This is a genomic window from Bacillus sp. FSL W8-0770, assembly GCF_038008705.1.
GTDB lineage: Bacteria > Bacillota > Bacilli > Bacillales > Bacillaceae_G > Bacillus_A > Bacillus_A cereus.
In genome coordinates this window covers 715,001-1,176,373 of the sequence record NZ_JBBOZR010000001.1, presented here as the reverse complement: position 1 = coordinate 1,176,373, position 461,373 = coordinate 715,001, and the positions used below count along the sequence as shown (strand labels likewise).

The window sequence follows — 461,373 nt, the reverse complement described above, 5'->3', positions numbered from 1 at the left end:
TTGCCAGCACCGAATCTAGAACAATATCCAAAAGATTACGGTGATTATTTGCACACATTCGATTACTTACGCGTCTCTTTAGAACAAGTACAAGAGAATTTCAAAAAATATGATTTACTAAATGATCAAGTGAAATTTTTAAAAGGCTGGTTTAAAGATACTTTACCAACAGCACCAATTGAAAAAATAGCAATTGCACGGCTTGATGGTGATATGTACGAATCCACAATGGATGGTCTCGTGAACTTATATGATAAAGTTTCTAAAGGTGGCTATATAATTATCGATGACTACGGGCTACCGCCATGCGCTGAGGCTGTGACAGACTTTAGAAACCAACGAAATTTAAAAGCCCCTATTACTAAAATTGATGTATTTGGCGTTTATTGGAGAAAAGAATAAAAAAGATTTAATCTATAGGAGATTTCATTTTCACTCATCCTTCTCTCACTTCTAATCCAATTAAGTATTCTTTTTCGGAATCTCCTTACATATAACAATTGTTTTCCTGTGTTCTCTCACTACAAATTAAAAATTTTATTAATAGATTTACTGCATCTTCTCATACAAGAAAGGGGTATACTCATGAGTGAACTTAACAAAGAAATGACTTTACTCCCCCCTCCTGAACTCGTCCAATATGTAGGTGGCGACTTCAAAAAAGTTGGAAAAGAGTTCCTAAAGCATTTTATTCAAATTGGCGCTTTAAAACCAAATGAAAAAGTATTAGATGTAGGCTGCGGCGTCGGCCGAATGGCTGTACCATTATTGAATTACTTACATGATGATGGAGCGTATTATGGATTTGATTTGTTTAAAGATGGAATTACTTGGTGTCAAAATAATATTTCAACTATGCGTAATAATTTTCACTTTGAACATGTTGACATATACAATCAATTCTATAATCCAGAAGGAAAAGAAGATGCCTCTCAATATCGTTTTCCCTATGAAGACGGGACATTCGATTTTATCTTTTTAACTTCTGTATTTACGCATCTTCTCCCAAAAGAATTAGAACATTACGTATCTGAAATTGTACGTGTATTAAAAAAAGACGGGAGATGTTTCATTACATTCTTTCTTATAAATCCTGAATCGGCCTATTATTTAAATGCAGGACAAAGTACATTAGGTTTTTATCATCGAATCGAAAATTGCTACGTTGTAAATAAAGATATTCCGAATTTCGCAGTTGCTTATCCTGAGACAGATATTTGCAATCTATTGAATAAGTACGGCCTAGAAATAATCAATAAGCCGCATTACGGTTTATGGTGCGGCAGACATGAATATACAAGTTACCAAGATATTGTTCTTACAAAAAAAAGCTTCTGAAAGGAAGTTATGTATGATGAATGAAAAAAATCCACCTCTCGTTTCCATCCTTATTCCCACTTATAATCGGCCTCATTATTTCAAAATTGCTCTAGAAAGTGCATTGGCACAAACTTATTCTAATATTGAAATCATCATCGGAGATGATAGTACAAATGATGAAACAGCAACTTTAATACGTGAACAATACTTACCAAATTATAAAAATATAACATACATTCGAAATATCCCTACTCTAGGACAATTTCACAATGACCTTATGCTCATAGAAAAATCAAATGGTGAGTATATAAATTTTTTAATGGACGATGACGTGTTTTATAAGCATAAAATACAAAAAATGATGGCCTATTTTGAGCAAGATCCCAATAAAAACCTTGCTCTTGTTACTTCTTATCGAGTACGTATTGATGATCATGGAAATCTAATAGGTGATTCCCATCCAACACAAAGGTTATATAGTGAAGATACCCCATTAAACGGGATATTTTTAGGTAATTGGATGTTAAAGGGCGGACACAACATTATCGGTGAGCCTACAACTACTTTGTTCCGAAAGGAATTGCTCACTGAACCTTTTGGCACCCTTAAAGAGCGACAATATTCTTGTAGTGTTGATATGGCCTCATGGATTTCTTTACTTTCTAAAGGAAATGCAATATACATTTCTGAGCCTTTAAGTCAATTTCGCTACCATGCTGGACAACAAATACACAATAAGCTCCTTCAAGGTTGTGAAGATTTCACACACCTTGTTATAACAGCAAAAGAATATGGCTTTTTACAAAATACTACGGACTATAGAGCAGCTCTACTTAGTGCTTACCAATGGTGTAAAAGTTCCTTAAAATACTATCTTCATCAACTAGATATTTTTCCTGACGCACATGTACGTCTTTCCCATTGTTTGGATATAATTATTAAAGAGTTAAACAATTAAACTACTCTGCAAAATCAAAAGTGTATGGACTATATGTGAATTATTTGTATAGTTCATACATTCTTTCTCATACTATAAAGTGAAACTTTAATCAGCTCTCACCAATCGGGCTTTTACGGGCAGTTGATCCCCCACCGAACTTCCTCGCTTTCGCTGAATTTTGAGGTGGGGGTCTTACTGCCCATTAATGCGGGATAAAATCCATTACTATAAAGAGCAGTAGAAAGGAATACCTACATTGAAAGATCCAAATTCTCAATATCAAATAGACTACGTATTACTATTTATTTTATTTGCCATTGGGATTGTTAGTTGTTGTGCTATTGCAAGTGCGCAAGCCTCTTTACCGCCATTTTTACAAAACGTCAATTTTGTACTAAAACAAATCCAATGGTATTTCATTGGATTTATAGCCATTGGTGTTATTATGATTATCGATTTCGACCGTTATCAAAAAATCGCTTGGTATTTGTACAGCTTTGCAATGGTACTACTTATTGGACTAGAACTTCAAGTACCAGGTGCCGTTACAATTAAAGGCGCTACAGCTTGGTACAGGCTCCCAGGCATCGGAAATTTTCAGCCTTCTGAAATTATGAAATTATTTTTAATTATCGTCATTGGACGAATTATAGCAAACCATAATGAGAAATATTTTCTCCAAACAATACATGACGATTTTTTACTACTTGGAAAAATATTTGCAACAAGTTTGCCACCACTACTACTGATCGCAAAGGAACCAGATTTAGGAAATACAATGGTCATTTCAGCGATGCTTGCAGCAATGATACTAGTTTCTGGCATACGATGGCGTTTTATTTTCGGATTAGTTTCAGCTACTTTCGTGGCTGGATCTACATTAATATATATTTTTTTTACTCACACAGATTTCTTTAAAGCACATATTTTAAAAGAATATCAATTAAATCGCTTCTACGGATGGTTAGCACCTTACAAATATGATGCACAAGGATATCAATTAAGACAAGCATTCTTAGCGACTGGATCCGGAGAAATGCAAGGAAAAGGGTGGGAAAATGGACAAGTATATTTTCCAGAACCACATACAGATTTTATTTTCACTAATGTCGCTGAACAATTTGGATTTCTAGGCGCAAGTGTCATTATTTCTCTTTTTTTCTTACTCATTTTTCGAATGATTCATATTGCTTTAGAAAGTAATGACCCTTTTGGTAGTTACATTTGCGCTGGTACAATCGGAATGTTTACTTTCCAAGTATTCCAAAATATCGGGATGACAATCGGATTACTTCCCATTACAGGGATAACATTACCTCTTATGAGCTACGGAGGAAGTTCACTGCTTACATACATGATTGCGATTGGGTTCATTTTAAATGTTCGCTCAAGAACGAAAATCTTTATGTTTAAATGAACAACACAAAAACGCTATATTTTTATCTCTATCCTTTTTTAGATATACTAATGAAAAATACGATGGAGGTTTAAATATGAAATATGACATTATAGGAGATATTCATGGATGTTTCCAAGAGTTTCAAAATTTAACAGAGAAGCTAGGATATAACTGGAGTAGCGGTCTACCGGTTCACCCTGACCAACGCAAACTTGCATTCGTTGGCGATATTACAGACCGTGGTCCTCATTCATTACGTATGATTGAAATTGTATGGGAACTTGTCATACATAAAAAAGAAGCTTATTACGCTCCTGGAAATCACTGTAATAAACTATATCGATTTTTCCTTGGGCGTAATGTAACAGTCGCTCACGGACTTGAAACAACTGTTGCTGAATATGAGGCACTTCCTTCTCATAAGCAAAACATTATAAAAGAAAAGTTTATCACTCTTTATGAACAATCACCACTCTACCACATACTAGACGAAAAAAGAGTAATCGTATGTCACGCTGGGATTCGGCAAGATTACATAGGAAGACGAGATAAAAAAGTACAAACCTTTGTATTATATGGCGATATTACAGGAGAAAAGCATGCCGATGGCTCACCGGTCCGTCGCGATTGGGCGCAAGAATACAAGGGACAAGCTTGGATTGTATATGGACATACACCAGTAAAAGAACCTCGATTCGTCAATCAGACAGTCAATATTGATACTGGTGCTGTATTTGGTGGCAAATTAACCGGATTACGTTATCCTGAAATGGAGACTATCTCTGTCCCTTCTTCTTTACCTTTTGTCGCTGAGAAATTCCGTCCAATTTCATAACTACCTTACTTAGCATTATTTAGGCAGATTTCATATGAAACTAGGTAAAGTAATTAAAAAAAGATGCAATAAAGTGCATCTTTTTTTAATTACACTACATATAATGTCGCAGGAGGTGACAGAATGAAGAAAAAATCTTCTAAACAAAAAAGAAAATTTCCCCCTTTATATCTGCCCATGTACGGAATTAACAACTGGTGTAGTATTCGGGCTGCAGCGATAGAAGAACTGGAAGAACAAGAGTCATCAAAAAAAAGCAAAGTAAAACCAACATATGTCTCTTTAGAAAATGCTGTGATGAGCCGCATAATCGATCGCAGAAAAATAAAGATGCAACAAAAAAATAAACAGCTTTCAAATCAAGATGAACAGATACTACATTCTAACCAAACAGAAGAAAAGACGGAAGAAAATATTTCTGTAGCAATGAATAAAAAAGTGGAACCAGAAATTCCAGCTGCTATTATAAACAAAGTAAAAAAAATAAAAGAAGCATTAGCTTCATCGAATGATATACAAATTGAAAAACCACTCATAATTGAGACACCTACACCTGAAAATACAAAAGTTAAAAGGGGCGGCCGATATGCATATGCAGAGGGGCTTCACTCTCATGCGGAGGGCATGGCAGCACATGCGGAAGGCTTATTAACACACGCAAAAGGTTCTTTCTCTCATGCAGAAGGATCAAACTCAAAAGCAACTGGACATAGTTCGCATAGTGAGGGAAGTGAAACGACAGCAGGCGGGGCTTATTCTCATGCGGAGGGTAAACAGACAATTGCTTTAGGCGAAGCAGCACACGCAGAAGGAAACGCAACTATTGCTAACGGATCCTCTTCTCATGCGGAAGGTCATCATACATCAACAGCTCATTTTGCAGGTAGCCATATTATGGGGCGCTTCGGCACTGCAGAAGAAGCTTATTCTTGGTTTATTGCAAATGGTGTAAGCGACACCGACCATAATATCGGGGCTAAATGGCTTGCTCATAATGGAGAAATGTACATTGAGGGCGCGTCTTACAATGCAAGCGGAACGGATTTTGCACAAATGTTTGAAACCGAAGGTTATAAACCTATTGATGTCGGTTATTTCGTTACATTTAGTAACGAAGAAAAAATTCGGATAGCTACTTCACGCGATTCGTTCATTTTAGGAATATCTAGTGCAACCCCTGCCCTTATAGGAAATAGCGGGGCTTTAAGTTGGCAAAAACGTTATAAAACAGATAACTTTGGAAAACGCCAATATGTATGGACGGAAGCCGAAGAAATACAACCTCTTTTAAATACAGAATGGGATCCAACTTGCAAATATGTAGCAAGAAAAGATCGCGCCGAGTGGCTTCCTGTCGGATTAATTGGACAAATGTTAGTACATGATGACGGCACTTGCGAAGCACATGGATATTGTCGTCCAAATGACAATGGCATTGCTACAAAAGCCGAAAGTGGATTTTTCGTTATAAAGCGTACGGGTGAAAACCAAATTTTAATATTATTCCGCTAAGAAAAAAGGGAACAAAATTCTTTATAATATAAGAATTTTGTTCCCTTTTTAAGTATGCCGCAACACTTCTTGCATATCGCTTGGAAGCTTTATAGTGAAAGACATCTCTTTCTCTAAAATAGGATGATAAAACGTCAAAGATTTACTATGAAGTGCTTGCCGTTTCATTTCATCCCTTCTCCCTCCATATAAGCTATCACCAAGTAACGGATGTCCTATATGAGCCATATGCACACGAATTTGATGCGTTCTTCCTGTCTCAAGCTCAAGCGCTACATGTGTCTTATGATATGTACTATCAATTACCTTAAAATGAGTAACTGCCCTTTGTCCATCCTCACAAACCGTTCGCTCAATAATGCTATCAGATTTTCGACCAATTGGTGCATCAATCATTCCTTCTCGTTCTACAATCCTTCCGTGAACAATTGCTTCATACGTTCGTTTCACAGCTTTTTGTTGATGCTGCTTCGATAAAAGATGATGCACGAAACGATTTTTTGCAATAAGCATAAGCCCCGAAGTATCACGATCTAAACGTGTTACGATGTGCACTGTACTTGCAAGGTGCTGCTTATCATAATGAGATAAAAGCGCATTTGCAACACTCCTTGTCGGATGTTCTCTAGACGGAATCGTTGACATGTTCGCCTCTTTATTAATGATAAGAACCGCGTCATCTTCATATACAATGCTTAAAGGGATATCTTCTGCCATCATCCCTTCACTTCTTTCCTCAACTGGAAAAAAGACACGTAATTCTTCACCAGCACGCAACTGATGACGAACACTCGCATGTTGACCATTTACTTCAATTGCCCCGCCGTGAAACTTTATATCCGTTAAAGCGGCTTTAGAAACGCCTTTCGTTTTCAAAAATTCCCTAACTAAAGTTCCCTCTTCAGCCGGCCCTATATCCCATTTCAATGTAAATCTGTTCAAATATATAACCCTTTCTATTTATCTGCAACAAACGAGTCACGAACTCGTTTCCAGAACGGGAATGGACGGAAACGAACAAATCGTACTTTCTCGTTTGCGACGCGATACTGGATTGATTTCACATCTTGATGAACCATCGTTAAATGATCCACTGTAATTTGTAAGTTCATTCCTGCAGCTGGCTTTAACACACATGTATGATGCTTCGGCAATACGAGCGGCGATCCTACAGTACGAAATACACGATTGTTAATGGACGCCATTTCTGCAATTTGTATCGCTTCAATAGATGGGTGAATAATCGCTCCGCCAAGCGCTTTATTATACGCGGTACTTCCTGAAGGAGTAGAGATACAAAGGCCGTCTCCGCGGAATGTTTCAAAATATTCTCCGCGTATTTCTACTTCTGTTACTAATGTACCTTCTGCACTTTTTACAGTCGCCTCATTCATCGCTAAATACTGTGACTCTTTACTTCCATTCACATAGCGAATAATAACTTCTAAAAGCGGATATTCCACCACTTGGAATGGTGTTTTTGCAATTGCAATTACTAATTTCTCTACTTCTGTCGGTAACCAATCTGCATAGAAACCTAGATGTCCTGTATGTACACCAACAAATGCCGTTTCAGCCAATCGATCATAATAACGATGAAATGCATATAAAAGCGTTCCATCTCCCCCAACAGAAATTACAATATCGGGTTCCTTTTCATCCATTATAAATCCGAAATCTAGCAAGTATTCTTTCATCGTGCTTGCCAGTGCATCTGATGATTGATCTCCCTTTGACATAATTGTAAATTTCATCGCACAACACCCTTTAGTTTATGATTCGGAATCTTTCGTTTCTTGCTTTCTTGAAAAAGCTTTCTGCGCTTCTTGAATTTCAAGACGGATAGAAGACATTTCTTCATCTAATAAAAATGCTGCTTCTGCTGCGCGTTGCAAGCGTATTTTAATATCTTCAGGAAAACGTCCACTATATTTATAATTTAAAGAATGCTCAATTGTTGCCCAAAAATTCATTGCTAGCGTGCGTATTTGGATTTCTACCAATACTTTTTGTTCACCCTGAATCGTTTGGACTGGGTAACTAATGACAACGTGATAAGAACGATAACCGCTATCTTTCTTCTGCGTGACATAATCACGTTCTTCCACGATTTCAAAGTCATTTCGTTTTCGAAGATATTCTACAACAGGCTTAATCTCATCAACAAATTGACACATCATTCGAAGGCCCGCGATATCTTGCATATCTTCTCTCAGCCGGTTCAGCGGTACATTTCTCTTCTCCGCTTTATCAATAATACTTGGAACCGACTTTACCCTTCCTGTTACAAACTCAATTGGAGAATGCTCTGTTAACATTGTAAATTGAGTACGCATTCCTTTTAGTTTCACTTTCAGCTCTGCCACCGCTTGGTGGTAAGGTGCTAAAAATTCTTCCCAATTTCGATTCATTTCAACCACCACCAAAATCAATCCATTTGCTTATAGAAATACTTTTTCTACAGCAGTTACTAGTTCTTCTCCGTAATTTGCATTACCTTCAATATTTTCAACTAAATATTCTACTTCTTCTTTTAATCCTTCTAATTCCATTTCAATTTCATTCACACGAACGAACATAACCACATCGTTATTCATCGCTTCATGCATTGCTTCCCAGCATGTGTGCGGAATACTTACATAAATGAAAGATGATTCGTTTTCTAAGATATATAAAAATGATAAATTGTCTGAGTCTACAAGTACATGATTACGTGCACTTAACTCCTTTACCTCTATTTCACTATTTTCCGCACAAAAAATAAGAGCATTCTCTCTCTTTTCTACGCTCTTAACTTGGATTTTATTTTGCATGCTCTAACTCCTCCATCTCAACTTCCTGTCTTACTTAACAGTATTATTGTATCATAACATGGACGCAAACAAATAAAACATTGAACCAAATTTATGAAAAAGCGATAATGTGTAAAGAATTATTTTTCAAAAGGAGATTATACAATGACACAAGAAATTGAAATTGAATTCAAAAATATCGTTACAAAAGAAGAATTCGATACATTATGTAAATCGTTTTCTATTGAAGCATTTACAAAACAAGTGAATCACTACTTTGAAACACCTGACTTCTCGTTAAAAGAAGCTGGCTCTGCACTTCGTATTCGTCATAAAGGAGAAACTTATACGTTAACGTTGAAACAACCTGCAGAAATCGGTTTATTAGAAACGCATCAAGTCGTAACAGAAGACGAAGCAAAAATGATGATGGAAACAAACACAATCATTCAAGGAGCAGTAGTAGATCAATTACACAAATTACAAATTCCTGTTTCTGCTTTAACATATATGGGTAGTTTAACAACAGAAAGAGCAGAAACATTATTTAAAGGCGGAACGCTTGTCTTTGATCATAGTTTCTATTACAATCACGATGATTATGAAATTGAATTTGAAGTGCAAGATGAAGAAACAGGAAAAGCTGCATTTATTGATTTATTAACGCAACATAACATACCTGTTCGCCATACAAATAACAAAGTAAAACGCTTTTTCCTTGCCAAACAAAACAAAGCACGCTAAAGTGAAAATTCCACTAGTGAATATGTTTCACTAGTGGATACATCTCACTAAAAAAGGTTACACCCGTAGAATAAGCAAAGAATCTTTGAGAAGTCTGTTTATTTGCCCTCTCGAACATTCCATTGCTACAATAGATATACATTTCATGGAAAAAGGAGTTTATAAAGGATGAGCAAGCAACCGATGACACCATTTGAAGCAATTGGCGGTGAACAATGCATTGCAATATTAGTAGATACATTTTATTCCTATGTCAGTAAACACCCTGACTTATCTCCCATCTTCCCGGAAGATTTAACAGAAACCGCTAGGAAGCAGAAGCAATTTTTAACACAATATTTAGGTGGTCCTAATTTGTACACTGAAGAACATGGGCATCCTATGTTAAGAGCACGCCATCTCCCGTTTGAGATTACCCCAAAACGAGCAGAGGCTTGGCTATCATGTATGGAGCAAGCAATGGATGATACTGGAGTGCATGGTCATATAAGAGAGTTTGTTTTTGAACGTTTAGCATTAACCGCTCAGCATATGGTTAATACTCCAAACGAAACAGGTGAAGTGTAATGGATAAGCAGGAAGCAAAGCATATAAATATGCCATCTCCTTCCGCATGCGAGCATAAGTCTGTAGAAGCATATTTATTTATTGATCCACTTTGTAAAGATTGCTGGGAAATTGAGCCTTTTATTATTAAACTATGGCTTGAATACGGGAAATACTTCTCTATTCGTCATATCGTAACAGGAAAAGTGGATGGAACGAACGCTTCCTCACACAAATGGAATAAACCTGCTAATATTCGATTTGTGTGGGAAAAGACAACCAGTTTACAAGGTTTTTCATGTGATGGAAAGGTACATATGCAAGAAGCATCGTCAACACCATATTTAGTTTCGATGGCAATTAAGGCAGCGGAGTTGCAAGGCCGAAAAGCAGGTTCGAAGTTTTTGCGAAAACTCCAAGAATACATTTTCCTTGAAAATGTATCAAACCCTGATTGCGAACTATTACTTGCATGTGCGAGAGATAGCAATATTGATGTAGAAGAATTTAAAAAAGATCTACATTCTGCTAGTGCAAAAAAAGCTTTCCAATGTGACTTGAAATTCACGAATGAAATGCATATTACAGAAATACCTTCCCTCGTCTTTTTTCATGCGAACTCAGATGAAGAAGGTATTAAAATCGCTGGAAATTATTCCTACGATGTATACGTACAATTATTGAAAGAACTTGTAAAATGTGAAATTGAGCCAGAACCATTACCACCTTTAGAAGTGCTACTAGAAGCAACACAATTTATATCTTCAAAAGAAGTAGCATTTATTTATGACTGTCCGCAACAAGAAATTGAACGCGAACTAAAAAAATTACAACTGAAACGAAAAGTACAAATGATAGAAGTAAAATGCGAACGTTATTGGAAATGGATAGCAAAAGAAAAAGACCTGGTGTAAACACCAGGTCTTCTTCTTTACGGCTTATAAAAATATTAAAGGGGATGGGAGAAATTTTCACGTTCAAACAAAGGGGTATATGTTTGTATGTGAATTCGTTCACGCTTATTATATTACAAGATTCGACGTCAGATGACAACCCCTTTTGTCGAATTTCACACTTTTGTCACATTCTAAACGTTTTCATTTTTGAATAAGCTATAAAAAAGGTCATTTAGGGGGTTTATTTATGAAAAAATCTTATATTGCTCTTCTCTTTCTAGCTGTCATCGTTTCTTTTTTCTTGTACATCCTCTCTCTACTACAAGCTTTTCCTAAAATTATTGCCTTACCTCTTTTATTCGGAATCATCGTTATCACACTCTCTTATTTCAATTATAAAAAACGATTCAAAGGGTTTTAATTTCAAAAATCAGCCGTAAAGCTATCCTTTCAGTTAGAAAAAACAAAGGAATCCACCTTTCTCTTCAACAAATATCGACATTAAATCTATTCAACAAAAAAGACGAGGATACAATCCCTCGTCTTTTTTCATTACTTTTCTTCAAATAATAATGCTTCTAATTCATTTAATTTCTCTTCAAATACTTGTAGCGCCTCTTTTACTGGTTCAGGAGATGCCATATCTACTCCTGCTTTTTTCAGCACTTCAATTGGATAATCAGAGCTTCCTGCTTTTAAGAACTCGTTAATATAACGTTCTACTGCTGGTTGTCCTTCTTCTAAAATCTGTTTAGATAGAGCTGTCGCTGCACTAAATCCTGTTGCGTATTGATATACGTAATAGTTGTAGTAGAAGTGTGGAATACGAGACCATTCTAAACCAATCTCTTCGTCGATTACTAAAGCGTCACCGAAATATTTCTTATTTAAATCGTAGTAAATTTCCGTTAGCATGTCTGGCGTAACAGCATGTCCTTCTTGTACTTTCTTATGAATAATATGTTCAAACTCTGCAAACATCGTTTGACGGAATACAGTACCACGGAACCCTTCTAAATAATGATTTAATAAATATAGACGCTCTTTCTTATCTTCTGTCGTTTTTAATAAATAATCATTTAGAAGCGCTTCATTACAAGTAGATGCCACTTCTGCTACGAAGATGGAATAATCACCATATACGTGCGGTTGTGTTTTTCTTGTATAGTAACTATGCACCGAATGACCAAACTCATGAGCAAGTGTAAATAAATTATTTACATTATCATGCCAGTTCATTAAAATATACGGATTTGTTCCATATGCACCAGATGAATATGCACCGCTTCGTTTTCCTTTATTCTCATACACATCTACCCAGCGATTTTCATATGCCTCTTTCAAAATATCAACATATTCATCACCAAGTACGTTTAAAGATTTTAATAAAAGGTCTTGCGCTTCTTCGTATTTCACATTCATTTTCACTTCTGGTACAAGTGGTGTATATAAATCATACATATGAAGCTCATCAAGTCCTAGTGCACGCTTACGAATATCGATATAACGGTGTAATAAATGTAAGTTGTCATTTACTGTTTCAACGAGTTGATCGTATACTGCTTCCGGAATATTATTATTGCTCAGTGCAGCTTGGCGAGCAGAATCATATTTACGAACACGCGCATTGAAATTATTACGTTTTACTGCTCCGCTTAACGTACTTGCGAATGTGTTTTTAAATTTTCCGTACGTTTCATATACAGCTTTAAATGCATCTTTGCGAACACGAGGATCATCACTTTCTAAAAACTGAATGTAACGGCCATGTGTAATTTCTATTTCTTCTCCGTCTTCCCCTTTAATAGATGGGAATTTTAAATCCGCGTTATTCAACATACCGAATGTATTGCTTGATGAACTCATTACTTCAGATGCTTCCGCTAATAAAGCTTCCTCAGCTTCTGATAAGACGTGCGGGCGTTGACGTGTAATTTCTTCTAATGCATGTTCATATACACTTAAATCTCTATTTTCCTTCAAGAATGTTTGCAGTGTATCTTCTGAAATCGATAAAATTTCAGGCACAATATACGCTGTGCTACTAGATACTTGTGAATATAAATTTGTTGCGCGATCATTTAATGCTTGATATACAGAGTTTGTTGTATCTTGATCGTAACGCATATGAGCATATGTATATAACTTACCTAATCGCATTGAAATTTCATCTTCATATTGCAATGCCTCAAGTAAATTGTCCGCAGAGTCACCAAGTTTCCCTTTAAATTCAGTTAACTTCGGCAATAGCTCTTTAATAGCTTGGAATTCTTTTTCCCATTCTGCGTCCGTTTGGAAGATATCTTCTAAGCGCCACGTACTTGCTTCTTCAATCTCGTTGCGATCTGGTAATGCTTTCGCTTTGTTTTGTTCAGACATTCTTTAAGCCCTCCTTTAAATATCTCTACTTAAGTACAATTCGTTTTTTTCTTATGTAATTCCTTCACAATCATTCTTTATTATATCCCCTTTTCCTGCTCTCATGTTAAAATTTGCCTCAAATAAAGATAGCGCATGTATTAAGCAAATCTCATCATGTTTCATAATTTCCTCCTCTGTTTTTAACACCACGACATCCCTTATTTTCCGGTACGTATAAGTTCCCGCTTTACGCAAAACACCTATATAGCATAAAAATGTCATATATTCAGTAACTGCCACTTTCCATATGTGCTTTGAAAAGTACGGAAGTATCCGCCTTTTCGTATACCTTTTTGCATAACTACACACGTATTGAAGAGAAATACACTCTCCCACTGCAAGCTCCCCTATACACTTCATATAGAGGAAAGCTTGCCATATAAATGGGTTTGTTTGTAAAGCAAATGCAGAAGGGAGTGGAACACCAATTTCAGAAGGAAAGCTTGCTGGAGTACATTTAAATTGATATAAGAGGCGTAATAATGACTTATAATTATAATTCCAAATCGGCAGGGCATTTTTGCGGAAGTAGTTCTTTCTCTTCTCCCACTCTTCACCCAATCTTTCTTTCCCGAAAGGAACGGGAGAAAAAAGCATTTCAAAAGTAGTCGTATCAGTTGGTAAATATATAGTATGTGAGAAAAAAACATTTGTAGAAAAGGGAGTGACAAATGCACATTTCATAAATGATTTTTGTTTCGGACAGAAGAAAATAAGAAGTGGCTGAGGATAAGATTGTAAGGAGAAAGCCATAAGTGAGGAAAATTTCATCCAATATGCAGATTGCTTTTTCAATTGATTTCCACCAACGATCCAAATGACCTGTATACCAGCTTGCCAATACGAATATGTTCTTTTGTACAGCTGTTCTATAGCGAGGTTTGCACATTGGTATTCAATTGCAATTTTTCTGCCCGCCCTCTCTACAAAAACATCTGGTCGTTGCTTAATTTCTGGAAGGTAGTACTCTATATCCACCTGAAAGTTTTGACGCTTGAACCATCTATATAACAATTCTTTACCGTGCATATGATACGTTGATTCCGCTTCATAAAAGGCAAGACATGAATCCACTTTTTTATGAGCAAAATGCCAACTTTTTTGTTTCCCTAATTTCATTTGCACTTCCTTTCCACAAGCTACACAAAAGAATCGTTCTTGTTGACGCATACGGCGCAAAAGCTTTTCATTACAATTATAGAGTAAATGAATTTTCTCTCCGTTTTCTCTTTTAGCGATAAATATCGTAATCACACCCTTTCAGCTCCTTATATTCTACAATTTGTTACAAATTCCTTTTAAAAAAGAGATGTCCCAATTTCGGACATCTCTTTTTATAATAAAGGTGATAATAAGCGGTATGTTGATTCAACAATTCGTCTATGAAGACGTCTTTTATGAAAATGATCAACATGAATTTCACTTGATTCTTCTAAATCATCTTTAAAGTCTTGAACAAGTTTTCGAATGCTATCTGTATCATATAAAAAGGCATTTACTTCAAAATTCAAATGAAAACTTCTCATATCCATATTAGCTGTCCCAATTGAAGCTAAATCAGAATCGACGATGACAACTTTACTATGAAGAAAACCTTTTTCATATTCATATATCTTTACACCTGCATCTAAAAGCTCTGGGAAGTACGATCTCGATGCGTAAAAGACAGTCCGCTTATCCGGTTTACTCGGCATTAATAAACGAACATCAATACCAGCAAGTGCAGCAACCTTTAATGCGGATAAAATATCATCATCCGGAATAAAATACGGCGTTGCAATCCAAATAGATTTTCGAGCAGAAGCGATCATTGCAAAATATAAATGCTTAATCGTTTCCCACTTATTATCGGGGCCACCTGCAACTAGCTGCACTCCTCCCCAATGATCACCCTCAACTGCTTTTGCTTGTAAATATTCAGGGGCTAGCACAGCCTCACCAGTCATATAAAACCAATCTTGAAGGAAAATAAGCTGCAAACTTTGTACAGCTTCACCACGCAAATATAAATGTGTGTCTCGCCAAAAGCCGAAGTACTTATCCTTCCCTAAATATTCATCACCAATATTTAATCCACCTACAAAGCCTTCATTTCCATCAATAATAACGATTTTTCGATGATTTCGATAATTAATTTTATCGTTTAAAATCGGAAAGCGTACAGGGAAGAACGGAATCATTTCGACTCCTGCATCGTTTAATTCTTCAATATACGATTTTGATAATTTAAAACTTCCAACCGCATCATACAAAAAACGAACGACTACGCCCTCTTTCGATTTTTGTATTAAAATATCTTTAATTTCTGTTCCTAACTTATCATCACGCACAATGTAATATTCCATATGAATGTGATGTTTCGCTCGTTTTAACCCATTTAAAATAGCCCGAAACGTTTCATCTCCATTTGTTAATGTCCTCGTTTCAGTTTGAAATGAAATATTTAAAGCACCTAATCGATCCGCTAAACGAAATAACAGCTCTTGATGCTTATGATTGCGTAAAATCCGTTCTTCGTAATCTTCATGCCCCTTATATTGTAAAAACGCTTGTTCATCAAGTAACGCCTTCTTTTGGAACATTCTTTTTCTCCGAAAATTTTGTCCGAATAATAAATAAGCGAAGAATCCAAATACCGGAAAAATTCCTAAAACAATTAACCATGTAAGTGTTTTAGATGGATGTCGATTTTCTAAGAAAATAACGCAACCAATTAAAAACGCAGATACTGTAAATAAAATACTGATAATACCTAAAATCGAAACATCTTTTATCCCAATCACATCTGAATAAAATGCTACATCAATAAACATACGTAACGAAACAAATAATGCGAACAATAGCAGTATAAAGAAAATCAGCTTTAACGTATTTTTCATCTCTTACCTCCTAACTAAGAAAGCTTTCCTATTCTTCATATAAAAAGCCGATTTCATACTACAGAAATCGGCCTACGTTTTAGCAGGAAAATTATTGCGAATCGTTTCAAGAGCATGCTCTTTCACAATTTGTTTTCCATACTCACTTACACGATGAATTGTTAAAGTTGATTCTTCCCCATATTCTAAAATAATACTTAAAATACGATCGATTTCTTCTTCATCATGTAGCACTTCATCGAATTCCACATATACATAATAGCGGTTCTCAAATGAATACAGCTCATCTTTTATATCTTCAAAGATAAGACGATGACTTAATGAAATGACATCTTCAAAATCATTAAACTTAATTAAAAAGCCAAACGTACCATCTTCATTAAAGTTTGTTCCTGTTTGTTCTTCTACCTCTTCGACTAATTCTTGTTGGAATAATGATTCGATGCCTTCATCTAGAGGAATATCTATAATTTTGTCTACCCCTATCGGTAGTTCCAGCTTTTGCCCGTCTTTTGAAAGCTCTGCTTTCGTGACAAGTACTTCAATCCCTTTATCGACTGCTTGCACTTGAATCCATAACGGTCCATCAATAAAGAAATCGTCATGATCACGAGCTTCGTCCATCATCTCCCAAAAGAGCTCTTCACTTCGTTCGCGATCATACCAAATCTCTTCACGATTAAATCCTCTATCCTCTATATCAATGTACGTAATAAAAAATTTCATCGTATGATCATTAATTCTTTCAATATCCAAAATACAACTCTCCCTTCCTGCTTAGAATTGTTATGAAGGGATTCCCCACTCATATGACAAATCAATAGATTCTTGTACTCTCATTTTATGATAAGATTCTCCAGAATGGAAATAAAATCGATTTATTTTACAAAAATAGTTATATGCCTATCTTTACTCGATCAACTACGTAAATATATTATTATAGCGATTTCTTACTTACAAAAAATTTGGACATACATTTCCACATTCCCCCGTACACTGTAATAAAGTGAAACTTCTATTAGAAGAGATTATTTAACAACAACTTTCTTCATCACATACATATAGTTCGCTTATTAAAACATCATAAATGGAGGCAGACGAATGGACTTAGAGTTTTTAACATCCGTACTAATGATTGTCGGTATCGATGTTGTATTAGGTGGTGACAATGCAATCGTCATCGCACTAGCTAGCCGAAATTTACCTGAATCGAAACGAAATAAGGCTATTTTGATCGGTACTCTTTTAGCGATTGTACTAAGAATTGTCCTTACTATACTAGCTGTCTATTTACTCGACATTCCATTTCTACAATTGATTGGCGGGGTTTTACTTACATTAATTGCAGTCAATTTATTAACCGATAATAGCAACGATCTTTCTTCTATTCAAGGAAAAACAACTTTATTTCAAGCTGTGCGGACAATTGTTTTCGCGGATCTCGTTATGGGGTTTGATAATGTTATTGCCATTGCAGGTGCAGCTCACGGGAGATTTTTACTCGTCATAATCGGCTTACTCATTTCTATCCCGATTATTATTTGGGGCAGCAAACTTATTTTAATACTTATGGAGCGATTTCCATTCCTCATTTATTGCGGTGCAGCAATTCTTGCCTATACTGCAGGAAAAATGGTTACACATGAAGACAGACTTGCAACCTTTTTTCATAACAATCCAAGTTTCACTGCAAGCATTCCTTATTTGTTCATTTTCACTATTTTATGCATCGGCTTTATTGTACAACAAGTTCGATTACGCAATGTGAAACATTAAAAAAAACCTTCTACTATATAATAGGTAGAAGGTTTTCATATTATTATAATTAATTTACAAGACGTTGTGCTTCACGTAATTGGAACGTTCTTACTGTACGTGGTAAGAAACGACGAATTTCGTCTTCGTTGTAACCAACTTGAAGGCGTTTCTCGTCAATCATAATTGGACGACGTAAAATCCCTGGATAGTCACGAATCATCTTATATAAATCTTGAAGTGGTAAAGACTCTAAGTTTACATTCAATTCTTGGAAAACTTTCGAACGAGTAGAAATAATCTCATCCGTTCCGCTTTCTGTCATACGTAAAATCTCTTTAATTTCCTCAATCGTTAATGGATCTGAGAAAATATTACGTTCTGTATAGGGAATATGATTTTCCTCTAGCCATAATTTCGCCTTTCTACAAGACGTACAGCTTGGAGAACTATATAATGTTACCATACAAAGCTCACTCTCCTTAAAGAGTACAAATTCTGTACTAAATACAGTTTTAATTTCTAACTTCAGCAATTTTTCGTGATAACTTGTCTTATTGAAAAGTACAAAAATCACATTTCATGTAAGCAACAACTTATAATAAACAACAATTACTTTTAATAAGTAACTTCTATAATCATTATACAATAGATTTTGCAAGAAATATACAGTAAATTTCCTGCTAGTTGAGAAAACTCTCCCGTGTATTTCACTGCTATGTAACATGATTACGCTCATTTCAGCTGTACTTTAACAATAACTTTCAACCCTTTTACTACTCACTTCCCATAGATTTTTCATATAATATATAGTTATTTATCTATAATCTTCCCTATGAAAAAGAGAACGTTTTCTTACTTTTTCTTGATAAATCAATTAAGAAATGTAAGACTATACAAATGAGAATAAAAAGGAACATTTGTTCTTATTTTAACAAATATCCTCCCTCCTGTCTACATGATTTCTAAAGTAAATTAAATATTTTTCTGACATTTCTTTCTTTTTCATTTTTTATCTCATACAATAAACATACAGACAGGCAAAGGGGGAGTTTTCAAATGATTGCTTTTTTTATTGATTTTATTACGGTTGCTGCCCTCATCATCGGAATAACAGCATTGATTGGTGTCATTACAAATAGCATCGGCGAAAAGCTCTTTGGTGGAAAAGAAAAAATGAAGTTTGTTAACAAAAGTTTGGATGTACAATCTGGCTGGAACCAAGTTGGCGGAAAAGGCATTTATAAGAAACGAACGTATTAAAAAAAGCAGGTGACCACCTGCTTTTTTTCTTATTTCTCTACTGACGCCCATTTAAAGCTTAAATCGCCGCCATATTTATGGTTATACATATTTTTAATTGAATCTCTTTGTAAATATGCTCTACCACGTTGATATACTGGAACGATCGCAGCATCATCAAGTAACATTTTTTCTGCTTCTAATAAGTTCTTCCAACGAGCATTTACATCGCTTCCATCTTTTTTCGCCTTCATAATGATTTCATCGTATTTTGGATTAGAGTACTTCATCTTATTTTGTGACCCATCTGTTACAAACATATCAAGATATGTAATTGGATCTGGGAAGTCCGCACTCCATCCAGAGAATGACATGACATAATCGCCCGCATCTTCTAATTTTAGTTTTTGTGCGAATGGTTGTTGTTTAATTTTTACTGTTAAACCTGGTAAATTCTTTTCTAATTCACCTTTTAAATATTCACCAGTTTTCTTTGATAACTCTACATCTTCATTTAATAATTCTAATTCGATTTCATTTTTACCAAGTTCTTTTTTACCAGCTTCCCAATATTTCTTCGCTTCTTTCACGTTTGGTTTTACAATATCCCCGTTTACAGCACGGAAATCTTTTTTATCTGGTCCTTTAATGAAGTTATCAGGAATTAATCCTGTCGCTGGCTTAGAACCGTTATTTAATAATGTATCCACGAATGGCTTACGGTCAAAAGCAAGTGAAATTGCTTTACGAATATTTTTATTTGCTAAAGCTGGATCTTTTTGATTTAAACGAAGGAAGAATACAGATGTATCTTCTACTGTTTGGAAATCTGGTTTTCCTTTATATTTATCAATAAACTCCGCTAATAACGACGCTCGATCAATTGCATTTGTTTCATATAAGTTAATTGGCGTAGATGTATCTTTTACAATATTAAAGTTTACTTCTTCAATCTTCACTTCTTTATTGTCCCAATATGACGCGCTCTTTGTCATTTTAAAGCTACGTTCATGTTGCCAATCACTTAATGTAAATGGCCCGTTATAAAGCGTTGTATTCGCTTCCAAACCAAACTTCGTACCTTGCTCTTTCACAAACTTTTCATTCACAGGATAGAAGATTGGATATACCATTAAATCTACAAGGTATGGAATTGAATTATCTAATTCCACTTCTAATGTATAATCATCAATCGCCTTTACCCCTAATTGATCCGGACTCATCTCTTTTTTATTAATTTTCTCTGCATTTTTTATATCATACATAATGTACGCTGATTTCGCAGCTGTATCTGGGTTAATCGCTCTTTGCCATGCATATACGAAATCTTTTGCCGTCACAGGCTCACCATTTGACCATTTTGCGTCTTCACGTAATTTAAATGTATATTTTTTACCATCTTCTGATTTTTTGAATTCCTTCGCTACACCAGGAACTAGCTTATCATCTTTTCCTAAACTGTATAAGCCTTCCATCGTATTAGTCATTACTCTTGAAGAAACTGCATCAGCTGATAACGCTGGATCCATCGTTGGAATTTCTTGTGTTTCAATTAAGTTAATAACTTGCTTCGCGCCGCTTTTTCCGCTATCCCCTTTAGCGTTTGCTTGCGATTCATCTTTTTGATAGCTACATGCCCCTAACATCATGCTCATCGCTACTGTTGATGCTACAAAAACTGGTATCTTTTTTTTCATACTTCCACCCTCCAAAAAAATGTTAACCCTTTCATTTTCAAACAAAAAGAAATATATATATGTTCTAATAATTCATATTATACACACAAATATATTTTTTGTATATTTATATTTCTATTTCATTAAAATTTTTCGTTAAAAAATATACCTTTGTAAACGTTTCATATTGCTGATTATTCATACTAAAGTGTTAAAAATAATATTTTTTATACTTTTCTAAATTATCAGAGAAAAATGAATTTTATATCTCATAATACTTTATGTATAATTATCCTTTTGTTTTTATCATAAAATAGCACTCTCTTCATAATAAAAATATGTAGGCTAAAATGAGTGCAAAGGTTAAGAAAGTATGTTACGATACATTTTGCTAAAAATAGATATCGGTAAAGAGGGGACGGACATGGCAGCAATTCAGGCAAAAAACGGGCCTACTGAGAAATTAAGTTTATTCTTATTAACATGGCCTATTTTTCTAGAAGTTTTTCTTTTTATGTTAATGGGGATCGCTGATACTTTCATGTTAAGTGCATTATCAGACGATGCTGTATCTGGGGTTGGTGCAGCGAATCAATATCTTCATATTGCGATTTTGGTATTAGAAGTCATCGGGAACGGCGCTGCTATCGTTGTATCTCAATACCTCGGTTCCAAACGCTTTATGGAAGCATCTAAAATATCAGCATTAGCCGTCACATTAAATTTAATAGTTGGGCTCGTTATAAGCGCTGGTTTTCTTTTATTTTCGAAACATATGATGCTCGCAATGAACTTACAAGGCGATGTACTAACGTATGCGCAAAACTACTTATCTATCGTCGGAGGAGCCATCTTCCTACAAGCTATTATTAACTCATTAGCCGCAATTATCCGTGTACACGGTTTTACAAAGCAAGCGATGTTTATTTCACTCGGAATGAATATGATTCATATCGCTGGAAACTACGTACTCATTTTCGGGAAATTTGGTTTCCCTGAGCTCGGTGTACAAGGGGCTGCAATTTCTTCCGCTATCAGTCGATTGATCGCACTTATTGTTTTCTTCTGGTTACTATACCGCGTTATGGAATATCGTGTGAAATTACAATATTACTTCACTTTATCCAAAGAATACATTGGGAAAATTTTAAAAATTGGCATTCCATCTGCATTTGAACAAGTGATGTATCAAGCTTGTCAAATCGTCTTCCTTTATTACGCAACGTACTTAGGAACGGAATCATTAGCTGCTAGACAATACGCTACTAACATTTCCATGTTCACTTATTTATTTGCAATTGCAATTGGTATGGGAACAGCCATTATTATTGGCCGCCTCGTTGGTGGTGGCGAAAAAGATGAAGCATACGAACGCTTATGGAAAAGTGTAAAATGGGCAATTGGTGTAACTTTATGTATGGTCGCTCTCGTTATTACATTCCGTACACAATTAATGGGACTGTTTACAGATAATCCGCACATTATCGGGTTAGGCGCAAGTGTTCTTTTACTAAGTGTACTACTTGAAACGGGACGTACGATGAACATCGTCATCATTAATTCGCTTCGTGCAGCTGGTGATGCAAAATATCCTGTTTTAATCGGTGCATTCTCTATGGTGTTAATGAGTTTACCACTAGGTTACTTTTTCGCCTTTCATTTAGATATGGGGCTCGTTGGTATTTGGCTAGCAATCGCCATCGACGAATGGACACGTGCCATTATTATGTTCTTCCGCTGGAAAAGTAGAGCATGGGAGCGTTATGCGCTTGTTAAACCTGAAGAACAAGAGGAGAATGTTTCTGTTCAAGTTCAGTAATTTTGCATATGGATATCACTAATGATACATGAGATTTATATCGGCGATTCTTTAAATATATCGACTGACCGACAAATGTATACAATTCTTTTATATAGTAGAAAAAGAGCCATCCTTCCATAACAGAAGAATGGCTCTTTTTCTTATTGATAAATCTCTTTATATTTCTTGTACTCCGCTTCCGAACATAGTACGAAATGTCCTGGGCGAATTTCACGCATTGTTGGTGCTTCACTACCATAATTATGCTGTGATGGATCATATACGATACGTTTACGATTGCGCTCATAATCTGGATCTGGAAGTGGAATCGCTGATAATAGTGATTTCGTATATGGATGAATTGGATTCGCATATAATTCATCACTTGTTGTTAACTCAACGATTTGGCCACGGTACATTACACCAATACGGTCACTAATGTATTTTACCATTGATAAATCATGGGCGATGAATAAGTATGTTAAACCTTTTTCTTTTTGTAACTTTTTCAGTAAGTTTACAACTTGCGCCTGAATCGATACGTCAAGTGCTGAGATCGGCTCATCGGCAATGATAAATTCTGGGTCTACAGCAAGCGCTCGAGCGATACCGATACGCTGACGTTGTCCACCTGAGAATTCGTGTGGGAAACGGTTTGCGTGCTCTTTATTTAAACCAACTGTGTTTAATAGTTCATGAACACGGTCCATGCGCTCTTTTTTACTTTTCGCTAGTCCGTGAATATCGATACCTTCTGCAATAATATCCCCTACTGTCATACGAGGGTTTAATGATGCATATGGATCTTGGAAAATCATTTGCATTTTACGGTTGAATTTCTTCAGCTCTGCGCGTGATTTTTTACCATGTACATTTTCACCATCGAATAACACTTCACCAGCAGTTGCATCATATAAACGAATAATCGTTCTTCCAGTTGTCGATTTACCACAACCTGATTCTCCTACAAGACCAAATGTTTCTCCGCGGTAAATATCAAATGAAATATCATTAACCGCTTTGACAACACCACCACTCACGTCGAAGTGCTGCTTTACATTTTTTACTTCAATTAATTTCTCACGTTGTTTAGTCATGTTGTTCACCTGCTTTCATTTGAAGAATGCGTTTTTCAACGACTGCCGGCGGTTTTACTTCTGGAGCTTGCTCGTGAAGTAACCAAGTTGCCGCATAGTGCGTATCACTTACTTTAAATAAAGGTGGGTCCATTTCAAAATCAATTTTCAGTGCCTGTGGGTTACGTGGTGCAAAAGCATCTCCCTTTGGCGGCTTCAATAAATCTGGAGGTGTTCCAGGGATTGCATATAACTCTTCTTCTGAACCATCTAAACTTGGCATAGATGCGATTAAACCCCAAGTATATGGATGTTTCGGATTGTAGAAAATTTCATCTACAGTTCCAATTTCAACAACTTTACCAGCGTACATAACTGCCACTCGGTCCGCAACGTTTGCTACTACACCTAAGTCATGCGTAATGAAAATGATTGCTGCTTCTGTTTTTTGCTGAATGTCTTTCATAAGTTCTAAAATTTGCGCCTGAATCGTAACGTCTAGCGCTGTTGTCGGCTCATCGGCAATTAATAATTTCGGGTTACAAGCTAACGCCATCGCAATAACTACACGCTGTCTCATACCACCTGAGAATTGGTGAGGATATTGTTTTAAACGAGCTTCTGGATTTGGAATACCTACAAGGTCAATTAACTCTAAAGCAACTTTACGTGCATCTGCTTTACTCATCCCTTGGTGTTTAATTAGACCTTCCATAATTTGATTTCCAATTGTCATCGTTGGGTTTAATGATGTCATTGGATCTTGGAAAATCATCGCAATATCTTTACCGCGTACTTGCTGCATTTCTTTTTCTGTTAATTTTGTTAAGTCACGACCTTCAAATACGATTTCACCATTTTTAATGCGTCCAGGAGGATTCGGAATTAATCCCATTAACGCTTTAGAAGTAACTGATTTCCCTGAACCAGATTCTCCTACAATCGCCAATGTTTCTCCTTTTTTCAAATCAAAAGTAACGCCGCGTACAGCTTGTACTTCACCTGCATGTGTATCAAAGGAGACTTGTAAATCTTTTACCTCTAACAATGTTTTCATCTTTGCCTCTCCCCTCTTTTACTTACGCATTTTTGGATCTAACGCGTCGCGTAATCCGTCTGCCATTAAGTTAAACGCTAAAATTAATATACTGATGACAACCGCAGGGATGAACATCATATGCGGATACGTTTGAATAGATTTATAACCATCATTTACAAGAGAACCTAGTGACGCAAATGGTGGCTGAATTCCTAAACCGATGAAACTTAAGAACGCTTCACCAAACACCGCTGATGGAATTGTAAACATCGTCATTACGATAATAGGTCCCATTACGTTTGGAATTAAATGTTTCACAATTAATTGTGTATTTGTTGCACCTAATGTACGAGATGCTAATACATATTCTTGGTTTTTTAACTTTAAGATTTGTCCACGAACAATACGCGACATCCCTATCCAACCTGTAATCGCCATCGCAAGTGTAATTGACCAAATACCAGATCCCATAATGATTACCATTAAAATAACGATGATTAAGTATGGAATACCGTTAATAATCTCCATAATACGTTGCATAATGTTATCTACTCTACCGCCGTAGAATGCTGAAATACCTCCGTATGCAACCCCAATTACTAAGTCAATTGCTGCCGCTAAAAGAGCGATATATAATGATACGCGTGTACCTTCCCATGTTCTTGTCCATAAGTCACGGCCAAGGTCATCTGTACCAAACCAGAAGTACTCTTTAATATCACGTTTTTCATATTGGTCAACACCATATTGATCTGTACCGTCAAATGGTAACCAATGAACATTTTCAATAACTGGAATTTTTGGTGGTAATTTCGCACGACCTAAATCTTGCTCTTTATACGAGTGTTTACTTACCATCGGTCCAAAAATCGCTAATAGCGCAATGATAACTAACAATACAAGGCCAAGCATCGCACCTTTATGTTGGAATAAACGTCTTCTTACATCTTGCCAAAACGTTAAGCTTGGACGGGCAATGACTTCATTATCAACATTATTTTGATTGGCTTGTTGAAATAAATCTGGAGATAATTTTTGTACATCTTTCATCATTTTTTCCCTCCCGCTAAACGAATACGAGGATCAATAATTCCGTATAAAATATCGACGATGAAAATAACTAAAATGAAGATCGCACTATAGAAAATCGTAGTTCCCATAATAACTGTATAGTCATTTAAAGTAATCGATTTAACGAATTGTTCCCCAAGTCCTGGTACAGCATAAATTTGCTCGATAACAAGTGTTCCTGTAATTAATGCCGCAACCATTGGTCCTAAAATTGTTACAACTGGAATTAACGCGTTACGAAGTGCATGTTTGACAATGATAACGCCTTGGCTAATTCCTTTCGCTTTCGCTGTTAAAATGTAATCGGCTTGCATAACTTCAATTAATTCTGCACGAGAGAAACGTGCGATTGTTGCGATAACTCCCATCGATAATGCAATTGTAGGCATTACAGTAAACTCTGGTCCTTTCCAGAATGCTACTGGGAACCAGCCTAGTTTTACCCCTACGAAATATTGTAGTAATGCGGCGAATACGAATGATGGTACCGACATTCCGAGTACCGAAATAACTGTTGCACTATAATCTACCCACGTATTATTACGAAGTGCGGCAACAATACCTAAAATTAAACCGATAAATGTTCCTAATATAATCGCTTGTAAACCTAATTGGGCTGATGGTCCAATACGATCCACAATCATGTCTGTTACTGGGCGGTTATCATATTGGAATGATACCCCTAAATCACCTTTTGCTAAGTTACCTAAGTAACGTGCATATTGAACTGGTACCGGATCATTCAATCCGTATTTTTCAAGAATGATTTCTTTTTGTGCCGGTGATAGCTTCTCCTGGTTTTTAAGCGGAGAACCCGGAAGTAATTTCATCAAAAAGAAAGTCATTGTAGTAATTAAAAATAATGTCAAAGCCATGTACACGAAACGTTTTAATACATAACGTCCCATAGTCAAGCACCTCCCCGTTTTTCTCAAAAGCAATAAGATAGTTTAAAATATTCTTACTTTTATTTTTTTAAAATAAGAGCATATGCCCATCATAGGCATATACCCTTGTAAACGATGGAAAAAAAAGATTATTTTTGTTCAACAGATGCCCATTTGTAAGTTAATTTACCACCATAGTTAATTGGGATAATATCTTTTACGGCACCTTTTACTACATACGCTGAACCTTTTTGGAAGATTGGAGTGATAACTGCATCCTCTTTAATTAACATCTTCTCTACTTCTAGAAGGTTGTCCCAGCGAGCTTGTAAATCTTTTGTATCTGTTTTAGCTTTTAGGATTAACTCATCATATTTCTGATTAGAATACCCTGTTTTATTTTGAGAACCATTCGTAACAAACATATCTAAATATGAGATTGGATCTGGGAAATCTGGTCCCCAAATACCAAACGCAATATCATATTGCTGAGAATCTTCTAATTTATTTTTTTGTGCGAATGGTTGCTGTTTAATTTTAATTGATAAACCTGGTAAGTTCTTTTCCATCTCACCTTTTAAGAACTCCCCAACTTTTTTAGCATCTTCATTATCAAAGTTTAAGAATTCTAGTTCGATTTTATCAGTTCCAAGCTCTTTCTTCGCTGTTTCCCAAAGCTTTTTTGCTTCTTTTGGATTTGTTTCAACTAGCTTTCCATTTTCAGCTCGAAAATCTTTTTTATTTGGACCTTCAGCGAAATCTTTTCCAACAAATCCGTAAGCTCCAATTGCGCCGTTATTTAAAATAACTTTTGCAATGTTATCACGGTCAAAGGACATTGAAATTGCTTTTCTTAAGTTTTTATTACTTAAGTACTGATTACTTTGATTAAATCTTAAGTAAGCAACCCCTGCCTCTTTTCTTGTTTGGAACTCTGGGCTTTTTCTAAACTTATCAACAAATTCAGACGTTAAAGCCGCTCGATCAATCGCGTTTGTCTCATATAAATTTACATCAGTTGCTGTATTTTTTACAATATTAAAGTTGATTTCTTCGATTTTAACCGTTTTATTATCCCAATATGAAGGATTCTTCTTGAATTGGAAACTTTGTTCATGTTTCCAATCACTCATAACGAATGGACCGTTATATAATGTTGTATTTGCCTCTAAACCAAATTTATCACCTTGTGCTTTTACAAAGTTTTCATTTAGTGGGTAAAATACTGGATAAACTGTTAAATCGATAAAGTAAGGAACGGGATTGTCTAATTCTACTTCTAATGTATAATCATCAATCGCTTTTACACCTAATTGGTCAGCAGGTAATTCTTTTTTATGAATTTTCTCTGCATTTTTAATATCGAACATAATGTATGAATACGTTGCTTTTGTATCTGGATTTACTGCTCTTTTCCATGAATACACAAAGTCTTTAGCTGTTACAGGTTCCCCATTCGACCATTTCGCATCTTTTCTTAATTTAAATATGTATTTCTTCCCATCATCTAGCTTTTCGACATCTTCTGCAACTCCAGGCATTCTCTTTTGATCTTTGCCAATACGATATAAACCTTCCATCGTATTATTTAATGCTGTAGAAGATGAAGAATCAGATGCTAATGATGCATCCATTGACGGAATTTCAGATAACTCTGTTAAATTAAGAATCTGTTTTCCGTTACTACTACTCGTAGCGTTCTCTTTCCCTTTTGCTTTTGCGTCATCTTTTTGGTAGCTACACGCACTAAGCAACATACTTGCAGTTAAAGTTGATGCAAGTAATAACGGTATCTTTTTCTTCATGTTGTGTTGCCTCCCCTAATTGCACTTCCTGTACCCTCAATTGTTAAAAAGTAGAATTGAAAGAATAATCTCCAAGTTTCTACAATTTTCATTATACATATAATATAACAATTGTGAATATAGTTTTTTGTTTTTTTGTTAAAATTTTTAATAAAATATTTATATTTTTAATTTTTCGTAAAGGGATACATTAACATTGCTACCATCATCTTAAAATCAGACCTTTAATTGCGTATAATTTTCAAAAAATTAATCCTAGTACTTATTATAGCTTTTATAGTATAATAATTCTAGTAATATTTTGACGGAGGGGAATATTTTGAATAAAGTTTTTTTTCATACTTGTATACTAATTTTTATAGCGATGATTGCTTCTAGTATTGGTGCATTCCTCATTTCATCTCAATTTTTGTTGAACTTTGTCAACATTTTGTTTTATATTGCACTGTTTTTTATTCTTATCGGCGGTTTTTTATACATATTTCAAAATGGTTTTTTCAATGTAACCATTTACGCATTCCAAAGAGTATTTGGTACGAACAAAAAGATTGACTCTTTAATTGAAGAAGTCGAGGAACCTACAGATAAGAAAGAACGTATTTATAAAACATATTCATTCAAATGGACATATCCAATTTGTATTACAGGTATCTTCCTTGGGTTGTTCTCGACCCTCATTAGCTTTACTATTTTGATGTAGTTTGCAAACACTATCCCATATGATATAATAATCAGCAAAACATTTTGTTATAAAACTTTAGTTCTTTCATATTAAAAGAGCTCAAGTAACAATAAATAAATTTATATGTATGCGATGATAAAGAAGAGTACATATTGAGGCAATTTCAGAGAGCTTGTGGTTGGTGTGAACAAGTAATTGTACAGTATGGAATGGGCTTTTGAGCACCAAACCGAACCGAAAGTAGTAGGCTTTGGCGTTATATCCTAACGTTATCATGGATTAGAGAGATTTCACAGTAGTGAAATAATTAGGGTGGTACCGCGGTCCATTCGTCCCTATAGTTTTTGGGATGAATGGGCTTTTTTGTTTGCCTTCTCTTCCCCCCATCACGCATTCAATTTTAGGAGGAATTACTTATGTCAGTTATCTTTTCTGGTATTCAGCCAAGTGGAACGATTACACTTGGAAACTATTTAGGCGCAATGAAGCAGTTTACAGAGCTTCAAAATGAACACGATTGTTATTTCTGTATTGTAAACCAACATGCGATTACAGTACCTCAAGATCCCGTCGGACTTCGTAAAAACATCCGCAGTCTTGCTGCACTTTATGTAGCATGCGGCATCGATCCTGAAAAAGCTACTTTATTTGTACAATCAGAAGTACCAGCACACGCTCAATTAGGATGGATCATGCAATCTGTTGCTTACGTTGGAGAATTAGAACGTATGACGCAATATAAAGATAAAGCTTCGGGTAGAGATTCAGTTCCAGCTGGATTACTTACGTATCCACCATTAATGGCTGCTGATATTTTACTTTACAACACTGAAATCGTACCAGTTGGTGATGACCAAAAGCAACATATGGAATTAACACGCGACCTAGCAGAGCGTTTCAACAAACGCTTCCGTGAAGTGTTCACAATTCCTGAAATTCGTATTCCAAAAGTAGGCGCTCGCGTTATGTCATTAACAGAACCTACGAAGAAAATGAGTAAATCTGATCCGAATCCAAAATCAATGATCAGTATGCTTGATGAACCAAAAACAATTGAAAAGAAAATTAAAAGTGCTGTTACTGACTCTAAAGGTATTGTGAAATTTGATAAAGAAAACAAACCTGGTATCTCTAACTTATTAACAATCTACTCTTCATTCTCTGGAAAAACAGTTGAAGAAATTGAAGCAATGTACGAAGGAAAAGGATACGGCGACTTCAAAGGCGACCTAGCGCAAGTAGTCGTAGAAGCAATTCGTCCAATCCAAGACAAATATAACGAACTAATCAACTCACCAGAACTAGACGAAATTCTAGACAAAGGTGCAGAAAAAGCAAACCGCGTTGCATTCAAACAACTACGCAAAGTAGAAAACGCAATGGGACTAAGCAGAAAACGTAGGTAACATATAAAGCGGAGGCGACTGCTTAGCCCTGACGGCTAAGGTTCTTTCCCACAGAAGGTGCTTTTTACCTTCTCGTGGGGAAGGTTCTTAGACGCGAAGGGCTAGGAGCCGGAGCTGGATTTCTACATAAAGCGGAAGCAGCTCGTTCAGAATGTGAGGGGGATGGAGCTCCTTCCTGCGAGGCGCTTTTTGCCTCGCAGGAAGGCGCGAAGCCACCGAACATTCTTGCCGCTGGAGCTGGATTACTACAAAATTAAAAAACCGCCAATTGGCGGTTTTTTAATTTACCTTTTGCTCATTTTCCATTTCCCATAACTTTTCAAAAAATGGCTGTCCTTTTACGAGACGCTCGCATAATTGTTCATGCTTATCAGACCAGCCTGTTTTCGCTTCATCATACAGCTTAACCCAAATATCTTCAAATTCCATATGTTGAACCATTCCATATGCTGATGGATCCCACTCTGTGAACCAATAGCGAATTTCTGCTGTATTTTTCGTTGTATGTAATTGATCTAACGCCATAAATAATAATTGTTTTAGCTGTCTTTCTTTACGAGTCAAGCCATTCATAATGAAAGGCGATGGTGATAAAATGTGATGTTCTTTTTCTGTTTCTTCTACTTGGAACTCATACTTTTCTGCTTGTACGTTTTCTACCATCTCATATACCATCTGTTCTTGGCGTGGTATAAGTCTGCTTTTGCGAATTGGTACATTGTAGCCAATTGTGTCAATCGCAATAATTCCTTTTCCATCTGTAACAACAAAGCAATACTCTTGCTGCAAACGTTCATGATTTTTACGAATATAAGCCTTATGATGTACGTCTTCCAGCATTTTTTGCGGAAGCTCTAACAATTCGTTCTCGATGTAATGATATAATGTGGCATCTACTTTTAATAATGGCACTTGATCTAATAGCTCAATCGTATCATCTTTCCGCCATTCGTAAAAATGACAAACGTTATACCCATTTTCTTCACCTTCAAACCAATTTACCCATACATCATGTAGATATAACATTCACTACCCCTCACTTCACTACTGTTTGTACCAATCATTATGTTCATTTTTGCTTAACTTTATTCCACTTGAGGAAATATATTCTAATTATTATTTTTTCTTCTATTAATATTAAAAAAACAGGAAATAGAAATCCTGTTTTTTTATATATGAAATGTACTTGCTTTATTCAATATTTCTTTTGCATCTATAGATAATAAAGAAAGTGTATCTTCTTCTTCCAAAGTTACACAATCTTTGACAATATGAAATCCAAGCGCATAGCCAAGCATCTTCGGATAAGAGTGAAAGCCATTTAATAAGATGTCATGTTCCCTTGTTCCTCGTTTTATACTTATTCTTTCATGTACAATATTTTTCCAATAATAAATAGCCTCTTCCTTTGAAAGATACGCCGTCCACGGTGCATTGTTTTTTTCTGTATACCTTTCTGTTACTGCTTGTTCAGCTAGCCCTTCCATAATCATCGTATCAAGTAATGTATATTCTGTTTCTTTCGTCTCAATTTGATGTAACCTGCATATGTGATGATATTCATGCGCTAATAACACTTTTAATTCTTCTACCGAATTCCGTCCACATACGAATAAGAAAATAACATGACGCATAGATAATCCAGCCCTACCGTTATACTCTTCTTGTACAGTTCGATTATAGGAATCTGATAATAAAATAAAGACAGGGACATCTGGACCTTTTAACCAGTTTTTCAGTTTATCATACTCCAGGCTCAATTCTTTCCAAATTTCCTTTTCCTCTAATTCTTTAATTTCCTTTTCTCCGCGCATGATCGGGCGATACATCCCTTTTGAAATTAAAAAGCGATACAACCTTTCTTTTGGCAACGGAATATACTTCGTAAATTTCTCACAAAGTTTTTCTGGCCGCCCATAATATAAATGTAGCCATTCAGCTGTTTCAACAATCCCCATCTTTATCCCTCCTTTTTCTTATGTATATGCTACAGGAGAAAAAGGCGTAAAAATAAATAAGGAGTTTTTTCGCAATATATTGCGAAAAAACTCCTTATTTTATCTATTATTTATACGATTTAAATACTAATACTGCGTTATGACCACCGAATCCTAATGAATTACTTAACACTGCGTTTACTTCTTGATGTCTCGCATTATTCGGTACATAATCTAAATCACACTCTGGATCTGGTGTTTCATAGTTAATTGTTGGAGGAATTACTCCGTCTGTAATTGATTTAATAGAGAAGATCGCTTCAACAGCACCAGCTGCTCCTAATAAGTGACCTGTCATTGATTTCGTTGAACTGATCGCTACTTTATACGCGTGCTCACCGAACGTTTCCTTAATTGCCATCGTTTCATACTTTTCATTCGCATCCGTACTTGTACCATGCGCATTAATGTAATCAATATCTTCTGGCTGTAGGCCTGCATCAGCTAAAGCTTGACGCATTGCACGCACGCCGCCTTCACCGCCAGGAGCCGGCATTGTAATATGGAATGCATCACCAGTTGCACCGTAACCAGCAATTTCCGCGTAAATGTGAGCACCACGAGCTAATGCGTGCTCTAATTCTTCAAGAATTAAAATACCTGAACCTTCACCCATTACGAAACCACTACGGTTTTTATCGAATGGACGACAAGCTGTTGCTGGATCTTCATTAAATGTTAATGCTTTCGCTGAGCTAAATCCTGCGAATGCCATACTTGTTAACGGCGCCTCTGCCCCGCCCGTAATCATTGCATCAGCATCACCGCGCTGAATCGCTTTAAATGCATCACCAATTGAGTTTGCACCAGATGCACAAGCCGTTACAGAACAAGTGTTAATTCCTTTTGCTCCTGTTGCGATCGATACTTGACCTGCTGCCATATCTGGAATCATCATCGGTACGAAGAATGGGCTCACGCGGCGCGGGCCTTTCTCAGTAAAAATCTTAAATTGTTCTTCGTATGTTTCCATACCACCAATACCAGAACCAATCCACACACCAATTCGGGGTCCGTTTTCTTCTGTAATTTCAAGCTTTGCATCTGCAACTGCCATTTTCGCTGCTGCTACTGCATATTGTGTAAAGCGATCCATACGGCGCGCTTCTTTTTTATCAATATATTTCTCGACTTCAAAGTCGTTAATTTCTGCTGCTACTTTTGCTGGAAATAGTTCCGGATCAATTCTTGTAAGTCGTCCGATTCCAGATACACCCTTTTTAATGTTTTCCCACGCTGTTTCAACATCTGTACCGACCGGTGTAACAGCTCCTAGTCCTGTAATTACGACCCTCTTTTTTTCCATACAAAATACACTCCTTTTTTTCTCTCAGTCCTTATTTACCCCAACGAAGAGCGACTGCTCCCCATGTTAATCCGCCGCCAAAACCAACAAGTATAATTAAATCACCATCTTGAATACGTCCGTTTTGCAATTCCTCTACCATTGCAATCGGAATTGAAGAAGCCGATGTATTACCAAACTTTTCAATTGTCATACTCATTTTTTCTTGTGGCAAATTTAATCTCTCTCTTGCAGATTCCATAATACGAATATTCGCTTGATGCGGTACTAAGAAATCCACATCCTCTTTTGTAAGACCAGCCTTATCCAGCACGCGAAGACAAGATTCACCAAGTTGACGAACGGCAAATTTAAAGACTTCTCTGCCATTCATCATAACATACTCGTCTTGATATAGATGCTTACCGCCGCTTCCGTCTGCTCCTAATTCGAAAGATAGAACGCCTCTTCCTTCTGAAACTGCTCCCATTACGATAGCACCGGCTCCGTCTCCAAATAATACCGCTGTATTTCGATCATTCCAGTCTACAATTTTAGATAGCTTATCACTACCAACTACTAATACGTTTTTATAAGTCCCCGTTTGAATAAATTGCTGCGCTGTAATCATTCCGTACATAAAACCAGCGCATGCTGCACCTACATCCATTGCAGCTGCATGTTTCGCTCCAATCGCTTCTTGAATGACACAAGCTACTGCTGGAAACGCACGATCTGGTGTTACTGTCGCCACTAAAATAAGATCGATATCTTCTCCGCTAACCCCTGCATCTTCAAGTGCTTTTTTTGCAGCCTCTACGGCCATATATGAAGTATCTATTGTATCATCGGCAATGCGTCTTTCTGCAATTCCCGTTCTCGTACGAATCCATTCATCGGATGTATCCATTATTTTTTCTAAATCGTGATTTGTGACTACTTTTTCTGGCACATATCTTCCGATCCCTAAAATGCCCACGTTCACATCGCAGCCCTCCGTTTTATATCAATTATTATGACTTGGTACTAATTTTAAAACATAAATGTATTTTTGTCTAGAATATATTTCGCATAAAACAGAAAGCTAACGCATTATCCACTTTATTTTTCATTAAAAGAAACAGAAACATACCTCTCAAATATAAAAAGACTCAAACCGCTTCTGTTCACGGTTCGAGCCTCTCTTCCATCTAAAAAGATGCTTTTTATTCTTTATCTGCTTTCCCGAGCTCATAAGCCTCGTTCATAACTTTCATTAACAACTCTAACACCGGCTGTGCCTTCTCCATATCAAGTGCAATTCCATTATCATCTAAAATTGCCTTTGCTTCCGGTAAATGCTTCATTGCGATTTGTAAAAACTGCATGCTTTTTTCGTTCATATTATACTCTTCCTCTCCATTAAAACTTTCACATACAATAGTGTAACACGCGTACTACCCTTCGTATAACTCTTTATATTTTTTCATGTGTGCCAGTTGCTTATTTAAACCGTATTCTAACGGAGTATTTCTTTTTATCGAAATTACTTCGATAGCCTCATCTCTTACTTCGCTATTATTTTTATTTACTTTATCATCCGCGCGTAAAAGATTCATACCTTTTTCCCATAATGACTGTTTACCACTAAGTAAATTGTATATACCAAGATGCGCCCCGTTCGTTCCATGTTCCCATAAGTATTCACATACATCTTCAACGTAAAGTAAATCATTCCCCTTTTCCTCAATCGTACAACGGCACTCTTTTTCAACTAATTCTGATAAAATAAGCTGATGAAACATCATAAAGGACGGTTGCCACGGTCCATATAATGTTGGAACTCGAAATACACTATATTGTAAATTCCCTTTTTTCAATCCTTCTTCTACTTTCAAAAATAGGCGCTTATTTTCGGATTCATCTGTACTTCCTACTTCAATAGAAGAAATTAAATTTAACTTCACTTTTTGTTCTTCACACATTCTTATAATTCGCTTTAAATATTGTAATATGACTCTTTCATTCCGAAATCCACTTTGCTGATTTGGCTCATATAAGCAAAAGTAAACAGTATCGAATCTCTCTTCCTCAACCGATCTCCATCCATCTTCATCTCTTATCGAATAATACGTAAATAACGCATTTCGCCCAATTAATAATAACTTCTCTTCATTAATTTTGGTCATACTATCGAATTCATCAAAATCAAGACCATAGACTTCCACTTCTTCTGCAATCATTTTATTTACAAGGTGATAACCTACAAACGTAAGTGCACCTATTATCAGCACGCGTTCCATACCACCAACCCTTTCCCTCTGAAACAAATAGCTCCTCATTTATGTATATGGGAGCTTCATAATTCTTCTTCATATTTTTTAAAGAAATCGGTCGTTTGCCTAACCATTTTATATTTCACATCTTGCAGATGGAACAAGACAGAAGTATCACATTGATTTAGTTGCCTCATTTTCTCATATCTACGCAACTGCTGTTTTCTTCCTCTTTTTTCTTGTGTTGATACGAAAATTTTGACAGGTACACAAGATGGAAGAAGCGTAAATGATTTCTTATTTATTTTTAATTCTAATTCTTCTTCTTTGGAATCATACGCCAAACTTAATTCCTTCACCAGTCTCTTGTAAAAAAACTTATGCTCTTTCTCAAACTCCACATATTCTGGTAAATCTAAACACGGATTTAACATAATGACAGAGCGTATACACTCAGGATATTTGTTCATCATTTCAAGTGCTACAAGTGCTCCCATACCATCTGCCATAATGTGCATTTTCGCATTCAATGTCTCTTTTCTCAACACAACGTCATATAAACGTTTTGCTAGACGAACAGATTGGTCGTTTCCCCAATGTCTTCCGTATAAATTAGAAGAAAAGACAGTGTAGCCTTGCTCAATAAGGCCATGTAAAAAATAAGATCTACCCGCATGCTGTGTCCATAAACTTGTACCATTCTCAATAAAGTAGTTGTAATCACCAAGAAGCATTACAGAAAATCCATTTGGCTTCTCCGGTAAATAAATGACACATGGTTCTTTTTCTAAGTAAAAAAAACGTTCCGTAATACTCATTTTTCCCCCGCCTTATTTTCTAAACATATAAAACCACTCTTTTATAATGTATGAACGGAATGCAAATTTGCGTTGAAAAATCTACAAATATTTTTCTATATTCTTTTTTCAATTGTGTTACAATAAGGACAGATTGAACGAATAGAGGTGTAAAATATGCGTTTCATTTGGGCATTAATTTGGTCGTTCTTACTTGTACATATGATGAGCTATGTAATCGGCTCTATGACTGGCGGTACATACGACTTTAACCAAGCGTCTATTTTCTCAGTTGTTCTTGCTGTGTTAGTACTCGCAATTTCAGCTGCAATTCCAAACGAGCCAGTAGAACAACACTAAAAAAAGAGTCCGGATTTTATCCGAACTCTTTTTTTATTTTTATTTCACATGAACGACTAATTCGTTATTTTCTACATCAACAACTACGTGACTATTGTCAGTAATTGTTCCTGCAATTAATTCTCGTGCTAATTTCGTTTCCACTTGACGTTGTACGTATCGTTTTAATGGACGAGCTCCGTACATTGGGTCGAAACCAGCTTCCACAACAAATTCTTTTGCTGCATCTGTTAATTCTACTGTAATGTGACGGTCAGCTAGACGACCTTGTAGTTCTTTTACAATTTTATCAACAATGCTTTTAATTTCATTCGTTGTAAGAGGTTTGAATAAAATAATTTCATCAACACGGTTTAAAAATTCAGGGCGGAAATGTCCTCTTAATTGTCCCATTACAAGGTCTCTTGATTCCTCTTTAATCGAACCATCTTCTTCTAATCCATCTAGTAAATGAGCAGATCCGATATTTGAAGTCATAATAATAACTGTATTTTTAAAGTCCACTGTACGACCTTGCGAATCTGTAATGCGCCCATCATCTAACATTTGTAATAAAATGTTGAATACTTCTGGATGTGCTTTTTCAATTTCATCTAATAAAACAACGGAATATGGTTTACGTCTTACCGCTTCAGTTAATTGACCACCTTCCTCATATCCTACATATCCAGGAGGTGCACCAATTAAGCGTGACACTGCGTGTTTCTCCATATACTCAGACATGTCAATGCGAATCATTTGCTCTTCACTATCGAATAAAGACTGGGCTAGCGTTTTTGCAAGTTCTGTTTTACCAACACCTGTTGGTCCTAAGAAGATGAAAGAACCAATCGGGCGGTTCGGATCTTTAATACCAGCGCGAGCACGAAGAACTGCGTCTGACACTAAGCTTACTGCTTCCTCTTGTCCGATGACACGCTCTGATAAGATTTGCTCTAAGCGTAATAATTTCTCGCGTTCACCTTCCACGAGTTTCGCAACAGGAATACCAGTCCAGCGTGAAACAATATCTGCAATTTCTTCTTCACTTACTTCCTCACGTAATAAACGATTTTCTTGTTTATTATGCGCGCCCATTTCTTCCGCTTCTTTTAACTCTTTTTCAATTGCTGGAATTTTTCCGTGACGAAGTTCGGCTGCTTTATTTAAATCGTAATTACCTTCTGCTTCTTCTAATTCACGACGCAGACGTTCTAAATGTTCACGTAAGTCACGAACTTTGTGAATTTCTTCTTTTTCTTTCTCCCATTTCGCTCTCATACCACTTGCAACTTCTTTTAAATCCGATAATTCACGTTGCAATGTTTTTAGACGCTCTTGGCTACCACGATCCGTTTCTTTTCCAAGAGCCGCTTCTTCAATTTCCAGCTGCATAATGCGGCGCGTTACTTCATCTAATTCTGTTGGCATAGAATCGATTTCTGTACGAATTGTTGCACACGCTTCATCAACAAGGTCAATTGCTTTATCAGGTAAGAATCGATCTGAAATATATCGATCTGATAAAACTGACGCTGCTACAATCGCACGGTCATGAATATTTACACCGTGATAAATTTCAAAGCGTTCTTTTAATCCACGTAAAATTGAAATTGTATCTTCAACAGTTGGTTCTTCTGCTAATACTTGTTGGAAACGTCTTTCTAGCGCTGGATCTTTCTCAATATATTTGCGATATTCATCGAGCGTCGTCGCCCCGATACAATGCAGTTCACCACGCGCAAGCATCGGTTTTAACATATTTCCTGCATCCATGGCTCCTTCTGTTTTACCAGCTCCAACTATTGTATGAAGTTCATCAATGAATAATAAAATGCGTCCTTCACTCTTTTTAATTTCATTTAATACAGCTTGCAGACGCTCTTCGAACTCACCACGGAATTTCGCACCTGCTACGAGTGCACTCATATCTAACGCAAAAATCGTTCTATCTTTCAATCCTTCAGGTACATCCTTTTTCACAATACGCTGTGCTAATCCTTCAACGATTGCTGTTTTACCAACACCTGGCTCCCCAATTAAAACCGGATTGTTTTTCGTTTTACGTGAAAGAATACGGATTACACGTCGTATTTCACTATCACGGCCGATTACAGGATCGATTTTCCCTGCTCTCACTTCCGCCACTAAATCACGGCCATATTTTTCTAACGCTTCATAAGTTGCTTCTGGATTTTGACTAGTCACTCTTTGATTCCCCCGAACTGTCATTAAAGACTGTAATAAGTTATCTTTCGTAATATGCAATCTTGTAAATAATTGATTTATATCGCCTTTTTCTTCAGAAAAAGCAAGCAATACATGTTCTACTGAAATGTAATCATCCTGCAGTTTTTCTGCTTCTTTCCCTGCTCTTACAAGCAGTTGTTGCAGAGCGCTCGTTACATACAATTTTCCAACTTCTGCACCGCTCCCCGTTACAGAAGGTTTCTTTTTAATTAAACTTTCTGCACCTTGCTTTAATGCTTCTATATCAACATTCATTTTTTGAAATATACGTACTGCTAATCCATCTTGCTCTTCTAATAATGCAAGTAATAGATGAACAGTATCCACCTCTTGGTGATGATGAGATACCGCTAAAGATTGGGCACTCATAATCGCCTCTTGTGTTTTTGTTGTCATTTGATTTAAGTCCATCTTTACAGCCCTCCAAAAGTTTGACTTTCTTTGACCTTTGATTTGATTATACGCCAACTGACTTTTTTATACAATAATTTTGCCTATGTATTTTCAAACTTATTATTTGAAAAAGAAAAAGAGAGCATTCATTATACTGCTAAAAAATACGGTAAATGAAATTACAATGTATAACGACAAAAAAGCCGCAATAATGATTGCGGCTTCTGTTACGGTTTTCTTTTATATGTCCACTGGCGGTTATGATTCGTGTTATCCGGAAACTTTTCACCGGCAGTTAATTTCACCATTTGCGGATCTTTCACCATACTTCCCGTTTCACCAATTTCTACGTAAATGCCATCATTCGGCGCTTTTTGTCCAGAACGAAACCTGCGATTTTGTCCCATCTTCATTCTCCTTCCATGACGTCTTGCCTCATTAGTATATCCATTTTAAAAGAAAGCTTTTCTGTCATGTTTAGGAAACAGTACTACATCTCATTCTTGTACATATATATGAATGACACAAGCGTAAGCAGGGATTTCTTTCCTACTTGTAGAAAAAAAAGAAACCAACCTACTCTAGGCTAGTTTCAAAGGAGAGTCAAACATATACGAGAAGATTACATGTTCATTATATGCCTCATCACACGAGCAATGTAACCCTTTTCACAATTTGTACATAATGAAAGAAACATTGTTTGAACTTTCTAAAAAGATGTTGACTTTTCTTAATTTCCAACGATAAATAGTAGACACCACAGCACTTTGAGACGTAAGATGGATATATAGTGAAATTTCCATCTATGGTGATTCCACCGAGTCTAACCTCTTATTTCTGCATATTAAAAACGGAAATACAGATAGATACAAAAAAATTATTATAAGAGGTGAAATTATGAACAAACAACATTTAATCGCATTAGACTTAGACGGCACTTTATTAACAGACAACAAAATAATTTCCACTCGAACGAAACATACAATTGCAAAAGCAAAGGAACAGGGACATATTGTTGTTATTTCAACAGGACGTCCATTCCGTGCTAGTTACGATTACTATAAAGAACTTGATCTTAACACACCTATCGTAAACTTTAACGGCGCTTACGTACATCATCCTCTTGATTCAAACTGGGGAACACATCACTCTCCTCTTGAGCTAGCAACAGCGCAAGAAATTGTCCGAGCTTGCTTTGATTTTGGCGTAAAAAATATATACGCGGAAGTAATGGACGATGTGTATGTTCGTGAAATTGATGAAGATAAAAAACATATTTTCGAATTCGGCTCTCCTAAGATTTTTACCGGAGACTTATTAAATATTTTAAACGATCATCCAACTTGCTTATTAATTGACGCACATGACGAGCATTCTACTGCAATTCGTCAACATTTAACGGATATGCATGCGGAAGTAATCGACCATAGAAAATGGGGCGCACCTTGGCCGATTATTGAAATTGTGAAAAGCGGATTAAATAAAGCAGTTGGATTACAAAAAATTTCTAGTCATTACAACATTCCACAAGAGCGAATTATCGCTTTCGGTGATGAAGATAATGATTTTGAAATGATTGAATTTGCTGGTCACGGCATCGCAATGGGAAATGCCATCCCTGAATTAAAATCACTCGCAAACCATACGACGTTAACGAACGAAGAAGATGGTATTGCTTTATATTTAGAAGAGGTTCTTGGGTTGTAATCTAAAAATTCCCTACTTATAGTTTCCTGCCAAATGTCCATACTATAAGTAGACGCATGAGACATTGCGTCGATTGTTTTCAGCTAAATAAAGGGGGTTTTTCGAATGGGTAAAAAGAACAAATCAAAACGTTTTATCCAACAAGGAGCCGATGCTGTTATGAAGCATGATGCAAGATTCCCGTACAGAGGTACATTAGCTGAGGCAGAAAAAGCAAGAAGTAACTCTTCTTTTGGAGGGGTTTAAATGGGGAACTTACTATTCCAACAAGCTAGAGATGCTGTTGAAAATGCCGTATCTTGTTCAAGCGGTACTGAGCAACAAGATCTCGTGTATAGAGCAAAAAATGCTTTGCAATCCGCTTACGCAAACTCTTCAACTGCTGAAAAAGTTCAGCTCCGTGAAATGCAAGAGCAATTGCAAAACATCACGAATTTACATTAAAAAAGAGGACCAACTTTGGTCCTCTTTAATCTTTCCGAAACAATCCGAACACCCCAACTGTTTGCAGTATATTTGTAAATGCACCTGGGTCCACTTGTTTAATAATCCTCTCTAATTCGTATAACTCGTAACGGGTAATAACCATCATTAACATTTCTTTATTTTCATTCGTATAAGCACCTGTTGCTGGTATCGTTGTAATCCCTCTTACTAATCGCGAGTGAATCGCCTTTCTTACGTCTGCCCCATTCTTCGTAACAATTAATGCTGTAATCTTTACATGACGAGTATGAATTGCATCAATAATTCTCGTTGATACATATAAAGTCACTAGCGTATACAACGCTTTTTCCCATCCATATACATAGCCAGCAGCGATAATGATAATTGCATTAAAAAAGAAAAAGTATGTACCGACAGGCTTATCTTTTATTTTTGATAAAATCATGGCGATAATATCTAATCCACCTGTAGAAGCACCCCACTTTAAAGCAATCCCTACTCCAATTGCGGAAATAATCCCGCCAAAAATCGCATTTAATATGATATCATTCGAAACCGCTCTAACAGGGATGATCTCTAGAAACAAAGTCATAAATATAACACAAAGAAAACTGAAAAAGGTGAAGGCCTTTCCAACCTTTTTCCACGCTAAAATAACGACAGGAATATTAAATAAGCTAAACAATACTCCCGTAGATATGTGAATCGATAAAAAATCACCTAATATTTGTGATAATAATTGAGACAATCCAGCAAAGCCGCTCGCATACACTTTTGCTGGCGTTAAAAATAAATTCATCCCAATCGCGTTTAATAAACCTGCGATGATTACAACGATTAACTTCTTTATAAGTTCAGTATAATTCAACTTCAAATCCATTTCGAATCCACCTTTACCCTTCATAAATGCACCGCTATACATAGTCTTTACGAAAAAGGAAATGATAAACGTACAACGTTTAGAAATGGAGTTGATACATATGCCACATACGAGTGATAACGACAAAAAAGCACGCGATAATAACGCAAAACGCACACAAAAAAATGAGCAAGAGCAAAAAAATATTCAGCAAGGTAAACGTGCATACTCTAAAAAGACCGATCACCTTTGATTCCATCGTACATCAACAATTATGTTGATGTACTTTTTTACATTTTAAAGGAAAAAAACATTAAAAATTCACTTCATGTTCACTTCTATATTCTACAATAGCGATAACATATTCGGATGAGGTGTTGGCATGAGAGGGAAACATATTTTCATTATTACTGCACTAATAAGTATATTGATGCTATCTGCTTGCGAACAAAAAAATGGCTCAGCTACAGTCGCTACAGCAACAGACTCGACCATTACAAAGGATAACTTCGAAAAACAATTGAAAGATCGTTACGGAAAAGACATGCTATACGAAATGATGGCACAAGACGTCATCACAAAAAAATATAAAGTACCTGATGAAGAGGTAAATAAAGAAGTAGAAAAAGTAAAAAAACAATATGGAGATCAATTCAAAAAAGTATTAGAAAATAATGGTTTAAAAGATGAAGAGGATTTTAAAAATCAAATTAAGTTCAAACTTGCTATGAATGAAGCGATTAAGAAAAGCATTACAGAGAAAGACGTAAAAGACCACTATAAGCCAGAAATTAAAGCGAGTCACATTTTAGTAAGTGACGAAAATGAAGCGAAAGAAATAAAGAGTAAACTAGATGCTGGTGCTTCATTTGAAGAATTAGCAAAACAAGAATCACAAGATCTACTATCAAAAGATAAAGGCGGAGACCTTGGATACTTCAATTCAGGTACAATGGCTCCTGAATTCGAAACGGCTGCCTACAAACTAAATGTTGGACAAATTAGCAACCCCGTAAAATCATCAAACGGTTATCACGTTATTAAATTAACTGATAAAAAAGATTTAAAACCTTACGATGAAGTAAAAAACTCTATTCGCAAAAACTTAGAGGAAGAACGTACTGCTGATCCTGTATTCAGCAAAAAATTGTTACAAGAGGAATTAAAAAAGGCAAATATTAAAATAAATGATAGTGATTTGAAAGATACATTTACTCTTGTTTCTCCGCAAGGAAATTAAAAAAAGCACCCCCTTATCTTTTTAGATAAGGGGGTGCTTTTTAATCTTTCATCTTATTTCTTAAAGTAAGTCCAACCTTCTTCTTGGTAAACCTTTTCTTCTTTCATCAACTTACCAAGTGCGCGCTTAAATGCAGCTTTACTCATGTTAAAGCGTTCTTTAATATCTTCTGGATGGCTCTTATCCCAAAACGGCATTGCTCCGCCTCGTTCTTCCATATATGCATAAATTACTGCAGCATCGTCTTCCATTCCTTCTTCTTTACGAGGAAGAAGTGAAATGTTAATTGTACCGTCATCTTTGACGTCAATAATACGTCCTGTTACACGCTGACCGATGCGGACTTGTTCTTTTCTTTCTGTATGGTGTAAGAAAGCACGGAAATGTTCATCTGTTAAAACGAATGAACCTACTTGAAGCGAACGATATACACGTCCATTTACATTTTTATTACGCATAGATGGCGTTGCATCTACGATAATTTCTTGCATATCACTGTCTCTCGCTGGAAGAGCGATTAAACGATCACGATTCGTTAATTTTAACGTACAATATAATTCGTCGCCTACTTCTGGCCATACCGGCATATAAATCGGGAACTCATCAGCTGGAATTAGTATATCTTTTGACACACCAATATCAACAAACACACCTAAACTAGGAATAACTTCTACAACCTTTACCCAGTTCCAATCATAAGTTGTAATAATTGGTTCCTTCATTGTTGCTGAAATACGATTTTGGTGATCAAGGTATAAGAATACATCAATCGTATCGCCTTCTTCAATTTCTCCAGCTACTTCGTTTTTATGTAGGAAAATTTCTTCTTCTTCATTCCCAACCATATATCCGATTTCCGTTTCGCGTAAAACAGTTACCTGTTCAATCGATCCTATTTGCAAATACATATTTTTTAATTCCCTTCTATATATATAAAATTATCTTTTTTATCATTCCAAACAAAAGTTAATTATAACATGATTTTTCCTGTATTTGTCCAACTGCCCAAAATTCACTATAATAAAATGAGGTTACATGAATATAAGTACGAAAACACTTAAGTCTAGACTCGTTTTCAGCTATACTTTAGTATGTACAGTACATAACAAGATTAGAAATTTATTTGGAGGTGCTAACTATGGCAAAAGATAGTTCTTTTGACATCGTTTCGAAAGTAGAATTACCTGAAGTAACAAACGCAATTAATATCGCATTAAAAGAAATCCAAAACCGATATGACTTTAAAGGAAGTAAAAGTGATATTAAATTAGAAAAAGAAGTACTTGTTTTAACTTCTGATGACGAGTTTAAATTAGAGCAAGTAAAAGACGTTCTTATCTCTAAACTTGTAAAACGTAACGTTCCAATTAAGAACTTAGATTACGGAAAAGTTGAAGCTGCAACTGGCAACACTGTTCGCCAACGCGCAACACTTCAACAAGGTATCGATAAAGATAACGCGAAAAAAATTAACAACATCATTAAAGAAATGAAATTAAAAGTAAAAACACAAGTACAAGATGATCAAGTACGTGTTACAGCAAAAAGCCGTGATGACTTACAAGCAGTAATCGCAGCTGTTCGTAGCGCTGATTTACCAATCGACGTACAGTTCATTAACTACCGCTAAAAAGAAAACTCCTCTTAATTAGAGGAGTTTTCTTTTTTGTCTTGTAGAGACAATATTACGAGAACAAACTATAGAAAAAGGTATATGCGGTGAAAATCGCTAAGTGAACAGGGTCTAACCATACGCATACTTTACAAGTGACCGTATGATTAAACTAGGCCTTATTGTAGAATTTGTTTTATACATGTATTTAGCAGACCTTATTGAAAATAAGAAAAAGACACCTCAAGACGTTTCCCCCTTCGATTTGAATTACTTTTCTTAGTAATTACATCCTAGGCCAAAGTCATCTTAAAAATTGCTATAACTCATAATTCCTCTCCTCGCCAAAACGTAACAATTTATGAGTATAAGAATATTTTCCAACCTTTAATGTAATGTAAAATTAATAAGTATTTTAAAAAATGTTAATTAAAAAAGAGTTAGAAGTGGTTATTTGAAGAAATTAATATTATGGTTTTTATTGGCCACATTCTCCCTAAATACTGTAGGATGTTCTAATAATACGAATACACTAACGGATAAGTCTAACTGTATCAACAAAGCTTGGTACAAAAAAATATGTCATGTAATCATTTAAAAAACATTAAATAGTTAATGATAAAGGTCATAAAAAAAAGACACCTCAAAGTGCCTTCCTCCGACTTGAACCATCTTAATTTCAATCATATTTGGATGGAGTTAAAAAGAAGCATAAATTTTTAATAAAGATGCAACTATTGTTTATTTCAAAGGCCTTTCTCTATCCGTATGGACACAAAAACAGGTTAGGAAGAAGGCTTTTTCTCCCTAACCTGAAATCCCCCTCTCATTAGAGAAGTTTTCATTCTCACATCGTTCCTCTTAAGAAATTTCATATCAACAGAATAAATACTATCGCGCCACCGAACAAACTTACATATACAATAAGAAGACATGAACATAGAGCCAGCAACTTCTCATCTACGCTTCCTTTTAACTGCAATTAAAAACGCAATAAATAATACATTCACCCCAACGATTAAGGAGATAAATAACCAATTCACACCTGTTTCTCCTTTAACTTTATACACGTTTGATTCTTCACGCTTTAAAACGAGATAAAATTTTCCGTTTTCCTCTCTTATAATTTCATCCTGCAACAATCCTCTTAACTCTTGTTTTTCACCAATTACACTTGCAGGTAAGGAGACTTTTTGTGTTTCTTTCGTATTATTAATTGCTACTAAAGTTACTTCATCTTTATATTTTCGTTTTAGTATGCTCATCCCGCTCTTATCATACAGAAGCTCAAACGTACCGCGTCGTAAAGACGGTCTCGCTTGCCTAAGTTCACCTAGTTTTGCTATGTGTTGCATAAACTTTTCGTCTGACTTAAAATCCATTAATCGTCTATTATCGGGTACACTTCCTCCATCTAATGCAATTTCAGTTCCGTAATAAAAATTCGGAATTCCAGGTGATGTTAACAAATAAGTAAGCGCCAGTTTTAAACGTGATGGCGGATAATACATATTTTCTTTTGCAATACGCGCATATCTTTTTGTTTCTTGATTATCTAAGAACGTAACAAATTCTCCTTCTTTTTTACTCACATCGTATAACGATTTCACCGATACATCTGCTTTAGAAAACGATTCTACTATTTTTTCATTGTATTCGCTATCCTCCTTTGTCATAATACGAAAATCTTTCTTTATCACTTGCATATCTTTTTGCGCGTTATCCCAAAAGGAACGCGGCTTTTTTTCACTATGTATAACATAACTTCCGTCTAAATCAACTTCTTTTATCCACCATTTCATTGCGTCAATTACCTGTCGTTCGTTTTCTCCAAGCGGAAATTGAAATACAACTTTCATTCCTTTTGCATGAACTTCTTTTACAAGTTCTTTCACATCATTGTCTGTCCCGAAATGTTCATTTACCTTTTTAAAATTTCGCACGTCTAATCCATCGTACTTTCCACTTTCAAAAAGCGGCGAAAGCATAACGGTAGTAAAACCCATTTCTTTTATGTAATCCAACCTTTTTATAATTCCTCTTATATCCCCTCCTTGATACCCTTCTAAATTACCAACTTCTAACTGTTTGTCATTTTTCGGTTCTCCATTATTGAAGCGATCAATCATAATGGAGTATATAACTTCATCTTTCCACTCTCTTTTTTCGTCTGCAAAAGTATGTATTGGTACAAACAAAACAACAGCTAAGCAAAAACAAATGAATAGTTTCCTAGTCCGTATTTTTCCCACACGCATCCCCCAAGCTTTTTAATTGTAAGAATATTATACCAATTATCCGAATGAAACGCATATGTCGATTTTAATCCTCACAAAATAATTCATGTTAGGTTTCCTGACATCATGTATATAATTTTCTGAATTTTTAGTTGATTTTTAGTTTAATTTCGAATATGATATGAAACATAACAAAACGATGTTGTTTTTTCTAACATCATAGGAGGAGAGCTCATGAATATGGGAGATACAGTTTTTATGTTTGTGACGACAGTAATGGTCATGTTGATGACACCAGGATTGGCACTTTTTTATGGAGGTATGGTTCGCAGCAAAAATGTACTCAGTACAACGATGCATAGTTATAGTGCAATGGCTATCGTTTCGATTCAATGGATTGTTATCGGCTATTCTTTATCATTCGGACCAGATCGGCACGGGCTTATCGGTACACTTGATTGGTTCGGTCTAAACGGAGTTACCTACGCACCAAATCCAGACTACTCATCTACTATTCCTCACAATTTATTCATGATGTTTCAACTCATGTTCGCCATTTTAACTCCAGCTTTAATTTCAGGTGCATTTGCTGAAAGAATGCGATTTTCTGCCTTTCTTATTTTTATCCTTCTATGGACAACGATCGTTTACAATCCTGTCGCTCATTGGGTATGGGGCGTCGGCGGTTGGCTAAGGGAACTTGGTGCACTAGACTTCGCTGGCGGAAACGTCGTTCACATCACTTCCGGAGTTGCTGGTCTTGTATTAGCTATTTTCCTTGGAAAACGAAAAAACATAAATGGTTCTTCTCCTCATCATTTGCCATTTACAATGTTAGGCGCAGGCTTATTATGGTTTGGCTGGTTCGGTTTTAACGTCGGAAGCGCATTATCTTTAAATGATGTAGCTTTAACTGCATTTATTAATACAAATATAGCCGCTGCTGCCTCAGCATTAACTTGGATGCTTTCAGAGTGGTTCTTCCAATCAAAACCGACTGCGATGGGAGCTGCTTGCGGAGTTGTTTCTGGTCTAGTCGCTATTACACCAGCTTGCGGGTTCGTTACACCTTTCTCAGCTCTTCTTATCGGAGCAATTGGTGGTATATTATGCTTTGGCGCCGTTTTCTTCTTAAAAACAAAATTCGGTTATGACGATACACTTGATGCCTTTGGATGCCACGGCATCGGAGGAACTTGGGGCGGTATTGCAACAGGACTATTTGCAACTACTGCCGTAAACGGCGATGGCGCTAACGGATTATTTTACGGAAACGCCTCGCTGCTGTTGAAACAACTTGTAGCGATCGGCGCAACATATGCGTTCACAATTATAATGACGTATGCCATTATTAAAGCAATCAACTTCTTCCTCCCTGTCCGGGTAGATGAGCACGAGGAACATATGGGACTTGATATTTCGATGCATGGTGAGAAAGCTTATGAACATGCAGAGCGAGCAAACTAAAAAAGAGATGCAATCTATTAGTAATAGATTGCATCTCTTTTTTGCGCACCGGGCAACATACCCCACCTAGTATAACCGGAAATATATTAACGGTTTTTTGGATATATCAACGATTTTTCAAATATATCGATTGTTTCTTTCAATATATCAACGGTTCGACACAACATATCGATTTACCAACAAATTCCGACATGTTTTACATGCGAAATACCCCACATAACTTTATACAAAAAAGACGACCGAAGCCCGGTCGTCTTTTCCTATTTATTTCGGAGCATTTCCTACATATTGCGTAATATCAACATTTAATGCCTGCGCTAAACGCATACCGTATTCTTGATCTGCACGGAAGAAGTTACAAACAGCTAATAATTTTGTGCGTTCATTTACGTCTTTTAGATCATTTGTTAAGTTTGCAATTAAGTTATCTTGCTCTTCTTTAGAGAATGAACGATAACGCTCACCTGCTTGTTTGAAGTCATTTGGTTTCTCAATTTTTTCACGAGATACATAGCCTTCTACTTTCATAGTTGAATCGCGGTAAGCTTTGTCTTCAACTGGATTCTCTGCATGACGACTCGGTTCGTAGTTGATTGTAGATGGGTTTTGATTCACTTGCATCGCACCATCACGTTGTTGATTCTGAACAGCTGCGTATGGGCAGTTTACAGGAATTTGTAAGTAATTTGCACCAAGACGATAACGCTGTGTATCTGGGTAAGAGAATAAACGACCTTGTAATAATTTATCTTCCGATGGCTCAATACCATTTACAGTTGCACTTGGAGAGAACGCTACTTGCTCTACTTCTGCAAAGAAGTTTTTCGGATTACGATTTAACGTCATTGTCCCTACTTCCATTAATGGGAAGCGATCTTCTGGCCATACTTTCGTTGGATCTAGTGGATCAAAGTCTAAAGAGTCCATTTCATCTAATTGCATAACTTGTACGTGTAAATCCCATTTTGGGTAATTTCCTTTTTCGATTGCATCGAACAAGTCACGAGTTGCATGATTGAAGTCTTTCCCTTGTACTTCTTGCACTTCTTTCGCATTTAAGTTACGTACACCTTGCTGTGGTTTCCAGTGGTATTTAATATAAACAATTTTGCCTTCTTCATTAATCCATTTAAATGAATGGACGCCGAAACCTTCCATTTCACGATAGCTTGCTGGTGTACCGTAATCAGAAAATACCCATGTCATCATATGTGTAGATTCTGGACTTAACGTCATGAAATCCCAATAACGATCTGGCGTTTGAATATTCGTATCAGGTGCTGGTTTTAAGGAATGTACCATATCAGGGAATTTAATTGCATCACGAATGAAGAAAACTGGTAAATGATTACCTACGATATCGTAGTTTCCTTCTTCTGTATAAAATTTAACAGCAAACCCACGTGGGTCACGTGCTGTTTCAGGAGAACCTTGACCATGAATAACCGTTGAAAAACGAACAAATACAGGCGTTTCAGTTCCTTCATTTTGTAAAAATGCTGCTTTCGTATATTGCTTCATACTATTTTTCGTTACGAATACACCGTGAGCACCTGCACCACGTGCATGCACAACACGCTCCGGAATACGTTCACGATCAAAGTGCGCAAGTTTTTCTACTAAATGATAGTCTTCTAATAATACTGGTCCACGACGACCAGCCGTACGAGAATTTTGGTTGTCTCCAACTGGAGCACCTTGGTTTGTTGTTAAGCGATTATTTGGATTCATCTAGGGGGATCCTCCTCTTTCTTTCGTAGTAATCATTATTTATTTAAAATCATTATAAATTAATTATTATTCAAAACTAAATCTTTGTCAACTATTTCCTTCACTTTTTTGGAAACAATTTCAGCCAAACAGTCGATAAATGCAGATTGTGCATTCGGCATATTTGGTCTGAAATATTTGGCATTTAATTCATCCGTTACAACTTTACATTCATAATCGTTGTCATATAAAACTTCTAAATGCTCCGCTACAAAACCAACTGGGCAATATACGAAAGATCCGTACCCATGCTCTTCATATAAATCTTTCGTTAAATCTTGCACATCTGGACCAATCCACGGATCTGGAGTATTCCCAGCACTTTGCCAACCGATTGTATAGTTTTGAATATTTGCAGCTTCTGCAATTAAATCTGCCGTATGCTTTAGTTGTTCTACATATGGGTCTCCTGTTGCAATAATTTTTTCTGGCAAACTATGCGCTGAAAAAATTACGACTGCTTTCTCTTTATTATCAATTTCTGTAAACGTCTCTTTTATTTGGTCTGCCCAATACGAAATAAATTTCGGTTCATCATACCATTGTTCAATTGGTTCAATAACAGGACCACCAATTTCTTGCGAAAGACGAATAGCACGGTCATTATACGCTTTAATGCTAAATGTAGAGTAATGTGGCGCTAATACGATACTAATCGCTTGCTCAATCCTATCACGCTTCATTTCTTCTACCGCATCTTCTATAAATGGTGCAATATGTTTTAAACCTAAGTAACAAGTAAATTCATACTCTGTAAATATGTTATTCATTGAATCTGTTAATTTATGCGCCTGTTCTTTCGTAATTTTTGCAAGCGGCGAAATTCCACCAATCGCTTTATAGCGCTCGATTAAATCTTGGAGTGCCTCTTTGGAAGGTTTACGACCGTGGCGAATATGTGTGTAGTACGCTTCTACATCATCTAATGATTCTGGCGTTCCATACGCCATTACGAGTAAACCTATTTTTTTCTTTATCATCTATATAACACCTCAATTTTATAAATGAGAATCTTTTTCAAGAACATTTGTTTCCAATTATAGCAAACAATAATAAGTACGTAAAGATAATTATTCTAAATAAGTATTTTTTCTAATATGATTTTTAATTTCATTTGACAATTTCTTTAATAAAAAGCGACTTACATAAAAGTAAGTCGCTTTTCCCTTATTCCTTAATATTTACCCCATACTCTTTAAACCAAACGTGAATTTGTGCTAAATGAGCTAAAAGTTGAGGACCTGTCATTAATTGCCCGAACCAAGGTGATTGAAATGCACTGCCGCCAGACTGAATCAATCCGCTCAACTGCTCTTTATCAAATAGTTCGTGTAAAATTGAACCTTTATCTGTTAATAAATCTTGCAGCCATACTGTGACTGCTTTCGTATAGTGCGGATTATGCGTTTTCGGATACGGGCTCTTCTTTCTATATAAGATGTCATGCGGAAGCACATCTTCTAACGCTTTACGTAATAGACCTTTTTCGCGGTTTTTATACATTTTCATTTCCCAAGGAATATTCCACGCATATTCGACAAGACGATGATCTGCAAATGGAACACGTACTTCTAAGCTTGCCCCCATACTCATGCGGTCTTTTCTGTCTAATAATGTTGTCATAAACCATACCATATTTAAATAAAATAATTGGCGTCTTTTTGCTTCTAGCGGACTTTCCCCCTCTAAAATAGGAATTTCTTGAATCGACTCTTCATAACGCCTTTGTACATATTGTTGTAAATTTAATTTATTTCTCCATTCTTTTTTTAGAAGTTGTTCACGCGCTTCTGTAGAACGCATCCATGGAAATGCACTCGATTGTAAATCATCTTCTCTATAAAACCACGGATATCCACCAAATATTTCATCTGCACATTCTCCAGATAAGCCGACGACAAAATCTTGTTTAATTTCGCAGCAAAACCATAATAATGACGAATCGATATCTGCCATACCAGGCAAATCACGAACGAGTACCGCCTCCGTTAAATACTCTGCTAGTTTTTCATTCGAAATGACGCAACGATGATGAGTTGTTTGAAACGTCTCTGTCATCAAATTAATAAACGGAGCATCTGAATTTGGCTGAAACGCATTCGCTTTAAAGTATTTGTCATTATCTTCGTAATCAATTGAATACGTGTGTAATTGTCCTTTTCCTGATCTCTCGTATTCTTTCGCCGCAATAGCTGTAATAGCGCTCGAATCTACACCACCTGATAAAAAGGTACATAGTGGTACATCAGAAACAAGCTGTCTTGTAATGGCATCTTGTAGTAAAAAGCGCGTTTTCTCTACTGTTTCTTCAAAAGAGTCTTCATGTTTTTTACTTTCTACATTCCAATATCTCCATATACATAAACCGTTCTTTGAAAATGTCATCGCATGACCTGGACGTAATTCTTTTATACCAGCATAAATACCGTGGCCAGGCGTTCTTGACGGTCCGAGTCCGAATATTTCTGATAACCCTTCTAATGTTACTTCCGCCTTCACATCTGGATGCGACAATATCGCTTTTAACTCCGAACCAAATAGTAAGCGTCCGCTATCATATTTATAAAAAAGTGGCTTTACACCTAATCGATCTCTCGCAATAAATACTTGTTCTTTCTGTTCGTCCCATACTGCAAACGCATATATACCGTTTAAATGATCGACACATTCTTCTTTCCATTCAATATAAGAAGCTAATAATACTTCTGTATCAGAATGACCTTTGAACGTATACCCTCTTCTTAATAATTCCTTTCGAATGTCTTCTGTGTTATAAAGTTCACCGTTATAGCAAATGGCGTAATTCGTTTCATCTTTTAAACAAGTCATCGGCTGTTTACCGCCCTCAGGGTCTACAACGATTAACCGTTTATGCCCAAATGCGACATTTCCTTTAATCCAAACTTTATTATCATCCGGCCCCCGCTTCGCTAACGTCTCAGCCATCTTCGTAACGACATCTCTTTCTCCTTCTAATGAGCGTTTATAATCCACCCATCCTGTAATCCCGCACATATAAATCATCCTTCCATCTTATTTCTTTTCTTGAACGTGCAGTAATCCCCACCCTAAGAGTGCGGATCAAAAAATGAAAAACTTGACGATAACCTACTATCCACATATGGAATAGCATTCTCACTCAGTAAAACGTGTTTTATTGTATGCCCACCTATGTCTAGATGTGTCTAGTTATAAAGAACGCACGAACTGTCTATAACAGGAATAACTACTTTTCATAAAGGAGAAATCGTATATGATACAACGTAAACATATTTTATATAACCAGCCCCGTGCTCATACAGTCGGTAATGTAGAATATATAAACAATGAATGGGTATTCTTTGATGATGAAAATGATGAAGCGTTTCTATTAGAAGATATTGCCGAAGATGGGTTTGAAATTTTGTATAATAACAATTGGTTACCAGCCCGTTTCTATGAACAAGATGTATTACAAATCGCCAACGAGCAACACCATTTGCAAAATGGTGAAATGGTACGTATTCGAAAAAAGTTACTTCTTAGCTATAATGAATGGCTCGAGGAATTACCTGACTCTGTCTTCACATTATTAACTGAATCATTGCAATCACTTCACTACTCTTTATATGATTGCATGTATTGTCATAATTATTTATCCTTCTTACCGAAAGAGGAGTCACGCGAAGGAGTAAATATTCTTTTGTTTGATAACGACGAAATGATCTGTACACTGCAGCACCATTTCGTACGTCACACTACGTCAAATAAAAATATGTTCCGTTTTACGAAAGTAAATGGAGAAGAGTTGCATATCGATGCGACATAAAAAATAAAAACCACCTTATCTCCCAAGTCTTTGAGATTATAAGGTGGTTTTATTTTTATTTGAATACGTACCAGCCAAGTGGCAATTTCAGTCCTAAGTATAATACTGCTACTAGCGCAACAATAAATAAGCCCCAAACCGCCCCTGTTGGTTTGTTTTTGCTCATTTTTACAAGAACCATTTCCATTCCGCCGATAACTAAAATACCAGCTAACATTTTCAGGCCGTACCACATGTGCATGCTACCTGTTGCTGTCTTCACAATACTCATGTACAACATGAAGCCTGTCACAATAATGATGATATACATTAGGCGAAGCCCCATATGTACACCCTTACCTTTTCTTCCTGCTGAATAAAGTGAATACGCAACGAAGAATAAAATTAAACCTAACGCCCATGCTGTAATATGCATATGTACCATCGTATCCCTTACCTCCTCTTTTCACACTTTTTCACTCTATATGATAACATGTTCATTTATTTTCAGGAAATGTTTCGCTTTTTTACATTTAAATGATATAATATTTAGAGTATTTACAAACTTCTTGTAATAACAAAAGGGGGAACAATCATGATTCAAACTAAGGATATTATCGAACTTACAGACACATATGGAGCAAATAACTATCACCCACTTCCAATCGTTATTTCTAAAGCAGAAGGTGTTTGGGTAGAAGATCCTGAAGGAAACCGCTATATGGACTTATTAAGTGCATATTCTGCAGTAAACCAAGGTCATCGTCACCCGAAAATTATTAACGCTTTAATTGACCAAGCTAATCGTGTTACGTTAACTTCTCGTGCTTTCCATAGCGATCAATTAGGTCCTTGGTACGAAAAAGTTGCGAAACTAACTAATAAAGAAATGGTACTTCCAATGAATACAGGTGCTGAAGCTGTTGAAACTGCAATTAAAACAGTTCGTCGCTGGGCTTATGATGTGAAGAAAGTAGAAGCAAACCGCGCTGAAATCATCGTTTGTGAAGATAACTTCCACGGACGTACAATGGGTTCTGTTTCTATGTCTTCAAACGAAGAGTACAAGCGTGGATTCGGTCCAATGCTTCCTGGCATCGTTGTAATTCCTTACGGTGATTTAGAAGCGTTAAAAGCTGCAATTACACCAAACACAGCTGCATTCATTTTAGAGCCAATCCAAGGTGAAGCAGGAATTAACATCCCGCCAGCTGGTTACTTAAAAGAAGCTCTTGAAGTATGTAAAAAAGAAAACGTTTTATTTGTAGCAGATGAAATCCAAACAGGCTTAGGCCGTACTGGTAAAGTATTCGCTTGTGACTGGGACGATGTAACTCCTGACATGTACATACTTGGTAAAGCACTTGGTGGCGGCGTGTTCCCGATTTCTTGTGTTGCAGCAAACCGCGACATTTTAGGTGTATTTGAGCCAGGTTCTCACGGTTCTACATTCGGTGGTAACCCACTTGCATGTGCTGTGTCTATCGCAGCTCTTGAAGTGTTAGAAGAAGAAAAATTAACAGAGCGTTCGCTTCAATTAGGAGAAAAATTAGTTGGGCAATTAAAAGAAATTGACAATCCAATGATCACTGAAGTTCGTGGTAAAGGTTTATTCATCGGTATCGAATTAAACGAGCCAGCTCGTCCTTACTGTGAACAACTAAAAGCAGCTGGTCTACTATGTAAAGAAACACATGAAAACGTAATTCGTATCGCACCACCTCTAGTAATCTCTGAAGAAGATTTAGAGTGGGCATTCCAAAAAATTAAAGCTGTATTATCGTAATGATAGAGAGGTTGTCCGACATGTTGGGACAACCTCTTTCTTTTTATATTCATTTATATTAAGATTTTTTGTAATTTTCTGTATTTTAAAATCGTAAAGGAGGTGCGATATGCTATTAAGATATGGTAAACATATTAACTATTTAGCTACATCTTTTATTTTAGTTACATTCTTTGGCTTCCTACTTTCCACAACATGGCATACACACTACTCAACTCCTACTACATTCACACTACTGAAAGCATCATTTTGGACTGCTGTTATTCTTACTATCATTGGTTTTGGACGAGAAAAAAACGCACTTACGGTTATACTATTTGGCATTTGTACACTTGCATTCATTGGTCTTTACACTTTTTCCGTTATTGATTACCTCTATAACCCAAGGCCATAAAAAAGAGCTATCTTTTAACAAGATAGCTCTTTTCTTCACTTCACTACATTTCGCAAAGTACCAATTCCTTCTACTGTAATAACCACTTCATCACCAGCATGTAAAAACTTCGGTGGTGTGAAACCTTTTCCGACACCAGCCGGGGTTCCTGTTGCGATAATATCGCCTGGTTCTAAAGTCATTCCTTTACTTATCGTTGAAATAATTTCTTCTATTGAAAAAATCATTTTATTTGTGTTGGAAGTTTGCCTTACTTCTCCATTTACTACCGTTTCAATGTGTAATGCATTCGGCGCATTAACCACCGATTTATGAATTAAATACGGTCCCATCGGACAAAATGTATCGAAGCTTTTCCCAAGGAAAAACTGTTTATGTTTTCTTTGAATGTCTCGAGCCGTTACATCATTTATAATCGTATAACCAAAAACATGCTCAAGCGCTTTTTCTTTTTTTATTTGCTTCCCTCGCTTACCAATAATGATAGCTAATTCTCCTTCGTAATCTAGTTCGTCCGTTGCATGAGGGTGACCATTAATTTGCTCATTTATGCCAATAACTGTTGTTGGTGCTTTCGTAAAAATCATTATATTTTCTGGAATAGACTCTATTCCGCCCATTTCTATGGCATGCTCACGATAGTTTTTTCCAACGCACAAAATATTCTTTCTTGGCCTTGGAATCGGTGCTAATATTTTCACCTCTGTTAACGGATAATACGCCGCTTCCCCGTTTTCTTTTGCCCAATTTACAATTTCACATACTTTCTCAAAGCATTCAGTTCCTCTTTCAATACACTCTAACATTGTAATAGGGATTGTAACCTTTTCCCCTTTTTGTCTTTGCGCTTCTCTTAAGTGTAATACCTTTTTTTCTTCTTCATCCACAATACCTACAAATACCTTTTCTTCTTTCTTCGCCGTTACAAAACGCAATATTTCCACTCTCCATCCTAAAACTCATGCCCTTTAATTGTATTCGCATCCGTAAGGAAAAAACCTTCTCATACACGCTAATTTTTACAATATTCTTCTCATACCCTATTCGTTACGCCTTTATATTTGGCATAAAATGTAGAAATTTTACTTTTTTTAGCGAAGGTATTTCTTTTTTATGGAGTTTTTGTATAATATGTACTACATATATACTAAAAATTTCATTTAGAGATGGAGCCGATTTCAATGTTTGAGCAAGCGATTGAAAAAAAACGTGAAAAAATGATTTATTTTGCTGAACGCTATGGAATGACTTCTCAAAAAACAGTGGATTGTAGCCAAGAACTGGACAGGCTCTTAAATGTAATTTGGCATGTACATACGGATTTTCACCCAAATCAAACACTCGACACACACACGCAATAGCGTGTGTGTGTCTTTTATTTCAAAAAAACACACATTTTATTGGAAACGCCCATACAATAGTAGAAAAGAAAATTTTAAAAACGAAGGGTGTTTTGTATGCCAGCTATGGTCGGACATATTCGTATCGTCAATATTGGATCAAGTGGTATTTTTCATATTGGAGATGTATTTGCGATTAGGCCTATTAGTTACTCACGTGCTTTCGCCGGGGCCGGCTCTTTTAATGTTGGAGATAACGTTTCTGTCTACAATTATCAAAGTGCAACGACTGTCAACGATTCAGATGTCGTCGATCAAGCGATAATTGGTTCAACTTAAAGGGGGCGATTGTATTGAATTTTTACGTAAACCAAAGCATCATCATTAACAGCATTAAAATTGATAGCATTACAACCTCTTCTGTGTTCCAAATTGGTACTGCCGGAAGTATTAAAGCCCTATCTAAATTTTCAAATACGGGCGGATTTACGGAGCCGCTTCGCCCATTACAAGCGAAAGGACAAATTATTTCTATCAAACCATCAACTAGTTCTTCTTAAGACATCCTTGTCATAAATATATAGCAGGAATATTTTTACCCTCCCTATTGAAAAGGAGGTTTCACAAATGAATCAAGATATATATACTTACTTACACCAACTTCAACAAGCTCTTCAAACACAACAAGCAGCCATCCTGAATTTAGAAGATCAAGTGCGCCAACTCCAAGAAGAGCTTAACGAATTAAAAAATCGCCCCTCCTCTTCTGTAGGAAAAGTGGAATACAAATTCGATCAATTAAAAGTCGAAAATTTAAATGGTACTTTAAATATTGGTTTAAACCCATTTTCAGCAAAAGGACAACAAATTGAAGATTTTCAAGTGGATACAGAAACATTGAAGGTAAACCCTGAAACCGAAACAAACCCAGACTTTTATCAAGGTATCCTCCAAGAAATGCATCGATACTTAGATGAAGAAGCATATAATCGTATTCTCCATTTTGAACAAGAAGAGCGAACACCGCTTGATGAAATGTATCGACAAATGATGGTGGATGACATAAAAAAACAGATGGAGCATCGACTCCCTTATTATTTATCACAAGCGCAATCATATGAAGGTATTTCAACAGATCCAGATTATTTACGAGATATCATTATTCAGGCAATGAAACAAGATATTGACAAAGCCTTTCTCTCCTTTATTCAGCACATACCGGGAAATTTCCGAAAGGAGTAAGTATGTATGAACCTTAACGTTGTAAACCGTGAGTTAAAAGTCGGACAGATTAAAATGAACGGTGTATCGTCGTCCGCACTCTTTTTAATTGGAGATGCAAATCTCCTCATTCTATCTTCTATTCTCGATACACCATTTGAAACAGTTACAGAGGGTCCATTTGTACCATTAGTAACAGATGTCCCTCCTACTCCAGGTTAAGGAGACTGAGAAATTATGTTGCATCATGTGTCTATTGTCCAAAGTGTTTCTATTATTTCTTTAGGGATTGCTGCTGTATTTCAAGTTGGAGATGCAAACCAAATGGAATTAAAAAGTAGAGCTATTGCCGTCCACCGTGAAATTCCTTTTTATATACGGGGAGAAGGTCGCTTTGATGCTTTTGAAATCTTTACAGATGAACACATTACAATTCCAAAACGAACGACAGATGTAAAATTAAACATTGTAAATGAATGCCCTTTTATTGAAGTTAATAACGTTGAATTACGCACACTTTTAAATTCTGGTTGCTTTCAAATTGGAAATGTTGATTATGGTTTTAATAACTCTCGTATTATACAAATCCGCCAATATATTACGGATGAACCTTCCGCACAATAATTCATATAGTAATTAAAAAGCTTAGTAAAGTAGGTGGATGGTATGCCTTCGGTTGTAGGAAATCTCGTCGTGCAAAACAGTAACGGCTCTTTCAACTTAGGAGATTTTTATAACGTATCTCCGAAAGAAAACACGAAAGCCTATAACGGATCTGGAGCTTCCAATGTTGGGTTTGTCGTGAATACGTTTAACGGTGTTAGTGCAACGAATACATTTGATTCTGATGTGGCAGATCAAGATCAGATTGGAACAGCGTAAAAAAAGTAGGAGATATTCTCCTACTTTTTTCTTTTATCTAATTCAAAATTATTAAAATAAAATTTTAATAAGCAAGAGCTTTACTGTCCACAAATAGTGGTATAAACAAGTAAGTAGTGAAGAGGCACTATTTCATTTTATTTAAATGATAACCCGCTCTCCTCCAAAGCCCTCCTAAGCTTCGGCAAAGACGCAGGTCCCATACCATGCAGTTTTAATATTTCTTTTTCACTATATTTTGAGAGTTCTTCTACAGTTTGAATTCCATGGTGTTCTAATGCCCTTCTTGCTGGCGCTGAAAGAAGAGAGAGAAAACCTTCTTTTGGTTTTCTCTCTTTCTCACAGACTGGGCAAGTTGGACAATCGCTACTTTTATAGTACTCGTGTCCCTGTTCACAAGTTCTTAACGTTTTTTCCGTTACCATTTTCAAGCCCCTCTATTCTTCAATATTTACAACGTGATTCCCATCAAAGAAGTATAAATATTTCTCTTTTACAGGATGTTGCAAGCTTTTCTCCAGTGCTTTTGCATATAACGAAAGCTGCACTTTATATCGATCTTCTAAAATTGGTTTCGCTTGTTCGAATCCGCCTGGAAATTTCCCTTCAATCGTATCTGTTTTGAAGTCGATTAACGTAATGCCATCTTCCTCTTCAATCATGCAGTCGATAACCCCTTGGACAAGAATCGATTCCCCGCTATTCCCTTGCCAATCTTGATATGCTTCTTCTGCTGCAAGCATCATCGTAAATGGAACTTCACGCTCAACACTTTTCGCCGCTAATACCCTTTTACCTAAGTCACTGTCAAAGAATGAAATTACTTTTTCAATCGCTATTTCTTCCGCCTGCTCGAATGTTAATAATTCCTTATTTACCATTCCAGCAATTTGCTCTTGAAGAACTTCAACCGTAATCGGCTTCTTCAAATCAACATGCTGCATAACGGCATGGACTGCTGTTCCGCGCTCTGCGTACGTTAACCCTTTTTTCTCCATAAAGCGCGGACGTGTTTTAATTGGTGCACGTAGTTTTTTAATAAAGGCGTTATCACTACCATCTTCTGATTGATAATTTCTCTTTATTTCTGTAACAGATTGCTTCGCACGGTGAGATGTTGCTTCCTCATATCCGTACTTCCACATTAATCTGTCGTACACTTCATCTTTTCGTTCACTTTCTAACGGCACAGCCTTTTTCTCACGAAGCGCTTCTAACAATTCTTGTTTCTCTTCTTGAACTGGCTCTGGTGCAAGTAGCGTATTACCGTCCACAACTTCTACTTTCCAGCTCGTGTCATACCCGTAAATTTCATCTGGAATACTTCCTTGTCCTAATTCAAGAAGCATTTCACTATCACGGTGTCTATATAATGAAGGTGCAATCCAGTCTAAATAACAAGACGCCCCGGCACGTATGTGATCTGGTAATAACCATTCACTATGTTCCCTCGCATCAAGCCATTTTTCCATTTCCTTATTTGCATCCTTAACTGTTCCGATTAAAATTAACTTCTCTTTCGCGCGCGTCAACGCTACGTATAGTACGCGCATTTCTTCCGCAATTAATTCCATTTTCATTTTACGCTTAATCGCAAGCTGTGATAATGTTGTATATTTAATTCGTTTACGCGGATCGATAAATTGCGAACCGAAACCGAAATCTTTATGCAATAAGAAACGTTTCATCAAGTCTTGTGTATTAAAACGACGACCGAGTCCAGCTACAAATACAACCGGGAACTCTAACCCTTTACTTTTATGAATCGTCATAATGCGAACAACGTCTTCTTGTTCACCGAGGGCCCTCGCCGTACCCATGTCATCACCGCGTTCTAAAATACGTTCAATAAAACGTAAGAAGCGGAATAATCCTCTAAATGATGTTGCTTCGTATTGTCTTGCGCGGTCATATAGTACGCGTAAGTTTGCCTGCCTTTGCTTTCCAGCTGGTAAACCGCCAACGAAGTCGTAATAACCTGTCTCACCGTACACTTTCCAAATTAAATCAGAAAGTGATTGTTGGCGCGCGAATTCACGCCATCCTTGCAGTAAGTTATAAAACCACTCTAATTTATCATGAAGTTCTTGCTCCTCTTCAAGTGGTGCCCCTTTTAAGAATGAGCTCATTACTTCATAAAACGAGCCTTTCTTTCCATGAGCACGAAGCGTTGCAAGTTCTTCATCGCTCAATCCAACGATTGGAGAACGAAGTACAGCTGCAAGCGGAATATCTTGCATCGGATTATCAATAACGCGGAATACGTTCATCATAATATTTACTTCCGTCGCTTCAAAGTAACCAGTCGCAAGGTCAGCGTACACTGGAATTCCTTGTAATTTTAACTCTTCCATAATTTGCGGGGCCCACGGCATGGAGCGAAGTAAAATAACGAAGTCGCGGTATTGTACTGGGCGCATACTATCATTTTTACGGTCATACACTTCATAACCTGAATCAACCATCGCTTTAATGCGCTGCGCCATAAGACGAGCTTCAAGCTGTGCTTTTTCGACTTCTGCACCTTCTTCTCCGTCTATTACTTCTTCTTCCGTTTGCTGAATGCACAGTAGTTCTGCCGCTACATCTTCACCTTCTGGATAGGTAGCACCTAACTTTAATTCAGCGTCTGCATCGTAGTCGATTTCTCCGACTTCTTCACCCATAATTTGTTTGAAGATAAAGTTCGTACCTGCTAACACTTCATGACGACTACGGAAGTTTTTCGCTAAGTCGATCTTCATTCCACCGCCCAATCCTTCTTGTGTGAAGCGTTTATATTTTCCTAGGAATAGTCCTGGTTCGGCTAGTCGGAAACGATAAATCGACTGCTTTACGTCACCAACCATGAACAAGTTTCCTTCACTCTCAGAATCTTTCGTTACGAATTTAATAATAGATTCCTGTACAAAGTTCGTATCTTGATATTCATCGACTAATACTTCAGCAAATTTATTACGATATTGGAGCGCCACTGCTGACGGATTCATTTCACCATTTTCACTTTGTTCACTTAAAATTTGTAAACAGAAATGCTCTAAATCTGTGAAATCGACCATTCCTTTATCTCGCTTCATCGCTTGGAAACGCTCTGTAAATACTTTTACAAGTTGAACAAGCTTTTCTAATACTGGGTGCATATCTTGAAAATCTCGTAAGAAACTTTCAGGTTTTCGGCTAAATAACTCTTCTTGTAATTTCTTCACTTCATCTTTCGCTTTATTACGAAGAGAGTCTACTTGTTTTACAACATCTTCATTGTAATCACTTTTCTTAATACGCTTTAACGTTTGCCACGATACATTTTGCATCGCTTCATACAAACTTGTCCACGACTCATGAGCAGCTGATGATAGCGTTCCAAGTAAAGCTAGATCTGCTTGCAGGGTTTCAATGCGAGGCGCTGGACCGTCAGGAAGCATTGCGAGTTCAGTTGCCTTACGAATATGCTGTTCCGCTGTTTCAAGCTGGAATTTCACATCTTCTAATAAATAAGAAGCATATACTAAATCTTCAATTGTCTTTCCTTCTACGTCATATGCTTCTACTAATTTATCAAGCCATTTTTCCGGATTTGGATGCGCTCTTGACTCTGTATGAAGCGCTAAAATCATACGTTGTAAGTCATCATCACTACGGTCACTCGTATAACGATCAACAAGTTCAAAGAAGATTGTATTATCTTCGATTCCGTACTCTTCTTCTAATATGTCATCTAGCACTTCTTCTTTTAACAATTCATTTTCTGTTTGATTCGCAATACGGAAACGAGGATCAACATCAAGCATGTAGTAATATCCTCTAATTACTTGTAAACAGAATGAGTGAATTGTTGAAATGGAAGCTTTATTTAATAGGCTCAGCTGCTTTCTTACGTGTTGAGAGCCTGGTTCATCAATTAATACCTTTTCTAACGCTTCCCCGATTCGGTTTTTCATCTCTTGCGCCGCTGCATTCGTAAATGTTACAACGAGCAGGCGGTCGACATCGACTGGATTCTCTTCATTAATAATCTTTTTAATAATACGTTCAACTAATACTGCTGTTTTACCTGATCCAGCTGCAGCCGCAACTAAAATATCACGTCCATTCGCTACAACAGCTTTCCACTGGTCATCTGTCCATTGACTACCTTCTGGTTTTTCAGGCCAATTTTCTATCATTCTCCGCCAACCTCCTCTCTTATTTTCTCCATCGCTTCGCTATCTTTCATATCTTTTAACGATCGGAACTGATTATCTTCAAGTGACTCATCAAATTGACAAACAGATTTGAAGTTACAGAACGTACATGCTGCTTTATTTCCCATTTTATAAGGAGCAATATCGATAACACCTTCTGTAATATCTTTTCCGATATTTTCAAACGTATGGTGTACATATTTTTGCAGTACGTTAAACTCTTGCTCACTTGCAATACTTGAACGCGCACTAAAGCTACCGTCTTTTTTCAGGCCAGCAGAAATAATATCTGAACTTCCTGTTGAAAGTTTGTTATCCATTAAACGAACAACGTCAGCATCTCCTAATACGAGTCCTTTCATTTTAAATTTCTTTAAAATTTCTTTTTCAATTTCAGCTTCAGATGCGTCACCTTTCATCTCAACGATTGGGTTATGAATATGGAAATACAATACACCAGCTGGTGATGCTGCGTGACCTTTTTTCATCCACGTCTGTGCATTCGAAGTAACAACATCTAAATACGTTAACATTTGAAGTGCTAATCCGTAATACACTTCCGTTAAATCTAACGCTTTTGAACTTGATTTATAATCAATAATACGTAAGAACGTCCCGTTTTCATCTTCTGCCTTATCAACACGGTCAATACGGCCGACAACTTCCATCTTCACACCATTTGGTAATGAGAATTCCATCGGCGGAAGTGATCCTGTACCACCCATACCGAACGGCACTTCTAAATCAACTGGTACGAATCCGCTTGACTTCGCATGTTCACGAAGAATGATTGACGTACGGAAAATGATTTGTTGTAGTTTTTGTTTTAAATAGAAATGACGGTTTGAACTTAATAAAATTTGTCGTTGTAATAACGGTGCGATTTCTTCTATTACTAAAACAGAAAGATGCTTACACTCTTTTATGGATAAATCCGCCCAAGTACGGTTTTCACGCAATAGCTTGTCCGCAATTTTCTTTAATGCCGCATGGAATAATTCGCCGATGTCCGGCGCATCAAGCTTGAAAATATCACGCTCTCTAAGCGATAAACCGTGCTGCGCAAAATGAGCGTATGCACAACGGTTAAATAGTTCCATACGAGAGACGCTTCCTTTAATTATATCTCCGTATAAATCTCTACTTACTGCTGTACTTAGTTTCTTCGCACGATTTCGATAGAATAAACTTGATAAGACGCGGCTACTTTTTTGTTTCCATTCATCTGAAGTTACGTAGAAATTATATACGTCCCACCAAAAGTCTAAATTCCCTTCAAATCCGTATCGCTTCCACGTTTGTAGTTGCTGCATAACGTAAGATAACGTTACTTCTGGCGTTGCTACGTATGAAATTTGTTCTGAACGTGATAAATCGTTTACGTCATTCGTAATAAATGAATCTTTCACATTAGGGAACATTCTTTTTATTTTCTTAATAAAGCTAGACGCAAGTAACGTCTTTCCTTCTTCATCTGCAAGCGGGCATGAAATATATAACTTCTCAGATGCTCTCGTTACCATTTGATACATAACGAACTGTTCTTCTAACAAAGTTTGTCTCGTCGTTGGCGCTAATTCAATCCCTGCTGCACCAAGAACTTCTCTTTCTTCATCAGAAAGCATACCTTCGTCCATAGGTGCTGCTGGAATAACCCCCTCATTTACACCTATAATAAACGTTGCTTTCACGTCAGATAACCTGGAGTGATCAATATTAGCAATTAACACTTGGTCTAATGACGGTGGAATGTTAGCAAATTGAAGCGCCTCAAGACCTGTCGACATAACGTCCGTAAACATAGAAAGAGACATTTTCTCTTCACCAAGCATCTCTACAAACGTATCAAGAAGGCTCATTACTTCTTCCCATACTTGTTCATGATCTGTCGCAAATAAGAAATCTCCACTTTCTTCTGCACGTATACGTAATTCTTCTAGTTTTTTCGGAACATCCAGCTCTTCTAGAAATAAGTAAACTGCTTCACACATTTGCATAACTGTTCCTGCACGCTTTAACCTTTTTTGCATGCGAATAACAGGTGTTCTTACAACGTCACGTAACCTATTTATTTTCTCTTCCATTTCACGTTCACTATCTGTAATCATCCCGTTCGTATCATCAAGAGAACGATAACGGCGATACATCCATGGATCCTCTGAAGTCCATCTCTTTCCTTGTACACCGTACGCTAAACAGTAATTTTCAAATTCATCCATTTCTTCACGCATCGTTTCTTTTCTTACGTCTAATGGATATAAAAGCTCTGTTTTCACGCAGCGGAACACCGCATCATAACGCCAATTCCCACTAATAATCTCGAGTGCAGAACGAATACATTCTACTAATGGGTGGTGTGACATCGGACGCTTTTCATCGATGAAGTGTGGGATATTGTAATCTGTAAATAACGTTCGCATCACATCGTAATAACTTTCCCCATTACGAAGAAGAACCGCAATATCTCGGTAACGATAGTTTTCCTCCGCCACAAGTTTACGAATTTCACGCGCAACACCTTCTACCTCTGCTCGTAAATTCGCAGCTGTACTAATCGTTACACTCGCTTCACCGTTAAATTTTTCATTCGGACGCGCTTCATAATGAGCTTCTAAATGTGCTAATGCCGGAGAATGAAAACGCGGCTGTTCCATAAGTGGAATTGTTTTTTCAATTTCTATTTTCTCTTCACGCGCTACTTGTTTGATTTTTTCATACGTTAACGTCGTTTCATAAAATAAATCAAGTTCATTTACTGGCTGCGCTAACGTTTTTTCATCTATCGTTAACGTGATCGTAACTCTCGCTCCGCAAATCATAAGCTGTCTTACAATCTCTAACTCTTGCGGGGAGAATGAATGAAATCCATCTATATAAATTTCCGCACCATTTACATATTCAGACTGCGGAAGCTTTTCCACTAGCAATTGCAAGTAGTCTTCTGAATCTAAATATTTTCCGATTAAAGCACGTTCAAAATCATCGTATAATAGCTGTAAATCATACACTTTATTCGCTAGTAACTTTTGTTCGGCACTGCTACTATGCGCATCTAATTGTTGCCACATTTCATATACGTTAGATGGCGTTACATTGTAACGTTTAAACTCTGCAATCATACTGCCAAGATGTTCAAAGAAACCGTTTTGCTCCGCTGCTTTTTGGAACACCGATAATCCATCTTTACGAGACTCTACAATTTTACGGAGTAACATATGTACACCCGCTTCATCAATATGAAGACGACTCGCTCCGCCAACTTCTTGTAGTACCTTCCACGCTAATCGTGAAAAACTAAAAACTTGTGCCCGAATAGAACCTCTTACATCCTCACTTCCAATTAACGCCTGCTGCGTCTGGAATGTCATCTGTTCTGGCACAAGATATAATATTGTTTTCCCTCTCGGGCGTTGTTTTAACTCTTCTTGCACTTCGCGTAAACAAAGTGTACTTTTTCCACTTCCCGCTCTACCAATCACAAATCGAAGTGACATGTAACCCCACCTTTCACTTACATAACGAACGTTAGTTTGCTACTATAATTGTATTATAGTACACGAAAAAAGACAAACTGAGTTGTTTGTCTTTTCTATACTTCTACTTCATTATATCAACCTTTTGAAAAATTCGTTTGCACCTCTTGAATTGGCCAATATCGCAAATCAACTTTACCGACAACTGTATCAGCTTTTACAAAGCCAAAGTGTCTACTATCCCAGCTCCCGAGCCGGTTATCACCTACTACAAAAATAAACCCGGGTGGCACCAGCTTTTCTTTCGTTAACTCTTCTAATGTAAAGTCGCCTGTTAGTTGCCTTCCATTTATCTCTTTCTTATACTTCTCTAAATACGGCTCATCAATAAATTGACCGTTTATATATAATTTATCCTGCTTATATTCAATATGATCTCCAGGTAAACCGATAACCCGCTTTACATAGTCCTCTTTTTTATTCGCATGAAATACCACAACGTCAAATCTGTTCAAGTCCCCAACTTGATAACTCACCTTATTTACAACTAGCATATTGCCATCCTGCAATGTCGGCATCATTGACTTCCCCTCTACAACATACGTTGAAAAGAAAAACGTTCGAAAAAATACAGCTAATAATACACCAATTAAAATTGTTCGTATCCACTCTATGCCTTCTTTTTTCAAAGTTTTCTTCATCTGCTTCTCCCCTTATCCTTTAATACTGAAGCTTTCCTTTACAAAGAAGACTATTCTTAATGTAGTTCTAACTTTACTTCGATTTTCTTACCGACATACCATAAAATAAAAATACCAATCGCTACAATAACTGATTTCACTGGATTATGAATAAATGACATTAAATCATGACCGATATACGTTAAAATAAAAATCATCACAAGTTTTCCGAATGCTAACGCTAGACCAAACTGTTTTACACTAATTCGGGATAAACCAGCGACAACATTTATTAGCGCTGACGGTGTAAACGGAAAACAAAATATAACAAAAATCGGTGCGAATCCTTTCCTTTCAATCCACCCCATTGCTTTTCGTACTCTCTCATGCTTATTTACAAACGAAAAGAAACGACTGCGACCAAAATGGCGGATGATGAAAAAGACAAGTAATGCACCCATTACTGATCCAAGCCATGAATAAAGAAAACCGAGCCAAAAGCCAAATGCAACAGCATTCGCCAGTACAAATACAATAAGCGGTAATGCTGGAATCAACGCCTCTATCATCGGTAAACCAATACCAAGAAGTGGTCCGAACGCTTTATAACTCTCAACAATATGATCCATATTTTCTGGTGAAAAATACTCTTTGATTGTCTGAAAATCCATTCTACACTTTACCCCTTTACTCTAAATACTATCCCTACTGTATCATTGCTTATATGAAAGAGGAAATGGTAGATACGACATACGGAGATGTATTTATTAAAGTTTCCATATCTTTCATAAGAATTCCTTCATTATTTAGCTATGATAATCTATCAATATTCGACAGGACGTGTCGTTCATTTTGTTATTTAGATTGTTTTTCGGTTTTTATCGGTAAATGAAATTATACTGGTGATTTTCTAAATATATCAATTACAACTCGTTTTTTCTAATATATCGCCTTATCTACAAAGATTGACTGACAAACAAAAAAAGAATGGGGATTCCCCCATCCTTTCACACTTCGCCTTCCTTCACAAAATACACCTTCTCATAAGCGGGTCTTAATGTTGATTCCTCTTTTTTATCGACCTCTTTAAAACAAGGATTCCCTTGTTTTTTCCTACGATCTTCATATTCAGTACGTAATTTCGCTGTACGATTTTGTTGATTTTCAAAACTAGTTTTTGATATTTCTAATTTCACAGCAAAGCCATTTATAAATCTAATAATAAGATTTCCATCTTTTAATTCTTTATTACTTTCAATATAAAAATGAGACAACCACGCGCACTCTTTTCTAGAGTAAGAATAGGTAGGGAAAAAATAAAGTTGATCTGCTGGACTAATCGCAATCGGTGCTTTATGTGTAATATGAGTTAACTCTTTCGTTCCTTCTTTTCTGCCTAAGAAACTAGAGCCATGCTTGCGGCAACTTCTTTCTATAATATCTAGAGGTTTTTGAAATACGAAAAAAGAATCATTCATTTCAACGACTCGCGTAACAATTTTCTTTTCACTTAGAATAACAGGAAGTAAGGCCATCGTATTTTTCGTTACAACATAATTTTCGACATAGCGTTCCACTTTACTTTCCATACTCCATTATCTCCTTTTTTCCATTTATATTAGCAGCTGCATATATAATTTTAGCATCTATGAAAAGGAAATAGCTTACAAGTTCCGCTTTTTTACAATTTTTTATCATTTATCAAACATTTGTTAAACAATAAAATCACAATATAGAAATTAATTAATTTTAAAGTTATAAAAACAGCATTTATACTACCTATAAATATTTATTATCCATTCCTCATTTCACATCATTACAACAACTAACTTTGCTATAATTAAAATGTAAATCCAATATCTGGAGGGCCACTATGGAAGAAAAAGAGATCCAACCATCGATTCAAATGAAAAATAGTAGCGTCATTATCGTGAAAAACTCAGCTAGTATTATATTCGGTTTATTTTTCATTCTGCTATTCTTTGCCAAACCGTTTCGTAAATCAAAATGTCCAGAATGTAAAAAACGTGAGAAGAAAAAATCAGGGCAAGAACATTAAAAGGCCTTCCTTTATGGAATGCCTTTTTACATTTGTAGTATCATTTTATTTATTCTTCTTCCCCCTAAAAAACGACTATATTTTCTTCCAAGGTTCTCTACATCTTTTTTGATTTGTAATATGATCCTTATATAAAACATGAGAAAGAGTATTTGTACTTGTTACCCGCTTTTAATTTTTATTAAAAAATTCAAATTTGTACATCTTTATCCATCACTAACAATTCGTTAATTAGTTAACTTTGCAATATAAGTTTTGTATATAATGTCATTCAAAAACACAATATATATAAGTAGCTATTTATAATTACATTGCTTTTTATCGAATTCTACAAAGGAGTTGTATACTATGGATAAAGAAAATCCATTAAATCAGCAGGTTAATAGCATTCCCTCAGATGCTCTGAATACCCCTAGTAAGGAACAAGAACAACTGTTAGAAACATCATCTCAAAACGTACAAAATTCCAACAACAACGCTAACAAAAAAGATGTTACTCAAGGTCTATCTGGAAAAGATTTCCCCATTTCAACAGAGAATACAAATTTATAGTTATTTACTATCATACGCAGCAAATGCTCTTGCTGAACTAATTCTTCTACAGAAACTAATACGCATTCCAGATAATTTTTTACCAGTTGTAACATCGAAAAAGAGATTTAGATATAAAAACAGGCTCTAAAAAAACTTTCTCCACAACAAAAAAAGGATGGCATTAGCCATCCTTTTTTCCATCATCAACTATAAAATTATAGTTTGATTACGTTTTTAGCTTGAGGTCCACGGTTACCGTCTTCGATTTCGAAGCTAACTTTTTGACCTTCTTCTAAAGATTTGAAACCGTCAGTTTCGATTGCTGAGAAGTGTACGAATACGTCGTTTTCGCCTGGAACTTCGATGAAACCGAAACCTTTTTCGTTGTTAAACCATTTTACTTGTCCTGTTACTGCCATAATTATTTCCTCCTAAGAAAATACAAATTTTAAATTTTTTAGTCTTCCTGTCTAAAAAAAGAATCCACACATTATCAAATACGAAACATAAACTAGTTCTCACATACTTTTTCTCGTTCGTTTTCAGCACTTGATAACATATGGATTGCTTAATTTAACTATTCAACTGACATCATCATAGCACATTAAAATAAAATGTACAATCTTTTTCGAAAATAGAATTTCTAATTTTTAGTATTTCTTATAAAATATAATTATCTCTATTCTAAATAAGGAGGAGTTTATGACCAATAAAATTCCTAAAAAAACATTAAAAAGAATTGAAGAGGATATTGAAAATAATAATCTTGGAAAAGCAAGAGATAGATTGCATGGCCTCATCTTTACATACCCAAATGAATTACATCTTCGAAAACAACTCGGAGATATTTATTATAAATTACAATATCCAGAAATGGCTGGACGTTACTGGTATCTAGAAGAGCATAAAACAGGTATTATGCATGAATCATGTTTATTATTTGAAAAATCAATGGGAAATAGTCCTCATCATATTGCACGTGCTTTAAAGTTTAAAGGCGATTCTAACCATATAAAAGGTTTGTATAAAGATCAACCTTTATCTTCAGTGCAGAAGAAAGTAGCAGAGGAGTTAATTTATGAGTATAAAGAAACATGGAAAGATAAGCTAGTTCCTTTTGGCTGTCTAGCATTGCTTGCTTCCCTTCTCTTTTCTGCCGTTGTTGGTCTATTCACTATTTGGAATTGGATTTTTTAATCACAGGGGGAATTTTCACATGTCAAACTACGCTAAAGAAGAAAGGCTAACAGGGGGAAACGTCTCAAGCGTATATCGTTCTGAAAATACTGTTCGGCGAGAGTTAAAGCCAGACAGTGAAAAGATTCATAAGCTATTGCAACATTTAGAAAACAAAGGATTTCATTATGCTCCAAAGTTTTTAGGTGCAGATGAAAAGGATAGAGAGATTTTATCCTTTATTGAAGGAGAAGCTGGCAATTATCCTTTAAAAGAATATATGCGATCTAATGATGTATTAAAAGAAATAGCAAAGATGCTCCGCCTTTACCATGATGCTGTAAGTGATTTTCCGTTATTAGCTGATTGGAAACCGATGGATCATACTCCAAATAACATTGAGGTTTTATGTCACAATGATTTTGCCATATATAACATTATTTTTAATAATGAGAAGCCAGTAGGGATTATTGATTTCGATGTTGCTGCTCCTGGTCCAAGACTATGGGATATCGCTTATACACTCTATACTTGTGTGCCTTTAAGTAGAGTGTATTATACTGAATCCGGTGAAGCCGTTCATTATGACTCATCGCAACATGCAGATCGTATTAAAGAGAGAGTGAATTTGTTCGTTCAGTCCTATGATAAAAATATGGATGAAGATTACTTAGGAATGGTGTTGCTTCGATTAGAAGGGTTATGTACATATATGAAACGAAAAGCTCAAGAAGGCGACTTGAATTTCCAAAGAATGATCGATGAAGGACATCTAGAGCATTATGAGAAAGATATGAAGTTTATTCGTGATCATAGGGCTGAGTGGAGTTGATTTAGTAATAAAGAAAAGTTAGTATCGTTTTTTGCCGACAACTCAATCTCTCTTTTCGAATCGTTTAGAAAATAACAAGGGGCACCTTTCAAAAAGGTGCCCCTTCCTTTTATTTCGTAAACTGTGCTTCTTCCGTAGATCCTTTTAACGCTGTCGTTGATGAAGTTCCGCCTGTAATCACTTGTGCCACTTCATCAAAGTAGCCTGTTCCTACTTCACGTTGATGACGTGTTGCAGAGTAGCCATGTTTTTCAGCTGCGAATTCTGCTTGTTGTAGTTCAGAGTATGCTGCCATGCCGCGCTCTTTATAGCCACGTGCTAGTTCAAACATACCGTAATTTAATGAATGGAATCCAGCAAGTGTTACGAATTGGAACTTGTAACCGTAAGATGCGATTTCCTTTTGGAAGCTTGCAATTGTTTTTTCATCTAGTTTTTGTTTCCAGTTGAATGAAGGTGAGCAGTTATATGCAAGTAGCTTCCCTGGATGCTCCTTATGAATTGCGTCCGCAAATCGTTTTGCATCTTCTAAATTTGGTTCTGACGTTTCACACCAAACGAGGTCTGCGTACGGTGCATACGCTAAACCGCGCGCAATTGCTTGATCAAGACCTGCATTCGTACGGTAAAACCCTTCTGGTGTTCTTTCTCCTGTAATAAATGCTTTATCAACAGGATCAATATCGCTCGTAATTAAATCAGCTGCATCCGCATCTGTTCTTGCAACGATAATTGTCGGCACTCCCATTACATCTGCTGCAAGGCGTGCAGAAATTAAATTGCGTACTGCTGTTTGCGTTGGTAGTAGTACTTTTCCGCCTAAATGGCCACATTTTTTCTCTGAAGATAATTGATCTTCAAAATGCACACCTGATGCACCTGCTTCAATCATACCTTTCATCAGTTCGAATACATTTAATTGCCCACCAAATCCAGCTTCTGCATCTGCTACAATCGGTACGAAATAGTCTGTATCATCGCTTCCTTCCATATGCTGAATTTGATCCGCACGTTGAAGCGTTTGATTAATTCGTTTTACTACAGCAGGTACGCTGTTCGCTGGATATAAACTTTGGTCTGGATACATATGCCCAGAAAGGTTTGCATCAGCTGCTACTTGCCAACCACTTAAGTAAATCGCTTTTAACCCAGCTTTTACTTGTTGCATCGCTTGGTTTCCTGTTAATGCGCCAAGTGCGTTAATATAGTCTTCTGTATGAAGCGATGTCCAAAGCTTCTCAGCACCACGACGCGCTAACGTATGTTCAATATCAATTGACCCGCGCAGGCGAATTACATCTTCTGCGGAATATGGACGTGTGATCCCTTTCCAACGCTCATCTAATTCCCAGCTTTCTTGTAACTTCTCGATTCTTTCGTTTTTCATTTGTTCCATCCCCTTTTCATTTTTTATAAAATTTCATAACCCGGTAATGTTAAAAATGGTACGAATTCATCATTTCGAACGAGATTTGTAAACAACGTTGTCGCCTCTTGGAATCTCCCTTTCTTAAAGGCTTCCTTACCAATCTCTCTTTCTATTTTTGCTAATTCTTCTTCTTTTAATTCTTCCATTAATTCAAGCGTAATATTACGACCATCATTTAGTTTTCCACCTTCATGACGAATCCATTGCCATACTTGTGCTCTTGAAATTTCAGCTGTTGCCGCATCTTCCATTAAGTTATAAATGGGTGCTGCTCCCCGTCCGCTTAACCAAGATGCAATATATTGAATACCTACGCTAATATTCATGCGAAGGCCCTCTTCTGTAATCGTTCCCACCGGTACCTCTAGTAAATCGCTTTCTGTTACACATATTTCTTCACGTTTTCTAAAAATTTGATTTGGTGTTTTCATAATGTGATTAAACACTTCCATTGCAACCGGTACAAGTCCAGGGTGGGCAACCCAAGTCCCGTCATGACCGTCTAAAGCTTCGCGTTCCTTATCAGCACGCACTTTTTCAAAAGCTGCTTCATTTGCTTCTGGATTATTTTTAATCGGAATTTGTGCCGCCATTCCTCCAATTGCTGGTGCATTACGGCGGTGACATGTTTGAATTACTTTCAAAGAATACGAACGCATAAATGGCGCCGTCATCGTGACTTGTGCTCTATCTGGTAGTAAGAATTTATTATGATTACGGAAACTCTTTAAAAAGCTAAAAATATAATCCCATCTTCCGCAGTTTAAACCAGCAGAATGATCTTTTAGCTCATACAAAATTTCATCCATTTCAAACGAAGCGTGAATCGTTTCCAGTAACACAGTTGCTTTAATCGTTCCATTTGGAATGCCGATATATTTTTGAGCAAATACGAATACATCATTCCATAATCTCGCTTCTAAATAACTTTCCATTTTCGGTAAGTAAAAGTATGGGCCGCTCCCTTTTGCTAAAAGAGCTTTCGCATTATGGAAAAAGTACAAGCCGAAGTCTACTAAGCTACCCGACATATTTTTCCCATCAACTTGCATATGCTTTTCCTCTAAATGCCATCCTCTTGGACGTACAATGAGTACAGCTGTTTTCTCATTTAATCTATATTCTTTCCCTTTATCATTTTCATGTGAAATCGTTCCCTTTACTGCATCTCGTAAATTGATTTGGCCTTCCACTGCATTTTCCCAAGTTGGTGAATTCGAATCTTCAAAATCCGCCATAAAAAGATGCGCTCCTGAATTTAAAGCGTTAATGACCATCTTTCTATCTACCGGTCCAGTAATCTCTACACGGCGATCCTCTAAGTCTTTTGGCAGCTTGGCAATTGTCCAATCCGCTTCACGTATGTGTTTTGTTTCTTCTAGAAACTTCGGAAACTCCCCTGCATCAATTCTCTTTTGTTTTTCTACACGTTTTTGTAAAAGTTCTATGCGGCGCTCATTAAAATTCTCATGTAGTTCCTTCAAAAAACTAAGCACCTCAGGTGTCAATATTTCGCTGTACGCTGGTAACATTTCTCCAACGAGTGTAACCCGTGAAGTTTGCGTCGACATATTAGCATCCCCTTCTTAAACTGTTTTATAACAGATTTGATTTCATGTTTTATATTATATAACAAATCTTCAGAAAAGGAAGTTTTTTTTGAAAATTCATTTCGTTTTTTTTCAAAACGCTATTCTTTCGCGCTTTATTTCATACAAAAAAGGCCGCTGTTATACAACAACGACCTTTTTGTATTATTTTTGAATTTCACTTTGACTAGTTAAACTTTATTACTGCCCTTGTTCCATATCATGCAATATTGCTCTATGTAAAAACTGTGCGTATTGTTCTCTCGTTACCTTCATAGACGGACCGAATTTACCTTCTCCGATTCCCATTGTAATACCATTTGTTTGTACTGCACTAATTGCATTCGTTGCCCATGAATTTGCTGAAACATCATTAAAGTTATGAGATCCCTTTGCCTGTAGGTCAAAAGCATTCGTAAGAACTTGTGCCATTTCCGCACGCGTTAACGTCGCCTTCGGTCTAAAGTTTCCATTCTCGTCTCCCTGGAAAATTCCGATTTCCGTTAGAGCCAATATCTCCTCGATAAAGCTTGTTGAATTTTCATCGATATCTCCATATGGGTTTTCATATTCATCTTGTTCTTCCATATCAAACACACGGTAAATTAAAGCTGCAACTTGCTCACGTGTTACATTATCCCCAAAACCGAATATTCCATCGCCATATCCCAAAATAATTTCTTGTTCCGCTAATTCATGAATTGCCTCATATGCCCAATGTCCTTTTGGTACATCTTTAAATACAATTGTATTTGCTTTTTGCAACGGTGCACTTTCCGCTTTTACACTATTACTCTCTGCTGAGAATAACACCCCACCCATAATTGTTAATGCTGTAGCTGTTTTTAATAATTTTTTGCTCATCAAATTATCTCCCCAATATGTATATGTTTTTTTTAAAATATACAGAATAAATGGTATAGTGACAATATATTTTCCGACACATTTCGTGACGGTTTTGTGAATCATATTACACATCATGTCTTTTTCATCGGGTTGATTATAAAGCTTGTTTATAACCATAAAAATACATAAATACGAATAATAATTCTTTTTTAAACAAACAAAAAAGCACAAATTTTTCTATTTGTGCTTTCATATTTCACTCTACTTCCAATCCTCTTTCAAATGATAATTAATAATCGCATTATTAATAAACTGAGCATATTGTTCTCTAGGTACAGGGCGATTTAATTCATACATGCCATTCCCAGTTCCTCTCACAACATTATTAGATTGTAACGCACTAATTGCATCTTCTGCCCAGTGACCTTTTGGAATATCTTTAAATGTATGTTTTTGTTTCGTTTCAAAATTAAATGCTCGTTTTAAAATGACAGCCATTTCCGCTCTAGAGATTGGTGCTTTCGGCCTAAAATTCCCTTGGCCATCCCCTGTAAAAACACCACGTTTTGTTAACGCTAAAATTTCCTTTTTAAAAGTGGTTGTACTATCAGAAACATCTTTATATGGATTCGCTACTGGCCCTTCTTCTTTTATCTCAAGTGTTCTGTAAATAGTCCCAGCTACTTGTTCACGTGTTATAAGATCGCCAACACCATACTTCCCGTTTCCATACCCTAATATAATTTTATGATACGCTAAATCCATAATAGCATCATATGCCCAAAATCCGTATGGAACATCTTCAAACACAATCATTTGTGGATACTCTTCCGCTTTTACAGGTGTCACATTCGCCCCTGCAAATATACCTCCTGCCATTGTCGCAATCATCATTACACCCAATATTTTTTTCTTCATTATCCTCTCTCCCTATTTCATTCAAATAAAATGAACTTCATTGTTTCAGGAGTACTATTTTTTTTGTGAATGTAAGATAAAATGCAAATCTTCTAGAAGAAATATTCCCACTACCTTTCTGCTTTATACCCCCTTCTTTCTTTTTCAAAAAGGAAGTTGTCACATCTAAGGTGTTATATACTAAAACATTCTACAATCTCTTTAAAAACTCCTTTTCACTTTATAACTTCCCTTTATTGGCACCTAAAGGAGATGCCTAATGGAGATTACTATATTCATGGTTTATATTTCAGAGGTAGCATCCCCCTTCACTGATAACTCGCTTTCGCTGAATTTTGAGGTGGGGGTCTTACTGCCCAGCAAATAACGGGATAAAAAAATCATCCTTTTTTCTTAAAAGAGGATGATTTTTTTATATTTATTAACACTCAAATATGCTACTACTTTTGAAGAGTAAATTGGGCAACTATTTGTTTTAATTTTCCTGCTGCGTTATGCATATGTTCAATTGAAACCGAAATCTCTTGAACAGATTTTTCTTGCTGTTGAATAGACTCTTTTACCCTATCAGTTCGGTCAGATGATCTTTGGGAAATTTGAGCCATGTCTTCTGCAGAAGCCGAGATTTCCTCACTACTCGCTGCAATTTCATCTGTAGACATAGATACCGTTTGAATTTGCTCAGATACTTGCTGTACTTTTTCTGTAATTGTTCCAAATACTTTTTCTGTATGCATTACTACTTGTGTACCTGCCTGTACCTCATTATCTACTTTCCCCATCATATGTACCGTATGGTTCGTTGTTCCCATAACTTGAGTAATAAGATTCTCAATTTGTTTTGCAGAATCACTAGATTGTTCTGCTAATTTCCGCACTTCATCTGCCACAATTGCAAATCCTCTACCACTTTCACCAGCACGTGCAGCCTCAATTGCGGCGTTTAATGCTAATAAGTTAATCTGGGAGGTAATACCTTGCATAACATCAATGATTTTAACAATTTCTTCTGATTGTTCTTTCATAGTCTCTACTTGTTTCACACCGCTATGTACCGAATTTTGGATTGTATCCATCTGTTGAATCATTTGTTTCATTAATTTGTTACCACTCTCTGCATCTAATGCTGATTGAGCAGATAATTCATTTACAGAGGATGATGTATTGACTATACTCTGCATTCCTTGCGTCAACTCTTCCATCGCACCCGCAGTTTGTTCCATTGCTTGCATTTGACTCTCTGCACCATTTGCAACTTCTTCAATATCCATAGTGATTTTCTTCGCTGCACTACTAGATACTTCTGATGCAGATACTACTCCGTCTGCATGTTGGAATAAAAGCTGAATATTATTCTCTACTTCTTGCATATTTGTTCTTAGCCCTGCAATCATCTCGTTAAAATTACTTACTAATACACCTAATTCATCCTTAGCAGTATAATCACCATGTACGGTTAAATCTCCTTCTTTCGCTCTTTCCATCATACGACTAACCGTTTGTAAAGGAGCAACTATGAGCTTGCTAATAATATAACTTACTATACATATAACGATTGTAGTAACTACTACAAGAATGATAAAGGTAATAACGGAACGATCAATCATTTTTTGAGAATCTTTAAATACTTGGTCAGCTAAATTTGAAACATACGATTCTAGATCCACTGCATAACCAGCTAACTCTATTCCCTTCGGTTTTAATTCCTTCTGAAATTCATTTACCATTTGTGGCTCATTTGTTGCCTTCGCCTTTTCAAATAATTTTTTATATGTATCTTTATAACTTGGCAAAGATTTCTTCATCTTCTGAAATAGTTCATCCTCTTGCTTACTTAAATTAAAACCATCATCATATTCTTTTAATAAAGAATCATATTTTTTAAGATCCTTGTCAATATTATCAATTATCCCCTCTTTATTTGCCACTTCATTTTGTGATGCCGTAATTAATTCTAGTAAGTTATATTCTAATGAATTTTGTGTACGAAGCATTCCTTCTAATAAAATTGCAGAATATTGATAATCATCTACTACAACCTCTGTATCGTGCTTAATCTTATTAATAGAATTAATTGCTACACTGCTCATAATTACCATACCTAAAACTGCTAATGAAATAAGCGCTAATAATTTATATTTCACTTTTAAATTTTGTAAAAAATACATTTTTCCACCTTTATTCCTTTATATATAGATTTTTAGAATTTTATAGCTTATTATTTACAAAATCGTAATAAAAAGCAATGATAAATATTCCCAATATGAAACTTATATCTCTATAAAAAAAGAAGTAGCTATCATGCTACTCCTTTTTGCTTTGTTTCTCATATTGTTCAAACGTATGAATTCTTTCAAAAATTGGTGGGTGCGTGTATAAGAAAAATTTTACTAACGCAGGCGGATTTACTTGGCTTAAACTTGTTTTTGATAAATATTGAAAAGTTTTCACACCAGATTTCCCATCCTTCGTCATATTTAAAGCATATTGATCTGCCGCTCTTTCTTCTATACGTGAAACGTAGTTTGTTGCTGGTTGTGCTGCAAAAGAGAGGACAGAAGAAATTAAGAAAAATAAAGGTAACATGGAGAAACATGCTACTTTTGAAATTTGCAATGTATCTCCCCATTTGCGAATACACATATTTATAATACGACTAATTAAAAACATACCTATAAACGATAGCAATACATAACTTGCAACGCCAAAATATATATGTTTCATAACATAATGCCCCATTTCATGGGCCATTATAAATAAAATCTCTTTATCTTTTAACTGCTTAAGTGTTGTATCCCACATTACAATACGGGCGTTAGGGCCAATTCCTGTTACGTAAGCATTTAATGCATTCGTTTTTTCTGACATATTTACTTCATATACGTGTTTAGCAGGAATGTCCGCTTTGTCTGCTATCGCTAAAATTTTCGTTTCTAATTCTTTATTTTTCAGCGTCGAGAAGTCGTTATACAGTGGATCAATAACGACAGGCTGTATGAATGTTAAAAAGATTGTAAATGGAACAGAGAGCGCCCATCCTGCGAGCCACCATCTCTTCGGAAATTTACGGATAAGCCATAATAGAACGGTAACTACGATTAACATAGTCGCATAACTTTCCCAAAAACCGATAACATGATCTTTTATCCAGCTTTGTGTACTTTGTGTTGAAATGCCGTAATCAACGGACACTTTCCGGCCAATCCATTGCATCGGTAAGGCAAGCACTGTTGTCAGTAATGATAAATAAAAGAAATAAATCGCAACTTGCAAAACACTTATTTTAGTCGTTTCCTTCGACCATTTCTCAAACTTTCTTGAAATACCTAGCACAAGTACAAATAATAAAATAATCCATTCAAGAGGCGTCGCTAAAAAGTATAGTAAATTTTTCACGCGCGAATAATCTTGGCTTAGCGTAAGCTCTCTCGTACTCATAAACGTTTCTGGATCTGCACTCGTTCCCTTATACATGTCCGGAATAAGTTCATGATTCCATCCAAATAAATACCAATATATAAGTAACGCAAATCCAACGTACAAAAAAAGCGACCAACCGATAACCTTCTTCACGCTATTCCCTCCTCTATGCTGCCTGTCTATTATTATTGTAAGTTCGTACACGCTAAATTAGAACAAGCTTATTATGTGAATTGCTCTGGATCTTTTTATTTACATAAAAAAACTCTTCTACATAAGAAGAGTTTTACCTATCTTTAAACACTTTCTTCGGTTCACAATCCGTACACTTACAAACCAACACGTACCCTACTTCCTTTTTAGATAAAATAAAAAGCCTCTTTAAGGAAGTACATCTATTAATAAACTAAAATCTTGTAAAGAGAAAGAACTATATTTCATAATACCCTGTACGGCTAAAAGTAAAACAAGACCGATCACACACATATAGTTAACGCTTTCTTCATTCTTTTTTTCAGTAACGACTCCACCACTTATACATAAAATCCCTAGCAAATGGAGCGCTAAATACATGAAAAAATAAGCTTCCTCCCAGCGCAAAATAACATTCACTGTCGTTATTAACACTAGACTAAGTAAAATCAAATAAAAAAACTTATTTGATGATATCGTTTCATTCATATAATTTTATACACCCCTTTCAAATTTCGAATTAATGATGTTTCAAAGCTATAAAGTAAATGATTGTTTTTATACCATAAAACAAAAGGAAAGCCACCATTACTTTCTCGAATACTTTATGAATCCACATATACTTCTCTTCATTCTTTTTGAAGATGCGCTTCATCATTTCTTCTACAATTAGACCAAATATTAGTAAAACCCCGAACACAATAAGAAGAGAAATAATATTTTCTTTTAAATGAGTACTAGAAAATAAGTAATACTCTGGAAACACAATCGTATCTACTACAGGTTGAAGCCAATGACAAACGCTTTTATCACACATATCTGTAATAGACGTAGAATCTATAATGTCTTTTAATATTTTTTCAACCGTCTTCTTCATCTTATTTACTCCCGACTACATCTGAAAAGCTCTTTTCCTGCTCTGCATATATAACCGGCACTTCTTTACTCCAATATTTGCGATTAACAAATAAAAAGATAAGTACTAAGTTTAATCCTGTTATAAAAATAATAAGTCCAGGAAAGAATGTCGTATAATTTGAGAAATCGGCAAAACTCATAATTTTTTCTCTACTTATTAGAAAAGACGCACCTATTACAAATGCATTGTTTAACATATGTATTGCAATTGGCATGAGTAAACTTTTCGTACGAATATATACGATTGACAATACGATGCTGAATATGGCTGCACCGAGGAAATCAACATGTAACAACGCAAACAATATTGCTACAACGATGGTCGCTATGCTCGTTCCCCATTTTGTTGCAAAACGTTGAAGTAAAAATCCGCGAAAAACAAATTCCCCGATAATTGGTGCGATGAATACGACCCTAATGACTTGAGATACATATCCCCCAGTACTATCTACAATTGGTTCATGCAGGGCGTTCATAATAAAGTCCGGTGTAATCCATGCAAAACTATACATATACAAAATAAGATACCCGTAACTAAACATGCATAACATAACCGTAATGTATAAAACTTGTACCAAGTTAAATGTTTCATTTTTATTAACAAATAATGAAAATGAAATGTGGTGCTTTCTATACTCATAAGAAATCCATACCATCGGAAGGATATAGAATATAAGGATATTTATAAAAGAAGAATTTTGTATATGAAATATACTTGTTAGCAAATCGCCACTACTTCTCGCTATTAAAATTAATAGTGCAAATACAATTAAAAAATATCTAGCTCGCATCACTTGAAACGGGTTCACACTCATCTCCTCCCCTATGTTACTTTTATCATATCATTTGATTCTTAATTTTTTGCGAAAGAAAACCTTAAAATTTCCTTAAAAATTCCATAAGTTACAAAATGATGATATGATATTCGAGAAAATTAGGAGGGATGTTTATGTACCAAGCAAATATTTTACTCGTTGATGATGAAACAGCAATTTTACAATTACTAACTACCATTCTTGAAAAAGAAGGCTTTTCTCATATTACAACTGCAACATCAGCTGAAATGGCTTTATCTCTAACTAAGCAAAACAATTACGATTTAATTATTTTAGATGTAATGCTTCCTGGACAATCTGGTTTTGATATTTGTCCAATCATTCGCCAACAAACAGATTGTCCAATTTTCTTCCTATCAGCAAAAGCATCTGATTTAGATAAAATATCCGGATTTTCATACGGTGCAGATGATTATATTACGAAACCATTTAATCCATTAGAAGTAGTAGCACGTATGAAAGCACAGCTTCGGAGACATATGAAACAAACCGTACCACACGAACAAAAACCACACTCAATTTCATTTGGAAGATTTGAAATTGATCAGCACTCTGCAGAACTAACAGTAGATGGGCACATTGTCGAATGTTCTGCTCAACTCTTTCAACTACTACTCTTCTTTTGCGAGAATCCGAACTACGTATTTTCGAAAGAGGAAATATATGAAAAAGTTTGGGGAGCACCTGCCTATAATGGCGATGACAACACTGTTATGGTCCACATTCGAAAACTACGTGAAAAAATTGAACACGATCCAAGTAAACCAGAATATATAAAAACCGTTCGCGGGCTTGGTTATAAGTTCGTTACAAAGTAGGGTGACGATATGAATTTTAATAAACGACTTATTATTCAATTTATCATGCAACACGTTTTTGTTTTAGTTACATTACTTATCGCTGTAGTTGCTGCTTTTACTTATTTAATTTTTCTTCTTACTAGTACTTTATACGAACCTAACATTCCGGATTCTGATAGTTTTACAATTTCAAGATACATCTCTTCAGAAGATGGGCATATTTCGTTACAATCTGAAGTGCAAGATTTAATAAAGGAGAAAAATGATTGGCTCCAAGTTGTAGATGAAAACGGAAAAATCCTCTACCACTTTAATACACCAAATGATGTTCCGGATGCTTATACGAAGACATCTTTAGTCGCATATATACAGCATCATATCGAAAGCAATTATAAATTTACATATTGGGAAATTGAATTAGAAGAAAAGAAAGCACTTGTTATTTATGGTGGTATGTTAAAAAGCAATGTATTACTGAAAACGATCCAGAAAGAGCACCCTTCTGTATCTACAGATACGTTCACATTAACAGAAGAAGAAAAACAGTTACTTTCTAAAGAAAAGGCTACTCTTCAAATCTTTAATAGTGGCGGCGAAGAAGTATTCTCCTATCCAAATGGAAAGAAAAAAACGTTTTCTGCCATACAAGCTGCTCTTAACGCAAAAGAACCATGGAATCATAAAGAAAACACGTCTAGCTTTTACGATGCAAATAGTGGCAACCTTCTCGTTGTAACTGCAAAAAATGAGCACTACTATCCAGATGACGAAATTGAAGATGTATTTACTAAGAAGTTTCTCATCGGATGCGGATTAATCCTTCTTATCGTATTTGTTTATTTAGTCATTCTTTCTATTTGGTACGGTAATAAATTCGGAAAACCGTTATTACATGCGATGCGCTGGCTAAAAAATATCGCTGGTGGAAAGTATGAAGAACCTATTAGTAAAAAAGGAAAACCTGTCAGGTTCCGGCGATCTGGTAAAGAAAAATGGTCATTCCGTTTGTTTAGAGATGTAACAAGTTCACTAGAACACCTTTCTATTACACTCAAAAAAAATGATGCAATGAGGCAAGTACTCCAGCAAACACGAGAAGAATGGATTACCGGTCTAACGCATGATTTAAAAACACCACTTAGCTCTATATATGGCTACGCATTATTACTCGAATCGAATCAATATAACTGGACTGATCGTGATATTCAGCAATTTGGTAGTGTTATGAAAGAGAAATCTCAATATATGACGACATTAATTGATGATTTAAGCTTAACGTATCAATTAAAAAATAACAGCCTTCCTGCCCAACACGTAAACGTTGAAATCAATCAGTTCGTTCAAAAAGTATTATTGCAATTTATTAACAATCCAACACTCCAAAATCAAAATATTGAATTCGTACCGAGCTCAAATAAAATTCAATATTTCATTGAAGAAAAATGGTTTCAGCGTATTATCGAAAACTTACTCGTAAACGCGGTAAAACATAATAACGAAACAACTACTGTCATCGTAAAACTATCACAAAACGCTAATTCCTTTACACTCTCCATTTCAGATGACGGAAAAGGAATGGATGAAAAAACGAAAGAACTTCTATTTGAACGATATTACCGCGGAACAAACACAGAAGAAAGCAACATAGGAACTGGACTTGGCCTAGCCATTACAAAACAGCTCGTTCATGCTCATAACGGAACAATTTCCGTTGATAGTGCACTCGGAAAAGGAACGACGATTATTCTTGTGTTTCCGTTTCGTTCGTAGGAAAGACGCTATGTGGCGTCTTTTTTTCTTTTCTGGGAGAGTTTTGCGGTAATTGAAATTATGCAGATCGTTTTTTTTGGGGGTGTTTTAGCGGTATATGAAATTATATCAGCGATTTTTTGAATATATCGGCGCAACTCGAATTATATCAGCGATTTTTTGAATATATCAGCGCAACTCGAATTATATCAGCGATTTTCTAGATATATCGACTTACCGACAAAAACCGACAATACTAACCTACTTCCCTACTATACAAAGTAAAAATAAAACTATTAACAAATACATTTCTAAACTGTTATACTATAAATAGAAGTATAAACTAACTAAGTTTTGCATAAAATGAAGTAGACGAGGTGCTTCCAACACCCCGTCACTGCAACTAATTACCGTAAGATGGAAGGTTGCAACTAAAGCTTATTTGCGCTTAGAAGACTTCCCACGCTTCGCAGGCAGACGGGTGGTCTTCTTTTTGCGCTTTTTTTGCCGTTAATTTCTTAAATCCCAAAACTATACCTTCTCTAGCTATAGTTTTTGTGATTTCCAACAAAATTTGCAAAAGAAATTCCATACGATTACACCTCCTTTCTTCACCAAATGAAGAAAGGGCATAACCTTCCACCCGCAATATTTAATTGCTGTTTTATTTTACCATTTTCATATGTATTACAGATAAAACAATACAAATTTAACAATCCACTTATAAAAAAAGCGAACCATCTCCCAATGATTCGCTCTTACCTTATTATTTTTTCTTCACCGGTATCCAAAGCTCTACTTGTGCAAACTCACTCTTATCTTCGTGGCAACGCTCATCGTACAGTTCAAACTCTGTAACTCCGCAATGTTCATACCCTGAATGCGGGAACCATTCTGAGAATACTGCATTCCAAGTTTGGTGAATAGACGATACCATTTCTTTATGAGGAACTTTCGGCGTTGTAAATACTGCATATGTCGCTGCAGGGAAAGTACGCTTTGCAATTTCATTTGGTACATTTTCAAAGTCTGTAACTTCCATTCCAATAATATAAGTGAAGTCCCCTGTTTCTAAATTAAAATCAGTACATAATCCAAGCTCTACCCATTGGCTCGTATCTTTACGATTCGGAATCGTTGTTCCAAGATCTTTTTGTAAATATTCTTGCCAAAATGCTGGGATGTCTTGATGGTTCTTCCCTTCTTTACTTGTCGTCTTCAGTTCATAACCTGCCATTAAAAATTCTGGTTTATTTACAATACGATATTCCATTTGTATGCCTCCTAAATACGGATTTAATTTTCTTTGCTTTACATTCACGCTGTAATACATCGGTGTTTCAATTTCTTGTTTTCGATATTCACTCGGTGTCATTTGAAATAATTTCTTAAAGGCTCTCGTGAACGTTTCGTGAGATTGAAAGCCATGCTCAAATGCAATATCAATAACTTTTTCATCCGTATGAGAAAGTTGATAAGCTGCCCGGGCTAACCTCCTCTTTCGAACATATTCCATTACTGTATCACCTACTAACGCCTGAAATACACGATGAAAATGCGACTCAGAAAAACCTGCAATACGTGCTAAATTACGCATCGTTTGTTTTTCCATTACATCTTCCTCAATATAATCAATTGACCTTTGAATTTGTGTTTCATAGCTTTCCATCTCTGTTCACCCGCCTTATATGTATTATGATAAAAGAGAATCCTATCCAATTCTTGACGTTTTTTACTATAATTCCATAAAAAATTGTAACTTTTTTATATGTATTTCGTTGTTATGTATGAAGGGAGGGAAATGTAGTGAAACGCAAACAATCATTAGAAGACATTTACTCCGAGCATATGCAAGATTTATTTCGCTATCTTCTCTCCCTAACCGGAGATTCCCACTATGCGGAAGATCTCATGCAAGAAACCTTTTACCGAATGCTCGTCCATATTGATTATTATAAAGGAGAAGAAATTAGGCCATGGTTATTTACAATTGCCTACAATGCCTTTATCGATTGGTATCGTAAAGAAAAGAAATATAAAACAACAGAAGTTGCAGAATTCCATTTACCAAACGTTCCAAGTACAGAACATGCATATTTCGTAAAATCTGAGATTACTAGTTGGTTAGAAAGTTTATCCATTCTTCCGCTCGAACGACGAAATGCCCTGCTACTACGAGATTACTATGGATTCTCCTATAAGGAAATAGCAGAAATGACTGGTCTCTCATTAGCGAAAGTGAAAATTGAATTACACAGGGGACGAAAAGAAATAAAAAGCATAAAGGAGTGATACAGATGGGCTGTACAGAATTTAAAAAACTATGGAAGAAGTATGAAACCGGAACGCTCACGCATGATGAACAAGAACTGTTAGAAAGTCATATTGAGTCTTGTAAAGAGTGTGAAGCTTACTTAGATGAGCTGTTAACAAAGACAGAACCAATTAAGAAAAAGTTACCTCCAAAAGATCTTAAAATTCCTTTTTGGAGAATTAAGTGGAAACATCGTTTACAAACGTTTGGTTTTATATTATCAATTTGCATCGTTATCTATATAATCGGCGGGGTATTATCAGCCTTTTATTTTCAATCTAATAATGATAAAAGGCTAAAAGAAATTAGAGAGGTTCCTTCGCTTGCACTTGAAGCAACTATCCCAAATAGCCGCGTTATGGGAGGCGGAACAAGTGTAGAAGCTTTTTTCCGTACGAATAGCCAATTTGATTTAGTAAGAACCGTCGGTAAAAAAGAAATGCCCCTCGGTACAATAGAAACAAAAAGCTTCTTATCATCTGTAGATATCACGAAGCAAACTTGGATGAATCCGTTCTATCAACCAAAACTCTTCTTTGTTCATCCAAAAACAGAGCAGGGTGATTATTTAAAGGATTCATCAAAAAAAGTATGGGATACACTTGCAAAAGTACATGATGGAACCGTTGCAGAAGTAGCAATTTCTTTTGATAAAGCTTACACTTTAAAAGAATTAGAACCGCTTTTATATAGCATATTCGAGGCACAAGAACTCCCTCCAACTCCTTTATGGTACGCTTTAGATACAGGACAAGAAAGAAAAAATGTAGATGACTATATCCTACATGGCGGAGAAGCTATAGGGTTTCCAGAACATGTAAGATTCCTCGATAATGAAACTGACGGGCAGAAAACGCAAGAAGACAAAGTAACCGAAATGATGCGCGTCCTTTCTATCCATAAAAAAACGGTAAGCAAAATAGCAGCGCTTTCTGAGAAAGAACTAAACTTAGATAAACGTTATCAATATGTAAAGGATAACGGTGTAAAAGTATACGGAATTGTTATTACTGGTCCATCGAAAGAGTTATTAAAATTACAAAACTCCCCGCACGTACGTTATGCGACTCTTGGAGATATTGAGATTTGGAATTGGTTTGATAATTAATAAAAAAGAAGTAGCGCTCTAAAAAAGATGCGCTACTTCTTTTTTATTCCGAAATCAATTTCACATACATCCCTCTCACCGCTTTTTCATAACCAATATCACTCATCTGTCTTATGTTTTCTGACACAACAGACGACTGAACGATTTTTCCTTCACGAAGTAACGGCGGATCAATAAGACGCACTTTATTTTTCTGATGTAAATCATAATCGTTTCTATCTTCTTTTACTTTTACATTTCGATGAACTTTGCTTAATAAAGCTTCTACTTCGGGGTCATTACATTGTTGCAATTTTGAAATAAGCTCCTCATCTTCAAGAAGAAAATCATCTGCATGAATAATCCTTTTATGAAGAGCTACCTTTAACGTTTTCGCTAACATATCATTTCCGTAAATATTCATTGGTTCCATAAAGAAATCGATTACTTCCTTGTAATACGTTTCTGTAAACCATTCTGCCATTTCGACACTTTGAACAACCATTTTCCCATCTACAGCGATGACATCTTCTAAAAAACTGTGAACTTCTTCTAAAGAAACATACCCATATGTATACATATCTCGTAATGTATAATCCACTCTGTCTGCGCATAATTCTGGTGCTGACCTTTCGAGTAACGTCCATTTCGAATCATCTAACAAAATATCTTCATAGTTATAACCATACTTCGCAAGAATCGCTGGAATTTCTGAGTTTTTCACAACAGAACTAAATATCTCTTCATGATAACTTTCATCTTCATTATCAAAAACGTAATCAATCACATGGGAAAAAGCAGTATGCGATACGTCATGCAGTAAACTAGCAATCTGTTCTTTTACTGAACCACCTAATTTTTTAACTAATAACATAACACCAACTGAATGATCAAAGCGCGTTACATTCCATTTCTCGTTCATTAAGTAACTTGCGCCATTTTGATGAATACCTTTTAGCCTTTGCATAGACTTACTTGAAATTAATTCTTCTACTACTTGATCCACTTCAAATTCTCCGTATAGTACATCTGATATGATCACTTACAATCCCCCTTTATTTTAATCGAGTCTTATAATCTTATCTCTTTTATGAAATTAGCACCAACATAAATATTTATTGTTATTTGTTTTTATTAAAAAAAATAGAGAGCCATCAGCTCTCTATTTCATAACCCCTATTCAAATGTAACTTCTACCTGCACAATCTCCGACCTACTACCAAGTCTAAGCGGTGGTCCCCAAAACCCAAATCCAGAAGAAACAATTGCGTGGAACGCGCCTTTTTGTGCGTATCCCCAGTCTAGCTCGTACATTCTTCTCGTTACAATATGATTGGGCGCCATTTGTCCGCGGTGCGTATGACCGGATAATAATAAATCTACACCTGCCGCTGCTGCTTGTTTCAACTCAAATGGCTGGTGATCCATTGCGATAACAGGCATCGATTTATCTACCGTACTCATTAATTGTTCAAAGCTTTGACGATCTCGCTCTGTTTTATCTCTTCTTCCAACGAGATAAAAGTCATCTTCAATTGTAATTACTTCATCTAAAAGAATACGAATATCAATCTTATCCATCTCTTGTAAAAACTCTGGAACCGCTCTACCATAGTATTCATGGTTCCCTAAAACACCATATACGCCTAATGGTGCTTTCATTTGTTTCATGATTGGTCCCATATTCTTTTGAATGAACACACCTGGATGATCATCGATAATATCACCTGGCAGTAAAATAATATCAGGTTCCATCTCATTTACATGACGAACAAGCCTTTTTAAATGCGAAACGCCAGACAGTTTACCGAAATGCATATCAGAAGCCATCGCAATGCGTAAACTTTTACGTCCCTCTACTTTTTTCGGTATGTGCACCTCGTACTTTCTAACTACTGGGCTATATGCGTTGAATACTCCGTATGCAAAAATAAAGATAAACGCAAGTAACACGGCCGTTCCTGTCCAAATAATTGCCGCTTCTTTCTCTACTGAAAACTGTAAAAGAAAGACCATAATATTAGCTAATGGCAACAGCATAAGCGCATATTGTATAACAGCAAACCAAATCGAACCTATCGTTCGCAGAAATGGCAAAAACTTAAACACTTGCACGAGAATGTACGCATATGAAATAAATGCGACTATAAAAGCATAATATCCCCAAGATTCCCAGCCAAATACCGCATGAAGCCAAACCCATCCGTTCCAGCCGATGTAAAACATAAGTAGTGTGTATATAATTAATATGGTAAATATATTGAGATAACGAAGATTCTTCACAGCCAGCCTCCTTATTGATTTCTTTTATTATAACTTGTTATGCACTTATAACGTAAATATTAAGCGCTTCAATCTTCATAATAAGAACATTGATAAACATATTATCTTAAAATTTTTAAGAACGGCTGTAATGGACATTTTTGAGTCTTAAGTGTTGGATGAAATTCTATTATCTTTATCGTTCAAAACTCACCTATGCAATTATGCATAACCATCCATTCCGTTTTATTTTCATGTTACGATATAAATGTAATACGACATATATCGACAAAGATAAAAGGAAGTGATTGTATGAAACGTTCTAAAACATACTTAAAATGTTTAGCATTATCTGCTGTTTTTGCTAGTAGCGCTGTAACTCTTTCAACACCTGCTGCTTATGCTCAAACAACATCGCAAGTTGTAACAGATATCGGACAAAATGCAAAAACACATACGAGCTATAATACATTTAATAATGATCAAGCTGATAATATGACAATGTCTTTAAAGGTAACTTTTATCGATGACCCAAGCGCTGATAAACAGATTGCCGTTATTAATACAACTGGTAGTTTTCTAAAAGCAAATCCTACTATAAGTGATGCACCTATTGATAACTACCCAATCCCTGGTGCTAGTGCAACATTACGTTATCCTTCACAATATGATGTTGCATTTAACCTTCAAGATAACAGCGCTCGTTTCTTTAACGTAGCACCTACAAATGCTGTAGAAGAAACGACTGTAACATCTAGCGTATCTTATCAACTTGGTGGCTCTGTTAAAGCTTCTGTAACGCCTAATGGCCCTAGCGGTGAAGCTGGTGCAACTGGTCAAGTCACTTGGTCTGACTCTGTAAGCTATAAACAAACTAGTTATAAAACAAATTTAATTGACCAAACGAACAAAAACGTAAAGTGGAACGTATTCTTTAACGGATATAACAATCAAAACTGGGGTATTTACACACGTGACTCCTATCATTCTTTATATGGAAACCAACTGTTCATGTACTCTCGCACATACCTATATGAATCTGATGCAAAAGGTAATTTAATACCGATGGATCAACTTCCAGCATTAACAAATAGCGGTTTCTCTCCTGGTATGATTGCTGTTGTTATCTCTGAAAAAAATACAGATCAATCTAACTTACAAGTCGCTTATACAAAACACGCCGATGACTACCAACTTCGTCCAGGCTTCACATTCGGAACTGCAAACTGGGTTGGAAACAACGTAAAAGACGTTGATCAAAAAACATTTAATAAATTGTTCACACTAGATTGGAAGAATAAGAAATTAGTAGAGAAAAAATAAAGAAAACCGAACCTCCATTTAGATGGTGGTTCGGTTTTTATTTAAATTACAAAATCCTCCGGAATAAACATTTTCACTTCTTTCGGCTGTACGTATACGAAATCACCCGCTTGAATGTTCAGCTGCTTGAACTGTTCTTTCGTAATTTCTGCTTCTAAATATTCATCTGTTCCGTCTCGTTTTAATTCTACATATACGACAGGTCCGACTGCGTGAGAATAAGATACTTTTGCCGGGATTGCATCTATGCTTTGTTTCGTACGAGAGATTGATAAGTCATGCGGCCTTACGTAGGCTATTCCGTCTACGTTGGAAACGTGCTTATGCTCTGGTGCTTCTAGTTCGACCGATCCTACATTTAGCTTTCCTTTATGAACGCGGCCGTGAAATAAATTTACATTTCCTAAAAAGTCATATACAAACGGACTTGCTGGGTTTTCATATACTTCTTCCGGTGTTCCCATTTGTTCAATGCAGCCTTCATTCATTACAACAATGCGGTCTGCAACGTCTAACGCTTCTTCTTGATCATGCGTTACGAATACGCTCGTAATTTGAAATTCGTCATGTAATTTTCGGAGCCATCTGCGTAATTCTTTTCTCACCTTTGCATCAAGTGCACCGAACGGTTCATCGAGTAATAAAATTTTCGGTTCGACTGCAAGTGCCCGGGCTAGTGCAATACGTTGACGTTGTCCACCAGATAATTGCGCTGGATAACGTTTAGCAAAGCCATCCATTTTTACAAGCTTTAATAATTCTGTTACCTTTTCTTCTATCGCTTCTGCTGACGGTCTTAAGCTTTTCTTTCTTACTTTTAAACCGAAAGCGACATTCTCAAATACATTCATATGCTTAAAGAGCGCATAGTGCTGAAAGACGAAACCGACTTGCCTGTTTTTCACGTGAATGTCTGTTAAATCTTCCCCATCAAATGAAATAGAACCTTCATCCGCTTCTTCTAATCCTGCAATAATGCGTAATAACGTCGTTTTCCCAGAACCTGACGGGCCTAATAAGGCAACAAGTTCACCTTTTGGAATATCCAAATGAATGTCTGTTAGTGCTTGAAATGTACCATATTGCTTTGATACACCTTGAATTTGAATACTCACCGTAATCCCCCTTATTGTCGTTTTTCCATTCGCCATTCAATCCAGTTTTTTATAACGAGTGTAAACACTGCAATTAATGACATTAACGTCGCTACTGCAAATGCTGCTGAAAATTGATATTCATTGTACAAAATTTCAATATGGAGCGGCATCGTGTTCGTAATGCCACGCACGTGACCTGATACGACAGAAACGGCTCCAAACTCACCGATAGCACGGGCATTACATAGAATCATGCCGTATAAAAGACCCCATTTGATATTTGGAATCGTAACGCGCCAAAACATTTTCCAGCCACTTGCACCAAGTGATAAAGCTGCCTCTTCTTCACTTTTCCCTTGCGCCTGCATAATTGGAATTAATTCACGTGCAACGAACGGGAAGGTTACAAAGATTGTTGCAATAATAATGCCTGGTACAGAGAAAATGAGTTTCACTCCATGTTCAAGTAACCATTCGCCAAGAGCACCCCTCGGTGTGAAAAGTAAAACGAATACTAATCCTGCGATAACTGGTGACACAGCAAACGGCAGTTCAATAAGAGAGAGTAATACTTGTTTTCCTTTAAACTGAAACTTTGTAATAAGCCACGCGGCCGCTACCCCAAATATCGTATTAAGCGGCACAACGATTAACGCAACGAGAAGCGTTAATCTAATTGCTGAAAATGCTTCTTGATCGGTAATAGCGGCAATGTATACATCCATCCCTCTTTCAAAGGCTTTTAGAAAAATAGTTATGAGTGGCAGTAATAGAAAGAGAGATAAAAATAAAACTGTAATCGTAATTAATACGCCTGGTACAAGCTTAGATTCTTTTTTAGCTGATACGCTTTTTACTATTTTCTTTTCTAATAATGTTGGTTCCATTTTCTCTCCCCCTATTCACTTTTTAGTTCATGCCTTCTACTCCAGCTTTGAATCATATTAATAAGAAGAAGGAAAAGGAGAGAAATAATAAGCATCACGGTCGCTACAGCTGTTGCCCCCGCATAATCATATTGTTCTAGTTTCGTCATAATCATCAGTGGTGCAATTTCTGTTTTCATCGGCATATTACCTGCGATGAAAACGACAGATCCGTATTCTCCTAATGCTCTTGCAAATGCGAGTGAAAAACCTGCAAGAAGAGCGGGAAAGATCTCTGGTAAAATGATTTTCACAAATATTTGCAAGCGGGATGCACCTAAACTCGAAGCTGCCTCTTCTACTTCTTTATCAATATTTTGCAGCACTGGTTGCACCATTCGAACGACAAATGGTAAACCGATAAAAGTAAGCGCAACGATAATTCCGAGTGGTGTAAAAGCTACTTTTATATGAAACAGACTAAATATTTTCCCAATCCATCCATTTTCCGCATAAAGCGTTGTAAGTGTAATACCAGCTACAGCTGTCGGAAGTGCAAACGGTAAATCAATGAGTCCGTCTAATAGTCGTTTCCCTGGAAATTTGTAGCGTACGAGCACCCAAGCTATTAATAAACCGAAAATGGCATTTACAATAGCAGCTGCAAATGAAGTTGTAAAACTAACTTGATAGGAATGCAACACACGCTCGTTCGTTATAACCCCAGCGAACTTCTTCCAACCTAACTGTGAAGTTTGAATAAATACGATAGAAAGTGGTATAAGTACGAATAAACTCATGTACAACATTGTAAATCCAAGCGATAATCCAAACCCTGGTAAAACACGCTTCTTCCTCATCCTCTTTCACCTCATCCCCCTTTAGCAGTGCATTATTTTTGATAAATTTTATCGAATACGCCGCCATCATTAAAGTGTTTTTCTTGTGCTTTTTTCCAGCCACCAAATAGTTCATCTACTGTAAATAATTGAACTTTCGGAAATTGGGATGCATATTTTTCTGCTACTTTTTCATTACGCGGACGATAAAAGTTTTTCGCCGCAATTTCCTGCCCTTTTTCTGAGTACAAATATTCAAGATACCCTTCTGCTACTTTTTTCGTTCCTTTTTTATCAACGACTTTATCTACAACCGCTACTGGTGGTTCTGCAAGTACACTAATAGAAGGGGTTACAATTTCAAATTTATCTTTTCCAAGCTCTTTTTAGGATAATAACGCTTCATTTTCCCATGCGATTAATACGTCACCAATTCCTTTTTCAACAAATGTTGTCGTTGCTCCGCGCGCTCCTGAATCTAATACTTCTACGTTTTTATAAATTTGGCTAACAAACTCTTTCGCCTTATCTTCACTATTATTATATTTTTTCAATGCGTATCCCCACGCCGCTAAATAGTTCCAACGTGCTCCGCCTGATGTTTTTGGGTTTGGTGTAATGACAGACACACCTTTTTTCGTTAAGTCATCCCAGTCTTTAATGCCTTTCGGGTTTCCTTTTCGAACAAGAAATACAATTGTTGACGTGTATGGAGTGGAATTATTCGCAAGTCGCTTCTGCCAATCTTCTGCTAATTGTTTTTTCTTGCTAATGGCATCAATATCATAAGCAAGTGCTAGTGTAACAACGTCTGCTTCTAAGCCATCAATAACAGAGCGTGCTTGACTTCCAGATCCCCCATGTGATTGTTTTACATTTACTGTTTGCCCATGCTTCTCTTTCCAATACTTCGCAAAATCTTTATTAAAATCTTGATATAACTCCCTAGTTGGATCATAAGAAACATTTAAAAGCTCAACTGTTTTTTTATCTCCACTTCCTTCAGAATTACTAGTGGATGTTGCCGAACCACACCCTGATAAAAGTACAACTGCTGATAATAAAACACCTGTACTTTTCATAAACGCTGTCTTACCCCACTTTTTCATCGTTAAGCCCCCTTAGTTTATACAATAGAAAAAGGCACACAATATATTCACAAATGTGAACATTGTGCGCCTTCAGTTTATCTGATTAGCTTCTAATGTATTGTATTCGATTTCTTTTCATTTTAATTCTGTAATTCATATGTGTCAACTTGGAATTTGAATTTTCTTACTAAACTAAAATATTGGCATACTTCGAGCCCAATGATTTTTCAAATCAGCAAATTCTTTTGGTAACTTACTATTTTCATTCCATTCTAATTTATATGCATTTACTAACACCGTAGCCATTGATTCACGGTTCATTACTCCATTTTGATTAAAATTACCGTTCTTATCATTTTCAGAGTTCATCCATAATTTCACAAATAAGATATTGCACTCGCCGTAAGCGTTAATCCCTTCTGTTCTATGTATATCTCCTCCTTGTTGGTCATATGAATTTTTAAATATATGACACCACAGCTTAATCAATGCACAAAAAAATGAGGCAACCACCTTCAAAGATGGTTGCCTCATTTTTACACTTGCATCGCTTTCTCTCTCAATGCTCTTCTTAACAACTTACCCGTCGTATTCTTCGGTAATTCTATTAAAAACTCAATGCTTTTCGGCACTTTATATTTCGCTAAATGTAACGCACAGTAATGCATTAGTTCTTCTTCTGTTACGTTTGCTTGCTTCAAAACGACGTACGCTCGCACAGCTTCTCCTAAGTTTTCATCAGGAACACCGATTACAACAACTTCCGCTACTGATTCGTGCGTATATAATACTTCTTCTACTTCACGAGGGTATACGTTATAACCGCCAACTAAGACGATATCTTTTTTACGATCAACGATATAGAAGTAACCTTCTTCATCCATTTTCGCCAAGTCACCTGTATATAGCCAGCCGTCTTTCAATGTCGCAGCTGTATCTTCTGGTGCATTATAGTATCCTTTCATAACGTTAGGTCCGCGAACGATTAATTCGCCGACTGCGCCGACAGGTACTTCTTCCCCAAGTTCATTTACAATTTTATTTTCTACATGCCAAATATTTGTGCCAATCGATCCTGGTTTACGAGGACGATCTAGCGGATTGAAACAAGTAACTGGTGATGCTTCTGATAAACCGTATCCTTCTGAAACAATAACGTTAAAACGTTTTTCAAAGTTTTGTAGAAGAGCAACAGGCATCGATGCACCACCGGAAATACAAAGACGAAGCGTCTTCACATCTTCTGCGCTTGCTTCTTCAAATAAATATAAATAATTGTACATCGTCGGTACGCCAGCAAAAATCGTTGGTTCGTACGTGCGACAAATACGGAATACTTCTTTCGGACTAAATTTCGGTAACATTAAAATTGTTGCCCCGTTCACAATCGGTGCATTTACCGCAACTGTTAAACAGAACACATGGAACATTGGCAGTGCCGCAACGACGCGATCGTCAGCAGTAAATTGTAAATAAGACGCAACATCATTCGCATTACTATATAAATTTTTATGTGTTAACATAGCGCCTTTTGGTTTTCCAGTTGTACCTGAAGTGTATAGGATAACCGCTACATCTTCTTCATCTAGTTCAGGACCTTCGTAAGTTGTATCTCCAGTCCCCACAAAACTAGTAAACGTTTTCATTTTTTCGGTTTCTGTATGGTTAAAATCTGATGAGGTTTCGCATATGATGATGTTTTCTAATGAAGGAAGTCTTGTTGTAAGAGATTGTATAACAGGTAGAAGGACGTCGAGTACGATGATTGTTTTTACATCTCCATTTTGTAAAATATAATGCATTTCGTCTGCTGTATAAATTGGATTAACTGGAATAACAGTTGCTCCAGCTTTCATTGTTCCGTATAAACCGACCAAAAAATGTGGTGAGTTCCCAACAACTAATGCGACATTGTCCCCTTTTCCAATGCCCATTTCTGCTAAATTGCTAGAAAACCTTGTGACCATTTTGTTTAATTGGTCATATGAGACCGACTGATCCATAAATATATAAGCCGGTTTATCCCCCTTCTTTTTTGCCGTTTCAGCCAAAGATTGAACGAGATTCACAAAAACCCCACCTTTATAAAATTTAGAATATTTAAAAATTCTAAATTAATTATATTAAAAGAAAATTAAAGTAGCAAGTGATATTCTATTAACTGCATATAGACAGATCACCTTCTCTTAGTTTACTTTGGAAAAATAAGGGGATTTTATTTGCAAGTAATTTATAACACTAGACCAAAAATCATTTTAGGATAATATGCACTCATCTTTTCTTTAAGCTTATCAAGTTCCTCTTTATTTAAGTTCGTATACTCTCCATACAAATTCAAAACGTCCGCTCCATTTTCATGAAAATACACGGTAACATATAATGCCGGTAACCCTGTATTGTCTTCATCTATTGATAAGACGACATCTGGTGTTTTATTAACAGTGCTGAATGTTTCATTTCTTTTCCACTTCTTATTTTGAAACATGTCTTGTATATCATGTATCTTTCGTTTGTTATCTGTATGCGTAAAATATATAACATTATCCTCCGCTGGTTTTCCGATAGACAAAATTATACGACTTGAGGGCGATCCACTGCTACACGCTGTCATTCCGACGACGAAGCTGAGTAATAATACAACGTACATTACCCTTTTCATTTCGATTCGCCTCCTTTTGTATATATATATTCCTTTACGAGGGGCGAATGTCCTGTGATTTTATGTTTTGTGGTAAATGAAATTATATGAGCGATTTTTCAGTTATATCAGCGCAGCTCGATTTATATCGGCGATTTTTCAAATATATCAGCGCAACTCCATTTATATCAGCGATTTTCCAGTTATATCGACTTACCGACAAAACCTGACAATCTACGCAAAAAGAAAGAGGCTGCCCATTATCGCAACCTCCCTTATTTTTAGAAGAATAAATGTAAGAAATCTTCTGTTGTAATGTTACCGAAGTAGCGTGCGATATCTACGCCTTCTAAAGCTACAGTGAATGCATCTTTATCGAATTGAACGCCTGTTAGACGCTCTTCGATATCATGAACATCTAGTGAACCGAAGAAGTCGCCGTAAACTTTACATTCTGTTACTGTTCCTTTTTTCACTTCAAGACGAACGTCAACTTGTCCAACTGGGAAGCGGTGTGAATGTTGTAAGTTGAACTTCGGTGATTTTCCGTAGTTCCAATCCCAATTTTGGTAACGTTCTTCAGAAAGTTTATGGATCTCTTTCCAATCCTCTTCTGTTAATTCATACGTTGGGATTTCTGTTTCTCCTTCGAAAATTGTTTCTAGAAGAAGTTGTCTAAACTCTTCTGTCGTCATTTCTTCGTTTAGGAACTCTGTAATGTTCGCAACGCGGCTACGGATTGATTTAATACCTTTTGATTGGATTTTATCCATTTTTACTTTTAACGCTGATACGACGTGATCGATTTCAGAGTCAAATAGTAACGTACCGTGACTGAACATACGACCTTTCGTTGAGAACTGCGCATTACCCGAAATTTTTCTACCTTCAGCTAAAATGTCGTTACGACCACTTAGTTCTGCATTTACGCCTAATTTACTAAGCGCTTTCGTTACAGGCTCTGTGAATTTTTTGAAGTTGCTGAAACTGTCTCCATCATCTTTCGTAATAAAACTGAAGTTTAAGTTTCCTAAATCATGATATACTGCGCCTCCGCCTGATAGACGACGAACGACATGAATACCTTTTTCTTTTACGTAATCTGCATTAATTTCTTCTACTGTGTTTTGATTTTTACCAATGATAATCGAAGGCTCATTAATGTAGAACAGTAAATATGTTTCGTTAATATCTAAATTCTTCACACAATATTCTTCAATCGCTAAGTTTATTCTAGGATCTGTAATCCCTTTATTATCAATAAATAACATCGTATCACCTCATGAGTTCCATACGTAACCACTATGCGCTAACGTAATATGGCCACTGAAAATTTGTTTTGCTTCTGTTACTAAATCAGATGGGTTGCCTGTATGCGGTAAGTGCGTTAATAAAAGTTCTTTTACATTCGCATCTTTTGCAATACTTGCTACTTCTGTACTATTCATATGCCCTGCTTTTGCAGCCTCTTGATGTGCATACATATTACACTCACAAATGAAAAGATCAGCATCTTTCGTGAATGGAATGAATTCAGGAATATAACTTGAATCAGCGCTGTATACTACAGCATCATCTCCAGCTGTAATACGCATCGCAAAGCATGTAACAGGATGAACAGTTTTTAAGAACGAAATCGAGAATGGTCCAACTTGAAGTGTTTCTTCTGGATTGTACGCGATTCCTTTCGTATGTGGTTCATGCGTTAAAGAATGGAATCCATTCTCGTCAAAGGTATGGCCGTATATTGGTAATTCCGGTAGTTGCCCCTTCGCCCCGCTCATAATTAATCTCGCATATTGCAATACCCCGATATCCGCAACATGATCATGATGATAGTGTGACAGTACAACTGCATCTATATGAGATGGTGTTATATATTTTTGAAGCTGTGCTAGTACACCACTACCACAGTCTACAAGTAAACGAAAACCATCGTGTTCAAACAAATACCCCGACGTTGCTTCTCCCGCTTCTGGAAAGCCGCCCCAAAAGCCGACAACAGTCATTTTCATATGTATCCATCCTTTCTAAAACCGAGTAGAAATGCATGTTTTACTTACATCCTACATTGTTAACTATAATCCATTTCCTAAACTTTTTCATTAATTTTCAATTTTGTTATAAAACAGTTGTTGACTTTTATTTTTTGTACTAATACAATGATAGTAAGAAATGGAAATGGAGGGATTGACATGATCGATCAACCAATGGAGTTTTTCAGAAATTTACCGACGAAAACTTGTGCGCACTGCGGGAAAGAAATTGATGAGCAACACGAAGCATACCATAACAAATGTGACGATTGCGTTCACGAAGAATAGTAGTTTGTGAACATAAAAAAACCTAGCAGACATAGTCTACTAGGCTAATAACATCTTATCCTTCATCGTTGAACCTTTCACCAAGAGCTCCAGTTCAAACTCATACAATTCTTTTTTTCGATAATTTTTCGTATGGATTTTATCCATCATCAGGTCGACAACTTTTCGGGCCATTTCATCAATTGGCTGTTCAATTGTCGTAATACCTGGTTCTGTAATCTGCGATAATATTTGATTATCAAAACCGATAACAGCGAGATCATCTGGAATGCTCCAGTTATGGCGTTTCGCCTCTGAGATAATTCCAGCTGCTACCTCATCGCCTCCTGCCAAAATCGCGGTAGGATTTTTTTTGTCCTTTAATACTTCATGGAATATTCGTTTTCCATCTTCCCAAGAGAAAGCGTTTTCAAGAAAGTCAATCGCTTCTACTTGGCGGCTCTTCTCAGTTATTGCACGTAAAAAGCCCATTTTTCGCTGCTGGCTAACGACTTTGGTTTCGTTACCACGGCAAAAAATAAGATTACGATATCCTTGATCTAACACATGCTTCGCAGCTATGTATGCTCCTTGCGCATGATCAAACTTCACTGTTGGAATATTTGCTTCCTCAATATATTCATTACACAACACGATTGGACCGTGCTGTAAGTATGGCTCTACATCTTCCCACGGATTTTCTAGTGAACATAGAATAATCCCATCTACTTGTTTCGTAGATAATAATTGTAAATACTCCATCTCTTTTTCCGGTAAATATCTTGTTTGACAAATAATCAGTTTATATTTATGTTCAGAAGCAGCAATCTCGATTGCTTCAATAAATCTACTGAAGAAAGGATTTGTAATCCTTGGAACTAGCACCGCAATTGTTTCCGTTTTTTGTTTACGAAGCCTTCTCGCCGCAGAATTAGGAACGAAGCCTAAATGCTTCATTGCTAATTGAACCCTTTTTTTCTTCTCATCTGAAACATATGGATGATTATTAATCACCCTAGAAACCGTTGTCCTTGATAACCCTGCTAATTTCGCCACGTCCTCTATAGTCGACACGAAATTCTCCCCCTTTGCATGAAAACGTTTTCTTAAATTGATTATATAGTATATTATTGGAAACTGCAATATCGGTTGTTATGATTTTACTATATTAATATTATACATAGGTAAAAGTCTGTTAATGCATGGGCAATATACTGCTTTTAGAAATTTACGTTATGTACATTCCTTTTCTTAATACCATATATTCTTTATTTAATATAAAAGCCCATCAATACATCATCTCCATATGATCCATCTTCATATTTAATTTGCTTTCGTTGTCTTCCTTCTTCTACAAAACCCATACGTTTGTACACTTTAATTGCCCGATCATTAACAGAAACTACACCTAAGCAAATTTTCTCTAAACCTTTCTGCCCTTTAGCCCAACTAATAAGAAATTCAATTAATTTCGTGCCGATGCCTTGATTACAATACGCCTCTTTAATCCCCATTCCCATTGTGCCTGCGTGTTGTAACCGTTCTAGTTCATATCGGTTGAAAAGTAAAAAGCCTACCACCTTATAATCTACTTCATACACAATATAAAGATTACCTTTCTCATTACTTTTCCGTATCTTTTCTCTTTCTGCATCAATATCATTCGGTAATTTCTTTGGAGATACTATGAAAAACTTTGTAGTATTTTCCGATAATATAATTTCTTTTCTAATGTTCATTATTGCTTCTGCATCAGCCTCTTTTGCTAATCGTATCATTGAATCACCTCGTACTTTTTCTTTTAAAAAATAATATTAAAACTATAAAACGTCCAATATGCAATATTGCATATTGAGAATCTTTTTACTCTTGATACAATATTCATACATCAAAATAAAAGGAATGTATGCAATGAATCCAATCTTAACAGCTGCAAAACAACTATTACATAAAGAAGAAAAGATTTTATCTACTTTAAAATGTTCACTTACTGGCTATATGATTACGCATAAAGTCCCATATCCTGGCATGTTACTTGCTACTAATAAAAGACTTCTCTTTTTTAGCCAATATAAAAACACATTCATTGCCGAATTTGATTATGAAAAAATTCTATCCATAGAAACGAAGAGAAGAATCTTTGACAAAAAAATAATATTTTACTATGAAGATGAATATATAACGCTTGGATACATTACAAGTTCGAATGTTGAAGCGTTCATAGACTTACTACAAAGAAACAGCAAGACTAGCACAGGCTTATAATCAGCGGGGATCCCCTCGCTGATTCATTATTTTAACTCCTCCCACTTCGTCCAAACTTCTCTCCCGTTTATACGGTACATATTATCCTCTCTATCCATAAATCTATGTACAATAAATTCACGTCTAATTGTACAAAAATCATCATGATATTGTTTTATAAATGTATTAATTTCTTTTTCTGTATATTGATTTCCAGCATCTAACTTGCTAATTAAAAGCTCTAACAATACTAGTTTCTTCTTCTTTTGACCTGGAATCGATTTTAAGCGCTCCTCTTTATCGAAAAAGTTACGAATGGTCGTATCACGGAATTTCATTTCACTTTCAGTCATTTTTTATCCTCCATCACTTTTTTTCTTTATCTTTTCACTTAAAATATCAATAAAGTAATATCCACCCATTAACACATAATAGAACGTAAGTATTCCAAATGCATCTTTCATACTTGTATATACTTCTTTATCAAACAATATAGGTGAAAGGGCATAAACAAGAAAGATTATTAGCGGATTTACGATAAAATAATAAGTAAGATTGCCTTTCATCATATCAACTCTTCTACCCTATGTTTCTCTGTAAATTGTTGTAATTCCTTTTCTTTCGTTTCTATAGCTTTTAGAAAGATTTATAGATGAACTAAGGAAAAGATGCCCTCTATTAAAATAAAAAAGCACCAAAAAGGTGCTTTTATCTACGCTTCAACCGATTGATTTTCAGCAACATTTTTAAATTGTCGTTTGTGCATCAAAGTTAAGGAAGCGATTGTTCCAAGTGATAATACAACGATAAAGATCATGAGCATTCCTATGTTTTGCCACATGAAGTCAAAGTCTCCACTCGATACGACTGCTTTCAATCCTGATACAGAGTATGTCATCGGTAACCAAGCATTGAATGGTTGTAAAAACTTCGGAATCAATTCTAGTGGGAATGTTCCGGCACTTGTTGTAAGCTGCATAATTAATGTGATGATGGCGATAAAACGGCCTGCATCACCGAATGCTGTTACTAAACATTGAATTAATGCGATAAATGCTAAGCTTGTAACGATGCTAAAGAGTATGAAGTACGGAATACTTTGTACTTCTACACCTAATCCGAACAGTAATATAACATCTGCTACTATCGCTTGAATAATACCGACCGATAGTAAAACACCGAACTTACTAATAAACCAGCTAAACCCTGATTTTGGAACACCGACTGTATCACGTAATGGATATACAATTGATAATAGTAATGCCCCAACGAATAAACCAAGTGATAAGAAGTACGGCGTAAATCCAGTTCCGTAGTTTGGAACTTCCGCCATTTTCTCTGTCTTCACTTTTACAGGACTTGCAAACATATCATACGTTTTATCCGTCCCTTTTACTTCACCAGTTTTTTCTGCTCCTTCGCCAAGTTTCTCTGCAAGTTCACCTGAACCATCGTTTACTTTCACTAGTCCATCAGTTACTTTTCCTGATCCGTCTGCTAGTTTATTTACGCCGTCGATTAGCTGGGTTGAGCCATTTGACATTTGATTTAGGCCACCATTTAGAGTACCTAAGCCCGTTGTTACTTGACCAGATCCGTCTGCTAATTGATTTACTCCACCTGCCATTTGATTTGCTCCTACAGATAATGTTCCTAAACCGCCTGTTACTTGACCAGACCCATCTGCTAATTGATTTACTCCACCTGCCATTTGGTTTGCTCCTGCAGATAATTGACCTAGGCCGCCTGTTACTTGACTTGAGCCATCTGCTAATTGATGTACACCACCTGCCATTTGATTTGCTCCTGCAGATAATGCACCTAAACCGCCTGTTACTTGACCAGACCCATCTGCTAATTGATTTACTCCTGCAGATAATGTTCCTAAACCACCTGTTACTTGGCTTGAGCCATCTGCTAATTTCGTTACACCTACAGATAATGTCCCTAAACCGCCTGTTACTTGACCAGACCCATCTGCTAATTTTGATACTCCTACAGATAATGTTCCTAAACCGCCTGTTACTTGACCAGACCCATCTGCTAATTGATTTACTCCTGCAGATAATTGACCTAATCCTGCTGTCACTTTTCCAGAGCCACTTTGCAATTGCGTTACTCCATCAATTAATTGAACTGATCCATCTTTTAATTTATCGGCACCTATTTTTGCATTATCTAATCCCTCACCAAATACATGAAACTTACTAACAAATTCATTTTGTGCGCTCGTTAGTTTCTCAATAGCACCTGCTAGAGTTTTTATCCCTGCTGGATTTGGTAAGTTTTTTTGCAACCCATTTGTTGTTTGATGTATTTCACCTTTTAATTGTTTCACTTCTTCATTTAATTTATTTGTTCCACCTGCTACTCCGGCAGCTTTTTGCTGAACTGTCGCTGTACTTTTTACAGCACTTGTTACGAATGGCTGTAACTGCTCTTGATATTCTTTTGGTAAACTTTCAATTTGCTTTTGTAAATTCGCTACCTCTTGTGCTGCATTTTTTGCATCTCCTGCTGTTGATTGTGTAAGTTCATTTAACTGATTTACATTCGCCCCAGCTCCATCTATTTTTTCATTTACTGTATTCAATATAGAAGGAACTTTCGACTGCATTTCCTCTAAGCCTGCAGCAGACTTTTGTACGTTACTATTTAACTCTTGCAATCCCTTTTGGATCGCTTGAGAACCTTCCTCTAATTGGCTTTGCCCTTCAACAAGTTTTCCCATACCATTTGATAGATCCGTTGTTCCTGTTTTTAATTCACCGGATTTACTTACTAATTTGTTCAAGCCACCGGTCACTTTCTCAGATCCATCACGCAACTCACCCGTTTTACTATTTAACGTATTTAAACCGTCTGTTACTTTGCCCGATCCGTCTACTAATTTCCCAATACCTGCATTGCTATTTAATGCATGTAAACCATCTGTTACTTTGCCTGATCCATCTACTAGTTTCCCAATACCTGCATTGCTATTTAATGCATGTAAACCATCTGTTACTTTGCCTGATCCATCTACTAATTTCCCGATACCTGCATTGCTATTTAATACGTGTAAACCATCTGTTACTTTGCCTGACCCATCTACTAATTTCCCTATACCTATCTGTATTTCACCTGTTTTGCTATTTAGTGTATTTAAACCATTTGTTACTTTGCCTGACCCATCTACTAATTTCCCTATACCTATCTGCATTTCACCTGTTTTGCTATTTAGCGTATTTAAACCATTTGTTACTTTGCCTGACCCATCTACTAATTTTCCGATACCTACCTGCATTTCACCTGTTTTACTATTTAGCACATTTAAACCGTTTGTTACTTTGCCTGATCCATCTACTAATTTATTAGATCCATCTGCTAATTTCTGAACTCCATCCTTCATCTCCCCAGATTTCCCTTGAAGTGTATGAAGGCCATCCGTCACTTTACTTGAACCATCATGCAGCTCACTTGATCCGTCGTGTAGTTTATTTGCTCCTTCCGCCCCATCTGCTAATCCTTTTGAGACGTCTTGAATGGAATCAAACATTTTCTCTGCATATGTTTTCGTTAACGTGCTTGCTACTTCACCTTTAATTTTTTCAATGGCTGTTCCGCCAATTTGTGAAGATAAGAAGTTCAAACTTTCGTTTGGAATATATTCTAAGTTTAATGGCTTCGGATCGTCTTTTAGTAACGTTGTAGCATTACTGGAGAAGTCATTTGGAATGCGCACTAACATGTAATACTTTCTACCTTCCATTCCTTTCTTCGCTTCTTTTTCACTTACGAACTCCCATTTAAAACTTTTATTATCTTTTAAATTATCAACGAGCCCTTTTCCGACCTCAATTGGTTTCCCATCAAATACTGCGCCTTTATCTAAATTGACTACTGCAACTGGTAAGTCATCTAACTGTTTATACGGATCCCAAAAAGCCCACAAAAACATCCCTGCATATAAAATCGGTACGAATAAGACCGCAATAATTGGAATTAATATTTTTTTACTTTTTATAATTTCCGTGAACTCTTTCCGAAGTAACTGATTCCCTTTCATAATTTCTCCCCCTTTTATAAAATGACCAAAATGTTCATATAGTCATTTTTACCCAAACAAAAAGGCTATACTTGTTCATACATATGCCTTATCCCTGAATTTATTACTATGCAACTTTTTCTTATTATGATTATAATTTTTCTATATCCCCCCTTAACTTAAATATATGACCGCATTTTTCATTTGGTCATTTTTTATAAAATTAAAAGGATTATCTTAGTTTGACAATCCTTTTAGTAAATAAAGTTCAAATAACTCTGCAATTTTTTCTTTTTCTAGCGGTTCGTGATTTTTTTCCCAATCAAAAATAAGCGATACATATAGACGAAGCATAATAAATGCTGTAATTTCTGGATCACATTTGCTAATTTCACCTTTTTCAATCGCAATCTTTAAATACGATTGAATAACAGAAACGATTTCCACATCAACTTGTTGCATCACTTCTTGTACTTCTTTCGTTCCCATATCGCGCTCTTCTTGAATTAATTTAATCATGAGCTGATGTTCTTTTCTAAATTCCAAGATGCTATATAATGCTCTATGTACATTTTCAAAAAATGAAACATCTGAACGAATTGCATTTTCTGCAACTTGCTTCATTTCTGTAATTAAATTAGAAATAATTTCACCAAATAGCTCTTCTTTATTTTTGAAAAAAGTATAAATCGTTCCTTTTCCTACATTCGCTAACTTCGCTACTTGATCCATCGTTGTTGCTTTATAACCGAACGCTGAAAAAGACTTTGTTGCAGCTTCAATAATAGAACGTTTTCGATCTATCGCCACATTGTCACCTCCAAAAATGACCGATTGGATAATATAGTCAATCAGTACATCTTTGATATTACCACACGCTTACATTCTATACAAGTTCTCTTTTTATTATTTCCAGTATAAAAAAATTCCAGTCAGTGTATATCATACTTTCCATAGTTTATCAGAAGAAAAGAGAAAAGGAAAAGATGTTCTAGAGATATACATCTTAAGAACACCTTTTTGCTATTTCAACATAGAAAGCATAATTTTCTCTAATTCTTCTTTATTTACATTCTTATCGAATACTGCTTCTCCTGGGTTCTCTAAACTATGATTAATAATAACGATTTGGTATGCACGATTTTTCCCTTTTGCTGGAACAATCATCTTCATACCTTGTAAATTCCTATCCGAGTTATGAGTCGCATAGAATATTTGATTACCTTCTAATTCGTACTGTTCAATATTTTCTTCTACAACAAATAAAGCATGGAACGGATCTTTACTTTCTCCAAATACTTGTGATTGATAAGTTGTATAGTTTCCTTTTCCGTTTGTATACTCTAATTCTATAATTAACTCGGGTCTTCTCTTAATAAAACAACTTACCTTTTCATCCTTTAGATCGTAGCCTTCAATTGTGTAAGTTGGCTTCTTAATTTGAAAATCTACATGTTCCTGCGCTTCCTTTACCGTGTAATTTAAAGATTCTTCCACTTTTTCATTAAACGGTTTTGATTGATCATAAAGTGCATATAATTTTTCACGATCAGCTTCTGTTAAACGTTCTTCCCTAAAAAATATTGACTCGTAGTCAGAATCTCTCGGAGCACCTTTTTTCTGTATATTAATAATTTCTTTATACAATTTTATGTACTGTTGGAACTCATCTGTTGTTAAAGCCTTTTCAGCTAAATATAAATAATCTGTCTTATTTTCATACACTCTTGCTGAATACCTATATTCTTTTTTTGCATTTTCTTCTGTACCAAACAGCATATCTACAGCATTTTGGAAAGCATCCTTTGACTGCTCTACTTTATCCTTTTGTTTTTCTTTCCCTTCCGTTGCACGTGCGTTGAATAAAGAAAGAGATGCTATAGCAACTATGACAATAACTCCAAGTAAAGAAAGACGATACGATTTCTTTTGGAATTTTTTAATCATAATGATTCTCCTTTTTAGTGTTCGTTTATTTCTACTTAAATTTGCTAGGCTTGGTAATTGATAGGAATAGTGTTCTAAAAGGGTAATAATTGTATGACCGTATGCAATTTGCTCCTCTTTATCTATAAAAGTAAGTGCATATGCATCACAGGCTAATTCTTGATCTTCTCGCATACAAAAATAGGCGTACCAAAGAATTGGATTGAACCAATTTAATAGGATTAAACTGTACATCATCCAATTTACAGCTACATCGTTTCTCTTAATATGAGCTAACTCATGGTAAAAGACATATTGTAATTGTTGTTCATTTAATACTTTCATATGTTTTTTTGATAGTAATACTTTCGGGCGAAAGAAACTAAAAACCGTTGGACTTGCAATCTTTCCTGCAAGACGTAATGAAACTGCCTTCTTCATTTTCATAGACTGCTTACAGCGATTAAACACTGTAGTGACCTGTTCGTCCGTAATATCCGGTTGTTTCTTTATGTAAGAATATAAACGTCTATTTGTAAGAAACGTGATGGCTGCTAATATGATTACCCCAGCTAGCCACACATACAAAGCAAGTTTGTATAAAGAAAATGTAGTCTGTTTTTCCGAACTGACTTTTACTTCCGGTTCGCTAGTTTTTGTCACCATTTTAGAATTTGATTCCAATTCCACTTTTCGGTCGCTTTCTATGTTCACTATATTCTCAGTAGCCGGCATATTTTTTGGAATAACTTCCGATACGCTAGAACTATAAGAAAGTAATGAGTAAATGCTATAAGAGCTATCTGGCGACCACGGTAAAAGGAGTCTTATCATTAATACGATCCACAGCATATATTGCCACCGGGGGGTTAATTTATTTCGAAATAGAACTTTTATACATAAAATAAATCCGACTAATATGCTAGCCATAAGTGACGTTTCTATAAGCCAATCAAAAAAATGAGGAAGGTATACATTTATAAGCGTGTTTATCATTTTTATCGATCCTTCCTCTTATTCTCCTCTGTCTTCTCATCTAAAATGCGTTTTAATTCATTAATATCTTCTGAAGATAATTTCTCCTCTTTTAAGAAATTAACAAGTAATGGCTTAAACGCTGCACCGCAAAAACGTTTTAGTAAAGATTTCGTTTCCACTTGCAAATAATTATCTTGTGATACTAACGGGTAATAAGCGTACATACGCCCTTTATCTTGATGGTAAGAAACGGCTTCCTTTTGCACTAATCGATTAATTAATGTGCGGATTGTTTTCGGTTTCCAATCCATTGCATCTTCCAGTTCTTCTATAATTTCATTCGCTGTTTGCGGAGAACTCGACCAAAGTACTTTCATAATTTCTAATTCCGCTTCAGATATTTTAGGTAATTGATTTGTCATCGTATGTTTCACTCCTAAGTATTACATTTGTAATCCATAATTAAGATTACAAATGTAATACTTAATTGTCAACCATATTTTAGAAAAATTAATTTCAGCTAAACCTTACTTACCAACAACAAAATTCCTCTTTTTCAAATAATAAAATAAAAAAACAAGAAAATCTTTACAATTAATAGTAATATAGAAAATAGACAAGTTTATCAAAACAGTGGAGGCTTTTTCAGTCATGATGCGTGCACTTCGTTTAAATATAAAGCAAGCTTTTTGTAGTCGTATTTCTTTAATTATGATGCTTAGTGGATTCGTTCTTATTTGCATTTATCACTATTATTATGTAATTCGTTATTTAGGAAACGCAGCAAATGGTCCTATATCAACAGATTTAAAATGGATTGGATTTCGCGACAATGAAATGGATGTTTATTTATTATTAATGCCAGTTATTGCGAGTTTCCCCTTTAGTACAAGTTACAATTCGGATAAGTCCGATGGTTTTAAACCGTTTGTGAGTAAGGGGATTTCTATATTTCCTTATTCAGTAGCGAAATATATTGTTACTTTTTTTTGCGGAGGATTTCTTTATACACTTCCATTCATCTTATCGTTATTATTTTGCAAATTAACCATTCCAGACGGAACACCTACGGTTGGTTCAGGCATCATAAATGCTGATGGAATGTTCGCAAACCTATATTTTGATGCGCCTCTCACTTACATTGCTGTATATATCGGAATTAATTTTTTATTTGCAGGTTTAATGGCCCTTTTAGGACTTGCTGCATCTGTATGGTCACAGAAAGACTATATGGCAATTCTCTTTCCATTTGCAGCCGCCTCCATTCCTTACGTCCTGCTAAATACAATACTTCCTTCAATAGGCGGAGCACCTTTTCATTTATATGATCCGAAACAACCATTGCAAGGCATGTCACCATATATTTTAATGACGCAATGTGCTTTCTTCCTTTTCGTTAGCTTACTTATGTATATACAAGGAGTAAAGCGGGATAGAAAAAAATATAAAAGAAGACTGCAAAAAAGAGAGCGGTGTAGAAAAGCGTTTCAAGTATAATAAAACCCTAATTTCCTTACTATATTAGAAATTAGGGTTTATTTACTATTCACTTATGGCGTACCTGCCACTCCCCATAAAATAACGACCGCTACAAAATAAATCGCTTTAATACCTACAACTAAACATAATGAAACAATTGCATATTTACTTAATTCTCTTCTTGCACCTATTAAAGTGAAAATAACCGCCAAACTAAATGTTATATAAGAAGCTGCTGTATGTATTAAGTTATACGTAATATCTAGATTGCTTGTAAGTCCTGTTATATCAGCTACAAACTGAAGCATGATGATCGTACTAAAAAAAATTGCAAACTGATTCATTACCTTTCCATTTATTTGTAACTGCATTGTTGTCCCCCTTATTAAAAACTAAATATTCAATCAATTTTATCATTAGATTACAAAAAAAGGAATCATCTCTTTATACTATTCTATAACGATGCAAAAAAAGAACGCTTAGTCACCTAAGCGTTCCCCACTTTAAGAAGCCTTCTTCAAATCAATTTGAGCAAGTACTGGGTCGTGGTCACTTACACGTCCGTGTTCTTTCATAATGTTTGAGTTTAAGTGTACTGGGTCTACAATTGTGTGTGGTGCGATATTGTTTGTTACTAAAATATGATCTAACACTTGTGCATTTCCTTCGTGAATGTACGTGTAACGATTCTCTTTCGGCACTGTGTTTAACATATCTTTTAAGATTGTTCCCTCTAGTGTTTTGAGTGGTTTAGAGAATTCGAAATCGTTCATATCACCTAACACAACAACTGGTGCATTTGTATTCTTTTTCTGAATTCCTTGCACGAAATAATTTACTTCTTGTGCTAACTGAATTCGTTTGTCTTCACTCTTTAATACGAGCGGCTGCACTTTTCCAAATGGCGTTGCATCTCCTAGTTTTGAGTTTAAGTGATTTGCAACGACAACAATGTTTTGTCCTTGGAACGTAAATTCTGCCGCTAGCGGTTTACGTGTACTTTCAAACAATGGATTTTCGTCTCCAATACGAACAACATTTTTATCAAGTAACTTCGGTACCGTCGCTAATTTCACGCGTGATGGATTATAGAAGAAGCCGACGCGAATATTCGCTCCTGGTGCTCCTCCATCTTGATTATTGTTTGGAGCGATTTCTACATACTCATACTTCGGTCCACGAATTTCTAGAACTGCATCAATGATACGTTTTGCGCTTAATGACGCATCTGTTGTACCGTCATTAATTGATCCGTTATTATCTTGCATTTCCTCTACACCGATAATATCTGGCATTTTTAAGTTGTATTTAATAGAATACGCTAACGCTTTTACTTTTTCATCTGTTGTTTCTTTTTTATTCGCTGAGAAGTTTTCAATGTTATATGTAGCAACCGTTAACTTATCAAGACGTGGCTGAATATTTGCCCCTACTTGCTTAAATCCACCATCCACTACAGCTGGCAGTTCTGTTATTGGAGAAATACGGAAAGAACCGTAATCATATCCTACTACCCCTGTTATATCTCCAGTAAAAGTATCTCCTACTTTTGCTACATAATCGCGAGGTACTTTTACAGAAAGGCGCTCTGGGTTTAATTGATTTTCATCTAATAGAGGTGTGCCATATTGTGTTACTATTTTATCTCCACCATTTTTTACTGTTACATATAAATTTCCGTTTTTCTGAGGTGTAATAATTTTTGGTGTTGGCATCGTAACACGCATACCTTCTATACTTTCATAGAAGTCGATTGCATCTTCATTTGGATCAAATAAACCAAATGCATCATTATCAATAATCTGGTCCGGGATTTTCACACCGTTTTCCCCAAGTACAATCGGTGCTGGCAAAGATTGATCTTTTGCGATTACAGCAACGCGGCTCGCTTTAATTTCAGTCGTCGTTAAGTCTGTTTCAAATCGCTCTGCATATCCTGGTCCAACATATTCTTCTACTACTCCATCAACTTGAATAAGATCTCCTACTGCTACATTCGCATCTTTTTTATATACGTACATACCTTCTGAAGTAGCTGGATCCTTATCTGGCTGATTATCTTCTATATAAAAGCCGTTTTTATCAAGCGCTGTGACAACGCCTTCCACATTGTTTACTTTCTTCCCGTTGTAAGGAGACATATGTGATTTCCCTTGAATGTCATGAATACGAACTTGTTCATTATTTACGATAATAAATGAAAATGTCGAAATTGCTGAAGGAGTAAGTCCTTCTTTTTCTGCGATTGCTTTCACTACACTATTTTCATTCACTATAATTTGTCCATTATAACGAACACTTTTATTAGTAGGATTAGAGCCATCTAACGTATAGTAGATTGTTGCGCCTTCTGTATTCGTCGTTAATGTTACCGCTGTTCCTTTAGCAACTTCTCCACCGTTCGGTGAAGCTACTACATCGCTAACACGGTTTTGTCCTTCACCTTGAAACTTATAAGCTGTTACTGATTTTAGACCTGGGTTACTAAAATATAATTCAAGGGTCCCAGTCAAACTAACTTTCTTCCCGATATTTTCAGGGTGATCTTTTACATTCACTGCCGTTCTCACATCACCTTTCGGTAACTGAACGGGCATGATTTTGTCTGGATTCGTTTCGTTTGGCGAATCTGCAATTGCTACGTTTGTATCATCAAACTTAGCTGGATCCTTCGTATATTTAGAAGAACTTTGCGTATATCCAACAATATATCCTTCTACTATCCCCTTCGTTTTCCCTTGCTGCTTAAATACTTGAATTGCTTTTTCTACTGACATAGAAGCAGTTTCTTCTGCTTGCGCTAAAGTTCCAGTAAATGAAAGCAATAGCAAGAATGATAAAAAGACACTTAACAATTTCTTCACAGCCATTTTCCTCTCTCTATTTCATATTTTCTCAGCATTTCTATCATAACAAATGATTCGTTATATAGAACTATATTTCGACAAATTTTACAAAAGATTTATTTAATTTACAAGCTTTCAAACTATAATACAAAATAATAATTTTACACCTTCTACAAATACACTCTATAATGTTAGAGAGAGAAAACAGAAAATATCGACATTTAATTGGCATGTAAAATGGATTCATTTGAATAGGAGTGATTGGATGGAAGTGCAAACAGAAACATACCGCGCAGCTATGAATGGAACATTAGAACGTCATTTTTCAGATATGATTGCCGTTATACCAACTAGAATTACAATTGAGCAGTTAAAACAGCGACTAGAAACGATCGCTACTAAAGTTGATGATTTAAAAATTGTTTATAGTGATGAGACAAGCCTTATTGTTGAATTACATATGGGTGAAACAGTCATACCGTATGAACTGCATATTGATGAACCGAACGATCCAGAAGGATATAAAATGTACAATAGACAAGATGCTACAATCGTAGATCGTAATTTTGAAGATGCAGCTTTCGGCACTGAAATTTTCACTCGTACGCTATTTGTAGGCGATGTACTGGACTGCTTTTTCCAGCAGTTACAGTTCTTATGGAATCTCGCCCCAGATTTGTTATTTGTAATCGATTCAAGTGCAGCAATGAAAGTGATATCTAGAAGCTATATTGAATATCACGTTGAAAATGAATTATTACCTGACATTCCTGACTTATACGTTATTCATTCCGTTTATGAAGACGATAAAGAAGGCGAGCCTACGCAATATTGGTTTCATACACATGGTCTTTTAAGAGCAGGCGTAACTGAAATAGAGTTAATTATTCCAAATCGCATTTCTTCCTACTACGGCATTGGCGATCTCTTTCAAACATTTGCTAATAATGCCGTTGAGAATGGACAAGTCCCTATGAATGAGCCTATCGTTATCGCACATAGTCAGCAAGGTTCTATACATACAGTCGCTGTTCCGTGGGAAAAAGGATTATCTTATATAGGGCATAAAACGTGTATGGACCAATTATCTTCAATCGAGGATGAAGAAGTGAAACTACAACCAATAGATGCACAAAATACATTCTTAGGCGGAATGGATGCCCGAGATGAATACCATCAATCTCCATCTGTTCTCTTATTCAAATTTAATACTTCAGGAGAATATATTGAAAGTTTTTTTAAAGAACACGAGGAAGCTACAGGGCTCATGTTCTATAAAACAAATAGTGAAACCGATCGTATGGCTTACAATGCGAAAAATACTTTTGGGTATTTCAGCAACATTTTTCAAATTGAAAAATCCAATGAAGAGTTTCGTTTTCTCGCTAAGTTTGGTGTTTCCTATGAAGAGGGTAAAAGCGAACATATGTGGTTTGAAATGCAACATATTACAGAAGACCTGATTCAAGGAATACTCATCAATGAACCATATTTTATAGAAGATATGAGTGAAGGAAATAGTTATCATTTAGATTTTGATAACTTAACAGAGTGGGTTATTTATGCAGGAGATGCTGTTATAAAGCCAAATAACTTATATATGTTTATTGGCGAATAAGTATTTCATATAATAAACGAAACGCCTTCAATATGATTGAAGGCGTTTCTTATAATTTATTGTGCGATTAATTCAGCATCTATTACTTTCTCCAAATGAGATAATACACGCTTTGCAGCTTCCTCACCTTGATTCATACAGTCTGGAAGTCCAGCGCCAGCATAGGAGCTACCTGCCAAGTATATACCTGGCAACTCTTTCTCCATAAATGTTGTGAGCTGTTTCATTCGCTCGTTATGGCCTACTGTATATTGAGGCATCGCTTCTTTCCAGCGACTTACGATTGTAAACTCTGGATCCTCTGTAATATCCATCGTCTTCTTTAAATCTTCTAGTACGAGCTGAACGAGTTCTTCTTCAGTTTGTTCTACAACCGCTTCATCACCAGCACGTCCAACGTAACAGCGAAGGAGTGTTTTTCCTTCTGGCGTTGTATGCGGCCATTTTTTATGGGTCCACGTACATGCTGTAATGGTGTAATCGCTATTTCGTGATACGACAAATCCTGTACCATTAATATCACGCTGGATTGCAGACTTTTGGAAAGCAAGTGCCACATTCGCAACGGATGTGGATGGAATATTACGGAAGAAACGAAACTGCTTGTACTGAGCAAACATGGACGGCAATACTTTATGCGAAGTTGCCACTACGATGGCGTCCGCTTCTATTTCTTTTCCGTTACTAAGAGTAATTGTATAACCATCACCTTGTTTTGTAACTTTTTCAATGCGAGTTCCCTTTATTATCGTACCTTCATGCATCTTTGCTTCGAGAGATTTTACGATAGATTCTAAACCTGTTTTCACTGTTTGGAACATTCCCTTTTTCGGTTCAGCTTTCTCTTCTTTCGGAGCGAGCGTACGCATACCGAGTGAAATACTGCGATGTTTCTGCTCAATCTGATACATTTGCGGGAATGTTGACATTAAGCTCATTTCATCAATATCCCCTGCATAAATACCCGATAGTAACGGTTCTATTAAGTTTTCAACCACTTCGTTTCCAAGACGATGTCTGAAAAATTGTCCGAGTGATTGGTCAGATACTGGCTTTGACCTCGGCATTAATAGATCAAAACCAGCTCTTAGTTTACCAATTGGGGAGAACAGCCCGGAAAATAGAAACGGCGTAATTTGCGTTGGAATTCCCATCATTGATCCATTCGGCATTTTATGTAACCGATTGTTTACGAGGATAAATGATTGACCGGCTTGATTATTTACAAGTTCATCGCCAAGACCTAATTCTTTCACTAATCTAGCTGCACTTTCTTTTCGTGCTAAGAAAGAATCCGGTCCGCGCTCAATTGTAAATCCATCTTTTCGAACGGTTTGAATTTTTCCGCCAAGTTTACCCGATGCTTCTATAAGTAATGTATCAATCGGCAAGTTTTTTTCATGAATATTTTTTTGTAAGTTATACATTGCTGTTAATCCAGTGATGCCTCCGCCGACGATCACAACTTTTTTCCTCAAGCAGGCTCCCCCTTTCTTCTTACAGTACAGATTCTTTTTTCTTTAATACAACATCTGTTAAACAATCAATAAATGCGTCCGATGCATTTGGCATTTCTGGACGATAATATTTCGCACCAATTTCATCCGTTACAACTTTACACTCAAAGTCGTTGTCATATAAAACTTCTAAATGTTCCGCAACAAATCCAACTGGTGCATATACGAATGAAGTATAACCGTGCTTTTCATTTAGTTCTCTCGTTAAATCTTGTACATCTGGACCAATCCAAGGATCTGGTGTGTTTCCTGCACTTTGCCAGCCTACTGCATAGTTTGCTACTTCAGCTCCGCGCGCGATATAATCCGCTGTTTCATTTAATTGATCTGGATATGGATCGCCCATTGCAATAATTTTCTCTGGTAAGCTATGTGCAGATACGATTAATACTGCTTTTTCACGCTCTGCATCTGACATACCGTTATATATACCTTTCACTGCATCAACCCAGTACTGGATAAATTTCGGTTCTTTATACCAGCTATCGATGCCATGAATTGTTAAGTTTCCAAGTTTCTCAGCTTCTTCTTGTGCTCGTCCAACGTATGATTTCACGCTAAACGTAGAATAGTGAGGTGCAAGAACAAGTGCGATTGCATCTTGTATTCCGTCGTTATGCATATCTTTCACCGCATCTTCAATAAATGGTTCAATATGTTTTAAGCCAAGATACATATGGTACTCTACTTCATCTTGTACTTCATTTAAACGCTTCTCTAACTTCTTAGCTTGCTCTAATGTAATAGTAGCTAAAGGAGAAATACCACCAATTGCACGGTAACGCTCTGTTAAATCTTCCAGCATTTCAGGACTTGGCTTTCTTCCTCTGCGAATATGTGTATAGTAACGTTCAATATCTTCTTCTTTATATGGCGTTCCGTATGCCATTACAAGCAAACCAATTTTCTTTTTCATACAGCAATGCTCCTTTACTTCGCTAACTGCCCTTTAGAGTATTCATGAATAAATGTAGTTAAACGTTTTAATGTATCTGGATTTACTTCTGGGAATACACCGTGACCTAGGTTAAAGATATAACCCGGCTGTTTCATCCCTTGATCTAAAATACCTTTTACATGTTCTTCAATAACAGACCATGGTGCAAGTAAGAATGAAGGGTCCATATTACCTTGTACCGCCTTATGAACGCCACGTGCACGTGCTTCTTCAATCGGTAAGCGCCAGTCTAAGCCGACTACATCAAGCGGTAAGTCGTGCCACTCATTCACTAAGTGTGCAGCTCCTACGCCGTGCATAATCATTGGAACACCCATCTTACGAACTTCTGCAAAAATACGCTCCATTGCTGGTTTAATAAATACGCGATAATCTGCTACATTTACTGTTCCAACCCAAGAATCGAAAATTTGAACTGCTTTTGCCCCTGCGTTAATTTGCGCTTTTAAATATGTAATAACCATATCTGCTAGTTTATCCATTAAAGCAAACCAAGCTTTCGGCTCTGCATACATGAACGCTTTCGTATTATGGTAGTTACGAGATGGACCACCTTCAATCATATAGCTCGCTAATGTAAATGGAGCTCCTGAAAAACCGATTAACGGTACGTCTAACATTTCTGTCGTTAATAAACGAATTGTATCTAGTATGTACGGTACGTCATCTTCTGGATTGATTTCCCCTAGTTTTTCTACGTCTTGTAAAGAACGGATTGGGTTATCGATAACTGGGCCAATACCTGATTTAATTTCTACATCCACACCAATTGCAGGTAGTGGTGACATAATATCTTTATAAAGAATTGCTGCGTCTACGTTATACTGATCAACCGGCAATTTTGTAACGTAAGCACATAACTCTGGATTGTGTGTAATTTCAAATAAAGAATACTTTTCTTTAATCTTTCTATATTCCGGCTGTGAACGACCTGCTTGACGCATATACCATGCTGGTACATAATCGGTACGTTCCCCCCTACATGCTTTTAAAAATGTCTCATTTATAGTTCTTACCAAGACCCTTGCTCCCTTCCTTACCAATGCTTCGAATACGTTCGATATTTATCTTTTTTTACTATACAGCTTGTAAAAACAAAATGCATAATATTATGTACGTTGTTCATTAAATTGACACAAACATTCTTAAAAACGCTTACTATTTTCACAACATTCTTATTATAACACAGAGAAAAACTATGGTTTAGCTACTTTTGACTTTTCTCCTTCACGATTCGTTTGTGTATTATATGGTACAACGTAAAAGCTCGGTTTTGAAAATATGTTAACGAACTTTTCCTCATATTCCCCAGCACCATTTACAGTGCTAACATGCGTATGAATTCCGTTCTCCACTCTATAGATTCGGTACATAATTCTGTTATCTGGAAGTGGCGTCCAGCTTAATTTTGCTTTAAATAAACCGAAAGGGCTAAATGATAGTTTCATTTTTACATCTTCAATTTTGCGCAGCCGAATCGGAGCGCCGATTGTTTCCACACCTTCAGGCTTCATAAACTTCTCTTTATGTTCTACATTAGCCTTCGTTAAAATTTTCTTAAACAATTTTGTCGCAGATGCACTTTCTCCTTGCAATTGATGCTCCTTATCCGTACGGTCATAACCAATCCAAACAGCGCCTACTAAGTTCGGTGTATAACCAACGAACCACATATCTCTTGCTCCCTTATCGTCATTTGGCAATGAAGTTGTACCCGTTTTTCCAGCTAGCGCACCGTTATATACACCAACTCTCGCTGTCCCTTCCTTCACAACTCCTTCTAGCATTTTCGTCATATACCATGCTGTCTGCTTCGAGAAGATTTTCGTCTCTACTTTTGGAGATTCCCCAATGACTGCACCGTGTCTGTTTAATACTTTATCAATAACGTGCGGCTCGATAATATTTCCATTTGCTAAAAATGAACGATACATTTTTACAAGATCAAATGTTGAAACGCCATTTTTCAATCCGCCAAGCGCTGTACTTAAACCAGCATCTGCAATATGAACATTTCCTTTTTCTAAATATTGCTTTCCTTCTTCTACCCCTAACTCATTTAATAAAGAAACTGCCGGTACATTTGCCGACTCTAAAATCGCATCATACATCGTCATTTCTTTTGAATACTCATGATTATAATTTCGAGGTTCATACCCTTCAAAAGAATTTCTTTCATTCGTTAATAAAGAATACGGATTATACTTTTTCGTTTCTAGTGCTGGTGCATAAACGATAAGTGGTTTTAAAACAGATCCAGGCTGCCTTTTGGCAAAAACACGATTAAATCCTCTCGGGACGTACTTTCTTCCCCCAATCGCCGCTTTAATCCCTCCCGTACGATTATCCATTAATAAGAAAGCACCTTGCGCCCCCTCTTCTTTCCCAGGGAAATTCCTTGCATCTTGAAACTGGTTATATGCTACCTTTTGAATCTTTTCATCCATAGGTACGACAAACGTATATCCTCCGCGAAGTACTTCTTGATGAGACAATCCGTATAAACGAGCGGCTTCATCTATGACCATATCAATATACGGCATATATGCAAGCTCATTCTCATCTAAATTTTTATATAGAGCAATTGTCTTCCCTTGATAACGAACGCTTTCTTCTGCAGTCAAATAGCCTTGTTTATGCATAAGTGACAACACTAGATCACGGCGTTCCTTACTCTTCTCTGCAGAATAGTACGGTGAATATCCGTTTGGTGACTTCGGAAGGCCTGCAAGCATTGCCCCTTCCTCTACTGTTAAATCCTCAACATTTTTATTAAAATACAACTTTGCTGCCGCTTGAATGCCGTAAGCCCCATGACCAAAATAAATATGATTCATATACATTTCAAGAATTTGTTGCTTCGTATATTTTTGCTCTAATTGAAGAGAAATTGCGACTTCCTTCAATTTGCGCGTAAATGTTTTTTCACGAGTTAAAAAGACGTTTTTAGCGAGTTGCTGCGTAATGGTACTACCACCCTCTACCTTCTCTCTAGCTAACGTATCTTTATAAAGAGCACGGAATATAGACGGATAATCAATCCCTTGATGCTCATAAAACCGAGAATCTTCCACCGCAACAAACGCCTGCTGCACATACTTCGGAATTTGCTCGATCGGTACGAGGTCTCTATTTTCTACGTATAATTTCGTAATTTCTTTCCCTTTCTGGTCAACGATACGTGATGAAGAGTGGAAAACGAGCTGCTTTTCATCCATCATATAGCCACCAGCTAACACGATAAGTTTATAGAGTACAATCGCTACTACGAACGTTGCGACGCCGCCTAATAAAGTCCACTTTACTTTCTTCATACATCGTCCTTCTTTCCAAATGATGGTACATTTATTATTTGAAAAAGAAGTATCTTTATGTATATAATCTTCGAAGTTTTTTAAGAGAGTTGATATAATAGAAACAAACTAGTAAGGGGGCATTAAAATGAAGGCTATTATTTCATACGAAACACCTCTAGAACAAGCACATTTCACTGCAAAAAATGATGAGAAAAATATGTTTTATAAAGAAAATACAGAAGAATCTGTAGAAGGCTCACTTCAGTATGACGTACTAGATGCTGTCGGTGAATTTAAAGGACAACCTGGCTATATCGTTTGTAACAATATTTCTGTAACAGACGAAGGTCGCCCTGTATTTGAAAACCGCTTTAAAAACCGCGCAGGCCTTATCGAAAACGAACCAGGATTCCAAGCGATCCGTGTTCTACGCCCATTAAGTAACGATACATATGTCATCTTAACGATGTGGGAAACAGAGCAAAACTTTAAAGACTGGACAGAATCACGTTCATTCGAAAACGCTCATAAAAAACGTCCCACGCAAGCAGAAGGAACACCTCAGGCTCAAGCGCATCCACATGCCGAACAGCAACAGAGTATTTTCTCTCGCCCTTCTTTTGTGACTACTTTTGATGTGTTAGTTTAATTTTTTTGAGTTTGGAGTTCGGAAACCGCGGTATGTGAAATTATATCGGCGTTTTTTCGAATTTATCGGCGCAACTCAAATTATATCAGCGTTTTTCTGAATTTATCGGCGCAACTCGAATTATATCAGCGTTTCTTCGAATTTATCGGCGCAACTCGAATTATATCAGCGTTTCTTCGAATTTATCGACTTATCGACAAATCATGACACAAAAAGGAAACACCATTACACACCGGTGTTTCCTTTTTCTTTGTACCAATTATATATACGAAGTGAATCTTTTTTTCTCATATGCTTTACTTCATAACCCCGCCCAGCTACCGCTACAAGAGTTGTACATAATTCATCCTTTCTTTGAAAATACGATTGATTATAACCTACTGCTTGAACATGTCTTCTTCGCATTATTCCTGTATATTTCGAAAAATTACGATATACAACCGTTAGTTGATTTTCTCTTAATTCATAACCGCCACTTTTATATCTAGCATACGCAAGTAACGAAAACACGATAAATAACGGTAAAATAACAAACAATGCAATATATTGTTTTAAATATATACTTACGCTAGCAATTAGAACTGTGAGTATGATACTTATTAACCAGCCCATAATGAAATAACGACGCAACGCTGTTTTTGGTAAGTGAGCGATCTCCGCTTCAATTTCATAAGGTAACTCTAAATATGTGAGCAGGTGCTGTACATCTTTTTTCTTCATAAAAGGATGCAGCATCACTTCATTACTTGCTGCTCCAATACTGTGAATTGCTTCCACTTCAACAGCGCAATAACCAAATGGCTGGCGAAGCATACATTCTTTTACAGTAATCGCTTGAATTCGGTGCAATTTTAAGACAAACTCTTTCTTTTCAAATAACCCTTGAACGATACGAATTTCTTCCCCTTTTCGCTCAATTTTAAAGTTTGCATATTTCAACACATATCCAGCCGTGGAAATAATCCATGAAATTGCCATTAAAATTAATGCTATTACAATTAGTTTATAAACACCGTTTCCCATCACATACGCTTCTACTTTACTTGTGAATCCTTCAGGAAGAACAAAATCAAACTTTGTGTAAAGAAGTACCAGTCCAGAAAACACTAGTCCGAACCGACCAGATGTAATCGCTGCTGCTAAAACCTCTTTCGCTGTTAACTGATAAACCGTCTTGCTTTCTTCCTCTTCTATTTCTTCTTTTACAGTAGTTTCTTTCTTATGTAATAAAGAGATTAAATGTTTTGCCTCGTCTTCTTTAATACCAGCCAACATCACTTCTGGTTCACTACCACCACCCGCTACTTCTATATTTAACTTCATAAGCCCAAGCATCTGATAAATGACATTAGAAGACGTACTAACATTTTGCACACGTTCTTTATTTAAATAACTTTCCTTCTTTACAAAAACACCGTGCTTTATATGTAAAATATTATTCTCAATCCAGTACACTTTAAAATACCATTTAATTGCTGAAAAAATAGCCATGATGAATAAAACAACCAGAAGGAAAAGATAAAATAAATACCAAGGTTCCACTTGTTCATCAGGTTTAAATAAAACAAGAATAATAAGTGGCAACAAACTCGCAACTCTAATACCTAACAATATCGTAATCGGATGTTGCCTCTTATACATCCTTATCACTCACTTTCGCAAGTTCTCCAATTTGTCTTTTTAGCTGTTCTGCTTCTTCTTTCGTTAAACCTGGAATACTATGAGAAGTTGCGGCTGTTGAAATGTGTAATTCTGCTAAATTATACTTTCTCATGATCGGCCCTTGCTCAATCGTTACGTGCTGCACACGGATCATCGGAATAAGTACGCGTTTTACAACGAACATTCCCTTTTGAATCTCAATCTCTTCTTCATTTAATCTGTAACTATAATAGCGCTGACGCAAATTTGGAAACACAAAATAATCAAGTGGAATAAATGTAATAGCTCCTGTTACTAATAGTCCAAACAACCAGCCCCACCAGTTAAAGTTAATCATAAAAAAGAAATACGCAATTACGACTGTTAGTATAACTGCCGCCCCAATTAAAGCGTGAATTCGCCACACTTTCAGCATATTAGAATGAATCTCTCTTTCTAACGGCTGCACCTCATCACTCCAATTCTATGAATTTATTACTTATATATTATCAAAAAATAAGATTTCATATACATTTTTGTAAATTTATAGTCAAATAATAACATTTGAATCAAAAGCATATTAAAGAAAAACATACCTCAGTTTTGAAAATTATATATTATAAATATGAATTATATTGAACTAAAATAAACCTTACATGATTCATGCAAGGTTTATCGTTTTATACACAATATATTTCATTATTGTTGAGATATACTAGTATCGCTTTCAATTCGCTTTTCTTTTTGGCTCAGTTTTTTATCTTTAGATTTTTTTAATGTTAAAGTCATGCCAATAAAAATAAAAAGAATTCCTGTTATTTGCATTAAAGTTGGACGGAATCCAGTAAGTACAGTATCTAATAATATTGCCACTGCCGGATCCAAAAAAACTAATATTGAGATTGTTTTTGTAGATAAATAGCGTAAACTATCAAAAAACAGATAATATACTATCCCTGTGTGAATAAAACCAGTAGCTATAATATATGTCCAATTACTTTGAGTGAGGCCACTAAAAGCATCTAAATCTATAAATGGTATTAAAAGAAATATCCCCAAGAATGTTTGTAAAAATGTCATTGCATACGCACTCATTTTGTTAATCCCTTTACCAAATAAAGTTGTAAATGCATAAAAGAGAGCTGCAAGAAATCCCCATATCATACCTGAAGACATTAATGAACCGACAGAGAAACTTCCATCGATACCAGCAATTAATAAAGCTCCTGCAAAACACACAATTATTGAAATGATAGATATGAATGTTAATTTTTCTTTAAAGACGATACTTCCAATTAACAGTACAATTACGGGTGCAAGATGATAAACCGAGATAGCAATTGTAACTGACATATTTTCAAAGGCTTTAAATAAGAAAACCCAATTAAATACTAAGAAAAAGCCACATATTAAAACTTGAATAACTTCTTTTCGTTCCCATTTATCTTGTTTATATTGCCCTGTAAGCAACCAGCATACACTTAAAAATATTGTCGCAAAAATACACCTTACAAACACTAATTCAAACGAAGGTAAGTTTGTTTGAACTGAAAAAAATCCAACTGATCCAAAGATAACCATTGATGCTATCATCTTTAAAGCCGGTACCGTTTTCTCTTGCTTAAAACTTTTTTGAAGCAAATTAATCCCCCTCCAATAAAAACTCGGTTTATAGTGAGAAAAACACCAGCCTAAAAAAGGACAGGTGCTTTTCCTCAAAAACACTCAATTATAAATTTTTCCCAGCAGTCCAACCACCATCAATTACAAAATTAGAACCAGTAATAAAGCGGGCCTGATCAGAAATCAAGTACTCAATACATGAAACAATATCCTGCGGCACCCCCCAAGTATCTAAAGATTGATTACTTTTTATCATAGACATCAAGGCTGTATTACTAAAGTATTCTTCTGTAAGTTCAGTTCTAATAACACCGGGAGAAATGCTATTTACCCTTATATTTTGCTTCCCAAATTCCATAGCCATCTGTTTAGTCAATCCGATTAAAGCATGCTTTGATGCAACATAAGCAGCTCGCTCTGGTTCAGCCATTAATCCAGAAACCGATGCTATATTCACAATACAACCTTTTATTTTCGATTCACACCATCGCTTAGCTACTTCCCTAGAAAGGATAAATGGGGCTACTAAATTTACATCAATTACTTTTTTAAACATATCATCGGATAAATGTAAAACAGGTGTTATCTCTCGAATACCAGCTGCATTTATTAATATATCAGGAGAAAGCTTTTCTAAATCTAATTGAGTAAAAAGATTATGAATCGCTTCGCTATTACTTAAATCAATTTGCACTACTTTCAAAGGCATATCTGTTTTCATATAATCTATTAAGTTATTATTATTAATATCAAGCGCTATTACATGAAATGATTTTTCTAAAAAGTATTTTATACAAGCATGACCTATACCGCTATTGGCTCCAGAAATCATAATTATTTTATTCTCTCTCATTTTGTCTCCTTATAAGAAAATGTTACTAATAAAATATCACGAAAAGCCTCCGTACTACATTCTGTTCCAAGTGGCGTTACGGCATGGAAGACCTTTTGTCCAAATACTAAAGTTTCTAAAGGCTCCTTCAAACTTATAAACTGATTAATTTCCCGAGGAGAATTAGCTATTAAATTATCTCCACCAATAGCTGTATTACTTAAATTCATAAGGTGTAAAAACACTACTGGTTCATCATCTTTATGTAACCAAATAGGTGAACTAAAAGATGGTCTTTCTTTAGTAGCTTTATATCTTACTTGATGTAAACCTATAATTAAGTCTTTACTTGTATCTATTATATTTGTTTTAAATGCAAATTCAGTATCGAAGCGCACGATATTTTGAATTAAAGGATTGCATAAAAAGCTATCATTTATGCTATTGAACTGTCTAACTTTCCCGCCATCGTCATAGTTATATTCTTTAGATTGGAAGTAATCATTACTATTATCTAAAATATAATCTGGTGAATCAACATACTTTATATACCTTGAATAAGATCTAGCACGGCATTCACCGTATGCATCATCTTCCAAATTATAATAATCTAACTGTGCTTGTGTTAATAAACGATGATTCTCTTCCTCTTGTAAAAAGATTTCATTTGAGATTTCAAGGAATCCTTTAGATTCAAATTCATGTACCTTTTCTTCTATGCTAAAGCCACTCATTTTACTAAGAACAAACGTCATTATAAAAACCTCCACACTATTGTATTTTTCTATCTCACCCTATGTTAGAAATGCAATAAGTAACCGAGATTCTTGCTTAATAAAATTAAAAATTATGATATTCAATTAATACACCAAATGAAATATACGTAATTCATTAAAATTATTTATTAAGCAATATTATATATCCTTTCGGGTATTTTTTCTAATTATCTGAAGATTTATCAACATTAGTCTTAATATTCAAAAATAAAGAAATAGATTTTTCAGAAAGATAAAACTGCGCATATTGCAATTATTTATGTATATAACTTTTTTAAAAATTATATTTTAAATATAGGTAGTTTTTTATAAATTTTTTGATATAATTACATACGGGAAAAGGGAAGGATTTTGTCTTCCCTTGTGTTTTTATTTGCATCTAGTACTTTTGCTAGATGCTTTTTTTTATGCTAAAAAAGGTATCCTCAAATACTTTGAGGATACCTTTTCACCTTTATTATCTCTGCTGTTTTCTACCTAATATGAGTAATCCAAAACTCATCATTACAAGAAGTGCTCCCATATATGGTTCCACAGGCATTTTCTGCCCTGTCTTCGGTAATTCTTTTTCAGGTTTCTCTGGATTCGGTGTCCCAGGCTTTTCTGGATCTGGTGTCCCAGGCTTTTCTGGATCTGGTGTCCCAGGTTTTTCTGGATTCGGTGTTCCAGGCTTTTCTGGATCTGGTGTTCCAGGCTTTTCTGGATCTGGTGTTTCTGGGCCTGGTGGCGCTAAATGATTCAATTTGTTTAATACTTCTAATTGAACTGCATTTATCATTCCATTTGTAATTTCAAATGGAATTGGATTAGTTAATTTTTCATATCCTTTTGGTGCTTCTACTTCTACTAGTGTGTAGTTACCTACAGATAGATCTGTGATTTTTGCCTTTCCATCTTTATCTGTTGTTACTTTCACTACTACTTTTCCCTTTTCATCATGAACCTCAAACACAGCTCCTGATAAGACTTCCTTGCTTTCAGCGGCCATTTTTGTAATCTCCACTGAACCTTTGTCTAACTGTTCATTCTCTACTTGCAATGATAAGACTTTCGTCATACCTTTTGTAATTTCGAATGAAACTGGCTTTTCTAGTGGTTTGTAGCCTGCTGGTGTTTCTACTTCTACTAACTCATACTTTCCAATAGATAAATCTGAAACGTCTGCTTTTCCTTCTTTATCCGTTGTTACTTTCGCAACCACTTTGCCTTTTGAGTCACGTACTTCAAATACAACATTTTCTAATGGTGCTTTACTGTCTTTATCTATTTTTGTGATTGCTACATTCCCCGTATCTACCATTTCATTTTCTACAGTGAACGCTAAAGATTTTGTCATACCTTTTGTAATTTCAAATGGTACAGGCTTTTCTAATTTTTTGTAGCCTGGTAAACTCTCTACTTCTACTAACTTGTACTTTCCTACTGATAAATCTGCAACTGTTGCTTTTCCACCTTTATCTGTCGTTACTTTCGTTACTACCTTGCCTTTGTCGTCTTGAACTTCAAAGACTACACCTGCTAACGGTGCCTTATTATCTTTATCTATTTTTGTAATTTCTACATTTCCCGTATCTACCATTTCATTTTCTATTTTTAATGATAGAACTTCTGTCATACCCTTTTTAATTTCAAACGGTACTGGTTCTGTTAATTGTTTGTAGCCTGGTAAGCTTTCTTTCTCTACTAATTTGTACTTTCCTACAGATAAGTCTGAGATTTTTGCTTTACCATTTTTATCTGTCTTTACTTCCGTTACTACTTTTCCTTGTTCGTCTTGTACTTCGAAGACTACGTCTTCTAATACTTTTTGACTATCTTTATCTACTTTTGTAATTTCTACTGAACCTTTGTCTAACTGCTCATTCTCTACTTTTAATGATAAGACTTCTGTCATACCTTTTGTAATTTCAAACGATACTGGTTTCGCTAGTTTTTTATATCCTGGTAAGCTTTCTACCTCTACTAGCTTATATTTTCCTACTGATAAATCAGCAATTTTTGCTTTACCATTTTTATCTGTCGTTACTTTTGTTACTACTTTATCTTTTTCATCTTGCACTTCGAATGTTACGCCCGCTAATACTGCGCCACTTTCTTTGTCTACTTTTGTAATTTCTACTGAACCTTTGTCTAACTGTTCATTCTCCACTTTTATTGATAAAACTTCTGTCATACCTTTTGTAATTTCAAACGATACTGGTTTCGCTAGTTTTTTATATCCCGGTAAGCTCTCTACTTCTACTAGCTTATATTTTCCTACTGATAAATCAGCAATCTTTGCTTTTCCTTCTTTATCTGTCGTTACTTTTGTTACTACTTTATCTTTTTCATCTTGCACTTCGAATGTTACGCCCGCTAATACTGCGCCACTTTCTTTGTCTACTTTTGTAATCTCTACTGAACCTTTATCTAACAGTTCGTTCTCTACTTTCAATGATAAAACTTTTGTCATACCCTTTTTGATTTCAAACGATACTGGTTCTGTTAATTGTTTGTAGCCTGGTAAGCTTTCTTTCTCTACTAATTTGTACTTTCCTACAGATAAGTCTGAGATTTTTGCTTTACCATTTTTATCTGTTTTTACTTCCGTTACTACTTTTCCTTGTTCGTCTTGTACTTCGAAGACTACGCCTTCTAATACTTTTTGACTCTCTTTATCTACTTTTGTGATTTCTACATTTCCCTTGTCTAACATTTCGTTTTCTACTGTTAAAGCAAGAGATTTTGTCATGCCTTTTTCAATTTGGAAAGTAATCGGATCTACTAATTGTTTATATCCTTTTGGTGCTTTTACTTCTACTAACTTGTATGTGCCGACTGATAAATTAGTAACTTGTGCTTGTCCTTTTTTATCTGTCGTTATTTTAGCGACTACTTGTCCTGCTTCATCTTGAATTTCAAAGACTGCATCAGCTAAAGCATCTTTATTTTCTTTATCTACTTTTGTAATTTCTACATTTCCTGTATCCACTAATTCATTTTCTACTTTTAGCTTTAGCGCTGTTACTCTACCCTTTTCAATTTCGAATGAAATTGGCTTTTCTAGTGGTTTGTATCCTGCCGGTGTTTCTACTTCCACCAACTCATACTTCCCGATAGATAAATCTGAAACGTTTGCTTTTCCTTCTTTATCCGTCGTTACTTTTGCAACTACTTTTCCTTTTAAATCACGTACTTCAAATACAACATTTTCTAATGGAGCTTTACTATCTTTATCTATTTTTGTTATCTCTACATTCCCTGTATCCACCATTTCATTTTCTACTTTTAATGATAGAACCTCGGTCATGCCTTTTTTGATTTCAAATGATACTGGTTTTTCTAGCTTTTTATAACCAGGTAAACTTTCTACCTCTACTAATTCATACTTTCCTACAAGTAAATCTGAAACATTTGCTTTTCCATCTTTATCTGTCGTTACTTTTGTAACTTCATTACCCTTTTCATCTTGGACGATGAATGTTACTCCCGCTAACGGTGCTTTATTATCTTTATCTATCTTTGTTATCTCTACATTTCCCGTATCTACCATTTCATTTTCTATTTTTAATGATAGAACTTCAGTCATGCCTTTTTTGATTTCAAATAATACTGGATCTGTTAGTTTCTTATAGCCTGGTAAACTTTCTTTCTCTACTAATTTGTACTTTCCTACTGATAGATCTGAGATTTTTGCTTTACCATCTTTATCTGTTTTTACTTCCTTTACTACTGTTCCAGCTTCATCTTGCACTTCAAAGACTACGCCTTTTAATGCTTTTTTGTTGTCTTTATCTACTTTTGTAATTTCTACTGAACCTTTATCTAACTGTTCATTTTCTACTTTCAATGATAGGACTGTTGTCATACCTTTTGTAATTTCGAATGATACTGGTTCTGTTAGCTTTTTGTAGCCAGGTAAACTTTTCGTCTCTACTAATTTGTACTTCCCTACTGATAAATCAGAGATTTTTGCTTTACCATCTTTATCTGTTTTTACTTCTGTTACTACTTTGCCTTGCTCATCTTGCACTTCGAAGACTACGCCTTCTAATACTTTTTGGCTATCTTTATCTATTTTTGTAATTTCTACTGAGCCTTTGTCTAACTGCTCATTTTCTACTTTTATTGCTAAAGCTTTTGTCATACCTTTTGTAATTTCAAATGGCACTGGTTCTGTTAGCTTTTTATAACCTGGTAAGCTTTTCGTCTCTACTAATTTGTACTTTCCTACTGATAGATCTGAAACGTTTGCTTTTCCATCTTTATCTGTTACTACTTTTCTTACTACTCCATCTTTCTCATCTTGGACTTCAAATTCGACACCTGCTAATACTGCCCCGTTTTCTTTGTCCACTTTTGTGATTTCTATATTACCTTTGTCAACCATTGCATTTTCCACTTGTATTGGGAATATGCCGTCCCCTGTTACATTTACTTCGAACTCTGTTTCTTTTAATTGGTATCCTTCAGGTGCTTTCGTTTCTTTTAAAATATATTTTCCTAGTGCTAACGGTTTAGAGGTTGCCTTACCATCTTTATCTGTAACAATATGTTCGACTACTACACCGTCTTTTACTATATCAAACTCTGCATTTGCTAATGGTTTTTCACCATTTTCCGAATCAATTTTCTTTATTTCAATTTGACCCTTTTGCACAGTATTTTTAATTTCAATTGTTTTTGTTTCTCCAGCTTGAAGTGTAACCTCTACTGGGCTTGTTAATTTTTGATATCCTTCTGGTGCTACTGTTTCATAAACTTTATACGTCCCCGGAGCTAAAGTTTGAGGTACTGAAAAACCTTTTTCGTCCGTTGTCAGTTTTGCAACAACTTCATTTGCACTATTTCGAACTTCAAATTCGGCACCTTTTAACCCTTTGTTCGGATTCTCAGAATCTATTTTATGAAGCGATACTGTACCATCTTTTGGAGCTTCAGGCGGTGTAATAGTTACTTCTTTTGATGTTAATGTTTTATCATCAAAATGTAATTCCGCTTTATTAGGAATCTTCTTATCTACGTAAGAAGATAAGTCTGCATTATTTTTAATTTTCGCCTTGATACTAAGATTAATTATCTGGTCTTCATATGACTTATAGTCAAAATTCTCATCAAACGTAAATGTTACTTCACTTCTTTGTTTATCTATCTTTAGCGTTCCTTTAGAAGTAATATCTTGGCCATTTTGATCATACACTTTTGCCTCTAATACTTCTAAAACATCTTCTAAATCATCACTAATTACCATTGATGTGTATTTAGGAGGATCGTTTGGTATATGTGTACCAACTTGATATTGAATAACTTGATTCATTTGTGTTAGCTGCTCATTCTCTACAAGCTTGCCATTCTCATCAACTATATTTTTTTCAATGCTAGGTGGATTATCGTCACCTGAACCGGATCCTCCCCCACCACTCACAAATACTTGTCCTACTTTTTCTTCAGTTTTAATATTTTTACCTTCTAATTTCACAGTATTTTTATGAGGTTTTGCAGCAGGATTTGTAACCTTTGTTTTATATCTTAAAATATAGCCTTTTGAACTGTCTGGAAATTCAATTGTAAATCCAGTCTTTGTTGCATTTATTTTAATGTTAGATAAATTTGCTGGCTTAATATTTGTTGGTGCATAACCATCTTCAAATACAGCCTCTTCTAATAATACGCTGTCTGTAATTAACTCATGCCCAGGTCCTAATGTATCTGTTAATTTAAGATCTTGCATTTCTGTTCCAGTTGCATTTACATATACAAGCCAATCAGCAATAGACGGATCTTCTTGATTATAAGAACCCCATTTCAATAGATTTTCCGTATTGGGTTGTGGCTTCGGTCTCTCTGTCGTATTACTTACATTTACTTCTTTATTTACGATTTGACCATCAACGTTAAATTCTAATGGAATTTCTTTAACACCATCATATGCTTCTAGACCAAAGTAGAATTCTACGAATAAAGAACCTTTAATGTTGTTCTTTCCTTCTACGTAATCACCCATAGTACACGTTAATAGACCCTTTTTCATCTCACATGTACCAACTGTTTTTCCTTCAGCATCTTTTAAAGGAAAACTCATATTCATAAGGTCTTTTCGAAACTCTTTTGGCATATCAATTGTGAATTGATCTCCACTTTTTATTTTTTCTTTAGCTGACCACTTCACTTCTACTTTCATACCATCTGAGGCTTGATATGGTTCAGATGTCGTGCCATCAGTACGGGAAATATTAATTTCGTCCACTGGACTTTTCATCACAGCAGCTTGAATAACTGGAGCCCACACATTCAGCACTGAAAATAATACTAGAAAAACTAATGAAACCATTGAAATATGTCTTTTAGTACTTTTCATTTGCATAGTTCCTTCCTATTTTTTATATTTATATAACAAAAAAAGACCGTCCGGTTGCATCAAAAATGTGCAACCAGACGATCTTAGTAACCAATATGTATTACCGTAGACTCTAAGCTTTGCGGCCTATCCTTTCGAATAGTGTGCTAAAAATATCTTTTATTCTTTTTTTGTTTCATTTTCCTCTTAAACCAAATATTACTATACCGTCTGGACGGTTATAATTCAATACTCTATAAAATTGTTCTATTTTTCTAATAAAAAAAACAATTCACCACTACATTAAAGAAGCAATGGTGAATCATTTTAAAATTATATATTTCGTATATTATATTTATATGAATTAACAATAAGAGCTTGAATCACTTTTTCTCTTAACTCGGGGCTTAGTCTTCCAACCCCTAAATATTCCGAATACCATAATCCATCTGCTGCTAATCTAATAATTGTTGCACAAACTGAATCTATCTCATCATTTTCTATATTTTTTTGCAGTTGCTGAAATGATTGTTGTAATGGCTCAAGTAATTCAGGTTTTAACATGAGTGCTGCCATCATACTGCTAGACAACTCTTCTGTTCTTCTCTCATTACTTAATCTTTCCTCTACAAAAGAGCGAACCCATCTCCCTTTCCTCTCTGAGTCTTCCGCTACTTTATTGTAAATGGCCCCTTCATAATCCTCTACCCCTCGGACTATCATACCTTCTATTAAAGCTTCTTTATTTGAAAAGTGATACAATAATCCACCTTTGCTTAAACCCGCCTCTTTTGCCACTGCTTCTAAAGTTAATTTAGCAACCCCTTTACATTGTACAATTTGAGAAGCGGCCGCCAAAATCTTTTGCCGCGTTATGCTTATACTCATTCCTTTTTAAAACCCCATTTCTACTAAATTTATATAAATACGAATCTTATTTTTAATATTGTTGATTACTACTAAATATTTTCTTTATACAACAAAAGCTTCATTACCTTTGAATTTTTAGTTACTTATTCTATTAAAAATTTCCATATCATTCAATATGATAACATCAAATACACAACATTGACTATACATCTATACTTTCATATTCATTCCTAATATATCCATTAATAAAATTTACCGATTTAGTCCTTCTTATTACTTTATAAGACGGCAGTAATTCTTTCAGCACTAAATAAAAAATGTTATTACTCCCATTGAATTGAGTAATAACATTTTACTTAACAAATTCGCTGCCAACTAGCATCCTTCACATCTTCACTAGTCGGTTTTCTAACTGATCCAATAAAGTGAAACTTTATATCCGCAACATGGACAGGTGTATTTCATTTTGTCACTCCATTATTAACTTGTTTTCCCATATATTCCGACTCACAAAGAATGTAACAGCACAAATCATAGTTATCCCCATGAAAAATGTATTAGAATCTTCATATGTAGTTGGAATGCCTACCGTTACGAAAACAATACTAAAAGCTAAAAATAGATATAATAATAAAGATATAATATAGCTTAGTTTAAATCGTAAAATGATACCTCTAAACAATAGCTCACCAAGTAGACAGCCACCTAAAATAATAGGTACTCCGAAATACAATGTAAGGACTCCCATTTGCGCAGTAGATTGAATTATCTTTCCAATTATGTTCGGCGAAACCAGCTCACTATCGTTTCCCATCCTATCATATAAATCAAGTGCTGTTGCTGAAATAAAGAAACTTAATATAGAAAATGAATACAGTATTAAAAATTTGCTCACTCTCATTCACCTCGCTTTTTTCTTTACATATATTGTTCATTATTTCCTATCATTTTTACATAAAAAAATAACCCTCTATGATAAAACATAGAGGGTAGCATTTCTATATAAAAATCTATACCTTATCCTGAGGTGAATCCCGAAAATAGGACAAATATCAAAACACCTAAACCATCTGCTATCTGCTCCCTACATTCTTTAGGGGAGATAGTTTATATGTTTTATTAGAAAGTAGTGCCTTCTTTTTTATAATATTCTTTTGAAATCTCTTCATAAAATGCGGCTGATGTCGCGTAGAAATAAGGTGCTAACCATAAGAAACCGATTCCTACAGTAAGAATACTTAAAATGAACCAACCTAAGAAACTTAAGCATAGTAAAAAGTAATCCATTTTATGTCCATTCATCATATGACGACTCTCAGTAATCGCTTGATTCGCTGTATATTCTGGATGATCATTCAAAATAAAATATGTCATAGAATAAGAAAATGATTTAATAATACCTGGAATAATAAGAAGTAATGTCCATAGAGTCAAGTATACATACATTAGTAAATATGTTAAAAACGACTTCATCAACTTACTTCCATCGCTAAACCATCTAAATATATGACCAATGCGAGCATCAGTCCCACGAATTGCATTTAAAACAAGATAATAGGCACCTATTGTTAATGGACCAATAACAAGCATTACTATAATACTTACTGTAAGTGAATCACTTGCTTCTTCCCAACCCCAAAATATCGAGAAAATACCTGTGGTTAGCATTTCAACAGCTCCAATAAGGATTCCAATTAATAAGGTTGCCCCTACCGCTAGTCCCCATCTTCCTTTTAATGCATCAAGTGCTTCTCTTTTCAACTGACTTATCATATATAACCTCCTAATACTATTTCCATTTTATTATACCATTTATATCAAAAATCCCACATATTTTCCTAAAACAGAAGCATATTACCTTTTTTCATACGTATTGATACATGTGTGCTGTAGTTGTACTAATATATGGATTAAACGACTCTTTTCCCTATAACAAAAAAGCCTGCCTTTCATAATAGGCAAGCTTTCTCAAGTTACATCTCATTTATTTTCTTCTTATACCAATCCTGCATTCTCTCCGCATCTTCTACTCTCGTATGCTCTATTTTATAACTAGATGATGCACTCGAAAACTTATACGTACATAAATCCGCACGGCGCTGGAAATATGATTGTGTCTTCTCCATTGATTGGACATGTCTTCTTCTAATAAGTCCTGTATATTTTCCGACGCTACGATAGACAAGTGTAATTTGTTCTCCGTTAACACTGTAGCCATTTGTTTTAAATGTTGCGTATCCAAGTGTAAAGATAAGGATTGCGAGCGGTAGTAATGCCCACATGATGTAATACTTTTCAAAGTATATGCTTATTCCAGTAAGCGGGATTGCGAGCATAGCGAAAAAGATAAAACTATCAATGAGATAGCGGCGCAATGCTGCTTTTGGTAACGAAGTAATACTTGCATTCAGTTCGTATGGTAATTGTAAATGCGCGAGTAATTGTTGCACTCGATCTTTTCGAATGATAGGATGCAGTGTAACTTTTTCTTCTTTCCCTTCACTTTGAATGACTTCTACTTGCACAGCACAATAACCGAACGGTTGGCGTAAAATGCCTTCTTTTATCGTAATCCCTTGAATGCGGTGCAATTTTAGTACGAGTTCTTTTCTCTCCAGTAACCCTTGCGAAATACGGACTTCATCATTTTTTCGATTCACTGTGAAGTTACCGTGTTTTAACGCGTAGCCAATTGTAGATATCATCCAAGAAACGACAAGTAGAATAGCTACCATGTAAATCCAGCCATATATATCGTGGTCCATTACATATGACGTCACACTATTTTTTATCCATTTCGGAATATACTCATCTACTTGGTGATAAACGAAAAAGATTAAAGAGAACAATACTCCAAATTGACCAGATGTAACAGACGCTATTAAAATCTCTTTCCACGTTAACTTGTACTCTGTCGTTTGTTTTTCCTCTGTAACAATTGCTTTTTCTACTGTATTTTCTGCTGCTTCGTCTAACGTTTTTTCTGCTTTCACTTCTGGAGTTGGCTCATTTAGCAAAGTAATAAGCTCCGTCGCCTCTTCTACCGTAATTCCAGCTAAGCTAACTTCTGCTTCATCGCCCCCGCCAGCTGTTTCAATCTGAATTTTTTTCAAACCGAGCATTTGGTATAGTACGTTAGAACTTGTATTAATTGTTTGAACACGTTCTTTATTTAAGTAGCTCTCCTTTTTCACAAAGAGACCTTGTTTCACATGTAATACGTTATTTTCGACCCAGTATACTTTGTAATACCAGCCTACGATAGCTGAAATAATTGTGATCAACGCAAAACCAATAGGAACTAAATACCAAAATGGAAACTTTCCCCTTAAGCTAAAAAGAAAAATAATGAGTGGTATAAAGTCTGTTATTTTTAACTCTAATAACATCGTGATTGGATGCTGCCTTTTATACATCCTCATCACTCACTTTCGCTAATTCTGCGATTTTCGTTTTCAACATTTCAGCTTCATACATCGTTAAACCTGGGATGCTATGAGAAGTTGCTGCTGTTGAAATGTGTAATTCTGCTAATCCGTATTTTCTCATAATTGGCCCTTGTTCAATCGTAACGTGCTGCACACGAATCATCGGTACTAATACGCGCTTTACGACGAAAAGACCATGCTGAATTTCAAGTTCTTCTTCATTTAGTTGGTAGCTGTAATAACGTTGACGTAGTTTCGGAAACGTAAAGTAATCAAACGGTGTATATACAATTGTTAATCCGATGAGCACATAGAAAATCCAAGCCCACCAATTAAACTTAATCATAAAGAAAAGATATGCCAAAATGACTATAATACTGATTCCTAGCTCAATTAAAGAACGCGCTTTCCACACCTTGACCATGTCAGGGTGAATTTCATTTTTCAATGGATCCATGTAACCACTCCAAATCTAGTAATCTAATATATGAATTCTCTCAATCTATATTTTACGTAACTTTACAGAAAATTGAAATTTAATCTTCTTTCTTCTCAGGAATAAAATATCCGAACCAAAGTAGCCAAATGAAACCGATTAACTTCATCCAATTTCCATCCGCTTGAAAAGCTTCAATCATACCTGGTATTTTATAAACCCCAATAAATCCAAGAAAACCGAGCCACCAGTTTTTTTGCATTTTCATTTTTACTCCTCCTTCATGACGTTTTTCACATTTCGAATCCAAATTTCTTTATACTTTAACTGGAATCCCATGAGCATATAGTTGCTCATATTATCGATCACGAGTGCTAGCGTATGAGCATTTTCTTCCGTTTCATGTTGTGACACTACGTCAAGTCTTGCGCCTTTCTTCAATAAATCGTGGAAACCATTTAAGAAATCTTCTTGTATTTCAAATAAGCGTTTCTGATACTTTTCATTTCGCGATGCAGTTACGATAAATTCGTTGATAACGCGTAATATCCCTTCTTGCCCTTCATATTCAGAGAGCATATGTAAACCATCAGCAATTAACTTTTCTGCAAAGTTTTCTTTCGTATATTGCTCTTTATCGAAATAACTCACGAAATGATATCCAGAGAAAATTTCTTCAAATAAAAAATCGATTAACGCTTCTTTAGAAGAAAAATGATAATAAATAGCCGGTTTTGAAATACCTACCTCTTTCGCAATCATGGAAAGACTCATCTTCTCAATGCCGTGTTCTGCCATAAGTTTAAATGATGCCTCTACAATGTTTTGCGATGTTTGTAAATTCTTCGTCATACTGTACCTCACTTGTTTTTACTTACCGGTCGGTAAGTAAATTATAAAATAAAACGAAATGATTTTCAATTTAGTTAGCGTTCTAGAAGGTGTTTATTGGAAATTACAGAAAATTATAAAGTAAAAGCAACATATAACAATAAGGAGGATATCATATGGGACTTGGTGGTAATGGCGGTAGTGGTGGTAATGGCGGCGGTGAAGCAGGACAAGCTGGTAAGAGCGGATTTTCATTAATCATTGTACTTTTTATCGTATTGATTATAGTTGGAGTTAGCTATATCGGACTTGGCTTCTAAGAAAAGGCGTCCTACGTTACACATGTAGGACGCCTTCTTTTTAATCCCTATTCAGCAATCGCATACGATAACAATTCATCGTCACTTCTCCAAGTCTTTGCAGCAATTGATAGTTCGCATATGCGCCGACTGGGGCACCGATTACCGGGACGAGCTGAAGCATTTTTGCTAAATCGATATAGTCTCGGTATTCTGTTTGGAACTTTTCCCAGTCCATATGATTTTCTTTTTCTGTATCCCACGTTTCAATTGCTTTCCATATTTCTTTTCTGTGATTGTCACTTGAAAAGGCGAGCTGGAAAACGTGAAGGATAAAAAGACGCTCTTCTTGTTTACTCGTATCAAATCCGTACAACGTTGCTGCATCGAATAAAAATTTAATTTTAATTGTAAGTAGAAGCGGAAAGTCAGCAAGACCGAGGAGAATACCGCCAGCCCCCGTCCCTGCTCCTTCTGCCGCTGCTATTTTTTTGTACTCATCCATTTTTTTACGTACTTCATCGTCTCGTCTTTGCAATGACCATGTCGTCTCTTTTAGCTTCGGCTTTATAAAGTTTGACCCGGCGCTGATCGTTTGCACCATCATACGAATCGTCTCTGTTAGTACCTTTTGTACTTTCGCCGGAATGAGCTGTTGCACTTTCGTCTGCACTTTTTTGGAGAACCGTGTCATCATAGAAGAATCTTTCATGAATGTAGCTTTCCACTGCTCCAATTCTTTTATAACCTTCTCTTCGTATGTAATCATGGGTTCATTCCTTTCAATTTAAACGCTCAATGCGCTTCGCCCCGTATTGGTAAACAAAACCGATACTAAATAATATGCTTACGATAAGTAAAATTCCTGTCATCATGAAATCTTTCGTTGCTAGTGCAAATATAACTGTAAAGATTACGCTCCCTATGATTAGAATCGCGTTTAATAAAGTAAGAAAGTCTTTCTTCTTCTCTTCTCCCCCTACCGGATACAAATCAAGCCAAATCTTCATGCGGTGATGTTTCCATAAAGTTAAGAGCTGATAACCGATTAAGTATAGGAAAATAAGGCTTACGATAAATCGTCCATATAAAAACGGAATGAAGTACAAAATAACTCCTCCAAGAGCGAGCAAACGCACATATAATCCAAAATAGTTACCTGATCTTAAAAACGTTCTCGTATATAAGTATAAATATGTACGCTTTTCACCAATCATCGAAAGAATGAAATCGAGCCATTTTCTGCGTGCTACTCTTTCTTTTAATGCTGGTACATCAACGAACATGTTCGCGATGCGGTACAGCAGCATCATCTTCTTACCTTCTTCAGAAATTAAATACTCCCAGTTTAGTGGCTTTCCCTTTACCATTTGATGCATGATAGCAAGGTATAACACCATGAGAAGGACGATTCCACCAATGAAAAGAACTGAAGTACGTTCTACAAGGAAATATACAAATAAACCGTTTAGGATAAAACGAATGAACCAATCCGCTCTTTGTATATTTTGATCTGTTAAAAATGACTTTTCCCACGCTACAAATAAATTCCACGCTTTTACAATGACAAATGCAAGTACGATCCATATGTAAGCCGCTCCTGTTTGCTTCATTTGCTGGAAGTATAACGGGGCAAGCGCTGCCGCTACGATTGCGATTATGTATAACTGGATCATAAATGTAAAAAGAAATGCCTTTGTGAAGTAAGGTTTTAACTTTTCTTCAACTGGCAGTAAGTAAACGAGATCCGCTTCTTTTAATAATGTTTGAATGGATCCAGCCGTTAACACGAGTCCAATTAATACTGCCATTACGAGCGCCGCCGGAAACGAAGGTGTTATCGTTTGTAACCATTGCTGGTAATAATACGCTCCCGCACCAATGATGAACACGAAAATAAATTTCAAATGATCATTAAATACGTATTTACTATATGTACGAACTTCTTTTAGAAAGTGACGAAATCGTTCTTTCCATAACGCTGTGCTATTCATAATCTTCTTCCTTTGTTAGCGCGATGTAAATATCATCTAACGTTGCACCTGGCATATTAAACTGTGATTGCAGTTCAGATAATGTTCCCTTCGCTCTTACTTCACCTTGATGCAAAATAATGAACGAATCACAATAACGCTCTGCCGTCGCTAAAATATGTGTGCTCATTAAAATACCGGCACCACTCTTTTTCATTTGGTCCATCATTTGAAGAAGGGATTGAATCGCTAACGGATCTAATCCAACGAAAGGTTCATCTACTATGTAAAGAGATGGCTCCACTAAAAATGCGCTCATAATCATTACTTTTTGTTTCATTCCTTTTGAGAAATGAGATGGAAACCATTTTAAACGATTTTTCATACGAAACTCTTGTAGTAGTTGTCCTACACGTTCTTCATATTGTTTTTCATCAACGCCATACGCCATAGCTGTTAATTTCAAATGCTCTTCTAACGTTAATTCATCATATAATACCGGCGTTTCCGGAATGAATGAAAAGCTAGAACGGTACGCTGTCATATCATCACGAATTGTTTTCCCATTAATTGTGACAGTTCCTTTTTTCTGTTCCATTAAACCGATAATATGTTTAATCGTCGTACTTTTACCAGCTCCATTTAAACCGATTAAGCCGACAAGTTCGCCTTTATTAACAGAGAACGAAACGTCTTTTAATACAGGTCGTTTCGTATATCCTCCTGTAACATTTTCTACACGCAATAACTCGCTCATACGACACCACTTTCTTCATTAGTATTCATTCTATATTCATCTTACCAAAAATTATGCTGTACTACATAGTATCCATGTACTCAAAAAAAATTTTTAAATTTATTAGCATATATTTTTCCGAAAGCGGACATCATAATTATTGAAGAAGGAACACATTGAAAAAGCAACCACCAATTGATGAGTACAACAACATAGTGAAGTCATCATGAAATGGGGTGTCCAAGTTGGACAATGAAATTTACACATAACCAGATCATTTGTTTCATTTTCGAAACGGGGTGTCTCTGAAAGAGCATATACTGTTTTAAAAAATAAACAATTTCATTTTAAAAAAGATTGCAATTCATTTCACTTGAAAATGGGGTGTCTACGGCAGAAACTTTAGCCGATTTACCGTGCATTTCTTAAATAAATGAGGTGTCTGCGAAACGTAAATTACGATAATGCTTTTTCAATCCCTCTTCAGAAAACAGGAAGCTGAGTCAGCTTCCTGTTTTTCGTGTTTGTTCTCTTATGTAATTATGGTAAAATACGGCTAAGGATATTTGAAAGGATGAGATCAATGAATCATACAGCAGACAATTGTATTTTTTGTAAAATCATTGACGGGCAAATCCCTTGCTCAAAAGTATACGAAGATGAACATGTGCTTGCATTTTTAGATATTAGTCAAGTAACAAAAGGACATACTCTTGTTATTCCAAAAGTTCACAAACAAGACATTTTTGCGTTAACGCCAGAAATCGCATCACACATTTTTTCTGTCGTTCCAAAAATCGCAAATGCGATTAAAGCAGAGTTTAATCCAGTTGGCTTTAACCTACTTAACAATAACGGTGAAAAAGCTGGACAAACTGTGTTCCACTTCCACCTTCATTTAATTCCACGCTACGGTGAAAAAGATGGTTTCGGTGCTGTTTGGAAATCACATCAAAATGAATACACTATGGAAAATTTACAAAACATCGCAAGTACAATTGCAAATAGTGTGAAATAATGACACTATAAGAAGGCGTAATACATAACAAGCCACTTCCCTGAAGTCATCAAATTCCGCATGGCTTGTTTCTTTACTTAAAATGCTCAGGGATGATTGTTTGTGCATAGCACATATAAGAAAGATATGCATATTTTTCCCATCATGAATACGAACAAAAAATAAGGAGGTCTCCTTTTATGTCAAAAGCTAAATCCTTTATTACAGGTGTTATTTGCGGCGGAGCAGTTGCTGGACTAGCTGTTCTTTTCTCAACTCCTTCTTCTGGTAAAGACATGCGCGGCAAGTTAAAAGAAAAAGGAAATGATATTAAAAAGACTTTAGCTGATATTACAGCTGATACGAAATTATTAAAGCGTCAAATTGTTGAAACTGCTTCAGAAGGTAAAGAAGTGTTTCAAGAATTAAAAGATGACATGCAAGACACGCTTTCTAACTGGAAGCAAGATATTTCTCAAAACAAGCGCCATATTGAGAAAGAAATTTTGGACATCCAAAAGTCAATTGAGAAACTACAAGAAGCTGTTCCAGAAAAAGCGTAAACAAATTCCTGCTTAGTTTTTTGCATATAACAAATATTTTTTATATAAATTGACCTTGACACGGCATATCGTATAGATATGCCGTGTTTTTATGCATTTACAATATATGTTATCACTTAACATGTAAGGACAACGTATGTATTCACGACTCATAAAACGCTTCCATAGTTATGCATGATTTGTATAGAATGTCATTTTTCCGAAAAATTTTCACAATTCTCACAAAAAGACTTTATTAATTTTTATTTTACTGGCATAATAGATAGTAATGAAAAAAGAATGTTAAAGTGGGTGAGTAAATGAAAAGTGGAGAAAAAGATTACTCGGTAAAAGAAGCGATGATTTTCAGCCAACGCATTGCTCAATTATCGAAAGCGTTATGGAAATGTGTAGAGAAAGATTGGCAGCAGTGGATTAAACCTTACGATTTAAATATTAATGAACATCATATTTTAACAATCGCTTATCATTTAAAAGGGGCTTCTATTTCTGAGATTGCTAAGTTTGGAGTTATGCACGTATCAACAGCGTTTAACTTCTCGAAAAAGCTGGAAGAACGCGGCTATCTTGTATTCTCGAAAAAAGAAGATGATAAACGAAATACGTACATTGAAATTACAGACAAAGGGGAAGAATTACTACTTCGCTTAATGGAAGAGTATGACCCTGAAAATAATTCAGTGTTTAATGGGGCTCTTGCACTTCGTAATTTTTATGGGAAGTTCCCAGAAAATATCGAACTGATTGCAATCCTGCGTAACATTTACGGACAAGACTTTATCGATATTTTTGAGAAATCATTAGAAGATATTGAAGAGAACTTTACAGAATCCGATCAAAAGTTAGTTAAGAAATAATCTCTTTATTTTTTCGCAATCATGCTTAAGAATTCATTCATAAGCGGCTTAAATAAACCTTGTTTTGCTAGCGCTTCCGCAGTTTCGTGTACTTCGAGCTGATGTGGAAGCGCTTTTTCAAATTGATCTAACAGCGCATCGAACAAAAGAAGCCCTTCTGCTTTCTCCACTACATATTGCTCGTTCAGTTTTTCACAAAGATTTAGTATACGTTCAATATCTTTTTTACGAGCTTTTTTCTTTATGATCAAAGAATAAAATGGACACTTCTCTTCATCAATCATTTTAAATAATAAGTCTACATAGTATTCAGCTTGTTCTAATCTTCTAACAACGTCCATTTTCTCCCTCACTTTCTAACACAAAGTCTTCTATTTCTGAATTTTGTAACACGAACAAAATATCGTGTGATACAATATATGTATATGTATTTTAGCCAAAAGGAGGTCTCGCCTCATGACACTTATAACAGTTGTTTTTGTCGCATTCGCACTTCTTGTTATATTTTACACGAATTTCATGACACATACACTGTGTGAACGAAAACAAATAGCTGCGAGCCGCCAGCCCGGTGTCTTTCGGGTTATTAATGTATGTATAACAATTTTATTAATTTCTAGTTATATAGAAATTATATTTCATGGAAAGTGAGGAAGGAAAGCCCCTTCCTCACTTTTTTCCTCTATAAGCAAATTATACCTACAATAACCAATAAAATAAACAGTACAAGTAATAAAATAAGTTGAGAATTCATCCCCATCCCCTCCTCTATTCTGTATATGCGGCATGCGCCCAATATGGCACACTTTCAAAATCTGACACGTGCTGGTTAATTTTTCTTTATCAATATGAAAACGGTTCGAAATATGATATATTAAATTTTGTACATATTGCTTATACTATAGAACAAAACATTCATCAAAACTTTATCCTCAGCCACGGTAAGCCCTGTTAAGCGCGCTTTACCAATATAAAAAAGCAAAAGTATCAGTGAGACTTAATCGGGCTCTTATGAATCAAAATTCATTGGTGTAGGATAAATTAAAAATACATAATAGTAGGAGTGTTTATTGAATGAAGAAAGCTATGCTTGCCTTAGCCGCAACAAGTGTAATCGCATTATCAGCATGTGGAACATCATCATCAGACAAAATTGTTACATCTAAAGCTGGTGACATTACAAAAGAAGAATTCTACGATCAAATGAAGACACAAGCTGGTAAACAAGTACTAAACAACATGGTTATGGAAAAAGTACTTATTAAAAACTACAAAGTTGAAGACAAAGATGTAGACAAAAAGTTCGATGAAATGAAAAAACAATACGGTGATCAATTCGATACACTATTAAAACAACAAGGTATTAAAGAAGAAACGATAAAAACTGGTGTGCGTGCTCAATTAGCTCAAGAAAAAGCGGTTGAACAATCGATTACTGATAAAGATGTAAAAGCAAAATTCGAGGATTATAAAAAAGAAATTAAAGCAAGTCATATCCTTGTAAAAGATGAAGAAACTGCTAAAAAGGTGAAAGATGAACTTGCTCAAGGTAAATCTTTCGAAGAATTAGCAAAACAATACTCTGAAGATACAGGCTCAAAAGAAAAAGGTGGCGACTTAGGATTCTTCGGACCAGGGAAAATGGTAAAAGAATTTGAAGAAGCAGCTCAAAAGTTGAAAAAAGGTGAAGTAAGCGAACCTGTAAAAACACAATTCGGTTACCATATCATCAAAGTAACTGATAATCACGCAGATGCAAATTTCGATAAAGCAAAAACTGATATTAAAAAATCACTAGTTCAAGAAAAAACACAAGATGCTCAATTTATGAACGATCTTATGATGAAAGAAATCAAAAAAGCTGACGTAAAAGTTGACGATAAAGATTTAAAAGATCTTTTCGAAGAGAAAAAAGCTGACGCTAAGAAAGACGAAAAGAAATAATGAAGTAAAAAAAGCTTGGGCTTCGGCCCGAGCTTTTTTTTATCTCCTCTTCTCCCGGTAGTTATATCTAGATTCGGTAAATGAAATTATATCGGCGATTTTCAAACTATATCAGCGCAACTCCAATTATATCAGCGATTTTCGAAATATATCGACTTACCGACAAAAAACGACAACAAGCGTGACTCCCTCTTCAAACACAAAAAAACCTTGATCCACGCCACGTAGAACCAAGGTTTATCTTATTATCATTGATTAAATGAAAAAACTATGTTAAATTAGAACAGAAACACGTTTCCCGAAACAAAAGGAACGTATTTATCCGTATCTTAATTTTACACCAAAATACATCTTCAGTCAACCTCTATTTTTCACTTTTAAAGGAGTGCTTACCGTATGAACAAAAAACTTGATCTAGAGCAAAAAAGATTGGATACCGTAATTGAAACAATTACGGAGCAAATTGATAAACTGGAAAACGAAACTGGCAGACGCCGAGCAGAAGTAATCAATATTCGTAAACACTTTTGGGATGATGTGAAAGTGAATACTGATACTTTCGATGATTATCTTGAAACAGTTATCAACTTAAGACAACAAGCTCAGTCACTAGCTGTCACACAAATTACCCATAAGCACACCTTTAATCGACTTGCCGCATTAAGACGTATGCATAAAGCACCTTATTTCGGACGAATTGATTTCAAAGAAGAAGGAGAATCTGCCGCGGATCAAATTTATATCGGCGTCGCTACACTTACTGATGCAAGCGGAGAAAACTTCCTTATATATGACTGGCGCGCACCTATTTCGAGTGTGTACTATGATTATCCACCAGGACCTGCTGAATACAGTACACCAGGCGGCGTAATCCACGGTAATGTGGAGAAAAAATTACAATACATTATTCAAAATGGCGAGATTGATTCTATGTTCGATACGAGCCTTACAATTGGTGATGAAATCTTGCAACAAGCGCTTGGAAAAGGCACGAACAAACATATGCAAAGCATCGTTGCTACGATTCAGCGCGAGCAAAATGAAATTATCCGTCACGATGAAGGCCGACTCCTTATCGTGCAAGGAGCCGCTGGTAGTGGTAAAACATCAGCTGCATTGCAACGAATCGCCTACTTACTATATAAATATCGCGAATGGCTAAAAGCAGATCAAATTATTCTCTTCTCTCCTAACTCTATGTTCAATAGCTACGTTTCTAACGTACTACCTGAACTCGGTGAAGAAAATATGCAGCAAGTTACATTCCAAGAATATTTAAACCATAGACTAAGTAAGTCATTTGAAGTTGAAGATCCTTATGAACAATTAGAATATATGTTAACTGAAACGAATAATCCTACCTATAAAACGAGAAATGCGAGCATCCGATTTAAAGCATCCACTCAATTTTTCGAGATGATTAGAGCGTACAGACAATCTCTTGAATCTTCAGGCATGCTATTTAGAGGAATGAAATTTAGAGGAAAACTGATTGTTTCTGCGAAAGAAATTACAGAACAATTTTACAATACCGACTCCTCCCTCCGCTTCCATAGTCGAATTGAGAAGTTAACGGATTGGCTAAATAAGCAAATAGATGCACTTGAAAAAGCAGAACTGAAAAAGCCTTGGGTAGAAGAAGAAATTGAATTACTTAGTAAAGATGAATACCAAAAAGCTTATAAATATTTGCAGAAAAAAGGAGAGTTTGACGACAACTCCTTTAATGATTTTGAAAAAGAAACGAGAGTACTTGGACGTATGATTGTCCGTAAAAAATTGAAGCCCCTTCGTAAAGGTGTTCAAACATTACGCTTTATCAATTTCACAGGCATATATAAACAACTTTTCACAGATGCATCATGGGTTACTGAGAAAAAACCGAAAGAGTGGGATGACATTTGCTCCTTAACAGTAAACATGCTTGATGAAGGAAAACTATATTACGAGGATGCGACTCCATTCTTACTTTTAAAAGAATTAATTGAAGGCTTCCAAACGAACAGATCGATTAAACACGTACTCGTAGACGAAGCGCAAGATTATTCGCCGTTTCAGTTCGAGTTTTTAAAACGTCTCTTCCCTGCCGCGAGAATGACAGTACTCGGCGACTTTAACCAAGCGATATTTGCTCATGCGAGTGAAACGGTTAATTTCGATACACTTACAAATTTATACGGTCCAGACGAAACAAACGGCATTAACTTAACTCGTAGCTACCGCTCAACAAAACCGATTATTGAATTTACACGTGCTCTCGTACCGGAAGGCAAGAACATTCACGCCTTTGAACGTGACGGCGAGAAACCTACAGTGACGAAAGTATCGAATGAGAGCGAACTGCACGAACGTATTACTGCCAAAGTTGCTGAACTACAAAAAGAGCAGCACAATACGATCGCAATTATATGTAAATCTGCAGCTGAAAGCGCAGCTGCATACGAAGCACTTAATCATATCGATAATATTAAACTCGTGAAGAGTAACTCAGCCGAGTATGAGCAAGGCATTGTCGTAATCCCTGCTTACTTAGCGAAAGGTATTGAATTTGATGCTGTTATTATTTACAATGCTTCTAAAGATGTGTACAGCGATGAGAGCATTCGTAGATTGTTCTACACTGCTTGCACACGCGCAATGCATGAATTGCAACTTTATAGCGTTGGCGAGGTTAGTCCTTTTATACTTGGGGCTAATTCGGAGAGTTTTGAGCTTATAATGAAAACACCTTAATGATGGAAGTGACCCCCGAAAACGGGACACATATTAAAACACCTCCCGAATTCGCATACTAAGTATGCAAATTCAATGGAGGTGTTCTTTTTATCATTTAGACTTGTAAAATGCTTCGTATTTCTTCTAAACGTAAATTTGTAAACTTTGCAATATCTTCGATTGGCATTCCATTTTTATGCATTCCACGAATTAATTGAATCTTACCTTCTTCAATTCCCTCTTTCTTTCCTTCATTACGAGCATGAGCGAACTTTGCGGCTTCATCCATCAAAGCTTTCTCTCTTGCCTCATATGCTTGTCGGAAAGAAGAATCTTGACTCATACGCTCCCATTTATTCATCGCTTTTTGTAAAATCGGATCTTGGTTCATCGCAATGTCCTCCAATGTTTGGGTTAGTTGTTCATCCTCGTTTGCCGGAAGTAATAATAACCAACGAACAAACAAATCTTCCCAAGGATTTACTTGTTCATTCCGCCACTGTTGCATAAGTTTCGAAATCTCTACGATGTGAACTTCGATATCACTACTCAATATTTTATGTTGTTGTCGATTCCATAAAACTCCTGTTGTATGGAATGCCTCGTATTCAGGAAACATAACGAAATTTAACAAATTGATTGTAATTGTTTTATGAAGAGAGCTGTATGGCATTCCCTTTTGAAGTTGAGCTGTGTATAGCCTTCCCCAATAATATAAACTACGTTTAATCATATCATGATTATTATTGAGTTGTATTTCTACATTGACTTTTGTTCCTGTGTCTAATGTAGCTGAAATATCTAAGATAGATAACTTATCTTCTTCATGTTCCCTGTATAAATGTGGATCTGCAAATTGTAACGAAACAATGGGTGATTCTAAAGAATCCTGTAACATCGCATTTAAAAAAGCAATTAAAATATCTTCATTTCCACTTGTGCCAAATAATTGTTTAAAAGCAAAATCAATGCGTAAATTCACTAATTGTTGGCTGGACATGAAATTTTCTCTCCCCATCTCATAAGAGGCTTTTCTTTTATTGTACATAAAATAGTGATACGCATGCAAACACGCACTTACTTAAATTTCATAAAACGCCCTGTATTTGCAGGTTATCACATCACTTCTCACGATGCAGACATTCTTACGATTGACGTACTTCTATCCTCACCTTCATTAGATCCTGACACTTCCAAAAAAGATGCGGAAGAATACTCCTATTTACAACAACTAACTGAATCGATATCTCGTTCTGAATTATGTATTTCTATTAAAGAGAGTGCACTTATTTAAACACAAAAAGAGGGTTATTTATGATAACCCTCTTCTACTATCTATTTACGTTTGTACTTGATCATAATAATGCATTCTTTTATATACAACTTATATAAGTATCAAGGTGTTTTTCTAATTCTGAATGAAATGCCCTTACGTCTATATACACTCAGCACAATCCCCATTATAAGCGCATGAAATACAGTCGGCGTTAATCCGTAACTAATAAAAGGTAAGGATATAGCAGCAAGCGGCAAGAATCCTAGTATCATTCCAACATTATAAATGAACTGGAATACAAAAAGAGTCAATCCACCAACGAGTAGCAATTTACCGTACCGATCATTTATTTTATAAGAGATGACTATTAATCTTGCTACAAAAAGAGAAAGAACGAAGACAAGAATTAATGCAAGCCAATACCCATAATAGTAAGTCAAACTTGCAAATACAAAATCAGTATCCGGAGCAGGGATGAATTTCATATCTCCATATGTACCAAACCAACCTGCTGATGACATTACCTCTTTTAATCGTATATACATAAATCCTGCGCCACCTGCATCACTCTCAGGATTTAAATACCCTAAAAGTCTATCTAAGTGGTATCCTGAAGACCATGATACGGATACCTTAATAATAAATAAACAAATAGGTACAACCGTAATAATCAACGACGTTTTCTTTCCTAGCTTACTCCACCAAAGCATAACGAATACCATCGTAATATAGATAAAAATTGACGAAAGGGTGGATACAATCAAAAATAAGTACAAAGAAAATAAATATAAAACCACAAGATGTATAATCTTTAACCTACTATTATTAAAAAAAGAAGCCCAAGCTAGAAAAAAGAAAGGCACTGCCATTAGACAGTCAATTGCAATTGGACCGATTTGTATTAACGGTTCTCCAATCATTGAAGCGTTTGAAAAACAGTATAGTATTAACAGGACAACTACTCCGATTATATAAAACAACCATCCCATTCTCTCTAATTTCCGATAATCAAGTAACATCATCCCAATCGCTGTTACAACACCGAGAATAATAAATATCACCTTATTTATCATTACTTCATTCGTATATTCAAAAACAAAAACCGGTAAAAAACCTAACCCCATAGCAGCCACTAATAAAATAAGTAAAAACCAATCCACCTTTGGCTTATGAAGTTTATTAAGTTCTTGCCCTAGTTTAATCGGACTTCCCATTTGTTCCACCGCTTTATTTTCAGCGACTTCCTCACTCAAACCTTTTTCTATCCATGTGTTCTTCGCCTGTTTTAGGTGAAAATCTAGTTCCGTTGCTACAAAGCTCTTCGCTTCTTTTGATTTAATATGATTCGTAACTTCGCTTACAAAACGCTCCCCTTTTTTGTTCAATTCCGCCTCACTCCTGTACTAATCCTTTTAATATAAATCGTGCCTTCGTAGCATTCTTCTCTGCCTTTCGCAGCATCTTGTTTCCTTTATCATTTAATTGATAATATTTAGCTCCCGCATGATCCCAGCTAGATTGGATAAAGCGATTCTGTTCTAGACGATGCAATAAAGTGTATAGAGATCCTTCATCACCTTCGAATTTTTGAATTCCTCTCCCCCGCAGTAACTGCATCAATTCATAACCTGTTTTTTCATTCATAAGAAGTTGCAACACTGCTAAAAGGATGTCTTCTTCCTTTTCGGACGATTGATTGATTTTTTCGTGCACCCGCTTTTGGTGCCGATCAGAAAAACTCAAATGTTTAAACGTTGTGTTCTCCATTGATTTTCGCAAGCCTTTTAATCGACCTTCCATTCGATTATTCCTCCAATCCTTCCTTCAAAAGCTCCTTCGCTTTTTTCAGTCTCGTTTTTATCGTATTTTCCTTTACTTCTATTACTGTAGCAATCTCTTTAATTGATAATTCCTCATAATAAAATAGATAAATGACTTCTCGATATTTTATCGGTAAATTCATTACCGCAGAAGCCAACCTACTATCCTCAGCATTTTGAATAACTGTTTGTTCGACACTTTCTTTTTGACTCTCCATATACGTAAAGTCATCCTCTGTAACGATAACTTTTTTGTTATACCAACTTTTTATATAGTCCTTACATTGATTGATTGCAATTCTCCATAACCATGTTTTCACATTCGAATTCCCTTTATATGTATGAAGAGATTTATAGCATTTCACGAATATATCTTGCGTTACATCCTCCGCAACCTCTTTATTATTCACATACGAATACACAAGCTGCAGGACTTCTTGTCCATACTTGTTCATTATTTCGTCGATAAGGTCCTCCTTATCTTCTATTTCAAACGCTTCTATCGTTAATTCATCCACATCATTTCCTCCTTCCCATATATTAGACGACGCACTGTATGGAAAAGTTTTATAAATACATAAAAAAATACGGATGGTAATGTCCATACCGTTTTTTTATAAATATTTATTTACTTCTTGTCCCCTGACACTAATGTTCTGCTTAAAAACAGGAATTTTCATCCATATATCTTGTTCCCTATTTTAAAACATAATACAATGAATACGTAACTTAATAAGCTATAACTAGTAGGTGTGGCAATCATCTCTTCCATTTTGAAAAAAGGGGGGAGGTGATAATATAATCGCGATGTTTATAATTAAATTAGTGTATGGTATCCTAACCGGAGCTGGCGTTGTCATCGGTAGAAGATACGTTGGTCCGTGGCTAATTTCTGTATACAAAAAAGCGAGAACCACCCTGCTTCGTGGAAAAGGTAAGGGCGGTTCTCGGCTAAAACGTTAATGTAATTGTCTTATAACCGCACCTACTACCACCACAATAGCAAGTTAGGTTACACAAGGCAGAAGTTTCTCAGGCTTCTGTCTTTTTTATTTTATGCAAAATTCACACTACATACTCTATCATTATTGTAACACATTTTATTTATTTTTAGTCAAGAGAAAAACTACCTAAAGGGCTCCCCTTCAGGTAGTTCTCTATTTTACGCTAACGCAGCTAGACTTTTTCAAGTTCAGCTGTGCCGCTCTCATCATTTATAGCACCTATGTTTTCAGCAATACTCTATTACCATCAAACTAAATTTGTATAATTTAAACTACAGAATAGCAAGCTAATTTTCAAATATCTTCTTGCGCATTATCCTAAATTTATTATCTATTTGTATCATGCTTATAAATAAAAGATATCCTACCGACGCACCGAGCATATTTATAGCAATCCGCCACACATCAAAAACATCAGACAAAGTTAGTAAATGTAATATCTCCCAAACAAGAAAGGTCATAACATACCACTTACGAGCTTTCTTATAGTTAGTCACTTTATTAATCAGCACTGGAACGAAAAATCCAAATGGAACTACTAATATTATATGTTGTAAAACACTTAACCAATAAGTTGAGTTTCCCCAAGGACCTGGATGTGCAATAAAATCTTTAACTTGCCAAAGTGTTATTCCAAAAAGTTGTAATAACGTTTCTAAATCAGATATATGTAAAAATTGCTGCCAAAATTCAATGGGATGATAGACAGTCCCACCTGTCAAACTGCGAACAGAGTCAAATGTAGAAGTTGAAATAAACGTTCCTAAAAAGACAATAAAACAAATGATTATATAAGGAATACATAAAATTTTTGATAATACCTTTAATGGTCTAGGAACTTCGTATACCGATTTATTAATCTCTACGCCAATAACTTTTGATTCTCCAAAACTTTGAATCGCTTTATAAATCGCTTCTTTTTCATTCATACCTTGTTCCATATATTCTTCTTTCAAGCTGTTCAAGTGATCATACATTTCTAGAAATAACTCATCCTGTTCAATATCACTAAGTTCTGAATAGGCTAAAATAGACTTAATATACTCATCAAATTCACTCATAAATAACTCCTTTCTGACAAGCTTGAATTAATGCTGTTACACTCTCCCAAGAATTCACTTTCTTCTGCAATTCTTTTTTCCCTTTATCTGTAATAGTATAGAATTTCCTTTTCATCCCATTCTCAGATTCATTCCAATAAGATTCAAGAAACTCCTTTTTCTCTAATCTCTTTAAAGCAGGATACAAAGTTCCCTGCCCCATACTATACAAATCTTCACTTGCATCCTTTAAACTTTGAGCTATTTCATATCCATATGTATCACGTTTTGCAATGATAGAAAGTAATAAAATATCTATACTTCCCTTCAAGATTTCTTTGTCCAACAATACCACCACCTTATATACATCGTATAACAACATATGTCGTTATGCAATATAGTTAGAAGAATATTCCATAAAAAAAGAACCACCTAAAGGCTCCCCTTCAGGTGGTTCTCTATTTTATGCTAACGCAGCTGCCTGTTCTTGTTGATCTACAGGAATAACAGCGTCTGTTAGTGCTTTTTCTAGTTCTGCTGTATATTTCATTTGTTCTTCTTTGCTCCAGCCTAGTTTCGCAGCCATGTAGTTGATTACTGCTTCTTTCCACTCGTATACCCAGTGGATGTTGAAGAATACAGCGCCTCTGCGGCGTACGAAGAAGTCAACTGGTTTTGCTGTCATTTCATAATCCATTGCGTATACAAGTGGGATTAGAACGTCAAGCGGCATGTTGTATTCTTTCGCTTCGTCTTTATGTTTTTTCGCTAAGTCAAATAGTACGTCAACGTTAGAACCGTAGAATTTCGCGAATTCTTCTGCTTGTGCTGTTGTTAAACCATATTTCGTACCTTCGCCAGCTTTTTTCGCAACGAATGCTGGGAATCCGTGTGAACCATCTACATGTCCACCAGAGATTGGCATATGTTTCGTGTCGCTCTTCGGATATGCGCTATGACCTTCTTTTTGTAGTAAGTTCGTTACGTAGTCTACTACCATTTCAGCCATTTTGCGGTATCCTGTTAATTTACCACCTGCGATTGTAATTAAACCAGATTCAGAAGTCCAAATTTCATCTTTACGAGAAATTTCAGATGCACTCTTACCTTCTTCATAAATTAACGGACGTACACCAGCCCAGCTTGATTCAATGTCTTTCTCTGTAATTTTCACGCTTGGGAACATGTAGTTAATCGCATTAATGATGTAGGTGCGATCTTCAGTTGTCATTTGTGGTACAGCTGCGTCTTTATCGTAGAACGTATCTGTTGTACCTACATAAGTTTTTCCGCCGCGAGGAATCGCGAACACCATACGTTTATCTGGTGTATCGAAGTAAATCGCTTGACCTAATGGGAAACGTTTTTGGTCAATTACTAAGTGAACACCTTTTGATAACTGAAGTACTTTTCCTTTTTTCGAGTTATCTTTTTCACGAAGTGTATCTACCCAAGGGCCAGCTGCGTTTACAATTTTCTTACCGTAAACTTCGTATACTTCTCCGTCTAGTAAATCGATTACACGTACACCGCATACTTTTCCATCTTTATATAAGAAACTGTCTACTTTTGCATAGTTAACAGCTTTTGCGCCGTGCTCAATTGCTTCTTTCATTACTTCAATTGTAAGACGCGCATCATCTGTACGATATTCTACGTAGTAACCGCCGCCTTTTAATCCTTCTTTTTTTACAAGAGGCTCTTTGTTTAATGTTTCTTCACGGTTAAACATCTTTCTGCGCTCGCTTCGTTTTACACCTGCTAAGAAGTCGTATACACGAAGACCAATTGATGTACTAAATGATCCGAACGTACCGCCTGTATGGAACGGAAGTAACATCCACTCTGGTGTTGTTACATGGGGACCGTTCTCATATACGATCGCACGCTCTTTACCCACCTCTGCTACCATTTTCACTTCAAGTTGTTTTAAATAACGTAGACCACCGTGTACAAGCTTCGTTGAACGACTTGATGTACCTGCTGCAAAGTCCTGCATTTCAAACACAATTGTTGATAACCCACGTGTTGCTCCATCTAATGCAATACCAGAACCAGTAATACCTCCACCAATTACGATCACATCTAACTCTTGTTTATTTACTCCGTTTAATACGTCTTTACGTTGTTTACTTGAAAATTTCATGGTAATTCCTCCCTTTGATAACGAAAAAAGAGACCACAAACTCCGCTATAGATTTCGCCTCTATAGCGCGTTGTGGTCTCTCCAAATCTCCTACCGAATTATTAACTTGTCACCATTATAACACTGTTTATGATTATTTGAAAGCTTTTGTTGCTTCAATTGCTTTTTTCCATCCAGCATATAGCTCTTCGCTTGTTTTCGCTTCCATCGTTGGTTCAAAGCGTTTGTCCATATGCCACTGTTCTTTAATTTCATCTTGGTTTTTCCAATATCCAACCGCAAGACCAGCTAAGTATGCTGCACCTAGAGCCGTTGTTTCGTTGATCACTGGACGCTCTACAGGAACATCTAAAATATCACTTTGGAACTTCATTAAGAAGTTATTTTTAACTGCTCCGCCATCAACGCGTAATGTTTTCAGTTCAATACCTGAATCTGCTTCCATTGCGCATAATACATCTTTCGTTTGGTAAGCTAAAGATTCTAGCGTTGCACGAATGAAGTGCTCTTTCGTCGTACCGCGTGTTACACCAAACATAGCGCCGCGTACTTCACTATCCCAATAAGGTGTTCCTAGTCCAACGAATGCTGGTACAACGTATACACCATCAGTTGATTCAACGCGACTCGCATACACTTCACTCTCACTTGCATCTTTAAACATACGCATTCCGTCACGTAACCACTGAATTGCAGAACCTGCTACGAAAATACTTCCTTCTAATGCGTAGTTTACTTTACCATCTATTCCCCATGCAATTGTTGTTAATAGACCGTGCTCAGAAGCTACTGCTTTTTCACCTGTGTTCATTAACATGAAGCAACCAGTTCCGTAAGTATTTTTCGCCATACCTTCACCGAAACAAGCTTGTCCAAATAATGCTGCTTGTTGGTCACCAGCTACACCTGCAATCGGTACATTTTGACCGAAGAAGTGGTAATCAATTGTTTCTCCATATATTTCAGATGATGGACGTACTTCTGGAAGCATACTCTTTGGTACTGTTAACATGTCTAGAAGCTCATCATCCCACTGTAAGTCGTGAATGTTAAACATTAACGTACGTGATGCGTTTGAGTAATCTGTTACGTGTGCTTTACCACCAGATAGTTTCCATACAAGCCATGAATCAATTGTTCCGAATAATAGATCCCCGTTTTCTGCTTTCTCTCTTGCACCTTCAACGTTATCTAAAATCCACTTTACTTTCGTTCCAGAGAAGTATGCATCAATTAAAAGACCTGTTTTTTCGCGAACCATTTCGCTATAACCTTTTTCTTTTAACTCATCACAAATTTCAGCTGTTTGGCGAGATTGCCATACGATTGCGTTGTAAATTGGTTTACTAGTTGTTTTATCCCATACAACCGTTGTTTCACGTTGGTTCGTAATACCGATACCAGCGATTTGTTCTGGTTTTACATCTGCTTCGCTTAAGCAAGTTGCGATAACTGCTAAAATAGATCCCCAAATTTCTTGCGCATTATGCTCTACCCAGCCCGGCTTTGGAAAATGTTGTGTAAACTCTTTTTGAGCTGAATGAACAATTTCACCTTTTTTATTGAAAAGAATTGCGCGTGAGCTTGTTGTTCCTTGGTCTAATGAAAGAATATATTTTTTCATATCGGTTTCCCCCTTATGCTACTTTTCTACTATTTGTATTGCTTCCGCTTTTTTTACTTGTCATATAAGAGATTGCTAGTACAATCACAGTTGCGATAATCACATAAATAAGTGCTGAATTTTGTTTTCCTTCAAATACAACTTGATGGAATAAACCTGCAAGTGATCCACCTAAAATTGGACCAACTACTGGAATCCATGCATACTTCCAGTTTGAACCGCCTTTTCCTGCAATCGGAAGGAAGAAGTGTGCGATACGCGGACCTAAATCACGTGCTGGGTTAATTGCGTATCCTGTTGTCCCACCTAATGATAAACCAATACTTACAATTAAGAAACCTACGATAAATGGATTTAATCCATCTGCAAATTTATTTGCACCAATTGCTAATATACCAAATACTAAAACGAATGTTCCAATCATTTCACTTAAAAGGTTTGCAAATGTGTTCGGAATTGCTGGACCTGTTGCAAATACACCTAACTTTGTTCCTGGATTTTCTGTTTCTTTCCAGTGTGGTAAGTAATGTAAATATACGATAACTGCCCCGATAATTGCCCCAATCATTTGTGCTGCGATATAACCTGGTACGTCACTCCATGGGAACGCTCCCTTAAATGCTAATCCTATTGTTAAAGCTGGATTCAAATGTGCCCCACTAATTGATCCAACCGCATACGCTGCAACCGCTACTGCTAAGCCCCAGCCCATTGTAATAACAATCCAACCTGAATCTTTCGCAAACGATTTCTTTAAACTTACACCAGCACAAACGCCGCCACCAAGTACGATTAACAACGCAGTCCCTATTAACTCTCCTAAAAATGCTGACATAGTATCCCTCCACAATCAATTTAAACGCTTCCAAATGTGATAGAGGTAAAATGAATGGCCATTCGTTTTTGTAAAAAGAAAAAGACCCACAGCTTGCACGCTTCTATATAAATTTATATAGAAACAATGAAATGTGGATCTCTACTTTTCTCCGTCACGTTTATTAACTTGTCTATAATGTTAACCGTAAATGAAAGCGGTGTCAACGAAAAAATTCACATTTTCGTCACTTTTTTTGGTAATGTTTCCATAGTTCGCGTTTTGATGTCGTAATTGCTGTCGCACCAGCGTTTAAAGCTCTTTCCACATCTTCTACAGTACGAATAAAACCACCTGCTAAAATCGGTACACCAGTACGCTCTTTCACTTCAGCAATAACGTCCGTCAATGCTCCAGGAAGTACCTCAATATAATCCGGTTTCGTCTTATCTAAAAGATTGCAGCTCTTCTCCATTGCACTCGAATCGATTAAAAAGATGCGTTGTATTGCCACAACACCTTTTTGCTTCGCCTTCATAATAACGCTCGCCTTTGTTGAAAGTAACCCGTACGGTCTAAACTCCTGACATAAATATTCCGTCGCATGCCCATCACTCTGCAAACCATGAATTAAATCCACATGTAAAAACACCTTTTTACAATATTGCTTCGCAAGTGATATAACACTTTTCAATTGACCGACATGAATATCTAAAATAACGATATATTCATACGAACTATGTAATAGCTTTTCCAAATCTTTAATTTGCCTCACTGCCGGCAAAATCTTCTGTTCATGAAATTCCATTCTATATGTCCCCTTCTTTATGTCATCCTATCCTTTATAGTACACAATTTAAGTGAAAAGAACAGCTAGTGTTGGGGATTTCTTTCAAATCTTTCTCTTATCTATATATTTTCTTCAACTTATCAGAACCTATACCACCTATAATCATGAATACAAGAGGCAAAAGATTCATTACATATGGCGCATCTGCTACAATTGTAATACTTGCTCCAGCAAATTTGTTTAGCATCCATACAACGATTTTTGCAATAAACAAAAATACTCCTATCATAAATAGACTATCAAAAAACACCTTCCATTTTGGATATGCCAATTGCTTACTATCTTCAATTACTTTCTGCGTCAATTCTTCATCACTCCTTAGCAGTTCATCAATTGTAATACCGAATAGATCACTTAAATGAATAATAATTTCAATGCTCGGATAGTTCTTTCCCGTCTCCCATTTCGAAACAGATTGCCTGCTCACATGAAGTTTTTCAGCCAAATCATTTTGCGACCAATTTCTTTTTTCCCTTTCTTCTTTTAAACGCTCACTAAAAATCATACTGTGTTTATCACCTCTCTATGTCTAGTATGGACAAATACATAATGAAGAGTAAAGCGAGTTGTCGTTGCGTTAGCTGTGCAACTTGTGCGTTACACCTGAAAATAAAGCTATGTAGTATGTCGATTTCATATATTTTTCTTCTATAATAATTTCCCGAACAATAATACAACGAACAGATACTAGTTAAGACTAGATTAGGCATAAAAAATACGCCATCCCTTCTTATCAGTCTCCAGAAAGAATAGCGCAAATTTTCATTTTTACTAATCATTTTTCGGACTATATGAAAACCCCGGATATTTCACAACAGGCCACTTCTCCTTACGCAGGGAATCCATTACTTGCGGGCCAACATGTATATTACTCTCCACTATTTCTTTAGGAGTCAGTGCCATCCATTGATTTAACGATACATCTTCAAAACGATTGCTTCTGAACATCTCTAAAAACCATAATGTTTCGGTACCTGTATTTTGAATATAATGCCCTGTCGCAAACGGTACATACCCGACATCGCCAGCTCTATAATCAAATGTACGAGCGGTACCATTTCCAAGAAACACAGTCATTCTCGCTTCCCCTGTCAAATAATATTGCCATTCATCATTATTCGGGTGCCAATGAAGTTCTCTCATTCCACCAGGCTCAACCTCAACGAGCGCTGCTGCGATTGTTTTGGAAATAGGGAAATTTGTAGAATCTACAATTCGGACGCTACCACCAGAAGTCTTAATCGGCTTTTGTTTTAACAATTCATGTTTAAATGTTAAAGGAACTTCTCCTTTCGGCGATTGAATTTCCTGACTTTCAAGCGAACCTGGCACCTCTCCTTGATAAATATAAACTTGATCTGAAGGAATAGAACGAAAAGCACTCTCAGGTACTCCGAAATTAGCCGACAACACTTCTTTTGGCGTATGCGCAAACCAATCAGAAATAGCTAAAGTAGATAAATCAGAAAAATGCCCATCATCGAAAACGAGTAGAAATTCACAATGTTCCAATCCTTGAATGGAATGCGGAATACCAGGAGGAAAATACCAAAGATCACCTGGCCCAACATCAGCAATAAAATTACTCCCATTTTGATCAACAGCCGTTATGCGCGCCCGTCCTAAAAGCATATACGCCCATTCCGCTTCTTTATGCCAATGTAGTTCTCGTACTCCACCGGCCGTTAAACTCATATTTACTCCCGCAATCGTCGTCGAAACCGGTAGTTCCCGAGCAGTAATCTCCCGAGACCACCCGCCTTGTTTCAAAATCATAGAAGTGTCCGAGAATGAAAACTTCAAGTTAGGAACTAACCCTGCATCCGTTATAGGCGGAACAAGCATATTCGGATTTTGAATATCCCGCATAACATTACGAGGTCCAGAATCAATCGCACCAGCTCCGTCGCTGCGGATTGGTTGTGGCACATTCCCTCCCGCTTCATTAACAGTACGTTTCTTCATGATTACACTCCTTTTTCATCCGATTAGTAAGTAAAAAGCCTCCATCATAGTGTATGAATTGGGCTTTAGATGGTTACAGTTATTATGGAGTTACATCATCTGCCTATCATTATCGTTTTGTTCATTTCTCAACTTATACTAGTATGCTTAGCGCTTAGGAAGACAAAAAATAAACTAGAACTAACAAAAAACCCTGTAAAATTTATTACAGAGTTTTTCACCAATTATTTATTGTTTTATATATCGAATACGAACATTATCGTCCATTTGATAAATTTGTAATGTGTTCCCATAACTAATTCCTAACTCTTCACTTGCACCAACTGCACCCACAAGTACCTCTTAAAATAATTTATTCTTAGTTGGTTTTACTACCGATACTCTTCGCTGCCTCTTCAAACAGTTTCGAACCTTCTTGTGCTTTACTTACTGATTGATGCATTTTACTTTCGTCTTCTTGATCTAATGCATCAAAGAGAAGTTGAAAACAATCCGCATACAGTTCCATCGACTGCTTTATCTTCGCCTGTTCTCCCTGTAACTCAGGAGGCGCTTGTAGATTCTTCAGTTTCGTTGCAGTTGCCTTTGCTCCACCTAAACTCAGTTGTACTTCACTTTTCTTTTGTTTGTATGATTTTACGTCTGAATCTGCTATTCCTTCAATTAATTTCATTGTATCTTCAATTTGAGTAGCACTATTTATGATATCTGCCTTGTACCTTTCAACATCTGAACCAGTTACCTTACCAGTTGAAAAACTAGAAGAAGTTGAATTATTTGAAGAAGAACTTGGTTGACTACTTGATGAACTACTGTTTGTACCTTCACCTTTCGCTACAGATAAGCTATCCTCTTTCTTGCTATCAGTTGACTTACTCTCTTTTTCAGAAGTCTTATTCTCTTTCTCTACCTTTTGCGTTTCTTCTTTCTTTGGCTCAGCTTTCTTACCATCAGTTTCAATTGTAATACAACCACTCAATAACATAACTGGTAACGCTAAACTTACTAATTTCTTTGCTTTCATGATTACTAATACCCCTTTATTTGTAAAATGTAGTGCAAACAAGTTAATATACTTAACTAATAAATTTCCCCCGAATAATTTATTAAAATCTACTATCCATAGATTTCCTGTATATTCATAATCTTTCCATATATATCATTTTACAAAGAATTACATATTTGGTCAAAGGGATTTATGTAGTCCTTAAAAGAAAATTTTAATCACAAAGAAAAGAAGCTAACAATAAATTGTTAACTTCTCAATCGAAAGTAAAATACTATCTTTCCTTATCTTCTAATATCTAGGTTGTGATTGAATATTTGTAAGATGAACATCATACATATCAATGATTTCAAGAAATCTATCAGCTTCACGGAAAACATGGTCTGCTAATAACGGATGAATGATACTCTTTATTTTACATTGCTCAATTAAATCACGTGCTGTTTTCTTAAAATCCCGAAGAGATGCAACCGACACACGATTTTGATCTAAAAATTGATCTAAAAGAGGGGCTGTTTGGGATTGTGGTTTCATAGATTCTAAGTCAATTGCTTGATACATCAATTCATCAAAATCATTGCTAAAATTCCGTGCTGTATCTACAAGCTTTCTTTCCGATGGATCAAGAAGATGGCCAATAAATTTAGCATGGTCTGCCATAATCCGTAAAAAGAAAACATTTTCTTTAATAATAGCATCAGGAAGCGCATCTAATTTACCTTCATTTAATTGTATTAAACGTTTTCTAAAATAATCAGCTTCCCTACTTGTATGGTCAACTAAAAGTGGAAAGTTATTTTGTCCTGGCAATTTACATGTGAGAATTAATCCTAAAATTTTTCGTTTAAATCCCCAAATATTAGTTGCGGCTTGTTGTACTTCTGCATTAAATCTTTTTATTTGCTCAGGATCTGTTTCATTTGTATAGGAATGCGCTATTTGTTCAATATGTTCAAACAATCGATAAAATTGATTAGCCTCTTCAATTAGTTGAGTATCCTCGCATCTAAATCCTAAGCGAAGAAAAAAAGAATGCTCTTTCATGATTCTAGACCAAAAACGAATTTCATTTAATGAACGCTCAACAAACATTACAGATGTAACACCTGTATCCGGATGTAATGAAGTTTCATCCCTATGCATTGTTAATCCCCCCCCAGTAAAATCCCCACTAGTTCCATTCTTATGAGTAAAAAAATATATAAATACCATCAATAAAAGTTTATGATGACTCTCTTATACATGTAAAATTAAACTAATATAACCTTAGCTTGATGAACATATACTGCTCCCGCAGAAGAAAAAAAGCTACCACCGAGATGTAAAATCCTACTAGGTGGTAACCTTTCAAAATTTCTATTAAAGCAATACCGAATCTTTATCACTTTCCTGATTACGTTTCTCACGCTCTTCTTCTAAACGCTTCATATATACTTCGCCTTCTTTTTCAATAAACTCATTATCCATATCTTGCTCTTTTTTCGAAGTATATAAAACCATGTAGCCACTTAGTACAATCCCGACAATCACAAGATACACCCACCATGGTAAAGTTTCCAAATCACTTCATTCCTTTCCTTAGACAAGCCTTATTAGTTTCACTTTATGAGGAAAGAAGTGGATTTATGCTTAAAATTTTTATTGTGGATGCTTCGCGAAAAATGCTTGTACATATTCCATAAACTCAATTGGTTCTTGACGAAACGGTGCGTGGTATCCTTTTTCAATAATATGAAACGTACTATTTGCAAATAGCCCATGATACAGTTCACCATTTTTCCAAGAAACGCTCTTATCGTGTCGTCCCCATATAATTAAAGTCGGCACCTTAATCTTATCGGCTTTCATCGCGATGCGGCGCTCTCTCATTTTCGTAAGCTGATCATAATGCTCTTTATCATCACGACTATTTTTCACTTCATTTTTATTATACTTCGTAATCTCGGTTACAGTTTGTAAGTCCGTCGATAGCGGTGGTACTTCATAACTTTCTTTTTGCTGGAAAGACTCTATCCCTGTAGCATCCGCCAAGATGAGATGCGTCACTGCATCCGGATATAAATACGCTAAATTGAGGGACATCTCTCCGCCCATTGAATGGCCGAGCACCGCAAACTGATCGTATCCGAGCTTCTTCATTAACTTATAATATAAATTCACTTGCGCAGGAAACGAATACTGAAAATCAACCGGCTTAGAAGAACGCCCAAACCCTAAAATATCAACCGCAATAATCGTATGATCTCGCACTAGTTCCGGATAAATATCACTAAACCCATCAGAAGAACCACCAAACCCATGCAACATAAGTAAAGGAGGTTTTCCCTCACCAATTTGCTTAAAATAAATCGTCTGCCCGTCAATTTGCGCCATACTCTCTTTCGTATTCAGCTTCATCATAACAGTATCTTTCACTTCTTCAACCTTCGCAATCGGCTTATCAACGAAGTTACATACGATAAGCAAAACAAGCACAATACCGCTAATCAAATAAAACTTAAACCGTTTCAAAGTTCCCGTCTCCTTTCTTGAGTTGCTATTTAAAGTTTTTACATTTTTTGGTTGTTTTATGTTCTCTTTTTAATTGTAACTAAAACAGTTACAATTATACTAAAAAAATATAACTCATTTCTATTACTAATGGTTATTCTGTAACTATTATAGTTACACATTTAAAGTAAGTCAATTCTTTTCTCTACATGGCCTAAAAATAGAAAAAGGGACTTCATGTTGAAGTCCCTTTCTTTGTTATTATAGTTGGCTTACTCCGCCGTCGCCTTTATTATCTGCTGGTGCTCCGCCTGTGTCACTAATGTTAACGTAGTCTGGTCTTGCTGGTGCTCCACCCGTATCTCCTCGACTAGCGTATTGATTAGATTCAGTAGAGCTGTTTAATCCTATGGCTAAAGCCCCCAAAATTGCTAATCCCGCTATTAATTTGCTAAGTTTTTTCATTATTTCAAAGCTCCCTTTTCTAAATATTTTTTATTCGCCTTATTATTTATATAAAAATATTTACTTGCTTTGATATGATTACCTTCTTCATAAAATTGCATTGCTAATTTTTCACTGTATTCTTTTATACATTCTAACAGATTTTTACTTTCAAAATACGAAATGCTTTCTAATACAATTTTCTCCATTTCATTTGCATTAGAGCCCTTATTCAATTCTTCCAATATCATAAAACGATATTGAAATTCTTTATTTTTTAATTCGTTACATGTTTCAATTCCCATCGCAATATATTTTTGCGCTAACTCAATTTCACCCAATTTCCAATACTCTTCAGCCACTGTAAAAATCGCTTTATAATGTTTAGGTAATTTCTCAGCAACTTCAGAAGCATGACGAATGGCTAAATCAGATAGATTTTGAGTACCATATAACCAACCTAAATTGTTTCTAATCATCAGAACGTACTTTTTATGATTTAATCTTTGGAATACATCTAAAGCAATATTAAAACTTTCTTCAGCTAATTCAAATTGCTTTAATTCCACGCAACATAAACCATATATATTTTCACATAATGCAACATTAATTTGGTACTCAGGATGATTTATAAATTCTTCTTTCGCTTTTTGAATATGGTGAATAGCTTTCACTTCCTGGTATGTATGATAGTAAAATTCACCTAAACGATAATTAAATTCTGCTTTTTCACAAGGATTTTGAATATATTCTAATAATTTTTCTGCCTGTTCAAATTCTTTACTAGCTTCCTCATAATTTTCAACCATTCTAAAATAAAGCGCTTTAAACAAATGATAATAATAAGCTAGCAAACCTTCTTGCGGAACTTCAAAAGGTTCTACTTGATTAAAGTGACCTTCTTTAATCGAAACCCAATCATTCAAAACTTGATACCTAAAATTCAACAACGCATGATAAATCAATACATCCTGATCCACGTCCAACCCACTAATCTTACTTTCAATCTCCTCTTTCATTTCCGTGGCCTTCTCTATATTTTGCTGCAACATTACACGATACCAATCATCCAATAAGTGTTTCATTTGCTCCCGCGTTACTACATCTGCTCCCATACACTCGCATCCCCTTTTCTCCAAAATTACAAAATTAGGATTTTTATACAATTATCAAAATTGTATATTACCACTCCTTTTCTATGTATTGAAAAATAATTATCAGAAAATTAAATATTTTAATTAATTATACCAAACTTTTCCTTTTTAATAACTTGAGAAACAATTGTCAGAAAACTTAACAGGACAAATAAAAAGCAAGCAGTTCCAGCACTCCGCTAAAACTACTTGCTCTCCTACTTACTATCTCTATTTTTACTCTTTAATAAATTCCTTCGTACTTCTCACTGTATCAATTGGACGAACTAATTTTTCAATTTCTTCACGTTTTGGCTCTAGGAATGGAGGTAAAGATAATTTTTCGCCAAGTGTTTCGTATGGCTCATCTCCCATAAACCCTGGGCCGTCTGTTGCAAATTCAAATAAGATTTGTGGTGCAACTCTTGCGTATAATGATTCGAAGAAGTGACGGTCTACATAGCCAGATGAAGGAAGTCCAACGCTACTGATTCTCTCAATCCATTCTTCTAATACAGCGCGATTGTCTACACGGAATGCAGCATGGTGAACCGTACCAAAACCTTGTCGTGCTTCTGGAAGAACCGTATTATGTTCTACAATGACAGAAGCACCGTTTCCACCTTTATTCACTTCAAATAAATAGAATTCTCCTTCTTGCGCAACCTCTTTAAATAATAAAACTTTTTCTAACACTTCTTTGAAGAAACTAAAGTTTGCAATACGGATGAATACAGGCCCTAAACCAGTAATTGCATATTCTAATGGAACTGGTCCGTTTTGCCATGGTGTACCTGATTCAATCCCTTTATCAAGTTCATCTGAGATTAATTGATAGTGTTGGTCATCAAAGTCAACGAAAGAAAGAGTTTTCTTACCAAATTGCTCTTTAATTCCTGTATGTTCTACTTCAAGACGGTCAAAGCGTTTCACCCAATACTCTAATGCTGCATCAGTTGGAACACGGAATGAAGTTTTTGAAATTTCATTCGTACCGTGTACTCCTTTTGGAATACCTGGGAAGTCAAAGAATGTCATATCTGTTCCTGCACTACCTTTATCATCTGCAAAGAATAAATGATACGTTTGAATGTCATCTTGGTTTACTGTTTTCTTAACTAAACGCATTCCTAAAACGTGAGTGAAAAACTCATAGTTTTTTTCTGCACTACTTGTAATCGCTGTAACGTGGTGAATTCCTTTTAATTGGTTCATTTTATATTCCTCCAATGGGTTTCATTTATATGTTAAAGTTGTATATTTTCTTCTATTACTTCTCTTCAATAGGTGCTAAATTCGCTTCAATCTCTGCACGCTGATTTTCTAAGAACGGTGGTAAATCAAGTTTTTCTCCTAAATGTTCTACATCTCCATCAACTGTAAACCCTGGTCCATCTGTCGCAATTTCAAATAGGATTCCGTTTGATTCACGGAAATATAAGCTTTTAAAGTAGAAACGGTCAATGATTCCTGAAGAATGGAAGCCTCTTTGTTTCACTTGTTCTTCCCAATAGGCAAGCTCTGCATCGTTTTTCACACGAATTGCTAAATGGTGAATGCTACCGCGGCCCGGCTTTTCAGTAGGACCATCTAAATATTTCACAACGATTTCTCCAAAAGCCTCTCCTTTAATGGACTGAAAAATTGCTTCCTCTTCGCTGCGGCTAACCTCTGTATAACCAAACATCTCTGTAAGTGTACTCGCCATTTTATCAAGTCTACGAACTGTCATTTCTACAGAACCCATTCCTTGAATTTGATGCTTTGCAGGAACTTCTGATTTCTCCCAATTTTCCCAGTGCTCTACTTTTTCTCCGTTTGAAACGAGTAGTACTAAGCGAAGACCTTCAGCATCCTCAAATTGTAAAGCAGGACGATTTGCATATGTTGTCATCTCACTATGTTTCACATTAAATTTCTCAAATCGTTCTTTCCAGTAATGTAAGCTTTCCTCTGAAGGAACGAGTAATCCAATTCGAGTAATCGCATTTGTACCGCGATATGTTCTTCCTACTAAAGGAATTTCAAAAAATGATAACTCTGTACCCGGACTTCCTGTTTTATCTCCGTAAAATAAATGGTACATTGACGGATCATCTTGGTTCACTGTCATTTTCACACGACGTAATCCAAGCACATTTTTATAAAAGTGATTATTTTCATTTGCATTTTTCGTAACCATTGAAATGTGATGATGCCCTTTAATTTTATACATTTTTAATTCCTCCGCTTCGTTTTACTAGTCAAGTGATGATAAAAAAATAATATGCTTTTTAGCTGTTCAATTTATTCTCATTATGTTTTTGTAAATTCATCTTAGTTTTTACTGCATAAGTTACTTTCGTTTTTAACTCAAAAACAACTGATTGTATGTTTTTCATATGGCTCAATTACTTTCGTTACTATCACTTTACAACTCAAGTGATTAAAAAGCAAGTATTTTATCTCGAATTCGAGATATTTTTTTATTAAATAACATTTTGGACTAAAAACACGAGAAATTCTTGGTTTGAGGACATTATAAAATTCATAAGTTGATGGATGTGAGATATCGCCAGCATTTTTGAAAAAAACACGCTAAGAGTATGCGAGATTTTATACAGTTTTTTCGTTAATCCAATAACAGACAAGAACCCTAAAACCGCACCAGAATAGGAATGTATAAAAAATTGCATAGATTGATAGAACAAAAAAAGGAGGTTCCCTTGTGAGATTAGGGTTCCTCCTTTTTCCTTGCTACCGATAATAGGACGTTATGTTAACTGATCATGTATAGGATATTCATATAGAAATTGTTTCTATCAATGCTGAATTATACAAAGAAGGAGGCATGATAATGAAAAAAGAACAATTAATATTAATTGCTAGTCTTACTCTTTTATTTCCTGTCCTTGAATTTTTCTTCCAGAAATATGATTACTTCAATTTTTACGCACATATAGGTATTATAGCCATTGCTGTATCAACTGTTGTATTCACACTCCATTATATAAAACAAATTTATTGGAAATTATCGATCGTATGAGGAAATTATGAAAGAATAGAATTTAATTGAATATGTTTTCTATTACCCGTTTCAAGCTTTTCCCCATACCTTTTACTGCCCATACTAGTTTAAGGAACACTTTAAAGATAGCATCCCATACGTGTTCATTAATAAAAAATTCGTATACTTTCTTTAACCACTCTTTCGGGGATTTACTCTTACGTTTAAACCTTTGCCAATGCGTTTCTTCACTAGTTTTCATAACTACCCCTTCTTTCTTAATCGAATATGCTTTCTATTAGAAGTTTTAACACCTCGCTATAATGATGAAAAGAACGAGGTTTATCATATCTGGCAATTTAATCACTCCTAATTTTAAATTAAATTCATTATATAACGATTTCTAAATTTTTAGTTAATTACTAGTGAGAATTAAGCAAAATTTAAACAAAAACACCTATCTTAGGCTTTAGTTACAGGTTTTCCCCCTATAAAATCAACTATTTGCGCCACCAACTATGGGGTACGCGAATTACTTTGATATTATCTTTGAACGAACAAAATAACTCCTTTCGAAAAACAAATGAACTGATATTAATCAACTTCCAATATCGAGAATTATGTAAATAAGCTGCCCATATGGACAGCTTACTGTATTTTTTGCTTAACATATTTTTTCTGAAATGCTGGCGGTACTCAATTTAAAAGTTGATATGCCCCCATTCTAGTGGCAAGATATGTTTTATTAGTTCTTCGTTACACCCATGCGTACTTCTTAACTATTTTATTTCATTTTTAATAAAGTGAAACTTTAATCAGTGGGGGTTTTCTCCCCCCCCCCACTGATTATCAGCCCTCACCAATCGGACTTTAATGACTTAACATTATGCTTATCTTAGGAGCGAGGTATTTTATCGGTGAGTGTATACAAGCCATGTAATGCTTGCTGTTAATAATGCTGACGAAATCAAAGCTGTAAGAACACTATATGTTTGCCACATAAGTATTGTTGACCAATCGAAAGCGCAGCACAGTATACCCAGAGCAATCGTAGCGATCAGGAAAATAACTGTTACGGTTATTCTCTTTTTTGTCATTGGCTGTCGCTCATTCGTTCTCCTTCTGCGTAATCCTAAGAGAAATAGCAAAACGGCCAATAGGCAAAAAATAATTGTGATAGACGACAAAATGATATCCAAAAGCTGTGTGCCGCTTATTTCATATGACTGAGTTAGATTGCCTTCTAATATATCTTTAACTTTTAGTACCATGTTTGTATTGGTATTTGTGCCGTTGCTCAGCAAGGAGACGGCTGTTCGTTCATTTGGCAGTATGACTACTTCGGTTCTGAAATTTGGATTGCCCCCAGTGTGTTCTATAATCGTTTGTTCGGCATTTACGGACCAACCTGCCGCATAATACATACCGTTGACAGCCGAAACAGACATATCACCCCTATGTGATTTTTCGATAACCGTGTGAAATATTTCGGGTATGTCCTGCACGATACCCATCTGTATGCCCAGCCAACGAGCCATATCTTTTGTATTAGAAATGATGTAGCCTGCGGGTTTATTCCCAGCATAATCCGGAGCTTTAAATGGAGTTGTCATAAAAAAGGAAGAACGGTAGCCCTGTGCCAACTGTCCAGTAGCTTGAGCATCTTCTTTATAAACATACGTCTGGTGAAGACCTAGCGGCTGAAATACCTGTTCCTTCATAAAGTCTTCATAGCTTTGTCGCGACACAATCTCAATAACCAAACCCAATACGTCATAATTAACGGTTCCATAGTTATACTGTTCACCGGGAGGGAACGCCAATTCAGCATCAACGAGCATTTCCACAGTCTTTTGCAACATATCCGATGTATTGCCTTGTGGAATATTTTGAAGATGCCTAATATTTGTTAGACCACTGGTATGGTGAAGAAAGTTATTTAGTGTAAGACTTTGCATATCAACAGGTTTCCCTTGATACTTTAATGTAAACCAAGGTAAATATTTTTGGACAGGGTCAGTCATTGAGAGCAGCCCTTGCTCTTCCAATAGCATAATACCCATACCGGTAAAAGCTTTACTGACCGAGGCTAACTCATAGAGTGTATTTTCACTTGCAGACAACCCCTTTTCACGGTCTGCATACCCTGAAGAAAAGTAGAACACTTCATCATCAGCAAGTATTGAGATTGACATTCCCGGCACACCTGATATACGACAGGCATCATCTAGCAACGCTTGTATTGCCGCAGATTGCGAATCTGACAACGCATAACTTTGTGTTGCAAATCCTGAGAATAATATAAATATCGTTAATACAAAAACAATAATCTTTTTCATAAACTCTCCTTTTTGGAAAATTATAAGAGAATAATATAAATAACCTCCTTTTACAACTACGAAACTAAATTTTAATTTATCTTTCTATTCACCTGTATAATATCAAATAATTGCGAATAGTTACACTTGAACGAACAGATGGATGTAATTTGAAACAACTTTAAAGAGCCTTGCTACGTAGAATGTAGTAAGGCTCTTAGCTTTTTAATAATCAAAATTCAATAACTTTATTATCATTATACAACAGCCTCACTAAGCGTATTAACACTTAATGAGGCCACTTTATTCACACTATTAATTATGGAACGTCGGCTTATAGAACGAACGATTATCAAGAGCAAAGACACGCTCTGTGTACTCGCCTGGTTTTGTGCGTCCTAATGCACGGTCCATCATGTTCATTTTTGCATCTAAGTTATCGATGTAATGCAGAATTTCTGCTTCTTTTACTAATGGTGGTTTTGGGCTACCCCATTCTGCTTTTCCGTGGTGAGAAAGAACGATGTGTTGAAGAATTAATACTTCTTCTGCATCGATTTGCAATTCGTCTGCTGCTTTACCAATTTCGTTCACCATAATAGAAATGTGGCCTAGTAAATTTCCTTCTAACGTATACGTTGTAGAAATTGGGCCAGATAGTTCGATTACTTTACCAAGGTCATGTAAAATAACGCCTGCATATAGTAAGTCTTTATCTAACGATGGATATAGATTTGAGATAGCTTTCGCTAAATCAAGCATTGATACGACGTGATAAGCTAGTCCAGATACGAACTCGTGATGGTTCTTTGTCGCTGCTGGATAGTCTAAAAATTCGTTTTGATGCTTATTTAATAAATGTCTTGTTAGACGCTGAATGTTCGGGTTTCTCATTTCAAATATGTATTGCGTAATTTTCTCAACCATATCTTCTTTTTTCACTGGTGCTTTTTCTACGAAGTCTGAGATATCTGTTACTTCATTTTCATTCGCAACACGAATTTGTTTCACACGTAATTGAATACGTCCTTTGTAGTTTAAAATATCACCAGCTACTTTCACGATTGTTTCCGCTACATATTGTTTCTCAACTTCTGGTGATACGTCCCATAGCTTCGCTTCAATGTCTCCACTTGGATCTTGTAAGATTACTGTTAAAAATGGCTTTCCATTGCTTGCGATACCTTTTGTCGCTGTTTTAATTAACAAGAAAATATCGACTTGTTCACCAACTTCATATTCTGCAATTTTCTTTTTCATTCGAATTCCTCCACCAAATCAGTTACTTTTAGTATAGCACACTACAACTCATTTTCTTTACGCATATGTGTTAATTTTATAATCTGTTTTTCTGTAAAATACGCGAGTAAATGCGCATGACATGTAAAGAATATGACTTGTCTATCCTTTGCAATTTCCTTTATAAGTTCAATCGTTCGATTCGTCCTTACCGCATCAAAATGCACGAAACTATCATCAATAATGAATGGATAATCATGTTCGAATGTTTTCGCGAGTGCAAATCTCAGCGATAAATATAACTGCTCCGCTGTCGCTTGGCTTAGTTCATGACTGTAAAAACGCATACCGTCGTTACGTTCAACGATAAACGGTTCTGCCTCTGACGGTGAAAAGATTTTACTATAGCGTCCGCCTGTTAAATAGACGAAATACTCTTCTGATTTTTGTAAAATACGAGGAAGATGAACTTCATGATAATAGTGCTTCGTTTTCGTTAACACTGTCTTTGCGGCCGCATAAGCAGCCCACTTCTTCACTTGTTCACGCACTTGCGCTTTTTTCATTTCCCATTCATGCATTAAATCGCCGTACGTACTACCTTCTTCTAAATTCGCAATTTCCATACGATGTTTCGCAATACGCTCTGTCAATTCTTTCTCTTGCGCCAGACAATTTTGCACGACTGTCATTTCTCTCTTTAATTTCTCTTCATAACCATCAGCTTCATAATGTTCAGCTAATGATAAACTCGTTAAACGCTGTTCCAACAGATCAATTTGCGGTAATAAACGCCCCACTTGTTTCTCTGCATCCTCACGTTTTTCCGCCAGTTTACCTGCTTCTAAAAACATCTCTTCATCTGTAGACTCTGCAATATGCCATAAACCATCTCGTTCTATTAGTAATTGCTTTAATTGTTCTTGCATAAACTCATATTCTTCTTGCCATTCCGCCAGTTTTTCTTTTAACTGCTTACAAGTTTGGCGCTTCTCTTTCTCATTTTGCATACGGCTTTGTGCCTCGTGTAGCTTACTATACTCCGCACTACCGATAACAGTTTCTAGTTTATGTTCAAATTGCGAAATCATTTCATATAATGAAGATTTTCGCGTACCTTGCTTCTCTAACTCCCGATATAATTGCTGCATTTTTTCAATACGCTCAAACGCCGGCAATATGTGTGCATACGTATAAAATTCAGGAAACATATAGCGCGTTTTATATGCATCGACTTGTTCTCCCGCCTGGAACGTTTCTCTCTCCCATTCCTCATACGATGAAACGACTTTATCATACGCTCGTTCCAACTGCTGTAACTTATAAGACTCGCGCTCAAATAACTTCCGAATCTCTTCATCTTTTTCTAACTCATAGCGTACAGACATCGCTTCTTCACTTTGTCTCCCGCCGGCACTTTGCTGAAGAGTAAGAAGCTCTTCTTGTAATCCGCTTGATGGATCTTTATATAAAACAAGGGCGAGAACAATCCCTACAAATACGATGACACTAATAAATAAAAGCGGGCGATTGTCTATAAATAAGCTCGTGAATAAAATGCCTGTATTAATAAGGAGTAACAGAAGACAAACTCTTTGCCACTGCTTTTTCTTTTGCATAGCCGCTCCTGCTTTTTCCTCGTACTTGCGCTTCATTCTCTCTGCGCCCATACCGATAAACGCCGCATCTTGGAACGACTTCTCTTTCTCAGCTAACGCATTTCGCTCTTCATCCGCTAACATTTGTTGCTTAATCTGTCTTATATTCTCTTCTTGTTCTTCTAATTGCTCCTGCGCTACTTTAAAACGATCATCAAGCTGTGCTTTTTGCGTTTCTAATTCACGCGCCTTTTGCACTGTTTGCGTAATTAACTCTTTCGTTGCCAAACTCATATCAAACGACAGAACTGTTTCCTTTTCAAAAGTAGCACCAATTTGTTGCTCTAGTTCTGCCAGTTCTTCTTTTATATTCGTAATACTTCCTGTCAAATCACGCATTTCTTGGCGTGCATTTTCGTAAGACATATGCTGCATACGAAGTTCTTCTACATAACTTTCTTTTTGTAAAAACTCTTCATCTATTTGAATCGAGGCAATTTCCGATTGCACTGTCTCAATTTTCTTGTGGAGCGAATCAACTTGTAATTGAAGCGGCTCCATCTTCGCCTTAATTGCTTCATAACGCGCCATTCCGTTTACAGGAAACTGCCCGCTCTCGTTCTCTAACACTTTCTCGTGCGCACGCTTTTCAATAACGAGAGGCTCAAGCGCTGCTAATATTTCATAATCTTGCTTCCGCTTTTCTGCATTCTCTTTTTCCCCGCGAACAGAAGCAAGTTTCTCTTCACTTTCTTTTAACTGCTCCACTTGCTTTTCATACGTGCCAATTTTCCCTTGCCACTCTTTCATCTTCTCTTCCAGCTTCTTCATCTCTTGCAATGATACGTTAATTTCTGGTTTACGACCACTCGGCTTGAAGCGCTGGTCCATTTCTTTTTCTAGCTTTTTATCTAACTGCAATAGAGCATCACTTCCGACTGCACTTGCCGAAAATAAATAATTGCCAATATCCGCTTCGCCGAGCTGATGAATGTTTTGAAGGCCATGCATATCAAATGAAAAGACAGATTCAAATAAACTTTCATTCATCCCGCTTAATATATCGTTTAAAATTTCTTCTCCGCCCGTTTTCCCGTCTTCAAAATAAACGGTCACCTCGCCAGCTGCCGTCTTTGGCAATCGCTCAATTTTCAAACGACCGTACTGCTCTGTTTGCACAGTGATCGCACCGCCATACTTCCCGCCTTCTTTCGGCTCATAACGGCGCTGTCCTCTCGTCGGAAAACCGAATAAAATACTTTTCATAAATGAGCGAATTGTCGATTTCCCCGCTTCATTTTCACCGTATAACACTGTCAGCAAGGAAAGATCCATTTCCACATTTTCTAATTTTCCGTACCCATAAATATGGAGTTTTTCAATTCTCATTTTTTATCCCTCTCTTGCTGGAATAATTGTTCTAAAATAATATTTTCTGCTTCCTTTTGAATCTCTTTCTTCTCTTCTTCTGTAAAAGATTCAATACTATTACGCGCTACAGGAGATGTCCAAATAGTGCGCAATACTCCGTCCATATTAGTGAAAGCTTCTAACTCCTTTAGCACACTACCGATGAAATGATTTTCCGCTTTCAAACGTTCGATTTCCGCAAAAGAAACCGTCTCATTTTTCCACTTCATCGCATATACGAAATCTTTTCGCTCTTCTCCAGATGCTAAAATGTGAAAAATCTCTTCCACACGCTTTTCGTCGCGCAAATAAGGTGAAAGTGGGCCTTGTCCTGTAAATATGACAGTTAATAATGTCCCTTCTTCTTCTCTTCGGCATTCATTTATCGCACTTGATACGCTCGTCATAAGTTCATCAACCGTTTCAAGTCCATCGATACTCACTTCTATCTCATCCCACACAACATCCGCCGTATGGAAAAATGAACACTGCGATCCTTTTTTCGTAAGTTCAATAAGGTATGCACCCTTCTCGCCTGTTTCCTTACGATGACGACCTTGTATGTTCCCTGGATAAATAATGTATGGTTCTTCTGATAAAATTTCACGTTTATGTATATGGCCAAGAGCCCAATAATCAAACTGTTTTTCTTTCAACTCACGAATTTGAAACGGTGCATAGCGATTATGCTCTGCATCTCCTTCCACACTTCCGTGAAGCATACCAATATGAAAAGGCGCATCACTCATTTTCGTATACTGCGCTGTCATATTATCCGTTACCGCTTGCTGCAAATAACTAAAACCATAAATAGAAGCTAATAGCTCACCATTTTTATAAAATGATTTCTCTTCTACATAAGGCTCAGTAAATACATGAACATTTTCTGGAAACTCAATTGCTGCCCAGCTTCCCCCTAAATGATCATGGTTACCGTGAATAATAAAAACAGGGATATAGTATTGTGAAAGTCTCTTCATTTGCTCACGCACAAACACTTGCGCCCTCAAACTTCTCGTCTCCGCATCATACAAATCCCCAGCTAGTAATACGAAATCAACGCGCTCTTGAATCGCTTTATCAACAATACGCTCAAATGATTCAAACGTACTTTGCTTCATTCTCTCCCACACAGACTGCGCAACATTCATCTCCATCCCTTTAAACGGACTATCCAAATGCAAATCAGCCGCATGTATAAACTTTACTTGTTTCACAAATAACGATCCTTTCTATCTTTCAAAAGTTTCATTTTATCAAAATTAAAATCGCTGAAAACTAATAATTATCGAGAATAAAAATATTCTCGATAATTAAAGTTTCATTCTATTTTACCACGCAATGTCATATATTTCTTTGCATATTGTAGCGTTTTATGTCAAAATAATTATAAGATTCTGATTTTAATTATTGGAGGGAATTTTCATGGGAGTATACGTTCTAACAGTCTTTGAAAAAGATGGTTCAAAAGCATTAGACGAATCATTCGAGGCGGCAACTGAAAAAGAAGCAAAAGTAAAAGGTGAATCTATCTTACAAGAAAAAGGATTGTATGAAAAAACACATCGCTGTACATCTACTGCAGGTAAGCTCGTTTTATTCCAGCGCTAAAAAAAGAAGCGTCATCCGCTTCTTTTTCACTCTACTATATCTTCGTCACACCACGTAAACACCACATCTAGAATACGATTACCGATACGTACGCGTTTATTCCATTTACCTGTTTGGATCTGATGTTGCAATTCTGCTTTCATCTTTTCCGTCCAGTCGTGAATCGTTTCACTACCGTCGTACGGATATACGCTCGGAAACTCTTTCTGCAGTAGATGCAAGCTCTCTGCATCAAAATGAAAATGGAAGAAGTAGTTTGCTGTAAGCGATGGTTCTTGCAATCGTAAAAAATGATCATCAATTTGCTTTCTATTTCGATAGAAAGTAAAGATATTCACTTTACCGCTAGTAATTTGGTCAATTTGAATTTCGTGCTTCTCTATAATCACGTCTTCTCCACCTCGTTGTATACTATCTTTAGTATATATGTCTTTTGCAACAAAGTTAACCATTTTCGCGCGAAATTCATTTCCTTCATTATATTACCTGTACCTCCATATGCAATCAGAATAAATAAAACAAAGTTGAAGGGGAGCGATCACATGTATTTCGGAAGCAAAGGTTGGTATGTAAAAGAACTTAAAAAATTAGGTATCCGTACTTATGAAGGTAAAAAACTAGAATCGTATCGTACGCATGTGTTGTCTAGTTTACTTGAGAGAATGAAGAGAGCTTCGGCTTAATAGAATAGCAAGAAGTAAACCTGAATATTGGTAAATGATAAAAAACACCTCCTAAATTCGCATACTAAGTATGCAAATTAAATGGAGGTGTTTTTATCAGTCTCACTTTTTCAGGGGCGCTTCAGTTTTCATAAAATATTTTTTGTTTCCGTTGAAACGGATAAGTTTTAATCTCAGCTGTATCTAAATTTTCATTGAATAAATGAATAGCTATAATTTGTCTACAATCGTAAGTATGGTAATAATATGTTCCAGATTCCATACACATTGCACTCGTATAGATGGTATTATCTAATGTTCCGTCTTCTGTTATTACTGCCCCTTTAGGAACCTCACAATTTGATAAGATATGAAAAATAGCCGATATCCCCTCTTCTTCGTTCTCTATACCTTGAATGTTTTGTTTGCCATATGCTGCCCGTACAAATCTTGATGGCGGGGTAAAATCTCCAGGAAGTCCCATCGTTCCTGAACCTTGGCCAAAAGCACTTAATGGTACATCTCCCCACTCCGTTGGCGCAAATGGCTGCGATTTAAGTCCAATATATTGTCTTAAATTTTGTAAATGCCAATTAAACTCCGGACTATTAGTCATCACTCCTAATGGATTGTCATACATTTTTAGTCCATCAGTTGTCGGCTCAAGTACAATACAATCTCCCCATTTATCTGCTAAAATCCAATGTAGCGGTGGGGTAATTCCTAAAACTGGTAATGGTATATCTATAAGGGAAATGTTATCAACAGATTTTTTTAACTCTTCAACAGAATTAAATTGCGTGAGGCTCCAAGCCACAAAATCAAATGGCGCTAAATTCGTTTTATGGTTATCTATACTGTTACTATAAGTAGCGAATCCCGGGAAATAGAGAGTGGCACACGTCATACCAGCTTCATTTACTCCGTCCGCCATAATGACCCTTCCTTCATGATTAATTCCCATTCCGACAACAGCCTTTTTCGCTCGGATAGTTTCACCAGTTATATTGTTCCACTGATAACGCCGAGGAATGATTATTACTTCCTGATTCATATCTAATGTGAAATCCATTGTTCTCGCAAAAAGATGTTGGAAATTTTTAGTTTGTAACGTCAAACTAGTACACATGAAGAAATCCCCCCATTTTATAGTTATATACACATTTTATAAAATTATGATAAATACGTAAATTAAAAACCCTATTTATCACCAACAAAGTAACCACCCAAACTAAAAATGCTATAATAAACCCAATCAAACTAAGGGGGCAAATTACTTTGCTTGGAACATGCATTCAATTTCATAAGTTTGGCAATCCAAAAGACGTATTACAAGTTGAATATAAAAATATAGAACCACTGAAAGATAATGAAGTTTTCGTCCGTATGCTAGTTAGACCGATTAATCCATCTGACTTAATTCCCATCACAGGAGCATACGCTCATAGAATTCCTTTACCTAACATACCTGGCTATGAAGGTGTTGGTATTGTAGAAAATGTTGGCGCTTTTGTTTCTCGAGAGCTTATCGGTAAACGAGTGTTACCTTTACGCGGGGAAGGTACTTGGCAAGAATATGTGAAGACATCAGCTGATTTTGTAGTCCCTATTCCTGATTCCATTGATGATTTCACAGCGGCACAAATGTATATTAATCCCCTTACGGCGTGGGTTACTTGTACAGAAACGTTAAACTTACAGCGTAATGACGTTTTATTAGTGAATGCTTGTGGGTCCGCTATTGGACATCTATTTGCGCAGTTATCCCAAATTTTAAATTTCCGATTAATTGCCGTTACAAGAAATAATAAGCATACAGAAGAATTACTGCGCCTTGGTGCTGCATATGTAATTGATACTTCCACTGCCCCGCTTTATGAAACTGTTATGGAATTAACAAACGGGATTGGTGCGGATGCTGCGATTGATTCTATCGGAGGACCGGATGGAAATGAATTAGCTTTTTCCTTACGTCCAAACGGGCATTTTTTAACGATCGGTCTTCTATCAGGAATACAAGTGAACTGGGCCGAGATTGTCACAAAAGCAAAAGTACACGCAAACATATTTCATTTACGACATTGGAATAAAAATGTGTCAGCATATAAATGGCAGGAGACGTTTCGTCACTTAATTCGTCTAGTAGAAAATGAGCAATTACGTTTTATGAAAGTCCATTCTACATATGACTTAGCGGATGTGAAAACGGCGGTTGATGTTGTGCAATCTGCGGAGAAAACGAAAGGGAAAGTTTTTTTGACGGGTTACTGACTACAATTGAAGGAGTCTTTTTGATTGGCCATTTAAATAGACTAGATAGTACGTTTAGGAACACCTAATTGTAAGTATCTGGTATAATCCTATTAAAAGGTGAAAGGAGATTTTCACATGTGGCTAATCACGGCAATCGCGCCTGTTGTAATAGTTGGTGGAATTGTAGTATTTGTAATTAAAAGATTGGAACATAAATATAAGAACGGAAAATTAGGTAAGAAAAAATCTCAAAAAGCTCAACTGTTATTAGATAGTTTCATACCTATGGGAATGCTTGTCGGCTGTATGATTGGTTTGATTTCCGGTATGTTTTCCCCAGATTTCTCACTGTTTTCCATTAGTTTAGGGTCTGGAATAGGCTATTTATTTGGTTATTTCGCCTATGAAATTTATAGCAAGACAGGCAACAATTTTTCATAATCCAAAAAGAATAAGCGGAACAGTACATAATCGTCATATAAAATATGTACTGTCCTTTATTGTTGCATCAACATTATCACCTTACCTTCCACATCCTATACACCTTTTTTATTGACTTTCCTCTCCTCCCTCTTTTGTATATCCACTTTTTTATTTTCATTGGATCTATACCCATAGTAAAGTAGAGCACATGTAATAACTGAACCTACAATATATCCTAAAAAACACCCTAACCAAAACATAATGTAACCGCCTCTATTCATTATAAATTTTATGTAATACAACCCTTTACATGCTCAATCGTTTATTTCTATAAACTATACACTCTCGTTATTCATACCATTATTTCTCCCCTTACCTCAAATAACAATTTTTTTATTTATCATAAAGTTAACACTCTCGTTAAACAAATATAAAGATTGCTGTATTTCTTACTTTTCTCCTTGAAAACGATATATACTATATTTGAAATAAGCGGGTGCGGCTGCTTAGTATCTAAATTCCCGTGCAATACCCCCAATCCTAGCATCTTTTACAATAACGTTTTGCTTATTTTTTGTACTTATAATACGCCATCAACTCTTCTTCATTTTAACTTTAATCATGAAACAAAAAAATCCCCTCAAAGCATGAACTTTAAGGGGGAGCCTGTTTTTTATTTACTTATATACGTACAGCTGTACCACTTACAGCAACCATTAACATTCCATCACGAACAACTTCGTAATCTACGTCAATACCAACGATAGCGTTCGCACCTTTTTGTTTTGCAAGTTCTTTCATTTCATCCATTGCGATATCACGAGCTTCTTTTAGCTTGCTTTCGTAAGAACCAGCACGACCACCGACAACATCACGAACGGAAGCGAATAAATCGCGGACAATATTTGCACCCATAATAGCTTCACCATTTACAATATCGATATACTCAATAATTTCTTTACCTTGAATTCCAGACGTTGTTGTTACAATCATGACTGACACTCTCCTAATAAGTTGTAGTTTTTTAATGCGCTTTCTTATGTCTTTATTATGACACAGAAAAAATATCTAATCTATTGAATTACCTTACAGGAGTGTGACAATTTTGTAAGAATAAAACCCCCATTATGTTCAATAAAGCGCTTTAACATTAGGATACATAAACGAGTCTCTATTTTCTTTCCAATCCTTTTCTACTTCTTTAAAAGTTGGTCGCCCTAATTCTTTATTATTTTCATGTTTACTAAACCATTTTTTCACATACTGATCTCCATTTTTACTTTGAACTGTGCAAAGGAAACTATTGCTACTATCCTTTAATATTTTTACAATCACGAATAGACACCTCTTCCCTTCTCAATATCATAATAGGACTTGATCTTTTACTATAAGCCCTTCCTCTCTTATAGTCATACGACTCCTCGGCCGCGCCAAAGTTGTAAGATCAAAAACGATATTCACTTTGTTTACATTTTATTTAAAGAAATCAGAGTTATAGGCATTATGCTTATCAAATATTTTATATATTTCTAACTTATCATCTAATTTTGCATCTACTAAAATTAATATATTTCCATCGTAAATATATTCTTCATACTTTTTAGCATGGTCTTCAGGGATTCCTAAGCCGATAAATGCTCCTATTAAACTTCCAGCTCCTCCGCCAATACCAGCTCCTCCAATAGCTGCTGCAATTGGTCCTGCTGCTACAATTGGACCCATTCCAGAAACGGCAAGTATACCAAGACCTGTTAATAAACCACCGAGTCCGCCTGCTACTCCTCCAGCTACAAGCCCTGTCGCTGAAAAGATATCTGCTTTATGTGCAGTTTCGCTATTCACTTTTTCACCCGATTTTTCTTCCAGATGTTCAATTTCCTTTTGATCTTTCGCAATAGCTGAAATGTTATCTGCTGAGTATCCTTTTTCATTTAATTCATTAATAACGAGTGCCGCATCATCAATTGTTCTAAAAACACCTACTATTTTTCTATCTACATTCATAACTATTAACCTCCTAAAGTTTTATATAATGTATCTTTATTTTTCTTCATTTCTGTATACACTAATCTTTTTATTAACATAACCATTTACGAAAAAAGCGAATAGTAAAAGCACTACAAGTGAACTACTTAACAAGTAAATTAAATCAAATGTAATATTAATCATCATTTCATTCATGTATACCAGGCTCCTTTTTATTTAAAGTAAAAGTATATTTTGATAGACTAATCTACTAAACATAGACATCTTACAATTCATCTTCAGTTAATCTCTTTGTAGTATATGTATACCCTTCCTAACCTTTTCTAAACGTAAAAAACTATAATTATATTTTTTCTTATTTATATGTTTAACACTTTTTAAAACGGGTATGTTTATATTGTTATGCTTACTATATGGAAAGGAATATTACGATGAACGCCATTCACTCTACTACTATTTCTTATAATGAAACACCTACAATAACTCAGATTCATCATTTTTATGCTTTAATGACAACATTTCAAACGAATGTATTTATAAGTAAACACGGAACACTTACTTCTATTAAAAACTTAAGCACTCTAGTATCCTTTTTCCTTACTGTAAAAAAGAGAGATCTTGTATTATTTATTTTTGAAGGAATAGATGCAAAAAGAGCTTTAAGAACACTCTTCCCTTCTTAGAATATTTGTTATCCTCTATTCCCTCGTTTACTACCTTTCATATATGTTTTTATATTTCAAAATGATTTCCTCTATAAAAAAAGAACCCCCTAATACAATAGGGGGATTTCTAGTTTAGCCTTATGAAAACTGATATAATATATATTACGTTTTTCATTCTTTAAAATAGAAAAGTTTTAATAACCTTGAAGGTAGGAATTTTTAATGAACTCGAAAGCAAAATTTAGTATTCGCTACAAAATTATGGCTGGTTATTTAGTTATCATTTTGTTCTTACTTGTTTCTTTCATTATGTTGAACAATGAGATTTCTAATTTACAAAAATCTCGTAATTTTATTATTGATCACGATTTTAAAGTTCTCAATTTAACAAATCAAGTGGAGAAAGATTTACTAACAATTGAAAATAAAGCGAAAGGGTTTATCATTTCTAATAATCCAAATTACGTACAATCTCTTAATTCTGCGGAAAAGGATTACGAAAAGCATTATCAAGATCTTTTCTCATTATTAGAGGATAACCCATCTCAGCAAGAAAAATTAAAACAGATTAACGAAAATATTATTAGTTGGATAAATAAAGAGATTCACCCGTTAATTGCAAATCATAATAGTAATAATGTACAAACAATCGACACGACTCAAATTCAGTCATTACAGTCACAGGTAACTAACTTCCGTAGCACTGAGGAGCAATTAACGAAAAAAAGAGCAGCACAATTAGATACTGAAAATAATAAATTAGAGATTTGGTTATACAGTTTATTGTTCTTACTTTCTTGTATTTCTATTATCATTTCACTCTATATTTCGAATTCCATTACAAAAACGATTAAAAATGTAATTCAAGCTATTAAATCCATTTCTTCTAAAGAAAAAATCACGGAAAGAATTCATGTAAACACACGTGATGAAATAAAAGATCTTGCTCATACAACGAATCACCTACTAGACGAAATATCGAAAAGAGAATGGTTACAAACGGAGCTTGCAGAATTAATTTTAATGTATCAAGGTGTATCTTCTATTGAGATGTTAGGTAAAAAAATTCTTAGTGGAATTATACAAAAAACGCAAACTTCTTGCGGTGCATTTTATGTACGTGAAGAATATGAAGAAACTGTCTACTATGTGAAAAAAGCTTCTTTCGCCGATCAAGGTGCTGATATTGGGAAACAATCCATTCAAATGGGTGAAGGTTTCATTGGACAGTCTGCCTTAGAAAAGAAAAGTTTTATTCTCAGGGATATACCCGAAGAGTTTCGTTATGTCACTAGCGGAGTATTAGAAATACGTCCTAAAAATCTATTAATCATCCCTATCTTATTTGAGGATGAAGTAATCGCAGTAATGGAGTTAGTAAGTGTAACTGAGATTTCAGATTTACATCAAGATTTAATTCAACAAACCGTTGATAATCTAGGTTTAACAATCCATAGCATTATGGGACGTATGCGAATTCAAACTCTTTTACATGAATCACAAGCAATGACAGAAGAGTTACAAGTTCAATCAGAAGAATTGCAAACGCAAGCGGAAGAACTACAAATGCAAGCAGAAGAATTACGAACAACGAATGAACAATTAGAGTCTAGAACGGAAGAGGCGGAGCAAAAGACAGCTGACTTACAAATTACTAAATCAGAATTAGAAGAAAAAGCAAGTGAGTTGTTGCGTAGTTCAAAATACAAATCTGAATTTCTAGCAAATATGTCACATGAATTACGCACACCGTTAAATAGTATTTTACTATTATCTGAAATGTTAAGAGAAAATCATGATAACAATTTATCCGACGATGAGATTGAATTAGCAACTGTCATTCATTCATCAGGGAAAGACTTACTTACTTTAATTAATGACATACTCGATTTATCTAAAGTAGAAGCAGGCAAACTAGACATCATTTTTGAAGCAACGAACATAAGTGACATGGCAGCCAATATGCATCAAAACTTTTTACATATAGCTGCACAAAAAAATGTCGAATTTACTATTGAAGACAGTGATACGATTCCTGATCTGTTTTATACAGATGCAAAACGGATTGAGCAAATTATTAAAAACTTATTATCCAATGCATTTAAATTTACAGAAAAAGGATCCGTTTCTTTACATTTCGATTCGATAGAAACAAGTAATTTAAGTCATGATATGCAGTCTATAAGTAAAGATTGGATTACAATTTCAGTAAAAGATACTGGTATTGGTATCGCTAAAGAACAGCATCAACTTATTTTCGAAGCCTTTCAACAGGCAGATGGCGCAACGATTCGGAAGTATGGTGGTACAGGATTAGGTTTATCTATTTGTAAAGAGTTTGCTAGATTGTTAGGTGGTTGGATTACGTTAGAGAGTAATGTAGGAGAAGGTAGTACTTTCACGGTATATATTCCTAACCTTCCAAATGGATTACCAGATATACAGTTATCCAATTTAGAAGTCGCAGCAACGATAGAAGATGTTATTCCTGCTGAAGTTGTTGAAGAAACTATCGTTACTCCCGAAACAAATAACGTCTTCCAAGAGAAAACCATTTTAATTGTCGATGATGATCATCGAAATATATTTGCGTTACAAAACGCATTAAAAAAACAAAATGCCAACATTATTACTGCCCAAAACGGCTTAGAGTGTTTAGAAATACTAAAAAGTAATACAAATATTGACCTTATTTTAATGGATATTATGATGCCTAATATGGACGGTTATGAAACGATGGAAAATATCCGAATGAACTTAGGGTTAAGTGAAATACCTATTATCGCATTAACTGCTAAAGCAATGCCAAATGATAAGGAAAAATGTTTATCTGCTGGCGCTTCAGATTATATAAGTAAACCATTAAATCTACATCAACTCTATTCGGTAATGAGTGTATGGTTAATAAAATAAGTGAGGTTTAGTTGGAGTGGAAAATAAGTATTATAATTTTGATCCATCAGTAGATACAGATGAGCGCACGAACTTAGAAATTGAATTACTATTAGAAGCAGTATTTAAACTATCAGGATTTGATTTTCGCCAATATGCTCGCACATCTATTTATAGAAGAATTTGTAATAGAATGCAGCTCTCTAATATCCCTACCATTTCAAAATTAATTGAAAAAGTAATTCACGAGGAAGGGGTTTTAGAACAGTTATTAAATGATTTCTCGATTAATGTAACTGAGATGTTCCGTAACCCTGCCTTTTTTAAAGCGCTTAGAGAGCATGTTATTCCTGAATTAAAAAAGCAACCTGAAATTAGAATTTGGCATGCTGGATGCGCAACTGGTGAAGAAGTATTATCAATGTCCATCTTACTTCACGAAGAAGGATTAAGTGAAAAGTCGGTTATTTACGCAACAGATATGAATACAAATGTGTTAGAAAAAGCAAAACAAGCTATCCTCCCGTTAAATAAAATGCAAACTTATACGAAAAATTATTTACAAGCTGGCGGTACACAAGCATTTTCTAACTATTATTCAACAGATAATCGTTTTGCTTATTTTAATCCATCACTTTTACAAAACATTATTTTTGCACAGCATAATTTAGTAACTGATCAATCTTTTAACGAGTTTCATATTATACTTTGTCGTAACGTTTTAATTTACTTTACAAGTAAACTTCAAAATCAAGTGCAGCAACTATTTTATGAAAGTTTAAGTCACAATGGTTTTCTATGTTTAGGAAATAAAGAAACGCTTCGTTTTTCAAATATAATGCCGCATTATACCCAATTTAATCCTAGCGAACAAATTTATCAAAAAATACAATAAAGTGAAACTTTAATCAGTGGGGTATCCCCCACTGATTATTAGTTGAACCAATCGGGCATTTACGGGCAGTTGATCTCCCACCTACCTTCTTTGCTTCAGACTAATTTTTTGGTAGGAGTCTTACTGCCCGTTAATGCGGGATAAAAAGCGTATGAAATCCTCTGTTTGGATTTCATACGCTTTTTATTTCGCATTCGTCTGTATCATAATTAGACACATATCATCTGATTGCGCTTTCTTTTGTTCTTCCTTGTAAAACCCTTCTATCTCGCCTTCTAAATCTCCCCATTTTCTTTCTGTAAAAGTACGTAATTTCTCTTCAGCCTCAAATTCATCATTTGCAATTGCTTCAAGAACACCATCTGTAAACAATACGATTTGAGCGTTCTTCTCAAAAGGTATAACTGTCTTTTCAACTTTTATTTCATCAAAAAATCCTACCGCACAACTCCCGCGATTTAGTTCAACCATATTTGTTTCATCAACTAAAACGTATCCAGAAGGATGCCCTGCATTTACATATTCAATCGTTCTCTTTTCTGTATCTACTACTAAATATATCGCTGTAAAATAATATGGAATATCGTCATTCTCATTATGTAAAAGAGTCATATATTTATTTAAGTCTTTAATGACAAGTTCTGGATCGATTAAAGATTTAATCGTTTCACGTAATACAGACGAAATAAACATACAAACTAATGAAGCAGATATACCATGTCCCATCACGTCTAATAATATAATACCGTAGCGGTTTTCATCGATTTTATACCAATAATACATATCTCCAGCTAATTTAAATGAAGGTAAGTAACTTGCTTCAATTTTTATATAATCTTCTCTTAATGGGCTACTTAATAAGTTTCTTTGTACTTGCGTAGCTAAATCTAATTCATTCCGAAGATTTTCTTCTTGTTCTTTATGCCAATTTAATTCCGATTTCAAGCGTAACGCTACACGCATACGTGCTAATAGTTCAACTTTATTTATAGGTTTCGTAATATAATCCATTGCCCCCATATCAAGAGCTTCGGCCAATTTATTGGCATCCTCTAAAGCTGTAACAAAAATAATAGGAATATCTTTAAACTTCTCCTCTTTTTGTAATCGCCTACAAACTTCAAGTCCATCAATTTCAGGCATCATAATATCTAATAAGATTAAATCAATTTCATTATACCTGGAAGAATCTTCTCCAAATTGAATGTATTCGAAAAGCTCTTGTGCAGAATTCAGCGATACAAGATCCTGATATCCGGCTTGTTTTAAAATTTTTTCAATTACAAAGATGTTAACCGGATTATCATCGACAATTAAAATGGACACAAGTTATTTCCCCTTTTCTTATTTAAAATGTAAATCTATTATCATTTTCTATTTTTCTAGTATTGCATACTCAGTTACAAAATGAAAATTTCCTACTCTAACATAATTTTTATACAGCAAAAGAACAAACCCCCAGAAATGAGAGTTTGTTCTTTCATTCTATAAATTTCCACTATTAATTTAACACCATTGCTTTGTCATTTAAAAGACGATCTAATTCTTCCATATGATTTGTTTCATCTGCAATCATATCTTCTAGTTTTACAACTAACTCTGTCATATTTAATTTCGCTGCCTGTTCTTTTCTCGTTTCATAACGCTTAATTGTCTCATATTCTGATTGTCTAGCGGACTCTAACATTTCTCTAACATCTTCTACTTGTTTCACTGGTAAAGGGATTGTAGTAGGTGTACCACCTAACGTCTTAATTTTCTCCGCTAAGTATAGGGCATGTCCTTGTTCATCACTAATTTCAGATTCAAAGAAAGGTTTTAACACTTGTCTATATATACCAGAAACTGTAGCTGCATTATGGTTATACATAATAATTGCTGAGTATTCTCCTGCTAAATCTTCATTCAATCCTTCGATTAGTTCTTTCACATCGTGTGACATTTTTATATCTCCTCCTATATTTAATAACTACCCCTTTTCTCATGTTTTAAACATAATGATTTTTAATTTTTATGTATCTAAAAATGCTGCTTGCTTCAATTTACTTATCGCTTGTCTTTTAATACGAGAAACGTGCATTTGTGAAATACCTAACCGTTCCCCTGTATCTTTTTGATTTAAATTTTCTCCAAATATATAATGAATAACACTCTTTTCTGTCTCATTTAATACGTTAAAAATATCCTTTAAAACGAGACGCCTTTCTGTCTCTTCATATCCTTGCTCTACTTCACCTACAGATTCAATCCTCGCTACCGAACTGCCATCAGATGAATTTTCAACTACATCATCTAAGGAAGATACGCGATAATTATTTTTCGCATCCATAATTTCTAGCACTTCCTCTTCGGATAGTCCTAAATGATCTGCAATCTCTATAATCTTCGGTGAACGCTGGAAACGATCTGTTAGCTCCTCTATCGCAAGTTTAATCTTCCCGCCTAAATCTTTAATTCGCCTTGGAACGTGAATACCCCAAGTTTTATCACGTAAATATTTCTTTATTTCGCCTACTATTGTAGGTATTGCAAACGGCTCAAAAGCATTCCCTATCGAATAATCATACCTTCTTATTGCACCTAAGAGCCCTAACATTCCTACTTGTATAATATCTTCATGCATCGGCCCACCTTTTGAATAGCGATATGCAATGGAGTATACAAGATTTTTATAGTGATTAACCAATCTTTCCTGTGCTTCATCACATTGGTTTTGTTGGAAGTCTGCAATTAGTTTAATAACGTCTTCTTTAGTAAGATTTGTAGGTTGAGATTGGATTTCCATCATTCTCCACCTGCTCTCTTTGTATATATTTTGTCATTAAAACTGTCATGCCCTCATCATGCATAATTTGTATATCATCCATTAACGTATTGATTAAATATAAACCTAAACCATTTTCTGGCAAATGTTCTACTGGTTTATTAATATCATACGGACCAACTTTACTTTTTAAGCTATTAAAATCAAAGCTAACTCCATTATCCGCAGCCATAATTTCTAATCGATCTTCATATAAGCCAAAGACAATTGTAATTTCTCCAACGTCTTCTTTATATGCATGTTGTACAATGTTTGTACATGCTTCACTAATAGCAATTTTCATATCTTCTATATCGTCATAAGCAAAGCCCATTCGATTCGCAACACCAGCCATTGTTAAACGAATAATAGCCACATATTCTGCTTTTGCAGGAATTTTCATTTCTATCTTTTCAAATCTCTCCATCATCCCTAGTCACCTTCTTTCTACTTTTTCAAAATCGGAATTCAAATTTAATATTTCTGTTAGTCCTGTAATATCGAATAATCTTTTTAGTCTTTTAGATACACCAATAAACTCTAGCTTTCCATCATTTTTCTTAACTGCTTTTAATAGAGCTATAAAAACGCCTAAACCAGTACTATCCATATAATCTACGTTATGAAAATCTACTACAATATGAACCTCTTTTTCGCTTGCAATAGGCATAATCTTATTTTTCAAATCTGATGCCGTATAAGCATCAATTTCACCATTAAGTTGTACTGTATAACCTACATCATTTTGCAAAATATTTATTGCCAAATTCATCATTTCCGCCCCCTTATCTCAAACTCTTACTATTTAATTACCCATAAAAATTAATTTTAAACATATTTTTTTATTTTCATTATAAATAAATTTTCTACACCTTTCTCGGCTTAACACTTAAATCGTACTAATAAATGTTTAAAACTTATAATTTTGTGTATGTATAATGTATAAACATTATTTTTAGGGGGATCTATCTATGGAAGAGCACAACTTTAAAAAGGGAGATTTTGTTCAATTTTCTTATCGACACGATCATGCTACAACGTTAGTTGGTTCCATTATTAACATACTAACAAATACAATTGTAGTTGATATAGGTAATAGCGAGGACTTATCTCATATAGAGCCAAGGCAGGTCGTAAAGATAAATAATTGTGAAAAAGTAACGATGGTTTAATACATAATAAAAAGTGTAATTTCAATGAGCGGGGGCCTTCATCCCCCGCTCATTCCTATGCAGATTACATTAAAAAAGCATCCAAATTAGTTCAATTGGATGCTTTTTTATGTATATTTATCAGTTCATTCACTTTATAGTTATATATAATAAACTTAAGATTACTATTCATTATCATACTTACGCTTTCCGCAGCATTCTAGAGAAGAATGTAACGATTAAAATAAAGACGATTGCACCTAATAACGCTGGAAGAATAAAGATGCCTCCCCATTCAGGACCCCAATGACCAAATAACGCACTACCTACCCAAGATCCAATTAAACCAGCAATCACATTACCAACTATACCTAAAGGAAAGTCTTTTCCCGTAATCATTCCGGCTAACGCACCAATAAGTCCACCTACAATACACGTAATAATAAGTCCCACAATTAAACCTCCTATATTGTTTTTATATTTGATTTATCAAGCTTTGGTATGTAACCAAAGCTTGATAAACATGTATCATTCTTTATTATCCAATCCATCACTTATCTTTTGTTTCACTTTTCCGACTTTTTCTTTTATAGTTCCCTTCGTCTTCTCCCACTTCCCTTCATTTTTCAACTCTCTATCTTCTGTAACTTCACCAATTCCTTCTTTTACTTGTCCTTTTTTCTTTTCAACTTTACCTTTAACCTGTTCTTTTAGTCCGTTCTCACTCATATTTACAATCTCCTTTTCGGAATAGATTTATAGATTTAAAGGATACAAATTTAAATAGAATACATGCATCTTCTTTCTTGTAACCATTCACCGACTCTTTCTAAATCCTTAACGAATAACAAGATTTTCCCTTCATCCAGTTTTTCTTCATAAAAGTTCGCTTCTTCCTCATTAAGCCCTAACTCTTGCATTTTATTTCTTAACTGATCTCCTGTTTTTTGAAAGACGTTAATAATGCTTGTCCCAAGTCCCTCCTCTTTTATCCCAATTGTATTCACGTCTGCATTGTCCGCAATTCTATCTGTCCTATCTTTCTCATGCGTTAATACGTAAATATCTTTTTGGTCTACTCCTTTTTTCACGAGATCATTCGCCGCATTCATGACCTCTTTCTCCGTAATAAATTCATATACAAAAGGTTTACTATACTTCGTTTCCATCTTTAACTTCCTCCTTTAAAATGAATTATTTGTTATATTATATGTAGTACACCCATTTTCGAAATGTTAAACATAAAATATGAAAAAAGTTATGTGAATTTTGATTTTAATAGAGAATGAACATCATCATTTACCACTTTAAAACATCTTCTCCTTACAATAACTACCTAAATTAACAGAAAATTGATATAATTAAGCTTAAGGAGGGATACTATGAAAAAAATCATATCTATATGCGCACTAACCGCTCTATCTTTCACTTTAATAGGTTGTACAAGCACCTCGGCTACAGATAAAGCTTCACAAGTTAAGCAAGAACATACACAAAATACCTTTCAATTAAATTCCGCTAATATTACAGACATTGAAATACTGAAAACAACAAATCATACTACTTCCAAATCTCAAACAGACAACGAAAAAATGATACAATCTATCGTTTCAGCAGTCCAAAAAGGCACTCCTAAACAAATCACACTAGATCAAAAAAAGAGAGAATCTGCACATTCTACTATTACTGTTACATATAAAGATGACTCAAAAGAAGAATTTCTTGTGTGGGCTGATAATAAGGAGCAAATTACGATTGCTAAAGATGAGAAGAAAGATAAGGTAGAAGGTGTGATAGTGAATATTAAAGATGCTAAAATAATGAAGGATTTCTTTTAAAATTCTAATTAACGTTAAAAAAAAGTAGGATTACATCCTACTCTTTTTTTAATCATGCTCAATAAATAGACCTTTATAAAATCTATTTAAGGTCTAATTTTGCTAAATCATGTTGTAAAACATTGTTTCCTTCTTGTGGATTAAATACGATTGCACTAAGACCAAAAACATTCGTAACAACATCTCTATCTTTCGGACGAATGATTCTTACTTCATAAGCAAAAAGTGCTGGAGGAAGAGCTGCTGAACGAAAAGTAACATATCGATTAGGTGGCAATGTTTGTGTTGAAGGGTCTATTAATGGTAACAATACCGGAGAACCAGATGACCAATCAAACATTTCAACTGTTACTCTACGAGTATCATCTGGATCAACATTCATAGCTTCAACAGTAAGAAATAACGTAGCGGAATGTCTACGTAATACACCCGTTGACAAAGTTTCATTGTAATGTTTATGACATCTTCCAGGAGGATGACCATAGCCATAGCTCATATCAATTCCCCCCTTTCATTTACAATTAAGGACAAGTATTCCTTATAATATATAATGCTAGTATTCTTTTAATGAAAGGTATAAAAGCGGATTTCTATCTATTCGCTCTTAAAGAATAATATGGATTCTCCTGTTTTTCCTTTGAACTCCTGCTAAGAATAAATCTATTTTGAAAAGGACCTGCTCCATTTATTCGTAAAAAGCATAAAGTAAATGGAATCCGTTAAAACACATGAGTGAACCTTTGTTTTTCTCCTCCTATTTAAAGGAGGAACTATTATGGGCTTTGGTGGTAGTTGTGGCGGCTGTGGCTTTGCTGGAGGATTTGCTTTATTAGTTGTATTGTTTATTTTATTAATCATCGTTGGAGCTGCTTGCTTCTGCTAAAAACTATCGAAAGGACGCTCACGTTAGAGTGTCCTTTCTTCATGAAAAAAGCTCTACGCAATGTGCAGAGGTTCAAGTGTAACGAATACTTTAAAAATGTAGTATTACATTCCCCCCTCCAAAATGAACTTCAATGCTATAAATTTCGTTTAAGTGCAATCTTAATATTTTAGTTTAATAGCAATATGGTGAAACTTTATTCCCAACAATATCGCTATTGCACCAAAGTAAAACAAACTGGACAACCTAGATTTCAAAAGGAAGACACCTTAAAGGTTGTCTTTTCTTTATAAGTAAAAAAAACCCGCCTATTTCCGTAGGCGGGCTTTATCTTTATTACACAATATGAAAGTATACTCTCTTTTTCTTTGAAATTTTATGTAATTATACATATTCATGAAAATAGAAGAAATGAAATTGTACGTTTAGATACAATTTGGCAACAAACTAACTGTTTTCTTGTACATTAATAGACAACTACTGCAAGAGTTATAGTTTTTATGTTTTCATTTATCTTTTTAATCAGATGAATGCTTTTTTTAGTACATAATAAAAAATATCCAGAAAAACTGTCACAAAATCCGTTTTTCTGGTTTCTCTATAATACAGGTATCAAATTGAAAGTGAGGTTTAAACGAACATGTTAACCATAGAAAATGAAGAAAGTCATGCTTCTGATATGACCTTTGAAGATTTATTTAAGCAGTACTATGCTTACGCTGTGAAACAAATCATCTGGATTGTTAAAGATCAATCTATCGCTGAAGAGTTAGCACAAGAAGTATTTTTACAATTATATCGTAGTGATTGGAAAGGAATTGAAAACATACCTGGATGGTTGATTAAATCTTCTACTTATGTAGCCTATAACCATTTTCGATCTGAAAAAAGGCAGCAAGCGAAGATTGATAAAGAAATACAATACCATGAAGTACACAATGTTTCATCATTAGACGATGATTGGATAAGAAAAGAAGAAATTACAAAGGTCCAAACGATACTAAATAAAATGAATGATCGAGAACGAACCCTTTTACTAATGAAATTCTCTTGTTTTCAATATAAAGAAATTGCAGAAGTACTTCAAATTGAAATATCTTCTATTGGAACATTATTGGTCCGAGCCAAAATGAAATTTCGCAAGATTTATAAACAAATGGAGGAGGCATAACAAATGAAATGTTATGATATCGGGTTTATTCAAACATATATTGATGGAGAACTTTCTCATGATATAAGAAAGGAATTCACAAAACACCTAGATACATGTGAAGCATGCCAAGATTTATTAATAGAAATTAGTAAATTAAATCAATGGGAAAACGTAATGCTAGATGAAGAATCTGCAAATTCACCACAAGAAATCAAAATTGATATAGAACAAGCATGGAAAACATTTGAAAGTCGTTCCAAGTTAGACAATGTTTCTAATATAAATCACAAAAAACAACAAAAGAAGGGACTCTTTACAAACATGAGTAAAAAATCAAAACGTTTTATTTATACAGCAGTAGCTGCAGCAGCACTTTTCACAACAGCAATGATTCCACAAGTACAAGTGGCGGCTACAAATGTTGCTTCCTATTTTTCTAATGCAATTACAAATGATAAAGTTGTAAATGAAGGAATAAAAGATGAAAATGGTATCACACAAGATATGATGAAGAATGGTAAATATATTCCTATTGATGAAAAAATTACAGATCAAGGTATTACTGTACATCTCAAAGAAGTATTTATCGTAGATTCACGTATATCAGTTCATTATAGAATGGAAAAAGCGGACGGAAGTTTAGTACCATTTGAATTTGATACATCAGGATTAGATCTTGAGAATGATGGTAAAATTAATGGGCAACAAGAGGAAAACCCTGAGATTAAAAATGACGGGAGACTATCATTTATCCATGATTCAGATGATTATCTTCCTTTTGAACTTATGGCAGCAGGTAAAAAGTTAGATAAAATAGGCATTCGTGATAATGATAGACCTGAAGGTGTTGCTACATTTGTTATAACTACTGAAGAAAAAGACGTTTTTAAACAGCCTCTTACTTTAGACGTAAATATAACTAGAATTGGAAAAGTAATTGGTTCTTGGAAAGCTCAAATTCCAATTGATACTTCACATTTGAAAAATAATACGAATTAACATGAAAAAAAGAATAGAACAATATGTATCTAATTCTCAGTTTATATGTTTCCTTGTTTTCATTACATTTATTTCGTATATAGTTTTTACTCTATATTTTATTTATGATTTAAGTTTATAACCTTAAATCAATCATTTAAGACCATTATAAGAAAAAGCCCTCTAAAAAAGTGGGGGAATAAATAACCGGTTTCTTAACGTATAAGGAATCGGTTATTTTGTATTTAAAATGCGTCTAAACGTACAATTTTCTTTTTTTATAAAAAAGCAAAGATACCCTAAGGTGACTTCCTCCGATTTGAACCATCTTAATTTTAATAATATGTATTGGACTTCCGTGCAGCGGTTAACAAGAAAATAATAGCATTGATGACACCTAAAAGTCCCTGCTTAATCCACATAGATAATGCAGCATTTGTGCCAATGGCTAGAAAAATAAGCCTTACTGTGTATCTATTGAATCTCAGTATAGACAACCTCCGGATGGGACTATATTTAAGGGAATTTCATTATTTTTTTGTTCCGTAAAACATTGTACTTCCTAGTGAAGAGAAATTCAGTTTTACTTCTATAACTCGCCCTGTTTCCACTCTTTATTATGGATATCTAATCCTTCTTGACCAAAGAAATGGAGAATAAATTCTTTTTCATCACTATCAATTTTTTTAGCTAGTTTAGATCCCTCCATACTTTGCTTTTTTCCTGAACGTAAATAATGAATTTCTTCAAAGTCTTTAACTACAGATTCGAACTCTCCATCATACCATTTGTTCAGAATAGATTCATATTTTGGTTTTTCATCATTATTAATAACATTTAAGTTGTTTTTTAAGTATTGAATGTTTTCTTTCGTCATTTGAAATCGCCCTACATCACGGGTACCGGAAACATGAAGATTATTCCCATTGAATGTGAGTTTTTGTAAAGACATATGTATCATCATATCATTTATAGTTTGCTCGTTTTGGATTTCACCAATCGACTGTGCTGCTTTAGAGAGTTCATCTTCACTTACTACATAACTATCTTTTTGCTGCTTTTGAATGATTTGAACTTTCGGTTTTTCCTGAACCTTTTCTTCTTGTTTAGGTTTTGGTTCAGTTGTAGTCTTCTCATTTGAGCTACAAGCAGCCATTCCCATAAGCAATGTACCGCATGTTAATACCATTAGTAACTTTCGGTTCATTTTTTTCCGCCTATCTGTATTAGTTATTTTAAACAGTTTTTTTAATGTAAGATTTCTCATCTCATAGTAGCAAAGAATTTATCTGTATATTGTCATGTTTTGTCGAAGAATAATAAAAAACAACCTAGATCCTATAGGATCTAGGTTGTTTTTAATACGTAAACGTAATCGTCACTAAAGAATACCCTTCTTTCGCATTGTACGGCTCCGCTTTATAAGAAACTCGGTTTGCCCCTTGCGGATAATCGATTTCGCCAATTACCTTTTTCACATCTTGTAGTGCACCATTCATTGATTGCTTGTATAACACTTCAATTTTCTCTGGTTTTGCACTATAGCGTTGCTGCATTTTATTTTTTAATTCAGTATAGTTATTTGCAATATATTCATTTCCTAGATAGTTTAACTTTGTATCTTTTAATATTTGCTGATATGCAGGCGTTTTCTTACTACCTGCCGCAATTTTATTTGTCAGTGTACTATAATAATTTGTTGTCGCTTGCGGATAGTCTCCGCGGTTCCACTCATGATTTTTTGCGATTTGTTCATCTGATAAATTGAAATACGAATACGTTACGCGGCCCTGCTCATCTGGAACCGGATCATCGAATGTTGTATCAAGGTGATACCATTTGTTTTCGATTTTCACTAAATTCCAAGCATGAGGTTGTCCGTCCCCAGTTCCTGTCACGAAATGATTTTCAATTCCTGCTTCTTTTAATAATTGATAAGTTAATAGTGCGTAACCTTGGCAAACCGCAGAACGATTTACAAGTGCTTCATATGCTGTGTAAGCTTTATAAGACGTATCATAAGAAACATGCTTTACTACGTAATCATGAATCGCCTTCACTTTTTCGTGATCATCCATTCCAACTTGAGTGATAGAAGAAACGATTGCTTTCGCTTGTTTCATGACATATTCCGTCTGTTCTTTCGTTTCACGATATGTAATCTTAAGCGTAAACGTATAATTTCCAGGTGATCCAGAAAGTCCATATGAAACATTCGATCTATTATTATTTGTATACTCATTTTTACTTGCCACTTCTTTATATGCGTTAAAAAGTGTATTCATCACTTCGTCTGTATTATTATTTTTCGTTTTATATGGCAGTGTAATATTTGTCTCGTATGTATTAATACGCTTTTGTACTTCCTCTTTAAACGCTGTTAATAATGCCGCATCCCCTGTATCTTTCACATCAGCATTTTTATACTTCAAAGTTTTATATAAAAACTGCGCATACTGTTCACGTGTTACTGTGCCATACGGTTCAAAATTCCCATTCCCTGTGCCATCTGCGATTCCATTTGACTGCACTGCACTAATTGCATTTTCTGCCCAAAATGGATTTGGAACATCCTTAAAGGTATGTTTTTGTTTTGCCGCAAGATGGAAAGCATTCGTAAGAATTTGTGCCATTTCCGCACGATTCACAGAAGCTTTCGGTCTAAATTGGCCATTTTCATCACCTTTAAAAACTCCTAAATTCGTTAAAGTTAATACCTCTTCTGGGAACATTGTAGAATTTTGATTAATATCACCGTAAGGATTTTTAAACGTAGATCCATCCTTTAATACGTAACGAGTTCCATCATTACTAAACGAACCGCCTTGTTTATTCGGTACTAACACTCGATAAATTAAAGCCGCAACTTGCTCCCTTGTCGCAACATCTCCAAAACCAAATATCCCATTTCCATAACCAGAAATAATATTCTTACTTGCTAAATCTTTAATCGCAGGATATGACCAATGTGATGTCGGCACATCAGAAAAAACACCCACTTCAGCAGCTTTCACATCACTGCCATTTGTATATAACAACGCACCACCAATAAATGATAATGATGTAATTGATTTTAATAGTTTTGTATACATAATGTCTTCTCCCAATACGTTCTCTATTTTTGTTGGTTTATGTCGAAAAATCTAAAAATATGACAAAATATATTATACAATTAAAAGTTTTTAAGGGATATATTAAATTTTAAAATATGCAAAAATTCATATTGTTATAAGGATTCATAGTAATATTATGTTATTTTACTTGCGAATATATAAATAAAAAAAACGCTCATTTGAGCGTTTCATCTATATACCTAATAATTACTTTTTTCTACACTTCGAACTCTTCTTCTGTAATAATCCTTTGATCTAACAACTCTTTATACTCCAATATTTCTTTAGCCCCACGGCTCTCCATGCGTATATTGTATAACACTTTTTGTATTGACCTTTGCTTGGTCCGTTGAAAGGTTTACTCCATTTAGAAATAGTTCTATTGAATTTTTCACCACTAGCCACAAAAATATCTTATAATCTTTATATAATAAATTACAGTATTAGGGGTAGATAAAATGCCAGTTACACTCGAACTTATTCTTTTCATTCTTATAGCAATTAGTGCTGTTGGCTATTTAATAAAAGAATTTCAAAAAACTAGGAAACGAACACTTGGAATTTCACTAGAATTTTTAGTTCTTTTCTGGTCAATATGGAGAATATCAACTCTCATAATCTAATTTATAAAACATGAATTCCTTCGAATGAAGTGAAACTTTAATCAGTGGGAGTTTTATTCATCCCCCACTGATTATTAGTTAAACCAATCGGGATTTTACGGGATAAATTTACCAGTATTTTTACCACAACATTCATGTTAAAATCCCTTGTGAGTACGACATAACTCGACCTTATGAAGCTCCGCAGCTTTTATCGCGGAGCTTTTTTTATTTAAATTAACGCTTTTGTTCACTTTTTTGATACATTTACGAAACATTCATATGTTACGTTATATAAGTCCTTTTTTAAATCATATTCATTCTAGCAAAAAGTCCTAGTCCCCCTAGGACTTTTTGCATTCAAATAATGAATTGTCTTTTTTCTCAATAACCGAAGCTATTTAACGTGTTAAAATAATAATTGGACTGGCATCCAATACCATATTACAATGGAGCAAATCGCAAGAAGGCACCTTAGAGTGTCTTTTTTGTACATAAAAAAATCTTACCATCTTATAGAAACGATAAGCCCTTTAAAACAATAATTGCAACTATATTAACTTTACATTACATTAAGGTTAGAGAATGTTCTTATATTAATAAAGTGCTAAATAGTAGGTGAAAAAATGGAATTTAACGATTTGGGTATTACCATTAAAGAACTTAGAATTAAAAAAAATATATCACAATCCGACTTATGTCACGGAATATGTTCACAAAGTCAAATTAGTAAGATCGAAAAAGGTGTGATTTATCCGTCTAGCATATTGTTATATCAATTATCAGAAAGACTCGGTGTTGATCCAAATAGTATATTTGCACTAACTCAAAACAAGAAATTAAAATATACAGAAAACGTAAAATACGTAATGAGGGATTGCATAAGGCAACATCAATATAAAGAGCTTTATGAAATAGTAACAAGAGAAAAATACACAAATAATTTTCAAACAAAAGAAGATAAACAATTTCTAATATGGCATGAAGCAATTGCTATATATTGTGTGAATAACTCAACAAAAGTGGCTTTAACTCTTTTAAATAATGCACTAAAACTAACTGTAACCAATATTGATTTTTTATCAGAGAGAGAAATAGATATTCTACATACAATGGCTATACTTCATGCAGAAAACAAAGAATACAAAAAAAGTATTACTATCCTTAAAAGATGTTTAAATAATTTTAACAAATTAGATTTTCCTAGAGATAAAGAAATTAAATTGAAAATCATTTATAATTTAGCAAAAAATTTAAGTTACACATATCAATACGAAGAAGCAATAAAATACATTGATAAGGGTATCCAATTAGCTATTAATCTAAATACTTTTTACTTATTGGGTGAACTATACTATGGAAAAGGTTCAAATTTATTAAAGCTTAAACAATATAATGAAGAAGATGTTGCTAATAACATGAGAAAATCATTATTTATATTTGAATTAACAAAAAACGAAAAAAAATTACAAATAATTAAAGAAGAATATTTCGAAAACAAAAATAACCACTCATAATTTCATAAAAACTACTTACAAATCCTACAGAAAAAATCCTTATAGCTTTTAAACTTAGATCGATAATATTAAAATAATTTAAGCCGGCGGAAGGCACCTTTAGGTGTCTTTTCTTTATTTTTACAAGGACCTGCTCAATTAATTTTTAAAAACATAATAAGGAATATTGTTTTATTTATCTCATTTTCATTCATGCTATATATAAAATTCGTTAATAAACCCACCTCAAATACTAGTTCCTTTTATAAGCCGTTTTTTTGATGTAGATGACATTATTCTCAATACAATAGAATGAATTATTGGAACATACTTAGCAATATATATCAAAAAATAATATTAAGAAAACCCCTCCACCTTAAGGTAGAAGGGATCTTCTAATTTCTATTTCAAGCTACCCAAAATTTCTGTAAAGGTACCCTAAGCGCATGTGTATCTGGATATCCTAAACTTCTTTCACCAACTACCACTCCTCTGCCGAACGATCTTTCACCGATAGATTGTATGCCGTGAAGTGCTACTTGTAACATTTCAATTTAGATATACGACAGTAAAGAATACATTATCACAGTGTCAGCAAGCAAAAGTGTATTCTGCATTTCTGAAAACAGTAGATGGCAGATTGTGACCTACTGAATCTGCTAAGAAAGAATATACAAGAACATCCTTAACATCCTCTTTATTTCCACTAATGATGACATCAAGGAAATCTTCTATTTGAAATTCTGGAGTAAACAACACAATCTTAGTTGTTCTGTTTGGTTCTAAAGAAACAAAAGTACGAGAGATTTCAACTAATTCATTTTGAGTTGGGAAAAAGGTGTTTCGACTTCTCTTAACAGTTACCGTTACATTACTAGTATGGCAGCGTGAATCATTGTTTAACATAATGTTGAGAGCAGTTGGAATAATCCCATTTTCAGAAACTGGAACTCGAAACACTCCAGTAGATTTATGAGCCATATAATCAGATCCTTCCAAAATAAAATATATTTACAATATATTAAATGCAAAAAACGTTCATTTTGATATGGACAAATTATGTAATTAATATATTTATAATAACCCTTGGTATTACTAAGCCAATGTTTTAAAAGATTAACAAATATCGCGAGAACCAATCGAATGTATATTAAAAGTAAAAAGAATAAGATGTCTAAAAGATCCCCTATTTTGAGCCAATAATGAGACATTATGTTAATCTTATATGTATAGCTGCACAAAATTGAGAAACTTAAGGAGACAGATAAATTTTATGAGAAAATTATCTATATTACTTACTTTCATTCTAGTATTAGTCAGTATTACGGCTGCTTGCACACAAGATAAAACAGATAGTGCCGTTGAAAATGGTCCAATAGAAGAACCAACCGCAAAAAATGAAAATGAAGAATTAATAAATTTTGAAGAAAAAGAAGAGATAAGCCGCTTGGAACAAGGTATTTTATTAGTTGGTGAGAGTGTTAAGGGAGGCTATTACTTGACCGCTGTTCAAAGTGCATATTTAAATGCTAGCAACGATTCCGTCATTGTTAATGTCTCTGTAAAAAATGTACGAGGTCAAACGATTGGATTATCAGAATTAAAATATAACTTAAAAGATGAAAAAGACGGAAAGATCTATAAAGGAAAGGTGCTTGATCAAAACCCTTCTGATATACAAGTTAAACCAAATGAAACGGTAGAATTGAAAATAGCTTTTGAAGTACCACGTACCGCAGATGAATATATGTTTTATATTGAAAGCTCTTTAGACCCTCTACAAACATACTGGAAAATTGATAAGCTGCAATCACAAACAAACTAAATCTGAAATAAGCAAAAAGCAATGAAAAATTTGATATAGATACAAATGAATACTATATAAACGTAAGACCATCGATTTAATGAATCGTTGGTCTTTTTCAAAAAATGCCCCATTAAAAACTAAGAGATAAAAAAGAACTAATCTCTAGAAGAGATTAGCTCAATATATCCAAAGCTATTATGGTACATAGTTTTATGAGCAAACGTTATATAGTGTTGTATGGGATACATAACCTGTCATCCCTTTATATGTAACTTTTAACCACTGTTTAGAATTACTGTAATGACCTTGAACATATTCACCAGTTACCCATGTTCCAGTAATTTTCGTACCATCATTAAATGTATGTAAGACAGGTGAATCGACAGTATAACCACTGCGCATCTTTGCACCATATACACCTACCGTACCTCCCTTTGCACAAGCTGCTACTACTGTTTCATTTTCAGTAGTATTCGTAGCCGCGAAAGCAGAGCCGTTAAATGTAAATAAAGTAAATATAAAAGCTGTTAGTACTGTACAAATAGATAAACGACGTAACAAAATAAATTCCCCCTTTTTTTATAATTTACTTCTTCACAAATGATTATCTTAAATATTCTAACTATTTTCAATATATTAATGTTGAGAAATATTAGTTGTATTTTTGAAATAAGATTTTATCAAAAATAGTAACAAACTCATATTTTACAGGGAGAGCACCGAAAGAAGTCTTCTACATATCAACTATATAAAAGTCCCTCCACCTTAAGGTAGAGGGACTTGCTAATTCCTATTTCAAACTACCCGCAATCTCCGTAAAGATAACTCCAAGCGCATGTGCACCTGCATCAGGGTATCCTAAACTTCTTTCGCCAACTGTACCAGCGCGGCCCATGCGTGCTACGATTTCTTTCGTGTACTCTGCTCCTTTAACCGCTGCTTCTGCACCTTTTTCAAAGGCAGTTTTTACGTCTACTTCGTTTGAGGCGCTATCTAACCAAGAATCTACACATGGAGCAAGCGCGTCAACAAGTGTTTTATCACCAACTACTGCTCCTCTACCGAATGATCTTTCACCGATAGATTGTATACCTTTCAGTGCCGCTTGTAACATTTCACCGAATTCTTTCACTGTTAGCTCACGTTTTTCGCCAGCTGCTTTACTAGCTGTGCGGAATGCACCGCCCCAAATTGGACCAGATGCGCCGCCGCAATGTTCCATAATAATCATCGAACAACCATCAAGGAATGATCCGATCGTTATATTCTCTTGATCTACGATAGAATGCCATTCACGTTTTAATCGTTTAAATCCTTTTGCAACACTCATTCCGAAGTCACCGTCGCCAGCATGCGTATCTAGCTCACAGAACGGTACTTCATTTTTAATAATAACGTCGCTCATTTTATCAACGAGATAAATCATGTTGTTTAATGTAATGACATTATCTTTAATAACAGCGTGTTCTTCCGCCGTTTCTAGTTCAAATGAAACTTCCTTCTCTTCTGTTTCTTCAAGTACATTTACATACTCTACACTTTCAACTGGTCCATCTACTTTAAACGCTGGTGTATTACATTCTTTTGATAGTAATGTTTTTAACTCATCATCTAATTTCATTACAGTTAAAGACATACCAGCCATATCGATACTCGTCATATAATTACCGACGAATACTCTATTAATTTTAATGTTTCTTGCAGCTAATTCTCTCGTAACGGCGTTGTTAAATAAGTAAAGTTCTTGCAGTGGTGTTCCGCCAAAACCGTTAACTAGAAGTGCAATTTCTTCGCCATCTTTTACTCCTAAATCTTTTACAAGATCATTTGTCATACGGTTAGCTAATTCATCAGCCGACAACATTTTTTCACGTTTAATTCCTGGCTCGCCGTGAATACCTACGCCGTATTCCATTTCATCTTCCTCAAGTGTGAAAGTAGGTGATCCGCTCGCTGGAACTGTACAAGACGTTAACGCTAAACCGATTGTACGCACGTTAGCCGCTGCTTTTTCTGCGACAGCTTTCACCGCTCCTAAATCCATACCTGCTTCCGCTGCTGCGCCGGCAATTTTATGAACTAAAATAACTCCTGCAACGCCGCGGCGTCCTACTGTATACAGACTATCTTCTACCGCAATATCATCGTCCACTTTTACGTAGTCGACTTCAATTCCATCTTCCGTCGCTAAATGCGCACCGTTTTTGAAATTCATAATATCGCCGCTGTAATTTTTAATAATTAATAACGTTCCTTTTTTACTAGCTGTTTCTTTAATTGCTTGGTATACCTGAATTTGTGAAGGAGAAGCAAAAACATCTCCGCACACCGCCGCATCTAACATTCCTTTTCCGACTAATCCTGCATGTGCCGGCTCATGGCCACTACCGCCGCCACTAATTAACGTTACTTTGTTTTCGTTCATTTCTTTCTTCTTAATAACTTTATATTTTTTCAAAAGTTCAAGCTCTGGGTGAGCCATAACCATTCCGTTACACATTTCCATTACTAATGTTTCTGGTTTGTTTATAATCTTTTTCATTGTGATTATCCCTCAATTCCTTTAATATATTGTGATATATTTGAAATCTTCTTCTTACTACTCATGTTAAAATGAAAGCGTTTTATAGTAAACGGACAAAATGGACAATCTGTCTAAAGACACCGCTCTCATTTATAGATAGGATTTTTATATTACTAACATTCTAGGGATGATTCAGATGACCTCTTCTATAATTTCTAAAAAGATAATCGCGAACTCATTGAAATATTTAATGGAAACAGAGTCGTTTCATAAAATATCAGTGAGCGATATTATGTTACACTGTCAAATGCGTAGGCAAACTTTTTATTATCATTTTAAAGATAAATTTGAACTATTAAGCTGGATTTATAGAGAAGAAACGAAAGAAAATATTATAGACTTTCTCGATTATGAAAAATGGGAAAACATTTTTGATTTATTATTTGATTACTTTTATGAAAATCAAAAATTTTACCGAAATGCTTTTAAAGTTATTGAGCAAAACTCGTTTAATCACTATTTATTTGAGCATACGAAAAACTTATATATGAAGATTATTGATGAACTATCTGTAAGCTGTGGATTCAGCCTTTCTGATGAGACAAAAAATACGATTGCCTCCTTTTATAGTCACGGCTTCGTTGGAACGATAAAAGATTGGATTGAAAGCAAGTGCGAAGTAGATCCTTCCATTATGTCTTCTCTTATGAAAAATATGATAAACAATCAATTACTACTATTACTTGAGCAATCAGCAAAGTAATTAAAGGGTGGCAAAAGCAATGAAAAAGATTATGAATGATGTACAAAATATTGTTCAAGATATGCTGCATGGCTTTTATTTTGAACATAACGACAAAGTAAATTACGACGAAACAAATAACATCATTTATGTAAAGGATATCGAAAAACTAAAGCAAAACGTCGCGATTATAAGCGGCGGTGGTAGCGGACATGAACCCGCTGATATTGGCTATGTAGGAAAAGGTATGCTTACAGCGGCAGTAAACGGCAGCATTTTCACTCCGCCTACAGTGGAACAAATTGTAGCGGCTACTCGCCTCATGCCAAAAGATAAAAGTATTTTATTCATCATTAAAAACTTTAAAGATGACGTTGAGAACTTTCTAGCGGCTGAGCAGATCGCTAAAGAAGAAGGAAGAAAAATTGACCACATCATCGTAAATGACGACGTTTCAATTGAAGATGATGCTTCTTTTAATAAAAGAAGACGCGGCGTCGCTGGTACTGTTTTCGTTCAAAAAATACTTGGTGCGGCTGCTCTTGAAGGTCATTCTTTAGACGAACTAACAACAATTGGCCGTTCTGTTACAGAAAACTTACACACATTAGGAGTTGCTCTTTCACCTGCAAACGATCCAGTGAAAGGAAAAGCTTCATTCACATTAAACGAAGATGAAGTCTTTTATGGCGTTGGTATCCACGGCGAAAAAGGTTACCGTAAAGAAGCACTATCCTCTTCTGAAATATTAGCGATCGAACTAATGAACAAACTTAAAAGCATTTATCGCTGGAGAAAAGGAGACAACTTTGCCATCCTTATTAACGGACTCGGTGCAACGCCATTAATGGAACAATACATTTTCGCAAATGATATTCGCCGTTTGTGTGAACTGGAAGGATTGCAAGTTACATTCGTAAAAGTTGGTACACTGTTAACTTCTTTAGATATGAAAGGTGTTTCGCTTAGTTTGCTTAAGGTAGAGGATTTGGATTGGGTGAAGTGGTTGAAGGTGGATGTTAGAGTGGGTAATTGGTAAGTAAAAATTATGATGATAAAAGCCTTTAACTATAACAAGTTAAAGGCTTTTTACAAATTGAAATATCGCACGAGCGTTCAAAAGAAATTCGTAATTACCTCACTGGATGATTACAGGTCTTCCAAATAAAGCTGGATGATAAATTAACATTGCACCTACAAATGAACACACTAAACAAAAAACAACCTCGTATTTTATGACTAAAGGAGAGTTCGTATCAAACTCTTTTTCCTCTCTTTTCAATATCAATTTAAATAACGCTGTATATAATACATACCCAACTATCGCCCCAAGGGTATTCGTAAATAAATCATCAATATCTGTAATTCTATTATTTAGTAATTGATTTAACTCAATTGCCAATGAAAAAAGGAATCCCGCGCATACGGTGTTTTTCATTTTTCTAAACTGCGGCCAAATAGTCGGTAATAGAAAGCCGAACGGCATAAACAGTACAATATTTAAAAGATACGTCGTACTACCTGCCGTATCAAATAGAGTCAAGTTGATTTGACTTACACGAATCCACGTTTCATATCTACTTATATCCCACACAGTCGCGATTTGCGTCACCTTATACACTAGCGAAAGATAGAATAGAAAAACATATACCCATAGAAAATGCCGAATAGATATGTTTCTTTTCGCTTTAAAATAAAATCCAATTTGAAACAAAACACAAAAAATTATAGTGAAAAAATACGTATACAAATAACTAATCAAAACTCCTGTATGCATGTGGAATCCCCTAACTTTACATTTTCATCTATTATTTTAGAATATAGTTTAAGAACCAGTACTTTGTTCATATATTTAATCTTCTACTTTGTCTTCGAATATAGGGGATATACTAAAAATAAAAAATCCCCACTCCTTCATTTTCAGTCTCCTCCTTGATGTAACTTGTTTATAGGATAGGAAAAACTTTTAAAATAAAAAGTGGGGTAAATATAAAATTTTTCTTAAATTTTATGTTAGTTTTTATTATTACTCTTATTAGGAATCCGCTATTCGTTGTTAGGTAACGCCATGCTTACACCTATAAAAGTATTGAATTACTGAAGAATTCTGTCCTCAATATAACAGCAGATTCACATCAAAAATGTAAATCCTCATTTCCTTCGTATTTTCCTTTATTAAGTCTTTTTCTTATAAATAATTCTGCCAAAATTAAATTAGGTACCCATGCTAACCAAGCAATAATAGCGTAACTAAGTTCAAACCGCTCTATTCCAAATAGAACGATAAACAAGGGTAGCCAAATTCTTAATGTAACTGCTCCAAAGGTTAAAGAATAATTTCTAATCATCCAGTTCCGATGCTCTTTAATTTTTTTATTCTTAACTCTATGTAACGCTTGATATGCTGATGTTAGCCAAAATACAGATAACAAACCAAAGCCTAGCTTCGCTACCAATCCTCCCGTAGCATAAAAGGATAGGTATAGTCCAGAAACGCCTCCTAATAATATACCAACCATGTAGATTCTCCCAACTATTCGATGACGGTTGATATTCCTCTCTCTAAATTTAGTGGATAATGTGAAAGGACCAATTACTAATGCTACTATACTAGTTGTAATATGTATAAATAGCATCATATACCAGAACGCACTTAATTTAGATCCAAACATAAGCTTCGCTTTTACAAGCCCTGTTTGAAATCCATCCATAATAGAATATTGGACAACAATATAACCAGATACTAAAAGAGCAAAAAAAGTGAATACAAACCAAATTTTTCTGTTCAAATTTTACTGCCTCCCCATTACATTCACGAAAATTAGATTATATATTACTGTTCATTCTCGGGAAAAATAAAAAAGCCTTCTAGCGAAATGAAGTGACCTCCGAAAAAGGGACATTTAATAGATTAAGATTTCCAAAAATAATGAATATATATGTTATATTGTTAGACGTACTGAAAAAGCTAAACAGTACAGCAATGGGGATTTTTCTAATGGATATGTTACAACAAGTAATAGATAAATTTAAAATGAGTAAACTCTTAAGTATATCATTCTATACTTGAGAGTTTACCCATCTATCCCTTCTCATCCCTCATACTGTAATACCCCAAATTAATAATAATCAAGAAGTACCCACCCATAATTCCAGCTGCAAATGTCCACATGAATTCATGATGTTCAATTTCATACATAATAATCGCGCCGAGTATTGCGGCTGCGAACCGATTTATCATTCCGAGCATCGGTGCTTTTTCTTTTTTTACAATGCTATCTCCGAACTTTTCAATACGCCTTCCTAAAATCCAGGCGCAGTACATACTCACCAAAAGGCCAATGCTTATCCCGACAAACTGGGCTGAAAAAGGTGTCACGAGCCATCCCAATAACATTACGCCTAGCAAACAATACATTTGTATGTTGAATGATCTTAATGCCATACGAATCATGTTATTCTCCTTTATCTTTCTCATTGTAATTCCGTATTATCAATCCAATCTTTCAGAATCCAAGCTTTCAGCTATATCTTTTTTAAAATGAGGAAATTTGATTTTGCTCACCATTAAATACGCGAGTACGCTTGTACCAAATGCCACGGAAACTGGATTATTTAGGTGACATAAAATGAGGAGACACATCGCCGCGAATGGAATGGGCATTCCGATGAATGTTGGGAGTTTGCTTTGCTGTGTGTTAAATCTCGCAAGCCGAAGCATTCCGCAAATACTGTAAGCGAGCGCGCATATCATCCCGATAGACTGCAAATCTTTTAACGAAGCATTATATGCAAGAATAGATGGTGCCACACCAAAAGTAACTAAATCCGCAAATGAGTCCAGCTCTCCACCAATTTCTGAAACAGAATCAAGTTTCCGAGCGATCATGCCATCAAACAAATCAAGGACCATACCTGTAATAATGAACATAACTGCACCGTACATATCGTCAACGAAAACAGCATGAATAGCCAAAAGCCCACACACAAAATTTGCTATCGTAATCATATTTGGTATGTAACTCATCACATGCTTCTCCTCCTTTCTACTAATTGCTTCATCTAAGTTCTTACTCATTACAATCAAGATCCTTCTGCTTTTCTTCCAATATCACTTTATTTATTTTCGTTAACGTCTCTGTCATTTGCTGCAACGCTTCAATATCAATTTTCGAGAAATACTTCTCAATTAATACATCATCTAACTTCGACAATTGCTCCATATACTTACTACCGTTTGGACCAAGTGTAAGGAAATACTCCCTTTTATTATTCGGATTCACTTGTTTTGAAATCATCTGTTGCTTTTCCAATTTCGATAAAACTTGGCTCACCGCACTTTTCGTTATATTAAACGTATTCGCAATGTTATTTGCTGTCGTGTTTTCATTTAAATGAATATGAAATAGCATGCTCTCTTGCTGTCCAGTAAGACCAAACTCATCCTTTAAATCTTGAAATAGTAAAATGTAGAGTTCCGTGTAGGCTCGATTCATTTCATTAATTACTTCTTTATATGATCTCATCATAGCGTTCTTCCTCCAGTCACGCTTTTATATAGTTTAGTTTAGTTAACTTAACTAAACTATATTATACCTTTATGTTCGTGTAAAGGGAAATATAGCTCCGGACTTTATTCACAATGAAAAAAGAAGACATCCATTAAGATGTCTCCTTTTCATGTTGAAAAATACTAACCGTTAATCAGCTGTTGCTTGAATTTATCTAAAACTTTCTTTCTCTCTTCATAATCTTCCTCATCAGCTTCTTCCCAAAGCTCAAGGTCAGCCCCTCGCTCAATTAATGCAATCGCATTGTTGCGAACTTCTTCTTGAAGACAACCTTTCTCCAATTGTATTGCCGCAAGACCAATGTATACTAAAGACATTACTTCTAAATCTTCCTCTATATCAAACTCATCTACATACTCTTCTAAAATGAGCTTAGTTGCTTCTTCTACATTATTACCTTCTTCTATATATTCAATAAACTGCTCTTTCACATCACAAGTCGTATCATCATCAAATAATCCAGTTCCCCAAGCGCCCATATGCTACAGCTCCTTCTTTGTGCTTTTTTCATTCCTATTTCAATCTTAAATATAGTAAAAGTTCATTACAAGACTAGTTATATACATCATTATATTTTACAATTACTGTAGGTAACTTACATATTTCACCACATGTATCACTCTGAATAATCAAACATAAATATTGATAAAATTCCATATAGACCCATTAATGGTTAAAATGTTATAATAGAACTACCCTACATAGTTACTCATATTTAACTTGAGGAACTAGCGTCTTATTAAGCAATGCGCATAAATTAGATAAAAAAGACACTTTTTACAGTGTCTTTTTTATTTATATTCTCATGGAAAATATCTCTTTTATACACAAAATCTATTAACTGAAGAAGGAGACTATCATATGGAGCATCCTCTAGCAAGAGAACTACGTAACATACGTATATGCCTTATTATCTTGATCATTGTCATTGCATTTTGGGATCGTGAAAGAGTGGTAGAAATCAATGATCATGGCAGCAGTTCTGCCCCAAATATTAGCAATATGACCCAAATCGGTGAAAATACATTTGCACATAAAGATGACTTTGGTCAAATTAAAATATTTAAGTTTAACTCTGATACAAACGATATTTCACTCATTAAAGAATTTAATGCTGATGAATATTAATGAAATACAAAAGGACCTGCTCACATTCATGCGTCAAACATAAAGTAAATGGAATCCGTTAAAAAACACGAGTGACCCCTTGTTTTCCCCTCTTATTAAAGGAGGAACTATTATGGGATTTGGTGGTAGTTGCGGCGGAGGCTGCGGTTTTGCTGGAGGATTTGCATTATTAGTTGTGTTATTCATTTTATTAATCATCGTTGGAGCTTCTTGCTTCTGCTAACAAACTATTGGAAAAGACACTCTTATATGGGTGTCTTTTCTTTGTAAACGAAAGAGTATGAGAAGTGGAACCTTTAGCCATAATTATGAATAAAGGCTTTTTGTATACAACTTAAAAAGGAGCTGACTTTATGGAGCATAATAAAAACGGGATGCTTGCTTTAATCGTTTTGTTTGTAGGACTAGCATTTTTTGTTATCGGTATGGTTTATCATTTATGGGGAACGGTTTAAAAATAAATAATAATTCATTTAAGAAAAAGTACTCGTACGAGTACTTTTTTAAATGTTATATAAAAACATTCTAAACTTACTTACATGCATACAATCATCAATTATAGTTATATAATTGGGAAGGTTGTAAATTATCAATCTATATCTATATTGATTAGGAAAGGAGCTAAAAATGTTAGAAATCATTTTTGTTGCTGTATTACTTTTATCTAGTATCATTCCCATCTTTATCAAAAGGGGTTTGACGAAAAAAAATGGAGTCCTTTTACTAATAAATTATGCATTATTATTTGCCACCATCATTGTAATTGGTGCAAACTGGCGTATGATTCCCGCCTATTTCTTATTGTTCGTTTTAACATTACAAGTTTTTTTGAAACCAAAAACTACAGCCGTTTCTAAAAAGTTAGTGATGAAAGTTTTAAAAGGTTTAGGAATTATCGTAACTGCTATCGCAATGTTTACATTACCTTTACTTTTTCCGATCATAACACTCCCGGAGCCTACTGGAAAATATACAGTAGGAACGAAAGCTTTTCATTTAATTGATACAAATCGAAAAGAAACAACTGTACCAAATAGTCAGGGAAATCGTGAGTTAATGATACAAGTATACTATCCTGCCACAAAAGGATCAGGGAAGCCTTCTGCCTATTTTGAGAACATAAACGAGCTGGCTGAACAATTGGCAGTAACAAACGGTGCTCCATATATCGTAACGACACATTTAGGGCTGACAAAAACACATTCTTATCAGAATGCTAAGCCACTTCAAGATAAAGAAAAATTCCCCCTCCTTTTATTCGGCCATGGGATGGGATTATATGGTCAACAAAATACATTCCAGTTAGAGGAATTAGCTAGTCAAGGCTATGTAGTAATCGCTCTTAATTTCACAGGATATGCAGCAACAACGATTTTCCCTAATGGAAACCGTGTAGACTCTATACCAATTGAATATACACCTACCGCCTTAAATACCATAGTTCAAAAATGGGAACAGGATACTACTTTTGTTTTAAATGAAGTAATAGAAGGCAATTTCGATAAAAGTTTTAAAACTATTGCAGACTTAATTGACTATGACAAAATTGGAATGTTCGGTCACTCTTTTGGTGGAGCAACTGCCGCACAAATGTTAGTGAAGGATACGCGTATTAAAGCTGCAATTGATATGGATGGCGGATTATATGGCGATCCACTACCTAAAGACGGTCCTCAAAAACCATTCATGTTGATGAATGCTGAAGCTACGATTCGTTTTATGAAAGAGGCTGAGAATCCAAAGACAACCGGAATCCAAAATGAATTATTGGAAATAGTCTATTCAAGAAATAAAACTATTGAAAAACCGGGCGTGTACACAGTGGTAATTCCAAAAACAAACCATACTAGTTTTACAGATTTAGCAGCATTTTCACCTATTATTAATGAACCTGGCGAAGATGTAGCCACAAACTATAAACTGATTAATAAACTAGTAACTAACTTTTTCGATCAAACTTTAAAAGGCAAAAGCGAAAATCATTTAGAAGAAATTCAGAAACAATACCCTGAACTTCCTCTCATTAAACACAAATAACTATTTTCCTAGTTATGTAACCCCTCCTTATGCTTGAGGGGTTTCTACTTTAACACAATTATAAAAAGGCCCCATTATTGGGGCTCTTAAAAAATAATAAGAATAAATGAATTAAAACAAATAACAGACAACTAAAATATATACGCTTAACATTATATAATCTATATATTTATGTAAAATTACATAAATATATAGATTATTATACGCTATACTAAAATAGGAGTCGACAATCGTTATTTTCTTCTTATTTTTAAAGCAATATGGATATACCTTCTTAACTCATTTGGATTGGATAAGAAAAGAAGACAGCTTAATTGATGTCTTCTTTTTTTATAGTTTTATGAATTTTTTTGAGCAGATGCTCTCCAATCACGAAAAGATGTTGGGCGTCCAGAAAAAGCTCTTTGCTTTGTAACAGATGGTTTTTCTTCAGGAGTCATTGTTTTTTCTTTAAGCGTCGCTGGTTTTTCTTTAAGCGTCACTGATTTTTCTTCAAGAATGGTCACAGCTGTTTGCATTTTCTCTAACTGTTCTTTCAACAATTGTTGTTCAATCTTTAAATCCGTAAGTAAACGTAAAATCATCTCAGAATTAGCCATAAGATCCTCCTTCCCCCAATACACAGAATAAAATACAATATGTAGAAGACGAAATGCCGGTGACAAAAATAAGGTCGTCAACTCTTTTTAACTTCTAAAATCCTTTTATTTTTTTAAGGACCTGCTCCATTCATCCTTAAAAACATAAAGTAAATTAAATCCATTAATAAATGGTCTTTATGGAAGGAGGAGTTAATATGGGCTATGGCGGTAGTTGTGGTGGAGGCTGTGGTTTCGGCGGCGGATTTGCCTTACTTGTTGTGCTCTTCATCTTATTAATCATCGTTGGCGCTAGCTGTTGGGGCGGCGGATTCGGCTGCTAAGGAGAGGCACTCTTGAGAGTGTCTTTTTTTTAATATGTGACTCGTATACATATTAAAAAAAATTTCCGTTCTAGAAGTACTATAATATTAGCTTAACATATCAGTTCCCCCTAATTAATAGGTGGTTCTAGCCTATAGAATTCTTTTAAATATAAAATGAAACTATATTTCTCAATGAATAAAACAATTTAACATGGTAAAATAATATTTGGATGGGAGTCCAATATATTATTAAAATTAAGATGGTTCAAGTCGAAGGAAGGCACCTTAGGGTGTCTTTTCTTTTTTATAAATAATTATAAATTAAAATTGCAAAGGATGCTTACTACTTACAAGGAACATTTTCTTCCGTACAACTATTTATTTGAAACTAATTACTATTATAAATATAAAGAAGTTATGGATAAAGTAGTGAGGTAAATAAAACAAAATATAGATTTAATTCCTGTTTCTCAACGAGGTACCACCAGCATTTTCAAAAAAATACGCTAAGCAAAAAAAATAATCAGCTGTCCATATGGACAGCTGATTTACATCATTACATTTCTATTATTTATCTTACCACTTGTACAGATACTGGTTTCCACCCCTGATTTTCTACCCAATCAATATTAACCTTATATTTTTTATTATTTTGCTTATCTCGTACATTACCGTAGGCTTTATTATTACCATTATTCCCAATAAAATCGAAAATCAATTGGCTCTCTGGAACATCAACAGCATAAGAAATTGCTTTTTTCATCTCACTCCAATCTACTGTTCCTTCTTTAAATTTCATTTCAGGTTTTGCTCCTTGCTCGGTACCAATTGGCTTCCAAGAAGGATTAGTTTGAGAACCCTTTTCTTGAGATGCCGTTTTTTCTTCCTCATTATTTTCAGTTCCGTTCGTTTTTACCGATTTTTCTGTTTTTGATTTCTCTTCTAGCTGTGCTGCCTCTTTATCTTCATTTTTCTTTTCTTCTATCTTTGCTGCCTCTTTATCTTCATTTTTCTTCTCTTCTATCTTTGCTGTTTCTTTATCTTCAGTTTTCTTCTCTTCTATCTTTGCTGTTTCTTTATCTTCAGTTTTCTTCTCTTCTATCTTTGCTGTTTCTTTATCTTCAGTTTTCTTCTCTTCTATCTTTGTTACTTTCTTTTCTTGAGCAATTGCTTTCGTTGATGTATTAGAAGGGGTAAACAATTGGTATGTCACTATACCAACTGTCACTAATACCAAAGTAAATGCAATATTAAAAATTGCCTTTTGACGACGATTCTGTTGTTTTTCTTGAAATCTGCTTACTTGTCCCATTCTTCAAACCTCCGTGTTTACTTTCTCCTCTACTCTTTATGTATTATCCCTAAAATTCTTAATATTTTTATTAAACAATAGAAATAAACTACACTTTCCATACAGGATTTCATATCATAATAAAATTTGTGTTTTTTCAAGTATCTGACATATGTTATTCAAAATAGTTTAATACATTAAAAATTGATAAGCTTCTGCACTTAAGAAACCTTCAATTTTATTCAAAGGTGATTCCAATTATGTCCATATTAGATCTCCTGTAGAAAGCTTTTTAACAATTAAACCTCTTCTTCCCTTATTTATAATTTTTAAATTAAATTTCCCTCTATAGTATAATAAAGATGTTTCGTTTTCTAATGGGGTATGTCGTAAAATCAAAAGGGATTTTATCTCTTTTACCTTCTTTTCAGAGTAAATTTCACCACTAGGGAATTCTATTATTCCTAATGTAATCTTTAATTCGCTCTCATCGAAAGGCCACTCCTTATTAAGTTCCCTTATCTTTTGTATAAAGCTTCTTTTGGTTTGTCCTATATATAGCAATGTTACACTCTTAGCACATACTCTAGAGATTGCAAATATCCCCTTCTTAGAAGCTTCTTCCCTATTATAAAAATCATTTATACTATACATTCCATACCATTTAATATGTACTGTTTCTATGAATCTCACCTCATTTTTAGACAATATTATAATTTCTGAATGTTCAAATTATAATGGGCGCATAGTCCTGATTACTTGAATTATAAATTGTGCTTTTCAATAATACATTTTATTATTACTAATTTCAATAATACAAAAAAAAATACAATATTATAGTTTAATTACAAAACTTTATAAAAAAACAAAGTGATGTCGTACCAAATATTATATTTTTTCAATATCAGGCTACCATGAACAAAAGTTAGAGAGTTATGGAATAAAATATAATTTGTATGTACATACATTTCTTTAAAAAGAAGTTTTGTAGTTTGCAACTGAATAAAAAAAACATAGATTTTTATGACTCTTTTGGAGATATACCAAAGTGGAATCTTTTATATGCACGTTACTATACCGAACTTTCGGTATAGTATTTTTTTGCAGCTCCTTGATTTTTCACCAAATACGTATAAAAATTGATAGTAGGAAAATAAACTGCTGGCTAAAAGTTTACTTTCGATAAAATAAAAAAGAATCTGCAAATCTGCAGATTCTCCTGATAATGATTATATAAGTATAGTATCATCCATTTATTTGACTATTATTCGGAAAGTATAAAACTGTTCACTAGATAGCAGAGTATTTTTACATATTGTATTAATTCCTTCTTCAAAAATCCCCCTAAAATAAAAAATACGCTATTCTTTCTGTAGAATCATAGGAAAGGATGGTATTTTTGTATGTCTATTTCTGTATTTGATGAATTATAACTATTTGCTCAAGAAATTCAAAGCTTTTTATGGATTTTCTTTTATTATATCGGTTTCACATATTTCCTCTAAAATCTCTAATACTTGATTTTTCAATTCAGCCATTTACTTATTTTCTATGACTTCTTATTCTTTTTCTTTTATAGGAATCATTGCAAGAACTGTTAAATCTGCATTCGTTAAATCTTTTATCACTTGATGAGAAGCAAATACCGGTAGCGAAACAATAAAACCATCATCTACTTTTGTAATATCATTATGTGTAACATACTCCAGAAATACTTTATTTGCAGCCGCTACAAATTCTTCATCGCCTGTTCCATCAGGGTATGATACACCAATTTCCCCTAACATAATATAATATTGCTTTTTAATACCAGTCATATCCATTGGATCAATGGATTGGATTTTGTAATTTACCATTCCAGATTTCACTTTTCTTTCAGGAATATCTAAGTCAAAAAACTCTCCAGCTTCTTCTAAAATAATATTGATATCTTTAATTGTTGTTATAGCATTAGTTGCTTCCTTAAAAAACATGAGTTGCTCTCTTGATAAAACAATATTTTCTTCCTCTTTCTTAAACTGTAGATTTTCTAAAATATCTTCTATTTCTTCTACATTTTCTAGAAAAAACATATCATTCTCCATATGAGGAATTAATTCTTTTAAGTTTATCAAATACATTTGTGAATATTTTATATTCATCTCTTTCATTTCACGTAATTTGTCTAGAAATTTTAATACCTTAGCTTTACGATATGTTTCTGCCATCATTTTCACCTCTCGTTACATTTTGTATACAATTCGTATACATTTCGTATACAGATTGTATACGAGGCGTATTGGATTTGCAAGTATTAATTTTAAAATACAAAATTAATTGGTATTGTTTAAAAATTTTTATTATAGCTATCATGAATTTACTAATACAACTCCACCTATAAAGGTTACGATTCTAAAAAATATTAGATTTTCAAATATTCTTCTTCGCCTGCTGAAACTCTTACAGCGAAACGGACGAAAATCCCCATCGATACAGGGAGAAAACAGTCTTTAATATATTAGGTGTCGTTTACAATTGGACCATGTCTGATAATTAAGCCGCTTAATTTTAAAAATGAAACCCGTTAGGATTTATTTGATATGCAGAATCCCCAATGATTTGCACTGGTTTTTAGAATAAGAAAAAATCCCTTCTGAAACTGACCTTTCTTAGCCTTAGCTTGATAGCAATGTGGCGGTACCCCTCAATGAACAAAAAAATTAACATAGTAAAATAGTATTCGGATGGGAGTCCAATATATTATTAAAATTAGATGGTTCAAGTCGAAGGAAGGCACTTTAGGGGGGCTTTTCTTTATTTTCAAAAGAACCTACTCCATTCATTCTTAAAAACATAAAGTAAAGTGAACCCGTTAAAATACATGAATGAACCTTAGTTTTAATCCTCTTACCTAAAGGAAGAACTATTATGTGCTATGGTGGCAGTTGCGGAGAAGGCTGTGGTTTTGCTGGAGGATTTGCTTTGCTTGTTGTACTCTTTATACTATTAATCATTATCGGATGCAGTTGCTTCTGCTAAAAAACTATTAGAAAGGACACTCTTATATGGGTGTCTTTTCTTTATGAAAAATATCTATAACCTTTTTCTTATGACTTTTAACATCAATAAAGGGTGATACAAACTATTACATATGTTTGTACCACCCTTTATTGATGCGTTTAGACTTCACAGTTGTTAAAGTTTTAGACTTCTCCCTTAGTGTACCCATATTATTAGAACATCCTGTAATCTGTAGACAAAATGTAGCTAATAAAAACAATATTAATAATTTCTTCAATAAATCCTCCTACATGCATAAAACACCATATGTTACAAAACAAACATAACATCAACTCTTTATAAAAACAATATAATCCTCATTCCTTAAGCTATCTCTTAACATAGGAGTACCGCTACATATTCATACAGCCAAAATTTTAAAATATCCTCTACTTAAGGAATTTGTAAGTATCAAGTAAGAAAAACGAGAGCTTTGCTTCGTATAATCAAAATATAAAGTGAAGGAAGAAAGATTATTTCTGGGATTAATATGCATGTAACAAGAGAAGAAATCTACATTTTTTTAGAATAATAATATTAGTATGTCCAAGTTTTGGAGATTGCTTGCAAATATTTTGAAGTTTTCGCACCAGAATTCTAATTACCATACCTGTTTTGTACCATCACATATTGGAGGTTGAAACATGAATAAAAAAAAGAAAATACAAAAATCAGTCCTTACCTTTACCCTACTCTTTTCTTTAGGCGTTTCATCTTTCCCGCTTACAACAACTATTCACGCAGATACACATGAGGAACAATCTGCTGAAAAGAAACTAGTCTCTTTAACGGAGCGTACATCATTATTTTTTGAATATCTCCAGCAAGGTAAGTATGCAGAGGCAATACAGTTGACGTCTGCTGCTTTTCAATCCAAGTTTACAGCAACCACATTACAAAACTGGTGGACACAAAGTGGTTGGAGCGGGATAAAAAGCATGGGAATCCCCGTGATAAAAGAACGAAACTTGGTCCATCAGACGGTGGAAATTCCAGCAGATACCGAAGGAACTACCATACCGCTACTCCTTAAATTCACACCTGGCGGGAAAGTAGATGAAATTGGAGAAAGGCCACCCGAGGAATCTTATACTATCCCGCATCCTAGCTATGATCAACCTGACTCCTATCAAGAACGTGAAATCGTCATTGGAAATTCCACCTATCCGTTACCAGCGACATTAACAGTTCCGAAACATAAGCGTGGTGAAAAACTGCCCGTAGTTGTTCTTGTTCATGGTGCTGGCATCCATGATCGCGATAGCACATATATGGGAACAAAAATCTTACGAGACATTGCGGTGGGCCTTTCATCCAACGGAATTGCAGTGTTGCGCTATGAAAAACGCACCTTAGAACATGCATTAAAGATGAGTACAGAACCTGTTACGTTAGACCGTGATACTACAGATGATGCTATATTTGCAGCAAAATCAGCAGCGCAGCAGGAAGGCATTGATCCAAATAATATTTTCATTCTTGGACATAGCCTAGGAGCTGGCACAATGCCACGTATACTAAGCAAAGCACCTTCCACACTTGTCCGAGGAAGCATCTTACTCGCACCACCTGCACGCCCTTTGACTGACATTGCTATTGATCATTCTCAATACCTTGGGGCGTCAAAGGAAGAAATCGATGAACTAAAAAGACAGGTCGCTTTTATTCAGGATCCTACTTTCAATCCTAATCATCCTCCAGCTGGCTACAATTTTGGGTCACCTCATTTTATGTATGATGTTTCTAGGTGGCGTCCAGTTGAAGAGGCAAAATCACGAAAAGAGCCTTTACTCATTCTGCAAGGAGCACGTGATTATCAAGTAACAGTAAAAGATGAATATACAAAATGGCAGAAAGGACTTTCAAACCGCGGGAATGTTCAGTTCAAAAAATATCCGAAATTGAATCATTTCTTCACGGAGGGTGACGGGGAATTAAGCCTCCCTAGTGAATATGAAATCCCTGCTAACGTTCCCGAATACGTCATCCAGGACATTATTACATGGGTTAACGAGACAAAAAAATAAGCAAACATCAAAAGCCTTCATGCAATCATTATTGCGTGAAGGCTTTTTAAAACTAGTGATTCAGAGATAGCTATTATTTTATATAATATTTGCCCCAAAACGAAAAATTAGAGTCTTTTATAGCAATGAAGTTCATTTTAAGAGCAACCTGTTCTGTGAGCTTAACGGTGATGGGCGGTACCCCTAGAATAAAGAAACAAGAGTAGTTAAAGAGACTACTCTTGTTTCTTTTCCTTCTCTTCTTTTTCAATTTCAGATACAGATTTTGCTGGTTTTTTAATCATTTTATCTAATTCCCCAGAACAACCAAACTTATCCTCAAATTTATCTGTAGTACTTATACTTGCATCAAACCATAATTCCTTATCATTATTTATATATCCTTCTACAGAAGGAACTCCCATTGGACTTACATCATTTTTTGTAAATGTAATCGATTTTACATCTTTAATATTATAGTGAATATATTTTTCTACTCGTTCTTTTTGCTCGTTCCAAAACTTTTCTTCAATTTCTTTTTGTTTTAAATATTCCATAGTAAAATATCCTCCTGCTATGATCACCACAGCAGATACAATCAAAATCATTACTTTCTTCATTGGAAATCTCCTTATAAAAAGCCTACCAATGTATTCTTCTTAAAATGGGATACAGAAAATAAGAGTAGTACAAAGACTACTCTTGTTTTTTTTCTTTCTCTTCTTTTTCGATTTCAGATACAGATTTTGCAGGTTTTTTTATCATTTCATCTAATTCTCCAGAAAGCGTAAATTTGTCTTCAAAGTTTTCAGTTGTACTTATACTAGCTGTAAAATCTAATTCTTTATTATTATTTATATAACCTTTTATATGAGGAACCCCCATTGGACTTATCTTATTTTCTGTAAATGTAATCGATTTTACATCTTTAATATTATAGTGAATATACTTTTCTACTCGTGCCTCTTGTACTTTCCAAAACTCTTCTTCTTTTTCTTTTTGTTTTAAGTATTCCATAGTAAAATATCCTCCTGCTATGAGTATCACAGCAGATATAACCAAAATCATTGCTTTCTTCATTAGAAATCTCCTTATAAAAAGCCTACCAATGTATTCTTCTTAAAATGGGATAGAGAAGACAAGAATAGTACAAAGACTACTCTTGTTTCTTTTCCTTCTCTTCTTTTTCAATTTCAGATACCGACTTATCAGGTTTTTTTATAAGTTTATCTAATTCCCCAGAACATCCAAAATCATCTTCAAAATTTTCCGTAGTACCTATACCAGCATCAAACCATAATCCCTTATCACCATTTATATAACCTCTTATATGAGGAACGCCCATTGGACTTACCTTATGTTCTCTAAATGTAATCGATTTTACATCTTTAATATTATAGTGAATATACTTTTCTACTCGTTCTTTTTGCTCGTTCCAAAACTTTTCTTCAATTTCTTTTTGTTTTAAATATTCCATAGTAAAATATCCTCCTGCTATAATACAAATAATGGATAAAACAATTACCAATTTCTTTTTCATTTAAAATCCCCTTGTATTTGAATATAGTTAAAATATACCATGAAATGAGTTGAGACATATGAGTGAATTTAAAAAGAATCCAATTGCGACAGATGAAGATTATTTCAAACTATCAGATAACGTTTATAATAAAGATTTTTTGCACGAAGAGGCAAAAATCAAAGGATCTAATGGTCAAGAATGGAAAGTTATAGAAACATTTGATGCAGATGACACAAAAGTGAAAAATGGATTACAAGCAATCGCTGTAGTACCTGCAAATAAGTATAAGCCTGGTAAAAAACAGTATGACGATGTAATCATTGCATTCCGTGGTACTGAATTTGATAGATTCGATGGAGATAAAACCACAGATATAGTTCAAATTACACTTGGACAGAAAAAGAACCTTGGTGTAGCAGGCGGAAAAGCTCCGACATCATTTGATAGTGCATTAGAATTTACAGAAAAAATTAAGAAAAAATATAATCCTACTTCTATTCACACTACCGGACATAGTAAAGGTGCTGCTGAAGCCCAGTATGTAGCAGCAGAAATGAATTGTTATGCAACAACATATGCTGCACCAAATATTTATAGATTACTAAGTGATAAAGCAAAAAAACGAGTAGATGAAGGCGTAATGGAAAATAAAGTAGTAGATTATACTCATAAAGAAGATGCTGTAGGAAATTTCAATCAATTTGGAGCACCTATGATTGGTAAACAATTTACAACAAAAAGTAATGGAACAGATAGTATTCTCGCGGCTGTATTTATGGGACAACATCCAATGTCAACATTTCTAGAAATGTTCCACAATAATGGTAGTGTTCGACTAGAATTAGAACCAGATGATATCATTCGTCATGCAAAAGAGATACAAAAAATAAGCGATATATTATCTGATATTATTAGAAATATAGAAAGATTTCAACAACAAGAAGAAGAGGAAGTTGCGAAATTAAAGAGTCAATTGAAGCATGAGACAGGACCTGGAGGAAAATATCATCTGTTAGAAGAACATGAAGTAGATGAAGCAATTAGAGAGGTTGCAAAAATATCCCAAAACGGAAAAGACTATTTTCATGATATACAACTAGCAGAAGAACTAATTCATCTTTTACGGAAAAAACAAAAAGAATTGATTCATTTTGGAGATGATATTGCTTATGCAGCTAATTCATTACGAGATAAAGATAATCAATTAGGAACAAATTTTGAAGGACTGGCGGCGAGATAATATGATGGATTTTATAGGGGAAATTCAAAAAATAGAGAAAGAAATAGAAAAAGCTACAGTTGGTGCAGTTGGAACTATTATAGATGAGTTGCAAGCTGTTAAAAAGCAATTAGAAAAAGAAATGCAACAATCACTTTTAAAAACTGATGTAGCATTCAAAACAAATAGCATAGTAGCAAGCCAAAAACATGCCATTCAAAAAAACAAAGAAGCATTTCATGATGTATGCAAAAGTTTATCTGAACAAGGAATTGAATTAAACAAAAGTTTTGAAAGCAAAACAGGTAGTGCAATAAAAGAAACATTAAATAAACATCTCAATCAAATTCGAAATGAAATGATTTCTAAACAATATGATTTAATTAATAGTTGTGGAAAAAAATAAAAAATTTCTATTATTATTTTAATCTATATGTATTAGAAAAAGTCCCCTTATGTAGGACTTTTTCTAATACACGAATAGATGCTATATTATCAAGCATTGCTCCTGATTCCATTCTATGTAGCTTTAATTTCCTAAAAGCAAAATCTACAACAAGTTGAAGAGCCTCTATTGTATAGCCCTTAGCATTATGCTCCTTATCTAAAGTAAATCCCGTATAACAGCTTTGGAGGTCTCCCCTAACAATTTGAGTTAATGAAATGTCTCCGATCAGTTTATCATTTTCTCTTAAAAAGATTCCAAAAGGATTACTTGCCCTTCAGCTTTCTTTTTTCATACTTGTTCAAGACGTATTTTTTGATGTTATTTTGTATAAAAAACTTTTGCTATCAACCTGTTCGAAAAATTGATAAAGAATAAGAGATTGAAGGATGAAAACAGAAGACTACAAGGAAAACTGTATGAACAAATATAATGAAACAAGGCTCTTACTTTGTAGCGGTATCCACGAAGTAAAAGCCTTGTTTTTTCTACTCATTTTTTATATCAGTCTTGATTTTCCAATGGAAAGGCACAGAAAATCTACTACAGAAGTTGTGATACCTCTAGGATTAACAAATTCTTTAAATTTCTGTGTACTACGTACAAGCCCTCTACTTTTGGCATGTGCCTCTAATTCAGCTCGAACTTGTATTGTATCCGGAGCCATTCTTTCTAAAGCATGTTCAGAATATTTACGAACATTGATTTCAAGTTTTTAAAACTTATTTATTGTAACTGTAAAATGTGGCTTGAATTTTACTTCGATTTTTTTCTTTTCTTCTGTACCTAGAATGTATAGTGAATCATTACGAGTATATATTTCTTTCACTGATTCCATCTTGGTTTCTATGATACGTTTGTCTTCGTATAGCATTATTAATTCAACTGTTGCATCATAATAGAACATATTCATAACCAGTTCAAATCCAAGTTTATCAATTTTACTATATCGATACGCACCTGCACCTGGAATATAGTAATCTTCTGGTTCGCTTTCGAAAATTTCTAGTAACTCATACTTATCATGTTTAATATCCAATATTCCTCAACCTTTTTGTCATAGATTACTTACTATGCTATTCATTCTATTCTTTTTTCTTTGCGGGAACAACTGTGATAACGTCACCTTTATCATTTATAACTACGTAGCCTTCGTCTCTAACGTATTTCCAAGTACCAGGATTGTCTCCTGGTTTGCGAGTGCCCGTTTTTATAATATCTTCAACTACATTTGGAGTCATTCCTCGAGGATCAACTTTTTTTAATTCTTCCATGTATTTATCTGATCCGAATGTATACCCTTTTCTTTCAGCTCGCTCACGTGCTCGTTTTGTAAGCTCCGCTCGAACTTGAACTGTATCAGGTGCCATTCTTTCAAGTGCATGTTCAGAGTACTTACGTCCATCAATGACGCCGCCACCTCTTGGCATACTCCATCCAATCTCTTCAGTTACCTTTGATACTTTCCCTAAATCCTTCGCTTTTTGCTCTAACTCTCCATATTTACCAAATACTCGACCAATAACTTTAGGAGTGCCACCTACAACTGTAGAAACAGTTCCCCATACATAATCATTCGGCTCATATTTTCTGTCTGTGAAAAATTCTCTTCCATTTTATCTGGATCAACACGTACTTGCCTCAACTAATTTCCTTCCTTCACCTATATGTATAAAACTTCCAAATATAAGTATAGCAAATTGATAGAGTTGGTCCAGACATGATTCGTAAATGTGTACTTTTTAATATGTTAGCGGGCCCCATATTATTTAAATTAAGATGATTCAAGTCGGAGGAAGGCTCCTTAGGGTGTCTTTTCTTTATGAATAGAAAGCACGCCTATTTCCGTAGGTGTAGTAAATGATAACCCCTATTACCATTTATTTAAAATATTTCTAAGTTGATATTATATAATTTAGATATATTTAAATTGTATTTTTATTATATAAGTAGTGCAAAAGAAGTTAGACTTTGTTATCATGTTCTACGAATTAAAATTATTTCAAGGAGGATTTTTTGTGTTTGGTATATTAAAAAAACAATGTCGATTCAATAAAATGTCGGCAATATCGTTAGGGATTTTTGTGTTTTATATGATTTTAAAGCAACTTATCGCACTAGTTTATTTCATTAGTGATGAACAGTTTGGCGGGATGAGCATTTCGTTTGACGCAATTGATTTGTTAGTTGTTCTAATAATTTATTTTTATTATCGTAGATCTAAAGAGCCTTTTACAAATCAAAATAATTTTACGATGAGTTTGCCAAAAAGCTTACTTTTAGGTCTAGTACTAACTGTAGTATGTAAATCCCTACCGCTGTTACTAGCAGACTTTATAAGTTTTCAGTCATCTAATCAAGTTGAATTAGAAAGCCAAGTAACGTTACCCATTTTAGTCTTCGCATTTTCTATTGCTCTAGTAGCACCCATTGGTGAAGAAATTGTCTATCGTGGTGTTATACAGCATGGAATTTTTAAAAATTCCTGGTTAGGTGTACTTGTTTCTTCAGCTATTTTTGCAGGTATGCATGTTAGTCTTCTTTCTTTAGAAACAATTCCATATTTCCTTTTGGGAATTGGTTTAGGTTGTACTTATAAGTTAACCGGGCGTTTATATGTGGGAATTATAATGCACATGATTAATAATTCGCTAGCAGTGATTGCTATTTATTATTTTTAACTAAAAGAATAAGAGAGAATATGCTACAGGTGAATATTAAGAAAATTAATTTGTTAATATCTTAACTCTATTTCAGACCGAACCGTCCGGTTTGAAATATTAATTCAAGTCAGAAGACACCTTTGGGTGTCTTTTTTTCTGCATTAAAAAGCCCACCTATTTTCCTAGGTAGGCCTTTTTTGATTTTGCATTAGCACGATGATATTATAACAAAACTCCTTAATCCTCAAACTCCCTGATTGTTCTTCTTTAATATACTTAAGATGATTCTATATATACTAGTCTAAAGTACGAGCAGCTGCATAGAATGATCCAGAACCACCATTTCTGTGAGTAACTTTAAGCTTATATTTACCTTTTGGAAGAGTATTGTACGTATTTGTAAAACCCTTTCCTGCTGCTAACGATCCAGAACCAATAACATTACCTTTTGAGTCTTTTAAAGACCAATCAAGTGTACCTTTAGTATTGTTTGTCATATGAACTCTCATATCTGCTTTTTTTACATGCTCGAACGATACTTCTCTTTCACCATTTATCAGACTGAAATCATCTTTAAGTATTTGGGTACGTTGGATAATTGGTGCTGAATTTTTAGTATTATCTACACCTTCTGTACTTGCTGATGTTGCTCCAATCCCTCCAGTTAATACGATACCAATTGTTAATGTTCCTACTACTAATTTCTTAAACATAATAAATCCCCCTTAAATATTTTTTATAACTTGCACCTTAAATGTATCACTTTTATATCTTTTGTAAATATTTTCAATTTGTAGAAATATTTATTTAATTATTAACAATATTGGGATTGCATTTTATCAAATGGAAAATAGAGGGATTTACAATGATATGTAATAATGCATAATAAATCAAGCGAATATCATGATATACTCTCAAAGAGCTGATACAAAATTTCTTTAGATTGGAAAACTAAAGTCTTATCTACCTAAAAGGAAGGCGCCTTATGGCGTCTTTTTTCTATTTTCAAAAGGACCTGCTCAATTAATTCTTAAAAACATAAGGTAAAGTGAACCCATTAAAATCCATGGAATGAACCCTAGTTTTACCCTCTAATCTAAAGGAGGCACTATTGTTATGGGATATGGTGGTAGTTGCGGCGAAGGCTGCGGTTTCGCTGGAGGATTCGCTTTATTAGTTGTATTGTTTATTTTATTAATCATTATCGGATGCAGTTGTTTCTGCTAAAAACTATTGGAAAAGGCACCCTTATATGGGCGCCTTTTTGTATATTAAAAACCTCCCTATTTCCGTAGGCAGGCTAAATGTGATTTTGCACAATTGAGTTATAGCAAAATCATTTATATTGAAAGTAATGAAAATTAACTTAGTAATCCTAATACCTTAATAATCTCAATTGTTTTATTATCTTTTATTTTAAAATAAAGCCTTTTCCCTATACGTTCACTAATTACAATATTTCCAAAGGCTAATTTACGCAAATGTTGTACAATCAAATCCTCTGTAATTCTTGTTTGCTTACTTAAATCAGAAACTGACAACGATCCATATGTAATCAATTTACAAACAATTGATAAGCGAGTAGAATTCCCTAATAACCCTAAAACTTTTATACTTTCGGTATAGAAACTAAAATCCATATGAAAAGCATGTAACAGATTTTCCAACCTCCTAAAATAAGATGAATATCAACCAAAATATCTTAACATAAAAATAGTAAAAAACACCCTAAAATATACCAAATATTCATTAAGAAAAATGATACTTGAATGGGAGTCCAATACATATTATTAAAATTAATGTGTATTGGACTTTCCATCCTCAATGAATGGAAAGTAGAGATGCTTCAATTATGTACCGATCTGGAGCGTCTCCTATATAGTCAAAAGGATAACAAGTTGTTAATGTTAATGTTGGCTCACTTTTTTCTACAATAACTGTTCGATCTTCTGAATCTGTTATCCAATGCTTGTTAATTTCATATGTATATGTTTTATTTTCATATTCTACGATAAGTTGGTCATTTTCCTTTAATTCACCAAGCTCGGTAAAAACAGTATCTCTATGTCCACTTAAAACTGTATGACCATTTCCAGCTGGTGTAGTAGTTAAGTCACTAACAAACATACCTACACCCTTTTTTAGTACTTTATCATCAGCTCCCCAAAATATAGAGTATTTCTTTTGTATTTTAGGGATAATTAAATATGCTACTTTATCTCCTAACTGATGGTTTACCTTTGAAGCGGGAATTTGTACAGGTTCTTCAGGTTGTAATGAAGTGTCAATCTTTGTCTCTGTCTCTGTTTGATTGATGTTTTGCGTTTCATTTTCTTTAGAAGGTGTGGAGGTCTCATATTGTTTAGCCTCGTTAGTTGTTAACGACTCTGCTGATTGTCTAGCACTATACCATTCTAGAAAATAATAGGAAAAGATAGTAAGTCCAATAACAGTTAAACATAAGCCTATCCATTGTTTTTTATTCACTTTTATCACTCCATTTGAAAACGACAGGATTTCTCCTGCCGTTTTAAGGAACTATTTTATGCGTTTGTCTTTTTACGACGGAACATTAATACAGAACCAGCTAATGCTAATCCTAAGCTTGCTAACATCATTGTAACACCGTTTGATGCTGTATTAGGTAATTTTTCACCTTGTTTTTTCGTTTCTTTTTTCACAACTGTATTAGTATTTTTCTTTGTTTCTTTTGCAGTTGTTTGAGGCTTAGTTTGTTCTTGTTTATTATTTGTTGTTTGGTTATTTTGTTTTGAATTCTCTTGCTTAGTGTTTTCTTGTTTAACAGGTTCTTGTTTAGTGTTTTCCTGTTTAGTATTTTCTTGTTTAGGTTGTTCTTGAGGTTTAGTAGTTTCTTTATTTTCTGTTGTAGTATTTGTGCTCTTTGGATATTTATAATCTTCACATGGAATGCCGTCTTTATCATTATCTAAACGGTGTGGATCATTTCCAACACCATATCCATTTTGATCCCAGAATGCTTGAGCATCTTGTTGACTTTTAAAATGACCACAGTTTTTTGTATCATTAGGACTCTTAGCTGCAAATGCAGAAGAACTGTACCCCACTGTTAATAGTGTTACCGCTGTTGCTGAAGCTAATAATTTTTTCATAAATTTCTTTATCCCCCTAAATGGTATGTATTTACATTGAAATATTTTACATTTAAAAACCTGAAAATACAATAATAATTTGTAGATAAATGTAAGATTTCTAGATAATAATACCAAACTATTAATTCATATATTGTCATATTATGTCGAAAGAAAATAAAAAAAGCGCCAAAGCTCTCTTTAATAACTAATACTAACCATAGTCACTATTCTCACAGTAATATGAATTTGATTTATCACAACAAATATATGTTGTTTGTTGGATAAATAATGGCCTTGATGAGGCGTTAACTGAAGTGGCATTTAACATCCTCAAATAAGAAAGTCCTTGTATCTCCCTGGTGTTAATCTAATTGTTTGTGGAGTTGTGGATTTAAATGTTCTACTAGTCAATGTGACGAACGCAGCAAATACAAAGCTAAAACTAAAACGAATAAGAGTCTTAGTGTGGTTAGTTGTAAAATTTTCAAATAGAGTAATTGTAGAGTTAGGTGGAATTTCAAGACTTGTAAGGTTAGTTTCTGATCCGAAAATTGTACAGGTCTCTATAAAACTGTTGGTAGAGTTTGAAGAGTTACATGATTATCTTTATTGGAATCAAAATAAACTTACACATCCAAACTATTGATAATAGCTAATATTTGATGATCTGTCCATTTGCCATTAATCCTTATATTTTCTTTCGCTATACCTTCTTTTTTAAACCCCACTTTTTCTAATACACGAATAGATGCTATATTATCAAGCATCGCTCCTGCTTCAATTCTATGTAGCTTTAATTCCCTAAAAGCAAAATCTACAACAAGTTGAAGAGCCTCTGTTGTATAGCCCTTTGCATTATGCTCCTTATCTAAAGTAAATCCCGTATAACAGCTTTGGAGGTCTCCCCTAACAATTTGAGTTAATGAAATGTCTCCGATAAGCTTATCATTTTCTCTTAAAAAGATTCCAAAAGGGTATACTTGCCCTTCAGCTGTCTTTTTTAGAGCTTGTTCAAGACGTATTTTTTGATGTTCTTCTGTATAAAAAACTTCTGGGAGCAATGGACAAACTCGTTGAAAAAATTCGCGATTTCTAATATGTAAGTTAGCTAACTCGTTAGCATCATCAGTTTTATAAAGCCGAATATAAATGTGCTTCCCTACTAGTTTCATAACATCCCTCCAACATTTTTATATGTCTAATGAGGCAAAAGTATACCGTATACTTTATACAGTTGGCTATTGTCAGGAATCATTTTGCACGAAAGAAAAGACACTCTATATGAGTGTCTTTTCCAATAGTTTTTAGCAGAAGCAAGAAGCTCCAACGATGATTAATAAAATGAATAACACAACTAATAAAGCAAAGCCTCCAGAAAAGCCACAACCGCCACAACTACCACCATAACCCATAATAGTTCCTCCTTTAGATAAGAGGGGAAAACTAAGGTTCACTCATGTATTTTAATGGATTCGTTTCATCTTATGTTTTTCCGCATTGATTGAGCAGGTCCTTTCGAAAACTATTCACATATTAACTATATTTTTAAAAATAAATAATTTAACTATATCAATAGATAGATAAATTAATATAATGTATTAATCCTAAAAGAAGGGAGGAATAGCCATGCAATTAGTTTGTTTTAAAATAGTAAGTGGTCAATATTTCTTATTTGTAGAAGGTATTCAAATTCCTGTACCAATTCCAGCAGTTGCTGCAGCTTTATTAATTGGTTTAGGAGTAATTCCACTTTGTTCTTAATGTAAAGAATTCGGACCATTCCTATCTTTCCATTGGAAAAGCCTCAAGTATATGAATACTTGAGGCTTTCTTTATATCAGAGAAAAAACACCTTACAGCGCTTGAAGATCTCCTGATTTAATTAATGCGGCCGTTACATCATCACCGAAAGTATTGAGACAGAATACTTGCTCGTCTACCTTATCCATCACTGTAGCTTCACCTATCTTGCCACTTTGAAGTTTAATAAAATAGTTATGTTCTTCTACAATTTTACTAAAATCTCTATTTGCCCATCTTTCAGTAATTGCTAATAGCTCTTCTTTGTTCTTGAAATTGTTTCCGTTTAGAATATTTCTTACTTTCTCTGCATTCTTTTTGGACATAGGGGTTGCTCCCTTTCCTTCACACGCTTTTACTTTTTGATGAGTCATGCTATGCATAGCTGAAATAACTTCTTCTTCAGTAGAAGTTACTGTAATGTGAAGTTGTGCATTTGAACCTTTCACTTCTGCTTCATTCGATAGTATGTCTTCTTTATTAACCTCTGCAAAAACATGGTCCTCACCCTTAAGCGGGACTTCAGCAAACTGTAATATTCCATAAGTCATACCAGTTGCAAGTACTACTCCCCCTATAATAGATGCTAGCCAATACTTTAGCTTCTTATCCATCTTCATTTCCCCCGTCTTCGTTTACATATCTTAACTAAAGAATACCATATTTAATTCCTTTTTATTGAAGAGTCTCTAATTTCTACTATTTAAAAATGATTATATCGTCTAATGTAATACGATATAATCATTTTATAATACAAAAAAAATCATATTCTCATTCCCTATTTTTTTGGAGGTGATTGTCTTGAATAAAAACATCAATCTACTTCTTCAAATAATAATTGGAATTATAATTATGATTGCACCTATTCTCATAACAGGATCTATATACGATGTCACTAAATCATTTGGTGAACTATTAGTGGCAGAACTTATTATAAGAACACTTTCTCTCATTATTGGACTTTTAGTTATTAGCACGGCTTTGCATCGTTATTCTCAATAATTATTCATGTTCAAAAAATACAAATATTTTACATACCAATTCTTATGTATTAAGACATCAAAAACAAGTGTTACGAAAAAAATATAAAAAAGACATCTTTTTTAGGGAAAGATGTCTTTTTTATATAAATCTTAATGTTCGTTCTGTAAAACCCTCGCTGCCTTTACTCCCTTTTTCTCTTCTTTTAAAAACAACGATACGATAAAAGCAACAATGATAAAGACTAGCCCAAGTGTAAATGCACCTTGGAATCCGGATGTTAAACCGTTTAACTTCTCTACTGGATCCAGTGGATTTGCGGAGCTTTCCATATAGCTAGTTGTTCCTGAAGACATTTTCGATATGAATATAGCTGTACCAATTGCGCCAGCTACTTGTTGCAGTGTACTAAACAGTGCTGTTCCGTGCGGATATAAATCTGGTGTTAATTGATTTAAACCGTATGTTTGTGCTGTCATAACAAACATGAGTCCAACCATTAATACGCTATGCATAATAATAATTTGTACCATTGATGTATCAGGAGTAATGCCTTTAAATAAGAACATTGCTATCCCCACTAACACAATACCGGGAACGATAATAACTTTCGGACTAAATTTATCAAATAGTTTACCTGCGATTGGTCCCATTATGGCGCTAATAACACTTCCCGGAAGCATGATGATTCCTGATTTAAAAGCTGTAACGAGTAAAACTGTTTGCAGGAACATCGGTAATAAAGTCATCGTTGAAAATAACGACATCATCACAATGACGATTAATCCAACTGATAATGTAAACATCGGGACTTTAAATGCGCGTAATTCTAAAATTGGATTCTCAATTTTTAATTGTCGGACGACAAAAATACATAATGAGATAAATCCAACAAGTAAAGCGCCATACACTTTCGTATCAGACCATCCTAAATCACCTGATGCACTAAAGCTATACACAAGTCCGCCAAATCCGAGTGTCGATAAAAGGATTGATGGGTAATCTACTTTTGGCCTTGTTAACTCTGAAACATTTTGAATGTACTTCATTCCAATCATAATGGAAATGATCACGACAGGAATAACAATATAGAATAACCAGCGCCAATTTAGTGAGTCTACGATTACTCCAGATAATGTAGGACCAATTGCCGGAGCTGCCATCATCACAAGTGCGATTAATCCCATTGTGGCACCACGTTTTTCAGGTGGACAAATGATTAAAATCGTATTCATTAATAACGGTGTAATTAATCCCGTCGCTACAGCTTGGACGATACGGCCGACTAATAAAACAGAAAATGTCGGTGCGGATCCCGCAATTAATGTACCAGCTAAAAACGTTACCATAGCGATCAAAAACATTTGTCTCGTTGTGAGCCATTGCTGAAGTAACGCTGTAATTGGGACTAAAACCCCAACTACTAACATGTAAGCTGTAGAAAGCCATTGAATCGTTGAAGCTGTTACGCCAAATTCTTTCATTAATACGGTTAACGCATTACCAAGTAACGTTTCGTTTAATAATGCAACCATTGCCCCTAGAAGTAATGCAATTAAAATGGGGGTATGTTTCAAATTAGAAGTATCAACTTTGCCACTTGCAGGGCTCTTAGTTGTCATATTCATTTACAAATTCTCCTCCTGTTTCTTGCTAAAAAAACGATAAATATACCTAAACACATGTAATATAATATACATATGTAGATTAAAAAGGGAGAATCAATTTTCAGCCACTGTATATTTAATCTACAAAAAAGGAGAATTGTAGATGAACGATAATGAAAAACAAATTGATTTACGTATTAGACGTACACATAAATTACTATGGGATTCCTTATTTGAATTAATGACACAATCAAAGCAGAAATATAGTACGATCACAATTAACCAAATATGTGACCGCGCGATGGTACACCGAACAACCTTTTATAAACACTTTGAAGATAAAGATGCTTTATTAGCATTTGGATTTAAACGATACAGCAAGATGATTGCTGAAATACCCGTTTCAGATCGATTAAGTAAACCATTTCAAGTAATGGAACAATTTCTACACCATGAAGAAATCGGTAAAATATTAGAAACGCAAATGTCTGATGAACAATTTATTAACCGGACACAGTATTTAAGTCACGAAACGAGAAAACAAGAAATAGAAGCGTTACATCAACTGCGCAAAAATCATACGATGCCAAATGATTTAATCATTGAGTTTTATTCAGGGGCAATCACCTCATTAAGCGCATGGTGGTTTAAAAATGAAAGAAAAGTTTCTGCTGCTGAAATGGATAGGTATCTCCACCAACTTATTAACAGGGATATTTTTCAGTTTGAAGAGGAATAAGACTACACCTTTTCAATCATGCAATAAAGTGAAACTTTAATCAGTGGGGGGTTTTGTTCATCCCCCACTGATTATTAGTTGAACCAATCGGACTTTTACGGACAGCCCGACCCCCACCTAACTTCTTTGCTTCCACTGAATTTTGAGGTGGGGGTCTTACTGCCCGTTAAAGCGGGATCAAATTGACCACAAAATAGGAATATGATATATTTTCCGTAGAATACTATATAAGTATGACATCAAATAAAATGGCATATAATAAAAAGAAGAGATGCGCTAACATCTCTTCCTTAACTGCTACCGTATAGGGTGGTGGTTATTACACGTTACTATTTTTTACGAAACCCACCCTTTTGCTTCCTACGGCGCGGAGTGGGTTTTTTGTTGTCCTTACCCAGAAGTTGCTTCCGCAAAAAATACGCTGAAACTTCACGTACAGTCGCTTTTACAAATTCTTTTACAAGGTCAAACAAAAACTCCATATTATCACCCCCTTTCCTTCCAAATGGAAAGAAGGGATAACCACCCACCCTCACAATATGCAGTTACATATATTTTATCAAATGATTGTAAAGATATTATGTAAACAAAACAAATGAAATTTTACATAGAAAAAAAAGCCCTTCTAAACCGGGCTTTTCTATCATCATTATTTAGCGATCTTCTTCAAATCCGAACTTTCTATAATTGAAAGCATATCCACCTTTTATTAAGACGGACCATAACCAATAAGATGAGCAATTATAACTGCTATTAAACCGATTGAGTATTCAATTAGAATTAAAGGAAGAATCCACCTTGCCCACCTTGTCCATGAAATTCCTGCAATTGCTAATCCAGCCATTAGCGTACCACCTGTGGGAAAAATAATGTTTCCAATACCATCCGCGAATGAAAAGGATAATACAGCTGTTTGGCGTGTAATGTCCAATAAATCTGCAAGTGGCGCCATGATAGGCATTGTCAACATTGCATGACCACTACCTGATGCTAAAATAAAATGAATCGCTACTTGGAAGTTGTACATTCCAACAACACTTAAAAAAGGAGAAATATGTTCCATTCCTTCCGATACTTGATACAGTAGTGGGTCTATAATATGCCCTTGATTCAAGACAACTAAAATAGCGCGTGATACACCAATGATTAAAGCTCCCCCGATTAAAGATGCCGATCCTTGTGTAAAAGATTCTACAGTATCATCAAGAGATATCTTGCCGAGAATTGCAATGATTATAGTTAAAATAATAAATAAGGCTGCAATTTCTTTTATATACCACTCGTACTTAATAACACCGAATACAAGAATAATATAGTTGATTAAAAAGGCCGTTAATATCCATTTATGTCTTTTTGTTAACTCTACTTTCGCTGTTAGTAGGCTGTCTTGCTTGTTTGTATCGAATTTTCCGTAAATTCCACTTGCAGGATCCCTCTTTACTTTCATCGCATGACGATAAACGAATGTAACAGCAATTACATATATGACTACGAATAAAACGAGGCGGAACCCCATCCCCGAATACATAGGAAGACCCGCTATCCCTTGCGCAAGCCCAACTGTAAACGGATTCATAATTGCCGTTGTAAATCCAACAGACGCTCCTACTAGTACCATCGCAGTTCCTGTTATCGTATCAAATCCAACCGCAAGAGCTAGCGGAATAAATAGAGGTACATACACTAAAGCTTCCTCAGCCATCCCCATTAATGACCCGCCAAGTGCAAAGAACAGCATGATAATAGGAATCATTAACTTTTCACGGTTAGCGAGTTTTTTTGCCATCGTTGAAACAAGAGCCTCAACTGTACCGGATGCCTTTAATACACCAAAAAAACCTCCAATAATAAGAATAAAAAAGATAATATTAGCAGCTTCTACCATCCCTGTAGGAATGGATTTTACCGTATCAAAAAATCCAAGTGGCGTTGATTCAATCCATTTAAATGAATTTGGATCTACTGTTGTATACCCATTTTTTTCAATCTGTTCATATTTTCCGGCCGGCAATATATGTGTAATAACAGCCGCAATAACTAGCAAGACAAGTAACATTGCAAATACGTTTATTTTCCATTCTTTTTTTTCCTTTTTTTCTTCTGGCTTAAATGAAACTGCCTTCTCTGATACTTGACTCATATACCAATCCCCTTTGCAATAGAGTGAAACTTTAATCATTGGGGGATTTGTTCATCCCCCAATGATTATTACTTTTACAAGCAGCCGGCAGCCTGGTTTCCCCACAACCATGACATACCAAGCTATCCACCAATTCTTTTATTTATAACACGCTATGATTTAACTACCTTTTTACTAATTTCATTTACAAATTGGTTAAATAAACGTTGCTGCAAGACATCCCTTTCCGACATCATTTCTGGATGCCATTGAACCGCTGCTACATAACGATGAGCCTTCGATTCAATAGCCTCTATTACACCATCAAAGGACCATGCACTCGCCTCAAAATCTTTCCCTAATGTTTTCACTGCTTGATGGTGAAAAGAATTAACCATTAAAGATTTTTGGCCAATAGCCTCATAAATTTTCCCCTCTTCCAGAAGATCTACAGAATGAGAGCCTTGCCATTTACGGAACTGTTCTCGAACATGGAAATATTCTGGCCCCATCTCGTGCTCTAAGTCTTGATAAAGAGATCCACCAGCTGCAACATTTAACACCTGTAATCCTCGGCAAATTCCTAAAATAGGAATATCTTTTTCTAAAGCCTGCTTTGCCAGATTTAATTCAAAATTATCTCGTTCTTCCTCTACAGTGCCTATATATGATTTTGGAGTATCACCGTAATAAATTGGATTGATGTCCGCGCCACCAGCCAATAACAATCCATCTAATTGATTAAGTGTGGACTCAATTTGATCCACTCCCTCAATTGGAAGTAGAACAACCGTTGCACCTGCCCTTTGAAGGGAGCGGATGTAGTCATAAGAAAAGAGAGCCATATCTTGACCTGGTAGCCCTCGCAAGCCCTCCTTCCCTATTTCACTATGATCAACATAATACCCAGTAACACCAATTAGTGGTTTCATTTTCTCTCACCTCATAATTTAAATGGTTTCGTTGTCTTTCTCTGTTGAAATTGTATACTCTTAACCTCCCTTTTCTAGCAAGTGGTAAAGAATTAAATATGTAAATTATGACTCTACTCATTTCCCTATTTCTTTACACACCATTGATATAAGCAAATATCGTGCCAACATTAAAATTAAAGTGATTATTTACATATTTTTAAATATTTTGTCGTTTTATCGGTGTTTACTATACTGAAATGTATTATAATTGGTTATTAATTGGTTACATAATGACCAATTAATAACCAACTTTAGACCAATTCCATTCAACTAAAGAGGTGCTCTATGAACAAATTTGAAACCAACCACATTGTATTGATCACCGTTTTAAAAGAAACACGAAAAGCCCTACATCAACAACTAACGGAGATGGTAGGTGATCTCATAGATATCGAAAGTTTTTCTGTAGAAGAAAGTATTCCAAAAGTATTTCATTCTACATTAATCTTGTTACCTAATACATTTACGATAGAAACGGTGAAAGACTTTATTGGGGAAAACTGCGAAGTAATAATAGCAAAACGAACATTAAATTATGAAAACGTAGACCAGCTTTTATTTTTACCAGAAGGAACACAAGCCCTATATGTGAATGATAATCATGAAACAGTATACGAATCAATTGAAACGATGCGTCAATTAGGGCTAAACCATATTGAATATGTCCCATACTATCCTGGAAAAACGAATATACAAATGATCAAGCTCGCAATCACACCTGGCGAACTTGAAATTATCCCTGATTTTGTAGAAAAAGTAATTAATATTGGCCATAGATTAATAGATATTACTACAATCATGTCCATTCTAGATCGATTTCATTTAATGGAGGAATCAGGTAACCACGTTTCTGAGAGATACTATCGAAAAATAGTAGATTTAACAAAGAATTTAGCTAAAGCTCATCGACAACTTCATCAAGTTATTGATGGTGTTGGTGATGGCATACTAGCTATTGATTATGAAGGAAGAATTGTTGTCTTTAATGAATTTCTGGAAAGCATGCTGAAAATAAAAAGTAAAAATGCTATTGGTCATCCGATTGATGCCATTATTGATAATATCGATTTAGTAAACTTCATCCTTTTGAATAAGCAACAAGAAAGCGGAATATTTGTTGTAAACGGCTCGGATGTAATAGTAGAACGCCTACATATAAATGATCAATCGATTATTGTTACTTTTAGAAATGCCCTTAAGACCATCGGATTTGAACGGAAATTGAGAAAAGAATTTGTCAAAAAAGGTTATGTAGCAAAATACAATTTTCATAATATCGTTGGGATTAGCTCTACGATCCAAGACACGAAACAAATTGCCAAAAGGTTAGCTAAGACTGATTTAACTGTATTAATTGAGGGTGAGAGTGGTACCGGAAAAGAGTTATTTGCAAGTGCTATTCATAATGCTTCCCAGCGAAATAGTGGCCCTTTTCTTGCCGTTAACTTTAGTGCTTTATCGGATGATTTAGTCGAGAGTGAATTATTTGGTTATGAAGACGGAGCGTTTACCGGAGCAAAAAAGGGCGGGAAAATGGGATTATTTGAACAAGCAAATGGCGGCACTATTTTTTTAGATGAGATTGGAGATATTAGCCTGAAACTTCAAGCACGACTCCTTCGAGTATTGCAGGAAAAAGAGATTATGCGTGTTGGCGGAAGCCAAATTATCCCGATAGACGTCCGAATTATTGCAGCAACCAATAAGGATCTACTGAAAATGATTCAAGAAAATATGTTTAGAGAAGACTTATACCATAGGCTTAAAGTACTCTTTATACACCTTCCCGAATTACGGGCGCGCCGAAATGACATTGAATTATTAGCTAAACATTTTGTCGCACTATCGGACCCTAAAGTCAAAATTGAACAAGAACTAATTGAAGAACTGCAAGGATATCCATGGTACGGAAATGTACGAGAACTTAAAAATACGATAGATTATATGCTTGCTGTCCGTACCGGAAACCAAATAACAAAAAATGATTTGCCTAATCAACATTATTTTCAAAAGCCTCCACATAAGAAAACAAATAGCGATCAGGCAGAAAATATTAAACCCTTTTCTTCAAATTCAAACGCTCTTGATCAAGAATCACTTTTCATCCTTACCCTTATCATGAATTATGAAGAAAAAGGAAAGGCAATCGGACGAAGAATTATTTCTGAAAAGAGCCAAGAAGTCGAAATGAAATTAACTGAGGCACAGGTTAGACACCGATTGAACTTCCTGAAGATGAAAGGGTATGTGGAAATAAAAAAAGGTAGAGCAGGGATTCATTTAACAAGAAAAGGGTTGGAGATTCTACGTAGTCTTTAGTCAAGGTTCGGATTTTCAGATACATAGAGGCTGTTTTATAAACGGATGAAACCGGATTATAAAACAGCCTCTTTATTAATGAGCATTTTTCCCGATACTTCTTATATTCTATGTAGCTTACATAGTTAATCACTGTTGTGATGGTTCGTTGAATAAATTATCCCTTAACATTTTTCAATTGTAGTATTTGACCTTTTTCTACGTCCCTTGAAGAAAAGATGTTCAAAATCATTTACTGCACATAGTCATACAGATTTTTCGCTAACAATAAACAAGTTACTGTAATGAAAAGAGCACGAACATACCCGCTTCCTTTTTTTATAGCGAATTTGGATCCAACAATCCCTCCAGCAATTTGAGCAATCCCCATTATAAAACCATACACATAGTTTACTTGCCCTACATACATAAACATCAACAATGCACCAACATTACTTCCTAAATTAAGAAGCTTCGCATTACCTGCTGCTTTTAAAAAATCATACCCAATAAATAAAAGAGCGAACATTAAAAACGAACCTGTGCCAGGCCCTAGAAATCCATCATAAAAACCAATAACAAAAATAAAAAAGGTAAAAATAATGACGTGTCGACCAGATAATTTCTTATGAGTAGAAATACTACCCCAATCCTTTTTAAATATCGTATAAATAGCGACTGCACCAAGCATTACCAACATCAATGGCTTCAGTACTTCTGGGTTCATTAAATGAACGGTCCATGCACCTACTATAGAGCCTATGAAAGTGATTGGAAATAATTTCAAAGCCGATTTCAAATCAAGATTACCAGAACGATAAAACACAATATTACTAGTTGCACTCCCCATTGTTGATGCTAGTTTATTCGTGGCTACTGCACTTGCCGGATTCAGCCCTGTAAATAATAAAGCTGGTAAGGCAATGAGTCCACCACCACCTACAACTGAATCAATAAATGCAGCCACAAACCCAAAAACAATCAAAATAATTAATATAGACGGGTCTAAATACAAATCCATACTAGTAGCCTCCCCTTTAGTCACTATTGTAATAGTAACTATCAATTTGCTAAATGTAAAGAGTTATTGTAACGTTGAAATATAACAGCAAACATCGGAGGACGAAAAAAGTGGATCACATAGTACAACAGCTTAAAAAAATTGGTTTTAATGAATATGAAGCTAAATCTTATGTATCTCTTGTTAAACAGGGGCCTGCTACAGCCTACCAAGTGAGTAAGGATTCAGGTGTCCCAAGAGCACGAATTTATGAGATTTTAGGTAACCTTGTAGAAAAAGGAATTGTCATGAAAGAAGATATAAATGACACCACTCGCTATTCACCTCTACCTGTTGAAATCTTTTTACAGAAAGCTCAATCAGAATGGCAGTCTACTTATGAAGGAATCAGTGATTCATTAAAAAAACTCGAAACTTCCGAGGAAAAGACGGATAATCGAGTGATTACTTTAAAAGACAACAAAACAATCATTAGCTATTGTCAGGCACTAATAAAAAAAGCAGAACAACGTATTGTCATTTCAATGTGGGATGAGATGTATGAAGCGTTAAAAGAGGAACTATGTGAGGTAGCTAATACAGTTTCAGTACAAGGTATTACCTTACATGTTGAAAATCCAATTAAAAATCTAGAAGCTCATCGTATCACACCTTATACAGAAACCCTCTCTACAGAACATTGGTTTATTTTATCGATAGATTCTAAAGAAATGATTTACGGACCATCAATTGAAGAGCGTAATATTGCTTTTTATACAGATGACCCCGTTCATATATACTTACTAGAGGATTATGTATGGCACGATGTTTTAGTAAATCGACTTGTCCGACGTAGCCAAGACGACTTGGAGCAATGGATTACTGCAGAGAGACGATCTTTCTTTATGGGGAAATAAGAAAGATATTCAAAGAATCAAAGAATAAAGCATAAGTTAATGAACTGAAAAACTTATGCTTTATTTGCAAAGTCATACTCAAGTCTTTCAACTATTTCCCCTCCACAAACCGTCCAAACTCCTTCAAAAACCTCAGCTTAAAACTCCCCACAGGTCCATTCCGATGCTTCGCCACATGAATCTCCGTCATCTCTTTCTGCTTCGTTTCCTTATCGTAATAATCTTCACGATACATAAGCATAATGACATCCGCATCTTGCTCAATTTGTCCGGTCTCTCTTAAATCAGATAAAAGAGGTCGCTTATCTTGACGTGCTTCTACCGAACGAGACAATTGCGACAACGCCACTACACAAACATTTAATTCACGCGCCAATACCTTAAGCTTACGAGAAATCTCACTAATCTCTTGAAATCGATTACCCTTATGCTTCGGATCGCCCGTAATAAGCTGCAAGTAATCTACAATGACTAAAAGTTTTTTCTCCCCATGCTTCCTCTTTAACTTACGAGTTTGCATCCAAATATCTTGCACCGTAACACCTGCATTGTCGTAAATCTCAAATGGCAGTTCACCAATCTCCGCAAATGCCTTACTCACCTTTTCCCAGTCCTCTATCGCAAAACGATGCTTCGGATTTTTCAGCCTACCTCCTGACACCTCACCTACGCAAGACGCCATCCTTTTTAACAATTGCTTATTACTCATCTCTAATGAAAACAATCCAACCGCCGATCCAGACTTCGCCGCATGCATTCCAACATTTAGCGCAAACGCAGTCTTCCCCATAGAAGGACGCGCACCAAGAACGACAAAATCACCTTCCTGAAGTCCACACGTCATTTTATTGAGCGATATATAACCAGTCTCAATACCAGTAATCTCTTTCGCATCTTGATGAAGCTCTTCATATAAATCAACTAGCGCATCCTTCAAATCAAACTCACATACAGAGTCTTTCTCCTCTAATTCACAAAGTGCCGTAATCGTCTCACCAATAATCTTCTCATTCTTCTCCGCAATAAGACGCTCTCCCATCTTGTGCCCGAGAACACCCGCCTGATACATTTTCCAGGCACCTCGAACAAGCCCCTCATAATAAGAGAAGTTGGCAGTTGTAGGCACACCATCCATTAATCCTATAAAATACTCCATGCCCCCGATCCCCTCTAAAAACTTCGGATCTACCCTAGAAATGAACGTCACAAGATCAATCGGTTGCCCCTCTTCTTCCATTTTTCGCATTAACTGAAATATAGACTTATGCACCGACAGAGAAAAATACTGCTCCGTCAAACGGCACTCCTTAATAAGCTCTCCATCAATTAGTAGAGAACCTAATACCGTCTTTTCCGCCTCCACATTTTGAATACTCATGGACGCCACCCGCGCTCCGCTAAAAAGCGCTGCAACTCTTCCTCAGACGGCGCATTCTTCTCCCACTCCTCACACCTCGCCAAAAACTCCTCCGTCTCCCCCGTACTAACAGACGACTCCTTCTTCCTAAAGCTCGCCGTATCCGCCTCAACTTCAGAAACTTTCGTAAAACCTTTCCCGTGCCACCCTCTCAAAATGCCCTTCACATAAGCAACCGTCCGCTTATTATTCTCAAACGCAATTTGAAGAGCCTTCAGCACAAGCTCCTCTGACAAATCTTCCATCCACGCACTCAGTTCCTCCACAGTATGCGGAGACAAACTACCGAAATGTTGCTCATAAAAAGAAAACACGCGACTTCCCGTCTCTTCCTCTATAACCTCTTCTTCCTCTGTCTCCTCACAAATCGGCTCAACATCATCCACAGTCAAATCACTCGGCATACCGAAATGCGCTAAAAGCATCGGAACACTTAGCTCTTCCTCAGCGCACTTCTGAAGAAACATATGTACAAACTCCTTATTCTTCACACCCTTAAGCTCACGAAGCACACACTTCTCCACATTCGTATTCGTCACAGGATTATAACGAAGCCAATTTAAAACGAATAACTCCCGCGTATCCGCATCATAAAGAATCTTCCCATAATCAATGAAGCGCTGCACAAGCTTATCAACAGTCTCCCTGTTATAACCCGTCTCCATCTCAGCTAATCGCTTCGGAAAAGGAAAAATCCCACACTGCGTCGTCTTCGAACAAGTCAACAAGTACACATAAAAATACCGCTCCTCCGGCGTCAAATCCAAAACAAAATCATCCTGCCAAAAATTCACCTGCACAGTACGATACACCGCCATCAAAGTTCCTCCCGTCTCCGTTCAAAAGTAAAAGCCCCTTCATAATATATATGGGAGGATGGCAGGGTTTTTGGCGTATTATTTCAAAATTTTTTTCGACTCCTACTACGGTGTTTGTTGGTGTTTTTGTTTTGTTATGTTTTTTCTTAGTGATTTATTACTTGGTAGGGGCTTGTAAGGGGCTTAGGAGGGGCTAGTTATCGGTTTACTTCGATTAGAAAGACCCATCTCCACATTCTACTTAAACCAATTAAATGAATCCACAAATCTAATAAAAAACATATTAAATTCCAATAAAAAAGACCATATCAAAAGCATACTCCGATGTCATTTTGATACAGCCCCATCTATATTCGCTTAATAATTTTAGAAACATAAAGATATTAAAAATTTAATATACCTACAAAACATTACCGTCCTTTATATAATCATAGATCTTATTATCAATTGATTTCTCCATAATCATATTCATCGTAACAACAGGTAGTTCTTTTCCATTTTTATCTTTCATTTCAGTTTGTTCTACACTTGCTTTATCAGGTGTCGCTTTTCCTAAATAGTAAAAGTCGCTTCCCTCGTCATCATCTTTTTTCACAAAAATATGGACGTCAATATTATTTTCTTTAGCATCAATAATTGTTTGAACTTCCTTTGATTTTAATGTTCTATTACTTCTTGTATACCATTTAAGAACATCTTGATTAAGGAATTCATCACCGTAGTCCACACTGGATTCTACCTCATCATTTTTATGGTATGTGATAAATATTGGACAAGTATAGTACTTTGTCTTATAACCATACATAGTTGAGCTCTCGTCATTATGCCAATTTAAAAGTTTACACACATCTTTTCTTGAGTATTTTTTATATACAGTAAGGTTACTATCACACTCATAGTTTTTGCTCTTTTTCCTTGCACTTTTAATAATGTCCATAACCATACGCTTAAAGTATTGATTTTGTTCTAAGCTTTTTCGGATAGAATCATTAAACATATACATCTTATCGTCCTGTAAAGAGAGAATTGGCTTTTCTCCATATTTCTTTTGACTGTTTTGTGAGAAAAACTCTAATTCAAAAATTCGTTGTACTGAAGTAATCGTTTCATCATCTGTTAAGCAATTAGATTCTTCAAGTTGTTTTATATACTCATCCTTATCAACTTTTTCTTGCTTTAATAATAAGTCTAACAAAACGATTTCGTTTTTACGTTTTCCATTCAATACTTCCAATGAAAACATCGTTAAAACTTTATTTTCGTACTCTGTTAATGCAGGGACATCTTCTTTCATTTTCAATAAGAACTGATAATAGTTCGAATATCCTTCTGCAAGTACAACTGGATCAATAGAATGGTTTACTATAAAGTCATATAGATATGGAGTTCTTCCTATTCTATTTTTCAACTCAGCAAAAGCTTCCTTCAATACTTTCATTGCTGTTAAATTACTATTGTTAATCGCTTTAAAGATCTGCTTTTTCGCTATCTCTTCAAAGTTAACTGTTGAAATACCTTTAATATAACTCGTGTCATTTGTATATCTACGTATATTATCTTTATTTTGTGATCTATCTCCTGAAAGGGCAATCGGAATTAAATAGTTATTTTTATAGTTTCCAATAAAATCAATAATCGTAACAAAATCTTTCGAATCGTGTTTTCGAAGTCCACGCCCTAACTGCTGTATAAAGATAATGCTTGATTGAGTTTGTCTCAACATAACAACTTGGTTCACACTCGGAATATCAATACCTTCATTAAAAATATCTACTGTTAAAATATAATCCAGTATGCCATTTTCTAATTGATTCACCCGCAGTTCTCTTTCCTCTTGGGAATGATCGCCGGTTAATGCAAATGTGCGAAAACCTCTATTATTTAAGGCATGTGATAATTGTTCTGCCTCATCTTTTCGGCTGCAAAACATTAGTCCTGTTACTTTCTCACCAGAAAAACCATAATATTTTACTTTTTCAACTATATGATCTACTCGTTCTTCCGTAACAAGTTTAGATAAAACAGTAGTGTCATCTATCTTTTCACCATTATATTCAAAATCAGTTACTCCAAAATAATGGAAAGGACAAAGCATATCTTCTTCAAGTGCTTCTTGCAATCGAATTTCATAAGCAATGTTGTAATCAAATAGCTCATAAATATTAAAATTATCTGTACGTTCAGGTGTAGCGGTCATTCCCATTAAAAATTTCGGTTTAAAATAATCAATAACTCTATGATAAGAACCAGCACCTGCTTTATGAACTTCATCTATTAAAATATAATCAAATAACCCAGGATCAAATTGCTGTAAATTTTCTTCTTTTGAAATGGTTTGGATCGTCGCAAATAAATATTTAGCATTTATTTGTTTATTTGACCCTGATAAAATTCCAAAGTCCTCATCTATCCCACCAAGAACTTTTTGAAAATCGGATTTCGCTTTATTTAATATTTGCTCTCGGTGAACAATAAATAACATCCGTTTAGGTGCAAAATTTCTGACATCAAATGCTGAAAGATATGTCTTCCCCGTTCCTGTTGCAGAGATAACTAAGCCTTTTTCTTTTCCGGCGTCTCGAATAGCTTGTATTTCTTGTAACGCAGCTTGTTGCATTTTATTTGGGGTAATTTTCAAAGCTTCTTCAATTGAATTGTGATATTGACCAGGTAATTCTATAACTCGATCTAGTAACTTATTTTCTGCAGCTTGCTCATATATTGTTTCGTAATTTGCAATCAACTCTTCGGTTAATACTTGAGAATGCTCCCAAACTTCTTCAAATTGGTTTTTAAAATGCTGTACAATCTCTCCATCTTCATGCGATGTTAACTTAACGTTCCATTCATAGTTTACCTTCAAAGCATGTGCAGTTAGATTTGAACTACCGACAATTAATGAACAATGTGTTTTATTATCAAATATGTATCCCTTTGAATGAAAACCAGATAAATTTGTTAATCTTACTTCTACATTTTCAAGTTTCATTAACTCTCTAAACACTTTTGGTGTATTAAAGTTTAAGAATGTAGATGTTAATATACGTCCTTTAACCCCTTTTTGTTTAAGATCAAGGAAATGTGATTTTAAAGTCGCTAGCCCGCTTTCTGTAATAAAAGCTACTGAGAAAATAAAAGATGTACTATTTTCTAGCTCCTCCAATAATGAGCTTAAAACATTTTCATTTTTTTTCGTATTGTTTACTAATAATTTCGGCTTATATATTCCAGGATGATTATGTTTTTGATCAATAAACCCTTTATATAAAGACCCCTCTAATTTTTGAATAAAATTCTCCATATGATCACCATTTATGACAATTTTTTATATTAATTGTATTACTCACTGATTTAAAGTGCAAATTTATTACAAATATAAAAAACTATCCGTATAAAACGAATAGTTTTTTTCAAATTACTTTACAATCGATTCTTTTGATAATTTCTCAATAGTCGGGATATCCGCAGGTGCCCACTCTAAAGCTGCTAGTTCATTCGGATATAACCATTTAATTGCTACGTGCTCAGTTAGAACCGGACTTCCTTCAACAAGTTTACAATAGAAAGTTTTCAAATGAACAATACCAAAATCATACTCATAGGCTGTATAATCAATTTGCTCACCAATCTGCACGCTACAATGCATTTCTTCATCAATTTCACGCTTTAACGCCTCTTGAGGTGTTTCTCCCTCTTCTATTTTCCCACCTGGAAATTCCCACATAAGAGGTAGCGATTTAGATGGTCCTCTTTGTGCACATAAAATTTTCTCATCTTGAACAATTACTGCTCCAACAACATAAATATTTTTCTTCATTATGTCCTCCTTAAATCTCACAGAAACTCTATACTTTATGTTTCCACACTTTATAGACTGAAAAATGCCTTTTATATCTTTTAACGACTAATATATTTTTAATCAGTAAGCTAGATTTTATCTATCCCTATCTAGCCCTTTTAATACAATTAGCCTAACACTCTCATCTCTTTTATATTATATAGAAGTAACTACAAAAATAAAGCCTGATTGAATACTTCCCTCTTAAGCCTCTTTTTTCACCATTTCCTCATACCTAAAATGACACTCCTCCAAAAACCCCCTACTCTCCCCACTATCCTTATAAAAACTCTCCCACCCCCGCTCCCTCAAAATCCCCTTCCAACTCTCACTCTCCACCATCTTCTTAATCACACCATCCCAATAAGCAACCTCTTCCTCCGTCATATCTTTCGGGCCCATAATTCCTTTCCAGTGCTGGAATATGACGTTGATTCCTTGTTCTTTCCATGTTGGGATTTCTGGTAGGCGGTCTAGTCGTTTTGGTGCGGATACGGCTAGTATTTTTATTTTGCCGGCTTTGTATTGTTTTTCGGCTTCGGATAGGGTCATGGTTGCGGCGCTGATTTGTTTGTTCGTTAGGGCGTTTATGATTTTTTCTTTGTTTTCGTAGACGAAGAATTGTAGTTCGGCAGGGTTTATGCCGAATGCTTTGCTTACTTGTACGAATGATAGGTGATCGTCGTTTCCTAGGCCTGGTGCAACGCCGATTTTGAAGTTTTTCTTGTTTTGTTTTAGTTGTTCCATTAGTTGTTTTGCGTTTTCTATGTTTGATTCTTTCGAGACGACAACGACTTCCCAGTCCGATGCAAGTGTTGCGAGCGGCGTGAAGTCTTTATATGTTAGTTTACTGTGGCCTAGTAGGTTGTTCGTTATGAGTAAGCTTGAGTTAATCGCTAGTACGTGACCGCCTTTTTGTTTCGTATATTTCCATCCGACATCACCGCTGCCACCTACTTTGTTTGTAACAATGATTGGTTTTGTGAAGATTTTTTCTTCTGTTAGCGTTTTTTGCATCGCTCGTGCCGTTAAGTCCCATCCTGCTCCTTGAACGTTTGGTGCAACGATTTCTACTTCTTCTATGTTCACTTTATTCTTTTTCTTTTTTTCTACAGAACAACCAGCTATTACTCCTGTCATGATCCATATACATAGTAATAATCGTTTTTTCATAGTCCTCGTCCTATGCGATATTTCCGTTCTGGTCGTCCGATGATGCCGTATGTGTATTCTACTGTGCATTCGCCGGTCGCTACTAAGTATTCTAAATATCTTCTTGCGGTTGTTCTGGAGGCACCCATTTGTTCTCCCATTTCTTCTATTGTAATGCCCTCTTCGAATCCTTTTATAATCCCTTTCACTTTTTGCAGTGTTAACGGATCCACACCTGTCGGTAAGTTTTTTATGTCTTGTGTTTGCGAAATGCCGAAGAAGTTATCGATGAGTGCTTGATTCACTTCATTGTTACTATGTAATAATTGTTTCTTTCTTTTATAGTCTTCAATTGTGCGGACGAATTTTTCTAACGTGACCGGTTTTATAAGGTAGTTGCTTACGCCGTTTCGAATTGCTTTTTCTAGCATATGGTTTTCATTTGCCGCCGTAACCATAATGACGTCAACGTTTGGAAAGTCGGCATGGATTTTCGGCAGTAAGTCTGTTCCGATTCCGTCTGGTAAATAATTATCTAATAGAAGTAAATCGATTTCTTCCCTTTGTAGTAGTTCCATCGTTTCTTTCGCGTTCAATGCCTTTCCAATCACTTTTACGTCCTTTATTTTTGATAAAAACTCTTCCTGAATTTGCGCGACGCGGAAATCATCCTCTGCAATTGCAACCTTCAACATATGCCCATCCCCCTGTTTGTCATGTACTTTCTCTCAATGTTTTCGGAAGGTAAATTGTAAAAATCGCTCCCCCATTTTTCTCGTTTTGAATTTCAATTGTTCCCTCTAGTACATCTACCATTTCTTTCATGTTTGCTAGTCCGTAACCACGATCATTTCCTTTCGTTGAAAACCCTTTTTGAAAAATGGTCGTGATTTTTTCTGCCGGTATCCCAGCTCCACTATCTATCACTTCAAATACAATGTCGTGCCCAATATCCGTAACGAAGAAGGAAACTCTCTTTTCCTCTCGTTCACTCACCGCATCAAATGCATTATCGATTATGTTTCCAAGGATCGTAATAAGGTGTGATACTTTTATATGGTCTGGTAACGGATGAAGCGCACTATCTCCTTCAATATGAAAATCAATTTTCTTCTCAGATGCTGTTCCGATTTTTCCTAATAAAATTGCTTGTACTTTTGCATCATGAATTTGATGGAATAAAATATGATTTTGGCTTTGATGAATATTAGATTCTTGCTGGATAAATTCAATCGCCTCTTTGTAATGTCCTAACTGAAGTAATCCTGATAAAACGAAAAGCTTATTTGTAAATTCATGTGTTTGAGCGCGTAAGTCCTCAGAATACTTTCTTACCTCAGATATTGTGTTCACAAGGTTTTGCAGTTCTGTTTTATCTCTAAAACTACATACAACTCCTACCGTACTGTTATTTTCAAGTATCGGTGTCATGTTTAAAATAAACACTTTATCTTGAAACGCGATTTCTTGATCGTTTTCTAGCACTCTTTCCATATTAAATTCCGGTAAAACTTTTGAAATGTGCTGCTGCATATAATCACCATTTACATGTAGCATTTCTTCTGCCGAGGTGTTCATCATCGTAATAAAACCGTTTTGATCAATAGCTATAATTCCTTCTTTTATAGATAGTAATATCGCACTTCTTTCATGGTATAGCGCTGCGATTTCATTCGGCTCTAAACCGAGTGTATCTTTACGAATGCTACGTGCTAAAAGAATGCCACCAACAATTCCAGCTAGTAATACAGCTAAGGAAAAGAGTATAATTTCTTTCGTTCTACTCAATATGTTAGATTCAATGCCTTTTATTAAAAACTCTACTGTCACAACGCCTACTACTTGATCGTAATCTCCGTTATGAACAATAATGGGTGCTTTCGCCATTAAAACTGGACCGCTTGTACCATTTCCTTCGAGCGTATAATAACCACCAAAAGTGAGTGCCTCATAGTTATATGAATTGTTACTCTTTGTTCCAATCAACTCAGAATTAGAATGTGAATACATAACCCCATAACGATCTTCTATAATTACATAATCTGCACCAGCTTGCTCCCGAACTTGTTCCGCAATGGATTGAATCGTATTTTTATGCTCGTTATTTTGAAAAGCATCTTTTATAGCTGGCATAAAAGAAAGCGACTTCGCTGTTTGTAGTGCTAGCTGCTCCACTTGGCGCTTCGTATCAACGGACTGAATGTAAACAAATATTCCTGCTAATAGGAGAACAACAAATAAAATTAACGTAATAATTAAGCTTACTATTTTCGTTTGCAATGACACTTTTCGTGATTTCTTCATACTTCATATCCTTTGATAAAATATTCTAAACTATCAATCTCCTTTTTCTATTATTATGACAAAACGAATAAGGAAGCAACTATTAAAACTCTCCATGTACATAAAGTACAAAAAGAATAAAATTGTCATAATATTGAGATTTTATTCTACAGACAGTACAATTCAACTATAATGAACACGCTTTCATAATTATCATTTTATTTATAAGCAAGAGGAGGAATTATTATGGCTCAAGCAAAATCTAATCGAGTCGCCGGCAATATTTTCAAAGGTTCTGTCGGCAATTTAATTGAATGGTACGATTGGTACGTTTACTCTGCTTTCGCTGTTTACTTCTCAGCAGAGTTCTTTCCTAAAGGAGATCCAACGAGTCAGTTACTCAACACAGCAGCTATTTTCGCAGTTGGGTTTTTAATGCGCCCTATCGGAAGTTTATTAATGGGACGCTATGCAGATCGGCACGGACGCCGGGCAGCATTAACACTTTCGATTACGGTTATGGCCGGTGGTTCTTTAATTATTGCCTGTACACCTAGTTACGAAAGTATCGGTATTATGGCACCAATTATTTTAGTTCTTGCCCGTTTACTACAAGGATTATCACTTGGCGGAGAGTACGGAACTTCTGCCACATATTTATCTGAAATGGCTAGTAGTGGTCGCCGCGGCTTTTATTCAAGTTTCCAATATGTAACGCTCGTTGCTGGGCAAATGGTTGCGTTAGGCGTTCAAATTGTTCTTCAGCAATTGCTAAGCGAACCCGATATGAAAGCTTGGGGCTGGCGCATTCCGTTCATTATTGGAGCGATGGGCGCAGTAGCTGTATTATGGCTTCGCCGCACGATGGATGAATCGGAGCAGTTCGCAAACATAAAATCACAAAAACGCGAAAGTGCAGGAACTGTTCGCGCTCTTATGAAACACCCGAAAGCAGTATTAACAGTAGTCGGCCTAACATTAGGAGGCACTGTCGCATTCTATACGTACACAACATATTTACAAAAGTTCATGGTAAACACAGTCGGTCTTCCGAAAGAAGTTGTAAGCTGGATTAACTTTGTCGCACTACTTATTTTCGTCGTACTTCAACCAATTGCAGGACTACTATCCGATAAAATTGGAAGACGCCCACTATTAATGGCATTCGGTATTCTCGGAACATTACTAACAGCACCAATCTTCTTCTTTATGGAAAAAACGACAGAACCAATCGTAGCATTTTTACTCATGATGGTCGGTCTCATTATCGTTACTGGTTACACATCGATTAACGCAATTGTAAAAGCAGAACTCTTCCCAACTGAAATTCGCGCACTCGGCGTAGGTTTACCATATGCACTAACAGTCGCGATATTTGGCGGAACAGCTGAGTTCATCGCATTATGGCTAAAGAGTATCGGAATGGAGTCACTATTCTACTTCTACGTAGCTGGATGTATCGCGATCAGCTTTATTACGTATTGGCGTATGGATGAGTCATCGAAGACTTCGCAGATTGAGGCAGAGCTTGGTGGTGGGGATACATTAGTTAATAATAAGTCTAGTTAAAATTATGTATTCTGTGTTCTTCGTTTATCTGAACTCGATGAATCTCTTTCTTGGCAGGGTAAAGATGTTGTTGGTGCTTTAGAGGTAAGATTAGGATTTACCATTGATGTAAAGGTAACTGTGAATGGAGCGCCACAATACAAAGTACATAATAGCAAGGATAAAAGATACTATGTATCAGCAATTGAAGCCTATTTGTATGTAAAGTAAGAGGTATAAAAGGGCATCCACTTAAATGATACTTTTTAATTTAAATCAACAAAAGAGACCGCAAATGTTAGGTCTCTTTTGTTGATCATTCTCCATATGTAACTTTCTCTTCACTTACTCCAAGCTAGATAACATGGTTCATTGAAATATTCAATCTTAAAGAAGGCTTGTTCTTCAAAAAATTCATTTCTTGCCCTCAGAATCTAGCAAAGTAGCTATTCAATAAATTTTTTCTCTGAATCCAAAAATTTATAAAACCTATTTAACAAATCTTCCTTCGTAGTTGGGGTATCTTGGGGCATATAAGTAATAAAACTTGTCATATCTTCAGGATAATCATGTCTATCATAAAACTCTGCAATTCTATTTAATAGTTCATCCTCATCAGTAATCTTTTCTTTTAACTTAGATAAGTAAACGAATCTGAGTTTACTTATCTCATTCTGTAATTCTTTACTATTTTCTTCTAGATTAGGAAAGTGGAAATCTTTAATTTCAAACAAAATTTTATCTAAATCACTAGAATCTATTCCCCAAGCTAGTTCATTAACAAAAGCTTCATCATCACCGGCTTCCATTAGTTCCACCGCATAATCAGAAATGACATTCGGTTCGAAATATTTTTTATTTACACCGGTATAAATAGTTTTCCAATCATACTTAAGACCTTTGTTCTTAAAATCTATTAAATCCATATAATTCTCCTTTTACTTTTTGGGAACTTGATTTGGTTTCCCTGTAACAGTACCATTTTCAATAAATCTTCTATGACTTACATTTCCATTTGGTTCAACAATCCACTCAAAGACACCTTTTTTACCACCGTTGCTTCCTTCTATTTGGAAGAATATTCTACTAATACGATCTCCTCCTACTAATGGAAATTCATCAGCAAATCTTGAGTAATTATCAACAATATCAGAAAAGCCATGTTCCTTAGGGACATGAGGAAACTCTTTTACTATGATAGGCTTTCCTTTTTCATCTCTTCCCCAAATAAGTTTTACTTTATCAATCTTTTCTCCACTTCCAACTCGCTTTCCATCAATAACAGGTTCCTCTAATTCCTCAATTACTTTTGGATTATCTCCGCTGGTTTTATTGCTGGTATTATCCATCCCTTTAGTAGCATTTTCCTCTTTATTAAGTTTACCATTCTCTTTAACTTTATTAATACGCTCACCAGAAGATGGAGAAGACTCGAATTTTTGAAGAGTATCCTTAGCATTTTGAATCGATTTATCCCAAACCAATCCACCATGTACAACAACACCAGCCGCTGTAGCAACTGCATCTAATGGAAGAACAATTGGTGATGCTAACCCACCACTTCCTACTTCTGCGACAAGTGTTAAGAAATTAGCCCCACCTACTAAAGATGTAGCCATGTTGCAAGAAATTTCAAATCACAGCACAACACAAATCACACTAAAATACATTGGTATCAACAAAGAAAAAAAAGATAATATTCTTGATACATTTCAAATTTAATTTATTTAGAATTACTATTTTTTAATTATATTTTCGAAAAAACGTTAGATTATACATTTTTTCTTTGTTATATTTAAAGAATAATTGGAGTATTAAAATCAACTGATAGAGGTGTTTGCGTGGAATTATTTGAGTATTATAAAAAAAAGGGGAAGTTTAAGTGTTTAATTGGAACTGGGCTTTTTCTTTATGGATTAATTGGTATGTATAATACTTGGGGTAACATTAATTGGGGACCAGTAATCTTAATTATTATAGCTTCTCTTGTATTTTTTAGTATTGGATTTTGGCAATTAAGCAAAGGAAATTTACTAGAAAAAAATATAGTTAAAAATGATTTAACATTTTGGGATATTGATACTTATGTTTTGTTAGAATTACCCAGCAATAATAAACATTTAGGTTTATATACTCCTGATGGAAGATATGTAGCAGGAACAAAGATGATTTCTTCAACATTACCTATTTTAAAAAATAAAGAAGTTTTTGGATTAGAAGCAAGTGATGGAGAAATTCTTGCATACTTTCATAGTGAAATTGAAAATTATGATTGGGCTATTTATGATTCAAATTATAATTGTGTAGGTATGTTTAAAGAAAATATGATACAAGGATTTGGAATGGTACGTGGTTCTTTAATAAATGAAAAAGAGATAAAACTTTCTGAGATAGAAGTTGAATTTGATTTTTTTGAAACATCTTTTCGTACAATAGATGATCGTATATTAATAAACTGTAAAAAAGGATATATGCCTTTAGAATGGAGTGAAAAATTCGGATTAAATGTACCTATTATTAAATTAGGTAATAATATTTCTAATGCTGAAAAGATATTTGGTTTAGGTATTCTTATTTATATTTTAGAAACTATTAAAGTAAGAAAAAGTAGGATTTTTAATGATTAGAATTAAATTATTATAAAATTTATTAAATGTTTTATTAAGAATCACCAAAAGTGAAAGTAGCTCTAAAATCAATTTTTATTGTATATTTTGGAGCTACTTTACGTTTACTTTTTAAAATTAATAAGCATGTATTACCAAAACCAACTAGAAATAGAATTGGCAAACAGGTAAAAATCAATTGCCATTTTTTATAGCTTTGTATGTATTTGAATTCCTTTTGCTTTCTCTTCTTTACCCTTCACACGTACAATTAAATCATATGATCCGGGTTTTGGCGCTTCAAAAGAAAGCAAACCTTCTTTTTGAGAAGTGACTTCTTCTTCATAAATGACCTTATCATCTTTTGTGACTTGCAATAAAATCGTACCTTCTTCAACTGCTGCCTCATAAGGAATTTCCACATTTCCTTTTTCAGCTTTAAGCGTTTGTAAATCGTAATACCCCTGCAAAGAACCAATTGTTAAAGTCGTTTCGCCATTTTTTTGAACCTTTGTGACTTTTGTTGCTGTATTACATGCGCTTAACAATACAACAAGAGTCAAAATGAGAAATGAACGAAGTAATTTCATAGAGAGTCCCCTTCCTTTAAATATATATGTCTTAACATTCATTCATTAACTATTTCAAAAACACTAACAGCTTAAAAAAATCACCGTGTTTCTTCAACTTCTTTTTTAAATAATTTTTGAAACTCTAATTCTGTTTCATTAATAAAACCAAGATGTAAAACACTAGAAATATCTTCATGATTCAAAAAGAAATTATACTCCGAAGAAATATTACCATGAGGAAAATAACAACATACATAATCCCATGTTCTTTTTGTTTCAGAATCCATCTGTTTTCTTCCATAAACCATTAATGGATGTTCCCAATCTTTAAACATTACAACAGAACCTATTGGAAGTAATTCTAACTCTAAATTTTGTACCATCTTAGTTTCCCCTTCTTAAAATAGCCTTTTTTATAATGAAATAAGTAATAGAAAACAACAAACAAGTACCAATTGTACCAAAAACTGCAACCGAAATGTTACCTGCTAATGTTTCATTTGGATCCAATGCATTAGGTAAAATTGTACCAAAAATTGCAATACAAGCTAATATAATCATAAGATATTTAAAATTTTTCACTTTTTTATTCATACTAATTATCTCCTTTATTCCTTAACACTAACTTCTAAACCAAATCCCCATAAACCTACACCAGGACCAAATGGTGCATGGAATTTGAATCCGCTTTTTCCAGCTTCAAAAGATCCCCCGAGTGTTCCAAGCGATGCTGATCCCCCAATTTGTAACTTTTTATCCATAAATGGAATAGGAATTTTTATAGCACTCTCATATTTTACTAGAGTAGCTTCAGCTCCTATATGTAAGTTTCCATTTTCCACATGAGCACCTAACTCTGCAGTAGCAATCGCTACTTTAGCCTCAGCTCCTATTCCAAATCCTTTAATATTCTCTTGTTCTATTCCAGCTTGGGCTACTGTAAAACCAACCATAGGTCCATAGGTTTGTTCTCTCTTTTCTTTATCTTTTACATCAAATCTATCATAAGTACGAGAACTTACAAATGGCTCTGCTTCAAGTGTAAGACCTTTAATAAATATACCACCATATCCCTTTTCCTCAGTAAATGATTTTTCATACTTTTTACCATTTATTATACTACCAATTCCTTTTACAACTACTCCCGTAACTGTTGCTACTCCATTAGCTGTTTCCTCAGCTTTTTCCTTTACCTCTTTTGAATCCATCAAAAACCAATCATTTTTAACAGCTTCTTTTTCAATTTGAACAGCATGAACTTTATCTTCTGATTTTTTTTGAATAGCCACCGTCCATTCCATATTTAATTCTTTCACACTAAATATCCCTGTTAAAGCATTAAAACCTTTTCCACTTTGGACTTCCGCAAGACCTGCAGCAATACTCGCTGCTAATTGAATTGCTGTACTATAATTATTACTAGAGGTCTGATTGAATTGATACAAATGATCCAGCTTTTCTTGCAGTTTTTTCCTCATAACAATAAAAAGATTTACCATAGCATCCATACCCGGAATTGGCATAGCTTGATTGACAGCTTCCATACTTGTTTTCATTCGGTCAATTTCTCGAATTTGTTCTAACACTTCTTGTTCAATAACATCAGTTGAAGCTACCTGTGATTGAAATTGACTTGGAAAGGCATTATTCTGACGGATTAGTTCTTCACATAAGTAAATAATTCCTTGTGCTAGAGGACGAAAAGTTTGTACAAAAAATGATTTTGCACTGCTATACGTTTGCCCTTGTAACACAGTATCAATTGCAAAAGCATCAATCGACTGAATCGCTTGTTCCATACCTTGAATGGTGGCCGTACATACAGCATTCATACTTTGAGTTTGGTTCTGTACTTCTCCCAAATACATATTTAAACTCATGAATTAGCCTCCTTTACTAATTGTTGTTGCTGATATGAAAGGGCGTTTTCTAAATTACTAAGATCTCGTTTCTCTTTAAACAATGTTTCTTTTTTGTTTTCCAATTCAAATGTTACTTTTCGTTCAATATGTTGTGCATCTTGATACGTATTCATAAAAAACTGGGACATTTCTCTATCACCATGCCAAGTTCCTAAAATTCGTTCAAACAAACGACGATTTCGACTCCTACATTCATAAAAATCTGCTTCCGCTTGTTCCTGAGCTTGAATCGCGAATTGATTTCGGTCCTGTTCTTCAAATACATTTCGTAACTTTAGATTTAACTCTTTAATTTTATTTTCAATATCTTGACCCATCTTTTTCCTCCTACTATTTTACTTTACGTAGGTTGTCACATCAGCGAAAAGTATTGTGAAGTTCGTTATCCATTCTCTCAAATTCTTTAGCTACCGAATGAATATTATCAACCGCTTGCTGGAAGGCAGCGGAAAATTGTTTCGTCAAGTCTAAAACTTGCTGATTCGCTTCTTGTGATTTGAAATTAACAGACAACGTTGTACGCGCCGCCTTTGTTATAGAACGACTGGTTGCACTTTGAATCCTATCAGAGGCTGATCCCATTTGCGTTGCTGTTTGTAAATTACTTTGAAATTGTCCCATTCTTTCAAACCCTTTCTATAAGTTTTCCAAACGCATCAAAGAAATCTCATTAAATATATACCCCTATCAATCGCTCGCTAGGCATGCAATCAAATGAGCCATACAATATAAGCTGTATGGCTCATTTGAAATGCTTGTTATATAGAATAAAGCGTTTTTAATTCAAACCGAAATTACGTGATAATTCTTCATCATGAGAAGCAACAGCCTCTGCAGTTTTATTAAGCTGCATATTAATTTCTTGTAATAGCTGTGCAAAGTTTTGTACCTTTGGCTTTAATTGATTGAACTGTTGGTCAAAACCTTCAAAAGCACGTCCTTCCCATTCTCCTCTTAATTCATTTTGTAAGTTTTGTAGTTGACTTAAAATGTCCTCAATTTGATTTGCACCTTGTCCATATCGAGCCGCTTTCGATTTAAGCTCCTCTGGTGACATACGAATTTGTCCAGCCATTTTCATTTCCCCTTTAATACATAATGAGCAAAATATATATTGGTTAATTTTACTAAACATATTATAATCTATTATTCTGAACTTTTAAACGTTTTATCTTTCTACTGAATATTAGAATATGAATATTCAATTCTAATCATTAAATATCCTACTTTTTCTTGCTTTACAAGATTTCATGAAAAAAAGACCACCAAAAGGCAGTCTCTCAAAATTCAACCCTATTCCTAATCCCGCACTCCACCGCATTCCCATACAAATACTTCGCAACGATAATATCTACTACAGCCAAACCAACTGATTTGAAAATAATAATCTCTTCATCATTTTCGCGTCCAGCTTTTCCCCTTATAATTTAACCAATTTCGGCGTAGAGATTGCTAGTTTTATCAAAATTTGAAGGTTACCTGTTTCTAGATCCTATTCAATTAAGCAATCCTACAAATGCCTCTTTTTCCTCATCTATAAAACCTTCAAATACAATTTCTTCAATAGCATCATGATTAAATAGAAATGTATAATCAGGATCAATATATCCTTCTGGATAAAAACAGCCAATATAGTCATACATTACAGGTTCTTCAACCATAAGTAGTTGTTTTCTCTCGTAAATTACAACCTTTTTTGTCCCTCCTATTTTTTCTATCCTTTAACCAACTATAAGAAGAATGCGATTATATACTTGAAATGCAACAAATTCTCTTTAAAAGCCTATACGTATTTTCCCTCCATCTTCTATATGCTTCCGTAAATAATAATACTTATGGAGTTCTATAATCATATAAAACAAAGCAAACGAAAACACTGTGCATGCAGACATAAATACAATTGCCCCCATCTGTTGTGTTGCAATGCTAAGAATTATATTAGCAATTAACTGCCCCGATCCTGCTGCAATAGCTGCTACTTTTACACCACCAGTTCCTTTCGCTGATTTTGATTTTTTTCTTAGTTCCTGAAGTTTTTCAATATGATTTTTATAAAAATAATACAAAGCAAAACCATACAAACCAAATGAAAGAATAAAATAGATGGGAGTTTGTAATTGTAACACTTCATAAGCATATTTTTGAGTTATAACCAATAATCCGACTGAACATATGGCGCCATATACTCCCCGAAATAGATTGTATTGTAACTGTCGTTTCCGAGGATTGATAGCAATCCATATCGCCCACAAATTTAAAAAAACAACTGGAGGAGTTACTATATATACATAGAGTAACCGAAAAGGATTCGCAAACGCAGGCAAAAGAACAAACACGTCTGCCCCCAAAAGGACAAGAACAATTACGTGGACTCTTATTTCATTTACAGGATAAAGAGCCATATAATGTGCAAAAGCTTTCTTATTAAAATCTATACTTTTTTTCATGTTAATTAAACCACCCTGCTATTGTTCCGATCATTAAAAGTTTCATAGCTATTTATTCTCCTTTTTTCTAAATTTATCCATAATATTATAAGCAACTATATTCCATAGTAAAGAAAGTACGGTAACAAAAAGTACAGCTAAAGAAAAATAAATCCTATCCTTCCATGTATCATGTACAATCATGCCTAGTATAATCATTATTAACGCACCAACACATATAACTATTTTTGAAAATTTTTGCATTCTATTATCTCGCTTCCTTCTCAAACTTAAATGAAACTCCTGCGGAATCTATAACCATACCCACCTATTATAATCTCACCTTTGACACTTCTATCATAATCATCTAATACAGGTATATAATCAGGTATCTTAATTTTAGTAATTTCCGCTTCATATGTTTGCAACACTATCAACGTTTCAAATGTCCTTTATACATTCCTTATTTAACCCCAAAACATTAAAATATGAATATTATAAAAATTAACTATCTACTTCCCATCAAAATTATGGTAATCCTATTAAACCTGGGGTTACCCCTTCCACCTTTGCCCATCCAAACGAGCACTCAACTAACATTTGATTCTTACACTTAATTCTTAATAAACCTTCTTCTATCGTATTTATTTCAAAATAATCAATTATATTTTCTGTCCCTAAACCTTTTATTGTTAAATTATGAATAGTAAAGAAAGATATCTCTACATAAATTACATCCCACTTATCCCATCTTTTTGGCTTGTTTTCAACATTTTCCTTTGTCATCAATTGAATAACTAAAGTAGGGCCATCTCTTTTAAGACGCACATCTAATAACTCTGATTCTTCAAACTTTGGTATTTTCCCAAAAATACTAATTAACGCTTGTGGATTTAAAAATTTAAATTGATCAATCATTTTTATACTCCCTATTTATTATTTCTCTTCTCAAAATAATAATGATCCTCCATACGATCTACCTGTCCTGTTCGTGTATTGTATTCAGGTCTTACATTATGATGCGGTGACTGATCTCCAATTCCACCTTCTCCAAACTTATGACCCTCTGAATGATCTTGAATTATAATTTTTTGACCTTTTACTTCATATGTTAATTCTCGAGTTATAATAGGCTGTTTATTATCATTTAATATCCTTTTACCATTACTATCTGTTAATGGTACCATTTTTTGACTAATCGGGTGTTGAAATCTAGGTATATTTAATTGTCTTTTAATTTCTTTTAAACTAGCTCCCCTAGATTCATGAGAATTTTCCCCCTCAATCTTCTTAACTTGGGGATAATATTAAAAAGACTTATGCGTAATTCACATAAGTCTTACTTTTGTTACTCATAATTAATTATTATTTGTCTTTGCAATCACATAAGCTAGAAAACACTTCTCAAAAGGACGAACCAATAATGCACACTCTACAAAATAGAATTAATATCCATTAAATATAATAGTCAGGATTTTCATCCATTTTAATTAAAAATTCTTCTAAAGAATCCGCTATTTTCTCATCTTCAGAGTAAATAGGACATTGACCTAATTCATTTTCCTCTTTAAATTTAATGGTTAAAAAGTTAAGTTCTGTTACTTCAAAAAACACTAATGAATCATCATCTAGGTTTGGATTATATTCATAAATATCTTGCCTTAAACGGAAATCTACAACTGAAATCGGGTCCATAAATCTGTTGAAAAACGTTCTTTTATCAGACTTTAAAAACCCATAACCTATTTCTTGATAAAAGCGTTTTAGTTCTTTTGGGAGTTCCATTTGTAATAAGCTTTCTGCCTCATCTATCTCATCTTGATATATAGGATAGAAAATAGGTTTTTGTTTAGAACGGACACTTCTGTCTGCTACAACATATTCTTTTAAAAAATTAAACATAATTTTTACTACCTCCTATTAAAGAAGGGCTGTTTTCAATGCTTCCTCAAGCATTGTGTTGCAATCATTATATGTATTCATCACTGTACCAGATGGTTTATCAAGTTCTAAATAAGTACCATCAGATAAGTTTTTACAGAACCATGCTATATTTGAATCTCCAAGGAAAAGATACTCTTTTTGAAATTCATTTTCATACCAAATCTCATTGGTTTCTATAAGCCCGCAAATTGATTCGTCCCTTTCTGTATCTAACAAATAAGAGTCAACTCCATAAAGTACTAGCCCGTTAAAATCTAATCCATTTACAGTTTTAAGAAACTCCTCATATTCACTCGGGAGGTCAACATTAAAACTCTTTTTCATGCGTTCTCTTAATTTCTTAACTTCACTATCTGTTGCTGGTGTATTCAGTTTATCATTAAAACTTTTCTCTATTTTTTCAATTTCTAAAATCAGATTTTTCCACATATAAATTTCACCATTGCTTCAGCTTGAATCAGTTCAAAAATTTCTTTTTCATTTCCCTCATAATTGTTTAACATTCTTAGAATTTTTAAATCCTTTACATCCATGTCACTAACTCCTATCAACTATTTTAGGACTTTCTTTTACATGTTTGCTTCTGAATCCCATACCTCGATAAATTCAAAACCTTTTAAATCACTTTCTAACAATGTATTTCTAAATTCATCTGATACAAAAACGGAAGGAATATGTAATATTTCATTTAAGTAAACTTTAAATATCGTTTGGTTCTTAACCATATTAGGTAAGAATGCGTATTTTTTGAAATCTATTACTAAGCCAGAACGTAGTTTCTTTAGTATAGCTTTCTCATAGTCAATAGCATCTAGTGCATTTAAAACGTTAATTATATAATACACTTCTCCCGTCACATCATGAATTAGGGGAAGAAATTCTACATTATCACCAAGTATAGACTCTAAAAATTTTTTAGCTTTCCCACTAACCATTGGCGTACCAACTTCTCCCCAAAAATGAGGCAAATCACTTTGATTTCCTTCTTCTACACATTTAATACGTATTTCTCCCCATGAATCAGATGCTTTTACTGCCGAGTCAATTTTCCCTTCAAAATACTTTTTAGAATCTTCTTCTAAGTTCAATAGTTGAAAGGATTCATAGTCATCAAATGAACTCTTTAATTCCCAAATTTTCATTTTTACTCTCCTTTGTTATTTTTCTATTATAAGATTACTCTTTCTTCGGTTTATTTAATTTTAATTCACCATTCAATAAACGTTCTCTTATATCATGTAAGGCGTCAACAGCATCTTCTTGAGTACCGCCCCGTTTCTTAACAAGACTTAATACTCTCTCTACTTCAAGTATATACTCTGAACTATGCTTCCCTATGTGTAAGACTTCAGTAGTCACGTATTTATTAACTTTATAAGGTAAAAATACTCCATTAGCCGCCGAATCATGGTCTATCCCAAATTCCTTTAATAATTTTTGTGCCTTTTCTGCCCTACTATCATTCCAAGGTGTTAGATGATGTGCTGCATTAGAATATGGGGGTGGTTCAATCCCTGCATCTTTTCCCCCATGCTCCAATCGTTTTTTCTGCGTTATGAATCCCTCCAAAACCAGGATGTAGTGGCAGCGGAACACCAACAGCTTGACTACCACCAATATGGTGATGGACTAATTTAGTTCCACGTAATCCAGTAAAATCATATTGTAGAAATTCCCCTCTAAATCATTAAGGATTTAGAGGGGAATTTCTTTATCACATAAGTAATATCATTTCTTATTAAATTTACTGTGTATCAGTTCAAAGAATTTATTTGTACCAAGTGAAATTGCGCCAATAATAAGAACACCAATAATAAAATAAATCTTTTTAAATAAGTTGTAAGGAGATAAAATAGCAACTACAAGAAGTATTATAATTGCAACGAATGTGACTAATTTCCCAACTTTAAATGCTTGCATATCAGCTTTCCTCCTTCTGGATAAAAACAGCCAATATAGTCATACATCACAGGTTCTTTAACCATAAGTTTTTGTTTCCTTCCATAAATCACAATACTTAAAATTCAATAAACCTCTTTAAAAGGTTTCATGTGTTCTACCCCCATCTTCTATATGCTTCCTTAAATAATAGTACCTATGGAGTTCCATAATGAAATGAAACAACATAAACGAAAGCATGGAGTATACACACATTAATACAATTGCTACCATCTTTTGTGTTGCAAAACCAAGACTGATATTAGCAATGAGTTGACCCAATCCTACAAAAGCCACTACTCCAAAACTAGAGTTTTTTTTCGATGATTTTGATTTTTTGATTGATTCCTGAAGTTTTTTAATATGATTTTTATAATAATAATGCAAAGCAAAAATATACAAACCAACCGAAAAAATAAAATAGATAGGAGTTTGTAATCCTAACATTCCATATGCAAACTTTTGGGTTATAACTAATAATCCTACTGAACATACGATGCCAAATACCCCACGAAATAGAGTGTATTGTAATTGTCGCTTCCTAGGATTTATAACAATCCATATTGCCCATACATTTAAAAAAGCAACTGGTGGAACTATTATGTACATATATATCGGTTGAACAGGATTCGCAAAAGCAGGTAAAAGCACAAATATATCTGCTATCCCAATCACAAGAGTAATTATAGTCGATCTTATATCATTTACAGCATAAAGAGCCATATAATATTCAAAAGCTTTTTTATTAAAATCTGTATTTTTTTTCATGTGAATTAAACCACCCCGCTACTGTTGACTAAGTTTTTTTCACACCCGTTTTCACCATATCTTTAATACTATCATCTTCACCATCATCATCTAAATCAACATCCCATTTCACACCTTCTGTGAAATATTATTCCCTTCTCGAAAAGAAGATCAACCCATTAATAAGATCTAGGCTTATCAAAAATTTCAAAAAGCCGGAGATTTTGCTGGTATGTCCAAGTTTAGTAGATTACTTGCAAGAACTTCGCACCAAAACCACCTTAAATCAGTATGCCACAATTATCATAAAACAAGTTAAATACCAACGTAATCAAAAGTTATTCGAAGCATCTAGAGCAGCATATGAAATTGGCAGAAAGGAAGATATTTAGATAGGAAGAATTTTTTTCATAAAAAAGACATGCTAAATTATAGCATGTCATCTTTTAAAGATTTCTACCAAAACGTTTAAAGTATTCTTACTAAAAGGATATTTATAAACAAAAGCTTTATTTACATTTCTAATAACTTTTCACGTAAAACTAATTCTTCATCTGTCATGTATCCTTTATGCATTTCTTCTGTGATTTTATCGTAGTTAAAACACAACACATTCTCATTACCTATAAATCCAATAGGGTAAAGAACACCTACATAATCAAATTCACGTTTATCTTCTGAAATAGCCATTCTTCCAATAATCATAACGCTTTGTTCCATATCTTCTAGCTTAACTACTGTTCCAATTGGTAATAGTTTCATTGATACTTTTGCCTCCTAAATATTGAATAAATTCCGAGAATTATAAATCTACTATTTTTTCTTATTGTCTATACGTTTATAGATATACTCTACTGTAAAGTATGCAATAACATTGCAAATTAGCAGCAAACCTATAAGTAAAATTTTATCTTCTAACCGTATAGTAGAAGAAGCCCCAATTAACAACATAAACATAATACATACAGTAAAAGTCAGAATTCTATTTATTGTACGCATATCTTAATTACTCCAGTCTTATATTAATCCCGTTTTTTTGTAAATTTATCATAAAATTTCTCTTGCGCCCACCGTCCAAATTTTAAAAAACATATTAAACCTGCTCCCAAAAGAATGAGAACGATAGTTCCTAACAACTTTTCCCACCAATTGTTGGATGGAGTAATCATTAACCCTATAATAGATACGGATATTACGACATAAACTAAAATATATAATGGTTTATACGATGGTGTTTTCATATCATTTTTTCTCCTCAGATTTTTCAAATTTAAAACTACTTCCCACAGTAAACCCCTCTAAAACAGGAACTGTTATACCAGTTTCTTTTCCAACGCTACCTTTCAAACCTATTGCGCCCAATCCCAAATCACCTTTAATTTTTAGATCTGTATCTCCAATAATTGGCAACCAATCTGGAAAATGTAGCATACTTACTTCTACTTCATACTTAAGTGTAGAAGCTTCCGATGCTGCTTTTAAGGAGTAATCGTCAATACCTGCTACAACTTCTCCTGAAAAAATTTTTTGAGTAACTGTAACCTCTCTATCTTTTAATTGTATAATACCTAAAGGTGTCATGAAAGGAATTGTGGATTTAAATTTATATGAGTTATCTAAAATACCTGCTTCCCCTTTTAAACCAATAACTTTACTAGCAAATACATCTTCTTTTAAACTCTTCCAATCATAGGGTATATTCACATCCAATTGCCCAGCTATAGCCTTTGTTGAAAGCTCATCAATATATCGTTCCTTAGTAAGCTTATCACCATTAGAGAAGCTGCTCTTTTTTCCCATTATAGACCCTTCAGCCTCAAATCCAATTCGCTTTCCTTCTTTACCCTTTACTGATCCCTCCATGAACTTAGCATCTTCGTCTCGTGACTTTTTCTTATCTGCTTCAAGAGTTTTCTTTTCTGTAATTTTCTTTTCTGTAATTTTCTGAATAGGCGCTATCCAATCCATATTCAACCCTTGCGTACTAAATGTACCACTTGCAGGACTAAAGCCTTTTCCACTTTGAACTTCCGCCAAACCTGTCGCAATGCTAACAGCTAGTTGGAGAGCAGTATCATAATTACTACTAGAAGTATAATTAAATTCATATAGATGTTCTAGTTTTTCTTACAGTTTTTGCCTCATCACAGTAAAAAGATTTACCATAGCTTCCATACCTGGGATTGGCATAGCTTGACTGATGGCTTCCATACTTGCTTTCATTCGGTCAATTTCTCGAATTTGTTCTAATATTTCTTGTTCAATTACATCTGTGGAAGCGACTTGTGATTGAAATTGACTTGGAAAAGCATCGTTCTGGCGAATTAACTCTTCACACAGATAAATGATTCCTTGCGCTAAAGGACGAAAGGTTTGTACAAAAAATGATTTTGCACTGCTATAAGTTTGTCCTTGTAGAACAGTATCAATTGCAAAGGCATCAATTGACTGAATGACTTGTTCCATACCTTGAATAGTAGCGTTACATACAGCATTCATACTTTGAGTTTGGCCTTGTACTTCTCCTAAATACATATTTAAGCTCATGCATTGACCTCCCTCGCTAATTGTTGTTGTTGATAGGAAAGGTCGTTTTCTAAATCACTAAGGTTTCGTCTTTCTTTAAGCAACGTTTCTTTTTGGTTTTCTAATTCAAATGTGACTTTTCGTTCAATATGTTGTGCCTCTTGATATGTATTCATAAAAAATTGAGACATTTCTCTATCACCATGCCAAGTTCCTAAAATTCGATCAAACAAACGATGGTTTCGACCTCTCCATTCATAAAAATCTGCTTCCGCTTGCTCCTGAATGTGAATCGCGGATTGATTTCGGTCTTGTTCTTCAAATACACTTCTTAACTTTTGATTTACTTGATTGATTTGTTTTTCAATATCTTGACTCATTATATTCCTCCTGCCATTTTACCTTTACGTAGGTTGTCACATTAGCGAAAAGTGTTGTGAAGTTCGTTATCCATTCTCTCAAACTCTTGGGCTACTGAATGAATATTATCGACCGCTTGTTGAAAGGCAGTGGAAAATTGTTTCGTAAAATCTAACATTTGTTGATTCGCTTCTTGTGCTTTGGAATTAACAGATAGTGTTGTACGCGTCGCCTTTGTTATAGAACGATTTGTTGCACTTTGGATTATATTCGAAGCTGTTCTCATCTGCGTAGCAATTTGTTGTACCGTTTGAAAATTACTTTGAAATTGTCCCATCACTCAAATCCTTTCTCTAATTTTCAGAAGATGCCAAAGAAATCCCAATAAATATATGAAAATTCCCTATTAATATCACTCTTTTTAAACATGTGTCCAGCTAAGTTGGGCATGCAATCAAATGAGCCATACACTATAAGCTGTATGGCTCATTTGAAATGCCTGTTATATAGAGTATGACAATTTTTATTTCAAACCGAAATTACGTGATAATTCTTCATCATGAGAAGCAACAGCTTCTGCAGTTTTATTAAGCTGCATATTAATTTCTTGTAATAGCTGTGCGAAGTTTTGTACTTTTGGCTTTAATTGATTGAACTGTTGATCAAAACCTTCGAAAGCACGACCTTCCCATTCTCCTCTTAATTCATTTTGTAAATTTTGTAGTTGACTTAAAATGTCCTCAATTTGATTTGCACCTTGTCCATATTGAGCTGCTTTTGATTTAAGCTCCTCTGGTGACATACGAATTTGTCCAGCCATTTTCATTTCCCCTTTAATACATAATGAGCAAAATATAAATTGGTTAATTTTACTAAATATATTATAATGTATTATTTTGAACTTTAAAACATTTTATCTTTCTATTGAATATTAGAATATTAATATTCAACTTTTTCTTACTTTACAAGATTTTATGCAAAAAAGACCACCAAAAGGCAGTCCCTCAAAACTCAATCCCGTCCCGCGCTCCACTACTTTCTCATACAAATAATTCTCAACGATAATATCTACTACAGCCAAACCAACTGATTTGAAAATAGTAATCTCTTCATCATTTTCGTGACCAGCTTTTCCCCCTTATAATTTAACCAATTTCGGCGTGGAGATTGCTAGTTTTATCAAAATTTGAAGATTACCTGTTTCTAGATCCTATTCAATTAAGCAATCCTACAAATGCCTCTTCTTCCTCATCTATAAAACCTACAAATATAATTCCTTCAATATCCTCATGATTAAATACAAATGTATAATCAGGATTCATGTATCCTTCTGGATAAAAACAGCCAATATAGTCATACATCACAAGTTCTTTAATCCCAAGTTTTTGTTTTCTTCCATAGTTATTTATGTGAATTCAGCTCGTTTTTTTGTTTTGGGTGAAAAAATTTTTAACTTGATAGCAATGTGGTGCTGCACCTATTAGGCAAATTTGACAAAGAAAAGATACCCAAAGGTGCCTTCCTCCCACTTGAACCATCTTAATTTTATTGTGTTGTTATTATATAAGAAAAGAAGACATCACTTAAGATGTCTTCTTTTCTTGTACACTTGGTGTTAAGAAGGTATTTATTGCTTAAAAACTATAAAAAAATATAACAATCATCGAGTAAATCTATTATAGCATCAATAAATAGAGTTTTTATATGCATTTTTACATATATATAGATTTATTTATGTTTTATCTATATAGTTAAATTGTCTGTTTCTTGTTTTAATTCGTTTGTTTATTTTGAGTGCTCCAGCAATGGAGCCTTTTTTTATGCAATAAAACATTTTCTTAGCATTACTTAGTTGATCTATATTAACTTTACCCTCTTAAATTATATCTATATTTTACCAAACAATTATGTAGATAACCAGTTTTTTCTAATAATCTAGTGGATTGATAATTTTAATGGTAGTTATTAATACTTACAGGAAAATTCAGTATGCAATGGAAATTGAGAAATCAAGAATTATAAAAAACTTATAGTATCTTTTGTAAAAGTATATTTATAATTTGTATATTAATATGTTATAATTTAATTTCTAAAACTACCAAAAAAGGACTGCCAGTAATGGTGGTCTTTTTTATATTGGTGAGATTGTACTAGTATAATAAAATAGGATTAACTGTTTATTGTGAGTTTGATTGGTTATCCCTTCTTTCCATTTGGAAGGAAAGGGGGTAATATACCTATGGAGTTTTTGTTTGAGCTTCTAAAAGAATTTGTGAAAGCCATTGTACGTGAAGTGTCTGCGTATGTTTTTAGGAAACAAATTTTAGAAAAAGATAACAAAAAACCCACCCTTTTGCTTCCTCGTCGCCGTCGGAAGCAAAAGGGTGGGTTTCGTAAAAAATAAATGATCACGTTATATCCCTAATTGATTGTAAATTGATTTGAATACGTGAATTCACCACGATATTTAATTGCAGCGACATAAGTACCGCTTGTATAGCTATCTGTGATAGGGGTTTGCCAAATTTCTGTTCCAGGAATAAATTCTGGTTCTATTGTTTGGAATCGTTCTAGGGTACCATTTGTGTGGATTTTAAAAATTTTCATTTGCGCACCAAAATGTTCTCTACCAAAGTGCTGTGTTAAGTAAAATGTATCACCAGTTATTAAATTCCCAATCTTCCAATCTGGTTGATATGTACTTTCCTCTGAATTTTGTAAATCCACAATGGTTTTAAATCTCCAATCATCATTAAGTGGATCTGAGTAAGCTGCAGCTGCTTGTGAGGTAGGTTTACTCATTTCTATTGCAGTAAAACCGCTAAAAGTTAATGCCCCAATTAATGCTAATTTTCCTAACTTCATTATTGTTTCCCCCCTATTAATTTTTGTAATTTTTAAAACCAGAAATCATACACACATAATAATATAATCTACTGTATTATATTTCAAATATTTTCTAATAAACTCCATAAATAAAAAGGCACCCCAAAGGTTCCTTCCTCCGATTTGAATCACTTTAATTCTAAGAATATGTATTGGACTCCCATTCAAGTATTATTTTTCCCAATGAACAATTGGAATATTTTAGGTTTTTCACTATTTTTATGTTAAGATATTTTGGTTGATATTCATCTTATTTTAGGAGGTTGGAAGATCTGTTACATGCTTTTCATATGGATTTTAGCTTCTATACAGAAAATATAAAAGTTTTAGGGTTATTAGGGAATTCTACTCGCTTATCAATTGTTTGTAAATTGATTACATATAGATCGTTGTCAGTTTTTGATTTAAGTAAGCAAACAAGAATTACAGAGGATTTGATTGTACAACATTTGCGTAAATTAGCCTTTGGAAATATTGTAATTAGTGAACGTATAGGGAAAAGACTTCATTTTAAAATAAAAGATAATAAAACAATGGAGATTATTAGGGTTACAAAGTTAATTTTAATTACTTTCGATATAAATGCTTTTGCTATAACTTAATTGTGTAAAATCACAAGTAGTTCACCTACGGAAATAGGTGGGCTTGAAATTCATAAAAAAAGACACCTAAAGGTGCCTTCTGCCGACTTGAACTATCTTAATTTTAATAATATGTATTGGATTCTGTCCCAAATATTATTGTGCCATGTTAAGTTATTGTATTTTATTTTTGCACCAGAACTGTTTTCTTTTCATAGGGTAATTTGTCCAATTAAAAACTACTTCCACTACAAAGATCAACTCTTTAATAGAGTTGATCTTTTTTAATTTTGAATATTTTAATTTTTAATAACAATACAATCCTATATTATGTTAACATATAAGTATATCCCAATATTACCAATAATTATTAAATTTTCCACAGTAATATTTGTTACTAGAAACTTCTATTTCACTGCTTTTTTCGCTGTTGTTCTCTCATAAAATAATAATAAAACCTCTTAACTTATTTGAAAGGCGTTATTATTTCAACTAACATTTAAATCTTAAAATACCCTTTCTTGATCCCGCAAAAATAATAAAGATGAATATATGAACAATGAATTAAAAACAATTATTATAAACTGAAAATTTACTTTTTATTTACAAAAAAATGAGGATATGGTAAATTTAAATTGTAAGATTTTCCATTATTGTAAAATCTTAATAAAATATAAACTGATAGAAATGGGGAATTAGTATGAAAAAAGCTATTATCGGTGCAATTGCTGCAGGTGTTTTAGTAGTTCCAGCTTCAATGAATGTATTTGCCGCAGAAAAAACAGTTGGAAAGTCCGAAATTGTGACAGCGGATAGCACAATAACTGAAGGATTTGTAGCAGATGAAAACAATTCTGGCAATAAACCTCAGTTATACGCAGGTGTAACGTCTGGTAAAGCAGACGGTGGGTATTGGATTAGAGGAAAAAGAGATGGAAACGTCATTTCCGAATATAAACATTATACAAAACAAGGTAGAGCAACAGTTACAAATGGAAAAGGCGTCTACAATGATGGAAAATGGCAGAAGAAAGATGTATTTAGCAAAGCAAAAGCTACATGGACATCTAGTGGTACAAATAAAGCGAATTACGATAATAAATAATATTCAAAAACAAGAGAAGTTTAAAAACTTCTCTTGTTTTTGAATATAGATAATTAGTGATATTAGATTTTTCTAAGAGGTGTTTGCATGAAAAAAATCATTTTTATTTTAATGGCAGCAACGCTGGCATTAACTGCATTTTTATCTTTAAATATTTTTAAAGAATATAAAACACAACAGTTATTCTATAAAAATACAACTAGTATTACTTTAAATTTTGAAGAAGAGAAAAGTTACACTAAGAATTACATTGAATTTTTACAAAGTTTAGCAAAGAAATATAATGTGAATATTTCAAAATACATATACCCGGGAGAAAATGATTTACATATTTTTACAACTGATACTGGTTTAAATAACCATATCAAGTTAAAATCAGGGAAGTTTCCAGAAGTAAATTCAAACAAATTTATAAGTACTTCTGAAATTGAGAGCACAGATCAAATTGGTATTATAAAAAGAATAGATTCGAAAACTAAAATAACTATCCAACCTTTAAGTGCAGATGAAAATTTTGATGGAAGTGGTATGTACTATATCTCGACTCAAGATAAAGAAAAAATAAATGCCATGTTAAAAGAACTAAATGAAAATGTAGCTAAAACAGAAATTTTTGGCGAAAATAAAGCCAATTTTATATATTTACTTGAGAGCAATGGGTTTCAAATATTTTGTATATTTTTGATTGTATTATGCATCTTTGTTGCGATTATTCACTATATCATTCGTAGATTGAAAGATATAGCTATCATGCAAACATTGGGCTATACAAGAAAAAAAATAGTTAGCTTCTTTATCTTTAATTTAGGGAAAATCATGATACTATCAAGTCTTATGATTTATGTATTATTTATTATGTATTGTATATTTACAGATAGTACAGATTTTTATTTTGAATTATCATGTATTTTTTGGATTATAGCAATTACATTGAGTTTTATTTTAATTATACCTATCACAATAATTACGATAGTAGCCTTTACTAGAAATATAAATGTTTCAAAAATAAAAGGTAACAAGCCATATATATTAGTTAGCACATTAAATTTCACTTTAAAATTTCTATTTATAGTCGTAATGTTATTGTCCACGTATCATTGGAAAATCCTATCGAATGAACTCAATCAAAAGATAGATAATTTATCTAATTGGTCAAAAACTAAACATATTTATAAAACTCAAGTTACTTTCGCTAAGGGCGACGATTTAGGTGCGGAAGAAAAAATTAGCAAAAAAATGAAAGACCTTTACTTGGATATGGAAAAACAACATGGTGGCTTTCTAATTAGTACGTCAAATTATGACAAAATAGATGGAAAGTATATCTATGATTTAAATAATGAAAATGGGGATCCGAAGTTAGAACCTTCCGGAAATAGTGTTACTATAAATTCAAACTATTTATCTTATAATCCTATTAAATCAGTTAAAAAAACAATCAAAGAGCAAATTATTCATGATTCGAATACTATGAATATATTAGTGCCTGAAAAATTAAAGGAATATGAGAAGGAAATATATAAGAATTATAGAAAATATTTTTATTTCCAAAAAGTTGAAGTTGATAACATTTATAATGAGGAACTAGGAAGAGAGAAAAATAATACTAAAGAACAAGAGTTAAATATAAATATTATATATGTAAAAAATAATCAAGATTATTTTACTTATGATTCAACTATAAAAGCGGAAGATAAAAATCTCATTAGAGATCCTATTGCAATTATTGATACAGGTATCTTCAATCAATCCTTTTATTTGTCATATGTTGCATCTGAATTTTATTTTAAAACTAATAGTGAGCAACCATACGATAGTATAAGGGCTACTATTACTAAAAATGAGGCTCAATCAACTATACAAAATATCACCTCAGTATATGATCGTTTAGCGTTTGAAATTCAAAACCTAAAAACAGAAAAAGAAAATTTATTGATCGCAATGATCATATTAATCGTCTCGAATTTTCTAATAACTTATAACACTATTTCTAGTTACTATGAAAAAAACAAGTTCAATTTGTATATTAAACAATTATTTGGATTTAGCGCTATAAAGCGCAATAAAATTATGATTACTTTATTGTTATTAGTAAATATTATACCTATTATATCTGTATCTATATATGTTATTGATACTTATGTGATTTCTATAGGTATTTTGATCCTAATCTTAGAAATTTTAATAAGCTATTTCTTTGATAAGAAATTAAGCAATCAAACATTCAATGCTATCATAAAAGGAGAACATTAGTAATGATTGAATTAGTGAATATAAATAAGAAATTTGGTAATAAAGTTGTATTAAAAGACTTCTCATTGAAGATTGAAGATACAGACTTCATCGCAATCGTTGGGGAAAGTGGAAAAGGAAAAACGACGTTATTAAATATTATTGGTTTATTAGAACAAAGCGACTCTGGAGATATAATTATAGAAGAACAAATGAATCCAAACAAAAAGCAAACTTTACTATTGCAACGTGAAAAATTAGCTTATCTATTTCAAAATTACGCTTTAATGGAAAACGAAACGGTAGAGAAAAATTTATTAATAGCCCTAGAATATCAAAAAAATATCGATAAAAGAAAAATAATAAAAGAAGCTTTACAAAAAGTGAATTTGCCTAATTATGAGAAGAAAAAAATTTTTGAGCTTAGTGGTGGAGAACAACAAAGAATCGCTTTAGCAAGAATACTTATTAAAAAATGCGACTACATTTTAGCTGATGAGCCAACTGGTAATTTAGATAACAATAATCGAGATTTAGTGTTTAATATATTAAAAGACCTTAATGAAGATGGAAAAACGATAATATTTGTTACACATGATATGGAATTGGCCTCTAGAGCAAAAAAAATTATAACAATTTAGCGTAGGTTAAAAAGAAACTATTTTTACCCCTACCATTAAAATAGTATGAGACTGATATTAATGCATCATTTGCAAAACGAAAGGACGATTTTTATGTATTTATAGAATCGTCTCTTCGTTACTATACGTATCCTTATTAAAGTCATTAAAATGGGGCCTGTTGCAAAAAATCGAGAAGCTGATATTGTTGTATGAAATATTGTATAAAAGAAGCTTATAACGATTTAATAGTGATGAATTATTAAATCAGTTGAAATCTGTTCGTAAAAAAGTAAGGTATGTAGAAAACAGCGCTAGTAATTGGGCTAGGATTAATCCCACTCTGTTCTTAATTTAAGGAATTCCAAAACGTTCTAACTTCAATGGAAGACCGCCTGCACCACAAGCTTAATTGTTCTGCAAAGAAAGTCATACTACTTGTATGGCTTTTTCTTTATTTTAGTTACTTAAGCCCTACATTTTTATCTGATTTGCTTCTGCTGGTGTAGAAGAGGGAAAAGATATAGAAACATAAAGTGAAACTTTAATCAGCCCTCACCAATTGGGCTTTTACGGGCAGCCCGCCCCCCCACCTAATTTCTTTGCTTCCGCTGAATTTTGAAATGGGGATCTTACCGCCCGTTAATGCGGGATAAAAGAAAACCGCCTGAAATGATATGTACTTGAATAGTAGTACATAAAAAAATACAAATAACAATAAATTAAATATCATTAAAACAAAAAGGAGATGTCCCAGGCATGGTACTAGGACATCTCCTTTACTTATCTAAATTTCTAAACTCTATACAGCACTATCATTTAAACAATTATTAAATATATCTTCTAACTAAAACATCGTATTATCATTAGCTGCTTCACTTGGAATCTCTTGAATTACATCCCAGTGTTCGACAATCTTTCCATCCTTGATACGAAATATATCCACTATAGCAACTCCCTTATCTTGAGAATTAGTACGAGAATGTACATGAAGAGCAACTGTATCCCCTTCAGCTACTACACGTTTAATCTCTGCAGAGGAATTAGGATTTTTAACAAAATCCTCCTTAAAGAAATCCATGAAGGCTTTTCGTCCATCAGCAACAAAAGGATTATGTTGCTTATAATCTTCGCTAACATATTTAGGGATAATATCGATATTATGTTTGTTAAAAACTTCATTATAGAAATCAACTACCATCTTTTTATTCTTTTCATTTTCTTTTACTTCTTTTGATACAGAAGCGACATTTTCACTCTTTATTGAGTTCCCTTTGTTATTACCGTTGGAAGCTTGATATACCAAAGTCGAAACTACTCCTAAAATAAATACAGAAATAATTGTTATGATTAAACTTTTCTCTAATTTCATATATACCTACCTCTTCTACTTAAATAAGTTTTCTTCTATAAAAAGCTTGAAGAAGGAGAAACCTTCCCCAAAATGTAATGTCAGGGGTAATGTTAGGAATTTCATTTATCCTAACCTCCCCCTATACAAGGCATATTAGAAACGATTAATTCTAACTTAATACCTCATTAACAGTTGCACTGTCCACAATTTGAATAAACTTCTTAACCTTATCGTTCTCATCAAACTTATAAAGGTGACAAAAATCTGCTACAAATGACTTCCCTGTAGCTTTATATGTTCCACTATATTTTCCATAAACGATAACAGTATTGTTATTAAAAGCATAAATTTCATCTTTAGCGCTATAGTCATCCCATTCTGTGCCAAGACGTTCATGTACGTTTTTCACTACTTCATCTGGACCTATATAAGTACCTGCATATGGAAACCCAGCAGCTTCTGTCCAAGATACATTTTCACTTAAATACGTTTTGAACGCATCCAATTCCCCTTCGCCAGTTAACACATACGTTTCATGTAATAGTTTTTGATATTTATTCATATCATTAACCCCAAGGCATTTCTTTTGTTACAACTTTTGCACTTAATTCTAATACACCTTTATTTGCATAGCCTGGATATGCTGCTTCAAGTTTTGCCACAAAATCTTTTGAAGTTCCACTTTCCTCAGAAGCTTGAACCGCCGTTCTTAGATAATCCATTGTCGCAGTAAGTGCTTGATTATTTAGGGATTTTTCGATTGATCCATGGCTAGGCACAATTATGTCAGCATGTAATGCTTGTAATACTTTCAAGTTCTCAATCCATGCCTCCATAGCCGCTTTTGAGCTAGTATCCGCTAAGAATACATGTATTTCGTTAAATACATCGATACCACCAATTAATACTTTTAGTTCTTTATTAAATAGGCTAGTTCTGTAATGATCTAAGCCTACTAGTTCAAATGTTAACCCCTGAAAATCAATCGCTTTTTCTTTAAATACTTGAGGTAATACCACGTTACTTGGTGCATTTTCTCCAAGGACGTCTTTCCAAACTTTTAATTTCCCTAAGACAGAATGAACGATATGTTCAACAGTAGACTCTGTTGCATACGCTATAGCTTCTGGGTAAAAGGCTTTAATGCTCTCTAATCCAAAGTAGTAGTCTGGATCCCCATGAATAATAAAGATTTTATCTAGAGATAAGTTGTTTTTTTTCAAATACTCTACAATTTCTTTCGAATCAGACTGCGTAAATTTTGAGTTTATTAAAAATGCATGTCCTGCTTTCTCAACTAATGTTGCTGTGACCATAAAGCTTTTTTCGTCCGAACTAAACACCGTTAATTTCACATCTTTTTGATTTGTATCGATTGTTTTAAACATAGTATGTTATTCTCCTTTTGTTAAAGTTATTAACTAATTATCATATTTTTAGCTTGTTCCGATAAAGTGAAACTTTAATCAGTGGGGGTTTTGTTCATCCCCCACTGATTATTAGTTGAACCAATCGGACTTTTACGGACAGTTGATCCCCCACCTAACTTCTTTGCTTCCACTGAATTTTGAGGTGGGGGTCTTACTGCCCGTTAAAGCGGGATAAAATCTCCCACTCCCATTTATCTAAAAGTGTAATAGTACTGGTACTGGCGAATATTCCGGAGATCAACGTCAGGTGGTCTAAGATAACATGTTTACTACTGTATACTAAATTTTCTTAATATAAATTTTTAAAACGCGCTTCAATTTTATCCGGTGTCATTACGCCACCACCAACAGGAATAATTTGATTATCCTTTTGTAAAAGTAATGAAGGATAGCTATTAACACCAAGCTGTCGAACTTTATTGAAATCATTTTGGACATCTATTATTGTTTCTTGAGCATTTAAACGTTCTAATACTTGTTCAGGGTCCAAACCATGCTCGATTGCAATCTTGCGATATGTTTCAGGATCACTCAGACTTTGGCCCTCATAATAAAACGCTTTTTGCATAGCCGAAGTGAATTCTAATAAACGGTCTGGCGCTAATGAGCGTAAAGCTGAAAAGCCAATTGCAGCATCTTTCGAATTCATTTTAAAAGTCCCTTCCTCCACCAATTTTTGATAGGAAGGACCAAATTCAGCACCTGTAAGTTGATTAATTCTTTTATTTCCTTCTTCTATATATGAGAAGTTTTTCATTGGTAAATTATCTAAAAATAACCCTCCACATAAAACCGTTAATGGCACTTCAGTGTGGTTTTTGTAAAATCCTTTAATACTTTCTGAAAAACCATAGCACCATCCACAATATGCATCCCATACGTAAATAAGATTATCTTGTTTCGTCTCCATTTAAATCTCCTACCTTTTTTATTATCCAGCTCAACTAAATTTTTGGTTTATATAGGTACATCTTTTTATACCTTGTTCTTTTTTAGATACCTTACTATATTTCCCCAAAACTAATATTTCCAAAGAAAGATCCACCAAGGTTTTTAACAAAAGATAAAATTGCACCTTATTGCCCCGTAACAGAAAATACTAAAGCTTAGAATATGCATTGATTTGAATGTGTTAGTAACTTTCTACACCGGGTGGCAACGTATGGACCACCATCCTTAATTAAATATATAAATCATATTTTTAGCAGATATTAGTTGTAACTAAATTAATTACATCTTTATGTAACCATTTTAGTTACAACTAATATAGAAGTCAATTCTTTTTTTCGAAAACATTAAATTTCTACATTATAACGAAATTCTGTGTTAACTTGTAAAAAAAAGAGGAGCCATCTCCTCTTCATAAATAAACACTATTTAATTTGCTCCTTATACTCATGGTTAACAACTACATACCACTTTCCTGTATCAAATTTTTCTTTATTAATCACGTAAACTTTACTTTCTCTCATTACCTCCCCTGGTTTTAATCCCTTAGTAATAGTAGATGTCTCGCCTTTTTCAACCGCATAACTACTAGCTGCCCACACATCACTTTGGTAAGCATTATCATTTTCATCCACTAAATCCACTGATGGTAAAACGGCTAATTTCATCGGTTCGTTTGTGATATTTTTCCCTTCTGCTTCTACAACAATAAAGACATGTCCATCTTCAGGCTTTTGGAATCCTATACTTTCTTTACCAACCTTATCTCTTTCTACAACTCTTTTTACAGTTACATCAAATTTAGGTGTATGAAAATCCTTGTTTACAGCATACTCTTTTTCTTTTATTTTTGATTTCTCTTTTGTTTGTTCTGTATTTTTCTGCCTTGTATTTTCTTTCGTTTTCGCCTCATCGGTTGTTTGCACTTTCTTTTCTTCTTGTTTAGAATTGGTTTCTTTAGATTCTGAAGAAGTTTTGTCGGATGTATTGCTGCAACCAGATAAATTGAATACTAAAGCGCCACCTAAAATACATGTAGTAAATTTTTTCAACATCTCTTTTTATCCCCCAATAACACGATATGTAAATTTCTTACTTATCATAGCAAAAAATATAATCTTAAATTATTGTATCTTGTCGAATGATTAAGAATAATCAATTTCTTTTACGTAAAATAAGAAGACCACGAATAAGTAACCTCGTAAAATGAGTAAAAAAACTAGCAACTTACAGAAAATCCCTCTAAAATGATTGTTATATATACTCGGAAATGTAGAATGGGATTAAAGACAAAAAACACATTTAGGAGGTTATCATGACATTTGATGAACTGAAAAAAAACAAACCAACAACCCAATGGATTGAGAATGATGAAGATGGGGAATTTTTCACTGAAGAAAATATAAGTGCAACAAATAAAGTTCTTGATACTTACATAAATAATTTAGAGCAATTTGGAAAAAATCCAACTGAAGTTGAAATAATGCATGTTGTTAAAGAGGTTGTTCTTAACATAAATGAATTAAATGACGAACATGACTATTTTATCGAAACAATGGAAAGAGAAGATCTCTATGAATTTATCGATACAGCAGCAAGAATAGCTGGTCTAGAATCTGAAGAAGACATAACAGAAGAATGGCGTGAATGGTAAAAAGTTGCATCTCTAATAATTAGAGGTGCAACTTTTTTCATACACCAATTGAATGAATGATGTGATGTCTGCGCAGAATTCATATATTTCAACATAATATTAAAAGGCTTCAATTATAAATACTAGCACACCCATCCTGACAAAAAGACCACCAAAAGTCAGTCTCAAAACTCAATCTTATTCCCTACTCCTTGCTCCACCGCTCTCTCATACAAATACTTCGCAACAATAATATCTACTACTGCCAAACCAACCGATTTAAAAACAGTAATCTCTTCATCATTTTCGCGTCCGGCTTTTTCTCCGCTTATGATTTGACCAAGTTCAGCGTGAATGGCGTTTGCTTTGAATAGACCTTCTTTTATCGGAACTTGAAGGTCTCCTGTTTCGTCTAGTGCTGCTTCTTTTGATTCGACTACTACTTTGTTTGCTTTAGCTATGGCATGTGAGGGTAGTTCTTGCATGCTCGGTCTGAATGAGCCGACGGCGTTTACGTGGACGCCTTTTTGTAGTTTTTCTGAGAAGACTGGTGTGGATGCGTTCGTAGTTGTGACGATGATGTCTGCTTCGCTTATTGCTTCATTTGCATTTGTGTGAACATATGCAGGTTTGTTGAATCTCTCTTGTATATACTCCGCAAATGCATACGCCTTTTCTTCTGTTCGATTGTATAAAATGACTTTTTCGATAGCTCTTACCGCAAATACAGCTTCAGCAATTCCCTTCGCCTGTTCACCCGTCCCGATGATACATAACGTTTTTGCGTTATGACGAGCTAAATATTTTGTCGCTACTCCTGATAAGGCGCCTGTTCGAATCATCGTTAAGTAGGATCCTTCTAAAAGTGCGAGCGGTTCTCCCGTTTGAAAGTCTGATAGCATCACAATCCCGTTTATCGTTTTCTTTCCTACCTTTTTGTTCTCGGGGACTACTGTTACTACTTTTAAGCCAAGTGCCTCAAGCCCTTCAGCTACTGAAGGCATAATTAATGCCGTATTTTTCTCGTTCGCAAATGGTAATGAACCTCGAATTGGCGTGATTGTTCTTTCTGCGGAAAATTCTTTTAAAGCAAGCGCCGCGTATTCAATAACTTCATTCATATTTACTAAGTTTCTTTGTTCGTTCGCACTTATGACTAGCATATCTTTCCACCCCCTCCTTCTATCCTAACAAAAATCCACGGTTCAAATCATCTCTCGGGTCTACAACGAACTGATGAAATCCTGTAATAAAGGCATGCCCCGTTACTTTTGGAACGACAGCTTCATATGTATCTACTGCGGTTACCGACAATACCTCCCCCTCGAATTTCCCGTCAGTAATGCATTCATGGACGAAAATTTCTCCCTTTTGTAAAGCATCTTTTTCAAAAAGAGTTGCGATTCTCGCAGAAGTTCCTGTACCGCAAGGAGAACGGTCTACTTGCCCATCAGCAAAGATTGTTACATTTCGTAAAGTTGCGTCTTCCCCTTTCGGTTCATCTGAGAAAATAACGCCGTATATTCCTTTTAAATCTTCTTCAAGTGGATGCTTCACTTCCATCTGGCTCTCAATGTAGTGCTTAATTTTACCGCCCCACTTTTGAATAGCAGATAAGTCTTTGAAATCGACTTTCAAGCCAAATTCTTTACAGTCTACTACCGCATAAAAAGCTCCGCCAAACGCGATATCTACTTGAAATTCATAGTTATCTATTTTAATAGGAACGTCTTTCTTATATACAAAAGAAGGAACATTTTCAAATGATACGGACTCTACTTCGCTCCCGTTATATGTTGCGTACGCAATGACTTCCCCAGCAGGGCTATCAATAATGAACTGTTGTTTCTCACCTGTCACTTCAAACATACCTGTTTCAATTCCAACTGTAATAACAGCGATAATACCGTGTCCACACATCGTACTCCAACCTTCATTGTGCATAAATAATACGCCAAAATCAGCGTGAGCACTTGCTGGCGGTGTAATGATACAACCGTACATTCCGTGATGCCCCCTCGGTTCATACATAAGAACCTCACGAAGATGGTCCAAATGTTCCATGCAGTACGCGCGTCTTTCCAGCTGCGTTTCCCCTTTTATTTCTGGCACTCCGCCCGTAATAATTCGAAGTGGTTCCCCAGCTACGTGTGCATCAATCGTTGTATATATTTTACTAACCTTCATTTCGATCTCTCCCCTATACGTTGATACTATTTCCAACGCAAGTATCATGCCAAAGCGTATAGCATTACTTTTTTTCAAATCCCCTCAGCAATGTGTATTCTTTTTTCAACAAATTCATATACAACTGTCTACTTTTTTATACACGGCTTGGACGTTACGTTATAAAACACCTCGATAACTTTGCAATTTCACTGGTACACACATGCAAAATTCCTTTTATCATTATTATTTTCAATGGAAAGTTACTTCCACCCCCAACATATACTGTTCAAAAGCAAAAAGGAAGTGATCCCATGTATTACGGAACAAAGGGCTGGTACGTAGCTGAACTAAAAAAATTAGGCGTACGCTATCATGAAGGACGAAAACTAGAAAGTTACCGCGGGCACATATTACGCAATTTATTAATCGCACAACAAGAAAAATTAAAAGAACAGTAACATTCTAATGTAACGATATCGGCGATTCTCGGAATATATCAGCGATTCAACACAATATATCGGCGATTCGACATGCAATATCGACTTACCGACAAATTTCGCTAATTCATCTACCTAAACCACCAACCAATTACACATCAATACAAACAAAAAAGGTCACCCAAACGGGTGACCTTCCTTTCTTATTCACAAACAAGAATCTGTCTAGTAAATGATCCTTTTCTTGTAATACAGCGATCTGTAATTTCGAATCCTGCTTCATGGATCATGTCGTCCATTGTTTCCATCGTGACAACGACTACTTTTTTCGCGATGCGGCGTGCACTTGAGAGAATTGATAGTTGATCTTCTGGTGTGGCGTGCGTAAATAGGTCGTACGGCATATCGATAATGGCAACGTCGTAGTTCTCAGTAATTTCCTCGATTGGACCTTTTGTTACTGTTCCTTCAAATCCGAAATGCGCGATATTTTTTCTCGTTCCAAGAACTACAAGTGGATTTATATCTCTACCAACGATGTTAATCCCCATAGAAAGTGCTTCTACTACTACTGTTCCAATACCGCAGCACGGGTCAATTGCTCGTACTCCCTCTGGATTTGGTACAGCGATATTTGCAACTGATCTCGCAACACGTGTGCTAAGAGATGTCGAATAGCTATGCGGTTTTTTTATGTGATGATACCAAACTGGTTCGCTTTCTACATAGTGCCCGAAGTACCAGCGTCCTCCAAGAGGAACAATCCCGAATACACGCTCTGGATTACGAACATCCGCTTCTCCTTCAATATGCATGCCGAGGTCTCTTTCAATAAGACGTCTTTCTCCATATTCAATTTTATTCTCTCCAACGAGGTCATTGATTTTAACGAAGATAACTTTAAATGTCGCTCCCGCCAAATCAATTTGTTCCACTTGTTTTAAGATACTTTCTAAGTCGTCCCCTTCATACATAACCTCAACGCGCTCTTTTATAAACGCACTTCTACTCGGGTCAATTTTGACATCACTTTTTAAAATATTAACGTGGGACTCCATTCCAAAGAACGAGCGCATTTCCAAGTAACATAAAGCACGCTCCTCCTCACGAAATGCATACGTATATATACAGGCAGGTGTTTTACTATGATTATTCAATCTATTATCATCCTCTATCGTTTAAAATTGTTCTGATTACAATTACTCAAATACTTTTCTTTTGTATATAAAATTAAATGATATCATATGCCGGAAATAAAGAGAAACGTTAATAAATAAAAGAGACTGCCAATGGCAATCTCTTATTATTTATTAACGGAAAGAAGACACGTTGTTACCCATTTCTTCATAGTAATCTAAAATACCTTGATAAATTGCTTCCGCTGCACTTTGTCTCTGCGCTGGTGTAGCTATTTTATCTGCATCACTTTTATTATCTACAAATGCTAATTCTGCTAATACAGCTGGCATTGTATTTTCTCTAATTACGTATAAATCGCCTTTTTTCACACCACGATCTTTTGTTCCCAGTGCATCTACAAGACGTTCTTGAATTTTTTCTGCTAGTAAACGACTTTCTGATACGTTAGGATTTGTTCCTCTTGCTGTCGCTGATTCATAGTAAAACGTTTCTGTACCTTGCCCATTTTTACTTTCCGTACCATTACCATGGATACTTACAAAAATATCCCCATTATTTTTTTGAGCAAATTCTACACGTTTCTTTAAAGAATCAGAAGCACTTGTTCCTGGACGTGTATCATCTGTACGAGTGAATAACACAGTAAATGGTGTCTTTTTCTCAAATATCTTCTGTAATCGCAATGATACATCTAATACAGTTTCACTTTCTTTCTCATAATAACCTGGATTACCTGAATCAACTCCACCATGACCTGGATCAATGATAATCGCTTTGCCCTCTAAGAAGTTACCTTGCTTGACTGGATTTAATTGATTTTTATTAACCCATTGGAAACCAGCGCCCATGCGGATACGAATCCAGCTGCCGTTCTCTTCAATAACAGTTACTTGTTGTGCGTTATGTGTTCCCATTACTTTTGAAGAAGAAGAATCTTCTGCATAAGTAGTGAATCCTTCATTAATAACTTCTGTTTTCTCTACTAAAGGTGTCCATTTATCACCTTTACTTGTTGCAATTTTGATCCATCCATCTCGCTCTTCTTTAATTTCAACCATTTGTGGATTATGCTGATTTGCACTAATCCCAGAACTTAATGATGGTGCGTGATATGTAATGAATTTTCTATCTATGTACATTTTCTTTGTTTCTACTGGACGATCACTATTCTTGCTAAATTTATCTGTTTGCGCAGTAAGTTGAGCTGCTTGTTCACGCGTAATAGAATCATTCGGTTTCCAGCCATCCTCTGTACCTAAAGAAAGTTTTAATTCTACTAAAATATTAACTTCTTCTTTACCCCAATGATTCTCTAAATCAGCAAATTTTGTAGGAACTGGTCCTGTTACTTTGCTTTTCAGATTATATGCTCTTACAAGCATAGCTGCCATTTCAGCACGAGTTACTTTTCCTTCAGGATCAAATACTCCTGGTTCTCGCCCTTTAATAATATTCTCTTTTTCCATGGCTGCAATAAATGAAGCTGCCCAACTATTTTTTGCATCATTATAAGACGGCTTTGCATTCGGATCTATTTTAGCACCAATTGCTGTTGCGATAATCTTTGCTGCCTGAGCGCGTGTTAAATTTCCGTATGGCATAAAGTTACCATCTGGCATACCGTTAATTACATTTCTCTCTACTAAATAATAAATTGCGTCTTTTGACCACGCACTATCTGAAACATCAGGAAATTTCTTCGTTTCTGCTAAACTACTAATTGGATGTGCTAGTAAATTTGCTGCTAATAAACCTGCGGCTATTGCTTTGTACTTCATGAAAAATAAATCTCCTCTCAAAACTTCATATTCATTCATTTTTTTAATCAAGCTAACTAAAAAATATTAACTATTAATTAATTCCTTTCATAGTGTATAACATTATATATCTATAGTAAATACGTTTCCGGCCGTATAAAAAAAATCGCATATATATAACTTATAATGAATGTATATAAAAAGCTTTAATCAGCCCTCACCAATCGGGCTTTTACGGGCAGCCCGCCCCCATCTAACTTTTTTGCTTTCGCTGAATTTTGAGGTAGTGGTCTTACTGCCCGGCAAATAGCGGAATAAAAAAGCGATTAGGACATGTCTCCTAATCGCTTTGCCAAATAAAAAGCTGATTAAAAATAATATCTTTAATCAGCTCTCTATTATCTATGAAATTATTCTTCAATTAAATTAGACATTACATATGCATACACTAATGCTTCTGTATGCGCAATAGAACTTTCATGCGTACGTTCAAATGCATGGGAAGAATCAATACCCGCTCCAATTAACGCATGTTTCACATCAAATCCCGCGCGAATCGCAGCTGATGCATCAGATGCGTAGTACGGATAAATATCTACTTTATATTCAATATGATTCGTTTTCGCAAGCTCTACTAAATGTTTGCGCAGTGCATAATGATACGGGCCGCTAGAGTCTTTTGCACAAATAGATACTGTATATTCATCAGATGCTTGTCCATCACCTAACGCTCCCATATCAACTGCTAAGTATTCAACAGTTTCTTCTGGAATGTTAGAGTTACCACCGTATCCAATCTCTTCATTATTAGAAATTAAGAAATGCGTCGTATATGGTAATGTTACGTTTTCATCTTGTAATCTTTTAATTAATTTTAATAAAATTGCAACACTTACTTTGTCATCTAAATGACGTGATTTTATGTATCCACTCTCTGTAATTTGAACGCGCGGATCAAATGAAACGAAGTCTCCTACTTCAATTCCTAATTCGCGTACTTCATCAGCTGAAAATACGCGCTCATCAATACGAACTTCAATATTTTTCTCATTGCGTTTTGCTTCACCTGCATCTTTATATACATGTACAGATGTTTGATGCATTAAAATCGTTCCTGTATATGTCTTGCCACTTGATGTTTCAATTTCGCAATATTCCCCTTCTACAGAGTTCCAGCGAAATCCACCAATCATAGAAAGACTCAGGCGACCATCAGGCTTAATTTCTTTCACCATCGCACCTAACGTATCAACGTGTGCCGTTAATAAGCGGTGCTGCGCATCATTCTTCCCTTTTACCGTTAAAATAAGAGCTCCCTTATTATTACGTTTCGTTTCTACGTTCCACTCACTGACATAGTTTTCAATGAAATTAATAATTTTTGCTGTATTTCCAGATGGACTTGGAATAGAGACAAGCTCCTTAATCAGTTCCATCGTTTCTTTCGCATGATGTGCCATTGTCGTTTCCTCCTCATTTTCTCTACTATTCAGTATACAAAATTCGCCAGAAAACCTCTACTTATATGGCCTAATTTTCTAAATTGTAGTAAAATTCTTTTTAGTATACAAAAGGAGCCTTGAAATATGAATATATCAAAAAAATATATACACATTGCACTCATTTGGTTTTTAGCATCATTATTTTGTTTACAAATCTCTTATGCCGTTCATACTACTACTTCTATTACAATCGGCTGGATATTAACAGCTATCTTCTTCATTATTAGCTTCATTGCAACAAGAAAGCATAGCGTTACTCATTAACGCTATGCTTTTCCTATAAAACTATTCTTCTGAAACGTCTAATAAATAAATCCCTTTTTCAAATCCACCGCGCTCTATCTCTTTTTGCTTACGAAGGCGTTCTACATCTTCAATCGATGCACCTTCTGCACGTGCTAATGAGATGATAACTTCTAGCGCATCCGCAAGAGAATCTAGCGCATGTTCGCGTTCTTTCATAGAAGCAAATTCACGAATTTCTTCCGTTCCAATTTTCGCTAAAGCTTGTATGTATGCTTGCCCTGTTAATTTTTGTGCTGTATATGTTTTTCCAGACATTAAAATCTTCTCTGGAACACGATCTCTTACTAACTTGTTATATGCTGACATCATTCATCCTCCTATATTTAATAACATCCGAGCTCTGCTTTATAGAAAAACCATTTTTTCTTCACGCATGCACTTAACATATCAATTTCTGATTCATGTGCTCTTACAGGCGGAAAGAAATAGTGCTCTGAGTTTTCTTCCTTACCATATAGAGTTTGGTACTCATCTGGAATCGCTTCTTTTTTCACATCTTTTTCTTTCGTCACCCCGTCAGAAAATGCAACACTTGGATGTCCCTCAAAAAATAACGCAGTCCGAACTGCCAAAGATGGTGTACTATGCAAATCAGAATATGTAAGCAAAATAATATTGATAACACCGATTATTTTCTTCATGTATTACTCCTAAAAAAAAGTGCTAACACAATTATACTAAAATGTGTTAGCACTTTCTCCCCTTTATCCCGAATTAACGAGCTAATAATCAGTGAGGAATGGACAAACTTTATTCCCCTTTAAATGCTGGTAAACGTTTCTCTAAAAACGCAGCAATACCTTCTTTATGATCCGCTGTTTGTCTCATTGCATATTGACCACGCTTTTCTAATTGCAATGTTTGCTCTAAATTAGAGCGATTTACTTCACATAAAATTTGCTTCGTTTGAATCATTGCTTTAATCGGTTTTTGTGACCATTCATTAATTTTTTGTTTCACAGCCGTTTGGAAATCTTCGCCGATTACTTCATCAATTAAGCCGATATCAAGCGCTTCTGTCGCTGATAACTTCTTACCTTCCCAAATAATTTGCTTCGTCATATTTTCACCGACACGCTTTTGAAGGAAGAAATGACCGCCTCCATCTGGAATTAAAGCGATTCCAATAAAGTTCATTGCAATAACAGATGATATATCCGCCATTACATAATCAGCTGTTAACGCAATACTTAACCCAAGACCTGCAGTCGGTCCATGAATTGCACTAATAACAAGCTTTGGCATCGTATATAATGTCACGACAACTTCAGAAATGGTATTCATAATGCCATCAAACTTACTTTCATCATTACTTGAAAGCATCGATTTAATATCCCCACCCGCAGAAAAACCACGGCCGTTCCCACATAACACAACGATATGCGCAGAACTTTCCGCTACTTCTTTCAACTTTTGTAATAACTCTTTTAAGGTCGGCTCATCCAACGCATTTAACACCTCTGGGCGATTGACCATAACCGTTGCAACGTGGCCTTCATATTTCACAACGACAGATTCTGTTTTACTTGTTATTTCCATTATATATACCCCTCTTTTCTCCATAAAGATTATACTTATATAATTATAGAAAACCACTGAAAAATCCTTCTTTTTTCTCAATTTTCTGTCTAATAATCTCGCAATTTGTACATTTACCGTATAAAACATACAATTCCGTTGAAAAATATAGAAATTAAAGTCGGTTTATCCATGCTTTTCATCTATTTACCATTACAATGAAATGGTGTATTCTTAAGTTTGATAAAAAACAAATATTGAAATTCATTCGCCTTACTATGTAAAAAAGGCTTTATACCCATCTTTTGGGTGTTGTAATAAAGGAATGAAGAACTGGAGGAACATATGGTTAATAAGTTGAAACAAACGGATAACTACTTCCCACATTTCCTATTGCTATTCATTGTGTTTCAACCAATTTTAGATTTATTAACATCTTTTTCAATCTATATACTACACATGAGCGCAACAGTTGGAGTTGTAGTCCGTTTCGCCTTTATGCTTCTTGCATTAGGGTACCTACTTCTTCATCACAAAAAACAAGATGCGAAAAAGTACATCCTCTATTTATGCTTACTCGGAATCGCACTCGCAATTGGTCTTGTAAATAATATGATGGTTAAATCTCCAGTTTCATTTGGAGAAGAAGTTAAATTCATCTTAAAGAGCGTATATCCAATTGTGCTACTGTTTGGATATATTATCGCCTTTAAAGAGCTAAAAAATAAAGAGTATGTATTTCATAAAATCATTACATATTTCTTATATGCAACTTTAATTTTAAGCATTACAATGATTGTCGCAATGCAAACTGGAACGGATTTCCCAAGCTATCCTCACTCAAAAATCGGTTCAAGAGGTTGGTTCTTCGCTGGAAATGATTTAAGTTCTCTTTTCGCCATTATGTTCCCAATCATTGTCTTATATTCGATTCATAAAACAACTTCTTTCTCGAAAATATATTACTGGATTCCAACAATACTTGCGATGTATGCAAGTATTATGGTCGGAACGAAAGTCGGATATGGCGCAATTGTTATTACATTAGGCGTAGCACTTTTCTTCTCATTCATTGAATATATGATAAATCGTAAAAAAGAAGGAAAAGGATTCACACATATTGTAAATACCGTTGTTGTCGCAGTTATACTAGGAGGTTTAATTGCTCTTACACCGCATACTCCTATCGCAAAAAATATGGGCATTCACATGCAAATATACGAATACAAAAAATCAGTGCAAGAAGAGAAAGATCGAAAAGAAGGAAAAGTAATTAAAGCAGATCCAGAAGATGCAAAAAAACATGCAAAAGGTGAACTTACAGATTCTGAAGTAAAAAGTTTAATTTACAGTGATCGCGACAAATTCTTAAAAACATACAAACAATACTATAAAGACGCACCGCTTTCACAAAAACTATTCGGAATGGGTTACGCTGGTAACTACACAGATAAAATTAAATTAATTGAAATGGACTTCCATGACCTATTTTTCGCCTTTGGAATTGTCGGTTTCCTTATTTACTTAATACCTCTTCTATACTTTGGTATTAAATTATTTATCCGCATGATCACAAACTTTAAGAAAATCATGAAAGTAAAGTATATGCTATTAGCGAGCACACTCATTCTATCACTTGGCATTGGCTTTATGTCTGGCCACGTATTAACAGCGCCAGCCGTTAGTATTTTCTTCGTTGTTATACTCGCTTATATCATTGTTGATTTTGAAATTGAATAAAAAGAAGGTGCTACGAAATATTAGTAGCACCTTCTTTTTTATTTAATTAATGTTTTACGTATTCTAAACTTTCTTTTGCAATATACGCTTCTGTTACAGTAGGATTATCTGAAATAACTTTAACCCACGCTTTTCCATTTATTATCTCTTCACCAGTAACTGTGACAACTACATTTGTATTTAAACGATACAGTCGCTCATTTGATATACTAGGATTCTTTTTCACTTCCACGTTATTCATCACACGTGCAAGTTTGTACTTGTTGTATTCTTTTTTACCTAAATAAGAATCAAAACGGTTCATATGCCCCGCTACTTTTTTACCCCAGTTCGCATCAGATGCATATTTCGCATTTAAACCAGCAGCTTTATCACCTGTATATGTTGCTGTATAACGCCAATGTCCTGGATTTAAATATCCTTCATTCATGTATAATTTTGCTGCATGTTCAATACAATCTTCTTTTGAATTGAATGCTTCTCCGTTACCATACGGACTATCGTCTGTTGCTTTTAAACCAAATAAATTATTTTTGTCTTTTGCAAGAGCGCTTGTTCCATAATAACTTTCATGAATTGCTAATGAATATAAGAATAATGCATTTACATTATACTTGCTTTCTACTTCTTTAAATTTCTTTCCTAAACCAATTAATGGAGAGTCTGGTTTAATCGATTTCACATAACTATCTAGTTGTTCAGCTGTATAATCTGTTTTCGAACGTAATGATAAATAATTGAAATATTGATAGAAAGTTTCGTCTCCAAATGTCTTTCCATCTACACTATACATTTGCTGTCCTTGCTTCATGAAAGAAGGTGCCACACCATATCTAAATTCTGTATATCCAGGTGAACTTGTATTATATGTATAATATTTATGGTATAAATATCCATCTGATTTCACATAATAAGACGACTGTTTCATTTCATTTGTAGGAATTAAAGTGATTTCATTCTTCTTCACATAACCTGTCAAACCAGAAAGTTGAACTTTCACACGATCTTCGCCAACTTCTAACACTTTCAATTCTGTTCCATACTGAATATACGTATATACTGTTGACAAATTCTCATCATAAATATTAATGATGTTTTGCCCAGTTATTCTTTTCGCACTTGCAAAACCATCTTTAATCCATAAAAATTCGTTCTCGTATTTTACCGCATTCATACCTTTATTTTGAGCAGCCGTAACCGCTTCTTTATACGTATTATAGCGCTCTACTTCTTGCTCTGTTCCGTTTTCTCTTACATTTGTCACAACATATTTCTTAGTTTCTACAGGATTGCTATTTCCGTTTTTTTCAATCGTCTGAAGCATGCGATCCAACATAGCTGAAGCCATCCCTCTTGTAGCTGATAAATGTGGTCTAAATGTATTATCTTCTGGATACCCTTTAATAATTTGAGTAGCCACCATAACTTGTACATGCTCTTTATAGTTAATACTATCTTTATCAGTAAAGGTAAGCGGACTTACAGCTACTTTAATATTTTTATAGTCTAACGCTCGCTTTACCATTATCGACATTTCTTCACGTGTAATCACATCATTTGGTGAGAATGTCTCGTTCGTACGACCATTAATAATTTTTGCTCCATATGCTCTACTTACACCATCATATAAACCGTAAGTCTTCGGCACATCCTCGAAATTCGAATCAGCTTTCGGTAAATTTAAAGCCCTTGCTATGAATGTAGCAAACTCTGCTCTTGTTACTAATTTATCAGGCGCATATACATTGTCTCCATACCCCATTAAAACTCCTTTAGTAATAAGTGAGCGCATATTCGTCTCAAACATATGTCCTGTAATATCATCATTTGCCGCATAACTTGAAATAGGAGTTAAAAGTAATGATCCCGTTAATGCCACTGCTGTTATACCTTTTGAAAAAGTCTTCAAGTTTACCCTCCTCGTAATCTACGAATTTATTATCACAAATTTGATTATATAATAATCACAATCATTTTAGCATAATAAATAGGAATTAAAATAAAACGTTTTTTAATTAGAATTTTCATTAAATTCAAAACAAAATAAAAGGCACTTTACTTTTTTAATAAAGTGCCTTTTTCCATATGATCAATGAGTTTCTTTGTTGCCTGTTTGCCTTGCAACCGAAGCTCATCTATTGTCAATTGTAACTCTTGCTGCACAGTTCCTTGTTGCATTAATTGCTTTTTCGCAATTTCATATAAATACTCAGCACTCCATTCGCCATCCACACTCCCTATAACTGGCTGATTCACTTGACTTAAAAACGAATCAATTTTCGGATCGTATGAAATCCCGACCATTGGAGTTTTGGCTACGGCAGAAAAAACAAGTGCATGAAGACGCATACCAATTAGTAATGAACATTGTGATAAAATGAATATTTTCTCGTCGATATCCATTTTATACGGAAGCATATACGTCTCTTCTCCCATTAAGTCTACTACTTCACGCGAAGCTTTTTGATCAAATGGCTCATGCATTGGAACAAATAGAATTTGGTATCCTTCTTGCTTTAATTTTTTTAATGCCTCAGCTAATTTTTTTATATAATCTTCTTTTGCATTCCAATAACGCACACTAACCGCAATTACTTTTCCATGTATCGAATGCTTTTGCAACCAATCCGATTGTTTTGTCCGTTTCCATGTTAAAACAGGGTCTGGAACAATTTCAATATCGTTTTTTATGCCAAGTTCTTTTAAATATAAAAACGAATCCTCATCTCGAACTGATACATAGGAAGCTTTTGACAAGTTCCATTTTACTAATAGACGATTATATCCTTTTGTAATTGGACCTATTCCTTGTGAATAAATATAATACGGCTTTTTTAATAATCGAGCGAGTCCCATAATACCCGTATAATATAGAATACTCTTCGTACTTGTCTGATCTTGAAGAAGGCTCCCGCCACCGCTAATGACTCCATCACTGTTTTTTATCGCATGATAAACAGCTTTTATATCCCAGCGATCTACCGATTCTACACCATACATTTCCTTTGTATATTTAGAATCATTTGATAGTACTACTAGTTCTATATCCGGGTTCTCTTTACTTAACGATTCAATAATTGATTGTAGAATCGCCTCGTCTCCAACATTATAAAAACCATAATATCCTGATAAGACTAAACGCACCCTAAATCTCCTCCAAAACTAGGTAACCGTTTATTTCATCTAACATAAACTGGTACCCATTCCTTACCTAAACACTTGATACCCTACATAGTTTCCTCTTTATCAGTTCATATGAATTATAATAAAAAATTAAATTTCTATATTTATCTTTTCAAAAATGGTATTTTGTTTATTGATATCCATTTTAATTTCAAAGCACATACACCATACAAAATGGTTGTAATACTTAATGCTATACCACTGAATAATAACGTCATAATTCTTGAAGTTGTACCATCTATCACATTACATAATTCATACAATCCTAGTCCCAAAATACATGCTATTGCTAACACACCGAAAAAGCTTTTTAAATGAATAGAATAGGCAATATAGCTTCGAATATACAAATGATTTACAATACAAATCAATACGTAAGTAATTAGTGTACTATACGCTGCTCCATCTATGCCAAACTTCTGCACGAACATCATGTTTAACACGACTTTCACACAACTCGCACCAATAACAATCCATGCAGCTTGTGCAGAACGGTTAATGCCCTGTAAAACACCTATTGATAATACCATAACCGCAGTAAAATACGAACTGCCAATCATAACTGTTAACATACTACTGCCTTTTACATCTGTGAACAATCCGACATTTAACGGTACTGTTAATGCCATCAACCATATTGTTAACGGCGCTGTCAAAACATGCGCTAGTCGATTTGTATTTTGAATTGTTATTTTCGCCAAATTTATATCTCTTTTGGCCAATGCGGAAGTTAAGAGTGGTATTAACGGAAATACAATTGCACTTGCAAAAATAACAATTATTTGCGTGAATGCAAAACCGCGACTGTATATTCCAAATTGTTCTTGAATTTCTGTTGATGATCCTTGTAATACATGCGGTATTGTAAGCGAGTCTACTAAATTTAAAAGTGGCATTGATAAAGCTCCGATAGCGATTGGGATCGATACCCGCAATATCTTTTTGCCGTTTTCTCTTAAATCTCGGAGCGAATAGGAATTGCTTTTATTGTAGTATGGACTTCTATTATATTTTATACGCAAATATATAAGCGAACTAATGACTCCAAGAAAAGAGCCAACCATCGCACCACTAGTAATAACAGTATTACTCTTATCCCATGATACTAGTATGTAAGCAATTATTAACATAAAAAACACACGTACAAATTGCTCAATGACCTGTGATACCCCTGTTGGTTTCATATCACCGAAACCTTGAAAATACCCTCTATACACCGCCATGTATGGCGCAATGAGTAATGCTAATGAAGTAATAAGCAACGGCATTCTAGTTTCTTGTCCACCGAGCATATTCGCAATTTCAATAGAAAATAATACAATGACTAAACAGCCGAAAATGCCAAATGCTATCCCAATAATTGACGCTGATTTAAATAATTTCGCAATTTCCTTTTGCTTATTTTTTTCGTTCAACTCTGCAATTAGTTTCGAAATTGCAAGTGGAACTCCGGCTACTGATAATGTAAGAGCAATCATATATACAGGAAAAACAAGGCGAAAAATACCGAGCACTTCATCTCCTGCAATATTTTGTAATGGAATTTGAAAAAAACTACCAAGCAATTTTGACAAAAAAGTTGTAATGGTTAAAATTGCTGCTCCTTTTACAAATGTTTTATTCATATTTTTTCTCTTTTCTTTTATACATATACTCTCAAACATATTGTTTTAAGCGATAGGGATTCATTTTATCCCATTGGTTATCATAACAAATTTATTATAGGTTGAATACTTGGTTTTTTTTTCAAACTAGAAAAGCGAACCCATTTAAGCCTGTCTCTTCACAATTTTTTCTAATTCCTTCCATTATATATGTACACACTATAAGCGTTTCTGTTACGCCAAAAGAGCCCTTCCTCTCTGTCACTGCGATACATATTACTAAAAACATTATAAAAACATCCCACAACTCTACATTATAATTTATGTAAAATTGTGAGATATTCTAATTACTATCTAAACACTTAAGATTTTCAATTGCTCTTTCTGTTCATCGCTTGCCATTACTGCGATTGTTTTTTCAATACTCGGATGTACTTGCTCAAGCTTTACACTTGCTCCTACTTTATTTGATTGCTCAACAAAATTTAATAATGCCATAGCTCCTGATACATCCATATAACGCACATCTTTCATACGTAAAACAACCGGTGACTTCACATCTTGTAAAGTAGAGAAAATACGATCTACTGATAGGAAAGAGAGCGGCCCTTGAATTGTGTACGTTTCTTCTTTTTCTTTTACGATAGAAGTTTTACGTTCTTTACATTTCACCATATATATGATGAACGAAAGAATAATACCGAAGGCAACAGCAATCATTAAATCGAACTTCACCGTTACAATCATCGTTACGAGCATAACAACGACATCACCTTTAGGAGCGACATGCATCTTTTTCATGCTTCCCCAATCGAACATTCCAATACCAGTTAAAATTAAAATACCTGATAATACAGCAAGTGGAATATATTGTACGACCGAACCAAGACCCATAATAAAAATAAATAAGATAACACTATGCATACATGCCGAAAGTGCCGTTTTACCGCCACTTCTTATATTCACGATAGACCTTACAGTCGCACCTGCACCTGCTAATCCGCCAAACAATCCGCTCATCATATTACCGATACCTTGTCCAACGAGCTCTTTATTACTTTTATGACGTGTACCTGTCACATTATCCATTACGACCGATGTTAACAACGAGTCAATCGATCCTAATAAAGCAATACTAAGCGCTGGTAAAATAAGTGCTGCTATTCCTGTTCCACTTAAAGATGGAATATGAAGCGTAGGCATCGCTTCTGGAATGGTTCCAATCTTTTCAATTACTTTATTTAGTGAAAGATTTCCGATAATCGGTAACTTTACTGTAAGTCCTTCGAGTAGAGAAGAAAATAAAGGAAGCAAAGCTGTCACACCGACTAGTGCTACTAAACTAGACGGAATCGCCTTAATCCATTTGCCAGAAACAATCATTACAATAATCGTTAACACAACAAGTAGAAAACTATTTTGTACGTGTTTTATTTCGCCTAAAATAATGATTAATGCAATACCATTCATAAATCCTGAAACGACAGGATACGGAATATATCGAACGTAAGAACCGAGCTTACATACACCGAATAAAATTTGAAATAATCCTGCCATCATAAAGGCAATAAAACTTGCCTCTAACCCGTGCGTCGCAATAACTCCTGTTGCAATAACGGTAATCGGTCCAGTTGGCCCTGTTACTTGCCCAGGTGTCCCGCCAAATAACGCTGCGAATAAACCTGCAAAAATCGCACCATACAATCCAACAAGCGCTCCCTCAGACGTTCCTGTCGCGGCAATACCAAACGCAATCGCAAGTGGTAACGCAACAATCGCAACAGTAAATCCTGCTAAACATTCCTTTGCTATTTTTTGAAACATAAAAAAACCACCTTTGTATAAAGTCCATGTTCCATTGTACACCTAAAAAGATACATTCGTTAGCTCACTTTTTACATTCTCGTGACGTAAACGTATTCAACGAAAAGTTTTCCCCTTATCTTTGGAAACAATTGCAACTATGCTATAATGAACAAATTAAATCTTTTACTATATACTTGGAGGCAATATGCTAACTTTTGAAGAAAAATTATCGATTATTGAATCTTTCCCAGAACTAGAAAGAAAGAACGTATCATTAAAACGTGTAAACTTCCACTTTGAAGAAAGTCGTTTAGATAAAAAGAACGTTGTATTTCATTTACACCCAAATGGAAATGGATTTGTGTATGCAAGCGGTATTAAAGGTTACAAAACGGATGATAAAGGTATGGTTAACATCCGTGAGTTTTCAGCAGAGGAGTTACGTTCAGTAATTGAGAAATCAATTGACCTTCTATCACAAGAAGAAGTAGTAGCACCTGTAGAACCTGCGAAAGAAGAAGAATGGCAGAACGAAGATGGTCATATTCTTACTCTTATTTCAGAGGATGACATGTGGAACGTGTACGCTGGTGTAAACTTAGACGGTACATTCAACTCTTATCCAGAAGCTGCGGAATACCTTGATGAAGAAGGGTTTTCACGTAAATAAAAATAGAAACCTATTTCATCCAACGACTTTTATAGTAATCAAAGAAGACACTTAAGGTGTCTTTTTTTGTTATATAAACTCCTTTCTCACACTATCTCTACTAATTTTCATAAAATGATTCAGAGGAGGTTTATATGAATACAACTGCTAAATTAATAAATTGGAAAGAACATGGCGATATGATTATTCTAGAATGTGAATTAAATGGAAAACGCTTCGAGATATCAACATATAAACAAAGAATATATAATGCACACCTTTTATCAGATGACGTTTATATTCGTTTAGACTCATCTGATAATATAATTGGAATAAATATTTATAAAAAGTAAGAAAAGCCCCCTATTCCGTAGGCGGGCTTTATCTTTATCACACAATATCAGAGTATACTCTCTTTTTTTCATACAGTTTATGTAATTATACATATTCACCAAAAAATACACTAAATGAATATTACATGTAGTAAAATATAACTTGTGGGCACGTTCTATAAAGCAGCTTCTTTTAAAAGGCGTAACATATCAATTATTATAGGGGATGTGGCGTCACTTCAATATTGATCTCAAATCTCTTGTCTTTTGTGAACTAACAATCTAGTGTATATAGACGATTCTGCTTTATAGTATGTGTTTACACTCATAACAAAGGGGTAATGGTAATACGGATAGATTCGTATGAAATGAAATGGTTCAAGTCGAAGAGAGGCACCTTAGGGTGCCTTTTCTTTTTGTATTACATCCACTTTGTTTTTCCACCTTATTTCAAATGCGCTAATTAACCTTCACCAAGAAGAAATGAGAATTAACAAAGATATTGTTTCTTCTGTTTAATATAGAAAAATGAAGGATACCCCATAGATATGGGGCATCCTTCATTTTTTATTTTTTCGCACCTTTCAACGACTCCCTCAGCACAAATTTCTGCAACTTCCCGCTCGCATTACGCGGAAGTTCATCTACAAATAAATAATGACGCGGACGTTTATAATCTGCTAGTTCATCACTTTCTTTGCAATACGTTTCTAAATCAGCTTCTGTTATTGTTTCATCTTTCTTCACAATAACTGCCACAACACGCTCTCCCCATAATTCGTCTGGCTCACCAAGTACCGCCACATCTAATATACCAGGATGACTATGAAGGAAATCTTCAATTTCACGAGGATAAATATTTACGCCACCGCTAATTACCATATCATCAACGCGATCAGCAACCAATAAATAACCGTCTTTATCAAAATAGCCTAGATCACCAGAATGATACCATCCTTTATACATCGATTTTTTATTCGCTTCTTCACGATTATGATAGCCAGCCATCATAGTTGGGCCGCGCAAAATAATTTCTCCCACTTCATAAGGAGGTAATACATCCTCTGGTTCTGCCGGTGCATCCTCGTTCGGTTTCACAATACGAACTTCATGGCTAAAGCATGGCGTGCCTGCTGAACCAGCTTTCGTAATTTGATCCTCCTCTACGAGAAACGCAACAACTGGCCCCATTTCTGTCATTCCGTATATTTGAACAAGATCAATATAAAGACGTTCTTTACATTCCTTCACTAACGCCGGTGCCATTGCTGCTCCGCCGTATATACCAATCTTCATCGAAGTTAAATCATACTGAGCTAAATCTTTTTGCAACAACATATTCCACATTGTCGGCGCTGCAAAGAACGTCGTAATCTTTTCTTCTTGAATCGTATGTAATACTGTTTCTGTATCAAAATGATGCAAAATAACATTCTTTCCACCAACTTGAATGCGTGGTATGATTCCGGCATTTAATTCACCACAGTGATATAAAGGCGCCACAACAAGCCCTACACTATCTCTATTATATTTAAGGAAATACGTACAAATCATACTATGCTCAGTCATTTCACGATGACGATGTAATACGCCTTTCGGATGACCTGTCGTACCGCTCGTATAAAGCATTGAACAATAATCCATTTCATCAATTTCGATATTTACTTTCTCAGAAGATGCTGCATTCACTTTTTCATGGTAGGAACTTGCATAGGAAGGTTTATCGTTTTCTATAGACCAAAAAGATGTATTTGGAAAATCTCTTTCAATTATAGCAACAGTTGACTCAACTGCTTTTTCAAAGACAACGACTTTCGAGGATGCGTCCTGAAGAATATAAGATACTTCTTTTGCTTTTAAGCGGAAATTAATCGGGTTAAAGATCGCTCCGATTTTTGCACAGGCTAAGTAAACGTTTACAAATTCACGGCAATTATATAAGTAAACAGATATAGTATCTCCCTTTCTTACTCCGTCTTCTAATAGAGCGTGCGCCGTTTTATTTATTTGTTCATCCCACTGTTTATACGTCCAGCGAATATTCTTTTCAGGTTCCACTAACGCCTCTTTATTCGGATACTTACCAACTGATAAATCAAAAATTCTCCCTATCGTCATGTACATGCCAACAATTTCCCCCTTTTCTCTTTCATAAATCTATCATTTCGTCCATAAGTAGACATTGTCCTTTAATGATTTGACTAATTTTTCTGATTATTATCGACATAGTTTTACATACGGTGCCGCTAAACGGTAAATGAAATTATATCGACGATTTTCCAGATATATCGACCGTAACTTGAAATATATCAACGATTTTCAAAATATATCAGCGCAACTCGAATTATATCAACGATTTTTCGAATATATCGACTTACCGACAAAAACTGACAAGATATAATCGGACCGCCCGTTACTGCAGGATAAAAAGAGGTTGTTCCAACTCGGAACAACCTCTTTCTTCTTATGCAAATAGCTCTTCTAAAATTTTCAGTTTATCTTCTGTATATTTTACGAAGCCATCGTTATATGATTTTGGATCTTTCGGATTTGCGAAGTGAGTAATTGCTCCCGTCTTCGGATGAACAAATTTACTTGATGCACCACAGCCAAGTCCGATAATTGATTGTACTTCTTCCATAATGACAATGTTGTAAATACTTTCTTGCGTCGGCATTGCATAACCAACGTTCTCTAAGTTACCTAAAATATTCTTTTGACGATATAGGTAATATGGTACGTAATTATGCTTTTGCGTCCACTCTTCTGCTTCGTGCATCATCGCTGTAATTTCTTCGCGACCTGCTACTTTATATTTACGTTTGTTTTGCGTCATTTCAGAAGCACGTTTAAATGATAACGTATGAACTGTTAATGATTCTGGCATTAACTTTTCTGTTTCATCTAACGTATGTTTGAAGATATCTAACCCTTCACCAGGAAGACCAATAATTAAGTCCATATTAATATTGTTCATTCCCATTTCACGAGCTAAATGGTATTTCTCAATTGTTTCTTCTACAGTATGATGACGTCCAATTGCTTTTAGTGTCTCTTGATGGTATGACTGCGGATTAATACTAATACGGTCAATGTTCCATTTATTTAACACTTCTAGCTTTGCTGGCGTAATTGTATCTGGGCGACCTGCCTCAACTGTTACTTCACGCACATTTTTCACATCTGGGAACGCTTCATACATTTCTTCATACAGCATATCCATCTCTTCTGCTGTAATACTTGTAGGTGTACCTCCGCCGTAATAAATCGTCGTAACTTTTACACCTTTTTCTTTTAAAAACTTACCAATTTCACGAACTTCATAATGTAAACCACCTAAGAACGAATCAACAGAGCCTTGGCGTCCATTAATCGCATAAGCCGGGAATGTACAATATGCACATTTCGTTGGGCAGAACGGAATACCGATATAAATACTTACTTCTTCTTTCAAACGGTATAAATCCGGAACAACTGCTAATTGGCAATCAACAATGCGCTGAAGAAGTTCAATTTTCTCTTCATGAATTAAATAACTTTCACGAAGCTCTTGATGCGCTTCTTCTTTTGACATACCATTTTGAAGCATTTTATGAAGAAGTTTCGTCGGACGTACTCCCGTTAAAATACCCCAGCTTTGTTCAATACCAGTTAACTGCTGAAGAACAGAAAGATATACATAAGAAACAACGTGTTTCACTTGCTTCATACGCTCTTTTTCATCTGTGAAAGCAGATAAATCTTTCGAGAATGTTTCTTCATACACATTTCCTGTGCTAACATCCGTTAATTGAGCGGATGCTTTCACATTATCCTCAATGTGTATATCAACGATAAGATTTGCTTCCTCTTGTTCAAATCCAATCGTACTATCTTCAAAAAATAAGCCGCCAATATTTTGTAGCGGACGTAAAAAACGATCATCTTGTAACGTTTTAATTGAAATTAACAACATTATCACCTTTTCATTTGCAAACTCTCTTTAGTTTACTTGAAGGGCGTTTACAGGTCAATACAGAAGGTTTTACCTGTTTCTCTTACATTTTTTCAAATAATTCTTTTTATGAATATCGCTCCTGTATATAGACATCATCATTTTCTCTTGTTAAAATTTATTAGTACTAAAATCGATACATAGTGAAAATACAATATAAAAAGGAGGAATGTTAACACTAGATTCCATAATCTAATGTGTTAAAAAAAATATGAAAAAGAAATTTTATAGTGTTTTAACTCTCTCTCTTGCATTACAAACTGTTCTTGCACCTACTTATTCATTTGCAGAGAGTGCTGAAAAATCCGCTGAAGTATATACGGAAGATCAAGTTTTTAAAAGTATTAAAGAGCATGTTAATGAGCATAGTACTCATGAAGAAGATATCGAGGTTACTGGTCAATTCCTACTATACACTTCAAAAAAACATTCATTATATACCGCGAATGATTTAAAAAACAAATCGAATATCGAGATTACAGAACAAGTCGTAACGGCGACAAAGAAAAAAGGAAATGCTTATTACATAACGACGCCAACTGGCGCTGGATGGATAGATAACAATGATAATAGCTTAGAAGTTCAAGAGATTCATAAACTATCTAATCAAAAATTAATCGTAAAAGAAGAAGCTTCCATACATGCCCTTCCGTTCCAATCATTTAAAGAAGAAGGGAAACTACAGCCACAAGTCATAACTCCTACTGAACAAGCTGGAAATTGGTTTAAAGTCCAAATAAATGAAACAACAAAATGGATTTATGCACCTTCTGCTACATTTGAAGGTACAAAAGCTTCATTATTAAAAAACAGTCGTACTGCTAAAAATAGTTTATTGAGATCGCCAGAAGCTCTACAAACAAACAATATTTATGGCGTTACATTTAAAGAAATGATTGTCCCAAAAGGAAATGACGATATTCGCCCTGGCTACCCGATGGTACCTAAATATATTACGATTCACGAAACAGCTAATACAGCGAAGGGTGCCAATGCTCTAAATCATGCAAAATTCTTAGATAATCAAGCACGCGGAACAACTGATCGCGCCGCATCTTGGCATTTCACAGTAGATGATAAAGAAATTTATCAACATCTTCCAGTAAATGAAGTTGGATGGCATGCTGGAAATAAAACTGGAAACTATGAATCTATCGGAATTGAAATTGCCGTTAATCAAGATGGAAACTATGAAAAAGCGGTAGAAAATGCCCGTAAATTGGCAGCTTATTTAATGAACGACTTAAATATTTCTCTAGATAAGGTCCAAAAACACCAATTTTGGTCAGGAAAAAACTGCCCTGCGTTTATGATTCAACGCGGACAATGGGATGCTTTCTTAAAAGGAACTGAAACATACTATAAGGAAAATCAAAAAAATCCCGTAACTGATGACATTACAGGTGGATGGTATGAACAAGACATTCGTCAATTAGCAGCTAGAGGCATTATGCAAGGAGAAGGGAACGGCAAGTACTTCCCAGAACGTCTTGTAACGCGTGCTGAATTTGCTACACTAATTACTCGTGCTTTACAATTACCAAGTGGAAATGCTAATTTCACAGACTTAGAACAAGTACACCCATCGTTAAGAGACGGTATTAATCGTGCAGCAAGCGCAGGTATAATCCGCGGACGTGGTGATAATACATTTGATCCAAATACTACAATTACACGCGAAGAAGCTGTTATTATGATCGATCGTTCTCTAAAACACGCTGGTATTTTTGCAAAACAAGTTGAACTACCATTCGTAGACCAAAACTTAATTTACGCTAAAGAAGAAGTACAAAGAGTGTATGGATATGGAATTGTAAAAGGTAATGAATTTAATCAATTCGTACCAAAAGGACCATCACAACGTGCACACGCAGCTGCATTTATAAACAGAATGCTTAGCGTAATTGAAGCTTAACATATTTATCATTCCATATAGATATTTTCATTTTATCTGTATTCACTTAAAAGGCATCAGAGATTATATATCTCTGATGCCTTTTATACATCTTTTAGCTATTTTTAGCCATGAATCTTAAACGTATGCCTAATAGCAGAAGCATAAAACCGATGAATGGAACGTAATTCGTATTGTGTCCTGTAGCTGGAAGTTGTTGATTATTAGAAGAACCTTGTCCTTTTTCTGGTAAATTAGGTTTTTCTACTCCCTCACCTGGTTTTTCTGTTCCTTCACCCGGCTTCTCTGTTCCTTCATCTGGCTTTTCTGTTCCTTCACCTGGCTTCTCTGTTCCTTCACCTGGCTTCTCTGTTCCTTCACCTGGCTTCTCTGTTCCTTCACCCGGCTTTTCTGTTCCTTCACCCGGCTTTTCTGTTCCTTCACCTGGTTTTTCTGTTCCTTCACCTGGTTTTTCTGTTCCTTCACCTGGTTTTTCTGTTCCTTCACCTGGTTTTTCCGGACCTTTTTCTGTATCTTTTTTATTTGTAATTTGAAGTTTTACAAATTCAATTTTTTCATTAGAAATCGTAAATTTCATTTCCTTATCGGATAAAGTATATCCTTCTGGCGCTTGGATTTCTTTTAAAGTGTAATCTCCTGGTTCTAACTTCTTAGAAGTCGCTTTACCGCTCTTATTTGTTGTTAATGTGTCGATTTTTGTTCCGTCTTTCCAAATTTCAAACACTGCGCCTGCTAATATTTTATTTGTATTATTAGCGTCTACCTTTGTAATTTCTAATTGACCTGTAATTTCTTCTTTCACTTTTTCATTCATAACTTCTTGTTTTACTACTTCATTTGCTACAACATTTACTTCTACTGTTACTTCTAACGCTTTATAACCTTCCGGTGCTTTCGTTTCTTCTAACGTATACTTTCCTGGCACTAAGCTTTCGAATTTCACAACACCGTCTTTATTCGTTGTTTTCGCTTCTCCAACTACTTGATCAGCTTCGTTCTTTAATTTAAATTCCGCACCCGCTAGAACTTTTCCACTCTCTGCATCCTTTTTGATTACTTGTAAGCTTCCTAGTTCTTTTGCGTTTTCTATTTGTACTTCTACTACTTTGTCTGCTTCCACAACGACTTCAATTTCTTCTTTTAGCAATTTATATCCTTGTGGTGCTTTCGTTTCTTTTAATGTGTACTTTCCTGGTTCTAATTTCTGTGAAACTACTTTACCAGTTTTATCTGTTCGTAACGTATCTACTTTTTTACCATCTTTATACACTTCGAATTCTGCGTCTGATAATACTTTCGTTTTATCTTCCGCATCTACTTTTACAATTTCGAATTGACCAAGACTCTTACTGTTCGTTACTTTTACATCAACAACTTTTTCACCGTCAACTGTTACATGAATTATTTGTTTTGTTAACTCATAACCTTCTGGTGCTTTTGTTTCTTCTAACGTATATTCCCCTGGCACAAGTCCGTCTACTTTAACCGTTCCAGACTTATCTGTTGTAATTCCTTCTTTTACAACATTTCCTTTCGCATCTTTCAATGTAAATTCTGCGCCTGCTAAGCGTTTCGTTTGATCTTTATCATCCATTTTAATAATTTGTAGAGAACCTAAGATTTTTTCGTTTTCTGCCTCTACTTTTACTACTTCTTTCTCGTTTTGAATTGTTACTTTCCATTCTTTATTTGAAAGCTTGTAGCCCGCTGGTGCTTTCGTTTCTTTCACTGTGTATTCACCTAGCGGTAATTTTGGTGACATCACTTTTCCACTCTCATCTGTTTTCAGTTCCGCTACCTTTTTACCATCTTTATACACTTCGAATTCTGCACCTGATAACAATTCCGTTTTATCATTCGCATCTACTTTCACGATTTCGAATTGACCTGTTACTTTTTCATTCGTAACTTCTTGTTTTACTACTTCGTTCGCTACAACGTTTACTTCTACTGTTACTTCTAACGCCTTATAACCTTCCGGCGCTTTCGTTTCCTCTAACGTGTACTTTCCTGGCACTAAGTTTTCGAATTTTACAACACCGTCTTTATTCGTTGTTTTCGCTTCTCCAACTACTTGACCAGCTTCGTTCTTTAATTTAAATTCCGCACCTGCTAGAACTTTTCCACTTTCTGCATCCTTTTTGATTACTTGTAAGCTTCCTAGTTCTTTTGCATTTTCTACTTGTACTTCTACTACTTTGTCCGCTTCCACAACGACTTCAATTTCTTCTTTTAGCAATTTATATCCTTGTGGTGCTTTTGTTTCTTTTAATGTGTATGTTCCTGGTTCTAATTTCTGAGAAACTACTTTACCAGTTTTATCTGTTCGTAACGTATCTACTTTTTTACCATCTTTATACACTTCGAATTCTGCATCTGATAATACTTTCGTTTTATCTTCCGCATCTACTTTCACAATTTCAAATTGACCTGTTACTTTTTCGGGGATCTTTTTATTCACCACATCTACAGTCACTACTTTATTAGCCTCTACATTAACAGAAACTGAACTAGATGATAATTCATATCCTTTCGGTGCTTCTACTTCGTTTAATGTATAGCTTCCAACTGGAAGTTGTTTCGATAAGGCTTCACCTTTATCATCTGTAACAATTGTTTCCACAACTTTCCCATCTTTATCGATAACATCAAATTTTGCACCTGGTAGAAGTTGACCAGATTCACTATCTTTTTTCAATAATTTAAATTGGCCATTCTCTACTTTTTTCGTATTCTTCATAACAAGTTCAATTACGTTTGTATTATCAATTGTTACTTTGACTGGTGTATCAACTTTTATATATCCTTCTGGTGCATTTATTTCTTTTACAAAATAGTCACCAAGTGGTAAATCTTTAACTTCCGCAATACCCTTTTCGTTTGTTGTAACAGTAGCCACAACGTTATTATCTTTGTCTATAACATCAAATTTTGCGTCTTTTAAAACAATATTTTCATCTTTTTCATCAACTTTTTTAATTTGTAAATGTCCTTTTTCAACTGCTGGTTTATTCCACTTTGGCCAGTTAAATTTAAAGTTATGAACCTCAAAACCATCTCTTTGGTGTAATCCTCCAACATAGGCTTGTCCATTAATAGAACCACCTTTTGTTTCTACAACTGCATTAGGTGCAAACACACTACCTACTACACCATAACCTTTAGTTGTTATCTTTGTAGCATTAGGAAATACCCAAATTACCTTACTAGCTAACTCAGTAAAAGATGAATTAGGATCGTATGCTTGAGATGTATTAATTAAATCCGTCGCCATCCCAGTATTTCTTGTATCATACAAAATTGCACCGCCACCAAAACTCACTTCTTCTGCATCTGAATAAATAACAATAAAGTCTTTATTCTCTACATTCGGAAGAAAAACGTCTTTTACATCAAATGTTTTCTTTCCAGTTTGGCCTGAAGAGACATAAATATTAGGGTTATTTAAATCTTCACCGATGCCAAAGCTCATATTAGGTTTTGGCTTATCAGTCTGTAGTTTACTTGCATCCCCGATTACACCATCAACGTCTTTTCTAAATTCTTTAAACTTAGCATCAATCTCCGCTTGCTCTTTATAAGAGATGCGGTCATATGATGTTTTCATTGCGCCATCTGGGTCACCGTCTTTTGTCATCGCCACTGTTCCATCTTGAATAATTACTTGTCCTGCTCCCGCTTTCGTAAATTGACCGCCTAGTAATAATGATGGATATCCTTCATCTACCCAAGTTGCTCCAGCTAAGTTATTTGCTCCAGTTGCAGCCGCTACGACTGTATAACTTGATGCGTTCATATTTTTCTGAACAGCCATCGCACCTTCAATATCCGCACTCGTTGCACTATGATCTCCAAAAATGATGGCATTGTAATAAGATACATCACCTAAACCTTTTAATTCTGTTGTAGCTGCCTCTGCTTTAAATGGTAAGTGGATTAAAAAATTCATACATATTAGTAATACAACTATTAAACTACTACTTAACTTTTTAATTTTTTGATTAAATGATTTCCTCAAGAAATTCATTCCCCCTTTTAAACTTCCTAAAACCACAAAAAGAAGTACATATCATATGTACCAAACCTTACTCACATTAACTTAAAATAATCCATTTAAATAAAACAAAGAAACACTACAACTACTTAATAAGATTGCTACAATTCATTTTTGAAATAATACGTGAACTAAACTGTCATGCGGAAATACTTTTACGTATGGGAGCCCAATAAAATTAATCTGAAGAATATTTCATGTGGTGTAACTATTTTGGCAACATCATTCACTTTACATTAGTTTTCTAAAGGATTCAAGTGAATTGTATAGATTTCATACACAATTCATATTTTAAAACGCTTTCACTGTTTTTAATAAGATAAACAAAAAAACGTAGCCAAAAAGCTACGTTTTTCTGTCATCGTTTCGGTGTATTTTTATGATTCTTCAAAAACGGAAGCGGGAATTGCTTACGGAAATGCTCTTTAATCATATACTCTACACCGTTTTCGCTATTTGAACGTGTAATCCAATCTGCTGCTTGCTTTAATTCTACAGGCGAGTTCCCCATTGCTACCCCAAGTCCCACGTTTTCAATAATCTCTAAATCTTCCATACTATCTCCAATCGCAACCATTTCATTTAGCGAAATATTTAAATGCTCTCCAAGCAATTGTAATCCACGTAACTTTGATACATTTTGCGGTAAAATTTCTATTCGTTTTGAATCACATTCAACATACTCTACATCTTGAAATGCTTTTCTTAATGTGTTCAGTCCTCTTTCTTTTTCACCTTTCGTTTGGAAAATAACATCAATTTTTGGCGCCGCTACCGGATGGTCACGAAGCGCATCACCTAACGAATCTACAAATTGAACTGGATAAAATAACGGGTCTGCACTTGATAATACAGTGCGCGCAATTAAGTTTGGTGTATTTCTCTCACGATTTCCGATTGAAAACCGTTCATGAGAAATACGTACGTTACAATCAAAGTGCTCTAACACTTGCACAATATTAAAAGTCTTCTCTTCAGATAATCTTCTTTGAACGTACGGCTTATCTAACGTTGCTGAAACGAAAGCACCACCATGTGTCACTAATATAGAATCTAATTTTAACGCCTTTGCTACTTTATGAGCGGATTGAAAATTACGACTCGTAAATAACGTAACATATACATCTTTTCTTTTCACAAATTCAATTGTTTCTCGTAATCCTTTTGCAATTTTTCCATTGTTGTATAGTAGTGTCCCATCTATATTAAGAGCTAGTAAGCGATAAATCATGTCGCACTCCCCCTCTTCGCTGTTGTACTCTATCCATAATTTATGAAATAAATGTAGCAAATAGAACGAGTTAGAATTACTACTGAAAATTTGGTTTACTATATACATATACACTTAGCAAAGGAGATAGTACAATGCAGGCACCTCCTTCTTTTTATGAAGGCGACACGTTAGAAGTCGCAAAAAAATTACTCGGGCAAAAACTTGTTCATATTGTAGACGGAATAAAGCGAAGCGGAATCATTGTAGAAGTAGAAGCATATAAAGGCCCAGATGATAAGGCCGCACATAGTTACGGAGGCAGACGGACAGATCGCACAGAAGTTATGTTTGGTGCACCAGGGCATGCTTACGTATATTTAATTTACGGTATGTATCATTGCTTTAACGTTATTACAGCGCCAGTGGGCACCCCGCAAGGTGTTCTCATTCGAGCTCTTGAGCCGGTAGATGGAATAGAAGAAATAAAACTAGCGCGCTACAATAAGACCGAAATTACAAAAGCGCAGTACAAAAATTTAACGAACGGTCCTGGCAAACTATGCCGTGCACTTGGCATCACTTTAAAAGAACGCGGTGTATCGTTACAAAGTGATACGTTACATATTGAATTAGTTCCAAAAGAAGAACACATATCATTACAATATAAAATAACAGCAGGACCTCGTATTAATATCGACTATGCAGAAGAAGCTGTACATTATCCGTGGCGTTTTTATTATGAGGGACATCCGTTTGTTTCAAAGAAATAAACGATATCGACTTACCGACAAATAAAAGAAGACTGTTCCAAAGTGGAACAGTCTTCTCCTTTTACTCCGCACCTTCCGCAGTTGCAATATTATCCTCTAAGTTTTCTCTTGATAATTCAGCCGCCATAAAATCTGCTGTTTCTGGAAGTGCTAAATGCATATGAGCTTTTTGACAAATTTGGATCGTGCAGTTTTCTACAACATAGTCGAAAACATGTCCGCCTCCGCTTCTTTCATCATCAATGTAATGTAAGTGGAATCCAGCTACCCCAATACCTTGTGCGTAATCTGGTGTCCAAAATCCAGCAAGCGTACCTTCTGTATTTTCAAACGAAAAGATTGGTTGCGATTTCGTCACTTCAACGAGTGGTGTATACGGTTTTTCTTGTCTTGGAACAGTTCTCGTTCTTACTTCACGGAACGTACCGTCCATTCGAATAGCGTAAAATAAGTTTTTACTTGGCATTAATTCATGTAATAACGCTTCAACTTCTTCACGATTCATCGAACGCTCTACCGTATAACTCATTTCTTTTTCAAAAAACGTTACAGTTGCAAATGGCGTTGTTTCTTCTGGCTCTACTTTTTCCGCTGAACCGTCTGAACGTAAATGATAAAATCCATTATCAAATGCAATCATTTCACCGTCTAATTGATCAAATGTGCCGATGCCGAAATCACCATGTTTTTTCAAATCTTCAAAGCTAATCACACCATCATATACACCATCTAATAGCGCAAGCATTGTAGATGTTTGATATACTTCATTACTCATTTTCGTTTTTTTTGCATCAATATCAATTAATTGCGCAACAGTCATCTCAAATCTGCCTCCATTAGTTTAATTGGTTTGGTAATAATTTTTCGCTTAATTTAATGTTATCACGGTAGTCGATTGGAATATCAATAATGACAGGACCGTCTGCTGCTAATGCTTCTTTTAATACACCTTCTAATTCATCAGGCGTGTTAACACGAAGACCTAACGCCCCGAAACTTTCCGCATATTTAACAAGATCAACATCGCCAAACTCTGTAGCTGATGTTCTGCCGTATTTCATCATTTGTTGGAATGCAACCATATCATATGTGCCGTCTCTCCAAACAAGATGGACGATTGGAGAATTTAAACGTACCGCCGTTTCTAACTCCATCGCTGAGAATAAGAAACCACCGTCACCTGATACGGAAACTACTTTTTTACCTGGTTCTACTAAAGTAGCAGCAATTGCCCAAGGAAGTGCAACACCTAACGTCTGCATACCGTTACTAAATAATAATCTACGTGGTTCATAAGAACGGAAACATCTCGCCATCCAAATAGAATGGGAACCGATGTCACATGTAACGGTTGTGTCGTCACTAATTAAAGAACGAAGTGTACGAATCACTTGAAGCGGATGTGTAACACCTTCTGAAGGACGATTTGGAACTTCTGCTTGTTCTGATAATTTCGCGCGTAATCGTTCTAACACTGCTTCTGATTTCGTACTTAACACAAGTTTCGGTAACTTTTCTGCGATGCTATTTACTGTTAAGGCAATATCACCAATTAATTCACGCTCTGGTTGGTAATCATGATCGATATCTGCTTGATGGTCATCAAGATGAATAATCGTTCTGTCTCCAAGTTTATTCCAGAACTTTGGATCATACTCAATTGGATCATAACCGATAGAAATAACAAGATCTGCCTCTTCTAGTAAAATATCACCTGGTTGGTTACGGAATAGTCCAACACGGCCGAAGAAATGATCTTCTAACTCACGTGAAATGGCACCAGCCGCTTGATATGTTTCAACGACAGGAAGTTCTGTATCCGCAATTAATTTACGAACGGCTTTCGTCACTTCATTTGTGCTCGCTCTCATACCGAGTAAAATAACTGGTAATTTCGCTGCTTTTATTTTATCTACTACATATGTAATATCATGTGTGGGAGCGATTCCAAGCTGTGGCTTAGAAAGCGCACCGATAGACTCTACAGTCGTTTCCGCAGTCATAACGTCTTGCGGCAGACTTACTAAAGTAGCGCCTGGATTTGTGGAAATCGCACTTCGGAATGCATTCGATAGTGCTTCTGGCACATTATCAGGATGCTCTACTTCTACGCTATATTTTGTGATTGGTTCGAATAGTGCAGCATTATCCATAGATTGATGCGTACGTTTTAATCGATCTGTACGCGGAACTGCACCAGCTAAAGCAACAACGGGATCACTCTCCGCATTCGCAGTAACAAGACCTGTCGCTAAATTTGATGTCCCTGGTCCTGAAGTTACAAGACATACGCCCGGTTTCCCTGTTAATCTACCAATAGCAGCTGCCATAAATGCTGCGTTTTGTTCATGACGACAAACAATTAACTCTGGTCCTCTTTCTTGCAGTACATCAAATACAGAGTCAATCTTCGCTCCTGGAATACCGAAAACATGTGTAACACCTTGTTTAATTAAACAATCAACAACAAGATCTGCTCCTTTTGTTTTTGTCTTCACGTCGTTTGCTTTTACACCTGTACTCAAAACTAATCACCCTTTATTTCATAATGTGTGTAATAAAGATTTTAACTTCACCTAGTTAATTAATGTGGTGAAGTATCATTTATCATTATATTACAAATGCATTATTTTTCCAACAATATGAATTCGATATTATTTTGACAAGATTTAAAGAATGCGCTTACAACCTTTTGTTTATCTTAAAATAACATTTTTATATCTCTTCTAAAAATGTACAAAAATACTTCCACCTATTCACATTATTAACAAATTTATAGTACCTTGCAAAGAACAATAGCAAATGATATATTTGTAAATAATGGAATAACCATTATTTGGAATGTTATTTACAATTAGTATATCGCCTTTCAAAAAGTAAATATAGATTGTGTGTGCTGTTTAGAAAAAAGATAGGATTCTCAGCTGTAATTCATCATTTTATAAAGGAAAGTGATTGTTATGAACAAAAGTGAATTTTTAGAGCAACTTAGTTCTTCCCTACGGAATATGCCTAATTCAGAAAAGGAGGATATTATCTCGGAGTACGAAACTCATTTTATTAGTGGTAAACAAGATGGAATATCTGAAGAGGAAATTTCTAAAAAGCTAGGAAACCCTAAAACTATCGCTAAAGAACTTAACGTTTCATATGCAATAAGCAACGCTGACAATAGGCGCAGCCTAAAAAACATTATGACGGCACTGTTTTCTGTTATGAGCTTAAGTCTTTTAAACTTTATATTTATCATTATCGCCTTTTTCGTATTACTCTTTCTATTACCGCTTCTTCTAGCACTTATAATTGCTACACCGTTATTAATTATTTCACCTATCTTATTAATAGGGTTAGGATTCTTTAAAGGGTTTCATCAAATCAGTTATTCCGATGTTTACAATGTATTCATAGCTTTTTGCATCGGCTTACTAATATCAGTCATATGTTATCAAATAATAAAACATCTATACGTAGCTTTAGTTAAGTATTTGAAATGGAATGTAGCTATTTTACAAAGATTCTAATGAATGTAAAAGGAGATTACTATGAAAAAATATATTTTATATCCACTCATGTTACTTACAATTTTATTTCTATCAGCTTGTTCAAACAGTGCACAACCTAAGGAAGAAAACGATGTACAATCTATTAAAGATGTTGCTATTAAAGTTCCAGAAAATATATTTAGTTCCTCAAAGGAAAACGAAAATATTAGTGAAGACGAAATGAGACAAAATATAAAAAATTATATAGATTATAGTTGGGAGTTAGCTGAAAATATAATTCCTCTCGCTTCAACAAATTCTGATAAGAATTTCACTGAATCTGACCGAGAAAAATTACAAAAACTAATAGAGTTAGCGAAGCAAAATGATGCAAACTTCCATAATTTTATTAGTAACAATACAATCCCTGATGATTACAAAAAGCCTTCAAAAGAAATATATGAATTTATTTCATCGTCTACAGCACTTTCAGTAGAGCTAGATCAAGAATTAGACAAACTCGCCCAAGATGGTAACTTATTCAAGGCCAATTTTTCTTTTACAAAGCGCTTTGAGAAAATAAATGGGAGGAAACAAAAAGAGATTGAAAAGTTTTTGAACGAAAAAAATATTAAAACTTCAATTAACAGCAATAAAAAAAATTAACCGATGTGTTACATATCCCTTTCAAAATAATCAATAAGAAATGGCTATTTTGAAAGGGAGTTTTTGTGATATAACTATTAAATTCCCTAAACAAAAAAGACGCTCCTAAACTAGGAGCGTCTTCCACTATTACGCTTGTTGTTGCGCGCTATATAATTCTTCAAGTGGCTTCATGATAATTTTGTTAACGTCACCGATTACAACGTTTAGGCGTTGCTCAGTTTCCATTAATTTTGTAATTTTAGCATCTTGTTGAATGCGAGCTACAACTTCTTGTGCTTGTTGGTTGTCTTCTTCAGTGATTTCTTGGCCTTGCATCATTTTTTGTTGTAGGCTAAGTTGCATTGTACGGAACTCATCGAATAAGTTCTTTGAAGCTGTGTCAGCTTGAACTGCTGCGTAGCTCTCTTTTAAAGTTTTGAAGTCATCGTTTTCAGCGATTGCTTTTTGTAATTCATATGCAACATCATGAATGTTCTTTGTCATTTTATTTTTCCTCCTTTAGAAGGCTAGCGCTTTTCATACGCACTGCCTTTTCAGTGCATTTACATACGCACCTCTTCTTACCATATCAAACTATGCAAGAGATGTGAAGAAATTTCACTTTTATTTCTATGTACTCACCTTATTATCTAAGAAACAATAGTAACAATCCTTGTACGAGCCCGATCATTCCGCCTAATAACGCTCCTAAATACGTAATCATTTTTAATTCGTTTTTCGTAATAGACAGAACTAAGTCTTCTAATCTTTCTGTTGAGAATGTAGACACTTCTTGCTGGACAATTTCCGCAAGGTGTAGATTGTTTAGTATACTCTCTACGTTTTCTGTTCCCCACTTTAAGCCTTTCGTTACTGCACTTGGAACCACTTTTTCAATAATTGTTTCTCGAACTGGTTCACATACTTGCTGAACAGATTGATTTAAAAACTTACTCACTGTTTCCTCTACTTTAACTGCTGACAGCACGGAGCTTACAATCATTTCTTTCTCTACAAATGCTTCTAATTCTTTTACATCTCTTCCTTTTAACTTTTCCCACTCTTTTTGCAGTACGTCAGTTAAAAGCTGCTTTGTAGCATCTTGCCCTAAAAACTTAATAACTTCTGGCTGCACACGATCCACAACACTTACATTTCCTAAAAACATCCCAACTAAGTTAAGTAGCGTTCCACGAGAAGCAAAGAAATCATCAATCATTTTTGAAAGACGCGCTTTCCCTTCTTCACTTTCAAAAAAGCTAATTCCTCGCTCTAAAATAAACGCCGAGGCATTCGGAATCGCATTCTCTATCTTTTCATGTACAGAATGAGGTAAAGCCTGTTCCCATGTATATGTATAATACTCTGCTAAAAATGCATGAATTTTTTCTGTAATCACATGTTCGATTTTTCGAGTTGCTTCTTCTTCTACATGTGCTACATTCCATTTTTCTAACATATATCGCAGTGATTGTTCATTCGTAATTACTTTATCCACTTCCACTTGCGCCCAGTGAATTAAACCTTTTTGAAACTCTTCATTTGTTAGCTTTTTTCCGATTCCTTCTGGTGTTAACAAATGTTCTACAACCATTTTTCCTAATTGAACAGCAAGTTCATCACGCCGCTTCGGAATTAACCCTGGTGTAAATGGAACTTGAAACTTTCCGATATAAATAGGACGATGAGGACGAAATAACATTTTTATCGCTAAATGATTCGTATATCCTCCAATAATTGCTCCGAGTCCTGTCGTCGTTAACATATTTAACCATATATTCATTACAATCAACCTTTCACTTCTCCAAAACTATAGCATATCATCATACGGACAAAAGTATAATGGTATAAAAACGTATTTGCAATATATAGCTTCGCCTATTATGCAAATAGTAGTAAAGGAGTGATTTCGTTGGTTCTCGGCCTTTTAACTTCTAAACTTCATTATGAGCAAACGTATTACACCGAAATCGCTAAACGCGCTCGGCTTTATCATAATGTCGTTGCCCAGTTTACGCCATTTTGTATTGATCCTAAAACAGACCTTGTTTCTGGTCTTATTTACGATACAGATACAGGAAAATGGAAAAAGCAAACATTCCCTATTCCTTCTTATATATATGATCGTTATTCTTTTCACGAGGAAACAGACTTTGAAAAAGCAAAATCAATTATTCACTCTTTGCACAATCGTCCTTCCACTACCTTTTTAAATAACACACTTATTAATTCAAGTGAACTACATGATTTATTTCTCACTAATAAAAAACTGTCTCCTTATATACCAAAATTTGAAATTGCGACGATACAAAACATTTTCAAACTGTTGTTAAAAACTAAAGATATTATTATACGCCCCACTAATATACATTCTAAAGATAACTTATATCGAATTGCTTACAAAAATAAAACGTTTCAGATCGATACAGTAAATGAAAAATACCATACTTCTCTTCCAATCAAACGCACAGACGAATTTATATCTTGGTGTAAATCTAACATACGTTCATCACGTTACATAGCGCACACTATGCTACAACCACCAAATCAATTAACATATCCACTGCACATTCGAACCATTTTGCAAAAAAACAAAGAACAAACTTGGAAGGTTATCGGTCAATTTATACAAAAAAGTTCATTTCCTAATCAACTTTTACCCTCCGCAACGGACGATGATTCATTGCATTCATTTTCAAAAATTAAATACGTACTATCTAGTACAGGTGTGCAACTATTACACGACGCTTTACACGACATTATAAATGAAGTATTCCAAACACTAGATCAGTCTTATTCTTCATTATTTGAACTAGAACTTTCCACAATTATGGATCAAAAAGGTGCAATCTGGCTTATGTATGTCAACACGATCCCTCCTTACGAACAATACATTCGTCATAGTGATTCATTAGCTGAAAAGATATTTCACGGACCACTTAAATTCAGTCGCTTTACACCATAATGAAAGGAGGTAAACCTATTTTGAAAGAACATATATATACATTAAACATTTCAGATGAACATCCAAATAGTATTACTTTACCTTACGTTTTTTCTATTACGCCACCTATTACATCCCTCTCCTTCGGCATACGTCATATAGCAAGTGAAGAAGTAAAAATTCATTATTCCTTTACTCGCGAAATTATTATCGGAAAACATATTGCCGATAAACTTTTACTACCTCAATCAACTACTATTCATGCATTCACACAAAACCAAACAATTATTTTCGGACCATTAATCGGCATTTTCACAACTGGCTTTAACGATGATTCTTCTAATCCTTTAGGAAATCGTTCAATTGCTCTCAGTGAGTTGTTAACACCACCATTCTCATTACGACCGTTCGTATTCGTCTTTGGCGTTCAACATATAAACTGGGAAGAAGAAACAATTGAAGGATATTTCTTTCGAGAGAAACAATGGATAAAGAAAAAGGTTCCTTTACCAAACGTCATTTACGATCGACTACCGAATCGACAAGCGGAAAATTACAAACCAATTGTCAGAGCAAAAAGAAAATTAGAACAAGACTACTCCATTCCATGGTTTAACCCAGGGTTTTTCAATAAATGGGAAGTTCATCAACTTCTTATGAAAGACGAATCAATTAAACCCTTATTACCAAATACAGAAGCATTTCAGCATTTCGAACAAGTAGAACGGTTTCTTGGCACATATAAATCAGTGTACATGAAACCAATACACGGGAGCTTTGGTAGAAATATTCATCAAATATTTTATTCTCAAACAGAAAATTGCTACTACTGTCGTTATCGCGAAAATGAAGAAAACAAACTGAGAAAGTATCAATCATTAGAAACTCTTCTAAACCACGTATTAAAAGGGCATGATTTAAAAAAGTTTATCGTACAGCAAGGTATTTCGTTACTTCGCTTTGATGGTCAACCTGTTGATTTCCGCATTCATACAAATAAAAATCATTTCGGTAATTGGATAGTTAGTGCAATCGTCGCCAAAATCGCCGGCAAAGGCAGTTTAACAACGCATGTAAATAGCGGCGGTAATACAAAATTGCTACAAGAGCTTTTTCCAGATTCAACGAAGCAAGTTCAAATTGAAAATAAATTAAAACAAACAGCTCTGCAAATAAGTTATGCACTCGACGAGCAAGTAACTGGAAACATCGGTGAGATTGGTTTCGATATCGGTTTAGACACAAAGGAAAATCCGTGGTTATTTGAAGCCAACTCTAAACCTGGGCGAACTGTATTCCAAGATGCCAAATTAAAAGAACAAAGTGAACTGACACGCCAGTTATTTTACGAATATGCCATCTACTTAACTGAACATTCTTTACGTGATACAAAAGAAAAAATGTCCCAAATAAAATCCGGGACTTCATCAAACACCGAATGTATCCCTTCTCCTATGATTCACTCACAAATGCAAAAACAAAAACTTCCACCTAGATAATAAGGTGGAAGTTTTCTATTTACACAAGTTTTACTACAACCTCAGTTTCCACATTACATACTCCGCAATAAAAAATATGTTTGCAATATTCATTTGAATTATTATGCGTTAAACCATCTACTGCACTTAATAATTCTTGATCCATATAGGCACTATAATCGTCTATATAATCTACAGACTTCCCATAATCTTGGAGTATACTTTGGCAATTTTGACAAGAATATGTTTGTGATTCTAATGCGTTGCAAAGCGGGCAAATTCCCATCATGATTCCTCCATACGTTATCGTTTAAAGCCTCTCTTTTTTAGAGTGAAGAGAGCACCACCTATCCGCGGTCACTCCATCTCTACTTAAAAATAGAACTATAAAGTTGCTACCGATCTCATTTTTATTTCAATGAATCCTATATAAGAAGCTAATAATTAGCCTACAAGTAGCAGGCTACAATGAGAAAATTATATTTAATATCCTCCTTAGTTTGGCCTGTTTTCTTAAAAATACAACGATTACTCTTATTTCATAATTTACGAAATCAATAAGTTTTTTTTACAAAATTTACAAATTATTATTTTGTATATCTTTCTAGGTAACATCCATACTATGAGTACAAACTTAATTACCGATGGATTAGCGCCAATCGGGGCGATAATCTGGTTCAACTCCAGCTAGTCCAACCAAAAAAACTTTTATAACTCTAAGGAGGATATATTCCTATGGCAAACCAAAATTCTTCAAATCAATTAGTAGTACCAGGTGCAACAGCTGCAATCGATCAAATGAAGTACGAAATCGCTCAAGAATTTGGTGTACAATTAGGAGCAGATTCTACGGCTCGCGCTAACGGTTCAGTTGGTGGAGAAATCACAAAACGTCTAGTTGCAATGGCTGAGCAAAGCCTTGGCGGATTCCACAAATAAATATATATGGCAAAAAGGTCTCAAGGCATATGCCTTGAGACCTTCCTTAATTTATTGCAACATTTGTAAAAACTTCTTCGTACGTTCTTCTTTTGGATTTGTAAATACTTCTTCTGGTGTACCTTGTTCGACAACGACACCACCATCCATGAAAATAACACGGTTCGCAATTTGATGTGCAAAACGCATTTCGTGCGTTACAATAACCATCGTCATGCCTTCTTTAGCAAGTTCTTTCATTACTTTCAGAACTTCTTGAACGAGTTCAGGATCAAGCGCTGACGTCGGCTCATCAAATAGTAACACTTCCGGCTCCATCGCAAGCGCGCGCGCAATTCCAACGCGCTGTTGCTGTCCGCCTGATAATTGGAACGGATATAAATCCACTTTATCTGCTAAACCAACTTTTTCAAGGAAATAGTGTGCTTTTTTCTTTGCTTCTTCTTTCCCCATCTTTTTCACTGTAACGAGCCCTTCCATTACATTTTGAAGTGCTGTTAAATGCGGGAATAAATTATGGTGCTGGAATACCATACCTGTTTGCGTACGAAGATTAACAATATCTTTCTTCGTTACTTTTTGAGAGAAGTTAAGCTCTTTATTACCGATACGAATATTACCAGCGTTTGGTGTTTCTAATACATTGAGACAACGTAAGAATGTCGTTTTACCAGATCCAGACGGCCCAATAATAACAACAACCTCGCCCTTCTCAACTGTTAAATCTATATGCTTTAGTACGGTATTATCTCCGAAACTTTTTTGTAAGTGCTGAATTGAAATCATAAAAACAAAAACTCCTTTTGTAAAAGGATTATTTTAATGTGTAGCGTTCTGAACGCTTTTCTAACATCTGTTGTACGATTGATAATAAGAAACAAATAACCCAATAAATAAGACCTGCTTCAAAATAAACAATTAAAAACTCGTAGTTCATCGCCGCAATTTCCTGCGCTTTTCGGAACATTTCTGTTACTAAAATTAACGATGCTAACGAAGTATCTTTCACTAAGCTAATAAATGTATTCGAAAGCGGCGGGATTGATACGCGCGTTGCTTGTGGTAAAATAACACGTTTTAATGCTTGTGGATATGTCATCCCAATTGTATAAGCTGCTTCCCACTGCCCTTTCGGAATGGAAAGGATAGAAGCACGAATAATTTCAGATGCATATGCACCGACATTTAATGAAAATCCAACAACTGCTGCTGTATATGGCTCAACTTCAATATTAAGAGTTGGAAGTCCATAGAAAATAATAAATAATTGTACAAGAAGTGGCGTTCCGCGAATGATAGATACATAGATACGAGCAATCCATTGTAAAATACGACTACCTGAAATACGTGCGAGCGCTGTTAACGTTGCCAGTATAATCCCGATAATAAATGTAATAAGCGTTAATGGAATTGTTGTAAAAACAGCTTCCTTCAGCATAGGCATGAAGGAAGTCTGCATAATATCTATCCAAGTAGACAATCGATCTGAAACTAATGCACTACTTAGATACATTTTCACCGAACCATTTTTTCGTTATTTTGTCATACGTACCGTCTTTTTTCATATCTTCTAACGCTTTATCTACTTCTTGTACAAGCTTAGTGCTACCTTTACGGAATAAGAATCCACTTTCTGAAGCTTCTTTTTCAGTATCTACAATTTTAATTTTTGCATCTTTTTTCGTTTCTAAATAATTTAATACTGATAACTTATCATTAATTGTAAAATCAACGCGTCCTGAAGCTAATAATTCTGCCGCTTGGCTAAATCCTTCTACACCAATAATTTCCGCACCATTTTTCTTAGCAATATCTGCATAGTTACTCGTTAAAGATTGTGCTCCTTTTAAACCTTTTACATCAGCAAATGTAGCAGGCTTATCTTTATCTTTTGCAATAACTAATGCCGCTGAAGATGAAACGTACGGTTTAGAGAAATCATATTTCTTTTGACGGTCTTCACGAATACCAACTTCGTTTGCAACCATATCGAAACGTTTTGCATCTAAACCAGCAAGTAAGCTATCCCATTGTGTTTCTTTAAATACAGGTTTTACACCTAAACGTTTTGCAACTTCTTCTGCTAATTCAACGTCAAATCCAGTTAATTTATTGCTTGAATCGTGGAACGTAAATGGTGGATATGTACCTTCTGTACCAATTACAAGTTCACCGCTTTGTTTAATCTTTTGTAACGCGTCTTGACTAGCTGTATCTTTTTTCTCTTCTTTACCGCAGCCGGCTACAATCCCGATCGCTAATGTAGTTACTGCAAGCACTGAAAATAATTTCTTCATGATAGTAATCCTCCAAGTATTCTGATAGGAATTTAAAAACTATATTGATTGTATGCAATCTTGAACAATTTTTCAATGAAAATGTTCTTATTTAGTTTATCCTTTTTCTTCATAATCAAACAAAAGGGAAAAATAATGCTACATACAAAAAATAAGTAACATTTTTTAATATAGCATTTATTGTACGAAAGGTAAAATAATACTTCTTATTTAAATGCCCTGATTCACTAAAAAAAGAACTTGTGAAAATCACAAGTTCTCTCCCATACCTATTAAGCGCTCTGGTTCCCTTCCATTTGCGTTTTGTACATATCATAATAACGCCCGCGCTTTTTCATTAGCTCATCATGAGACCCTTTTTCTAAAATGGTTCCTCTATCAAGCACAATAATTTGATCTGCGCTTTTAATTGTTGAAAGGCGGTGAGCGATAATAAATGTCGTTCTTCCTTTTTTTACAACTTCTAGTGCTTGTTGAATCATCGCCTCTGTTTCTGTATCGATACTAGATGTCGCTTCATCTAAAATTAAAATGGCTGGGTCAAAAGCGAGCGCCCTAGCAAACGATATAAGCTGACGTTCTCCAGTGGAAAGCGTACTTCCCTTTTCTGTAATTTCTTCATTTATATTGTTCGCAAATCTTTCAGCACCAACATCACGCAATGCTTTTACGATGCGCTCTTTTGAAATTTTTTCATTTTCTAAACTTACATTAGATGCTACTGTTCCGCTAAATAAAAACGGATCTTGCAGTACAATTCCCATATGTTCACGAGTTGCTTGTTTCGGCATCTCTTTTACATCATGACCATCAATCGTAAGCTTTCCTTTTTCAAACTCGTAAAACTGAAAGAGTACGTTCATAATAGAACTTTTTCCTGATCCAGTATGACCGACAAGTGCCACGGTCTCCCCTTGTTTCGCTTCAAAAGAAATATTTTTTAACACTTCATCTTTCCCATTATAAGAAAACGATACATTATCAAACTTCACATTTCCTTGTAAGCGAGGCATACGCTCTTCTTCTACTGCTTCTCCTTTTTCCTCTAACAATTCAAAAACACGCTCTGATGCAACACGCGATTGTTCTAAGTTAGCAAGCTGATTCACCATATTTGTAATCGGTGAGAACAATCGTGTTAAATAATCAACGAACGCATACAGTATCCCTAGAGAAATGACGCCTGTAGCACTTAATGAAGCGCCACCGAAATACCAAATCACACCTGTGAAAGCGATATTTCTTAATACGGATACTAAATTATGAGAAGTTGCTGCATTTAAATTCAAAATTTTATTTTGATACTTAAAATAATCGCCATTTAATTCTTCAAACTCTTTTTTCGTTTCACGCTCTTGACGGAACGCTTGAATAATTGGCATCCCTTGAATGGATTCATTTACTGTTCCGTTAATATCAGATAAACGAGAGCGCATTTTATGATTGTATACAGACGCGTATTTTCTATAAAGAATCGCCCAAACAATTAAAATTGGGATAATTAATAAACATAATGAAGCGAGCTTCACATCTAATAAAAATAGCGCAGCAAATATCCCAATAATATAGATGATACTAGAAACGAATGTTGCCAACACCGTTACATATAAATCACGAATGGCCTCTGTATCATTCGTCACACGCGAAACAATTTTCCCCGCCGGTAAATGATCAAAGTACCGAATTGGCAACGTTTGAATATGAGAAAAAACATCTTCCCTCATAATTTGAATAATTTTGTTCGCTGCCTTTTGCAAGAAGAACTGCTTTCCGTATGCAAATAATGATACGACTACTAATAAAGCAAAATAGCCACCACCAAGTAATAATAGACGGTTTATTTCTGGCTTATAAAATGCAAATACTTCTTCCTTTGTTAATGCTTTCGCTTTATAAACTTGCACCGCCTTACCATTTTGAACGGTAATCATATCCCCTTTTACAGTACGTGATCCTTCTACATTTACTTTATTCGGTACAAAATAATATTGAAAACCGACTTGCATCACGCGTACTTCTTTTCCTTTTTTCTCGCCTTGTTCAAAGCGATCACTTCGCTTATAAAAAGCCCCATTATACGAAACAGCATCTTCACTCTGTACTGTTTCATACCAAGGTTTCTCTATCCCGACGATATGATCGTCAATCATCGTTTTAGCGACGAAAGGACCAGCAAGCTCTGCGATGACGAAAATAAATAACATTAACATCGCAGCAAAAATCGTCCCTTTCACTTTCATCGCGTATTGAAACAATCGTTTTGAAACGCTCATATTTTCACCCCACTATCCGCACTTTCACTTTCACCTTGTTGTCTTTCAAACTGTTCAGCATACCAGCCTCCGCTCTGGATAAGCTGAGCATGCGTACCTTCTTCTATAACTGCGCCTTCATCCATAACGAGAATCCAATCCGCATGTTGCACTGCAGATAAACGATGCGTCGTAATAATCGTCGTCTTTCCGCTTCTTTCCGTTCTTATATTTTCAATGATCGCTGCTTCCGTACGAGCATCTACAGCTGATAAAGAATCGTCCAAAATTAAAATTTCTGGATTTTGAATAACAGCTCTTGCAATCGAGATCCTTTGTTTTTGCCCTCCTGATAAAGAAACACCTTTCTCTCCAACGAGCGTTTCTAACCCTTCTGGTAAAAACTCTAAATCCTTTTTAAACGCAGCAATTTCAATTGCTTTCTCTAGTTCTTCTTCAGTCGCTTCCCTATTTCCGAATAAAATATTTTCTCGCGCTGTTTTTGAGAACAAAATATGCTCCTGCGGTACATAACCAATCCAGCCGAGTACATTTTCATTCGTCATTTTATCTAATGTCACATCAGAAACTGCAATATCTCCATCTCCAAGTGGATATTGACGAAGAAGCTGACGTACGAGCGTCGTTTTCCCGCTTCCTGTTTTTCCGACAACCCCAAGCGTCTCCCCTTGTTTTAAGGTAAACGAAACCTTTTTTAAATTTGTTTCAGTTGATGAAGGATATGAAAAGGTAACGTCATCAAACTGAATATAATCCGGCTCTTGCACAAGCTTTGGATGTTTCGGATCCTTTACATCTGGTTCATACGCTAACGTTTCATTCACACGGTCAAGCGAAGCATTTCCTCTTTGCATAACATTAATTAATTCACCAATTGCAAACATCGGCCAAATCATCATCCCTAAATACACGTTAAATGAAACAAGTTCACCAAGTGTTACCTTTGATTGAAATACAAGATATGCCCCGTACACTAAACCGATTAAATAACTAAGGCCAACAAGCATTTTCACAGTTGGTTGGAATAATGCGTCAATTCTCGCTACTTTCATATTTTTTTCGTAGACGTCATCTCCTAAGTGATGAAATCTTTCCTCGTCTGCATTCTCTTGTACGTATGCACGAATAACACGCACACCAGCGATTGATTCAAGCACTTTATCGTTCATATCACCAAACGCATCTTGCGCAACGGTAAATCTTTCATGCAATTTCTTTCCATATATATTCATCGCATACGCCATAATTGGAAGCGGAATAAGCGCTGCAAATGTAAGCTCCCAACTAATTGTAAATCCCATCATAAAAACGATCGTAAGCATGTATAAACTAGAATCCACAAGCGTTAATATACCAAAACCAGCTGTCATAGCGATTGCTTTTAAATCATTCGTTGCCCTCGCCATTAAGTCGCCAGTACGATTTTTTTGATAAAAAGTCGGCGTCATCTTAAGTAAATGCCCCATAAATTTAGAGCGCATCGTTTTCTCAAGTACAAATGCACCTCCAAACAATTGATGTTGCCATACGAAAGTAAGACCATACCCAACGATTGTAACCCCTATTAAAATAAGAATAGATTGCATAATTGCTTCGTTCGATAACGTTCCTGTTTTTATATTATCTATCGTAACCCCTAACACTTTCGGGGGAATAACTTCAACTATATTCACAATTAAAAGAGCTCCAATGGCAATACTATATCTCTTCCAGTGCTCCCTAAAAAACCATTTTAACTTTAGTAATACTGATAACAATGTAACCTCTCCCTTCTCGTTCTCGTTTACCTCTCATTTCTTTATCCACTATCCAGACCCATCACATTTACATTTCGTAACCCATACAATCTCATCACATTTTTCCACCTTCCAAAGTTTTTTATCGGAACTAAACAAGCGAAAATAAACAAAAAAAAGCATACCGCCGCTTGACGATATGCACAGGAATGCATAAAAAGCGTACGTTACGATATACGCAACGTACGCTTTTTATAAGACAAAGATGCCCTATATATCCGTACGGGTTGCGTAATGATATGAATGTTTTCTGCCATTTAACAGAGCTAAGCTCATTACATTTACGATTACAATCATTACGCACACCCCCTTCATTTATTTTCCATTTATAATCTTACAACTTTATTGAGTATTCTGTCAATTATTTTTTCACACTTCAAATAAAAATATATGATACACCATTTTGAAATAAGGGAATGTTCTGTAAGAAAGGGCATACAAAATAAAAAAAGAATAAGAAATCGTTTTCACAAACATTTCATTTGAAAAATGTTATCAAACCCCCTACAATCACCTTATACTCACTCTTACAAGTTGCTATTTTAGGAGGACTAATCATGACAACTAGCAATACGTACAAATTTTATTTAAACGGAGAATGGAGAGAAAGCTCTTCAGGAGAAACAATCGAAATTCCATCTCCATACTTACACGAAGTAATTGGACAAGTACAAGCAATTACTCGCGGAGAAGTGGATGAAGCAATTGCATCTGCAAAAGAAGCTCAAAAATCATGGGCAGAAGCTTCTCTACAAGATCGCGCAAAATATTTATATAAATGGGCTGATGAGCTCGTAAATATGCAGGATGAAATTGCCGATATCATTATGAAAGAAGTCGGTAAAGGATATAAAGATGCGAAGAAAGAAGTTGTTCGTACAGCTGACTTCATTCGTTACACTATCGAAGAAGCTTTACATATGCACGGAGAAAGCATGATGGGCGATAGCTTCCCGGGCGGTACAAAATCTAAACTTGCGATCATCCAACGCGCACCACTTGGTGTTGTATTAGCAATCGCACCGTTTAACTACCCAGTAAACTTATCTGCTGCAAAACTTGCACCAGCATTAATTATGGGTAACGCTGTTATTTTCAAACCAGCAACTCAAGGTGCAATTAGCGGTATCAAAATGGTTGAAGCACTACATAAAGCTGGCCTTCCAAAAGGTCTTGTAAACGTAGCTACAGGACGCGGTTCTGTAATTGGTGACTACTTAGTAGAACACGAAGGCATCAATATGGTATCGTTCACAGGTGGTACAAACACAGGTAAACATTTAGCGAAAAAAGCTACAATGATTCCACTTGTATTAGAACTTGGCGGGAAAGACCCTGGTATCGTTCGTGAAGATGCTGACTTACAAGATGCTGCAAACCATATCGTAAGCGGTGCATTCTCTTACTCTGGTCAACGTTGTACAGCTATTAAACGTGTACTTGTACACGAAAACGTAGCAGACGAGCTTGTTAGCTTATTAAAAGCGCAAGTAGCTGAACTATCAGTTGGATCTCCAGAACAAGACAGCACAATCGTTCCATTAATTGACGACAAGTCTGCTGACTTCGTTCAAGGTTTAGTTGACGACGCTGTAGAAAAAGGTGCTACAATCGTTATCGGTAACAAACGTGAGCGTAACTTAATTTACCCAACATTAATCGATCACGTAACAGAAGAGATGAAAGTTGCTTGGGAAGAGCCATTTGGCCCAATCCTTCCAATCATCCGTGTTTCTTCAGATGAACAAGCAATTGAAATTGCTAACAAATCAGAGTTCGGTCTGCAAGCAAGTGTCTTCACTAAAGACATTAACAAAGCATTTGCAATTGCTAACAAAATCGAAACTGGTTCTGTACAAATTAACGGACGCACAGAGCGCGGCCCTGACCACTTCCCATTCATCGGTGTAAAAGGTTCAGGTATGGGCGCACAAGGTATTCGTAAGAGCCTTGAGTCTATGACACGTGAAAAAGTAACTGTATTAAACTTAGTTTAATCTTATAAAAAGAAGCTGATCTATTTTTAAATCAGCTTCTTTTCTATATAAATACTTCCGAAAAACGGAGTATTTCGTTCTACTTCCGATTTGGTTTTCCAAATCGAACTAAAACATGCCATAATAATTTTAATTCCTGAAGCACTTCTTCATAAGTTCCACGATCACTCCAAGATAATGGATTGCGTTTCAAATCCACTACAGCAGAGCCAATTATATTTGCATCGATGCAATGATTCCGTGCAATGCGTCTTGCTAAAGATGGCATTTTTGAACCTCTAAAATCCATCGGAACTTCGTCTACCATAAGTACAAAACCGATGTGCCAATACAAATCAATCGCATACTTCAGGCAAATTTCTTCTAAAACTCTTCCTACATCCGTACCCTTAAATGAAGGATCTGCAACAAGCACCTCTACGTCTTCTTTAAGAGAAATCTCTCCATGAATTTGCGCTTCGATATAATGATTAAGATTACGGGCTGGCTCTTTGCTTACTAAATCTATAAACGGCCTTTTCAGGTTAGCTAGTAAATGATTAATTAATATTGTTGGAGTCAAATTTCCTTCACCAATTGCAAAATCTCTTACAAATGTCTCTTCCAAAAGAGCAGCTAAAATCATATCAAACTCCTCATAAGTCCCCTTTTCTTTCGGATCTTGATGTGAATCTAAATACGTATATGTAGAGCGCGAAGAAACTTTTGGAGATAAGAGAAAATAACATGAACCAAAACGCGGAGCCGGCCCATCTGGATGTAACATTAAATTTAGCGCTCCATATTTTGGCCGTTGATCATTTGTTACGCCTTCTAATTGATATGCTCCTCCAAATATTCTCTTTTCCCAAAGGTCACGTTCACCACCAGGGTAAGCAGATACGCTTCCATTAGATAGCAATGTTTCAAACTGACTTTTATATACTCCTTGCTCAAACAATGCTTCAGCAACACTTTTCATATTCGAATCTAGTCTGTCTGGATGAAAGTGTAAAGCAATCCTTGCATGAGATTTTAAATTAGCGACAGCTTCTTCAAATATTTCATCTGTAATATTAGACATTTTAAGTATATGATTAATCGTTGCTTTAGCCCCACGTTTTTCGTTCTCTGCATATTTTGAAATATACTCTAAAGCAAATAATTGAGATTTTAATAATTCCATAATCCAATCTCCCCTTTAATTGAACTGCCCTTAAACACTTCAATTAAAAGCTTATTCTTTCCTTCTTATGAAACGAACCTCATTTATTAAAAAAAGTAATTTACTAAATCTTAATTATGTATACACGCATTTTTCATAGGCAAATGTACATATTCTACAGAAATTTGATACCCTAGCCATCGCTCAGCGATATGTTCAAATGATAAAACAGATCCCGTTGTAAAAAAGCGATGCTTCGGATTCAGATTGTCAGACAAAATTCCTTTGTGCTGTAAAATGGTACTTAACTCTATAGCTGTTTCTTCTGCCGAACTAATAATCGTTATGTCTTCTCCTAGTTCCTTTTTTATATAGGACTCTAAAAGTGGATAATGCGTACATCCAAGAATTAACGTATCTATATCTTCTTTCGTTAATGGAAGTAAAGCTTGTTTCACTTGCTGCGTGACATATGCTGTATCTTCTAATTGATTTTCTACAACTGTGGCTAAAGTCGGGCAAGCATAGCTATGCACTTCCAAATATGTATCCAGCTCGTGTAATGCTTTTTCATACATATTAGATTTTATCGTACCTACAGTTCCAATTACCCCGATTTCCCCTTTCTTTGTAACTTTAATTGCCGCTCTTGCTCCTGGATGTATAACGCCAATAACTGGAATGGAAAGTGCTTCTTGCAGCGCATTCAATGCAGCAGCTGCAGCAGTATTACATGCTACGACTAGCGCTTTTAATGGAAACTGTTTGAGGAACTCAACCATTTCAAATACGAAAGATTGCACCTCCTCTACACTTCTTGGCCCATACGGACAACGCTTATTATCACCAATATAATAAATGCTTTCTTTAGGCAATTGTCTTATAATTTCGCTCGCAACTGTTAATCCCCCAACACCCGAATCTAGCACACCTATTACTGAATGTTTATGACATACAGACATTTACTTCATCCCCTTTTCAATCATCTAGCGCTAATAACATGTATTATATTACGAAAATTCAAATATCAAATAACAATCCCTCTTACTTTTAATCACAAACTCTTCTCTATAATCTGATTATTACTATATCCATTGACGTATAAAAATTCATTTGTTACTCTTAAAGACGTTAATTTAATATTTAAATCCTCATTCGTATCTCGGTGAGGTAGAGGTTGCAATCATTAAGAGTATCATTTCAGGAGATGTAGTGGCATTGATGAAGGAATGAGAAAGGAATGGTTGCCGAAGTAAGTCGTGTCCACCATGCACGCTTGCTGGGTCTGCATTTAATAAGTGCAGAACTGTCACAAACGTTTCGTTTGTGGAGAGCTATCGAGAGGTATGTCGTGGGTTTCTTATAAGATAGAAAGCATGTAGCGGCAGATTACGTGCTTTTTTTGTTTTGTTTGGGACTTCTCTTCCTGACTCAGGAAGACATACATATCTCCTCGCTTGACTTGGTTATACTAACTTTGGAGGTATTTTTCTATGCAACAAAAAAAATGGGGCTTTTGGGTACTAACAGCTTTCGTTGTCGGTAACATGGTTGGCGCTGGTATTTTCATGGTACCAAGTACGTTGGCACAAACAGCAAGCCCACTCGGTGTCACTTTAGCTTGGTTAACTACAGGGTTTGGTGTTTTAATGCTAGCTCTTGTTTTCGGTAATTTAGCAATTCGTCGTCCTGATTTAACGACAGGGCCACAAAGTCATGCATATGCTTTATTCTCAACACCAAAAAAGAAAAAAATGGCTGGCTTCAGTATGGTATGGGGATATTGGGTTGCAAACTGGGCAAGTAACGTTGCCATCATTACATCATTTGCGGGATATTTATCACTCTTCTTCCCAATTATGAAAGATACGCGACTACTATTTTCAATCGGCTCGTTTAACGTAGAAGTCGGAAAACTAATTACATTTACGATTTGTTCCATCTTACTTTGGGGAACTCATATTATATTAACAAACGGTGTAAGCGGAGCTGGAAAACTAAACTTCTTAGCAACAACAACGAAAGTAACTGGATTCCTTTTATTCATCGTCGTTACGTTATTTGCATTCGAAGCTTCTAAGTTTGGACAATGGTACACACCGATGATTGATAAATCAGGTGCATCACATGGTCTTCTTTCACAAGTAAATTTAGCTGCTCTTACAACGCTTTGGGCGTTTATCGGAATTGAATCAGCCGTTCTTTTATCAAACCGTGCTGTTTCTCCAAAAACGGTAAAACGTGCAACAGTTGCGGGATTACTTATTACAGTTGCGATTTACTTAGGAATCACAATTTTAACAATGGGTGTACTTCACGTTGATAAATTACAAGCTTCTGAACGTCCATTAGCAGATGCACTAAATGCTGCAATGGGTCATGGCGGCGGGAAACTGATGGCATTACTTGCTCTTACTTCCCTGTTCGGTTCTATCTTAGGCTGGATTTTATTAAGCTCAGAAGTACCTTATCAAGCAGCAAAAGAAGGTTTCTTCCCTTCCTTCTTCACGAAAACAAATAAAAAAGGAAGTCCAATTTACTCATTACGATTAACAAACATTATGTCGCAAGTATTCCTATTCTCAACATTATCAGGAACCATTGCGGAAGCTTATACATTCGTTATTACCGTATCAACACTGGCCTACCTCATTCCATATCTCGTTTCACCAATCTTCCAGTTAAAACTAGTCGCAACTGGTGAAACATATAAAAATGAAATGCGGGCAAGAATTACAGATGGCATAGTCGCAGTTATCGCACTTTGCTACGCACTATGGGTTATTAAAACTGGCGCATCCGATATAAAAACGTTCCTTCTCGGAATTGGTTTATTCGTAATTGGATTTGCTTTCTATCCATTAATGAATCGTGATCAGAAAAAAAATAACGAAAAGAAAAACGGGCAAGTTGCATAACGCAATTTGCTCGTTTTTTCTTTTGTAAAACATATATAATAGAACAAAGAGGTGAAAAACATGTCAATCGAATCGCTATGGAGCAGTCGCTTCCAACAACATATTCAAAATATCATTACATACTTTGCACGTATGATTAACGGTTTACTATATAGCTTTATCTTTATTTCATGCGTTGGCGCATATTATTATGCTCAGTTTCTAAAAGCATCTCCTTCTAAAGGAATATCTTTAATAATTATAACGATTGTACTTACATTCCTTATAACGAGATGCCCTATCCGTACATTTATTCAAAAACCTGATGCTGTCTATTTACTAGCACTAGAAGAGAAATTAACATCTTATTTCAAAAAATCTCTTCTATACAATTACATCATTCAGCTTTTCCCATTGTTATTTACGTTCCTTATTCTCGTTCCACTTACTATGCAATCATTACAATTAACTGTACCTTTTTTATGTACAATCTTTATCGTGTTAATGATTACGAAAGCCTGGAACATGTACATACATTGGATGTGGCGTGATAGTCACGAAAAAAATATATGGCTGATCATTCGTATTACTTGTAACGCCCTAATCATTTACATGCTGTTTTATTCCGCAAATGTTCTCATATTGGGCGGACTACTCTTACTACTTGCTTTCCTACTTCTATATACGAAAAAACAGCCTACAAAACGAATACCGTGGGATTACATAATTGAGCAAGAAGAAAAAATGAACGTTCGTTTTTATCAATTTGCTAACATTTTCACAGATGTTCCGCAACTGAATAAACAAGTAAATAAAAGAAAATGGCTTACAAATTGGATTGAACCTTTATTACATAAAAAACGAGCAACTTTCTTCTACTTACATACACTAGCATTTTTACGTGGAAATGATTATTTCGGTATATATATTCGCTTAGGATTGATCGGTGCTTTCGCCTTATATTTCATACCAAATATATACGTAAAAGGCGCTATCGCTTACATCGTTTTATATATGATCTCTATGCAGCTTCGTTCACTATGGAAATATTTTTCGGGAAATATTATTGTAGCATTATATCCAATCCATACTGAAGAAAGAATGAAACAATTTCTTAGCTTAATCTTTATATTGCTAAGTATTCAACTCATTGTATTTTCGAGTGTTATACTCATTGCTACAGGTCAATTTTTACATAGCCTTATCATTATGATTGTCGGGTTACTCTGGATCAAATTTATTATTGTACCAAAAACGAAGCAACGCGTTTCTTCGTTTTAACGAAAAGAAATATCTTAAACGCCAAGGAGAAAATAAATTATCCTTGGCTTTTTTATTTTGCTTCCTAAAACAAGAATCACTGAAACAACCGATATTTTATTATTTTTACATACAAAAACGATAATACATGTTTACGACCTAATAAAAAGGGTATCTATTAATTAACAGAGTAAAGGAGGGGCCTATATTGTGAATAAAAAAACGGAACAATTGAAGCATCACGTTACTGACAATCAATGCAAACATGCTTTAACAACAAATCAAGGGGTAAAAATAGCTGAAGATGAATTTTCTTTAAAGATGGGCTTAAGAGGCCCAACCTTAATGGAGGATTTTCACTTTCGTGAGAAAATGACCCATTTTGATCACGAACGAATTCCCGAAAGGATTGTTCATGCACGCGGGGTTGGCGCTCATGGTTATTTTCAGCTTTATGAATCTTTAGAAACATATACGAAAGCAGATTTTCTTACTAATCCTTCAAAGAAAACACCTGTATTTGTACGGTTCTCAACCGTTCAAGGTTCTAAAGGATCCAACGACACAGTAAGAGATGTACGCGGATTCGCCACAAAATTTTATACAGATGAAGGAAACTATGATTTAGTGGGTAATAATATGCCAGTATTCTTTATCCAAGATGCTATTAAATTTCCTGATTTTGTCCATGCAGTTAAACCAGAACCACATAATGATATTCCTCAAGGAGCTAGCGCTCATGATACCTTTTGGGACTTTGTTGCGCATAATCCTGAGTCCACTCATATGGTCATGTGGCAAATGAGCGACCGAGCTATTCCGCGTAGTTTACGAATGATGGAAGGTTTTGGAGTTCACACATTTCGACTCATTAACGCAGAAGGAAAAGCCCATTTCGTAAAGTTTCACTGGAAACCTACCCTTGGGGTTCATTCATTAGTATGGGATGAAGCTCAAAAGATTGCCGGGAAAAATCCTGATTTTCATCGTCAAGATTTATACGAAGCAATTGAAAAAGGGGATTATCCTGAATGGGAGCTTGGATTACAGCTAATTCCAGAAGAAGATGAACATAAATTTGATTTTGATATTTTAGATCCAACGAAATTATGGCCAGAAGAAGAAGTTCCCGTAAAATTAGTTGGTAAAATGACACTGAACAAAAATGTTGATAACTTCTTTGCTGAAACAGAGCAGGTAGCTTTTCACCCTGGTCATGTCGTACCAGGTATTGATTTTTCAAATGACCCTCTTCTGCAAGGAAGATTATTCTCCTATACAGATACACAATTATCTCGTTTAGGGGGCCCTAATTTCCATCAAATTCCTATTAATCAGCCTGTATGTCCTTTTCATAATAATCAACGTGATGGTATGCATCAAATGCAGATTCATCGCGGTCAAACAAGCTATCATCCTAATGGATTAAATAACAATCAACCTGCAACCGTCCAAGCCGAACAAGGAGGATATGAACATTATCAAGAAAAGATTGATGGGCATAAAATTAGAGGTCGCAGTAAAAGCTTTCTTAACTTTTATTCTCAGGCTAAACTTTTCTACAATAGTATGAGCCCTATTGAAAAGCAGCACATAAAAGAAGCTTTTTGCTTTGAAGTTGGGAAGTGTAAATCAGACATGGTGAAGGCAAATGTAATTGCTCTCTTAAACCACGTCGATCGTCAATTAGCACAAGAAGTCGCTAACATTATTGGAGCTCCTTTACCTAAGGAAAATCACGAAGTAAATTCAGATGCAAAATCACCTGCACTAAGTATGTCCAATACTATTTTTAAATCTGATTCCAAAAATGTTTCAATTCTATTAAATGGTGACCCAAGCGTCTCACTTCTGTCCGAATGGATTCAAGCTTTTGTACAACACCGAATTAACTATAGTCTCATAGATAATAAAATTTATCAGTTCAATGATTCCATTAAAGTAACTGATACTTATACAACAACAGACTCCTCCCTTTTTGATGCAGTATTAGTGTTTAGTAGTGAGTCTGTCATTCAACCTCCTGTTTTAGAATTTGCAGAAACTACTTTTAAACATTTTAAACCGATAGCTCATGTCCTTAGTAATCCTCATGCTTTGGACCATAGTAAGATTAAACTGGATGGAGCAGGAGTTTACAACTTAACAAATACTTCAATTGAATCATTTATAGAAGGCATTGCCAAAGGAAGATTCTGGAACCGATAATATAATATAAGGAGCGGATTAGAATGAGTAAAAAAATTGCTATTTTAATAACGGATTACTTCGAGGATACAGAATACACAGAGCCAGTAGAAGCTTTTAAACAAAAGGGATATGAATTCACAACTATTGAAATGGAAAAAGGGAAAACGGTACACGGTAAGCAAGGAAAAAGTGAAGTCGTGATTGATAAAAGTATTGATGATGTTTCTCCAGAGAACTTTGATGCCCTCTTCATACCGGGTGGATTTTCTCCAGATATACTTCGTGCCGATGAACGTTTTGTTCGCTTTAGTAAAGCATTTATGGATGCGGAAAAACCTGTTTTCGCTATTTGTCACGGACCTCAGCTACTCATCACTGCACAAACACTTGAAGGACGCGATGTAACTGGATATAAATCTATTGAAGTCGATTTAAAAAATGCCGGCGGGAACTTTCATGACAAAGAGGTTGTCGTATGTCAAAATCAGCTAGTAACAAGTAGACAACCGGAAGACATCCCGGCGTTTATTGAAGAATCGTTGCGTATATTGGGATAACTACTTTGGTTAACTAACCTCCTTTTATTTACATGAAAATAATGAATCAGTGGGGTTTTATTCATCCCCCCACTGATTCATTAGCCCTCACCAACTGGTCGTTTACAGGAAAACCGACCACCACAAATAGCAAGATAAATAAAAAGAGGGGAATCCAAAAGTTCAGTTTTAATAATCTTTTGGATTCCCCCCTTTTCTCGCCCAAAAATTCCTTATCACTTTTCATAGGCATTTCTCATATAGTGAAAATGACTATATAATTCCTATCCATAAGTTAAATAATGATTTCGCACATATATAAATACAAAAGATGGGAGCCCTATTTATGAATAACAATCCACCTTCAACTCCCCAAGACAACTCCGAAAACAATAGCCGTGATATTACACTGCAAACATTAAGGGTCATCGGACTCGTCATCCTTATTAGTGGTTATATCCTCGTTGCGCTCTCTGAAGTAGGTGAGCTGAAAGTCTTATTAACAAACCCAAATAGCAATCCTGATTTAGCTGAAGTTGATCCGTTTTAAAAGCCATATGAAAAGCGATTTCTAGCATCGCTTTTCATATCGTTTTATCCAATCTGAGAAACCTCCCCCTCATACTTCTCTTTCCCTATCGCCTTCATAAATAATAAAATACTGCTCATACCAACGATAAAGTACAGAGCACTCATACCCCAAGATGCAATAAATGAACCTAGCATAACACCTAATGCCCCGTTCATTTTTGCAACTTGAAAGACCATTCCGTTAATCGCCATATATGAACCTCTCGCCTCATTTGGCACCATATCTGCCATAATAGATTGACGCACTGGCACATACATCATCTCGCCTACCGTTTGGAAAAGCCCTGCAATTAATAAAATCCATAAGCTATTGCTCGTTCCGAGTATTGCAAATCCAATCGTGTAAATAAATAAGCCTACATATAAAATTTTCAAATCGTTGAAGCTTTTCAGCATTTTAATAAGAAGTGCTGAACATAACACAACTAAAATTGTATTCTCTGCAGAAATCCAGCTCAACATGCGAATCCCTGTTAAATCAAACGTAAAACCATTCCCGAATAAAAAGTGCACCGTTTCAAATTCCTTCTGCAAGCGAACACCTAAATAATTATTAATTTGAAACTCTAACGATAATGTACATATACTCGCTGCACAAAAAATTAAAAATGCTTTATCTTTCATCACGACTTTATAACTATCTGCCATATCTTTTAATACATTTTTCTTCTCCATCGTTTTTCGTGCTACATACACTTCTTCCATATACACAGCCATCACATATAAAGTCATAATGGCAACAAGCGTTAATACGATAAACAATTGTAATCTATAGTTTTCAAATAGTAATCCACCAAATATCGCTCCAATTGCAATGGATAAGTTAATAGCCCAGTAATTAATGCTGTACATCACTTTTCGATTTTCAGGTGTACTCACATCAATTAACATCGCCTCTGTCGCAGGATTCATAAGTCCAGACCCTAAACTATTCACTAACATAAACACAAATGTTAGCCATGGTGAGTCAACGTAATCCGAATTCGCAACTCCCATACAAGCAATGGAAATGACTTGTATACTTTGACCGATAATCATAACCTTTTTACGCCCAAGCCGGTCTCCAACATATCCACCGTATAAACCAATTACTAATGAAGCTATGACATTAATAAGTAGTAACGCACCAGCAATCGCACTACCTAACTTTACGGAAAAATAAATCGCCATAAATGGAAAAATCATCGTAGACACAGTACGTGTTAAAAACGATGTTATAATTCTAATTTTTATATTTCGATGCATACTCCAAAATCCCATTGTTTCCCCTCCTTATGCTTACTTATTTTACTTTGAAAAAAAGGAAGAAAAAGGTTAGAATATTCTAAAGAGTTTCCCCTTTTATGATAGAAGGAAGTGTATATATGAAAATTATGGACTATTACATTAGACTAAGACTACATGCACAAGATCAACAACATATGCGAAATAGCTTACAAGAATTAGCGGATGTTTTATATTGCAGTACGAAAAACGTAAAGATTTTATTAAAGAAAATGAGCGAGGAGCAATTAATTAGCTGGACTCCAGGGCGAGGCCGCGGAAATAAAACGGAAATTCTATTTATACATAATTTCGTAGAAGCGATTGAGTCCTATACAGATGAACTGTTAGCCCAAGAAAAATTAAAAGATATCTTTCTTCTTTTAAAAGAACCCCTCCCCCTCGCACTTCAAAAAAAGATAGAAAATAAACTACATCATCATTTTGGATACGAACCCTCAAATGATATGTACGACGTATTAAAGATTCCTATATCGAGAAAGATATTCCCATTAGATCCAGCTTTTGTGGCTGTAACTACAGAGAGTCATCTTACGAGTCAAATTTTTGATACGTTAGTTGTCTATAACGATGTTACTGAAAAAATGGAGCCTCACATTGCGCATACATGGGAATTAAGTGAAGATGGACTTACGTGGACCTTTTATTTACGAAAAGATATATATTTTCACAATGAATCAATTTTAACTTCTAAAGATGTACAGTTTTCATTTGAAAGACTAAAGCAAGTTCAATCCCCTTTCGAATGGTTAACAGAAGAAATTGTTCAAATTGAAACACCATCACCACTGCAAATTCGATTCCATTTAGCAAAACCAAATTTATTTTTCTTACACTATGTAAGTTCAATGCAGCTCGCAATTTTACCGCGTGATACGAGTATTCAAAATCATCATTATATAGGTACTGGACCTTTCAAACTTGCTCATTACTCTGAAGATAATATCGTACTCGAAGCGTTCACCCATTATTTTAAAGAGCGCGCATTATTAGACCGTATTGAATTTTGGGGTATTCCTGACCATGTGCAAATAGATGCTGATTATGAACTACCAAACGAAGAGGAAAATGAAAGGCATGATATACAAATAGAAGAAATAGGTTGTATTTATGCTAGCTTCAACTTTACAAAACCTGGTCCTCATCACGACATTTACTTTCGAAAAGCTTGGAGAGAACTATATGATGTTGAAATGATACTTCGTAACATAGAGGGTAGACGGACAATTGCTGCATCAAGCTTTTTCCCTGATAGAAGCCGCCTTGCAACAAGAAGATCCTACTCTTTAGAAAAGGCAAAAGAGTATTTGAAAAAGAGTACATATAATGGAGAAACGATACATATTTACTTCTTCGCATTTAAAGATAGTGCAAATGATGCATATTTCTTAAAAGAACGATGTGCAAGTTTAGGTATACAAGTAGAGCTTCACCCATTTCCCGTTTCAGATTATATGAATCGCTCTATTGATAAACATGCTGATATTATTTTCATGGGAGAAGTATTTGCTGCCAATCATGAAATTGCATTCTTAAATGTATTTAAAAATAAAAGTTGCTTCGTAAATCGGTTCATGGACCCGCACTACGAAAAACAAATTAACTGTTTACTAGATACATTTTTATTAGAAGAAAATAAAGAAAAGCGCTATGAACTCATGTATGAGATTGAAGAGTTTTTACAAGCAGAACACATCATTTTATTTAACTATCACGTTCTAAAAAGAAAAACATACCCTTCTTCTTTAAAAAACGTAACAATTGATTCATTCGGTTGGGCAAATTTTGCGAAGTTATGGATACAGCCATCCATGTCTTAAAATGTGAGTCATTAAAAAAGGAGAAGGTACTACATCCTTAGCAGTACCTTCTTCACATACTATTATTTAATTACTCCATCTAAGTGATCTTTCAAGTTCAATAAATACTTCTCTATATCCGGATTCTTCACCACATCATAACAAGCAAAACTCTTTAACGGACTCATACTGAGAAACTTTTGCACGCGGTGTAAATGACTAAGCGCTGATTCTAAACTTTCTCCTTCAAAGAACTTCTTCTTATCTCCAAATGCTTTTTCAGGTGCATTCCAAGTTGTAGAGAACATATACTCTTTCTCTTTTAATAAACCACCTGTTCCATATTCATCTGCACCTTTAAAGAACAAACCGTATTCATATACTTCATCCATATACGTTTTAAATAAGCCCGGTACACTAAACCAGTAAATTGGTGTTTGATAAATAACAACATCGGCCCATAAAAATTTATCTTGTTCTTCTTTAATATTGTAACCATCTTGAATCGTTGTTGTTTTCACATGATGATTCTCGCCTAATACAGTAACCATATAATCTACTAACGTTTTATTTAATCGTCCTTCCTTTGTACCGTATTTTTCATGTCCATTTATAATAAATATATTTTTCATCGTTTTTCTCTCCCCTATATGATCTACTCTTCAGCTATTAAGCCGAGTTGCTGCTGTAGTGTAAGATTATCTTCTAAATGCCAATCGTCTGTTATCTTTCCGTCTTTCACATGTAAAATATCAATTGCAAAAAAATTAATTTTCTTACCATTATGCGTTCCTGTAAAAGAAAGACGGGCCGTTACTTTATCACCAACAACTAATAAGTCTTCAATCTCGCAATGTATATCAGGCACAACTTTACGAAAATTTTGCGCTGCAAACTTTAATCCTTCAATGCCTTGTGGTCGCCCTTTCGGCAATGTATTATCGAAGAAATCTTTAGTAACAGTCTGCGGAATAAGTTCCTCCTTACCTGTATCCCAAAATGCATAAAAACGCTGCGCCGCATGAACCATTTCTGTCGCTTCTTTTTTACTTAGTGAGGGATCAATTGTCATTGCTTTTGGCTTTGGCATTTCTTTTAATAACTGAACTTCAGTTTTTTGTTCCACACCACATGCTACAAGCACAATACAAATAACAAACAAACTAAGAAATCCAAGTAACTTTTTTATCCCCATGGAAATCACCACCTCCTTATATAAATCCTTTTTGTTTCGTATTGCTATTGTATATGCACTAACTTCCTTTATGGAAGTAGTGATATTTTTTTCATATAGTTACCAAAAGTATAGTTTTGTGATACTATAAAGCAAATTCATCTAAAAAAATTTTATGGAGGCTAGTTCCATGAGCAATATAGATCCAGTTGAATTAACGAAAGGTTTACCGGGCATACCTTGTCCTATCGCTAAAACACTTGATGTAATTAGTACAAAATGGACATTTTTAATCATTCGTGATCTTCTTATCGAAGGAACATTACGCTTTAGTGATTTACAAAAATCAATGGATGGGATTAGTCCAAAAACATTATCGCTTCGACTAAAGGAATTAGAATCTCAAGGCATTATAACGAGAAAAGTATATCCAGAAGTTCCGCCTCGTGTAGAGTACACATTAACGGATAAAGGAAAGCAATTAGAGGGGATTTTTATTGAATTAAAACGGTTTGGATTAAGCTTATAAAACAAAAAAGCCTTACCGTTAAAGTGAAGTGAACCCGAATAGTGGTACATGAAAAAATAAGAGTTCATTACCCCGAAGAAGTAAAGTGGAAAGTGATTGAAATGAAAAAGGATGGGTATTCCAATTGGACCATTATAGAGAAACTCGGAATTAAAAATGTTTCCCAAATTAAGATATAGATGAAATGGTATCGTACAGATCAAACGTATCAGTTTCAACAACCTGTAGGAAAACAATATTCTTATGGAAAAAGACCAAAAGAGCTCAGTGAATTAGAATAGCTACGTATAGAAAATAAACACCTAAAAACAAAATTACTTGTATGGGGAAATTATCTAGAAATCGAAAGGGGCTGAAATCAGAAACTGTAGTTACTTTATGGAAAAATGTACAAACAAAAATAACAGTAAAAGAATTGCGTAACGTATTAGAATTACCCCTTCCACATTTTATCGCTCATTACAACGAACGAAAGATCTGAAAGATGATATAGGGGTACAGGCACATCGCCATCAAGCTAACAGAACAGCTTGTCCCTAAATGAAAATTTTGTAGCTTTTTTAGCACGGAAGTTCATTATTATCGTTTTTTATGTTTCTTAACTTGATAGAGGTGTGGTGGGTCCCTTTTTTAGAAGTAAATACTTCTAACACCTTGTAGTATTTGAAGATCAATTTTATCTGCTTTTGTCCTTTGAATTATAAAATCTAATCCATTTTTAGTATTGTCCGCATATTTAGGCATTGCTTCAAGTGTATCTGTCAATGGTTTGGTGAAATCGTCCCAATGTATTGGAATAACAAGCTTCGGTTGTACTTTTCGTACAGCTTGCTCGTAATACATATTTTGGAAATTTCTTTCCTGCTTTCCTAATCCCCCTATTCCTAAGAACAGGACATCAGCTCGAATATCATCTAATACACCTTCTATATAGTTAGCACTTGGTTTAACAAGAAAAGTTTTATTATTATACGTAATCAAGTAATCATATGAAGAGTCTTCATGATAATCTAGGGCTTTAGCTGGTTGTTTAAGTGGCTTTTTTATTTTTTCTCCTTCATCAAAGGTTGGTGAATGTTTCGCTGGAAGGACAGTAACAGTAAAATCACCAAACTTCATACCCTTATTTACTTCATATACAGACATCTGGTTCTTATTTATATCACCACTAATACCTATGTTAGTTGCTGACTCTGAACCATATACATGTGTTCCAGTTCGTTTAGCTATATAAGCTAAATCAAACGCATGATCATAATGTGTATGTGCAATAAATAATCCCTTAAGTTTATTATTATCAGCCCCTATTTGATTAAAAATTTTATCCACAGTATCTTCATCTGTTTTTATATTGCTGAACAATATTTTGGGTAAGGATGGCCTAGAAATAAAACCATCAATCATTAATTGCGTATTTCCATCATCAAATAGTAAAGATGATGTTCCTAAGAATGTGACCTTTACCTCACCGTGATTCAATACTTTTTGTGTTGTTTTTGGAGCATAATATGCCTTGTATTGTTGAATATCTGCTGAAGGTGTTAAAAACTTATAATAAACGAAAATAGAAGCGATTAGTACTAGTACTAATAATCCTATAAAAAACACGCTTAATTTTTTTCTTAATTTATATTTCAAAAAACATTCTCCTTTCTAGACAAAAGATATTATTATTTGACTGTGCTAAATCCTCCTACTTGAGGTTACCACAAAGTATCTATAAAAATTAAAAAACGCCATCCTTTCCTACGATTCTACAGAAAGAATAGCTTATTTTTTCATTTTAGGAGGAATTTTGTTTTCTTAGCTTGATAGCGATGTGGCGGTACCCCATATAGAAAAAACCGATTCCCTACACGTTAAGGGTATCGGCTTTTGTTCATTTCATTATTCTTTAGAACTTGATAGGTTGTATTTCCTAATTTTATTACGCAATATCAAAAGAATTTATTATTTATACACAATTCTAAAATACGAATTAACAGTTAATATATAATATCCAAAATAGATTATGCAATATGCAATAGAACTAATGGAAATAGGAATCATAATACTGTATATAGGCATGTTGTTTATTATTGGTAAAGCAAATAAGCTATGAGTAAGTCCGACTATTATAGGTGAAATAAAACTAAAGCTAACTTGGTTAGAAATTGACTTTCTTACTTCTTTTTTCGTAACACCTATCTTACGAAGAACCTCATAGTATTTCTGATTAGCATGTGCTTCAGATAGTTGTTTATAATAAATAATAGAACCCGTTGCTAGTACAAATATAATTCCTAAAAAGCTTCCAATAAATAATGTAACTCCATACAGTTGCATAAAATCTTCATTTGTTTCAGATTGCCCTACATAATATCCTGATACAACTGTACTAACAGCCGTTAAAGCTGTGGCACTTAAGATAGCAATAGTCGCAAGTAATTTGGCATTTCCTTTTACTCGATATAACAACTGTGAAATATTTAGTATATTCATACCGTTAAAATAGATATTGCTCTTACTTTTAATTTTCTTTAATACAATAACTGTATAAGACGTGAATAGACAGTAGGTTGCAAGAACAATCGCAATCAAAATACATAACGGGATTATTTTAGGATCCATTAGCGGACGCATAGGGTCCTCAGGGTTCTGCACAAATTTTACGACTTCGCGAAAAAAGAATGCTAAAACATAACCAAAGCCAATTAAAATAAGACCTATATATGCCAAATATTTAGATCCTTTTGGCATACTCTCTCCTTTATGATTCGCTTGGAACATTTCAATTAATGGAAATTGATAAATTAAGCGCGAGTTTTTCCAAGCTGTATATAATAGAATCGATAAAAAAACAATAATTGTGTCTATTATGGCCTTTATAGATAACTCGAACGTAATTGGCACATTTAATTTCATCAAACTCATTAGAAGTTCTAAAAATAACTTAAAACTTATACTGCCAATCAATATCCCAACTATTAAAGCTACGCCCCCCATTATTAATGTTTCACAAAATAACATCGTACCAATTTGTTTTTTAGTAATACCTAGTAAAGAATATAACCCTATCTCTTTTTTACGTTTTCTTATAAAAAAATTAGTAGAGTAAATAATAAATATGGCTATAAAAATAATGAGTATCACTTTTGAAGACTGAAGAACACTATTAATCATTACATTATTAAGCATTTCTTTTTTTATTTGCGTACTATATCGAAGTGACGCGAATATAAAATAAATCAGCATACTCGAAGCTAAAGATACAAAATAAAGTATATACTCCTTAAAATTTCGCCTTATATTTCGTTGAACGATTTCAATTAAAGTCATTTATTTTAACCTCCTAAAAACTATTTCTACAAAATATACATTGTTTTAATCACACATTATGTTATAAATGGCCATATTAGATAAGATCATCAGCCTTATCTTCAGAAATGGAAGACATTACATCAATGACTTGTTGGAAGAATTGCTTACGTGTTAATTCTCCACGGTGTAATTCTTTATATAATTCACCATCTTTAATCATAATCACTCGTTTACAATAACTTGCCGCAAACGCATCATGCGTTACCATTAATATGGTTGAGTTATCATATTCATTTAATGACTTCATACTTTCTAATAAATCCGTTGCTGATTTAGAGTCAAGCGCCCCAGTTGGCTCATCCCCAAAAATCATACTCGGATTCGTAACCATGGCACGTGATGCTGCGCAGCGTTGTTTCTGTCCCCCAGATACTTGATATGGGTATTGACTTAAGATATGATCCATGCCAAACTTCTTAGAGATTTCAAGAACAAGCCGATCAATTTCACTAACCTTCACCTTTGATAAAGCGAGAGGCAATGCGATATTTTCTTTGACCGTTAACGTATCTAATAAGTTATAATCTTGAAAAATAAAACCTAAATGATTGCGCCGAAATAATGCCAACGTATCATCACTCATTTTTACAATATCTTTTCCATCTATTAAAATCTCACCACTCGTCACATGATCAATTGTTGAAAGAACATTTAATAGAGTTGTCTTACCTGAACCAGAAGGGCCCATAATCCCAACAAATTCTCCTTCTTGTACTTGTAAGTTAATCCCTTTTAACGCTTCAAATGTATTTCCACCTGTGTCATATACTTTTTTAATATTTTTTGCTTCTAGCACTGTTTTCATTTTATATTCCTCTCTCCTCTTAGTATTTACAGCCAAGAAATCTATATAAAATTAGAGTTAAGATTGTTTAGATTTTTGCTTATACCATGAAAATCCTTATTTCCAAAAAGAGTAAATACCCATATGGGTATTTACTCTTTTCTAGAATATCTTATCTTTCACCTACAACTATTATTCATATCGTAGACAATCAATTGGGTCTAGTTTAGCTGCTTTATTTGCTGGAAGTATACCAGAGACAATGCCAATCAATATAGATATTCCAACAGATAGTAGACCTAGATTTACTGAAATAACAAGTGGCCATCCACCTACGATTGCCGATACCCAAGCAAAGAAAATACCTAACACAAAACCAATTACTCCACCTAATGCTGTTAAAATACAAGCTTCAATAAGAAATTGCATTAATATTTCCCTTCTCGTTGCACCAAGTGCTTTTCGAACACCTATTTCACGTGTGCGCTCTGTAACAGATACAAGCATGATATTCATCACACCAATACCACCTACGATTAAAGAGATTCCAGCAACACCAGTGAATACCATTTTCATCGTATCTAATGATTCTTCTACGACCAAATCGTTTTTTGTCTCATCCTCTACTGTAAATAGATGCTCAAATTCTGGTGGTTTCAATCCATTTAATACAGATACAGCTTGTTTCCCTACAATTTCTCGCTCGCTAGAAGAAGATAACTTAATGGTCACTGCATTATATTCCTCAACACCTGAGATCAACGGTGCATTGTCAACCGAGGTATATCCTGCATACACATTTGATTGCCATATATTATCATATTTGTACACCCCGACAATATTATATGGTTTTCCTTTTATATCTATATATAAATCATTTTCCCATGTATCATATAGTTTTTTAAATAGAGCTTCACTGATAATCAAAACAGGAATTGGTTTTTCCAGCTCAGTCTCTGTTAACTCACGCCCATGTATCATTCGTAGTTTGTGATCCTGCATAAAATTACCTGTTCCCACATTTAAATTAAGAGAAGCTTCTTTTGAACCTACATATGCTTTTACGTCCATATTCACATGTGGGTACACATCCTTTACACCTGGTATTACTTCTAATTGCTTTACCATATCTGGTGTAATCTTCGCTATTTCCAGCGGAAAATCTGGGTTGATATACTCTATATTAATTTCATCCATATGGCGGCTCTCTTCAATCTCTTTTTGCATCTTTGCAGTATTTCCATCCCCCGTTGCGAGAATTGTAATAATCGCACTGATTCCAATAATAATTCCCAGCATCGTTAAAATAGATCTCATTTTATGGGCAAAGATAGAAGAGATAGCCATACGTATATTTTCATGTATATTCAATTTTATTCTCTCCAATCCTGAACAATGTTTCCGTCACGAATAACGATTTGACGTGCTGCGGCTTCCCCGATTTCACGATCGTGAGTAATCATAATAATCGTTGAACCTTGCTTGTTTAATTCATAAAATAGATTTACAATTTGTTCACTTGTTTTCGTATCTAGTGCACCTGTTGGTTCATCTGCCAAAATAAATTTCGGGTTATTTACAATTGCGCGTGCAACTGCAACGCGTTGTTTTTGTCCACCTGACAATTCATTTGGAAAGTGGGTATCGCGATCAGCTAAACCAACTTTTGTTAAGGCTGCTAATGAACGCTCTTGTCTTTCCTTTTTATCGACTCCCGCATAAATAAGTGGTAATTCAATGTTTTGCAACGCTGTAAGTCGTGGCAGTAACATGAAGTTTTGAAATACGAATCCAATCTCTTTATTACGAACATGCGCAAGCTCGGTTTCAGACATGTTTGAAATATTTTGTCCAGCTAATTCATAGGAACCTGTCGTAGGCTTATCTAAACACCCAATAATATTCATTAATGTTGATTTACCAGAACCAGAAGGCCCCATGATAGAAGTGAAATCTCCCTGATTTAGCGTTACATCAATTCCGTGCAATATTTGAATGGATTCTTCACCATTTTGAAAAGATTTTGTAATGCCTTGTAAATTAATCATTGCGTGGCAACCTCCATACCATCTTTTAGATTTACAGTAGGTCTAGAGATAATTTTTTCTCCTTTTTTCACTCCGGAAATTTTTGCTTCATTACTTGTTTCAAATTCAACCGTAACAACTTGTTCTTTTGCTTTTCCGTCTTTTACAACAAAGACAACGTTTTTATCACCTTTTTTTAAAATACTGGTCTTTGGAATGACTGTACCCTTTGCTTCGCCTGATTTAGTTTCTACGTATACGTGGAAACCATTTTGTAAGCCTTCACTATTGTCTAACGTCACAGTAAATGGATAACTAGAAACTGTTTTGTTTTCATCCATACTTTTTAATGGTGTAGAACCAATTTCTGTTATTTTTCCTGTCCATGTTTTACCCGCTACAGTTTTTGATGAAACTGTTATTTCTTGTCCAATTTTTACATTAGCAAGTTCAAATTCAGACATTTGACCTGCTACTTTAAATGGACCTGCATGGCGAAGTGTAATTCCGCTCATACCGTTTCTTTCATTAGAAGCTGTAATAATATCATCAATTACACCGTCAGCAGGACTCATAACAGAAAGTGTGTTTACTTTCTCTTTTGCTACTTTAATCATTTCATCCGCTTTTTCTACTTCAAACTTCTTCATTTCAAGCTGTGATTCTAATTGTTGAATTTCAATCTCTGACGCTTTTACTGCTTCTGCAGGAAGACCAGCATTTTTATCTTTTTGTAGCTTTTGTTTTGCTGCATCAATTTGTTTTTGTTGTAATGTTACTTCTTTTTGTGCAATTTTCTTTTGCATTTCCACTTCTGTTACACCTTGTTTAACAGTTGGATCATTGTATTTAAACAGAAGCTGTCCTTTCTTTACTTCATCGCCTTTTTTAACAGCTAGTTCATTCGTACCTTTTGTTGGATCAAATGAAATGATCTCCATTCCATTTGGAATCACTTCACCAGCAAACTTTTGCTGATTTTCGATTTGTTTTTCTAGTACTTCAGATGTTTTATAGGTCATAACTGGTTCAGAACTTCCGGCAAAATTCATATAAGCCCCAGCTCCTATACCAACTGTTAATACACCAACAATGACTACCTTATTTACTGTCTTCATATTATCCTCACTATTTCTTGTACTTTATTTTTGGAGACCATTATTTCCGTTTGTATAATTAGTTAACATTTTTAGAAATTATATATAAATTAGATTTCAAAGTATTAACATATCTCTTTTAAAATCAAATTGTGATAAAAATCTAGGCGTATACTTTTCGCAATATAAAAAGCCCCACCTTTTATTAGTAATTTCTCTTTGGCCTAACCTATAAATAGGATAGAAGAAATTAATTAAATAAAAAGTGGGGTAATAATTAAATATTTATTAAATTTTTCAATTCTCTTCTTTTGGTAATCTCACTTCAAAAATTGTTCTCACTACATTACTTTCTGCAGAAATCTTCCCATTATGTTTCTCAACAATATTTTTAGCAATAAATAATCCAAGACCCGTACTATTTTTCTGTACTGTTCTTGCTTTATCACCTGTATAAAACATATCAAAAAGATAAGGTAACTCTTCTTCTGGTATACTTTCTCCATAATTAATAATCTGTACAACAACGTCTCCATCTTCAATGTATCCATTCATATCAACAAACTTCCCATTATTTCCATATCGAACCGCATTTGTTAGAAGATTTTCAAATACTCGTGCTAACAAATTCCCGTCACCGTTGATAGTTAAATTTGGTGCAACATGTAATCTAGCCTCTAATTGATTTTTCTCTAATAATGGATATAATTCCAAATCTAATTGCACGAGCAATTCACTTATATTAATGTTTTTTTTATCTATTTGTTGTACACCATAGTTCATTCGTGTAATTTCAAATAACTCATCAATTAAACTTTCAAGTCGTTGTGATTTTGCGAATGCAATTGTAGAATAATATTTAATTTGTTCCGCAGTTAAGTTTTTCTCATTGAGAATTAAATCTAAATAACCTAGGACAGATGTTAATGGTGTTCTTAAATCATGAGCTAAGTTAACAACAAGTTGATCTTTACTACTTTCTGCAAAGTCTCCTCGTTCAACCGCCTCTTTTAATTTTTCACTTGCAATATTAATTGCGCGTGCAATATCGCTGAATTCATCATTTGATGAAATATAAACTTTATGTGTGAAATCTCCTTTAGAGAGATGATGAATGCCATTAGAAATTTCATCAAAATACCTTAAATAAGGTTTCGTTAAAAAGAAAAAGAATAAAATAGATAGCAAAGTGAAGGAAAGGAAAGAGAAATAAATACTTCCCCCAACCACTCTATTTGCTACATAGTCTTCATGACTAACCATCATTCTAAAAGAGAACCCTAATGTTTTATAAATTATATATGTTCCGAAAGCTGCTAACATCATACTTAGTGCAAACAAGGCAATCATTTTAAACCTAAAACTTTTTACTATTTTAGCCATTGAAAGTATAACCTACTCCCCATATCGTTTTTATTAACTTGTTCTTCCTTTTATCTTCTCCAAGTTTCTTTCGTAAAGTACGAATATGCACCGTAACTGTATTATTGTTATCATCATAATAATCATTTGTCCATATCTGCTGAAAAATATTTTCAAGGCTATATACTTTTTTCGGATGACTTGCCAATAAATATAAAATATCAAACTCTTTTGGTGTCAAATCAATTCGTTCTCCGTATACATGTACCGTTCTTTTCTCAAAATCAATGACAACGCCTCCAGCCTCTAAAACAGATGTTTCTTCTACTTTCGGTTGATTTAACGTAAGAAATCGGCGAAGTTGAGCATTCACACGTGCAACTAATTCAATTGGTGTAAAAGGTTTCGTCATATAATCATCTGCACCTAGTACAAGACCCGTCACTTTATCAAAATCAGATGTTTTCGCACTTAAGAAAATAATTGGCATATTTTGTTTAGTACGGATTTGACGCGTCACCTCATAACCATCCATTTTTGGCATCATGATGTCTAAAACCACTAAATCAATTGCCTGCGATTGAATAATTTCAATTGCGGCTTCTCCATCAGTTGCTTTTACAACCTGGTATCCTTCTTTTTTTAAATGTATTTCAATTAATTCAGCAATCTTCAAGTCATCATCAGCTATTAGAATTGTAATCGGCTTCATTTTATCCTACCTCTTCTTTTTCTTCCTTATATTCAAATAAAAAATTGATTACTCTATTAATTTCATCTGCAAAATTACTAATGTGTAATTCATTCTTTTTGAAAATAGTTTGAATTCCTATCATTCCCTTAAAAAGACAAATTCTTTTAGTATTTTTTGAATGGCTATAAAATTCCACGTTTCTACATTGAAATCTTATCATTTTCAGAAGGAAAGTGCAGAATGTCTCTAATAAAGCATATTTTTAAATACCTTACTAGCATCATTCTAATATTTTCCCTCATTGAAAATGTAGCTCCATTATGAATAGAACTTATCGCATACAGCCAAGTTTGGAATAAAGTATCATTGACTAGATAACAAGCAAAACCAGCTTGTATTCCATTACATACATATCAAATATATATAATATCTAGATTGCTTTTTAGCCATACATCTAAAGTTCCTTTATCAATCCATAGTTTCTTCTATAATTTTGAAGGCATCCTACTTTGTTTTTTTATACGTACATACTTTTTCTACCCATGGAAAATAAATTGTTAATTTGTCTTTATCTTGTACCATTTTTTGTTTTTGAGTAAAATTGTTTCCATAATCAATATTTATCCATTCATTATCAAGCCAAGTGTATGTCCCTGCATTTTTATATTCATTTGCTATTTTTTGAGTATGCATCTCTATTAACCATATAGTTTTCTTTTTTTTATTTTCTGGATTAACTTCGATTTTCTTATCAAACTGGTAAGAAACAGGACAAGTAGTGTCATTATCCGCTAATCTCCAATTCCCATTCAATTCTTTACCGCTACATCCAATTAGCAATAAACTAAAGCTAATTGGAACAATTAACTTTTTTATTTTTTTCATTATACATTTACCTTTCATTATCACTTTTTTATCTAATGCGTAGCTCAGTACAATTCCTTCTTTAACAGAAAGGTATTATATGAATTCCAACATGTATAAGATAGAGAAAATTAATTAAATAAAATGTAGGGCAAATATAAAATTTTCATTAAATTTTTAAACTCTCTGCATTTTGCAATCTTATTTTAAATATTGCTCTTATTTCATTACTTCCAGCAAGCCTTGTTCACTTATGCTATTTAAAGATACCTTTAAGCAAAATAAATGTGCTTAAAAATATCTTCCTATAAAAGATTAATTACTTTTAAGATTTAAATATTAAAACAGATTATTGGGAAATCAATATTAGTTTGTAGAGGTATAATTATGGTAGAAAATGTAAAGAGATAATTTTATATGTAAAATATTCACACAAGAAATTTATCCAAGGTAGAAAAATAGTAAAATAATAGGAGTTAAGTTTATGAAACTATTAAAACTGAAGAAAAATACTTTTATAAAATAGTGAAAGAATATGAAGCACACAAAGTAACAACTAACCTATAACGAATTAGAATCGAAAATTTCTTAGAGTAGAAAAATCGGCTTTTTTTATGTCAAAATTTGCTTAGCGTATACTTTCGTTAAAATGCGGGTGGTATCCCATTTAGAAGAGAAAGTAAAGGACGTCGAAAAAAAGAAATATATCAATGGTGCGGAACCAATGGTAGCCCCTGATCGATTGGAGTGTCAATTCAATACATCCAGGTTTACGGATGTGACGTATCTCTTATTAGGAGAGCGTACCTTATATTTATCAACGATCATGGATGCCCTTAATCGCGAAATTATTAGTTGTGTCATCAACGAATTACAAACACTGACATTAGCGACGAAGACATTGAAACAAGCAATGAGAGGGTGAAAAGTAAAAAATATCATCCTTCACTCATATCAAGGAAGTATTTATACTGCGAAGGAATTTCAAGCGTATGCCAAACAAAACGGCATCATCACCAACATGTCCCGTAAAAGAAATTGCCATGATAATGCCGTCATGGAAAGCTTCTTTCGCCATTTAAAAAGTGAAGCTTTCGATTCACAAAAGATAACAAAAGTATCCAAACTGTGCGAAAGATTGCGCTAGAATACATTCATCACTACAATTATGTGAAAATTCAATGAAAACCAAACCACCTATCCCCTAAAGAATTTAGGGAACAGATGGTTTAGGTGTTTTGATATGTGTCCCGTTGTCGGGGGTCACTTTACCTCACGTCGTAAGGGGTTTTATTACTTCGCAAAACTTTCAGCCAACTGTTTCTCTCTCCACATAAATGTAATAGCGAGACCAACTATTAAAACAACGCCTGAAAATGCATATGGATAATGAATATTCATATCAAATAATATTCCGCCCATCGCTGGTCCTGCGATATTTCCTAAACTCGTATAAGTCGAGTTCATACCAGCGACGAATCCTTGCTCTTTTCCGGCTGCTTTTGATAAAAATGTCGTTAAAGCTGGACGAAGTAAATCAAATGCTAAGAAAATGAAGCAAGTAACGAGAAGTACAATCCAATAATTAAAGACTACAGTTGAGACGAATGCTAATACTGCACCTACAATTAAACATATTTGAATTAACACTTTCTCACCGAACATGTCTACCAATTTGCCAAACATAAATACTTGCACAACTACCCCAAAGATTGAACTAATTGTAATAATTGCTGCGATATCTTTCGGCGAGAAGCCAAATTTATGATCAGAGAACAAGCTAAACACTGTTTCATACGCTGATAATCCGAATGCGAGTACAAATACGATAATAAATGCAATTGCATACATTGGATGTAATGATTTCTTTAAATCACCAATAAAACTTGATTCCTTCGTATTAGAAGAAATCTCTGCAAGTTCTTCTTTCGTTAACGGTTCTTTTAAAATAAAGATCGAAATCACACATGCTATAAAAGCAATTACTGCTGCAACGAAAAACGGCACACGTATACCGTATTCTGCAATAAATCCGCCGATTCCAGGACCTATAATGAATCCAGTACTAATAGCCGCAGATAAGTATCCCATCGCCTTTGGACGTTCCTGAATAGATGTAATATCCGCAACATATGCCGTAACACCAGGCATAATAAAAGCAGCACTAATTCCGCCTAATACCCTTGCTACATAAAGCATCCATACATCTTTTCCTAATCCAAAAAGAAGCTCTGAAACACCAAAAATAAATAATCCAATGATTATCATTTTCTTTCTACCGTAAAGATCAACCCACCGGCCTGTAATAGGTGAAGTAATGAGCTGTGCCATTGCAAACACTGCAACGAGATATCCCATCGTCTTCCCTGTTAAATGCATATCATTCATAAAGGACGGCATAACCGGAATGATTAATCCAATCCCTAGAAAAGCGATAAATATATTACTCAAAAGAATGACCAATACCATCTTTTGTTCTTTTATCGGTTTCTTCACTTTTTAACACCTCTTCCCGTAAGTTCCTCTCAAAAAATAATGCCCAAGAAGCTTTTTCTTTATCCTTCTATTTGTGGGCTGGTCATGAGTAGAGATGCCCCCTACTCGTTAGAATTTCACACTATCCTTCCACACATACATACGCATCAGGTGAATGACTATCATTCAGTTTTCCTCAAAAATGAACCTACCTTTTCAGACAGGTTCATCTCACTATTTCTTTATATGTAGTGCATGTGTTAAAAAATCTAGTACTTCTGCCTTTTGCAAATCGACTTGCTCATCATCTTTATGATCATATAAATACACTTGTTCCGCTGCTGATTCAACTAGAGCGATAAATAACTTCGCTGTTCGCTCTGCGTGAACCGAATCACGAATTTCACCGGCTTCTTTTGCCTCATTTAAAAATTCACTTAGCCACATATAAAGAGGCTCATACACAGCTTCCCACTCTTTTATATGTTCTGTAGATGCAAGACCAGCATACATTAAAGCTTGTATTTCACGATATTCAGCTATAAAGTGAAACACCGCATCTATTACTTGCGTCACTTTACTTGAGAAAGGCGCATCGTTTTGCACTTCTTCTTTCACTGCAAGTATCATCTTTTCAACCATCACTTCTGCTATTGCAGGCATAACAGATAACTTAGAAGGAAAATATAAATAGAAAGTTCCTTGCGCAATGCCAGCTAATTTCACGATATCAGAAATCTTCGTTTTTTCGACGCCCTTTTCCTGAAACACTTCAATAGCTGCATAGACAATTTTCTCTTTTTTATTCATCATCTAAACCCTTTCACACGCATATTGAATGACTGTCACTCATTTTATAAGATAATCGATTGTACTGTCAATGATAGTGAACTCTAAGAGGAAATCATTTTTTTATAATAAAATCTCCTAATAAACAATTAGGAGATAAAAATACAATATATCTTTAAGAAAGTGCCTTTAATCCTGTCACTCCACATACAATAAGAAACACACTAATGATACGCGCTTTACTTTTCGACTCACCAAACAAGAACATGTTTAACAAAACTGCACCTGCTGTTCCGATACCAATCCAAACCGCATACGCGACACTTACTTGTAAAAATAAGAAGGAAGTATACAAAAATGCGAAGGATGTAGCAAACCCACCTATATAAATCGCACCATTGGCTAATGTCTTATCTTTACTATACATTTTAAGTCCTATCACACCGACTATTTCACTAATTGCAGCACAAAATACGAAAAACCAACCCATTTTTAAGCAACTCCTTCCACAGTTTCTTCTTTATTGTCAGCTAACTTTAAACCGATAACGCCGGCTACTACCATAAGAATGAAGAATAGTTTGCCTGCGCTGAAACTTCCACCGAAAAGAAATACATCCATTAAGAAAGTACCTACCGTACCAGCTCCAGCGAAAATAGCATATACAGTTCCTGTTGCAAGATGTTCACACGCTTTAGAAAGGAAGTGAAAATCAACAGCGATAACTCCTAAAATAATAATCCAATGCCACCAAGTATTAGCCGTATTAAAACCAAACACCCAAAAAATTTCAAAGATACATGTTAATATGACATATAACCAAGCTCTATTTTTCATACCTCTCACCTCTTATGACTGACTATCAGTCATTTTTATTTTAAAAAAATATACTCTTTCATCAATACTATATAAAAACAACTATCATCCTCATTTACCATTGTATTTGTTCCATTTCTAAGCTAACTGCATCCTGTCACACAAAAATGACTGAATGTCATTCATATATATTGTACATGAACATTTTAAAAATTGTCAATGCCGAAAGTTTATTTAAAATTTCTTTCATCCTATTTGTATATTTTTTAATAATCTGTCAATAATGCTAGTAACATAATATTTTCTCCACTCCCCCTTGGAGAGATCCCTTGAATGGAGCAGTTAGCTTTTGCTAGCTGCTCTTTTTTATTTATCCATACACTATGATGAAATACTTATAGATCAAATCCATTTTTCATCACATAACAACCATCTATTTATTTTCCAATGAGTTTTTGTATGCACTAATTTTATTCTCAAGCATCTTCTCTGTAACTTCTAAGTTTTCTCTTTGAATCTGAATAGATTTCCTATGATCTTCTAGGAGCTGTAAACGAGCTTCTGTTGTATGCTCCCCTTCTGTATATAATCTAGCGTATTCTCTTATTTTCGCTATTGGCATTTGCGTTTGTTTTAATTTCATTACAAACTGCAACCACTTTATATGTGACTCTTCGTAAAGTCGATTTCCATTTGTATCACGATTTGCAATTAATATATTTTCCTTTTCATAATAACGTAGTGTATGTGTGCTCACGCCTAATAATTTTGCTACCTCGCTAATTGTGTACATACTAAAACTCCCTTCACATGCTTACCCTCATATATTTTATAACCGTATCAAATTTATAAAAAACGTTTGACTTAGAGTATACTCTAACAAATACAATCTAACCATAAATGAATTTGAATTTAGGGGGATTTTATATGAAATACACGGTTATTACTGGCGCAAGTTCCGGAATTGGTTATGAAGCAGCTTTAGCATTTGCATCTCGCGGAAAAAATTTAGTACTTGTAGCTCGAAGACAAGAAGAATTAAACGAATTAAAATTGAAAATTAACGAAATGCATCCAGAATTGGATGTTGTCATTCGAAAAACTGATTTATCTGTTACTGCAGATGTTTATAAACTTTATGAAAGCCTACAATCTTTTCAAATTGAAACATGGATTAACAACGCAGGTTTTGGTAATTTCGCCTCAATTGCTGAACAAAATTTAAATAAAATCGAAACGATGTTACATGTAAATATAGAAGCACTAACAATACTCTCTTCTCTTTTCGTTCGAGATTATTCAATGGTTGATGGAACACAGCTTATTAACGTTTCATCGGGCGGCGGATACACAATTGTTGCTGATGCTGTTACGTATTGCGCTACGAAATTCTATGTAAGTGCATTTACAGAAGGGTTGTCTCACGAACTGAAAGAACAAGGCGCAAAACTGCAAGCAAAAGTTTTAGCTCCTGCTGCAACTGAAACAGAATTTGCAAAGCGTTCATTTGATATTGATGAATTCCAATACGATAATGTTGTACCGAAATTCCACACTGCAAAACAAATGGCACAATTTATGCTCGATCTTTATGATAATGATAAAGTTGTAGGAATTGTTGACGGTTTAACGTATAACTATGAACTTAAAGATCCACTTTATAATTTTGCCGTAAGACAAAAGAATTCAAATTCTTAATAACCTGTCCATTTCTTATGGAAATATATATTCCCACTATATATGTAAATAATAGTGGGAACTTTTTCCCTATAAATTTTTCATCCAACATACCGCACCATCGCCACTTCATCACAATAATCCACCTTTGGGCAATGTCTACAATCAATCCATACTTTCTCTGGCAACGTTTCTTTATTTACAAAATCAAATCCACACTTTTGAAAAAATACTGTTTCATATGTTAAGGAAATTACTCTTCTTACATTTATTTTCGTAGCTTCCTCCATTACATGATTTACGAGCATACGCCCTATCCCTTTCCCTGCATATGTATGCGAAACTACTAACGATCGTATTTCTGCAAGATCTTCCCCCAATACATGCAATCCAGCAACTCCAACAATTCTCTCGTCTTCTTTCATAACATATAAACATTGCAAATATTGATAAAGAGACAAAAGAGAACGTGGTAAAACAACTCCCTCTTTTGCATAAACCTCAATAAGACTATAAATTTCTTTCACATCACTCGTCACCGCATTACAGATTTTCATATTACATCCCCTTGCCCTCGATATTAATATTTATAACTTTAAATGAATTTTAATTCATAATTTTATATAATAATACAGCTCTCTTTTCTCCTCGTCAATCACTTTATACAAACAAAAAACCAAGCAATCTAATCGATGCTCGGTTCCTCATCTCGTATCGGCAATACTGTTGAATATTTAATTTCACGAAGTGCCAAACTCGTCTGTATACGTGTAATACCAAGCTTATTCAGCTTTCTAATAAACTGCTCTAGTTCTTTACGATCACGATTTGCAACCTTTAATAAATAATCGTACTCTCCTGTTAAACAGTGACATTCTAACACTTCCGGCATTGATTCTAATTCTTTCTCCAACACTTCCAACTTGTCAAATTGATGAATATTCGTACTCATAAAAATAAAGCATAATAAATCAAACCCAAGCTTTTCTTGATTTAAAATCGCAACTTGCTTATCGATGAAACCTTCCCCATCTAACCTTTTTATTCTTGCATGCATCGCAGCCGGTGATAAATTAACGCGACGTGCCAGCTCTGCATTACTTACTTGTGAATCCTTCTGCAATATATCTAAAATTTGTACATCCAAATCATCCAACACTTTAATAACAGACGACTCCATTACAATTCCTCCTTTTTTCTTACCGATGATTATTCGAAAAAACAACTTATAATTTATATAAAACTGAATATTTTTCTGTAAATATCATTTTAAACTAAATATTTTATCGAGTTTTCACCATTATACAAAAGAATATATTACATAATAAAGAAAAATGCTAAAATTATTTACAATTAGTATTGATTACAAAAAAGGGGATTTTATCATGCCTTATTTTTACGTCTTTTTACTATTACTAACGAGCTTATTATGGGGAGGAAATTTCGTCGTTGGAAAATCACTCGTCGATCATGCATCACCGATGACACTGACAAGTTTAAGGTGGCTGATTGCGATTGTTTGTTTATTACCAATGGTATGGTTTAAAGAAAAGAAAATCCTTCCACCACGTACCGCGATACTTCCGTTAATATTCATGGGAATTTCAGGAGTCGCTCTTTTTAACATCTTTCAATTTTTAGCATTAGAAAAAACATCCGCTACGAATGTAGGTCTTATCTCTACATTGAATGCAATTTCAATCGCATTATTTTCAGTATTATTTCTAAAAGAAAAAATAAATACACTTCAAATCCTATCCATGATTCTTTCATTCTTCGGGGTCATCCTCGTCCTATTAAAAGGTGATTTCTCGCTTTTATTTTCACTACATTTTAATAGCGGTGATTTATGGATGATTGCAGCAGTTTGTATTTGGGGAATCTATTCTGTTTGTAGTAAATGGGCAACAAAAACAACTACACCACTTATGGCAACGTTGTACTCTGGTATTTTCGGCGTTATTTTATTACTACCGTTCAACATAGGTAGCTTCACTGTTTCAAATATAAATACTTCTTTCATCACATCACTTTTATATACTGGGCTTATTTCGACAGTTCTTTGTATGGTATTTTGGAATATTGGCGTACAAAAATTAGGCGCAACTACATCAGGTATTTTTCTAAACTTCAATCCAATTTTCACAGCCATTTTAGCATTCATATTCCTCGGAGAAGAATTAACGTGGATACAAATTTTAGGGACAGTTGTCGTTGTAACAGGATGTTATTTATTTTCTCATTTCAAAACTGTTGCCGTTCAGCCAACTAGACCTTTAATACGAAAACATTCTTAATGAAAAAACATCGTCATCTAGGTTGGCGATGTTTTTATTTACTCTTCATTTCTCTTATATACTGCTTTTCCTCTTCTGGCGATAAACGTTCCGTCGCCTTGCCAGTATCTCCACCTTGAAGGCTCCATAAAAAGTTATGCTCCTCAACAGTTTGAGAAAAATCTCCTTTTTCCCACCTATTTATAATAGAAAATAACTTCATTTTATATTGAAAACCTGTACTATTTTCAATATCTCTTTTTACATTAGAAATTTCCTTTTTTGTCATCTCTACAAATCCCCATTTTTCAGAGGATTTTACCTTTTGGTGCACCATTTTATGCATAGTAGAAATAATTTCACCTTCACTAATTTGCGGAGCTTCTTCTGCAGCTTTTTTCTCTTTTTCGTTTGCCGCTCGCTCGGTTTGAATATTTTTATTTTCTTTTTCCACATATGCAAGCAATTTCTTTCCGCCAACTATAGACGAGAAAATTACTATAATTGTAATGCATATACCTACGATCCATTTAAAAAGCATTATCTCTTCATCGCTTCCCTAACAATATGACTATCTACATATTGCTTAAACTTCACGATTTTTCCGTTCTCAAGTTGCCATACATGAACAAATTCTGCTTCAAATGATTTTCCTGTTTCTTTATAAACTCCAGAATACATACCTTCAGCAATAATTACATCTTTTCCGTTTACTTCATGATATGTATTTACACTTGCTTTATAATCATCCCATTCTGATCCTAAACGGCTAAATACATTTTCCATTATAGCTTCTACGCCTTTATATGTTCCGCCGTACGGAAAACCTTCTGCCTCTGTCCATTCCACTTTTTCAGAGAGGGCTTCTGCTAAATGCTTTGCATTCGAAGAAGCTGATCCTTCATACGTGCTTTGAATAATTTCTAAATTTGATTTAGGCATATTACTTCCTCCCGTTTATTTATTTTTACACAAGACGTAACCAATGCAGTTACATCTTGTGTAAAAAAATATTTAAATTGTTTCATTCGTAATTCATCAGTTGTAATCATTATAGTTACAATAATTCTTCAAGTCAACAATTTATAAATAAAATTTACTTCGTTTTCATTACTTTCTCTTTTAAGAAACGATCTACATATCCTTCTGCTTTTACTACGAATAAATACGCACCCATTGATAATAATGCAAGATCTAATTCATATCCTGGATTCTTTCCATCTCCTAATAAACCTGCTGCTCCATTTACCTTTACGATAGCTCCAGCTAAAATAAGAGCGAATAACAATCCTACATATCGTACACCTAAACCGATAATTAATAATATACCACCAACTAATTCAACTGTTGCTACGCCATATGCAAGGCCACCTGGTAAACCGATGCTTGTAAACCATCCTGCTACGTTATCGATACCTGATTGAAACTTTGCTAAACCATGTGCAAAGAACGTAACTCCTAACACGATACGAATAATTAAATTCCCAATATATTGATTCATTTTGAACTCTCCTTTTTGTTTTGTTATGGTGAACTTTTATTTACAAGTCAAAACAATACGGTATTTTATTTCATTCGTCAAATACTTTTTTAAAGAAAACAAAAAACATTATCCGTTTTACGGATAATGTTTTCTTACAAAATAGCGCTAATTCAAGCTTTTATTCTATCGCATAGAAAAAGTTGAAACATTTTTCCAGCGCCAATATAAGGCAGCAAAGAAACGTCCTCTTCCACAACCATTCCAACAACATTCACTTTCTCATCTACAGGTAAATCATGTGTGGCAACTTGCATCTCCCCTGCATATCTACCATACAATTCATTATCAATTGTAATACTCCCTTTCTTTCTTACAATTGTATGCATCGGCTTTATCACCACTCTATTTCCTTCCCTTGATTCTACAGATCGAATAACATCACGAGCCGGATCTAGTCTATTTGTATGCACTTGCTCTACCACTTTTAATACTTCTTTATCAGTTATAAATGATTTGTAACGCAATGGAATAATCCCTCTACTTGCACTAGCTACTTCTTGCATACTTTCTAAACTTGCGCTTATATCTCCAATCAATACTTTATCAACACCACAATCTTGAACAAGTTCTAAGTACGCTTCAAGCGGGCGCATATTGCGATGTTTTTCTAACGTTGGTAACCCTTCATATAACGGACCACGTTTTTCCGCATCTCCTGAAATAAATGCCATCGTCTTTATTCCGCACTTCTGTAAATATTGATTTTGTTTTTGTAAGAAAGACTTTGCTAGTCCTGTCTCTGGGCGCGGGTAAAAATTATGCCATGCTTCTACATTCTCTACTCTTATATGTTCTGCAAGTAATTCTTTCCAAAATGACTTTGTAATCGTACTCGCATTTAAAGCTACTTTCATCTTATGAGATACGCTTGTAATTTCTTTTGGCGCAATGCCGTAATCCATTCTTAAACCGGTAATGCCCCAGTCCAATAGCTCTTCCACATTTTCATATGTTAGCCCTAAATGGTGTAACGATTTTGGAGAAACATCAACCATTAGCTCCATCTCATGTGCAAGAGCTTTTTTCCCTAATATTTGAATTAACTCTTTATACGTATTTGGATCATCTTCTGGAATGTGCAGTGATGTAAAAATAGATGTAAACCCATTTTCCTTCGCTACTTTTAGCCACTCTTCTTGTTTCTCTACTCGTTCTTTTGAAAGATAAATGGAAACTCCGATCATATAAATCTCCCTCTCTATTAATAGAAAAAGAGAAAGGAATCCCTTTCTCTATATGTTTTCTGCCATTTCTTCTTTAAATCCGAAGAAGTACGTAAAGATAAATCCGAAAGCATATGCAATTACTAAACCTAAGAAATATAGTAAATATTTATTGTCAGCAATTAACGGAATTAAAGATAGCCCTGATACGCCAATTCCAAGAGAAGCTGTTTGCATAACTGCTTGGAATGCACCACCGACAGCCGCTCCTAAACAAGCAGTAATAAACGGTTTCCCAAGTGGTAATGTAACCCCGTATAATAACGGCTCACCAATTCCTAAAAAGCCAACTGGCAATCCACCTTTAATTACATTTCGAAGTCGTTTGTTTTTTGTTTTCACATAAATCGCAATTGCTGCGCCCACTTGGCCAGCACCAGCCATTGCGAGTACTGGTAATAAAGGTGTTACGTGTGTTTGATTAATGAATTCCATATGAATTGGTGTTAAACCGTGATGCAATCCGACCATAACGAGAGGTAAAAACGTTCCCGCAAGTACTGCGCCAGCAAATGCTCCGCCAATATTTAAAATAGCATTAATTCCGCTCGTAATACCATCTGATAAGAAACCTGCTAATGGCTGAATGGCTAACATCGTTACGATACTTACAACTAATACAGTAATGAGTGGTGTCACGATAATATCAACTGCATTCGGCACTGCTTTTCGAACTTGTCTTTCCACTACAACCATAAGCCATGCTGCAAAAATAACTGCGAATAATCCGCCCCGTCCGGGCACTAATGCTTCACCAAACAATTTTACGTTTGCCATCGCCGGGTTGAAAATTAAAATACCAGCAATTGCCCCAAGAACCGGTGTCCCGCCGAACTCTTTCGCTGTATTCCAACCAACTAAAATTCCTAAGAATGTAAAGATACCGCCGCCAATGAGTAGTAACATTTGTAACCACGTTGCATTTGGATCAGCACCAGCGTTTTTCGCAAAGTTAGCAACCCCGTTTATAATTCCTGACGCAACAAGTCCTGGAATTAACGGAATGAAAATACTTCCTATTTTTCGTAAAAAGTTTTTCACCGGTGTATTATTTTTCTTCTTAATCTCTGATTTCATCTCTTGCCCAATATCTTCAAGGTGATGATCTGCTACCTCACCAATTCGTAGTCCTGTTAAGCCTTCCATTTCAGCTGCTACTTTATTTACTGTTCCTGGACCAACGACAACTTGAAGCGTCTCATCTTCTATAACACCCATAACACCTTCAACCTTTTTCAAAAGGTCCATGTTTACTTTACTTTCATCATGAAGCGTTAATCGTAGTCTCGTCATACAATGAGCAATACTACGAATATTTTTTATTCCTCCAAGTTGCTCCGAAATTTCCTTGGCCATTCTCTCTTCTTTCTTCATAATAGAATCCCCCTCCCTATTATTTTATAGTGCTTTCTTCACAAACCCTTTTGCGCATTTTAGTTTCTCCAGTGCTTCCCCATATTCGCACTGCAACAACACCATAACAATGGCAGCTTTTACGTTACGTTCTGCCTTTTCATAATACTCTACCGCTACTTCATAACTAGCGCCTGTTGCTTCCACAATAATTCGTTTTGACCGTTCTACTAACTTTTCATTTGTGGATTGAACATCTACCATTAAGTTTTTATATACTTTTCCTACACCAATCATCGAAGCTGTTGAAATCATATTCAACACTAATTTTTGTGCTGTACCAGCTTTTAAACGCGTTGATCCTGTTAATATTTCTGCACCTGTCTCTACTTCCACATTTAACTTTGCATATTTACTTATTTCAGCATTTTTATTACAAGAAATACTCGCTGTACTCGCTCCTACGCTCTGTGCGTATTTCAAGCCGCCAATTACGTAAGGAGTTCTGCCACTTGCAGCAATTCCAATCACTGTATCTTTCTCATTTAATCCAATACTTTTTAAATCTTCTTCTGCTAACTCTTCGCGATCTTCAGCACCTTCCACCGCTTTAGTAAACGCTTTCAATCCACCTGCTATAAATCCTTGCACCATTTTATCATCCGTGCCAAATGTCGGCGGACATTCCACTGCATCTAGAATACCTAAACGACCACTCGTACCAGCACCAATGTAAATTAAACGTCCCTCTTCTTCAAAAGATTTAATAACAGTCTGTACAACCTTTTCAATTTGTTCTATCTCTTTTTCAACTGCTAACGCAACAGTTCGATCTTCTTCATTCATACTTTGCAACACTTCTTTTATGCTCATCTCATCCAAATTCATTGTTTTCTCATTACGATGTTCTGTCGATAAATTTTCTAACATATTGCCACCCTCTTTGAAATTATATTTCACACTTTTATTATAACTTTAAGAAACTAAAAATCAATGACTCTTTCTTATTTTATGAAATAAAATTTCACAACATGACATATTTTTGTCAAAGATCATAAAGTGAAACTTTAATCAGTGGGGGTTTTGTTCATCCCCACTGATTATTAGCCCGCACCAATCGGGCATTAACGGGCAGTTGCTCCCCACCTAACTTTCTTTGCTTCCGCTGAATTTTGAAGTGAGGGTCTTACTGCACGGCAAATAGCGGGATAAAAAAAGATGAGTCTCCTCATCTTTTCTTCTACTTTAACTTCCGTAACCGCAATGCTTCTTCTCGCGTCTCCATAAATTGATTCAATACTTTATTACCAATTCGATTGAAAGTAATCACATATAAAGCATCGATCATATTCAATTGCGTCATTCTCGAAGCAATACTCGCAATACGATGATCTTGTTCTACATCTGGCATACAAAGGCGAATATCCGCTTCTTTATATAACGGTGACGATTGATCTAGTTTCGTAATTCCAATAACAGTTGCACCTTGCCTCTTTGCATACTGCGCCATTTCAAGCACATCTTTCGTTCGACCAGATGTTGAAATCGCAACAAATATATCGCCTTCTTTTAAATTCGTCACAAGCGGCAACATCATATGAAAATCAGATAGCATCATCGCTGTAAATCCGAGCCTTGTAAATTTATAAGCTCCGTCCATCGCCGGAGTAGCTGATCCGCCTACTCCATAAAAGATAATTTTATCGGCATTTACAATACGATCTGCAGCTTTTTCAAGTTCTTTTTTATCTATCGCCGTCACGCTCGCCTCAATTGCAGCTTTATTCACATAAGTAACTTTATTAAATAAATCATACGGTCCATCTTCTGTATTCATCACTGAAAAATCGTTAATATTATAATCAGCAATCGTTAATTCACGAACGAGTGCTATCTTAAATGCTTTAAAACTTCCGATTCCAATCGATTTACAAAAGCGAACGACACTCGCTTCACTTGCGCCTGCATTCGTTGACACTTCTTTCGTCGTTAAATTCGGTACAATCTCTGCATTCTCCATTATGTACATGGCAACCTTCTTCTCAGCTGGTGAAAATTGATCCATATTACTTTCAATTTTAAATAGTAATGTTGAAGCTTTCACTATTTAACCTCCACTTCTTACGGTTGCGTTCACTTATTTTCTCTTGCTTCAAGAAGGTAATAACCATCATCGCCAGGAGGATGAAACACATTTACAATGCGATTCCCTTTTTGATAAACAGTTCTTTCCCCTTCTGTCCACTTCTTTTCCCAACCGTTCATCCAAATCGCAACATCAGGTAAAAAAGCAGTATATTTCAGCTTCTGACCGTACTCACCATCTGCTTCTTCCGAAAAAATAGAAACCGGAAAATCTTTCACTTTTGATTCTTTCCATGCAGTAAATGGTATACATACTGCAATAAGTACGATTACACCGATAACCTTCTCCTTCGTAATCTTCACACTTCCCTCTCCTTGTCATATCACATACATAGATTTTACCATAATTACAAACCCTTCATGCTATATGATCATTGCTTTTAGGAATAAAAAAAGAGCTTACCTACATCAGATAAGCCCTTCCTCTCTATACAAAATATTTCTTCAAAAGTGGCGGTGTAATAATCGTCGTCAATATAACAACAATAACAATCGCTGTGAAATTTTCTTTCGCTAATAAATTCGCCGTAAGTCCATTTGCAGCGATGATAAGCGCTACTTCACCACGTGATACCATCCCCGCACCAATACTAATAGAAGATTGGAGATTAAATCCTGTCAGTCTCGCTCCTAAACCTGATCCAATTAACTTTGTGAAAATTGCAATGAGAGTCATAATAATAATGAACCAAAGCTGGCTTCCAATCCCTTGAAATGTAATTTCCATTCCGATACTTACGAAGAATACTGGAACAAATATTGCATAAGCAATCGGTTCAATTTTATGTTCCACCTCATGCTTATACTCTGTTTGAGAAATAGCAATTCCTGCTGCAAATGCTCCAATAATGCCTGCAATTCCCATCATTTCACTGTAATAAGAAAAAGAGAAGCAAATAATAAGAGCCGCGCTAATTAACGCTTCTGTTACACGAAGCGGGACAAGCATTTTCATAATCCAAGGAACGACTTTCCATGCAATAAAAACAATACTTACAAAGAAAATAATTTTCTTTACGATAACAAGTGTTATATTCACATCTTGCGTTCCTAAAAAACTCATAACAAATGCTAATAAAATAACGACAATGACATCATCAAATACGGCGGCACCTAAAATTGTTGTACTTTCTCTCGTATTCATTTTTCCTAAATCACGTAGCGTCTGCACCGTAATACTAACCGATGTCGCGCAAAGTAATAACCCTAAAAAAATGGCATGGGATTGTATTAATCCAAACAGCAACCCTGTTACATAACCACCGATGAAAGGAAAAATAATTCCACCAGCCGCTACTGCAAATGACGATTTCAAATTCCGATTTAACTCTTCTAAATCCGTTTCAAGTCCCGCCATAAACATAAGTAACAAAACACCAATCTCACTCAGTTCATCAATCAGTTCAGAACTATTAATAATACCGAGTACAGCCGGACCGATAATAATACCGACAATTAACTTACCAAGTACAGAAGGCTGACCAAGTCTCACACTAATGTCACCAGCTAATTTCGTACAAAGTAAAATGACGACAAGTTCAAAATAAAATAACATAGCATCTGCTCCTACTTTAACTTTAATCAGTGGGTCGTTAACCCTCGTCCATTTCTGCAAGTAGTTTCCCCTATTGATCCGCATTTTATTTGTCATATTTTTATTTGACAAAATATTCTGAATTATATTAAGATTAATCCAGCAATTTTAAAAAACTACATACCATAACTGCACCTCCACTTCCTTACTTACTCTTTTTTAATGGGCTCATACTATAGTCGCAGTTATGGAAATGAAAAAACGGGGGGAGAGTCCAAAGTGAAGTCATTATTACGAAAAAAAGCGCTTAGTACTGAATCACCAAAGCAGCTAGATAGAACATTAACTGCACTCGATTTAACGTTTTTAGGAATCGGCGCCGTAATTGGGACAGGGATCTTTGTATTAACAGGTATTGTTGCAGCAAAACATTCTGGTCCTGGTATTATGCTATCATTCCTTATTGCTGCATTTACTTGTGCTTGTGTAGCCTTTTGTTACGCTGAATTTGCTTCTTCTATTCCTGTCTCAGGAAGTGTGTATACTTACGCATATATGACAGTCGGAGAAGTCGTCGCCTTCATCGTCGGATGGTGTTTAATGCTCGAATATTTACTTGCCGTTGCAGCAGTAGCTGTCGGTTGGTCTGGTTATTTACAATCATTACTACAAGGTTTCAATATACACCTGCCCGCCATAATCGCCTCGGCCCCTGGCGTAGGAAAAGGTGGCCTCATCGATTTACCCGCTGTTTGTATTTTACTAATCATTACCGGTCTTTTAAGCTTCGGTATACGCGAAAGCGCTCGCATTAATAATATTATGGTTCTTATCAAGCTAGCAGTTATTATCGCTTTTATCGTAGCAGGCGCAAAATATGTAAAACCTGAAAACTGGACACCGTTCATTCCATTCGGATACGACGGTATTATTACTGGCGCTGCCACTGTGTTCTTCGCCTTCTTAGGATTTGATGCAATCGCAACCGCTGCAGAAGAAACGAAAAAACCGCAGCGTGATTTACCAATTGGTATTATCGGTTCTCTTCTTATTTGTACTGTTTTATATATGATTGTATCTTTCGTTTTAACAGGTATGGTTCCTTATACGCAATTAGACGTTTCTGATCCAGTTGCATTTGCATTGCATTTCGTTGGTGAGGATACAATTGCAGGACTACTCGCTGTTGGAGCGATGACTGGAATGACAACCGTCCTCTTAGTCGTTATGTATGGACAAGTTCGCGTTTCGTATGCAATGAGCCGTGACGGTCTACTTCCAAAAGCGTTAGCACGTGTAAATAAAAGAGTAAAAATCCCTTTATTAAATACGTGGATTACTGGCGTTGTTGCTGCTTTATTAGCAGGCCTTTTAGACTTACATTTGCTAGCGAATTTAGTAAACATCGGCACATTAACAGCCTTTACATTCGTTTGCTGCGCAGTACTTATTTTACGAAAAACACACCCTGATTTAAAACGCGGATTCCGTACACCTTTCGTACCTGTATTACCAGTTGTTGCGATTCTTTGCTGCTTATATTTAATGATCAATTTGTCTAAAACAACATGGATTAGCTTTGCAGTTTGGCTTATAGTCGGCTTATGCTTCTATTTCTTCTACTCTAGAAAGCATAGTCATTTAGCTATTGAAAAAACAAATGATGAACAGAAAAAAGCATAACAAAATAGCTCGCCGATAAAACGGCGAGCTATCTTTCTGTACTATTATATTTTTTCGTTAACGATTGTAAAATGAAAAATATGCCGATGCAAGCTGTAAACCATGCCCAATTTCCTATTGGTGTCGAGTATTTGATCATTCCAATACCCACAAGCACTAAGAAAATAATCACCTGATATATGAGCTTCCACTTTTGCATATATTCCCTCCTTTACTTCGTCCCCTTCTTTTTCTTCTTCCAGGCATTCAAACTATCAAAGAAGAAGTTAATAAATAACGTTCCTAATCCTGCTAATAAAAACGTCATTAAGAATAAAACCCAAATACTTTTATCTTTTAATAAATAATATCCTACAAGGAGCACAACCGCGATCCATACATATTCAAGAATTCTTTTTAGCTTTTTCTGTTCCAAATTATTCGCTCCTTCTTTCTATGCTACTTTTAGTATAACAAAAAAGAAGCCTATCATGATAAGCTTCTTTTCTTCTCTCTTATTTGTTCATACTTTTTTCAACAAGTGAAATCGCATACTCTAATGTACGATTCATCGTTTCTACCTGTGCATCTTTTACTTGCACATCTTGTAATACAGCTTCTGCAACTGTAATTTTTTGTTGCAATGATTTCACTGAACCATCTGTTACATTTACAGCTTGCGTTTTCTTCACTACTGCTTTTGCAGATTCAATATTGATCTGTAATTTTTCTTTCGTTGTTTTTGGTTGTTCTTCTGCCACTTTTGATTGTACGAATGTTACATTAGCTGATTTTAATTCGGTATATGTTTGAATAATTTGTTCCCCAGTACTTCCTACATTTTCAAATGCTTGCTTTGCAATGTTATAGCTTTTCTCTAATTCTTGAAAGGCTTCCTTTGAATATTGACCTGGCTTATCACCAAATTCATACGTACTAACTAACACTTCTTTTACTTTTCCAAGCTCTTCAAATAACGCATTTACTTGCTCTAACTTCGTACGGTTAGAAAACTCATTGTATGATGCTAATACTTCTGAAGAACTTAAAGCTTTACTATATAATTTTGCTAACGCGATTTGTCCATTTAACGGAATACCACCATTTCCGTTACTATCAGGATCCGCTCCAAATGCAAATGGTACGTTCGGGTTATAAACTTTTCCTTGAGCTGGCTGACTATTTACTTTTTTACCATCTACGTAAATTGCCAATTCGCTTCCGTTATACGTTCCTGTTAAATGATACGTTTTGTTCGCTTCTAATTGAACACCAACACGTTTATAGCTACCTCCAATGTGAGCCCATAATTCAACATATCCACTTCCTGTAGACTCAAATCCAATTCCGCCGCTCTCTGTATTTTGCAAAATACCTTGTCCGCGAATTTCATTCATTGAAAATACAGTTTCTAATGTAAACGTATTTACTATTTTCTCTTTTTGTGCTGCTGAAAATGGAAGGTATCCAAATGTATTTGCTTTTCCGTTTAACTTCATAACATTCTTCTTCAATGCTTTATCATATTCAATAGTCACATTGCCCTTCACATCACCTTTTGTACCAAATGGTGAATTGTCTTTAAATGTACCATCTGCAAAGTTTACATCGAAAACATCAGCTTTTGGTACTTTCACATTCGGGTCAATATTATCTTTTTTCGTAGTAATTTCCGCAGTTAACGGCTGTGCGGTTTCATTGCCAAATGAATCAATCGCAACTACTTCAAGTGTATATGCTTTCCCGCCATCTAACCCTGCAAGCGTAAACGTAAGATCTTTCGGCACTGGATCACGATAAAACTCTGAGAATGCTAACAATTTATTTTTTATTTCACCCGTTTGCTTATCTCTAGCCTGCACACGGTAAGAGTGAACAAGGAGGTTGTCCAATGCTTGCGGGAATGTTACTGTTGCCGCATTTTCTGTTACATTTGATACAGCAAGCTTTGCATCTTTAGCAAAGTAAGGCTTTTCTTTATCACGATCTTCTACATGTGTAAATGTTTCTTTCTTTGCTGGTAATTTAATTTTCCAAGGCTCGCCTGTCCAAGAATTCGTATGGAAATCACGGCGATTAATCGTCACTTCTTCTTCATCTACTTCTACTAATAAACCTTGGCTTAACGTACTAGCTCCTGGCGGGATATTCCCTTGTACTTTACCACCTTCAACTTCCATATAACTTACTGAAGATGTACCAACTGATGTAAAGTCTTTTTGATGTATCGATCTCGGATCATCTAACGGATAATGTGAATGACCTGAAAACGTAATAACTTGTGGATATTCTTTTAACACTGCATTAATTTTTGCGCTATCTTGTGTTCCCCATTCCTGACTACCGTACACTGTATCTTTAATATGTTGATGTAAAAATACAAAAATCGGTTTTTCTGGATCATCTTTTTGTGCTTTTGCCATTTCTTCTTTTAACCAATTAATTTGCTTGTCCGAATAATAACCATGTGTTGTTCCATTCTCTGGAGACATAACAAGGAAGTGATAACCTTTTACCACCTTATGATAATAAATTGATTCCATACCTGTTTTTTCTAAGAAACGCTTCTGTGCACCCTCTACGGATAAACCGTTCCAATAATCATGGTTACCGAGAGAATTCATTCGCACTGCATCTTTATTTGCATTTTCATTATACACTTGCATGAAACGATCATATTGCTGCACTGATCCTGTATCTGTGAAATCACCTACAATAACAAACGCATCTTGCTTTGGTGCTAATGTATTAAACTGTTCAATCGCTCTTTTCCAGCGAAACGTATCATCCTTTCCACTATTTTTAATATGCACATCACTTACAACTGGAAAAACTATCTTCTTCTCACTTGATGCCTTTTCTTGCTTTTTCTCTTCCGCCTTGACTGATATACTCCACGGAAATGATACGAATGCTAATACAAAAACCATTAATAATCCAATAAGGCCTTTTACTTTTCTTAAAGCATTTCTGTCCACGTGAATCCTCCTCATAATAATTGATTCATTACAAGGGCTATTTTATCTAATATATGTTAATGTCGTTTAAATAACAAATGAACTTTATTAGATTTTTGTAAATATACAGTTAATTAGAAATTAAGTCCAACATTCCTCGTACTATGGTATACAACCACCTTTTGTCTAAAAGAGTCTAATCATTCTTTTCCTATGACCATTTACATATAATCTTTTCTATAACACTAATGATAAGTTAAGGTTTAAGCCTATTAGACAATCTTAATTTTTAATATTTCCTTCTTTTTTTAACACATCGGCCATGCTTTTACATTTAATAGTAATAAAAGACAACTTAAAAGGAGGGGTTGTATTGAAGAACAAAAAAAATATTGGCTGTTTCGCTCCTTTATCTATCATTTATCCAGACCCTTGTCCACCGCCCCCTCCTCCAAATCCAAATTGTGAACGAGTAACAAATGAATTTGCAGGAAATTTCCTCATAACGAATAACACCATCCCCTCTGTCAAAGATGGATCACAATTAATGATACTGTGGCAAAGTGATGGGATACTACTTATATCAGGTACTGTCTCGGTTTACAATAGTACTAGCAGCACGGAAGCAATTATGATTCAAATTGTTGGAGCAGTAACTAATGTTTTCACTGTGTTTCCTGGTAATACAATATCTTACACAGGAAAAGACTTAGAGTCAGTCAGTATTATCAATATACAAAGTAACCCTTCACTATATTTAGAAGGTAAGTACTGTTGCGAATTTACATGTTGCTTATAGAATACCAATTTCATTGCTTTCTCAATAAAAAAGCATACCATTTACGGTATGCTTTTTTATGAAATCGGATAACGTACAGTAATACAAAACTCTCCTTGATTAACAGTTGTTCCTGTCGTAGTAATTCGAACAGTCGTAAAATATCGGACAGTGAAAGTACCACTACTTTGCGGTTGTACAGTAATTGTATCAATTACTGTAGCTCCAACTAAAAAATCAACTGTAATCGGGTTCGCACCTACATCATATTTCACGTAACCTGAACCATATACTTCTTGCGTGATATTATTTGTATATACAATTTGAGTACCAGCACCTGTAATAGACCAGTCTGTACATACTTGGTCTTGCACAAGTGTTTTATTAGAACAACAAGACAAACTGGAACTTCTCATTCCCATTTCGATCCTCTCCTATTCTGCTATGAAAGTGGATAACGTGTTGTAATACAAAATTCTCCCTGATACGTTCCAGCAGGTGTTGCAGGTAACACAACTTGTATACTATCAAAGCGACGATACGTAAAAGCAATACTCGTTCCTGGGTTTAATGTTTGTGTATCAATTGTACCCCCAGCAGAATCAAGCGCTTCTACAGTAATTGGGCCTGGTCCAACATCATATTTAACAAAACCAGTACCAACTACGTTTTGGTTAATATTATTTGTATAGAGAACATTATCAATTGCTGTTGCAACTACAGTAGCAGACCACGGACTACACACTTTATCTTGCACATAATTTTTATCTGGACAACAAGTTAATGCTGACCCTGAGCACTCACAAGACATAGTTGTTTCCCCTCTCTCTTTTATATTCCCTATATGTGTATGTCCCTCAGAGTCTTTTGCCTGTACTATTCATCTATTTTCAAAAAATATTCAAATGACTAGATAGATTCCGTTTTGTTTCTTTTCTTCATATATTTATAGACAAAGATACTAGCAACAATAAGAATAACGCCTCCTAATATCGGTAGCATATATTGTCCAACAACATCCGCTGCTTTTTCCCAATGCGGACCTAATTTCATTCCAAAATAAACATACAAAGTCGTTAACGGGAACATTGCTACAAATGTATATATACTAAATTTCCATATGTTCATTTTCGCCATACCACACGGAACAGAAATAAGCGTTCGAACCCCTGGTACAAAGCGTCCAACAAATGCTACAACTGGTCCATATTTCTCAAAGAAATCATCTGCTTTTTGAATTTGTTCTTCTTTAATAAAGAAGTATTTTCCGTATTTTATTAATAGCGGACGACCACCATAATAACCAAGTGCGTATAACGTTAACGGTCCTGTCGTTCCGCCAAGTGTTCCAGCTAATACAGCTAGCCAAAAAGTCATATCTCCCTCGTATACCCAATACCCAACCATAGGCAAAACAACTTCTGCCGGAATAAATTCGAACGTTAAAGCCAATACAACTCCAAAATAAGAAAACTGCTTTAAAAACTCGATTATATCTAAAATCATTTGCTCCATATTTTAACTCCTATCCTACGTTTACGTTATGCTTTTCTTGTAATTGAACTGGCGCCATTTTTACAATTCGGTTCAAAATAAATAACACAATTCCAATATCATCTAAAATACCGATAAACGGTAGGAAGTCTGGAATTAAATCAAGCGGCATCGCAACATAACCAACTAAAAAAGCAACAGATAAAATTTTCTTCTTTATTGAAACCTCTTTTGAAGTAAAAAAGTCAAATAGGAATGGAACAAATCGGCGAACATGAAATACAACTCTTAATCTACTAATAAGTTTTTTCATTTTTATATCTCCTCTCTTTGTATACGAAAAGGACCCTACCAAATATGGTAAGGGTCCTCAAAAAGACAGAAAGGGGCCTTTACCATTGCTGGTAAAGGTCTCACTAACAACGAAACGTTGCCAATAAAGCCGAGGGTTTCTCCCTGTAATGACGACTTTACTGTAATAAGTTACTCCCCTTTATACACAATTTTATACACTCACATTAAAATATTTCAGAGGGCTTGTCAATATATTTTATATCCCAATCCCTTTCGTAAAAAACAAAAAACGTATAGGAAATTTCTTACTATCTCATAATATACATAATCATTTTTGAACGAAAGGAGATGTTTCATTTGCATACCGTCTGGAAAGGTGCACTTTCACTTGGACTATTAAATATAGGAATTAAACTATACAGTGCCGTAGAAGAAAACGATATAAAATTTTTAAGCCTCCATAAAGAATGTTTAACACCTATTAAATATAAAAAATTTGCTCCTGATTGTACGGATGAAGAAATTGATGATAACGATATTGTAAAAGCCTATGAATACGCACCTCATAAATATATTATTATGGATGAAAAAGAATTAGCTGAATTACAACAAGCTCTTGAACCACGATCCATTCGTATTATATCTTTTGTCCAAAATAACGAAATCGATTCTGTTCTTTATGATCGCTCTTATTTTATAGGTCCTACCCCAGGACATGAAAAATCGTATTTATTATTAAAAGAAGCTCTTGAACGTACAAATAAACTTGGGCTTATTCATATTTCTATTAGAAAAAAACAACATTTAGCTATTATCCGTAACTTTGAGGATGGTCTTATGTTGCAAACTATTCACTACCCTAATGAAATTCGCGCTATAACAAATACACCTAACTTACCAAGTAACGAAAATTATCCGATTCAAAAACAAGAACTCACAGCAGCAATCAATTTAATCCACCATCTTACAAATCCTTTTGAACAAGAGATGTATACAGATGAGTATAAAGAAGCCCTTACCGAACTAATCGAAAACAAAATTGAACAGCAGGAAAAAACCGAAACCATCTCTCCAGCTCCGAACATCATTAATATTATGGAGACATTACAGGCAAGCATTGAACAAGCAAAAATAAAAAGAGACAATAAAACAGAAAAAGAGGCCAAATAAAATTGACCTCTTTTTCTTTAAAGCGGATTACATTTCGGCATTTCAAGTCCAGACGATTGAGCTAGTTTTAATAAGTAGTAACATTCTTCTCTTGCCATATGATCTGCCATTCTAGCTGATAATGCACTTAATACTTCATGAGATAACTCGAGCTCTTCCACTTCATGTAAAAAATGCGAAAATAATTTCAATTCAAGTGAAACATCTTTCGTAAACTTCTTTAATGCAGGAAAATGATGCAGCTCTGTCCGTAAATACCCTGTCATTTCAACTGCCTTTAAGTAAAATTGTTCAAAATGCTTCGTAAATTCTTCGCTTTTCTCTTTCAATCTTTTTTCAACAAGATCTAATCCACCAGAAATAGAGCCTGCATGACCAGCCGCATCCGTTAACCAAACGAGATGATAATGTAATTCATGAAAAACAGGCGGAACTTCCCCTTTCTTCAAAAACTCTAAAACTGTTATATACTCTTCCACTTCGTTTACCATATGATTAATAAAAGTTGGCGTAAAATGAATAGTAATTTTCCCTTCCAGCTGTTTCTGTATAATATTTAATTTAAACGCCCGAATCTCCTTAGCGGCTTGTTCTGCCTCTTTTGAAAATGCCATCAGATTCACATTCCGAACTTTATTTAACAAATTCGTAAATGTTTCAACAAAGTAAGTAGCTTTTTTTATATCCTCTTTTTCCTTCGGAGCTAATGCATCCAGTAAAAATTGTGCATGATCAGTAAGTACCTTTAACCAAAATTGATGCTCAAACAACGCACTTTCTTCATAATTTCTCTCCACTAAATCCCCTCCGTCTATTCATCCTTCTCTATCACTTGAAGTTTATATCCATCCGGGTCTTGTACCACAATACTCTTCTCACTTTTGTTTTCTGTATATGCGATTTTATAAAATACTAACCTCTTCTTTACATTCCCTATGTTAGAAATTGAAAAGGTTAGAACATCAACTGAGTCCGTAACACTCTTCTCACGCCCGCCCAAACTGCGATTCATCACAAAACTAATTCTCGTTGAATCAGTATCATACCAAACCCCTGTAATATCTAATTGCGGCCTTTCTGAACTAGGTGTTATCCCTAAAATCCCTTCATAAAAATACAGAGTTTCCTTTAAGTTCTTTACTTCCAATACAATGAATTGTTTCACAGTCTCCACATTCATTCCCCCCGTACCTATTACTTTTTTATATGTGTCATAAATGCTCATTATGTCTGAATACAATACGTAGTAATGAACATGTAAGGAGGTTTATTCGTGAATAAATATATGAGATCATTCGTGCCCTATCATAGCCCTCTCGATCCTTGTCCTCCTATCGGAAAAAAATATTATTCTACTCCTCCTAATTTATTTTTAGGCTTTCAACCGCCAAACTTGCCGCAATTCACACCAAAAGAAGCACTACAAAAAGGGACTTTATGGCCTGTTTTTTATGACTATTATGAAAATCCTTATAAAAAAGGGCGGTGACTACTGACGTGAATCAATCGCTACCAGAAGAATACTATCAGCTTTTACTGGAGCTTCAAGAATTAGACTTTGTACTAGTTGAACTCACTCTTTATTTAGATACACATCCAGATGACACCGCTGCGATTAATCAATTTAATGATTTTTCCTATAAACGGAGAGTATTAAAACAAAAGATGGAAGAAAAATACGGACCACTCCAACAGTTTGGAAATAGCTATTCTAATGCCCCTTGGGAATGGAGCAAAGGTCCTTGGCCATGGCAAATATAAAGGAGAGAAACTATGTGGATTTATGAAAAGAAATTACAATACCCAGTTAAAGTGGGAACTTGCAATCCCGCACTTGCAAAATTATTAATCGAGCAATACGGTGGTGCAGATGGAGAATTAGCTGCTGCACTACGTTACTTAAATCAACGTTATACAATTCCTGATAAAGTCATTGGCCTACTTACTGATATTGGTACAGAAGAATTTGCTCACCTTGAAATGATTGCTACAATGGTTTATAAGCTGACGAAAGATGCGACCCCTGAACAAATGAAAGCTGCTGGTCTTGACCCTCATTACGCTGATCATGACAGTGCTCTTCATTACCATAACGCTGCTGGTGTTCCATTTACTGCAACCTATATACAGGCTAAAGGTGATCCAATTGCCGATCTATACGAGGATATTGCAGCTGAAGAAAAAGCACGCGCAACATATCAATGGCTCATTAACTTATCAGATGATCCAGATATAAATGACAGCCTACGCTTCTTACGTGAACGAGAAATTGTCCATTCACAACGTTTCCGAGAAGCAGTTGAAATTTTAAAAGAAGAACGCGATAAAAAAATATTTTTTTAAAACACGTATCCTAGCGATATGTGTTTTTTTATGTTAAAAGTTAAATCCTTCCTATTAAACATATAAATAGTATATTTATTCGATTTAATGCATTATTTTTTAATATTTTCAAAATTCCCTATTGCTTTCTAGTCATCAGACCTTTAAAATAATAACAGTTACTCGACAAATTATTTGAATTTTCGACAAAAACACTCATTAGGAGGATTTTCTTTATATGCATACAACTTTAAAACCAGCGCAAATACTTTCGATTAGTTTATTACTATTCGCAGTTTTCTTCGGTGCTGGTAATATGATTTTCCCGCCCCTTCTCGGTCTTTCTTCCGGAGAAAATATGTGGGTTTCCATTACAGGGTTTATTATTACAGACGTCGGTTTATCTTTACTTGCTATCGTTGCTGTTGCCCTTGCTGGTGGTAGTTTTAACACTTTAGCGAGCCGTGTTCATCCAAAATTCGCAGCAGTATTCGCTATCATTATTTATCTTTCAATCGGCCCACTATTTGTTATTCCACGAACTGGATCTGTATCTTATGAAATCGGGATTGCACCACTTTTCCCAGATCAATGGTATTCTATGTTAGTTTTTAGTGCGATTTTCTTTACAGTCGTTTACTTCTTATCATTAAATCCATCCAAGCTAGTAGATCATATCGGTAAAATATTAACGCCAATTTTACTTGTAATTATTGCAATTATGGCAACAAAAGCGATTCTTTCACCAGGGACGTTTGCAGAACCTATTGGTGACTATAAAGACATCCCGTTTTTCAAAGGATTTCTTGAAGGATTTTTAACGTTAGATGCAATTGGCGCTCTCGTACTATCAACAATTGTTGTAAATGCAATTCGTCAAAACGGTATACAAGAGAAGAAATCTATCGCGAAATATACAATCATTTGCGGAAGTATCGCTGCTCTATTCTTAACAATTGTTTACTTCTTACTCGGTTATATCGGAGCTTCAAACGGAAACTTAGGGCAATTCGAAAACGGTGGTCAACTATTAGCTACTGTTATGTATCAATTCTTTGGGACAAGCGGTAATATTTTATTAAGTATCGCCATTATCTTCGCTTGTTTAACAACGGCAATTGGCGTTGTAAGTGCATTTGCAAATTACTTCACAACAGTGCTAACAAATGTTTCATACAAAAAGCTTGTGCTATACGTTTGTATCTTTAGTTTCGTTATTTCAAACTTAGGATTAAGCTTATTAATTAAAATCACACTACCTGTATTAATTATTTTGTACCCAATTACAATCATTTTAATTTTCGTATCATTTATCGATAAATATACGAAACGTAAACCTTCTGTCTACATCGGAGCGATGATCGCAGCATTTATTATTAGCTGTATTCACGCACTTGATAATGTGGAAATGATACCAGATTTTATCGCTAATATCGTACACACCATTCCTTTTTATAACTTAGGAATTGGCTGGATCATTCCAGCAATAATCGGTGGTATAATTGGATACTTTATTCCGCAAACAGAAGCTGCAGGTGAAGTTTCTACAAAATAAAGAAAAGAAGCAAGCATGAAATCCATGCTTGCTTCTTCTTTCTCTTCACATCGTATGCTTAAAAGTAAATAACTCTTCTTTTGACTGCACAACAGATTGTTCCTCTTCTACAACATCCTTCTTTAGCTCTCCGCCTAACCTTACTTTCAACATCGCCTCTTCTATACTTTTCACAATCATATTTCCTGAAAAAATAGTAAGCCCAAAAAATGTAATTGGGACGAGAGGAATCCATGGATGCACTGTTAATGATCTAAAGTATACTCCAATTAAACCTGACCATTCATGCGTATAAGATTCCACCTCTTTTATAGGTCCACCAAACGTAACAGTCCCACCAAAGAACACTTCAAGTAATCCTAAGTGCAGTAAAATAGTAAGGCTCTGTGTAAACTGTTGAAGAAATACGAGTATAAAAGTCATATAGAGATGCGGAAAAAGATGTTTTATAACAATACGTCTTCTCGATCCGCCTAATATGCGCGCGGCATCAACAAATTCTTCCGTTCGCAATTTACGAACTTCCTTCGCAACATACAGTGCAATAACTGGCATTACAAGCAGTACAAGTAATACCACTTGAAACGAAGCCCTTTCAAAAAAGGTTGTTGTCTCCTCTCCGCTTCCAAATAGATTTGCAAATTGAAGAAAAAAATACGCAATCATAACTGTCGGAATAACTGTGAAACTATCAAAAAAAGCCTCAATCTTTGAAAAACCTCTTCTTACATATGTTCCAAGTACAACACCAAAGAACACACCTATTACCATTCTAAGTGCCGCAATTAAAATAGATATACCAATCGTCCACTTCGCGCCTTCAATAACTAAATGTAAAAGGTCGTATCCTTTCCGATCTGTCCCGAGTAAAAATTGGAATGAAGGTGAAAACGGTGGCACTTGTGGATTTTCATCCGCATCATATTGCAATGTAACTTGTCTAATGTGTCCATCATTCCATAACGTATTTCCGATGCTCAAAAGAACTAATATGAGAAGAAATCCAATACTTATCCAAAATCTTTTATCGCGTTTTATATACATCCACATATTATAATCTCTCCTTCATCGCAGCTGGAATGAAATAATGAAACAGCTTGAATAAAATAAATATCGGGATATATATAAGCAGCATACTAACGATGAAAACCTCAACTCTAATACCCTCATACGATTTCAAAAACATAAAAATACCACCCGTATTAAAAATCCATTCTATAATATATAAATTAGATAACATAAAAAAGATATTCGTTTTCGCAAAGAATAATGTACTAAGCAACACATTTCGTAAAATATGACGATTTAAAATATGAAAGCGCCCCAGCCCTTTCGCCTTAGCAAATAGTACATAATCTTTTTCTAGTTCATTTTCAAAACGAAGCACTACCATTTTTACAAACATAATCGTAGTCGGGATGCTCAAACACAATATTGGCAACCCTCTAATCGACTCGCCTCCAATTGACGCGATTTGAAAAGGTAAAAAACCTGTTTGTTTAAAAAACCATACAACTAAAATTTGTGATACTAAAATAAGAAGAATATCTGGAATGGATTCTAGGAAGATAAGAAATGATTTAATTCGATGTTGTATACGCGTTGAACTACTCATAATGACATAAACAATGCAAAATGCTATAAATAATGAAATGAAAAAAGTAGCCAAAAAAATAATAATCGTTTCTTTATAATGGACGAACAACTGTGGAAATAAAAATTTCCCTTTCACATATTGCAAATTGGAAATATCCATTAAGTTCACAAACACTTCTTTTAAACTCTGTATGTACTTTGATACATCCACCTTAAATCCATAAAATAATTTCGGCAAAGCCCCTAAAATAATAATCCCCAAAATCGAAATAAGAAATTGAATCGTCACTTCCATTCCATTTAGAAAAACTTTTTTGACCACGTTTTCCCTTCTCTCTATATATAATTTATCCTCTAATTTTATTCTTAATTTTCTGAATTGTAAATATTTCAAAGACAAAAAATCACTAGGCTATGATCCTAGTGATTCTTTATGCGCATGCCTTTCTCTTTTCGCAAACGGAATATATAAAATAAAACACCCAATAAGCGCTGCGAGTTCTAATGAAATAATATAGTAAGGATGCGGTCCTAACATATCGAGTAATGAAGCTGTTTCTGGCTTATGAGCTAAAAACATATAATTACCACCTGTTTTGTAATTCACAAACGAAACAAGCGGAATCAATATGTTTAAAAATATCATCGTACGCTTAATAGATTGCAAGGTCGGTCTATAGCCTTCCACCCAAGTCATAAAGAGTGGTGCCCAAATAAGCAATACATGCGCGATAAAATATTCAATAAAACGAAAATGCGGAAAAGCATATTGCAAATTTGGTGTTAAAATGGCTTGTGATGCACCAATAATTCCCGTAAAAAATACAATCTCATATATTCGATAACTTTTCGTTACAATCATAATCGACGCTAACAATAAACTAATTGTACATAACTCAAACGGTAATGAAGTAGCTAGCTCAAAAATCCCCGCTTTCCACTCCCACATATGAAGCCCAATTTCACTACCTATAAATAAAAATGCAATCGCATATCGAACCGTTATATTCCACTCATTTTGACGTAATAAATCTTGGTATTGATACAGAAAAAATATCCCCACCAACATAATAAATAATATAATGGCATGTTGCCTTGAGTATGGAATAAACGGTTTTAATGGATGCGCACTAAAATAAGCTTCCATCTTCCTTCCTCCTCTCCTTCATACAATATTATTGTAAGAAAGAAACAACGAGTCAATTCATTTGCTTACAATAGGACAACCTCTACCTTACATTTACATATTCATACCTTACAAAACTGTAAGGTTATTGTAAGCTAAAACGATTTGTCAGATTCTTCACCTCTTCTATACTTAATGTAGATACTAAAACGAACGAAAAGGTGATAAATAGATGAAAAAGAAAAATAAGGTGTTAATTACTAGTGTAGTAGCAATCGGAATTGCAGCTGGATCATACTTTGCATTTGCTGGGGGCGGTTCAGAAGTAGCAATGGCATATAGCGGATATAAAGTAACTGAAAAACAAATCCAAAACGCGCAAAAATTTGGTGGCGAAGTTATTCCAAATGGAATTGAAACTATTTCATTCGATCCAACAAAAGGAACATATGAATTAGCTGTAAAAAAAGGCGATGAAGTGAAAAAAGGTCAGCTTCTATTTAAATACAATGATCCGACTGCGAATCAAGGTATAACAGAAGCAGAAATGCAAAAGAAAATCGCACAAAAAGAAGTAACGTTGTTCCAAAAACAAATTGATGCGGCGAAACAAAAATTACAAAAAGATAAAAATGCAGGCCTTCCTGCTGAAGCATTAAAAGCATCAGAAGTTGAAGTTGGGCAATTAGAATCACAACTTGAAATGAAAAAGTTTGAAGTTGAAAAAGCTGATGAAATGATTAAAGCAGCAAAAGAGAAAGTAAACACTCTTTCTGTAACAAGTCCTGCTGATGGCGTAATTGATGATATCGTAAAAACTGCTGACGAAAAAACAGGTATGAGCGGAATTACTCTTCGTCACGCTGGTCAATTTAAAGTAAAAGGTCAACTTTCTGAATATGAGCTTGCTAGTATGAAAGTTGGGCAAGAAGTAACTATTTCATCAAAAACTGTCGCTGGTAAGACTTGGACAGGAAAAGTAACAGAAATCGGTTCTACACCATTAAAGAGCATGGATGAAAATAAAACTGTTTCTAACTATCAATTCACTGTCACATTAGATAATAGTGACGAATTACAAAACGGCTTCCACGTTTACGTAACAAGTAAATCTGGCGAAGCAACTGGTACAATTGTTCCGAAAAGCAGTATCGTGAAAAAAGGTGACAAAAATGTTGTCTTCGTTGTAAAAGACGGTAAGGCGAAAGAACAAGCAGTTACTGTTGAATTCGAGACTGATAGCGAAGCAAAAGTTTCTGGAGTGAAAAAAGGAGAGGAAATTATCTCTAAACCTGAAAAAGACTTAAAAGATGGTATGGAGGTTGTCGCCCAGTGATTAACTTAAAAGGCATCACGAAATCCTTCCAAAATGGTGCAGAATCCGTTCAAATATTACACGGAATTGACGTAACACTGAACCAAGGAGAATTCACTTCTATTATGGGACCTTCTGGTTCTGGTAAATCAACATTAATGAACATTATCGGTTGCTTAGATAAACCGACGACAGGTACGTACGAACTAGCCGGTCAAAATATTTCAAACATGACTGAAACAGAACTTGCACACGTACGTAATAAAGAGATCGGATTCGTATTCCAAAACTTCATGTTATTACCGAGACTTACAGCGCTTCAAAATGTAGAACTACCTCTTATTTACGCTGGAGTCGATAAAAAAGAAAGACGCGAGCGCTCATTAGCTGCTTTAACAAAAGTCGGTTTAGCTGATCGCGCTACTCACTTACCGAACGAATTATCAGGTGGACAAAAGCAGCGTGTCGCTGTTGCACGTGCAATCGTAAATAACCCAAAGTTCATTTTAGCCGATGAACCGACGGGGGCACTTGATACGAAAACGAGTACACAAATTATGGACCTCTTTTACGAATTAAATAAACAAGGCTCAACAATTATTATGATTACCCATGACCGTGAAATCGGGGAAGCTGCAGCACGTCAAATTGTAATTCGTGACGGAAATATCGTCCAAGATTGGAGAGGTTAATTTTGAATACGAGTGAAAATATACGCATGGCCCTTTCCTCTATCTTTGCTCATAAAATGCGTTCTATTTTAACGATGTTAGGTATTATTATCGGTATTAGTGCCATTATTACTATCATTTCAATGGGTGATGGTACAAACGCAAAGTTTAAAAAAGAATTAGGCCAAGGAAAAGATAACGAAGTAACGATTTACTACAACAATCCTGATTACGGAACAGATAGTGCCAAAATCACACCTGATATGCTAAACCGTCTGCAAACTGTACCAGGCGTTAAAGATGTGTATCCAGACGTAAGTATGAAAGTAAAAGCATCTGCTGGTTCAAAAGATGTAAATCTTGATTTAAAAGGTGGAACAGGCGCCTTTATGACAGATTCGAAAATAAAATTAGTTCACGGTCGTGAATTAAATGACAGTGAACTAAACCAAGCAATCCCTGCTGTTATATTAAATGAAGAAGCTTTCAACAAATTATTTAGTAGTGGTTGGGAATCAAATCAATACACAGATATAAAAGGAAAGCCGTATAAAATAGTTGGTGTATACGAAACGAAAAACGACTTTGGAATGCCTATGCCTGAAGGTTATACATCACTTGAAAATGCGCCTGTCATTTCAGGAGTAAATGAGTATGACTCTGTAAGATTAACAATGACCTCTCCGACAGAACGTAAAAGTGTAGAAAAACAAGCCGTTTCTGTCTTAAACGAAATGAAAGCTCCTAAATTTGAGCACAAATTCGAAGCACAAGACTTAGGTGAATTTACGAAACAACTAGACGAATCAATCGGTATGATGAAAATGGTATTTGGTGGTATTGCTGCTATCTCCTTACTTGTTGGTGGTATCGGTGTAATGAACATTATGCTCGTATCTGTAACAGAACGTACACGTGAGATTGGTATTCGTAAAGCACTTGGTGCAACACGTGGTAAAGTATTAACACAATTCTTAATCGAATCTTGTATTTTAACAGGACTTGGTGGTTTCATCGGATTCATGCTCGGTATTTTCTTCGCTTGGATCGTCTCAATCTTTGCTGGATGGCCACTCGTTGTCTCAAAAGAACTTGGACTTCTTGCAGTAGGTATCTCCATGTTAATCGGTATTATATTCGGTTTACTACCAGCTAACAAAGCTGCCAAACTGGATCCAATTGAATGTTTACGATATGAATAAACAAAAACGTAGGAGTTTACACTCCTACGTTTTTTATTTATCTACTAAATTGAGTTTCTTCTATTATATATGTTCCACGTTACAACTATCATTCTAATACTCTTCATTATTTATAGGTACTAAGGCTATTATCTAATTCTATTATTGCAAAAATACTATGTAACAGACGAAAATCAAGGCGTAATTTTTTCCATACTTCGACTGATTTTGTAACAATTATACCGATATTTTATTAAATTTCACCTCATTTATATATTTTCACGCCTAAAAAGATTATCGTTTTATAACTAATTTTCCATTCAAACAGTAAAATATGCTACTTCCGTAACGCTATAGATATCACCTAGAAATATTACTGTAATATTATTAACGTTACAGTAATTGAAATACTACTCATTTTGTGTTTCATATGCCCTGATACGCCAAAAAACAACAAGGAAGCGCTATCAGGATATTTATGGAATTGTTACAGAATATTAATGCCCCGTTACGAAAGCTTTGTAATTTTATGTTTTTCGCAAATAAGAAAATAATGGTTGCTATAATGAGGTCAACGAAAACAAATGCAATGGAGGCTATTATGAAAAAATTTATGGGTATAGCAACAGCAGCGGTTTTTGGTCTTGGGATTTTCACAACATCTGCTAAAGCAGAAACAATCGTAACGACTGACGTACTAAACGTACGAGAAAACCCAACTACTGAATCAAAAGTTGTAGGAAAATTATTAGATGGATATAAAGTAAATGTTTTACATACAGAAAATGGTTGGTCAAAAGTTCAATTGAATAGCGGTAAAGAAGCTTTCATAAGCGCTGACTATACAAAAGACACTTACTACGTAACAGCAAACGTATTAAACGTACGTGCTGGAGCAAACACAGACTCAGAGATTCTTGGTAAGTTGAAAAAAGATGATATAATTGAAACAACACACCAAGTACAAAATGATTGGATTCAATTTGAATATAACGGAAAAACAGCTTATGTTCATGTTCCTTACTTAACAGGTAAAGCACCAGTTAAAGTTCAACCAGTAGCTAAAGTTGAAAAAACGACTACAGTTCAAGATACAGCTAAAGTTCGTGAAGCTGCTAAAGCTCAGGAAGTAGCTGAAACTCAAGCAAAAGCTAAAGCTCAAGAAGCAACTAAAGCTCGCGAAGCAGCTGAAGCTCAAGCAGAAGTTAAAGCTCAAGAAGCAGCTAAAGCTCGTGAAGCTGCTAAGGCTCAAGAAGCAGCTAAAGCTCAGGCAGATGCTGAAGCTCAAGCAGAAGTTAAAGCTCAAGAGGCGGCTAAAGCTCGTGAAGCAGCTAAAGCTCAAGCAGATGCTGAAGCTCAAGCAGCGGCTAAGGCTCAAGAAGCAGCCAAAGCTCAAGAAGCTAAGGCTCAAGAAGCAGCTGAAGCTCGTGAAGCTGCTAAAGCTCAAGAAGCAGCTAAAGCTCGTGAAGCTGCTAAAGCTCAAAAACCAGCTACACAACAACCTGTTGCAAAAGAAACTGAAACAAGTGCACCATCATCTTCTCGTGAGTTACGTGTTGTAGCAACAGCTTACACAGCAGATCCACTTGAAAATGGTTATAAAGCAGGCGACCAAGTAAAATCAGCTTTAGGTCATAACTTAACAGCTAATCCAAACATGAAACTTATTGCAGTTGATCCAAGTGTAATTCCATTAGGTTCAAAAGTATGGGTTGAAGGTTACGGAGTAGCAATCGCTGGTGATACTGGTGGAGCTATTAAAGGTAATAAAATCGACGTTTTAATGCCAGATAAAGGTACATCAAGTAGCTGGGGACGTAAAACAGTTACAGTTAAAGTATTAAACTAGTTAGTAAAAAAGAGTCAGTCTCATCGTTGAGGCTGGCTCTTTTTTTATGATTCTTACATTCTTTCTTTCTCTTGAAAGTAAGTAATATTGTCTCGAAGCCACTTCCTCTCCGACACAAACAAGTTTCCACGTTTTTTATACACTTTATCAAATATCTTTAAAACTTCTTCATGATTAGCAAACTTATGTAAGAAACGAAGAGCAATGATAATCTCTACTTCATCCGTAGGCTCTGCTTCATTTTTCCGTCTTCTAGCAACAATTTTATTCACACGTTCGCAAATTGGTCTCATTGCCATTTCGTCGCCATACGTATAAATAGCTCGAACAGCTTCATATTTCACCATCACATTTCTATCCTGTAAAGCTTCAATATAAACTATTTGTAAGTCCGATCCCCCTATTTTTGCTAACACCTCAATAACAGTTGAACGAACATAGGCACTATTACTATATAAAAGCTTTGTTAACGGCAGAATCGATTGATTTGTTCCAATCTCAAGCAAGGTATAACAAATATTTGTAATCTCATCTTTATTTTCTTGAGTATCCAGCAACTTTAGTAAAGCACTCTCCGCTTCTAATGATTTACATAACTTTAAGGAAGAAACTGCCCAAAAACGAACACTATCGTTTTTATGGTAAATATACGGAATAATTTTATTTGTATCACTTACTTCTGGCAGTGTATAAATATTACTAAGCAGTTCACTTAACAAAGTCGGGTTTTGTTCACATTCCAAACAATCTATAAGATAATCAGCAATACTGATCTCTTTCGTATTAATAGCAAGTTTCGTCATTACATAATACATATCTTTCTTCATTGCTATTTTTTTTGCTTTGGTTACCTTCTGCTGTAAATAAGGAAACGTTAATAGGTCATCTAGCTCTTTTGCTTCATCATAAGCACGATGCCTAACCTCTGTATCTTCATCAGCCATCCGCCTTAATAAACCATCTATATACTCTTCCATCTCCTTCGCTCCCGTCAAAATCAAATCTATCTCTTTGCATTCTATATACGATAGACTACTATATCAACAGAAAAAAGAGAATGCCACAGCATCCTCTCCTTCTCTTCCCTATTCCACACAAGTAAACTGCGTCCAAGCTCCTACATAATCTAGTAAGAATAACTCCTCTTCCGCAATTGTACCGACGATATTTTTCCGTTCATCTATCGGCATTTCTTTCAGAATGATTTGCAGTTCACCTTTATACTTACCAAATGAATTGTTTCCAACTACAACTTGCCCTCTTTCCTGCAGCACACTTTCGCGCACTGGGAAGTCATAGTCTTTGTACTTTTTACGCACTTCTGTAGAACGTACCATATATTCTGTTATGTCACCGCGCCTTACATGTAATTCTTGCAGCGTGGCTCTCTTTTCTACTTCAGTCGCTTCGTCTACAAAGTGTACCTTTAGCTGTAACATGTAGCGATTTAAGTTTCCTAGTTTCTCTAACTCTTCCTCACTCGCATAAGCATTTCCGATAATGACATCATCGATTAGCCCTGTTGCCCATAAATGCTTCGCTTGTACTTCAATTGGTAAATTACGATGCTCTTCTAACGTACATAATCCGTCGTTAATATCCCATGGACCGATGTTTGCGGCATGTGATGTAATAAAAGCTGCACTGCGAATACCATGCTTTTTAAAGCGTTCACTACAGCGAATGAAATAATCGTACGGAAGACCAGTGAATTTTTGCGGATAAAAATTATGGCAACCAATTAAAGCTGATTTATTCGCTTGATGCGAAAGAATATTTTCTAAGTACGCAATATCGTTACTTACATTTAACTCAATTTTTAAACCGTACGGATTATTCGTCATTTTCGCTTCAGTTAACCCGTCGAAGCCTACATCTAAACGAATACCGTCTGCGCCTAACTCCGCGAAGAATGATAAATCGCTATAACTAATACCAAGCTGATCAAACACAGCCGGAGCTACATCTAAAATAACTTCCATATTGTTATCTTTTGCGTGATTGATAATCTCTTTAAATTCAGCTACAATTTCTTCTTTCGGACGATTCACAGATAACAAACAAGTAAATATTCTTGAAAAACCGTGTCGTGCCGCTGCGGAAATATAAGCCATATCTTTTTCTTTCGTTGAATGTTCTGGGTAAAGTGAAATTCCTAATTTACGCTCCATGCTTTTGCATCTCCTTCACACGTTGTATTAATGCCATGCTCGTAAATCTATATTTTGCAGATAAACACGTTGCACATAAAATTGTCGGTACAATAATTACGTACGGTGATTGCAATCCTAACATTACATATGCACCCATTGAACAACCGATAAATAAAACTGATACTAATAGTAACACTAATAAAGATTTACTTTGTACCCATTTCGAATAATGGGCAATACACTGTCCGACCACGAATGTAATTAAGATGATAATTGCTCCGAGCATTCTGTTTTCTCCTCTCCTGCTAATTGTTGTTTCTCATACATTTTGAAGAATGGATAGTAAATAACGAACGAGATAACAAAGTTAACAAGTACAAGTACACCAGCCATAATTGTCCAGTCCGTACTAATCACCGCTGCAATTGGTGCTAACATCGTAAATGGCAGTTTCGCCATCATAAGTGGAATCATACCTGAAACAACTGCGAAATATGATACTGTCGTTGTCACTAACGGTGTAATAACGAACGGAATAATTAAGATTGGGTTCATTACAATTGGTGCACCGAAAATAATTGGTTCGTTAATATTGAATAAGCCTGGCACGAATGATAATCTACCTAACTCTTTTAAGAACTTAGATTTAGAGAACATAAACATAATAACTAAAGCTAACGTTGAGCCTGATCCGCCAATCCATACGAACCATTGAATGAACTGCTCTGTAAATAAGTTTGGTAACTGATGTGCATTTCCTGTAGCCGTGAATACTTCCATATTTTCAAGAATTGCTGAATCCCACATCGGACGAATAATTGGTCCTAAAATCGCTGGTCCATGTATACCGAATGACCAGAAAAACACGATTAAGAATACTGTTAATAAACCACCGAATAAATTATTTCCTACTAATACTGATTTTAATGGTGCGATTAAATATGTAATTGTTGTATTTACATCGAATTTCAAACCGTAGCGAATGCCCCAGAATAAAAGAATAACTGCTAATGTTGGAATTAATGCTGCAAACGAATTTGAAACTGCTGGTGGTACACTATCTGGTAATTTAATCGAGATATTATGCTTAATCATAAAATGATAAATTTCTACTGCAATTAATGCTGTAACAATTGCGCCAAATAAAGACGTTGCACTTAATGTTCCTACTGAAATATATCTACCTGCATCAATAACACCTGGTACAGCTTTCGTAATTTGAATTGGTTCAACTGATGCTAGTAAAAAGGCGAGTACAGATAATAACCCTGCACTTAACTGATTGAGCTGATAAAAGTTCGCGAGCGAAGCCCCTACACCAAACGCTGCGTATAATGCCATTAGTCCTACTGTAAATCGAAATGGAATATCTAAAATATGGCGAAACGGTGCAATCCATTCCATATATGCATCAATTGGTAAATTTAAAAAGATAACGAAAAATGATCCGACGATCGTTAACGGTAATGTAGAAATAACCCCGTTTCGAATTGCTAATAAATGTCGTTGTCCTGCAATCTTTTGCGTTGTTGGCATAATCTTTTGTTCCATAAAACTCATAAACCCATTCATCAATAGCCCTCCTCTTTCTCTCTACTATAAAAGAATGAAATAAACTTTATAACATTATAATGTTTATATTTAAAAAGATATAATTATGCTAAAACTAATTGTTCTGCTTGCTTAAGCACTTTCAAACCATCACACATACCATAATCTCGTTGGTCTATAATCGCAACTGGTATGTTGTATGAGTTCGCAAGAAACTCTACAGCTGGAAATAAATATTTCACTTGTGGACCGATTAAAACGACATCTGCTTCCTTTATTTCAAGTTTCACAAGTTCTGAATCAACCGCCTTAATTTTATAATTCTTCCCCTGTTTCTTTGCCTCTTCTTGCATTTTTCTTACGACCATACTCGTTGACATACCTGCTGCACAACATAATAAAATGTACATCTTATACGGTCACTTTCTCTTCTACTCGTTTATGAAGAGCAATAAATTCTTCAGCCAGTTCTTTCACTGTAATTGCATTCATTAAATGATCTTGTGCGTGCACTAACAGTAAACTAATTTCTGCATGATTTCCTCTTGCCTCTTCTTGAATTAAATCCGTTTGAATACGGTGCGCTGCTGAAATTTCCTCACTAGCAAGTTTCATCTTTTCACCGGCATTCCCGAAATCTCCTTGTCTTGCAAAAGCAATTGCTTCAAGCGCCGCGCTTCTCGCATTGCCACCATGTAAAATTAACGCAAATGGAGTTTGCATATCAGCCATTTTAAATTCCCCCAAGCTATATGTTTTCTATATTTTTATCTTATTATGAAAACGCATACAATTAAACATAAAAAACTTCCGTTATGTAACGGAAGTTTTTATATACTTTTTCAAAATGATAATAAAATCTCTTGAAAATCTTCAATTACCTCGGTCTGAGTAAGTTTCTCTATCGTAGTTTGACTAGACATAATATCATATAAAAAATCATAAAGCCTTTGCAAATCTTCATTATTATTGCGCTTTACACTAAATAAAATAATTACTTGTACTTTTTTATCTCCCCAATCAACAGCCTTTTCAAGTGTGCAAAACATCAGAAAAGTTTCCTCACTTAATAACTGCATCGGATGCGGGATTGCAACTGAATTCCCAACCGCTGTCGGAGACGTATTTTCTCTTTCTATAACAGAAGCATAAAAGTTTTCTGGTACATAGCGTTTCTCAGCAGCTTTCTCACATAAAAACTGAATAACATCCTCTTTCGTAGAAGCATTATGATTTAAAAAGATTAAATCTTCCTTAATATAAGGCTGCACACTAGTATTCACATGCGTAAACAACCGCTGACCAATCGATTTAATCTCTTTATCATCAAATATTGAATTCACTTTTATAACTGGAACAGGCAAGCCACTCGGTATATGAATCGTACTAATAATACAATCTATTTTTTCTTTATAAAGATCTTCTACTTTCAATTGATAATAGCCTGTAATACCTACAATCTCTAATTTATCTCGGAACTGTGATAAAATTTTATATTTTAATAGTTGTGCACTTCCTTGACCAGTCGCACAAACTAATAAGCATCTTTTCTTTTGATTTTGCTCCTGCAAACGGCTCATCGCTCCGCCGAAGTGAATTGCAATATAACCAATTTCACTTTCAGGGATCGATTCACCCGTATATTCACCAATGATATCTCCAACAAGAACCGCAATTTCAAAAGCATACGGATAATTCTTTTTCACTTCTGCCAAAAGAGGATTTCTCGTATTTAACTTATACTTCAAACGATTTAATAACGTTTTTAAATGAATACCAAATCCAAATAATAATTCTTCATCATAATAAAAAATAAGATTCCGTTCTTCCGCTACTTTAAAAAGAATATGTTGCATAAATGCATATATATCTTTCCCTAATAGCTCTTCTACATTTTCATAGCGATCTCTCGTTGTAACAGCAGTACTTAATAAATGCATCGTCACATATAATACTTCTTCTTCTGGAAATGAAAATTTCAACTCTTTCTCTAAATCTCCTAAAATCTGCTTCGCAATTGTATATTCTTTCTTTAGTATAAGTTCTGATTGCTCCGCATGCAGTCCTTTCATATAATGTTGACTTTGACAACGCTTTAATGCGATTGCAATATGAATGACTAAATTATCAATTTCTATATCAGATAAATATATTGTTCCGCCTTCAATATACTTTAATATAATTGAACGAATGAGTGATATATGAGGTAGCGATAAATATGTCTCCGTCTGCTCAAATTGCTCATGAAACGGAGTATGATCATAACGCGGTAAACCATATTGTGATAAACAAGAACGAATATTAAATTCCTCTCCAACAATACGTATACCATAATACGGTCTCTTCTCAATTTGTAATTCATAGCAACCACATATATCTGTAACATCTTTCATAATTAAATTGACCGTTGATTTGCTCACATACATCTCTTCCGCTAATTCTGAAAGCTTCACATATCCCTCTGTCATTAAAACACGCTGCAGAATGTACGCTATTCTTTCTTCATAAGAAGTTGGGATCTTTTCCGTCTGTTTTTGAAATAGACTCACACAAAAGTCTTCAAATTTCTTCTTTTGTATAATTTCTAATTCGTACCCATTCCCTCTTTGCGATTCGATTTTCGCTCCGTTTTCTTCCAATATATCATTTAATAATTTTATATCCTTTTGAATCGTCTTCGTTGATACATGTAAACGGCCTGCTAAAAAAGCTCGATTTAACATCGATTTCTCTTCTAAAAATTCCTCTAAAATAGAAATTAATCGCTGATGCACCTTTGTCATAGCTCTTCCTCTCGCTCTTTATATATAAAGGGGGAAAAGCTGCTGAAATCAGTAGTTTTTCCCCTTTATATTCTCTCTATTTCTTTAATGTAAATCCGAATTTATCCCATGCTTGTAAATAGTCTAGTAAGAAAATCTCTTCTTCTACAATTCGACCAACTACATTTGTTTTTCCTGTATTCACCATATCTTTTAATGCAATTTGTAATTCGCCTTTATACTGGCCATATTGTTCATTATCAATTAATAAATCTCCACGCTTAATTTCGCGCGTATTATGAGGTTTAAATTCTTCTTTTTTATATTTCACACGACTTTGTGTAGAACGAATCATATATTCAGATACATCTCCGCGATAAAAATGTGGTTCGTCTAATACGATAATTCTTTCTAGTTCTGTCGTTGTATCATATATTTCTATATCAAATGTTTGTTTCTCTTTATTTAATGCACCTAGTGCTTGTAATTCTTCTTCTGACGCATATGCGTTTGCAATAATAACATCATCAATTAATTCAGTCGCGAATAAATGCTTCGCCTGTGTTGTCATCGGTAATTCACGATGCTGCTCTAATGTACATAACCCTTCTGTTACTGGCCAAGGTCCGTATGTTGCATCAAATGATGAAATAAAAGCTGCCGTTCTCATACCGTAATCTTTAAATTGTTTCGAGCATTTAATGAAATGATCGTATGATAATCCTGAATAACGATGCGGATAAAAATTATGACAACCAATTAAATTTTCACGATTTGGTCTATGACTCATAATGTTATCTACATACTTCGTACCATTACTCATATTAATCTCAATTTTCAAACCATACGGATTATAAGTCATAATTGATTCTTCTAATCCTGAGAAACCAACATCTAAACGAATACCGTACGCACCTAATTCATGGAAGAATGATAAATCATTATACGAAATACCTAATTGTTCAAAAACAGATGGACTAATATCAACTAATACTTGGAACCCTAATGCATTCGCATGAGAGATCGTTTCTTTAAATTCTTCTATAATTTTCTCTTTTTCTCCATCCACAGATAATAAACATGTGAACACACGTGTAAATCCATATTTACTTGCTAATGTTAAATACTCCTTATCTTTCTCTACTGTTGAATGTTCTGGATAAATAGAAATACCTAATCGTCTCATATGTACACGCCTCTTTCTTCATCATATTGTAAACCTTTTCAAATATATGTAGTAAAAAAGTATATATCCCCTTCTTGTTCACTACTCTTTTGAATCCGCTTTCTTTAAAGAAAAAACAATTTCTATCATTCTTAACACCTACAAGTCTATACATCTATACTTTACATCTTTTTTTCATAGTTGTGTAGCTTTTACACAAATTTGTCAGTTTTTCATCTTAAAAATTGTTATCCGTTTTCAAGACACCTTCCTTGACTGTTGCATTGACCAATACATATACTCGAAAGAAAAGAGAAAATTTTATATAGGGGATGAATATATGGGAGAAGCAATACTCGTAAAACGAGAACCGTTATGGACAAAAGAGTTTGTTGCTTTAATTTTTGCAAACTTATGTATGTTTTTAGGGTTTCAAATGTTAATTCCAACCTTACCTGTTTATGTGAAAGAAATTGGTGGCACAAGTTCCAATATCGGATTTGTTGTCGGCATGTTTACCGTTGCGGCACTTTTTGTTAGACCGCTAACTGGGAACGCCTTGCAAAAATTCAATAAAAAAATCATTTTAATGATCGGCACTGCTATCTGTTTACTCGCTATGGGCAGTTACCTTTTCGCCTCAACTATCTTTCTCTTGCTTGCTGTTCGTATTTTACACGGAGCTGGTTTCGGTATTACAACGACTACATATGGAACTGTCGTTTCTGATTTAATTCCCTCAGCTCGCCGCGGAGAAGGCATGGGATATTTTGGCCTTTCTGGAACAATTGCAATGGCCCTCGGTCCACTTATCGGACTATGGCTTATGCAAACATATAACTTCACAATTCTTTTTTTATGTGCATTATCGTGCACAATTGTTTCATTAATATTAACGAAACTACTTCAAATCCAAAAATCGAAACAGCCTCCACAACAATCATCTAGTACTTTTCTCGATGGATTTATTGAGCGTAAAGCTTTACTTCCTTCATTATTAATATTATGTATTACATTAATGTACGGAGGAATCGGAAGTTTTATCACTCTATTTGCTACAGAAGTCGGCATAGCTGATATTAGTCTCTTCTTTTTATGTAACGCACTAGCAATCGCTGTAACTCGTCCATTCTCTGGAAAGCTATATGATGCGAAAGGCCATACATTCGTCATCATTCCGGGAGTTATTATAACTTTTACAGGCATTATTTTATTGTCGTATACGACGACAATTCCGAGCTTAATTATTGCTGCAGCATGTTACGGAAGTGGTTTTGGAGCGATCCAACCTGCACTACAAGCATGGATGATTGACCGCGTAGCACCGCATCGACGCGGCGTAGCAACGGCTACATTCTTCTCCGCATTTGACCTTGGAATCGGCGCTGGAGCGATTATATTTGGATTTATTGCTCATTTTACAAACTATGCAACTGTATATCGTTACTCCTCTCTATTACTTATTGCTTTTCTCTTCATTTACATTACAAGCATAAGAAAACAAAAGCATGGCGATAAAAACACGGAAAAAGCTGCTGGATAATTCAGTGGCTTTTTTATCGTGTTAAAAGAATTATTTCCCCTCGTTTTGCTGTTATAAAACTACATGCATTTTCCTACATATTTTTTTAACTTTCATCAAAAAATATACGATGAACTCGCAGACGCTTTCCTTGATATTCAAATGAAAAACACTATTCTAAAGAGTGTGATTTTTTTACAAAATTAAGATTTACACATGATGAAAACCAATAAAATACAGCTGTTTCTTTAAGGTATTGTAAACTTTTCTACCCTTTGTAAATTTAGTGTAAATTTTACTAGCAAACCGTTTACAGTGACTCAAGGTTCAGTTAATAATTACATCGTACATGAAATTTAAGGAGTGGAATGCGTGGAATATAATGTTCAAGATATGATCTTCCAGTTCATTGGTGGATTAGGTATTTTCTTATTCGGGATTAAATACATGGGCGATGGACTGCAACAAGCAGCTGGAGATCGTCTTCGTGATATTCTAGATCGTTTTACAACAAACCCACTCATGGGTGTACTAGCAGGTATGTTAGTTACGGTATTAATCCAATCCAGTTCAGGAACAACCGCTTTAACAGTCGGACTTGTAAGTGCAGGATTTATGACATTAAGACAAGCAATCGGTGTTATTATGGGTGCAAACATCGGTACGACAGTTACTGCATTTATTATCGGAATTAAAATCGGAGAATACGCTCTCCCAATTATGGCAGTTGGAGCTATCTTATTATTCTTCTTTAAAAATAAAAAAGTACATTCTGTAGGTCAAGTTATATTCGGCTTTGGTATGTTATTCTTCGGTTTGGAATTAATGAGCACAGGTATGAAACCTCTTCGCTCTTTAGAATCCTTCCAAGAATTAACGGTTAATATGAGTGATAATCCAATTTTAGGAGTTGTTGTCGGTACAGTCTTTACTTTAATTGTACAAAGTTCAAGTGCAACTATCGGTATTTTACAAGAACTATTCGGTCAAGGTGCAATCGATTTACAAGCTGCCCTTCCTGTATTATTCGGTGATAACATCGGTACAACAATTACAGCTGTATTAGCAGCAATCGGTACTTCTATTGCCGCAAGACGTGCAGCATTAGTTCACGTTATCTTTAATATCGTCGGTACAATTATATTTACGATTTTATTAGTACCATTTACAAGCTTAATTCAATATTTCCAAACATCATTAAACTTAAATCCAGAAATGACAATTGCATTTGCACACGGAACATTTAACGTAACAAATGCAGTTATTCAATTCCCATTTATCGCTGTATTAGCATGGATTGTAACAAAACTTATTCGCGGCGAAGATTCTGCTATTGATTTCAAACCGCAGCATTTAAACCCAATTTTTATTGAGCAATCTCCAGCTATCGCTTTAACAGAAGCTCAAAAAGAAATTATCCGTATGGCTGAGTTTTCATTACATGGATTAAAAGAAGCAAACCAATTTTTAAATACACAAGACAAAAAACACGCTGACATGGCTACTCAATTAGAAGGAGCTATTAACAATTTAGATAAAAAAATTACCGAGTATTTAGTTTTACTATCAGAAAAGCCGCTTTCGCCTACGGATTCTGAAAAACATTCCGTTTTAGCAGGTGTTGTTGGAGATATTGAACGTGTCGGTGATCATGTAGAAAACCTTGTAGAACTTGTAGATTTCCAAATTTCAAACCGTGTTTCACTATCAGACGAAGCACTAGCTGAATTAAATGAAATGCTGGAATTAACAATTTCAACACTACAAGACTCAGTTGAAGCTTTAACAAACTTCGATACTGAACTAGCTCAAACTGTTATTGCTAAAGAACGCAAAATCGACCAAATGGAACGTGTTCTTCGTAAACGTCACGTATTACGTCTAAACGAACGCAGCTGTTCAGGTGATGCAAGTATCATCTTCGTCGATATGGTAAGTAACTTAGAGCGCATTGGCGATCACGCTGTAAATATCGCTGACGGTGTTTTAGGCGAACAAGGAAAAATCAATTTAAAACAATCATTATAATAAGAAAGAGACGCTAACGTAAGCGTCTCTTTCTTATTATATTTTAACAACTGTTCTTCCTTTTAACTTTCCTTGCAATATAAGTGTAAACTTCTCCTCTAATTCTTCTAATGTACATTCTCCTGTATAAGATCTTAACTCTTTATTACTCCATTCATTTGCTAAGAGCGTCCACACATCACTTCTCACATCTGCTGGACATTGCACAGAATCTATCCCTAAAAGGCTTATGCCTCGTAAAATAAACGGATATACCGTTGTTTGTAATTCCTGGCCTGCCACATTACCGCATGTCGTTACACAACCACCATACTTTACTGTTTTTAAAGCTGTTTCTAACATACGTCCACCTACAGTATCAATAACTCCGGCGTATATCCCTTTTAACATCGGTCTTCCTGATTCATCATTCAATTCCGCGCGATGAATCACTTTTTTCGCTCCTAGACGTAGTAGCATATCTTTCTCTTCCATTTTTCCTGTCGCTCCTACTACGTTAAACCCTAACTTACTTAATATACTAACAGCTACACTGCCTACGCCGCCTGTAGCACCCGTTACTAAAACATCTCCCATATTAGGCTTGATTCCTGCCCCAATAAGCTTATATACCGACAACGCCGCAGTAAAACCTGCTGTCCCATACATCATACTTTCCTTTAATGACATTCCTTCTGGTAAAGGCACGACCCAAGATGATGGCACGCGAATATATTCTCCGAAACCACCAGAGGTATTCATACCTAAGTCATATCCCGTTACAATAACTTGATCTCCTGCTTTAATGGTAGCATCTTCACTACTCACAACTACTCCTGCAGCATCAATTCCTGGCGTATGAGGATATGTTCTCGTAACACCTTTATTACCAGTAGCTGAAAGAGCATCTTTATAATTTAATGAAGAATAATGAACTTGTATGAATACGTCTCCCTCAGGTAAACTACTTACTTCTCTCTCAACAACTTTTCTTACAAACTGATGATTTTCCTTTTCGTTCACAACGATTGCTCGGAATGATGTATGATTCATTATGCTCTCTCCTTTATCCGTCAAATTCTTCTTTATTATATAGAAGAAATAAGTAAGCTTACTCATTTCTTCTTGGCTATATTTCAACAAATCTTACTTCCCTATCACTTTCTCATAATATATATTTTCATTTCTACTAAAAGCCCTTATACTTATTCTACATCTGACAAATAATATATAGAAAATCTGACTTTTTATAAATATATTGAATTTTTACGAAATGTAAATGTTTTGTAATGTTTTTTTTCGCTAAATTTCATTATAATAAGTGGATATGAGTGTCGTATTTCAATCCAAATGAAGGAGTACAGGAAATGGAGCAAAACCCATCTTTGCAAGAAAATACACGCAATAAACCGAAAAAAAATAAGAAAAAAATAAAAATTATTATAAGCGCTATACTATTCGTTTTATTAATAGGCGGCGGTTATACTTGGTTTTTAGTAAATAAAGCATCTTCTGCTGTTCGAAATGCCGCACACGATTTAGCACGCGGTGATAAATCTGATTTACGTGATAAGGCTGTAAAACCTATTACAAACAATGTCTCTGTTTTAATAATGGGTGTCGATGAAAGCGATGTCCGTGGAAAAGAATATGGTGAAGCTATAAGAACAGACGCGCTTTTACTTGCAACATTTAATAAAGATAGCAAAACTGTTAAACTATTAAGTATCCCACGTGACACATATACTTATATTCCAATAGAAAAGAAAAAAGATAAAATTACACACGCTCATGCATTCGGTTCTGCTAAAAACGGAAAAAATGGTGGACCACAAGCAAGCATTGATGCAGTTGAAAAATTAATGAATGTTCCTGTCGATTATTTTGTAAAATTCAACTTTAAATCATTTATAAAAATCGTCGATGACTTGGGCGGTGTTGAAGTTGATGTACCAGTTGAATTTACTGAGCAAGATAGCAATGATAATGCTGAGGCTATTCATCTAGAAAAAGGTGTTCAAAAGCTAAATGGCGAAGAAGCTCTTGCTCTTGCTAGAACAAGGCACATCGATAGTGATGCAATGCGTGGACAACGTCAACAACTCGTTATCGAGGCTATTTTAAAGAAACTAACAAGTGTTGGTTCTGTAACAAAAGTTGGCAACATCATTGATGATATTAACGGACAATTCGTTACAAACTTAACATTTGATGATATGCTTTCATTCTATAAATATGGATCGGATTCGGAAATTGAGAAATTACAAATCCAAGGTGATGATTGCTACATGGCAAAAGGTGACGATACTTGTAGCAAATCTGCTGGTGGTGGTCGAACTTACTACTACAATCCAGATAAAAAAGAATTAGCTAATGTTACAAATGAACTTCGTACTCATCTTGGGCTACCTGCATATACAAAGTCTGACTCAAACTCTGATTCGAAAAAGACAAAAGAATCTAAGTCTGAAAATTCAAGTGAACGTGAATCAAATAACAATGAAGTGAAAAATAAGAACAAAAATAGCAGTGAAGATACAGAAACATCGTCTAATGACAATGAATAATATAGAAGCGGTTCTCTATGGAGGTAGAGAACCGCTTCTTTATATTCTTCCAAATATAAAAATCAGAACTTTCTAACTATCTTTTTTAATATTTTTAAATTATAATAAATAGTAGCAATCTATTCCAATTATCAGGGGGCTCATACATATGAAAGCTGCAGTAAAACATAACATCTCAGATTTTAAAGACTACTTAAAATCTAACGATATATACATGGAAGAAAATATAGATGAAAATGATGGCTCTGTTCATTTTTCAGTAGGATTAGAGACTGAAGCTGGCGCAAAGATTCAACTTATCGCTGCTTTCCAAAACGAACATCCTACGGTGGATATATACTGCTTCAATGTTGCTCACGTGCCTGATGCAACATCAACAAATGATATTTTACATGTCATCAATGAATTAAATACATCTTATCGCTTTGCAAAATTCACATTAAATAAGCAAAATGCAATTGATATTTCAACATCTCTTGCATTCTCAGAACCAAACTTTAATCCAGCACTTGTCTTTGAACATACGAGAATGCTATATAAATTAGCAAATGACGAATATAAAAACTTAATGAAAGTTATTTGGACATAAAGTAAAACTATAATCCGTTAGGTTTACGGGCAATAAATAAAAGGATGGGCTGTAAGCAGCACCATCCTTTTATTTTGATATCATATCGATCCACATTTTAACAGCAGTGCCTACAATTAAAGTGGACAATACATATTGCAGTACTTTTTGATTTAGCCTCTTCCCGACTCGTGCTCCAAGTGGCGCAGCAAATATACTGGCAACCGCAATAATTAGAGCTGGAATGATAACTACTTGCCCAGTAACCATTTTTCCTGTAGTAATCCCTATTGAGGAAATAAACGTAATAGCGATAGATGTTGCGATCGTCATGCGCAGTGGTAATTTTAAAATAACTAGCATAATGGGAACTAAAAGGAACGAACCTCCAGCTCCTATAATGCCTGAAGCTCCCCCTACAACGAACGCTAACAAGCTTGCTAACCATTTATTATACTTCACATCTCCACTATTATTTTGTTTCGGTACAAACATCATAATAGCTGCAATTGTAGCTAATGCTGCATAAACAACATTGACTGTATGTTCCTCTAATATGTTAGCACCGAAACTCCCTATGAAGCTTCCTATTAATATACTAGCTCCCATATACATAACTAACGTTTTATTCATGTCATTACTTTTCCGGTATGCCCAAGCGCCTGCAAAAGTTGCAAAGAATACTTGTACCGCTGTAATACCGCTCACTTCATGTGATGTATAGCCAGAAAATCCCAGCAATACCGGAATGTATAAGATCATCGGATAATTAATAATCGCACCGCCAATTCCAACCATTCCTGATATAAACGATCCTATAAATCCAATTATAAAAAGTAATACGACTAAGCTCATCTTACATCCCCTCCCTTCTAGAAAGAAGATGAATTAAATGAATAAGTTTACATTCCCATCCGAAGCATCTGCTAAATAAGCTCCTACTCCTGCAAACTCTACCCCTTCCATAATCTCTTCCTCTTTTAACCCTAATAAATCTACTGTCATTTGACAAGCGACAAGTTTAATCCCCTGTTCTTTCGCCAAATCGATTAAATCTGGTAAAGGCATCGCATTATGTTTTTTCATAATACCTTTAATCATCTTTGGTCCCATACCTGCAAAATTCATTTTTGATAATCCCATCTTATCCGCACCGCGTGGCATCATTTTTCCAAACACTTTTTCTATAAAAGTTTTCTTTACCTTCACATGCTCATCTTTCCTTAAAGCATTTAATCCCCAAAAAGTATGAAAAATAGTTACCTCTTGATCATACGCCGCTGCACCATTTGCAATAATATAAGCAGCCATTGCTTTATCATAATCTCCGCTAAATAAAACGATTGTTGTTTTCTTCTGTTGTTCCATGTTGTTCTCCCTCCGATTACCTATAGGGGTATTTTATCATTTATAAAAAGGCTCAAATCATGTATCTCTGTACTATACGACTTTACCTTCCCATGCTAACATACCACCTACCATATTAATTGCTTGAAAACCGTAGCTCTCTAAAAACTGAACTGCTCGTGCACTTCTTCCGCCAGAACGACAAACGATAATATACTCTTTCTTTTTATCCAACTCATGCATACGAAACTCTAATAGTCCTAGTGGAATATTACACGCTTCTGGAATTTTCCCTTCGGCTACTTCTTCTACTTCACGTACGTCCACGATATTTACTGCTTCTTTACGTAACAATTTTTCTTCCAATTCTTTTACTGTCATTTCTTTCATTTTAAATTCCCTCCTCACAAACCATTCATACCGCCTGAAACATTGATAACGTGCTGAAATCCTAATTTCTTTAATACCTTTGCTGCTTGCTTACTTCTCATCCCGCTCTGACAAATAACAATTACTTCCTTATTTTTATCTAACTGATTTGCCTTACTCGCTAACTCATTTAGTGGGATATTTTGAAACCCTTTCATATGATTCCCTCTATACTCACCTACTGTACGTACATCGATAAATTGTTTATTCTTTTGCCCCATCATACGTTTTAAATCTTTTCCTGAAATATTTTTTACTCCTCTAACTGGTAAGAAGCGAGAAATAATAAACCACGATACAAGTACAATTAAGATTACATTCAATATTGTCTTTACATCCATAAAACTATTTAAACTCCTTCTATGCCTTTTTCCCGTCCAAATATATACTATAGCTTTGAATATGGAACCCTTTCTTTCTTAAAAAACGAACACTTAAATTCCGATCCACTTTATTATGAACAATAAGATGCAAAGGCTTATTTGGTATTTCATGATAATACCGTTTTAAATACGCATACGGTATACACATAATTCTAGAAGTGTTATCACTGTGACTCTCTGTATAATTGCGTACATCTACAACAACACTTTCCATTTTCCTTACTTGTTCTAACGAAATATATGCAACATTTAAAACCGGAATGTAACGTTTTACTAAACTTCCTAGCATCGATACTATTAGAGATATAACTATATAAGACATATATGATTATCCTCTTTACTTTCAATAATAAGCAGAGGATGTAATCTTCCACTTATTATTGAACCGCTATGCTTTCTTGATCCAGAACTTTAATTCACCAGATTCTTCCGTGTGTTTTAACACTTCATGACCGCCTTTTTGTGACCATGCTGGAATATCTTTAATCGCACCTTTATCTGTTAAGTGTACTTCTAACACTTCTCCTGATTGTAATGCTTCCATTGCTTTCTTTGTTTTTACAATTGGCATTGGACATGCTAATCCTTTTACATCTAATACTTCTTTCACTTTCATCTTATATACCTCCTATTTTTATTACATTTGAAATCGAATTAATTATGAACAGCACAACGGTTTGGACCAATCTCCATTTCACGCTCTTCGTCTTGACTTGGATTTAATCGCCCCATATTTGTTTGACGAATTTCTTGATATGCATTCGGTTGAGGTGGTAAATTCTCCGTTACAACTTTACGAAACTCTCCCTCATCCTCAATATTTAACCCTGCATTATACGCAAATAAATCTTTTAATTTAGCACTAACGATACCACTCTCGTCCATTTCACTTATTTTTGAATAATGAGCCGGTAACACAACTAAGTTTTGAGATAGTTCTTTATATCTGCTATACAAAGTAGTACGTAAATCACTTACCCAATCTTCAGCTTTCCCAGCAAGGTCTGGACGCCCAATTGAATCTACAAATAAAATATCACCTGATAATAAATAGGAATCATCTACAATAAATGACGTACTTCCAATCGTATGCCCCGGTGAGTATAATGCATCAATTTCAATTTTAGTACCCCCCACCGTAATAACAGATCCTTCAACAAGTGGTTTATATGAGAACACCACTTCCTCTGCATCTTTTGGCGGTAACCAATACGTACCACCTACTTTTTCCGCTAACTTACGTCCGCCAGAAATATGGTCTGCATGTAAATGTGTATCCATTACATTCGTAATCGTAACGCCATGCTCTTTCGCAAACTCTTCGTACGCTTCAACTGTTCTTACTGCATCAATAACTGCTGCTTCACCGTTTGAAATAACCATATATGATAAGCAACCTTTTCCAAGACGGTTAAACTGATACATACTTCCGCCATCTTTTAAATCTCCCACTTTTATAGGCTTTACATATTCACTCCAAGTCTTCATACCACCAGATAAATAGTAAATATTTTCCAATCCAGCCTCTGTTAATTGCTCTGCTACAAATATAGAAGACCCTTCTTTTGCACATACTACTAAAACATCTTTATCTTTAGGTAGTTCACTGACAATATGATCTACACCCTCTAATAAATCAAAGTACGGCACATTCATTGAAGTAACTTCTTTTCCTTCAATTTTCCAACCTTCATAATCCGCCTCATTACGAACATCTAAAATAAACAACTCTCCGAATAAAACTTTCTCTGCAACATCTTTTGCTTGTAATGCTTTAACATTCATCTCATTACCCCCGTAGGTATATTTTTATTTAAAAAATTTTATTTTTCCACATTCCCTTTCCACTCTAACATGCCTGGGATGACATTTTTCACATTTGCATAACCTTTCTCTTTCAACATGTGACAAGCTACATCACTACGGTTACCAGTTCGACAAACGACGTAAATTTGCTTCGTCTGATCTAATTCCGCACTACCAAGTTCGCCTAATGGAACTGAAATAGCCGATGGAATATGACCAAAAGCGAATTCCGCCGCTTCACGAACATCTACTATAATACACTCTTCACCACTTAATACTATCTCTTCCAATTCAGCATTCGTAATTGTATGAGGATATTTCACTATTTCATTCATTTCATGCTCATTTGCTTTTCTAACGTAATGCATCAATACATCACCTTCTTGTTTCGTCCCTATATATTGATGACCTACTTTACTCGCCCAACTTTGTATATCTACAGTAGATCCTTTATCTGTTGCCTGAACTTCAATCACTTGCCCTGACGTCAATCCTTCCATCGCCTTCTTCGTTTTCACAATCGGCATCGGACAAGCCAACCCTTTACAATCTAAACTCATATCCACTTTTATACTCATAATTGATTCCTCCACAACTTATATACATATACCTGTAGGGGTATATTAAAATGTTTTTGAAAATCTGTCAACAATTATGTCTGACAGATTATCGGCTTTTTACAAGTAATTGAACAGCTTCTTTAATTAACTCTTCATTTGAACCATTACCACTTTCAAACTGTTCACGCAAACATTGCTCTAAATTTGTCCCAACAACAAGTCCAATTGTACGATCAAGTGCAGAACGAGATGCCGTTAACTGTGTAATAACCTCTCGGCAATCTTTTCCTTCTTCCATCATACGAAGTACACCACGAACTTGACCTTCAATACGTTTCAATCTATTTTTCATATCTTGATTATATTCCATTCTATAATCACCTCATTACCATTATGTCACTATTTATAACCTATGACAATATATTATACCCTATAGGGTATTTTGTAAACCCCTATTTTTAATATTTATCTTATATGTTCACAAAACAAGAAGTGAAACCTTAGTATATAGGCTTTCATCTTCCACCAAATTTTGAAGTGGAAGATGAAAAAATATTAATATACAACACGTTCTGGTACTACTGTTCCGTATAATTTAAAGCCACCATCTAAGTTCTTTACCTTATATCCTTTTTCCATTAACATGCGCGCTGCAACATACCCTCTCATACCAAGTTGGCAAGTGATATATATTTCTTTGTCCATTGGCACTTCATCCAATCGATCACGTAATTCATCTAACGGAATATTAATAGAGCCTTTAATCATTCCTTGTTTTAGTTCATTCGGCTCCCGAACATCTATAAGATATCCACCATTGTCAACAATACGATCTATTTCATGCCATTGCACTGTGTCCACAAAACCATCTACTATATTACTTGCCGCATACCCCACCATGTTTACTGGGTCTTTTGCAGAAGAATAGGGCGGGGCATATGATAATTCTAAATCCGGCAAATCGATTACAGTTAAGTTTGCCTTCATTGCCGTTGCGATAACATCAATACGCTTATCTACACCGTCACGCCCTAACGCCTGCGCTCCATAAATTTTTCCGCTTTCTTTATTAAAAATTAATTTTATTAGCACTGGCGTAGCATTCGGATAATATCCCGCATGCGAATTCGCCTGCACATGTACTACCTCATAGGGTATATTTAATCGTTTTAATATTTTCTCATTTACGCCCGTCGCAGCAACTGTTAAATCAAAAACTTTAGCCACAGAAGTTCCCATCGTACCTTTATATAAAGAATCTGTATGGCCATGAATAATATCTGCTAACATGCGACCTTGACGATTAGCTGGCCACGCTAAAGGAATCATCGTTTCTGTTTCTGTAACAAAATCTTTCACTTCAATCGCATCACCAATTGCATATATGTGCGGGTCCGACGTTTGAAAACGCTCATCTACCTTTATCGTTCCTTTAACTCCTAGTGCTAACCCTGCATCCTTCGCTAAACTACTCTCTGGTTGCACACCAATTGCTAAAATAATCATATCTGTCTTTATGATTGAACCACTTTTTAAACGTACAACAGTCCCGTGCTCTTCTAACGCATCTACACCGTCTTCTAAAACAAGCTCAACATTGTGATTTCTCATATGTTCATGTACGTATGCTGCCATTTCATAATCGATTGGTGGCATTACTTGATTCGCCATCTCTACAAGAGTAACATCAATTCCTCGTTCTCTTAAATTCTCAACCATTTCCACTCCAATAAATCCTCCACCAATAACCGTCGCATGACGTGGTTTCTTCTCATCAATATACGCTTTTATACGATCTGTATCAGGTACATTTCGTAACGTAAACAACGCCTTCGCTTCTTCAATGCCCGGAATAGGTGGAACAATTGGTTTCGCCCCTGGTGAAAGAATCAAAACATCATATTCCTCGTTATATGTTTCATCTGTAGTTACATTCTTTATCGTAATTGTTTTCTCTTCTTTATTAATCTTTACAACTTCACTCAATACACGTATATCTAGATTAAAGCGCTTTGACATTCTTTCAACAGTTTGTACTAATAACTTTTGTCTTTCTGTAATAACACCGCCAATATAGTATGGTAAGCCACAATTTGCAAATGAAATATATTCACCGCGCTCCACCATAATAATTTCATCTTCTTCACTTAAACGACGAAGCCTTGCAGCTACTGATGCCCCGCCAGCAACTCCGCCTACTACAACTATCTTTCTGGACATATTTCAAACCTCCATGTTATTTATTATTTAATTTTTTCATGTATCACACAAAAACCTATACCTGTATAGGTATATAATAGAGTATGAAAAATTTAATTTCAATCAATATGTCTTTCTTTCACAAATTTGAAACAAAAAAGAACTTAGATATTTCCAAGTTCTTTTTCATATAGTTCTGTTCTATAACTTTCTTTACTATTACATCAATACCTAAAGATGGTGTAGTATGAGGGAATACTTGTTTTAGATAACTGAACTACACCTACATTTAAATTTCCAAACTCAATAGTTTCACTTGAAGTTGAATATATTTCGCTTAAAATTCTTAAATACCACAATCTAAGAAAATGAATCCAAATGGATTTACTATATTTATTCAGACCATCTTTTAATATTATTAAACACATTGTCTGTTATCCGATTTCCAAAATTCATATTTTTATTTCCTCTTGTATGAATGGCTATTATTTTGATACCTGTATCAAAATAATGATATACAGGTGATCCACTTTGCCCTTCATAAGTATCAATCTTGTATGTTAGTCTGCTAGGATTAACACCTTCAATTGGACCATAATCTCTCCACATTGTGTAACGTTCATTTCCTATTTTATCAGCTGGATATCCAGGAATCACCGCAAGTAAACCTTTTGGTGATTCTACATAGGTAGTTCTATATCCAATCCAACCCGTATAATCTCCTGGAGACCCATTTAATTTAATCGTTCCATAATCATAATTTGAATTTTCGTTATCAGTCCATCCACTTACCGAGTAAAGTTTTGTTCCTTTATAAGGTAAATACGGTGCTTGTCCTCCATTACGTCCTGGAGTTACAATAATATTTGTCGCCCATCCACCAATTTCTTTATTGTAAATACAATGTCCAGCTGTCAGCACTGTATCTTTACTAATTAGTGCTCCTGTACATCCATAAATTTCTCCACTATTATACTGAGTTGCTATATGGACTACAGCACTATACGGATATGAAGTTGTATCATTAACCCGTATTCGATCATCTATTCCTATAACAGAATAGGTAAGAATGTTAGGTGAATAATTTAACTTCGTATTTTCTAAGAAGGCTCCCCAATCTTCCCCACCATGTTTACGCCCTTCAAATGAAGGTGAAACAAGATCTTCTCCCCTTCGATCATTACTATACAAAGATTGTTCTTGAAAAAGTACACGTTCTCCCTCATTTGAAACTGATGTCCACGGTACATCTTCTGCATACACCTTCTGATTCACCAAAAATACTGTACAAAAAAAGATAAAAAGAACACCAAAACTATAAAGAGCCAACCTACATCTTATAGAAATAAAGCTATCCAACATAACTTACCTCCTATACAAATGATAGCGAACAATTGAAGATCCCTTTATAAATTCTAGTTTTTCTTTTTTTAGAAGTCAATGTAATTAATAATGATTATCATTATTAATTACATTGACTTAACAAAATCAAACAATAAGTCATATTCTTTACTCTGCGTTCAAAAACCTGTCTCATTAAAGTTTCACCATATTACATAAATCCATAACCTTTTTCACAATCAACTCCGCAGTATTCTCTCCCGGTGGCATTAACAAATTTGTAACTGTTCCATACACAATAGGACTTAATTCTACTTCATATCCGCCATATGCATATTCGTCTTTTGTCGGTAAATAACCAAGATATCCGTTCATATATCCACCAAAGAAAGCCAATTCATTTTGAAGGCTCTCTTTCATTGCTAAGGCAGTTTCTGAAAAAGGTTCCATCGGTATACCTGAAAACATACCATCATTAACTTGAAACAGTTGAACTTCTAAATCTATACGTAACTTCCGAATACCTTGCCTATATTTCTCTAATACGATAGCAAGCCATTCATCCGTATTCACGCCCCACTGCTTCTCGGCTAATCGAGCCATGCTTCGTATCTCATCAATTTCAGGAATATCCTTCAACTTCATTTGCATCATACTTGAAACTGTCCTTAATTTTACAATTGGACTATATGTAACTGTTGGTAACATCGTTAATATATGTCCACTAAGTATGTAAGCCATTTGTTTTAACGCTTCCCTTGAACCGCGATATTTCGCATTCACATTTCCAGCGGCACCTTGAACGATAATAATAGGACAGTTCACTAACTTCTCTAGAATCTCTCTCGTCATTCCAGGATAATCCGTTGATAATTCATCACTATCACCTTTTAAAACATTCGGATGCGCAGTACAAAACACTAAAACTCCAGATAACTCCTTCGTTTCAGCATCTCTTATTGCTAACATACCAATTCGCTTATCTACAACACCATCTATATTTGTTCCCATCTTCGCTCTTCCATCAGATGTTCTCTCTCTTCGATTTACCCCAATATCAACTGTCGTAACACCCCAGCCAACTTCACATAGCTTCAAATTGTTATTCGCAGTAACAGCACCATGTACTACATTATTTGCTAAAATCATTTTATACGACTGCACTAGCGGATCATCACCGACTGTCTCTGGACCGGAATGCGTATGAGTATAAACAACCGTTATTCGCTCAAATGGAACATGAAGCCTACTTGCTACTCGCTCACGAATCATATTCGTATCTTCTACTAACATTCCAATATTATCAATACTTATAAACACAGTTTTCATTTCATCTTTTTCAAATACAAAAACTGTCCCATAAATACGCTCTTCAATATTATTTATTCCTGTCTCTCTATGATATCCGACAAAATCAATACCGACTGGCGGCGTAATATCAACCTTACATACCCCTACTTTGCTCATTTTAATCGCTCCATTTCTCTATATAACTCCCTTTTTTCAAGAATAGCATATTTGACCTTGTTCCAAATAAAAAAGAACGGACACAGTATCCTATGTCCGTTCTTCCCCTCACACATACTTCCGATGCACCATCTTTCCATCATAAGAAAACACAACACCCTTACTCTCCACAATTGACTCCATATGCACCGTTCTTCCCCATAGTTGATGAAGATATGGTAATACTTTTTCTAAGTATTTTAAATCGAGCTCGATTCCTTCGTAGCTATGTTTAATATATAATTCTCCGTTCTTTAAGTAGTCTCCATCTTCTACTACTAAATACGGGAACCCACCATTTGTCCGCATATTTACGAGTTGATCACGCACATTTTCCCATTCTTTATCTATTACTTTATATTCTTTTCCTTGGCGCTGGAATAAGTACATATCTTCTCGCATAACAAGATCTTTATTTAAGTAGTTTCTTAGGAACGATACGTCCCATTCAATTTCGCGTACTTCAAACATTTTGTCACGGCCAGATCCTGGTTTTACGCCCCGTCGCTTCATTTCTTCAGTCGGATTGTTGTACCGTTCTTCAATATCTTCAAAGATTTTAATACCGAGGTAGTATGGATTAATACTTGTTTTTGATGGCTGTACAACACCTGCATTTAATTTCGCAAATTCAATTGCTTCATCAGATGTTAAGTCCATTTCACGAAGTATGCGTTGATGCCAGTAGGACGCCCAGCCTTCGTTCATGATTTTCGTTTCAAGCTGCGGCCAAAAATATAACATTTCTTCGCGCATCATCGTTAATATATCACGCTGCCAATCTTCTAACTCACGGCTATATTCTTCAATAAAGAGAAGTAAATCCTTCTCTGGTTGCGGTGGGATTTTCTTCTTTTTACGTATATTAGAGCGCTCTTGTTTTTTATTTCGGTTATCTAAATTCCATAAATCATCGTATTGCGATACCTTTTTCTTTTCTACTTCTTCCTCTTCTAAATCATCAATACTCCATGCGAGCTTCGGACGCATAAGCGACGGATCAATATGCTCTTGAATGGCAAGTACTGCATCTAAAAATGTTTCTACCTCTGCTTTTCCGTACTTATGCTCATACGCTTTCACACGGTCCGCTGTTGCGGCCATACTCTCTACCATATCTCGCTTCGTATTTGAAAAACGAATATTATTTTTGAAGAAGTCACAGTGTGCTAAAACGTGCGCTACAATTAATTTGTTTTGAATTAAAGAGTTCGTATCTAATAAAAAGGCGTAACATGGATCAGAGTTAATAACGAGTTCGTATATTTTACTAAGTCCTAAATCGTATTGTAATTTCATTCTGAAAAATTGTTTTCCAAAACTCCAATGTGAAAACCTTGTCGGCATCCCATATGCACCAAATGTATAAATAATTTCCGCTGGACATATTTCATAACGCATCGGATAAAAATCAAGCCCAAATCCAGTCGCAATTTCCGTAATTTCCGCAATCGCATATTGCAGTGCTTTATCGTCACTTGCTCTCATTATTTTCCCTCCTTACACTTTCCCTTAAGAAAGTGTATGATGAAGAACAAGCTTTCATGAGGATTGATTGCATAATAAAAAGACACCCCCGCAAAAACGAGAATGTCTCATCTATTAACCTTCAATAATCTCCATCTTCTCCGTAATCGGAGTACGTGCTTTTCCTTCTGGCGCTTTATCGAAATAGCCGATATGAAGAATTCCAACGATACGTTGGCCTCTTGTTAAACCGATTCCTTCTATAAATAATGGATTGTAGTTTAATCCGCCTGATTTCCAAACGCAACCTAATCCGCGTTCCCAAGCAAGAAGTTGGAAGTTTTGCATGAATGCACATGTTGCAGCATAATCTTCATCACGTTGAATTTGACGCGGATCTTCATTTATATATACAACGATTTGTGCAGGCGTGCTTAAAAAACGATCTGATAAAATTTTACCGCGTTTCGCTCTTTCTTCTTCCGTGAAAGAGTTTAATACTGCATCTACTAATTTCTTGCGGCCTTCTCCGATGTATAGTTTACAATTCCATGGTTCACGGTGTTTATGATTTGGTGCCCATGTTGCATCGTTTAATAGTTCAATTAATAACTCTTTGTCTACTACTTTATCTGTAAATGTACGAACAGAGCGTCTTTCTTTAATCACATTAGCGATGGAAGTATATGTAGTCATATTTATCTCTCCCTTATTTTTATCTATATGTATAAGTTTATCGTCATCATTGATATTGATTTTCAATTTCGATTATACCTTAGTTTTTTACTATTAATCAATGTTTTATGTTGGAAAACTTCTAAAAACGTCATTTCATACTGTGAATAAAAAAACTTGATTTGTTCACAAGTATTTCACATTTTATGGAAATGATATGTGTACAGTTTTCTACATTATCCATCTAGGAGGAGTTTACATGTACAAAAAAATCGCTGTTTGTATGACTATGGCAGCATTATTATGCGGGATATCCACCTTCCCTACATCCGCTGCCACACCAAAAGAAGTAACAATGCATCACCATAAACCAATTCCAGAAGAAGAAGTGCAATCGCTAGAAAAACTCGGCTATAACAAACATGAAATTTGGAAAGCTGCTCATATTGCAAGAATTAGTAATAAAGAAATAAAAGATGTTTTAGCTTACTATAAGCAAAATAAATCTTGGGAGAAAACAGCCGAGCATTTCGGTGTAGATCCAAGTAAGCTGAAAAAGCATCATATGAATAAAGAAACAAAGCAAGCACTGCTACAACAGTTAGCAACTATGCAAAAATCCACACCGGATCAGCTAAAGCAAAAAATGAAAGAATATAACATCAAATTGCGTCATCTTACTGTGTTAACAATCATCTCTCAAAAAAGCAATACCCCTCTTGATGATGTATTAAAGATGAAAAAAGATGGAATGGACATTAAACAAATTGCCGAAAAATTAAATGTAAAAAGAGAAGATATACGAGCGGAAATGATGAAATTAGTGAAGTCTATTAAAGAACAAAAAACAAATTAAAATGCTAAAAAGGAAGAGGCTTTCACTACTCTTCCTTTTCTTTATGAACTTTCAATTTTTAAGTATAAATTCCCGTCTTTCCCAAAAACTAACACAAGTAAATGATGTAAGTTAGGGGTGAGAAAATGTTCGGTTTATCATCTAAGAAATCAAAAAAGACTAATACAAAAACACTTTGTTCTATCCCAGAATTTATACAAACCATGAAAGAATCAAGCGATTTTGTCTCTTATAACATACTTAAAGATGAAACGTTGTGCTTGTTTTATTATAAATCTGTCGTGGAAGCACTTATTATTAAACAATTCATTTTAACTCCTATAAAAAAGGAATCGGAACAAATCCAAAACATCTCTGATTTATGTAATATTATCTCTATTGAAGACATTATTACCTCCCCTTCTATTGATGATATTCGTGAAAAATTATTAGGTGGATATATTTTAATACGCTTAAAAAACAATTCGAATCCTGATCAATATGCTTTAATTCGTGCCGAAAGTACTGTTTTAGGAAAACGATTATATAACGATACAGAAAATGAGTATAGCGTAATCGGGCCTAAAATCGGTTTCGTTGAAAACCTTGATACAAATATCCACTTATTACGCCGAAATATCGTAACGGAGCAACTCATTTTTAAAGAAGTTACCGTCGGATCTATATCAAAAACGAAAGTAGCAGTTGCTTATATAGAAGGAATTACAAATGAACAATTTGTCAACACCGCAATTCAACGGTTAGAAGACATTGACTTTGATGTGCCATTTGATGCAACTATGATTGAGCAATTTATTAGCGATAATAGCAATTCACCTTTTCCTGTTCTATTACCTACAGAACGACTAGATCGAGCTGTATTTGCATTAATTAACGGGGAAGTTTTAATTTTAACAGATGGCTCTCCATATGCTTTATCAGGACCAACAACGTTACTGGATTTTTTCATTTCACCAGAAGATTATTATTTACCGTGGATGATTGGATCGTTCTTTCGTATTATTCGTTTTTTCGGAGCTATATTTTCTCTTTTTTCCTCCGCTATTTATACAGCGGCTTTAACATATCATTATCAAATGATTCCTGCTGATTTACTAGGTCCTATTATTTTCTCGAGAGCTAACGTACCTTTCCCTCCTATTCTAGAAGCACTCTTTTTAGAAATTACAATTGAATTGCTTCGTGAAGCAGGAGCACGTTTACCAACGAAAGTCGGACAAACGATTGGGATTGTTGGGGGGATTGTAATTGGACAAGCATCTGTTGAAGCAGCTTTAACAAGTACAATTTTATTAATTGCAGTTGCTTTATCCGCCCTTGCATCTTTCACAACACCGACTGTAAAGATGTCTTCTACTATCCGGTTGTTACGCTTTCCGCTTATTCTCTTAGCGGGTGCATTCGGAGGATTAGGCCTCGCTGTCGGATTTGTATTTATTTTAGCTCATTTAATTAAATTAAAATCACTTGGATCACCTTATTTATTACCTTTATATCCATTTCGTGGTTTAGGTACAGCAGAAGGTTTTCTTCGATTACCATTTAGCCAAACGGCTCAAAGACCTTCTTTTCTTAGACCAAAATCAAAATGGCGCTACAATCCAAACAAATCGAAGCAAAAACGTGATGGTGAGAATGAATGAAGAAAATTTTATTGCACCTTATCATTATCTTCTTCGTTTTACAAACTGGCTGTACACAAACGTATATAGTGGATGCACAGCGTATTATTCATATTGCTGGATTTGACATCACAAAAAACAAAAAATTCCAAGGAACTATTCTATTCCCAGAGTACACACATGGTGTAAAGTCTAAGCCAGAGACTCAAACAACATCTGCCCGTTCACTTGAAACAATTGCTTCACGATTGAATGCGAAATCTCCTCACAATGTTGTTGTAGGTCAAATGCGTGTCGTCCTATTTGGAAAGGCTCTAGGAGAACGCGGAATGAGAGAGATTATTACTAACTTACAACGTGACCCAAATATCGGGCGTGATGTACAACTAGCCATTGTAGATGGATCGGCTGAAGAGCTTTTAAATTACGGGAAAAAAAATGGGTCTTTATATATTGCTGATTTACTCGAGCAAAATATAAGAAATGAGAACATTCCACAAACTGAATTAAACATTTTTTTATATAATTATTACTCTTCTGTATGTGATGCCTATGTTCCTTATATTAAAATGGACGATAATCATTCTGTCGCTGTCAAAGGACTTGCCTTTTTAAAAGGCGATAAAGTCGTCATGTATACGGATAAAAGACATTCTGTTTTAGCAAAATTACTTATTAATCCTACGAAAAATGGACGTTACGAAGCAGCAATAAAAAAGGATAAACATAAAGGTATGGTTGTGATACAAAACTTAGCTGGGAAAAACAAATATGATATAGATCAAACTGGCGACATACCAAAAGTAAAAATCCATTTAAAATTAAATGGATTAATTAAAAACTCTCCTAATTGGATTGATTTAAGAAAAGAAACAAATATCAACTATATAAAAAAACAAATTGAACGAAATGTCGAAAAAGACTGTGAAGATTTAATAAAACAATTTCAAGAAAAGGAAATTGATCCGTTAGGAATACGAGATGAAATTAGAAGCCATACGAGAAAATGGAATATAAGACAAATTCGAAATATGTATAAAAATGTAGCGGTAGATATAAATTTAGATCTTAATATTGTACAATCTGGAATCGGAGAATAGTGAGGTGAAATAAGCAATGAATACAATGAATAAAACAAAGACAGTATCTCCATATTTTGCATTTATTTTATTGCATTCTCTCCAGATTGGTATAGGAATTCTCGGATATCAACGTGTAATTTTGAAAAATGCAGGTTATGATGCTTGGATTTCTCTTATTATTGCAGGTATTGCAACTCATATTGTACTGTTTTGTATGTTAAAAATGCTTGAAAAAGACGGAGATTTAATTAGTATTCATACAACAACCTTTGGAAAATGGGTTGGCTCTATATTTTCTGTAATTTTCACTCTTTATTGCTTATTATTTTGCCTTACTGTTCTTCGTACATATATGGAAGTGATACAAGTTTGGATTTTCCCTACCATTAAGTTATGGAAGCTTACGCTTATGTTTTTATTAGTCACTTACTACATTATAAAAGGTGGCTTCCGTTCTGTGACAGGGATATGTTTTTGGGGTATTGTTCTTCCTATGTTCGTTGTATTCTTTTTAGTCTATCCGATGAAGTATGCACATTTTCGTAATATTTTACCTATTTTTACACATTCACCTTTTGACATGCTTATATCTGCAAAACACTCTGCATTGGAATTTCTAGGGTTTGAAACAATTCTTATCTTTTATCCCTTTATTGAAAAAGGAAAATCTTTAAAAAGATGGGCCCATGCTGGAATTGCTTTTAGCACCTTAATTTATGTAGTTTTAGCTATCGTATCTTTTATGTATTACAGCGAGGGACAATTAAACCGTACTATTTGGCCTACTTTAACGATGTTAAAAATAATTAAAGTTCCTTTTATTCAGCGCTTTGAATATATTATTATTTTCGTTTGGTTTTTAATTATTTTACCAAACCTTTGCTTAACCATTTGGTCATCATGTCAAACGATGAAGCGTTCCTTTCATATTTCATTTAAATTTACATTACCGTTTTTTATTTTCATCATATTTTCAGCTTCTCTACTTTTCACAAACCGTGAAAGTATCAACACATTAAATACCGTACTATCTCAAGCGGGTTTATATATTGTATACGCTTATATCCCAATTTTATTTCTATTCCATTCGCTAAGATGGCGCTTCAAAAATCAGTCAAAAAAATCTTCAACCGATACACCGTAATCTCTGATACAATTTGATTAATACATTTGTAAAGGGGACAAGCGAATGAAAAAGTATGTATTTTCTTTACTTGCAGTACTAAGCTTAATTCTTGCTGGATGCGGAAGTACTGGTACAAATGACCAAAAATCTTCTGAATCAAAACAAGAAGAACATGACCACGCATCGCACACTCAGCAAGCTGACATTCAAGAGAAAACAAAAGGAGTCGACACACTTCCAACCTTCTTAGATAAGCTTGATCCACAAATGAAAGATATCTACACCGTCGCTGGACAAAATGCAGAGCTATTAGATTGGATTCCATGCTATTGTGGTTGCGGTGAAAGTGTAGGACATAAAAATAATAAAAACTGCTTTATTCGTGAAATTAAAAAGAATGGTGAAGTTGTTTGGGACTCCCATGCAACGACTTGCGTCAATTGCCTAGAAATTGCAGTTGAATCTGCTTCCATGAAACAAAAAGGAAAATCAACGCTTGAAATTCGTAACTATATCGATAATAAATACAAAGAAGGCTATGGCAAACCAACACCTACGCCAATGCCAAAAGCTTAAAAAACGAGGGAATTCCTCGTTTTTTCTTTTCATTCTCATTTTTTCTTAACAAATTCTTTCAAGTGTATTTCTCCTTACTTATCACACACTATATATAACTCTCGGTAAGGAGGGTACACAGTGCAAACATATAACGACTATGATAAAGCTCTCTATTACACGTATTGCTGTAATTGGGATAAATTACTCGTTCTTATGGTTCAAACGAACGATCAATTATTTTCTAAGCGTATTGAGCATTTTTTACACGCTTATCAATACAGCAAGGAACTGCCAGAAGTTGATAAACAATTGCAGCTCCTATTTCAATATATTGACCACGCATCCCAAAAGTCGCATGTAGAAGAAGTAGAACAAATTCAAATGTAAACTATAGCGCTATTCTCTTCCGGAGAATGGCGCTTTTTTTAAATTTTTATATCAATAAAAGTTTCTCCTCATAAAACTTTTATTGATAAACATATTTTTTCTTTCTTTTCCATACCACTTCATACTATAATTTAGTATGTAACTATTATAAGAGAGGTATAAAATATGGGACGAGAAAAAAAGCAAGAATATGCTTTACTTACCGCATGGGGAGCTTCTTTTATCGCTACACTGGGAAGTCTTTATTTTTCCGAAATCATGAAATTTGAGCCTTGTGTACTTTGTTGGTATCAACGTATTTTTATGTATCCATTCGTTTTATGGCTCGGTATCGCTGTAGCAAAAAAAGATTATCGCATCGCAAGTTATTCTTTACCAATTGCAAGTATTGGTGCTTGTATTTCTTTATATCACTATGCAATTCAAAAAGTCCCAGCGTTTTCAGCTGCTGGAGCAGCTTGCGGTCGTGTACCCTGCACCGGAGAATTTATAAACTGGTTTGGTTTTATTACAATCCCGTTTTTAGCACTTATCGGCTTTATTACAATCGCTGTTTGTAGCTTTATTGTCATCAAAAACAAATAAGGAGATGAAAGAATGAAAAAAATGCTTATATTTGGTGGTATTATTATCGCCTTGTTTGCGGCAATTTTCGCTGTAACACAAATGGAAGAAAAAAACGCTTCAACTAGCCAAAAGATTGATAATCCTACTGAAAGTAAGACAAACGGTCCTGACTACTACACAAATAAAATCTCTCTTTCAGATCTTCAAAAGAACTTAAAAGAGAAAAAAGAAGAAACAGTATACTTTTATCAAACATCTTGCGTTCATTGCCAAAAATTATCTCCTGTCCTAGTGCCAATGGCTAAAGACTTAAACGTTGATATGAAAGTTATGGATATTGAAAAATTAGATGCTCCTTGGGATGAATATAAAATTCAAGGAACACCAACAATCATTCATTTTAAAGATGGCAAAGAAGTGAGCCGTATTAGCGGTGAACAGCCGAAAGATAAATTAAAAGAATGGCTTGAGCAAACGAAAAAGTAACGAGAAAAGGAAACTCCTTCTACACATGAAATGGGTGTAAAATCCCACACTAATGTATAAGGAGGGGGTTTTATGCCAGAAGTAAGATGTTCTGTTTCCAACTGTTCTTTTTGGGGACAAGGTAACTTTTGTCAAGCAAGTGCGATCATCGTTCAGCCTGATGCAGATGAAACTGGTCAAACTGAAAATGATTCATATACAGCTGCTGTTTTAACAAACGAGACGCTAGAAAGTTCTGTAGCAACGAGTGTAGAAACTTGTTGTCATACATTTAAGCCTAAATATTAACAATTATTCCACCTCATATACGTGAGGTGGTTTTTTCTTTCCCTCTTCTTGTTTACGTCATCTCTAATTCTCCCTATAATAAAGTTAACATTTTTATGAATACGAAGGTGAAATACTATGGCTAAAACAATTGCAGATATCGCCAAATTGGCTGGAGTTGCAAAAAGCACAGTCTCTCGTTACTTAAACGGCGGATATGTAAGTGATAAAACAAAACTTAAAATCGAAGGTATTATTCAGGAAACAAATTTCTCTCCCAATACATTTGCTCAAAGTTTAAAAGCAAAAACAACAAATTTAATTGGTGTCATCATCCCCCGATTAGACTCCTTCGCTACAATGAAAACACTTATCGGGATCGATAAAACATTACAGGAAAATAACTATCAAATGCTTGTAGCAAATGCAAATCAAACAACCGAAACTGAAATACAAGCAATTGAAAACTTTATAAAACAAAAGGTAGCTGGCATTATTTTATTAACAAAAACATTAACGAATGAACATCAAAAAATTATGGCTAATTCAAACATCCCTATTTTATTCGTCGGGCAAGAATATAAAAATCAATATTGCCTCGTTCACGATGATTATGATGCAGCGTATGAGTTAGGGGCATACGTTTTATCACAAGGCCATCGACATATTGCCTATTTAGGGATAGGAAAAGATGATATTTCTGTTGGAATAAATCGAAAAAATGGTTTTCAAAAAGCAATTGAAAATTTAGAACCAACTTGCAACGTTTCATATTACGAAACAACTTTCCGCATAGAAGATGCCATGAAACAAGTACAACATATTTTAGATAATAATCGCCCAACTCTTATCGTATGTGCTACAGATAACATCGCTCTTGGCGCAATGAAAGTCATTCACTCCCACTCCCTTTCTGTACCAGGTGATATTTCTGTAACAGGATTCGGTGGATATGATATTTCAGAAATGGTACACCCTAGTTTAACGACAATTGCGTTTGACTATGAGTATGCTGGAAAGCTTGCTGCCACTTCTCTTTCACAGCTTGTTGAAAACAAAACTATACCAAAAATATTACACTCTCGTTATACATTAAAAATCCAAGAAAGCGTTGACAAAATATAAAGGCGCTCTATAATAAAATTAAAACCGGTTCCACATTTTAAAAACAGGATTTTCAACATCATTTCCCTGTTTTTTATTTTAGTTCCTTAAGGAACCGGTTCCATATAAGAAAATTTATAGTAAGGGGGAATTTTTATGGATATGAAACAAATTGCAACTCAAGTAATACAGAACATTGGTGGAAAGGAAAACATTGTCCGTGCCACACATTGCGCGACTCGCCTTCGTCTTATATTAAAGGATGATACGAAAATAAACGCTGCAGAAATCGAAAACATCGATGGAGTAAAAGGTGCTTTCGCAACGACCGAGCAATATCAAATTATTTTTGGAACTGGCATAGTAAACAAAGTATATGATGAATTCTCAAAACTAATTGGAATAGCCGAACTAGATTCTACAACATCAAACGATATACCTAAGAAAAAAATGAATCCTATCGCCCGCCTAGCAAAGACACTATCTAATATTTTTGTTCCAATTATTCCAGCTATCGTCGCAAGCGGTTTACTTATGGGTCTACTCGGAATGTTGAAAGCGTTTAAATTAGTTCCTGGAGATCACTCACTTATCCAATTACTTGATATGTTCTCAAGTGCAGCTTTCATTATTTTACCTATTTTAATTGGAGTTAGTGCCGCTAAAGAATTTGGTGGAAACATTTTCTTAGGTGCAGTTGTTGGTGGTATATTAACTCACCCAAGCTTAACAAATCCTTGGACTCTTTCAAATGCAAAACCAACTGTTTTACATTTCTTTGGTATGGATATTGATATGATTGGCTATCAAGGTACTGTTTTACCTATTTTATTATGCGTATATGTTATGAGTACAATTGAAAAAGAACTTCGAAAACGTGTTCCGAACTCTTTAGATTTATTAGTTACACCATTCTTAACAATTATTATAACTGGCTTTTTATCACTTATTATTATCGGACCAATTGGATATAAAATCGGTGACGGCATTACGTACCTTTTAAATACAATCTATCAATTTGCAGGACCAGTAGCTGGACTTATATTCGGCGGATTGTATTCAACAATCGTTCTTACTGGCTTACACCATAGCTTCCACGCTATTGAAGCAGGCTTACTCGCAAATAAAGATATCGGTGTCAATTTCTTACTCCCTATTTGGTCAATGGCGAACGTTGCACAGGGCGGTGCTACTTTAGCTGTCTATTTCAAAACAAAAAACAAAAAAACGAAAGAAATTGCAATTCCGGCCGCAGCTTCAGCATTTTTAGGAATTACAGAACCAGCTATTTTTGGTGTCAATTTAAAACTTGGTAAACCATTTATTGCAGCAGCTATTGGCGGCGCAATTGGCGGCGCTTACGTTGTTTGGATGCAAGTGGCGGCTAATGCATACGGTTTAACAGGTATTCCGATGCTTACAATTGTTGCACCTCTTGGCATGATGAACATGATTCACTATATAATTGGTTTCGCTATTGCAGTTATCACTGCTTTTGTTGCCACATTCATTTTATATAAAGAAAGTAAATAATAACGGGGTGAAAACCTATGTCAAAATATAAAACAATACTGCAATCTAATAAAGACGAATTACATTCTTTATATGAAATTGCAAACCAAGATTCATGGAAACCAATTTATCATATCCACCCACCATTTGGATTAATGAATGATCCTAACGGTGTATCCTACTACAATGATGAATATCACGTTTTTTATCAGTGGTATCCATTTGGTCCCATTCATGGAATGAAGCATTGGGGGCATGTGAAGTCAAAAGACCTTATTAACTGGGAGCGTATGCCTGTAGCCATCATCCCTACTGAAAGCTATGAATCACACGGTGCATATTCTGGTAGTGCTATCGTAAAAGATGGCCTTCTTCATTTACTTTATACAGGGAATATAAAAAAGCCTGATGATTCCCGTGATGCAAAACAATGTATGGCAACAATGGATTCACAATATACGATGACGAAATATAGTAATAATCCTGTTATTGATATAATTCCTGACGGATATACAAAACATGTACGTGATCCAAAAGTCTGGAAACATAATGATATGTACTATATGTTACTCGGTGCCCAACGTGAAAATAAAACAGGAACTCTATTACTATACAAATCACAAGACCTATACAATTGGCATTTCCAAGGCGAAATTACAACAAATTTAAAAGAATTCGGATTTATGTGGGAATGCCCCGATTACTTCCAATTATCAGGGAAAGATGTACTTCTCTTTTCACCGCAAGGAATTGAAAAAGACGGCGAAAACTTTCACAATATATACAATGTCGTTTATGCCATAGGCCATTTCGATATTAAAAATTTATATTTCCATGTTGATTCCTATTACGAAGCTGATAAAGGATTCGATTTTTATGCCCCTCAAACTTTAGAAGACTCTACTAGTCGTCGCCTATTGTTTGCTTGGGCAGGATCAAGTGAAATCACATATCCTTCTGATGATTATATGTGGGCTCATTGCCTAACACTTCCACGTGAATTAACATTAGAAGATAACATCTTAAAACAAAAACCAGTTTCAGAATTAACAAAACTACGAACAACAAAAAAAGAAATTTCAGGAGATATAACAGCTGGATTAAATGTATTATCAACGCTTGATGATAAAGGCTCCTATGAATTAATTGTTACACTTAAAACAGAAGATGCAAAGCGTTTTGGGCTTTCTCTCTTCCACAATGAGGAGGAATGTTTCCCCATTACATTTAATCGGGAACAAGGTACTATTTCTATAGACAGGGGCAACTTCTACCATCAATTTGGCGGAGAATATGGATTTGAACGCTGTAAAAAAATCGATATTCAAGATACGATAGAACTACAAATATTTGTAGATAAAAGCATCGTGGAAATTTTCTTATACGATGGTTCAACAGTCTTTACGTCCCGAGTTTTTCCTCGAAAAGACATGAAACATCATATCGCAATCTTTTCAGATGCAAAACTAAACTTTATCATCACACAATATAAGCTGAAAAGAGGGATTGTATGAGAAATGTCTTTTGTATAGGTGAACTATTAATTGATTTTGTGTGCCGAAATACTAACGTTTCTTTAGTAAACGGTTCAGATTTCGAAAAAAAAGCTGGTGGAGCACCCGCTAACGTTGCTGCTGCGATTACAAAATTAGGTGGACACGCTACATTTATGGGGCAAGTAGGAAATGACCCATTTGGTGAGTTTCTTGAACAAACTTTACAGCGTGCGCAAGTCGATACATCCATGCTCATAAAAGATAAACAAACAACACTTGCATTCGTATCCATCGATCAAGATGGCGAACGTGATTTTACTTTTATGCGTGGTGCAGATGGTGAATATCAATTCAATAGCATTGATTTATCAAAAATACAAACGAATGATTTAATACATTTCGGTTCAGCGACAGCTTTACTATCAAGCCCATTAAAAGAAACGTATTTTCAGTTGTTACAATATGCGAAAGATAACGGCCATTTTATTTCTTTTGATCCAAATTATCGAAGTGCACTCATTACAAATACAGAACAATTCTCTCAAGATTGTCTAACCTTTATAAAACATGCACACTTCGTAAAAGTAAGTCAAGAGGAAGCTACTATGCTCTCTAAAGAGAGTGATTTACAACAAGCTGCACTCAAATTATTAAATTATGGCGCAAAAGTAGTAGCTATTACACTTGGAAAAGACGGTACACTTCTTGCGACAAATGAAGGTCAAACCATTGTCTCTTCTATTTCCATTCAACAAGTCGATACAACTGGTGCTGGTGATGCTTTCGTTGGAGCAATGTTATATCAGATTGCCCAAAGTGAACATACACTTTCGTATCATTTCAAAGACTTAACAGCGTTTATCTCCTTTGCAAATAAAGTAGGCGCTATCACATGTACAAATTACGGTGCAATTGCCTCTCTTCCATCATTAACAGATATAAAAGCATACGATTAATCGTATGCTTTTTTACATTCCCCTCCAAAAATCATGCATAATAAAAAAGTACAAAATAACGAGAACGGCCGTCCCGCATAAGGTAATGCGCCGATATATACTCTTCTCTCCTTCCCTCGCTTTCACAAACGCCCAAATAAATCCGAAGAACAATATTAAATCAACATATGGAACATAAAAAGAAAAGACGAGAAACGCATATAAATACACGATAAATAAACAGGTCGTTACTAAAAAAACTTTAAACGCAAATTCACTTTTCATAATATAACCGCCCCCTATCTGTACTGTATTATATTCAGCAAAATACAATAGTTGCAGTTAAACTCCAAGTATAAATAAGCTACCGTCTATAATACGGTAGCCATTACGGAACATTGTATTTCCGTTTATATATATTACTTAAAATCGAAGAAGGAATTTGCTCGTAACGAATTTTCTCTCCTGTTTCATCTATAATATACGAATTGTTTCCTATATAATATATTCCATCTTTTCGTTTTGAGTACACTGGATATCTTTCATTTGGCAATACCGTTTTCACTTTCGTTAACTGTCCATTTGGTTCTTGCCAATATATATCCGCGCGGTCTACTAGCGTTAGTACTCCAATTTGTTCTTCTTCTATTTTTCGACCATTCCAGCTCACAACGCGATAACCAAGCTTATTCGCTTCATATTCGGGGCTCGTATGAAAACGAGAAATGATTACTTTTGTTTGTAATTGTACTCTGTCATATAACCATTGTATATCCCTGTCATGCATGCGAATACAACCATTTGATTCCCTACTTCCAATCGTCCATTCCCGGTTCGTCCCGTGAATCGCATATTCATTCTTATCTAGTCCAAGCCACCTCGTACCGAGAGGGTTATTCGGTGCACCCCCAGGTATTTTTTTTCGATGGTATTCTTTATTTTTAAATTTAGTTATAATACAAAAGTTACCTTCAGGCGTAGGTGTACGATCTCTTCCAGTCGTTACTGGAAATGTTTTTGTATAATTTCCATTCTCAAAAAAAGACAACTGATTTGTCGTAAGATTCACTAATATTAAATGATCTGTATTAGCAAAAGCACTAACCGGTAGGATGAAAAATAATAGTATGACGAAACATAACTTTTTCAGCTATATCCCCCCTAGCGCTCACTATAATAAGTGGAATTAACATTACTTTGCTCTTATAAATGAAAACTATCCATTTACAATAACGCCCCCATTTACATGTATCATTTGTCCAGTAACATAAGAAGAATCACCAGACGCTAAATATACGTATGCCGGCGCTAACTCATATGGTTGACCAGGCCTTTGCATTGGGACATTGCTCCCAAACTGAGAGACTTTCTTCTCATCAAAGCTCGATGGAATAAGCGGTGTCCAAATCGGTCCTGGTGCAACACCATTTACCCGAATCCCTTTTTGCACTAACGATTGAGAAAGTGATCTTGTAAAAGCTACGATTGCTCCTTTCGTTGCGGAATAATCAATTAACGTTTCATTTCCTTCATATGCAACGATAGATGCCGTATTTATAATGACATCCCCTTTCTTCAAATGAGAAAGGGCTGCTTTCGTAACGTGAAAATAAGAAAAAATATTAATACGAAATGTTTTTTCTAGCTGTTCTGCTGTAATATACTCTAGCCCTTGCTGCGGATATTGCTGTGCAACGTTATTCACTAAAATATTTAAACTACCTAACTGCCGAGCGGTCTCTTCCACAATATCTTTACAATGCTGTTCATTACTCAAATCCCCCGGCAACAATACACACTTTACACCTTCTTTTTCAACACGTTGTTTCGTCTCTTTTGCATCTTCTTCCTCATCTAAATAAGCAATCGCAACATTTGCTCCTTCTTTTGCAAAAGCGATGGAAACTGCTCGTCCAATTCCGCTATCTCCTCCCGTAATTAACACATTCTTCCCTTTTAACTTTTCACTTCCTTGATAATTTGGATCTTCAAACTGCGGAAGGGGGCTCATTAATGATTCAATACCAGGCTGCTTATTTTGATGTTGCGCAGGCATTGTTATAAAGTTTTTTTGCTGTGGCATAGCTGCTTTCAACTCCTTTTCCTTAGCATGTGCACAATAAAAAGCTGAAATTCACACATCGGTTTACGATTAATATTCGAATTTAAGACACAAAATATGAATTGTTATAAACTTTTTATGCAAAACTATTGCAAAATAGATAAAAAACGAATATTATATATAACTGTTGTGAAAATTATTCGTAAACAGAAAGGATGTTTATATGTTTAACCTTTCAAAACATAAAACTTCTATTAAAACTGAAATTATGGCAGGTATTATTACCTTCTTAACAATGGCATATATCATTGTCGTAAACCCTGTTATCCTTGGAGATGCAGGTGTTCCATTTGAACAAGCATTTACAGCAACAATTATTGCTGCTGTTGTCGGAACATTATTTATGGCAATCTTTACAAACTTACCAATCGCAATCGCGCCAGGTATGGGATTAAATGCTTACTTCTCTTACTCTGTTGTAAAAGCGCATGAAGGCATGACTTTCGCAATTGCATTCTCTGCTGTATTCGTAGCAGGTATGATTTTAATTTTGCTATCATTTACATCTTTCCGTACAAAATTAATGGAAGCAATTCCTGAAAACTTAAAACATGCAATTACTGCTGGTATCGGGCTATTTATCGCCTTTATCGGTTTACGTTTAACAGGTATCGTTACAAAAAATGATGCAAACTTAGTTGGACTTGGTGATCTTCACTCTGCTCCAGTTCTACTAGCATTAGCTGGACTTGGAATTACTATTATCCTTATGTCTTTAAATGTAAATGGCGCACTATTTATCGGTATGCTATTAACTGGTATTATCGCTTTCTTCACAGGACAATTAACATTCTCAAACGGTGTTACATCAATGCCTGGATTACCAGAAGGAATTATCGTTTCAAATCCAATTACTGCTGTATCTGACGTAATTAACTACGGATTATACGGCGTTGTATTTTCATTCTTCCTTGTTACATTATTTGATACAACAGGTACATTACTTGGGGTAGCTCAACAAGGTGGATTTATGAAAGACGGAAAACTCCCAAAAGCTGGACGAGCTCTTCTATCTGACTCATTCTCAGCAACTATTGGTTCTATGTTCGGAACGACACCATCAACAGCTTACATTGAATCATCTGCTGGTGTTGCAGCTGGTGGTCGTACTGGTTTAACAACTGTTACAGTAGCTGTTCTATTCGCACTAGCAGCATTCTTCGGACCATTAGTAAGTGCTGTCTCTGGTGTATCAGCTATTACTGCTCCATCATTAATTATCGTTGGTAGTCTTATGATGGGTTCAGTTCGCCACATCGATTGGGACGCATTTGATGAAGCATTCCCAGCATTTTTAGTAATCTTAAGCATGCCTCTTACATCAAGTATCGCAACAGGTATCGCACTTGGATTTATTTCATATCCACTTATGAAAGTGGCAAAAGGTAAATTCCGTGCTGTTCACCCACTTGTATATGTATTTGGAATTTTGTTTGCTTATCAATTGATATTCTTACCACATTAAAAAAGTAGAGCATCGAAATCCGATGCTCTACTTTTCTTTTACAACAATCATTCAAACTATAAAGGCACCTCCAAAATATGAAGAAGGTTATAACCTTTTAATACTTCTCTTCTACCTTTAATTCTTTACTATACTTTTGAATGAAAACTGATGAAATAACCATTACTATGCCCACACTAAAACCAATAAGTTGATCTATTAACATTTCATCATGAATAAACCAGCGAAGTAAAAATACGCTACCAAAAATAAACATCATAATAAACCCAATATGCCTAAGTCCTTTATAGACATTTTCCATATGTATCACCTCTTCACATAACATTATCCATATTATACCATACAACCATCAAGTAACCGTATCGTCCTCTGACAATATGCAGCTACCTTTTGATCATGTGTAACAACTAGCACTGTTTTTCCTTCTTTATTAATCTCTTGTAAAATACTCATAATTTTCTCCCCATTTTCTTGATCAAGAGCACCAGTCGGTTCATCAGCAAGTATAATTTTTGTATCTTGTGCTAAAGCCCTTGCTATTGCTGTTCTTTGCTGTTCTCCTCCTGATAACTCGTAAGGATATTTGTTAATATGCCTCTCAAGCCCTACCATTTTCAGCATTTTTTTTGATATTTGCATACGTTTCTTATGAGAAATTCTTCTATATATAAGCGGAAGCATTACATTGTCAACAACTGTATAATCATCTAATAGCGAAAAGTTCTGAAACACAAATCCAACTTCCGTGTTTCTATACTTATGATAATTTGACTTGAATGTACTCGTATCCATTCCATCTAAAAAATACTTTCCAGTAGAGGGGCTATCAATTAAACCAATAATGTTAAGCAAGGTTGATTTCCCAGAACCAGATGGTCCCATAATGGCTATCATTTCGCCTTTTTCTATTGTAAGATTAATATCTTGTAAAGCACTAAAATTACTCTTTCCATATCCCTTAGCCACATTTGCGAGCTGAATCATTTATAACACCTCTTTCATATATGTATTTTTTATTTTTAGTACATTGAAATAAATGATTGCATATATAACGAGGATCATTACAAGTGATAAAGCACCTATAACAACCAATGATTCTATAGAGACTTTTAACGTTCCAAAGAAAGATACTATACTATTTTCTAGCCCTTTCTGAATTTCAATTACTCCGCTATTCTCCCATTGAAAATACATTATGCCTATACATATCGCTAAAACGAATAGCAACATATACTCAATAATAAATGGAAGACATATTTGAAAAGTGCTTGCACCTAACGCTGATTTAATAGAAATACTTTTACGCTCCATATAAAGTGCTGCCATTGATGTTAATACAATAGATAGAAATGAAAAAAATAAGACTGTACCGCTTAATAATAAGGGGTATGACATATTATCAATACCTTGTTTTTCGTTTTCTAACAATTTATTCGGATTTGTAACATAATACGAATAACCCTTACCTTCTGTTACCTTTAATACTTTCTTTTGAAGTTCATTTATATTTATCTTCTCATTTGTTTCTATAATTAACCCATTGTATAAAAGTTCTACACTATAGAACTCTATTTCTTCTGTTCCAATTGGTAAAATCGCCATGTCATCTAATAATGTAATACGATTATCCGATATTTCACCACTTCGAGGATATGTAAATGGTGAATTTTTTTCTAAAAAGCCAATTACTTTTAGCTTCATTTTTCCAGATGGTATAACATCACCAATAGATACCTTTTCTATATAATTAGCCCCTAATATAACAGGTCTAATATCAAATACTGATTTATGAAATTCCGATTCCTCAAAATATCTTCCTTGTGAAATTCGTATACGAAAGTACTTATTAATATCTTTATCAACAATAAGAGTCTTTATCGTTCCATTTTCTTTTTTTAAACTAAGTGAATAGTTACGGAACAGATAATTAGTTTTATTTGTTATTGGTATCATATTAGATAACCCTTGCATGAAATATTGATAATCATTTTTCGCTTTTTCTTCGCTAAACAAGGTTATATCTTGCGTCGCATAAAGTTCATAGAAATTTTTATGAGTCGATAAATTATTTGCTACCGTCATCATTTTTCGATATCCCGAAAGATTACTAACAAATTCTATTGCTGAAGAAAATGCAATAATTAAAGAAATTACTATAATCAAACTTGGTAACAACCGTTTTTTCACAGACCGTATAGAATCAAATATAAAAAACATGAAGACCTCCTACGTTCTTAAATGTTTTCCGGGATATATATTTATAATGTGCTTGATTGGAATTACAGTAACAAAAATTGTAAGAAAAATTATAAAAACAACATTGTATATCAATACATATAGTGTTAACGGTTTTACTAAGTATGTCTGAAAATAAGTATGAATTGTTCCCGAAAATATTTCTAACGTAATAAAAACTAAGAACATCGCTGCTAGAGAAATAAACAAAATTTGAATATATAGTTCGCAGTAAATAGATATATTAGAGGCACCTACTGCTTTTTTTAATGAAATCTCTCTTTCTTTTTTATAAATCCAAAATAAAACCGCAGAAATGCCAGAAACAATTGCAACAAGAATAAATTTATAATAATACTTATTTGCTGGATCTATATGTGTCACATGTAGTTCTTGAAGATCTCGTTCATTCAGTATTTGAACATCTCCCGAAAGCACTTCTTTACTCCTACCCATAAACTTTTTTATTTCGTTATGAATAGATGATGTAGGATTAACAACTGTTAATTGTAATTGTTTACTCGCGATAATACCTTTTTTAGATATAGTAGGTAAGTTTTGAAGTGGAACGTATATGCCTGCTACACCGACGTCACTGTCTTTTCTTGATATAGTTCCTATTTTTTTATATGTATCATCAAATTCATATAACTCCTCTACATTCGTTTGATCGCCAACAACCATATCGTTTACATTTTCACGATGAAAATATTGTCCTTCAGAAATATATGGCTTCCAATAATAATCATCTTTTAAATTCACAGCTATGATCTTTGTTGCCCCTGAACTATTTAATGCTTTTAAATGCTCTACATAAATATCACTTTTAACGAAAGTATCTTGTATGAAAGGAATTATCTCTTCCAATTCAGTTGCATTCGCTATCGGAACAGTTAAAACTTGGTTCTTCTCTGGAAAACCGATTTGAAAAGCAGATATAAAGTTTCGTTTAGACTCTGTTAAAAGTGCGGCTATTGATATAGAAAGAAAAGAAATAAAAAATGACATAAGGAGAATTAAGAAAAACAGTTTATTGCTTTTTATATTTTTAAAAGCTAGGTACATGTCTGTGCTCCTTTTAAATAAGAAGGAGATGATGAACATCCCCTTCTCCTTATCTAAATATTTATAAAGACAACTGTTTAATGCTTTTTACCACTGTAATCGTAAGTTACCATTACTATCAAAAGTACCTTTGTGTGTATCTTCTTGATAGTCATTATTCTCATTTGCATAATGCTCCGAGTATAGTCCTTTTGCACCAAAGGCGTTATATGCACCATTACTCACAGTTGCGTTTAATGCTCTTCCAGATTCATGGGATCCTAATTTGTATGAAGCGCTTTCAATATATGAATTATTTCCATTTGATTTAATAAAAGAAATTGCTACTGAACAACGAGATGCATTTTGATTCGTAGTAGTTTGAGCTCTGTAAGATAGTAGGTTACCGCTTAGAGTTGGATAGAATGCACTTGTTGAGGTTGATGTTGCTAATAATACTAAAGTCGTAATTGAAAAAACTTTTCCTTTCATTAACAATCACCTCATAAATTTAATAGTTTAGTAGCGCTACATCATCATAATATCCTTCAAATAAATTCTCCTCAACAAGAAACCCCGGTGTTTTACAAACTCTTTAAACACTTAAACATTCATACATTTTTAAAAAGTAACGTATAAGTAGCAATATAAAAAAGCTGCGGAGAAACTCTTCTCCGCAGCCTAATACTTATTTTTGCAAGAACGCCTTTAAATCTGCAAACTGTCTCTTTGCATCTTCATAGCCTTGCTCGTATAAATTTTGTAGTTTTGCTGTATCTTTTTCCATACGATCTACTTGAAGCGGCACTTCTGGGCGAATAACAAATAAATTGCCAGCTTGTTCTTCTTTTTCAATATAGTGAAGTGTTTCATTATACACTTCATAACGATTCAGCATCGTGTTAACAAGGTTCGGATATTTTTTATAAGCTTTCGCTGCAACCCATCCAAACCTTGATTTTTTCTTCGCGTAGCCATGATTTCTCGTTAAAATAACGACTGATTTTTCAAATCCATCTTCCTGTGCTTTACGAACTGGAATTGGATCAGAAATCCCGCCATCTAATAACTGCTTACCACGATAATTTACTACCGGTGCAATGAAAGGCAATGAACTAGACGCTTGTAATAAATTTAGCGCATCATCATTCGTTCCTTCTTTTTCAAAATAAACTGATTGTCCTGTTTCACAATCCGTCGTTCCTACAAGGAAACGTTCCGGGCTATTAAAGTATGTTTCAAAATCAAACGGAACATGCTTTTCTGGGATTTCATGAAAAATGAAATCCATATCAAATAACTGCCGTTTTCTCCATAAGTTTTTATACGATAAATATTTCGGATGTGATGCATAATCAATATTGACCGTTTTATTTCTATTTCTTTGTCTAGAAAGATACGACGCTGCATGACAAGCACCAGCTGATACACCGATTACATATGGAAAATATAAATCTTGTTCCATAAAGTATTCTAATATCCCGCCCGTGTACACACCACGCATACCGCCGCCTTCTAATACTAACCCCGTATTTTCAAGCATGTTACTCTCTCCTCTATATATATTGACTCTTTAATTATTCACCATGTTAAGTATCTTTTTCTATTATATATGAGTTCTTTCAGAAATTATATTTAAAAGACTTGAGAAAAAGGAGTTTTTTCTTCCAATTATATTTCCAAATGATTGGAGACATCCTTTATAAACCTTTGAATAAAGTCTTGCTCTTCTTTCGTATATCCATCTAAAAGTAACAACCACTTTTCTTCAGCTTGCTTATGCAATTTTTCATGAGCTTTATATATTTCATTCCCACTTTCCGTTAAGCGGAAGAAGATTTCTTTTTGATTATCTAACATTTGCATCTTCTCAACGAATTGCTTTTGAAACAACTTTGTACAAATTTTAGAGATTGCTCCCTTCGTCATGCCCATTTCTGTCGTAATTGCCGTTACATTCATCAAACCATTTTTTCCGATACATTCGATTACATGTAACTCAGATAAAGACATACTACTTACACCTGTCTCACGAAGAAACTTCTCGTTTTGTCGTTTTAAATGTTCTTCTTTTTTATGCAAAAGTGTACGAATGTCCGACAGTATTTCCATTTGCTTCGTTGCATGCTTCAATCCGTTCGCCTCCTAAGTTTCCGAAGAAACAATTTAACTATATACCATTTTAAAATTATTTTTTCATCTTTACAAGTGAGAAAATCATGTTAAAATAAATTTAGTTTCCTAGGAAACTAAATTACAAGGGGGTTAACAAGATGAAAAAATCTAAACTAAATTTCATTTTATATGTTATCTGTATTAGTGCCTTATTCGGTTCCTTCGCTCAAAATATTTACACACCTATCTTACCGATGATTCAAAATTCTTTTCATACTTCTCTTTATCTTGTAAATGTAACAGTTTCACTTTTTACATTCGTTCTTGCGATTATGCAGCTCATATATGGCCCTTTAATTGATACAAAAGGGAGAAAATCTGTCCTTATTCCTAGTTTAATTATTAGTACGATTGCTTCAATCGGATGTGCTTTTTCGGCAAACATTTATTTATTTCTCTTTTTTAGAGCTGTTCAAGCTATAGGAATAGCGGCTACACCTGTAGTTTCAGCAACGATTATCGGCGATTTATTTGAAGGAAAAGAACGCGGAGAAGCGATGAGCCTATACCAAATGTTACTTGCCCTCGCACCTGCAATGGCTCCTCTCATAGGTGGTTATCTTGGCAGTATAAATGGTCACTTATCTGTATTTCTCTTTTTATCTACACTTGGCATTATCTTATTAATGATAAACATTTCACTACTTCCAGAAACAAAGCCAAATGTAATTAAGCAGTCTAAAGCACAAAAGAATTACTCTCTTATCTTAAAAAATAAAACTGGATTTTCTATTACTCTTATTGGCTTCATTCAATTTTGTATTTACTTTTGCTTTCTCGTTTTTTTACCGAGTATTTTAACAAATTCATTTCATTTAACTGTAAATAAAATTGGTCTTATGTTTGTACCAATGTCTCTTTCTATCATGCTAGGAAGTTTTTGCTACAAGTTTTTGCAAAAACGCCTCACAACAAAGCAAGCTTTATTTATTACGAGTTTCTTCAATATTATATGTGTCGTTTTATTCTCTTTCACATATAGCATCAATATCCCCTTCATCATTATCGTTACATCTTTGTACGGTTTTAGTATGGGACTTTCTATGCCAACTCACACTACTTTATTAACAGAAGAATTCATACAAGAGCGTGCAACAGCTATCGGTATATACAACTTCATCCGCTATCTTGGTATGGGTACAGGGCCACTTATAGGTGGATTTCTTTTATTTAACCAAAATTACTTTTGGATTTTCTTCCTAGGCGCAATTATGTTTTTACTTGTAATCTTATATGCAATGAAAATGCTAAGTTTTCATGCTGTACAAAAATTAAAATAGAGCCCCCAAAATGTCGGCTCTATTTTACCCTCTTTGATCCGCAACAATATGAATATCAATATACTTTGTTTGTCTCATAATTTCATTTACAATAGAGCCTTTTCGTATTTCTTCCCACCTTGTTCTTGCAGATTGTCCAAGTAAAATTTGCGTCACTTGTAATCTTCTTGCGACTTCAATAATAACATCCGCTGGTTTTCTCCCTTTCGCCTCTTCTAATACAAAACTCGCATCAAATTGATTGGTTAACGATTTCCACTCTTCAATCGTCTGCTTTTTTCCAGCTGAAATAGAATCTATATTTTCCCTCTCAACGTTTAATACGTACAATTCAGCATTTAACCGATCAGCCATGCGCCATCCCCGTCTTATTAATTTCTCCGCTGTTGAACTGTATTGTACACAAACGAGAATTTTTTCTTTTACGCCAATTGGTTCTATTACTGTTTGGCTAATTTTCTCGTCCATATCATCAGCAACTTCTCGAAGTGATAATTCCCTAAGTGCTCCTAAATTATTAAGTGTAAAGAAGTTTTGTAAGCTTTGCTGAATTTTTTCTTCTTTATATATCTTTCCGTCTATTAGTCTCTTCCTTAATACCTCAGGCGTTGCATCAACGAGCTGAATTTCATTTGCTTTTTGTAAAATAAAATCTGGAATTCGTTCTCTTACTTTTACATTCGTAATTTGAGCTACAATATCATGAACACTTTCTAAATGTTGAATATTAAAAGCTGATAATACCGATATACCAGCCTCTAACAATTCCTGCACATCCATATAACGTTTCTTATATTTAGAACCAGGAACATTACTATGAGCAAGTTCATCCACTACGACTACTTGCGGCGCGCGTTTTTTTATTCCTTCCACATCAAGCTCATAAAATACCTTTCCTTTATACTGTATTTCTTTTAAAGGAACTTTTTCTAAATCAGCAATTGCTTCTTCCGTCTCTTTTCTTCCATGCGTTTCAATTAAACCAATTACAATATCAATTCCATCTTTTTTCATTTCTCTTGCATCAAAGAGCATTTTATAACTTTTTCCTACGCCTGGAGCTGCTCCGACATATAGCTTTAACTTTCCGCGATTTTGCTGACGAATATATTCTAAATATTCCTCTGGCGTTCGCCTTTGAAACTTCGGTTCATAATCATCTGCATACAAAATAAACACTACCTTTCATTCGAAACAACGTTACCTCAATCCATTAGATTGAGGTAGCACTGTTACTATTTCATTAATTTCTGTAATGCCAAATTTAGCTTTAAGACGTTTACGCGGGTCTCTCCAAATAAACCAAGCGCAGCACCTTCTGTTTGATCTTTAATCAATTGATTAAGTTTTTCTTTCGGAATATTCGTTAATTTTGAGATGCGATTCACCTGCACCGAGGCCGCCTTTGGACTAATATCAGGATCAAGCCCTGAACCTGAATTTGTCACTAAATCTATCGGTACTTCTGTAACTGGAACAGCTGGATTTTTTTCCTTCCAGTCCGCAATACTTTTCTCTACTCGCTTTGCTAAATCTGGATTAGATGGTGCATAGTTATTTGAACCAGATGCTTCAGCCTTATATTCAATACTAGAAACACGCCCTTGAAAATAACGTGGATCCGTGAAGTTTTGACCAATTAATTTAGAACCAATCACTTCATTTTTATCATTATATATTAGACTTCCATCCGCATTATCCTTCATCACTGCTTGTGCAATACCAGTAACAATAAGTGGGTATACAAGTCCACACAATACTAGAAATGTAAAAGTAATACGGATAATTGGTGATAGTATACTTTGTTTCTTCTCCATCTTTTTCCCCTCTTCCTTATATAAACAAGCCGACAATCATATCAATTACCTTAATTCCAATGAACGGAACGATAACTCCACCAAGCCCATAAATAAGTAAGTTTCGGCTAAGCAATGCATTAGAACTCATCGGTTTATATGCAATACCTTTCATCGCTAACGGAATGAGTAATGGAATAATAACAGCGTTAAATATTAATGCTGATAAAATCGCTGACAGTGGTGATGTTAATTTCATAATGTTCAATGCTTCCATTTGCGGAATCGCAAGTGTAAACATTGCTGGAATGATTGCAAAATATTTCGCTATATCATTCGCAATACTAAACGTCGTTAAAGCACCTCGCGTCATTAATAATTGCTTACCGATTCCTACAACCTCAATAATTTTCGTTGGATTCGAGTCTAGATCAATCATGTTGGCCGCTTCTTTCGCTGCTGTCGTACCACTGTTCATCGCTAATCCAACGTCGGCCTGCGCTAATGCCGGAGCATCATTTGTACCATCACCTGTCATCGCTACAAGTTTCCCTTTATCTTGCTCTGCTTTAATAACAGCAATTTTATCTTCCGGTTTACACTCAGCAACGAATTCATCTACTCCAGCTTCTTTTGCAATCGTTGCTGCCGTTAACGGATTATCACCTGTACACATAACCGTTTTAATCCCCATTTGGCGTAACTGTTCAAAACGCTCACGCATACCCGGTTTTACTGTATCCTTTAAATAAATTAAACCGTAAATACGATTATCTACTGCAACTACAAGTGGTGTTCCGCCCTCTTTTGAAATTAAGTCTGCTTTTTGATTTACATCTTTCGGAATTATTCCGCCTTGTGACTCAACCCATTCAATAACGGCACCTACAGCACCTTTTCTCACTTTCGTTCCGTCTTGTAAATCAACACCACTCATTCTCGTTTCTGCTTTAAACGGAACAAACTCACCTTGTTCTGCAAGTTCTCTATTATATGATATAGATTTTCCCTGCACATACTCGATAACAGATCGACCTTCTGGTGTTTCATCTAAAACAGAACTAATAGCGGCCCACTTTCCAACTTGCTCAATCGTTTCATTTCCTACAGGTAATAATGTATGAGCCATTCGATTCCCAAAAGTAATCGTACCTGTTTTATCTAAAATAATTGTATTAATATCGCCCGCAGCTTCTACTGCTTTCCCTGACATCGCTAACACGTTAAATTTTGTCACCCGGTCCATCCCAGCAATACCAATCGCTGATAGCAAACCACTAATTGTCGTTGGAATTAAACAAACTAATAATGCAACTAGCACAGCAGTATCAATTTGAAACCCTAAATAATTTGTAAAAATCGGCAACGTCACAACGACGATTAAGAAAATAAGAGTTAAGCTCGTTAATACTGTATTTAAAGCAATCTCATTCGGCGTTTTTTGACGAGCAGCTCCTTCTACTAAAGAAATCATTTTGTCGATAAATGATTCACCAGGATTACTCGTAATGACAATTGTAATTTCATCACTTACGACCATCGTTCCACCTGTTACGGAACAAAAATCACCGCCTGCTTCTTTTATAACAGGAGCTGATTCCCCTGTAATTGCAGATTCATCTACAGATGCTAATCCTTTGATTACTTCGCCATCATTCGGAATCATTTCTCCTTGTTTTACGATAACAACGTCACCTTTTGTAAGATCAGTTGCTGAAACTTGGACAATGTCTCCATTTTCTTTTACAATATTTGCAAACACATCTTTCTTCGACTGCTTTAAAGAATCGGCTTGCGCTTTACCACGACCTTCTGCTAATGCTTCTGCAAAATTCGCAAATAAAACTGTAAATAATAGAATGAGAGAAACTGTTATATTAAACCAACCTGGTATACTACTAGAACTACTTGGAAGAAAAGATAAAATGAACGTAATGATAAATCCAATTTCCACAACGAACATAATCGGATTCTTTATCATGACTTTCGGATTCAATTTCGCAACGGATTGCTTCATCGCATGTGTTACGATATCACGATCCATCGTTTTCGCTTGTCTAACTTCATCTTCTACAGCATGTATTTGTGACTCATTTAATTGTTTTTCTTTTACTACTACCGGTCTCATCATTTACCCTCCATTACTTCAATGTAAGAAATTCTGCAATTGGACCGAGTACTAACATCGGGAAGAATGTTAATGCACCGACAATTACAATTGTTCCGATGAAGATGCCACCAAATAAACTATTATCTGTACGGAACGTTCCGACTGTTTCTGGCACTACCGTTTTTTCTTTCAGCGAAGCTGCCACTGCTAGCATCGTAATTAAACTGAAGTAGCGTCCTAAAAACATAACTAAACCAGTCGTAATATTCCAAAACGGTGTATTATCTCCTAATCCTTCAAATCCAGATCCGTTATTCGCAGCTGACGATGTATATTCATATACAACTTGCGTTAAACCATGAAAACCGGAATGAGAGATAGCATCCGTCCCTAAATTTGTTGAAAGAGCTAATGCCGAAAATCCTAAAATGAGCAATGGATGAAATAAAATCGTGACCGCGATTAATTTCATTTCCTTACCTTCAATCTTTTTACCTAAAAACTCTGGTGTCCGTCCAACCATTAACCCAGATATAAACACCGCGATAATTGCATACATAATAATGTTTACAAAGCCTGCTCCAACGCCGCCATACACTGTATTTAACATCATATTTACAAGTGGAACTAGACCGCCAATTGGTGTTAACGTATCATGCATCGTATTAACAGCCCCAGTTTCAGCAGCTGTCGTTACTGTTGCGTATAGTGAAGAAAATACTGTTCCAAATCGTACTTCTTTCCCTTCTGTACTTCCTTGTACATGTTCGATACTCATTCCATTTAATGCCGGGTTCCCGTTTAGTTCAGATGTCGTAATCGTTATAAACCCTAGTAAAAATACCATAAATAGTGACACGAAAAGGATGCGACCTTGTTTTTTATTTCCTACCATTCGTCCGTACGTAAATGGAAGTGCTGTTGGTAATAACATCATAAGCATCATTTGCAAAATATTACTCATTTGTCCTGGATTTTCAAAAGGATGCGTAGAGTTTGCTCCGAAAAATCCACCGCCGTTATTTCCAAGTTCCTTAATGGAAACAAATGATGCAACTGGTCCACGTAATATACTTTGCTTTGCACCTTCAATCGTTTGTGCTGTAACCGCTCCATCTAACGTTTGCGGTACGCCAAGTGCGACAAAAACTAGTGCCGCAATAAATGCGATAGGAAGAAACACTCTCGTTAACGCTCTCGTAAAATCAACGAAAAAGTTACCAAGTTCTTTTCCAGCAAGTCCTCTTATAAAAGCCATAACGAGCGCCAATGTCGTTGCTGGTGCCGCAAACATTAAAAATGTAATCCCGATTAATTGTGATAAATAGGATAAACCATTTTCACCGCTATAATGCTGTAAGTTTGTATCAGCCATAAAACTAATCGCTGTATTAAAAGCGAGCGTAGGCTCCATCCCTTCAATATGCGCTGGATTTAGCGGCAACACACCTTGTAATCTGAAAATGAAATATACAATAACAATCATAAATCCGTTGAGTAAAACTAATGATAATGCGTACTGTTTCCACGTTTGATTGTATTCTTTTACACCCGTAATTTTAAAAATAAGTTTTTCAAAAGGCCCGAATACTTTATCTAGCATTTTGCTACCTTGAAAAGCTTTTTCTAAATAAATCCCCATTGGCTTTGCTACTAAAATAAACAAGAGCATTGTAATAATGACTGCAACCCAAATCATAATGAATGATTCCCCCCTAATTAAAACTTCTCTGGATTTAATAATGCATACACTAAATACACTGTAATTGCTGCGACAATAACTGATAAGACAATCATCATGATTGCTTTCCTTCTTTCACAACTTTATCTGACCAACTTGCAAGACTTGCCATTGATGCAACTAATAAAATAAAAATCCCGACCATTACAACATCTAACATAGCTATCCCTCGCTTTGTTTTTGTTAAAATTTACCATCTAAATATTAAAAAAGAACACTGAGCTCTACTCAGTGTTCAAAAAATGAACAACAAAAAGTAAACCTCCTCTCTAAACGCTTACGAGGTTAGCTGTCGGATTCGGGCCTAAAGAGTAGCCCTACTTTCAAAACTGAAAGATTCACCCCAAGTGACGATGCACAAAATTGGTTCCCCCGCTCCATTTCTGGAACTCAGCGATTTTAGGTTTTTTTGGAAATTTTATGAATGATTTATGAGAGTAAATATACTCCTCTATATTTCACTTGTAAAGGGGTAAATTACTGAAAATAATAATATTTACATTCATTTAAACGCTTACATTGAAGATTATTACTATTATTTCATCTATTTTCTTTATTTCTCTTCTCTTTTCTTAAAAATGACCTTTTAAATATGAAATAAAAAGAGCGAATGAGATGAAGTGCATAGCTTGTTGCACTCAGCATTCGCTCTTTTTATTCAACCTTTATTCTCCTCGTAAAAATGCACGTAAATTTCTCCCGCGAATATAAACTTGTGTCAATTCTGCATGTAGCTGCTCATACTCGGTAATATCCACCTCTAAATACAAAGCATCTTTTGATGGTAATATAATATACGGCCCTGGAAAAAGGGGATCGATCTGAACCAATTCTTGAACTCGCTCTACCGATACTGCCCAACGATTTGCTATATCTCCAAGTAATAATACCTTCATCATTTCTTCCCCCGCCCTATTCAAAAAATAAAAAAGAAATATTATCACAATTTGTAAACACGACAAACTTAGCTCCAATTGTTTCATAGAGCCTCGCTGGATATCGTTTATTCCTTGTAACAACAGTAATAGGTGCTTGAAAAGAAAAGCGAATGTGTTCTGTGAAAAAACTAACGATTGGAAGCTCATCCCCTAGTAAAATCACCTTCTTAATACACTCACAAATACTAGTAAAGTCCTGCTCCTTACTGCAGCTATAAGTCCAATCAAACCCACAATTCCTAACTTCAGCCGCTATCTCTTCATTTGCTGTAAAAATAATTAACTCATGTTGAAATGATACTAGATCTCTTAAACTATCTACCTTACTTTCTTCTCCAACACAAATAAGTGTTAGTTCCATGTACCTCATCCTCCTTAGTATAAAAGAAATCAAACATAGATTGATATTCCCCTATACTAATCAGATCGATGAAGTGATGTATCCATCATGGCACCGTCCTCTCTCAAGACGCTTACGAAGTTAGCTGTCGGATTCGGACTTTGAGAGTAGCCCTACTTTCAAACTTGAAAGATTCACCCCTAGTGCCTACGCACAAATTGGTTCCTCCGCTCCATATAATTGGACTCAGCGTTTACAAAAAAATGTATTCTGGCTGATATATTACTCCTGTATTTTGAAAAAGTAAACAGAAAAAAAGCCAGTTATAAAACTGGCTTTTCACTTACCTATGCACGCGTTCTATTCACTTTATATGCAAAATGATTCGTCGGTCCATGGCCACTACCAATATTCAATGGCTCTTCAATTGCTATACTAATAAATCGTTTTGCTTCTTGAACAGCATCTTGAATTGAGTATCCTTTCGCAAGTCCTGCTGTAACCGCTGAAGCAAATGTACACCCACTTCCATGCGTTTGCTTTGAAGGAATTCGATCGCTTCTAAACTCAATAAATTCTTCTCCATCAAAGAGGAAATCAATTACTTCATTACCTTGATATTCTGCATGTCCGCCCTTCATAAGCACATATTTAGCACCTAATTCGTGCAATACTTTTGCAGCTTCCTTACTATCTTCAACATTATGAATCTCCATCCCAGTTAACACTTCTGCTTCTGGGACATTCGGTGTTATAACAGTTGCTACTGGTAATAAATATTCTTTTAATGCTTGAACTGCTTCTTGCTGTAATAATGATGCACCGCCTTTTGCAATCATAACGGGATCTAGTACAATATTATTCCAGCCAAACTTTTTAATTTGTTCTGCAACAATTTGAATTATTTCACTACTAAATAACATTCCTAGTTTCACTGCATCTGGTGTTAAATCCGTACCAATTGAATTCAACTGTTCTGTAATACCTTCTAACGGAACAGGATATACCCCCTGAACGCCAAGCGTGTTTTGAGCAGTAATTGCCGTAATAGCCGTCATTCCGTATACACCAAGCTCTTGGAATGTTTTTAAATCTGCCTGAATTCCAGCACCGCCGCCGCTATCAGACCCTGCAATTGTTAAAGCTTTATTCACTTTCATCCCACTCATCCTTTTCTATCCAAAATAGCGATGATAAATCGTTTTTGCTTCGCTTATATCTTTCGTTCCATGTACGAGCACACGGCCATCTTTAAAGGCGACTAACCTCTTGTCTTCAATAGAAAATGATAGTAAATATGGATTTATATTTAAATCATTCACACGACCTTCCAACAACTCTTTATATTGTTCAAAATTCATTTCCTCTTTATGAGGTGGTCTAATTTGAACTGTATTTCGCCCGCATAAAACTGCTGTTTTTGATGTGTTCTCTTTATTTAAATACGGATATAATGCATTCTCTCCGCATGAGGGACAATTATGCTGGCGAAGCTTTTGCACATTCATACATGAATACTCATTCTTCCACATATCAAACGATACAAGCCCATCTCGAAGTGATTCGTAATCTTCTACTAACAGTTTAAGAGCTTCTGTTACTTGATGAGAAACGACAAGAGATACAGCAGGTGATATAATACCCGCTGTATCACATGTTGCCCCGCCAAGCGGAATCGACTGTAATAAACATGATAAACATGGTGTTTTACTAGGAAGGATTGTGTAAGAAAGACCGTAACTACCTACACATGCACCGTAAATCCATGGAATAGAATATTTTTGTGCTATATCATTCACAATAAAGCGTGTTTCAAAATTATCAGTCGCATCAATAATTACATCAACATTTGTAACAAGTTCTTCTAGCTCTTCAGCTGTTACATCTTGAACGAGAGCTTCTATTGTTACATCACTATTAATCTCTTCTAAACGTTTTTTAGCCGCTATAGCTTTTGGAAGATTATTCTTTACGTCGCTCTCTGCATACAATTGTTGTCTTTGTAAATTACTCCAATCTACATAATCACGGTCAACAATTGTTATCTTGCCAACACCTGCTCTTACAAACATCTCTGCATTTGCACTACCTAATGCACCTGCACCGATAATAAGCACATGCTTTTCTCTTATCTTTTGCTGTCCTTCTTCTCCAATTGGAGAAAATAGTTCTTGGCGAGAATATCGATTATTCAACTACGCTCATTCCTTCTAAAGGACTACTTGCCGTTGCACAACGCTTGCGTGCAATACGACCTGCTTCAAATCCTAAACGACCTGCTTCAATACTTAATTTCATTGCTTGTGCCATTTTAATAGGATCTTTTGCTCCTGATACAGCTGTATTTAATAACACGCCATCTGCTCCTAATTCCATTGCAAATGCTGCATCAGCTGGGCTACCAATACCGGCATCAACGATAACTGGTACTGTTGCTTGTTCAATAATGAAGCTCAAATTTAATGGATTTACAATACCAAGTCCTGATCCAATTGGAGATGCTCCTGGCATAATTGCATGCACGCCAAGCTCTTGTAATTTACGTGCTAATACAACATCATCAGATGTATACGGAAGTACGATAAATCCTTCTTCCAGTAACATTTCAGATGCCTTTAACGTTTCTACCGGATCAGGTAATAACGTTCTATCATCACCAATAACTTCTACCTTTATCATGTCACAAAGCCCAGAGGCTTTTGCTAATTTTGCAATACGAACAGCCTCTTCAGCGTTTTTTGCTCCTGCTGTATTTGGTAATAACGTATATTTTTTCACATCAAGTTTCTCTAATAAATTAGGTTGCTTTGCATCAAAGATATCCATACGACGTACTGCAAACGTTAAAATTTCAGCTTCAGAAACGTCAATTGCCTTTTGCTGTACGTCAAAATCAGGGAATTTACCTGTTCCTAATAAAAGTCTAGAATGAAATGAAAATGGTCCAATGTTTAACATAATCAACCGCCTCCTACGAAAGTTACAATCTCAATTTGGTCTCCATCAAAAACAGATGTATCTGTATGATCATCTTTTTGTAAAATATCTTTATTACGCTCTACTACAACAATTCTGTTATCTAACTCTAAATGTGTAAGTAGCTCAGCTACTGTTTTTACACTCGCTGGCACTTCAATTTGGTTACCATTAATTTTTAAATTCAAACTTCCATCCCCTTTCTAAACGCTTCTAGAAAGCAATGAATCTAGCAAATGATTCTCTTGCTTTCCTTCTATTAAATCGGCCATATATTGACCAGAAATAGGACTTAATAAAATACCGTTTCGATAATGGCCCGTGCAAGCATATAAACCTTTTATTTCTTCATGCTCTCCCATATAAGGAGCTTCATGATTCGATTGTGGTCGTAATCCTGCCCACGTGCTTTCCCATTCTGCTTCTTTTAAAGCTGGCAATATTGTATAAGCACGCTCTAATATAGAAGTTATACTTTCTGGCTGCACAGTTTTATTGAACGTATGTGGCTTCATTGTTGCCCCAATTACGTAACGTCCACCGCGCTTTGGAGTAATGTAAAATCTTTCTTGAAAAATAGGTGCTTTTAAAAGTTGTTTTCTACTTCTTACCGCAACCACTTCTCCTTTAACTGGATATGTACCCCAATCACGGTGAAAATAACCTAGTAACTTCGTGCTCCATGAACCACCTGCAATAACGACTTTCTCACATGTGACAATACCTTCACTTGTAATAACTCCAGTCACTTTATTATTTTCAATACGGATATCAAATACTTCTGCCTGTTCATATATATCAGCACCGGAAATTGCCGCAGAATGTGCGAATGCTTTCGTAAGCTCTGGTGCAATAACATGACCGTCTTTCGGATAATATACTGCTCCTATAATAGATTCGGATAGATATGGCTCTTTTTCCCGCACATGGTCTCCCGTTAGAAAATAAGAATCTTCACCTGTTTTCTGCTGCCAATCCATAATGTGAAGAATTCTTTCCTTCTCATCTGCATTTTGAGCAATACGATAAATTCCTTTTTCTTCATATCCAATATCAATACCCGTCTTTTCACGTAAAACTGCTGCAAGTTGTGGAAATATAGCACGGCTTTCTCTAGCAAGGTCAAATAGCGGGTCATATTCATCCCATTCTGCCTGCACCCCAAGTAAACCAGCGGCTGCTTTCGAGGCTTCAGATGCAATCTGTTGCTTCTCTACAATCGCTACTTTATGTCCTCTTTCTGCTAGAAAATGTGCAACTGAACTACCAATTACACCACCGCCAATTATCGCTACATCATACTTCTTACACATGTTTTTCCGCCCACTTTCTTATTGATTCCTTATAAGATTTCGCTTTGCTATACGGGTTACTACTACTTATAATCCCAGACATAACTGCTATACCACTTACACCGTTAGTAAGAACATCCACTGTGTTTTCTGGGGTAATTCCTCCAATTGCTGTAATCGGTATAGATAAACACCTTGCAATGTCTGAAATTTCTTCAAGCCCTCTCGCTGGCACACCTTTTTTACAATCTGTCGGAAATACATGGCCATAAACGAGTGAATCCGCTCCATTTTTAAAAGCTACTATTGCTTCATCTAGCGAATGCACAGAATAACCGACATGCAAATACGAAAACTTTTCTTTCACTGACTTTACATCTGTACTTCGATATCCTAGTTGAACACGAGGTATATTTAATAAAATTGCAATATCAATTCGATCGTTTATGACAATTTTAGAAGCCGGAAAGCCCTCCATTAATAGACTTTCCACACCTTCATATAATTCCTTCGTACTCTTCTCACGCTCACGAATATGCAAATAATCAATCTCACTCTCAATTTGCATCGCTACATTCACTAACTCTTCGAATGGCATATGGCCATTTGAGATTACGTGGAGCTCATTTTTCATATTCATTCGCCTACTTTAAAATATTTTCGAATAGTTCATCGGCTGGGACGGTTTCTTTCGTCATTCCTTTGTCCTTCAGCCACTTATTTTGTTTCTCCCAAGATTCTTTTGAATCTGATAAAAATGGCTCATCTTTCGTTTCCATCTTCTCTAATAAAATTTTCATACTTTCCTTTTCAACTTCTGGCACAAGTGGGAAGTTTTCTTTTTCTTGATGATTTAATAAAATATTCAATGCTTCATCTGGGTTTTTCTTCATGAAATCATAGCCCTTTTTCGTACCACGTAAGAAAGCTTGCAACGCTTCTTTATCTTTTTTCAACGTTTTATCACCTGTTACAAACACAAGCTCATGGTAGTTTGGTACTCCGTAATCAGCTGGATTAAAGTACGCTGGTTCATGGCCTTCATGACGCATAACAGGTACTTCATGGTTAATGTATGCCCCTGTTACCGCATCTACTTTCTTCGTAATTAATGCTGGTACTAAATCAAAGCCAACATCAACTACTTTCACTGTATCAGGATTACCACCAGCTTCTTTCACCATCGTTTTTAAATACATCTCACTTAAAGGTGTTCCAGAGTATCCTACTGTTTTTCCTTCTAAATCTTTCGGTGATCGAATGCCCGCTGATTTCAGTGATACAACATGATTTAATGGTGAACGTACGACAGCTCCAATTGATTTCACTGGAATTTGCTCATTCGCTCTCGCCATAACAACATCTGGCTGATAATACAAGCCAACTGTCACCTTCCCTGCTGCTGCCAGCGTTAATGGATCAGTCGGATTAGAAGGGAATTTAATATTTACCTTTACACCTTCTTCTTTAAAGTATCCTTTTTCAATTGCTGCATAGATAAAGCTATGTACCGCATTTGGATACCAATCTAGCATGACTGTTATTTCTTTCTCTTTTTTACTTTTGTCTGATGCTGAATTACTCGAACATCCTGCAATTATTGCAATTAATAATGTAAACACAAAGATGCGCTTTAAAAATTTCATGAATACTTCCTCCAACTAATGAATTTCTTTTCTAATATGGAAATAATTACGACGAAGAAAATAGCTAATAATGATAACAATACAATAGGTGCAAATACGCCAGCTCCATCTAACTGCGTCATCATTCTCTTACTGAAATATCCAAGCCCAGCTTGTGCACCGAGCCATTCTCCAATTGCTGCTCCGATAACACTAAGCGGAACTGCAATTTTTAAAGCTGAGAAAAAATAAGGAAGAGCAGACGGCAACTTTAATTTAAGAAAAATATCTCTTTTTGTTGCTCCATATGTAACTAAGAGCTCCTCCCATTCTTTTTTCGTACTACGCAGTCCATCATACGTATTGACCGCAATTGGGAAAAACGTAATTAAAACTGTGACAACAACCTTACTCCAAATTGTGTATCCAAACCATAAAACAAATAGCGGAGCAAGCGCAGTAATCGGAATCGTTTGTGAAGCAACTAATAATGGATAAAATGCTCTCTCCATCCATGTACTCGCATTCATTAACATCGCTAGCCCTACACCTAATACGATAGAGATAACAACACCTATTAAAACGACGTATAACGTTGCAGGTAAATGAACTGTAAATAATATGTCTTTTAGTTTCCATATCTTCATTACAATCGCAGAAGGTGACGGTAAAATGTACATCTCATCTACAATTCTTGCTCCTATTTCCCACACAGCTAGTAAAATACTAGAAAGTGTAATAGCAGGAACTAATTCTTTCAATCGGTTCATCACACAAGTACCTGCCTTTGTAACATACTAAGAAGCTCATCTTTCAGCGCTAATACTTCCGGTTTATATAAATCTTTTCGTGTTCTGTTATGATCAAGCGGTACAGTCCGCTCAGTCAAAGTCGTTATCGGCTGCTGTTCCACTACTAAAACTCGGTTTGAAAGAAATAACGCTTCTTCAACATCATGAGTAATGAATAAAATTGTTTTTTCCCACTCTTGCCATTGTTCAAACAACCATTCTTGCAAAGAGGTCTTCGTTAAAGCATCCAACGCACTAAATGGTTCATCTAACAGCAATATTTCCCCGCCTGTTAATAAAGTTCGAATAAAAGATACACGTTGTCTCATACCACCAGATAAATCTTTCGGATATTTTTTCTCATACCCTTGCAAACCAAATTTATGTAACAGTTCCTTTGCCTTTACTTGTGCTTCTTTCTTCTGTACACCTTGGCACTCTAGCGGCAGGGCAGCATTCTCAATAATTGTTCTCCACGGCAAAAGCATATCTTTTTGCGGCATATATCCTACAGGATGGTGCTTTGTTTCTGTCAGTTCTATCTGTCCAGTACTTACCTTTTCTAGACCTGTAATAAGGCGAAATAAAGTACTTTTCCCACATCCACTCGGTCCGATAATACTGACAAACTCTTTCTCATGTATAGAAGCATTTAATTCATGGATGATTGGTTTCTCATCGTAATGAAAAGAAACATTATGAAACTGTAGTATGTTCTTGCTCCTCAAATCCCCACATCTCCTTACGATAGGACATATCCCAGAATAAATATTCAAATCGACTGGAATATAAGAAAATCTCCTCTAATCTTTCTAGTTCTGTCTCAGACTTTCCCACTGCCATTTCATTTAATAAATCTATTAACCAAATACACAGATTACCGTATTCTTCCGAACTATATCCTTGAATCCACTCACCAAAAAACTCATGATCTCTTGCTCCAGGAATATCATTTAAACGCTTTCCAATTTCCCAATAGCTCCACATACATGGAAGAAGCGCTGCTATTAATTCCGCAAGTGTGCCATTTTGAGATACAGACATCATGTAATTTGTATAAGCTAAATTTTTAGCAGATGGTTTCGCAGACTCTATCTCCTCTATAGAAATTCCAAGTCTTTTTGCATATTGTTTATGGATTGTCATTTCGCCATTTAATATTCCATCAATTTGTTCAGCGAACTTTCCCATTACTTGTGGATTCGTTGCTTTTACAACACCAATCGCATATAACTTTGCATAATCTAGCAGATATAAATAATCTTGAATAATATAATACTGGAATTTATCTTTTTCTAACGTGCCATCTCCCATACCCACTACAAACGGATGATTATGACTCATCTCCCAAACCGGTTGCACAGTTTCTAATAATCTATCGCAAAATTTCATTTCTCTATCCCCTTTCAATATAGGTATCTAAATAAAAAACCACTTCTATATATAAGAAGTGGTTACAGCAAATAAAGTTATACATTTATTCGATGTTCCACTTCCCTTCGCTAGTATTACCTAGATCAGGTGTTGTAAGGGTTAAGGATTATTCCTCTCTCAGCAAATCAAGCACCCCTAGTGGTTTCAATATGAAATTTTTAAATAAAAAAGCCCCGTTTCTATACGCAAAGAAACGGGGACTCATTGTTAGTGTCCGAATTGCTTCCCTACGCTAGCATAATCTAGATCAGGTAATAAAAAGGATCAAAGGCTTACGGCCTACTCTCAGCTGGCAACACCAGCTCTCCTAGCAAACTATAAAATTATCACTGTCAGTATAACACCCTAATAAGACATCATCAACTTTTTTAATTTTCTTAATTATCAACATAATATCAAAGTTATACAATACATACATTCTATTTTAGAAAATAAAACCCCAATTAATTGCATAAGAAGGAATCATTATCCTCAAAAAATTTATTTTTATATTGATTTCATATTACATTTATGTGAATACACCCACTATATTATATCTTTATACTATAATAAAATTACAACTATACAACTAGAGGAGGTCTCTATTCCATGAATATGAAAGCTACTGCTTTAACAGCAACTACTGTAGCGATTGCTTCTTTACTTCCTTCTATGGGTGAAACAAATGTACAAAAAGCAAACGCTGAACAATTATCTAATATTAAAACTGGGTATGTCAAAGTCGATCAAGTAGCATTACATACAGAAGATAACGTAAAAAGCACATCAATTGATACAATTCGCTTTAATACAAAAGTGAACATCCTTGAAACAACTAATGAGTGGTATAAAGTATCTGTTCATAATAAAGTAGGTTATGTACAAAAAGATACTATTTTACTAAAAAACAAACTTCATTCTAATGATCAATACATCGTTAATGCTAATGCATTAAACGTTCGCTCTGAACCTAATTTAGAATCTTCCATTTTAGATGTATTACCAAATGGCAAGTTTATTACCGTTCAAGAAGATCAAGGCGAATGGTATAAAATATCGCATAATGGCCAAACAGGTTACGTACAAAAAGCATTCATCTCTAATGGTTCACAACCCTTAGTAAAAGGAATCACCGTTCAAAATAATACAAAATATACTGTTGCAACACCTAATCTAAATGTACGTAGCAACGCTAGTACAAGTAGCGCTCTACTCGGTTCATTACAAAACGGTACACAAGTACAAGTAGTAGAAACTGTAGGAACTTGGTATAAAATTCGTTTTGGCACAGGATACGGATATGTAGCAAAACACTATGTAGTACAAAATCAACCACAAGCTAAAACAGATCAACCTTCATCAATTCCAGCTGCTTTCAAATTCCCTGCTCAAGGAAGAATTAGCTCAACCTTTGATATACGCTGGGAACAAATGCATTATGGTATAGATATTGCCGCTCCAGGAAACGTCTCTATCCAAGCTGCTGCTGCAGGTAAAGTTGTGAAATCTTATTATTCAGCTAGCTATGGCAATGTTGTTTTCATTGCGCATCAAATCAATGGGAAATTATATACAACTGTTTATGCTCATATGAAGGATCGCACTGTACAAGCTGGTGATCAAGTACAAACTGGACAATTAATAGGTCATATGGGAAACACAGGTCATTCATACGGGCAACATCTTCATTTTGAATTACATAATGGAGAATGGAATTTTGAAAAAACAAATGCAGTAAATCCACTGCCATATTTAGTTAGGTAAATTGTATGCCACGCAATATACCTCTTATAATTGAATACGTAGCCTTTTTAGGTTTAATCTGCTGTTTAATCATTTACAATACAAACATTGTATTTTTATCTATTATTATTGCTTTTGTTGCATTAGAAATTATGATGGAATCATTTCAAGTGCAACTAAAACAAAAAATTGCCCATATTTATAATGCTATATTTCTTTTGAGTGCTCTCATAACAAATATAATTAGTAATGGCTTTTATTTATCTACTGTATTTCCAGTATTCTTTATGGCTGTTTTATTATTTGTAGCTAGATATATTAATGTCCCTTATAAACAAAAACAAGAACAAGAAGCTTAGAAAGAGGAGACACTGTGTACCAATCTTTCAAAGATACTCTAATAAAATACATATTGAATTTGTATAAGAAAGCCAATAATTTTTTTGGTATACAAGGAAGTTATACTGAACAACTTCTCCTATATGGAATGTTGTTTCTTGTCTTAATCACTTTCTCCTTGTTTTACTAACAAAAAAGGATCTCACATAAACTGGAGATCCTTTTTAATTTATATTAATTTTTCATATCGAAAATATTGTTTATCCACAAGCATATTTTTCATAAATAAAGCTCAGATTATATTTTTTCTCTAAGCTCATTCGTTGTTCGTCATCGCACCAATAGAAAAGAATATCATGAATCGTTGCGTAACGCTTATTTTTAAGAAATAGCCTAAAGAATGATGGTAAACAATCATGTAATTGTATAAATATATAATTGCGTAGTGTTTCTTCTTTATATTCAATTCCCTTACAAATATACAGTAATTCTTCACAATAATATGCATGCTGTGGAACTTGTATCATTTCGAAAAATGGCACATAAGATAGTAGCTTTCCAATAAAATGACCGTATCGATCCATTACTCCTATCGTCATATGCTCCATCATTTCTTTCATCACATATAAATAATCATCTACATGCGTTGTCTTTAATGGGTCTAAGCGATCGGAAATTTGAGATAATACAGCTCTTTGACATGCTAAAACTGCCTGACTAGGTCCATAATATGATAGGAAATCTGTACACTTACGATATTTCCGTAATAAATCATGTGTATACAAATCATATACAAAAGTATTACAATACATTGCTAAACTCATCATATCACTATTTAATTGCTCTTTTGATAATGATTTCGCTCTCTTGCACATATAAAAGAATGTAAATTCCAATACTTCTTTATGAGATAATAAATGTTTACAATCGGTTATACACTTCTCATTAAATTTAACTCTATCCCAAATTTCAATATCCCTATCTGTCAATTCACCTATACGATATTTAATAATTAAATAATTTAAAGCAACTGATTGCGTCAAAAGATCCCATGTTTCATATTCCAATGAAGTATGAACAAACTCAGCTAATCCTTGCGCTATCATAAAATCATTTGCCTCTTCATACCAACCAATCTCTTGGCATAAGCGAAGGATACGCACTAAAGTTGGAATTTCATCTTTATGAAACTGCGGTAATTTCTTTGCTTTATTCATGCCATATACGATAAATGCCGCTAAATTTTCTTCTTTATAAAATTCTTTTTCTTTCCATACTAATATAGTTCGTTCTTTCCCCTGACCTTTTGGGTGACAAGGTACAAGCAAAGAAAATAATTCAGCGAAATTATTTGGTTCTATATATGTATCTGTAACCAAATTCCAATTTGGATCGCCCTGTACAGCCTTCATATAATTCCCCTTCCCTTTTCATCTATGTAGGAAATATTAATTTATTATCGCACCACTAAAAATTAATATTGTTATATTCAAAATCCCTCATAATACTTATATCTATCAGTATATCATCTTTTCTCTTATTAAAAATGAAGAATAACAAATTAAAAAAAACTGTCGAAATTATTAACCGTATCCTTATTATATAATGTCTCAGATACATCACGCTAACATATTAGTTTAATCCATATATACTAGAATAATGTATCTGAACTTTATATATAATTTAGCTCTTTATGAGTGACCATTAGACTCTCGGTTAATAAAAGTTTCAATTTACTCTGTATGCTCTGAGATTTCGCTCAAGGCAAATCCAGCTTGATCATCTGCTGATTCCCTTATAGCTAAATCTCCTAGTGCTAACATGCCAATAAGTTGACCACTATCAACTACTGGTAATCGTCTAATTTGATGCTGTGCCATTAGCTCTGTAGCTTTTTCAATAGAATCATTTGGAGAAACTGAGATAATATTTGTTGTCATTACATTTGTAATTTTATTAGATCCAGGATGTTTTTCAGCAATCCCTCGAACGACTAAATCACGATCAGTAACAAGCCCAACAACTTGCTCATTTTCAACAACAGGAATTAATCCAACTGATTCTTCCTTCATTTTAACAGCTGCCTCATATACATTGTCTAGCGGTGTACAATGTACAATATGGGTACTCATTAAGTCTCTAACTCGTGTCATTATTTATTTCCTCCTTTTTATACATACCATAGCTTTTCCAAAATTCCTTTATTTATTTCTGGAAAGTAACGTAATAAAAAGGATTAACAAAATAAAAAAGAGCCAGCATAATGCTGACTCTTTTTTGTATGACCCGTACGGGATTCGAACCCGTGTTACCGCCGTGAAAGGGCGGTGTCTTAACCACTTGACCAACGGGCCATGGCTCCGCAGGTAGGACTCGAACCTACGACCGATCGGTTAACAGCCGATAGCTCTACCACTGAGCTACTGCGGAATAATATATGGTGGGCCTAAATGGACTCGAACCATCGACCTCACGCTTATCAGGCGTGCGCTCTAACCAGCTGAGCTATAGGCCCATATACTTTACAGGGGCAGTAGGAATCGAACCCACACTGGAGGTTTTGGAGACCTCAGTTCTACCTTTAAACTATGCCCCTAAATGATGCCGGCTAGAGGACTTGAACCCCCAACCTACTGATTACAAGTCAGTTGCTCTACCAATTGAGCTAAGCCGGCATAAAAAAATGGTGGCTCGGGACGGAATCGAACCGCCGACACGAGGATTTTCAGTCCTCTGCTCTACCGACTGAGCTACCGAGCCAACATAAATGGCGGTCCCGACCGGGGTCGAACCGGCGATCTCCTGCGTGACAGGCAGGCATGTTAACCACTACACCACGGGACCATTTGGTTGCGGGGACAGGATTTGAACCTGCGACCTTCGGGTTATGAGCCCGACGAGCTACCGTGCTGCTCCACCCCGCGACAATATAAAGTTTTAAAAAATGGAGGAGGTAGAGGGATTCGAACCCCCGCGCGACTCTCGCCGCCTGTCGGTTTTCAAGACCGATCCCTTCAGCCGAACTTGGGTATACCTCCATGAAGGAAAAAATAAATATTTTATTATTATATGTCTAAACCATTAAAGAAAAAATGGAGGAGGTAGAGGGATTCGAACCCCCGCGCGATTCTCACCGCCTGTCGGTTTTCAAGACCGATCCCTTCAGCCGAACTTGGGTATACCTCCGAGACATATATTAAATAAAGTGGAGCCTAGCGGGATCGAACCGCTGACCTCCTGCGTGCAAGGCAGGCGCTCTCCCAGCTGAGCTAAGGCCCCATGTTTTTTGGGAATATCGGGAAGACAGGATTTGAACCTGCGACCCCCTGGTCCCAAACCAGGTGCTCTACCAAGCTGAGCCACTTCCCGTTAATAAAAGCGCGCCCGAGAGGAGTCGAACCCCTAACCTCTTGATCCGTAGTCAAACGCTCTATCCAATTGAGCTACGGGCGCATATGGTGCCGAGGGCGGGGGTCGAACCCGCACGGTGGTCACCCACCGCAGGATTTTAAGTCCTGTGCGTCTGCCTGTTCCGCCACCCCGGCATGTCATATTGAAAATTGGAGCGGAAGACGGGATTCGAACCCGCGACCCCAACCTTGGCAAGGTTGTATTCTACCACTGAACTACTTCCGCAAGACATGTATGAGTTATTTTATTAAAAGTGCGGGTGAAGGGAGTCGAACCCCCACGCCAAAGGCGCTAGATCCTAAGTCTAGTGCGTCTGCCAATTCCGCCACACCCGCATATTTCATTAAAATGGTGAGCCATGAAGGACTCGAACCTTCGACCCTCTGATTAAAAGTCAGATGCTCTACCAACTGAGCTAATGGCTCTTAATGGCTGGGCTAGCTGGATTCGAACCAGCGCATGACGGAGTCAAAGTCCGTTGCCTTACCGCTTGGCTATAGCCCATTAATTAAGAATGGTGGAGGGGGGCAGATTCGAACTGCCGAACCCGAAGGAGCGGATTTACAGTCCGCCGCGTTTAGCCACTTCGCTACCCCTCCGACATATATGGTGGAGGATGACGGGATCGAACCGCCGACCCCCTGCTTGTAAGGCAGGTGCTCTCCCAGCTGAGCTAATCCTCCATTTTGCCTGGCAACGTCCTACTCTCACAGGGACAAGGTCCCAACTACCATCGGCGCTAGAGAGCTTAACTTCCGTGTTCGGTATGGGAACGGGTGTGACCTCTCTGCCATCATTACCAGACTGTATTCATTTAAGACAAGAATCATTTTAACTTATTTAACTTTTAAAGTCAACAAGTTTTTTATATTCTTTCAAAACTAGATAACATTGCTTCATATTATATGGTTAAGTCCTCGATCTATTAGTATTCGTCAGCTCCACATGTCACCATGCTTCCACCTCGAACCTATCAACCTGATCATCTTTCAGGGATCTTACTAGCTTACGCTATGGGAAATCTCATCTTGAGGGGGGCTTCATGCTTAGATGCTTTCAGCACTTATCCCTTCCGCACATAGCTACCCAGCTATGCCCTTGGCAGAACAACTGGTACACCAGCGGTGCGTCCATCCCGGTCCTCTCGTACTAAGGACAGCTCCTCTCAAATTTCCTACGCCCACGACGGATAGGGACCGAACTGTCTCACGACGTTCTGAACCCAGCTCGCGTACCGCTTTAATGGGCGAACAGCCCAACCCTTGGGACCGACTACAGCCCCAGGATGCGATGAGCCGACATCGAGGTGCCAAACCTCCCCGTCGATGTGGACTCTTGGGGGAGATAAGCCTGTTATCCCCGGGGTAGCTTTTATCCGTTGAGCGATGGCCCTTCCATGCGGAACCACCGGATCACTAAGCCCGACTTTCGTCCCTGCTCGACTTGTAGGTCTCGCAGTCAAGCTCCCTTATGCCTTTGCACTCTACGAATGATTTCCAACCATTCTGAGGGAACCTTTGGGCGCCTCCGTTACACTTTAGGAGGCGACCGCCCCAGTCAAACTGCCCACCTGACACTGTCTCCCGGGTCGATAAGACCCGTAGGTTAGAATTTCAATACAGTCAGGGCGGTATCCCACCAGCGCCTCCACCGAAGCTAGCGCTCCGGTTTCAATGGCTC

General features: G+C 35.1%; 471 protein-coding genes, 20 tRNA genes, 2 rRNA genes, 18 pseudogenes, 6 riboswitches and 1 other annotated feature (2 of these 518 only partly in view). Of the genes and pseudogenes, 157 read left to right on the top strand and 354 right to left on the bottom strand.

The genetic code is table 11. The features are described from left to right. The 6 genes from NST27_RS06145 to NST27_RS06120 form a co-directional block, all read left to right on the top strand. On the top strand, positions 1-402 hold the 3' end of the coding sequence (locus NST27_RS06145) for a TylF/MycF family methyltransferase (protein ID WP_000444386.1). Its footprint begins 444 nt before the window's first position; 402 of the gene's 846 nt are visible here — the last part of the coding sequence; its start codon lies off the left edge, out of view; the stop codon is at positions 400-402. Between the two features lie 183 nt (positions 403-585). After that, on the top strand, positions 586-1,338 hold the full coding sequence (locus NST27_RS06140) for a class I SAM-dependent methyltransferase (RefSeq protein ID WP_001292835.1): 753 nt from the start codon (positions 586-588) through the stop codon (positions 1,336-1,338). Between the two features lie 13 nt (positions 1,339-1,351). Then, entirely contained in the window at positions 1,352-2,278 is a 927-nt protein-coding gene (locus NST27_RS06135) for a glycosyltransferase family 2 protein (RefSeq protein WP_009327247.1), read from the top strand. Between the two features lie 238 nt (positions 2,279-2,516). Beyond that, complete coding sequence (locus NST27_RS06130) at positions 2,517-3,677, top strand: FtsW/RodA/SpoVE family cell cycle protein (RefSeq protein ID WP_000654697.1); 1,161 nt, start codon at positions 2,517-2,519, stop codon at positions 3,675-3,677. A 76-nt stretch (positions 3,678-3,753) separates the two neighbouring features. Next, positions 3,754-4,494 (top strand): bis(5'-nucleosyl)-tetraphosphatase PrpE, encoded by a 741-nt coding sequence (prpE, locus tag NST27_RS06125; protein ID WP_000872699.1) that lies wholly within the window; start codon positions 3,754-3,756, stop codon positions 4,492-4,494. A 123-nt stretch (positions 4,495-4,617) separates the two neighbouring features. Then, on the top strand, positions 4,618-6,006 hold the full coding sequence (locus NST27_RS06120) for a peptidase G2 autoproteolytic cleavage domain-containing protein (RefSeq protein WP_000730514.1): 1,389 nt from the start codon (positions 4,618-4,620) through the stop codon (positions 6,004-6,006). A 48-nt stretch (positions 6,007-6,054) separates the two neighbouring features. Here the strand turns inward: NST27_RS06120 and NST27_RS06115 are convergent, their stop codons facing one another. Genes NST27_RS06115 through NST27_RS06100 form a run of 4 tightly spaced genes read right to left on the bottom strand, consistent with a single transcriptional unit; the run spans position 6,055 to position 8,819 of the window. Then, complete coding sequence (locus NST27_RS06115; RefSeq protein ID WP_001079141.1) at positions 6,055-6,948, bottom strand: RluA family pseudouridine synthase; 894 nt, start codon at positions 6,946-6,948, stop codon at positions 6,055-6,057. A 14-nt stretch (positions 6,949-6,962) separates the two neighbouring features. Continuing rightward, positions 6,963-7,760 (bottom strand): NAD kinase, encoded by a 798-nt coding sequence (locus tag NST27_RS06110; RefSeq protein ID WP_000673182.1) that lies wholly within the window; start codon positions 7,758-7,760, stop codon positions 6,963-6,965. An 18-nt stretch (positions 7,761-7,778) separates the two neighbouring features. Further along, entirely contained in the window at positions 7,779-8,417 is a 639-nt protein-coding gene (locus NST27_RS06105) for a GTP pyrophosphokinase (protein ID WP_001081489.1), read from the bottom strand. 30 nt (positions 8,418-8,447) lie between these two features. Next, the gene (locus NST27_RS06100; RefSeq protein ID WP_001180004.1) at positions 8,448-8,819 is read right to left on the bottom strand and encodes a UPF0738 family protein; all 372 of its coding nucleotides are present in this window, start codon (positions 8,817-8,819) and stop codon (positions 8,448-8,450) included. Positions 8,820-8,963: 144 nt separating this feature from the next. On the opposite strand from NST27_RS06100, the gene NST27_RS06095 reads away from it, so the two are divergent. The 4 genes from NST27_RS06095 to NST27_RS06080 all read left to right on the top strand — a co-directional run bounded on the left by NST27_RS06095 (position 8,964) and on the right by NST27_RS06080 (position 11,405). After that, entirely contained in the window at positions 8,964-9,542 is a 579-nt protein-coding gene (locus NST27_RS06095) for a CYTH domain-containing protein (RefSeq protein ID WP_000191120.1), read from the top strand. Between the two features lie 168 nt (positions 9,543-9,710). Then, a complete protein-coding gene (locus NST27_RS06090) occupies positions 9,711-10,109 on the top strand; it encodes a globin domain-containing protein (RefSeq protein ID WP_000043386.1) in 399 nt (132 codons plus the stop codon). Then, positions 10,109-11,002: a ClpXP adapter SpxH family protein gene (locus NST27_RS06085; RefSeq protein WP_000360656.1), complete on the top strand. Its 894-nt coding sequence runs from the start codon at positions 10,109-10,111 to the stop codon at positions 11,000-11,002. Before NST27_RS06090 ends, NST27_RS06085 begins: the two co-directional genes overlap by 1 nt. Positions 11,003-11,231: 229 nt before the next feature. Further along, the gene (locus tag NST27_RS06080) at positions 11,232-11,405 is read left to right on the top strand and encodes a hypothetical protein (RefSeq protein WP_000750355.1); all 174 of its coding nucleotides are present in this window, start codon (positions 11,232-11,234) and stop codon (positions 11,403-11,405) included. A gap of 131 nt (positions 11,406-11,536) precedes the next feature. Here NST27_RS06080 and pepF read toward each other — a convergent pair whose 3' ends face one another. The 4 genes from pepF to mecA all read right to left on the bottom strand — a co-directional run bounded on the left by pepF (position 11,537) and on the right by mecA (position 17,040). Further along, positions 11,537-13,363 carry an oligoendopeptidase F gene (gene pepF / locus NST27_RS06075; RefSeq protein WP_000003348.1) on the bottom strand — a complete coding sequence of 609 codons (1,827 nt, stop codon included), beginning with the start codon at positions 13,361-13,363 and terminating at the stop codon, positions 11,537-11,539. 51 nt (positions 13,364-13,414) lie between these two features. Then, positions 13,415-14,659 (bottom strand): competence protein CoiA, encoded by a 1,245-nt coding sequence (locus NST27_RS06070; protein ID WP_000628329.1) that lies wholly within the window; start codon positions 14,657-14,659, stop codon positions 13,415-13,417. Positions 14,660-14,739: 80 nt separating this feature from the next. After that, complete coding sequence (locus tag NST27_RS06065) at positions 14,740-16,284, bottom strand: cardiolipin synthase (RefSeq protein WP_000799192.1); 1,545 nt, start codon at positions 16,282-16,284, stop codon at positions 14,740-14,742. 72 nt (positions 16,285-16,356) lie between these two features. Beyond that, the gene (gene mecA / locus NST27_RS06060) at positions 16,357-17,040 is read right to left on the bottom strand and encodes an adaptor protein MecA (protein ID WP_000350716.1); all 684 of its coding nucleotides are present in this window, start codon (positions 17,038-17,040) and stop codon (positions 16,357-16,359) included. Between the two features lie 345 nt (positions 17,041-17,385). On the opposite strand from mecA, the gene NST27_RS06055 reads away from it, so the two are divergent. Continuing rightward, positions 17,386-18,060, top strand: coding sequence for a TerC family protein (locus NST27_RS06055; RefSeq protein ID WP_000362615.1), 675 nt, complete (start codon positions 17,386-17,388; stop codon positions 18,058-18,060). A 49-nt stretch (positions 18,061-18,109) separates the two neighbouring features. On the opposite strand, the gene spx is transcribed toward NST27_RS06055, so the two are convergent. After that, positions 18,110-18,505, bottom strand: coding sequence for a transcriptional regulator Spx (gene spx / locus NST27_RS06050; RefSeq protein ID WP_000258267.1), 396 nt, complete (start codon positions 18,503-18,505; stop codon positions 18,110-18,112). A 593-nt stretch (positions 18,506-19,098) separates the two neighbouring features. On the opposite strand from spx, the gene NST27_RS06045 reads away from it, so the two are divergent. After that, a complete protein-coding gene (locus NST27_RS06045) occupies positions 19,099-19,302 on the top strand; it encodes a hypothetical protein (RefSeq protein ID WP_000559971.1) in 204 nt (67 codons plus the stop codon). A 29-nt stretch (positions 19,303-19,331) separates the two neighbouring features. On the opposite strand, the gene NST27_RS06040 is transcribed toward NST27_RS06045, so the two are convergent. After that, a complete protein-coding gene (locus NST27_RS06040; protein WP_000727250.1) occupies positions 19,332-20,978 on the bottom strand; it encodes a peptide ABC transporter substrate-binding protein in 1,647 nt (548 codons plus the stop codon). Positions 20,979-21,330: 352 nt separating this feature from the next. Here NST27_RS06040 and NST27_RS06035 point away from each other — a divergent pair, with 352 nt between their 5' ends. Beyond that, positions 21,331-22,776: an MATE family efflux transporter gene (locus tag NST27_RS06035; RefSeq protein ID WP_009327244.1), complete on the top strand. Its 1,446-nt coding sequence runs from the start codon at positions 21,331-21,333 to the stop codon at positions 22,774-22,776. Positions 22,777-22,919: 143 nt separating this feature from the next. On the opposite strand, the gene NST27_RS06030 is transcribed toward NST27_RS06035, so the two are convergent. The 5 genes from NST27_RS06030 to NST27_RS06010 form a co-directional block, all read right to left on the bottom strand. Beyond that, positions 22,920-23,855, bottom strand: a complete 936-nt coding sequence (locus NST27_RS06030; RefSeq protein ID WP_000166348.1) for an ABC transporter ATP-binding protein — start codon at positions 23,853-23,855, stop codon at positions 22,920-22,922. Beyond that, positions 23,848-24,891 (bottom strand): ABC transporter ATP-binding protein, encoded by a 1,044-nt coding sequence (locus NST27_RS06025; RefSeq protein ID WP_000854346.1) that lies wholly within the window; start codon positions 24,889-24,891, stop codon positions 23,848-23,850. The genes NST27_RS06030 and NST27_RS06025 overlap by 8 nt, the downstream gene beginning before the upstream one ends. An 18-nt stretch (positions 24,892-24,909) precedes the next feature. Beyond that, positions 24,910-25,926: an oligopeptide ABC transporter permease gene (gene opp3C, locus NST27_RS06020; protein ID WP_000974106.1), complete on the bottom strand. Its 1,017-nt coding sequence runs from the start codon at positions 25,924-25,926 to the stop codon at positions 24,910-24,912. Beyond that, positions 25,923-26,852, bottom strand: coding sequence for an oligopeptide ABC transporter permease (gene opp3b, locus NST27_RS06015; RefSeq protein ID WP_000534172.1), 930 nt, complete (start codon positions 26,850-26,852; stop codon positions 25,923-25,925). Before opp3b ends, opp3C begins: the two co-directional genes overlap by 4 nt. Positions 26,853-26,980: 128 nt before the next feature. Continuing rightward, positions 26,981-28,636 carry a peptide ABC transporter substrate-binding protein gene (locus NST27_RS06010; protein WP_000727217.1) on the bottom strand — a complete coding sequence of 552 codons (1,656 nt, stop codon included), beginning with the start codon at positions 28,634-28,636 and terminating at the stop codon, positions 26,981-26,983. A gap of 319 nt (positions 28,637-28,955) precedes the next feature. On the opposite strand from NST27_RS06010, the gene NST27_RS06005 reads away from it, so the two are divergent. The 3 genes from NST27_RS06005 (at position 28,956) to NST27_RS05995 (ending at position 30,981) form a co-directional block, all read left to right on the top strand. Then, a complete protein-coding gene (locus tag NST27_RS06005; RefSeq protein ID WP_001044997.1) occupies positions 28,956-29,336 on the top strand; it encodes a DUF3899 domain-containing protein in 381 nt (126 codons plus the stop codon). Between the two features lie 105 nt (positions 29,337-29,441). Then, positions 29,442-29,658, top strand: a binding site (T-box leader). 76 nt (positions 29,659-29,734) lie between these two features. Next, positions 29,735-30,724 carry a tryptophan--tRNA ligase gene (trpS, locus tag NST27_RS06000; RefSeq protein ID WP_047385741.1) on the top strand — a complete coding sequence of 330 codons (990 nt, stop codon included), beginning with the start codon at positions 29,735-29,737 and terminating at the stop codon, positions 30,722-30,724. A gap of 74 nt (positions 30,725-30,798) precedes the next feature. Continuing rightward, positions 30,799-30,981, top strand: coding sequence for a hypothetical protein (locus tag NST27_RS05995; protein ID WP_047385739.1), 183 nt, complete (start codon positions 30,799-30,801; stop codon positions 30,979-30,981). 22 nt (positions 30,982-31,003) lie between these two features. Here NST27_RS05995 and NST27_RS05990 read toward each other — a convergent pair whose 3' ends face one another. From NST27_RS05990 to NST27_RS05960, 7 genes are all read right to left on the bottom strand, one after another. Further along, positions 31,004-31,750, bottom strand: coding sequence for a YjbA family protein (locus tag NST27_RS05990; protein ID WP_000966128.1), 747 nt, complete (start codon positions 31,748-31,750; stop codon positions 31,004-31,006). Positions 31,751-31,893: 143 nt separating this feature from the next. Next, positions 31,894-32,682: a DUF2268 domain-containing protein gene (locus tag NST27_RS05985; RefSeq protein ID WP_000513274.1), complete on the bottom strand. Its 789-nt coding sequence runs from the start codon at positions 32,680-32,682 to the stop codon at positions 31,894-31,896. Positions 32,683-32,788: 106 nt separating this feature from the next. After that, entirely contained in the window at positions 32,789-34,027 is a 1,239-nt protein-coding gene (gene fabF / locus NST27_RS05980; protein ID WP_000412652.1) for a beta-ketoacyl-ACP synthase II, read from the bottom strand. Between the two features lie 31 nt (positions 34,028-34,058). Next, entirely contained in the window at positions 34,059-34,991 is a 933-nt protein-coding gene (gene fabH, locus NST27_RS05975) for a beta-ketoacyl-ACP synthase III (protein ID WP_001100533.1), read from the bottom strand. Positions 34,992-35,211: 220 nt separating this feature from the next. After that, positions 35,212-35,388: a ComZ family protein gene (locus tag NST27_RS05970; protein WP_001986215.1), complete on the bottom strand. Its 177-nt coding sequence runs from the start codon at positions 35,386-35,388 to the stop codon at positions 35,212-35,214. Positions 35,389-35,442: 54 nt separating this feature from the next. Continuing rightward, positions 35,443-36,315 (bottom strand): NAD-dependent epimerase/dehydratase family protein, encoded by an 873-nt coding sequence (locus NST27_RS05965; RefSeq protein ID WP_001986101.1) that lies wholly within the window; start codon positions 36,313-36,315, stop codon positions 35,443-35,445. Between the two features lie 29 nt (positions 36,316-36,344). Continuing rightward, positions 36,345-37,079 (bottom strand): hydrolase, encoded by a 735-nt coding sequence (locus NST27_RS05960; RefSeq protein ID WP_000028714.1) that lies wholly within the window; start codon positions 37,077-37,079, stop codon positions 36,345-36,347. A gap of 156 nt (positions 37,080-37,235) precedes the next feature. Here NST27_RS05960 and NST27_RS05955 point away from each other — a divergent pair, with 156 nt between their 5' ends. After that, positions 37,236-37,418, top strand: a complete 183-nt coding sequence (locus NST27_RS05955; protein WP_001211116.1) for a YjzD family protein — start codon at positions 37,236-37,238, stop codon at positions 37,416-37,418. 39 nt (positions 37,419-37,457) lie between these two features. Here NST27_RS05955 and clpB read toward each other — a convergent pair whose 3' ends face one another. After that, complete coding sequence (gene clpB / locus NST27_RS05950) at positions 37,458-40,058, bottom strand: ATP-dependent chaperone ClpB (protein WP_000365404.1); 2,601 nt, start codon at positions 40,056-40,058, stop codon at positions 37,458-37,460. A 209-nt stretch (positions 40,059-40,267) separates the two neighbouring features. After that, on the bottom strand, positions 40,268-40,447 hold the full coding sequence (locus NST27_RS05945; protein ID WP_000531421.1) for a YjzC family protein: 180 nt from the start codon (positions 40,445-40,447) through the stop codon (positions 40,268-40,270). A gap of 490 nt (positions 40,448-40,937) precedes the next feature. Here NST27_RS05945 and NST27_RS05940 point away from each other — a divergent pair, with 490 nt between their 5' ends. The 3 genes from NST27_RS05940 (at position 40,938) to NST27_RS05930 (ending at position 42,191) form a co-directional block, all read left to right on the top strand. Further along, positions 40,938-41,747 (top strand): Cof-type HAD-IIB family hydrolase, encoded by an 810-nt coding sequence (locus NST27_RS05940; RefSeq protein ID WP_001041232.1) that lies wholly within the window; start codon positions 40,938-40,940, stop codon positions 41,745-41,747. Positions 41,748-41,852: 105 nt separating this feature from the next. Next, positions 41,853-41,993 (top strand): hypothetical protein, encoded by a 141-nt coding sequence (locus tag NST27_RS05935; protein ID WP_000516816.1) that lies wholly within the window; start codon positions 41,853-41,855, stop codon positions 41,991-41,993. Beyond that, on the top strand, positions 41,994-42,191 hold the full coding sequence (locus NST27_RS05930; protein ID WP_000527407.1) for a DUF3813 domain-containing protein: 198 nt from the start codon (positions 41,994-41,996) through the stop codon (positions 42,189-42,191). Positions 42,192-42,216: 25 nt separating this feature from the next. Here the strand turns inward: NST27_RS05930 and NST27_RS05925 are convergent, their stop codons facing one another. Next, on the bottom strand, positions 42,217-43,074 hold the full coding sequence (locus NST27_RS05925; RefSeq protein WP_000364431.1) for a YitT family protein: 858 nt from the start codon (positions 43,072-43,074) through the stop codon (positions 42,217-42,219). A 100-nt stretch (positions 43,075-43,174) separates the two neighbouring features. Between NST27_RS05925 and NST27_RS05920 the strand changes: the two genes are divergently transcribed. Together NST27_RS05920 and prsA (NST27_RS05915) are read left to right on the top strand one after the other, a co-directional pair. Then, positions 43,175-43,306, top strand: coding sequence for a DUF3941 domain-containing protein (locus NST27_RS05920; protein ID WP_001120851.1), 132 nt, complete (start codon positions 43,175-43,177; stop codon positions 43,304-43,306). 129 nt (positions 43,307-43,435) lie between these two features. Continuing rightward, positions 43,436-44,293 carry a peptidylprolyl isomerase PrsA gene (prsA, locus tag NST27_RS05915; protein WP_001214202.1) on the top strand — a complete coding sequence of 286 codons (858 nt, stop codon included), beginning with the start codon at positions 43,436-43,438 and terminating at the stop codon, positions 44,291-44,293. 53 nt (positions 44,294-44,346) lie between these two features. Here the strand turns inward: prsA (NST27_RS05915) and NST27_RS05910 are convergent, their stop codons facing one another. Beyond that, a complete protein-coding gene (locus NST27_RS05910; protein WP_000281262.1) occupies positions 44,347-45,201 on the bottom strand; it encodes a CvfB family protein in 855 nt (284 codons plus the stop codon). Positions 45,202-45,431: 230 nt separating this feature from the next. On the opposite strand from NST27_RS05910, the gene NST27_RS05905 reads away from it, so the two are divergent. Beyond that, complete coding sequence (locus NST27_RS05905) at positions 45,432-45,923, top strand: YajQ family cyclic di-GMP-binding protein (protein WP_001040149.1); 492 nt, start codon at positions 45,432-45,434, stop codon at positions 45,921-45,923. A 938-nt stretch (positions 45,924-46,861) separates the two neighbouring features. Here the strand turns inward: NST27_RS05905 and NST27_RS05900 are convergent. Beyond that, entirely contained in the window at positions 46,862-48,163 is a 1,302-nt protein-coding gene (locus NST27_RS05900; protein WP_050541180.1) for an alpha-amylase family glycosyl hydrolase, read from the bottom strand. A gap of 213 nt (positions 48,164-48,376) precedes the next feature. Between NST27_RS05900 and NST27_RS05895 the strand changes: the two genes are divergently transcribed. Further along, on the top strand, positions 48,377-49,609 hold the full coding sequence (locus NST27_RS05895) for an ammonium transporter (protein WP_001055848.1): 1,233 nt from the start codon (positions 48,377-48,379) through the stop codon (positions 49,607-49,609). A gap of 264 nt (positions 49,610-49,873) precedes the next feature. Here NST27_RS05895 and katB read toward each other — a convergent pair whose 3' ends face one another. The 3 genes from katB to asnB all read right to left on the bottom strand — a co-directional run bounded on the left by katB (position 49,874) and on the right by asnB (position 54,394). Beyond that, positions 49,874-51,340 carry a catalase KatB gene (gene katB / locus NST27_RS05890; protein WP_001069181.1) on the bottom strand — a complete coding sequence of 489 codons (1,467 nt, stop codon included), beginning with the start codon at positions 51,338-51,340 and terminating at the stop codon, positions 49,874-49,876. Positions 51,341-51,399: 59 nt separating this feature from the next. Beyond that, positions 51,400-52,359, bottom strand: a complete 960-nt coding sequence (gene hemH, locus NST27_RS05885) for a ferrochelatase (protein WP_000592094.1) — start codon at positions 52,357-52,359, stop codon at positions 51,400-51,402. 187 nt (positions 52,360-52,546) lie between these two features. Then, on the bottom strand, positions 52,547-54,394 hold the full coding sequence (asnB, locus tag NST27_RS05880; protein ID WP_061661984.1) for an asparagine synthase (glutamine-hydrolyzing): 1,848 nt from the start codon (positions 54,392-54,394) through the stop codon (positions 52,547-52,549). Between the two features lie 238 nt (positions 54,395-54,632). Between asnB and NST27_RS05875 the strand changes: the two genes are divergently transcribed. Next, positions 54,633-55,187, top strand: a complete 555-nt coding sequence (locus NST27_RS05875) for a DUF2777 domain-containing protein (RefSeq protein ID WP_000616049.1) — start codon at positions 54,633-54,635, stop codon at positions 55,185-55,187. Between the two features lie 55 nt (positions 55,188-55,242). On the opposite strand, the gene NST27_RS05870 is transcribed toward NST27_RS05875, so the two are convergent. After that, positions 55,243-55,611, bottom strand: coding sequence for a YisL family protein (locus NST27_RS05870; protein ID WP_000233495.1), 369 nt, complete (start codon positions 55,609-55,611; stop codon positions 55,243-55,245). Between the two features lie 150 nt (positions 55,612-55,761). Between NST27_RS05870 and rocD the strand changes: the two genes are divergently transcribed. Both rocD and NST27_RS05860 read left to right on the top strand, forming a co-directional pair. After that, positions 55,762-56,952, top strand: coding sequence for an ornithine aminotransferase (rocD, locus tag NST27_RS05865; protein WP_000616660.1), 1,191 nt, complete (start codon positions 55,762-55,764; stop codon positions 56,950-56,952). Positions 56,953-57,061: 109 nt separating this feature from the next. Then, positions 57,062-57,346, top strand: a complete 285-nt coding sequence (locus NST27_RS05860; protein ID WP_047385733.1) for a hypothetical protein — start codon at positions 57,062-57,064, stop codon at positions 57,344-57,346. 35 nt (positions 57,347-57,381) lie between these two features. On the opposite strand, the gene NST27_RS05855 is transcribed toward NST27_RS05860, so the two are convergent. Then, positions 57,382-58,281, bottom strand: coding sequence for a fumarylacetoacetate hydrolase family protein (locus NST27_RS05855; protein ID WP_001213086.1), 900 nt, complete (start codon positions 58,279-58,281; stop codon positions 57,382-57,384). Positions 58,282-58,527: 246 nt separating this feature from the next. Here NST27_RS05855 and NST27_RS05850 point away from each other — a divergent pair, with 246 nt between their 5' ends. The 7 genes from NST27_RS05850 to gerPF all read left to right on the top strand — a co-directional run bounded on the left by NST27_RS05850 (position 58,528) and on the right by gerPF (position 60,789). Then, a complete protein-coding gene (locus tag NST27_RS05850) occupies positions 58,528-58,707 on the top strand; it encodes an aspartyl-phosphate phosphatase Spo0E family protein (RefSeq protein ID WP_000462845.1) in 180 nt (59 codons plus the stop codon). Between the two features lie 96 nt (positions 58,708-58,803). Further along, complete coding sequence (gene gerPA, locus NST27_RS05845) at positions 58,804-59,025, top strand: spore germination protein GerPA (RefSeq protein ID WP_001111188.1); 222 nt, start codon at positions 58,804-58,806, stop codon at positions 59,023-59,025. Between the two features lie 14 nt (positions 59,026-59,039). Continuing rightward, positions 59,040-59,246 carry a spore germination protein GerPB gene (gerPB, locus tag NST27_RS05840; protein ID WP_001012508.1) on the top strand — a complete coding sequence of 69 codons (207 nt, stop codon included), beginning with the start codon at positions 59,040-59,042 and terminating at the stop codon, positions 59,244-59,246. 67 nt (positions 59,247-59,313) lie between these two features. Beyond that, the gene (gene gerPC / locus NST27_RS05835; RefSeq protein ID WP_001070760.1) at positions 59,314-59,928 is read left to right on the top strand and encodes a spore germination protein GerPC; all 615 of its coding nucleotides are present in this window, start codon (positions 59,314-59,316) and stop codon (positions 59,926-59,928) included. A gap of 6 nt (positions 59,929-59,934) precedes the next feature. Then, a complete protein-coding gene (gene gerPD, locus NST27_RS05830; RefSeq protein ID WP_001052807.1) occupies positions 59,935-60,129 on the top strand; it encodes a spore germination protein GerPD in 195 nt (64 codons plus the stop codon). A 15-nt stretch (positions 60,130-60,144) separates the two neighbouring features. Continuing rightward, positions 60,145-60,531: a spore germination protein GerPE gene (locus NST27_RS05825; protein WP_000902336.1), complete on the top strand. Its 387-nt coding sequence runs from the start codon at positions 60,145-60,147 to the stop codon at positions 60,529-60,531. Positions 60,532-60,573: 42 nt separating this feature from the next. Further along, positions 60,574-60,789, top strand: a complete 216-nt coding sequence (gene gerPF, locus NST27_RS05820; protein ID WP_001141566.1) for a spore germination protein GerPF — start codon at positions 60,574-60,576, stop codon at positions 60,787-60,789. 137 nt (positions 60,790-60,926) lie between these two features. Here gerPF and NST27_RS05815 read toward each other — a convergent pair whose 3' ends face one another. The 6 genes from NST27_RS05815 to NST27_RS05790 all read right to left on the bottom strand — a co-directional run bounded on the left by NST27_RS05815 (position 60,927) and on the right by NST27_RS05790 (position 70,712). After that, positions 60,927-61,214, bottom strand: a complete 288-nt coding sequence (locus NST27_RS05815) for an RNA polymerase alpha subunit C-terminal domain-containing protein (protein ID WP_000255727.1) — start codon at positions 61,212-61,214, stop codon at positions 60,927-60,929. 12 nt (positions 61,215-61,226) lie between these two features. After that, complete coding sequence (gene addA, locus NST27_RS05810) at positions 61,227-64,952, bottom strand: helicase-exonuclease AddAB subunit AddA (protein WP_000572257.1); 3,726 nt, start codon at positions 64,950-64,952, stop codon at positions 61,227-61,229. Then, positions 64,949-68,464 (bottom strand): helicase-exonuclease AddAB subunit AddB, encoded by a 3,516-nt coding sequence (gene addB / locus NST27_RS05805; protein WP_047385731.1) that lies wholly within the window; start codon positions 68,462-68,464, stop codon positions 64,949-64,951. The genes addA and addB overlap by 4 nt, the downstream gene beginning before the upstream one ends. A 116-nt stretch (positions 68,465-68,580) precedes the next feature. Beyond that, positions 68,581-69,144 carry a signal peptidase I gene (gene lepB, locus NST27_RS05800; RefSeq protein WP_000751910.1) on the bottom strand — a complete coding sequence of 188 codons (564 nt, stop codon included), beginning with the start codon at positions 69,142-69,144 and terminating at the stop codon, positions 68,581-68,583. 56 nt (positions 69,145-69,200) lie between these two features. Further along, positions 69,201-69,794: a TVP38/TMEM64 family protein gene (locus tag NST27_RS05795; protein ID WP_000347517.1), complete on the bottom strand. Its 594-nt coding sequence runs from the start codon at positions 69,792-69,794 to the stop codon at positions 69,201-69,203. A gap of 336 nt (positions 69,795-70,130) precedes the next feature. Further along, entirely contained in the window at positions 70,131-70,712 is a 582-nt protein-coding gene (locus NST27_RS05790) for a competence protein ComK (RefSeq protein WP_000444441.1), read from the bottom strand. Between the two features lie 284 nt (positions 70,713-70,996). Here NST27_RS05790 and NST27_RS05785 point away from each other — a divergent pair, with 284 nt between their 5' ends. Then, entirely contained in the window at positions 70,997-71,182 is a 186-nt protein-coding gene (locus NST27_RS05785) for a hypothetical protein (RefSeq protein WP_000391372.1), read from the top strand. 348 nt (positions 71,183-71,530) lie between these two features. Beyond that, positions 71,531-71,734, top strand: coding sequence for a hypothetical protein (locus NST27_RS05780; RefSeq protein WP_000356922.1), 204 nt, complete (start codon positions 71,531-71,533; stop codon positions 71,732-71,734). 197 nt (positions 71,735-71,931) lie between these two features. On the opposite strand, the gene cspA is transcribed toward NST27_RS05780, so the two are convergent. Continuing rightward, positions 71,932-72,135, bottom strand: coding sequence for an RNA chaperone/antiterminator CspA (cspA, locus tag NST27_RS05775; protein ID WP_000301518.1), 204 nt, complete (start codon positions 72,133-72,135; stop codon positions 71,932-71,934). A 283-nt stretch (positions 72,136-72,418) separates the two neighbouring features. On the opposite strand from cspA, the gene NST27_RS05770 reads away from it, so the two are divergent. Together NST27_RS05770 and NST27_RS05765 are read left to right on the top strand one after the other, a co-directional pair. After that, positions 72,419-72,913, top strand: coding sequence for a DUF6584 family protein (locus NST27_RS05770; protein WP_000182386.1), 495 nt, complete (start codon positions 72,419-72,421; stop codon positions 72,911-72,913). A gap of 19 nt (positions 72,914-72,932) precedes the next feature. Further along, on the top strand, positions 72,933-73,724 hold the full coding sequence (locus tag NST27_RS05765) for a phosphotransferase (RefSeq protein WP_000073786.1): 792 nt from the start codon (positions 72,933-72,935) through the stop codon (positions 73,722-73,724). Between the two features lie 109 nt (positions 73,725-73,833). On the opposite strand, the gene aceA is transcribed toward NST27_RS05765, so the two are convergent. The 10 genes and pseudogenes from aceA to NST27_RS05720 all read right to left on the bottom strand — a co-directional run bounded on the left by aceA (position 73,834) and on the right by NST27_RS05720 (position 83,845). Next, a complete protein-coding gene (gene aceA, locus NST27_RS05760) occupies positions 73,834-75,111 on the bottom strand; it encodes an isocitrate lyase (RefSeq protein WP_000787346.1) in 1,278 nt (425 codons plus the stop codon). 23 nt (positions 75,112-75,134) lie between these two features. Then, entirely contained in the window at positions 75,135-76,724 is a 1,590-nt protein-coding gene (gene aceB / locus NST27_RS05755) for a malate synthase A (protein WP_000107348.1), read from the bottom strand. 219 nt (positions 76,725-76,943) lie between these two features. After that, positions 76,944-77,711: an S-layer homology domain-containing protein gene (locus tag NST27_RS05750; protein WP_141525960.1), complete on the bottom strand. Its 768-nt coding sequence runs from the start codon at positions 77,709-77,711 to the stop codon at positions 76,944-76,946. Positions 77,712-77,849: 138 nt separating this feature from the next. Continuing rightward, a complete protein-coding gene (locus tag NST27_RS05745; protein ID WP_000727095.1) occupies positions 77,850-78,506 on the bottom strand; it encodes an S-layer homology domain-containing protein in 657 nt (218 codons plus the stop codon). Positions 78,507-78,946: 440 nt separating this feature from the next. Continuing rightward, positions 78,947-79,738, bottom strand: a complete 792-nt coding sequence (locus tag NST27_RS29530) for a methyl-accepting chemotaxis protein (protein WP_404978265.1) — start codon at positions 79,736-79,738, stop codon at positions 78,947-78,949. A 156-nt stretch (positions 79,739-79,894) separates the two neighbouring features. Continuing rightward, positions 79,895-80,674 (bottom strand): annotated as a pseudogene (locus tag NST27_RS29525) (MCP four helix bundle domain-containing protein); the annotation flags it as partial. A 136-nt stretch (positions 80,675-80,810) separates the two neighbouring features. After that, positions 80,811-82,079: a M48 family metallopeptidase gene (locus NST27_RS05735; protein ID WP_000755730.1), complete on the bottom strand. Its 1,269-nt coding sequence runs from the start codon at positions 82,077-82,079 to the stop codon at positions 80,811-80,813. Positions 82,080-82,307: 228 nt separating this feature from the next. Further along, positions 82,308-82,607: a DUF2101 family protein gene (locus NST27_RS05730; protein ID WP_001006050.1), complete on the bottom strand. Its 300-nt coding sequence runs from the start codon at positions 82,605-82,607 to the stop codon at positions 82,308-82,310. Between the two features lie 31 nt (positions 82,608-82,638). Continuing rightward, the gene (locus NST27_RS05725) at positions 82,639-82,995 is read right to left on the bottom strand and encodes a hypothetical protein (protein WP_000754332.1); all 357 of its coding nucleotides are present in this window, start codon (positions 82,993-82,995) and stop codon (positions 82,639-82,641) included. A gap of 1 nt (position 82,996) precedes the next feature. Beyond that, entirely contained in the window at positions 82,997-83,845 is an 849-nt protein-coding gene (locus NST27_RS05720) for a CPBP family intramembrane glutamic endopeptidase (RefSeq protein ID WP_001067985.1), read from the bottom strand. Positions 83,846-83,985: 140 nt separating this feature from the next. Here NST27_RS05720 and NST27_RS05715 point away from each other — a divergent pair, with 140 nt between their 5' ends. Together NST27_RS05715 and NST27_RS05710 are read left to right on the top strand one after the other, a co-directional pair. After that, positions 83,986-84,690 (top strand): response regulator transcription factor, encoded by a 705-nt coding sequence (locus NST27_RS05715; protein ID WP_000283870.1) that lies wholly within the window; start codon positions 83,986-83,988, stop codon positions 84,688-84,690. A gap of 9 nt (positions 84,691-84,699) precedes the next feature. Next, positions 84,700-86,442, top strand: a complete 1,743-nt coding sequence (locus tag NST27_RS05710) for a sensor histidine kinase (RefSeq protein WP_001010441.1) — start codon at positions 84,700-84,702, stop codon at positions 86,440-86,442. Between the two features lie 427 nt (positions 86,443-86,869). On the opposite strand, the gene NST27_RS05705 is transcribed toward NST27_RS05710, so the two are convergent. Together NST27_RS05705 and NST27_RS05700 are read right to left on the bottom strand one after the other, a co-directional pair. After that, positions 86,870-87,013 carry a hypothetical protein gene (locus NST27_RS05705; protein WP_009327236.1) on the bottom strand — a complete coding sequence of 48 codons (144 nt, stop codon included), beginning with the start codon at positions 87,011-87,013 and terminating at the stop codon, positions 86,870-86,872. 174 nt (positions 87,014-87,187) lie between these two features. Next, positions 87,188-88,090 carry an AraC family transcriptional regulator gene (locus tag NST27_RS05700; protein WP_047385726.1) on the bottom strand — a complete coding sequence of 301 codons (903 nt, stop codon included), beginning with the start codon at positions 88,088-88,090 and terminating at the stop codon, positions 87,188-87,190. 137 nt (positions 88,091-88,227) lie between these two features. On the opposite strand from NST27_RS05700, the gene NST27_RS05695 reads away from it, so the two are divergent. Both NST27_RS05695 and NST27_RS05690 read left to right on the top strand, forming a co-directional pair. Beyond that, positions 88,228-88,713 carry an RNA polymerase sigma factor gene (locus NST27_RS05695; protein ID WP_000823981.1) on the top strand — a complete coding sequence of 162 codons (486 nt, stop codon included), beginning with the start codon at positions 88,228-88,230 and terminating at the stop codon, positions 88,711-88,713. A 5-nt stretch (positions 88,714-88,718) separates the two neighbouring features. Beyond that, complete coding sequence (locus NST27_RS05690) at positions 88,719-89,843, top strand: anti-sigma factor (RefSeq protein WP_000501949.1); 1,125 nt, start codon at positions 88,719-88,721, stop codon at positions 89,841-89,843. Positions 89,844-89,886: 43 nt separating this feature from the next. Here the strand turns inward: NST27_RS05690 and NST27_RS05685 are convergent, their stop codons facing one another. After that, the gene (locus tag NST27_RS05685; RefSeq protein WP_000587073.1) at positions 89,887-90,864 is read right to left on the bottom strand and encodes an HD domain-containing protein; all 978 of its coding nucleotides are present in this window, start codon (positions 90,862-90,864) and stop codon (positions 89,887-89,889) included. A gap of 134 nt (positions 90,865-90,998) precedes the next feature. Then, entirely contained in the window at positions 90,999-92,105 is a 1,107-nt protein-coding gene (locus NST27_RS05680; RefSeq protein ID WP_000793739.1) for a metallophosphoesterase, read from the bottom strand. Positions 92,106-92,139: 34 nt separating this feature from the next. Here NST27_RS05680 and NST27_RS05675 point away from each other — a divergent pair. Together NST27_RS05675 and cytK2 are read left to right on the top strand one after the other, a co-directional pair. After that, positions 92,140-92,253 (top strand): annotated as a pseudogene (locus NST27_RS05675) (TetR family transcriptional regulator); the annotation flags it as partial. Between the two features lie 143 nt (positions 92,254-92,396). Continuing rightward, positions 92,397-93,407, top strand: coding sequence for a beta-channel forming cytolysin CytK2 (cytK2, locus tag NST27_RS05670; RefSeq protein WP_000830627.1), 1,011 nt, complete (start codon positions 92,397-92,399; stop codon positions 93,405-93,407). A gap of 41 nt (positions 93,408-93,448) precedes the next feature. Here cytK2 and NST27_RS05665 read toward each other — a convergent pair whose 3' ends face one another. The 9 genes and pseudogenes from NST27_RS05665 to NST27_RS05625 all read right to left on the bottom strand — a co-directional run bounded on the left by NST27_RS05665 (position 93,449) and on the right by NST27_RS05625 (position 101,953). Next, complete coding sequence (locus NST27_RS05665; protein WP_047385723.1) at positions 93,449-94,522, bottom strand: sulfate/molybdate ABC transporter ATP-binding protein; 1,074 nt, start codon at positions 94,520-94,522, stop codon at positions 93,449-93,451. A gap of 11 nt (positions 94,523-94,533) precedes the next feature. Next, on the bottom strand, positions 94,534-95,391 hold the full coding sequence (gene cysW, locus NST27_RS05660; RefSeq protein WP_000433832.1) for a sulfate ABC transporter permease subunit CysW: 858 nt from the start codon (positions 95,389-95,391) through the stop codon (positions 94,534-94,536). A gap of 11 nt (positions 95,392-95,402) precedes the next feature. After that, a complete protein-coding gene (gene cysT / locus NST27_RS05655) occupies positions 95,403-96,230 on the bottom strand; it encodes a sulfate ABC transporter permease subunit CysT (RefSeq protein ID WP_001227879.1) in 828 nt (275 codons plus the stop codon). Positions 96,231-96,262: 32 nt separating this feature from the next. After that, positions 96,263-97,318 (bottom strand): annotated as a pseudogene (locus tag NST27_RS05650) (sulfate ABC transporter substrate-binding protein). 174 nt (positions 97,319-97,492) lie between these two features. Next, entirely contained in the window at positions 97,493-97,669 is a 177-nt protein-coding gene (locus tag NST27_RS05645) for a hypothetical protein (RefSeq protein WP_001986183.1), read from the bottom strand. 167 nt (positions 97,670-97,836) lie between these two features. After that, the gene (locus NST27_RS05640) at positions 97,837-99,369 is read right to left on the bottom strand and encodes a fatty acid--CoA ligase family protein (protein WP_001055173.1); all 1,533 of its coding nucleotides are present in this window, start codon (positions 99,367-99,369) and stop codon (positions 97,837-97,839) included. 161 nt (positions 99,370-99,530) lie between these two features. Further along, positions 99,531-99,959, bottom strand: a complete 429-nt coding sequence (locus NST27_RS05635) for a hypothetical protein (RefSeq protein WP_000832637.1) — start codon at positions 99,957-99,959, stop codon at positions 99,531-99,533. Positions 99,960-100,219: 260 nt separating this feature from the next. Beyond that, the gene (locus tag NST27_RS05630) at positions 100,220-101,209 is read right to left on the bottom strand and encodes a lipoate--protein ligase (protein ID WP_000897283.1); all 990 of its coding nucleotides are present in this window, start codon (positions 101,207-101,209) and stop codon (positions 100,220-100,222) included. 9 nt (positions 101,210-101,218) lie between these two features. After that, on the bottom strand, positions 101,219-101,953 hold the full coding sequence (locus tag NST27_RS05625) for an MBL fold metallo-hydrolase (protein ID WP_000784680.1): 735 nt from the start codon (positions 101,951-101,953) through the stop codon (positions 101,219-101,221). 180 nt (positions 101,954-102,133) lie between these two features. On the opposite strand from NST27_RS05625, the gene yhfH reads away from it, so the two are divergent. Then, positions 102,134-102,262 carry a protein YhfH gene (gene yhfH / locus NST27_RS05620; RefSeq protein WP_000567010.1) on the top strand — a complete coding sequence of 43 codons (129 nt, stop codon included), beginning with the start codon at positions 102,134-102,136 and terminating at the stop codon, positions 102,260-102,262. 39 nt (positions 102,263-102,301) lie between these two features. Here yhfH and NST27_RS05615 read toward each other — a convergent pair whose 3' ends face one another. Together NST27_RS05615 and NST27_RS05610 are read right to left on the bottom strand one after the other, a co-directional pair. Further along, positions 102,302-103,315, bottom strand: coding sequence for a LacI family DNA-binding transcriptional regulator (locus NST27_RS05615; protein ID WP_000103715.1), 1,014 nt, complete (start codon positions 103,313-103,315; stop codon positions 102,302-102,304). A 194-nt stretch (positions 103,316-103,509) separates the two neighbouring features. Then, positions 103,510-104,019, bottom strand: a complete 510-nt coding sequence (locus NST27_RS05610; RefSeq protein WP_000620018.1) for a GNAT family N-acetyltransferase — start codon at positions 104,017-104,019, stop codon at positions 103,510-103,512. A gap of 133 nt (positions 104,020-104,152) precedes the next feature. Between NST27_RS05610 and NST27_RS05605 the strand changes: the two genes are divergently transcribed. Then, positions 104,153-104,506, top strand: a complete 354-nt coding sequence (locus NST27_RS05605; RefSeq protein ID WP_001068217.1) for a PH domain-containing protein — start codon at positions 104,153-104,155, stop codon at positions 104,504-104,506. A 26-nt stretch (positions 104,507-104,532) separates the two neighbouring features. Here the strand turns inward: NST27_RS05605 and NST27_RS05600 are convergent, their stop codons facing one another. The 6 genes from NST27_RS05600 to NST27_RS05575 all read right to left on the bottom strand — a co-directional run bounded on the left by NST27_RS05600 (position 104,533) and on the right by NST27_RS05575 (position 111,838). After that, positions 104,533-104,838 carry a DUF2087 domain-containing protein gene (locus NST27_RS05600; RefSeq protein ID WP_000140301.1) on the bottom strand — a complete coding sequence of 102 codons (306 nt, stop codon included), beginning with the start codon at positions 104,836-104,838 and terminating at the stop codon, positions 104,533-104,535. A 3-nt stretch (positions 104,839-104,841) separates the two neighbouring features. Continuing rightward, a complete protein-coding gene (locus NST27_RS05595) occupies positions 104,842-105,054 on the bottom strand; it encodes a hypothetical protein (RefSeq protein WP_001986098.1) in 213 nt (70 codons plus the stop codon). A 143-nt stretch (positions 105,055-105,197) separates the two neighbouring features. Then, positions 105,198-108,533: a YhgE/Pip domain-containing protein gene (locus NST27_RS05590; RefSeq protein WP_047385718.1), complete on the bottom strand. Its 3,336-nt coding sequence runs from the start codon at positions 108,531-108,533 to the stop codon at positions 105,198-105,200. 216 nt (positions 108,534-108,749) lie between these two features. Further along, complete coding sequence (locus NST27_RS05585; RefSeq protein WP_000963378.1) at positions 108,750-109,322, bottom strand: TetR/AcrR family transcriptional regulator; 573 nt, start codon at positions 109,320-109,322, stop codon at positions 108,750-108,752. A gap of 213 nt (positions 109,323-109,535) precedes the next feature. Then, a complete protein-coding gene (locus NST27_RS05580; protein WP_033689137.1) occupies positions 109,536-111,434 on the bottom strand; it encodes a M56 family metallopeptidase in 1,899 nt (632 codons plus the stop codon). Positions 111,435-111,436: 2 nt separating this feature from the next. Beyond that, positions 111,437-111,838: a BlaI/MecI/CopY family transcriptional regulator gene (locus NST27_RS05575; protein ID WP_000184509.1), complete on the bottom strand. Its 402-nt coding sequence runs from the start codon at positions 111,836-111,838 to the stop codon at positions 111,437-111,439. Between the two features lie 229 nt (positions 111,839-112,067). On the opposite strand from NST27_RS05575, the gene NST27_RS05570 reads away from it, so the two are divergent. Next, positions 112,068-112,913: a hypothetical protein gene (locus tag NST27_RS05570; RefSeq protein ID WP_000984174.1), complete on the top strand. Its 846-nt coding sequence runs from the start codon at positions 112,068-112,070 to the stop codon at positions 112,911-112,913. Between the two features lie 53 nt (positions 112,914-112,966). On the opposite strand, the gene NST27_RS05565 is transcribed toward NST27_RS05570, so the two are convergent. Beyond that, on the bottom strand, positions 112,967-113,266 hold the full coding sequence (locus NST27_RS05565; RefSeq protein WP_001176845.1) for a hypothetical protein: 300 nt from the start codon (positions 113,264-113,266) through the stop codon (positions 112,967-112,969). Positions 113,267-113,398: 132 nt separating this feature from the next. Continuing rightward, entirely contained in the window at positions 113,399-115,765 is a 2,367-nt protein-coding gene (locus NST27_RS05560) for a DUF6359 domain-containing protein (protein WP_000279279.1), read from the bottom strand. A 241-nt stretch (positions 115,766-116,006) separates the two neighbouring features. Between NST27_RS05560 and NST27_RS05555 the strand changes: the two genes are divergently transcribed. Then, positions 116,007-117,359 carry a DUF4026 domain-containing protein gene (locus tag NST27_RS05555; RefSeq protein ID WP_000453720.1) on the top strand — a complete coding sequence of 451 codons (1,353 nt, stop codon included), beginning with the start codon at positions 116,007-116,009 and terminating at the stop codon, positions 117,357-117,359. Between the two features lie 56 nt (positions 117,360-117,415). Here the strand turns inward: NST27_RS05555 and hemY are convergent, their stop codons facing one another. The 4 genes from hemY to NST27_RS05535 form a co-directional block, all read right to left on the bottom strand. Beyond that, positions 117,416-118,837 carry a protoporphyrinogen oxidase gene (hemY, locus tag NST27_RS05550; RefSeq protein WP_001228104.1) on the bottom strand — a complete coding sequence of 474 codons (1,422 nt, stop codon included), beginning with the start codon at positions 118,835-118,837 and terminating at the stop codon, positions 117,416-117,418. A gap of 19 nt (positions 118,838-118,856) precedes the next feature. Further along, positions 118,857-119,792 (bottom strand): ferrochelatase, encoded by a 936-nt coding sequence (gene hemH, locus NST27_RS05545; protein WP_000726775.1) that lies wholly within the window; start codon positions 119,790-119,792, stop codon positions 118,857-118,859. Between the two features lie 14 nt (positions 119,793-119,806). After that, positions 119,807-120,853 carry a uroporphyrinogen decarboxylase gene (gene hemE / locus NST27_RS05540; protein ID WP_000252605.1) on the bottom strand — a complete coding sequence of 349 codons (1,047 nt, stop codon included), beginning with the start codon at positions 120,851-120,853 and terminating at the stop codon, positions 119,807-119,809. Between the two features lie 177 nt (positions 120,854-121,030). After that, entirely contained in the window at positions 121,031-123,148 is a 2,118-nt protein-coding gene (locus tag NST27_RS05535) for a transglycosylase domain-containing protein (protein ID WP_000756297.1), read from the bottom strand. Positions 123,149-123,275: 127 nt separating this feature from the next. On the opposite strand from NST27_RS05535, the gene hmoB reads away from it, so the two are divergent. Continuing rightward, a complete protein-coding gene (hmoB, locus tag NST27_RS05530; RefSeq protein ID WP_000644066.1) occupies positions 123,276-123,779 on the top strand; it encodes a heme-degrading monooxygenase HmoB in 504 nt (167 codons plus the stop codon). A 225-nt stretch (positions 123,780-124,004) separates the two neighbouring features. Here the strand turns inward: hmoB and NST27_RS05525 are convergent, their stop codons facing one another. The 13 genes from NST27_RS05525 to NST27_RS05465 form a co-directional block, all read right to left on the bottom strand. Continuing rightward, positions 124,005-125,420 carry a PH domain-containing protein gene (locus NST27_RS05525; protein WP_000278150.1) on the bottom strand — a complete coding sequence of 472 codons (1,416 nt, stop codon included), beginning with the start codon at positions 125,418-125,420 and terminating at the stop codon, positions 124,005-124,007. After that, the gene (locus NST27_RS05520) at positions 125,413-125,889 is read right to left on the bottom strand and encodes a PH domain-containing protein (protein ID WP_001182722.1); all 477 of its coding nucleotides are present in this window, start codon (positions 125,887-125,889) and stop codon (positions 125,413-125,415) included. Before NST27_RS05520 ends, NST27_RS05525 begins: the two co-directional genes overlap by 8 nt. Before the next feature lie 230 nt (positions 125,890-126,119). Then, positions 126,120-127,061, bottom strand: a complete 942-nt coding sequence (locus tag NST27_RS05515; RefSeq protein WP_000939626.1) for a DMT family transporter — start codon at positions 127,059-127,061, stop codon at positions 126,120-126,122. A gap of 88 nt (positions 127,062-127,149) precedes the next feature. Further along, positions 127,150-127,896: an SDR family NAD(P)-dependent oxidoreductase gene (locus tag NST27_RS05510; protein WP_001208942.1), complete on the bottom strand. Its 747-nt coding sequence runs from the start codon at positions 127,894-127,896 to the stop codon at positions 127,150-127,152. After that, positions 127,893-128,630, bottom strand: coding sequence for a 2OG-Fe dioxygenase family protein (locus NST27_RS05505; protein WP_000144819.1), 738 nt, complete (start codon positions 128,628-128,630; stop codon positions 127,893-127,895). Before NST27_RS05505 ends, NST27_RS05510 begins: the two co-directional genes overlap by 4 nt. Before the next feature lie 478 nt (positions 128,631-129,108). Then, positions 129,109-134,994, bottom strand: a complete 5,886-nt coding sequence (locus NST27_RS05500; protein ID WP_001178118.1) for a SpaA isopeptide-forming pilin-related protein — start codon at positions 134,992-134,994, stop codon at positions 129,109-129,111. 59 nt (positions 134,995-135,053) lie between these two features. Next, positions 135,054-135,146, bottom strand: a riboswitch (cyclic di-GMP riboswitch). A 154-nt stretch (positions 135,147-135,300) separates the two neighbouring features. Continuing rightward, positions 135,301-135,855 (bottom strand): TetR/AcrR family transcriptional regulator, encoded by a 555-nt coding sequence (locus NST27_RS05495; RefSeq protein WP_047385715.1) that lies wholly within the window; start codon positions 135,853-135,855, stop codon positions 135,301-135,303. Between the two features lie 451 nt (positions 135,856-136,306). Beyond that, positions 136,307-136,732 (bottom strand): hypothetical protein, encoded by a 426-nt coding sequence (locus NST27_RS05490; RefSeq protein ID WP_033689134.1) that lies wholly within the window; start codon positions 136,730-136,732, stop codon positions 136,307-136,309. A 224-nt stretch (positions 136,733-136,956) separates the two neighbouring features. Next, on the bottom strand, positions 136,957-137,610 hold the full coding sequence (locus tag NST27_RS05485) for a DUF975 family protein (protein WP_000625400.1): 654 nt from the start codon (positions 137,608-137,610) through the stop codon (positions 136,957-136,959). A 200-nt stretch (positions 137,611-137,810) separates the two neighbouring features. Continuing rightward, positions 137,811-139,253, bottom strand: a complete 1,443-nt coding sequence (locus tag NST27_RS05480; RefSeq protein ID WP_000278202.1) for a PH domain-containing protein — start codon at positions 139,251-139,253, stop codon at positions 137,811-137,813. Continuing rightward, positions 139,246-139,722 (bottom strand): PH domain-containing protein, encoded by a 477-nt coding sequence (locus NST27_RS05475; protein WP_000371346.1) that lies wholly within the window; start codon positions 139,720-139,722, stop codon positions 139,246-139,248. Before NST27_RS05475 ends, NST27_RS05480 begins: the two co-directional genes overlap by 8 nt. 79 nt (positions 139,723-139,801) lie before the next feature. Continuing rightward, positions 139,802-139,969: a hypothetical protein gene (locus tag NST27_RS05470; protein ID WP_000783813.1), complete on the bottom strand. Its 168-nt coding sequence runs from the start codon at positions 139,967-139,969 to the stop codon at positions 139,802-139,804. Positions 139,970-139,971: 2 nt separating this feature from the next. Next, positions 139,972-140,553 carry a TetR/AcrR family transcriptional regulator gene (locus NST27_RS05465; RefSeq protein ID WP_000164830.1) on the bottom strand — a complete coding sequence of 194 codons (582 nt, stop codon included), beginning with the start codon at positions 140,551-140,553 and terminating at the stop codon, positions 139,972-139,974. 155 nt (positions 140,554-140,708) lie between these two features. Here NST27_RS05465 and NST27_RS05460 point away from each other — a divergent pair, with 155 nt between their 5' ends. Continuing rightward, entirely contained in the window at positions 140,709-140,852 is a 144-nt protein-coding gene (locus tag NST27_RS05460) for a YjcZ family sporulation protein (protein ID WP_000522760.1), read from the top strand. Between the two features lie 40 nt (positions 140,853-140,892). Here NST27_RS05460 and ecsC read toward each other — a convergent pair whose 3' ends face one another. Genes ecsC through ecsA form a run of 3 tightly spaced genes read right to left on the bottom strand, consistent with a single transcriptional unit; the run spans position 140,893 to position 143,561 of the window. Continuing rightward, positions 140,893-141,600, bottom strand: a complete 708-nt coding sequence (gene ecsC / locus NST27_RS05455) for an ecs operon protein EcsC (protein WP_000634143.1) — start codon at positions 141,598-141,600, stop codon at positions 140,893-140,895. A 13-nt stretch (positions 141,601-141,613) separates the two neighbouring features. After that, positions 141,614-142,825 (bottom strand): ABC transporter permease EcsB, encoded by a 1,212-nt coding sequence (gene ecsB / locus NST27_RS05450; protein ID WP_001089099.1) that lies wholly within the window; start codon positions 142,823-142,825, stop codon positions 141,614-141,616. Continuing rightward, positions 142,818-143,561 carry an ABC transporter ATP-binding protein EcsA gene (gene ecsA, locus NST27_RS05445; protein WP_001292613.1) on the bottom strand — a complete coding sequence of 248 codons (744 nt, stop codon included), beginning with the start codon at positions 143,559-143,561 and terminating at the stop codon, positions 142,818-142,820. The genes ecsB and ecsA overlap by 8 nt, the downstream gene beginning before the upstream one ends. Positions 143,562-144,123: 562 nt before the next feature. Here ecsA and NST27_RS05440 point away from each other — a divergent pair. The 3 genes from NST27_RS05440 (at position 144,124) to NST27_RS05430 (ending at position 145,957) form a co-directional block, all read left to right on the top strand. After that, positions 144,124-144,558 carry an HIT family protein gene (locus NST27_RS05440; RefSeq protein ID WP_001016835.1) on the top strand — a complete coding sequence of 145 codons (435 nt, stop codon included), beginning with the start codon at positions 144,124-144,126 and terminating at the stop codon, positions 144,556-144,558. A gap of 179 nt (positions 144,559-144,737) precedes the next feature. Next, entirely contained in the window at positions 144,738-145,100 is a 363-nt protein-coding gene (locus tag NST27_RS05435) for a YtxH domain-containing protein (protein ID WP_000030302.1), read from the top strand. Between the two features lie 299 nt (positions 145,101-145,399). Next, the gene (locus NST27_RS05430; protein ID WP_000834924.1) at positions 145,400-145,957 is read left to right on the top strand and encodes an HTH-type transcriptional regulator Hpr; all 558 of its coding nucleotides are present in this window, start codon (positions 145,400-145,402) and stop codon (positions 145,955-145,957) included. A gap of 5 nt (positions 145,958-145,962) precedes the next feature. Here the strand turns inward: NST27_RS05430 and NST27_RS05425 are convergent, their stop codons facing one another. Then, the gene (locus NST27_RS05425) at positions 145,963-146,298 is read right to left on the bottom strand and encodes a DUF1878 family protein (protein ID WP_000383655.1); all 336 of its coding nucleotides are present in this window, start codon (positions 146,296-146,298) and stop codon (positions 145,963-145,965) included. Positions 146,299-146,413: 115 nt separating this feature from the next. On the opposite strand from NST27_RS05425, the gene NST27_RS05420 reads away from it, so the two are divergent. From NST27_RS05420 to helD, 3 genes are all read left to right on the top strand, one after another. Then, positions 146,414-146,608, top strand: coding sequence for a hypothetical protein (locus NST27_RS05420; protein ID WP_000172690.1), 195 nt, complete (start codon positions 146,414-146,416; stop codon positions 146,606-146,608). Between the two features lie 423 nt (positions 146,609-147,031). Beyond that, the gene (prsA, locus tag NST27_RS05410; protein WP_000710060.1) at positions 147,032-147,901 is read left to right on the top strand and encodes a peptidylprolyl isomerase PrsA; all 870 of its coding nucleotides are present in this window, start codon (positions 147,032-147,034) and stop codon (positions 147,899-147,901) included. A gap of 396 nt (positions 147,902-148,297) precedes the next feature. Beyond that, positions 148,298-150,634, top strand: coding sequence for an RNA polymerase recycling motor HelD (helD, locus tag NST27_RS05405; protein WP_001035436.1), 2,337 nt, complete (start codon positions 148,298-148,300; stop codon positions 150,632-150,634). A 97-nt stretch (positions 150,635-150,731) separates the two neighbouring features. On the opposite strand, the gene NST27_RS05400 is transcribed toward helD, so the two are convergent. After that, on the bottom strand, positions 150,732-151,616 hold the full coding sequence (locus tag NST27_RS05400) for an Rpn family recombination-promoting nuclease/putative transposase (protein ID WP_000098345.1): 885 nt from the start codon (positions 151,614-151,616) through the stop codon (positions 150,732-150,734). Positions 151,617-151,706: 90 nt separating this feature from the next. On the opposite strand from NST27_RS05400, the pseudogene NST27_RS05395 reads away from it, so the two are divergent. Next, positions 151,707-151,910, top strand: a pseudogene (locus tag NST27_RS05395) (hypothetical protein); the annotation flags it as partial. A 101-nt stretch (positions 151,911-152,011) separates the two neighbouring features. On the opposite strand, the gene NST27_RS05390 reads toward NST27_RS05395, so the two are convergent. Genes NST27_RS05390 through NST27_RS05380 form a run of 3 tightly spaced genes read right to left on the bottom strand, consistent with a single transcriptional unit; the run spans position 152,012 to position 154,230 of the window. Continuing rightward, entirely contained in the window at positions 152,012-153,277 is a 1,266-nt protein-coding gene (locus NST27_RS05390; RefSeq protein ID WP_047385709.1) for an FtsW/RodA/SpoVE family cell cycle protein, read from the bottom strand. 7 nt (positions 153,278-153,284) lie between these two features. Then, on the bottom strand, positions 153,285-153,692 hold the full coding sequence (locus NST27_RS05385) for a PadR family transcriptional regulator (protein ID WP_000399088.1): 408 nt from the start codon (positions 153,690-153,692) through the stop codon (positions 153,285-153,287). A 4-nt stretch (positions 153,693-153,696) separates the two neighbouring features. After that, positions 153,697-154,230: a sigma-70 family RNA polymerase sigma factor gene (locus NST27_RS05380; protein WP_000344007.1), complete on the bottom strand. Its 534-nt coding sequence runs from the start codon at positions 154,228-154,230 to the stop codon at positions 153,697-153,699. A 289-nt stretch (positions 154,231-154,519) separates the two neighbouring features. Here NST27_RS05380 and NST27_RS05375 point away from each other — a divergent pair, with 289 nt between their 5' ends. After that, positions 154,520-154,675 carry a hypothetical protein gene (locus NST27_RS05375; protein ID WP_000469930.1) on the top strand — a complete coding sequence of 52 codons (156 nt, stop codon included), beginning with the start codon at positions 154,520-154,522 and terminating at the stop codon, positions 154,673-154,675. Positions 154,676-155,003: 328 nt separating this feature from the next. On the opposite strand, the gene NST27_RS05370 is transcribed toward NST27_RS05375, so the two are convergent. The 16 genes from NST27_RS05370 to NST27_RS05295 all read right to left on the bottom strand — a co-directional run bounded on the left by NST27_RS05370 (position 155,004) and on the right by NST27_RS05295 (position 170,443). After that, positions 155,004-155,777: a VanZ family protein gene (locus NST27_RS05370; RefSeq protein ID WP_001288383.1), complete on the bottom strand. Its 774-nt coding sequence runs from the start codon at positions 155,775-155,777 to the stop codon at positions 155,004-155,006. After that, entirely contained in the window at positions 155,770-156,102 is a 333-nt protein-coding gene (locus NST27_RS05365; protein WP_000356630.1) for a PadR family transcriptional regulator, read from the bottom strand. The genes NST27_RS05370 and NST27_RS05365 overlap by 8 nt, the downstream gene beginning before the upstream one ends. 117 nt (positions 156,103-156,219) lie before the next feature. Further along, entirely contained in the window at positions 156,220-157,902 is a 1,683-nt protein-coding gene (glpD, locus tag NST27_RS05360) for an aerobic glycerol-3-phosphate dehydrogenase (RefSeq protein ID WP_000672831.1), read from the bottom strand. A gap of 133 nt (positions 157,903-158,035) precedes the next feature. Next, a complete protein-coding gene (gene glpK / locus NST27_RS05355; protein WP_000760006.1) occupies positions 158,036-159,526 on the bottom strand; it encodes a glycerol kinase GlpK in 1,491 nt (496 codons plus the stop codon). A 13-nt stretch (positions 159,527-159,539) separates the two neighbouring features. Beyond that, positions 159,540-160,361 carry a glycerol uptake facilitator protein GlpF gene (gene glpF / locus NST27_RS05350; protein WP_001272197.1) on the bottom strand — a complete coding sequence of 274 codons (822 nt, stop codon included), beginning with the start codon at positions 160,359-160,361 and terminating at the stop codon, positions 159,540-159,542. A 226-nt stretch (positions 160,362-160,587) separates the two neighbouring features. Beyond that, positions 160,588-161,148 (bottom strand): glycerol uptake operon antiterminator GlpP, encoded by a 561-nt coding sequence (glpP, locus tag NST27_RS05345; protein WP_000394285.1) that lies wholly within the window; start codon positions 161,146-161,148, stop codon positions 160,588-160,590. A 97-nt stretch (positions 161,149-161,245) separates the two neighbouring features. After that, the gene (locus NST27_RS05340; protein ID WP_000577658.1) at positions 161,246-161,695 is read right to left on the bottom strand and encodes a helix-turn-helix domain-containing protein; all 450 of its coding nucleotides are present in this window, start codon (positions 161,693-161,695) and stop codon (positions 161,246-161,248) included. A gap of 266 nt (positions 161,696-161,961) precedes the next feature. Further along, a complete protein-coding gene (locus NST27_RS05335; RefSeq protein ID WP_000747517.1) occupies positions 161,962-163,155 on the bottom strand; it encodes an oxalate decarboxylase family bicupin in 1,194 nt (397 codons plus the stop codon). A gap of 358 nt (positions 163,156-163,513) precedes the next feature. Continuing rightward, entirely contained in the window at positions 163,514-164,179 is a 666-nt protein-coding gene (locus tag NST27_RS05330; protein WP_000644834.1) for a DUF7018 domain-containing (lipo)protein, read from the bottom strand. Between the two features lie 273 nt (positions 164,180-164,452). Beyond that, complete coding sequence (locus NST27_RS05325) at positions 164,453-165,304, bottom strand: DUF2935 domain-containing protein (RefSeq protein WP_000554479.1); 852 nt, start codon at positions 165,302-165,304, stop codon at positions 164,453-164,455. 216 nt (positions 165,305-165,520) lie between these two features. Then, on the bottom strand, positions 165,521-165,721 hold the full coding sequence (locus tag NST27_RS05320) for a sporulation YhaL family protein (RefSeq protein WP_000449225.1): 201 nt from the start codon (positions 165,719-165,721) through the stop codon (positions 165,521-165,523). 78 nt (positions 165,722-165,799) lie between these two features. Beyond that, positions 165,800-166,672, bottom strand: a complete 873-nt coding sequence (locus NST27_RS05315; RefSeq protein WP_000819470.1) for an alpha/beta fold hydrolase — start codon at positions 166,670-166,672, stop codon at positions 165,800-165,802. Between the two features lie 240 nt (positions 166,673-166,912). After that, positions 166,913-167,116 carry a Phr family secreted Rap phosphatase inhibitor gene (locus NST27_RS05310; protein ID WP_000736508.1) on the bottom strand — a complete coding sequence of 68 codons (204 nt, stop codon included), beginning with the start codon at positions 167,114-167,116 and terminating at the stop codon, positions 166,913-166,915. Next, on the bottom strand, positions 167,116-168,210 hold the full coding sequence (locus NST27_RS05305; RefSeq protein ID WP_000500573.1) for a response regulator aspartate phosphatase: 1,095 nt from the start codon (positions 168,208-168,210) through the stop codon (positions 167,116-167,118). Before NST27_RS05305 ends, NST27_RS05310 begins: the two co-directional genes overlap by 1 nt. A gap of 255 nt (positions 168,211-168,465) precedes the next feature. After that, the gene (locus NST27_RS05300) at positions 168,466-169,443 is read right to left on the bottom strand and encodes a ring-cleaving dioxygenase (protein ID WP_001072553.1); all 978 of its coding nucleotides are present in this window, start codon (positions 169,441-169,443) and stop codon (positions 168,466-168,468) included. A 55-nt stretch (positions 169,444-169,498) separates the two neighbouring features. After that, the gene (locus NST27_RS05295; protein ID WP_000276683.1) at positions 169,499-170,443 is read right to left on the bottom strand and encodes a ring-cleaving dioxygenase; all 945 of its coding nucleotides are present in this window, start codon (positions 170,441-170,443) and stop codon (positions 169,499-169,501) included. Between the two features lie 621 nt (positions 170,444-171,064). Here NST27_RS05295 and NST27_RS05290 point away from each other — a divergent pair. Further along, positions 171,065-171,253 carry a hypothetical protein gene (locus NST27_RS05290; protein ID WP_000712159.1) on the top strand — a complete coding sequence of 63 codons (189 nt, stop codon included), beginning with the start codon at positions 171,065-171,067 and terminating at the stop codon, positions 171,251-171,253. A 22-nt stretch (positions 171,254-171,275) separates the two neighbouring features. On the opposite strand, the gene NST27_RS05285 is transcribed toward NST27_RS05290, so the two are convergent. The 5 genes from NST27_RS05285 to NST27_RS05265 form a co-directional block, all read right to left on the bottom strand. Further along, complete coding sequence (locus NST27_RS05285; RefSeq protein WP_000858032.1) at positions 171,276-171,476, bottom strand: hypothetical protein; 201 nt, start codon at positions 171,474-171,476, stop codon at positions 171,276-171,278. A 649-nt stretch (positions 171,477-172,125) separates the two neighbouring features. After that, positions 172,126-173,553, bottom strand: a complete 1,428-nt coding sequence (locus NST27_RS05280) for a serine hydrolase domain-containing protein (RefSeq protein ID WP_000720976.1) — start codon at positions 173,551-173,553, stop codon at positions 172,126-172,128. 294 nt (positions 173,554-173,847) lie between these two features. Beyond that, positions 173,848-174,792: a 3'-5' exoribonuclease YhaM gene (yhaM, locus tag NST27_RS05275; RefSeq protein WP_000726639.1), complete on the bottom strand. Its 945-nt coding sequence runs from the start codon at positions 174,790-174,792 to the stop codon at positions 173,848-173,850. 41 nt (positions 174,793-174,833) lie between these two features. After that, complete coding sequence (locus NST27_RS05270; protein WP_047385705.1) at positions 174,834-177,758, bottom strand: ATP-binding protein; 2,925 nt, start codon at positions 177,756-177,758, stop codon at positions 174,834-174,836. Next, positions 177,755-178,996, bottom strand: a complete 1,242-nt coding sequence (locus tag NST27_RS05265; protein WP_000815711.1) for a metallophosphoesterase family protein — start codon at positions 178,994-178,996, stop codon at positions 177,755-177,757. Before NST27_RS05265 ends, NST27_RS05270 begins: the two co-directional genes overlap by 4 nt. 208 nt (positions 178,997-179,204) lie before the next feature. On the opposite strand from NST27_RS05265, the gene NST27_RS05260 reads away from it, so the two are divergent. After that, entirely contained in the window at positions 179,205-179,390 is a 186-nt protein-coding gene (locus tag NST27_RS05260; protein WP_000539557.1) for a YhzD family protein, read from the top strand. Between the two features lie 26 nt (positions 179,391-179,416). On the opposite strand, the gene NST27_RS05255 is transcribed toward NST27_RS05260, so the two are convergent. Then, entirely contained in the window at positions 179,417-179,779 is a 363-nt protein-coding gene (locus tag NST27_RS05255; RefSeq protein ID WP_000582785.1) for a hypothetical protein, read from the bottom strand. A 153-nt stretch (positions 179,780-179,932) separates the two neighbouring features. Between NST27_RS05255 and NST27_RS05250 the strand changes: the two genes are divergently transcribed. After that, on the top strand, positions 179,933-180,073 hold the full coding sequence (locus tag NST27_RS05250) for a YflJ family protein (RefSeq protein ID WP_000273537.1): 141 nt from the start codon (positions 179,933-179,935) through the stop codon (positions 180,071-180,073). Positions 180,074-180,194: 121 nt separating this feature from the next. Here the strand turns inward: NST27_RS05250 and NST27_RS05245 are convergent, their stop codons facing one another. Further along, positions 180,195-181,181 carry a choloylglycine hydrolase family protein gene (locus NST27_RS05245; RefSeq protein ID WP_000337593.1) on the bottom strand — a complete coding sequence of 329 codons (987 nt, stop codon included), beginning with the start codon at positions 181,179-181,181 and terminating at the stop codon, positions 180,195-180,197. A gap of 149 nt (positions 181,182-181,330) precedes the next feature. On the opposite strand from NST27_RS05245, the gene NST27_RS05240 reads away from it, so the two are divergent. Both NST27_RS05240 and NST27_RS05235 read left to right on the top strand, forming a co-directional pair. After that, complete coding sequence (locus tag NST27_RS05240; protein WP_000901746.1) at positions 181,331-182,323, top strand: zinc-dependent alcohol dehydrogenase family protein; 993 nt, start codon at positions 181,331-181,333, stop codon at positions 182,321-182,323. Positions 182,324-182,440: 117 nt separating this feature from the next. After that, complete coding sequence (locus tag NST27_RS05235) at positions 182,441-182,746, top strand: hypothetical protein (protein ID WP_000266269.1); 306 nt, start codon at positions 182,441-182,443, stop codon at positions 182,744-182,746. Positions 182,747-183,409: 663 nt separating this feature from the next. Here NST27_RS05235 and NST27_RS05230 read toward each other — a convergent pair. The 4 genes from NST27_RS05230 to NST27_RS05215 form a co-directional block, all read right to left on the bottom strand. Continuing rightward, positions 183,410-183,721, bottom strand: a complete 312-nt coding sequence (locus tag NST27_RS05230; RefSeq protein ID WP_000637510.1) for a YbjQ family protein — start codon at positions 183,719-183,721, stop codon at positions 183,410-183,412. Positions 183,722-183,859: 138 nt separating this feature from the next. After that, entirely contained in the window at positions 183,860-184,063 is a 204-nt protein-coding gene (locus NST27_RS05225) for a DUF4028 family protein (RefSeq protein ID WP_000635861.1), read from the bottom strand. 138 nt (positions 184,064-184,201) lie between these two features. Next, positions 184,202-184,732, bottom strand: a complete 531-nt coding sequence (locus NST27_RS05220) for a general stress protein (protein ID WP_001100100.1) — start codon at positions 184,730-184,732, stop codon at positions 184,202-184,204. A 36-nt stretch (positions 184,733-184,768) separates the two neighbouring features. Next, a complete protein-coding gene (locus tag NST27_RS05215) occupies positions 184,769-184,909 on the bottom strand; it encodes a hypothetical protein (RefSeq protein WP_001004571.1) in 141 nt (46 codons plus the stop codon). A 236-nt stretch (positions 184,910-185,145) separates the two neighbouring features. Between NST27_RS05215 and NST27_RS05210 the strand changes: the two genes are divergently transcribed. The 3 genes from NST27_RS05210 (at position 185,146) to NST27_RS05200 (ending at position 189,166) form a co-directional block, all read left to right on the top strand. Continuing rightward, a complete protein-coding gene (locus NST27_RS05210) occupies positions 185,146-185,397 on the top strand; it encodes a hypothetical protein (protein WP_000991357.1) in 252 nt (83 codons plus the stop codon). Between the two features lie 204 nt (positions 185,398-185,601). Then, positions 185,602-188,292, top strand: coding sequence for an ATP-binding protein (locus NST27_RS05205; protein WP_001084956.1), 2,691 nt, complete (start codon positions 185,602-185,604; stop codon positions 188,290-188,292). 16 nt (positions 188,293-188,308) lie between these two features. Continuing rightward, the gene (locus NST27_RS05200) at positions 188,309-189,166 is read left to right on the top strand and encodes a CheR family methyltransferase (RefSeq protein ID WP_000429043.1); all 858 of its coding nucleotides are present in this window, start codon (positions 188,309-188,311) and stop codon (positions 189,164-189,166) included. Positions 189,167-189,349: 183 nt separating this feature from the next. On the opposite strand, the gene NST27_RS05195 is transcribed toward NST27_RS05200, so the two are convergent. The 5 genes from NST27_RS05195 to rsbV form a co-directional block, all read right to left on the bottom strand. Beyond that, positions 189,350-190,492 (bottom strand): fused response regulator/phosphatase, encoded by a 1,143-nt coding sequence (locus tag NST27_RS05195; RefSeq protein ID WP_000025537.1) that lies wholly within the window; start codon positions 190,490-190,492, stop codon positions 189,350-189,352. 175 nt (positions 190,493-190,667) lie between these two features. Then, the gene (locus tag NST27_RS05190) at positions 190,668-191,108 is read right to left on the bottom strand and encodes a ferritin-like domain-containing protein (protein WP_000017755.1); all 441 of its coding nucleotides are present in this window, start codon (positions 191,106-191,108) and stop codon (positions 190,668-190,670) included. A gap of 69 nt (positions 191,109-191,177) precedes the next feature. Then, positions 191,178-191,954 (bottom strand): RNA polymerase sigma factor SigB, encoded by a 777-nt coding sequence (gene sigB / locus NST27_RS05185; protein WP_033689128.1) that lies wholly within the window; start codon positions 191,952-191,954, stop codon positions 191,178-191,180. After that, complete coding sequence (gene rsbW / locus NST27_RS05180; protein WP_000970580.1) at positions 191,917-192,399, bottom strand: anti-sigma B factor RsbW; 483 nt, start codon at positions 192,397-192,399, stop codon at positions 191,917-191,919. The genes sigB and rsbW overlap by 38 nt, the downstream gene beginning before the upstream one ends. Positions 192,400-192,405: 6 nt before the next feature. Then, positions 192,406-192,744: an anti sigma b factor antagonist RsbV gene (gene rsbV / locus NST27_RS05175; RefSeq protein WP_001986277.1), complete on the bottom strand. Its 339-nt coding sequence runs from the start codon at positions 192,742-192,744 to the stop codon at positions 192,406-192,408. Positions 192,745-192,940: 196 nt separating this feature from the next. Here rsbV and NST27_RS05170 point away from each other — a divergent pair, with 196 nt between their 5' ends. Continuing rightward, positions 192,941-193,141: a hypothetical protein gene (locus NST27_RS05170; RefSeq protein ID WP_000391014.1), complete on the top strand. Its 201-nt coding sequence runs from the start codon at positions 192,941-192,943 to the stop codon at positions 193,139-193,141. Between the two features lie 180 nt (positions 193,142-193,321). Here the strand turns inward: NST27_RS05170 and NST27_RS05165 are convergent, their stop codons facing one another. The 3 genes from NST27_RS05165 to NST27_RS05155 form a co-directional block, all read right to left on the bottom strand. Next, positions 193,322-193,573: a GlsB/YeaQ/YmgE family stress response membrane protein gene (locus tag NST27_RS05165; RefSeq protein ID WP_000522902.1), complete on the bottom strand. Its 252-nt coding sequence runs from the start codon at positions 193,571-193,573 to the stop codon at positions 193,322-193,324. A gap of 75 nt (positions 193,574-193,648) precedes the next feature. Further along, the gene (locus tag NST27_RS05160; protein ID WP_001293469.1) at positions 193,649-193,849 is read right to left on the bottom strand and encodes a CsbD family protein; all 201 of its coding nucleotides are present in this window, start codon (positions 193,847-193,849) and stop codon (positions 193,649-193,651) included. Between the two features lie 50 nt (positions 193,850-193,899). Next, positions 193,900-194,289, bottom strand: coding sequence for a general stress protein (locus NST27_RS05155; RefSeq protein WP_000448821.1), 390 nt, complete (start codon positions 194,287-194,289; stop codon positions 193,900-193,902). 213 nt (positions 194,290-194,502) lie between these two features. On the opposite strand from NST27_RS05155, the gene NST27_RS05150 reads away from it, so the two are divergent. After that, entirely contained in the window at positions 194,503-194,958 is a 456-nt protein-coding gene (locus NST27_RS05150; protein WP_000720861.1) for a hypothetical protein, read from the top strand. 82 nt (positions 194,959-195,040) lie between these two features. On the opposite strand, the gene NST27_RS05145 is transcribed toward NST27_RS05150, so the two are convergent. Further along, on the bottom strand, positions 195,041-195,454 hold the full coding sequence (locus NST27_RS05145) for a hypothetical protein (RefSeq protein ID WP_000120207.1): 414 nt from the start codon (positions 195,452-195,454) through the stop codon (positions 195,041-195,043). Between the two features lie 279 nt (positions 195,455-195,733). Between NST27_RS05145 and NST27_RS05140 the strand changes: the two genes are divergently transcribed. The 3 genes from NST27_RS05140 (at position 195,734) to NST27_RS05130 (ending at position 197,993) form a co-directional block, all read left to right on the top strand. After that, positions 195,734-195,841: a YjcZ family sporulation protein gene (locus NST27_RS05140; protein WP_000505670.1), complete on the top strand. Its 108-nt coding sequence runs from the start codon at positions 195,734-195,736 to the stop codon at positions 195,839-195,841. A 640-nt stretch (positions 195,842-196,481) separates the two neighbouring features. After that, positions 196,482-197,012 carry an RNA polymerase sigma factor SigX gene (locus NST27_RS05135; protein ID WP_000955502.1) on the top strand — a complete coding sequence of 177 codons (531 nt, stop codon included), beginning with the start codon at positions 196,482-196,484 and terminating at the stop codon, positions 197,010-197,012. A gap of 3 nt (positions 197,013-197,015) precedes the next feature. Further along, positions 197,016-197,993, top strand: coding sequence for a DUF4179 domain-containing protein (locus NST27_RS05130; protein ID WP_047385702.1), 978 nt, complete (start codon positions 197,016-197,018; stop codon positions 197,991-197,993). A 568-nt stretch (positions 197,994-198,561) separates the two neighbouring features. On the opposite strand, the gene NST27_RS05125 is transcribed toward NST27_RS05130, so the two are convergent. Then, the gene (locus NST27_RS05125; RefSeq protein WP_001080427.1) at positions 198,562-199,179 is read right to left on the bottom strand and encodes a DUF6241 domain-containing protein; all 618 of its coding nucleotides are present in this window, start codon (positions 199,177-199,179) and stop codon (positions 198,562-198,564) included. 151 nt (positions 199,180-199,330) lie between these two features. Next, complete coding sequence (locus NST27_RS05120; protein WP_000288166.1) at positions 199,331-201,064, bottom strand: S-layer homology domain-containing protein; 1,734 nt, start codon at positions 201,062-201,064, stop codon at positions 199,331-199,333. Positions 201,065-202,313: 1,249 nt separating this feature from the next. On the opposite strand from NST27_RS05120, the gene NST27_RS05115 reads away from it, so the two are divergent. Continuing rightward, positions 202,314-203,204 (top strand): helix-turn-helix domain-containing protein, encoded by an 891-nt coding sequence (locus NST27_RS05115; RefSeq protein WP_000395461.1) that lies wholly within the window; start codon positions 202,314-202,316, stop codon positions 203,202-203,204. A 443-nt stretch (positions 203,205-203,647) separates the two neighbouring features. Here NST27_RS05115 and NST27_RS29520 read toward each other — a convergent pair. Both NST27_RS29520 and NST27_RS05110 read right to left on the bottom strand, forming a co-directional pair. Continuing rightward, positions 203,648-203,734, bottom strand: a pseudogene (locus NST27_RS29520) (dihydroxyacetone kinase, ATP-dependent); the annotation flags it as partial. A gap of 40 nt (positions 203,735-203,774) precedes the next feature. Then, positions 203,775-204,164 (bottom strand): hypothetical protein, encoded by a 390-nt coding sequence (locus tag NST27_RS05110; protein WP_000940659.1) that lies wholly within the window; start codon positions 204,162-204,164, stop codon positions 203,775-203,777. A gap of 292 nt (positions 204,165-204,456) precedes the next feature. Here NST27_RS05110 and NST27_RS05105 point away from each other — a divergent pair, with 292 nt between their 5' ends. Next, complete coding sequence (locus tag NST27_RS05105; protein WP_001228898.1) at positions 204,457-205,008, top strand: DUF4352 domain-containing protein; 552 nt, start codon at positions 204,457-204,459, stop codon at positions 205,006-205,008. A 192-nt stretch (positions 205,009-205,200) separates the two neighbouring features. Here NST27_RS05105 and NST27_RS05100 read toward each other — a convergent pair whose 3' ends face one another. Together NST27_RS05100 and dhaK are read right to left on the bottom strand one after the other, a co-directional pair. Beyond that, on the bottom strand, positions 205,201-205,551 hold the full coding sequence (locus tag NST27_RS05100) for an SH3 domain-containing protein (RefSeq protein ID WP_000946195.1): 351 nt from the start codon (positions 205,549-205,551) through the stop codon (positions 205,201-205,203). Positions 205,552-205,780: 229 nt separating this feature from the next. Next, positions 205,781-207,532 (bottom strand): dihydroxyacetone kinase subunit DhaK, encoded by a 1,752-nt coding sequence (gene dhaK / locus NST27_RS05095; protein WP_000720754.1) that lies wholly within the window; start codon positions 207,530-207,532, stop codon positions 205,781-205,783. Positions 207,533-207,710: 178 nt separating this feature from the next. Between dhaK and dhaS the strand changes: the two genes are divergently transcribed. After that, positions 207,711-208,277, top strand: coding sequence for a dihydroxyacetone kinase transcriptional activator DhaS (dhaS, locus tag NST27_RS05090; RefSeq protein ID WP_000204212.1), 567 nt, complete (start codon positions 207,711-207,713; stop codon positions 208,275-208,277). A gap of 19 nt (positions 208,278-208,296) precedes the next feature. Continuing rightward, on the top strand, positions 208,297-209,295 hold the full coding sequence (gene dhaQ, locus NST27_RS05085; protein ID WP_000723356.1) for a DhaKLM operon coactivator DhaQ: 999 nt from the start codon (positions 208,297-208,299) through the stop codon (positions 209,293-209,295). A gap of 99 nt (positions 209,296-209,394) precedes the next feature. Here the strand turns inward: dhaQ and NST27_RS05080 are convergent, their stop codons facing one another. The 6 genes from NST27_RS05080 to NST27_RS05055 all read right to left on the bottom strand — a co-directional run bounded on the left by NST27_RS05080 (position 209,395) and on the right by NST27_RS05055 (position 213,306). Further along, complete coding sequence (locus tag NST27_RS05080) at positions 209,395-210,033, bottom strand: VanZ family protein (protein ID WP_000556855.1); 639 nt, start codon at positions 210,031-210,033, stop codon at positions 209,395-209,397. 358 nt (positions 210,034-210,391) lie between these two features. After that, positions 210,392-211,045: a DUF2306 domain-containing protein gene (locus NST27_RS05075; RefSeq protein ID WP_001080294.1), complete on the bottom strand. Its 654-nt coding sequence runs from the start codon at positions 211,043-211,045 to the stop codon at positions 210,392-210,394. A gap of 293 nt (positions 211,046-211,338) precedes the next feature. Then, on the bottom strand, positions 211,339-211,710 hold the full coding sequence (locus tag NST27_RS05070; protein WP_000620606.1) for an ATP synthase subunit I: 372 nt from the start codon (positions 211,708-211,710) through the stop codon (positions 211,339-211,341). A gap of 39 nt (positions 211,711-211,749) precedes the next feature. Further along, a complete protein-coding gene (gene pssA / locus NST27_RS05065; protein WP_000042018.1) occupies positions 211,750-212,334 on the bottom strand; it encodes a CDP-diacylglycerol--serine O-phosphatidyltransferase in 585 nt (194 codons plus the stop codon). Further along, positions 212,327-212,785 carry a MarR family winged helix-turn-helix transcriptional regulator gene (locus NST27_RS05060; RefSeq protein WP_000986417.1) on the bottom strand — a complete coding sequence of 153 codons (459 nt, stop codon included), beginning with the start codon at positions 212,783-212,785 and terminating at the stop codon, positions 212,327-212,329. The genes pssA and NST27_RS05060 overlap by 8 nt, the downstream gene beginning before the upstream one ends. Positions 212,786-212,949: 164 nt before the next feature. Beyond that, a complete protein-coding gene (locus tag NST27_RS05055) occupies positions 212,950-213,306 on the bottom strand; it encodes a MarR family transcriptional regulator (RefSeq protein ID WP_000501495.1) in 357 nt (118 codons plus the stop codon). 382 nt (positions 213,307-213,688) lie between these two features. Here NST27_RS05055 and NST27_RS05050 point away from each other — a divergent pair, with 382 nt between their 5' ends. From NST27_RS05050 to NST27_RS05040, 3 genes are all read left to right on the top strand, one after another. Continuing rightward, on the top strand, positions 213,689-213,955 hold the full coding sequence (locus NST27_RS05050; protein ID WP_000400950.1) for a YmzC family protein: 267 nt from the start codon (positions 213,689-213,691) through the stop codon (positions 213,953-213,955). 112 nt (positions 213,956-214,067) lie between these two features. Next, positions 214,068-214,178, top strand: a complete 111-nt coding sequence (locus tag NST27_RS05045; RefSeq protein WP_000505681.1) for a YjcZ family sporulation protein — start codon at positions 214,068-214,070, stop codon at positions 214,176-214,178. Between the two features lie 404 nt (positions 214,179-214,582). After that, positions 214,583-215,992, top strand: a complete 1,410-nt coding sequence (locus tag NST27_RS05040) for an alpha/beta hydrolase family protein (protein WP_000889700.1) — start codon at positions 214,583-214,585, stop codon at positions 215,990-215,992. Between the two features lie 338 nt (positions 215,993-216,330). Here NST27_RS05040 and NST27_RS05035 read toward each other — a convergent pair whose 3' ends face one another. Then, a complete protein-coding gene (locus tag NST27_RS05035; RefSeq protein WP_000013693.1) occupies positions 216,331-216,591 on the bottom strand; it encodes a hypothetical protein in 261 nt (86 codons plus the stop codon). A 197-nt stretch (positions 216,592-216,788) separates the two neighbouring features. Between NST27_RS05035 and NST27_RS05030 the strand changes: the two genes are divergently transcribed. Next, a complete protein-coding gene (locus NST27_RS05030; protein WP_000540377.1) occupies positions 216,789-216,914 on the top strand; it encodes a YjcZ family sporulation protein in 126 nt (41 codons plus the stop codon). Positions 216,915-217,467: 553 nt separating this feature from the next. On the opposite strand, the gene NST27_RS05025 is transcribed toward NST27_RS05030, so the two are convergent. The 3 genes from NST27_RS05025 to NST27_RS05015 all read right to left on the bottom strand — a co-directional run bounded on the left by NST27_RS05025 (position 217,468) and on the right by NST27_RS05015 (position 220,397). Continuing rightward, positions 217,468-218,208, bottom strand: a complete 741-nt coding sequence (locus NST27_RS05025) for a YrrS family protein (protein WP_000532034.1) — start codon at positions 218,206-218,208, stop codon at positions 217,468-217,470. A gap of 237 nt (positions 218,209-218,445) precedes the next feature. Next, positions 218,446-218,880, bottom strand: coding sequence for a hypothetical protein (locus NST27_RS05020; RefSeq protein WP_002100802.1), 435 nt, complete (start codon positions 218,878-218,880; stop codon positions 218,446-218,448). Between the two features lie 866 nt (positions 218,881-219,746). Continuing rightward, the gene (locus NST27_RS05015) at positions 219,747-220,397 is read right to left on the bottom strand and encodes a hypothetical protein (RefSeq protein ID WP_030023572.1); all 651 of its coding nucleotides are present in this window, start codon (positions 220,395-220,397) and stop codon (positions 219,747-219,749) included. A 697-nt stretch (positions 220,398-221,094) separates the two neighbouring features. On the opposite strand from NST27_RS05015, the gene NST27_RS05005 reads away from it, so the two are divergent. Further along, positions 221,095-221,205 (top strand): YjcZ family sporulation protein, encoded by a 111-nt coding sequence (locus tag NST27_RS05005; protein WP_074596601.1) that lies wholly within the window; start codon positions 221,095-221,097, stop codon positions 221,203-221,205. Positions 221,206-221,870: 665 nt separating this feature from the next. Next, on the top strand, positions 221,871-223,253 hold the full coding sequence (locus tag NST27_RS05000) for an alpha/beta hydrolase (RefSeq protein WP_001035260.1): 1,383 nt from the start codon (positions 221,871-221,873) through the stop codon (positions 223,251-223,253). Positions 223,254-223,468: 215 nt separating this feature from the next. Here the strand turns inward: NST27_RS05000 and NST27_RS04995 are convergent, their stop codons facing one another. The 3 genes from NST27_RS04995 to NST27_RS04985 all read right to left on the bottom strand — a co-directional run bounded on the left by NST27_RS04995 (position 223,469) and on the right by NST27_RS04985 (position 224,772). Further along, positions 223,469-223,852, bottom strand: a complete 384-nt coding sequence (locus NST27_RS04995) for a DUF1433 domain-containing protein (protein ID WP_000757415.1) — start codon at positions 223,850-223,852, stop codon at positions 223,469-223,471. Between the two features lie 76 nt (positions 223,853-223,928). Beyond that, entirely contained in the window at positions 223,929-224,312 is a 384-nt protein-coding gene (locus NST27_RS04990) for a DUF1433 domain-containing protein (protein WP_000710031.1), read from the bottom strand. A 76-nt stretch (positions 224,313-224,388) separates the two neighbouring features. Continuing rightward, positions 224,389-224,772: a DUF1433 domain-containing protein gene (locus NST27_RS04985; RefSeq protein ID WP_000728343.1), complete on the bottom strand. Its 384-nt coding sequence runs from the start codon at positions 224,770-224,772 to the stop codon at positions 224,389-224,391. A gap of 58 nt (positions 224,773-224,830) precedes the next feature. Here NST27_RS04985 and NST27_RS04980 point away from each other — a divergent pair, with 58 nt between their 5' ends. Beyond that, the gene (locus tag NST27_RS04980; RefSeq protein WP_001288649.1) at positions 224,831-225,994 is read left to right on the top strand and encodes a hypothetical protein; all 1,164 of its coding nucleotides are present in this window, start codon (positions 224,831-224,833) and stop codon (positions 225,992-225,994) included. A gap of 1 nt (position 225,995) precedes the next feature. Further along, entirely contained in the window at positions 225,996-226,379 is a 384-nt protein-coding gene (locus NST27_RS04975; RefSeq protein WP_000968629.1) for a hypothetical protein, read from the top strand. A 13-nt stretch (positions 226,380-226,392) separates the two neighbouring features. Here the strand turns inward: NST27_RS04975 and NST27_RS04970 are convergent. Further along, positions 226,393-226,769, bottom strand: a pseudogene (locus NST27_RS04970) (GNAT family N-acetyltransferase); the annotation flags it as partial. A 38-nt stretch (positions 226,770-226,807) separates the two neighbouring features. On the opposite strand from NST27_RS04970, the gene NST27_RS04965 reads away from it, so the two are divergent. Beyond that, positions 226,808-227,137: a hypothetical protein gene (locus NST27_RS04965; protein WP_000845490.1), complete on the top strand. Its 330-nt coding sequence runs from the start codon at positions 226,808-226,810 to the stop codon at positions 227,135-227,137. On the opposite strand, the gene NST27_RS04960 is transcribed toward NST27_RS04965, so the two are convergent. Both NST27_RS04960 and NST27_RS04955 read right to left on the bottom strand, forming a co-directional pair. Continuing rightward, a complete protein-coding gene (locus NST27_RS04960) occupies positions 227,134-227,457 on the bottom strand; it encodes a hypothetical protein (RefSeq protein WP_000351758.1) in 324 nt (107 codons plus the stop codon). The genes NST27_RS04965 and NST27_RS04960 overlap by 4 nt on opposite strands. 46 nt (positions 227,458-227,503) lie before the next feature. Continuing rightward, positions 227,504-228,034: pseudogene (locus NST27_RS04955) on the bottom strand (hypothetical protein); the annotation flags it as partial. A 402-nt stretch (positions 228,035-228,436) separates the two neighbouring features. On the opposite strand from NST27_RS04955, the gene NST27_RS04950 reads away from it, so the two are divergent. Next, positions 228,437-229,099, top strand: coding sequence for a CPBP family intramembrane glutamic endopeptidase (locus tag NST27_RS04950; RefSeq protein ID WP_000467045.1), 663 nt, complete (start codon positions 228,437-228,439; stop codon positions 229,097-229,099). 278 nt (positions 229,100-229,377) lie between these two features. On the opposite strand, the gene NST27_RS29515 is transcribed toward NST27_RS04950, so the two are convergent. Further along, positions 229,378-229,794 (bottom strand): hypothetical protein, encoded by a 417-nt coding sequence (locus tag NST27_RS29515; protein ID WP_000473852.1) that lies wholly within the window; start codon positions 229,792-229,794, stop codon positions 229,378-229,380. Positions 229,795-230,197: 403 nt separating this feature from the next. Between NST27_RS29515 and NST27_RS04940 the strand changes: the two genes are divergently transcribed. Continuing rightward, positions 230,198-230,308: a YjcZ family sporulation protein gene (locus NST27_RS04940; RefSeq protein WP_000540371.1), complete on the top strand. Its 111-nt coding sequence runs from the start codon at positions 230,198-230,200 to the stop codon at positions 230,306-230,308. A gap of 134 nt (positions 230,309-230,442) precedes the next feature. On the opposite strand, the gene NST27_RS04935 is transcribed toward NST27_RS04940, so the two are convergent. The 5 genes from NST27_RS04935 to NST27_RS04915 form a co-directional block, all read right to left on the bottom strand. Next, complete coding sequence (locus NST27_RS04935; RefSeq protein ID WP_000347623.1) at positions 230,443-230,721, bottom strand: ArsR/SmtB family transcription factor; 279 nt, start codon at positions 230,719-230,721, stop codon at positions 230,443-230,445. Positions 230,722-230,902: 181 nt separating this feature from the next. Next, entirely contained in the window at positions 230,903-231,568 is a 666-nt protein-coding gene (locus NST27_RS04930; RefSeq protein ID WP_001036105.1) for a class D sortase, read from the bottom strand. Between the two features lie 56 nt (positions 231,569-231,624). Beyond that, positions 231,625-232,212: an excalibur calcium-binding domain-containing protein gene (locus NST27_RS04925; protein ID WP_000734536.1), complete on the bottom strand. Its 588-nt coding sequence runs from the start codon at positions 232,210-232,212 to the stop codon at positions 231,625-231,627. Between the two features lie 608 nt (positions 232,213-232,820). Further along, the gene (locus tag NST27_RS04920; protein WP_000779770.1) at positions 232,821-233,366 is read right to left on the bottom strand and encodes a GNAT family N-acetyltransferase; all 546 of its coding nucleotides are present in this window, start codon (positions 233,364-233,366) and stop codon (positions 232,821-232,823) included. Between the two features lie 132 nt (positions 233,367-233,498). Next, entirely contained in the window at positions 233,499-233,606 is a 108-nt protein-coding gene (locus tag NST27_RS04915; protein WP_000540375.1) for a YjcZ family sporulation protein, read from the bottom strand. 214 nt (positions 233,607-233,820) lie between these two features. Here NST27_RS04915 and NST27_RS04910 point away from each other — a divergent pair, with 214 nt between their 5' ends. Further along, positions 233,821-233,955 (top strand): hypothetical protein, encoded by a 135-nt coding sequence (locus NST27_RS04910; RefSeq protein ID WP_001177693.1) that lies wholly within the window; start codon positions 233,821-233,823, stop codon positions 233,953-233,955. Between the two features lie 92 nt (positions 233,956-234,047). Here the strand turns inward: NST27_RS04910 and NST27_RS04905 are convergent, their stop codons facing one another. After that, positions 234,048-234,608 carry a PRK06770 family protein gene (locus NST27_RS04905; RefSeq protein WP_000358639.1) on the bottom strand — a complete coding sequence of 187 codons (561 nt, stop codon included), beginning with the start codon at positions 234,606-234,608 and terminating at the stop codon, positions 234,048-234,050. Between the two features lie 187 nt (positions 234,609-234,795). On the opposite strand from NST27_RS04905, the gene NST27_RS04900 reads away from it, so the two are divergent. Next, a complete protein-coding gene (locus tag NST27_RS04900; protein ID WP_001038824.1) occupies positions 234,796-234,996 on the top strand; it encodes a hypothetical protein in 201 nt (66 codons plus the stop codon). A 131-nt stretch (positions 234,997-235,127) separates the two neighbouring features. Here the strand turns inward: NST27_RS04900 and NST27_RS04895 are convergent, their stop codons facing one another. Beyond that, positions 235,128-236,603 (bottom strand): MDR family MFS transporter, encoded by a 1,476-nt coding sequence (locus NST27_RS04895; protein WP_001057528.1) that lies wholly within the window; start codon positions 236,601-236,603, stop codon positions 235,128-235,130. 142 nt (positions 236,604-236,745) lie between these two features. On the opposite strand from NST27_RS04895, the gene NST27_RS04890 reads away from it, so the two are divergent. Next, the gene (locus tag NST27_RS04890) at positions 236,746-237,321 is read left to right on the top strand and encodes a TetR/AcrR family transcriptional regulator (protein ID WP_000999273.1); all 576 of its coding nucleotides are present in this window, start codon (positions 236,746-236,748) and stop codon (positions 237,319-237,321) included. A 329-nt stretch (positions 237,322-237,650) separates the two neighbouring features. On the opposite strand, the gene NST27_RS04885 is transcribed toward NST27_RS04890, so the two are convergent. The 3 genes from NST27_RS04885 to NST27_RS04875 form a co-directional block, all read right to left on the bottom strand. Further along, positions 237,651-237,803: a hypothetical protein gene (locus tag NST27_RS04885; protein ID WP_000394757.1), complete on the bottom strand. Its 153-nt coding sequence runs from the start codon at positions 237,801-237,803 to the stop codon at positions 237,651-237,653. A gap of 227 nt (positions 237,804-238,030) precedes the next feature. Then, positions 238,031-239,461 (bottom strand): YfcC family protein, encoded by a 1,431-nt coding sequence (locus NST27_RS04880; RefSeq protein ID WP_000084619.1) that lies wholly within the window; start codon positions 239,459-239,461, stop codon positions 238,031-238,033. A 152-nt stretch (positions 239,462-239,613) separates the two neighbouring features. Further along, entirely contained in the window at positions 239,614-240,372 is a 759-nt protein-coding gene (locus NST27_RS04875) for a gamma-glutamyl-gamma-aminobutyrate hydrolase family protein (RefSeq protein ID WP_000803246.1), read from the bottom strand. Between the two features lie 327 nt (positions 240,373-240,699). On the opposite strand from NST27_RS04875, the gene NST27_RS04870 reads away from it, so the two are divergent. After that, entirely contained in the window at positions 240,700-242,733 is a 2,034-nt protein-coding gene (locus NST27_RS04870; protein ID WP_047385691.1) for a sigma 54-interacting transcriptional regulator, read from the top strand. Positions 242,734-242,965: 232 nt separating this feature from the next. Here the strand turns inward: NST27_RS04870 and NST27_RS04865 are convergent, their stop codons facing one another. Continuing rightward, positions 242,966-243,733, bottom strand: coding sequence for a TSUP family transporter (locus NST27_RS04865; RefSeq protein WP_000366894.1), 768 nt, complete (start codon positions 243,731-243,733; stop codon positions 242,966-242,968). Between the two features lie 110 nt (positions 243,734-243,843). Here NST27_RS04865 and NST27_RS04860 point away from each other — a divergent pair, with 110 nt between their 5' ends. Next, positions 243,844-244,629: a TrmB family transcriptional regulator gene (locus NST27_RS04860; protein WP_000349596.1), complete on the top strand. Its 786-nt coding sequence runs from the start codon at positions 243,844-243,846 to the stop codon at positions 244,627-244,629. A 91-nt stretch (positions 244,630-244,720) separates the two neighbouring features. Here the strand turns inward: NST27_RS04860 and dnaB are convergent, their stop codons facing one another. From dnaB to NST27_RS04825, 7 genes are all read right to left on the bottom strand, one after another. Next, the gene (gene dnaB / locus NST27_RS04855; RefSeq protein ID WP_000027297.1) at positions 244,721-246,007 is read right to left on the bottom strand and encodes a replicative DNA helicase; all 1,287 of its coding nucleotides are present in this window, start codon (positions 246,005-246,007) and stop codon (positions 244,721-244,723) included. Next, entirely contained in the window at positions 246,004-246,864 is an 861-nt protein-coding gene (locus NST27_RS04850; RefSeq protein ID WP_000312172.1) for a DnaD domain-containing protein, read from the bottom strand. The genes dnaB and NST27_RS04850 overlap by 4 nt, the downstream gene beginning before the upstream one ends. Before the next feature lie 400 nt (positions 246,865-247,264). Further along, on the bottom strand, positions 247,265-250,165 hold the full coding sequence (locus tag NST27_RS04845; protein WP_000427029.1) for a DUF3427 domain-containing protein: 2,901 nt from the start codon (positions 250,163-250,165) through the stop codon (positions 247,265-247,267). 114 nt (positions 250,166-250,279) lie between these two features. Beyond that, positions 250,280-250,681, bottom strand: coding sequence for a (deoxy)nucleoside triphosphate pyrophosphohydrolase (locus NST27_RS04840; RefSeq protein WP_000739608.1), 402 nt, complete (start codon positions 250,679-250,681; stop codon positions 250,280-250,282). 225 nt (positions 250,682-250,906) lie between these two features. Beyond that, positions 250,907-251,875, bottom strand: a complete 969-nt coding sequence (locus NST27_RS04835; protein WP_000746658.1) for a tripartite tricarboxylate transporter substrate binding protein — start codon at positions 251,873-251,875, stop codon at positions 250,907-250,909. Further along, entirely contained in the window at positions 251,872-252,549 is a 678-nt protein-coding gene (locus NST27_RS04830) for a response regulator (protein WP_000921550.1), read from the bottom strand. The genes NST27_RS04835 and NST27_RS04830 overlap by 4 nt, the downstream gene beginning before the upstream one ends. Before the next feature lie 19 nt (positions 252,550-252,568). Further along, positions 252,569-254,158, bottom strand: coding sequence for an ATP-binding protein (locus tag NST27_RS04825; RefSeq protein WP_000749658.1), 1,590 nt, complete (start codon positions 254,156-254,158; stop codon positions 252,569-252,571). Positions 254,159-254,383: 225 nt separating this feature from the next. Between NST27_RS04825 and NST27_RS04820 the strand changes: the two genes are divergently transcribed. Further along, positions 254,384-255,706, top strand: a complete 1,323-nt coding sequence (locus tag NST27_RS04820; protein ID WP_000035824.1) for an MFS transporter — start codon at positions 254,384-254,386, stop codon at positions 255,704-255,706. A gap of 39 nt (positions 255,707-255,745) precedes the next feature. Next, positions 255,746-255,916 (top strand): annotated as a pseudogene (locus tag NST27_RS29510) (N-acetylmuramoyl-L-alanine amidase); the annotation flags it as partial. A 215-nt stretch (positions 255,917-256,131) separates the two neighbouring features. On the opposite strand, the gene NST27_RS04815 reads toward NST27_RS29510, so the two are convergent. Both NST27_RS04815 and NST27_RS04810 read right to left on the bottom strand, forming a co-directional pair. Continuing rightward, a complete protein-coding gene (locus NST27_RS04815; protein ID WP_000364135.1) occupies positions 256,132-256,611 on the bottom strand; it encodes a DUF2247 family protein in 480 nt (159 codons plus the stop codon). A 12-nt stretch (positions 256,612-256,623) separates the two neighbouring features. Next, positions 256,624-257,295 (bottom strand): annotated as a pseudogene (locus NST27_RS04810) (hypothetical protein); the annotation flags it as partial. Here NST27_RS04810 and NST27_RS04805 point away from each other — a divergent pair. After that, a pseudogene (locus tag NST27_RS04805) lies at positions 257,288-257,407 on the top strand (tyrosine-type recombinase/integrase); the annotation flags it as partial. The pseudogenes NST27_RS04810 and NST27_RS04805 sit on opposite strands and share 8 nt — an antisense overlap. A gap of 119 nt (positions 257,408-257,526) precedes the next feature. After that, positions 257,527-258,312, top strand: a complete 786-nt coding sequence (locus NST27_RS04800) for a hypothetical protein (RefSeq protein ID WP_000418486.1) — start codon at positions 257,527-257,529, stop codon at positions 258,310-258,312. 188 nt (positions 258,313-258,500) lie between these two features. Here the strand turns inward: NST27_RS04800 and NST27_RS04795 are convergent, their stop codons facing one another. The 28 genes and pseudogenes from NST27_RS04795 to NST27_RS04660 all read right to left on the bottom strand — a co-directional run. Next, positions 258,501-258,881 (bottom strand): BA_1872 family lipoprotein, encoded by a 381-nt coding sequence (locus NST27_RS04795; RefSeq protein WP_000771855.1) that lies wholly within the window; start codon positions 258,879-258,881, stop codon positions 258,501-258,503. A gap of 80 nt (positions 258,882-258,961) precedes the next feature. Then, a complete protein-coding gene (locus NST27_RS04790) occupies positions 258,962-259,246 on the bottom strand; it encodes a DUF4176 domain-containing protein (RefSeq protein ID WP_000250500.1) in 285 nt (94 codons plus the stop codon). Between the two features lies 1 nt (position 259,247). Next, positions 259,248-259,457 (bottom strand): hypothetical protein, encoded by a 210-nt coding sequence (locus NST27_RS04785; RefSeq protein WP_001036917.1) that lies wholly within the window; start codon positions 259,455-259,457, stop codon positions 259,248-259,250. Between the two features lie 14 nt (positions 259,458-259,471). Then, positions 259,472-260,743, bottom strand: coding sequence for a T7SS effector LXG polymorphic toxin (locus NST27_RS04780; protein WP_000056068.1), 1,272 nt, complete (start codon positions 260,741-260,743; stop codon positions 259,472-259,474). Beyond that, the gene (locus NST27_RS04775) at positions 260,740-261,102 is read right to left on the bottom strand and encodes a DUF3958 family protein (protein ID WP_000529428.1); all 363 of its coding nucleotides are present in this window, start codon (positions 261,100-261,102) and stop codon (positions 260,740-260,742) included. The genes NST27_RS04780 and NST27_RS04775 overlap by 4 nt, the downstream gene beginning before the upstream one ends. 40 nt (positions 261,103-261,142) lie before the next feature. Further along, positions 261,143-261,406 carry a TIGR04197 family type VII secretion effector gene (locus NST27_RS04770; protein ID WP_047385684.1) on the bottom strand — a complete coding sequence of 88 codons (264 nt, stop codon included), beginning with the start codon at positions 261,404-261,406 and terminating at the stop codon, positions 261,143-261,145. A gap of 157 nt (positions 261,407-261,563) precedes the next feature. Next, positions 261,564-261,860: a WXG100 family type VII secretion target gene (locus NST27_RS04765; RefSeq protein ID WP_000918592.1), complete on the bottom strand. Its 297-nt coding sequence runs from the start codon at positions 261,858-261,860 to the stop codon at positions 261,564-261,566. Positions 261,861-262,065: 205 nt separating this feature from the next. After that, positions 262,066-262,245, bottom strand: a pseudogene (locus tag NST27_RS04760) (ornithine cyclodeaminase family protein); the annotation flags it as partial. Positions 262,246-262,281: 36 nt separating this feature from the next. Beyond that, positions 262,282-262,503: a DUF4176 domain-containing protein gene (locus tag NST27_RS04755; RefSeq protein ID WP_050541178.1), complete on the bottom strand. Its 222-nt coding sequence runs from the start codon at positions 262,501-262,503 to the stop codon at positions 262,282-262,284. A gap of 57 nt (positions 262,504-262,560) precedes the next feature. Beyond that, positions 262,561-263,232 carry a hypothetical protein gene (locus tag NST27_RS04750; protein ID WP_000748166.1) on the bottom strand — a complete coding sequence of 224 codons (672 nt, stop codon included), beginning with the start codon at positions 263,230-263,232 and terminating at the stop codon, positions 262,561-262,563. Positions 263,233-263,739: 507 nt separating this feature from the next. Further along, positions 263,740-264,129, bottom strand: a complete 390-nt coding sequence (locus tag NST27_RS04745; RefSeq protein WP_000566918.1) for an immunity 50 family protein — start codon at positions 264,127-264,129, stop codon at positions 263,740-263,742. Positions 264,130-264,140: 11 nt separating this feature from the next. Beyond that, positions 264,141-264,398, bottom strand: coding sequence for an HNH/endonuclease VII fold putative polymorphic toxin (locus tag NST27_RS04740; protein ID WP_000249011.1), 258 nt, complete (start codon positions 264,396-264,398; stop codon positions 264,141-264,143). 268 nt (positions 264,399-264,666) lie between these two features. Further along, positions 264,667-265,113 (bottom strand): SMI1/KNR4 family protein, encoded by a 447-nt coding sequence (locus NST27_RS04735; RefSeq protein WP_000481685.1) that lies wholly within the window; start codon positions 265,111-265,113, stop codon positions 264,667-264,669. Between the two features lie 18 nt (positions 265,114-265,131). Then, a complete protein-coding gene (locus tag NST27_RS04730; protein WP_000265786.1) occupies positions 265,132-265,584 on the bottom strand; it encodes a YrhA family protein in 453 nt (150 codons plus the stop codon). 140 nt (positions 265,585-265,724) lie between these two features. Then, positions 265,725-266,297, bottom strand: a complete 573-nt coding sequence (locus NST27_RS04725; RefSeq protein ID WP_000707083.1) for an imm11 family protein — start codon at positions 266,295-266,297, stop codon at positions 265,725-265,727. Between the two features lie 34 nt (positions 266,298-266,331). Beyond that, entirely contained in the window at positions 266,332-266,694 is a 363-nt protein-coding gene (locus tag NST27_RS04720; RefSeq protein WP_000399811.1) for an AHH domain-containing protein, read from the bottom strand. After that, positions 266,663-266,776 (bottom strand): annotated as a pseudogene (locus NST27_RS04715) (hypothetical protein); the annotation flags it as partial. The gene NST27_RS04720 and the pseudogene NST27_RS04715, both read right to left, overlap by 32 nt. A gap of 107 nt (positions 266,777-266,883) precedes the next feature. Next, positions 266,884-267,075: a hypothetical protein gene (locus NST27_RS04710; RefSeq protein WP_001147554.1), complete on the bottom strand. Its 192-nt coding sequence runs from the start codon at positions 267,073-267,075 to the stop codon at positions 266,884-266,886. An 11-nt stretch (positions 267,076-267,086) separates the two neighbouring features. Beyond that, positions 267,087-267,179, bottom strand: a pseudogene (locus NST27_RS04705) (DUF4176 domain-containing protein); the annotation flags it as partial. Between the two features lie 13 nt (positions 267,180-267,192). Next, positions 267,193-267,861 carry a hypothetical protein gene (locus NST27_RS04700; protein ID WP_000742390.1) on the bottom strand — a complete coding sequence of 223 codons (669 nt, stop codon included), beginning with the start codon at positions 267,859-267,861 and terminating at the stop codon, positions 267,193-267,195. Between the two features lie 492 nt (positions 267,862-268,353). Beyond that, complete coding sequence (locus tag NST27_RS04695; RefSeq protein ID WP_000771621.1) at positions 268,354-268,602, bottom strand: DUF4176 domain-containing protein; 249 nt, start codon at positions 268,600-268,602, stop codon at positions 268,354-268,356. A gap of 260 nt (positions 268,603-268,862) precedes the next feature. Continuing rightward, positions 268,863-269,081, bottom strand: coding sequence for a hypothetical protein (locus NST27_RS04690; protein ID WP_000856866.1), 219 nt, complete (start codon positions 269,079-269,081; stop codon positions 268,863-268,865). A 1-nt stretch (position 269,082) separates the two neighbouring features. After that, a pseudogene (locus NST27_RS04685) lies at positions 269,083-270,387 on the bottom strand (T7SS effector LXG polymorphic toxin). After that, positions 270,384-270,746 (bottom strand): DUF3958 family protein, encoded by a 363-nt coding sequence (locus tag NST27_RS04680; protein WP_000076120.1) that lies wholly within the window; start codon positions 270,744-270,746, stop codon positions 270,384-270,386. Before NST27_RS04680 ends, NST27_RS04685 begins: the two are co-directional and overlap by 4 nt. 41 nt (positions 270,747-270,787) lie before the next feature. Then, entirely contained in the window at positions 270,788-271,063 is a 276-nt protein-coding gene (locus NST27_RS04675; protein ID WP_000529657.1) for a TIGR04197 family type VII secretion effector, read from the bottom strand. Positions 271,064-271,249: 186 nt separating this feature from the next. Next, on the bottom strand, positions 271,250-271,546 hold the full coding sequence (locus NST27_RS04670) for a WXG100 family type VII secretion target (protein ID WP_000918587.1): 297 nt from the start codon (positions 271,544-271,546) through the stop codon (positions 271,250-271,252). Between the two features lie 126 nt (positions 271,547-271,672). Next, positions 271,673-271,864: pseudogene (locus NST27_RS04665) on the bottom strand (hypothetical protein); the annotation flags it as partial. Between the two features lie 76 nt (positions 271,865-271,940). After that, positions 271,941-272,126 (bottom strand): annotated as a pseudogene (locus tag NST27_RS04660) (DUF4176 domain-containing protein); the annotation flags it as partial. A gap of 839 nt (positions 272,127-272,965) precedes the next feature. On the opposite strand from NST27_RS04660, the gene NST27_RS04655 reads away from it, so the two are divergent. Further along, a complete protein-coding gene (locus NST27_RS04655; RefSeq protein ID WP_000394761.1) occupies positions 272,966-273,130 on the top strand; it encodes a hypothetical protein in 165 nt (54 codons plus the stop codon). Positions 273,131-273,147: 17 nt separating this feature from the next. Here the strand turns inward: NST27_RS04655 and NST27_RS04650 are convergent, their stop codons facing one another. Continuing rightward, positions 273,148-273,591, bottom strand: a complete 444-nt coding sequence (locus NST27_RS04650; protein WP_000765894.1) for a DUF5065 family protein — start codon at positions 273,589-273,591, stop codon at positions 273,148-273,150. Positions 273,592-273,902: 311 nt separating this feature from the next. On the opposite strand from NST27_RS04650, the gene NST27_RS04645 reads away from it, so the two are divergent. The 4 genes from NST27_RS04645 to NST27_RS04630 all read left to right on the top strand — a co-directional run bounded on the left by NST27_RS04645 (position 273,903) and on the right by NST27_RS04630 (position 278,171). Then, complete coding sequence (locus NST27_RS04645) at positions 273,903-274,214, top strand: ArsR/SmtB family transcription factor (protein WP_000347620.1); 312 nt, start codon at positions 273,903-273,905, stop codon at positions 274,212-274,214. A 679-nt stretch (positions 274,215-274,893) separates the two neighbouring features. Continuing rightward, complete coding sequence (locus tag NST27_RS04640; RefSeq protein WP_000709112.1) at positions 274,894-275,298, top strand: lactococcin 972 family bacteriocin; 405 nt, start codon at positions 274,894-274,896, stop codon at positions 275,296-275,298. Positions 275,299-275,385: 87 nt separating this feature from the next. Next, positions 275,386-277,551 (top strand): DUF1430 domain-containing protein, encoded by a 2,166-nt coding sequence (locus tag NST27_RS04635; protein ID WP_047385679.1) that lies wholly within the window; start codon positions 275,386-275,388, stop codon positions 277,549-277,551. A gap of 2 nt (positions 277,552-277,553) precedes the next feature. Beyond that, a complete protein-coding gene (locus NST27_RS04630; protein ID WP_000571715.1) occupies positions 277,554-278,171 on the top strand; it encodes a putative bacteriocin export ABC transporter in 618 nt (205 codons plus the stop codon). Positions 278,172-278,997: 826 nt separating this feature from the next. Here NST27_RS04630 and NST27_RS04625 read toward each other — a convergent pair. The 5 genes from NST27_RS04625 to NST27_RS04605 all read right to left on the bottom strand — a co-directional run bounded on the left by NST27_RS04625 (position 278,998) and on the right by NST27_RS04605 (position 282,937). Then, the gene (locus NST27_RS04625; protein ID WP_000764207.1) at positions 278,998-279,522 is read right to left on the bottom strand and encodes a nuclear transport factor 2 family protein; all 525 of its coding nucleotides are present in this window, start codon (positions 279,520-279,522) and stop codon (positions 278,998-279,000) included. Between the two features lie 151 nt (positions 279,523-279,673). After that, positions 279,674-280,066 carry a nuclear transport factor 2 family protein gene (locus NST27_RS04620; RefSeq protein WP_001046357.1) on the bottom strand — a complete coding sequence of 131 codons (393 nt, stop codon included), beginning with the start codon at positions 280,064-280,066 and terminating at the stop codon, positions 279,674-279,676. Positions 280,067-280,070: 4 nt separating this feature from the next. Next, entirely contained in the window at positions 280,071-280,892 is an 822-nt protein-coding gene (locus NST27_RS04615; protein WP_000477266.1) for a hypothetical protein, read from the bottom strand. Positions 280,893-281,223: 331 nt separating this feature from the next. Further along, positions 281,224-281,844 (bottom strand): DsbA family protein, encoded by a 621-nt coding sequence (locus NST27_RS04610; protein WP_000448623.1) that lies wholly within the window; start codon positions 281,842-281,844, stop codon positions 281,224-281,226. Between the two features lie 463 nt (positions 281,845-282,307). After that, the gene (locus tag NST27_RS04605; protein ID WP_000913420.1) at positions 282,308-282,937 is read right to left on the bottom strand and encodes a hypothetical protein; all 630 of its coding nucleotides are present in this window, start codon (positions 282,935-282,937) and stop codon (positions 282,308-282,310) included. A gap of 260 nt (positions 282,938-283,197) precedes the next feature. Here NST27_RS04605 and NST27_RS04600 point away from each other — a divergent pair, with 260 nt between their 5' ends. Further along, complete coding sequence (locus NST27_RS04600) at positions 283,198-283,536, top strand: hypothetical protein (RefSeq protein ID WP_000141766.1); 339 nt, start codon at positions 283,198-283,200, stop codon at positions 283,534-283,536. 164 nt (positions 283,537-283,700) lie between these two features. On the opposite strand, the gene NST27_RS04595 is transcribed toward NST27_RS04600, so the two are convergent. Beyond that, entirely contained in the window at positions 283,701-284,678 is a 978-nt protein-coding gene (locus NST27_RS04595) for an ornithine cyclodeaminase family protein (protein ID WP_000960311.1), read from the bottom strand. A 19-nt stretch (positions 284,679-284,697) separates the two neighbouring features. Next, entirely contained in the window at positions 284,698-285,750 is a 1,053-nt protein-coding gene (locus NST27_RS04590; RefSeq protein ID WP_170317876.1) for a proline racemase family protein, read from the bottom strand. Between the two features lie 161 nt (positions 285,751-285,911). Between NST27_RS04590 and NST27_RS04585 the strand changes: the two genes are divergently transcribed. Continuing rightward, positions 285,912-286,142 (top strand): YflJ family protein, encoded by a 231-nt coding sequence (locus tag NST27_RS04585; RefSeq protein WP_100070319.1) that lies wholly within the window; start codon positions 285,912-285,914, stop codon positions 286,140-286,142. Positions 286,143-286,324: 182 nt separating this feature from the next. Here NST27_RS04585 and NST27_RS04580 read toward each other — a convergent pair whose 3' ends face one another. The 3 genes from NST27_RS04580 to NST27_RS04570 form a co-directional block, all read right to left on the bottom strand. Continuing rightward, positions 286,325-287,278, bottom strand: a complete 954-nt coding sequence (locus NST27_RS04580) for a TRM11 family SAM-dependent methyltransferase (RefSeq protein WP_001059316.1) — start codon at positions 287,276-287,278, stop codon at positions 286,325-286,327. 153 nt (positions 287,279-287,431) lie between these two features. Continuing rightward, positions 287,432-289,039, bottom strand: coding sequence for an N-acetylmuramoyl-L-alanine amidase (locus NST27_RS04575; RefSeq protein WP_047385676.1), 1,608 nt, complete (start codon positions 289,037-289,039; stop codon positions 287,432-287,434). Positions 289,040-289,428: 389 nt separating this feature from the next. After that, on the bottom strand, positions 289,429-290,478 hold the full coding sequence (locus tag NST27_RS04570) for a M42 family metallopeptidase (protein ID WP_000930029.1): 1,050 nt from the start codon (positions 290,476-290,478) through the stop codon (positions 289,429-289,431). A 126-nt stretch (positions 290,479-290,604) separates the two neighbouring features. Here NST27_RS04570 and NST27_RS04565 point away from each other — a divergent pair, with 126 nt between their 5' ends. Further along, positions 290,605-290,784: a hypothetical protein gene (locus tag NST27_RS04565; protein WP_001027086.1), complete on the top strand. Its 180-nt coding sequence runs from the start codon at positions 290,605-290,607 to the stop codon at positions 290,782-290,784. 21 nt (positions 290,785-290,805) lie between these two features. Here the strand turns inward: NST27_RS04565 and NST27_RS04560 are convergent, their stop codons facing one another. From NST27_RS04560 to NST27_RS04550, 3 genes are all read right to left on the bottom strand, one after another. Then, complete coding sequence (locus tag NST27_RS04560; RefSeq protein ID WP_001277349.1) at positions 290,806-291,132, bottom strand: nucleoside triphosphate pyrophosphohydrolase; 327 nt, start codon at positions 291,130-291,132, stop codon at positions 290,806-290,808. 17 nt (positions 291,133-291,149) lie between these two features. Further along, positions 291,150-291,467 carry a hypothetical protein gene (locus NST27_RS04555; protein WP_000720148.1) on the bottom strand — a complete coding sequence of 106 codons (318 nt, stop codon included), beginning with the start codon at positions 291,465-291,467 and terminating at the stop codon, positions 291,150-291,152. A 109-nt stretch (positions 291,468-291,576) separates the two neighbouring features. Next, on the bottom strand, positions 291,577-292,389 hold the full coding sequence (locus tag NST27_RS04550) for an enoyl-CoA hydratase (RefSeq protein WP_001999174.1): 813 nt from the start codon (positions 292,387-292,389) through the stop codon (positions 291,577-291,579). Positions 292,390-292,689: 300 nt separating this feature from the next. Here NST27_RS04550 and NST27_RS04545 point away from each other — a divergent pair, with 300 nt between their 5' ends. Then, positions 292,690-294,084, top strand: coding sequence for an O-antigen ligase family protein (locus tag NST27_RS04545; RefSeq protein ID WP_000247519.1), 1,395 nt, complete (start codon positions 292,690-292,692; stop codon positions 294,082-294,084). 46 nt (positions 294,085-294,130) lie between these two features. Here the strand turns inward: NST27_RS04545 and NST27_RS04540 are convergent, their stop codons facing one another. The 4 genes from NST27_RS04540 to NST27_RS04525 form a co-directional block, all read right to left on the bottom strand. Then, positions 294,131-295,993: an S-layer homology domain-containing protein gene (locus tag NST27_RS04540; protein ID WP_000847506.1), complete on the bottom strand. Its 1,863-nt coding sequence runs from the start codon at positions 295,991-295,993 to the stop codon at positions 294,131-294,133. Between the two features lie 146 nt (positions 295,994-296,139). Beyond that, entirely contained in the window at positions 296,140-297,228 is a 1,089-nt protein-coding gene (gene csaB, locus NST27_RS04535; protein WP_001241595.1) for a polysaccharide pyruvyl transferase CsaB, read from the bottom strand. 143 nt (positions 297,229-297,371) lie between these two features. Next, positions 297,372-298,892, bottom strand: a complete 1,521-nt coding sequence (locus NST27_RS04530; protein ID WP_001043992.1) for a putative polysaccharide biosynthesis protein — start codon at positions 298,890-298,892, stop codon at positions 297,372-297,374. Between the two features lie 333 nt (positions 298,893-299,225). Further along, positions 299,226-300,695 (bottom strand): SulP family inorganic anion transporter, encoded by a 1,470-nt coding sequence (locus tag NST27_RS04525; RefSeq protein WP_000486654.1) that lies wholly within the window; start codon positions 300,693-300,695, stop codon positions 299,226-299,228. 187 nt (positions 300,696-300,882) lie between these two features. Here NST27_RS04525 and NST27_RS04520 point away from each other — a divergent pair, with 187 nt between their 5' ends. Both NST27_RS04520 and NST27_RS04515 read left to right on the top strand, forming a co-directional pair. Further along, entirely contained in the window at positions 300,883-301,347 is a 465-nt protein-coding gene (locus tag NST27_RS04520) for a hypothetical protein (RefSeq protein WP_000954998.1), read from the top strand. A gap of 134 nt (positions 301,348-301,481) precedes the next feature. Beyond that, positions 301,482-301,679 (top strand): hypothetical protein, encoded by a 198-nt coding sequence (locus NST27_RS04515; protein WP_001098260.1) that lies wholly within the window; start codon positions 301,482-301,484, stop codon positions 301,677-301,679. A 546-nt stretch (positions 301,680-302,225) separates the two neighbouring features. Here the strand turns inward: NST27_RS04515 and NST27_RS04510 are convergent. Together NST27_RS04510 and NST27_RS04505 are read right to left on the bottom strand one after the other, a co-directional pair. Next, positions 302,226-303,782 carry a fatty acid--CoA ligase gene (locus NST27_RS04510; RefSeq protein WP_047385673.1) on the bottom strand — a complete coding sequence of 519 codons (1,557 nt, stop codon included), beginning with the start codon at positions 303,780-303,782 and terminating at the stop codon, positions 302,226-302,228. 340 nt (positions 303,783-304,122) lie between these two features. After that, positions 304,123-305,613: a coproporphyrinogen III oxidase gene (locus NST27_RS04505; RefSeq protein WP_002164625.1), complete on the bottom strand. Its 1,491-nt coding sequence runs from the start codon at positions 305,611-305,613 to the stop codon at positions 304,123-304,125. A gap of 250 nt (positions 305,614-305,863) precedes the next feature. Between NST27_RS04505 and NST27_RS04500 the strand changes: the two genes are divergently transcribed. Next, a complete protein-coding gene (locus NST27_RS04500) occupies positions 305,864-307,567 on the top strand; it encodes an S-layer homology domain-containing protein (RefSeq protein WP_061661913.1) in 1,704 nt (567 codons plus the stop codon). Between the two features lie 94 nt (positions 307,568-307,661). On the opposite strand, the gene NST27_RS04495 is transcribed toward NST27_RS04500, so the two are convergent. Continuing rightward, complete coding sequence (locus tag NST27_RS04495) at positions 307,662-311,585, bottom strand: SpaA isopeptide-forming pilin-related protein (protein ID WP_001232046.1); 3,924 nt, start codon at positions 311,583-311,585, stop codon at positions 307,662-307,664. A gap of 394 nt (positions 311,586-311,979) precedes the next feature. After that, positions 311,980-312,852: a Cof-type HAD-IIB family hydrolase gene (locus NST27_RS04490; RefSeq protein WP_000640417.1), complete on the bottom strand. Its 873-nt coding sequence runs from the start codon at positions 312,850-312,852 to the stop codon at positions 311,980-311,982. 134 nt (positions 312,853-312,986) lie between these two features. On the opposite strand from NST27_RS04490, the gene NST27_RS04485 reads away from it, so the two are divergent. Beyond that, entirely contained in the window at positions 312,987-313,604 is a 618-nt protein-coding gene (locus NST27_RS04485) for a DNA-3-methyladenine glycosylase (RefSeq protein WP_001148796.1), read from the top strand. A 61-nt stretch (positions 313,605-313,665) separates the two neighbouring features. Here NST27_RS04485 and alsD read toward each other — a convergent pair whose 3' ends face one another. Together alsD and alsS are read right to left on the bottom strand one after the other, a co-directional pair. After that, on the bottom strand, positions 313,666-314,424 hold the full coding sequence (gene alsD / locus NST27_RS04480) for an alpha-acetolactate decarboxylase (protein ID WP_000215012.1): 759 nt from the start codon (positions 314,422-314,424) through the stop codon (positions 313,666-313,668). A gap of 16 nt (positions 314,425-314,440) precedes the next feature. Next, entirely contained in the window at positions 314,441-316,129 is a 1,689-nt protein-coding gene (gene alsS, locus NST27_RS04475) for an acetolactate synthase AlsS (protein ID WP_000103499.1), read from the bottom strand. Positions 316,130-316,564: 435 nt separating this feature from the next. Between alsS and NST27_RS04470 the strand changes: the two genes are divergently transcribed. Beyond that, positions 316,565-317,125, top strand: a complete 561-nt coding sequence (locus NST27_RS04470) for an HAAS signaling domain-containing protein (protein ID WP_001042972.1) — start codon at positions 316,565-316,567, stop codon at positions 317,123-317,125. Positions 317,126-317,146: 21 nt separating this feature from the next. Next, positions 317,147-317,752 (top strand): NDxxF motif lipoprotein, encoded by a 606-nt coding sequence (locus tag NST27_RS04465; protein ID WP_047385669.1) that lies wholly within the window; start codon positions 317,147-317,149, stop codon positions 317,750-317,752. A 129-nt stretch (positions 317,753-317,881) separates the two neighbouring features. Here NST27_RS04465 and NST27_RS04460 read toward each other — a convergent pair whose 3' ends face one another. Together NST27_RS04460 and NST27_RS04455 are read right to left on the bottom strand one after the other, a co-directional pair. Continuing rightward, on the bottom strand, positions 317,882-318,238 hold the full coding sequence (locus NST27_RS04460) for a YlbF/YmcA family competence regulator (protein ID WP_000164610.1): 357 nt from the start codon (positions 318,236-318,238) through the stop codon (positions 317,882-317,884). Between the two features lie 142 nt (positions 318,239-318,380). After that, positions 318,381-319,517, bottom strand: a complete 1,137-nt coding sequence (locus NST27_RS04455) for a DUF445 domain-containing protein (protein ID WP_001985918.1) — start codon at positions 319,515-319,517, stop codon at positions 318,381-318,383. Between the two features lie 129 nt (positions 319,518-319,646). Between NST27_RS04455 and NST27_RS04450 the strand changes: the two genes are divergently transcribed. Both NST27_RS04450 and NST27_RS04445 read left to right on the top strand, forming a co-directional pair. Beyond that, on the top strand, positions 319,647-320,699 hold the full coding sequence (locus tag NST27_RS04450; protein ID WP_000242810.1) for a YheC/YheD family endospore coat-associated protein: 1,053 nt from the start codon (positions 319,647-319,649) through the stop codon (positions 320,697-320,699). A gap of 20 nt (positions 320,700-320,719) precedes the next feature. Then, a complete protein-coding gene (locus NST27_RS04445) occupies positions 320,720-322,177 on the top strand; it encodes a YheC/YheD family endospore coat-associated protein (RefSeq protein ID WP_000658092.1) in 1,458 nt (485 codons plus the stop codon). Between the two features lie 19 nt (positions 322,178-322,196). Here NST27_RS04445 and NST27_RS04440 read toward each other — a convergent pair whose 3' ends face one another. Beyond that, positions 322,197-322,442: a hypothetical protein gene (locus NST27_RS04440; protein ID WP_000510473.1), complete on the bottom strand. Its 246-nt coding sequence runs from the start codon at positions 322,440-322,442 to the stop codon at positions 322,197-322,199. Between the two features lie 449 nt (positions 322,443-322,891). Here NST27_RS04440 and sasP point away from each other — a divergent pair, with 449 nt between their 5' ends. Continuing rightward, complete coding sequence (sasP, locus tag NST27_RS04435) at positions 322,892-323,095, top strand: small acid-soluble spore protein, SasP family (RefSeq protein ID WP_000013338.1); 204 nt, start codon at positions 322,892-322,894, stop codon at positions 323,093-323,095. 51 nt (positions 323,096-323,146) lie between these two features. On the opposite strand, the gene NST27_RS04430 is transcribed toward sasP, so the two are convergent. The 5 genes from NST27_RS04430 to NST27_RS04410 all read right to left on the bottom strand — a co-directional run bounded on the left by NST27_RS04430 (position 323,147) and on the right by NST27_RS04410 (position 329,422). Then, the gene (locus NST27_RS04430) at positions 323,147-323,881 is read right to left on the bottom strand and encodes an amino acid ABC transporter ATP-binding protein (protein ID WP_000623608.1); all 735 of its coding nucleotides are present in this window, start codon (positions 323,879-323,881) and stop codon (positions 323,147-323,149) included. A gap of 28 nt (positions 323,882-323,909) precedes the next feature. Then, the gene (locus tag NST27_RS04425) at positions 323,910-324,608 is read right to left on the bottom strand and encodes an amino acid ABC transporter permease (RefSeq protein ID WP_000281499.1); all 699 of its coding nucleotides are present in this window, start codon (positions 324,606-324,608) and stop codon (positions 323,910-323,912) included. Beyond that, the gene (locus NST27_RS04420; RefSeq protein ID WP_000732844.1) at positions 324,595-325,392 is read right to left on the bottom strand and encodes an amino acid ABC transporter substrate-binding protein; all 798 of its coding nucleotides are present in this window, start codon (positions 325,390-325,392) and stop codon (positions 324,595-324,597) included. The genes NST27_RS04425 and NST27_RS04420 overlap by 14 nt, the downstream gene beginning before the upstream one ends. Positions 325,393-325,664: 272 nt before the next feature. Continuing rightward, complete coding sequence (locus NST27_RS04415; RefSeq protein WP_000116658.1) at positions 325,665-327,665, bottom strand: ABC transporter ATP-binding protein; 2,001 nt, start codon at positions 327,663-327,665, stop codon at positions 325,665-325,667. Beyond that, on the bottom strand, positions 327,662-329,422 hold the full coding sequence (locus NST27_RS04410; protein ID WP_000953786.1) for an ABC transporter ATP-binding protein: 1,761 nt from the start codon (positions 329,420-329,422) through the stop codon (positions 327,662-327,664). Before NST27_RS04410 ends, NST27_RS04415 begins: the two co-directional genes overlap by 4 nt. A 596-nt stretch (positions 329,423-330,018) precedes the next feature. Between NST27_RS04410 and gapN the strand changes: the two genes are divergently transcribed. Further along, complete coding sequence (gapN, locus tag NST27_RS04405) at positions 330,019-331,458, top strand: NADP-dependent glyceraldehyde-3-phosphate dehydrogenase (RefSeq protein ID WP_000213639.1); 1,440 nt, start codon at positions 330,019-330,021, stop codon at positions 331,456-331,458. A 79-nt stretch (positions 331,459-331,537) separates the two neighbouring features. Here gapN and NST27_RS04400 read toward each other — a convergent pair whose 3' ends face one another. Both NST27_RS04400 and racE read right to left on the bottom strand, forming a co-directional pair. Continuing rightward, positions 331,538-332,623 (bottom strand): DUF3626 domain-containing protein, encoded by a 1,086-nt coding sequence (locus tag NST27_RS04400; protein WP_000421722.1) that lies wholly within the window; start codon positions 332,621-332,623, stop codon positions 331,538-331,540. Positions 332,624-332,733: 110 nt separating this feature from the next. Then, on the bottom strand, positions 332,734-333,564 hold the full coding sequence (gene racE / locus NST27_RS04395) for a glutamate racemase (RefSeq protein ID WP_000109670.1): 831 nt from the start codon (positions 333,562-333,564) through the stop codon (positions 332,734-332,736). A gap of 201 nt (positions 333,565-333,765) precedes the next feature. Then, a riboswitch (Lysine riboswitch) is annotated at positions 333,766-333,947 on the top strand. A gap of 148 nt (positions 333,948-334,095) precedes the next feature. Here racE and NST27_RS04390 point away from each other — a divergent pair. The 4 genes from NST27_RS04390 (at position 334,096) to NST27_RS04375 (ending at position 339,506) form a co-directional block, all read left to right on the top strand. Further along, positions 334,096-335,520, top strand: coding sequence for an amino acid permease (locus NST27_RS04390; RefSeq protein ID WP_001186301.1), 1,425 nt, complete (start codon positions 334,096-334,098; stop codon positions 335,518-335,520). A 60-nt stretch (positions 335,521-335,580) separates the two neighbouring features. Then, complete coding sequence (locus NST27_RS04385; protein WP_000021377.1) at positions 335,581-336,780, top strand: ABC transporter permease; 1,200 nt, start codon at positions 335,581-335,583, stop codon at positions 336,778-336,780. 189 nt (positions 336,781-336,969) lie between these two features. Continuing rightward, entirely contained in the window at positions 336,970-338,967 is a 1,998-nt protein-coding gene (locus tag NST27_RS04380; protein WP_047385665.1) for a catalase, read from the top strand. A gap of 23 nt (positions 338,968-338,990) precedes the next feature. Next, positions 338,991-339,506, top strand: a complete 516-nt coding sequence (locus NST27_RS04375; RefSeq protein WP_000037532.1) for a type 1 glutamine amidotransferase domain-containing protein — start codon at positions 338,991-338,993, stop codon at positions 339,504-339,506. 61 nt (positions 339,507-339,567) lie between these two features. Here the strand turns inward: NST27_RS04375 and NST27_RS04370 are convergent, their stop codons facing one another. Then, positions 339,568-339,732: a hypothetical protein gene (locus NST27_RS04370; protein ID WP_163115714.1), complete on the bottom strand. Its 165-nt coding sequence runs from the start codon at positions 339,730-339,732 to the stop codon at positions 339,568-339,570. 99 nt (positions 339,733-339,831) lie between these two features. Here NST27_RS04370 and NST27_RS04365 point away from each other — a divergent pair, with 99 nt between their 5' ends. Further along, positions 339,832-340,035, top strand: a complete 204-nt coding sequence (locus tag NST27_RS04365; protein ID WP_001063870.1) for a hypothetical protein — start codon at positions 339,832-339,834, stop codon at positions 340,033-340,035. 44 nt (positions 340,036-340,079) lie between these two features. Here NST27_RS04365 and NST27_RS04360 read toward each other — a convergent pair whose 3' ends face one another. Continuing rightward, positions 340,080-341,336: an MDR family MFS transporter gene (locus tag NST27_RS04360; protein ID WP_000508237.1), complete on the bottom strand. Its 1,257-nt coding sequence runs from the start codon at positions 341,334-341,336 to the stop codon at positions 340,080-340,082. Between the two features lie 83 nt (positions 341,337-341,419). Between NST27_RS04360 and NST27_RS04355 the strand changes: the two genes are divergently transcribed. Continuing rightward, positions 341,420-343,180 (top strand): SgrR family transcriptional regulator, encoded by a 1,761-nt coding sequence (locus tag NST27_RS04355; RefSeq protein ID WP_000569519.1) that lies wholly within the window; start codon positions 341,420-341,422, stop codon positions 343,178-343,180. Positions 343,181-343,242: 62 nt separating this feature from the next. Here NST27_RS04355 and NST27_RS04350 read toward each other — a convergent pair whose 3' ends face one another. Both NST27_RS04350 and NST27_RS04345 read right to left on the bottom strand, forming a co-directional pair. Then, positions 343,243-343,791, bottom strand: a complete 549-nt coding sequence (locus tag NST27_RS04350; protein WP_000789177.1) for an NAD(P)H-dependent oxidoreductase — start codon at positions 343,789-343,791, stop codon at positions 343,243-343,245. Between the two features lie 23 nt (positions 343,792-343,814). Further along, positions 343,815-344,354 (bottom strand): ester cyclase, encoded by a 540-nt coding sequence (locus NST27_RS04345; RefSeq protein ID WP_000511572.1) that lies wholly within the window; start codon positions 344,352-344,354, stop codon positions 343,815-343,817. Between the two features lie 169 nt (positions 344,355-344,523). On the opposite strand from NST27_RS04345, the gene NST27_RS04340 reads away from it, so the two are divergent. Both NST27_RS04340 and NST27_RS04335 read left to right on the top strand, forming a co-directional pair. Then, the gene (locus NST27_RS04340; protein WP_000065115.1) at positions 344,524-344,862 is read left to right on the top strand and encodes a winged helix-turn-helix transcriptional regulator; all 339 of its coding nucleotides are present in this window, start codon (positions 344,524-344,526) and stop codon (positions 344,860-344,862) included. 101 nt (positions 344,863-344,963) lie between these two features. Then, positions 344,964-345,354, top strand: a pseudogene (locus NST27_RS04335) (IS3-like element ISBt2 family transposase); the annotation flags it as partial. Between the two features lie 138 nt (positions 345,355-345,492). Here NST27_RS04335 and NST27_RS04330 read toward each other — a convergent pair. The 9 genes from NST27_RS04330 to NST27_RS04290 form a co-directional block, all read right to left on the bottom strand. Beyond that, positions 345,493-346,500, bottom strand: a complete 1,008-nt coding sequence (locus tag NST27_RS04330) for an MBL fold metallo-hydrolase (protein ID WP_047385663.1) — start codon at positions 346,498-346,500, stop codon at positions 345,493-345,495. A 312-nt stretch (positions 346,501-346,812) separates the two neighbouring features. Further along, positions 346,813-348,180 (bottom strand): FtsX-like permease family protein, encoded by a 1,368-nt coding sequence (locus NST27_RS04325; RefSeq protein WP_000172531.1) that lies wholly within the window; start codon positions 348,178-348,180, stop codon positions 346,813-346,815. A gap of 76 nt (positions 348,181-348,256) precedes the next feature. Continuing rightward, positions 348,257-349,027, bottom strand: a complete 771-nt coding sequence (locus NST27_RS04320; protein WP_000859668.1) for an ABC transporter ATP-binding protein — start codon at positions 349,025-349,027, stop codon at positions 348,257-348,259. 171 nt (positions 349,028-349,198) lie between these two features. Next, the gene (locus NST27_RS04315; RefSeq protein ID WP_001020777.1) at positions 349,199-350,377 is read right to left on the bottom strand and encodes an ABC transporter permease; all 1,179 of its coding nucleotides are present in this window, start codon (positions 350,375-350,377) and stop codon (positions 349,199-349,201) included. A gap of 2 nt (positions 350,378-350,379) precedes the next feature. Beyond that, a complete protein-coding gene (locus NST27_RS04310; RefSeq protein WP_000609181.1) occupies positions 350,380-351,054 on the bottom strand; it encodes an ABC transporter ATP-binding protein in 675 nt (224 codons plus the stop codon). Further along, positions 351,051-352,151 carry an efflux RND transporter periplasmic adaptor subunit gene (locus NST27_RS04305; protein WP_000859792.1) on the bottom strand — a complete coding sequence of 367 codons (1,101 nt, stop codon included), beginning with the start codon at positions 352,149-352,151 and terminating at the stop codon, positions 351,051-351,053. Before NST27_RS04305 ends, NST27_RS04310 begins: the two co-directional genes overlap by 4 nt. A 276-nt stretch (positions 352,152-352,427) precedes the next feature. Further along, positions 352,428-353,513 carry a HAMP domain-containing sensor histidine kinase gene (locus tag NST27_RS04300; protein ID WP_001074332.1) on the bottom strand — a complete coding sequence of 362 codons (1,086 nt, stop codon included), beginning with the start codon at positions 353,511-353,513 and terminating at the stop codon, positions 352,428-352,430. Further along, a complete protein-coding gene (locus NST27_RS04295; protein WP_000802755.1) occupies positions 353,506-354,204 on the bottom strand; it encodes a response regulator transcription factor in 699 nt (232 codons plus the stop codon). The genes NST27_RS04300 and NST27_RS04295 overlap by 8 nt, the downstream gene beginning before the upstream one ends. A gap of 486 nt (positions 354,205-354,690) precedes the next feature. Then, a complete protein-coding gene (locus NST27_RS04290; protein ID WP_000721367.1) occupies positions 354,691-355,071 on the bottom strand; it encodes a hypothetical protein in 381 nt (126 codons plus the stop codon). 670 nt (positions 355,072-355,741) lie between these two features. Here NST27_RS04290 and NST27_RS04285 point away from each other — a divergent pair. Next, positions 355,742-356,235: pseudogene (locus tag NST27_RS04285) on the top strand (DDE-type integrase/transposase/recombinase); the annotation flags it as partial. A gap of 108 nt (positions 356,236-356,343) precedes the next feature. Here the strand turns inward: NST27_RS04285 and NST27_RS04280 are convergent. The 5 genes from NST27_RS04280 to NST27_RS04260 form a co-directional block, all read right to left on the bottom strand. Then, positions 356,344-357,546 (bottom strand): MFS transporter, encoded by a 1,203-nt coding sequence (locus tag NST27_RS04280; protein WP_000742955.1) that lies wholly within the window; start codon positions 357,544-357,546, stop codon positions 356,344-356,346. 213 nt (positions 357,547-357,759) lie between these two features. Then, the gene (locus tag NST27_RS04275) at positions 357,760-358,338 is read right to left on the bottom strand and encodes a TetR family transcriptional regulator (RefSeq protein WP_002004485.1); all 579 of its coding nucleotides are present in this window, start codon (positions 358,336-358,338) and stop codon (positions 357,760-357,762) included. Between the two features lie 151 nt (positions 358,339-358,489). Continuing rightward, positions 358,490-358,804, bottom strand: a complete 315-nt coding sequence (locus tag NST27_RS04270; protein ID WP_000539671.1) for a DMT family transporter — start codon at positions 358,802-358,804, stop codon at positions 358,490-358,492. Between the two features lie 2 nt (positions 358,805-358,806). Beyond that, positions 358,807-359,151 carry a DMT family transporter gene (locus tag NST27_RS04265; RefSeq protein WP_000796019.1) on the bottom strand — a complete coding sequence of 115 codons (345 nt, stop codon included), beginning with the start codon at positions 359,149-359,151 and terminating at the stop codon, positions 358,807-358,809. A 412-nt stretch (positions 359,152-359,563) separates the two neighbouring features. Continuing rightward, a complete protein-coding gene (locus NST27_RS04260; protein WP_000288069.1) occupies positions 359,564-359,923 on the bottom strand; it encodes a MerR family transcriptional regulator in 360 nt (119 codons plus the stop codon). 134 nt (positions 359,924-360,057) lie between these two features. Between NST27_RS04260 and NST27_RS04255 the strand changes: the two genes are divergently transcribed. Then, a complete protein-coding gene (locus NST27_RS04255; protein WP_000878075.1) occupies positions 360,058-360,828 on the top strand; it encodes an SDR family NAD(P)-dependent oxidoreductase in 771 nt (256 codons plus the stop codon). 80 nt (positions 360,829-360,908) lie between these two features. Here the strand turns inward: NST27_RS04255 and NST27_RS04250 are convergent, their stop codons facing one another. Then, the gene (locus NST27_RS04250; protein ID WP_000686667.1) at positions 360,909-361,364 is read right to left on the bottom strand and encodes an N-acetyltransferase; all 456 of its coding nucleotides are present in this window, start codon (positions 361,362-361,364) and stop codon (positions 360,909-360,911) included. Positions 361,365-361,492: 128 nt separating this feature from the next. After that, positions 361,493-361,987 (bottom strand): Lrp/AsnC family transcriptional regulator, encoded by a 495-nt coding sequence (locus NST27_RS04245; protein WP_000446088.1) that lies wholly within the window; start codon positions 361,985-361,987, stop codon positions 361,493-361,495. 205 nt (positions 361,988-362,192) lie between these two features. Between NST27_RS04245 and NST27_RS04240 the strand changes: the two genes are divergently transcribed. After that, the gene (locus NST27_RS04240; protein ID WP_001146264.1) at positions 362,193-363,104 is read left to right on the top strand and encodes a DMT family transporter; all 912 of its coding nucleotides are present in this window, start codon (positions 362,193-362,195) and stop codon (positions 363,102-363,104) included. A gap of 34 nt (positions 363,105-363,138) precedes the next feature. On the opposite strand, the gene NST27_RS04235 is transcribed toward NST27_RS04240, so the two are convergent. From NST27_RS04235 to NST27_RS04195, 9 genes are all read right to left on the bottom strand, one after another. Further along, positions 363,139-363,624, bottom strand: coding sequence for a PRK06770 family protein (locus NST27_RS04235; RefSeq protein WP_000897980.1), 486 nt, complete (start codon positions 363,622-363,624; stop codon positions 363,139-363,141). Further along, complete coding sequence (locus tag NST27_RS04230) at positions 363,624-364,025, bottom strand: nuclear transport factor 2 family protein (protein WP_001126702.1); 402 nt, start codon at positions 364,023-364,025, stop codon at positions 363,624-363,626. Before NST27_RS04230 ends, NST27_RS04235 begins: the two co-directional genes overlap by 1 nt. Positions 364,026-364,179: 154 nt before the next feature. Then, a complete protein-coding gene (locus NST27_RS04225) occupies positions 364,180-364,584 on the bottom strand; it encodes a DoxX family protein (RefSeq protein WP_001077751.1) in 405 nt (134 codons plus the stop codon). Positions 364,585-364,736: 152 nt separating this feature from the next. Beyond that, complete coding sequence (locus NST27_RS04220) at positions 364,737-365,810, bottom strand: DUF871 domain-containing protein (protein ID WP_000580618.1); 1,074 nt, start codon at positions 365,808-365,810, stop codon at positions 364,737-364,739. 48 nt (positions 365,811-365,858) lie between these two features. Continuing rightward, positions 365,859-367,223 (bottom strand): PTS transporter subunit EIIC, encoded by a 1,365-nt coding sequence (locus tag NST27_RS04215; RefSeq protein ID WP_000711293.1) that lies wholly within the window; start codon positions 367,221-367,223, stop codon positions 365,859-365,861. A gap of 24 nt (positions 367,224-367,247) precedes the next feature. Next, the gene (gene murQ / locus NST27_RS04210; RefSeq protein ID WP_000892349.1) at positions 367,248-368,132 is read right to left on the bottom strand and encodes an N-acetylmuramic acid 6-phosphate etherase; all 885 of its coding nucleotides are present in this window, start codon (positions 368,130-368,132) and stop codon (positions 367,248-367,250) included. A gap of 310 nt (positions 368,133-368,442) precedes the next feature. Then, positions 368,443-369,306, bottom strand: a complete 864-nt coding sequence (locus NST27_RS04205) for a MurR/RpiR family transcriptional regulator (RefSeq protein WP_000648164.1) — start codon at positions 369,304-369,306, stop codon at positions 368,443-368,445. A 29-nt stretch (positions 369,307-369,335) separates the two neighbouring features. After that, positions 369,336-369,650: a hypothetical protein gene (locus NST27_RS04200; protein WP_000704958.1), complete on the bottom strand. Its 315-nt coding sequence runs from the start codon at positions 369,648-369,650 to the stop codon at positions 369,336-369,338. Between the two features lie 124 nt (positions 369,651-369,774). Further along, positions 369,775-370,998, bottom strand: a complete 1,224-nt coding sequence (locus NST27_RS04195) for a cation:proton antiporter (RefSeq protein ID WP_370940894.1) — start codon at positions 370,996-370,998, stop codon at positions 369,775-369,777. Positions 370,999-371,160: 162 nt separating this feature from the next. On the opposite strand from NST27_RS04195, the gene NST27_RS04190 reads away from it, so the two are divergent. Then, positions 371,161-372,564: an amino acid permease gene (locus NST27_RS04190; RefSeq protein WP_000838711.1), complete on the top strand. Its 1,404-nt coding sequence runs from the start codon at positions 371,161-371,163 to the stop codon at positions 372,562-372,564. 28 nt (positions 372,565-372,592) lie between these two features. Here NST27_RS04190 and NST27_RS04185 read toward each other — a convergent pair whose 3' ends face one another. The 3 genes from NST27_RS04185 to NST27_RS04175 form a co-directional block, all read right to left on the bottom strand. Further along, on the bottom strand, positions 372,593-372,763 hold the full coding sequence (locus tag NST27_RS04185) for a hypothetical protein (RefSeq protein WP_001174850.1): 171 nt from the start codon (positions 372,761-372,763) through the stop codon (positions 372,593-372,595). A gap of 12 nt (positions 372,764-372,775) precedes the next feature. Continuing rightward, positions 372,776-372,979 (bottom strand): hypothetical protein, encoded by a 204-nt coding sequence (locus tag NST27_RS04180; RefSeq protein WP_000435800.1) that lies wholly within the window; start codon positions 372,977-372,979, stop codon positions 372,776-372,778. Positions 372,980-373,058: 79 nt separating this feature from the next. Further along, positions 373,059-375,521 (bottom strand): LamG-like jellyroll fold domain-containing protein, encoded by a 2,463-nt coding sequence (locus tag NST27_RS04175; RefSeq protein WP_047385659.1) that lies wholly within the window; start codon positions 375,519-375,521, stop codon positions 373,059-373,061. A 352-nt stretch (positions 375,522-375,873) separates the two neighbouring features. On the opposite strand from NST27_RS04175, the gene NST27_RS04170 reads away from it, so the two are divergent. Continuing rightward, entirely contained in the window at positions 375,874-376,299 is a 426-nt protein-coding gene (locus NST27_RS04170; RefSeq protein ID WP_000791330.1) for an S-Ena type endospore appendage, read from the top strand. A 56-nt stretch (positions 376,300-376,355) separates the two neighbouring features. On the opposite strand, the gene NST27_RS04165 is transcribed toward NST27_RS04170, so the two are convergent. The 4 genes from NST27_RS04165 to NST27_RS04150 all read right to left on the bottom strand — a co-directional run bounded on the left by NST27_RS04165 (position 376,356) and on the right by NST27_RS04150 (position 378,085). Next, entirely contained in the window at positions 376,356-376,700 is a 345-nt protein-coding gene (locus NST27_RS04165) for a DUF3992 domain-containing protein (protein WP_000525814.1), read from the bottom strand. 20 nt (positions 376,701-376,720) lie between these two features. Then, entirely contained in the window at positions 376,721-377,089 is a 369-nt protein-coding gene (locus NST27_RS04160; RefSeq protein WP_001277540.1) for a DUF3992 domain-containing protein, read from the bottom strand. Positions 377,090-377,187: 98 nt separating this feature from the next. Continuing rightward, the gene (locus NST27_RS04155; RefSeq protein WP_000437069.1) at positions 377,188-377,793 is read right to left on the bottom strand and encodes a DedA family protein; all 606 of its coding nucleotides are present in this window, start codon (positions 377,791-377,793) and stop codon (positions 377,188-377,190) included. Between the two features lie 10 nt (positions 377,794-377,803). Then, complete coding sequence (locus NST27_RS04150) at positions 377,804-378,085, bottom strand: YkvA family protein (RefSeq protein ID WP_000733852.1); 282 nt, start codon at positions 378,083-378,085, stop codon at positions 377,804-377,806. 338 nt (positions 378,086-378,423) lie between these two features. On the opposite strand from NST27_RS04150, the gene ku reads away from it, so the two are divergent. Beyond that, on the top strand, positions 378,424-379,236 hold the full coding sequence (gene ku / locus NST27_RS04145) for a non-homologous end joining protein Ku (RefSeq protein WP_047385656.1): 813 nt from the start codon (positions 378,424-378,426) through the stop codon (positions 379,234-379,236). A 17-nt stretch (positions 379,237-379,253) separates the two neighbouring features. Here ku and NST27_RS04140 read toward each other — a convergent pair whose 3' ends face one another. Both NST27_RS04140 and NST27_RS04135 read right to left on the bottom strand, forming a co-directional pair. After that, positions 379,254-380,033, bottom strand: a complete 780-nt coding sequence (locus NST27_RS04140; protein ID WP_000440975.1) for a DUF2935 domain-containing protein — start codon at positions 380,031-380,033, stop codon at positions 379,254-379,256. 14 nt (positions 380,034-380,047) lie between these two features. Continuing rightward, positions 380,048-380,461 carry a VOC family protein gene (locus tag NST27_RS04135; RefSeq protein WP_001986206.1) on the bottom strand — a complete coding sequence of 138 codons (414 nt, stop codon included), beginning with the start codon at positions 380,459-380,461 and terminating at the stop codon, positions 380,048-380,050. A 48-nt stretch (positions 380,462-380,509) separates the two neighbouring features. On the opposite strand from NST27_RS04135, the gene NST27_RS04130 reads away from it, so the two are divergent. From NST27_RS04130 to brnQ2, 4 genes are all read left to right on the top strand, one after another. Next, entirely contained in the window at positions 380,510-380,725 is a 216-nt protein-coding gene (locus tag NST27_RS04130) for a spore coat associated protein CotJA (RefSeq protein WP_001046257.1), read from the top strand. Between the two features lie 8 nt (positions 380,726-380,733). Further along, positions 380,734-380,997 (top strand): spore coat protein CotJB, encoded by a 264-nt coding sequence (locus NST27_RS04125; RefSeq protein WP_001076510.1) that lies wholly within the window; start codon positions 380,734-380,736, stop codon positions 380,995-380,997. 12 nt (positions 380,998-381,009) lie between these two features. Further along, positions 381,010-381,579: a spore coat protein CotJC gene (cotJC, locus tag NST27_RS04120; RefSeq protein WP_000265273.1), complete on the top strand. Its 570-nt coding sequence runs from the start codon at positions 381,010-381,012 to the stop codon at positions 381,577-381,579. A 217-nt stretch (positions 381,580-381,796) separates the two neighbouring features. Then, positions 381,797-383,113 carry a branched-chain amino acid transport system II carrier protein BrnQ2 gene (brnQ2, locus tag NST27_RS04115; protein WP_000557552.1) on the top strand — a complete coding sequence of 439 codons (1,317 nt, stop codon included), beginning with the start codon at positions 381,797-381,799 and terminating at the stop codon, positions 383,111-383,113. Positions 383,114-383,158: 45 nt separating this feature from the next. Here the strand turns inward: brnQ2 and NST27_RS04110 are convergent, their stop codons facing one another. The 3 genes from NST27_RS04110 to NST27_RS04100 all read right to left on the bottom strand — a co-directional run bounded on the left by NST27_RS04110 (position 383,159) and on the right by NST27_RS04100 (position 385,856). Next, the gene (locus NST27_RS04110) at positions 383,159-384,163 is read right to left on the bottom strand and encodes an ABC transporter permease (protein ID WP_000266971.1); all 1,005 of its coding nucleotides are present in this window, start codon (positions 384,161-384,163) and stop codon (positions 383,159-383,161) included. Position 384,164: 1 nt separating this feature from the next. After that, on the bottom strand, positions 384,165-385,031 hold the full coding sequence (locus NST27_RS04105) for an ABC transporter permease subunit (protein WP_000239685.1): 867 nt from the start codon (positions 385,029-385,031) through the stop codon (positions 384,165-384,167). A 90-nt stretch (positions 385,032-385,121) separates the two neighbouring features. Then, on the bottom strand, positions 385,122-385,856 hold the full coding sequence (locus tag NST27_RS04100) for a YwaF family protein (protein WP_000388679.1): 735 nt from the start codon (positions 385,854-385,856) through the stop codon (positions 385,122-385,124). A 211-nt stretch (positions 385,857-386,067) separates the two neighbouring features. Here NST27_RS04100 and NST27_RS04095 point away from each other — a divergent pair, with 211 nt between their 5' ends. The 4 genes from NST27_RS04095 (at position 386,068) to entC (ending at position 390,851) form a co-directional block, all read left to right on the top strand. Then, positions 386,068-387,171 carry an efflux RND transporter periplasmic adaptor subunit gene (locus NST27_RS04095; protein WP_047385654.1) on the top strand — a complete coding sequence of 368 codons (1,104 nt, stop codon included), beginning with the start codon at positions 386,068-386,070 and terminating at the stop codon, positions 387,169-387,171. Next, positions 387,168-387,842, top strand: coding sequence for an ABC transporter ATP-binding protein (locus NST27_RS04090; RefSeq protein WP_000609104.1), 675 nt, complete (start codon positions 387,168-387,170; stop codon positions 387,840-387,842). Before NST27_RS04095 ends, NST27_RS04090 begins: the two co-directional genes overlap by 4 nt. 26 nt (positions 387,843-387,868) lie before the next feature. Continuing rightward, positions 387,869-389,023 (top strand): ABC transporter permease, encoded by a 1,155-nt coding sequence (locus NST27_RS04085; RefSeq protein WP_001986269.1) that lies wholly within the window; start codon positions 387,869-387,871, stop codon positions 389,021-389,023. A 457-nt stretch (positions 389,024-389,480) separates the two neighbouring features. Then, positions 389,481-390,851, top strand: a complete 1,371-nt coding sequence (entC, locus tag NST27_RS04080; protein ID WP_000421959.1) for a cell wall-binding protein EntC — start codon at positions 389,481-389,483, stop codon at positions 390,849-390,851. 53 nt (positions 390,852-390,904) lie between these two features. Here entC and NST27_RS04075 read toward each other — a convergent pair whose 3' ends face one another. The 8 genes from NST27_RS04075 to NST27_RS04040 all read right to left on the bottom strand — a co-directional run bounded on the left by NST27_RS04075 (position 390,905) and on the right by NST27_RS04040 (position 398,503). Beyond that, entirely contained in the window at positions 390,905-391,828 is a 924-nt protein-coding gene (locus tag NST27_RS04075; protein ID WP_000393387.1) for a HEAT repeat domain-containing protein, read from the bottom strand. A 108-nt stretch (positions 391,829-391,936) separates the two neighbouring features. Continuing rightward, on the bottom strand, positions 391,937-393,022 hold the full coding sequence (locus tag NST27_RS04070) for a DUF871 domain-containing protein (RefSeq protein ID WP_000440049.1): 1,086 nt from the start codon (positions 393,020-393,022) through the stop codon (positions 391,937-391,939). After that, positions 393,012-393,290, bottom strand: coding sequence for a hypothetical protein (locus NST27_RS04065; RefSeq protein WP_000900048.1), 279 nt, complete (start codon positions 393,288-393,290; stop codon positions 393,012-393,014). Before NST27_RS04065 ends, NST27_RS04070 begins: the two co-directional genes overlap by 11 nt. Next, on the bottom strand, positions 393,266-394,576 hold the full coding sequence (locus NST27_RS04060; RefSeq protein ID WP_001013053.1) for a PTS sugar transporter subunit IIC: 1,311 nt from the start codon (positions 394,574-394,576) through the stop codon (positions 393,266-393,268). The genes NST27_RS04065 and NST27_RS04060 overlap by 25 nt, the downstream gene beginning before the upstream one ends. A gap of 83 nt (positions 394,577-394,659) precedes the next feature. Next, entirely contained in the window at positions 394,660-394,965 is a 306-nt protein-coding gene (locus tag NST27_RS04055; protein ID WP_000275642.1) for a PTS sugar transporter subunit IIB, read from the bottom strand. Position 394,966: 1 nt separating this feature from the next. Then, positions 394,967-395,287 (bottom strand): PTS lactose/cellobiose transporter subunit IIA, encoded by a 321-nt coding sequence (locus NST27_RS04050; RefSeq protein ID WP_000774631.1) that lies wholly within the window; start codon positions 395,285-395,287, stop codon positions 394,967-394,969. A 110-nt stretch (positions 395,288-395,397) separates the two neighbouring features. Next, complete coding sequence (locus tag NST27_RS04045) at positions 395,398-397,338, bottom strand: BglG family transcription antiterminator (protein WP_000169790.1); 1,941 nt, start codon at positions 397,336-397,338, stop codon at positions 395,398-395,400. Between the two features lie 76 nt (positions 397,339-397,414). Continuing rightward, positions 397,415-398,503 carry a DUF871 domain-containing protein gene (locus NST27_RS04040; RefSeq protein WP_001253348.1) on the bottom strand — a complete coding sequence of 363 codons (1,089 nt, stop codon included), beginning with the start codon at positions 398,501-398,503 and terminating at the stop codon, positions 397,415-397,417. A 319-nt stretch (positions 398,504-398,822) separates the two neighbouring features. Between NST27_RS04040 and NST27_RS04035 the strand changes: the two genes are divergently transcribed. Continuing rightward, complete coding sequence (locus NST27_RS04035) at positions 398,823-400,025, top strand: MFS transporter (RefSeq protein ID WP_000503237.1); 1,203 nt, start codon at positions 398,823-398,825, stop codon at positions 400,023-400,025. Between the two features lie 351 nt (positions 400,026-400,376). Continuing rightward, positions 400,377-402,032, top strand: a complete 1,656-nt coding sequence (locus tag NST27_RS04030) for a Na/Pi cotransporter family protein (protein WP_047385650.1) — start codon at positions 400,377-400,379, stop codon at positions 402,030-402,032. Between the two features lie 36 nt (positions 402,033-402,068). Here NST27_RS04030 and NST27_RS04025 read toward each other — a convergent pair whose 3' ends face one another. Continuing rightward, positions 402,069-403,064 carry a YhdH/YhfP family quinone oxidoreductase gene (locus tag NST27_RS04025; protein ID WP_001016957.1) on the bottom strand — a complete coding sequence of 332 codons (996 nt, stop codon included), beginning with the start codon at positions 403,062-403,064 and terminating at the stop codon, positions 402,069-402,071. 314 nt (positions 403,065-403,378) lie between these two features. On the opposite strand from NST27_RS04025, the gene NST27_RS04020 reads away from it, so the two are divergent. Both NST27_RS04020 and NST27_RS04015 read left to right on the top strand, forming a co-directional pair. Next, the gene (locus NST27_RS04020) at positions 403,379-404,578 is read left to right on the top strand and encodes an LCP family protein (protein ID WP_000437392.1); all 1,200 of its coding nucleotides are present in this window, start codon (positions 403,379-403,381) and stop codon (positions 404,576-404,578) included. A gap of 148 nt (positions 404,579-404,726) precedes the next feature. Next, positions 404,727-405,167 carry a hypothetical protein gene (locus tag NST27_RS04015; RefSeq protein ID WP_000642363.1) on the top strand — a complete coding sequence of 147 codons (441 nt, stop codon included), beginning with the start codon at positions 404,727-404,729 and terminating at the stop codon, positions 405,165-405,167. A 69-nt stretch (positions 405,168-405,236) separates the two neighbouring features. Here NST27_RS04015 and NST27_RS04010 read toward each other — a convergent pair whose 3' ends face one another. From NST27_RS04010 to NST27_RS03945, 14 genes are all read right to left on the bottom strand, one after another. After that, positions 405,237-406,001, bottom strand: coding sequence for a sulfite exporter TauE/SafE family protein (locus NST27_RS04010; RefSeq protein ID WP_000060715.1), 765 nt, complete (start codon positions 405,999-406,001; stop codon positions 405,237-405,239). Positions 406,002-406,034: 33 nt separating this feature from the next. Continuing rightward, a complete protein-coding gene (locus NST27_RS04005) occupies positions 406,035-406,514 on the bottom strand; it encodes a DsrE/DsrF/DrsH-like family protein (RefSeq protein WP_000437728.1) in 480 nt (159 codons plus the stop codon). A gap of 72 nt (positions 406,515-406,586) precedes the next feature. Then, positions 406,587-406,883, bottom strand: a complete 297-nt coding sequence (locus NST27_RS04000) for a rhodanese-like domain-containing protein (RefSeq protein ID WP_000661816.1) — start codon at positions 406,881-406,883, stop codon at positions 406,587-406,589. 14 nt (positions 406,884-406,897) lie between these two features. Continuing rightward, a complete protein-coding gene (locus NST27_RS03995; protein WP_000382694.1) occupies positions 406,898-407,263 on the bottom strand; it encodes a rhodanese-like domain-containing protein in 366 nt (121 codons plus the stop codon). A 19-nt stretch (positions 407,264-407,282) separates the two neighbouring features. Continuing rightward, the gene (locus tag NST27_RS03990) at positions 407,283-407,627 is read right to left on the bottom strand and encodes a hypothetical protein (RefSeq protein ID WP_000120509.1); all 345 of its coding nucleotides are present in this window, start codon (positions 407,625-407,627) and stop codon (positions 407,283-407,285) included. Between the two features lie 66 nt (positions 407,628-407,693). Then, positions 407,694-407,921 carry a sulfurtransferase TusA family protein gene (locus NST27_RS03985; RefSeq protein WP_000864996.1) on the bottom strand — a complete coding sequence of 76 codons (228 nt, stop codon included), beginning with the start codon at positions 407,919-407,921 and terminating at the stop codon, positions 407,694-407,696. Positions 407,922-407,959: 38 nt separating this feature from the next. Further along, positions 407,960-409,090 carry an MBL fold metallo-hydrolase gene (locus tag NST27_RS03980; RefSeq protein WP_001101017.1) on the bottom strand — a complete coding sequence of 377 codons (1,131 nt, stop codon included), beginning with the start codon at positions 409,088-409,090 and terminating at the stop codon, positions 407,960-407,962. A 38-nt stretch (positions 409,091-409,128) separates the two neighbouring features. Next, positions 409,129-409,689 (bottom strand): sulfurtransferase TusA family protein, encoded by a 561-nt coding sequence (locus tag NST27_RS03975; RefSeq protein ID WP_000023990.1) that lies wholly within the window; start codon positions 409,687-409,689, stop codon positions 409,129-409,131. An 88-nt stretch (positions 409,690-409,777) separates the two neighbouring features. Further along, positions 409,778-410,041, bottom strand: a complete 264-nt coding sequence (locus tag NST27_RS03970) for a metal-sensitive transcriptional regulator (protein ID WP_000456206.1) — start codon at positions 410,039-410,041, stop codon at positions 409,778-409,780. A 185-nt stretch (positions 410,042-410,226) separates the two neighbouring features. Further along, the gene (cdr, locus tag NST27_RS03965; RefSeq protein WP_000087583.1) at positions 410,227-411,891 is read right to left on the bottom strand and encodes a CoA-disulfide reductase; all 1,665 of its coding nucleotides are present in this window, start codon (positions 411,889-411,891) and stop codon (positions 410,227-410,229) included. Positions 411,892-412,263: 372 nt separating this feature from the next. Then, on the bottom strand, positions 412,264-413,232 hold the full coding sequence (locus NST27_RS03960; RefSeq protein WP_000887278.1) for a trypsin-like serine peptidase: 969 nt from the start codon (positions 413,230-413,232) through the stop codon (positions 412,264-412,266). Positions 413,233-413,406: 174 nt separating this feature from the next. Continuing rightward, positions 413,407-414,678 (bottom strand): neutral/alkaline non-lysosomal ceramidase N-terminal domain-containing protein, encoded by a 1,272-nt coding sequence (locus NST27_RS03955; RefSeq protein ID WP_047385648.1) that lies wholly within the window; start codon positions 414,676-414,678, stop codon positions 413,407-413,409. 108 nt (positions 414,679-414,786) lie between these two features. Further along, the gene (spoVR, locus tag NST27_RS03950; protein WP_001202701.1) at positions 414,787-416,205 is read right to left on the bottom strand and encodes a stage V sporulation protein SpoVR; all 1,419 of its coding nucleotides are present in this window, start codon (positions 416,203-416,205) and stop codon (positions 414,787-414,789) included. 114 nt (positions 416,206-416,319) lie between these two features. Beyond that, positions 416,320-416,880, bottom strand: a complete 561-nt coding sequence (locus NST27_RS03945) for a nitroreductase family protein (protein ID WP_000214831.1) — start codon at positions 416,878-416,880, stop codon at positions 416,320-416,322. A 238-nt stretch (positions 416,881-417,118) separates the two neighbouring features. Here NST27_RS03945 and NST27_RS03940 point away from each other — a divergent pair, with 238 nt between their 5' ends. From NST27_RS03940 to NST27_RS03880, 13 genes are all read left to right on the top strand, one after another. Beyond that, on the top strand, positions 417,119-417,715 hold the full coding sequence (locus tag NST27_RS03940) for a hypothetical protein (RefSeq protein WP_000276968.1): 597 nt from the start codon (positions 417,119-417,121) through the stop codon (positions 417,713-417,715). A gap of 125 nt (positions 417,716-417,840) precedes the next feature. Next, complete coding sequence (locus NST27_RS03935) at positions 417,841-419,358, top strand: spore germination protein (protein ID WP_000467488.1); 1,518 nt, start codon at positions 417,841-417,843, stop codon at positions 419,356-419,358. Beyond that, the gene (locus NST27_RS03930) at positions 419,355-420,437 is read left to right on the top strand and encodes a Ger(x)C family spore germination protein (protein WP_000722249.1); all 1,083 of its coding nucleotides are present in this window, start codon (positions 419,355-419,357) and stop codon (positions 420,435-420,437) included. The genes NST27_RS03935 and NST27_RS03930 overlap by 4 nt, the downstream gene beginning before the upstream one ends. 16 nt (positions 420,438-420,453) lie before the next feature. Beyond that, entirely contained in the window at positions 420,454-421,563 is a 1,110-nt protein-coding gene (locus NST27_RS03925; RefSeq protein WP_001095041.1) for a GerAB/ArcD/ProY family transporter, read from the top strand. Between the two features lie 45 nt (positions 421,564-421,608). Next, positions 421,609-422,121 (top strand): PCYCGC domain-containing protein, encoded by a 513-nt coding sequence (locus NST27_RS03920; protein WP_000761029.1) that lies wholly within the window; start codon positions 421,609-421,611, stop codon positions 422,119-422,121. 120 nt (positions 422,122-422,241) lie between these two features. Continuing rightward, positions 422,242-422,490, top strand: coding sequence for a YhdB family protein (locus NST27_RS03915; protein WP_001195459.1), 249 nt, complete (start codon positions 422,242-422,244; stop codon positions 422,488-422,490). Between the two features lie 165 nt (positions 422,491-422,655). Beyond that, the gene (locus NST27_RS03910; RefSeq protein WP_000532264.1) at positions 422,656-423,075 is read left to right on the top strand and encodes a disulfide formation protein C; all 420 of its coding nucleotides are present in this window, start codon (positions 422,656-422,658) and stop codon (positions 423,073-423,075) included. A 12-nt stretch (positions 423,076-423,087) separates the two neighbouring features. After that, complete coding sequence (locus tag NST27_RS03905) at positions 423,088-423,543, top strand: thioredoxin family protein (RefSeq protein WP_000738440.1); 456 nt, start codon at positions 423,088-423,090, stop codon at positions 423,541-423,543. A gap of 72 nt (positions 423,544-423,615) precedes the next feature. After that, positions 423,616-423,831 carry a DUF1540 domain-containing protein gene (locus NST27_RS03900; RefSeq protein ID WP_001115481.1) on the top strand — a complete coding sequence of 72 codons (216 nt, stop codon included), beginning with the start codon at positions 423,616-423,618 and terminating at the stop codon, positions 423,829-423,831. Between the two features lie 117 nt (positions 423,832-423,948). After that, positions 423,949-424,935, top strand: coding sequence for a LacI family DNA-binding transcriptional regulator (locus NST27_RS03895; RefSeq protein WP_001140398.1), 987 nt, complete (start codon positions 423,949-423,951; stop codon positions 424,933-424,935). Positions 424,936-425,070: 135 nt separating this feature from the next. Further along, the gene (locus NST27_RS03890; RefSeq protein ID WP_000367319.1) at positions 425,071-426,447 is read left to right on the top strand and encodes a sucrose-specific PTS transporter subunit IIBC; all 1,377 of its coding nucleotides are present in this window, start codon (positions 425,071-425,073) and stop codon (positions 426,445-426,447) included. A 17-nt stretch (positions 426,448-426,464) separates the two neighbouring features. After that, entirely contained in the window at positions 426,465-427,940 is a 1,476-nt protein-coding gene (scrB, locus tag NST27_RS03885) for a beta-fructofuranosidase (RefSeq protein WP_000049743.1), read from the top strand. Beyond that, the gene (locus NST27_RS03880) at positions 427,937-428,878 is read left to right on the top strand and encodes a carbohydrate kinase family protein (protein WP_001246642.1); all 942 of its coding nucleotides are present in this window, start codon (positions 427,937-427,939) and stop codon (positions 428,876-428,878) included. The genes scrB and NST27_RS03880 overlap by 4 nt, the downstream gene beginning before the upstream one ends. Positions 428,879-428,890: 12 nt before the next feature. Here the strand turns inward: NST27_RS03880 and NST27_RS03875 are convergent, their stop codons facing one another. From NST27_RS03875 to NST27_RS03865, 3 genes are all read right to left on the bottom strand, one after another. After that, positions 428,891-429,142, bottom strand: coding sequence for a hypothetical protein (locus NST27_RS03875; RefSeq protein WP_000834195.1), 252 nt, complete (start codon positions 429,140-429,142; stop codon positions 428,891-428,893). Positions 429,143-429,245: 103 nt separating this feature from the next. After that, positions 429,246-430,007 (bottom strand): L,D-transpeptidase, encoded by a 762-nt coding sequence (locus NST27_RS03870; protein ID WP_033682769.1) that lies wholly within the window; start codon positions 430,005-430,007, stop codon positions 429,246-429,248. Positions 430,008-430,073: 66 nt separating this feature from the next. Next, positions 430,074-430,940: an SDR family oxidoreductase gene (locus tag NST27_RS03865; protein ID WP_001136266.1), complete on the bottom strand. Its 867-nt coding sequence runs from the start codon at positions 430,938-430,940 to the stop codon at positions 430,074-430,076. A 202-nt stretch (positions 430,941-431,142) separates the two neighbouring features. Here NST27_RS03865 and NST27_RS03860 point away from each other — a divergent pair, with 202 nt between their 5' ends. Further along, the gene (locus tag NST27_RS03860) at positions 431,143-432,444 is read left to right on the top strand and encodes an NCS2 family permease (protein ID WP_000482710.1); all 1,302 of its coding nucleotides are present in this window, start codon (positions 431,143-431,145) and stop codon (positions 432,442-432,444) included. A 97-nt stretch (positions 432,445-432,541) separates the two neighbouring features. Here NST27_RS03860 and NST27_RS03855 read toward each other — a convergent pair whose 3' ends face one another. The 7 genes from NST27_RS03855 to NST27_RS03825 form a co-directional block, all read right to left on the bottom strand. Then, entirely contained in the window at positions 432,542-432,745 is a 204-nt protein-coding gene (locus tag NST27_RS03855; RefSeq protein ID WP_000432804.1) for a hypothetical protein, read from the bottom strand. 32 nt (positions 432,746-432,777) lie between these two features. Beyond that, entirely contained in the window at positions 432,778-433,428 is a 651-nt protein-coding gene (locus tag NST27_RS03850) for an ABC transporter ATP-binding protein (RefSeq protein ID WP_000615294.1), read from the bottom strand. Beyond that, the gene (locus tag NST27_RS03845) at positions 433,429-434,661 is read right to left on the bottom strand and encodes an ABC transporter permease (RefSeq protein WP_000465076.1); all 1,233 of its coding nucleotides are present in this window, start codon (positions 434,659-434,661) and stop codon (positions 433,429-433,431) included. It abuts the gene before it with no gap. A gap of 9 nt (positions 434,662-434,670) precedes the next feature. Then, positions 434,671-435,744, bottom strand: coding sequence for an ABC transporter permease (locus NST27_RS03840; RefSeq protein ID WP_000280227.1), 1,074 nt, complete (start codon positions 435,742-435,744; stop codon positions 434,671-434,673). Between the two features lie 87 nt (positions 435,745-435,831). Then, positions 435,832-436,215: a hypothetical protein gene (locus NST27_RS03835; protein WP_000676992.1), complete on the bottom strand. Its 384-nt coding sequence runs from the start codon at positions 436,213-436,215 to the stop codon at positions 435,832-435,834. Between the two features lie 196 nt (positions 436,216-436,411). Further along, complete coding sequence (locus tag NST27_RS03830; protein WP_000892674.1) at positions 436,412-437,266, bottom strand: patatin-like phospholipase family protein; 855 nt, start codon at positions 437,264-437,266, stop codon at positions 436,412-436,414. Between the two features lie 128 nt (positions 437,267-437,394). Continuing rightward, the gene (locus tag NST27_RS03825) at positions 437,395-437,856 is read right to left on the bottom strand and encodes a MarR family transcriptional regulator (protein WP_000679679.1); all 462 of its coding nucleotides are present in this window, start codon (positions 437,854-437,856) and stop codon (positions 437,395-437,397) included. Between the two features lie 140 nt (positions 437,857-437,996). On the opposite strand from NST27_RS03825, the gene NST27_RS03820 reads away from it, so the two are divergent. Next, entirely contained in the window at positions 437,997-439,178 is a 1,182-nt protein-coding gene (locus NST27_RS03820; protein ID WP_000748712.1) for an MFS transporter, read from the top strand. 24 nt (positions 439,179-439,202) lie between these two features. Here the strand turns inward: NST27_RS03820 and kdpDN are convergent, their stop codons facing one another. The 18 genes from kdpDN to tenA form a co-directional block, all read right to left on the bottom strand. After that, the gene (kdpDN, locus tag NST27_RS03815) at positions 439,203-440,357 is read right to left on the bottom strand and encodes a KdpD-like non-kinase potassium sensor (RefSeq protein WP_001999108.1); all 1,155 of its coding nucleotides are present in this window, start codon (positions 440,355-440,357) and stop codon (positions 439,203-439,205) included. Between the two features lie 56 nt (positions 440,358-440,413). Beyond that, positions 440,414-440,995: a K(+)-transporting ATPase subunit C gene (gene kdpC / locus NST27_RS03810; RefSeq protein ID WP_000412596.1), complete on the bottom strand. Its 582-nt coding sequence runs from the start codon at positions 440,993-440,995 to the stop codon at positions 440,414-440,416. Between the two features lie 16 nt (positions 440,996-441,011). Continuing rightward, positions 441,012-443,102: a potassium-transporting ATPase subunit KdpB gene (gene kdpB, locus NST27_RS03805; protein ID WP_001247999.1), complete on the bottom strand. Its 2,091-nt coding sequence runs from the start codon at positions 443,100-443,102 to the stop codon at positions 441,012-441,014. A gap of 13 nt (positions 443,103-443,115) precedes the next feature. Next, positions 443,116-444,783 carry a potassium-transporting ATPase subunit KdpA gene (kdpA, locus tag NST27_RS03800; RefSeq protein WP_000638319.1) on the bottom strand — a complete coding sequence of 556 codons (1,668 nt, stop codon included), beginning with the start codon at positions 444,781-444,783 and terminating at the stop codon, positions 443,116-443,118. A gap of 20 nt (positions 444,784-444,803) precedes the next feature. Next, the gene (gene kdpF / locus NST27_RS03795) at positions 444,804-444,881 is read right to left on the bottom strand and encodes a K(+)-transporting ATPase subunit F (RefSeq protein ID WP_223153441.1); all 78 of its coding nucleotides are present in this window, start codon (positions 444,879-444,881) and stop codon (positions 444,804-444,806) included. Further along, a complete protein-coding gene (locus tag NST27_RS03790; RefSeq protein WP_000887894.1) occupies positions 444,881-444,985 on the bottom strand; it encodes a SipW-dependent-type signal peptide-containing protein in 105 nt (34 codons plus the stop codon). Before NST27_RS03790 ends, kdpF begins: the two co-directional genes overlap by 1 nt. Positions 444,986-445,085: 100 nt before the next feature. Continuing rightward, positions 445,086-445,231, bottom strand: a riboswitch (cyclic di-AMP (ydaO/yuaA leader). Positions 445,232-445,490: 259 nt separating this feature from the next. Next, positions 445,491-445,724: a hypothetical protein gene (locus NST27_RS03785; protein WP_001985933.1), complete on the bottom strand. Its 234-nt coding sequence runs from the start codon at positions 445,722-445,724 to the stop codon at positions 445,491-445,493. 13 nt (positions 445,725-445,737) lie between these two features. Then, positions 445,738-446,124: a hypothetical protein gene (locus NST27_RS03780; RefSeq protein ID WP_000424067.1), complete on the bottom strand. Its 387-nt coding sequence runs from the start codon at positions 446,122-446,124 to the stop codon at positions 445,738-445,740. Positions 446,125-446,217: 93 nt separating this feature from the next. Then, a riboswitch (cyclic di-AMP (ydaO/yuaA leader) is annotated at positions 446,218-446,365 on the bottom strand. An 85-nt stretch (positions 446,366-446,450) separates the two neighbouring features. Further along, positions 446,451-447,263 carry a bifunctional hydroxymethylpyrimidine kinase/phosphomethylpyrimidine kinase gene (thiD, locus tag NST27_RS03775; RefSeq protein ID WP_000867376.1) on the bottom strand — a complete coding sequence of 271 codons (813 nt, stop codon included), beginning with the start codon at positions 447,261-447,263 and terminating at the stop codon, positions 446,451-446,453. A gap of 15 nt (positions 447,264-447,278) precedes the next feature. Further along, complete coding sequence (gene thiF, locus NST27_RS03770) at positions 447,279-448,298, bottom strand: thiazole biosynthesis adenylyltransferase ThiF (protein ID WP_001065422.1); 1,020 nt, start codon at positions 448,296-448,298, stop codon at positions 447,279-447,281. Then, entirely contained in the window at positions 448,291-449,061 is a 771-nt protein-coding gene (gene thiG, locus NST27_RS03765; RefSeq protein ID WP_000931981.1) for a thiazole synthase, read from the bottom strand. The genes thiF and thiG overlap by 8 nt, the downstream gene beginning before the upstream one ends. Positions 449,062-449,063: 2 nt before the next feature. Next, the gene (gene thiS, locus NST27_RS03760) at positions 449,064-449,267 is read right to left on the bottom strand and encodes a sulfur carrier protein ThiS (protein WP_001049502.1); all 204 of its coding nucleotides are present in this window, start codon (positions 449,265-449,267) and stop codon (positions 449,064-449,066) included. Positions 449,268-449,282: 15 nt separating this feature from the next. Then, a complete protein-coding gene (gene thiO, locus NST27_RS03755) occupies positions 449,283-450,392 on the bottom strand; it encodes a glycine oxidase ThiO (RefSeq protein ID WP_000335182.1) in 1,110 nt (369 codons plus the stop codon). Beyond that, complete coding sequence (gene tenI, locus NST27_RS03750; protein ID WP_000787169.1) at positions 450,385-451,005, bottom strand: thiazole tautomerase TenI; 621 nt, start codon at positions 451,003-451,005, stop codon at positions 450,385-450,387. The genes thiO and tenI overlap by 8 nt, the downstream gene beginning before the upstream one ends. A gap of 10 nt (positions 451,006-451,015) precedes the next feature. Next, entirely contained in the window at positions 451,016-452,017 is a 1,002-nt protein-coding gene (locus NST27_RS03745; protein ID WP_000670418.1) for an ABC transporter substrate-binding protein, read from the bottom strand. After that, complete coding sequence (locus tag NST27_RS03740; protein WP_001080856.1) at positions 452,014-452,766, bottom strand: ABC transporter permease; 753 nt, start codon at positions 452,764-452,766, stop codon at positions 452,014-452,016. The genes NST27_RS03745 and NST27_RS03740 overlap by 4 nt, the downstream gene beginning before the upstream one ends. Further along, entirely contained in the window at positions 452,766-453,515 is a 750-nt protein-coding gene (locus NST27_RS03735; protein ID WP_001256793.1) for an ABC transporter ATP-binding protein, read from the bottom strand. The genes NST27_RS03740 and NST27_RS03735 overlap by 1 nt, the downstream gene beginning before the upstream one ends. Beyond that, positions 453,484-454,179: a thiaminase II gene (tenA, locus tag NST27_RS03730; RefSeq protein ID WP_000666828.1), complete on the bottom strand. Its 696-nt coding sequence runs from the start codon at positions 454,177-454,179 to the stop codon at positions 453,484-453,486. Before tenA ends, NST27_RS03735 begins: the two co-directional genes overlap by 32 nt. An 85-nt stretch (positions 454,180-454,264) precedes the next feature. Continuing rightward, a riboswitch (TPP riboswitch) is annotated at positions 454,265-454,368 on the bottom strand. A gap of 60 nt (positions 454,369-454,428) precedes the next feature. Further along, positions 454,429-454,540, bottom strand: a riboswitch (TPP riboswitch). A gap of 269 nt (positions 454,541-454,809) precedes the next feature. Here tenA and NST27_RS03725 point away from each other — a divergent pair. Further along, positions 454,810-455,964 carry an SH3 domain-containing protein gene (locus NST27_RS03725; protein WP_001056034.1) on the top strand — a complete coding sequence of 385 codons (1,155 nt, stop codon included), beginning with the start codon at positions 454,810-454,812 and terminating at the stop codon, positions 455,962-455,964. Between the two features lie 5 nt (positions 455,965-455,969). Beyond that, positions 455,970-456,302: a hypothetical protein gene (locus NST27_RS03720; RefSeq protein ID WP_001137821.1), complete on the top strand. Its 333-nt coding sequence runs from the start codon at positions 455,970-455,972 to the stop codon at positions 456,300-456,302. Positions 456,303-456,542: 240 nt separating this feature from the next. Here the strand turns inward: NST27_RS03720 and NST27_RS03715 are convergent, their stop codons facing one another. The 24 genes from NST27_RS03715 to NST27_RS03600 form a co-directional block, all read right to left on the bottom strand. Then, entirely contained in the window at positions 456,543-457,694 is a 1,152-nt protein-coding gene (locus NST27_RS03715; protein ID WP_000648920.1) for a DUF3965 domain-containing protein, read from the bottom strand. A 321-nt stretch (positions 457,695-458,015) separates the two neighbouring features. Continuing rightward, positions 458,016-458,435, bottom strand: a complete 420-nt coding sequence (locus NST27_RS03710) for a CBS domain-containing protein (RefSeq protein WP_000199010.1) — start codon at positions 458,433-458,435, stop codon at positions 458,016-458,018. A gap of 129 nt (positions 458,436-458,564) precedes the next feature. Further along, positions 458,565-458,636: transfer RNA gene (locus NST27_RS03705), tRNA-Glu, on the bottom strand. Position 458,637: 1 nt separating this feature from the next. Continuing rightward, positions 458,638-458,712, bottom strand: a tRNA-Asn gene (locus NST27_RS03700). 8 nt (positions 458,713-458,720) lie between these two features. Further along, a tRNA-Ile gene (locus tag NST27_RS03695) sits at positions 458,721-458,797 on the bottom strand. 10 nt (positions 458,798-458,807) lie between these two features. Further along, a tRNA-Trp gene (locus NST27_RS03690) sits at positions 458,808-458,878 on the bottom strand. Positions 458,879-458,884: 6 nt separating this feature from the next. Further along, a tRNA-Thr gene (locus tag NST27_RS03685) sits at positions 458,885-458,957 on the bottom strand. A gap of 9 nt (positions 458,958-458,966) precedes the next feature. Beyond that, a tRNA-Phe gene (locus NST27_RS03680) sits at positions 458,967-459,042 on the bottom strand. An 8-nt stretch (positions 459,043-459,050) separates the two neighbouring features. Then, positions 459,051-459,126 (bottom strand) — tRNA-Asp (locus tag NST27_RS03675). Between the two features lie 3 nt (positions 459,127-459,129). After that, positions 459,130-459,206 (bottom strand) — tRNA-Met (locus NST27_RS03670). Between the two features lie 21 nt (positions 459,207-459,227). After that, positions 459,228-459,320 (bottom strand) — tRNA-Ser (locus tag NST27_RS03665). A gap of 55 nt (positions 459,321-459,375) precedes the next feature. Continuing rightward, a tRNA-Ser gene (locus NST27_RS03660) sits at positions 459,376-459,468 on the bottom strand. 20 nt (positions 459,469-459,488) lie between these two features. Beyond that, positions 459,489-459,561 (bottom strand) — tRNA-Ala (locus NST27_RS03655). Positions 459,562-459,577: 16 nt separating this feature from the next. Next, positions 459,578-459,651 (bottom strand) — tRNA-Pro (locus NST27_RS03650). A 10-nt stretch (positions 459,652-459,661) separates the two neighbouring features. Beyond that, a tRNA-Arg gene (locus NST27_RS03645) sits at positions 459,662-459,735 on the bottom strand. A gap of 3 nt (positions 459,736-459,738) precedes the next feature. Next, positions 459,739-459,827 (bottom strand) — tRNA-Leu (locus tag NST27_RS03640). A 16-nt stretch (positions 459,828-459,843) separates the two neighbouring features. Continuing rightward, positions 459,844-459,918 (bottom strand) — tRNA-Gly (locus NST27_RS03635). 29 nt (positions 459,919-459,947) lie between these two features. Then, a tRNA-Leu gene (locus NST27_RS03630) sits at positions 459,948-460,028 on the bottom strand. 14 nt (positions 460,029-460,042) lie between these two features. Next, a tRNA-Lys gene (locus NST27_RS03625) sits at positions 460,043-460,118 on the bottom strand. Positions 460,119-460,122: 4 nt separating this feature from the next. Continuing rightward, a tRNA-Gln gene (locus NST27_RS03620) sits at positions 460,123-460,197 on the bottom strand. 11 nt (positions 460,198-460,208) lie between these two features. Beyond that, positions 460,209-460,292 (bottom strand) — tRNA-Tyr (locus NST27_RS03615). An 8-nt stretch (positions 460,293-460,300) separates the two neighbouring features. Beyond that, positions 460,301-460,376: transfer RNA gene (locus NST27_RS03610), tRNA-Val, on the bottom strand. A 5-nt stretch (positions 460,377-460,381) separates the two neighbouring features. Next, positions 460,382-460,497: ribosomal RNA gene (gene rrf / locus NST27_RS03605) — 5S ribosomal RNA — on the bottom strand. 101 nt (positions 460,498-460,598) lie between these two features. Further along, positions 460,599-461,373 (bottom strand): 23S ribosomal RNA (locus NST27_RS03600) (it continues 2,147 nt past the right edge of the window).

What these genes read in the sequence shown, in the direction of transcription:
- NST27_RS05925 (WP_000364431.1), bottom strand. Translation starts at nt 43,074, where the DNA reads ATGGATTTGAAGTTGAATTATACTGAACTTATAAAGAAGTTAATCGTT.
- NST27_RS04460 (WP_000164610.1), bottom strand. Translation starts at nt 318,238, where the DNA reads ATGACAAAGAACATTCATGATGTTGCATATGAATTACAAAAAGCAATC.
- NST27_RS04935 (WP_000347623.1), bottom strand. Translation starts at nt 230,721, where the DNA reads ATGGATTTTAGTTTCTATACCGAAAGTATAAAAGTTTTAGGGTTATTA.
- NST27_RS05580 (WP_033689137.1), bottom strand. Translation starts at nt 111,434, where the DNA reads ATGATAAACACGCTTATAAATGTATACCTTCCTCATTTTTTTGATTGG.
- NST27_RS05570 (WP_000984174.1), top strand. Translation starts at nt 112,068, where the DNA reads ATGATGCGTGCACTTCGTTTAAATATAAAGCAAGCTTTTTGTAGTCGT.
- NST27_RS04355 (WP_000569519.1), top strand. Translation starts at nt 341,420, where the DNA reads ATGATAGAAGGAAGTGTATATATGAAAATTATGGACTATTACATTAGA.
- NST27_RS04010 (WP_000060715.1), bottom strand. Translation starts at nt 406,001, where the DNA reads ATGAGCTTAGTCGTATTACTTTTTATAATTGGATTTATAGGATCGTTT.
- NST27_RS04095 (WP_047385654.1), top strand. Translation starts at nt 386,068, where the DNA reads ATGAAAAAGAAAAATAAGGTGTTAATTACTAGTGTAGTAGCAATCGGA.
- murQ (WP_000892349.1), bottom strand. Translation starts at nt 368,132, where the DNA reads ATGTTAGAAAATTTATCGACAGAACATCGTAATGAGAAAACAATGAAT.
- NST27_RS04995 (WP_000757415.1), bottom strand. Translation starts at nt 223,852, where the DNA reads ATGAAGAAAGTAATGATTTTGATTGTATCTGCTGTGGTGATCATAGCA.
- NST27_RS04015 (WP_000642363.1), top strand. Translation starts at nt 404,727, where the DNA reads ATGAAAGCTGCAGTAAAACATAACATCTCAGATTTTAAAGACTACTTA.
- NST27_RS04620 (WP_001046357.1), bottom strand. Translation starts at nt 280,066, where the DNA reads ATGAATAAATATCAAAAACTATTACATGAAACGTATGTGTTAACTGGC.
- NST27_RS04440 (WP_000510473.1), bottom strand. Translation starts at nt 322,442, where the DNA reads ATGGGAATTTGCCCGCTTTGCAACGCATTAGAATCACAAACATATTCT.
- NST27_RS29530 (WP_404978265.1), bottom strand. Translation starts at nt 79,738, where the DNA reads ATGCAAGCAATGGAACAAACTGCGGGTGCGATGGAAGAGTTGACGCAA.
- NST27_RS04680 (WP_000076120.1), bottom strand. Translation starts at nt 270,746, where the DNA reads ATGAGTCAAGATATTGAAAAACAAATCAATCAAGTAAATCAAAAGTTA.
- NST27_RS04865 (WP_000366894.1), bottom strand. Translation starts at nt 243,733, where the DNA reads ATGGATTTGTATTTAGACCCGTCTATATTAATTATTTTGATTGTTTTT.
- glpD (WP_000672831.1), bottom strand. Translation starts at nt 157,902, where the DNA reads ATGAAATTTTCAAGTAAACAACGTAAAGACGTATTAAACGGAGTAAAT.
- cytK2 (WP_000830627.1), top strand. Translation starts at nt 92,397, where the DNA reads ATGAAACGTTCTAAAACATACTTAAAATGTTTAGCATTATCTGCTGTT.
- NST27_RS03850 (WP_000615294.1), bottom strand. Translation starts at nt 433,428, where the DNA reads ATGATTCAGCTCGCAAATGTGGCTAAGGGATATGGAAAGAGTAATTTT.
- NST27_RS04310 (WP_000609181.1), bottom strand. Translation starts at nt 351,054, where the DNA reads ATGATTAATTTACAAGGCATTACAAAATCTTTTCAAAATGGTGAAGAA.
- NST27_RS05030 (WP_000540377.1), top strand. Translation starts at nt 216,789, where the DNA reads ATGGGCTATGGCGGTAGTTGTGGTGGAGGCTGTGGTTTCGGCGGCGGA.
- NST27_RS04490 (WP_000640417.1), bottom strand. Translation starts at nt 312,852, where the DNA reads ATGATTTATCGCTTACTAGCTCTTAATATAGATGGGACACTACTATAC.
- NST27_RS05710 (WP_001010441.1), top strand. Translation starts at nt 84,700, where the DNA reads ATGAATTTTAATAAACGACTTATTATTCAATTTATCATGCAACACGTT.
- NST27_RS05630 (WP_000897283.1), bottom strand. Translation starts at nt 101,209, where the DNA reads ATGTTATTTATTGATAATAAAGGGATTACAGATCCTAGAATAAACTTA.
- NST27_RS03925 (WP_001095041.1), top strand. Translation starts at nt 420,454, where the DNA reads ATGAATACAATGAATAAAACAAAGACAGTATCTCCATATTTTGCATTT.
- NST27_RS03980 (WP_001101017.1), bottom strand. Translation starts at nt 409,090, where the DNA reads ATGAATGTTAAAGCATTACAAGCAAAAGATGTTGCAGAGAAAGTTTTA.
- NST27_RS04830 (WP_000921550.1), bottom strand. Translation starts at nt 252,549, where the DNA reads ATGTTGAAGGTTGCAATTGCAGAGGATGATTTCCGCGTCGCGCAAATT.
- NST27_RS05460 (WP_000522760.1), top strand. Translation starts at nt 140,709, where the DNA reads ATGGGACTTGGTGGTAATGGCGGTAGTGGTGGTAATGGCGGCGGTGAA.
- NST27_RS03710 (WP_000199010.1), bottom strand. Translation starts at nt 458,435, where the DNA reads ATGACACGAGTTAGAGACTTAATGAGTACCCATATTGTACATTGTACA.
- NST27_RS04075 (WP_000393387.1), bottom strand. Translation starts at nt 391,828, where the DNA reads ATGGAAGAGTATATAGATGGTTTATTAAGGCGGATGGCTGATGAAGAT.
- NST27_RS04775 (WP_000529428.1), bottom strand. Translation starts at nt 261,102, where the DNA reads ATGGGTCAAGATATTGAAAATAAAATTAAAGAGTTAAATCTAAAGTTA.
- prsA (WP_001214202.1), top strand. Translation starts at nt 43,436, where the DNA reads ATGAGAGGGAAACATATTTTCATTATTACTGCACTAATAAGTATATTG.
- NST27_RS05270 (WP_047385705.1), bottom strand. Translation starts at nt 177,758, where the DNA reads ATGAGAATTGAAAAACTCCATATTTATGGGTACGGAAAATTAGAAAAT.
- NST27_RS04470 (WP_001042972.1), top strand. Translation starts at nt 316,565, where the DNA reads ATGAACAAAAGTGAATTTTTAGAGCAACTTAGTTCTTCCCTACGGAAT.
- NST27_RS05590 (WP_047385718.1), bottom strand. Translation starts at nt 108,533, where the DNA reads ATGAAAGGGAATCAGTTACTTCGGAAAGAGTTCACGGAAATTATAAAA.
- NST27_RS03910 (WP_000532264.1), top strand. Translation starts at nt 422,656, where the DNA reads ATGGGACGAGAAAAAAAGCAAGAATATGCTTTACTTACCGCATGGGGA.
- NST27_RS05110 (WP_000940659.1), bottom strand. Translation starts at nt 204,164, where the DNA reads ATGGCTCATAAATCTACTGGAGTGTTTCGAGTTCCAGTTTCTGAAAAT.
- glpK (WP_000760006.1), bottom strand. Translation starts at nt 159,526, where the DNA reads ATGAAAAAATATATTCTTTCATTAGACCAAGGAACAACAAGCTCACGC.
- NST27_RS05440 (WP_001016835.1), top strand. Translation starts at nt 144,124, where the DNA reads ATGAATCATACAGCAGACAATTGTATTTTTTGTAAAATCATTGACGGG.
- NST27_RS05150 (WP_000720861.1), top strand. Translation starts at nt 194,503, where the DNA reads ATGAAAAAAATCATATCTATATGCGCACTAACCGCTCTATCTTTCACT.
- NST27_RS03995 (WP_000382694.1), bottom strand. Translation starts at nt 407,263, where the DNA reads ATGGATGTAAAGACAATATTGAATGTAATCTTAATTGTACTTGTATCG.
- NST27_RS05245 (WP_000337593.1), bottom strand. Translation starts at nt 181,181, where the DNA reads ATGTGTACTAGTTTGACGTTACAAACTAAAAATTTCCAACATCTTTTT.
- NST27_RS04425 (WP_000281499.1), bottom strand. Translation starts at nt 324,608, where the DNA reads ATGTATCTAAGTAGTGCATTAGTTTCAGATCGATTGTCTACTTGGATA.
- cspA (WP_000301518.1), bottom strand. Translation starts at nt 72,135, where the DNA reads ATGGCAGTAACAGGACAAGTAAAATGGTTTAACAACGAAAAAGGTTTC.
- NST27_RS05745 (WP_000727095.1), bottom strand. Translation starts at nt 78,506, where the DNA reads ATGAAGAAAAAAATATTGGGTGTAATGATGATTGCGACAATGGCAGGA.
- NST27_RS06135 (WP_009327247.1), top strand. Translation starts at nt 1,352, where the DNA reads ATGATGAATGAAAAAAATCCACCTCTCGTTTCCATCCTTATTCCCACT.
- NST27_RS04920 (WP_000779770.1), bottom strand. Translation starts at nt 233,366, where the DNA reads ATGAAACTAGTAGGGAAGCACATTTATATTCGGCTTTATAAAACTGAT.
- NST27_RS05850 (WP_000462845.1), top strand. Translation starts at nt 58,528, where the DNA reads ATGTTTGAGCAAGCGATTGAAAAAAAACGTGAAAAAATGATTTATTTT.
- prsA (WP_000710060.1), top strand. Translation starts at nt 147,032, where the DNA reads ATGAAGAAAGCTATGCTTGCCTTAGCCGCAACAAGTGTAATCGCATTA.
- NST27_RS04510 (WP_047385673.1), bottom strand. Translation starts at nt 303,782, where the DNA reads ATGTACATGACGATAGGGAGAATTTTTGATTTATCAGTTGGTAAGTAT.
- tenA (WP_000666828.1), bottom strand. Translation starts at nt 454,179, where the DNA reads ATGAAATTTTGCGATAGATTATTAGAAACTGTGCAACCGGTTTGGGAG.
- NST27_RS04785 (WP_001036917.1), bottom strand. Translation starts at nt 259,457, where the DNA reads ATGAATAAAAAAGTGAAAAATTTTAAATATCTTATGATTATATTAGCT.
- opp3C (WP_000974106.1), bottom strand. Translation starts at nt 25,926, where the DNA reads ATGATGAAAGATGTACAAAAATTATCTCCAGATTTATTTCAACAAGCC.
- NST27_RS06010 (WP_000727217.1), bottom strand. Translation starts at nt 28,636, where the DNA reads ATGAAGAAAAAGATACCGTTATTACTTGCATCAACTTTAACTGCAAGT.
- thiD (WP_000867376.1), bottom strand. Translation starts at nt 447,263, where the DNA reads ATGAAAGTGAATAAAGCTTTAACAATTGCAGGGTCTGATAGCGGCGGC.
- kdpF (WP_223153441.1), bottom strand. Translation starts at nt 444,881, where the DNA reads ATGATTGTCTTATCAGTTATTGTCGCAGCAATTACAGTGTATTTAGTG.
- gerPA (WP_001111188.1), top strand. Translation starts at nt 58,804, where the DNA reads ATGCCAGCTATGGTCGGACATATTCGTATCGTCAATATTGGATCAAGT.
- NST27_RS05205 (WP_001084956.1), top strand. Translation starts at nt 185,602, where the DNA reads ATGAACTCGAAAGCAAAATTTAGTATTCGCTACAAAATTATGGCTGGT.
- NST27_RS05055 (WP_000501495.1), bottom strand. Translation starts at nt 213,306, where the DNA reads ATGGGCGCTTGGGGAACTGGATTATTTGATGATGATACGACTTGTGAT.
- NST27_RS03820 (WP_000748712.1), top strand. Translation starts at nt 437,997, where the DNA reads ATGAAAAAATCTAAACTAAATTTCATTTTATATGTTATCTGTATTAGT.
- NST27_RS05260 (WP_000539557.1), top strand. Translation starts at nt 179,205, where the DNA reads ATGGGAGTATACGTTCTAACAGTCTTTGAAAAAGATGGTTCAAAAGCA.
- NST27_RS05525 (WP_000278150.1), bottom strand. Translation starts at nt 125,420, where the DNA reads ATGTATAAGAGGCAACATCCGATTACGATATTGTTAGGTATTAGAGTT.
- NST27_RS04485 (WP_001148796.1), top strand. Translation starts at nt 312,987, where the DNA reads ATGCAGGCACCTCCTTCTTTTTATGAAGGCGACACGTTAGAAGTCGCA.
- NST27_RS05295 (WP_000276683.1), bottom strand. Translation starts at nt 170,443, where the DNA reads ATGTATAAAATTAAAGGGCATCATCACATTTCAATGGTTACGAAAAAT.
- NST27_RS05280 (WP_000720976.1), bottom strand. Translation starts at nt 173,553, where the DNA reads ATGAAAAAGATTATTGTTTTTGTATTAACGATATTTATATTATTCTCA.
- NST27_RS04870 (WP_047385691.1), top strand. Translation starts at nt 240,700, where the DNA reads ATGAACAAATTTGAAACCAACCACATTGTATTGATCACCGTTTTAAAA.
- aceB (WP_000107348.1), bottom strand. Translation starts at nt 76,724, where the DNA reads ATGTCGACGCAAACTTCACGGGTTACACTCGTTGGAGAAATGTTACCA.
- NST27_RS04745 (WP_000566918.1), bottom strand. Translation starts at nt 264,129, where the DNA reads ATGATTGATCAATTTAAATTTTTAAATCCACAAGCGTTAATTAGTATT.
- NST27_RS05430 (WP_000834924.1), top strand. Translation starts at nt 145,400, where the DNA reads ATGAAAAGTGGAGAAAAAGATTACTCGGTAAAAGAAGCGATGATTTTC.
- NST27_RS05155 (WP_000448821.1), bottom strand. Translation starts at nt 194,289, where the DNA reads ATGGAAACGAAGTATAGTAAACCTTTTGTATATGAATTTATTACGGAG.
- NST27_RS04770 (WP_047385684.1), bottom strand. Translation starts at nt 261,406, where the DNA reads ATGGGACAATTTCAAAGTAATTTACAAACAGCAACGCAAATGGGATCA.
- NST27_RS05105 (WP_001228898.1), top strand. Translation starts at nt 204,457, where the DNA reads ATGAGAAAATTATCTATATTACTTACTTTCATTCTAGTATTAGTCAGT.
- glpF (WP_001272197.1), bottom strand. Translation starts at nt 160,361, where the DNA reads ATGTCAGCATTTTTAGGAGAGTTAATAGGGACTGCGTTGTTAATCGTA.
- lepB (WP_000751910.1), bottom strand. Translation starts at nt 69,144, where the DNA reads ATGAAGAAAACTTTGAAAAAAGAAGGCATAGAGTGGATACGAACAATT.
- NST27_RS05470 (WP_000783813.1), bottom strand. Translation starts at nt 139,969, where the DNA reads ATGAAAATGCAAAAAAACTGGTGGCTCGGTTTTCTTGGATTTATTGGG.
- NST27_RS04615 (WP_000477266.1), bottom strand. Translation starts at nt 280,892, where the DNA reads ATGTTTAAAACAATCGATACAAATCAAAAAGATGTGAAATTAACGGTG.
- NST27_RS05420 (WP_000172690.1), top strand. Translation starts at nt 146,414, where the DNA reads ATGACACTTATAACAGTTGTTTTTGTCGCATTCGCACTTCTTGTTATA.
- NST27_RS03860 (WP_000482710.1), top strand. Translation starts at nt 431,143, where the DNA reads ATGTTTAACCTTTCAAAACATAAAACTTCTATTAAAACTGAAATTATG.
- NST27_RS05990 (WP_000966128.1), bottom strand. Translation starts at nt 31,750, where the DNA reads ATGTTATATCTACATGATGTATGGGTAAATTGGTTTGAAGGTGAAGAA.
- NST27_RS04420 (WP_000732844.1), bottom strand. Translation starts at nt 325,392, where the DNA reads ATGAAGAAATTATTTTCAGTGCTTGCAGTAACTACATTAGCGATCGGG.
- NST27_RS04820 (WP_000035824.1), top strand. Translation starts at nt 254,384, where the DNA reads ATGGCTCAAGCAAAATCTAATCGAGTCGCCGGCAATATTTTCAAAGGT.
- alsD (WP_000215012.1), bottom strand. Translation starts at nt 314,424, where the DNA reads ATGACTGTTGCGCAATTAATTGATATTGATGCAAAAAAAACGAAAATG.
- NST27_RS05425 (WP_000383655.1), bottom strand. Translation starts at nt 146,298, where the DNA reads ATGGACGTTGTTAGAAGATTAGAACAAGCTGAATACTATGTAGACTTA.
- NST27_RS06030 (WP_000166348.1), bottom strand. Translation starts at nt 23,855, where the DNA reads ATGACTAAACAACGTGAGAAATTAATTGAAGTAAAAAATGTAAAGCAG.
- NST27_RS05050 (WP_000400950.1), top strand. Translation starts at nt 213,689, where the DNA reads ATGGAGCATCCTCTAGCAAGAGAACTACGTAACATACGTATATGCCTT.
- NST27_RS04155 (WP_000437069.1), bottom strand. Translation starts at nt 377,793, where the DNA reads ATGGAGCAAATGATTTTAGATATAATCGAGTTTTTAAAGCAGTTTTCT.
- sasP (WP_000013338.1), top strand. Translation starts at nt 322,892, where the DNA reads ATGGCAAACCAAAATTCTTCAAATCAATTAGTAGTACCAGGTGCAACA.
- NST27_RS05510 (WP_001208942.1), bottom strand. Translation starts at nt 127,896, where the DNA reads ATGAGAGAGAATAAAATAATTATGATTTCTGGAGCCAATAGCGGTATA.
- NST27_RS04910 (WP_001177693.1), top strand. Translation starts at nt 233,821, where the DNA reads ATGCAATTAGTTTGTTTTAAAATAGTAAGTGGTCAATATTTCTTATTT.
- NST27_RS05115 (WP_000395461.1), top strand. Translation starts at nt 202,314, where the DNA reads ATGGAATTTAACGATTTGGGTATTACCATTAAAGAACTTAGAATTAAA.
- NST27_RS06105 (WP_001081489.1), bottom strand. Translation starts at nt 8,417, where the DNA reads ATGAATCGAAATTGGGAAGAATTTTTAGCACCTTACCACCAAGCGGTG.
- NST27_RS03935 (WP_000467488.1), top strand. Translation starts at nt 417,841, where the DNA reads ATGTTCGGTTTATCATCTAAGAAATCAAAAAAGACTAATACAAAAACA.
- clpB (WP_000365404.1), bottom strand. Translation starts at nt 40,058, where the DNA reads ATGGACTTAAATCAAATGACAACAAAAACACAAGAGGCGATTATGAGT.
- NST27_RS05795 (WP_000347517.1), bottom strand. Translation starts at nt 69,794, where the DNA reads ATGGATTTTCAGACAATCAAAGAGTATTTTTCACCAGAAAATATGGAT.
- NST27_RS04515 (WP_001098260.1), top strand. Translation starts at nt 301,482, where the DNA reads ATGAATACAACTGCTAAATTAATAAATTGGAAAGAACATGGCGATATG.
- NST27_RS03785 (WP_001985933.1), bottom strand. Translation starts at nt 445,724, where the DNA reads ATGATGAAGGTATTATTACTTGGAGATATAGCAAATCGTTGGGCAGTA.
- NST27_RS05895 (WP_001055848.1), top strand. Translation starts at nt 48,377, where the DNA reads ATGAATATGGGAGATACAGTTTTTATGTTTGTGACGACAGTAATGGTC.
- ecsB (WP_001089099.1), bottom strand. Translation starts at nt 142,825, where the DNA reads ATGAATAGCACAGCGTTATGGAAAGAACGATTTCGTCACTTTCTAAAA.
- NST27_RS04050 (WP_000774631.1), bottom strand. Translation starts at nt 395,287, where the DNA reads ATGGCTGATATGCAAACTCCATTTGCGTTAATTTTACATGGTGGCAAT.
- NST27_RS04655 (WP_000394761.1), top strand. Translation starts at nt 272,966, where the DNA reads ATGGAGTTTTTGTTTGAGCTTCTAAAAGAATTTGTGAAAGCCATTGTA.
- NST27_RS04195 (WP_370940894.1), bottom strand. Translation starts at nt 370,998, where the DNA reads ATGACAAATAAAATGCGGATCAATAGGGGAAACTACTTGCAGAAATGG.
- NST27_RS04650 (WP_000765894.1), bottom strand. Translation starts at nt 273,591, where the DNA reads ATGAAGTTAGGAAAATTAGCATTAATTGGGGCATTAACTTTTAGCGGT.
- NST27_RS03865 (WP_001136266.1), bottom strand. Translation starts at nt 430,940, where the DNA reads ATGCCACAGCAAAAAAACTTTATAACAATGCCTGCGCAACATCAAAAT.
- spoVR (WP_001202701.1), bottom strand. Translation starts at nt 416,205, where the DNA reads ATGAGAGCAAGTGACGATAAAGCACTGCAATATGCGATTGCGGAAATT.
- NST27_RS03900 (WP_001115481.1), top strand. Translation starts at nt 423,616, where the DNA reads ATGCCAGAAGTAAGATGTTCTGTTTCCAACTGTTCTTTTTGGGGACAA.
- NST27_RS04055 (WP_000275642.1), bottom strand. Translation starts at nt 394,965, where the DNA reads ATGTACATTTTATTATGTTGTGCAGCAGGTATGTCAACGAGTATGGTC.
- NST27_RS04640 (WP_000709112.1), top strand. Translation starts at nt 274,894, where the DNA reads ATGAAAAAAGCTATTATCGGTGCAATTGCTGCAGGTGTTTTAGTAGTT.
- NST27_RS04735 (WP_000481685.1), bottom strand. Translation starts at nt 265,113, where the DNA reads ATGTTTAATTTTTTAAAAGAATATGTTGTAGCAGACAGAAGTGTCCGT.
- NST27_RS03905 (WP_000738440.1), top strand. Translation starts at nt 423,088, where the DNA reads ATGAAAAAAATGCTTATATTTGGTGGTATTATTATCGCCTTGTTTGCG.
- opp3b (WP_000534172.1), bottom strand. Translation starts at nt 26,852, where the DNA reads ATGGGACGTTATGTATTAAAACGTTTCGTGTACATGGCTTTGACATTA.
- cysT (WP_001227879.1), bottom strand. Translation starts at nt 96,230, where the DNA reads ATGAGGAAGAAGCGTGTTTTACCAGGGTTTGGATTATCGCTTGGATTT.
- cotJC (WP_000265273.1), top strand. Translation starts at nt 381,010, where the DNA reads ATGTGGATTTATGAAAAGAAATTACAATACCCAGTTAAAGTGGGAACT.
- NST27_RS04985 (WP_000728343.1), bottom strand. Translation starts at nt 224,772, where the DNA reads ATGAAAAAGAAATTGGTAATTGTTTTATCCATTATTTGTATTATAGCA.
- NST27_RS04005 (WP_000437728.1), bottom strand. Translation starts at nt 406,514, where the DNA reads ATGGAACAACAGAAGAAAACAACAATCGTTTTATTTAGCGGAGATTAT.
- NST27_RS05120 (WP_000288166.1), bottom strand. Translation starts at nt 201,064, where the DNA reads ATGTATACAAAACTATTAAAATCAATTACATCATTATCATTTATTGGT.
- NST27_RS05715 (WP_000283870.1), top strand. Translation starts at nt 83,986, where the DNA reads ATGTACCAAGCAAATATTTTACTCGTTGATGATGAAACAGCAATTTTA.
- pepF (WP_000003348.1), bottom strand. Translation starts at nt 13,363, where the DNA reads ATGTCTGAACAAAACAAAGCGAAAGCATTACCAGATCGCAACGAGATT.
- NST27_RS04875 (WP_000803246.1), bottom strand. Translation starts at nt 240,372, where the DNA reads ATGAAACCACTAATTGGTGTTACTGGGTATTATGTTGATCATAGTGAA.
- NST27_RS05480 (WP_000278202.1), bottom strand. Translation starts at nt 139,253, where the DNA reads ATGTATAAAAGGCAGCATCCAATCACGATGTTATTAGAGTTAAAAATA.
- NST27_RS03895 (WP_001140398.1), top strand. Translation starts at nt 423,949, where the DNA reads ATGGCTAAAACAATTGCAGATATCGCCAAATTGGCTGGAGTTGCAAAA.
- NST27_RS04605 (WP_000913420.1), bottom strand. Translation starts at nt 282,937, where the DNA reads ATGTTGAAAAAATTTACTACATGTATTTTAGGTGGCGCTTTAGTATTC.
- NST27_RS03830 (WP_000892674.1), bottom strand. Translation starts at nt 437,266, where the DNA reads ATGCTTGAAAATACGGGGTTAGTATTAGAAGGCGGCGGTATGCGTGGT.
- NST27_RS05285 (WP_000858032.1), bottom strand. Translation starts at nt 171,476, where the DNA reads ATGAAAACTAGTGAAGAAACGCATTGGCAAAGGTTTAAACGTAAGAGT.
- NST27_RS03990 (WP_000120509.1), bottom strand. Translation starts at nt 407,627, where the DNA reads ATGTCTTATATAGTTATATCTCTAATAGTATCGATGCTAGGAAGTTTA.
- NST27_RS04350 (WP_000789177.1), bottom strand. Translation starts at nt 343,791, where the DNA reads ATGAAAAATATATTTATTATAAATGGACATGAAAAATACGGTACAAAG.
- NST27_RS06085 (WP_000360656.1), top strand. Translation starts at nt 10,109, where the DNA reads ATGGATAAGCAGGAAGCAAAGCATATAAATATGCCATCTCCTTCCGCA.
- NST27_RS04165 (WP_000525814.1), bottom strand. Translation starts at nt 376,700, where the DNA reads ATGGGAATGAGAAGTTCCAGTTTGTCTTGTTGTTCTAATAAAACACTT.
- NST27_RS04690 (WP_000856866.1), bottom strand. Translation starts at nt 269,081, where the DNA reads ATGAAAACACCATCGTATAAACCATTATATATTTTAGTTTATGTCGTA.
- NST27_RS03890 (WP_000367319.1), top strand. Translation starts at nt 425,071, where the DNA reads ATGGATATGAAACAAATTGCAACTCAAGTAATACAGAACATTGGTGGA.
- NST27_RS05900 (WP_050541180.1), bottom strand. Translation starts at nt 48,163, where the DNA reads ATGCGTGTGGGAAAAATACGGACTAGGAAACTATTCATTTGTTTTTGC.
- NST27_RS06040 (WP_000727250.1), bottom strand. Translation starts at nt 20,978, where the DNA reads ATGAAAAAAAAGATACCAGTTTTTGTAGCATCAACAGTAGCGATGAGC.
- NST27_RS04135 (WP_001986206.1), bottom strand. Translation starts at nt 380,461, where the DNA reads ATGAGCATTTATGACACATATAAAAAAGTAATAGGTACGGGGGGAATG.
- NST27_RS04230 (WP_001126702.1), bottom strand. Translation starts at nt 364,025, where the DNA reads ATGCCTAAATCAAATTTAGAAATTATTCAAAGCACGTATGAAGGATCA.
- NST27_RS05070 (WP_000620606.1), bottom strand. Translation starts at nt 211,710, where the DNA reads ATGATTCGTATGGCATTAAGATCATTCAACATACAAATGTATTGTTTG.
- NST27_RS04940 (WP_000540371.1), top strand. Translation starts at nt 230,198, where the DNA reads ATGGGATATGGTGGTAGTTGCGGCGAAGGCTGCGGTTTCGCTGGAGGA.
- NST27_RS04225 (WP_001077751.1), bottom strand. Translation starts at nt 364,584, where the DNA reads ATGAATCAATATATTGGGAATTTAATTATTCGTATCGTGTTAGGAGTT.
- NST27_RS06035 (WP_009327244.1), top strand. Translation starts at nt 21,331, where the DNA reads ATGTTACGATACATTTTGCTAAAAATAGATATCGGTAAAGAGGGGACG.
- NST27_RS03920 (WP_000761029.1), top strand. Translation starts at nt 421,609, where the DNA reads ATGAAAAAGTATGTATTTTCTTTACTTGCAGTACTAAGCTTAATTCTT.
- NST27_RS04045 (WP_000169790.1), bottom strand. Translation starts at nt 397,338, where the DNA reads ATGACAAAGGTGCATCAGCGATTAATTTCTATTTTAGAGGAATTTTTA.
- NST27_RS05945 (WP_000531421.1), bottom strand. Translation starts at nt 40,447, where the DNA reads ATGGGACAAAATCGCAGGTTTCGTTCTGGACAAAAAGCGCCGAATGAT.
- NST27_RS05860 (WP_047385733.1), top strand. Translation starts at nt 57,062, where the DNA reads ATGCTATTAAGATATGGTAAACATATTAACTATTTAGCTACATCTTTT.
- NST27_RS04625 (WP_000764207.1), bottom strand. Translation starts at nt 279,522, where the DNA reads ATGAAATTAGAGAAAAGTTTAATCATAACAATTATTTCTGTATTTATT.
- fabF (WP_000412652.1), bottom strand. Translation starts at nt 34,027, where the DNA reads ATGGAAAAAAAGAGGGTCGTAATTACAGGACTAGGAGCTGTTACACCG.
- NST27_RS05330 (WP_000644834.1), bottom strand. Translation starts at nt 164,179, where the DNA reads ATGAAAGCAAAGAAATTAGTAAGTTTAGCGTTACCAGTTATGTTATTG.
- NST27_RS05610 (WP_000620018.1), bottom strand. Translation starts at nt 104,019, where the DNA reads ATGATACGATTAGCAAAAGAGGCTGATGCAGAAGCAATAATGAACATT.
- NST27_RS05780 (WP_000356922.1), top strand. Translation starts at nt 71,531, where the DNA reads ATGGATAAAGAAAATCCATTAAATCAGCAGGTTAATAGCATTCCCTCA.
- NST27_RS03780 (WP_000424067.1), bottom strand. Translation starts at nt 446,124, where the DNA reads ATGGAACTAACACTTATTTGTGTTGGAGAAGAAAGTAAGGTAGATAGT.
- helD (WP_001035436.1), top strand. Translation starts at nt 148,298, where the DNA reads ATGAACAAAAAACTTGATCTAGAGCAAAAAAGATTGGATACCGTAATT.
- NST27_RS04505 (WP_002164625.1), bottom strand. Translation starts at nt 305,613, where the DNA reads ATGTTGTTAATTTCAATTAAAACGTTACAAGATGATCGTTTTTTACGT.
- NST27_RS04320 (WP_000859668.1), bottom strand. Translation starts at nt 349,027, where the DNA reads ATGAAAACAGTGCTAGAAGCAAAAAATATTAAAAAAGTATATGACACA.
- NST27_RS05935 (WP_000516816.1), top strand. Translation starts at nt 41,853, where the DNA reads ATGGGTAAAAAGAACAAATCAAAACGTTTTATCCAACAAGGAGCCGAT.
- NST27_RS04345 (WP_000511572.1), bottom strand. Translation starts at nt 344,354, where the DNA reads ATGGGGATAAAAAAGTTACTTGGATTTCTTAGTTTGTTTGTTATTTGT.
- NST27_RS04300 (WP_001074332.1), bottom strand. Translation starts at nt 353,513, where the DNA reads ATGGCTAAAATAGTAAAAAGTTTTAGGTTTAAAATGATTGCCTTGTTT.
- NST27_RS03955 (WP_047385648.1), bottom strand. Translation starts at nt 414,678, where the DNA reads ATGAGCAAAGTAGGGGTATGTAAGGTTGATATTACGCCGCCAGTCGGT.
- NST27_RS05140 (WP_000505670.1), top strand. Translation starts at nt 195,734, where the DNA reads ATGGGCTTTGGTGGTAGTTGTGGCGGCTGTGGCTTTGCTGGAGGATTT.
- NST27_RS05040 (WP_000889700.1), top strand. Translation starts at nt 214,583, where the DNA reads ATGTTAGAAATCATTTTTGTTGCTGTATTACTTTTATCTAGTATCATT.
- NST27_RS04725 (WP_000707083.1), bottom strand. Translation starts at nt 266,297, where the DNA reads ATGAAAATTTGGGAATTAAAGAGTTCATTTGATGACTATGAATCCTTT.
- NST27_RS05960 (WP_000028714.1), bottom strand. Translation starts at nt 37,079, where the DNA reads ATGAGTATTACGGAACGTTTTTTTTACTTAGAAAAAGAACCATGTGTC.
- NST27_RS05785 (WP_000391372.1), top strand. Translation starts at nt 70,997, where the DNA reads ATGGAAGAAAAAGAGATCCAACCATCGATTCAAATGAAAAATAGTAGC.
- NST27_RS04325 (WP_000172531.1), bottom strand. Translation starts at nt 348,180, where the DNA reads ATGACTTTAATTGAAATCGTTCAACGAAATATAAGGCGAAATTTTAAG.
- NST27_RS05875 (WP_000616049.1), top strand. Translation starts at nt 54,633, where the DNA reads ATGATACAACGTAAACATATTTTATATAACCAGCCCCGTGCTCATACA.
- NST27_RS04560 (WP_001277349.1), bottom strand. Translation starts at nt 291,132, where the DNA reads ATGTCAGCATATAACAAGTTAGTAAGAGATCGTGTTCCAGAGAAGATT.
- NST27_RS05485 (WP_000625400.1), bottom strand. Translation starts at nt 137,610, where the DNA reads ATGATAAGTCAGTTGAAAAGAGAAGCACTTGATGCATTAAAAGGAAGA.
- NST27_RS03970 (WP_000456206.1), bottom strand. Translation starts at nt 410,041, where the DNA reads ATGGAATATAATCAAGATATGAAAAATAGATTGAAACGTATTGAAGGT.
- NST27_RS04220 (WP_000580618.1), bottom strand. Translation starts at nt 365,810, where the DNA reads ATGATCGGAGTTTCCATTTATCTTTCAAAAGAACGAGTAGAGAAACAA.
- NST27_RS05210 (WP_000991357.1), top strand. Translation starts at nt 185,146, where the DNA reads ATGAACGCCATTCACTCTACTACTATTTCTTATAATGAAACACCTACA.
- NST27_RS05985 (WP_000513274.1), bottom strand. Translation starts at nt 32,682, where the DNA reads ATGGGGATTGTTGAAACAGCTGAATGGCTACATTTATATTATGGGCGG.
- hemH (WP_000592094.1), bottom strand. Translation starts at nt 52,359, where the DNA reads ATGATAAAGAAAAAAATAGGTTTACTCGTAATGGCGTATGGAACGCCA.
- NST27_RS04415 (WP_000116658.1), bottom strand. Translation starts at nt 327,665, where the DNA reads ATGAGCGTTTCAAAACGATTGTTTCAATACGCGATGAAAGTGAAAGGG.
- NST27_RS04670 (WP_000918587.1), bottom strand. Translation starts at nt 271,546, where the DNA reads ATGGCTGGACAAATTCGTATGTCACCAGAGGAGCTTAAATCAAAAGCA.
- NST27_RS04545 (WP_000247519.1), top strand. Translation starts at nt 292,690, where the DNA reads ATGGTTAATAAGTTGAAACAAACGGATAACTACTTCCCACATTTCCTA.
- NST27_RS03715 (WP_000648920.1), bottom strand. Translation starts at nt 457,694, where the DNA reads ATGAAGGCTGTACAGGGCGATCCAAATTGGAATTTGGTTACAGATACA.
- NST27_RS04840 (WP_000739608.1), bottom strand. Translation starts at nt 250,681, where the DNA reads ATGAAGAAAAATATTTATGTTGTTGGAGCAGTAATTGTTCAAGATGAG.
- NST27_RS04035 (WP_000503237.1), top strand. Translation starts at nt 398,823, where the DNA reads ATGGGAGAAGCAATACTCGTAAAACGAGAACCGTTATGGACAAAAGAG.
- NST27_RS04835 (WP_000746658.1), bottom strand. Translation starts at nt 251,875, where the DNA reads ATGAAAAAACGATTATTACTATGTATATGGATCATGACAGGAGTAATA.
- rsbW (WP_000970580.1), bottom strand. Translation starts at nt 192,399, where the DNA reads ATGATGGAGAGATTTGAAAAGATAGAAATGAAAATTCCTGCAAAAGCA.
- NST27_RS04255 (WP_000878075.1), top strand. Translation starts at nt 360,058, where the DNA reads ATGAAATACACGGTTATTACTGGCGCAAGTTCCGGAATTGGTTATGAA.
- NST27_RS05505 (WP_000144819.1), bottom strand. Translation starts at nt 128,630, where the DNA reads ATGACGTTTGTTCTTAGTAAAATGAGTGGCTTTAGCATAGAAGAAAAG.
- NST27_RS05375 (WP_000469930.1), top strand. Translation starts at nt 154,520, where the DNA reads ATGTTTATAATTAAATTAGTGTATGGTATCCTAACCGGAGCTGGCGTT.
- NST27_RS05125 (WP_001080427.1), bottom strand. Translation starts at nt 199,179, where the DNA reads ATGAACCGAAAGTTACTAATGGTATTAACATGCGGTACATTGCTTATG.
- NST27_RS05250 (WP_000273537.1), top strand. Translation starts at nt 179,933, where the DNA reads ATGTATTTCGGAAGCAAAGGTTGGTATGTAAAAGAACTTAAAAAATTA.
- NST27_RS05190 (WP_000017755.1), bottom strand. Translation starts at nt 191,108, where the DNA reads ATGTCACACGATGTGAAAGAACTAATCGAAGGATTGAATGAAGATTTA.
- NST27_RS29515 (WP_000473852.1), bottom strand. Translation starts at nt 229,794, where the DNA reads ATGTTTAAGAAATTAGTAGTAGGAACATTAACAATTGGTATCGTATTA.
- NST27_RS04265 (WP_000796019.1), bottom strand. Translation starts at nt 359,151, where the DNA reads ATGAAAAATAGAGCTTGGTTATATGTCATATTAACATGTATCTTTGAA.
- gerPC (WP_001070760.1), top strand. Translation starts at nt 59,314, where the DNA reads ATGAATCAAGATATATATACTTACTTACACCAACTTCAACAAGCTCTT.
- NST27_RS06080 (WP_000750355.1), top strand. Translation starts at nt 11,232, where the DNA reads ATGAAAAAATCTTATATTGCTCTTCTCTTTCTAGCTGTCATCGTTTCT.
- yhfH (WP_000567010.1), top strand. Translation starts at nt 102,134, where the DNA reads ATGATCGATCAACCAATGGAGTTTTTCAGAAATTTACCGACGAAAACT.
- NST27_RS04020 (WP_000437392.1), top strand. Translation starts at nt 403,379, where the DNA reads ATGGAGCAAAACCCATCTTTGCAAGAAAATACACGCAATAAACCGAAA.
- trpS (WP_047385741.1), top strand. Translation starts at nt 29,735, where the DNA reads ATGTCAGTTATCTTTTCTGGTATTCAGCCAAGTGGAACGATTACACTT.
- addA (WP_000572257.1), bottom strand. Translation starts at nt 64,952, where the DNA reads ATGATAGAAAATTGGCCTGAAAAACCAGAAGGTAGTCAATGGACAGAT.
- NST27_RS05310 (WP_000736508.1), bottom strand. Translation starts at nt 167,116, where the DNA reads ATGAAAAAACTTAGCAAATTAATAGCGGGATTAGCAATTTTGGGGGCT.
- NST27_RS06045 (WP_000559971.1), top strand. Translation starts at nt 19,099, where the DNA reads ATGATTGCTTTTTTTATTGATTTTATTACGGTTGCTGCCCTCATCATC.
- NST27_RS04825 (WP_000749658.1), bottom strand. Translation starts at nt 254,158, where the DNA reads ATGAAGAAATCACGAAAAGTGTCATTGCAAACGAAAATAGTAAGCTTA.
- NST27_RS05970 (WP_001986215.1), bottom strand. Translation starts at nt 35,388, where the DNA reads ATGAACGAAAAAAGCATGCAGTTTTTACAAATCGCAATGAAGCATTTA.
- NST27_RS04070 (WP_000440049.1), bottom strand. Translation starts at nt 393,022, where the DNA reads ATGGAGCGTAAATTAGGAATTTCACTTTACCCAGAACATTCAACGAAA.
- NST27_RS05600 (WP_000140301.1), bottom strand. Translation starts at nt 104,838, where the DNA reads ATGACTGAAAGTGAAATGAAATTCCGTGATACGACCATTCGTAACTTT.
- NST27_RS05790 (WP_000444441.1), bottom strand. Translation starts at nt 70,712, where the DNA reads ATGGAAAGTAAAGTGGAACGCTATGTCGAAAATTATGTTGTAACGAAA.
- NST27_RS04385 (WP_000021377.1), top strand. Translation starts at nt 335,581, where the DNA reads ATGTCAATCGAATCGCTATGGAGCAGTCGCTTCCAACAACATATTCAA.
- NST27_RS05645 (WP_001986183.1), bottom strand. Translation starts at nt 97,669, where the DNA reads ATGAACTCTGAAAATGATAAGAACGGTAATTTTAATCAAAATGGAGTA.
- NST27_RS04815 (WP_000364135.1), bottom strand. Translation starts at nt 256,611, where the DNA reads ATGGATTTAATAGATTTTAAGAACAAAGGTCTTAAGTATGATTGGAAA.
- dhaS (WP_000204212.1), top strand. Translation starts at nt 207,711, where the DNA reads ATGACCTCTTCTATAATTTCTAAAAAGATAATCGCGAACTCATTGAAA.
- NST27_RS06120 (WP_000730514.1), top strand. Translation starts at nt 4,618, where the DNA reads ATGAAGAAAAAATCTTCTAAACAAAAAAGAAAATTTCCCCCTTTATAT.
- NST27_RS04360 (WP_000508237.1), bottom strand. Translation starts at nt 341,336, where the DNA reads ATGGGATTTTGGAGTATGCATCGAAATATAAAAATTAGAATTATAACA.
- thiO (WP_000335182.1), bottom strand. Translation starts at nt 450,392, where the DNA reads ATGTGTAAGAAGTATGATGTAGCGATAATTGGCGGTGGTGTAATTGGT.
- NST27_RS03725 (WP_001056034.1), top strand. Translation starts at nt 454,810, where the DNA reads ATGAATATGAAAGCTACTGCTTTAACAGCAACTACTGTAGCGATTGCT.
- gapN (WP_000213639.1), top strand. Translation starts at nt 330,019, where the DNA reads ATGACAACTAGCAATACGTACAAATTTTATTTAAACGGAGAATGGAGA.
- NST27_RS04635 (WP_047385679.1), top strand. Translation starts at nt 275,386, where the DNA reads ATGAAAAAAATCATTTTTATTTTAATGGCAGCAACGCTGGCATTAACT.
- NST27_RS05700 (WP_047385726.1), bottom strand. Translation starts at nt 88,090, where the DNA reads ATGGAAAGCTATGAAACACAAATTCAAAGGTCAATTGATTATATTGAG.
- NST27_RS04915 (WP_000540375.1), bottom strand. Translation starts at nt 233,606, where the DNA reads ATGGGTTATGGTGGTAGTTGTGGCGGTTGTGGCTTTTCTGGAGGCTTT.
- NST27_RS05220 (WP_001100100.1), bottom strand. Translation starts at nt 184,732, where the DNA reads ATGAATGTAGATAGAAAAATAGTAGGTGTTTTTAGAACAATTGATGAT.
- dnaB (WP_000027297.1), bottom strand. Translation starts at nt 246,007, where the DNA reads ATGAGTATTCAAAATGTGGAGGCGGAAAAGACGGTATTAGGTTCTCTA.
- hemH (WP_000726775.1), bottom strand. Translation starts at nt 119,792, where the DNA reads ATGAAAAAGAAAATTGGTTTGCTTGTAATGGCATACGGAACGCCATAT.
- NST27_RS05160 (WP_001293469.1), bottom strand. Translation starts at nt 193,849, where the DNA reads ATGAGTGAGAACGGACTAAAAGAACAGGTTAAAGGTAAAGTTGAAAAG.
- NST27_RS03945 (WP_000214831.1), bottom strand. Translation starts at nt 416,880, where the DNA reads ATGACTACATATACTTCCATCGCTAATGTGATTAAAGAAAGACGCTCT.
- NST27_RS04110 (WP_000266971.1), bottom strand. Translation starts at nt 384,163, where the DNA reads ATGTGGATGTATATAAAACGCGATAAAAGATTTTGGATAAGTATTGGA.
- NST27_RS04565 (WP_001027086.1), top strand. Translation starts at nt 290,605, where the DNA reads ATGAATATATCAAAAAAATATATACACATTGCACTCATTTGGTTTTTA.
- NST27_RS04890 (WP_000999273.1), top strand. Translation starts at nt 236,746, where the DNA reads ATGAACGATAATGAAAAACAAATTGATTTACGTATTAGACGTACACAT.
- NST27_RS06090 (WP_000043386.1), top strand. Translation starts at nt 9,711, where the DNA reads ATGAGCAAGCAACCGATGACACCATTTGAAGCAATTGGCGGTGAACAA.
- NST27_RS05130 (WP_047385702.1), top strand. Translation starts at nt 197,016, where the DNA reads ATGAAATGTTATGATATCGGGTTTATTCAAACATATATTGATGGAGAA.
- NST27_RS04740 (WP_000249011.1), bottom strand. Translation starts at nt 264,398, where the DNA reads ATGGTACCATTAACAGATAGTAATGGTAAAAGGATATTAAATGATAAT.
- NST27_RS04645 (WP_000347620.1), top strand. Translation starts at nt 273,903, where the DNA reads ATGGATTTTAGCTTCTATACAGAAAATATAAAAGTTTTAGGGTTATTA.
- NST27_RS03940 (WP_000276968.1), top strand. Translation starts at nt 417,119, where the DNA reads ATGTACAAAAAAATCGCTGTTTGTATGACTATGGCAGCATTATTATGC.
- tenI (WP_000787169.1), bottom strand. Translation starts at nt 451,005, where the DNA reads ATGAAAAATGAGCTCCACGTAATCTCAAATGGCCATATGCCATTCGAA.
- NST27_RS04555 (WP_000720148.1), bottom strand. Translation starts at nt 291,467, where the DNA reads ATGAAGAAAATAATCGGTGTTATCAATATTATTTTGCTTACATATTCT.
- NST27_RS03835 (WP_000676992.1), bottom strand. Translation starts at nt 436,215, where the DNA reads ATGAAAGGAAAAGTTTTTTCAATTACGACTTTAGTATTATTAGCAACA.
- NST27_RS04365 (WP_001063870.1), top strand. Translation starts at nt 339,832, where the DNA reads ATGAATAACAATCCACCTTCAACTCCCCAAGACAACTCCGAAAACAAT.
- NST27_RS05235 (WP_000266269.1), top strand. Translation starts at nt 182,441, where the DNA reads ATGTGGCTAATCACGGCAATCGCGCCTGTTGTAATAGTTGGTGGAATT.
- kdpC (WP_000412596.1), bottom strand. Translation starts at nt 440,995, where the DNA reads ATGGAGAAGAAACAAAGTATACTATCACCAATTATCCGTATTACTTTT.
- NST27_RS04065 (WP_000900048.1), bottom strand. Translation starts at nt 393,290, where the DNA reads ATGCTCGGAGCAATTATCATCTTAATTACATTCGTGGTCGGACAGTGT.
- NST27_RS05300 (WP_001072553.1), bottom strand. Translation starts at nt 169,443, where the DNA reads ATGAACCAATTAAAAGGAATTCACCACGTTACAGCGATTACAAGTAGT.
- NST27_RS04160 (WP_001277540.1), bottom strand. Translation starts at nt 377,089, where the DNA reads ATGTCTTGTGAGTGCTCAGGGTCAGCATTAACTTGTTGTCCAGATAAA.
- NST27_RS04260 (WP_000288069.1), bottom strand. Translation starts at nt 359,923, where the DNA reads ATGTACACAATTAGCGAGGTAGCAAAATTATTAGGCGTGAGCACACAT.
- NST27_RS05035 (WP_000013693.1), bottom strand. Translation starts at nt 216,591, where the DNA reads ATGGCTAATTCTGAGATGATTTTACGTTTACTTACGGATTTAAAGATT.
- NST27_RS04235 (WP_000897980.1), bottom strand. Translation starts at nt 363,624, where the DNA reads ATGCTTTTTAAATGGATCGTAGGTATATGCATTACAATTATAGTAATT.
- NST27_RS03790 (WP_000887894.1), bottom strand. Translation starts at nt 444,985, where the DNA reads ATGTTAGATGTTGTAATGGTCGGGATTTTTATTTTATTAGTTGCATCA.
- NST27_RS05765 (WP_000073786.1), top strand. Translation starts at nt 72,933, where the DNA reads ATGTCAAACTACGCTAAAGAAGAAAGGCTAACAGGGGGAAACGTCTCA.
- NST27_RS05750 (WP_141525960.1), bottom strand. Translation starts at nt 77,711, where the DNA reads ATGATTCACAAAACCGTCACGAAATGTGTCGGAAAATATATTGTCACT.
- NST27_RS05475 (WP_000371346.1), bottom strand. Translation starts at nt 139,722, where the DNA reads ATGGATCCATTGAAAAATGAAATTCACCCTGACATGGTCAAGGTGTGG.
- NST27_RS04375 (WP_000037532.1), top strand. Translation starts at nt 338,991, where the DNA reads ATGAGTAAAAAAATTGCTATTTTAATAACGGATTACTTCGAGGATACA.
- NST27_RS04925 (WP_000734536.1), bottom strand. Translation starts at nt 232,212, where the DNA reads ATGAAAAAATTATTAGCTTCAGCAACAGCGGTAACACTATTAACAGTG.
- NST27_RS05565 (WP_001176845.1), bottom strand. Translation starts at nt 113,266, where the DNA reads ATGCAGTTACAAATAAATGGAAAGGTAATGAATCAGTTTGCAATTTTT.
- cdr (WP_000087583.1), bottom strand. Translation starts at nt 411,891, where the DNA reads ATGTCCAGAAAGATAGTTGTAGTAGGCGGAGTTGCTGGCGGGGCATCA.
- hmoB (WP_000644066.1), top strand. Translation starts at nt 123,276, where the DNA reads ATGAAGGCTATTATTTCATACGAAACACCTCTAGAACAAGCACATTTC.
- NST27_RS04245 (WP_000446088.1), bottom strand. Translation starts at nt 361,987, where the DNA reads ATGGAGTCGTCTGTTATTAAAGTGTTGGATGATTTGGATGTACAAATT.
- NST27_RS06095 (WP_000191120.1), top strand. Translation starts at nt 8,964, where the DNA reads ATGACACAAGAAATTGAAATTGAATTCAAAAATATCGTTACAAAAGAA.
- NST27_RS04520 (WP_000954998.1), top strand. Translation starts at nt 300,883, where the DNA reads ATGCTAACTTTTGAAGAAAAATTATCGATTATTGAATCTTTCCCAGAA.
- NST27_RS05555 (WP_000453720.1), top strand. Translation starts at nt 116,007, where the DNA reads ATGGAAGTGCAAACAGAAACATACCGCGCAGCTATGAATGGAACATTA.
- addB (WP_047385731.1), bottom strand. Translation starts at nt 68,464, where the DNA reads ATGTCACTTCGATTTGTGATTGGTAGAGCGGGAAGTGGAAAAAGTACA.
- NST27_RS04600 (WP_000141766.1), top strand. Translation starts at nt 283,198, where the DNA reads ATGACATTTGATGAACTGAAAAAAAACAAACCAACAACCCAATGGATT.
- NST27_RS05025 (WP_000532034.1), bottom strand. Translation starts at nt 218,208, where the DNA reads ATGGGACAAGTAAGCAGATTTCAAGAAAAACAACAGAATCGTCGTCAA.
- NST27_RS04595 (WP_000960311.1), bottom strand. Translation starts at nt 284,678, where the DNA reads ATGCTAGTCATAAGTGCGAACGAACAAAGAAACTTAGTAAATATGAAT.
- NST27_RS04750 (WP_000748166.1), bottom strand. Translation starts at nt 263,232, where the DNA reads ATGAAAAAAAGTATAGATTTTAATAAGAAAGCTTTTGCACATTATATG.
- NST27_RS05290 (WP_000712159.1), top strand. Translation starts at nt 171,065, where the DNA reads ATGAAAAAAGAACAATTAATATTAATTGCTAGTCTTACTCTTTTATTT.
- NST27_RS03875 (WP_000834195.1), bottom strand. Translation starts at nt 429,142, where the DNA reads ATGAAAAGTGAATTTGCGTTTAAAGTTTTTTTAGTAACGACCTGTTTA.
- pssA (WP_000042018.1), bottom strand. Translation starts at nt 212,334, where the DNA reads ATGAGTAAGAACTTAGATGAAGCAATTAGTAGAAAGGAGGAGAAGCAT.
- NST27_RS03745 (WP_000670418.1), bottom strand. Translation starts at nt 452,017, where the DNA reads ATGAAATTTTTAAAGCGCATCTTTGTGTTTACATTATTAATTGCAATA.
- NST27_RS04905 (WP_000358639.1), bottom strand. Translation starts at nt 234,608, where the DNA reads ATGGATAAGAAGCTAAAGTATTGGCTAGCATCTATTATAGGGGGAGTA.
- NST27_RS04400 (WP_000421722.1), bottom strand. Translation starts at nt 332,623, where the DNA reads ATGGAATTATTAAAATCTCAATTATTTGCTTTAGAGTATATTTCAAAA.
- NST27_RS05930 (WP_000527407.1), top strand. Translation starts at nt 41,994, where the DNA reads ATGGGGAACTTACTATTCCAACAAGCTAGAGATGCTGTTGAAAATGCC.
- NST27_RS04795 (WP_000771855.1), bottom strand. Translation starts at nt 258,881, where the DNA reads ATGAAATTACTTCGTTCATTTCTCATTTTGACTCTTGTTGTATTGTTA.
- NST27_RS04550 (WP_001999174.1), bottom strand. Translation starts at nt 292,389, where the DNA reads ATGGAGAAAAGAGGGGTATATATAATGGAAATAACAAGTAAAACAGAA.
- gerPF (WP_001141566.1), top strand. Translation starts at nt 60,574, where the DNA reads ATGCCTTCGGTTGTAGGAAATCTCGTCGTGCAAAACAGTAACGGCTCT.
- NST27_RS05815 (WP_000255727.1), bottom strand. Translation starts at nt 61,214, where the DNA reads ATGGTAACGGAAAAAACGTTAAGAACTTGTGAACAGGGACACGAGTAC.
- NST27_RS03720 (WP_001137821.1), top strand. Translation starts at nt 455,970, where the DNA reads ATGCCACGCAATATACCTCTTATAATTGAATACGTAGCCTTTTTAGGT.
- NST27_RS04980 (WP_001288649.1), top strand. Translation starts at nt 224,831, where the DNA reads ATGAGTGAATTTAAAAAGAATCCAATTGCGACAGATGAAGATTATTTC.
- NST27_RS04695 (WP_000771621.1), bottom strand. Translation starts at nt 268,602, where the DNA reads ATGAAACTATTACCAATTGGAACAGTAGTTAAGCTAGAAGATATGGAA.
- NST27_RS03930 (WP_000722249.1), top strand. Translation starts at nt 419,355, where the DNA reads ATGAAGAAAATTTTATTGCACCTTATCATTATCTTCTTCGTTTTACAA.
- NST27_RS05705 (WP_009327236.1), bottom strand. Translation starts at nt 87,013, where the DNA reads ATGGAATTTCTTTTGCAAATTTTGTTGGAAATCACAAAAACTATAGCT.
- dhaQ (WP_000723356.1), top strand. Translation starts at nt 208,297, where the DNA reads ATGAAAAAGATTATGAATGATGTACAAAATATTGTTCAAGATATGCTG.
- NST27_RS04390 (WP_001186301.1), top strand. Translation starts at nt 334,096, where the DNA reads ATGCAACAAAAAAAATGGGGCTTTTGGGTACTAACAGCTTTCGTTGTC.
- NST27_RS04780 (WP_000056068.1), bottom strand. Translation starts at nt 260,743, where the DNA reads ATGAGTTTAAATATGTATTTGGGAGAAGTACAGAACCAAACTCAAAGT.
- NST27_RS05575 (WP_000184509.1), bottom strand. Translation starts at nt 111,838, where the DNA reads ATGACAAATCAATTACCTAAAATATCTGAAGCGGAATTAGAAATTATG.
- NST27_RS05335 (WP_000747517.1), bottom strand. Translation starts at nt 163,155, where the DNA reads ATGAAGAAACGTACTGTTAATGAAGCGGGAGGGAATGTGCCACAACCA.
- NST27_RS04630 (WP_000571715.1), top strand. Translation starts at nt 277,554, where the DNA reads ATGATTGAATTAGTGAATATAAATAAGAAATTTGGTAATAAAGTTGTA.
- NST27_RS05015 (WP_030023572.1), bottom strand. Translation starts at nt 220,397, where the DNA reads ATGATGGCAGAAACATATCGTAAAGCTAAGGTATTAAAATTTCTAGAC.
- NST27_RS04270 (WP_000539671.1), bottom strand. Translation starts at nt 358,804, where the DNA reads ATGGGTTGGTTTTTCGTATTTTGTGCTGCAATTAGTGAAATAGTCGGT.
- NST27_RS04710 (WP_001147554.1), bottom strand. Translation starts at nt 267,075, where the DNA reads ATGCAAGCATTTAAAGTTGGGAAATTAGTCACATTCGTTGCAATTATA.
- entC (WP_000421959.1), top strand. Translation starts at nt 389,481, where the DNA reads ATGGAATTGTTACAGAATATTAATGCCCCGTTACGAAAGCTTTGTAAT.
- NST27_RS04240 (WP_001146264.1), top strand. Translation starts at nt 362,193, where the DNA reads ATGCCTTATTTTTACGTCTTTTTACTATTACTAACGAGCTTATTATGG.
- NST27_RS05215 (WP_001004571.1), bottom strand. Translation starts at nt 184,909, where the DNA reads ATGAATGAAATGATGATTAATATTACATTTGATTTAATTTACTTGTTA.
- NST27_RS04765 (WP_000918592.1), bottom strand. Translation starts at nt 261,860, where the DNA reads ATGGCTGGACAAATTCGTATGTCACCAGAGGAGCTTAAATCGAAAGCG.
- NST27_RS06140 (WP_001292835.1), top strand. Translation starts at nt 586, where the DNA reads ATGAGTGAACTTAACAAAGAAATGACTTTACTCCCCCCTCCTGAACTC.
- thiG (WP_000931981.1), bottom strand. Translation starts at nt 449,061, where the DNA reads ATGTTAAACATTGGACCATTTTCATTTCATTCTAGACTTTTATTAGGA.
- NST27_RS04290 (WP_000721367.1), bottom strand. Translation starts at nt 355,071, where the DNA reads ATGAAAAAAATAAAAAAGTTAATTGTTCCAATTAGCTTTAGTTTATTG.
- NST27_RS04305 (WP_000859792.1), bottom strand. Translation starts at nt 352,151, where the DNA reads ATGAAGACAGTAAATAAGGTAGTCATTGTTGGTGTATTAACAGTTGGT.
- NST27_RS04250 (WP_000686667.1), bottom strand. Translation starts at nt 361,364, where the DNA reads ATGAAAATCTGTAATGCGGTGACGAGTGATGTGAAAGAAATTTATAGT.
- brnQ2 (WP_000557552.1), top strand. Translation starts at nt 381,797, where the DNA reads ATGCATACAACTTTAAAACCAGCGCAAATACTTTCGATTAGTTTATTA.
- NST27_RS04990 (WP_000710031.1), bottom strand. Translation starts at nt 224,312, where the DNA reads ATGAAGAAAGCAATGATTTTGGTTATATCTGCTGTGATACTCATAGCA.
- gerPD (WP_001052807.1), top strand. Translation starts at nt 59,935, where the DNA reads ATGAACCTTAACGTTGTAAACCGTGAGTTAAAAGTCGGACAGATTAAA.
- NST27_RS03840 (WP_000280227.1), bottom strand. Translation starts at nt 435,744, where the DNA reads ATGTACCTAGCTTTTAAAAATATAAAAAGCAATAAACTGTTTTTCTTA.
- NST27_RS04880 (WP_000084619.1), bottom strand. Translation starts at nt 239,461, where the DNA reads ATGAGTCAAGTATCAGAGAAGGCAGTTTCATTTAAGCCAGAAGAAAAA.
- NST27_RS04100 (WP_000388679.1), bottom strand. Translation starts at nt 385,856, where the DNA reads ATGGAAGCTTATTTTAGTGCGCATCCATTAAAACCGTTTATTCCATAC.
- NST27_RS04275 (WP_002004485.1), bottom strand. Translation starts at nt 358,338, where the DNA reads ATGATGAATAAAAAAGAGAAAATTGTCTATGCAGCTATTGAAGTGTTT.
- rocD (WP_000616660.1), top strand. Translation starts at nt 55,762, where the DNA reads ATGATTCAAACTAAGGATATTATCGAACTTACAGACACATATGGAGCA.
- scrB (WP_000049743.1), top strand. Translation starts at nt 426,465, where the DNA reads ATGTCAAAATATAAAACAATACTGCAATCTAATAAAGACGAATTACAT.
- NST27_RS03845 (WP_000465076.1), bottom strand. Translation starts at nt 434,661, where the DNA reads ATGTTTTTTATATTTGATTCTATACGGTCTGTGAAAAAACGGTTGTTA.
- NST27_RS04150 (WP_000733852.1), bottom strand. Translation starts at nt 378,085, where the DNA reads ATGAAAAAACTTATTAGTAGATTAAGAGTTGTATTTCATGTTCGCCGA.
- NST27_RS04850 (WP_000312172.1), bottom strand. Translation starts at nt 246,864, where the DNA reads ATGGCGGTGTATCGTACTGTGCAGGTGAATTTTTGGCAGGATGATTTT.
- NST27_RS05370 (WP_001288383.1), bottom strand. Translation starts at nt 155,777, where the DNA reads ATGAGTGAATTTGATGAGTATATTAAGTCTATTTTAGCCTATTCAGAA.
- NST27_RS05625 (WP_000784680.1), bottom strand. Translation starts at nt 101,953, where the DNA reads ATGAAAATGACTGTTGTCGGCTTTTGGGGCGGCTTTCCAGAAGCGGGA.
- NST27_RS03740 (WP_001080856.1), bottom strand. Translation starts at nt 452,766, where the DNA reads ATGAACCGATTGAAAGAATTAGTTCCTGCTATTACACTTTCTAGTATT.
- NST27_RS06065 (WP_000799192.1), bottom strand. Translation starts at nt 16,284, where the DNA reads ATGAAAAATACGTTAAAGCTGATTTTCTTTATACTGCTATTGTTCGCA.
- prpE (WP_000872699.1), top strand. Translation starts at nt 3,754, where the DNA reads ATGAAATATGACATTATAGGAGATATTCATGGATGTTTCCAAGAGTTT.
- asnB (WP_061661984.1), bottom strand. Translation starts at nt 54,394, where the DNA reads ATGTGCGGGATTACAGGATGGGTGGATTATAAACGCTCATTAGAAGGA.
- NST27_RS05870 (WP_000233495.1), bottom strand. Translation starts at nt 55,611, where the DNA reads ATGGTACATATGCATATTACAGCATGGGCGTTAGGTTTAATTTTATTC.
- dhaK (WP_000720754.1), bottom strand. Translation starts at nt 207,532, where the DNA reads ATGAAAAAGATTATAAACAAACCAGAAACATTAGTAATGGAAATGTGT.
- NST27_RS04370 (WP_163115714.1), bottom strand. Translation starts at nt 339,732, where the DNA reads ATGAAAAGTGATAAGGAATTTTTGGGCGAGAAAAGGGGGGAATCCAAA.
- NST27_RS04525 (WP_000486654.1), bottom strand. Translation starts at nt 300,695, where the DNA reads ATGTTTCAAAAAATAGCAAAGGAATGTTTAGCAGGATTTACTGTTGCG.
- NST27_RS03985 (WP_000864996.1), bottom strand. Translation starts at nt 407,921, where the DNA reads ATGAAAGTGAAAGAAGTATTAGATGTAAAAGGATTAGCATGTCCAATG.
- NST27_RS05500 (WP_001178118.1), bottom strand. Translation starts at nt 134,994, where the DNA reads ATGCAAATGAAAAGTACTAAAAGACATATTTCAATGGTTTCATTAGTT.
- NST27_RS05340 (WP_000577658.1), bottom strand. Translation starts at nt 161,695, where the DNA reads ATGATTTTTAGTGAGCGTTTAAAAGAAGAAAGGGAAAAAAGAAATTGG.
- NST27_RS06110 (WP_000673182.1), bottom strand. Translation starts at nt 7,760, where the DNA reads ATGAAATTTACAATTATGTCAAAGGGAGATCAATCATCAGATGCACTG.
- spx (WP_000258267.1), bottom strand. Translation starts at nt 18,505, where the DNA reads ATGGTAACATTATATAGTTCTCCAAGCTGTACGTCTTGTAGAAAGGCG.
- NST27_RS04340 (WP_000065115.1), top strand. Translation starts at nt 344,524, where the DNA reads ATGAGCAATATAGATCCAGTTGAATTAACGAAAGGTTTACCGGGCATA.
- NST27_RS06025 (WP_000854346.1), bottom strand. Translation starts at nt 24,891, where the DNA reads ATGAAAACATTGTTAGAGGTAAAAGATTTACAAGTCTCCTTTGATACA.
- kdpB (WP_001247999.1), bottom strand. Translation starts at nt 443,102, where the DNA reads ATGAGACCGGTAGTAGTAAAAGAAAAACAATTAAATGAGTCACAAATA.
- NST27_RS05955 (WP_001211116.1), top strand. Translation starts at nt 37,236, where the DNA reads ATGCGTTTCATTTGGGCATTAATTTGGTCGTTCTTACTTGTACATATG.
- NST27_RS05770 (WP_000182386.1), top strand. Translation starts at nt 72,419, where the DNA reads ATGACCAATAAAATTCCTAAAAAAACATTAAAAAGAATTGAAGAGGAT.
- NST27_RS05940 (WP_001041232.1), top strand. Translation starts at nt 40,938, where the DNA reads ATGAACAAACAACATTTAATCGCATTAGACTTAGACGGCACTTTATTA.
- NST27_RS04845 (WP_000427029.1), bottom strand. Translation starts at nt 250,165, where the DNA reads ATGGAGAATTTTATTCAAAAATTAGAGGGGTCTTTATATAAAGGGTTT.
- NST27_RS05690 (WP_000501949.1), top strand. Translation starts at nt 88,719, where the DNA reads ATGGGCTGTACAGAATTTAAAAAACTATGGAAGAAGTATGAAACCGGA.
- NST27_RS05905 (WP_001040149.1), top strand. Translation starts at nt 45,432, where the DNA reads ATGGCAAAAGATAGTTCTTTTGACATCGTTTCGAAAGTAGAATTACCT.
- yhaM (WP_000726639.1), bottom strand. Translation starts at nt 174,792, where the DNA reads ATGAAAAAGAAAATTGCAGAATATGAAGTTGGTGAACAAGTCGATATT.
- aceA (WP_000787346.1), bottom strand. Translation starts at nt 75,111, where the DNA reads ATGAAAAACGAAAGAATCGAGAAGTTACAAGAAAGCTGGGAATTAGAT.
- NST27_RS04790 (WP_000250500.1), bottom strand. Translation starts at nt 259,246, where the DNA reads ATGGTACAAAATTTAGAGTTAGAATTACTTCCAATAGGTTCTGTTGTA.
- rsbV (WP_001986277.1), bottom strand. Translation starts at nt 192,744, where the DNA reads ATGATGAATTTGGCAATAAATATTTTGCAAAATGATGTAGGTTATACA.
- NST27_RS06055 (WP_000362615.1), top strand. Translation starts at nt 17,386, where the DNA reads ATGGACTTAGAGTTTTTAACATCCGTACTAATGATTGTCGGTATCGAT.
- NST27_RS05005 (WP_074596601.1), top strand. Translation starts at nt 221,095, where the DNA reads ATGTGCTATGGTGGCAGTTGCGGAGAAGGCTGTGGTTTTGCTGGAGGA.
- NST27_RS05135 (WP_000955502.1), top strand. Translation starts at nt 196,482, where the DNA reads ATGTTAACCATAGAAAATGAAGAAAGTCATGCTTCTGATATGACCTTT.
- NST27_RS06100 (WP_001180004.1), bottom strand. Translation starts at nt 8,819, where the DNA reads ATGCAAAATAAAATCCAAGTTAAGAGCGTAGAAAAGAGAGAGAATGCT.
- NST27_RS04040 (WP_001253348.1), bottom strand. Translation starts at nt 398,503, where the DNA reads ATGAGACGATTAGGTATTTCTATTTATCCAGAACATTCAACAGTAGAG.
- racE (WP_000109670.1), bottom strand. Translation starts at nt 333,564, where the DNA reads ATGTCTGTATGTCATAAACATTCAGTAATAGGTGTGCTAGATTCGGGT.
- NST27_RS05635 (WP_000832637.1), bottom strand. Translation starts at nt 99,959, where the DNA reads ATGAAAAGGGTAATGTACGTTGTATTATTACTCAGCTTCGTCGTCGGA.
- NST27_RS05305 (WP_000500573.1), bottom strand. Translation starts at nt 168,210, where the DNA reads ATGGGAGCAGATGTAGTAACGCGGGAGCAAATGAAACACTTATTGGAT.
- NST27_RS04700 (WP_000742390.1), bottom strand. Translation starts at nt 267,861, where the DNA reads ATGAAAAAAAATACAGATTTTAATAAAAAAGCTTTTGAATATTATATG.
- NST27_RS05535 (WP_000756297.1), bottom strand. Translation starts at nt 123,148, where the DNA reads ATGAAGAAAGTAAAGTGGACTTTATTAGGCGGCGTCGCAACGTTCGTA.
- kdpA (WP_000638319.1), bottom strand. Translation starts at nt 444,783, where the DNA reads ATGATTTGGGTTGCAGTCATTATTACAATGCTCTTGTTTATTTTAGTA.
- NST27_RS04530 (WP_001043992.1), bottom strand. Translation starts at nt 298,892, where the DNA reads ATGAATAAAACATTTGTAAAAGGAGCAGCAATTTTAACCATTACAACT.
- ecsA (WP_001292613.1), bottom strand. Translation starts at nt 143,561, where the DNA reads ATGAGCGAGTTATTGCGTGTAGAAAATGTTACAGGAGGATATACGAAA.
- NST27_RS05595 (WP_001986098.1), bottom strand. Translation starts at nt 105,054, where the DNA reads ATGATGAAAGGCAATCTTACTTATTATTTTATCGTAAATCCGCTAATA.
- NST27_RS04430 (WP_000623608.1), bottom strand. Translation starts at nt 323,881, where the DNA reads ATGATTTCAATTCAGCACTTACAAAAAAGTTTCGGAGATAATACCGTA.
- NST27_RS05060 (WP_000986417.1), bottom strand. Translation starts at nt 212,785, where the DNA reads ATGATGAGATCATATAAAGAAGTAATTAATGAAATGAATCGAGCCTAC.
- NST27_RS05325 (WP_000554479.1), bottom strand. Translation starts at nt 165,304, where the DNA reads ATGCATAGGGATGAAACTTCATTACATCCGGATACAGGTGTTACATCT.
- NST27_RS04215 (WP_000711293.1), bottom strand. Translation starts at nt 367,223, where the DNA reads ATGAAGAAAGAAGAGAGAATGGCCAAGGAAATTTCGGAGCAACTTGGA.
- NST27_RS05465 (WP_000164830.1), bottom strand. Translation starts at nt 140,553, where the DNA reads ATGACGAAGAATTTACAAACATCGCAAAACATTGTAGAGGCATCATTT.
- NST27_RS05230 (WP_000637510.1), bottom strand. Translation starts at nt 183,721, where the DNA reads ATGATTGTAACAACAACGTCTGGAATTCAAGGTAAAGAAATTATTGAG.
- NST27_RS03975 (WP_000023990.1), bottom strand. Translation starts at nt 409,689, where the DNA reads ATGAGTATAAAAGTGGATATGAGTTTAGATTGTAAAGGGTTGGCTTGT.
- NST27_RS05725 (WP_000754332.1), bottom strand. Translation starts at nt 82,995, where the DNA reads ATGAAGAAGACGGTTGAAAAAATATTAAAAGACATTATAGATTCTACG.
- NST27_RS04590 (WP_170317876.1), bottom strand. Translation starts at nt 285,750, where the DNA reads ATGATACTTGCGTTGGAAATAGTATCAACGTATAGGGGAGAGATCGAA.
- NST27_RS04000 (WP_000661816.1), bottom strand. Translation starts at nt 406,883, where the DNA reads ATGAAAGAAATGACAGTAAAAGAATTGGAAGAAAAATTGTTACGTAAA.
- NST27_RS03960 (WP_000887278.1), bottom strand. Translation starts at nt 413,232, where the DNA reads ATGTTGGATAGCTTTATTTCTATAAGATGTAGGTTGGCTCTTTATAGT.
- NST27_RS05910 (WP_000281262.1), bottom strand. Translation starts at nt 45,201, where the DNA reads ATGTATTTGCAAATAGGATCGATTGAACAGGTAACTGTTTTACGCGAA.
- NST27_RS04060 (WP_001013053.1), bottom strand. Translation starts at nt 394,576, where the DNA reads ATGAATGGGTTTATGAGTTTTATGGAACAAAAGATTATGCCAACAACG.
- NST27_RS05605 (WP_001068217.1), top strand. Translation starts at nt 104,153, where the DNA reads ATGAATCCAATCTTAACAGCTGCAAAACAACTATTACATAAAGAAGAA.
- NST27_RS05920 (WP_001120851.1), top strand. Translation starts at nt 43,175, where the DNA reads ATGCCACATACGAGTGATAACGACAAAAAAGCACGCGATAATAACGCA.
- glpP (WP_000394285.1), bottom strand. Translation starts at nt 161,148, where the DNA reads ATGGAATTTCATGAACAGAAGATTTTGCCGGCAGTGAGGCAAATTAAA.
- cysW (WP_000433832.1), bottom strand. Translation starts at nt 95,391, where the DNA reads ATGGAACCAACATTATTAGAAAAGAAAATAGTAAAAAGCGTATCAGCT.
- NST27_RS05385 (WP_000399088.1), bottom strand. Translation starts at nt 153,692, where the DNA reads ATGGAAGGTCGATTAAAAGGCTTGCGAAAATCAATGGAGAACACAACG.
- NST27_RS04895 (WP_001057528.1), bottom strand. Translation starts at nt 236,603, where the DNA reads ATGAATATGACAACTAAGAGCCCTGCAAGTGGCAAAGTTGATACTTCT.
- NST27_RS05495 (WP_047385715.1), bottom strand. Translation starts at nt 135,855, where the DNA reads ATGAGTATAAGCATAACGCGGCAAAAGATTTTGGCGGCCGCTTCTCAA.
- NST27_RS04295 (WP_000802755.1), bottom strand. Translation starts at nt 354,204, where the DNA reads ATGAAGCCGATTACAATTCTAATAGCTGATGATGACTTGAAGATTGCT.
- NST27_RS05170 (WP_000391014.1), top strand. Translation starts at nt 192,941, where the DNA reads ATGGAAGAGCACAACTTTAAAAAGGGAGATTTTGTTCAATTTTCTTAT.
- NST27_RS04465 (WP_047385669.1), top strand. Translation starts at nt 317,147, where the DNA reads ATGAAAAAATATATTTTATATCCACTCATGTTACTTACAATTTTATTT.
- NST27_RS05400 (WP_000098345.1), bottom strand. Translation starts at nt 151,616, where the DNA reads ATGTCCAGCCAACAATTAGTGAATTTACGCATTGATTTTGCTTTTAAA.
- NST27_RS05080 (WP_000556855.1), bottom strand. Translation starts at nt 210,033, where the DNA reads ATGCATACAGGAGTTTTGATTAGTTATTTGTATACGTATTTTTTCACT.
- NST27_RS04730 (WP_000265786.1), bottom strand. Translation starts at nt 265,584, where the DNA reads ATGTGGAAAAATCTGATTTTAGAAATTGAAAAAATAGAGAAAAGTTTT.
- ecsC (WP_000634143.1), bottom strand. Translation starts at nt 141,600, where the DNA reads ATGATTACATACGAAGAGAAGGTTATAAAAGAATTGGAGCAGTGGAAA.
- NST27_RS04455 (WP_001985918.1), bottom strand. Translation starts at nt 319,517, where the DNA reads ATGAATATATGGTTAAATATGTTAACGACGACAGGACTCGGAGCAATT.
- NST27_RS05560 (WP_000279279.1), bottom strand. Translation starts at nt 115,765, where the DNA reads ATGGCTGTGAAGAAATTGTTAAGTGTCTTTTTATCATTCTTGCTATTG.
- NST27_RS05000 (WP_001035260.1), top strand. Translation starts at nt 221,871, where the DNA reads ATGAATAAAAAAAAGAAAATACAAAAATCAGTCCTTACCTTTACCCTA.
- NST27_RS04885 (WP_000394757.1), bottom strand. Translation starts at nt 237,803, where the DNA reads ATGGAGTTTTTGTTTGACCTTGTAAAAGAATTTGTAAAAGCGACTGTA.
- NST27_RS04570 (WP_000930029.1), bottom strand. Translation starts at nt 290,478, where the DNA reads ATGGCACATCATGCGAAAGAAACGATGGAACTGATTAAGGAGCTTGTC.
- NST27_RS03880 (WP_001246642.1), top strand. Translation starts at nt 427,937, where the DNA reads ATGAGAAATGTCTTTTGTATAGGTGAACTATTAATTGATTTTGTGTGC.
- NST27_RS04575 (WP_047385676.1), bottom strand. Translation starts at nt 289,039, where the DNA reads ATGAAGTACAAAGCAATAGCCGCAGGTTTATTAGCAGCAAATTTACTA.
- NST27_RS05435 (WP_000030302.1), top strand. Translation starts at nt 144,738, where the DNA reads ATGTCAAAAGCTAAATCCTTTATTACAGGTGTTATTTGCGGCGGAGCA.
- sigB (WP_033689128.1), bottom strand. Translation starts at nt 191,954, where the DNA reads ATGATGGAAATCCAATCTCAACCTACAAATCTTACTAAAGAAGACGTT.
- NST27_RS04675 (WP_000529657.1), bottom strand. Translation starts at nt 271,063, where the DNA reads ATGGGACAATTTCAAAGTAATTTTCAAACGGTACAACAAATTGCTACG.
- NST27_RS04085 (WP_001986269.1), top strand. Translation starts at nt 387,869, where the DNA reads ATGGCCCTTTCCTCTATCTTTGCTCATAAAATGCGTTCTATTTTAACG.
- NST27_RS04500 (WP_061661913.1), top strand. Translation starts at nt 305,864, where the DNA reads ATGAAAAAGAAATTTTATAGTGTTTTAACTCTCTCTCTTGCATTACAA.
- NST27_RS05825 (WP_000902336.1), top strand. Translation starts at nt 60,145, where the DNA reads ATGTTGCATCATGTGTCTATTGTCCAAAGTGTTTCTATTATTTCTTTA.
- NST27_RS04965 (WP_000845490.1), top strand. Translation starts at nt 226,808, where the DNA reads ATGAAAACAGAAGACTACAAGGAAAACTGTATGAACAAATATAATGAA.
- NST27_RS04610 (WP_000448623.1), bottom strand. Translation starts at nt 281,844, where the DNA reads ATGGAGACGAAACAAGATAATCTTATTTACGTATGGGATGCATATTGT.
- NST27_RS04975 (WP_000968629.1), top strand. Translation starts at nt 225,996, where the DNA reads ATGATGGATTTTATAGGGGAAATTCAAAAAATAGAGAAAGAAATAGAA.
- NST27_RS05730 (WP_001006050.1), bottom strand. Translation starts at nt 82,607, where the DNA reads ATGAATGAAACGATATCATCAAATAAGTTTTTTTATTTGATTTTACTT.
- NST27_RS04185 (WP_001174850.1), bottom strand. Translation starts at nt 372,763, where the DNA reads ATGCAAAAGTGGAAGCTCATATATCAGGTGATTATTTTCTTAGTGCTT.
- katB (WP_001069181.1), bottom strand. Translation starts at nt 51,340, where the DNA reads ATGAATCCAAATAATCGCTTAACAACAAACCAAGGTGCTCCAGTTGGA.
- NST27_RS04025 (WP_001016957.1), bottom strand. Translation starts at nt 403,064, where the DNA reads ATGAATCATACATCATTCCGAGCAATCGTTGTGAACGAAAAGGAAAAT.
- NST27_RS03855 (WP_000432804.1), bottom strand. Translation starts at nt 432,745, where the DNA reads ATGGAAAATGTCTATAAAGGACTTAGGCATATTGGGTTTATTATGATG.
- NST27_RS05045 (WP_000505681.1), top strand. Translation starts at nt 214,068, where the DNA reads ATGGGATTTGGTGGTAGTTGCGGCGGAGGCTGCGGTTTTGCTGGAGGA.
- NST27_RS05145 (WP_000120207.1), bottom strand. Translation starts at nt 195,454, where the DNA reads ATGAGCTATGGCTATGGTCATCCTCCTGGAAGATGTCATAAACATTAC.